General features: G+C 52.8%; 399 protein-coding genes, 4 tRNA genes, 6 pseudogenes, 1 CRISPR repeat array and 1 riboswitch (1 of these 411 only partly in view). Of the genes and pseudogenes, 229 read left to right on the top strand and 180 right to left on the bottom strand.

Features of this window, described 5'->3' with window-relative positions; all coding sequences use genetic code 11:
* Positions 1–1,020 precede the first annotated feature (1,020 nt).
* From pmrB to yvcK, 4 genes are all read right to left on the bottom strand, one after another.
* Entirely contained in the window at positions 1,021–2,118 is a 1,098-nt protein-coding gene (pmrB, locus tag ACMYSL_RS19710; protein WP_434659659.1) for a two-component system sensor histidine kinase PmrB, read from the bottom strand.
* Positions 2,119–2,122: 4 nt separating this feature from the next.
* Positions 2,123–2,794, bottom strand: a complete 672-nt coding sequence (gene pmrA / locus ACMYSL_RS19705; protein ID WP_304257176.1) for a two-component system response regulator PmrA — start codon at positions 2,792–2,794, stop codon at positions 2,123–2,125.
* On the bottom strand, positions 2,791–4,434 hold the full coding sequence (gene eptA, locus ACMYSL_RS19700; RefSeq protein ID WP_434659657.1) for a phosphoethanolamine transferase EptA: 1,644 nt from the start codon (positions 4,432–4,434) through the stop codon (positions 2,791–2,793). The genes pmrA and eptA overlap by 4 nt, the downstream gene beginning before the upstream one ends.
* Before the next feature lie 110 nt (positions 4,435–4,544).
* Positions 4,545–5,450 carry a uridine diphosphate-N-acetylglucosamine-binding protein YvcK gene (gene yvcK, locus ACMYSL_RS19695; RefSeq protein ID WP_434659655.1) on the bottom strand — a complete coding sequence of 302 codons (906 nt, stop codon included), beginning with the start codon at positions 5,448–5,450 and terminating at the stop codon, positions 4,545–4,547.
* 242 nt (positions 5,451–5,692) lie between these two features.
* Here yvcK and ACMYSL_RS19690 point away from each other — a divergent pair, with 242 nt between their 5' ends.
* Entirely contained in the window at positions 5,693–7,399 is a 1,707-nt protein-coding gene (locus ACMYSL_RS19690) for a WG repeat-containing protein (protein ID WP_434659653.1), read from the top strand.
* 31 nt (positions 7,400–7,430) lie between these two features.
* Here ACMYSL_RS19690 and ACMYSL_RS19685 read toward each other — a convergent pair whose 3' ends face one another.
* On the bottom strand, positions 7,431–8,282 hold the full coding sequence (locus ACMYSL_RS19685; RefSeq protein WP_434659651.1) for a DUF4431 domain-containing protein: 852 nt from the start codon (positions 8,280–8,282) through the stop codon (positions 7,431–7,433).
* A 282-nt stretch (positions 8,283–8,564) separates the two neighbouring features.
* Positions 8,565–8,703, top strand: a riboswitch (molybdenum cofactor riboswitch).
* On the opposite strand from ACMYSL_RS19685, the gene moaA reads away from it, so the two are divergent.
* The 6 genes from moaA (at position 8,691) to ACMYSL_RS19655 (ending at position 12,150) form a co-directional block, all read left to right on the top strand.
* Positions 8,691–9,680, top strand: a complete 990-nt coding sequence (moaA, locus tag ACMYSL_RS19680; protein ID WP_434659649.1) for a GTP 3',8-cyclase MoaA — start codon at positions 8,691–8,693, stop codon at positions 9,678–9,680. It overlaps the preceding riboswitch by 13 nt.
* Before the next feature lie 21 nt (positions 9,681–9,701).
* Positions 9,702–10,214 (top strand): molybdenum cofactor biosynthesis protein B, encoded by a 513-nt coding sequence (gene moaB, locus ACMYSL_RS19675; RefSeq protein ID WP_110276769.1) that lies wholly within the window; start codon positions 9,702–9,704, stop codon positions 10,212–10,214.
* 3 nt (positions 10,215–10,217) lie between these two features.
* Positions 10,218–10,706, top strand: coding sequence for a cyclic pyranopterin monophosphate synthase MoaC (moaC, locus tag ACMYSL_RS19670; protein WP_434659647.1), 489 nt, complete (start codon positions 10,218–10,220; stop codon positions 10,704–10,706).
* Positions 10,699–10,947: a molybdopterin synthase sulfur carrier subunit gene (gene moaD / locus ACMYSL_RS19665; RefSeq protein ID WP_181482935.1), complete on the top strand. Its 249-nt coding sequence runs from the start codon at positions 10,699–10,701 to the stop codon at positions 10,945–10,947. Before moaC ends, moaD begins: the two co-directional genes overlap by 8 nt.
* 1 nt (position 10,948) lies before the next feature.
* Entirely contained in the window at positions 10,949–11,401 is a 453-nt protein-coding gene (gene moaE / locus ACMYSL_RS19660) for a molybdopterin synthase catalytic subunit MoaE (RefSeq protein WP_110276766.1), read from the top strand.
* A 44-nt stretch (positions 11,402–11,445) separates the two neighbouring features.
* Positions 11,446–12,150: a Bax inhibitor-1/YccA family protein gene (locus ACMYSL_RS19655; RefSeq protein WP_110276765.1), complete on the top strand. Its 705-nt coding sequence runs from the start codon at positions 11,446–11,448 to the stop codon at positions 12,148–12,150.
* Positions 12,151–12,263: 113 nt separating this feature from the next.
* Here ACMYSL_RS19655 and ACMYSL_RS19650 read toward each other — a convergent pair whose 3' ends face one another.
* The 3 genes from ACMYSL_RS19650 to ACMYSL_RS19640 are packed head-to-tail and all read right to left on the bottom strand — an operon-like array spanning position 12,264 to position 15,231.
* On the bottom strand, positions 12,264–13,229 hold the full coding sequence (locus ACMYSL_RS19650; RefSeq protein ID WP_304257190.1) for a lysylphosphatidylglycerol synthase domain-containing protein: 966 nt from the start codon (positions 13,227–13,229) through the stop codon (positions 12,264–12,266).
* Complete coding sequence (gene clsB, locus ACMYSL_RS19645; protein WP_182237363.1) at positions 13,229–14,473, bottom strand: cardiolipin synthase ClsB; 1,245 nt, start codon at positions 14,471–14,473, stop codon at positions 13,229–13,231. The genes ACMYSL_RS19650 and clsB overlap by 1 nt, the downstream gene beginning before the upstream one ends.
* Complete coding sequence (locus ACMYSL_RS19640; protein WP_182237365.1) at positions 14,470–15,231, bottom strand: endonuclease/exonuclease/phosphatase family protein; 762 nt, start codon at positions 15,229–15,231, stop codon at positions 14,470–14,472. The genes clsB and ACMYSL_RS19640 overlap by 4 nt, the downstream gene beginning before the upstream one ends.
* Positions 15,232–15,362: 131 nt before the next feature.
* Here ACMYSL_RS19640 and ACMYSL_RS19635 point away from each other — a divergent pair, with 131 nt between their 5' ends.
* Positions 15,363–15,773, top strand: a complete 411-nt coding sequence (locus tag ACMYSL_RS19635; protein ID WP_181482931.1) for a YbhQ family protein — start codon at positions 15,363–15,365, stop codon at positions 15,771–15,773.
* On the opposite strand, the gene ACMYSL_RS19630 is transcribed toward ACMYSL_RS19635, so the two are convergent.
* The 6 genes from ACMYSL_RS19630 to ACMYSL_RS19605 all read right to left on the bottom strand — a co-directional run bounded on the left by ACMYSL_RS19630 (position 15,735) and on the right by ACMYSL_RS19605 (position 22,447).
* Complete coding sequence (locus ACMYSL_RS19630) at positions 15,735–16,841, bottom strand: ABC transporter permease (protein ID WP_181482930.1); 1,107 nt, start codon at positions 16,839–16,841, stop codon at positions 15,735–15,737. The two genes, ACMYSL_RS19635 and ACMYSL_RS19630, sit on opposite strands and share 39 nt — an antisense overlap.
* An 85-nt stretch (positions 16,842–16,926) precedes the next feature.
* Positions 16,927–18,084, bottom strand: coding sequence for an ABC transporter permease (locus tag ACMYSL_RS19625; protein WP_434659643.1), 1,158 nt, complete (start codon positions 18,082–18,084; stop codon positions 16,927–16,929).
* Entirely contained in the window at positions 18,050–19,789 is a 1,740-nt protein-coding gene (locus ACMYSL_RS19620) for an ATP-binding cassette domain-containing protein (RefSeq protein WP_434659641.1), read from the bottom strand. The genes ACMYSL_RS19625 and ACMYSL_RS19620 overlap by 35 nt, the downstream gene beginning before the upstream one ends.
* Positions 19,786–20,778, bottom strand: coding sequence for a secretion protein HlyD (gene hlyD / locus ACMYSL_RS19615; protein ID WP_434659639.1), 993 nt, complete (start codon positions 20,776–20,778; stop codon positions 19,786–19,788). Before hlyD ends, ACMYSL_RS19620 begins: the two co-directional genes overlap by 4 nt.
* On the bottom strand, positions 20,775–21,452 hold the full coding sequence (cecR, locus tag ACMYSL_RS19610) for a transcriptional regulator CecR (RefSeq protein ID WP_304260873.1): 678 nt from the start codon (positions 21,450–21,452) through the stop codon (positions 20,775–20,777). The genes hlyD and cecR overlap by 4 nt, the downstream gene beginning before the upstream one ends.
* A 71-nt stretch (positions 21,453–21,523) precedes the next feature.
* Positions 21,524–22,447 (bottom strand): LysR substrate-binding domain-containing protein, encoded by a 924-nt coding sequence (locus tag ACMYSL_RS19605; protein ID WP_434659635.1) that lies wholly within the window; start codon positions 22,445–22,447, stop codon positions 21,524–21,526.
* A gap of 331 nt (positions 22,448–22,778) precedes the next feature.
* Between ACMYSL_RS19605 and ACMYSL_RS19600 the strand changes: the two genes are divergently transcribed.
* The 6 genes from ACMYSL_RS19600 (at position 22,779) to rhlE (ending at position 31,000) form a co-directional block, all read left to right on the top strand.
* Positions 22,779–24,110: an MFS transporter gene (locus ACMYSL_RS19600; RefSeq protein WP_434659633.1), complete on the top strand. Its 1,332-nt coding sequence runs from the start codon at positions 22,779–22,781 to the stop codon at positions 24,108–24,110.
* A gap of 50 nt (positions 24,111–24,160) precedes the next feature.
* Positions 24,161–24,910: an SDR family NAD(P)-dependent oxidoreductase gene (locus ACMYSL_RS19595; RefSeq protein ID WP_434659631.1), complete on the top strand. Its 750-nt coding sequence runs from the start codon at positions 24,161–24,163 to the stop codon at positions 24,908–24,910.
* 13 nt (positions 24,911–24,923) lie between these two features.
* Positions 24,924–25,769, top strand: a complete 846-nt coding sequence (locus tag ACMYSL_RS19590) for a transketolase (protein WP_434659629.1) — start codon at positions 24,924–24,926, stop codon at positions 25,767–25,769.
* The gene (locus tag ACMYSL_RS19585; protein ID WP_434659627.1) at positions 25,769–26,767 is read left to right on the top strand and encodes a transketolase family protein; all 999 of its coding nucleotides are present in this window, start codon (positions 25,769–25,771) and stop codon (positions 26,765–26,767) included. Before ACMYSL_RS19590 ends, ACMYSL_RS19585 begins: the two co-directional genes overlap by 1 nt.
* Before the next feature lie 56 nt (positions 26,768–26,823).
* Entirely contained in the window at positions 26,824–29,436 is a 2,613-nt protein-coding gene (adhE, locus tag ACMYSL_RS19580) for a bifunctional acetaldehyde-CoA/alcohol dehydrogenase (RefSeq protein WP_434659625.1), read from the top strand.
* A 193-nt stretch (positions 29,437–29,629) separates the two neighbouring features.
* Positions 29,630–31,000 (top strand): ATP-dependent RNA helicase RhlE, encoded by a 1,371-nt coding sequence (rhlE, locus tag ACMYSL_RS19575; protein ID WP_304257202.1) that lies wholly within the window; start codon positions 29,630–29,632, stop codon positions 30,998–31,000.
* Between the two features lie 103 nt (positions 31,001–31,103).
* Here rhlE and ACMYSL_RS19570 read toward each other — a convergent pair whose 3' ends face one another.
* A complete protein-coding gene (locus tag ACMYSL_RS19570; RefSeq protein WP_434664163.1) occupies positions 31,104–31,214 on the bottom strand; it encodes a small membrane protein in 111 nt (36 codons plus the stop codon).
* A gap of 487 nt (positions 31,215–31,701) precedes the next feature.
* On the opposite strand from ACMYSL_RS19570, the gene dinG reads away from it, so the two are divergent.
* Positions 31,702–33,846 carry an ATP-dependent DNA helicase DinG gene (gene dinG, locus ACMYSL_RS19565; protein ID WP_434659623.1) on the top strand — a complete coding sequence of 715 codons (2,145 nt, stop codon included), beginning with the start codon at positions 31,702–31,704 and terminating at the stop codon, positions 33,844–33,846.
* A gap of 42 nt (positions 33,847–33,888) precedes the next feature.
* The gene (gene ybiB / locus ACMYSL_RS19560; protein WP_434659621.1) at positions 33,889–34,857 is read left to right on the top strand and encodes a DNA-binding protein YbiB; all 969 of its coding nucleotides are present in this window, start codon (positions 33,889–33,891) and stop codon (positions 34,855–34,857) included.
* 28 nt (positions 34,858–34,885) lie between these two features.
* On the opposite strand, the gene adeD is transcribed toward ybiB, so the two are convergent.
* Positions 34,886–36,652 (bottom strand): adenine deaminase, encoded by a 1,767-nt coding sequence (adeD, locus tag ACMYSL_RS19555; RefSeq protein ID WP_434659619.1) that lies wholly within the window; start codon positions 36,650–36,652, stop codon positions 34,886–34,888.
* Positions 36,653–36,846: 194 nt separating this feature from the next.
* Here adeD and ACMYSL_RS19550 point away from each other — a divergent pair, with 194 nt between their 5' ends.
* Positions 36,847–38,181 (top strand): NCS2 family permease, encoded by a 1,335-nt coding sequence (locus ACMYSL_RS19550; RefSeq protein WP_434659617.1) that lies wholly within the window; start codon positions 36,847–36,849, stop codon positions 38,179–38,181.
* A 110-nt stretch (positions 38,182–38,291) separates the two neighbouring features.
* Here the strand turns inward: ACMYSL_RS19550 and ybiJ are convergent, their stop codons facing one another.
* From ybiJ to ACMYSL_RS19525, 5 genes are all read right to left on the bottom strand, one after another.
* Entirely contained in the window at positions 38,292–38,552 is a 261-nt protein-coding gene (gene ybiJ / locus ACMYSL_RS19545) for a DUF1471 family protein YbiJ (protein WP_112214723.1), read from the bottom strand.
* A 285-nt stretch (positions 38,553–38,837) separates the two neighbouring features.
* Entirely contained in the window at positions 38,838–39,104 is a 267-nt protein-coding gene (locus tag ACMYSL_RS19540; RefSeq protein WP_112214722.1) for a DksA/TraR family C4-type zinc finger protein, read from the bottom strand.
* Positions 39,105–39,172: 68 nt separating this feature from the next.
* On the bottom strand, positions 39,173–39,850 hold the full coding sequence (gene ybiX, locus ACMYSL_RS19535) for a PKHD-type hydroxylase YbiX (RefSeq protein ID WP_434659614.1): 678 nt from the start codon (positions 39,848–39,850) through the stop codon (positions 39,173–39,175).
* A 45-nt stretch (positions 39,851–39,895) separates the two neighbouring features.
* A complete protein-coding gene (locus ACMYSL_RS19530; protein ID WP_434659612.1) occupies positions 39,896–42,184 on the bottom strand; it encodes a catecholate siderophore receptor Fiu in 2,289 nt (762 codons plus the stop codon).
* A gap of 300 nt (positions 42,185–42,484) precedes the next feature.
* Positions 42,485–43,099 carry a flavin reductase family protein gene (locus tag ACMYSL_RS19525; protein WP_182237384.1) on the bottom strand — a complete coding sequence of 205 codons (615 nt, stop codon included), beginning with the start codon at positions 43,097–43,099 and terminating at the stop codon, positions 42,485–42,487.
* 95 nt (positions 43,100–43,194) lie between these two features.
* Here ACMYSL_RS19525 and rlmF point away from each other — a divergent pair, with 95 nt between their 5' ends.
* On the top strand, positions 43,195–44,109 hold the full coding sequence (gene rlmF / locus ACMYSL_RS19520) for a 23S rRNA (adenine(1618)-N(6))-methyltransferase RlmF (protein WP_182237386.1): 915 nt from the start codon (positions 43,195–43,197) through the stop codon (positions 44,107–44,109).
* Positions 44,110–44,113: 4 nt separating this feature from the next.
* Here rlmF and ybiO read toward each other — a convergent pair whose 3' ends face one another.
* From ybiO to rhtA, 6 genes are all read right to left on the bottom strand, one after another.
* Entirely contained in the window at positions 44,114–46,336 is a 2,223-nt protein-coding gene (gene ybiO / locus ACMYSL_RS19515) for a mechanosensitive channel protein (RefSeq protein ID WP_434659609.1), read from the bottom strand.
* Positions 46,337–46,436: 100 nt separating this feature from the next.
* A complete protein-coding gene (gene glnQ, locus ACMYSL_RS19510; RefSeq protein WP_112214715.1) occupies positions 46,437–47,159 on the bottom strand; it encodes a glutamine ABC transporter ATP-binding protein GlnQ in 723 nt (240 codons plus the stop codon).
* Positions 47,156–47,815: a glutamine ABC transporter permease GlnP gene (gene glnP / locus ACMYSL_RS19505; protein ID WP_182237390.1), complete on the bottom strand. Its 660-nt coding sequence runs from the start codon at positions 47,813–47,815 to the stop codon at positions 47,156–47,158. The genes glnQ and glnP overlap by 4 nt, the downstream gene beginning before the upstream one ends.
* A gap of 99 nt (positions 47,816–47,914) precedes the next feature.
* Positions 47,915–48,658 carry a glutamine ABC transporter substrate-binding protein GlnH gene (gene glnH / locus ACMYSL_RS19500; protein ID WP_110275365.1) on the bottom strand — a complete coding sequence of 248 codons (744 nt, stop codon included), beginning with the start codon at positions 48,656–48,658 and terminating at the stop codon, positions 47,915–47,917.
* Between the two features lie 378 nt (positions 48,659–49,036).
* Positions 49,037–49,540 (bottom strand): DNA starvation/stationary phase protection protein Dps, encoded by a 504-nt coding sequence (gene dps, locus ACMYSL_RS19495; protein ID WP_110275363.1) that lies wholly within the window; start codon positions 49,538–49,540, stop codon positions 49,037–49,039.
* A 227-nt stretch (positions 49,541–49,767) separates the two neighbouring features.
* On the bottom strand, positions 49,768–50,655 hold the full coding sequence (gene rhtA, locus ACMYSL_RS19490; RefSeq protein ID WP_142513193.1) for a threonine/homoserine exporter RhtA: 888 nt from the start codon (positions 50,653–50,655) through the stop codon (positions 49,768–49,770).
* Between the two features lie 353 nt (positions 50,656–51,008).
* Between rhtA and ompX the strand changes: the two genes are divergently transcribed.
* Positions 51,009–51,521: an outer membrane protein OmpX gene (ompX, locus tag ACMYSL_RS19485; RefSeq protein ID WP_110275359.1), complete on the top strand. Its 513-nt coding sequence runs from the start codon at positions 51,009–51,011 to the stop codon at positions 51,519–51,521.
* A 71-nt stretch (positions 51,522–51,592) separates the two neighbouring features.
* On the opposite strand, the gene ACMYSL_RS19480 is transcribed toward ompX, so the two are convergent.
* Complete coding sequence (locus ACMYSL_RS19480) at positions 51,593–53,170, bottom strand: phosphoethanolamine transferase (protein ID WP_434664161.1); 1,578 nt, start codon at positions 53,168–53,170, stop codon at positions 51,593–51,595.
* 268 nt (positions 53,171–53,438) lie between these two features.
* On the bottom strand, positions 53,439–53,564 hold the full coding sequence (gene mntS / locus ACMYSL_RS19475; protein WP_110275355.1) for a manganase accumulation protein MntS: 126 nt from the start codon (positions 53,562–53,564) through the stop codon (positions 53,439–53,441).
* A gap of 182 nt (positions 53,565–53,746) precedes the next feature.
* Between mntS and mntR the strand changes: the two genes are divergently transcribed.
* From mntR to ACMYSL_RS19450, 5 genes are all read left to right on the top strand, one after another.
* Positions 53,747–54,220 carry a manganese-binding transcriptional regulator MntR gene (mntR, locus tag ACMYSL_RS19470; RefSeq protein WP_110275353.1) on the top strand — a complete coding sequence of 158 codons (474 nt, stop codon included), beginning with the start codon at positions 53,747–53,749 and terminating at the stop codon, positions 54,218–54,220.
* Positions 54,217–55,323 carry an anion transporter gene (locus ACMYSL_RS19465; protein ID WP_434659604.1) on the top strand — a complete coding sequence of 369 codons (1,107 nt, stop codon included), beginning with the start codon at positions 54,217–54,219 and terminating at the stop codon, positions 55,321–55,323. The genes mntR and ACMYSL_RS19465 overlap by 4 nt, the downstream gene beginning before the upstream one ends.
* A gap of 107 nt (positions 55,324–55,430) precedes the next feature.
* Entirely contained in the window at positions 55,431–56,471 is a 1,041-nt protein-coding gene (locus ACMYSL_RS19460) for an aldo/keto reductase (RefSeq protein WP_434659602.1), read from the top strand.
* Between the two features lie 162 nt (positions 56,472–56,633).
* On the top strand, positions 56,634–58,010 hold the full coding sequence (locus ACMYSL_RS19455) for a glycoside hydrolase family 1 protein (RefSeq protein WP_434659600.1): 1,377 nt from the start codon (positions 56,634–56,636) through the stop codon (positions 58,008–58,010).
* 70 nt (positions 58,011–58,080) lie between these two features.
* Positions 58,081–58,797, top strand: a complete 717-nt coding sequence (locus tag ACMYSL_RS19450) for a GntR family transcriptional regulator (protein WP_112214709.1) — start codon at positions 58,081–58,083, stop codon at positions 58,795–58,797.
* Positions 58,798–58,843: 46 nt separating this feature from the next.
* Here the strand turns inward: ACMYSL_RS19450 and ldtB are convergent, their stop codons facing one another.
* Both ldtB and ACMYSL_RS19440 read right to left on the bottom strand, forming a co-directional pair.
* Positions 58,844–59,758: a L,D-transpeptidase gene (ldtB, locus tag ACMYSL_RS19445; protein ID WP_110275345.1), complete on the bottom strand. Its 915-nt coding sequence runs from the start codon at positions 59,756–59,758 to the stop codon at positions 58,844–58,846.
* 204 nt (positions 59,759–59,962) lie between these two features.
* Positions 59,963–60,745 (bottom strand): tyrosine-protein phosphatase, encoded by a 783-nt coding sequence (locus ACMYSL_RS19440; RefSeq protein ID WP_182237402.1) that lies wholly within the window; start codon positions 60,743–60,745, stop codon positions 59,963–59,965.
* A gap of 119 nt (positions 60,746–60,864) precedes the next feature.
* On the opposite strand from ACMYSL_RS19440, the pseudogene ACMYSL_RS19435 reads away from it, so the two are divergent.
* Positions 60,865–61,995, top strand: a pseudogene (locus tag ACMYSL_RS19435) (RNA-guided endonuclease InsQ/TnpB family protein).
* A gap of 231 nt (positions 61,996–62,226) precedes the next feature.
* A complete protein-coding gene (locus ACMYSL_RS19430; protein ID WP_182237404.1) occupies positions 62,227–63,819 on the top strand; it encodes an ABC-F family ATPase in 1,593 nt (530 codons plus the stop codon).
* A gap of 133 nt (positions 63,820–63,952) precedes the next feature.
* Here the strand turns inward: ACMYSL_RS19430 and ACMYSL_RS19425 are convergent, their stop codons facing one another.
* Together ACMYSL_RS19425 and ACMYSL_RS19420 are read right to left on the bottom strand one after the other, a co-directional pair.
* On the bottom strand, positions 63,953–65,215 hold the full coding sequence (locus ACMYSL_RS19425; protein ID WP_434659596.1) for a DUF1479 domain-containing protein: 1,263 nt from the start codon (positions 65,213–65,215) through the stop codon (positions 63,953–63,955).
* Between the two features lie 137 nt (positions 65,216–65,352).
* Entirely contained in the window at positions 65,353–66,168 is an 816-nt protein-coding gene (locus ACMYSL_RS19420; RefSeq protein ID WP_304257246.1) for a Cof-type HAD-IIB family hydrolase, read from the bottom strand.
* Between the two features lie 354 nt (positions 66,169–66,522).
* On the opposite strand from ACMYSL_RS19420, the gene ACMYSL_RS19415 reads away from it, so the two are divergent.
* Positions 66,523–67,503: an IS110 family transposase gene (locus tag ACMYSL_RS19415; protein ID WP_434663922.1), complete on the top strand. Its 981-nt coding sequence runs from the start codon at positions 66,523–66,525 to the stop codon at positions 67,501–67,503.
* A 184-nt stretch (positions 67,504–67,687) separates the two neighbouring features.
* Here the strand turns inward: ACMYSL_RS19415 and ACMYSL_RS19410 are convergent, their stop codons facing one another.
* The 4 genes from ACMYSL_RS19410 to moeA all read right to left on the bottom strand — a co-directional run bounded on the left by ACMYSL_RS19410 (position 67,688) and on the right by moeA (position 73,168).
* On the bottom strand, positions 67,688–70,120 hold the full coding sequence (locus ACMYSL_RS19410) for a formate C-acetyltransferase/glycerol dehydratase family glycyl radical enzyme (RefSeq protein ID WP_434659594.1): 2,433 nt from the start codon (positions 70,118–70,120) through the stop codon (positions 67,688–67,690).
* Positions 70,121–70,124: 4 nt separating this feature from the next.
* Positions 70,125–71,024, bottom strand: coding sequence for a glycyl-radical enzyme activating protein (locus ACMYSL_RS19405; RefSeq protein ID WP_181482900.1), 900 nt, complete (start codon positions 71,022–71,024; stop codon positions 70,125–70,127).
* 153 nt (positions 71,025–71,177) lie between these two features.
* A complete protein-coding gene (gene moeB, locus ACMYSL_RS19400; RefSeq protein WP_434659592.1) occupies positions 71,178–71,933 on the bottom strand; it encodes a molybdopterin-synthase adenylyltransferase MoeB in 756 nt (251 codons plus the stop codon).
* Positions 71,933–73,168 (bottom strand): molybdopterin molybdotransferase MoeA, encoded by a 1,236-nt coding sequence (gene moeA / locus ACMYSL_RS19395; protein WP_434659590.1) that lies wholly within the window; start codon positions 73,166–73,168, stop codon positions 71,933–71,935. Before moeA ends, moeB begins: the two co-directional genes overlap by 1 nt.
* Before the next feature lie 502 nt (positions 73,169–73,670).
* Between moeA and iaaA the strand changes: the two genes are divergently transcribed.
* From iaaA to gsiD, 5 genes are read left to right on the top strand one after another with little or no spacing between them, the layout of a single operon-like run.
* Positions 73,671–74,612, top strand: a complete 942-nt coding sequence (gene iaaA, locus ACMYSL_RS19390; RefSeq protein WP_434659588.1) for a beta-aspartyl-peptidase — start codon at positions 73,671–73,673, stop codon at positions 74,610–74,612.
* 12 nt (positions 74,613–74,624) lie between these two features.
* Positions 74,625–76,478: a glutathione ABC transporter ATP-binding protein GsiA gene (gsiA, locus tag ACMYSL_RS19385; RefSeq protein WP_434659586.1), complete on the top strand. Its 1,854-nt coding sequence runs from the start codon at positions 74,625–74,627 to the stop codon at positions 76,476–76,478.
* Positions 76,479–76,515: 37 nt separating this feature from the next.
* A complete protein-coding gene (gene gsiB, locus ACMYSL_RS19380) occupies positions 76,516–78,054 on the top strand; it encodes a glutathione ABC transporter substrate-binding protein GsiB (protein WP_181482895.1) in 1,539 nt (512 codons plus the stop codon).
* A 52-nt stretch (positions 78,055–78,106) separates the two neighbouring features.
* Complete coding sequence (gene gsiC / locus ACMYSL_RS19375; RefSeq protein ID WP_110275317.1) at positions 78,107–79,027, top strand: glutathione ABC transporter permease GsiC; 921 nt, start codon at positions 78,107–78,109, stop codon at positions 79,025–79,027.
* Between the two features lies 1 nt (position 79,028).
* A complete protein-coding gene (gene gsiD, locus ACMYSL_RS19370) occupies positions 79,029–79,940 on the top strand; it encodes a glutathione ABC transporter permease GsiD (RefSeq protein ID WP_110275315.1) in 912 nt (303 codons plus the stop codon).
* A gap of 127 nt (positions 79,941–80,067) precedes the next feature.
* Here the strand turns inward: gsiD and rimO are convergent, their stop codons facing one another.
* Both rimO and ACMYSL_RS19360 read right to left on the bottom strand, forming a co-directional pair.
* Complete coding sequence (rimO, locus tag ACMYSL_RS19365; protein WP_434659583.1) at positions 80,068–81,393, bottom strand: 30S ribosomal protein S12 methylthiotransferase RimO; 1,326 nt, start codon at positions 81,391–81,393, stop codon at positions 80,068–80,070.
* A gap of 125 nt (positions 81,394–81,518) precedes the next feature.
* On the bottom strand, positions 81,519–82,760 hold the full coding sequence (locus ACMYSL_RS19360; RefSeq protein ID WP_181421831.1) for an oligosaccharide MFS transporter: 1,242 nt from the start codon (positions 82,758–82,760) through the stop codon (positions 81,519–81,521).
* A gap of 389 nt (positions 82,761–83,149) precedes the next feature.
* Here ACMYSL_RS19360 and bssR point away from each other — a divergent pair, with 389 nt between their 5' ends.
* A complete protein-coding gene (gene bssR, locus ACMYSL_RS19355) occupies positions 83,150–83,533 on the top strand; it encodes a biofilm formation regulator BssR (protein WP_182240702.1) in 384 nt (127 codons plus the stop codon).
* A gap of 103 nt (positions 83,534–83,636) precedes the next feature.
* The gene (locus ACMYSL_RS19350) at positions 83,637–84,749 is read left to right on the top strand and encodes a PQQ-dependent sugar dehydrogenase (protein WP_304257264.1); all 1,113 of its coding nucleotides are present in this window, start codon (positions 83,637–83,639) and stop codon (positions 84,747–84,749) included.
* A gap of 1 nt (position 84,750) precedes the next feature.
* Here the strand turns inward: ACMYSL_RS19350 and ACMYSL_RS19345 are convergent, their stop codons facing one another.
* Entirely contained in the window at positions 84,751–85,377 is a 627-nt protein-coding gene (locus tag ACMYSL_RS19345; protein ID WP_434659581.1) for a glutathione S-transferase family protein, read from the bottom strand.
* A gap of 257 nt (positions 85,378–85,634) precedes the next feature.
* Here ACMYSL_RS19345 and dacC point away from each other — a divergent pair, with 257 nt between their 5' ends.
* Positions 85,635–86,840, top strand: coding sequence for a serine-type D-Ala-D-Ala carboxypeptidase (gene dacC, locus ACMYSL_RS19340; protein ID WP_182240706.1), 1,206 nt, complete (start codon positions 85,635–85,637; stop codon positions 86,838–86,840).
* Between the two features lie 28 nt (positions 86,841–86,868).
* Here dacC and deoR read toward each other — a convergent pair whose 3' ends face one another.
* Together deoR and ybjG are read right to left on the bottom strand one after the other, a co-directional pair.
* Positions 86,869–87,627, bottom strand: coding sequence for a DNA-binding transcriptional repressor DeoR (deoR, locus tag ACMYSL_RS19335; protein WP_110275304.1), 759 nt, complete (start codon positions 87,625–87,627; stop codon positions 86,869–86,871).
* A gap of 125 nt (positions 87,628–87,752) precedes the next feature.
* Positions 87,753–88,346, bottom strand: coding sequence for an undecaprenyl-diphosphate phosphatase (gene ybjG, locus ACMYSL_RS19330; RefSeq protein WP_182237531.1), 594 nt, complete (start codon positions 88,344–88,346; stop codon positions 87,753–87,755).
* Positions 88,347–88,665: 319 nt separating this feature from the next.
* Between ybjG and ACMYSL_RS19325 the strand changes: the two genes are divergently transcribed.
* Entirely contained in the window at positions 88,666–89,901 is a 1,236-nt protein-coding gene (locus tag ACMYSL_RS19325; RefSeq protein ID WP_182237533.1) for an MFS transporter, read from the top strand.
* 48 nt (positions 89,902–89,949) lie between these two features.
* Here ACMYSL_RS19325 and ACMYSL_RS19320 read toward each other — a convergent pair whose 3' ends face one another.
* Both ACMYSL_RS19320 and ACMYSL_RS19315 read right to left on the bottom strand, forming a co-directional pair.
* Positions 89,950–90,762 carry a Cof-type HAD-IIB family hydrolase gene (locus ACMYSL_RS19320; RefSeq protein ID WP_434659578.1) on the bottom strand — a complete coding sequence of 271 codons (813 nt, stop codon included), beginning with the start codon at positions 90,760–90,762 and terminating at the stop codon, positions 89,950–89,952.
* Positions 90,762–91,964: an MFS transporter gene (locus tag ACMYSL_RS19315; RefSeq protein ID WP_434659576.1), complete on the bottom strand. Its 1,203-nt coding sequence runs from the start codon at positions 91,962–91,964 to the stop codon at positions 90,762–90,764. Before ACMYSL_RS19315 ends, ACMYSL_RS19320 begins: the two co-directional genes overlap by 1 nt.
* Positions 91,965–92,145: 181 nt before the next feature.
* Between ACMYSL_RS19315 and ACMYSL_RS19310 the strand changes: the two genes are divergently transcribed.
* Positions 92,146–92,688, top strand: coding sequence for a TetR/AcrR family transcriptional regulator (locus tag ACMYSL_RS19310; protein ID WP_181482888.1), 543 nt, complete (start codon positions 92,146–92,148; stop codon positions 92,686–92,688).
* A gap of 156 nt (positions 92,689–92,844) precedes the next feature.
* Here the strand turns inward: ACMYSL_RS19310 and ACMYSL_RS19305 are convergent, their stop codons facing one another.
* On the bottom strand, positions 92,845–94,530 hold the full coding sequence (locus ACMYSL_RS19305) for an aspartate:alanine antiporter (protein ID WP_112214733.1): 1,686 nt from the start codon (positions 94,528–94,530) through the stop codon (positions 92,845–92,847).
* Between the two features lie 267 nt (positions 94,531–94,797).
* On the opposite strand from ACMYSL_RS19305, the gene ybjM reads away from it, so the two are divergent.
* Entirely contained in the window at positions 94,798–95,181 is a 384-nt protein-coding gene (ybjM, locus tag ACMYSL_RS19300; protein ID WP_110275284.1) for an inner membrane protein YbjM, read from the top strand.
* Positions 95,182–95,187: 6 nt separating this feature from the next.
* Here ybjM and ACMYSL_RS19295 read toward each other — a convergent pair whose 3' ends face one another.
* A complete protein-coding gene (locus ACMYSL_RS19295; RefSeq protein ID WP_110275282.1) occupies positions 95,188–95,451 on the bottom strand; it encodes a GrxA family glutaredoxin in 264 nt (87 codons plus the stop codon).
* Positions 95,452–95,656: 205 nt separating this feature from the next.
* On the opposite strand from ACMYSL_RS19295, the gene ACMYSL_RS19290 reads away from it, so the two are divergent.
* The 12 genes from ACMYSL_RS19290 to ACMYSL_RS19235 all read left to right on the top strand — a co-directional run bounded on the left by ACMYSL_RS19290 (position 95,657) and on the right by ACMYSL_RS19235 (position 106,891).
* The gene (locus tag ACMYSL_RS19290) at positions 95,657–95,947 is read left to right on the top strand and encodes a YbjC family protein (RefSeq protein ID WP_181482886.1); all 291 of its coding nucleotides are present in this window, start codon (positions 95,657–95,659) and stop codon (positions 95,945–95,947) included.
* Positions 95,931–96,653: a nitroreductase NfsA gene (gene nfsA, locus ACMYSL_RS19285; RefSeq protein ID WP_434659573.1), complete on the top strand. Its 723-nt coding sequence runs from the start codon at positions 95,931–95,933 to the stop codon at positions 96,651–96,653. The genes ACMYSL_RS19290 and nfsA overlap by 17 nt, the downstream gene beginning before the upstream one ends.
* Before the next feature lie 115 nt (positions 96,654–96,768).
* Entirely contained in the window at positions 96,769–97,671 is a 903-nt protein-coding gene (gene rimK / locus ACMYSL_RS19280; protein ID WP_434659571.1) for a 30S ribosomal protein S6--L-glutamate ligase, read from the top strand.
* A gap of 90 nt (positions 97,672–97,761) precedes the next feature.
* The gene (locus ACMYSL_RS19275; RefSeq protein WP_110275402.1) at positions 97,762–98,241 is read left to right on the top strand and encodes a YbjN domain-containing protein; all 480 of its coding nucleotides are present in this window, start codon (positions 97,762–97,764) and stop codon (positions 98,239–98,241) included.
* A gap of 348 nt (positions 98,242–98,589) precedes the next feature.
* A complete protein-coding gene (gene potF, locus ACMYSL_RS19270) occupies positions 98,590–99,702 on the top strand; it encodes a spermidine/putrescine ABC transporter substrate-binding protein PotF (RefSeq protein WP_112214684.1) in 1,113 nt (370 codons plus the stop codon).
* A 142-nt stretch (positions 99,703–99,844) separates the two neighbouring features.
* Positions 99,845–100,978, top strand: coding sequence for a putrescine ABC transporter ATP-binding subunit PotG (gene potG, locus ACMYSL_RS19265; RefSeq protein ID WP_181482881.1), 1,134 nt, complete (start codon positions 99,845–99,847; stop codon positions 100,976–100,978).
* 10 nt (positions 100,979–100,988) lie between these two features.
* Complete coding sequence (potH, locus tag ACMYSL_RS19260) at positions 100,989–101,942, top strand: putrescine ABC transporter permease PotH (RefSeq protein ID WP_181482880.1); 954 nt, start codon at positions 100,989–100,991, stop codon at positions 101,940–101,942.
* A complete protein-coding gene (gene potI, locus ACMYSL_RS19255; RefSeq protein ID WP_181482879.1) occupies positions 101,939–102,784 on the top strand; it encodes a putrescine ABC transporter permease PotI in 846 nt (281 codons plus the stop codon). The genes potH and potI overlap by 4 nt, the downstream gene beginning before the upstream one ends.
* A 182-nt stretch (positions 102,785–102,966) precedes the next feature.
* Positions 102,967–103,455 carry a YbjO family protein gene (locus ACMYSL_RS19250; RefSeq protein WP_110275267.1) on the top strand — a complete coding sequence of 163 codons (489 nt, stop codon included), beginning with the start codon at positions 102,967–102,969 and terminating at the stop codon, positions 103,453–103,455.
* A 42-nt stretch (positions 103,456–103,497) separates the two neighbouring features.
* Positions 103,498–104,628, top strand: coding sequence for a 23S rRNA (uracil(747)-C(5))-methyltransferase RlmC (gene rlmC, locus ACMYSL_RS19245; protein WP_434659567.1), 1,131 nt, complete (start codon positions 103,498–103,500; stop codon positions 104,626–104,628).
* Positions 104,629–104,705: 77 nt separating this feature from the next.
* The gene (locus ACMYSL_RS19240; protein ID WP_434659565.1) at positions 104,706–105,422 is read left to right on the top strand and encodes a response regulator transcription factor; all 717 of its coding nucleotides are present in this window, start codon (positions 104,706–104,708) and stop codon (positions 105,420–105,422) included.
* On the top strand, positions 105,419–106,891 hold the full coding sequence (locus tag ACMYSL_RS19235; protein ID WP_434659563.1) for an ATP-binding protein: 1,473 nt from the start codon (positions 105,419–105,421) through the stop codon (positions 106,889–106,891). Before ACMYSL_RS19240 ends, ACMYSL_RS19235 begins: the two co-directional genes overlap by 4 nt.
* 155 nt (positions 106,892–107,046) lie before the next feature.
* Here ACMYSL_RS19235 and artJ read toward each other — a convergent pair whose 3' ends face one another.
* The 6 genes from artJ to ACMYSL_RS19205 form a co-directional block, all read right to left on the bottom strand.
* Positions 107,047–107,778: an arginine ABC transporter substrate-binding protein ArtJ gene (gene artJ / locus ACMYSL_RS19230; protein WP_182237541.1), complete on the bottom strand. Its 732-nt coding sequence runs from the start codon at positions 107,776–107,778 to the stop codon at positions 107,047–107,049.
* 184 nt (positions 107,779–107,962) lie between these two features.
* Positions 107,963–108,631 (bottom strand): arginine ABC transporter permease ArtM, encoded by a 669-nt coding sequence (gene artM, locus ACMYSL_RS19225; protein ID WP_110275257.1) that lies wholly within the window; start codon positions 108,629–108,631, stop codon positions 107,963–107,965.
* Positions 108,631–109,347, bottom strand: a complete 717-nt coding sequence (gene artQ, locus ACMYSL_RS19220; protein ID WP_110275255.1) for an arginine ABC transporter permease ArtQ — start codon at positions 109,345–109,347, stop codon at positions 108,631–108,633. The genes artM and artQ overlap by 1 nt, the downstream gene beginning before the upstream one ends.
* A 6-nt stretch (positions 109,348–109,353) precedes the next feature.
* A complete protein-coding gene (gene artI, locus ACMYSL_RS19215) occupies positions 109,354–110,085 on the bottom strand; it encodes an arginine ABC transporter substrate-binding protein ArtI (protein WP_110275253.1) in 732 nt (243 codons plus the stop codon).
* 19 nt (positions 110,086–110,104) lie between these two features.
* Entirely contained in the window at positions 110,105–110,833 is a 729-nt protein-coding gene (gene artP / locus ACMYSL_RS19210) for an arginine ABC transporter ATP-binding protein ArtP (protein WP_112214677.1), read from the bottom strand.
* Between the two features lie 226 nt (positions 110,834–111,059).
* Positions 111,060–111,575 carry a lipoprotein gene (locus ACMYSL_RS19205; protein WP_304257526.1) on the bottom strand — a complete coding sequence of 172 codons (516 nt, stop codon included), beginning with the start codon at positions 111,573–111,575 and terminating at the stop codon, positions 111,060–111,062.
* A gap of 117 nt (positions 111,576–111,692) precedes the next feature.
* Here ACMYSL_RS19205 and ACMYSL_RS19200 point away from each other — a divergent pair, with 117 nt between their 5' ends.
* Positions 111,693–112,016, top strand: coding sequence for a heavy metal-binding domain-containing protein (locus tag ACMYSL_RS19200; RefSeq protein ID WP_110275247.1), 324 nt, complete (start codon positions 111,693–111,695; stop codon positions 112,014–112,016).
* Positions 112,013–112,843, top strand: a complete 831-nt coding sequence (locus ACMYSL_RS19195; protein WP_434659558.1) for an N-acetylmuramoyl-L-alanine amidase — start codon at positions 112,013–112,015, stop codon at positions 112,841–112,843. Before ACMYSL_RS19200 ends, ACMYSL_RS19195 begins: the two co-directional genes overlap by 4 nt.
* On the opposite strand, the gene ACMYSL_RS19190 is transcribed toward ACMYSL_RS19195, so the two are convergent.
* The 10 genes from ACMYSL_RS19190 to ACMYSL_RS19145 form a co-directional block, all read right to left on the bottom strand.
* A complete protein-coding gene (locus ACMYSL_RS19190; protein WP_304257531.1) occupies positions 112,840–113,853 on the bottom strand; it encodes an NAD-dependent epimerase/dehydratase family protein in 1,014 nt (337 codons plus the stop codon). The genes ACMYSL_RS19195 and ACMYSL_RS19190 overlap by 4 nt on opposite strands.
* 392 nt (positions 113,854–114,245) lie before the next feature.
* The gene (locus tag ACMYSL_RS19185; RefSeq protein WP_434659556.1) at positions 114,246–115,685 is read right to left on the bottom strand and encodes a DUF2867 domain-containing protein; all 1,440 of its coding nucleotides are present in this window, start codon (positions 115,683–115,685) and stop codon (positions 114,246–114,248) included.
* Between the two features lie 10 nt (positions 115,686–115,695).
* Entirely contained in the window at positions 115,696–116,694 is a 999-nt protein-coding gene (ltaE, locus tag ACMYSL_RS19180; RefSeq protein ID WP_434659554.1) for a low-specificity L-threonine aldolase, read from the bottom strand.
* A gap of 80 nt (positions 116,695–116,774) precedes the next feature.
* Entirely contained in the window at positions 116,775–117,059 is a 285-nt protein-coding gene (locus tag ACMYSL_RS19175; RefSeq protein WP_434659552.1) for an HPr family phosphocarrier protein, read from the bottom strand.
* Between the two features lie 15 nt (positions 117,060–117,074).
* Positions 117,075–117,851, bottom strand: coding sequence for a sugar phosphate isomerase/epimerase family protein (locus tag ACMYSL_RS19170; RefSeq protein ID WP_434659550.1), 777 nt, complete (start codon positions 117,849–117,851; stop codon positions 117,075–117,077).
* Positions 117,848–118,810: an aldo/keto reductase gene (locus tag ACMYSL_RS19165; RefSeq protein WP_434659548.1), complete on the bottom strand. Its 963-nt coding sequence runs from the start codon at positions 118,808–118,810 to the stop codon at positions 117,848–117,850. Before ACMYSL_RS19165 ends, ACMYSL_RS19170 begins: the two co-directional genes overlap by 4 nt.
* Entirely contained in the window at positions 118,807–119,550 is a 744-nt protein-coding gene (locus ACMYSL_RS19160) for a glucosamine-6-phosphate deaminase (RefSeq protein ID WP_434659546.1), read from the bottom strand. Before ACMYSL_RS19160 ends, ACMYSL_RS19165 begins: the two co-directional genes overlap by 4 nt.
* Positions 119,551–119,571: 21 nt before the next feature.
* Positions 119,572–120,879, bottom strand: a complete 1,308-nt coding sequence (locus ACMYSL_RS19155; RefSeq protein WP_434659544.1) for a PTS sugar transporter subunit IIC — start codon at positions 120,877–120,879, stop codon at positions 119,572–119,574.
* Positions 120,876–121,232 (bottom strand): PTS sugar transporter subunit IIB, encoded by a 357-nt coding sequence (locus ACMYSL_RS19150; protein ID WP_182237557.1) that lies wholly within the window; start codon positions 121,230–121,232, stop codon positions 120,876–120,878. Before ACMYSL_RS19150 ends, ACMYSL_RS19155 begins: the two co-directional genes overlap by 4 nt.
* Positions 121,204–121,560 (bottom strand): PTS lactose/cellobiose transporter subunit IIA, encoded by a 357-nt coding sequence (locus tag ACMYSL_RS19145; RefSeq protein ID WP_434659542.1) that lies wholly within the window; start codon positions 121,558–121,560, stop codon positions 121,204–121,206. The genes ACMYSL_RS19150 and ACMYSL_RS19145 overlap by 29 nt, the downstream gene beginning before the upstream one ends.
* 197 nt (positions 121,561–121,757) lie before the next feature.
* Here ACMYSL_RS19145 and ACMYSL_RS19140 point away from each other — a divergent pair, with 197 nt between their 5' ends.
* Entirely contained in the window at positions 121,758–122,489 is a 732-nt protein-coding gene (locus tag ACMYSL_RS19140) for a GntR family transcriptional regulator (protein WP_304257556.1), read from the top strand.
* 17 nt (positions 122,490–122,506) lie between these two features.
* Here the strand turns inward: ACMYSL_RS19140 and poxB are convergent, their stop codons facing one another.
* Entirely contained in the window at positions 122,507–124,225 is a 1,719-nt protein-coding gene (poxB, locus tag ACMYSL_RS19135) for a ubiquinone-dependent pyruvate dehydrogenase (protein ID WP_434659539.1), read from the bottom strand.
* Positions 124,226–124,376: 151 nt separating this feature from the next.
* Between poxB and ACMYSL_RS19130 the strand changes: the two genes are divergently transcribed.
* The gene (locus ACMYSL_RS19130) at positions 124,377–124,811 is read left to right on the top strand and encodes a DoxX family protein (RefSeq protein ID WP_182237561.1); all 435 of its coding nucleotides are present in this window, start codon (positions 124,377–124,379) and stop codon (positions 124,809–124,811) included.
* Positions 124,812–125,448: 637 nt separating this feature from the next.
* Here the strand turns inward: ACMYSL_RS19130 and hcr are convergent.
* The 4 genes from hcr to aqpZ all read right to left on the bottom strand — a co-directional run bounded on the left by hcr (position 125,449) and on the right by aqpZ (position 129,937).
* Entirely contained in the window at positions 125,449–126,417 is a 969-nt protein-coding gene (hcr, locus tag ACMYSL_RS19125) for an NADH oxidoreductase (protein WP_434659537.1), read from the bottom strand.
* Between the two features lie 11 nt (positions 126,418–126,428).
* Positions 126,429–128,081, bottom strand: a complete 1,653-nt coding sequence (gene hcp / locus ACMYSL_RS19120) for a hydroxylamine reductase (RefSeq protein WP_142512443.1) — start codon at positions 128,079–128,081, stop codon at positions 126,429–126,431.
* 145 nt (positions 128,082–128,226) lie between these two features.
* Positions 128,227–129,126 carry a lysine exporter LysO family protein gene (locus ACMYSL_RS19115; protein WP_182237567.1) on the bottom strand — a complete coding sequence of 300 codons (900 nt, stop codon included), beginning with the start codon at positions 129,124–129,126 and terminating at the stop codon, positions 128,227–128,229.
* Positions 129,127–129,241: 115 nt separating this feature from the next.
* Complete coding sequence (gene aqpZ / locus ACMYSL_RS19110) at positions 129,242–129,937, bottom strand: aquaporin Z (RefSeq protein ID WP_181482857.1); 696 nt, start codon at positions 129,935–129,937, stop codon at positions 129,242–129,244.
* 393 nt (positions 129,938–130,330) lie between these two features.
* Between aqpZ and ACMYSL_RS19105 the strand changes: the two genes are divergently transcribed.
* The 3 genes from ACMYSL_RS19105 (at position 130,331) to macB (ending at position 135,214) form a co-directional block, all read left to right on the top strand.
* Positions 130,331–131,989, top strand: a complete 1,659-nt coding sequence (locus ACMYSL_RS19105) for an ATP-dependent endonuclease (protein WP_434659534.1) — start codon at positions 130,331–130,333, stop codon at positions 131,987–131,989.
* A 166-nt stretch (positions 131,990–132,155) separates the two neighbouring features.
* Positions 132,156–133,271, top strand: coding sequence for a macrolide transporter subunit MacA (gene macA, locus ACMYSL_RS19100; RefSeq protein ID WP_434659532.1), 1,116 nt, complete (start codon positions 132,156–132,158; stop codon positions 133,269–133,271).
* Positions 133,268–135,214, top strand: a complete 1,947-nt coding sequence (gene macB / locus ACMYSL_RS19095; protein WP_434659530.1) for a macrolide ABC transporter ATP-binding protein/permease MacB — start codon at positions 133,268–133,270, stop codon at positions 135,212–135,214. The genes macA and macB overlap by 4 nt, the downstream gene beginning before the upstream one ends.
* Before the next feature lie 68 nt (positions 135,215–135,282).
* On the opposite strand, the gene cspD is transcribed toward macB, so the two are convergent.
* Positions 135,283–135,513, bottom strand: coding sequence for a cold shock-like protein CspD (gene cspD, locus ACMYSL_RS19090; protein ID WP_110275216.1), 231 nt, complete (start codon positions 135,511–135,513; stop codon positions 135,283–135,285).
* 324 nt (positions 135,514–135,837) lie between these two features.
* Between cspD and clpS the strand changes: the two genes are divergently transcribed.
* The 8 genes and pseudogenes from clpS to cas6f all read left to right on the top strand — a co-directional run bounded on the left by clpS (position 135,838) and on the right by cas6f (position 147,301).
* Positions 135,838–136,155: an ATP-dependent Clp protease adapter ClpS gene (gene clpS, locus ACMYSL_RS19085; protein WP_112214662.1), complete on the top strand. Its 318-nt coding sequence runs from the start codon at positions 135,838–135,840 to the stop codon at positions 136,153–136,155.
* 31 nt (positions 136,156–136,186) lie between these two features.
* Complete coding sequence (clpA, locus tag ACMYSL_RS19080; protein WP_181482853.1) at positions 136,187–138,469, top strand: ATP-dependent Clp protease ATP-binding subunit ClpA; 2,283 nt, start codon at positions 136,187–136,189, stop codon at positions 138,467–138,469.
* 195 nt (positions 138,470–138,664) lie between these two features.
* Positions 138,665–139,052: direct repeats of the CRISPR family, unit length 28 nt; unit sequence GTTCACTGCCGTGCAGGCAGCTTAGAAA.
* Positions 139,053–139,244: 192 nt separating this feature from the next.
* Positions 139,245–140,228: a type I-F CRISPR-associated endonuclease Cas1f gene (gene cas1f, locus ACMYSL_RS19075; protein WP_434659527.1), complete on the top strand. Its 984-nt coding sequence runs from the start codon at positions 139,245–139,247 to the stop codon at positions 140,226–140,228.
* Positions 140,225–143,462, top strand: a pseudogene (gene cas3f / locus ACMYSL_RS19070) (type I-F CRISPR-associated helicase Cas3f). Before cas1f ends, cas3f begins: the two are co-directional and overlap by 4 nt.
* Positions 143,463–143,479: 17 nt before the next feature.
* Positions 143,480–144,793, top strand: a complete 1,314-nt coding sequence (gene csy1, locus ACMYSL_RS19065) for a type I-F CRISPR-associated protein Csy1 (RefSeq protein WP_434659525.1) — start codon at positions 143,480–143,482, stop codon at positions 144,791–144,793.
* Positions 144,790–145,725 (top strand): type I-F CRISPR-associated protein Csy2, encoded by a 936-nt coding sequence (csy2, locus tag ACMYSL_RS19060; RefSeq protein ID WP_434659523.1) that lies wholly within the window; start codon positions 144,790–144,792, stop codon positions 145,723–145,725. The genes csy1 and csy2 overlap by 4 nt, the downstream gene beginning before the upstream one ends.
* 10 nt (positions 145,726–145,735) lie before the next feature.
* Complete coding sequence (gene csy3 / locus ACMYSL_RS19055) at positions 145,736–146,737, top strand: type I-F CRISPR-associated protein Csy3 (RefSeq protein ID WP_434659521.1); 1,002 nt, start codon at positions 145,736–145,738, stop codon at positions 146,735–146,737.
* Between the two features lie 9 nt (positions 146,738–146,746).
* Entirely contained in the window at positions 146,747–147,301 is a 555-nt protein-coding gene (gene cas6f, locus ACMYSL_RS19050) for a type I-F CRISPR-associated endoribonuclease Cas6/Csy4 (protein ID WP_434659519.1), read from the top strand.
* Positions 147,302–147,845: 544 nt separating this feature from the next.
* Here the strand turns inward: cas6f and infA are convergent.
* The 5 genes from infA to trxB all read right to left on the bottom strand — a co-directional run bounded on the left by infA (position 147,846) and on the right by trxB (position 153,657).
* Positions 147,846–148,064 (bottom strand): translation initiation factor IF-1, encoded by a 219-nt coding sequence (gene infA, locus ACMYSL_RS19045; protein ID WP_002211347.1) that lies wholly within the window; start codon positions 148,062–148,064, stop codon positions 147,846–147,848.
* Between the two features lie 278 nt (positions 148,065–148,342).
* On the bottom strand, positions 148,343–149,047 hold the full coding sequence (aat, locus tag ACMYSL_RS19040) for a leucyl/phenylalanyl-tRNA--protein transferase (RefSeq protein ID WP_434659517.1): 705 nt from the start codon (positions 149,045–149,047) through the stop codon (positions 148,343–148,345).
* Positions 149,048–149,085: 38 nt separating this feature from the next.
* The gene (gene cydC, locus ACMYSL_RS19035; RefSeq protein ID WP_434659515.1) at positions 149,086–150,807 is read right to left on the bottom strand and encodes a heme ABC transporter ATP-binding protein/permease CydC; all 1,722 of its coding nucleotides are present in this window, start codon (positions 150,805–150,807) and stop codon (positions 149,086–149,088) included.
* Positions 150,808–152,574 (bottom strand): heme ABC transporter permease/ATP-binding protein CydD, encoded by a 1,767-nt coding sequence (cydD, locus tag ACMYSL_RS19030; RefSeq protein WP_434659513.1) that lies wholly within the window; start codon positions 152,572–152,574, stop codon positions 150,808–150,810. It lies immediately after the preceding gene.
* 114 nt (positions 152,575–152,688) lie between these two features.
* The gene (gene trxB / locus ACMYSL_RS19025; RefSeq protein WP_182237584.1) at positions 152,689–153,657 is read right to left on the bottom strand and encodes a thioredoxin-disulfide reductase; all 969 of its coding nucleotides are present in this window, start codon (positions 153,655–153,657) and stop codon (positions 152,689–152,691) included.
* 530 nt (positions 153,658–154,187) lie between these two features.
* Here trxB and lrp point away from each other — a divergent pair.
* The 9 genes from lrp (at position 154,188) to ACMYSL_RS18980 (ending at position 167,959) form a co-directional block, all read left to right on the top strand.
* Positions 154,188–154,682 carry a leucine-responsive transcriptional regulator Lrp gene (gene lrp / locus ACMYSL_RS19020; protein ID WP_002439523.1) on the top strand — a complete coding sequence of 165 codons (495 nt, stop codon included), beginning with the start codon at positions 154,188–154,190 and terminating at the stop codon, positions 154,680–154,682.
* A 135-nt stretch (positions 154,683–154,817) separates the two neighbouring features.
* Positions 154,818–158,939: a DNA translocase FtsK gene (ftsK, locus tag ACMYSL_RS19015; protein WP_434659510.1), complete on the top strand. Its 4,122-nt coding sequence runs from the start codon at positions 154,818–154,820 to the stop codon at positions 158,937–158,939.
* A 121-nt stretch (positions 158,940–159,060) separates the two neighbouring features.
* On the top strand, positions 159,061–159,672 hold the full coding sequence (gene lolA / locus ACMYSL_RS19010; RefSeq protein WP_110275200.1) for an outer membrane lipoprotein chaperone LolA: 612 nt from the start codon (positions 159,061–159,063) through the stop codon (positions 159,670–159,672).
* Between the two features lie 8 nt (positions 159,673–159,680).
* On the top strand, positions 159,681–161,024 hold the full coding sequence (gene rarA / locus ACMYSL_RS19005; RefSeq protein WP_182237588.1) for a replication-associated recombination protein RarA: 1,344 nt from the start codon (positions 159,681–159,683) through the stop codon (positions 161,022–161,024).
* Positions 161,025–161,113: 89 nt separating this feature from the next.
* Entirely contained in the window at positions 161,114–162,406 is a 1,293-nt protein-coding gene (gene serS / locus ACMYSL_RS19000; RefSeq protein WP_434659508.1) for a serine--tRNA ligase, read from the top strand.
* 199 nt (positions 162,407–162,605) lie between these two features.
* Positions 162,606–165,044: a dimethylsulfoxide reductase subunit A gene (gene dmsA, locus ACMYSL_RS18995; protein ID WP_434659506.1), complete on the top strand. Its 2,439-nt coding sequence runs from the start codon at positions 162,606–162,608 to the stop codon at positions 165,042–165,044.
* A gap of 10 nt (positions 165,045–165,054) precedes the next feature.
* Positions 165,055–165,672, top strand: coding sequence for a DMSO/selenate family reductase complex B subunit (locus tag ACMYSL_RS18990; protein WP_110275192.1), 618 nt, complete (start codon positions 165,055–165,057; stop codon positions 165,670–165,672).
* 1 nt (position 165,673) lies between these two features.
* Positions 165,674–166,537 carry a dimethyl sulfoxide reductase anchor subunit family protein gene (locus tag ACMYSL_RS18985; protein WP_434659503.1) on the top strand — a complete coding sequence of 288 codons (864 nt, stop codon included), beginning with the start codon at positions 165,674–165,676 and terminating at the stop codon, positions 166,535–166,537.
* 273 nt (positions 166,538–166,810) lie between these two features.
* The gene (locus tag ACMYSL_RS18980) at positions 166,811–167,959 is read left to right on the top strand and encodes an MFS transporter (protein WP_112214648.1); all 1,149 of its coding nucleotides are present in this window, start codon (positions 166,811–166,813) and stop codon (positions 167,957–167,959) included.
* 32 nt (positions 167,960–167,991) lie between these two features.
* On the opposite strand, the gene ACMYSL_RS18975 is transcribed toward ACMYSL_RS18980, so the two are convergent.
* Genes ACMYSL_RS18975 through ACMYSL_RS18955 form a run of 5 tightly spaced genes read right to left on the bottom strand, consistent with a single transcriptional unit; the run spans position 167,992 to position 171,767 of the window.
* A complete protein-coding gene (locus tag ACMYSL_RS18975) occupies positions 167,992–168,432 on the bottom strand; it encodes a PTS sugar transporter subunit IIA (RefSeq protein WP_434659501.1) in 441 nt (146 codons plus the stop codon).
* Between the two features lie 55 nt (positions 168,433–168,487).
* Positions 168,488–169,399: a transketolase family protein gene (locus tag ACMYSL_RS18970; RefSeq protein ID WP_434659499.1), complete on the bottom strand. Its 912-nt coding sequence runs from the start codon at positions 169,397–169,399 to the stop codon at positions 168,488–168,490.
* On the bottom strand, positions 169,399–170,196 hold the full coding sequence (locus ACMYSL_RS18965; protein WP_434659497.1) for a transketolase: 798 nt from the start codon (positions 170,194–170,196) through the stop codon (positions 169,399–169,401). The genes ACMYSL_RS18970 and ACMYSL_RS18965 overlap by 1 nt, the downstream gene beginning before the upstream one ends.
* 12 nt (positions 170,197–170,208) lie before the next feature.
* Positions 170,209–171,474: a PTS ascorbate transporter subunit IIC gene (locus ACMYSL_RS18960; protein ID WP_112214644.1), complete on the bottom strand. Its 1,266-nt coding sequence runs from the start codon at positions 171,472–171,474 to the stop codon at positions 170,209–170,211.
* 17 nt (positions 171,475–171,491) lie between these two features.
* Positions 171,492–171,767: a PTS sugar transporter subunit IIB gene (locus ACMYSL_RS18955; protein ID WP_181482836.1), complete on the bottom strand. Its 276-nt coding sequence runs from the start codon at positions 171,765–171,767 to the stop codon at positions 171,492–171,494.
* A 122-nt stretch (positions 171,768–171,889) separates the two neighbouring features.
* On the opposite strand from ACMYSL_RS18955, the gene ACMYSL_RS18950 reads away from it, so the two are divergent.
* Complete coding sequence (locus ACMYSL_RS18950; RefSeq protein ID WP_112214642.1) at positions 171,890–172,738, top strand: MurR/RpiR family transcriptional regulator; 849 nt, start codon at positions 171,890–171,892, stop codon at positions 172,736–172,738.
* 56 nt (positions 172,739–172,794) lie between these two features.
* Here ACMYSL_RS18950 and pflA read toward each other — a convergent pair whose 3' ends face one another.
* From pflA to ycaO, 4 genes are all read right to left on the bottom strand, one after another.
* Positions 172,795–173,535, bottom strand: a complete 741-nt coding sequence (gene pflA / locus ACMYSL_RS18945) for a pyruvate formate lyase 1-activating protein (protein ID WP_434659494.1) — start codon at positions 173,533–173,535, stop codon at positions 172,795–172,797.
* 193 nt (positions 173,536–173,728) lie between these two features.
* Positions 173,729–176,011 carry a formate C-acetyltransferase gene (gene pflB / locus ACMYSL_RS18940; protein ID WP_182237608.1) on the bottom strand — a complete coding sequence of 761 codons (2,283 nt, stop codon included), beginning with the start codon at positions 176,009–176,011 and terminating at the stop codon, positions 173,729–173,731.
* 51 nt (positions 176,012–176,062) lie between these two features.
* Complete coding sequence (gene focA / locus ACMYSL_RS18935) at positions 176,063–176,920, bottom strand: formate transporter FocA (protein WP_434659492.1); 858 nt, start codon at positions 176,918–176,920, stop codon at positions 176,063–176,065.
* 385 nt (positions 176,921–177,305) lie between these two features.
* Complete coding sequence (gene ycaO, locus ACMYSL_RS18930) at positions 177,306–179,066, bottom strand: 30S ribosomal protein S12 methylthiotransferase accessory factor YcaO (protein ID WP_434659490.1); 1,761 nt, start codon at positions 179,064–179,066, stop codon at positions 177,306–177,308.
* A gap of 114 nt (positions 179,067–179,180) precedes the next feature.
* Here ycaO and ACMYSL_RS18925 point away from each other — a divergent pair, with 114 nt between their 5' ends.
* The 14 genes and pseudogenes from ACMYSL_RS18925 to ACMYSL_RS18860 all read left to right on the top strand — a co-directional run bounded on the left by ACMYSL_RS18925 (position 179,181) and on the right by ACMYSL_RS18860 (position 195,041).
* Positions 179,181–179,873 (top strand): DUF421 domain-containing protein, encoded by a 693-nt coding sequence (locus ACMYSL_RS18925; protein ID WP_182237612.1) that lies wholly within the window; start codon positions 179,181–179,183, stop codon positions 179,871–179,873.
* 187 nt (positions 179,874–180,060) lie between these two features.
* Positions 180,061–181,149, top strand: a complete 1,089-nt coding sequence (gene serC / locus ACMYSL_RS18920) for a 3-phosphoserine/phosphohydroxythreonine transaminase (RefSeq protein ID WP_110275166.1) — start codon at positions 180,061–180,063, stop codon at positions 181,147–181,149.
* Positions 181,150–181,221: 72 nt separating this feature from the next.
* Positions 181,222–182,505 (top strand): 3-phosphoshikimate 1-carboxyvinyltransferase, encoded by a 1,284-nt coding sequence (gene aroA / locus ACMYSL_RS18915; RefSeq protein ID WP_434659488.1) that lies wholly within the window; start codon positions 181,222–181,224, stop codon positions 182,503–182,505.
* A 145-nt stretch (positions 182,506–182,650) separates the two neighbouring features.
* Positions 182,651–183,418, top strand: coding sequence for a M48 family metallopeptidase (locus ACMYSL_RS18910; RefSeq protein ID WP_304257646.1), 768 nt, complete (start codon positions 182,651–182,653; stop codon positions 183,416–183,418).
* Between the two features lie 171 nt (positions 183,419–183,589).
* Positions 183,590–184,273, top strand: a complete 684-nt coding sequence (gene cmk / locus ACMYSL_RS18905) for a (d)CMP kinase (protein WP_110275162.1) — start codon at positions 183,590–183,592, stop codon at positions 184,271–184,273.
* Between the two features lie 136 nt (positions 184,274–184,409).
* A complete protein-coding gene (rpsA, locus tag ACMYSL_RS18900; RefSeq protein ID WP_110275160.1) occupies positions 184,410–186,083 on the top strand; it encodes a 30S ribosomal protein S1 in 1,674 nt (557 codons plus the stop codon).
* Positions 186,084–186,233: 150 nt separating this feature from the next.
* Positions 186,234–186,521, top strand: a complete 288-nt coding sequence (gene ihfB / locus ACMYSL_RS18895; protein WP_004100704.1) for an integration host factor subunit beta — start codon at positions 186,234–186,236, stop codon at positions 186,519–186,521.
* Positions 186,522–186,727: 206 nt separating this feature from the next.
* Positions 186,728–188,984, top strand: a pseudogene (locus ACMYSL_RS18890) (ComEC family protein).
* Between the two features lie 45 nt (positions 188,985–189,029).
* Positions 189,030–190,778, top strand: a complete 1,749-nt coding sequence (gene msbA / locus ACMYSL_RS18885; RefSeq protein WP_110275156.1) for a lipid A ABC transporter ATP-binding protein/permease MsbA — start codon at positions 189,030–189,032, stop codon at positions 190,776–190,778.
* The gene (gene lpxK / locus ACMYSL_RS18880) at positions 190,775–191,755 is read left to right on the top strand and encodes a tetraacyldisaccharide 4'-kinase (protein ID WP_434659484.1); all 981 of its coding nucleotides are present in this window, start codon (positions 190,775–190,777) and stop codon (positions 191,753–191,755) included. Before msbA ends, lpxK begins: the two co-directional genes overlap by 4 nt.
* A 43-nt stretch (positions 191,756–191,798) precedes the next feature.
* Positions 191,799–193,028 (top strand): winged helix-turn-helix domain-containing protein, encoded by a 1,230-nt coding sequence (locus ACMYSL_RS18875; RefSeq protein ID WP_434659482.1) that lies wholly within the window; start codon positions 191,799–191,801, stop codon positions 193,026–193,028.
* 52 nt (positions 193,029–193,080) lie between these two features.
* Positions 193,081–193,263: a protein YcaR gene (gene ycaR, locus ACMYSL_RS18870; RefSeq protein ID WP_110275150.1), complete on the top strand. Its 183-nt coding sequence runs from the start codon at positions 193,081–193,083 to the stop codon at positions 193,261–193,263.
* Positions 193,260–194,006: a 3-deoxy-manno-octulosonate cytidylyltransferase gene (gene kdsB / locus ACMYSL_RS18865; RefSeq protein ID WP_434659480.1), complete on the top strand. Its 747-nt coding sequence runs from the start codon at positions 193,260–193,262 to the stop codon at positions 194,004–194,006. The genes ycaR and kdsB overlap by 4 nt, the downstream gene beginning before the upstream one ends.
* A gap of 141 nt (positions 194,007–194,147) precedes the next feature.
* Positions 194,148–195,041, top strand: coding sequence for a YcbJ family phosphotransferase (locus ACMYSL_RS18860; RefSeq protein WP_434659478.1), 894 nt, complete (start codon positions 194,148–194,150; stop codon positions 195,039–195,041).
* On the opposite strand, the gene elyC is transcribed toward ACMYSL_RS18860, so the two are convergent.
* A complete protein-coding gene (gene elyC / locus ACMYSL_RS18855; protein ID WP_434659476.1) occupies positions 195,018–195,797 on the bottom strand; it encodes an envelope biogenesis factor ElyC in 780 nt (259 codons plus the stop codon). The two genes, ACMYSL_RS18860 and elyC, sit on opposite strands and share 24 nt — an antisense overlap.
* Before the next feature lie 120 nt (positions 195,798–195,917).
* On the opposite strand from elyC, the gene cmoM reads away from it, so the two are divergent.
* The 7 genes from cmoM (at position 195,918) to ACMYSL_RS18820 (ending at position 206,646) form a co-directional block, all read left to right on the top strand.
* A complete protein-coding gene (gene cmoM, locus ACMYSL_RS18850) occupies positions 195,918–196,697 on the top strand; it encodes a tRNA uridine 5-oxyacetic acid(34) methyltransferase CmoM (protein WP_181482820.1) in 780 nt (259 codons plus the stop codon).
* Between the two features lie 3 nt (positions 196,698–196,700).
* Positions 196,701–198,023 carry a chromosome partition protein MukF gene (gene mukF, locus ACMYSL_RS18845; RefSeq protein WP_142512458.1) on the top strand — a complete coding sequence of 441 codons (1,323 nt, stop codon included), beginning with the start codon at positions 196,701–196,703 and terminating at the stop codon, positions 198,021–198,023.
* Complete coding sequence (mukE, locus tag ACMYSL_RS18840; protein WP_110275138.1) at positions 198,004–198,708, top strand: chromosome partition protein MukE; 705 nt, start codon at positions 198,004–198,006, stop codon at positions 198,706–198,708. The genes mukF and mukE overlap by 20 nt, the downstream gene beginning before the upstream one ends.
* Positions 198,708–203,156: a chromosome partition protein MukB gene (gene mukB / locus ACMYSL_RS18835; protein WP_304257668.1), complete on the top strand. Its 4,449-nt coding sequence runs from the start codon at positions 198,708–198,710 to the stop codon at positions 203,154–203,156. Before mukE ends, mukB begins: the two co-directional genes overlap by 1 nt.
* Positions 203,157–203,339: 183 nt before the next feature.
* Positions 203,340–205,133: a L,D-transpeptidase gene (gene ldtD, locus ACMYSL_RS18830; RefSeq protein WP_434659473.1), complete on the top strand. Its 1,794-nt coding sequence runs from the start codon at positions 203,340–203,342 to the stop codon at positions 205,131–205,133.
* Positions 205,134–205,433: 300 nt separating this feature from the next.
* A complete protein-coding gene (locus ACMYSL_RS18825) occupies positions 205,434–205,985 on the top strand; it encodes a YcbK family protein (protein ID WP_110275398.1) in 552 nt (183 codons plus the stop codon).
* A 13-nt stretch (positions 205,986–205,998) separates the two neighbouring features.
* Positions 205,999–206,646, top strand: a complete 648-nt coding sequence (locus ACMYSL_RS18820; RefSeq protein WP_110275134.1) for an MBL fold metallo-hydrolase — start codon at positions 205,999–206,001, stop codon at positions 206,644–206,646.
* 64 nt (positions 206,647–206,710) lie between these two features.
* Here the strand turns inward: ACMYSL_RS18820 and ACMYSL_RS18815 are convergent, their stop codons facing one another.
* Both ACMYSL_RS18815 and ACMYSL_RS18810 read right to left on the bottom strand, forming a co-directional pair.
* Entirely contained in the window at positions 206,711–207,901 is a 1,191-nt protein-coding gene (locus tag ACMYSL_RS18815; RefSeq protein ID WP_434659471.1) for an amino acid aminotransferase, read from the bottom strand.
* A 187-nt stretch (positions 207,902–208,088) separates the two neighbouring features.
* Entirely contained in the window at positions 208,089–209,171 is a 1,083-nt protein-coding gene (locus tag ACMYSL_RS18810) for a porin (RefSeq protein WP_304257677.1), read from the bottom strand.
* Between the two features lie 756 nt (positions 209,172–209,927).
* On the opposite strand from ACMYSL_RS18810, the gene ACMYSL_RS18805 reads away from it, so the two are divergent.
* The 5 genes from ACMYSL_RS18805 to ptsP (ACMYSL_RS18785) are packed head-to-tail and all read left to right on the top strand — an operon-like array spanning position 209,928 to position 216,182.
* On the top strand, positions 209,928–210,254 hold the full coding sequence (locus ACMYSL_RS18805) for a PTS fructose transporter subunit IIB (RefSeq protein WP_112214623.1): 327 nt from the start codon (positions 209,928–209,930) through the stop codon (positions 210,252–210,254).
* Positions 210,255–210,274: 20 nt separating this feature from the next.
* Positions 210,275–211,522 (top strand): PTS fructose transporter subunit IIC, encoded by a 1,248-nt coding sequence (locus tag ACMYSL_RS18800; RefSeq protein WP_434659468.1) that lies wholly within the window; start codon positions 210,275–210,277, stop codon positions 211,520–211,522.
* A gap of 18 nt (positions 211,523–211,540) precedes the next feature.
* Positions 211,541–212,623, top strand: coding sequence for an aminopeptidase (ypdF, locus tag ACMYSL_RS18795; RefSeq protein ID WP_434659466.1), 1,083 nt, complete (start codon positions 211,541–211,543; stop codon positions 212,621–212,623).
* The gene (gene ypdE, locus ACMYSL_RS18790) at positions 212,623–213,660 is read left to right on the top strand and encodes an aminopeptidase (RefSeq protein WP_434659464.1); all 1,038 of its coding nucleotides are present in this window, start codon (positions 212,623–212,625) and stop codon (positions 213,658–213,660) included. The genes ypdF and ypdE overlap by 1 nt, the downstream gene beginning before the upstream one ends.
* Before the next feature lie 26 nt (positions 213,661–213,686).
* Positions 213,687–216,182, top strand: a complete 2,496-nt coding sequence (gene ptsP, locus ACMYSL_RS18785) for a phosphoenolpyruvate--protein phosphotransferase (RefSeq protein WP_434659462.1) — start codon at positions 213,687–213,689, stop codon at positions 216,180–216,182.
* Between the two features lie 16 nt (positions 216,183–216,198).
* Here the strand turns inward: ptsP (ACMYSL_RS18785) and ACMYSL_RS18780 are convergent, their stop codons facing one another.
* From ACMYSL_RS18780 to ACMYSL_RS18770, 3 genes are all read right to left on the bottom strand, one after another.
* Complete coding sequence (locus ACMYSL_RS18780) at positions 216,199–217,053, bottom strand: helix-turn-helix transcriptional regulator (RefSeq protein ID WP_434659460.1); 855 nt, start codon at positions 217,051–217,053, stop codon at positions 216,199–216,201.
* A 158-nt stretch (positions 217,054–217,211) separates the two neighbouring features.
* On the bottom strand, positions 217,212–218,612 hold the full coding sequence (gene asnS / locus ACMYSL_RS18775) for an asparagine--tRNA ligase (RefSeq protein WP_434659458.1): 1,401 nt from the start codon (positions 218,610–218,612) through the stop codon (positions 217,212–217,214).
* Between the two features lie 174 nt (positions 218,613–218,786).
* On the bottom strand, positions 218,787–219,248 hold the full coding sequence (locus ACMYSL_RS18770; protein ID WP_112214730.1) for an Lrp/AsnC family transcriptional regulator: 462 nt from the start codon (positions 219,246–219,248) through the stop codon (positions 218,787–218,789).
* A 339-nt stretch (positions 219,249–219,587) separates the two neighbouring features.
* On the opposite strand from ACMYSL_RS18770, the gene dpaL reads away from it, so the two are divergent.
* The 4 genes from dpaL to ACMYSL_RS18750 all read left to right on the top strand — a co-directional run bounded on the left by dpaL (position 219,588) and on the right by ACMYSL_RS18750 (position 224,180).
* A complete protein-coding gene (dpaL, locus tag ACMYSL_RS18765; RefSeq protein WP_434664157.1) occupies positions 219,588–220,799 on the top strand; it encodes a diaminopropionate ammonia-lyase in 1,212 nt (403 codons plus the stop codon).
* A 115-nt stretch (positions 220,800–220,914) separates the two neighbouring features.
* Positions 220,915–222,204: an aromatic amino acid transport family protein gene (locus ACMYSL_RS18760; protein WP_434659456.1), complete on the top strand. Its 1,290-nt coding sequence runs from the start codon at positions 220,915–220,917 to the stop codon at positions 222,202–222,204.
* Between the two features lie 26 nt (positions 222,205–222,230).
* Positions 222,231–223,004: a M20/M25/M40 family metallo-hydrolase gene (locus ACMYSL_RS18755; RefSeq protein ID WP_434659454.1), complete on the top strand. Its 774-nt coding sequence runs from the start codon at positions 222,231–222,233 to the stop codon at positions 223,002–223,004.
* 12 nt (positions 223,005–223,016) lie between these two features.
* Complete coding sequence (locus ACMYSL_RS18750; RefSeq protein WP_434659452.1) at positions 223,017–224,180, top strand: M20 aminoacylase family protein; 1,164 nt, start codon at positions 223,017–223,019, stop codon at positions 224,178–224,180.
* Positions 224,181–224,415: 235 nt separating this feature from the next.
* On the opposite strand, the gene pncB is transcribed toward ACMYSL_RS18750, so the two are convergent.
* On the bottom strand, positions 224,416–225,618 hold the full coding sequence (pncB, locus tag ACMYSL_RS18745; RefSeq protein ID WP_434659450.1) for a nicotinate phosphoribosyltransferase: 1,203 nt from the start codon (positions 225,616–225,618) through the stop codon (positions 224,416–224,418).
* A 328-nt stretch (positions 225,619–225,946) separates the two neighbouring features.
* Here pncB and pepN point away from each other — a divergent pair, with 328 nt between their 5' ends.
* Positions 225,947–228,562: an aminopeptidase N gene (gene pepN, locus ACMYSL_RS18740; protein ID WP_304257714.1), complete on the top strand. Its 2,616-nt coding sequence runs from the start codon at positions 225,947–225,949 to the stop codon at positions 228,560–228,562.
* Positions 228,563–228,627: 65 nt separating this feature from the next.
* Here pepN and ssuB read toward each other — a convergent pair whose 3' ends face one another.
* The 3 genes from ssuB to ssuE are packed head-to-tail and all read right to left on the bottom strand — an operon-like array spanning position 228,628 to position 230,807.
* Positions 228,628–229,401, bottom strand: a complete 774-nt coding sequence (gene ssuB, locus ACMYSL_RS18735; RefSeq protein WP_434659447.1) for an aliphatic sulfonates ABC transporter ATP-binding protein — start codon at positions 229,399–229,401, stop codon at positions 228,628–228,630.
* Positions 229,398–230,189: an aliphatic sulfonate ABC transporter permease SsuC gene (gene ssuC, locus ACMYSL_RS18730; protein ID WP_182237662.1), complete on the bottom strand. Its 792-nt coding sequence runs from the start codon at positions 230,187–230,189 to the stop codon at positions 229,398–229,400. Before ssuC ends, ssuB begins: the two co-directional genes overlap by 4 nt.
* Before the next feature lie 42 nt (positions 230,190–230,231).
* Positions 230,232–230,807 carry an NADPH-dependent FMN reductase gene (gene ssuE, locus ACMYSL_RS18725; RefSeq protein WP_112214611.1) on the bottom strand — a complete coding sequence of 192 codons (576 nt, stop codon included), beginning with the start codon at positions 230,805–230,807 and terminating at the stop codon, positions 230,232–230,234.
* Positions 230,808–231,055: 248 nt separating this feature from the next.
* Between ssuE and pyrD the strand changes: the two genes are divergently transcribed.
* Both pyrD and zapC read left to right on the top strand, forming a co-directional pair.
* The gene (pyrD, locus tag ACMYSL_RS18720) at positions 231,056–232,066 is read left to right on the top strand and encodes a quinone-dependent dihydroorotate dehydrogenase (RefSeq protein ID WP_182237665.1); all 1,011 of its coding nucleotides are present in this window, start codon (positions 231,056–231,058) and stop codon (positions 232,064–232,066) included.
* Between the two features lie 167 nt (positions 232,067–232,233).
* On the top strand, positions 232,234–232,776 hold the full coding sequence (zapC, locus tag ACMYSL_RS18715) for a cell division protein ZapC (RefSeq protein WP_112214609.1): 543 nt from the start codon (positions 232,234–232,236) through the stop codon (positions 232,774–232,776).
* Here zapC and ACMYSL_RS18710 read toward each other — a convergent pair.
* The gene (locus tag ACMYSL_RS18710) at positions 232,773–233,882 is read right to left on the bottom strand and encodes a YcbX family protein (RefSeq protein WP_434659444.1); all 1,110 of its coding nucleotides are present in this window, start codon (positions 233,880–233,882) and stop codon (positions 232,773–232,775) included. The two genes, zapC and ACMYSL_RS18710, sit on opposite strands and share 4 nt — an antisense overlap.
* Before the next feature lie 98 nt (positions 233,883–233,980).
* Between ACMYSL_RS18710 and rlmKL the strand changes: the two genes are divergently transcribed.
* The 6 genes from rlmKL (at position 233,981) to rmf (ending at position 241,903) form a co-directional block, all read left to right on the top strand.
* Positions 233,981–236,086: a bifunctional 23S rRNA (guanine(2069)-N(7))-methyltransferase RlmK/23S rRNA (guanine(2445)-N(2))-methyltransferase RlmL gene (gene rlmKL, locus ACMYSL_RS18705; protein ID WP_181482804.1), complete on the top strand. Its 2,106-nt coding sequence runs from the start codon at positions 233,981–233,983 to the stop codon at positions 236,084–236,086.
* Positions 236,087–236,098: 12 nt separating this feature from the next.
* Positions 236,099–238,006: an ABC transporter ATP-binding protein gene (locus ACMYSL_RS18700; RefSeq protein WP_112214606.1), complete on the top strand. Its 1,908-nt coding sequence runs from the start codon at positions 236,099–236,101 to the stop codon at positions 238,004–238,006.
* 14 nt (positions 238,007–238,020) lie between these two features.
* Positions 238,021–239,289: a membrane integrity-associated transporter subunit PqiA gene (gene pqiA / locus ACMYSL_RS18695; protein WP_434659441.1), complete on the top strand. Its 1,269-nt coding sequence runs from the start codon at positions 238,021–238,023 to the stop codon at positions 239,287–239,289.
* Positions 239,279–240,916 (top strand): intermembrane transport protein PqiB, encoded by a 1,638-nt coding sequence (gene pqiB, locus ACMYSL_RS18690; RefSeq protein WP_304257730.1) that lies wholly within the window; start codon positions 239,279–239,281, stop codon positions 240,914–240,916. Before pqiA ends, pqiB begins: the two co-directional genes overlap by 11 nt.
* A complete protein-coding gene (gene pqiC, locus ACMYSL_RS18685; protein WP_181482801.1) occupies positions 240,916–241,479 on the top strand; it encodes a membrane integrity-associated transporter subunit PqiC in 564 nt (187 codons plus the stop codon). Before pqiB ends, pqiC begins: the two co-directional genes overlap by 1 nt.
* 256 nt (positions 241,480–241,735) lie before the next feature.
* The gene (gene rmf, locus ACMYSL_RS18680) at positions 241,736–241,903 is read left to right on the top strand and encodes a ribosome modulation factor (RefSeq protein WP_110275088.1); all 168 of its coding nucleotides are present in this window, start codon (positions 241,736–241,738) and stop codon (positions 241,901–241,903) included.
* A 65-nt stretch (positions 241,904–241,968) separates the two neighbouring features.
* Here rmf and fabA read toward each other — a convergent pair whose 3' ends face one another.
* Complete coding sequence (gene fabA, locus ACMYSL_RS18675; protein ID WP_100685616.1) at positions 241,969–242,487, bottom strand: bifunctional 3-hydroxydecanoyl-ACP dehydratase/trans-2-decenoyl-ACP isomerase; 519 nt, start codon at positions 242,485–242,487, stop codon at positions 241,969–241,971.
* Positions 242,488–242,556: 69 nt separating this feature from the next.
* Positions 242,557–244,314, bottom strand: a complete 1,758-nt coding sequence (locus tag ACMYSL_RS18670) for an AAA family ATPase (RefSeq protein WP_434659438.1) — start codon at positions 244,312–244,314, stop codon at positions 242,557–242,559.
* Positions 244,315–244,499: 185 nt separating this feature from the next.
* On the opposite strand from ACMYSL_RS18670, the gene matP reads away from it, so the two are divergent.
* Positions 244,500–244,952, top strand: a complete 453-nt coding sequence (gene matP, locus ACMYSL_RS18665; RefSeq protein WP_110275084.1) for a macrodomain Ter protein MatP — start codon at positions 244,500–244,502, stop codon at positions 244,950–244,952.
* A gap of 114 nt (positions 244,953–245,066) precedes the next feature.
* Here the strand turns inward: matP and ompA are convergent, their stop codons facing one another.
* On the bottom strand, positions 245,067–246,137 hold the full coding sequence (ompA, locus tag ACMYSL_RS18660) for a porin OmpA (protein WP_182237673.1): 1,071 nt from the start codon (positions 246,135–246,137) through the stop codon (positions 245,067–245,069).
* A gap of 353 nt (positions 246,138–246,490) precedes the next feature.
* On the bottom strand, positions 246,491–247,000 hold the full coding sequence (gene sulA, locus ACMYSL_RS18655) for an SOS-induced cell division inhibitor SulA (RefSeq protein WP_434659436.1): 510 nt from the start codon (positions 246,998–247,000) through the stop codon (positions 246,491–246,493).
* A gap of 472 nt (positions 247,001–247,472) precedes the next feature.
* On the opposite strand from sulA, the gene ACMYSL_RS18650 reads away from it, so the two are divergent.
* The gene (locus tag ACMYSL_RS18650; RefSeq protein ID WP_434659434.1) at positions 247,473–248,096 is read left to right on the top strand and encodes a TfoX/Sxy family DNA transformation protein; all 624 of its coding nucleotides are present in this window, start codon (positions 247,473–247,475) and stop codon (positions 248,094–248,096) included.
* On the opposite strand, the gene yccS is transcribed toward ACMYSL_RS18650, so the two are convergent.
* A complete protein-coding gene (gene yccS / locus ACMYSL_RS18645; protein WP_304257746.1) occupies positions 248,084–250,219 on the bottom strand; it encodes a YccS family putative transporter in 2,136 nt (711 codons plus the stop codon). The genes ACMYSL_RS18650 and yccS overlap by 13 nt on opposite strands.
* Positions 250,220–250,236: 17 nt before the next feature.
* Positions 250,237–250,683, bottom strand: coding sequence for a YccF domain-containing protein (locus tag ACMYSL_RS18640; protein ID WP_110275078.1), 447 nt, complete (start codon positions 250,681–250,683; stop codon positions 250,237–250,239).
* Positions 250,684–250,805: 122 nt separating this feature from the next.
* On the opposite strand from ACMYSL_RS18640, the gene helD reads away from it, so the two are divergent.
* Entirely contained in the window at positions 250,806–252,860 is a 2,055-nt protein-coding gene (helD, locus tag ACMYSL_RS18635) for a DNA helicase IV (protein WP_182237679.1), read from the top strand.
* 28 nt (positions 252,861–252,888) lie between these two features.
* Here the strand turns inward: helD and mgsA are convergent, their stop codons facing one another.
* Positions 252,889–253,347 carry a methylglyoxal synthase gene (gene mgsA, locus ACMYSL_RS18630; RefSeq protein ID WP_112214596.1) on the bottom strand — a complete coding sequence of 153 codons (459 nt, stop codon included), beginning with the start codon at positions 253,345–253,347 and terminating at the stop codon, positions 252,889–252,891.
* Positions 253,348–253,502: 155 nt separating this feature from the next.
* Here mgsA and ACMYSL_RS18625 point away from each other — a divergent pair, with 155 nt between their 5' ends.
* The 7 genes from ACMYSL_RS18625 (at position 253,503) to ACMYSL_RS18595 (ending at position 277,933) form a co-directional block, all read left to right on the top strand.
* Positions 253,503–253,916: a CoA-binding protein gene (locus ACMYSL_RS18625; RefSeq protein ID WP_434659430.1), complete on the top strand. Its 414-nt coding sequence runs from the start codon at positions 253,503–253,505 to the stop codon at positions 253,914–253,916.
* Positions 253,917–254,618: 702 nt separating this feature from the next.
* A complete protein-coding gene (locus ACMYSL_RS18620; RefSeq protein WP_434659428.1) occupies positions 254,619–268,604 on the top strand; it encodes an Ig-like domain-containing protein in 13,986 nt (4,661 codons plus the stop codon).
* Between the two features lie 171 nt (positions 268,605–268,775).
* A complete protein-coding gene (locus ACMYSL_RS18615) occupies positions 268,776–270,212 on the top strand; it encodes a TolC family outer membrane protein (protein WP_181482792.1) in 1,437 nt (478 codons plus the stop codon).
* Complete coding sequence (locus tag ACMYSL_RS18610) at positions 270,209–272,356, top strand: type I secretion system permease/ATPase (protein WP_182237681.1); 2,148 nt, start codon at positions 270,209–270,211, stop codon at positions 272,354–272,356. Before ACMYSL_RS18615 ends, ACMYSL_RS18610 begins: the two co-directional genes overlap by 4 nt.
* Positions 272,353–273,573, top strand: coding sequence for an HlyD family efflux transporter periplasmic adaptor subunit (locus tag ACMYSL_RS18605; RefSeq protein ID WP_112215306.1), 1,221 nt, complete (start codon positions 272,353–272,355; stop codon positions 273,571–273,573). The genes ACMYSL_RS18610 and ACMYSL_RS18605 overlap by 4 nt, the downstream gene beginning before the upstream one ends.
* Positions 273,574–273,832: 259 nt before the next feature.
* On the top strand, positions 273,833–276,964 hold the full coding sequence (locus tag ACMYSL_RS18600) for a glycosyltransferase (protein ID WP_434659425.1): 3,132 nt from the start codon (positions 273,833–273,835) through the stop codon (positions 276,962–276,964).
* 30 nt (positions 276,965–276,994) lie between these two features.
* On the top strand, positions 276,995–277,933 hold the full coding sequence (locus tag ACMYSL_RS18595; RefSeq protein ID WP_434659423.1) for a peptidase: 939 nt from the start codon (positions 276,995–276,997) through the stop codon (positions 277,931–277,933).
* Positions 277,934–277,947: 14 nt separating this feature from the next.
* Here the strand turns inward: ACMYSL_RS18595 and ACMYSL_RS18590 are convergent, their stop codons facing one another.
* Positions 277,948–278,649, bottom strand: a complete 702-nt coding sequence (locus ACMYSL_RS18590) for a helix-turn-helix domain-containing protein (RefSeq protein WP_434659421.1) — start codon at positions 278,647–278,649, stop codon at positions 277,948–277,950.
* Between the two features lie 302 nt (positions 278,650–278,951).
* On the opposite strand from ACMYSL_RS18590, the gene ACMYSL_RS18585 reads away from it, so the two are divergent.
* The 4 genes from ACMYSL_RS18585 to ACMYSL_RS18570 are packed head-to-tail and all read left to right on the top strand — an operon-like array spanning position 278,952 to position 283,557.
* Complete coding sequence (locus ACMYSL_RS18585; RefSeq protein ID WP_434659419.1) at positions 278,952–279,476, top strand: fimbrial protein; 525 nt, start codon at positions 278,952–278,954, stop codon at positions 279,474–279,476.
* 46 nt (positions 279,477–279,522) lie between these two features.
* Positions 279,523–280,170 (top strand): fimbrial biogenesis chaperone, encoded by a 648-nt coding sequence (locus ACMYSL_RS18580; protein ID WP_434659417.1) that lies wholly within the window; start codon positions 279,523–279,525, stop codon positions 280,168–280,170.
* A 10-nt stretch (positions 280,171–280,180) separates the two neighbouring features.
* Positions 280,181–282,595 carry a fimbria/pilus outer membrane usher protein gene (locus ACMYSL_RS18575; protein WP_434659415.1) on the top strand — a complete coding sequence of 805 codons (2,415 nt, stop codon included), beginning with the start codon at positions 280,181–280,183 and terminating at the stop codon, positions 282,593–282,595.
* Entirely contained in the window at positions 282,595–283,557 is a 963-nt protein-coding gene (locus tag ACMYSL_RS18570; RefSeq protein WP_434659413.1) for a fimbrial protein, read from the top strand. Before ACMYSL_RS18575 ends, ACMYSL_RS18570 begins: the two co-directional genes overlap by 1 nt.
* 73 nt (positions 283,558–283,630) lie before the next feature.
* Here ACMYSL_RS18570 and hspQ read toward each other — a convergent pair whose 3' ends face one another.
* Together hspQ and rlmI are read right to left on the bottom strand one after the other, a co-directional pair.
* Complete coding sequence (hspQ, locus tag ACMYSL_RS18565) at positions 283,631–283,948, bottom strand: heat shock protein HspQ (RefSeq protein ID WP_182237686.1); 318 nt, start codon at positions 283,946–283,948, stop codon at positions 283,631–283,633.
* A 185-nt stretch (positions 283,949–284,133) separates the two neighbouring features.
* Complete coding sequence (rlmI, locus tag ACMYSL_RS18560; RefSeq protein ID WP_287855319.1) at positions 284,134–285,336, bottom strand: 23S rRNA (cytosine(1962)-C(5))-methyltransferase RlmI; 1,203 nt, start codon at positions 285,334–285,336, stop codon at positions 284,134–284,136.
* 190 nt (positions 285,337–285,526) lie between these two features.
* On the opposite strand from rlmI, the gene ACMYSL_RS18555 reads away from it, so the two are divergent.
* The 3 genes from ACMYSL_RS18555 to yccX are packed head-to-tail and all read left to right on the top strand — an operon-like array spanning position 285,527 to position 287,223.
* On the top strand, positions 285,527–286,081 hold the full coding sequence (locus ACMYSL_RS18555; protein ID WP_434659411.1) for a YbhB/YbcL family Raf kinase inhibitor-like protein: 555 nt from the start codon (positions 285,527–285,529) through the stop codon (positions 286,079–286,081).
* A 20-nt stretch (positions 286,082–286,101) separates the two neighbouring features.
* A complete protein-coding gene (locus ACMYSL_RS18550) occupies positions 286,102–286,890 on the top strand; it encodes a helix-turn-helix transcriptional regulator (protein WP_434659409.1) in 789 nt (262 codons plus the stop codon).
* 51 nt (positions 286,891–286,941) lie between these two features.
* Positions 286,942–287,223 carry an acylphosphatase gene (yccX, locus tag ACMYSL_RS18545; RefSeq protein WP_304257776.1) on the top strand — a complete coding sequence of 94 codons (282 nt, stop codon included), beginning with the start codon at positions 286,942–286,944 and terminating at the stop codon, positions 287,221–287,223.
* Here yccX and tusE read toward each other — a convergent pair.
* Both tusE and yccA read right to left on the bottom strand, forming a co-directional pair.
* A complete protein-coding gene (gene tusE, locus ACMYSL_RS18540; RefSeq protein ID WP_182237696.1) occupies positions 287,220–287,549 on the bottom strand; it encodes a sulfurtransferase TusE in 330 nt (109 codons plus the stop codon). The two genes, yccX and tusE, sit on opposite strands and share 4 nt — an antisense overlap.
* Before the next feature lie 88 nt (positions 287,550–287,637).
* Positions 287,638–288,297 (bottom strand): FtsH protease modulator YccA, encoded by a 660-nt coding sequence (gene yccA / locus ACMYSL_RS18535; protein WP_112215297.1) that lies wholly within the window; start codon positions 288,295–288,297, stop codon positions 287,638–287,640.
* A 267-nt stretch (positions 288,298–288,564) separates the two neighbouring features.
* Here yccA and ACMYSL_RS18530 point away from each other — a divergent pair, with 267 nt between their 5' ends.
* The 14 genes from ACMYSL_RS18530 to ACMYSL_RS18465 all read left to right on the top strand — a co-directional run bounded on the left by ACMYSL_RS18530 (position 288,565) and on the right by ACMYSL_RS18465 (position 297,822).
* The gene (locus ACMYSL_RS18530) at positions 288,565–290,193 is read left to right on the top strand and encodes an ABC transporter substrate-binding protein (protein ID WP_434659406.1); all 1,629 of its coding nucleotides are present in this window, start codon (positions 288,565–288,567) and stop codon (positions 290,191–290,193) included.
* A gap of 141 nt (positions 290,194–290,334) precedes the next feature.
* A tRNA-Ser gene (locus tag ACMYSL_RS18525) sits at positions 290,335–290,422 on the top strand.
* A gap of 360 nt (positions 290,423–290,782) precedes the next feature.
* Positions 290,783–291,628, top strand: a complete 846-nt coding sequence (locus tag ACMYSL_RS18520) for a DUF6387 family protein (RefSeq protein WP_434659405.1) — start codon at positions 290,783–290,785, stop codon at positions 291,626–291,628.
* Positions 291,629–291,835: 207 nt separating this feature from the next.
* The gene (locus ACMYSL_RS18515; protein ID WP_434659403.1) at positions 291,836–292,054 is read left to right on the top strand and encodes a helix-turn-helix transcriptional regulator; all 219 of its coding nucleotides are present in this window, start codon (positions 291,836–291,838) and stop codon (positions 292,052–292,054) included.
* A 154-nt stretch (positions 292,055–292,208) separates the two neighbouring features.
* The gene (locus tag ACMYSL_RS18510) at positions 292,209–292,526 is read left to right on the top strand and encodes a hypothetical protein (RefSeq protein WP_434659401.1); all 318 of its coding nucleotides are present in this window, start codon (positions 292,209–292,211) and stop codon (positions 292,524–292,526) included.
* Positions 292,527–292,591: 65 nt separating this feature from the next.
* Positions 292,592–292,750 carry a hypothetical protein gene (locus ACMYSL_RS18505; RefSeq protein WP_434659399.1) on the top strand — a complete coding sequence of 53 codons (159 nt, stop codon included), beginning with the start codon at positions 292,592–292,594 and terminating at the stop codon, positions 292,748–292,750.
* 140 nt (positions 292,751–292,890) lie between these two features.
* Entirely contained in the window at positions 292,891–293,187 is a 297-nt protein-coding gene (locus ACMYSL_RS18500; RefSeq protein ID WP_434659397.1) for a hypothetical protein, read from the top strand.
* Between the two features lie 53 nt (positions 293,188–293,240).
* Entirely contained in the window at positions 293,241–293,477 is a 237-nt protein-coding gene (locus ACMYSL_RS18495; protein WP_434659395.1) for a hypothetical protein, read from the top strand.
* Positions 293,478–293,516: 39 nt separating this feature from the next.
* Positions 293,517–293,867: a hypothetical protein gene (locus ACMYSL_RS18490; protein WP_434659393.1), complete on the top strand. Its 351-nt coding sequence runs from the start codon at positions 293,517–293,519 to the stop codon at positions 293,865–293,867.
* A 60-nt stretch (positions 293,868–293,927) separates the two neighbouring features.
* A complete protein-coding gene (locus ACMYSL_RS18485) occupies positions 293,928–294,164 on the top strand; it encodes an H-NS family histone-like protein (RefSeq protein WP_434659391.1) in 237 nt (78 codons plus the stop codon).
* A 221-nt stretch (positions 294,165–294,385) separates the two neighbouring features.
* On the top strand, positions 294,386–295,192 hold the full coding sequence (locus ACMYSL_RS18480) for a class I SAM-dependent methyltransferase (RefSeq protein ID WP_434659389.1): 807 nt from the start codon (positions 294,386–294,388) through the stop codon (positions 295,190–295,192).
* Positions 295,193–295,258: 66 nt separating this feature from the next.
* Positions 295,259–295,609, top strand: a complete 351-nt coding sequence (locus ACMYSL_RS18475) for a DUF6404 family protein (RefSeq protein WP_434659387.1) — start codon at positions 295,259–295,261, stop codon at positions 295,607–295,609.
* A gap of 46 nt (positions 295,610–295,655) precedes the next feature.
* Positions 295,656–296,777 carry an SEL1-like repeat protein gene (locus tag ACMYSL_RS18470; RefSeq protein ID WP_434659385.1) on the top strand — a complete coding sequence of 374 codons (1,122 nt, stop codon included), beginning with the start codon at positions 295,656–295,658 and terminating at the stop codon, positions 296,775–296,777.
* Between the two features lie 556 nt (positions 296,778–297,333).
* Positions 297,334–297,822 (top strand): hypothetical protein, encoded by a 489-nt coding sequence (locus tag ACMYSL_RS18465; RefSeq protein ID WP_434659383.1) that lies wholly within the window; start codon positions 297,334–297,336, stop codon positions 297,820–297,822.
* A gap of 196 nt (positions 297,823–298,018) precedes the next feature.
* Here the strand turns inward: ACMYSL_RS18465 and ACMYSL_RS18460 are convergent, their stop codons facing one another.
* From ACMYSL_RS18460 to ACMYSL_RS18450, 3 genes are all read right to left on the bottom strand, one after another.
* Positions 298,019–298,423 (bottom strand): H-NS family histone-like protein, encoded by a 405-nt coding sequence (locus ACMYSL_RS18460; RefSeq protein WP_434659381.1) that lies wholly within the window; start codon positions 298,421–298,423, stop codon positions 298,019–298,021.
* 161 nt (positions 298,424–298,584) lie between these two features.
* Positions 298,585–299,064: a DUF4756 family protein gene (locus tag ACMYSL_RS18455; protein WP_434659379.1), complete on the bottom strand. Its 480-nt coding sequence runs from the start codon at positions 299,062–299,064 to the stop codon at positions 298,585–298,587.
* A gap of 169 nt (positions 299,065–299,233) precedes the next feature.
* Positions 299,234–299,791, bottom strand: a complete 558-nt coding sequence (locus ACMYSL_RS18450; RefSeq protein ID WP_049033025.1) for a replication/maintenance protein RepL — start codon at positions 299,789–299,791, stop codon at positions 299,234–299,236.
* A gap of 916 nt (positions 299,792–300,707) precedes the next feature.
* Between ACMYSL_RS18450 and ACMYSL_RS18445 the strand changes: the two genes are divergently transcribed.
* From ACMYSL_RS18445 to ACMYSL_RS18425, 5 genes are all read left to right on the top strand, one after another.
* Positions 300,708–300,977, top strand: a complete 270-nt coding sequence (locus ACMYSL_RS18445; RefSeq protein WP_023286663.1) for a hypothetical protein — start codon at positions 300,708–300,710, stop codon at positions 300,975–300,977.
* Positions 300,978–301,294: 317 nt separating this feature from the next.
* Positions 301,295–301,989 (top strand): IS1-like element IS1N family transposase gene (locus ACMYSL_RS18440; RefSeq protein ID WP_087786203.1). Its coding sequence is split into 2 segments (ribosomal slippage): positions 301,295–301,541 and positions 301,541–301,989, totalling 696 coding nucleotides; the frame shifts between segments, so codons are not numbered across the junction.
* Positions 301,990–302,691, top strand: a complete 702-nt coding sequence (locus ACMYSL_RS18435) for a hypothetical protein (RefSeq protein WP_434659376.1) — start codon at positions 301,990–301,992, stop codon at positions 302,689–302,691.
* Between the two features lie 442 nt (positions 302,692–303,133).
* Positions 303,134–304,264: a hypothetical protein gene (locus ACMYSL_RS18430; protein WP_434659374.1), complete on the top strand. Its 1,131-nt coding sequence runs from the start codon at positions 303,134–303,136 to the stop codon at positions 304,262–304,264.
* A 213-nt stretch (positions 304,265–304,477) separates the two neighbouring features.
* Entirely contained in the window at positions 304,478–304,726 is a 249-nt protein-coding gene (locus ACMYSL_RS18425; RefSeq protein ID WP_434659372.1) for a hypothetical protein, read from the top strand.
* 65 nt (positions 304,727–304,791) lie between these two features.
* On the opposite strand, the gene ACMYSL_RS18420 is transcribed toward ACMYSL_RS18425, so the two are convergent.
* Together ACMYSL_RS18420 and ACMYSL_RS18415 are read right to left on the bottom strand one after the other, a co-directional pair.
* Positions 304,792–305,169, bottom strand: coding sequence for a hypothetical protein (locus ACMYSL_RS18420; RefSeq protein WP_434659370.1), 378 nt, complete (start codon positions 305,167–305,169; stop codon positions 304,792–304,794).
* 38 nt (positions 305,170–305,207) lie between these two features.
* Positions 305,208–305,681, bottom strand: coding sequence for a DUF4755 domain-containing protein (locus ACMYSL_RS18415; RefSeq protein WP_434659368.1), 474 nt, complete (start codon positions 305,679–305,681; stop codon positions 305,208–305,210).
* A gap of 434 nt (positions 305,682–306,115) precedes the next feature.
* Between ACMYSL_RS18415 and ACMYSL_RS18410 the strand changes: the two genes are divergently transcribed.
* Both ACMYSL_RS18410 and ACMYSL_RS18405 read left to right on the top strand, forming a co-directional pair.
* Positions 306,116–306,646: a hypothetical protein gene (locus ACMYSL_RS18410; RefSeq protein ID WP_434659366.1), complete on the top strand. Its 531-nt coding sequence runs from the start codon at positions 306,116–306,118 to the stop codon at positions 306,644–306,646.
* Between the two features lie 543 nt (positions 306,647–307,189).
* On the top strand, positions 307,190–308,587 hold the full coding sequence (locus ACMYSL_RS18405) for a hypothetical protein (RefSeq protein ID WP_434659364.1): 1,398 nt from the start codon (positions 307,190–307,192) through the stop codon (positions 308,585–308,587).
* On the opposite strand, the gene mobQ is transcribed toward ACMYSL_RS18405, so the two are convergent.
* From mobQ to ACMYSL_RS18390, 3 genes are all read right to left on the bottom strand, one after another.
* Positions 308,584–310,065: a MobQ family relaxase gene (mobQ, locus tag ACMYSL_RS18400; protein ID WP_434659362.1), complete on the bottom strand. Its 1,482-nt coding sequence runs from the start codon at positions 310,063–310,065 to the stop codon at positions 308,584–308,586. The two genes, ACMYSL_RS18405 and mobQ, sit on opposite strands and share 4 nt — an antisense overlap.
* Positions 310,066–310,613: 548 nt before the next feature.
* Complete coding sequence (locus tag ACMYSL_RS18395) at positions 310,614–311,378, bottom strand: EAL domain-containing protein (protein ID WP_434659360.1); 765 nt, start codon at positions 311,376–311,378, stop codon at positions 310,614–310,616.
* Between the two features lie 21 nt (positions 311,379–311,399).
* Entirely contained in the window at positions 311,400–312,023 is a 624-nt protein-coding gene (locus tag ACMYSL_RS18390; protein WP_434659358.1) for a helix-turn-helix transcriptional regulator, read from the bottom strand.
* A 334-nt stretch (positions 312,024–312,357) separates the two neighbouring features.
* Between ACMYSL_RS18390 and ACMYSL_RS18385 the strand changes: the two genes are divergently transcribed.
* The 4 genes from ACMYSL_RS18385 to ACMYSL_RS18370 all read left to right on the top strand — a co-directional run bounded on the left by ACMYSL_RS18385 (position 312,358) and on the right by ACMYSL_RS18370 (position 316,060).
* Complete coding sequence (locus tag ACMYSL_RS18385; RefSeq protein ID WP_434659356.1) at positions 312,358–312,513, top strand: small membrane protein; 156 nt, start codon at positions 312,358–312,360, stop codon at positions 312,511–312,513.
* A 461-nt stretch (positions 312,514–312,974) separates the two neighbouring features.
* On the top strand, positions 312,975–313,544 hold the full coding sequence (locus ACMYSL_RS18380; RefSeq protein WP_434659354.1) for a type 4 pilus major pilin: 570 nt from the start codon (positions 312,975–312,977) through the stop codon (positions 313,542–313,544).
* Positions 313,545–313,770: 226 nt separating this feature from the next.
* Entirely contained in the window at positions 313,771–315,303 is a 1,533-nt protein-coding gene (gene pilV, locus ACMYSL_RS18375) for a shufflon system plasmid conjugative transfer pilus tip adhesin PilV (protein ID WP_434659352.1), read from the top strand.
* A 424-nt stretch (positions 315,304–315,727) separates the two neighbouring features.
* Positions 315,728–316,060, top strand: a complete 333-nt coding sequence (locus ACMYSL_RS18370) for a conjugal transfer protein TraD (RefSeq protein ID WP_434664155.1) — start codon at positions 315,728–315,730, stop codon at positions 316,058–316,060.
* Positions 316,061–316,397: 337 nt separating this feature from the next.
* On the opposite strand, the gene ACMYSL_RS18365 is transcribed toward ACMYSL_RS18370, so the two are convergent.
* The 4 genes and pseudogenes from ACMYSL_RS18365 to ACMYSL_RS18350 all read right to left on the bottom strand — a co-directional run bounded on the left by ACMYSL_RS18365 (position 316,398) and on the right by ACMYSL_RS18350 (position 320,676).
* Entirely contained in the window at positions 316,398–316,829 is a 432-nt protein-coding gene (locus ACMYSL_RS18365) for a hypothetical protein (RefSeq protein WP_434659350.1), read from the bottom strand.
* Between the two features lie 1,002 nt (positions 316,830–317,831).
* Positions 317,832–318,094: pseudogene (locus ACMYSL_RS18360) on the bottom strand (tyrosine-type recombinase/integrase); the annotation flags it as partial.
* Between the two features lie 11 nt (positions 318,095–318,105).
* Positions 318,106–319,332: a tyrosine-type recombinase/integrase gene (locus ACMYSL_RS18355; protein WP_434659348.1), complete on the bottom strand. Its 1,227-nt coding sequence runs from the start codon at positions 319,330–319,332 to the stop codon at positions 318,106–318,108.
* A gap of 444 nt (positions 319,333–319,776) precedes the next feature.
* Positions 319,777–320,676, bottom strand: a complete 900-nt coding sequence (locus ACMYSL_RS18350; protein WP_434659346.1) for a LysR family transcriptional regulator — start codon at positions 320,674–320,676, stop codon at positions 319,777–319,779.
* 170 nt (positions 320,677–320,846) lie between these two features.
* Between ACMYSL_RS18350 and ACMYSL_RS18345 the strand changes: the two genes are divergently transcribed.
* The 4 genes from ACMYSL_RS18345 (at position 320,847) to ACMYSL_RS18330 (ending at position 324,560) form a co-directional block, all read left to right on the top strand.
* Positions 320,847–321,278: a (R)-mandelonitrile lyase gene (locus ACMYSL_RS18345; protein WP_434659344.1), complete on the top strand. Its 432-nt coding sequence runs from the start codon at positions 320,847–320,849 to the stop codon at positions 321,276–321,278.
* Positions 321,279–321,583: 305 nt separating this feature from the next.
* Positions 321,584–322,792 carry an MFS transporter gene (locus tag ACMYSL_RS18340; RefSeq protein WP_434659342.1) on the top strand — a complete coding sequence of 403 codons (1,209 nt, stop codon included), beginning with the start codon at positions 321,584–321,586 and terminating at the stop codon, positions 322,790–322,792.
* A 231-nt stretch (positions 322,793–323,023) separates the two neighbouring features.
* Positions 323,024–324,067, top strand: a complete 1,044-nt coding sequence (locus ACMYSL_RS18335; RefSeq protein ID WP_434664153.1) for an alpha/beta hydrolase — start codon at positions 323,024–323,026, stop codon at positions 324,065–324,067.
* 175 nt (positions 324,068–324,242) lie between these two features.
* Positions 324,243–324,560, top strand: coding sequence for a cyclophilin-like fold protein (locus ACMYSL_RS18330; protein WP_434659340.1), 318 nt, complete (start codon positions 324,243–324,245; stop codon positions 324,558–324,560).
* Positions 324,561–324,584: 24 nt separating this feature from the next.
* Here the strand turns inward: ACMYSL_RS18330 and ACMYSL_RS18325 are convergent, their stop codons facing one another.
* Positions 324,585–325,469: a LysR family transcriptional regulator gene (locus ACMYSL_RS18325; RefSeq protein WP_434659338.1), complete on the bottom strand. Its 885-nt coding sequence runs from the start codon at positions 325,467–325,469 to the stop codon at positions 324,585–324,587.
* Positions 325,470–325,724: 255 nt separating this feature from the next.
* Between ACMYSL_RS18325 and ACMYSL_RS18320 the strand changes: the two genes are divergently transcribed.
* Complete coding sequence (locus ACMYSL_RS18320; RefSeq protein WP_434659336.1) at positions 325,725–326,783, top strand: alpha/beta hydrolase; 1,059 nt, start codon at positions 325,725–325,727, stop codon at positions 326,781–326,783.
* A 142-nt stretch (positions 326,784–326,925) separates the two neighbouring features.
* Positions 326,926–328,053, top strand: coding sequence for an MFS transporter (locus ACMYSL_RS18315; RefSeq protein WP_434664150.1), 1,128 nt, complete (start codon positions 326,926–326,928; stop codon positions 328,051–328,053).
* Here ACMYSL_RS18315 and ACMYSL_RS18310 read toward each other — a convergent pair.
* A complete protein-coding gene (locus tag ACMYSL_RS18310; protein ID WP_434659334.1) occupies positions 328,050–328,550 on the bottom strand; it encodes an Lrp/AsnC family transcriptional regulator in 501 nt (166 codons plus the stop codon). The genes ACMYSL_RS18315 and ACMYSL_RS18310 overlap by 4 nt on opposite strands.
* Before the next feature lie 84 nt (positions 328,551–328,634).
* Here ACMYSL_RS18310 and ACMYSL_RS18305 point away from each other — a divergent pair, with 84 nt between their 5' ends.
* Positions 328,635–329,807, top strand: coding sequence for an MFS transporter (locus ACMYSL_RS18305; protein WP_434659332.1), 1,173 nt, complete (start codon positions 328,635–328,637; stop codon positions 329,805–329,807).
* A 72-nt stretch (positions 329,808–329,879) separates the two neighbouring features.
* On the opposite strand, the gene ACMYSL_RS18300 is transcribed toward ACMYSL_RS18305, so the two are convergent.
* From ACMYSL_RS18300 to ACMYSL_RS18275, 6 genes are all read right to left on the bottom strand, one after another.
* Positions 329,880–330,545 carry a DUF4405 domain-containing protein gene (locus ACMYSL_RS18300; protein ID WP_434659330.1) on the bottom strand — a complete coding sequence of 222 codons (666 nt, stop codon included), beginning with the start codon at positions 330,543–330,545 and terminating at the stop codon, positions 329,880–329,882.
* 32 nt (positions 330,546–330,577) lie between these two features.
* Positions 330,578–331,228 carry a flavodoxin gene (locus ACMYSL_RS18295; protein WP_434659328.1) on the bottom strand — a complete coding sequence of 217 codons (651 nt, stop codon included), beginning with the start codon at positions 331,226–331,228 and terminating at the stop codon, positions 330,578–330,580.
* A 162-nt stretch (positions 331,229–331,390) separates the two neighbouring features.
* The gene (locus ACMYSL_RS18290; RefSeq protein ID WP_434659326.1) at positions 331,391–332,146 is read right to left on the bottom strand and encodes an SDR family oxidoreductase; all 756 of its coding nucleotides are present in this window, start codon (positions 332,144–332,146) and stop codon (positions 331,391–331,393) included.
* A 52-nt stretch (positions 332,147–332,198) separates the two neighbouring features.
* Positions 332,199–333,152 carry a 2-hydroxyacid dehydrogenase gene (locus tag ACMYSL_RS18285; RefSeq protein WP_434659324.1) on the bottom strand — a complete coding sequence of 318 codons (954 nt, stop codon included), beginning with the start codon at positions 333,150–333,152 and terminating at the stop codon, positions 332,199–332,201.
* 70 nt (positions 333,153–333,222) lie between these two features.
* A complete protein-coding gene (locus tag ACMYSL_RS18280) occupies positions 333,223–333,600 on the bottom strand; it encodes a VOC family protein (protein ID WP_434659322.1) in 378 nt (125 codons plus the stop codon).
* Positions 333,601–333,684: 84 nt separating this feature from the next.
* Positions 333,685–335,013 carry an MFS transporter gene (locus ACMYSL_RS18275; RefSeq protein ID WP_110277210.1) on the bottom strand — a complete coding sequence of 443 codons (1,329 nt, stop codon included), beginning with the start codon at positions 335,011–335,013 and terminating at the stop codon, positions 333,685–333,687.
* A 620-nt stretch (positions 335,014–335,633) separates the two neighbouring features.
* Here ACMYSL_RS18275 and ACMYSL_RS18270 point away from each other — a divergent pair.
* The 4 genes from ACMYSL_RS18270 (at position 335,634) to ACMYSL_RS18255 (ending at position 340,421) form a co-directional block, all read left to right on the top strand.
* Positions 335,634–336,596 carry a DctP family TRAP transporter solute-binding subunit gene (locus ACMYSL_RS18270; RefSeq protein WP_434659320.1) on the top strand — a complete coding sequence of 321 codons (963 nt, stop codon included), beginning with the start codon at positions 335,634–335,636 and terminating at the stop codon, positions 336,594–336,596.
* Positions 336,597–336,655: 59 nt separating this feature from the next.
* The gene (locus tag ACMYSL_RS18265) at positions 336,656–337,870 is read left to right on the top strand and encodes a citrate synthase family protein (protein ID WP_304257911.1); all 1,215 of its coding nucleotides are present in this window, start codon (positions 336,656–336,658) and stop codon (positions 337,868–337,870) included.
* Between the two features lie 163 nt (positions 337,871–338,033).
* Positions 338,034–339,062 (top strand): LLM class flavin-dependent oxidoreductase, encoded by a 1,029-nt coding sequence (locus tag ACMYSL_RS18260; RefSeq protein WP_434659318.1) that lies wholly within the window; start codon positions 338,034–338,036, stop codon positions 339,060–339,062.
* 156 nt (positions 339,063–339,218) lie between these two features.
* Positions 339,219–340,421 (top strand): IS256 family transposase, encoded by a 1,203-nt coding sequence (locus ACMYSL_RS18255; protein ID WP_434659316.1) that lies wholly within the window; start codon positions 339,219–339,221, stop codon positions 340,419–340,421.
* Here ACMYSL_RS18255 and ACMYSL_RS18250 read toward each other — a convergent pair.
* On the bottom strand, positions 340,374–340,754 hold the full coding sequence (locus tag ACMYSL_RS18250; RefSeq protein ID WP_434659314.1) for a gamma-glutamylcyclotransferase family protein: 381 nt from the start codon (positions 340,752–340,754) through the stop codon (positions 340,374–340,376). The genes ACMYSL_RS18255 and ACMYSL_RS18250 overlap by 48 nt on opposite strands.
* Positions 340,755–341,035: 281 nt before the next feature.
* On the opposite strand from ACMYSL_RS18250, the gene ACMYSL_RS18245 reads away from it, so the two are divergent.
* The 6 genes from ACMYSL_RS18245 to ACMYSL_RS18220 all read left to right on the top strand — a co-directional run bounded on the left by ACMYSL_RS18245 (position 341,036) and on the right by ACMYSL_RS18220 (position 347,263).
* Positions 341,036–341,111 (top strand) — tRNA-Thr (locus tag ACMYSL_RS18245).
* 503 nt (positions 341,112–341,614) lie between these two features.
* The gene (leuO, locus tag ACMYSL_RS18240) at positions 341,615–342,562 is read left to right on the top strand and encodes a transcriptional regulator LeuO (protein WP_182237720.1); all 948 of its coding nucleotides are present in this window, start codon (positions 341,615–341,617) and stop codon (positions 342,560–342,562) included.
* Positions 342,563–342,848: 286 nt separating this feature from the next.
* The gene (locus ACMYSL_RS18235; protein ID WP_434659312.1) at positions 342,849–343,346 is read left to right on the top strand and encodes a hypothetical protein; all 498 of its coding nucleotides are present in this window, start codon (positions 342,849–342,851) and stop codon (positions 343,344–343,346) included.
* A 272-nt stretch (positions 343,347–343,618) separates the two neighbouring features.
* Entirely contained in the window at positions 343,619–344,635 is a 1,017-nt protein-coding gene (locus ACMYSL_RS18230) for an iron ABC transporter substrate-binding protein (protein ID WP_434659310.1), read from the top strand.
* Between the two features lie 23 nt (positions 344,636–344,658).
* Positions 344,659–346,233 carry an ABC transporter permease gene (locus ACMYSL_RS18225; protein WP_434659308.1) on the top strand — a complete coding sequence of 525 codons (1,575 nt, stop codon included), beginning with the start codon at positions 344,659–344,661 and terminating at the stop codon, positions 346,231–346,233.
* Position 346,234: 1 nt separating this feature from the next.
* Positions 346,235–347,263 carry an ABC transporter ATP-binding protein gene (locus ACMYSL_RS18220; protein ID WP_434664147.1) on the top strand — a complete coding sequence of 343 codons (1,029 nt, stop codon included), beginning with the start codon at positions 346,235–346,237 and terminating at the stop codon, positions 347,261–347,263.
* Positions 347,264–347,273: 10 nt separating this feature from the next.
* Here the strand turns inward: ACMYSL_RS18220 and ACMYSL_RS18215 are convergent, their stop codons facing one another.
* Together ACMYSL_RS18215 and hpxD are read right to left on the bottom strand one after the other, a co-directional pair.
* Entirely contained in the window at positions 347,274–348,242 is a 969-nt protein-coding gene (locus tag ACMYSL_RS18215; RefSeq protein ID WP_434659306.1) for a PDR/VanB family oxidoreductase, read from the bottom strand.
* Positions 348,243–348,255: 13 nt separating this feature from the next.
* Positions 348,256–349,293: a molybdenum cofactor-independent xanthine hydroxylase subunit HpxD gene (gene hpxD / locus ACMYSL_RS18210; protein WP_434659304.1), complete on the bottom strand. Its 1,038-nt coding sequence runs from the start codon at positions 349,291–349,293 to the stop codon at positions 348,256–348,258.
* 125 nt (positions 349,294–349,418) lie between these two features.
* Between hpxD and hpxR the strand changes: the two genes are divergently transcribed.
* Positions 349,419–350,342, top strand: coding sequence for a LysR family hpxDE operon transcriptional regulator HpxR (hpxR, locus tag ACMYSL_RS18205; RefSeq protein ID WP_434659302.1), 924 nt, complete (start codon positions 349,419–349,421; stop codon positions 350,340–350,342).
* Positions 350,343–350,571: 229 nt separating this feature from the next.
* Here hpxR and hpxO read toward each other — a convergent pair whose 3' ends face one another.
* Positions 350,572–351,726, bottom strand: coding sequence for an FAD-dependent urate hydroxylase HpxO (gene hpxO / locus ACMYSL_RS18200; protein WP_434659300.1), 1,155 nt, complete (start codon positions 351,724–351,726; stop codon positions 350,572–350,574).
* A gap of 242 nt (positions 351,727–351,968) precedes the next feature.
* Here hpxO and uraD point away from each other — a divergent pair, with 242 nt between their 5' ends.
* Together uraD and uraH are read left to right on the top strand one after the other, a co-directional pair.
* Positions 351,969–352,469 (top strand): 2-oxo-4-hydroxy-4-carboxy-5-ureidoimidazoline decarboxylase, encoded by a 501-nt coding sequence (uraD, locus tag ACMYSL_RS18195; RefSeq protein WP_434659298.1) that lies wholly within the window; start codon positions 351,969–351,971, stop codon positions 352,467–352,469.
* On the top strand, positions 352,466–352,792 hold the full coding sequence (gene uraH, locus ACMYSL_RS18190) for a hydroxyisourate hydrolase (protein WP_142466273.1): 327 nt from the start codon (positions 352,466–352,468) through the stop codon (positions 352,790–352,792). Before uraD ends, uraH begins: the two co-directional genes overlap by 4 nt.
* Positions 352,793–352,985: 193 nt before the next feature.
* Here uraH and guaD read toward each other — a convergent pair whose 3' ends face one another.
* Together guaD and ACMYSL_RS18180 are read right to left on the bottom strand one after the other, a co-directional pair.
* On the bottom strand, positions 352,986–354,305 hold the full coding sequence (gene guaD / locus ACMYSL_RS18185; protein WP_434659296.1) for a guanine deaminase: 1,320 nt from the start codon (positions 354,303–354,305) through the stop codon (positions 352,986–352,988).
* Positions 354,306–354,415: 110 nt separating this feature from the next.
* Complete coding sequence (locus tag ACMYSL_RS18180; protein WP_434659294.1) at positions 354,416–355,903, bottom strand: NCS1 family nucleobase:cation symporter-1; 1,488 nt, start codon at positions 355,901–355,903, stop codon at positions 354,416–354,418.
* Between the two features lie 144 nt (positions 355,904–356,047).
* On the opposite strand from ACMYSL_RS18180, the gene ACMYSL_RS18175 reads away from it, so the two are divergent.
* The 3 genes and pseudogenes from ACMYSL_RS18175 to puuE all read left to right on the top strand — a co-directional run bounded on the left by ACMYSL_RS18175 (position 356,048) and on the right by puuE (position 358,456).
* Positions 356,048–356,764 carry a GntR family transcriptional regulator gene (locus tag ACMYSL_RS18175; RefSeq protein WP_434659292.1) on the top strand — a complete coding sequence of 239 codons (717 nt, stop codon included), beginning with the start codon at positions 356,048–356,050 and terminating at the stop codon, positions 356,762–356,764.
* Positions 356,764–357,672, top strand: a pseudogene (gene hpxA / locus ACMYSL_RS18170) (allantoin racemase). The gene ACMYSL_RS18175 and the pseudogene hpxA overlap by 1 nt, the downstream one beginning before the upstream one ends.
* Positions 357,557–358,456 (top strand): allantoinase PuuE, encoded by a 900-nt coding sequence (gene puuE / locus ACMYSL_RS18165; RefSeq protein ID WP_434664144.1) that lies wholly within the window; start codon positions 357,557–357,559, stop codon positions 358,454–358,456. The pseudogene hpxA and the gene puuE overlap by 116 nt, the downstream one beginning before the upstream one ends.
* Before the next feature lie 314 nt (positions 358,457–358,770).
* Here puuE and hpxZ read toward each other — a convergent pair whose 3' ends face one another.
* Genes hpxZ through hpxW form a run of 4 tightly spaced genes read right to left on the bottom strand, consistent with a single transcriptional unit; the run spans position 358,771 to position 362,329 of the window.
* Positions 358,771–359,157 (bottom strand): oxalurate catabolism protein HpxZ, encoded by a 387-nt coding sequence (gene hpxZ, locus ACMYSL_RS18160; RefSeq protein ID WP_185931924.1) that lies wholly within the window; start codon positions 359,155–359,157, stop codon positions 358,771–358,773.
* Positions 359,154–360,551 (bottom strand): AtzE family amidohydrolase, encoded by a 1,398-nt coding sequence (locus tag ACMYSL_RS18155; protein ID WP_434659290.1) that lies wholly within the window; start codon positions 360,549–360,551, stop codon positions 359,154–359,156. The genes hpxZ and ACMYSL_RS18155 overlap by 4 nt, the downstream gene beginning before the upstream one ends.
* Complete coding sequence (gene hpxX, locus ACMYSL_RS18150) at positions 360,548–360,736, bottom strand: oxalurate catabolism protein HpxX (protein WP_434664141.1); 189 nt, start codon at positions 360,734–360,736, stop codon at positions 360,548–360,550. Before hpxX ends, ACMYSL_RS18155 begins: the two co-directional genes overlap by 4 nt.
* Positions 360,737–360,745: 9 nt before the next feature.
* Positions 360,746–362,329, bottom strand: a complete 1,584-nt coding sequence (gene hpxW / locus ACMYSL_RS18145; protein WP_434659288.1) for an oxamate amidohydrolase — start codon at positions 362,327–362,329, stop codon at positions 360,746–360,748.
* Between the two features lie 168 nt (positions 362,330–362,497).
* Between hpxW and hpxU the strand changes: the two genes are divergently transcribed.
* From hpxU to ACMYSL_RS18105, 8 genes are all read left to right on the top strand, one after another.
* Positions 362,498–363,337 carry a MurR/RpiR family transcriptional regulator HpxU gene (gene hpxU / locus ACMYSL_RS18140; protein WP_139541123.1) on the top strand — a complete coding sequence of 280 codons (840 nt, stop codon included), beginning with the start codon at positions 362,498–362,500 and terminating at the stop codon, positions 363,335–363,337.
* Between the two features lie 214 nt (positions 363,338–363,551).
* Positions 363,552–364,337 (top strand): transporter substrate-binding domain-containing protein, encoded by a 786-nt coding sequence (locus tag ACMYSL_RS18135; protein WP_434659285.1) that lies wholly within the window; start codon positions 363,552–363,554, stop codon positions 364,335–364,337.
* A gap of 9 nt (positions 364,338–364,346) precedes the next feature.
* On the top strand, positions 364,347–365,012 hold the full coding sequence (locus ACMYSL_RS18130; RefSeq protein WP_434659283.1) for an amino acid ABC transporter permease: 666 nt from the start codon (positions 364,347–364,349) through the stop codon (positions 365,010–365,012).
* Positions 365,012–365,668 carry an amino acid ABC transporter permease gene (locus ACMYSL_RS18125; protein ID WP_180349658.1) on the top strand — a complete coding sequence of 219 codons (657 nt, stop codon included), beginning with the start codon at positions 365,012–365,014 and terminating at the stop codon, positions 365,666–365,668. The genes ACMYSL_RS18130 and ACMYSL_RS18125 overlap by 1 nt, the downstream gene beginning before the upstream one ends.
* Complete coding sequence (locus ACMYSL_RS18120) at positions 365,649–366,389, top strand: amino acid ABC transporter ATP-binding protein (RefSeq protein ID WP_004100907.1); 741 nt, start codon at positions 365,649–365,651, stop codon at positions 366,387–366,389. Before ACMYSL_RS18125 ends, ACMYSL_RS18120 begins: the two co-directional genes overlap by 20 nt.
* A gap of 10 nt (positions 366,390–366,399) precedes the next feature.
* Positions 366,400–367,641: a pyridoxal-phosphate-dependent aminotransferase family protein gene (locus ACMYSL_RS18115; RefSeq protein WP_434659281.1), complete on the top strand. Its 1,242-nt coding sequence runs from the start codon at positions 366,400–366,402 to the stop codon at positions 367,639–367,641.
* Positions 367,638–368,888: an allantoate amidohydrolase gene (gene hpxK, locus ACMYSL_RS18110; protein WP_434659279.1), complete on the top strand. Its 1,251-nt coding sequence runs from the start codon at positions 367,638–367,640 to the stop codon at positions 368,886–368,888. Before ACMYSL_RS18115 ends, hpxK begins: the two co-directional genes overlap by 4 nt.
* A 555-nt stretch (positions 368,889–369,443) precedes the next feature.
* Entirely contained in the window at positions 369,444–370,346 is a 903-nt protein-coding gene (locus ACMYSL_RS18105; protein ID WP_434659277.1) for a GGDEF domain-containing protein, read from the top strand.
* Positions 370,347–370,357: 11 nt separating this feature from the next.
* On the opposite strand, the gene ACMYSL_RS18100 is transcribed toward ACMYSL_RS18105, so the two are convergent.
* Positions 370,358–371,191, bottom strand: a complete 834-nt coding sequence (locus tag ACMYSL_RS18100) for a helix-turn-helix transcriptional regulator (protein ID WP_182237760.1) — start codon at positions 371,189–371,191, stop codon at positions 370,358–370,360.
* 253 nt (positions 371,192–371,444) lie between these two features.
* On the opposite strand from ACMYSL_RS18100, the gene ACMYSL_RS18095 reads away from it, so the two are divergent.
* Positions 371,445–372,212, top strand: a complete 768-nt coding sequence (locus ACMYSL_RS18095) for a phytanoyl-CoA dioxygenase family protein (protein WP_434659274.1) — start codon at positions 371,445–371,447, stop codon at positions 372,210–372,212.
* Positions 372,213–372,335: 123 nt separating this feature from the next.
* Here ACMYSL_RS18095 and ACMYSL_RS18090 read toward each other — a convergent pair whose 3' ends face one another.
* The 5 genes from ACMYSL_RS18090 to ACMYSL_RS18070 are packed head-to-tail and all read right to left on the bottom strand — an operon-like array spanning position 372,336 to position 377,303.
* Positions 372,336–372,677: a PTS fructose-like transporter subunit IIB gene (locus ACMYSL_RS18090; RefSeq protein ID WP_110277185.1), complete on the bottom strand. Its 342-nt coding sequence runs from the start codon at positions 372,675–372,677 to the stop codon at positions 372,336–372,338.
* Between the two features lie 15 nt (positions 372,678–372,692).
* Positions 372,693–373,568, bottom strand: coding sequence for a [formate-C-acetyltransferase]-activating enzyme (locus ACMYSL_RS18085; protein ID WP_182237764.1), 876 nt, complete (start codon positions 373,566–373,568; stop codon positions 372,693–372,695).
* Positions 373,534–375,831 (bottom strand): formate C-acetyltransferase, encoded by a 2,298-nt coding sequence (locus tag ACMYSL_RS18080; RefSeq protein WP_434659272.1) that lies wholly within the window; start codon positions 375,829–375,831, stop codon positions 373,534–373,536. Before ACMYSL_RS18080 ends, ACMYSL_RS18085 begins: the two co-directional genes overlap by 35 nt.
* Before the next feature lie 54 nt (positions 375,832–375,885).
* A complete protein-coding gene (locus tag ACMYSL_RS18075; protein WP_004100938.1) occupies positions 375,886–376,206 on the bottom strand; it encodes a PTS fructose-like transporter subunit IIB in 321 nt (106 codons plus the stop codon).
* A 20-nt stretch (positions 376,207–376,226) separates the two neighbouring features.
* The gene (locus ACMYSL_RS18070; protein WP_182237768.1) at positions 376,227–377,303 is read right to left on the bottom strand and encodes a PTS fructose transporter subunit EIIC; all 1,077 of its coding nucleotides are present in this window, start codon (positions 377,301–377,303) and stop codon (positions 376,227–376,229) included.
* 306 nt (positions 377,304–377,609) lie between these two features.
* Between ACMYSL_RS18070 and ptsP (ACMYSL_RS18065) the strand changes: the two genes are divergently transcribed.
* On the top strand, positions 377,610–380,111 hold the full coding sequence (ptsP, locus tag ACMYSL_RS18065; RefSeq protein WP_181482745.1) for a phosphoenolpyruvate--protein phosphotransferase: 2,502 nt from the start codon (positions 377,610–377,612) through the stop codon (positions 380,109–380,111).
* A gap of 534 nt (positions 380,112–380,645) precedes the next feature.
* Here ptsP (ACMYSL_RS18065) and ACMYSL_RS18060 read toward each other — a convergent pair.
* The gene (locus ACMYSL_RS18060; protein WP_434659269.1) at positions 380,646–381,731 is read right to left on the bottom strand and encodes a tartrate dehydrogenase; all 1,086 of its coding nucleotides are present in this window, start codon (positions 381,729–381,731) and stop codon (positions 380,646–380,648) included.
* Between the two features lie 82 nt (positions 381,732–381,813).
* Between ACMYSL_RS18060 and ACMYSL_RS18055 the strand changes: the two genes are divergently transcribed.
* Complete coding sequence (locus tag ACMYSL_RS18055; RefSeq protein WP_434659267.1) at positions 381,814–382,791, top strand: LysR substrate-binding domain-containing protein; 978 nt, start codon at positions 381,814–381,816, stop codon at positions 382,789–382,791.
* Here the strand turns inward: ACMYSL_RS18055 and ACMYSL_RS18050 are convergent.
* From ACMYSL_RS18050 to puuD, 4 genes are all read right to left on the bottom strand, one after another.
* Positions 382,788–384,068 (bottom strand): NAD(P)/FAD-dependent oxidoreductase, encoded by a 1,281-nt coding sequence (locus ACMYSL_RS18050; RefSeq protein ID WP_434659265.1) that lies wholly within the window; start codon positions 384,066–384,068, stop codon positions 382,788–382,790. The two genes, ACMYSL_RS18055 and ACMYSL_RS18050, sit on opposite strands and share 4 nt — an antisense overlap.
* Positions 384,069–384,070: 2 nt before the next feature.
* Positions 384,071–385,558 carry an aldehyde dehydrogenase PuuC gene (puuC, locus tag ACMYSL_RS18045; protein WP_434664137.1) on the bottom strand — a complete coding sequence of 496 codons (1,488 nt, stop codon included), beginning with the start codon at positions 385,556–385,558 and terminating at the stop codon, positions 384,071–384,073.
* Between the two features lie 446 nt (positions 385,559–386,004).
* A complete protein-coding gene (puuR, locus tag ACMYSL_RS18040) occupies positions 386,005–386,562 on the bottom strand; it encodes an HTH-type transcriptional regulator PuuR (protein WP_004849766.1) in 558 nt (185 codons plus the stop codon).
* A gap of 25 nt (positions 386,563–386,587) precedes the next feature.
* Positions 386,588–387,340, bottom strand: a complete 753-nt coding sequence (gene puuD / locus ACMYSL_RS18035; protein ID WP_167492790.1) for a gamma-glutamyl-gamma-aminobutyrate hydrolase — start codon at positions 387,338–387,340, stop codon at positions 386,588–386,590.
* Positions 387,341–387,565: 225 nt separating this feature from the next.
* Between puuD and ACMYSL_RS18030 the strand changes: the two genes are divergently transcribed.
* The 3 genes from ACMYSL_RS18030 (at position 387,566) to ACMYSL_RS18020 (ending at position 390,730) form a co-directional block, all read left to right on the top strand.
* On the top strand, positions 387,566–388,984 hold the full coding sequence (locus tag ACMYSL_RS18030) for a glutamine synthetase family protein (protein ID WP_181482739.1): 1,419 nt from the start codon (positions 387,566–387,568) through the stop codon (positions 388,982–388,984).
* Positions 388,985–389,157: 173 nt separating this feature from the next.
* Positions 389,158–389,349, top strand: a complete 192-nt coding sequence (locus tag ACMYSL_RS18025; RefSeq protein WP_434659262.1) for a YmjE family protein — start codon at positions 389,158–389,160, stop codon at positions 389,347–389,349.
* Complete coding sequence (locus tag ACMYSL_RS18020; RefSeq protein WP_182237778.1) at positions 389,339–390,730, top strand: APC family permease; 1,392 nt, start codon at positions 389,339–389,341, stop codon at positions 390,728–390,730. Before ACMYSL_RS18025 ends, ACMYSL_RS18020 begins: the two co-directional genes overlap by 11 nt.
* 122 nt (positions 390,731–390,852) lie before the next feature.
* Here ACMYSL_RS18020 and ACMYSL_RS18015 read toward each other — a convergent pair whose 3' ends face one another.
* Positions 390,853–390,975 (bottom strand): small membrane protein, encoded by a 123-nt coding sequence (locus ACMYSL_RS18015; RefSeq protein ID WP_110277171.1) that lies wholly within the window; start codon positions 390,973–390,975, stop codon positions 390,853–390,855.
* Between the two features lie 272 nt (positions 390,976–391,247).
* Here ACMYSL_RS18015 and ACMYSL_RS18010 point away from each other — a divergent pair, with 272 nt between their 5' ends.
* On the top strand, positions 391,248–391,472 hold the full coding sequence (locus tag ACMYSL_RS18010) for a hypothetical protein (protein ID WP_434659259.1): 225 nt from the start codon (positions 391,248–391,250) through the stop codon (positions 391,470–391,472).
* A gap of 15 nt (positions 391,473–391,487) precedes the next feature.
* On the opposite strand, the gene ACMYSL_RS18005 is transcribed toward ACMYSL_RS18010, so the two are convergent.
* Positions 391,488–392,237 carry an SDR family oxidoreductase gene (locus ACMYSL_RS18005; protein WP_434659257.1) on the bottom strand — a complete coding sequence of 250 codons (750 nt, stop codon included), beginning with the start codon at positions 392,235–392,237 and terminating at the stop codon, positions 391,488–391,490.
* A gap of 101 nt (positions 392,238–392,338) precedes the next feature.
* Here ACMYSL_RS18005 and ACMYSL_RS18000 point away from each other — a divergent pair, with 101 nt between their 5' ends.
* Positions 392,339–392,698 (top strand): winged helix-turn-helix transcriptional regulator, encoded by a 360-nt coding sequence (locus tag ACMYSL_RS18000; RefSeq protein ID WP_110277168.1) that lies wholly within the window; start codon positions 392,339–392,341, stop codon positions 392,696–392,698.
* Between the two features lie 100 nt (positions 392,699–392,798).
* On the top strand, positions 392,799–394,046 hold the full coding sequence (agp, locus tag ACMYSL_RS17995; RefSeq protein WP_434659255.1) for a bifunctional glucose-1-phosphatase/inositol phosphatase: 1,248 nt from the start codon (positions 392,799–392,801) through the stop codon (positions 394,044–394,046).
* 158 nt (positions 394,047–394,204) lie between these two features.
* Here the strand turns inward: agp and ACMYSL_RS17990 are convergent, their stop codons facing one another.
* Together ACMYSL_RS17990 and wrbA are read right to left on the bottom strand one after the other, a co-directional pair.
* Entirely contained in the window at positions 394,205–394,432 is a 228-nt protein-coding gene (locus tag ACMYSL_RS17990) for a YccJ family protein (RefSeq protein WP_142512388.1), read from the bottom strand.
* A gap of 10 nt (positions 394,433–394,442) precedes the next feature.
* Complete coding sequence (gene wrbA, locus ACMYSL_RS17985) at positions 394,443–395,039, bottom strand: NAD(P)H:quinone oxidoreductase (RefSeq protein ID WP_181482736.1); 597 nt, start codon at positions 395,037–395,039, stop codon at positions 394,443–394,445.
* Between the two features lie 361 nt (positions 395,040–395,400).
* On the opposite strand from wrbA, the gene ACMYSL_RS17980 reads away from it, so the two are divergent.
* Entirely contained in the window at positions 395,401–395,574 is a 174-nt protein-coding gene (locus ACMYSL_RS17980) for a general stress protein (protein ID WP_110277165.1), read from the top strand.
* A 160-nt stretch (positions 395,575–395,734) separates the two neighbouring features.
* A complete protein-coding gene (locus tag ACMYSL_RS17975; protein ID WP_434659252.1) occupies positions 395,735–396,679 on the top strand; it encodes a DMT family transporter in 945 nt (314 codons plus the stop codon).
* Between the two features lie 292 nt (positions 396,680–396,971).
* Here the strand turns inward: ACMYSL_RS17975 and rutG are convergent, their stop codons facing one another.
* Genes rutG through rutA form a run of 7 tightly spaced genes read right to left on the bottom strand, consistent with a single transcriptional unit; the run spans position 396,972 to position 402,393 of the window.
* Positions 396,972–398,294 carry a pyrimidine utilization transport protein G gene (gene rutG, locus ACMYSL_RS17970; RefSeq protein WP_182237787.1) on the bottom strand — a complete coding sequence of 441 codons (1,323 nt, stop codon included), beginning with the start codon at positions 398,292–398,294 and terminating at the stop codon, positions 396,972–396,974.
* A gap of 21 nt (positions 398,295–398,315) precedes the next feature.
* Positions 398,316–398,810 carry an NADH-dependent FMN reductase RutF gene (gene rutF, locus ACMYSL_RS17965; protein ID WP_434659250.1) on the bottom strand — a complete coding sequence of 165 codons (495 nt, stop codon included), beginning with the start codon at positions 398,808–398,810 and terminating at the stop codon, positions 398,316–398,318.
* A gap of 9 nt (positions 398,811–398,819) precedes the next feature.
* On the bottom strand, positions 398,820–399,410 hold the full coding sequence (locus ACMYSL_RS17960) for a malonic semialdehyde reductase (RefSeq protein WP_181482731.1): 591 nt from the start codon (positions 399,408–399,410) through the stop codon (positions 398,820–398,822).
* On the bottom strand, positions 399,407–400,210 hold the full coding sequence (rutD, locus tag ACMYSL_RS17955; RefSeq protein ID WP_434659248.1) for a pyrimidine utilization protein D: 804 nt from the start codon (positions 400,208–400,210) through the stop codon (positions 399,407–399,409). Before rutD ends, ACMYSL_RS17960 begins: the two co-directional genes overlap by 4 nt.
* On the bottom strand, positions 400,207–400,599 hold the full coding sequence (gene rutC / locus ACMYSL_RS17950) for a pyrimidine utilization protein C (RefSeq protein ID WP_182237793.1): 393 nt from the start codon (positions 400,597–400,599) through the stop codon (positions 400,207–400,209). Before rutC ends, rutD begins: the two co-directional genes overlap by 4 nt.
* The gene (gene rutB / locus ACMYSL_RS17945) at positions 400,592–401,302 is read right to left on the bottom strand and encodes a pyrimidine utilization protein B (protein WP_182237795.1); all 711 of its coding nucleotides are present in this window, start codon (positions 401,300–401,302) and stop codon (positions 400,592–400,594) included. Before rutB ends, rutC begins: the two co-directional genes overlap by 8 nt.
* A complete protein-coding gene (gene rutA, locus ACMYSL_RS17940; protein ID WP_142463151.1) occupies positions 401,302–402,393 on the bottom strand; it encodes a pyrimidine utilization protein A in 1,092 nt (363 codons plus the stop codon). Before rutA ends, rutB begins: the two co-directional genes overlap by 1 nt.
* Before the next feature lie 285 nt (positions 402,394–402,678).
* Here rutA and rutR point away from each other — a divergent pair, with 285 nt between their 5' ends.
* A complete protein-coding gene (rutR, locus tag ACMYSL_RS17935; RefSeq protein WP_142512394.1) occupies positions 402,679–403,317 on the top strand; it encodes an HTH-type transcriptional regulator RutR in 639 nt (212 codons plus the stop codon).
* Here the strand turns inward: rutR and ACMYSL_RS17930 are convergent.
* Positions 403,314–403,709: a lysozyme inhibitor LprI family protein gene (locus ACMYSL_RS17930; protein WP_110277507.1), complete on the bottom strand. Its 396-nt coding sequence runs from the start codon at positions 403,707–403,709 to the stop codon at positions 403,314–403,316. The genes rutR and ACMYSL_RS17930 overlap by 4 nt on opposite strands.
* Before the next feature lie 251 nt (positions 403,710–403,960).
* Positions 403,961–407,923, bottom strand: coding sequence for a trifunctional transcriptional regulator/proline dehydrogenase/L-glutamate gamma-semialdehyde dehydrogenase (putA, locus tag ACMYSL_RS17925; protein ID WP_434659246.1), 3,963 nt, complete (start codon positions 407,921–407,923; stop codon positions 403,961–403,963).
* Positions 407,924–408,479: 556 nt separating this feature from the next.
* On the opposite strand from putA, the gene putP reads away from it, so the two are divergent.
* Together putP and ACMYSL_RS17915 are read left to right on the top strand one after the other, a co-directional pair.
* Entirely contained in the window at positions 408,480–409,988 is a 1,509-nt protein-coding gene (gene putP, locus ACMYSL_RS17920) for a sodium/proline symporter PutP (RefSeq protein ID WP_110277510.1), read from the top strand.
* 112 nt (positions 409,989–410,100) lie between these two features.
* Positions 410,101–410,535: a DUF3574 domain-containing protein gene (locus ACMYSL_RS17915; RefSeq protein ID WP_434659245.1), complete on the top strand. Its 435-nt coding sequence runs from the start codon at positions 410,101–410,103 to the stop codon at positions 410,533–410,535.
* 244 nt (positions 410,536–410,779) lie between these two features.
* Here the strand turns inward: ACMYSL_RS17915 and ACMYSL_RS17910 are convergent, their stop codons facing one another.
* Complete coding sequence (locus tag ACMYSL_RS17910) at positions 410,780–411,964, bottom strand: NupC/NupG family nucleoside CNT transporter (RefSeq protein ID WP_181482725.1); 1,185 nt, start codon at positions 411,962–411,964, stop codon at positions 410,780–410,782.
* A gap of 273 nt (positions 411,965–412,237) precedes the next feature.
* Here ACMYSL_RS17910 and efeU point away from each other — a divergent pair, with 273 nt between their 5' ends.
* From efeU to phoH, 4 genes are all read left to right on the top strand, one after another.
* Positions 412,238–413,068 (top strand): iron uptake transporter permease EfeU, encoded by an 831-nt coding sequence (gene efeU / locus ACMYSL_RS17905; protein ID WP_304258044.1) that lies wholly within the window; start codon positions 412,238–412,240, stop codon positions 413,066–413,068.
* Between the two features lie 58 nt (positions 413,069–413,126).
* The gene (gene efeO / locus ACMYSL_RS17900) at positions 413,127–414,251 is read left to right on the top strand and encodes an iron uptake system protein EfeO (RefSeq protein WP_434659244.1); all 1,125 of its coding nucleotides are present in this window, start codon (positions 413,127–413,129) and stop codon (positions 414,249–414,251) included.
* 4 nt (positions 414,252–414,255) lie between these two features.
* Positions 414,256–415,536: an iron uptake transporter deferrochelatase/peroxidase subunit gene (gene efeB / locus ACMYSL_RS17895; protein ID WP_182237810.1), complete on the top strand. Its 1,281-nt coding sequence runs from the start codon at positions 414,256–414,258 to the stop codon at positions 415,534–415,536.
* Positions 415,537–416,045: 509 nt separating this feature from the next.
* The gene (gene phoH, locus ACMYSL_RS17890; RefSeq protein ID WP_181421921.1) at positions 416,046–416,834 is read left to right on the top strand and encodes a phosphate starvation-inducible protein PhoH; all 789 of its coding nucleotides are present in this window, start codon (positions 416,046–416,048) and stop codon (positions 416,832–416,834) included.
* A 51-nt stretch (positions 416,835–416,885) separates the two neighbouring features.
* On the opposite strand, the gene ACMYSL_RS17885 is transcribed toward phoH, so the two are convergent.
* The 4 genes from ACMYSL_RS17885 to ACMYSL_RS17870 all read right to left on the bottom strand — a co-directional run bounded on the left by ACMYSL_RS17885 (position 416,886) and on the right by ACMYSL_RS17870 (position 419,108).
* Entirely contained in the window at positions 416,886–417,179 is a 294-nt protein-coding gene (locus tag ACMYSL_RS17885; RefSeq protein ID WP_434659243.1) for a YciI family protein, read from the bottom strand.
* 138 nt (positions 417,180–417,317) lie between these two features.
* Positions 417,318–417,405, bottom strand: a tRNA-Ser gene (locus tag ACMYSL_RS17880).
* Between the two features lie 145 nt (positions 417,406–417,550).
* Positions 417,551–418,228 (bottom strand): isochorismatase family protein, encoded by a 678-nt coding sequence (locus ACMYSL_RS17875; RefSeq protein ID WP_434659242.1) that lies wholly within the window; start codon positions 418,226–418,228, stop codon positions 417,551–417,553.
* A gap of 19 nt (positions 418,229–418,247) precedes the next feature.
* Positions 418,248–419,108, bottom strand: a complete 861-nt coding sequence (locus ACMYSL_RS17870) for a pirin family protein (RefSeq protein ID WP_434659241.1) — start codon at positions 419,106–419,108, stop codon at positions 418,248–418,250.
* A 114-nt stretch (positions 419,109–419,222) separates the two neighbouring features.
* Here ACMYSL_RS17870 and ACMYSL_RS17865 point away from each other — a divergent pair, with 114 nt between their 5' ends.
* Entirely contained in the window at positions 419,223–420,128 is a 906-nt protein-coding gene (locus ACMYSL_RS17865) for a LysR family transcriptional regulator (protein WP_434659240.1), read from the top strand.
* Between the two features lie 164 nt (positions 420,129–420,292).
* Here the strand turns inward: ACMYSL_RS17865 and ACMYSL_RS17860 are convergent.
* Positions 420,293–420,380 (bottom strand) — tRNA-Ser (locus tag ACMYSL_RS17860).
* A gap of 268 nt (positions 420,381–420,648) precedes the next feature.
* Between ACMYSL_RS17860 and ghrA the strand changes: the two genes are divergently transcribed.
* From ghrA to ACMYSL_RS17825, 7 genes are all read left to right on the top strand, one after another.
* Positions 420,649–421,587, top strand: a complete 939-nt coding sequence (gene ghrA / locus ACMYSL_RS17855; RefSeq protein WP_434659239.1) for a glyoxylate/hydroxypyruvate reductase GhrA — start codon at positions 420,649–420,651, stop codon at positions 421,585–421,587.
* 85 nt (positions 421,588–421,672) lie between these two features.
* A complete protein-coding gene (locus ACMYSL_RS17850; RefSeq protein WP_167492786.1) occupies positions 421,673–422,410 on the top strand; it encodes a phosphatase in 738 nt (245 codons plus the stop codon).
* 22 nt (positions 422,411–422,432) lie between these two features.
* The gene (locus ACMYSL_RS17845; protein ID WP_181482718.1) at positions 422,433–422,987 is read left to right on the top strand and encodes a TorD/DmsD family molecular chaperone; all 555 of its coding nucleotides are present in this window, start codon (positions 422,433–422,435) and stop codon (positions 422,985–422,987) included.
* Between the two features lie 103 nt (positions 422,988–423,090).
* On the top strand, positions 423,091–423,573 hold the full coding sequence (locus ACMYSL_RS17840) for a DUF1097 domain-containing protein (protein ID WP_182237824.1): 483 nt from the start codon (positions 423,091–423,093) through the stop codon (positions 423,571–423,573).
* A gap of 280 nt (positions 423,574–423,853) precedes the next feature.
* Positions 423,854–424,159 (top strand): type 1 fimbrial protein, encoded by a 306-nt coding sequence (locus ACMYSL_RS17835; RefSeq protein ID WP_182237826.1) that lies wholly within the window; start codon positions 423,854–423,856, stop codon positions 424,157–424,159.
* An 89-nt stretch (positions 424,160–424,248) separates the two neighbouring features.
* The gene (gene ymdB, locus ACMYSL_RS17830; RefSeq protein WP_182237828.1) at positions 424,249–424,773 is read left to right on the top strand and encodes an O-acetyl-ADP-ribose deacetylase; all 525 of its coding nucleotides are present in this window, start codon (positions 424,249–424,251) and stop codon (positions 424,771–424,773) included.
* Between the two features lie 82 nt (positions 424,774–424,855).
* Positions 424,856–425,446, top strand: coding sequence for a TetR/AcrR family transcriptional regulator (locus ACMYSL_RS17825; RefSeq protein WP_182237830.1), 591 nt, complete (start codon positions 424,856–424,858; stop codon positions 425,444–425,446).
* Between the two features lie 39 nt (positions 425,447–425,485).
* Here the strand turns inward: ACMYSL_RS17825 and mdoC are convergent, their stop codons facing one another.
* Positions 425,486–426,646: a glucans biosynthesis protein MdoC gene (gene mdoC / locus ACMYSL_RS17820; protein WP_182237832.1), complete on the bottom strand. Its 1,161-nt coding sequence runs from the start codon at positions 426,644–426,646 to the stop codon at positions 425,486–425,488.
* A gap of 252 nt (positions 426,647–426,898) precedes the next feature.
* Between mdoC and mdoG the strand changes: the two genes are divergently transcribed.
* From mdoG to ACMYSL_RS17805, 3 genes are all read left to right on the top strand, one after another.
* Complete coding sequence (gene mdoG, locus ACMYSL_RS17815) at positions 426,899–428,452, top strand: glucans biosynthesis protein MdoG (protein ID WP_434659238.1); 1,554 nt, start codon at positions 426,899–426,901, stop codon at positions 428,450–428,452.
* On the top strand, positions 428,445–430,973 hold the full coding sequence (gene mdoH, locus ACMYSL_RS17810; RefSeq protein ID WP_434659237.1) for a glucans biosynthesis glucosyltransferase MdoH: 2,529 nt from the start codon (positions 428,445–428,447) through the stop codon (positions 430,971–430,973). The genes mdoG and mdoH overlap by 8 nt, the downstream gene beginning before the upstream one ends.
* Positions 430,974–431,039: 66 nt before the next feature.
* Complete coding sequence (locus tag ACMYSL_RS17805) at positions 431,040–431,267, top strand: YceK/YidQ family lipoprotein (protein WP_110277090.1); 228 nt, start codon at positions 431,040–431,042, stop codon at positions 431,265–431,267.
* Here ACMYSL_RS17805 and ACMYSL_RS17800 read toward each other — a convergent pair whose 3' ends face one another.
* The 3 genes from ACMYSL_RS17800 to ACMYSL_RS17790 all read right to left on the bottom strand — a co-directional run bounded on the left by ACMYSL_RS17800 (position 431,268) and on the right by ACMYSL_RS17790 (position 434,093).
* Positions 431,268–431,654: a MysB family protein gene (locus ACMYSL_RS17800; protein WP_110277091.1), complete on the bottom strand. Its 387-nt coding sequence runs from the start codon at positions 431,652–431,654 to the stop codon at positions 431,268–431,270.
* Between the two features lie 92 nt (positions 431,655–431,746).
* The gene (gene mdtG, locus ACMYSL_RS17795; RefSeq protein WP_110277092.1) at positions 431,747–432,997 is read right to left on the bottom strand and encodes a multidrug efflux MFS transporter MdtG; all 1,251 of its coding nucleotides are present in this window, start codon (positions 432,995–432,997) and stop codon (positions 431,747–431,749) included.
* 175 nt (positions 432,998–433,172) lie between these two features.
* A complete protein-coding gene (locus ACMYSL_RS17790; protein ID WP_434659236.1) occupies positions 433,173–434,093 on the bottom strand; it encodes a Kdo(2)-lipid IV(A) acyltransferase in 921 nt (306 codons plus the stop codon).
* A gap of 208 nt (positions 434,094–434,301) precedes the next feature.
* Between ACMYSL_RS17790 and ACMYSL_RS17785 the strand changes: the two genes are divergently transcribed.
* The gene (locus tag ACMYSL_RS17785; protein ID WP_181482709.1) at positions 434,302–435,366 is read left to right on the top strand and encodes a rhodanese-related sulfurtransferase; all 1,065 of its coding nucleotides are present in this window, start codon (positions 434,302–434,304) and stop codon (positions 435,364–435,366) included.
* Here ACMYSL_RS17785 and ACMYSL_RS17780 read toward each other — a convergent pair.
* The 8 genes from ACMYSL_RS17780 to mdtH form a co-directional block, all read right to left on the bottom strand.
* Positions 435,352–435,465 carry a DUF2770 family protein gene (locus ACMYSL_RS17780; protein ID WP_434659235.1) on the bottom strand — a complete coding sequence of 38 codons (114 nt, stop codon included), beginning with the start codon at positions 435,463–435,465 and terminating at the stop codon, positions 435,352–435,354. The two genes, ACMYSL_RS17785 and ACMYSL_RS17780, sit on opposite strands and share 15 nt — an antisense overlap.
* A gap of 75 nt (positions 435,466–435,540) precedes the next feature.
* Positions 435,541–436,659 carry an N-methyl-L-tryptophan oxidase gene (gene solA, locus ACMYSL_RS17775; protein WP_434659234.1) on the bottom strand — a complete coding sequence of 373 codons (1,119 nt, stop codon included), beginning with the start codon at positions 436,657–436,659 and terminating at the stop codon, positions 435,541–435,543.
* Positions 436,660–436,784: 125 nt separating this feature from the next.
* The gene (gene bssS / locus ACMYSL_RS17770) at positions 436,785–437,039 is read right to left on the bottom strand and encodes a biofilm formation regulator BssS (protein ID WP_004101039.1); all 255 of its coding nucleotides are present in this window, start codon (positions 437,037–437,039) and stop codon (positions 436,785–436,787) included.
* Between the two features lie 285 nt (positions 437,040–437,324).
* Positions 437,325–437,570, bottom strand: coding sequence for a DNA damage-inducible protein I (gene dinI / locus ACMYSL_RS17765; RefSeq protein ID WP_110277098.1), 246 nt, complete (start codon positions 437,568–437,570; stop codon positions 437,325–437,327).
* A 72-nt stretch (positions 437,571–437,642) separates the two neighbouring features.
* Positions 437,643–438,689, bottom strand: coding sequence for a dihydroorotase (gene pyrC, locus ACMYSL_RS17760; protein WP_434659233.1), 1,047 nt, complete (start codon positions 438,687–438,689; stop codon positions 437,643–437,645).
* A gap of 122 nt (positions 438,690–438,811) precedes the next feature.
* On the bottom strand, positions 438,812–439,372 hold the full coding sequence (locus ACMYSL_RS17755) for a lipoprotein (protein WP_112217206.1): 561 nt from the start codon (positions 439,370–439,372) through the stop codon (positions 438,812–438,814).
* A 136-nt stretch (positions 439,373–439,508) separates the two neighbouring features.
* Positions 439,509–440,156: a glutaredoxin 2 gene (grxB, locus tag ACMYSL_RS17750; RefSeq protein ID WP_112217207.1), complete on the bottom strand. Its 648-nt coding sequence runs from the start codon at positions 440,154–440,156 to the stop codon at positions 439,509–439,511.
* 65 nt (positions 440,157–440,221) lie between these two features.
* Complete coding sequence (gene mdtH, locus ACMYSL_RS17745) at positions 440,222–441,430, bottom strand: multidrug efflux MFS transporter MdtH (protein ID WP_434659232.1); 1,209 nt, start codon at positions 441,428–441,430, stop codon at positions 440,222–440,224.
* A 229-nt stretch (positions 441,431–441,659) separates the two neighbouring features.
* On the opposite strand from mdtH, the gene rimJ reads away from it, so the two are divergent.
* The 4 genes from rimJ to murJ all read left to right on the top strand — a co-directional run bounded on the left by rimJ (position 441,660) and on the right by murJ (position 445,475).
* Positions 441,660–442,244 (top strand): ribosomal protein S5-alanine N-acetyltransferase, encoded by a 585-nt coding sequence (gene rimJ / locus ACMYSL_RS17740; protein WP_434659231.1) that lies wholly within the window; start codon positions 441,660–441,662, stop codon positions 442,242–442,244.
* A 9-nt stretch (positions 442,245–442,253) separates the two neighbouring features.
* Positions 442,254–442,901, top strand: a complete 648-nt coding sequence (locus ACMYSL_RS17735; RefSeq protein ID WP_181482701.1) for a YceH family protein — start codon at positions 442,254–442,256, stop codon at positions 442,899–442,901.
* 2 nt (positions 442,902–442,903) lie between these two features.
* Positions 442,904–443,827 (top strand): Gfo/Idh/MocA family protein, encoded by a 924-nt coding sequence (locus ACMYSL_RS17730; RefSeq protein ID WP_304258092.1) that lies wholly within the window; start codon positions 442,904–442,906, stop codon positions 443,825–443,827.
* 112 nt (positions 443,828–443,939) lie between these two features.
* On the top strand, positions 443,940–445,475 hold the full coding sequence (gene murJ, locus ACMYSL_RS17725) for a murein biosynthesis integral membrane protein MurJ (protein ID WP_112217210.1): 1,536 nt from the start codon (positions 443,940–443,942) through the stop codon (positions 445,473–445,475).
* A 54-nt stretch (positions 445,476–445,529) separates the two neighbouring features.
* Here murJ and ACMYSL_RS17720 read toward each other — a convergent pair whose 3' ends face one another.
* Entirely contained in the window at positions 445,530–446,744 is a 1,215-nt protein-coding gene (locus ACMYSL_RS17720; protein ID WP_434659230.1) for an MFS transporter, read from the bottom strand.
* Positions 446,745–446,853: 109 nt separating this feature from the next.
* Between ACMYSL_RS17720 and ACMYSL_RS17715 the strand changes: the two genes are divergently transcribed.
* Complete coding sequence (locus ACMYSL_RS17715) at positions 446,854–447,789, top strand: LysR family transcriptional regulator (protein ID WP_228288551.1); 936 nt, start codon at positions 446,854–446,856, stop codon at positions 447,787–447,789.
* 41 nt (positions 447,790–447,830) lie between these two features.
* Here the strand turns inward: ACMYSL_RS17715 and rne are convergent, their stop codons facing one another.
* On the bottom strand, positions 447,831–451,070 hold the full coding sequence (gene rne / locus ACMYSL_RS17710; protein ID WP_434659229.1) for a ribonuclease E: 3,240 nt from the start codon (positions 451,068–451,070) through the stop codon (positions 447,831–447,833).
* 697 nt (positions 451,071–451,767) lie between these two features.
* Between rne and rluC the strand changes: the two genes are divergently transcribed.
* Positions 451,768–452,721, top strand: coding sequence for a 23S rRNA pseudouridine(955/2504/2580) synthase RluC (gene rluC, locus ACMYSL_RS17705; protein ID WP_182237868.1), 954 nt, complete (start codon positions 451,768–451,770; stop codon positions 452,719–452,721).
* 12 nt (positions 452,722–452,733) lie between these two features.
* Here the strand turns inward: rluC and ACMYSL_RS17700 are convergent.
* A pseudogene (locus ACMYSL_RS17700) lies at positions 452,734–452,980 on the bottom strand (hypothetical protein); the annotation flags it as partial.
* A gap of 569 nt (positions 452,981–453,549) precedes the next feature.
* Between ACMYSL_RS17700 and ACMYSL_RS17695 the strand changes: the two are divergent.
* The 6 genes from ACMYSL_RS17695 to ACMYSL_RS17670 all read left to right on the top strand — a co-directional run.
* Positions 453,550–454,980: an SLC13 family permease gene (locus ACMYSL_RS17695; protein ID WP_434659228.1), complete on the top strand. Its 1,431-nt coding sequence runs from the start codon at positions 453,550–453,552 to the stop codon at positions 454,978–454,980.
* Positions 454,981–455,064: 84 nt separating this feature from the next.
* Positions 455,065–456,216: an iron-containing alcohol dehydrogenase gene (locus tag ACMYSL_RS17690; protein WP_434659227.1), complete on the top strand. Its 1,152-nt coding sequence runs from the start codon at positions 455,065–455,067 to the stop codon at positions 456,214–456,216.
* 196 nt (positions 456,217–456,412) lie between these two features.
* Positions 456,413–457,516 carry a response regulator transcription factor gene (locus ACMYSL_RS17685; protein ID WP_434659226.1) on the top strand — a complete coding sequence of 368 codons (1,104 nt, stop codon included), beginning with the start codon at positions 456,413–456,415 and terminating at the stop codon, positions 457,514–457,516.
* A 179-nt stretch (positions 457,517–457,695) separates the two neighbouring features.
* Positions 457,696–458,649 carry a (2S)-3-sulfopropanediol dehydratase activating enzyme gene (hpfH, locus tag ACMYSL_RS17680; protein ID WP_434659225.1) on the top strand — a complete coding sequence of 318 codons (954 nt, stop codon included), beginning with the start codon at positions 457,696–457,698 and terminating at the stop codon, positions 458,647–458,649.
* Positions 458,650–458,686: 37 nt separating this feature from the next.
* The gene (hpfG, locus tag ACMYSL_RS17675) at positions 458,687–461,167 is read left to right on the top strand and encodes a (2S)-3-sulfopropanediol dehydratase (protein ID WP_434659224.1); all 2,481 of its coding nucleotides are present in this window, start codon (positions 458,687–458,689) and stop codon (positions 461,165–461,167) included.
* A gap of 170 nt (positions 461,168–461,337) precedes the next feature.
* On the top strand, positions 461,338–461,373 hold the 5' portion of the coding sequence (locus tag ACMYSL_RS17670) for a sulfite exporter TauE/SafE family protein (protein WP_110277116.1). It continues 750 nt past the right edge of the window; 36 of the gene's 786 nt are visible here — the first part of the coding sequence; the start codon lies at positions 461,338–461,340; the stop codon falls past the right edge of the window.

Genomic DNA, 461,373 nt, shown 5'->3' with positions numbered 1-461,373 from the left:
GGGGGCGGCGCTCGACGCGCCTTGCCCGGGCTACGGGTTCACCGCCGTCTGAGGCCCGGTAGCCCGGACAGATGCGCAGTATCGCCTCCGGGGAATGTGCCGGATCAGATACCTGCGCGTGGCTTCATCCCGGGGCGGCGCTCGACGCGCCTTGCCCGGGCTACGGGTTCACAGCCGTCTGCGGGCCGGTAGCCCGGACAGATGCGCAGCATCGCCTCTTGGAAATGTGCCGGATCAGATGTCTGCGCGTGCTTCATCCCGGGGGCGGCGCTCGACGCGCCTTGCCCAGGCTACGGGTTCACTACGGGTTCACAGTTGTCTGCGGGCCGGTAGCCCGGACAGATGCGCAGCATCGCCTCCGGGAAATGTGCCGGATCAGGTGCCTGCGGGTGGCTTCATCCCGGGGGCGGCGCTCGACGCGCCTGCCCGGGCTACGGGTTTATAGCCGTCTGCGGGCCGGTAGCCCGGACAGATGCGCAGTATCGCCTCCGGGGAATGTGCCGGATCAGATACCTGCGGGTGGCTTCATCCCGGGGCGACGCTCGACGCGCCTTGCCCGGGCTACGGGTTCACCGCCGTCTGAGGTCCGGTAGCCAGGACAGATGCGCAGCATCGCCTCCGGTAAATGTGCTGGATCAGATGCCTGCGGGTGGCTTCATCCCGGGGCGGCGCTCGACGCGCCTTGCCCGGGCTACGGGTTCACAGCCGTCTGCGGGCCGGTAGCCCGGACAGATGCGCAGCATCGCCTCCGGGAAATGTGCCGGATCAGATACCTGCGGGTGGCTTCATCCCGGGGGCGACGCTCGACGCGCCTTGCCCGGGCTACGGGTTCACAGCAGTCTGCGGCCCGGGATTTTCAGTCACGGGTTCAATCCCGTTTTTCCGTGGCCCTTAATGTTGGCTTAATATTGTTCGGCGAAACTATCCTCAATCTACTGAGGATAGCGCCATGCAAAAATTAACCTTCCGCGAATACCTGGCAGTTACCTGCGCCTTTGTTATTGTCGTTGCCTTCTTCCATCAGTGGGTGCTGACGTTCTGACGGGACGTTTTAGGGAAGAGCACCCAGGCGCGAACTCCTGGGCCGGGTTGACGGTTATGTAAAAAGAACTGGGCATCGTGTAACTGGGCGATGCGGGTTACGATACTGAGCCCCAGACCAATACCACCGTAGCGGCTGTCCATGCGTACAAACGCTTTGCTCAATTCACCGCTTTTTGCTTCATCAATTCCCGGACCTTCATCTTCCACCGCCAGAATTGACGTCAGGCCAGGCTTTATCGACACGCGAATCGTCGACCCGGCAGGGCTGTAACGATGCGCGTTTTCCACCAGGTTACGTAAAATCACCCGCACCAGCGTAGCGTCGCCTGACACAATCGCCTCACCACTTCCTTCGTCAAGCACCAGCTTTTGTTGCCGCTGCGCCAGCATCGCCTGTAACTCATCTTGTAGCGGTTCGACAACATCCTCTTTCAGCGCCACCTGCTGATAGCTCCCGGCGGAAAATGACTGGCCGACGCGCGCCAGCTGAAGCAATTGATTGATGCTGTTGGTCATTTGATCGAGCCGCTGAATTAGCGGGTCTACGCTGACGCTATGGACTTTGGCCAGCAGCTCCAGATGCAGACGCAGCCCGGCAAGCGGCGTGCGCAGTTCGTGGGCGACGTCGGCGGTAAACAGGCGCTCGCGATCCAGCGTCAGATTCAGGCGAGAAACCAGCTGATTGATTGCGCTCGTCACTGCGGTAACTTCCGGCACCGACTCTTTCAGCGTAATCGGCTGGAGATTGTCTGGGGTACGACTCTCCAGCTCTTCTTGCAGTCGTGACAGCGGCTTGGTGATTTGTTTGACCGCCAGCAGGCTGATATACAGCGCCAGGCCGATAATCAACAGGCTTGGGATCAATAGGCTGGCGACCGCTTCCCGGACTTCATGCTCAACATGCTTTTGGTTGTTGTGCCCCTCAATGGCGCTGGCCACCAGTAGCTGGATCTGTTCCTGGCTTTCATGCCACAGCCAGAACACGCTAACCAACTGACAAACCGCCAGAATAGTGCCGATAGTCAGCAGCAGTCGATGGCGCATGGTCCAGTTTGCATTAACGAACAGCGACATATCGTTATTCCACTTCAGTATTGTTGACCAACATATAGCCGAAACCCCGGACGGTGCGGATCCGCGCTTTACCCACCTTATCGCGCAGATTGTGAATATGCACCTCCAGGGTGTTGGTGGCCGGCTCGTTATCCCAGCTATAAATATCGTTGTAGAGAATTTCGCGGTGTACCGGGCTGCCCGCTTTCATCATCAGGCGTGAGAGCAGGGCGTACTCTTTCGGCGTTAAATCAAGAGACTGCTCGCCGAGCCAGACCAGACGGCGGGTGACGTTCAGGCGTAAATTACCCACGGTCAGCTCATTATCTCCCTGATTGTTGTGGCGACGCAGCAGGGCACGAATGCGCGCGTTCAACTCTTCAAGAGCGAAAGGTTTTACCAAATAGTCATCCGCGCCGGTATCCAGGCCACTGATGCGGTCATCAACGGTATCGCGGGCGGTGAGGATCAGCACTGGCTGACTAAACTTCTCCCGACGCATGCGCGCCAGGAAATGCAGGCCGTCCTCATCCGGTAGCCCCAAATCGAGAACGATAAGGCTGTAATGGTTGCTGGCCAGAGAGAGTGCCGCTTCGTGGGCTGTTGATACGCCGTCGCACACGTAGCCCTCGCTTTGCATCGCCAGAATTAATCCTTGTAACAGGAGCGCATCGTCTTCAATGACTAAAATTTTCATCGGCCTGCCTCTCTGCATGGCGTTAAAATATCATCTGTTGCCTGATACTCATGGGTCTGAACCCCGAGCAGGCCGAGTAGGGTGGAGAAGAGATTATCCTGCGAATACGGTTGTGTTTTCGCTTTTTGCTGCAAACACTGTCCGGATACACCATAGCGCTGTTGATAATCCGGCGACAGCCACAGCAGCATCGGTACATGCTTTTGCGTATCCGGCGCAATGGACCACGGCAGACCGTGTAAATAAACCCCATCTTCCCCCAGCGATTCGCCGTGGTCCGAGAGGTACACCAGGCTGGTGGTAAATTTATCCTGCTTCGACTGCAATAATTTTATCGCTTTATCGACCACATAATCGACATACAAAATCGTATTGTCGTAGGTGTTGGTGAGCTGCTGCTGAGTGCAACCTTGTATCTCATTGGTGTCGCAGGTCGGTGTGAACTGTTTGAACTGCGGCGGATAGCGATTGTAATAGGTCGGACCGTGGCTGCCGATAGTATGCAAAACGATAATCCCGTCCTGTTGCAAACCGTCGATGTAGCTGTCCAGATTCTGGAACAACACTTCATCGTAGCACTCGCCATCAATGCATTGACCGCTCAGATTGAGCCTGGTCACGTTCTGGTTCGGAACCCGGTCGCAGGCCCCTTTGCAGCCGCCATCGTTGTCGCTCCACAGTACCTTAACTCCTGCGCGTTGCAGGATATCCAGCACTCCCTCCTGATGCTGCGCCAACTCTTCATCATAGTGGGCACGCGGCATATTAGAGAACATGCACGGCACGGAAACTGCCGTGGCGGTGCCGCAGGAAGTGGTATTCGGGAAATAGACCACGTTATCTTGCTTCAGACGCGGGTTGGTTTCGCGGGAATAGCCGTTGAGCGAAAAATTCGCCGCTCTTGAGGTTTCGCCTAACACGACAATGGTCAGGTTTTTCTTCGCTCCGTTGCGCATTTCCGGCTTCTGCACGGCGTCTTCGCCAATTTTTACCAGCGGCAGATTGGCCATTCTGTTATGTGCATGCCAGGAATTCATCGCCACAATACTGTTCGACGGACTCAAAGATTTCACCAGCTCTTTGTTATTGCGAAACACCGAGGCGTAATCTTTATAAAACAGCGCGGCGACCAGAATAATCAACAGTGCTGAAACCACGATGCTGAGCAGGCGCACGGCGACGCCGCGCCATAACGTTTGCGGTTTACGAATTTTAACCCACCAGGCGACAGCTACCGCCAGAACCCCGGAAAGGCCGAGGATCAGAACCATTTTGCTGGAGAGCAGGGCGAAACTTTCGGCGGGGGTGGTATCGAAAATATTGGTGATCATTCCCCGATCTATCACCACGCCGAAGGTCCAGATAAAATATTGAGCCGAGGCGCTCAGCAAGATAAACAGGCTAATAACCAGACGGTCAAGCTTCAGGAACGAGGCGATGGTGGTAATGATGTTCATCACGCTAATTGCCACTATCGGCATGCTGAGGAACACCAGCCAGTTGTGCAGGTCGTTGACCGGCAGCAGGGTAAATACCTGACGATAGAAGGCGAGATTTAGTACCAGCCCAATATAGCAGGCAAACAGAATCAGATAGGTTGTACGGCTAACCACCGGCCGACGTAAAGAAAATAGTGACATAGCGACGTCCACGTAAAGAGATGGTCGCTATGTTGCCGATGTTTTTTTAAGACAACCTTAAGATTTTAAGCCTGGCTGGATTGGTGGCCAGAATAACGCTGCCTTGAGAATTAGCCTAACTCCTGGATCGCTTTTTCCAGCGCGCTGCGTAATAGCTGCCGATCGTGGCGATAAGGGACATCGCTGGCGTCCAGCGACGTCTGGATAACCACCCGATGTTCAATACCTGTGGTGTCCGCTTTCGGGCCGATCACTAACGCGTCAATCACCCGCTTGCCGATATGTTGCTCCATAATGGCCACCCGGTCCGCCAGCGCCAGGCTGGCGGCAGGGCTATGTTCTTTACCGAGGTTGTCGATAAACACCATCGGTGCGGGCGTGCGGCGCAGCGCCTGCGCCATCTCATCGAGCAAGATAATGGGCATCAGGCTGGTATAGAAGCTACCTGGTCCGATAAGAATTAAATCGGCTTCGGCAATAGCCTCTATCGCTTCGCGAGTGGTGGGAACCGGTGGGGAGAGCATCAGTTCGCGCGGCACGCAGGCGAGCTGGTCAATATTCACTTCGCCGTATACTTCATGCCCTTCGTGGTCAATCGCCATCAGGTCGACCGGTTGTTCCGACATGGGAATCAGCAGCGCGTCGACTTTGAGCAGATTTCTGATCAAATTGATCGCTTCAAGAGGCCGCACGCTCAGATGATCGAGCGCCTTTAACATTAGATTTCCGAGGTTATGCCCGGACAGTTCACCGTTACCGCTAAAACGATATTCAAACATCGCCGACGCCACGCTGGGTTCGGCAATAAGCTGATTAATACAGTTGCGCATGTCTCCCCAGGCGATGCCACCTTCCGCGCGGCGAATTCGCCCTGTGGAACCGCCGTTATCGGTGGTGGTGACAATTCCGGTCAGGCGTGAGCCAAGGGAGGAGAGTGATGACATTACCCGGCCCAGCCCATGTCCGCCGCCCAGAGCCACAACGCGATCAAGATCGGCGAAAGTACGATTGCGCATAAAAATCCCTTCTATCAATTAATCGGGCTCACAGTAACCGATCTCTTGTTAAAAAACGATGCCCGGCCTCTGACATCTATTGTGTAGCACGCTCTGGACATGGCTATTTGCTAAAAGTGGGGGTGTCACACAGTGATAATATTAGCCGGTAATTCAGCCCGCTTTCCCGGCGTGAGTTAATTCTCTGCCGCCTGGCGACAGAAACTCTTCTGTATTTTCAACTGAATCGACCTGAGTTAATTATGGAAACACTGTCTGAGCTGGATATCCCCGTTCGCTATGGCCAGCCAAAAATTAGGGTTTACCTGAATCGTCATGGAGAAGAGAAATCGTTTCTGTACTCACATTGCGATTATCAGGGCGCGCCTGCGGACGGTGGTGTGCCCTGGCTGTCAATTAAGCAGGGAAATGGCAAGTCGGGGCTTATCTCTGTCACCGGGGAGTGGATTATTGCGCCACGCTTCGATGATGTTCGCGCGTTTAATCGCGATGGAGTGGCGCGGGTTTGCGACGGCGGTAGATGGGGGATCGTCAACCGTGCGGGTGAGCAGGTCATTCCTTGCACTTACCACACCCTGACCCCGACGGTGGGTGGCTTGTCCATCGGCAAGACTCAACAAGGTCAATTCCTGCTGTTGAACGTCAACGGCGAACGGTCGGAGATTCAGTTACCCCACGCAGAGGCTCTTGAAAGGGAGTGGTTTGATGAATTCAGCCCCAGCGGTATGGCCTGCTTTCATCGTCTGGCGGGAAACCGTATTTTCACGGGCTACATTAACACCCACGGTGAGTTTACCTTTTCGATTCGCGAAGGAAATGGCGAGAGTTTTTCAGAGCAGGGTATCGCCCCTTTTTCTGATGAATCAGGCCAGTACGGGCTGATTGATAAACGCGGGGGCTGGGTTGTCGAGCCTGTTTACGATCTTATTTCTCACTATGATACCAGCGGTTTTTGTTGTGCCCAGCGCTGGCGCGGCGAAGAGCTGTGCGCATTTTACAATGCTCACGGCGAACGGGTGCTGGAAATTGAAACGACAGAGGTACCGAAAATCGCTCACGGCATCGTCCGGATCGGCGGTAAAGGTGGTCTCTACGTCAGCTATAGCCATCTCGGGAATGGTAAATCACTGACTTCGACGTTATGGAGCTACGGTACCGATTTTTACCCGGTGGGCGCAGCTATCGTGAGAACAGTCGAAGGGCAATGGGGCATTCTGACGGCGCAGGGTAAATTTATTCATCAGCGACGGTGGATGGAACCGGTCGTCGATACGCAAAACGCTATTGTTGGTTTTGCCAGCAGCAATACGACGGTGTTTATTATCTCCCGCCATGAGCTTGAGTATGTGGACCCCGAAGGGAAGACGGTAGCGACGCTTTCGTTTGATGGGGTTCGGCAAACCGCCGTTCTGAAAAATGCTCAACAGCAGGTTATCCGCATCTTCGATGATCAGAAAGTCTGGATGCCTTATCTCTTCTTTAGTATTTCACCGGCAGAAATTTACCCTGGCGCAACGCTTGGTGATGCGGTTAACGCGCTGATTGCGGCCAGGCCCCGTCCTTTTGTGCTGGTGAATAAAATTAGCGGCAGCGGGGCGCAGTTGGCAGGCGAGGAGTATGACTTTGACGCTGACAGAGTCGAAAAGGATGACATAAAGTTTGGTGCAATTATCACGCTTGCCGACGTCTATTACACAGAAGATGAGTGGGGAGAGTATGAGTTTCTGGAGTCTGACTACGCCGATAACATCAAAAAGCATTATCAGGATTTAAAGGCGCGCCTGACTCTGCTGTTCGGTGCGCCTGTTGATGAATGGGAAGGACATTACTGCAAATGGCGGCTGGCGAAACGCCGGGGGCTGTTAACACTACAACACTACCTTGAATACGGCGGCGGCGACTTTGAAAAGCAGGTGGTATTATATATCGACGATAATGACGCGGGATGACAAGGCCCGGAAGGCCCTGCCATCATTAAGCTTAGTGTAAGTGTCTGATTTTATTGCTATTTTCTGTCACAGTGGTATTGGTTTTGAGCGCTCTGCAACGTGTCGCCAGATCGTCAAAAGGCTGGCCCTCCTCAGGAGATTCCAGTCCGTCATAAACCTCACAGGGTAGAGTGAGGTCAGCATCGTTGAAATACCACCAGGGCGGTTCTGACGCACAAATCGTCATCTCTTTTACGCGCCACTGCCCGGCGGTTTTATTCAGGATGACCCACAGCATTTTATCAAGCTCGGCTTCGCAATCTTTCGCCCGCGACCAGTCGAGCTTTTGCCCCTCAGGTGCGACGATTTCCCCGACCAGAATGGCCCATTCGCTGCTGATGTTTAAGCGATCGACTTTTATACGTACCGCCTGCCCGGCCTGGCTTGCAGCCTGTGGACGAAGGGCGTCCAGAATGGCTTTTCTTTCCGTGCTCTCAATCAGCTTCGCTGAGGACAAAATAAGCTTGCTGTTGTCATGTCCGGTTTCGGCATGCTCAAGTTTGCCGGTCACCGTAACGTGTTTACCGGCGAGAGAGGTTAACGCGCTGGAGGGGCTTTCGGTGCGTAACGTCACCTCTATTTGATCTCTTTCATCTTCATCATACTGGGTGGCATTCGGGGCTGCTGTTGCACAGACAGGCTCATCCAGGAAGAGCATACTTTGCACCTGACGGCTATCCGTTTTTGGGTTCTCGCCGTAGTTGGGGGGGCCAAAAAAGGTTCTGACCTCAACATATCCGCTGAGTTTGACCTCCTGGGCGTAGTGAATACACGGCTCGGCGGCGAAAACGGAACCGCTGCAAAGTGTGAGCATCGCCAGGATGGCGTGAAGAGATCGGCTCATCGTAATGTTGCGTCCTTTGTAGACCGATTGTTAACTGTTAACTTATTATTTTCATTGAATAAGTCTCTTTCCTTGCTTCTGCGGCGAGAATATCACTTTTTGCTGGGTAACTATAAAATACCTGACGGTTTTGTATCGGGTGGAGGGCGAATAGCAGAACGAGGGATTACGCTGTGTTCTCACTAACTTAGCGTAAAAAAAGCTATATATATCCGATATATACATCATTACATAACGAAATGTGGGTATGGCGAAACCACACTTAACGCGCTACTATTTGGTGTAACCCACTAACACTCTAGCCTCTGTGCCTGTGTCGCAAGATATGGTGCTTTGGCCGTGACAGCCCCGGTTGTCGCCAGGGCGCGGAAAGAAATGACCGCGTCTCCCGTATTTGGAAAGGTGTCTATGGCTTCACAGCTTACCGATGCATTTGCGCGGAAGTTTTACTATCTGCGCCTGTCTATTACCGACGTGTGTAACTTTCGTTGCACCTACTGTCTGCCCGATGGCTACAAGCCCGGCGCCGTCACCAATAAAGGCTTTCTCAGCGTCGATGAAGTTCGTCGCGTCACGCGTGCATTTTCAGCACTCGGCACGGAAAAGGTGCGCCTGACCGGTGGTGAACCTTCGCTACGTCGTGATTTTACCGACATTATTGCCGCCGTGCGGGAAAATCCCTCTATTCGTCAGATTGCGGTCACTACCAACGGCTACCGGCTGGCGCGCGATGTTGAAAACTGGCGCGATGCTGGGTTGACGGCGATTAACGTCAGCGTGGATAGCCTCGATGCCCGCCAGTTTCACGCCATTACCGGCCAGGATAAATTTCGCCAGGTAATGGACGGCATCGATGCCGCTTTTGCTGCTGGCTTTGAGAAAGTTAAAGTCAACACCGTGCTGATGCGCGACGTTAACCATCATCAGCTCGACACCTTTCTGGCGTGGATCCAACCGCGCCGCATTCAACTGCGTTTTATTGAGCTGATGGAAACCGGCGAGGGTAGTGACCTGTTCCACCGCCATCATATCTCAGGCATGGTGCTGCGCGACGAGCTGCTGCGCCGCGGCTGGATCCATCAGATCCGCCAGCGTAGCGACGGCCCGGCGCAGGTCTTTTGCCATCCGGATTATGCCGGTGAAATCGGCCTGATCATGCCGTATGAGAAAGATTTCTGCGCCACCTGCAACCGCCTGCGCGTCTCTTCCGTTGGCAAACTGCACCTGTGCCTGTTTGGCGAAGGTGGCGTTGATCTGCGCGATCTGCTCGCTGAAGAAGCGCAGCAGGCCGAACTGGAAGCGCGGATTTCTGAAGCGTTAACGCATAAAAAACAAACCCATTTCCTGCATCAGGGCAACACCGGTATTACGCAGAACCTGTCGTATATTGGCGGATAATTCATTTTAAGGAGCGAACAGATGAGTCAGGCCAGCGCTGAGTTTATCCCGACCCGTATTGCAATTCTTACCGTTTCAAATCGACGTGGCGAAGAGGACGATACCTCCGGTCACTGGCTGCGCGATGCGGCGCAGGAAGCGGGGCACACCGTCGTCGATAAGGCGATAGTTAAAGAGAACCGTTATGCTATTCGCGCCCAGGTCTCGGCGTGGATCGCCAGCGATGACGTGCAGGTGGTGTTGATCACCGGCGGCACCGGTTTTACCGAGGGCGATCAGGCGCCGGAAGCGCTGCTGCCGCTGTTTGACCGCGAAGTTGAAGGCTTCGGCGAAGTGTTCCGCATGCTCTCTTTTGAAGAGATTGGTACTTCGACCCTGCAATCCCGTGCCGTTGCCGGGGTGGCGAACCGCACGCTGATTTTCGCGATGCCCGGCTCAACCAAAGCTTGCCATACCGCGTGGGACAATATTATTGCGCCGCAGCTCGATGCCCGCACCCGTCCGTGCAACTTTATCTCTCATCTTAAGAAGTAATTTATGTCGCAACTGACCCATATTAACGCCGCGGGCGAAGCGCACATGGTTGATGTCTCGGCGAAAGCGGAGACGGTTCGCGTAGCGCGCGCCGAGGCCTACGTTGAAATGCAGGCGACGACGCTTGCCATGATTATCGACGGCAGCCATCACAAAGGCGACGTTTTCGCCACCGCGCGAATCGCCGGGATCCAGGCGGCCAAACGCACCTGGGAGCTGATCCCGCTGTGCCACCCGCTGATGTTGAGCAAAGTTGAAGTCAATCTACAGGCGCAGCCGGAACATAACCGGGTGCGCATCGAATCCTTGTGCCGTTTGACCGGTAAAACCGGCGTGGAAATGGAAGCGTTGACTGCCGCTTCCGTCGCCGCGCTGACGATTTACGATATGTGTAAAGCGGTGCAGAAAGATATGGTGATTGGTCCGGTGCGCCTGCTGGCGAAGAGCGGCGGCAAGTCCGGCGATTTCAGAGTGGAAGATGCCCATGATTAACGTTCTATTTTTTGCTCAGGTGCGCGAACTGCTCGGCACCGATTCCCTGACTCTCGAGCCGAACGGGCTTTCCACGGTTGAAGCCGTTCGCCAACAGTTGGTTGCGCGAGGCGACCGCTGGGCGCTGGCGCTGGAAGAGGGCAAGCTGCTGGCGGCGGTGAATCAGACGCTGACCTCGTTTGATCATCCGCTGGTAGCCGGTGATGAAGTGGCATTCTTCCCGCCGGTTACCGGAGGTTAAGATGACGCAAACCCGTATTGTGGTCAGCCATGAGCGTTTTAAGGTTGGCGACGAATATCCCTGGCTTGCTGAACGCGATGAAGACGGTGCGGTGGTGACTTTCACCGGCAAAGTACGCAACCATAACCTGGGCGATAGCGTGAAAGCGCTGACTCTTGAGCACTATCCCGGTATGACCGAAAAGTCGTTGGCGGAAATTGTTGAACTGGCGCGCGAGCGCTGGCCGCTGGGGCGGGTAACGGTGATTCACCGCATCGGGGAAATGTGGCCCGGCGAAGAGATTGTCTTTGTCGGCGTCACCAGCGCCCATCGCAGCAGTGCGTTTGCGGCCGGGGAATTCATTATGGATTATCTGAAAACTCGAGCCCCGTTCTGGAAGCGTGAAGCAACGCCGGAAGGGGAGCGCTGGGTCGATGCGCGGGATAGCGACAGACAGGCGGCAGAACGCTGGTAGTGTGGTACGCTTAGAGGATAAATTTCGTTAATCAGGAGATAGTCATGGACAGATACCCTCGTTCCGATTCAATCGTGCAGGGCCGCAGCGGCCTGCAAACTTATATGGCGCAGGTTTATGGCTGGATGACGGTCGGGCTGCTGCTCACTGCGTTTATCGCGTGGTTTGCCGCTAATACCCCAGCGGTCATGATGTTTGTGTTTTCCAGCAAAATCACCTTTTACGGGCTGATTATCGCACAGCTGGGGCTGGTCTTCGTGCTCTCTGGCATGGTGCAACGGCTCAGCGCCGGGATGGCGACGACGCTGTTTATGCTCTATTCGGCGCTAACTGGATTAACGCTATCCAGCATTTTCATCGTCTATACCTACTCGTCAATCGCCAGCACTTTTGTGGTTGCAGGCGGTATGTTTGGCGCGATGAGCCTCTACGGTTATACCACCAAACGCGATCTCAGCGGCTTCGGCAATATGCTGTTTATGGGGCTGATTGGTATTTTACTGGCATCACTGGTCAACTTCTGGTTGAAGAGCGAAGCGCTGATGTGGGCAGTGACCTATATCGGGGTGGTTATCTTCGTCGGCTTAACGGCTTATGACACCCAGAAGCTGAAAAATATTGGCGAGCAGATTGATGTTCGCGATGCGTCAATGCTGCGTAAATACTCGATTCTTGGCGCTCTGACGCTGTATCTGGACTTTATCAACCTGTTCCTGATGCTGCTGCGTATTTTCGGCAACCGTCGCTAAACCCTTCCCGGATTGCAGAGAGCGGCGGACCCGTAGCCTGGGTAAGCGCAGCGCGACCCGGGAACAAACCGCACGAAACTGTAGCCCCGGTCAGCGCGACCGGGGAATTTCCACTACTCTCCCGCCAGCTTGCGCTCATTCTTTTGCCGTAGCTTTTTCGCCCGACTCTCCAACAGTAGATAAGCCACTGTTGCCAGCAGCAGCGGCATAAAATAGTACAGCGCACGATAAGCGAGCAGGGCGGCAATAATCGCTCCGCGCGAGATATCTTCCCCCGAGAGCATGGCGATAAATACCGCTTCGAGCACGCCAATCCCGGCGGGGATATGCACGATGACCCCGGCAATACTGCTCACCAACAGCACCCCGAGCACGAGGAAGTAGTCAACCTGTTGGCCTAACAGCAGCCAGATTATTGCCCCCATCGCCATCCAGTTCAGGGTGGAAACTGCCATCTGCAACAGCGCGAATCGCCAGGAAGGCAGCACCAGGCGCTGGCCTTTTATCGTCAGATGACGCTTTTTGGCAAAAGCGCAGGCCCACAGATAAAACGCGGAAATCAGCAGCAAAACGATGCCCAGAATTTGCAGCGATTGCTGGCTGATATACCAGCGTTCGGGGACTTGTACCATTCCGGCGCTAAAGATGATGCCGCCGAGCAGAATATAGCCCAGCCAGTTGGTGGTGATGCTCAGCGAAAAGATGCGGGTAATGGTTCCACCGCTTAGGCCCAGACGCGAGTAGAGCCGGTAGCGCATGCCGATACCGCCCACCCAGGTGCTCAGCGTCAGGTTAAAGGCATAGCAAATAAATGACACCAGCATCACCTGGCGCTTTGCCAGCTTGTGGCCGCAATACACGCGCCCGAGCAGGTCATAACAGCCATAAATCAGGTAGCTGGCGATAACCAGCCCTATCGCGCTGAGCAAGGCGGTGCGGTTGTAATCGCGAATAACTTTCCACACTTCCTGCCAGTTAATTTTTTGCGCATAGACCACGAGAAGCACCGCAACGGCGATAAAAAACAGCACCGTGAGGATTTTTTTCGCCATCCGCCAGCGAGGGTGCGATTTCGCCATCAGGGCTTCACCTCCTGGTTTTCCGTCTCAACGCGATCCTGCGTTTCTATTTCTGGCTGTACCGGCGGCTGAACGCGCGACAGGAGCGGAGTGTGGGCCGGTAGCCAGCCCACCCAGGCCGGAAAGTGGCGCAGGAAGTGGAACGCCAGCACGCTAACGCCAAGCCGCCACCAGGTCCGTTTCGACAAAATGCTTTTATCAACCTGACGACAGTCGTTGGCAATCAGGCCGTTGAGATTGTCGCGCAGCGTCTGGTTAAATTCGCGGTCGTGGATAATCAGGTTGGCTTCCAGATTCAGCGACAGGCTAAGCGGGTCGAGGTTGCTGGAGCCGACGGTGGCCCAGTGGTCGTCCGCCAGCGCCACTTTGCCGTGTAGCGGGCGGCGGCGATATTCGAAAATCTGCACGCCGCCCTTCACCAGATAGTGATAGAGCAGGCGCGCGCCGAATTTGACTATCGGGATATCCGGCTCTCCCTGCACGATTAATTTGACACTAACGCCGCGGCGGGCGGCGTTGCGCATGGCGTGCAGCAGCCGATAGCCTGGAAAGAAGTAGGCGTTGGCGATAATCACTTCCCGGCGCGCGCTGGTCAGCATCTTCAGATAGTGACGTTCGATATCGTCGCGGTGCTCCTGGTTATCTCGCCAGATAAATAGCGCCTGGGCTTCGCCGGGATTACGGTTGATTTCAGGCTTATGCCGACGACGACGCCACCAGCGGCGCGTGGCTTCGCTGGTGGGCAGGTTTTCAAGTTCAAATTGCAGGATATCGAGCACCACTGGGCCCTCAACCTGAACGGCGTAATCCTGTTTGGCCTCCGGGCCGTAGTCGGTCATATGTTCTGCAGAGTAGTTAATTCCGCCGACAAAGGCGACAACGTCGTCGATAACGACGATTTTTCGGTGCATCCGGCGAAACAGGTTGGTGCGCATACCGAGCAGGCGCGGGCGCGGATCGTAGTAGCGGAAAATGACCCCCGCCGAGGTTAGCTCGCCGACAAAATCATCGCTTAAATCGGGCGAGCCGTAACCGTCCAGCAGCACTTCAACGCGCACCCCGCGCTGGGCGGCCTTAAGCAACACGGCATGGAGCTGCCTGCCGACGTCATCCTCAAACCAGATAAAAGATTCGAGAATGACCCGCTGCTGTGCGCGGCCAATCGCGGAAAAGACCGCCGGATAATAATTGTCGCCGTTTTCTAATAGCTGAATGCGGTTTCCTTCCTGCCAGCTGCATTTCACAGATGTATCTCCACGCTAAGCGGTGCATGATCGGACAAATGACGCCACTGTTTCAGGGCTAGCGTCTTCGGCTGGCTGGCGTGCGCATTTTTGACGTAGATGCGATCGAGGCGCAGCAGCGGGAAGTTGACCGGGAAAGTACGCGCCGGACGCCCTCTGGCGCGGGTGAAGATCTCCTCCAGCCCGGCCTGGGCTTTTAGCTGCCGATTAGCCTGCTGTCGCCAGTCGTTAAAATCACCTGCGACCACCACCGGGTCGCCCGCAGGCAAACTGTTCACCCAATCCGCCAGCATGGTCATCTGAGCCTGGCGCTGATTCGCGCGCAGTCCCAGATGCACGCAAATCAGATGAAGGGTTATCCCGCTTTCTGGCGGTACGATGCGGCAGTAGAGCAGACCGCGTTTTTCACTATCGCCGACGGATACATCAAGATTCTGGTAATGCGCGATGGGAAAACGCGAGAGCACCGCATTGCCATGATGCCCTTGTGGATAGACCGCGTTACGCCCGTAGGCGAAATCGTTCCATATTGTGTCGGCAAGGAATTCATAGTGTGGGGTCTCCGGCCAGTTCTTAATATTCAGCGGATGAATTTCATGCGCCCCCATCACCTCCTGCAAGCAAACGATATCGGCATTGACGCTGCGTACCGCTTCGCGCAATTCAGGCAAAATAAAGCGGCGATTAAACGCATTAAAGCCTTTATGGGTGTTAATTGTTAGCACGTTCAACGAAAATCGCGGCGTTTGTTCGTCCATATTTCTCCAGTCAATGTCACTTTCCTGAATGAAATAGTGTAGTAGAGGTCACAAAAAGATGCGGTGATACGGAATTTTCCGTAAAGTGCGGTACTCTGAGTAGCAGAGAAAAATCCTTCAGGAGAGAAGCCATGAAGTGGCAACAACGTGTACGCGTCGCAACGGGTCTTAGTTGCTGGCAGATTATGTTGCATCTACTGGTCGTGGCAGTACTGGTGATGGGTTGGATGAGCGGCGCGCTGGTTCGCGTCGGACTAGGTTTGTGCGTGCTGTACGGCGTCACGTTACTGTCGATGCTGTTTTTGCAGCGTCATCACGAAGAGCGCTGGCGTGATGTGGGTGATTTCCTTGAAGAACTCACCACCACCTGGTACTTCGGTGCGGCGGTTATCGCGTTATGGCTGTTGTCGCGCGTGCTGCACAATAACCTGCTGCTGGCCCTCGCCGGGCTGGTGATACTGGCAGGCCCGGCAGTGGTTTCGTTGCTGGCGAAAGATAAAAAATTACGCGATCTTTCTGCGGAACATCGCATACGCCGCTGAGCCGGTAGTGGCCGCTATGACCAATAGCGGCCACAAACTTCCCCACACAATCTCCAGACTCGCATCCTTCAGATAGATTTGCTTAGTGATATCAGTAAAGTGACGAATGGGGTTTACCCACGTTAAATTCTGTAGCCATACTGGCATATTCTCCACTGGCGAAACGTATCCGGATAGCAGGATCGCCGGCATCATAAAGACGAACACGCCAATAAACGCCTGCTGCTGCGTGGAGCACAGCGATGAAATCAGCAGCCCGAATCCCACCAGCGATAGCCCGTAAACAATCATCGTAAAGTAAAACAGCAGTAGCGATCCGGCGAAGGGGATTTGATAGGCCCAGATGCCGATCCCCAGCACGATGCTCGCCTGAAGAGTGGCGACAATCAGTGCAGGAACCGCTTTGCCAATAAAAATCTGCCAGGTCGCCAGTGGTGAAACCAGTAGCTGGTCGAGAGTGCCCTGCTCACGCTCGCGGGCTACGGATAGCGAGGTGACGATCATCACGCCGATGGTGGTGATCATGGCGATCAGCGACGGCACCACGAACCATTTATAGTCGAGGTTCGGGTTATACCAGTTGCGCACCACCAGCTCGCTGTTGTTCGGCTTCGCTTTACCTTCCAGCAGATCCTGCTGATAGTTTTTAACGATCTGCTGGAGGTAATTGGCGGCAATCTGCGCGCTGTTGGAGTTACGTCCGTCGAGCAAAAGCTGGAGCGGGGCGGTTTGGTTAGTGTCGAGATTACGTGAGAAATCTGCCGGGAAGCGCACGACCAGCAGCGCTTTTTGTTCATCGATGGTGGGTCTAATCTCCTGCGGGCTTTTCAGCAGCAGGACATGGGTGAAGGCTTTGGCGCGGGCGAAGCGCTGGGTTAGCTCCACCGCATGCTTGCCGCTATCTTCGTTGTAGATAGCGATGGTGGCGTTAGTCACCTCCAGCGTGGCGGCGAACGGAAACAGCAGTACCTGAATCAGCACCGGCATAATTAAAATCGCCCGCGTCTGCGGTTCGCGCAACAGCGATTGCAGTTCTTTGCGGATTAGTGTCCATAAGCGATGAAACATATCTATTCTCTCTTTGTGATCCCCGGAGGCGGTGCTGGCGCACCTGTCCGGGCTACAAGACCCGCAAACTACCGCCTTCGGCAAGTTAATCCAGGCGCCGCTTGGTTTTTATCCACGTCAGGCCAATAAACATTACCGCTGAGGCGATTAAAAACATCGTGTTCACCAGCAGCACTACGGGAATATTGCCCGCCAAAAACAGGCTTTGCAGGGTGCTGACAAAATAGCGCGCCGGGATCACATAGGTCACCGCGCGGATCACCGCTGGCATACTGTCTATCTGGAAAATAAACCCGGATAGCATAATCGATGGCAGAAATGCGGCATTCAGCGCCACCTGGGCGGCGTTGAACTGGTTGCGGGTAATGGTGGAAATCAGCAACCCCATTCCCAGCGTGCTTAGCAGAAACAGGCTGGTGATAAAAAACAGAATCACCAGCGAACCGCGAAAGGGCACGCCGAGAATAAACACCGCCACCAGCATGCACAGCAGCATCGCCAGCATGCCGAGGAAATAGTAGGGGATCAGCTTACACAGCAGTAGCTCGGCGCGGGTAATCTCGGTCGACAGCAGCGCCTCCATGGTGCCGCGCTCCCACTCGCGGGCCACCACCAGCGAGGTCAGGATCGCGCCGACCACCGTCATGATGATGGTAATCGCGCCGGGGATAATAAAATGTTGGCTAATGGCGGCCGGGTTAAACCAATAGCGCATCTGCACATCAATCAGCGGCTCGAAGGTTTCACCCCGATCTTCCGCTCGCTGCTGTTGCCAGATTTGCCAGATGCCTTCGATATAGCCCTGGGCGAAGTTGGCGGTATTCGGTTCGCTGCCGTCGGTGATAAGCTGGATTGGCGCATTGTCGCCGGGACGGGCCATCTTCTGGTCAAAATCCACCGGCACCACCACCAGCGCGCGGATCCGCCCGGCCTGCATCATTTGAATCAGTTGCTGGCGGTTGTCGCTGATGGTGGCGTCGATATAGGGCGAACCGGTCATGGTATGGACGAAATCCAGCGCCTCTTCGCTCTGCTGTTCCAGCAACACGCCGACCCGCAGTTTGCTGGAGTCGAGGTTAATTCCGTAGCCAAAGATAAACAGCAGCAGCAGCGGGATCACCACCGCAATCAGCCAACTGCTGGGGTCGCGGACGATCTGCCGTGTCTCCTTGACGCACAGGGCGCGCACGCGCCGCCATGCCAGGATTTTAGCGCTCACTGGCGTTCTCCTTATCCCAGTCATGGATGAGGGTAATAAATGCCTGTTCCATCGTCGGGTCAGGCTGTTCATCATCCGCCGCCATTGCTTTGAGATCGTCCGGCGTGCCGCTGGCGATAAGTTTGCCGCGATAGACCAGACCAATACGGTCGCAATACTCCGCCTCATCCATAAAGTGGGTGGTGACCATTACGGTCACTCCCTTATCCACCATGCTGTTGATATGCAGCCAGAACTCGCGGCGGGTAAGGGGATCGACGCCCGAAGTTGGCTCGTCCAGAAACAGAATATCCGGCTCATGCATCAGCGAACAGGCCAGCGCCAGGCGCTGCTTATAGCCGAGCGGCAGGTCGTCGGCGGCCTGCCGGGCGATACTTTTCAGGCCAAACGCCTCGCTCATGCTGGCGATTTTTTCGTTCTGCGCTTTGCCGCGCAGGCCATAAACGCCGGAGAAAAAGCGCAGGTTCTGCTCAACGGTGAGGTTGCCATACAGCGAAAATTTCTGTGCCATATAGCCCAGATGCTGGCGTGCCTTGCCAGAGCTGACTTTGAGGTCCATCCCCAGCACCAGTGCTTTGCCGGAGGTGGGGACCAGCAGGCCGCACATCATCTTAAAGGTGGTGGACTTGCCCGCGCCGTTAGGGCCGAGGAGTCCGAAGATTTCTCCACGCTTGACCTGAAAATCGACGTGGTCGGTGGCGGCAAAATCACCAAATTTTTTGGTCAGGGTTTGCGCTTCAATCACCGTGTCGTCATGGGAGCCTTCCACGGTGTGGATAATTTTCCCCAGCGGCGATTCAGCCGTACCCGCGCCGCCCAGCAGGTCGATGAACGCATCTTCAAAACGCGGTGCGGTTTCAGCTACCTCCAGCGGCGGCATGTCGGCTGCGTTTTGCACTTCGCGGATATTGACCTCTTTTTTGAGGATTAGGCGCACCGATTTGCCCTGAATCACGCCATCGCTCACCTGTGGCAGCTTCAGCGCCCGCTGTAGCAGGCGGCGGTTATTTTCCTCGGTGCTGGAGATCAAAAAGCTGCGTCCAGCCATGGTCTGCGTCAGCTCTTTGGGCGCGCCCTGATACAACAGCTGGCCTTCGTTCATCAGCAGCACGTCGCGGCACTGTTCGGCTTCGTCGAGATAGGAGGTGCTCCAGAGGATCAGCATTCCATCGCCCGCCAGTTCGTGGACCATTTGCCACAGTTCGCGGCGTGAGATGGGGTCAACGCCGACGCCGGGTTCGTCCAGCAGCAGCACTTTCGGTTCACCGACGAGGGTGCAGGCGAGGCCGAGTTTCTGCTTCATACCGCCGGAGAGCTTGCCCGCCAGACGGCCAGTAAAGGGGCCCAAAGAGGTAAACTCCAGCAGCCGGGCGAAGGTTTTCTCTCGTGCTTCGCCGGTGACGCTGCGCAGGTCGGCGTAGAGGGTCAGGTTTTCCATCACCGTCAGATCTTCATACAGGCCAAATTTCTGCGGCATATAACCGAGCACCGCGTGCAGGGCGCTATCATCGGCAATGGGGTCAAAACCAATGACCTGTGCGCTGCCGCTGTCGGCTTTGAGCAGACCGGCGAGCATACGCATCAGGGTGGTTTTCCCCGCGCCATCGGGGCCAACCAGCCCGGTCACATAGCCGGAGTGAATGGTGCAGTCCAGCGGCGCGACGGCCGGGCGGTCCATGCCGGCGAAACGCCGGGTCAGCCCGCGCAGCGTGATAACGTCTTCGCTCATTGGCTGTTTCCGTTGCTGAAAGCGACGGTCACCGGCATCCCCTGACGCAGCGCGCCGTCGGCATCGGTGACCACAATCCGCAGGCGATAAACCAGGTCGGTGCGCAGGTCCGGGGTCTCGACGGTTTTCGGCGTAAATTCAGCCACAGGAGAGACAAAGCCGATTTTGCCACGGTAAGGTTGATTCGGACGGCTATCGGTATAGAGCAAGACTTCACGCCCCGGTTGGGCCTGGCCGAGATTTTTTTCATCGACGTAGGCGCGTACCCAAACCGGATGGGTTAATGATAGCGTCATCACCGTGCCGCCTGCGCTGAGCATACTGCCTGGCTCCACGGCGCGGGTCATCAGGGTGCCGTCGGACGGCGCGGTCAGCGTGGTATCGTGCAGATCGAGTTTCGCCTGCGCCAGCGCGGCCTGAGCCTGTTCGAGGCTGGCTTTGGCCTGGGCTATCTCCTGCGGACGGTTACCGGCGCGGTACTGGCGCAGTTTATCCTGGGCTGATTTCAGCGTGGCCTGTGCCTGGTCGCGTGAGGAGCGCGCGTTCTCAAGGTCATTCGCGGAGATAGCGCTGCTTTTACGCAGCCCCAACTGGCGTTGATAGAAGTTCTGCGCATAGGCGTAAGCCGCCTGGGCCTGGTTAACCGCGGCGGCAGCCTGGGCAATTTCTTCCGAGCGATAGCCCGCCATCATTAGGTCGTACTGCGCCTGGGCCGTAGAAACGTTGGCCTGCGCCTGCTGGAGGGCATTTTCATAAGGGGCGCGATCCAGCTCGCCCAGCGTTTGCCCGGTTTTAATCGCATCGCCCTCATCGACGCTTAGCGACGCCAGCCGTCCTCCCACCCGGAAGCTCAGGTTAACGGTACGAATATCCACGTTGCCATACAGGGTGAGCGCTTTTTGCTGGCTGCTTTGATACCACCACCAGCCGCCGCCGATCACAGCAGCCATCAGGAGAAGCAGTAGAACGACGATGAGCGGTTTTTTCATGACTCCAGACTCCTTTGCGATAATCCTTGCAGAACGAAATCAACGTGGCAGGTGATGACCTGAATGATTTGCTCGGTTTTTTCTTGATCAAACTCAGCCCAACCGGCGCGACGCAGCACCGTTTCCCGAACAAGACGAAACGCGAGAACTTCCCCCAGCAGCGCGTGGGTGTGAAGGATCATTTGCGTGCTGTCTGCGTTAAGGCCGGTATAAGCGGCGATTAAACGGGTTAGGTGGCAGTGTAGCGGAGCAATGACCTGGTCGTGGATGAGCTGATAGGCGGGCGTCGGCGACAACTGCTCGCGGGAGATGAATTTGCTCAAATTGACCGTGTCTTCCTGGGTCAGCAGTAAAATCATATTCTGGCAGGCGCGTAGAATCAGAGTGCGCATTGCGGCTTTATCCGCAGCGGGCTGGGCCAGCAGTTCCTCTGCCGCCTGTGCATGAGGGCGAAAATTATTGCCGATAAAGTCGGCAATCCACTGGGCGCAGGCGAGGTACAAATCGTCCTTCGAACCGAAATAGTAGGTGATAGCGGCGATATTCTGTCCGGCCTGGGCGGCGATATCGCGGGTTGTGGCGTGCTGGCCGTATTCGCCGAACTGGGCGATAGCGGCAGCGATAAGCTGGCTTTTAGCCTGCTCGCCTTTGCTGGTAATGGGGGTCGTTGTCATCGCGCTAAAAAAGTTAATCAATCGATTGATTAACTTTAGGCGCGTATCTGAAGTTTGTCCACCGTCGGATGTTAAATATAAAACCCTTCTCGACTCAGCTCTTCAGAAACCCAATTAAAGAATATTTTCACTTTCTCTTTTTGCTCATTGGTATGGGGTAAAACGAAATGATGGGCGTTGACCGGCATACTTACGTCGGTGGTAAATACGGTGGTCAGATGCTGCTGATTAACGCTCTGTCCGGCTAACAGATTGCTTTCCAGAATAATGCCCATCCCCATACGCGCCGCCTCAATGCTCATATAGGAACGGTCAAAATTAAAAATAAAGTTTTTATTCCAGCCGCGAACCTTGTGCCAGGACAGCCAGTTGCTCCAGTTGATCAGCGTGCTATCTGAATGAATAAGATCGCAGGTCAGTAAATCTTCAATGATCTGAATATCATGATCAACTAAATAAGATGATGATGTATAAGGGAGCACGCGCTCATTTTTTATAGTCTTGACCACCAGGGTCGGCCATTGTGAAAGCCCGTGGCGAATATCGATATCAATATTATCGCGGGAGAACTGGATGCTTTCATAAGAGCAAGTCAGGCTAATTTTAAGATCCGGCCACGCCTGGCGAAATTTATTAAGGCGGGGCATCAGCCACAATAAACCAAAACTAGGTGCTGAATGAATACGCAAATAATCCTGGTGGATGTCATTAATCACCTGATTGGTGGCCTGACCAATTATATTTAATGCCCCGGAAACCTCTTTAAGATATTTTTCGCCAATAGTGGTTAATATCACTCCTTTACTGCTGCGAGAAAACAGCTTTTTTCCCAAATACTGTTCCAGGCTGGCTATCTGATGGCTGACAGCCGAAGCGGTAATATTGAGATTTTCAGCGGCCAGATTGAGGCTGCCGGTATCGGCAACTTCAATGAAAGCCTGAATGTTGCGTAAGGAAGGCATCGGCAGGCTTTTATTTTGAATCGGTTGACTCATCCTTTCCTCCTGTGAACGGGATAAATTTTTATTACCCAAAAGAAGTATGCAGACCAATTATCCCAGGAATTGTAGGAAAGCATAACATAGCCAAAAAATAAATTATGCAGGAATCCGTGATGAAGCTAACAGTTTTAAGCGTAGAGCCCGGCATCAAACTTATTCACAGGAATTTGAATGCAGTCACGAAGTAAATTTTTCTCACTCATAATTGAGGTTTTTTGAATACCCTTTCTTTTTTGGGTTGTTATATTGCAACCACAGGCCTGATAACAAGGCGCGATGCAGCAAGATTCGCGAAAAAAACATAAAACAATAATGAGGATACCCTATGTCACGTATAGATACTGTGGTCTGTACTGACGCCAGGAAGACAAAATATCGTTTCGTCGTTTTGGCGATGATTTTCCTGGTGTATGCAATAAATTATGCTGACAGGACGAATATTGGCGCGGTACTGCCTTTCATCATTGATGAGTTTCACATCAATAACTTTGAAGCCGGCGCGATTGCCAGTATGTTTTTCCTCGGCTATGCCGTAAGTCAGATACCGGCGGGCTTCTTTATCACGAAGCGTGGTACCCGAGGGTTGGTTTCGCTGTCGATTTTTGGTTTTTCTGCATTTACCTGGCTGATGGGCACGGTGAGTTCCGTTTTTGGCCTCAAGATGGTGCGCCTGGGATTGGGGCTTAGCGAAGGGCCGTGCCCGGTGGGGCTGGCTTCGACGATTAATAACTGGTTCCCGCCGAAAGAGAAAGCCACGGCAACGGGCGTTTATATCGCTGCCACCATGTTTGCGCCGATCATTGTACCGCCGCTGGCTGTGTGGATTGCGGTGACCTGGGGCTGGAGGTGGGTCTTTTTCTCCTTTGCGATACCAGGGATTGTCGCGGCGATAGCGTGGTACCTGTTGGTTAAGTCAAAGCCTTCGGAGAGCGGATTTGTTTCGCAAGGCGAACTGGAAGAGATTAATGCCGGACGCGATAGCGATAAAAACGCTGTGCGGGAAAATATATTAATTGCCGACCGATTCACCTTGCTGGATAAAATTATCCGGGTGAAAAAGATGGCACCTATTGATACGGCGAAAGGCTTATTTACCTCGAAAAATATTCTTGGCGACTGTCTGGCCTATTTTATGATGGTTAGCGTGTTGTATGGTTTATTAACCTGGATTCCGCTGTATTTAGTCAAAGAGCGTGGCTTTGATGTGATGAGCATGGGCTTTGTGGCAAGTATGCCATGCATCGGTGGTTTTATTGGCGCAATTGGTGGTGGATGGATTTCAGATAAATTATTAGGCCGCCGCCGTAAGCCAACCATGATGTTCACCGCTATCTCAACGGTCGTCATGATGCTCATTATGTTGAATATTCCGGCGAGCACTTGGGCAGTTTGCGTTGGATTATTCTTCGTGGGTTTATGTTTGAATATCGGCTGGCCGGCTTTTACCGCCTACGGTATGGCTGTTTCGGATACGAAAACATATCCGATCGCCTCTTCTATTATTAATAGCGGCGGCAACCTCGGCGGATTCGTTGCCCCAATGGCTGCGGGGTTCTTACTCGACCAGACTGGTAGCTTTAATTCAGTCTTCACCTATTTTGGTATCTGCGCCGCAATAGGTCTGGTGGTTATTTTATTTCTTGATGAACCACAGTAATGGAAAATGTTTCTGTCAATTAATATGACGTAAAGTCATGGAGTGAAAATATGTTATTAAAAGATAAAGTCGCCATTATTACGGGCGCGGCTTCCGTACGCGGTTTGGGTTTTGCAACAGCGAAATTATTTGCCGAAAACGGCGCCAAAGTGGTCATTATCGACCTCAATGGCGAAGCCAGTCAAACCGCCGCTGCGGCATTAGGCGAAGGCCATCTTGGTCTCGCAGCAAATGTCGCTGATGAAGTTCAGGTGCAGGCGGCGATTGAGCAAATTATGGCGAAATACGGTCGGGTTGACGTGCTGGTCAATAACGCAGGTATTACTCAGCCGCTGAAGCTAATGGATATTAAGCGCGCCAACTATGATGCGGTGCTGGACGTCAGCCTGCGCGGCACGCTGCTGATGTCGCAGGCGGTGATTCCGGTAATGCGGGCGCAGAAATCCGGCAGCATCGTCTGCATCTCTTCCGTTTCCGCCCAGCGTGGCGGCGGTATTTTCGGCGGCCCGCACTACAGCGCGGCAAAAGCTGGCGTGTTGGGGCTGGCGAGGGCGATGGCGCGTGAGCTGGGACCAGATAACGTCCGCGTCAACTGTATCACCCCTGGGCTGATTCAGACTGATATTACCGCCGGTAAGCTGACCGATGAAATGACCACCAATATTCTCGCCGGGATCCCGATGAATCGCCTTGGTGATGCTGTGGACATCGCACGTGCTGCGCTGTTCCTCGGAAGCTACCTCTCGTCCTACTCCACCGGCATTACCCTGGACGTCAACGGCGGCATGTTAATCCACTAAGCGAGGCAATCAGATGAAGACGACCGAATCACAAAAAGTTGCCGCTGCGGCGTGGCGTATCCGTCGCTATGCTCTGCGAATGGGGGAAGTTCAGGGGCAGGGCTATATTGGCCAGGCGCTGGGTTATGCTGATGTGCTGGCGACCGCATTCAGCCATGCAATGAGTTATCGTCCGCAAGACCCTGAGTGGGAAGGGCGCGACCGCTTCCTGCTCTCTCACGGTCACTACGCCATCGCTTATTATGCGGCGCTGCTGGAGGCGGGAATTATCCCGGAGGAGGAGTTGGAAACCTACGGTTCCGATGATAGCCGCCTGCCGATGTCAGGAATGGCAACCTATACGCCAGCGATGGAGATGTCTGGCGGTTCTTTAGGGCAAGGGCTGTCTATCGCCGTGGGGATGGCGCTCGGGCTGAGGCAAAAGGGAAGCGCGTCGTGGGTCTATAACTCGATGTCGGATGGTGAACTGGACGAAGGTTCAACCTGGGAAGCGGCGATGTCGGCGGCTCACTATGGGCTGACCAATCTTATTAACATCGTCGATGTGAACAAACAGCAGGCCGATGGCGATTCGCGCAAAATTCTCGGCTTTGAACCGCTACACGAGAAATGGGCCGCCTTCGGCTGGTACGTGCAGCGTGTGGACGGCAACGATCAGGCTGCGGTGATTGCCGCCTTTGACAACGCGAAAAACCATCCAGGCGAACAGCCGCGAGTCATTCTTTGCGACACGCTGATGGGTAAAGGCGTACCGTTCCTTGAAACCCGCGATAAGAACCATTTTATACGCGTCGATGCCGATGAATGGCAAAAAGCGATTGCGGTGCTGGATGCCAACAAACCGGAAGGAGTGCTGTAATGAGCCAGACTACTCAGAAACCCCGTTTAAAAACGTCTGCAATGATCGCTTCAATCGCCGATGAAGATCAGGTGACCGTTCCTGCACCGTTTGGTGTCGCGCTCTCTAAGCTGGCGGCACAACGCCCGGAAATCGTCGGTATGACCGCCGACCTGTCGAAGTATACCGACCTGCATATTTTCGCCCAGGCCTTTCCGGATCGCTTCTTCCAGATGGGGATGGCGGAACAGCTGCTGATGGGGGCCGCTGGGGGAATGGCGAAAGAGGGATTTATCCCTTTCGCCACCACCTACGCCGCTTTTGCTACCCGACGGGCCTATGATTTTATCCATCAGGTTATCGCCGAAGAGCATCTGAACGTGAAAATCTGCGCGGCGTTGCCGGGTCTTACCACCGGTTACGGGCCAAGTCATCAGGCAACGGAAGACTTGGTGATTATGCGCGGCATCCCCGGCATGGTGATAGTTGATCCTTGTGATGCGCTGGAGATAGAACAGGCGGTACCGGCCATCGCCGATCATAACGGCCCGGTTTATATGCGCCTGCTGCGCGGCAGGGTACCGCTGGTGTTGGATAAATATGACTATCAGTTCGAACTGGGCAAAGCGAAGCTGCTGGAGGACGGTAACGATGTGCTGATTATCTCTTCCGGGCTGATGACCATGCGCGCTCTTGAAACGGTGGAGAAACTGCGCGCCGACAATATCAGCGTGGCGGTGCTGCACGTGCCGACAATCAAACCACTTGATGAAAAAGCGATTATTGAGCAAGCCTCGAAGCCAGGTCGTCTGGTGGTCACTGCGGAAAACCACACCTCAGTCGGTGGGTTGGGAGAAGCGGTCGCCGCGCTGCTGATGCGTAAAGGCGTGCGCTGCGAGCTGGATACGGTTGGCCTGCCCGACGAGTTCCTGCTGGCTGGCGCGCTGCCGACGCTACATGACCGCTATGGTATATCTACCGCGATGATGGTCGAAAAAATTAAGTATCGTCTGCGTTAATCGCTTTCGCCGCCGCGTTCTGCGGCGGCGCTTTTCTGTTTCCGTTCGAGGTTTCCATGTCGATTAATTCCATTGAAGAATTAAACGCGCTGGTTGCGCGCGTCAAAAAAGCTCAGCGTCAGTACGCGGGGTTCACGCAACAACAAGTTGACAAAATATTCCGCGCTGCCGCTTTAGCCGCCGCTGATGCCCGCATTCCGCTGGCGAAAATGGCGGTCGCCGAGTCCGGCATGGGCATCGTGGAAGATAAAGTGATTAAAAACCACTTCGCGTCTGAATATATCTACAACGCCTATAAAGACGAAAAAACCTGCGGGGTTCTTGGCGAAGACGAAGCCTTCGGCACCATGACCATCGCCGAACCTATTGGGCTGATCTGCGGGATCGTCCCGACCACCAACCCAACTTCTACCGCCATTTTTAAATCGCTGATTAGCCTGAAAACCCGTAACGGCATCGTCTTCTCGCCGCATCCGCGGGCGAAAAACGCCACCAACCGCGCGGCGGAAATTGTGCTGCGCGCCGCAGTCGAGGCCGGTGCGCCGCCGGACATTATTGGCTGGATTGATGAACCGACCGTGGATCTGTCTAACCGCCTGATGCACCACCCGGATATCAATCTGATCCTCGCCACCGGCGGACCGGGTATGGTGAAGGCCGCCTACAGCTCGGGTAAACCGGCAATTGGCGTCGGTGCAGGTAACACCCCGGTGGTCATTGATGAAACCGCTGATGTAAAACGCGCGGTGGCCTCCATCCTGATGTCCAAAACCTTCGATAACGGCGTGATCTGCGCCTCCGAACAGTCAGTGGTGGTGGTCGATACCGTCTATAACGCGGTGCGTGAGCGTTTCGCCAGCCATGGCGGCTACCTGTTACAGGGAAAAGAGCTGAAAGCGGTTCAGGGCATCCTGCTGAAAAACGGCGCGCTAAACGCAGCGATTGTCGGGCAGTCGGCGATTAAAATTGCCGAAATGGCCGGGATCAGCGTGCCTGCCGATACCAAAATTCTGATTGGTGAAGTGAAAGCTATCGACGACAGCGAGCCTTTTGCTCATGAAAAGCTCTCCCCGACGCTGGCCATGTACCGGGCAAAAGATTTCGCCGACGCCGTAGAAAAAGCGGTGAAGCTGGTCGATATGGGCGGCATTGGCCACACCTCCTGCCTCTATACCGATCAGGATAACCAGGCCGCGCGGGTGATGACCTTTGGCGAAAAAATGAAAACCGCACGCATCCTGATTAACACCCCGACCTCCCACGGCGGCATTGGCGATCTCTATAACTTTAGTCTCGCGCCTTCCCTGACGCTGGGCTGCGGCTCCTGGGGCGGTAACTCCATCTCGGAAAACGTCGGGCCGAAGCACCTGATCAACAAGAAAACCGTGGCAAAGCGAGCTGAAAATATGCTGTGGCATAAACTTCCGAAATCCATCTATTTCCGCCGCGGCTCTCTGCCCATCGCGCTGGATGAAGTGATCACCGATGGCCATAAGCGCGCGCTGATCGTCACCGACCGCTTCCTGTTCAACAACGGCTACGCGGATCAGATCACCTCGGTGCTGAAAGCGGCGGGCGTCGAAACCGAAGTCTTCTTTGAAGTGGAAGCCGACCCGACGCTAACCATCGTGCGCAAAGGCGCAGAGCTGGCTAACGCCTTCAAGCCCGACGTCATCATCGCCCTGGGCGGCGGCTCGCCGATGGATGCGGCGAAAATCATGTGGGTGATGTACGAGCATCCGGAAACCCACTTTGAAGAGCTGGCGCTGCGCTTTATGGATATCCGCAAGCGTATCTACACCTTCCCGAAAATGGGCGTCAAAGCCCGGATGGTGGCGATCACCACCACTTCCGGCACCGGCTCCGAAGTCACGCCGTTTGCGGTGGTGACCGACGATGCCACCGGGCAGAAATATCCACTGGCGGACTACGCCCTTACCCCGGATATGGCGATTGTCGATGCTAACCTGGTGATGGATATGCCGAAGTCCCTGTGCGCCTTCGGCGGCCTGGATGCGGTGACCCACGCTATCGAAGCCTACGTTTCCGTGCTGGCCTCCGAGTTCTCCGATGGCCAGGCGCTACAGGCGCTGAAGCTGCTGAAAGCGTACCTGCCAGCCTCTTACCATGAAGGCTCGAAAAACCCGGTGGCCCGCGAGCGCGTCCATAATGCGGCAACCATCGCCGGGATCGCCTTTGCCAACGCCTTCCTCGGGGTGTGCCACTCCATGGCGCACAAGCTGGGCTCGCAGTTCCACATTCCGCACGGTCTGGCGAATGCGCTGATGATCTGCAACGTCATTCGCTATAACGCCAACGATAACCCGACCAAGCAAACGGCTTTCAGCCAGTACGACCGTCCACAGGCCCGCCGTCGGTACGCAGAGATTGCCGATCATTTAGGCCTGAGCGCGCCGGGAGACCGCACCGCGGCGAAAATCGAGAAGCTGCTGGCGTGGCTGGAGAGCATCAAAGCCGAGCTGGGCATTCCGAAATCCATCCGCGAGGCGGGCGTGCAGGAAGCCGATTTCCTCGCCCACGTCGATAAGCTGTCCGAAGACGCCTTCGATGACCAGTGCACCGGCGCTAACCCACGCTATCCGCTCGTGGCTGAGCTGCGTGAGATACTACTAGTCAGCTATTACGGGGATATTTATCGCGAAGCGTAATTGCCGCTCCTCGTCTATAGAACGGGGAGCAGTGGTTTGTTAGTCAGAGTATTCTTTTCGGGAGATTTTATGCGGTTCGTCACAAAATCTGCTAGACTGCGCCACTTCATGGCATTGTGGTTTTTGCCATCTCTTTCGCAATAATCTCCCTGAAGACTACGCCTGTGACGGGCCGGGGCGGTTCGGAGTTGTTATGTCTTTTGATTCCCTTGGCCTGAATCCTGAAATCTTGCGCGCGGTCGCTGAACAGGGCTATGTTGAGCCAACCCCTATCCAACAGAAGGCTATTCCTGCGGTATTACAGGGTCGCGATCTGATGGCCAGCGCCCAGACCGGCACCGGTAAAACGGCAGGTTTTACGTTGCCGCTGCTTCAGCATCTGATCCAACAAGAACCGCATGCTAAAGGTCGTCGCCCGGTGCGCGCTTTGATCCTGACTCCAACGCGCGAGCTGGCAGCACAGATTGGCGAGAACGTACGGGATTACAGCAAGTATCTGAATATTCGTTCGCTGGTCGTCTTCGGCGGGGTAAGCATTAACCCGCAGATGATGAAGCTGCGCAGCGGCGTCGATATTCTGGTGGCCACGCCGGGACGTCTGCTGGATCTTGAACATCAGAATGCCGTCAGCCTGGATAAGGTTGAAGTGCTGGTACTGGATGAAGCCGACCGTATGCTGGATATGGGCTTTATTCACGATATTCGCCGCGTGCTGGCGAAACTGCCTGCGAAACGCCAGAACCTGCTGTTCTCTGCAACCTTCTCCGACGACATTAAATCGTTGGCGGAAAAACTGCTGCATAACCCGCTGGAAATTGAAGTTGCCCGCCGTAACACCGCCTCTGAGCAGGTGAGCCAGTTAGTGCATTTCGTTGATAAAAAACGCAAGCGCGAGCTGCTGTCGCAGATGATCGGCGAAGGTAACTGGCAGCAAGTGCTGGTCTTTACCCGCACCAAGCACGGCGCAAACCATCTGGCAGAGCAGCTTAATAAAGATGGTATTCGCAGCGCCGCAATCCACGGTAACAAAAGCCAGGGCGCGCGTACTCGCGCATTGGCTGACTTTAAATCCGGTGGCATCCGCGTGCTGGTGGCAACCGACATCGCCGCTCGCGGTCTGGATATTGAAGAGTTGCCGCACGTAGTGAACTACGAACTGCCAAACGTACCGGAAGATTATGTGCACCGCATCGGTCGTACCGGTCGCGCGGCTGCAACTGGCGAAGCGCTGTCGCTGGTCTGCGTTGACGAGCATAAGCTGTTGCATGATATCGAACGCTTGCTGAAAAAAGAGATCCCACGTATCGCCATCGCGGGCTATGAACCGGATCCTTCCATCAAAGCCGAGCCGATTCAGAACGGTCGCCAGCAGCAGCGTGGCGGTGGCCGCGGTGGTCAAAGCCAGAGTCGTGGTGGCCAAAGCCAGGGCCGCAGCGGCCAGAGCCAGGGGCGTAGCCAGCAATCTGCTCCGCGCCGCAACGATGGTGAAGCGCCGAAAGCACGTACTGCAGACGGTAAACCTCCACGGCGTCGTCGCCCGCGCAAACCGGCGTCGGCTGAATAATGTTGTTCTGGCTGCGGCATGTTAATCTGCCGCAGTCAGCCTTTGTACTGCTTCTGATCCTGCAATTTTAAAATTCACTCATCAATAACCATCAGATTAAAATTTATCTTTTACCGTGCTTCACTTTCGGTAGTGAACCATTCTTGCGATTTTTGCAATAGCTGACAAAATTGTAGCCAGCAACCACAAGGAGTATCACAGAAACCACTAACATGAAAAAAGCAACCATAAACATCCTCAATAATTAACAGGCCCTGTAGACTCTGAAAGTTAGTATACGGATTAGTGGTTAAGATATAATATCTTATGAATGTAGATTATCTTAAATATAAGATTAATCAAAAAGTTAGATTATTTTCATTGTCTCTTTTTATACTCTTTTCGGAATGTATTTAGAACGTTTGATTAATTCTTTATCATTTTTTCACATTCGGGCTTCTGATGTGGAAGACCAATATCTGATGTTTACAGTATGAATTAGAAAAAAACGCTAAGTGCAGACTGAAAATAGCGTCGTTACTAATTATTCATAAAATGGATACGGATAAGCCATCGTAAACGACTCACTGCACTGGCGAAAAGAGCGTTATTGGTTTTTATCCTGTTCTGCGAGTCGGCTTCCTGTTTACCGAAAAAGGGATACCTCCGCCCTGTCAAAAATGGCACAATAGTGGCTGTTTATACAGTATTCAGGTTCTCTCATGGCTTTGACCGCAGCGCTAAAAGCGCAAATCGCCGCCTGGTATAAGGCGCTCCAGGAACAGATTCCGGACTTTATTCCCCGTCCCCCGCAGCGGCAGATGATCGCCGATGTCGCGAAGACGCTTGCCGGGGAAGAGGGGCGACATCTGGCGATTGAGGCTCCCACTGGCGTCGGCAAAACCTTGTCATACCTGATCCCCGGCATCGCGATTGCCCGTGAAGAGCAAAAAACGCTCGTAGTCAGCACCGCCAACGTAGCGCTGCAGGACCAGATCTACAGCAAAGACCTGCCGCTGCTGCGTAAAATTATTCCCGACCTGCGATTTACCGCTGCCTTTGGTCGTGGGCGCTACGTTTGTACGCGTAACCTGGCCGCTCTCGCCAGTACGGACCCGACACAGCAGGATCTGCTCGCCTTCCTTGATGACGACCTCACACCGAATAACCAGGCAGAACAGAAGCTGTGCGCGACGCTTAAAACGGATCTTGATAGTTATAAATGGGATGGCCTGCGCGATCACACCGATAAAAACATAGATGATTCGCTGTGGAGCCGTCTGAGCACCGATAAAGCCAGCTGCCTGAATCGCAATTGCCACTATTATCGCGAATGTCCATTTTTCGTCGCCCGGCGAGAAATTCAGGAAGCCGAAGTGGTGGTGGCAAACCATGCGCTGGTCATGGCGGCAATGGAGAGCGAGGCGGTACTGCCGGATCCGAAGAATTTACTGCTGGTGCTTGATGAAGGCCACCACCTGCCGGATGTCGCCCGCGATGCGCTGGAAATGAGCGCTGAAATCACCGCTCCGTGGTATCGCCTGCAGTTGGATTTGTTCACTAAACTGGTCGCCACCTGCATGGAACAGTTCCGGCCTAAAACCACACCGCCATTGGCGAATCCTGAGCGCCTGAACGCGCACTGCGAGGAGCTGTTTGAGCTTATCTCCTCGCTAAATAATATTCTTAACCTGTATATGCCTGCGGGTCAGGAAGCGGAACACCGCTTTCCGATGGGCGAGCTGCCGCAGGAAGTTATGGAGATCTGCCAGCGGCTGGCGAAGCTGACGGAAACGTTGCGCGGGCTGGCGGAGCTGTTCCTCAACGATCTTGGCGAAAAAACAGGCAGTCATGATGTGGTGCGTCTACACCGGGTTCTGCTGCAGATGAACCGCGCGCTGGGGATGTTTGAGAGTCAGAGCAAACTGTGGCGTCTGGCATCGTTGGCGCAGTCTTCAGGCGCGCCGGTGACCAAATGGGCCACCCGCGACCTGCGTGACGGTCAGATGCATATCTGGTTCCACTGTGTGGGGATCCGCGTCAGCGATCAGCTGGAAAGGCTGCTCTGGCGCAGCGTCCCGCATATTGTTGTCACTTCGGCGACGCTACGTTCGCTGAATAGCTTTTCTCGCCTGCAAGAGATGAGCGGGCTGAAAGAGAAGGCGGGAGACCGCTTTGTGGCGCTGGATTCGCCGTTTAACCACGTCGAACAGGGTAAAATTGTCATCCCGCAGATGCACTACGAACCGCTTATTGACCACGAAGAACAGCATATCGCCGAGATGGCGGCTTACTTTCGCGAGCAGGTTGAGAGTAAAAAGCATCTTGGCATGCTGGTGCTGTTTGCCAGCGGAAGAGCGATGCAGCGTTTTCTTGAGCACGTGACCGATTTGCGCTTGCTGCTTCTGGTGCAGGGTGATAAGCCGCGCTATCGGCTGGTGGAACTGCACCGTAAGCGCGTTGAAGGTGGGGAACGAAGCGTACTGGTCGGGCTGCAATCCTTTGCCGAAGGGCTCGATTTAAAAGGCGAGCTGCTGAGCCAGGTTCACATCCACAAAATTGCCTTCCCGCCGATAGACAGCCCGGTGGTGATTACCGAAGGCGAGTGGCTCAAAAGCCTCAATCGCTATCCGTTCGAAGTTCAAAGTCTGCCGAGTGCTTCCTTCAACCTGATTCAGCAGGTGGGTCGCCTGATCCGTAGCCATAGCTGCTGGGGGGAAGTGGTGATTTACGATAAGCGACTGTTGACCAAAAACTACGGCCAACGCTTATTGAATGCATTACCCGTATTTCCGATAGAGCAGCCTGCCGTCCCTGAGGTTATAGTAAAAACTAAAGCAAAACCGACGCGTCGCAAACGGCGTTAATGGTGCAATGTCGACGATGTGAGAAGCTCAAAGGAGCCTTCGATGGACTACAGCAAGATCATTAAAGAAGTTGGGCGGGGGAAAAACCACGCCCGTGACCTGGATGTCGAAACGGCCCGCGCGCTCTATTCGCGGATGCTTAGCGGCGAAGTACCCGAGCTCGAGCTGGGCGGCATCCTTATAGCCCTGCGCATCAAGGGTGAAGGAGAAGCGGAGATGAAGGGCTTCTACGAGGCGATGCAGCAGCAGACGTTACGCCTGACGCCGCCGCCAGGCAAACCTATGCCGATTGTCATCCCCAGCTATAACGGCGCGCGCAAACAGGCAAACCTGACCCCGCTGATCGCCATCCTGCTGCACAAACTCGGTTTCCCGGTGGTGGTGCACGGCGTGAGTCATGATCCAACCCGCGTGCTCACAGAAACGATTTTCGAACTGATGGGGATTCCTGCCACGCGACACGCGGGTCAGGCCCAGGCGCGATTGGACAGCCATCAGCCGGTTTACATTCCGATAGGTGCGCTTTGTCCAGCGCTGGAGAAACAGTTAGCGATACGCTGGCGTATGGGCGTGCGCAACAGTGCGCACACGCTGGCCAAGCTGGCGACGCCGTTCGCGGAAGATGCGGCGCTGCGTCTGTCGAGCGTCTCTCATCCGGAATATGTCACCCGAGTGGCGAAATTCTTTACTGAAATCGGCGGACGGGCATTGCTGATGCACGGTACTGAAGGCGAAGTCTATGCTAACCCACAACGCTGCCCGCAGATTAGCCTGATTGATGCTGCTGGAACGCGTGTACTGAACGAGCGTCAGGATATAGGTATAGCGCAGGCTGTTGCGCTACCAGAGTCAAAAGACCCGGAGATTACCGCGCGCTGGATTGAACGCTGTGTGACAGGGAGCGAACCGCTACCCCTGTCGCTGAGAATCCAGCTGGCCTGCTGCCTGGTGGCTGCCGGGGAAGCAGCCACTCTGGAACAGGGACTGGCAAAAGTGGCTGAGCACTGGTAATCATCGCCGCCATTGTGGGCGGCTCTGTTTACTCAGTGATTTCCAGCGACGTGAAATCGAACTTACTGCCATCAAAGAGCCCCTGGCTGGTTAGCTTGAGCGCTGGGATAACCGGTAGTGATAAAAACGCCATCTGGATAAAAGGTTCGTCGGGAAGAGTGCCGCAGAGTTTACCTGCAGCTTTGAGAGAACCTATTTGCTGCGCCAGCGTTTGTGCCGTTTCGGTGCTCATTAACCCGGCGACAGGTAGCGGCAAATGAGCCGCTACCTGGTTATGATGCACGACGCACAATCCGCCGCCGGTGGAGATAACCTGATTTACCGCTGTGGCCATTTCTTGCGCGCTACGTCCAATAACAACGATGTTATGGCTGTCATGGCTGACGGTTGCCGCCAGCGCCCCTTCGCGCAAACCAAAGCCGCTTAGTAGACCGCAGGCGGGCGGGGTTTGCTTGCCATAACGTTCCAGGACGCTGATAAAGCAGATATCTTCTCGATCAAATCCTTCCCCGGTATACAGGCTCTCTCCATTGCCGGTGATCAGCTCGTTAGGAATGGCCTCAATCACGCGATAGCGCCTGCCGGGAGTGAAATCGAAGGAAAAGTCGGTGGCTGATACCGGCTGGCGTGCAACCGTGTTGCCTAAGGGGGGATGCGTTTTTGCTAACGTTGCAGACTCGGCGCGCAGTAATGCGTGTTCATCGACAGGCATTCCCTTAATAAACACTTGCTGTACCTCAACTTGCTGAGGATTGCTAAGCAGGACGATATCCGCTTGTTTTCCCGGTGCCAGCAGTCCGAGATGTTTCAGGCCGAAATGGCGTGCGGCTGACCAGCTGGCAATACGGTAAGCGACATGCAGCGGCACATTATGTTGGTTAATAAGGCGGCGGATAAGCGCGTCGATATGGCCTTCATGGGCAATTTCCCAGGGATTACGATCGTCGGTACAAAGCATACATTGTGGGCTGTTCATTTCATTGATTAACGGCGCGAGCGAATCGAGATTTCGCGCAGCGGACCCTTCGCGGATCATTAACCCCATTCCAGCCCGTAGCTTTTCACGGCCCTCTTGTTGAGAATAGCTTTCATGGCAGTTTTCGACGCCAGCAGCAACATATGCATTAAGCGCTTTACCGCTCAGTCCCGGGCAATGACCGTCTATCGTCAGAGTACGGAACGCGTCTATTTTATCCGCAATTTCGCGCTCTCCGGCGATAACGCCGGGATAGTCCATTACCTCCGCGAGCCCGGTGACCAGGGGATGGTCGTGCCAGCGGAGCATTTGTTCAAGGGTAAAATCGGCACCGTTTAAATCGCAACCTTTCAGGGCAGGGACGCAGGAGCTAACCTGAATATACTGATTTTGTTGTGCCAGTTCGGCGCAGCGAATAAACCAGGCGAAGCCGGATTCCCCCATCACATTGACGATTTCATGGGGATCGCAAACGATGGTTGTCAGGCCGCGCGGCAGAGTTGCCGTTTCAAAAGCAACGGGGGTCATCATGCTCGATTCAATATGCAAATGGGCATCAACAAAGCCAGGTACTGCTGTTGCTCCGCGGGCATCGACACGCTGGTGAGCCGGAGCATCGGCATACTCTGGGCCAATACCGGCAATATGCTGGTTTTTTATCACTATGGGGCCTGCGAAACTCCCGCCATTAATTAAATCAAGTACAGTGACATTATCAATAATATAATCTGCAGCACCCTCTCCACGTGATACGGCGAGTAATTCTTGTCTGTTTTGACGACTAATCTGGTGATATTTAAAGTTAATTCTATTTATCATTTTATTTTCTCATTTTGATTTATCAAATTGATTCTTTAATTATCATTTTATCATCTGTGGTGGTTTTTTATTTTATCGATAAATAGATTTTTACGATGTGATAGCTATCACTGAATTATGAGTTAGGTATGATTTAAAAAGAGTAAAGTCAGTGGATGTATCATGAAGTTATTCTTCATCAGCGGATGAAAAACATGAAAAATGAACACAGCGAAAACACTCATCAGAGTACTAGCAGTCTTTCCCGTTTTTTTAAACTACAGCAGCATAATACCTGTGTGCGCACCGAGGCGATCGCTGGGCTCACTACGTTTTTAACGATGGTTTATATCGTTTTTGTTAATCCACAAATTCTAGCTGCGGCGCATATGGATGCGAAGGTCGTTTTTGTCACCACCTGTTTGATTGCCGGTATTGGTAGCATTGCCATGGGACTTATTGCAAATCTTCCTGTTGCGCTGGCACCCGCAATGGGGCTAAACGCCTTTTTCGCCTTTGTGGTTGTCGGGGCGATGGGGATGAGCTGGCAGACCGCGATGGGCGCAATATTCTGGGGCGCTGTGGGGTTGTTTTTATTAACGCTTTTTCGCATTCGTTACTGGATGATTGCAAACATCCCAATAAGTTTGCGCATAGGTATCACCAGTGGAATAGGGTTGTTTATTGCAATGATGGGGCTGAAAAATTCAGGAGTCATTGTTGCAAATAAAGATACGTTAGTTGCCATTGGCGACTTGAGTTCGCATAGCGTGTTATTAGGGATTGTTGGTTTTTTTATTATTGCCGTTCTCTCTTCACGAAATTTCCATGCTGCAGTGCTGGTTTCAATTGTCGTCACATCATGTTGTGGTTTATTTTTTGGCGATGTTCATTTTAATGGTGTTTATTCCACACCGTCTGGTATCAGCGGTGTGATCGGCGAAGTGGATATACGAGGTGCCTTATCGCTGGATCTGGCCGGTATTATATTCTCATTCATGCTGATTAATCTATTTGATTCTTCAGGGACGCTAATCGGCGTGACGGATAAAGCGGGTTTAATTGGCAAAGATGGTAAGTTCCCTAATATGCATAAGGCGCTGTATGTTGACAGTTTGAGCTCAGTGGCCGGTGCTTTTATTGGTACTTCATCGGTGACCGCTTATATCGAAAGTACGGCTGGTGTGTCGGTAGGAGGCAGGACCGGTCTTACAGCGGTGGTTGTCGGCGTTTTGTTTTTGCTGGTGATGTTTTTTTCGCCGCTGGCTGAAATAGTGCCGGGATATGCAACGGCTGGAGCCTTAATTTTCGTTGGCGTGTTGATGACATCCAGCCTCGCCCGTATTGACTGGGATGATTTTACCGAGTCAGTTCCGGCTTTTATTACGGCGGTAATGATGCCTTTCACGTTCTCTATCACCGAGGGGATTGCGCTTGGTTTTCTGGCTTACTGCATTATGAAGATCTTCTGTGGCAGATGGCGTGAGCTGAATCTGTGCGTCATTGCGGTTGCAATGCTGTTTGCGTTGAAAATTATTCTTGTTGATTAAAAAAAAGCCCGTCCAGTGGGATGGACGGGCAAGGCAAGGGTATTAAAGGGTCTTACAGGGTTGAAACAGTGGCATTACAGGGTCTTACTTGCTACAGGAATTTGTGGCGATTATTTATAGATAACCGCGGTACCGCTAATTTTGTTCGCGGTGTTAGCAGAGGTGATGCTGTAGCCGGTTGCGCCAGCTGCTTCGGCTTTCTCTGCCAGTTTAGCTTCCAGACCATCCAGCGTCGTTGCGCCTTCAGCGGAAACCACACCGATTTTGTTCATGCTTTCTGCCTGGGCCGATGTTACCGGCTGAGCGGCGAAAGCACCAAAGGACAGAGCGGAAAGGGCGATGGCGGCGGCAGCATATTTGATAGTTTTCATAATTAATCTCTCGCAGGTTGTCTTGTACAGGTGACGATGTTTCGTCGATGTGAGAAGTATCACGGTTTTGAGCGAGAGATAAAATCGAAGGAAATTAACAATCTCAATCTAATTTTTTGAACGATTATTAATTTATTGAATATTAATAAATTATTTTAGCCCGCGAAGAGAAAACGGGTTGAAGCGAAGTTCAGGGGGCGGTAAGGGCACATTTTGCCACTCAGTTTGCCAAAAAACGTGCGCGAAAAGATAACGCGATCTGCGGTAATGAACGGTAAATGACGGTCAGCGAAGCTGGCTATCTTTAGAACCACGGCGATTATATCCTGAAAATGTATTGTTATGTAAATCTTTATCTTGTTGGCACTTTACGCAGTATCTCACCCCCGCAACCGCTTGCCGACGCGCTTCCGGAATCGGCTCTCCGCACTCTTCACAAAATTTGTTGCTTTCACCCGATGAAAGCTCATTTCGCGCCCGCGCGATGGCATCATTAATGGTGCTGTCGATTTGCTCCTGCACGGCGTCGTCATTTGCCCAGCCTGATGCCATGGTTCACCTCGTTATCTCGTTGACTGTCAGTATAGAGAATATGGGGATAAAAAATGACCAGACAAGGCTTAGATCTCTGACCATTCGCGCAGCAGGTTATGGTACAGATTAAGCAGAGAGAGCACTTCGTCGCTTTCACCGTGGCGGCTTTTTAACTTCTGAATATTGCCATCCAGATCAAACAGCATGGCGCGGTGCTTATCGTCGCGGATCATGGATTGAACCCATAAGAATGAGGCCACGCGGGTACCCACTGTAACGGGAGTGACGCAGTGCAGGCTACTTGAAGGATAGAGTACCAGGTCGCCAGCCGGGAGCTTAACCGAGTGCTGGCCGTAGGTGTCGTTAACCACCAGCTCGCCGCCCTCGTAGCTTTCCGGGGCGGATAAAAAGAGGGTGGCGGAGAGATCGGTACGCATCCAGCCGCCCTGGGCCTGACTGCGCACCGCACCATCAACGTGAAATCCATAAGTTTCACTCTGCTGATAGCGGTTAAACAGCGGGCTGGAAAGGGTTTTTGGCAGCGCGGCGGCAAAAAACAGCGAACTGCGATTCAGCGCTGCGACGACCGTTGCCTGAAGTTCGCCATACAAGCTACTGCGGGTGTCTACCTGCTGGTTATTTTTGACCTGAGCGCCCTGATCGCCAGTAGTTACGCGGCCGTCAACCCAATCGGCTTGTTGGAGCTTGGTGGTGAAATAGTCCACTTCCTGTGGGCTAAGGACGGCGGGGATATGGTACATCATGATTTTGTCTCCTGAAGAAACGGGGCGTTGCCGCCCCATCGTGGATCAGAAATGCATATTGGCGGTTAACAAGAAGGTCCGTGGTTCCCCCGGATGATAGCGGTAGCCGCTCTTATTAATAGAGGCGACATAGTCGGTATCAAACAGGTTATAGACGTTCAGCTGCAGGTCGAGATTACGGTTAACACGATAACCCACCTTGGCATCCGCTACCCAGTAGCCTTCGGTATAGGACGGCGTACCGACCGCGCCGTCGCTGCCGCGATGCATACTGCCGACGTAGCGTGCGCCAGCGCCAACGGAGATAGCCTCAGTGGCCTGATATTGGCTCCAGACGGTAAAGGCGTGCTCTGGCGTATACGGTAGCGCGCTGGTGCCATCCTGGGCGGTATTCGCGCCTTCGCTAATGCTGGCGCGCTGTTGGGTATAACCGCCGATAACCTGCCAGTCAGGAGTAATATTACCGGCCAGAGAGATCTCATAGCCTTCCACGCGTTTCTTACCGTACTGTGAATAAGTGCCGTCGTCGTTCTGTTCGACTTCGTTTTCAATATCAGTACGGAAGAGGGCGGCGGTCAGCAGCAGGCGCTTGTCCATGAGCTCCCACTTGGTTCCGACTTCGCTGGTTTTTGCTTTCTGCGGTTTAAAGTCGGTACGGTTGGCGCTGTTGCCGGTACCACTTTGTGCGAGGGTGAAGTTGCTGCCTCCCGGCGGCTGCTGAGAAACGGCGTAGTTGACGTAGATATTGCCGTTATCGGTCAGATGATACAGCGCACCGGCTTTCCAGTTCACCAGGTTACCGCTGGTGGAGGTATCGACGGTGGTGACCGGTGTATTTTTCTCTACGCCCGTCGGGCAGGCGATAGCACCGCGTCCGGTACCGCCGCACAGGCTCGCGCTATCGTATTTGGTCTGGTAATTATCCAGACGGATCCCGCCGTTAAGTTCGAAGTCCTGAGTAATTTGCAGGGTGTCGAAGGTATAAACGCCGAAGGTATCCGTTTGCCCGTTGGCGTTGGCGCCGCTGCGGTCCAGGCCGCCGATGGAGATATCGCTGTTCGGGTGATAAATGTTCACCGCCGGCGGCGTTAGCGGATAAACCCCGTAGTTGGTCTGCGTTTCGCGGGTGAATTCCACACCGGTGCTGACGTCATGGCCGATGGAACCGGTGTAGAACTTCGAGGTCAGGTTAGTCTGGTTAGTGAGGATCTTGTTGCTGGTGTCTTTGGTGTTTGCCAGACGTGACCAGGTCCAGGTGCCAACATCATCAGGGTTAGGCTGGATGATGTTCGTCGCCCCACCCATCACCGCGGTCATCAGATAATCCTGTTTCACGCGAGACCAGCGGGTCGTGTTCCGAATGGTCGTGGTGTCGCTCAGATCGTGTTCGAAGCGCATCGTCACGGTATCGGTGGTGGAATCATCGTAGTCGGAATTGGTGCCGTAGAAGTTGCTGGTGGCGACTTTACCGGAGTGATTCAGCGCCGAGGTGCTGGCGTTGGGGGCGGAATACCCTGGCAGACCGATAGTTGGAATGCCGCCATCTGGCGTATTGTGCTGGGTCACGTGCAGATAGTTCAGGTACAAGCGGGTCTCAGTGCCAAGACCGAACGCCGCCGATGGCGCCACGCCGTAACGCTCGTTTTTCACCTTGTCGCGGCCTGCATCGTGAGTTTTTTCACCCATCAGATTCAGGCGCACCGCGCTGGTTTCGCCAATGGTCTCGTTGATATCCAGCGTGCCGCGACGGAACCAGGCGCTACCTACGCTTGCGGAAGCATCGATACCGGAGTCCAGACGCGGCTGTTTGCTGATCATATTGATTGAACCGGTCGGCGCGCTGCGACCGTAGTCGGAACCAGACGGCCCCTTGATGACCTCAACCTGTTCAGTGTTGAAGGTATCGCGGCTGACGCTGCCGATATCGCGAATACCGTCGACGTAAATACTGTTGGAGGTATCCGCTCCGCGCATGTAGATGGCGTCGCCGGTGGTGGAGTTGCCATTTTCACCAGCAAAGAACGCGCCCACGCCGGGAACGTTCTTCAGCGCATCGGTGAGGTTGGTGACGCCCTGATCCTTCATCACCTGCTCAGAGACAACGGTGACCGTTCGCGTGGTATCGGCGATCGGACGAGAAAACTTAGGATCGGCGGAGTGGGTCGGCGCATACAGCGATGGAGTTTGCGCTTCGACCACCAGCGTTTCGCCAGCATTCTTTTCAGTGCTGTCCGCTGCAAGCACCTGACCGGTCGGAGAGAGACTCAGGCATAAACCGGTGAAGATTGTCAGTGAGTTGAAACTGCTGAACGGCAAATTGTTATTTTTTTCCATATCAATAAGTGACTTATAGTTTTAATTAGGCCATAACGACCGTAGACGAAGCGATGCTTCGCCCCGACCACTGCAGGTGATTTTTAACAAAAGCAATGCTTTTGATAATGATTGTGATAATCATTATCAAACAACGGCCGAATTTTTATCACTCATTTATAAAAAAATAAATACATTTATTTACATTGACTGCATTTTTTCTACATAAAGAAGGGGCGCTATGGGCGAGGATAAAAGCGGAACGAGCCCAACCTGGATGTGGGCCCTATATTGCAGATCGCGTAGTTCAGGATAAAGGAGTTAGCGTGCGTCCGGACGAACAAGATCAAAGCGCAAGCTTTCATCGATGCCGTAATAAGCGCTGGGGCCTCCGGCGCGCAAAATCGGCTGGGCTTTAGCGGTCTGGTAAATCCCTTCCTCCAGCAGCGACTCGTCGATATGCACCGCCACCACTTCGCCCAGCACCAGCCAGCTTTCAACCGCCATGCCGTCGGCGGTGGTCAACTGGATGCACTGCGAGAGGCGACATTCGAAGTTCACCGGGCTTTCGGCAACCCGTGGGGCGCTGACAATACGGCTGGCAGCGGGCGTGAGCCCGGCGCGTGAAAACTCATCCTCATTACGCGGTATACTGGCGGACGTTTCGTTCATCGCTACCGCCAGAGGACGAGTGGCCAGGTTCCAGACGAACTCTTTAGTCTCGACGATATTCTGCACGCTATCTTTCCAGCCGCTGCTGGCAAAACCGATAATTGGTGGCCGATAGTTAAAGCAGTTAAAAAAACTGTAGGGTGCGAGATTGCGCTGCCCGCTGCTATCCAGCGAGGCGATCCAGCCGATGGGCCGAGGCCCGATAATGGCATTCAGCGGGTCGTGCGGCAGACCGTGTCCGTGCGAAGGTTGATAGAAGTACATACGACACCCATGACGAAAGAGTAGATATCCAGACTCACTTATTTACCGCGCCGCCGTCAACGGGTATCTTACGCGGCTGTTCAAAGGAGATTGCCATGAAAGCCCAGAAACCGGGGTTACACCCGCGTAACCGCCACCACCAACGCTACGATTTGCCCGCATTGTGCCAGGCCCACCCTGAGCTTCAGGCCTTTATCACCCTCAATCCGGTGGGTGAGCAGACCATCGACTTTGCCAACCCGCTGGCGGTGAAGGCGCTGAATAAAGCGCTGCTGGCGCACTTTTACGCGGTGAAACACTGGGATATCCCTGAGGGTTTTCTCTGCCCGCCGGTGCCGGGAAGAGCTGATTACATTCATCACCTCGCCGATTTGCTGGCGCTGGACACCGGGACTATTCCCTCACAGGCCAGCATTCTTGATATTGGCGTCGGCGCAAACTGCATCTATCCACTAATTGGCGTACACGAATACGGTTGGCGTTTTACCGGCAGTGAAACGCATGCTGAGGCTTTCGCCAGCGCGCAGGCTATCGTCAACGGTAATCCTGGATTGACTCGCCAGATTCGCCTGCGTCGCCAAAAAGATACCAAAGCGATTTTGACCGGTATTATTCATAAAAACGAAACTTACGACGCGACCCTGTGCAACCCGCCGTTCCATGATTCCGCCGCCAGCGCGCGGGAAGGCGGGGAGCGCAAACGTCGCAATCTGGGACTGGGCGAAGATAGCGTAACCAACTTTGGCGGCCAGCAGCAGGAGCTGTGGTGCGAGGGAGGCGAGGTAGCCTTTATCACCCAGATGATTCAGGAGAGCCAGCAGTTTGGCCGTCAGGTGAAGTGGTTTACCTCACTGGTTTCCCGAGGTGACAATTTGCCGCTGCTGTATCGCGCGCTGACCGACGTCGGCGCGGTAAAAGTGGTAAAAAAAGAGATGGCCCAGGGCAACAAGCAAAGCCGCTTTATCGCCTGGACCTTTATGGACGAAGCCAAACGCCGCCGTCCGTTTTAATCTGCTATAACGTCGGCTCCGCAGGAGCCGGCGGCCCGGCAGGTACCGGTGTTGGTAGCACCTGATAAGTCTGCACCGGTGCGCGAACGCCAGCGAGGTCGAAATGTCTTTTCACCTGGGTATCGAGGGCAAAACGAACCGTCCACTGCTTCAACGGCAGGGTGGTGAAGGTGACCCGCAGGGTGAAGGCGGTATTACTCAAACCCACCAGTCCGGCGAAAGACGGTTCGCCAATGATCAGCCCGCGAATCTCTTCCTGCGCCATCACTTCCGCTACCGCCTCTTTCAATGCCTGATTGGCCTTATCCAGACTCTCCTGTCGGTCAACATCATAGTTGGCGACCACTGAACCGATGCCGCGCACGAAGTTGGCGAAGGTGGTTATCGAAGACCACGGAATAATATGATAGGCACCGGTATCCTGGCGCACGCCGACCGAGCGAATCGACATTCGTTCCACCGTGCCGGTTAACGGCCCAATAGTGACCAGATCGCCGGTATTCATGCCGTTTTCAAACTGGATAAAAATCCCGGTAATAATATCTTTGACCAGAGTTTGCGCACCGAACGAAATCGCGAGGCCCAACGCCCCGGCACCGGCCAGCAGCGGGGCGATGTTCACCCCCACTTCCGAAAGCAAGATCATCACCGTAATGGTGCTGATCACCACCGCCAGCGCGTTGCGAAACAGCGTCAATAGCGTCCGGGCGCGGGCGCTCGGCAGCGGGCGACCGTGAATATCCGACGCCAGGCGGTTCTCTATCAGACTGGCGAGCAGCGTCCAGCCAATCGCCGAGAAGAACAGGATCAGCGCGATGCGAATCAGAACGTCTACCGCTTTTTGCCCGCTACCGTTATGGATCCAGCTCCAAAAATCGAACAGTCCCCAGGCGCTGAGCAGCAGCATGATCGCCACGCAGACCGTTAATATCCGCGCGACTTTTAGCGAAGCGGAGATCCAACTGTTAAGCCGCTTTTGCAGCTCAGGGTAATTGCGTTGGGTTTCTGGCGATAAGGTGATGGTTTTGGCAATCCAGCGCGACAAGATGCCAGAAACCAGCGCAGCAGCGCCGATAATCGCCAGACTGCGTAATGTCGCGCCCATCATAAATTTCAGGCTATTGCCGGGGTCGAACAGCGAGAAGAAAAACAGCACGATAAAGTAGGCGCAGGCCAGCCAGTGCCAGATCAGGGCAAAGGCGCGGATAAACAAACTGAAGAAGGCCAATGAACGATCGGCAAGCTGAATAAGCCCCTGAGTAATCAATGCCTTATTGTGAAAAATTAGGTACAGCGCCCACAGGGTAATACACAGCATAATCATGACGTTGGCCAGCGCGCCAACCTGGACGTTGACCTGATTGGAAATAATGGGAACCGCGACGATCAGGCCGTAGCCAATCAGGCTACTCAGGGCGCTCAGGCGCAAATTCCAGTATTTCGCTGCCTCATCGCTGAGATTGAACGGCCGCAGTTCAGGGATCCGTGGGCAGAAAATGACCCGCAGAAGGGCTTTGAAAAACTCAATCAGCGCGAAAGCGTTGAGAAACAGGCTTTGCTGAAAGGCGATAGTGGAATTATTGCCGTTGAGGCGATCGCTTAAAAGCTGGCCGACGAATAGCGTTAACGCGAGCAGGAGCAGGTCAAAGATAAAAGCCCCGGCAATGGTTGAGGGGAGCTGGAGCCAGTTGCTGCGATCGCGGTTTTTATGCCGTCCCCAGTGGCCCATTTTACGATACAGAGGCAAGGCCGCCAGGCGCACCAGCCACCAGAAGGCAAAAACCAGCCCTGCCAGTAGTAAAAAGTGCCAGGCGGCGTTACTGAACGTTTCTGAATTGAAGGGTTTATGCGGAGAACCGGTGATGTTACGCCAGAGCTGGGAGAAACGTGACGAGAGCTGCTCGCCGTATTCGCGGCTGATTTGGGTAACGTTTTCCAGCACCGTGGTCTCATCTTCGACTTCGGGCGGCGTCAGCTTTGGCGTGCTGGCGGGCGGCGGCGTGGCGGCGGCTTTACGCAATTGGTCGATAAGCTCCTGACGAGCATCGGTGTTTTCGAGCACGTCGGCCAGCGCGCCGTAGGCGGCTTTCTTCTGCTCAAGATTGGGTTCGCTGCTGCCGGGCTGGTCAGTCGTGGCAGCCGGCACACCGGGCAGCGTTGCGGCGAATAGCGGGGTGGTAAACAGCATGGCGAGCAGTAACAGAATCCGCAGCACAGGCACCTCCATTGCATCTCAAACCGATAAGTATAGAAGACGAGATCTGGAGGGGGAGGTTGGGATGATTCTGGAAAGCGGCTCTCCCACGAATGGGGAGAGCCGTTGGGCATCAGGCTACGTGCTGCAAAAACTCGCGCAGGCGCGGGCTTGGCGGGTTCTTAACCAGTACCTGCGGATCGCCATCTTCCGCAATACGCCCTTTATCGATAAAGATCAGGCGCGAAGCCACTTTTTCGGCAAAGCCAATTTCGTGGGTGACGATGACCATGGTCATGCCTTCTTCGGCCAGATCCTGCATCACTTTCAGCACTTCGTGGCGCAGTTCGGGGTCCAGCGCAGATGTTGGCTCATCAAACAGCATCATTTTCGGCTTCACGGCCAGCGCGCGAGCAATCGCCACGCGCTGCTGCTGACCGCCGGAAAGCTCAGAAGGATAGTGGTGCGCGCGCTCCGCCAGCCCCACTTTCTCCAGCAGCTCTTTTGCCAGTTTTTCCGCCGCCGCTTTACTGGCACCGCGAACGCGTAGCGGGCCAAACATGACGTTTTCCAGCGCCGTCAAATGCGGGAACAGATAAAACTGCTGGAACACCATGCCTGCTTCCTGACGAATCAGTCGCTCGTCGACTTTAGGATCGTTGACCTTCAGGCCATCGACGATCAGTTCGCCGCTGGTAATCTCTTCAAGTTTGTTGATACAGCGCAGCAGGGTTGATTTACCGGACCCGGACGGCCCGATAATGACCACCACTTCGCCCTGGTTGATCTTCAGATCGATATCATGCAGCACTTTAGTTGGGCCAAAATGCTTGGAAACGTTTTTAAATTCAATCACAGGATTTTCATCCTTCTTTCGAGACGACGCAGAACAAAGCTCAGCACCAGGGTGATGATCAGATAAATGACGGCAACGGCGCTCCAGATTTCCAGCGCGCGGAAGTTACCGGCAATGATTTCCTGGCCCTGGCGGGTTAGTTCGGCAACGCCGATGACGATAAACAGCGAAGTATCCTTGATGCTGATAATCCACTGGTTGCCCAGCGGCGGCAGCATACGGCGCAGCGCCAGCGGCAGGATCACGTGGCGGATGGTTTCTCGACGTGAAAGGCCGAGCGCCAGACCCGCTTCGCGAAAGCCTTTGTGAATGGACAACACCGCGCCGCGGGTGATTTCTGCAATATAGGCACCGGAGTTAATCATAATGGTGACTACCGCTGCAGAGAACGGATCGATACGTAAATCGCTAAACGCCATCGGCAGGGCGAAGTAGATAAACATCACCTGCACCACAATCGGGGTGCCGCGAATGATTTCGATAAAAACCAGCGCGGTGTGATTGGCTATCCAACCGCCGAAACAGCGGGCGAAACCAGCCACCAGGCCGATTATCAGGCCGCCGACCAGGCCGAGGACGGAAATCCACAGCGTCATTTTGGCGCCTTCCAGCAAAATTGGAATGGCGGGCCAGATGGCACTCCAGTCAAACTGCATAAATGTGTTCCTGTTACCGTGTCGAAAACAGAGGTAGACCCTCTGAGAAAACCATTCAGGCCTGCTTATCAGCAGGCCTGGAAGAGAAAACGCTCATTATTATTTTGGTTCAGTACCGAACCATTTTTTATAAATTTCGTTGTAAGTGCCGTTTTCACGCAGCGTTTTCAGCGCGCCGTTCACTTTTTCACGCAGTTCGTCGCTGCCTTTCGGGAAGGCGATACCGTAGTCTTGCGCTTCCAGTGAATCACCGACCGCTTTGAACTTGCCGTTGCCCGCAGTTTTGATGAAGTAAAGAATGTTCGGCGTATCGTGCAGTACCGCATCAGCGCGACCGGTGCCCAGTTCCATATAGGCGTTGTCGATGTTCGGGAACTGACGCAGATCTTTGGTTTTGATATTGGCTTTCGCGTAGTCAACGGAGCCGGTACCGCCTTTCACTGCCACCACTTTACCGTTCAAATCTTTAACATCTTTGATGTCATTATTATTGGCGTTGACCATCACCAGCAGACCGCTTTTGTAATAGCCATCAGAGAAGTCGATTGCTTTTTTACGTTCTTCAGTGATGGTAATTCCCGCCAGCGCGAGGTCGATATTTTTGGTTTGCAGCGCCGGAATAATGCCGCTGAAGTCCATTGGCTTCAGGGTATAGTCCAGCTTCAGCTCTTTGGCGACTGCAGCCCACAAGTCGACGTCGAAACCAACGTACTTATCGCCCTGCTTGAATTCGAACGGAACAAATGCCGTATCGGTCGCGACAATCAGTTTATCAGCGGCGTGAGAAGAAACCGCAAAAGCCAGGGTCAGTGCAGCCAGTGAAACTTTAAATACAGACTTCATAGCATTTCCTTTTTTATCCACGGGATGATCCCCTGCGAGAACGAATAGTCTTATGAAAAAATCGTGCCAGTTTTACAACTTGTTGTTTTACAACAACCAGGATGAATCTCATTGCACGCTTTTGATAACGGATAACGCTAATTGCACCATTGTGGGGCGTTGTTTTGGTGCATCATAAGCACATCGCATAACAAGAGCATTTTTAACGCAAAATCAGAGGGGAAAACAATCTCGCCGTAACGATTGTGTGAGGTGATTATTACAATTGATTTACTTTGGTGCGTAATTTGAACACTTTTGCGCACTGATGTGGTGCATTAAGGCGATTGAGGTGGTGGAACAAAAAAAAGCCGCCAGCGGGGCTGACGGCAGTTGGCATTACTCGATATTGGCTTCGATGAACCACAGGAATTTATCCAGGTCACGGGAAGCTGCGGTAAAGATATCGGCAGTATCTTCATCTTTTGCTTCTTCGATGGCTTTACGCACGTCGTTAGCGACGATGGCGTAGCGATCGGCCAGCTCTTTCAGATGGTCCTGCACGCTATGGATATCCAGCGGGTAGCTTTTCAGCGGGCTTTTGCTATTGATGACCTGAGTGGTCCCCAGCGCCACGCCGCCAAGCTGTACGGCACGTTCAGCCATGGTATCAAGATGGTCGACTAGCGCGGTGCGAAAGCCGTCCAGCATTTCATGAACGGCAATGAAGTTTGCACCGCGCATATTCCAGTGAGCCTGCTTGGTAATCAGCGACAGGTCAATGAACTGGATCACCTGGCGATTCAGCAGCTCAACGGTCGCCTTCTTCGCGCTATCTGCGACGTCGTTACGGGTATAGAGCAGATTCGTTGCTTTAGTTTTAACCAGTTTTGCGGTACTCATAGTTTCATATCCTCTTGATATTTGTACTCGTCATACTTCAAATTTGAATTATGCGGAGCGTCTCGTCCCAATAACTTGCGGGATTAAGTATAGCAACGGATATGATGTTTGCAGTGTCGGTAGTCTCTATCGGTTTGATAGCACAGGTCTGTTGGACGGTTTTTATATCTTATAAATCAGACAACTAAGGCTCTGCGTGATGGGTTGTCATCAAGCAGAGCCTGCGATCAGTTAATGTCGACTTCTTTTATTTTACTTTCCCGACGCATCGTCAAAGTGGAGCCCATCGAGGCGAGGATAATTGCTCCCAGCGCCAGCGTTTGCACGAGGGTTAGCATCTCGCCAAGAAACACCATCCCGGAAAGCGCGGCAAGGGCCGGTTCCATGCTCATCAGCGTGCCAAATGTTTTGCTGGGCATGCGGGTAAGGGCGATCATCTCCAGCGAGTAGGGCAGAGCGGTCGACAAAATAGCGATCCCGAGCCCTGGCAACAGTAGCGCCCACTGAAATAACGTATCGCTGGCCTGAATCATCCCTATTGGCACGAAAACCACTGCGGCGATAAGCGAACCCATCGCCACCGTTGCCGGGCCGTGCTCTTCCCCGGCACGCTGGCCGGTGAGAATGTAGACTGCCCAGCAGGCTCCTGCCCCAAGCGCCAACAGCGCGCCCATCGGATCTATCTGCGAAACGTCTTGCCCCAGCGGCAGCAGGAACCACAGTCCGAGCACCGCCAGAGCCACCCACACAAAGTCCAGCGGGCGGCGAGAGCCAAACAATGCCACGGCCAGCGGCCCGGTAAACTCCAGCGCGACCGCAACTCCCAGCGGGATATGTTGAATCGATAAATAAAACAGGTAGTTCATGGCGCCAAGCGACAGACCGTATAACAGCAGCGGTAAACGCTGCTCCGGGGCGAAACGCAGGCGCCAGGGCTTGAAGACCACCACCAGGATTAAGGTTCCCAGGGCCAGACGTAGGGCGGTGACGCCAGGTGCACCCACTAATGGGAACAACGATTTCGCGAGCGATGCGCCGCTCTGGATGGAAATCATGGCGATGATAATAACCAGTATCGGCAACCATGCCGGTACTTTGCGGGACGAGCCGGGCATCCTTTCTCCTGTCAAATTTTGTCAAACGCGGTAAAGGTTCCAGTGTAAAGGAATTACCCGGCGGCGGTTTAGCTAATGTTGAAATAATCCGCCCCGGGAGCAGTACAATGAGATGAGGTGCGAAGATAAATTCACCAGATGATTAGGAATAATCTGGATGCATATCGGGCGCTTTGTGAGCCTTAATATGTATGTATCCGCTAAAAAAGGTTGTTTTCCAGTTTGTTATAGAAGTGTGGAAACTTTTAGTTACATGAAAAAGTACGTTAGACAGTGTAAAGTGAAAAGAGTTTCCCAAAAGTTTTTGATATATTTAAGACTTAGGACTTATTAGAAACACATTTGAGGTGGTTATGAATAAAATTGCACGTTTTTCAGCACTGGCCGTTGTACTGGCTGCATCCGTAGGCACCACTGCTTTCGCTGCAACGTCTACCGTTACCGGTGGTTACGCTCAGAGCGACATGCAGGGCGAAGCGAACAAAGCAGGTGGTTTCAACCTGAAATACCGCTACGAGCAAGACAATAACCCGCTGGGCGTTATCGGTTCTTTCACCTATACCGCTAAAGATCGTACCGAAGATGGCGTTTACAAGAAAGGCCAGTACTACGGTATCACCGCTGGTCCGGCTTACCGTCTGAATGACTGGGCAAGCATCTACGGTGTAGTGGGTGTTGGTTACGGTAAATTCCAGGACAACAGCTACCCGAACAAATCTGATATGAGCGACTACGGTTTCTCTTACGGTGCTGGCCTGCAGTTCAACCCGATCGAAAACGTTGCTCTGGACTTCTCCTACGAGCAGTCTCGCATTCGTAACGTTGACGTTGGCACCTGGATTGCTGGCGTAGGTTACCGCTTCTAATCACTTCGGTGATGTAAAAAATCCGCCTCGAGGGGCGGATTTTTTTTGCCTGCGATTTCAGGTCGCCAGACTTAATTGACGGTGAAAGCGTCGGTGCCCAAATGGGTGTAGTCCACTTTCTTCAGCTGGAAGTTGGTGATGTACGTCGCCCCGGCTTTCTGCTCGGAGATAAAACGATAGCGCGGGGTAATCTCCTGAGCGCTGATCCCGGTCCACTGCGAGAAGAAACTGAGGAAATCATTGGCCGAGCGCCGCGCTTTAATGACCTTATGCGCTTTATCGTCGCTGGACAGCACCATAAACGGCACCTGGAAGTTCTGCTGATACTTATCATCATGCGCCAGATACTGCACCTCTTTCCCTCGCTCCTTGAACGCCAGACCATGATCGGAAAAATAGGTCATCGAGAAAGTGTCGCCGGAGTTTTGTAGCTGGCTATAAAGATTGCTCAGCAGCGTATCGGTTTGCGTCATGGTGTAGAGATAGCAGGAGGTCTCTTTCGACTGAACGAAAACGGTGTATTTTCCCTTGGTGCGATCGCAGGCCTGCGGGTGCGAGCCCATCAGATGCAGGACAATCAGCTGCGGCTGGGTACGACGGGTGGCAAGCACCTGTGCGGTAAGTTTCAAAAGCTGCTCATCCTGGGTATTTTTATTGGCTTCAAAATCGCCATTTTTGAGGAACTGCACTTCATCAGCGCGTTTGGCGATACTGGCAATTGCCGTGTCGTATTCGCCAATCTGTCCCTGATTCGAGAACCACCAGGTCTGAAAACCGGCGCGGTTGGCGAGGGTGACAAAGTTATCCTGAAACTGCGGCTTGTCATCGACGACGCGGTTGAGCGTTAAACCGAGCGACTTCTGCGTTGAACCGCTGGCGGCGATGTAGTCATTAAACAGATAACCTTTTACCGAACTGGCAAACGGCGTGTTATCCCAATGGCCGCCGAAGGCGCCGAGCGCATCGCGGCGTGCGCTTTCTCCGATGACCACCACGTACAGATGATATTTTGGCTTCACCGCCAGCACGTGCCAACTATCTTTTATGTTTGCCAGTTGGGCCATCCGCGCTTGTTCATCCAGCACTTCATTATTATTCACCACCACATCTTTCACGAAGCGCACGGCAGGATAGCCGGTGTCGATAACCTTAAAGACGCCGCCCCATGCGAGGTTTTGCACCGGTTGCAGGAAGAAAATGCCGATGCAGAATAGCAGGCCGAGGGTGTCGATTTTACCCCAGCGCGTTGACGCTTGCGGTTTGCGGCGTACGGCAATCACGCCGAGCGCAAAGATGAACATGCCTAATAGATAGCTGTACCACGGAAAGATGGTCAGGATCTCGGTGGACTCTTCGATATTGGTGGCATGCAGCGCCAGTAGCGTATTGAAATTTGGCGCGCCGTAGGCCTGGCCAAATGGATAGTACATGGCTGCTAACAGCGAATAAGCGCCAATCACCACTTTTTGCGCACGCGGAAAGCTCCGCCATAGCAGATGCAGTACGCAGGTAAAAGCAACGGTATAGAGCAGGCTAAAATCGTAGCCAAGCGCCAGGTTAATAAACAGTGATTGTAAAAAGTAGAATCCTGTCCATGGGTTCAGTACCACTCCGCGGGCGACCAGCGTTTCTTTCAGCGTGACATTCATAATAAACAATCAAAAAAGAGCCATGTGCGTCCCCTGGCATCAAGGGGTAAAACCTGCTGGACAGTGCCTGAAGAGGGTCTCTGCGAGCCGCAGTAGTGGCAGGGCTGACAAAAGATAGGGCTTGCAAATGTTAAGGTCAACTATCCATAACAGATTGTTTTGGGAGGATGCTTACAAAACTTGAAAAAAGTCGCAGAAATACGGAGGAACCGGACAGTTTGGCGGGGAATTGTGGCAGAAAAATGAAGCGGCGTACCGCGACGCCGCATTAGTTTTTCGGTTTATCCTGCTGAGGTTTGCCGTTGATCAGATCGCACAGCATACCGACAAGCATTAACCGAACTTTAAAAGGGGAATGAGTAAACACGTTTAAGCACCTCTTGAATTCGTTCATGGTGACCTCCTGTAATTTCGTCCTTCGCTCCTTGAAGGATGTGTGTATTACATACAGATATAGCACAGGCTATATTGTATAGCTATGGCTAAAACGTTAAATTTTTGTTCTCTGTGCACGATCCATTACAATGGGGGTCCTTTTAGATGATGCTTGATGCGTCACAGGAATGAGGAAGCACAATGAACCGTCGCGCAGGTAAGCCAATAACTAAAAAAGTGACGCAGCTAGTGAATGTCGAAGAACACGTTGAAGGGTTTCGTCAGGTGCGTGAGGCGCATCGTCGGGAGTTAATTGATGACTACGTCGAGCTTATCTCCGATCTGATCCTCGAAGTGGGTGAGGCTCGTCAGGTAGATATGGCCGCACGTCTTGGTGTTTCGCAGCCAACGGTTGCGAAGATGTTAAAACGTCTGGCGAGCGTTGGGCTGATCGAACAGATCCCGTGGCGAGGGATCTTTTTAACTCCTGAAGGCGAGAAGTTGGCACACGAGAGCCGTGAACGTCACCAAATCGTCGAAAACTTTTTACTGGTGATCGGGGTCAGCCCGGAGATAGCCCGTCGCGATGCCGAAGGGATGGAGCACCATGTCAGCGAAGAGACGCTGGCGATGTTTAAACAGTTTACCCTTAAGCAGGGGTCGCAAGGGGAATGAATCTCGTCTTTGTTCAGTCGTTGGCCCGCGACCGCTTTTTACATCTGCTGCTGATTGTTGGCGTTGTTTTAAGCTTTTTTGTCCCGTTTGCCCCCAGAAGCTGGCTTCACGCCATTGACTGGCACACGATTATTACTCTTAGCGGGCTGATGCTACTGACCAAAGGCATCGAACTTAGCGGCTACTTTGATGTGCTCGGCCGCAAAATGGCGCGCCGTTTTGTGACCGAGCGCCAGCTAGCCATTTTTATGGTGCTGGCCGCCGCGCTACTTTCCACTTTCTTAACCAATGATGTCGCGCTGTTTATCGTCGTGCCGCTTACGCTGACGCTAAAAAAATGGTGCGCTATTCCAACCAGCCGATTAATTATTTTTGAAGCGCTGGCGGTCAACGCCGGGTCTTTATTGACACCTATCGGCAACCCGCAAAACATCCTGCTGTGGGGGCGTTCCGGCCTCTCTTTCCCGGCTTTCATCGGTCAGATGCTGCCCCTGGCGGCGGCGATGATGATTACTCTGCTGGCGCTGTGCTGGTTCTGTTTTCCTGCGAAGCCCCTTAACTATCAGAGTAGCGACAGATCGCCTTCATGGCGGCCGAAGCTGGTCTGGAGCTGCCTGGCGTTCTATCTGGTCTTTTTGACCGCTTTAGAGCTGAAGCAAGAGCTGTGGGGGCTGGTGCTGATTGCGCTGGGTTTTCTGCTGCTGGCGCGGGCGGTGATTATTAACGTCGACTGGTCGCTGCTGCTGGTCTTTATGGCGATGTTCATTGACGTTCACCTGCTGACCCAGCTCCCGGTTCTACAGCATGCGCTCAACGGCGTCGGACAGCTTTCTGCCGGAGGGTTATGGCTCACGACGATTGGCCTGTCGCAGTTTATCAGCAACGTTCCGGCGACTATTTTACTGCTTAACTACGTTCCGCCTTCGGTGCTGCTGGCCTGGGCGGTCAACGTGGGCGGTTTTGGCCTGCTGCCGGGCTCTCTGGCGAACCTGATTGCGTTGCGTATGGCGGGCGATCGCCGTATCTGGTGGCGCTTCCATCTCTATTCTCTACCCATGCTGCTGTGGGCGGCGCTGGTGGGCTACGGGTTACTGCAACGCTGATTTTCAGAGAATTGGGCAAGAAACAAACAGGAACGCCACATTCGCACTCTTCGACTCCGGGGTATAACTATTCCCGGCAGTTAATCAGCCTGATTAAGGAGAGTTCTATGCGATATCAAAAACTGGGCCATACCGGCCTGTTTGTTTCTGAGCTGTGCCTGGGCACCATGACCTTCGGTGGAGAAGGCTGCCTGTGGGGGAAAGTGGGTCAATTGCGTCAGGCGGAAGCGGAACAGCTGGTGGGCAGCGCGCTGGATGCGGGGATTAACTTTATCGACACCGCTGACGTCTATTCTGAAGGGCGTTCGGAAGAGATCACCGGCCAGGCGCTGAAGAATCTGAAAGTGCCGCGGGAAAACGTGGTGGTGGCCACCAAAGTATTTGGTGAAACCGGCACCGCGGGCGTCAATTCACGCGGCAGCTCGCGCTATCACATTATTGGCAGCGTAAAAGAGAGCCTGCGACGCCTTCAGCTCGATCATATCGATCTCTATCAACTGCACGGTTTCGATCCGGCAACGCCTATCGAAGAGACGCTGTATGCGCTGGATAATTTGGTGCAGCAGGGTCACGTCCGCTATATCGGCGTGTCGAACTGGGCCGCATGGCAAATCGCTAAAGCGCTGGGGATTTCCGAGCGGCTTGGGCTGGCGCGCTTTGCCTCGTTGCAGGCTTACTACACCATCGCCGGGCGCGATCTTGAGCGTGAACTGGTGCCGATGATGCAAAGCGAAGGGCTGGGATTGATGGTCTGGAGCCCGCTGGCTGGCGGCCTGCTCAGCGGGAAATATGATCGCGATGGACAGTCCGCAAGCGGCGGTCGCCGTCAGGAATTTGATTTCCCACCGGTGAACAAGACGCGAGCTTTTGACTGCATCGATGTGATGCGTGGAATCGCCGAGGCTAAAGGCGTTTCAGTGGCACAAATCGCGCTGGCCTGGCTGCTGCATCAACCGGCGGTGAGCAGCGTGATCATCGGCGCGAAGCGTGCGGATCAGTTGGCAGACAACCTCGCGGCAACCGCGATTCACCTCAGTGACGTCGAACTGGAACAGCTGGATGCGGTCAGCGCGCTGCCGCAGGAGTATCCGGGCTGGATGCTGGAGCGCCAGGGTGAATACCGTCGGGGTCAGCTCGCGCAGCAGTAACGTCCCATTTCCTCCGCTTTCTATAAGCCAGATCGTGCAGACCACGATCTGGCTTTTTTATACGCAACACTCACAAAAACGATCCGCAAATTTGCTTGATAACGTAAATTCGTTTATATGACTAGTCATGAAATTAATATGACTAGTCATAAGGTGCGAATCATGAATAAAACACTACCGGCAGATTTTCTATGGGGTAACTCGGTCTCCAGTATGCAAACCGAAGGGGCGTGGAATGAAGGCGGTAAGGGGATGTCGGTCTATGATATCCGCCAGCCCGCGGAATTTGCTTCCGACTGGAAGGTCGCCACCGACTCTTACCACCGCTACCGGGAAGATTTTGACCTCATGAAAGATTTGGGGATGAACTGCTACCGCTTCCAGATTGCCTGGAGCCGCGTATGCCCGCAAGGCGATGGCGAATTCAACGAAGAGGGTATCGACTTCTATCACCAGTTTATTGATGAGCTGATCGCCCGCGGCATCGAGCCGATGATCTGTCTCTATCACTTCGATATGCCGCTGTCGCTGGCGGAGCGCTACAACGGTTTCACCGACCGCCGCGTAATGGAGGCCTTTATCCGCTACGGGCAGAAGATGATCGACTGCTTTGGCGATAAGGTGAAGTGGTGGCTGACCTTTAATGAACAGAATCTCTACCATATGCCGGACGCGTTTCTGATTTCAGGCTATATGCGCGGAGAGAAAACCCTGCGCGAGCTCTATCAGATTCAGCACCATGTGATGATGGCCCACGTCCATCTGACGCAGTATATGCACCAGAGCAAACCGCAGTGCCTGATGGGCGGTATGCTGGCCCACGCGCTGGTTTATCCGGCAACCTGCAAACCGCGCGATATGCTCTGCGCCCAGCAGCTTGATGAGTTCCTAAACCAGAACCTGCTGCGCGCATACGCCGGGGAGGGCTACAGCCCGGAAGTGATGCATGTCGTGGCCCGCGAAGGCTTCGACGATATTTATCGCGAAGAGGATCTGGCGCTGATGGCGACGGTAAAAATCGACTATCTGGCCTTTAGCTACTATGCCAGTAAAGCCCTCGACAGCGATGCGATTCCGTCGGGCACCTCGGTGAATAACTACATGCAGTATGGTGATAAAAAGAATGAATATCTGCAGGCCACCGAGTGGAACTGGCAGATTGACCCTGTGGGCTTTCGCATGATCATCACCCGCTACTACAACGACTGGCGGCTGCCGGTATTCCCGATTGAAAATGGTATTGGGGTGATTGAATCCTGGGATGGCGAAAACGAAGTGGCTGACGATTATCGCATTGCCTATCACCGCGATCATATCAACGCCATGAAAGAAGCGATGTTTGAGGATGGCGCGCAGGTGATTGGCTACCTGGGCTGGGGATTGATCGACATTCTCAGCTCACAGGGCGATATGCGTAAACGCTACGGGGTTGTTTACGTGAATCGTGAAAACCACGATCTGAAAGACCTCAAACGCGTGCCGAAGAAAAGCTATGCCTGGCTGAAGCGGGCTATTCACAGCAACGGCGAAGAGATGTAACGGCGCGTCAGGCGGGCAGATAGTGTATTCTGCCCGCCAGCCACCATCAGCAAAGCAAAAGGATCGGGCAATGACGGCCAAATATCTGAATATCGCGCGGGAAATTAAAAAGCGCATCATCAGCCAGCAGTATCCGGCCAGCGCGCCATTACCCGACCAGTTCGCGTTAGCGGCGGAATTCAGCACCAGCAGGATGACCATCCAGCAGGCGATGCGCCAGCTTATCGTCGAAGGACTTATCTACACCCGTAAGGGGCAGGGCACCTTTGTGCGCAAGAATTTTCTCCAGCTTTCGCAATGGGAGCTGCCCGGCAGCGACTATTTTGGCGCGACGAAAACCTGGGAACATTTAGGGGAAGTGACCAGCCGGGTGATTCGTTTTGAGCTGCGTTTTCCCAGCGAGAAAGAGCAAACGTCGCTGCTGATCGACGCCGACGCCCCGGTCTATGATTTCGTTCGTCTGCGCCTGCTCAACGACGAACCCGTATCGCTGGATTTGACCGTGATGCCCGTTGCGCTGGTGCCCGGCCTGAATAAAAGTCATCTGGAAAGCTCGGTGTTTCGCTACGTGCAGGAGACGCTGGGGCTAAAAATGATGGGGTCGTATCGCGTAGTGCGGGCGATAAAACCGCAAGATCTGGATAAGGAGCATCTCAACTGCGAGGTGAGCGATCCGGTCCTAGAGGTTGAGCAGGTTATCTATCTGGAGGATGGGACTCCGCTGGAGTATGCCCATTGCCACTACCGCTACGATCATGGCGGCATTATTCTGGTCAATAACGGATAAAAAAATGGCGGGCACCAGGCCCGCCGTTCTGTTTTTTCTTATCAGCTTAGTTCAGGCGCACCGGCATACCGGAACGGTTCTGAATGGCCTGATCAACCACGCTCTGATCAACATCCGTCTGTCCAGTAATGGCCTGCACTGACTTGGTCAGGTTAATCGGCACGATTTCACCGTCCTGGAACTGTGCTTCTGTGGTGGACAGCGGGTTGTGAACTTCAATGAAGCGGCTGCCGTCAGGCTCGGTGGTGGCTTTTACCGGCTCATCTATAAACTCAACGCGGGTGCCGACCGGCACGTTGTCAAACAGGAATTTGATATCTTCGTTACGCAGACGCACGCAGCCGTGGCTCACGCGCAGACCGATACCGAAGTTGGCGTTAGTACCGTGGATGGCGTACAGACGGCCGATATACAGCGCGTACAGGCCCATCGGGTTATCCGGACCTGCCGGGACAACGGCTGGCAGCGGTTCACCTGCGGCAATATATTCAGCGTGCATTTTGGCGGTTGGGGTCCAGGTCGGGCCCGCTTTTTTACGCTCAACTTTAGTCACCCAGTTGATCGGCGTATCTTTACCCAACTGACCGATACCGATAGGCAGCACGATCACAGTGTTGGTGCCTTTCGGATAGTAGTACAGGCGCATTTCCGCGCTGTTGATAACGATACCTTCATGCACGGTGTCCGGCAAAATCAGCTGCTGCGGGATATTCAGTACGGTACCGCCCTTTGGCAGGAAGGTGTCCACGCCAGGGTTGGCTTCCAGCATGTTGGATAAGCCCATCTGATATTCGGCGGCAAAGTATTCCAGAGGCTGCTTGTTGCCTTCCGGGATGGTGATGACCTGGTTTTGGCCAATCAGACGGCTGCCATCGGTAGGCAGTGGATAGGTTACAGCAGAAGCTGTGTTGCAAAAGCCCACGATGGCGAAGGCTGCCGCGAAGAGAGTCGATAATTTCATATTCTTTATGTCGTTGGCGAAAACAATGCCACACAGGCCTTTGTCAGATTAAACAGGGAGTCGATGGGAGCGCATTATATGTGCATTCCGGCAAACAGGTAAATGAGATGTGTACGAAATCACATTTTTTTCCCCGTGCTGTTTTGAGTGTAGCCTGCGGGCGTTGGTTGTTGTCGCAATTTGTGGCATCCAGGCCGGAGGGGACTACCCCTCCAGAAGTCTTGATTGAAGCGCTTCTCGCGCCTGCGGCGTGAGCTGATACTCCTTTTCCAGCCAGCTATCAACGCTGGCATATCGCTCATTAATTGCGCCAAGCGCGGCGGCGAGATATGACTCCTGCACCGTCATCATTTCGGCCAGATTTTGCCGCCCGCGAGTGGTCAGCTCATCGCCGAGCGATTCAAGCATAAAATCTTCGACCTGGGTCAGCATGCCGTGGGTGAGCAGGTACTCTTCCATCACCGTATGGGTATCACAGCCGAGGGCCAGCAGCGTCAGGGCGCAGCCGACGCCGGTACGGTCTTTACCCACCGCGCAGTGCTGCAGCAGCGCGCCATCGAAAGGCTCCATCAGCCATCCGGTGAGCTGGCGATAGGCGGCGTTATTAAACGGAAGCTGGCGATAAAGTTCGATCATAAACTGCTCGCCGTTCAGGGCATTCAGCGTCGAGGCATTCAGCTCTGTCACTTTCGCATTGACGTCGCGAACGTGCGGGTTGGCGGGAGCGTTGAGATAGTGCGCCAGTTCGTTCAGCTTATCGGGGCTACGATTCACTTCAGCCGGGTCGCGATAGTCAATTACCCGGCTAAGAGGAATAGTATCCAGATGACTTAAGTCATCGTGGGTCATCATATGCAACGAGCCCGAGCGCAGCAGTTTACCTGAGCGCACGCGGCGACCGTCGGCGGTGCGCTGACCGCCCAGGTCACGAAAGTTGATACCGCCCTGTAGCGATAAGAAAGCCGGATGGCGGGAGAGAGTGGTCATCAAATAGCCCTCCGGAGACCTCGCCCAATGCGGGCGGGGAGAAAAGAGGGAGCTAACCCTATTTTGAGTTTACCTGTATGCATTTACAGCCTCACGAATTTATGTATATGATGTGAAATATGAAACGCGCCTACAAATACCGATTCTATCCAACAGCCGAACAGGCTGAGCTTCTGGCCCGGACGTTCGGTTGTGTGCGTTTCGTCTACAATTCAATCCTTCGCTGGCGCACTGATGCGTACGACGAGCGGCAGGAGAAAATTGGCTACGTTTAGGCCAGCGCCCGGTTAACAGCTCTAAAAAAAGAGCCGGAATTTGCCTGGCTCAATGATGTTTCCTGCGTGCCATTGCAGCAGTCACTACGCCACCAACAGACCGCCTTTGCGAACTTTTTCGCCGGGCGTGCCGCATACCCGGCATTCAAAAGTAAGCGCCATAAGCAGGCTGCTGAATTAACCGCCAGCGCCTTTAAATATCGCGATGGCAAGTTGTACATGGCAAAGAGCAAAGTGCCGTTAGACGTGCGCTGGAGCCGTGAATTGCCATCTGCTCCGTCTACCGTCACCCTTTCCAGAGATGCCGCCGGGCGGTACTTTGTCTCGTGCCTGTGCGAGTTTGAACCCGCATTACTGCCAATCACCGCAAAAATGGTCGGCATTGATGTGGGTTTAAAAGATTTGTTCGTTACCGATACCGGATTCAAATCCGGCAATCCCCGCCATACCGCCAAATACGCGGCCCGCCTGGCGTTGCTCCAGCGTCGTTTGAGCAAAAAGGCTAAAGGCTCAAAGAACCGCGCCAAAGCCCGCTTAAAGGTGGCCCGACTCCACGCGAAAATAGCTGATTGCCGTCTGGATGCCCTGCACAAGGCCACCCGCAAACTGATAAACGAGAACCAGGTTGTTTGCGTTGAATCCCTCAAAGTGAAGAACATGCTCCGCAACCCGTCGCTATCAAAGGCGATAACAGACGCAGGCTGGGGTGAATTCACGCGCCAGCTCGCATACAAGGGCGAGTGGGGCGGGCGTTCAGTGGTCACCATTGACCCGTTTTTCCCGTCCTCAAAACGCTGTAGCTGTTGCGGTTTCACCATGCAAAAAATGCCTCTGGATGTTCGTAAATGGTCCTGCCCTGAATGCGGCGCAGACCATGATCGCGACATTAACGCGGCGCGTAATATCAAAGCTGCCGGGCTGGCAGTGTTAGCCCACGGAGAGCGGGTAAATCCTGAATCGCGTCACGCGGCTTAGGTTCGGCTCTGTGAAGTGGGAATCCTCGCTGTTTACGGCGGGGAGCAGTCAAAGGTTCCTTCCGAGTTTATGGAGAAAAATTACGCATCAAGCAGTGTAACCGCGCAATATGACAATGACCCTAACATAAGCGTCCGCTACGATTTTATTACGACCCGTGAAAAGTGAAGCATTTGCTGGCATAATGTCTGGTTCATCACACTTCTCATTCTCTATTTTCAGGATAACCCCGTGCTAGTATCCAGCAACGTCACCATGCAGTTCGGCAGTAAGCCGCTGTTCGAAAACATTTCCGTCAAATTTGGCGGCGGCAACCGTTACGGCCTGATTGGCGCCAACGGTAGCGGTAAATCGACCTTTATGAAGATCCTCGGCGGCGATCTGGAACCGACGCTTGGCAACGTCTCCCTCGATCCAAACGAACGTATCGGTAAACTGCGTCAGGATCAGTTCGCGTTTGAAGAGTTCAGCGTGCTGGATACGGTTATCATGGGCCACGGCGAGCTGTGGGAAGTGAAGCAGGAGCGCGATCGTATCTACGCTCTGGCGGAGATGAGCGAAGAGGACGGCTACAAAGTGGCTGACCTCGAAGTGCTGTACGGCGAGATGGACGGCTATTCTGCCGAAGCGCGCGCCGGTGAGCTGCTGCTGGGCGTCGGCATTCCGGTGGAACAGCATTACGGTCCGATGAGCGAAGTGGCTCCCGGCTGGAAACTGCGTGTGCTGCTGGCTCAGGCGCTGTTCTCTAATCCGGACATCCTGCTGCTCGATGAACCGACGAACAACCTCGACATCGACACCATTCGCTGGCTGGAGCAGACGCTGAACGAGCGCGACAGCACCATGATCATCATTTCGCACGACCGTCACTTCCTCAACATGGTTTGTACCCACATGGCGGATCTCGACTACGGCGAGCTGCGCGTGTACGCCGGTAACTATGATGAATACATGACCGCCGCTACTCAGGCCCGCGAGCGTCTGTTGTCTGATAACGCTAAGAAAAAAGCGCAGATTGCCGATCTGCAATCCTTCGTCAGCCGCTTTAGCGCCAACGCCTCTAAATCACGCCAGGCGACTTCTCGCGCCCGTCAGATTGATAAAATCAAACTTGATGAAGTGAAAGCCTCCAGCCGTCAAAACCCGTTCATTCGCTTTGAGCAGGACAAGAAACTGTTCCGTAACGCGCTGGCAGTCGAAGAGCTGGCGAAAGGTTTTGATAACAACCCGCTGTTTAAAAAATTCAATCTGCTGCTGGAAGTGGGCGAGAAGATTGCCATTCTTGGCGCCAACGGCGTGGGTAAATCTACCATGCTGAAAACGCTGGTCGGTGAGCTGACGCCGGATAACGGTACCGTTAAATGGTCCGAAAACGCGCAGATTGGCTACTACGCGCAGGATCATGAATACGAATTTGAAAATGACCTGACGGTATTTGACTGGATGAGCCAGTGGAAACAGGAAGGCGACGATGAGCAGGTGGTGCGCAGCTTCCTCGGCCGTCTGCTGTTCAGCCAGGACGATATCAAGAAGCCTGCAAAAGTACTTTCCGGTGGTGAGAAGGGCCGTATGCTGTTCGGTAAGCTGATGATGCAGAAGCCGAACATCCTGGTCATGGATGAACCGACCAACCACCTGGATATGGAATCGATTGAATCGCTGAACATGGCGCTGGAGATGTATCAGGGCACCCTGATCTTCGTCTCCCACGACCGCGAATTCGTCAGTTCGCTGGCAACCCGCGTGATCGAAATTACGCCTGAGCGCGTGGTAGACTTCACCGGTAACTACGAAGATTATCTGCGCAGTAAAGGCGTCGAATAATTTTCCCATTGTTTGTCCCGGATTGCGGCGCTAATGCGCCTGATCCGGGCTACCGACTTGCAGACAGCGGTGAACCCGTAGCCCCGGTAAGCGCAGCGCCACCGGGGGAGAGTTCGGTTGAAATGCCACCTCGTTATGCCATTCCCAAAGCCCGCTTACCGTGGATATTTAAATCATCCAGGGTAAAGCGGTCTTTCCAGTCGGCTTCATAATCTTCACGCGGGAAATCTCCCGGCGAAGCGCCTTTCTCCAGCGCCACTTTGACCTTCTGCGCATAGGCGAGGTTTTTCTCGCACATCGGCGCGGCGGGGATGTACATCACGTTGCCCCAGCCCTGCTGGTTGTCCACCGGCGCGACCGAGTGGATTACGTCGCAGTGCCACCACACCGAATCGCCTGCATTTAGCGCTGGAATAGAGCTTAAGGCTTTAATCAGCAGCGGATGCCATTTTTCCGAAATAGGCAGCACCTTGCCCGGCGCGACGCCGCACAGTTCATCATCCGGCACATCGTCGAGCAGAGGGCGCAACAGCACATAGGCCATCGCTTCAGGAATTGGCACCACGTGCAGCAGGCCCTGATCGGGGATCATATCGGAGAGCGCGGTCCAGCCCTGGAAGGTGCGGAACACTGAGCATTTGGTGGTGTTATCGACGGTATACTCCTCCACCTCAGTACGATGTGCCGCGTCCCACGGGTCGTAAGCATCGATATTGCCGTTAAAAACGTCGGCAAAGACTTGCTGATAAGCCGGCAGCAGCCAACGCTCCAACGCGCCGGAATCGGTATGTGCGCCAAGGCCTTTCGACGTGGTTCCCGGCGGGCGGCGGCGAATGCGGTCTGGATAAATCAAGCTGACATCCGGGTCGAACCACTGCTTACCGTCGCGGTTAAAAGTCCACAGGCGGTTGAGGAAAGATTGCACGGCAGCCATTTCGTTGCTCTGGCGAGCCTGCATTTGCGCCTGTGACCAGTAAATCGGATAAATTTCCGGGCGCGAAGCATCCAGCGAGCCGAAAAAGGTGTCGCCGGGGCCTTTATAGATGTCGTCGAAATGGTTGAGGTCGAGATACTCCAGCATTGAGTTATCCCACGCCAGCGCCTGATCGCGAGAGAAATGACCTTTGATGACCGCGCAGCCACGACGCTTGATAGCTTCGCGCTGGGCATCCGTTACCTGGCCCTGCGCAATATCGCTGAACGGAATGACCGGCCAGACATCCTGGCCGTTGGCTTTGAGGGCGTCAATTTCCTCCAGGCGTGCGGTGATGCGCGCCGTCAGCCGATCGAACACCGCCTGCACGTCACCGATCTGCGCGCGCAGCTCCTGCTTAATCTGGCGGATTGCCGCTTTATGGTCGGCGGGTAGTGTTTCACAGGTATGGGTAACAGCCATGATGACCTCTCATCTTTCATTCGAAAGTAATAAATCTTACAAACGTTAATTTAAGTTAAAATTAAGTTAATGCAAGTTTAAAATTATGCGGAGGTGCACAAAACGGAAAACCGGAGCAGAAATGCCCCGGTGAGAGATCATTCGTTGAAAGGGGGAGCATGGTCGAGGACGGCCTGAATAACATTTAGCGCGCCGTCATGGTTGTTGTCATCGGTGGCGAAACGGGACACCGCTTTGATGCTTTCGGCGGCATTGGCCATCGCGAAGGAGTATTTCACCAGTTTCAGCATTTCCGTATCGTTCGCGCTATCACCAATGGCCACGCAGGCCTGCGGGGAGATGTTCCAGCGCTTCAGCAGGCGGCTGATGCCGTTGGCTTTATGCAGGCCAGGGATAATCAAATCGACGAAGCCAAAGCCGCTGGTGACCGGCTTCATGATGCCATCCAGCGAGACGTGCAGTTTGTCGATAAGCAGCGGGATTTCGCTATCCGGCAGGTTAAGCGAAAACTTAAACAGCTTATCGTCAATATCGTGGTAGTTGCTGATGCGCTGCAGGCGATGGTAGTGCTTTGACATCAGCGCCACAAAGGCGTCGGGCGCGCGGTCGCTGACGTAAGCGCTTTCAAGGCCGCAGGCGACGAAGTTGAGCTGCGGGTCTTTGAGCAATTCACCAATCACTATCTGGGATTCGTGGCGGGTGAGTTCGCCGTGAAACAGCTGTTGACCGTGTTCATATACCAGCGCGCCGTTTTCGGCAACGAAGGAGATCTGCTCGCGGATTTCCGGGAAAAATGAGATCAGCTGGTAGTACTGGTTGCCGCTGGCGACAACGAATTCGATACCCTGCTGTTGGAGTTGCGCGAACTGCGCGAGAAAACGCGAGCGGTCATACTGCTTGGCGTCATTGAGAAAAGTTCCGTCCATATCGGTGACGATAACTTTAACAATCATAACAAATGCTCCTGGCTTAACTTCGACCAGCAACATTCTAATTACAATGTGATGTGGAGCACAAATTTATTTCGAATGAAAGTTTGCGTTCACCAATGTGCAGGAGAAAATCCCCGGGTTGCGGCGTAAACGCCTTACCCGGGCTACCGGCTGTCCGGGCTTGTATGATGACTCCATCAGAAAGAACCGGCCAGTTCTCTCTGATGGCGGTCCGGATGCCGTGTCCGGGCTTAGGCTTTCGCGCCTGTTCCGTAGATCTTTGCACCGGACTGCCGTTCTTTCTCATGTGATAAACCGGACAGTATCATGGACCGGCTTTCACCGGTAACCCGTATTCGCAAGGTTGGTTTCACTATGGAAAATGAACTGTACTTCATCGGCATTGATGTTGCCAAAGCTAAGCTCGATGTTGATATCCTGCGCCCTGATGGTCGACATCGCGGTAAAAAATTCGAAAATACGCCCTCCGGACATGAAGCGCTTGTCCGCTGGCTTCGCAGCCATGATGTGAACCATGCCCATGTCTGCATGGAGTCCACCAGTACCTACATGGAAGAGGCTGCCGCGTATCTGAGTGATGCCGGTTATACCGTCTCCATTATCAACCCCGCCCTGAGTGCCGCCTTCGCCCGTAGTGAAGGGTTGCGCAGTAAAACCGACAAAGTCGATGCCCGTATGCTGGCGCACTTCTGCCGGGAGAAACGTCCGTCAGCATGGGAGGCACCGCACCCGACAGAGCGGGCCCTGAAAGCGCTGGTGTTACGGCATCAGGCGCTGACAGAGATGCAGACGCAGGAGAAAAACCGTCAGGAAACAGCCCCGGAGGTCCAGTTAGCGAGCATCGATGTGCTCCTGGAGTGCCTGAGTGCTGAACTGAAACGTATCGAAAAACAGATAAAAGACCTGACGGACAACGACCCGGATATGAAGCAACGGCGGAAGCTGCTGAACAGCATCCCGGGTATCGGCGAGAAAACGGCGGCGGTCCTGCTGGCGTATACGGGACTGAAGCTGAGGTTTGCCACAGCGCGGCAGTTCGCCGCGTATGCAGGGCTGACGCCGGTGCAGCATGAGTCAGGCAGTAGCGTGATGCGGGCGAGCCGGATGAGTAAAGCGGGTCCGGTTCAGTTGCGCAGAGCATTATATATGCCAGCAATATCAGCGCTGTATCACACGGCGTGGGGAAAAGCGTTCAGAAAGAGACTGGAAGGGAATGGCAAACGCGCGAAAGTTATCATAGGGGCGATGATGCGCAAGCTGGCGCAGGTGGCGTACGGAGTGCTGAAGTCAGGGGAGCCGTTCGATGCGTCACAACATGGAATAGCGGTAGCGTAGGGACGAAAAGACTGCGGGAATAGAAAAACAGCACCCAGAGGGTGCTGTCGGTGGTGTGTCTGTCATCCAGAAACCGGAGAGAGCCCCGCAACTAAAAATGGTTGCCGATGCTCACAGTATCTACGGGGCTTGTGCCGTCGGGTAGCCCGGACAGGCGCAACGCGCCGCCTCCGGGGGATTTAACTTACAGCGTATGCTCGGTACGGGCGATAATATCGTCCTGCGCATCCGGCGACAGGGCGGTAAAGAACGCCGAGTATCCGGCCACGCGGACCACCAAATCGCGATACTGGTCAGGGTGTTTCTTCGCTTCCAGCAGCGTCTCGCGCGACACGATGTTGTACTGAATATGCCAGCCTTTATGCACCTCGAAGAACGTGCGCAGCAGCACCATCAGTTTCTGCTTATCGGACTCGTTATCCAGCGTTGCCGGGTTCAGCTTCTGGTTCAGCAGCACGCCGCCCAGAATTGAACCGGTTGGCAGCTTACCCACCGAACTGATAACCGCAGTCGGCCCCAGATGGTCGGTACCGGAAGCCGGGCTCGCCCCTTCCGCCAGCGGTGAATGCGCTTTGCGGCCATCCGGCGTCGCCATGGTCTGCGCACCAAATGGGACGTTAGCGGAGATGGAGGAGGTCCCGGCGTAGTAGTTGCCGCCAATCGGGCCGCGACCGTAGCGCGGGTTGTGATACTGCTTCAGCTCATCGATATAGGTCTGATAAGCGCGGGCCAGCAGGATATCAACGCTATCTTCGTCGTTGCCGTATTTCGGCGCGCCGTTGATTAAGCGCTGGCGCAACTGCTCGTGGGTCAGGCCTTCAAAGTCTTCAGCCAGCGCTTTTGCCAGCTCTTGCTGTCCAATGACGCCCTGATCAAACACCAGTTTCTTCACCGCTACCAGGCTGTTGCCGAGGTTAGCGATACCGACCTGCAGACCGGAAACCCAGTCATATTTAGCGCCGCCCTGCTTGATACTCTTCGCGCGCTCGATACAGTCATCAACCAGCGCCGAGCAGAGAATATCGTGCACGTTCTCTTCCAGCATGGTGTCGACCACATACTCAATCTCGATAGATTTGCGCGTGTAGTAGCGGATCTGCGTATCCCAGTCGGCCAGCACCTGGTCGAAGTTATCAAAGTTACCTTTCGACAGCGCGTGCGTTTGCGGCAGGAAAACTTCACCGCTGGTGGCATCACGGCCGCCTTCCAGCGTCGCCAGCATCACGCGGGCAAAGTTGATAAAGCTCATCCCGGTGCAGCGATAGCCCCACTTGCCGCCGACCGCGGTTTCGATGCAGCCGATAGCGGCATAATCGTAGGCGTCCTGCGGCTCAATGCCGAGCTTGATAAATTCCGGAATAACTATTTCGTCGTTGTTGAACGCTGGCATCCCGAAGCCGCAGCGAATCACCTGTACGCAGGCGTCGAGGAAGTCGTTGCTCATGCCCGCGTGGTAACGCACGCTGAGGTTTGGCTGCGTAGAACGCAGGCGACCGCAGGATTCTAAAATCGCGTAGGAGAGCGGGTTTACTGCATCTTGCGCTACGCCGTCTACCAGATTTTGACCGCCGATGGTGACGTTCTGATACAGCGGGCTACCGGCGGAGGCTTTAGAGTGCGAACCGGAGCGAATTTTGTTAACTTCCAGCAGCTTCAGCCAGCAGCAGTGCAGCAACTCAATGGCGTGCTCGCGGTCCAGAGACTGCTCAAGCTCGACGTCGCGGCGGTAGTACGGGTAGAGATATTGGTCCATGCGGCCAAAAGAGACCGAGTGGCCGTTGGATTCGACCTGCAGAATAAGCTGGATGAAATAGCACAGCTGCAGCGCCTGCCAGAAGGTCTTAGGCGGTTCGTGGGCGATAATGTCGCAGTTCTCGGCAATCGCCAGCAGCTCGTCGCGACGGGATTCACGGGTCTCTGTCGCCGCCATGCTGCGCGCCAGCTCAGCGAAGCGCTTGCTGTGCTCGCTCACTGCTTCCAGCACGATATCAATGGCTTTCAGGAACTGCTCGCCGTGCAGGTCTTCCAGTACCGTCAGGTTGATGCGAGTACGGCGTTCGGCGACTTTAGCGCGCATTCCGTCAAGGCCTTTTTCCAGCAGCAGCGGGTAGTTGACAGCCAGGTGCGCATCGCCGGAGGTCATATTACCTTCGGCTTTAATAATCCCGGTTGCGAGCAGCGCTTTTTGCTCATCGGTGAACATCCCGTAGCAACGATCCTGTACGGTCTGGCCACGCCACCACGGACACACTTCGTGCAGTACGCGTTTGTTCTCTTCGCTGACCGCAAAGCCTGCGCCGGGGCGATCGGCCAGGTCATCGATCTCTTTTTCAATCCAGCTAACCGTATACTCCGGGAAGATTGGCGCGGCGCGGACTTCGCTTGCCTGGTTACCGACAACCAGTTCGTCATGTTTGATCCAGATAGTGCGTTCTGCCAGGTGATGGGCCAGCGCCAGCGCGCGGCGTACTGGGATCGGCTTATCCAGATGTTGCTGATAGGCTTCAGTGTAGTGCTGGGCGCGCTCGGTACAGACCGGCGGCTTGACGATATGCACCAGCGCCATTTTATGTGCCTGAATGCGCGGGCTTAGGGTATCCAGTTTCAACGTTGTCATAAGGTTATCCTCGTAGAGTCGCCGTTAAACCTTTGCTCTGAGCATAGTGCTGCGCGAAGGCGAGCAGCTCGGGGGCAGCAAGCGGTTTGTCCGGAGCGGTATAGGGCTGACTGAGTAATTGGTATTTGTTCATTCCCAGCGTGTGATACGGCAGGAAGTGGATCTCGCCGACCTTTAAGCGGTCAGCGGCAAAATCGGTTATGGCGGTAATATCGCTTTCATTGGCGTTAAAGCCCTGAATCAGCGGCACGCGAATAATGATTTTTTTCCCGGCCTGCGCCACGCGTTGCAGATTATCCAGCACCCGGCGAGCGCTGCCGTCGGTCCACTGCTGGAAAATAGCTTCATTGACATGCTTAAGGTCGGCGAGGAACAGGTCGATAAAGGGTAAAGAGGGTTCGACGTATTTCCATGGTACGTGCAGACAGGTTTCGACGGCGGTATGAATCCCTGCGTTGTGGCTGGCTTCAAACAGCTGGCGGGCCAGCTCCGGGTTCATAAACGGCTCGCCGCCGGAGAGAGTGACGCCGCCACCGCTGCGATCGTAGAACGGTTTATCGCGCAATACCTTCGCCATAATCTCTTCGACGTTTTTCTCTTCGCCGCAGACCGTCAACGCCGTAGTCGGACAGCAGTCGCGCAGCTTGCTGATATGTGCATCGGTGAGCTTTTCACGATGGATAATCAGGCCATCCAGTTTGCGGGTAATAACGTCCGGCGCCGCCTGCTGGCAGAGGTCACAGCCGTCAAGACACAAGCGCGCGTCATACAGCAGATCCGCCGTGCGGGCGCGGCTTTCCGGGTTCTGACACCAGCGGCAGCCCAATGAACACCCTTTAAGGAATACGACGGTGCGGATCCCTGGGCCGTCATGGGTGGAGTAACGCTGAATGTTGAAGATCATGATTTATCCTCTTCTTTTCATATGAAGATTAAATTACTTTCGAATGAAAGTTGTATTGATGTAAATCAACAAGCAGAGTGGGGGATAAAAGCGGGAGCAAAAAAGTTGCGAGCGGTCACAAATAATCCGGCGGCAAGGCCCGCCGGAGAAGGGTTAAGGTGTACCACATACCTCACACTGTGGATTACGCATCAGTTTCATTTCGCGAAACTGGCAGCGCATGGCGTCGTACATAACTATTTTACCCGTAGCAGGACTGCCGTAGCGGGTCAGAACCTTGATGGCTTCCATTGCCTGAAGCGAACCAATGGTACCGACCAGCGGCGCCATCACTCCGGCTTCGACGCAGGTAAGGGCGTTTTCGCCAAACAGACGGCTCAGGCAACGGTAGCAGGGCTCATCTTCCTGATATGTAAAGACGCTGATTTGCCCTTCCATGCGAATCGCCGCGCCGGAGACCAACGGGGTTTTATGCCGGAAACACCCGGCATTGAGCTGGTTGCGAATGGTGACGTTGTCGGTACAGTCGAGCACCAGATCGTGGGCGGCGATTTGCGCCCACAGCGCTTCTTCATCCAGCAGCGCGTTTAGCGGCGTGAGCTGAACGTTAGGGTTAATGCGCGCAAGCGTAGCGCGGGCGGAGTCGACCTTCGGCTGGCCGATGGTGGCATCGCTGTGCAGAGTCTGGCGCTGGAGGTTAGAGAGCGACACGGTGTCGAAATCAAGCAGGGTAAGCTGGCCAACGCCAGCTGCCGCCAGATACTGCGCGGCGGCGCAGCCCAATCCGCCAAGGCCAACCACCAGCACACAGGAGGCTTTTAGCTGCTCCTGGCCGTCAAAATCGAAATCGCGCAGGATGATTTGCCGGTTGTAGCGCAGCATCTCTGCATCGCTCAGCTCCACGCCCATTACAGCCCCCCGAAAAGATGGTTAAAGGGCTCAACTTCTACCCATTCACCCGCTTCAACGTTATCGCGCTCGCGTTCCAGGACGATAAAACAGTTGCCGAGGCTGAATGAACTGAAGATGTGCGAACCCTGATGACCGGTGCTGCTAACGACCAGTTCACCGTCCGGGTTGCGTTGCAGTACGCCGCGCTGAAAATCGAGGCGCCCCGGCGATTTTTTCAGCCGTGAAGCGGCGCGTACGCGCAGGCGCATCGGCTGGGTCTGTCCGACGTTGCCGGAGAGTTTTGCCAGCAGCGGCTGCACCAGCTGATAAAAGGTCAACGCAGCGGAGACTGGATTACCCGGCAGACCGCAGAACCAGCTGTGGTTGAGCTTGCCGAAAGCGAAAGGTTTGCCCGGCTTGATAGCCAGCTTCCAGAAGCCGATTTCCCCCAGCTCTTCGAGGATCTCTTTGGTGTAATCTGCTTCGCCGACGGAGACGCCGCCGGAGCTAATCACCACATCGGCCTGCTGGTCAGCCTGAATAAAGACTTCGCGCAGTTTGGCCGGGTCGTCGGGAATAATGCCGAGGTTAACGACCTCACAGCCCAGCCCTTGCAGCATCAGGTGTACCGCCAGGCGGTTGGTGTCGTAAATCTGCCCGTCAGCGAGCGGCTGGCCCGGCAGTTGGAGCTCATCACCGGTAGAGAAAACGGCGACCCGTACTTTACGTATGACTTCAACCTCAGCAATGCCCAAAGAGGCCAGCACCGGTAGTTCGGCGACGGTCAGGCGGGTTCCCGCAGGGAAGACGACCGCGCCGTTGGCAATATCTTCGCCACGACGACGAATATTTTGCCCACTTTTTACCGGAGCGATAAAGCGCACTCCGCCGTCGGTTTGTTCGGTTTGCTCCTGCATCACCACCGCATCGCAGCCTTCCGGTACCGGCGCGCCGGTCATAATGCGGATACAGGTGCCTGCGGGCCAGACGTCGTTAAAAGGCTGACCGGCAAAAGCCTTGCCTGCCACCGGTAGCACCGCGCCATCGGTGAGTTCAGCCAGGCGAACGGCGTAACCGTCCATCGCCGAGTTATCAAAACCAGGAACGTCGAGAGGCGAAACGAGATCATGGGCGGTCACGCGCGAAAAGGCCTGCAACAGCGGTACGGTTTCCGTCGCATTCAGCGGCGTAATGCGATTGAGCATCTGGGTCAGGGCTGTGTCGAGTGGCATCAGTCCGGCGGTAAAATCCATGGGTTTCTCCTGCGGGCAAACATCGAAAACGCCTATTATACCCTAAATAATTCGAGTTGCAGGCAGGCGGCGACGTAGGGAACCCCCGGGAGCTTACTTCAGTAAGTGACTGGGGTGATCGACAAATCTGTCTGGAACAGATTTGAACGCCGTATCCGGCGGCCCGTTAGGGCGAGGCTCATGGATGAGCCGAGTAACAAAGCCAACGCACATGCAACTTGAAGTATGACGGGTATATGGCAGAAAAGATAAGCAGGCTATATCGCCACCTGGCGACAAGCTTTACATCACTGCTTGCTCTTTCTATATTCAAAAATGGTATAGGACAGTCAGCAAGATAATGATATTTATACACGTTATCCTTCAAGCTGCCTCTTTGTTGGCTGTGCTCAGAAACCCCAGTCACATAGTTATCTATGCTCCCGGGGATTTCTTCTCTTGCCGCCTCGATGCATCTCGAATGATGGTGTGTATATACACTTTATCGTTAAGGAATGGCGTAATGGGCAAGGCGGTTATAGCAATTCATGGCGGCGCCGGGGCAATTACCCGCGCGCAGTTGACGCCGGAACGCGAGCGGGAGTACGTGGCGGCGCTGTCGGCGATTGTCGATAGCGGGCAAAAAATGCTGGCGGCCGGGGCCAGCGCGCTGGATGCGGTAACTGAAGCGGTGCGACTGCTGGAGGAGTGTCCGTTATTTAACGCCGGTATAGGCTCCGTATTTACCCGCGATACCACTCATGAACTCGATGCCTGCGTCATGGATGGTTACAGTTTACAGGCGGGAGCGGTGGCCGGAGTTCAGCATTTACGCAATCCGGTGCTGGCGGCGCGTCTGGTGCTGGAACAAAGTCCGCACGTCCTGCTGATTGGTGAAGGGGCGGAACACTTTGCCGCTTCCCACGGCATGGAACGGGTGGATAATGATCTGTTTTCGACTCCTGAGCGCCTGTTGCAGCTACGTCAGGCGCAGGAGGGCGATGATATCGTGCTCGATCACCATGCTGCCCCGTTGGATGAGCGACATAAAATGGGCACCGTCGGCGCGGTGGCGCTGGATCTGGTGGGTAATCTCGCGGCGGCAACCTCCACCGGCGGAATGACCAATAAGCTGCCGGGACGCGTCGGCGATAGCCCGCTGCCGGGAGCTGGCTGCTATGCCAATAACGCCAGCGTTGCCGTCTCCTGTACCGGTACCGGCGAGGTGTTTATGCGCACCCTGGCAGCCTATGATATTTCGGCGCTGATGGAGTACAGCAATCTCAGTTTGCACGACGCGTGCGAGCGGGTGGTGATGGAGAAACTCCCGGTGCTGGGCGGCAGCGGCGGTCTGATTGCGGTCGACAGAGAAGGCAACGTAGTATTGCCATTTAATAGCGAAGGTATGTACCGTGCCTGGTGCTACGCGGGCGATACGCCCACGATTGGAATTTATCGCGAATAAGAGGAAAGGGCGTTGCCGCATAGTCTGGAAATCGATGCTAATGATGTTCTGCTGGTACGCGATCTGAACGTTTCGTTTACTCAGCAGCAGCAGGCTTTTTCTGCCGTTCGTCACCTCTCGTTCACACTACGGCGCGGCGAGACGCTGGCGATTGTCGGTGAGTCTGGATCGGGTAAATCGGTAACGTCGCTAGCGCTGATGCGTCTGCTTGATTCGGCGACCAGCGAAGTGCGCAGCGATCAGCTGCTGCTACGTCGCCGCAACCGGCAGGTGATTGAACTTAGCGAACAGTCTGATGCCGATATGCGCAGCGTGCGCGGTGCGGATATGGCGATGATTTTTCAGGAGCCGATGACCTCACTGAACCCGGTGTTCACCATCGGTGAGCAGATCGCTGAATCAATACGATTGCATCAGGGGTTGAAGCATGATGAGGCGCTGCGTGAGGCCAAGAAGATGCTCGATCAGGTGCGGATCCCGGAAGCTGAAGCGATGCTGTCGCGCTATCCGCATCAGCTTTCCGGTGGGATGCGTCAGCGCGTGATGATCGCCATGGCGCTGTCGTGCCGCCCGGCGGTGCTGATTGCCGACGAACCCACGACCGCGCTGGATGTGACTATTCAGGCGCAGATTTTACAGCTGATTGCCGTCCTGCAAAAAGAGATGGCGATGGGCGTTATCTTTATTACCCACGATATGGGCGTGGTCGCCGATATTGCCGACCGGGTGCTGGTGATGTATCGCGGTGAAGCGGTGGAAACAGGCAGCGTCGAAGAGATTTTCCGTGCGCCAAAACACCCCTATACCCAGGCGCTGTTGGCGGCGGTACCGCGATTGGGTGCGATGCGCGGCAGCGATTTGCCGCGTCGCTTCCCACTCTTCAACCAAAGCGCGCCGGAAGAGGGTCTGAATACCGTTGTTGCTGGAGAACCCATTCTTAAAGTCCGCGATCTGGTGGCGCGCTTTCCGCTACGCAGCGGCATTCTCAACCGCGTTACCCGCGAGGTACATGCGGTGGAAAAAGTCAGCTTTGATTTATGGCCTGGCGAAACCTTAAGCCTGGTGGGCGAGTCCGGTTGTGGTAAATCAACCACTGGCCGGGCGCTGCTGCGGCTAGTGGAAACCCAGGGTGGGAGTATTACGTTTAACGGTCAGCGTATTGATACGCTGGCAGGCAGTAAGCTTCAGGCGCTGCGCCGTGATATTCAGTTTATCTTCCAGGATCCTTACGCTTCTCTCGACCCACGGCAAACGGTGGGGTATTCGATTATGGAGCCGCTGCGCGTGCATCGGCTGCTGGAAGGCGAAGCCGCGCGTGAGCGCGTGGCCTGGCTGCTGGAGCGCGTCGGGCTGGAGCCGGAGCACGCATGGCGCTATCCACACGAGTTTTCCGGCGGCCAGCGGCAGCGCATCTGTATTGCCCGCGCGCTGGCGCTCAATCCAAAGGTGGTTATCGCCGACGAATCGGTATCGGCGCTGGACGTGTCGATTCGCGCGCAAATTATCAACCTGATGCTCGATTTACAGCGCGAAATGGGCATCGCGTTTCTGTTTATTTCCCACGACATGGCGGTGGTTGAACGTATCAGCCACCGCGTGGCGGTGATGTATCGCGGGCGGATTGTCGAGATTGGACCGCGGCGCGCCGTGTTTGAAAACCCGCAGCACCCCTATACCCGTAAATTGATGGCTGCCGTACCGGTTGCCGACCCGGCGCATCGTCACCCGCAGCGCGTGCTGCTCTCTGACGAGCTGCCGGGCAATATCTACAAGCGGGGAGAAGAGGGGATCAGTACGCCGTTACAACAGGTAGGCCCGGGACATTTTGTCGCCAGAGAACCCGCCGCTGACGTACTGGCACGATAACAACGACACCAATAACGCAGCATTTCAGGAGAACAACATGACTCAACGCGTTTCAGGCAAATGGCTGTTGGCGCTGGGCGTCGCTTCGGCGCTGGCGACAACTCCGGCCTTTGCCGCAAAAGATATAGTGGTAGCGGTCGGTTCTAACTTCACGACCCTCGACCCATACGATGCTAACGACACGCTGTCGCAGGCGGTGGCTAAGTCCTTCTATCAAGGGCTATTTGGCCTTGATAAAGAGATGAAATTGCAGAATGTGCTGGCGGAGAGCTACACCGTTTCCCCGGACGGGCTTGTGTATACCGTTAAGCTGCATCCGGGCGTGAAGTTCCAGGACGGTACCGAGTTTAATGCCGAAGCGGTGAAGGCTAACCTCGATCGCGCCAGTAACCCGGAAAATCATCTCAAGCGCTATAACCTGTATAAGAATATCGCCAGCACCGAAGCGGTAGATCCGACAACGGTGAAAATCACCCTCACGCAGCCCTTCTCGGCGTTTATTAATATCCTGGCCCACCCGGCGACGGCGATGATTTCCCCGGCAGCACTGAAGAAATACGGTAAAGAGATTGGTTTTCATCCGGTGGGTACCGGGCCTTATCAGCTTGATACCTGGAACCAGACCGATTTTGTTAAAGTGACGAAGTTCGCCGGTTACTGGCAGCAGGGATTGCCGAAGCTGGATTCCATTACCTGGCGTCCGGTGGTGGATAACAATACCCGTGCGGCAATGTTGCAGACCGGTGAAGCGCAATTTGCTTTCCCGATCCCTTACGAGCAGGCGCCGCTGCTGGAGAAAAACAGCAAGCTGGAACTGGTGGCCAGCCCGTCAATTATGCAGCGCTATATCAGCATGAACGTGACGCAAAAACCGTTTGATAATCCGAAAGTGCGCGAGGCGATTAACTACGCCATCAACCGTCAGGCGCTGGTGAAAGTGGCCTTTGCGGGCTATGCCACCCCGGCGACCGGCGTGGTGCCGCCATCTATTGCCTATGCTGAAAGCTACACCGCGTGGCCGTATGACCCGGCTAAAGCGCGTGAGCTGCTGAAAGAAGCGGGATATCCTAACGGTTTCAACACCACGCTATGGTCGTCGCATAATCACAGCACGGCGCAGAAAGTGCTGCAATTTACCCAGCAGCAGCTGGCGCAGGTGGGCATCAAGGCGCAGCTGACGGCGATGGATGCGGGCCAGCGCGCAGCGGAAGTGGAAGGTAAAGGGCAGAAAGAGAGCGGCGTGCGGATGTTCTATACCGGCTGGACGGCCTCAACCGGTGAAGCCGACTGGGCGCTGTCGCCGCTGTTTGCTTCGCAAAACTGGCCGCCGACCCTGTTCAACACGGCTTTCTACAGCAATCCTCAGGTCGATAAAGACCTCAACGAGGCGTTGAAAACGACCGACGTGAAGGAAAAAACGCGGCTGTATAAAGACGCGCAGGATACTATCTGGAAAGAGTCGCCGTGGGTGCCGCTGGTGGTGGAAAAACTGGTCTCAGCGCACAGTAAAAACCTGACTGGTTTTTATATCCAGCCGGATACCGGGTTTAGCTTTGAACAGGCGGATCTTAAGTAGATAGCTGCGGTTCCCCGGGCGCAGGCCGCGGGGACTTCACGCAAGGAGAAGCATGCTCAATTATGTGATTAAACGCCTGCTGGGGCTGATCCCTACGCTGCTGATTGTGGCGGTGTTGGTGTTTCTGTTCGTGCATATGCTGCCCGGCGATCCGGCGCGGCTAATTGCCGGGCCGGAAGCCGATGCGCAGGTGGTTGGAATGGTCCGCCAGCAACTGGGGCTCGATCAGCCGCTGTACGTGCAGTTCTGGCACTATATCACCAATATTTTGCAGGGAGATTTCGGCACCTCGATGGCTTCGCGCCGTCCGGTAAGCAGCGAAATCGCCAGCCGGTTTATGCCGACGTTCTGGCTAACGCTCGCTAGCATGAGTTGGGCGGTGGTGTTTGGTATGGCGGCGGGAATTGTGGCGGCAGTCTGGCGTAACCGCTGGCCGGATCGTTTAGGTATGGCGCTGGCGGTGACCGGGATCTCGTTCCCGGCGTTTGCGCTCGGCATGCTGCTGATGCAGGTGTTTTCCGTTGAGCTGGGCTGGCTGCCGACGGTGGGCGCCGACAGCTGGCGGCACTATATTCTGCCTTCGTTGACGCTCGGAGCGGCGGTTGCGGCGGTGATGGCGCGCTTTACCCGCGCCTCGTTCGTCGATGTTTTGCATGAAGACTACATGCGTACTGCCCGGGCGAAGGGGGTTAGCGAGACGCTGGTGGTGCTTAAGCACGGCCTGCGCAATGCGATGATCCCGGTAGTCACCATGATGGGGTTACAGTTTGGCTTTCTGCTCGGTGGGTCTATCGTGGTGGAGAAGGTCTTTAACTGGCCTGGGCTTGGGCGTTTGCTGGTGGACTCCGTCGAGATGCGCGACTATCCGGTGATTCAGGCGGAAGTGCTGCTGTTTTCGCTGGAGTTTATTCTTATCAATTTAGTGGTGGACGTACTCTATGCCGCCATTAACCCGGCTATCAGGTACAAGTAAGGTGCGATTGCTCAACTGGAGAAGACAAGCGGTTATCAACGCGATGCCAGGGATTAAACCCGGGCAGATACGCACGCCGTGGCATGAGTTCTGGCGACGTTTTCGTCGCCAGCCGGTGGCGATGGGAGCGGGGATATTTGTTCTGCTGCTGATTGCGGTTGCGGTCGTTGCGCCGTGGATTGCGCCGTTCGACGCGGAAAACTACTTTGACTACGATCGGCTTAACGACGGCCCGTCAATGATGCACTGGTTCGGTGTCGATTCATTAGGGCGGGATATCTTTAGTCGGGTGCTGGTGGGGGCGCAGATCTCGCTGGCTGCCGGGGTGTTCGCGGTATTGATCGGTGCGGTCATTGGCACCGTGCTTGGGCTGTTGGCCGGATATTACGAAGGCTGGTGGGATCGCATCATTATGCGCATCTGCGACGTGCTGTTTGCGTTCCCCGGTATTCTGCTGGCGATCGCAGTGGTGGCAGTGATGGGAAGCGGGATGTCGAATGTGATTATCGCGGTGGCGATCTTTTCGATCCCGGCGTTTGCACGTCTGGTGCGCGGCAACACGCTGGTACTTAAGCAGCAGACCTTTATCGAGTCGGCGCGCAGTATCGGCGCCAGCGACGCTAATATCCTGTTTAGCCATATCTTGCCCGGCACGGTATCGTCGATTGTGGTCTATTTCACCATGCGCATCGGGGTATCCATTATCTCTGCCGCCAGCCTGTCGTTCCTCGGTCTGGGCGCGCAGCCGCCGACCCCTGAGTGGGGCGCGATGCTGAACGAGGCGCGAGCGGATATGGTGATGGCTCCGCATGTGGCGCTGTTCCCGGCGATTGCCATTTTTCTGACGGTGCTGGCGTTTAACCTGCTAGGGGACGGCCTGCGCGATGCGCTGGATCCGAAGATAAAGGGGTAGGCGTTCGAGGGTTTTGTAGCCCGGACAGGTGCGCAGCACCGCCTCCGGGAATGTTAATCCTCTGTGGTTTTGTTGCCCGGATAAGGCGCGTTAGCGCCGCAATCCGGGACACATTCAGAGGAAGGAATTAAACCCGGCTGCCCCACAGGTCGTATTCGTCAGCGTGCTCAACTTTCACCCGCACAACGTCACCCGGTTTAACTTTGCTTTCGCCATTCAGGTAGACCGCGCCGTCGATTTCCGGGGCATCCGCCATGCTGCGGCCAATCGCGCCTTCTTCATCAACTTCATCGATCAGGACCATAATTTCGCGGCCCACTTTCTCTTGCAGGCGCTCGGCGGAGATCTGCTGTTGAAGTTGCATAAAGCGGTTCCAGCGCTCTTCTTTAACCTCTTCTGGTACCTGGTCCGCCAGTTCGTTAGCGGTCGCACCTTCCACTGGGCTGTACTTGAAGCAGCCAACGCGGTCGAGACGGGCCTCTTTCAGGAAATCGAGCAGCATCTGGAAATCTTCTTCCGTTTCGCCCGGGAAGCCGACGATAAAGGTCGAGCGCAGGGTCAGCTCAGGGCAGACTTCGCGCCACTGTTTGATACGCGCCAGCTGACGGTCAGCGGAGCCAGGGCGTTTCATCATTTTGAGAATACGCGGGCTGGCGTGCTGCAGCGGAATATCCAGATACGGCAGAATTTTGCCTTCCGCCATCAGCGGGATGACATCATCAACATGCGGATACGGGTAGACGTAGTGCAGGCGCACCCAGATACCGAGCTTAGCCAGCTCTTCGCACAGGCTTACCATGTTGGTTTTCACCGGCATACCGTTATGGAAGCCGCTGCGATGCTTGACATCAACGCCGTAGGCGGAGGTGTCCTGAGAAATCACCAGCAGCTCTTTGACCCCGGCATCGGCCAGGCGTTTGGCTTCCGCCAGCACTTCACCAATCGGACGGCTGACCAGGTCGCCGCGCATTGACGGGATAATGCAGAAGGTGCAGCGATGGTTGCAGCCTTCAGAAATTTTTAAGTAGGCGTAATGACGCGGCGTCAGCTTAACACCCTGTTCCGGCACCAGGCTCAGGAACGGGTTATGTTTTGGCTTCGGCGCGTAGTGGTGGACGTGTTCCAGCACCTGCTCGTAGCTGTGCGGGCCGGTAATTTCCAACACCTTCGGATGGACTTCACGGATCTGATCTTCTTTCGCGCCCAGGCAACCGGTGACAATCACTTTGCCGTTTTCTTTCAGCGCTTCGCCAATCGCTTCCAGCGACTCCTGCACGGCGCTATCGATAAAGCCGCAGGTATTAACGATAACCATATCGGCGTTATCGTAGGAAGGAACCACGTCGTAACCTTCGGTGCGCAGTTCAGTCAGGATACGTTCTGAGTCCACGAGATTTTTCGGGCAGCCCAGAGAGACAAAGCCGATTTTCGGCTGATGGGTGACATTGCTCATAGCTTAAAAAGTGTTCAATTATTGGAATGGTCAGGGCAGGGATTTTACAGATCTTTGGGGAAAAGAGTATAGCAACGACATGCTTAATGATGAAAAAGCCCGGGATAATATCCCGGGCGCGAAAATTACTGCGCTTGCGTCACCCCTGTACCTGGCGCTGTTCCGGGGGAGGTCGGCTCCCGGTTATCGCGAAGGGTAAATATCGAGATCAGTGTAAACAGCCCGGCGATGCCGCCCAGAATGTAATACGTGTGCGCAAAGCCAATGGTGTCGTACAAATATCCCGCCAATGGTGAGTAAATCGCGGTGGCGATAGAGGCGACAAACAGCACCAGCAGGTAGACCGTCGATGACAGCTTGTTGTCGAAGTTGGCGGCGATAAATTTAAACACCGAAACCAGAATCAGCGGTTTTTCCAGCGCATGCATCATTTTGACCGCGCCGATCCACACCGGACCAAGCGGGATAGCAGAGCCGACGATACGCACTGACATAATCAGCCCGGCAATGATCAACGCCCACTTCGCGCCGGTGCGGTTAACAAACCACGGCATCAGGCATAAAAATAGCGTTTCGCCGCACACCTGAATGGAAGCCAGAATCCCGTACCAACGGTTGCCTTCTTCCGGCGTCGGAAACTGCAGAGAAAAGTATTGAGCGAACTGCTGGTCATAGGTGTCGTAGATTTGCGTAACGAAAAGGGTAAACACCAACAGCATCCAGAACTGACCGTTCTTCGCCAGTTCCAGGGCATGCGAAACTTTCAACGCGCTGGTTTTTTGCATTTCCGCTTCGGTCAATTCGACCTTAGTCAGCATAAAACAGATTGCCGCGATAACGATGGCGAAGCTGGCCAGCCAGAAAGCAAGGTTCGGATTGCTGTCGATATATTTGCCGACGATCCACGCTGCAGCCGCCCAGCCTAACGATCCCCACATCCGCACGCGACCATATTCGAACTGATAGCGGCGCGAGATTTTATCGATATACGAATCAATCACCCCGCAGCCGGAGTTGAAAATAATCCCCAGGTATACCCCGCCAAGCAGTGCCCCTAGCCAGAAGCTGTGTACCAGCAGCGGCGCATATAAATAGATAAAGAACGGGCCAACCGGCAGCAGCATTGCGACCAGGATCCAGATCAGCCGCTTTTTCAGGCCAAACTTGTCGGAAATAAAACCGAAGAAGGGCTGCATCAGCAAGGCGATAAAGGCATTGACCGAATAGAGCAGGCCGGTTTTGGTCGCACTAATCCCGAGGTGTTGAGTGGTCCAGATAACAAAAAACGCCATGGTCGATGACCAGGCGAACAGATAGAGGAAATCGAAAAGACTCAACAAGATATAGTTTCTTTTGCCGGGCGTAATCATTTCAGTTCCTTCAAGCGATAGAGATAAAGGTTGCAAACAGGATCGAGCTGCTTGCTGTTGTTTTTGAATGTTATACGTAATACATTTATTGGCATGATATGACACCCGGCAGGCTTTTCAGGCAATAAGCATTACGCTGTTTTGTGATCATTGCTGCAATAAATGATTGTTCATCGCCAGATTGAAAATTGTATTTTTATGAGAGCGTATAACATTTTTATTGTTTTTTGCTTTGGGGGCTGTCTGAACGCAGGGAAGGATTTTACCTATCGTTGTAACATTGTAAATGATGTTAATGGACTGGTATTTATTGATCTCTCTCATCGTTTTGTACGAAAAATGACCATATTATAGTTATGGTAAAGGACGACAGAGGAGGAGCTATGATGACTGTTGACAAACTATATCGTAACCTTATGAATAAGCTGATTAATGCCAATATTGATCTTGATGCTTATTTGCAGTTGCGAAAAGCGAAAGGCTATATGTCGGTCAGCGAAAATGACCATCTGCGTGATAACCTGTTTGAACTGTGTCATGAAATGCGTGAACGCGCTCCGCGCTTGCAGCACGCCATCGCGCCGGAGGAGAAGGAAGCCCTGCGACTTGCGGGTGAAGCCATCGCCTCTGCGGCGGTATGCCTGATGACCGGGCATCATGATTGCCCATCCTACATTGCGATTAACGTAGATAAGCTGGAACGCTGCCTGGCAGTATTGACGCTAAATATTCATAAATTGAATGATTCTGCGCCTATTCACCCTGCCTGAGATAAGGGGGAGCCTGCTCCCCCTGATTAATGTTATGTAAAAATCTCTTCCCGCCTCCCCACGCTGGCTACCCTTATCCCATTGCTGACAAAAGGAGAGTGCCATGCGCCAGACCGTCAACCTGATAGCCCTTACCGCGTTGTTGTTACCCGCCGCAACCTTTGCCGCCCAGGAGCGCGTAGAGGTGTTGCAGAATCAGCTTGAACACCCGTGGGCGCTGGCCTTTCTGCCTGATGATAAAGGCATACTGATAACCCTGCGCGGCGGCGAGCTTAAGCTCTGGCAACCGAACAAAGGGCTGTCTTCGGCGTTATCTGGCGTTCCGCAGGTATGGGCAAACGGTCAGGGTGGGTTGCTGGACGTTGTATTAGCGCCAGACTTTTCCCAGTCGCGACGCGTCTGGCTGAGCTATGCCGAAGGCGGCGATGATGGCAAAGCGGGGACCGCCGTCGGCTATGGGCGATTAAGCGATGATCTCAAGCGTCTGGAAAACTTCCAGGTCGTATTCCGCCAACAGCCAAAACTCTCTATCGGCAACCATTTCGGCGGACGGATGGTGTTTGACGGCCACGGGTATCTGTTTATCGGACTTGGGGAAAATAACCAGCGTTCGACAGCTCAGGATCTGGATAAGCTTCAGGGAAAAGTGGTCCGTCTGACGGCTGATGGCAAAGTCCCCACTGATAACCCTTTTGTCGGTAAGTCGGGCGTCAGGCCGGAAATCTGGTCTTACGGTATTCGTAATCCGCAGGGGATGGCGATGAATCCGTGGAGCGATACGCTGTGGCTGAATGAACACGGTCCACGCGGTGGTGATGAGATTAATATCCCGCAAAAGGGGAAAAACTACGGCTGGCCGCTGGCGACGCACGGCATCAATTATAGCGGTCTGCCGATACCGGAAGCCAAAGGCAAGGCGGTGGCTGGAACTGAAGCTCCGCTGTTTGTTTGGGAAAAATCTCCGGCGGTGAGCGGGATGGCTTTTTACGACGCAGCGACCTTCCCGCAGTGGCAACACCGGTTGTTTATCGGTGCGCTGAAGGATCAGTCGCTGATTGTATTGAAGGTGGATGGCGATAAAGCCACTGAAGAGGAACGCATTTTGGCCGATCGCGGGAAGCGCATCCGTGATGTGCGCGTTGGACCCGACGGTTATCTGTATGTGTTAACCGACGAGTCCAACGGCGAACTGCTGAAGGTGAGTCCGGCAGGCTAAATCAAGTGACAGGGATCATTACCACATTGCGCCAGGCCTGACGCTCGTTAATCTGCTGATACCAGCGCTGCAGGTGCGGGCGCGGTTGCCAGGTTTTTACGCTTTCCAACAGGTTGTATACGAACGGCGCGACGGCAATATCGCCCAGGCCGAAGGCATCTCCCGAGAGCCACGGATGCTGCGCCAGTTCATCATCAAGAATGGCGAACAGCGCCTCGCAGGCGGCAATGCCCGCTTCAATTGCGGCGGGATCGCGCTTTTCCGGCGGTGTTCTGACCAGCCCCATCAGAATGGGCCGATGAGCAGGAGAGAGCGAACCGTTGGACCAGTCCATCCATTTGTCACCCTGGGCACGCAATGCCGGCGACTCTACCCACAGGCGATTCTGACCATATTGCGCGGCCAGATAGCGAATAATAGTATTCGATTCCCAAAGCACGATGTCGGTGGACTCATCTTTTAACAGCGGCACCAGGCCATTGGGGTTCATGGCCAGATACGCCGGGTCATGGTTCAGGCCGAACTCCAGTCCCGCCAGAATTTGCTGATACGGGAGATCGAGCTCTTCCAGCACCCAGCGCACTTTCTTCACATTGGTCGAGTTATTTCTGCCCCATAGCGTAATCATATCCGCTCCTGCCTTTTATTTAGCCGCCATTGCAGCGTGATGAGCATTCATGTTGGAATAAAGTTAATATATAGGCAACCACGATCAAAAAAATTGCTCTGTTTGCGGCAGGGCGTGAGGTTATTGCGTAAACTTTAAAAACTTTACCAACTCGCTGTTTCTTTAAGGTCATTTGTACGCTTTACTCACCGGCTGCTGCGGCGCCGAAAGAGTGTTGCGGCATATTTTTGTTTGGAAAGGATACTTGGGTGGCTCTTATGACGCATGATGCTTTTTCCCTTCGCGGCCTCGCGGCAGGCTGCGCGCTTTTACTTCTCGTTGCGCCTGCGGTGCAGGCTGCGGAACAACTCCCCGATGCGCCGTCGATTGACGCGCGAGCCTGGATCCTGATGGACTATGCCAGCGGCAAAGTGCTCAGCGAAGGCAATGCTGATGAAAAACTCGACCCGGCGAGCCTGACCAAAATCATGACCAGCTACGTCGTCGGTCAGGCGTTAAAGGCGGGTAAGATTAAGTCCACCGACATGGTGACCATCGGGCGTGATGCGTGGGCAACCGGTAACCCGGCGCTGCGCGGTTCGTCGGTGATGTTCCTCAAGCCGGGCATGCAGGTCTCGGTCGAAGACCTGAATAAGGGCGTAATCATTCAGTCCGGCAACGATGCCAGCATCGCGATTGCCGACTACGTGGCGGGAAGTCAGGATGCGTTTGTCAGCCTGATGAACGGTTATGCGCAGAAGATGGGCCTGACTAATACCACCTTTATGACCGTGCACGGCCTGGATGCGCCGGGGCAGTTCAGTACCGCTCGTGATATGGCGCTGCTGACTAAAGCGATGATCCATGACGTGCCGGAAGAGTACGCCATTCATAAAGAAAAAGAGTTCACTTTTAACAAAATTCGTCAGCCAAACCGCAACCGGCTGCTGTGGAGCACCAGTTTTAATGCCGACGGCGTGAAAACAGGGACCACCGCAGGTGCGGGTTATAACCTGGTTTCCTCCGCAACGCAGGGCAATGATATGCGCCTGATTGCCGTGGTACTTGGAACTAAAACTGACCGCATCCGTTTTAATGAGTCAGAAAAACTGCTGACCTGGGGCTTCCGCTTCTATGAAACCGTAACGCCGATTAAACCGGATGCCACCTTTATTACCCAACGCGTCTGGTTTGGTGATAGCAGCGAAGCGAAGTTAGGCGCGGGCGAGGCCGGTTCCATTACGCTGCCGAAAGGACAGCTGAAAAACCTGAAGGCCAGCTACACCCTGAACGAAACGCAGCTGACCGCGCCGCTGACCAAAGGCCAGGTCGTGGGTACTATCGACTTTAAACTCAATGATAAGACCATTGAGCAGCGACCGCTGATAGTGATGGAAGCGGTAAACGAAGGTGGTTTCTTTAGCCGGATGGTTGATTTCGTGCTGATGAAACTGCACGGCTGGTTCGGTAGCTGGTTCTCTTAAGATGCAGGCCGCGCCCTGCGGGGCGCGGTTAGTAGAGTAGTGAAATCTGTTTTTCTTTCGCCAGCGCCTGTAGGTCGTCATCCGGACAAACGTCGCTGGCAATTACATCAAACTGCGCTAAATCGCCCATTCTCGCCGGCCGAACTTTACCGAATTTACTGTGATCGACCACCAGCACGTGGTAGCGAGCGCTTTTCATCGCCCAGTGTTTGACCGGTAGCTCTTCCAGATTAAAACAGGTTGCGCCCTGCTCGCAGTCAATTCCGGCCGCTGAATAAAACGCGATATCCGGGCAAAGATGGCTCAGCGTATCCTGAAGGCTTAGCGGTTTAAAAATCGCGTTGCTGGCGTGGAATTCGCCGCCGCATAAAATCGCCCGACACTGGGGCTTATCCTGAAGGGAAAGAAAGGTATTGAGCGAATAGCACACGCCAGTAAAGGGCAGGGCGTTGTCGATGGCGTCGATGATCCACGGCGTGGTCGTTCCGCAGTCGAAAAAGGCCATCTGATGAGGTTCTAACAGTTTGGCGGCGTGGCGGGCGGCGCGTCGCTTCTCATCGACCAGGCGCGTTTTTTGGTCGCTTAACAGATAGTGCGTGGCGCTACGCGGCTCCAGCACAATGTAACCGCCGAGCAGCACCACCGGACCATTATGACCATTGAGATCGCGACGAATGGTCATTTCTGACACACCAAGCAGGGTTGCTGCTTCTTTTAGATGGAGTTTATCACTGCGCTTGAGTGCCTGAATAAGCTGACTGATGCGTTCGTCACGACGAGTTTCCATATTCCCTCTAAGCTCAAAGCGCCCTGCATCGACAGGGCGTCAGCGGCGATTTTACCTGCCGAAAGAGGGTTAGTCACGCGGTGGAATAGCGCCGTGACTACGCGATGGGTTTCTCAGGAATAAGATTATCCGCGCACCCAGCCTTTGCGGATTGGCAACGAAAAAAACAGGCGGTACAGCCGCTGTAGATGCTGGTAAAGGCTATGCCCTCCGCTATGCCACAATAGCTGGGCGCTAAGGCAGGCGCTCATGGCGGTCAGCAGTCCACCCAGCATGTCCATCGGCCAGTGGACGCCGAGATAAACCCGGGACCAGGCGATTGCGCAGGCGATACCGAGGAGCAATGCGCCAGACCACAGTCGATGCCAGAACATAAAGGCCAGCGCAAAGGTAAAGCAGATGGTGCCGTGGTTGCTCGGGAAAGAGTTATTCGACGAATGGTGCAGGAAGTTATAGCCGACACCGGCGGCAAACGGACGTTCGTGTGGAAAGAGAAGGCCGAATATCCATGAAAGCGTGAGGCTAATAGCTAACGCCATCATGACCTTAAATACCAACTGGCGCTGATTGGGCCCCCATAGCCATAGGGCTAATACGAGTAATGGCACAAGAATAATCAGGTCTTTGGCAATAAAAGTCGCCACTTCAATCGCCCACCACGGGGAGTCAGGCGTTGCATTGAGCAATGCAAACAGCGCGTAGTTGATATTTTCCAGCATACATCCAGGCTCTTTAGTCCGTCAGCAATAAGCCGCCTACCTTAAAAAAGGGTGGCGATGAGGTAAAGCAGTATTGTCTTAATTATCAGTTTGTTACGAATTTATACGTATTTGTGCCTTCGTTAACAGACTGCAATGGAGAGTATATAGCCTGTAATCTAATTGAAACATAAACGAAATATATACAGTTGGCTTTTCATTTGCTGATGGCGATGTTGTTACCTGAGTGGCGCTATTTTTCGTTGTCGCTCACAATTCGCTATCTCACCGGCTCGACTTTCATTAAACTTTGCGCGGTTTTATTTAAATAAGAGATTTCATGCAGAATTATTCGCTTTCGGGCAAGCGCCTCGGACGTCAGGCCTTGCTGTTTCCGCTGTGCCTGGTGCTATACGAATTTTCCACTTATATCGGCAACGACATGATCCAACCGGGAATGCTCTCGGTGGTGGAAGAGTTCGGCGTTGGCAATGAGTGGGTTCCGACCTCGATGACCGCTTATCTGGCCGGCGGTATGTTTTTACAGTGGCTGCTGGGGCCGCTGTCGGACCGTATCGGCCGCCGTCCGGTGATGCTGACCGGCGTTGTGTGGTTTATCGTGACCTGCCTGGCGACGCTGTTGGCGCAAACTATTGAGCAGTTTACGCTGCTGCGCTTTTTGCAGGGCATTAGCCTCTGTTTTATCGGCGCAGTGGGCTATGCAGCGATTCAGGAGTCTTTCGAAGAGGCGGTCTGTATCAAAATTACTGCCCTGATGGCCAACGTTGCGCTGATTGCGCCGCTTCTCGGGCCGCTGGTGGGGGCTGCCTGGGTTCACGTTCTGCCGTGGGAAATGATGTTTGTCCTGTTCGCCGTGTTGGCGGCTATCGCTTTCGTTGGCCTACAGCGGGCGATGCCGGAAACCGCCACCCGGATGGGCGAGAAACTGTCGGTAAAAGAGTTGGGGCGCGATTACCGTGAGGTGCTGAAAAACCTGCGTTTTGTAGCCGGAGCGCTGGCGACCGGTTTTGTCAGTCTGCCGTTGCTGGCCTGGATTGCCCAATCGCCAGTGATTATTATCAGCGGCGAGAAGGCGACCAGCTATGAATATGGCCTGCTACAAGTACCGATTTTTGGCGCGTTGATTGCCGGTAATCTGGTGCTGGCGCGCCAGACTTCACGCAAAACGGTGCGTTCGCTAATTATTCTCGGCGGCTGGCCGATTATGATTGGCCTGCTGATTTCCGCGGTGGCGACGGTGGCTTCAACCCACGCCTATCTGTGGATGACCGCAGGGCTGAGCGTTTACGCGTTCGGGATTGGTCTGGCCAACGCCGGGCTGGTTCGCCTGACGCTATTTGCCAGCGAGATGAGTAAGGGGACGGTGTCTGCGGCGATGGGGATGCTGCAAATGCTGATCTTTACCGTTGGCATTGAAGTCAGTAAGCATGCTTATGAATCTGGCGGTAGCGGGATTTTCAGCTTGTTAAACTTACTGAGCGGGGTGCTGTGGCTGGCAATGACGGTCTACTTCCTGAAGGATAAGAGCGTGGGAAGCTCCCACGATCCTCAGTGACTTTCAAAATCACCCGCTGCGACGTTAAGCGCCGCAGCGGGTCATTCCTCAGGCGAACGGCGCTTCGCGATTAAGTACTTTATCAATAATATGCAGCACGCCTTCCTCGTTGTTGTGCGGCGCATCGTAACCAGCAACGGCTTTCACCGGGGCGGCGGCGTTTGCCATCGCAAAACCGAAACCGGCGTGTTGCAGCATTTCAATATCGTTGCCACCGTCGCCGAACGCGACGACTTCATGGTTTTCAATGCCCCAGCGCTCCTGCAAAATACGCAAGCCGTTGGCTTTGTGTACGCCAGGAATAATCAGGTCAATGCTGCCGTAGCCGGTGGCGACGGCAGTGACCATGTCGCCCAGCGCAGCGTGCAGTTTCGGCTGCATCTGCGGGATTAAGTGATCCGGTACGTTGAGGCCGAATTTCAGAATCACATCATCAATCTGATTGAAGTCGTCGACCAGTTCAAGGCGATGATAATACTTCGCTGCGATCGCCTTCAGTTCATCGTTATATTGATTGAGGGTGTAAGCGCTGCGTTTACCGCAGGCGATAATTTCAATATCAGTCAGCGTTTGCAGATGATCGATGACGGTATTGAAATGCGCTTTTGGTATTTGGCAGTTAAACACATCGTCCCCGGCGCTGACCACCCAGCCGCCGTTTTCGGCGACAAAAGCAATCTCATTGGCTACCTCAGGGAAGAACGAAATCAACTGGTAATACTGGTTGCCGCTGGCCACGACGAAGCGGATGTCTTGTTCACGCATTCGCTGGTATTGGGCAAGGAAGCGCTGGCAGTTATAGGTTTTGGCATCGCTTAAGAAGGTGCCATCCATGTCTACCGCAATCAATTTGATGCTCATTAACTGTTCTCCAAAACAGGTTCAGGTTGTGGTTTCGCCACCGCGCGGGCGACCAGTGCTGCCACCAGGACCAGCGCCAGCACGACCATCATCGCACTGCGCAGGCCAAAATGTTCGCCAAGGAAGCCCAGCAGCGGCGGGCCGACGAGGAAGGCGAGGTAGCCGGTGATCGCCACGATGCTAACACGCTTCGGCGCATCGGGCCCGGTATCGCTGGCGGCAGAAATAGTCAGCGGGAAGCCCAGCGAAGCGCCGAGGCCCCATAACAGCACGGAAATGCCGGCGACCCACGGACTATCGACAAAAATAATCAGCGCAATGCCCAGCGCGCCCATCACCGCGCTGGCGCGAACGACGGTTACCCGGCTGTAGCGGTCGATAAACCAACCGCCGGTAAAGCGACCGATGGTCATTCCGAGCGTGAAGCCTGCGTAAATCAAAGAGCCGGAGGTTGGGCTGAAGCCATGACCATCCACCATTAGCAGCGGTAACCAGTCGTTGGCGGAACCTTCGGCAAAGGCCATCGCCAGCACGATTAACCCAATGAGCAACAGTTGGGTATCACGCCAGACCGGCAGTCCTTTTCCTTCGTGGCGCGCGGCTTCAGCAGCATTTTTGCCGGTACCGTCGGGGATGGCGCGAATGGCGATGGCGATAGGGAGGATAGCCACCAGCGCCGCCAGCAGAATATGCGGCGCGGCGGGTAGGCCGAAACCGGTGACCGCCATGCCAATTCCTGCACCGATCAGCGTGCCGAAGCTGTAGAAGCCATGCATCATCGGCAGGACGGTTTTATTCATTTCACGTTCAACGGCAGCGCCTTCAACGTTAATCGCCACCTCGGCTGAGCCAAAGCTGGCACCAAAGATAGCCAGCCCAAGAGCAAACAGAACGGCTGATGTAAACCACAGCGCGACGCTGAGCACCAGCATCCCTACCACCGCGCAGGACATGGTGGCGCGAATGACTTTACGGGTGCCGAAACGATTGACCAGCCACGCAGAGCAGAGAATTCCGCTCATTGAACCTATCGATAGTCCAAATAATACAATCCCCATTTCCGCCGTGGATAGCGTCAGCAAATCGCGTATCGCTGGCGTGCGGGTTGCCCATGAGGCCATGAGTAATCCGGGAATAAAAAAGAACATGAAGAGCGCCCACAGCCGTAGCTGGAGGGCTCTGCGGGAGGTTTGTGCTGTCATCCGTAAATGCCCGTGAGTGAAGAGATGGAGACAACAGTAGCAAGGTTGTGTACATTTGTACATATAGGTTGCTTGCTGCTGGCCGCTTTTTTATTGACCTCAATGACTCGATTCAGCCTGAGGGATATCTTAAGCGCGTGCTGTGAGAGTATGCGTCCATTTGAATAAAAGAGGGAAACTTATGGCTCGTCGACCGAACGACCCACAGCGTCGGGAGCGCATTTTGCAGGCGACGCTGGACACGATTGCTATACATGGAATTCATGCGGTCACGCATCGCAAAATCGCCAGCTGTGCTGGTGTTCCACTGGGCTCGCTGACTTACTATTTCAGCGGTATTGAGGCGCTGGTCGAAGAAGCATTCAGCGTATTTACCGGCCAGATGTCGGTACAGTATCAGCAGTTCTTCGCGAACGTAAGCAACCGTGAAGAGGCGTGTGACGCCATTGCTGAGCTAATTTTTAGCGCCCAGGTTACCACCGCGCGCAATATGGAACTGATGTACCAGCTTTACGCCTTTTGCAGCAGCCAGCCGAATTTAAAAGCAGTGATGCAGAACTGGATGCTACGCAGCCAGCAAACCCTCGAGCAGTGGTTTGAACCGGCAACGGCCCGCGGGCTGGATGCATTCATTGAGGGTATGACGCTACATTTCGTGACCGACAGAGCGCCGCTATCGAGAGAAGCGATTCGACTGATGGTAGGGAGGCTGGCGGGGGAGTGAGCGGGGCGCAGAAAACAAAAAACCCATCAACCTTGAACCTAAGTGGCGGGGTTGATGGGCTCCACAAAATGGGGACATCAAAGAAAAGCAGTGGCACTACTTATGACTGATGCCAGCAAAAAAAGTTCTGAGAATATGCGTTTTTTTCTGAAAAATTTACTGTAGCCCTGGCCAGATGATGACAATTAGCGTACCTGCCAGGGTTAACAACACGTTAGCGATAGCATAGGTCCCGGCGTATCCCAGCGCCGGAATGTTGCTGCGCGCGGTGTCGCTGATAATTTCCATCGCTGGCGCACAGGTGCGGGCTCCCATCATCGCGCCGAATAGCATTGCGCGGTTCATGCGCAGGACGTACGCGCCAAACAGGAAGCAGATAACCACCGGCACCAGGCTGACGATGAGACCCGCTGCCAGCATCTGGCCACCGACGGCGCCCAGGCCGTTATTAATCCCCGCGCCCGCGCTGAGGCCGACACCGGCCATAAACACCATCAATCCGAACTCTTTCACCATATTCAGCGCCCCCTGGGGGATATAGCCGAACGTCGGATGGTTAGCTCGCAGGAAGCCGAGCATGATCCCAGCAAACAACAGACCGGCGGCGTTACCGATGCCGAAGCTGAACGAACTGAACTGGAAGGTGATCATGCCGATCATCAGGCCGACGATGAAGAAGGCGCAGAAGGCGAGCAGGTCGGTCACCTGGCTGTGAATAGAGATAAAGCCGATACGGTCTGCGACAGTTTTAACGCGACGCGCGTCGCCGCTGACCTGTAACACATCGCCCTTATTAAGCACCACGTTATCGTCAATGGGCATTTCGATTTGGCTGCGGATCACGCGGTTTAAGAAGCAACCGTGATCGGTCAGCTTCAGCTGCGCCAGACGACGGCCAACGGCATTGTGATTTTTTACCACGATCTCTTCGGTGACGATGCGCATGTCCAGCAGGTCGCGGTCGAAGACCTCTTTGCCGTTACGAAAGCTCGGGTCGAGACGGGCATGGGCATCCGGGTAGCCTACCAGCGCGATATCATCGCCCATCTGCAACACCGCGTCACCGTCTGGGTTGGCGAGAATGCCGTTACGGCGAATTCGCTCGATATAGCAGCCGGTCTGGCGATAAATACCCAGCTCGCGCAGGTTTTTGCCGTCTGCCCATGCCACCAGCTCCGGGCCGACGCGATAGGCGCGGATCACCGGCAGATAGACCTTGCGCCGGGAATCGTTATCGAGGCCACGTTCACGGGCGATTTGTTGGGCGCTGGTTTGCAAATCCTGGTGCTGTAGTTTGGGCATATAGCGAGCGCCAACAATCAGGCTCACCAGGCCAACCAGGTAGGTCAGAGCGTAGCCAAGACTCAGGTGATCGAGTGAGGCGGCGAGCTGCTCGCTGGACATGCCGAAGTGGCGTAGCGTATCGCCAGCGCCGACCAGCACCGGGGTTGAGGTCATTGCCCCGGCGAGCATCCCGGCCGTCAGGCCGATATCCCAGCCGAACAGCTTACCCAGACCCATGGCGATCAGCATTGCGCTACCGACCATCACCAGAGCCAGCATCAGGTAATTTTTCCCATCGCGAAAAAAAATAGAAAAAAAGTTGGGACCCGCTTCCACGCCGACACAAAAAATAAACAGCATAAAGCCGAGATTTAGGGCATCAGTGTTAATACTAAAATGTTGCTGGCCTAATAATAACGAAACGACTAAAACGCCAATGGAATTACCAAGTTGTACTGACCCGAGACGCAGTTTCCCGAGGCAAAGACCTAATGCAAGAACAACGAACAATAACAGGATGTAATTCCCGTTTAACAAATCTGCGACGTTTATATTCACGAAAGCCAACTTCTCATTTACTAGTAAGTTGTTGAAGGAAATGGTTATTTGGTCTAAGGTTGCTCTAGTGTTCGCGCTATCACGAACGCTATTCTGGCATCCCGTTATAACCAGCAAAATATAGTCGATAGTTTAATCCTTCCTGGAGGCTTCGGCTAGTAACAATCGTTTTTGCACTGGCGGGATCTTTAATTGGAATGGACTGCCAGAATCTTTATCTGACTGGACGAAGTGGAAGTTGGTTAGAGGCAAAATCAGGAGGATGTAGTGAAATCTGAGCGTGCTTGGGCCGGTATTATCTGTGGGTTCTTTCTATTTATTGTGGTTTGTTTATCGCTGCTGTTACATATGAAAGGTGCCTTTCGGGCTACCGGTAATCCCGAGCTCGGGCTACTGTTTTTTTTACTCCCCGGCGCTGCGGCAAGCTGCCTCTCACCTGGACAGCGGGTTATTCGTCCCCTTATCGGCGCGATGCTGGCGGCCCCCATTTGTCTGGTGGTAATGCGGCTTTTCTTTGTGACTCAGCGTTCTTTCTGGCAGGAGCTGGCGTGGTTGTTTAGCGCTGTGTTCTGGTGCGCGCTTGGCGCATTATGCTTTCTGTTTATTTGCGCCTGGCTTGATACCAGACGCAAGCACTCATCAGAAGATTGAGCCGTCTCAGGCAAACAGTCCCAAATTCTCTTTCGCCCAGGCTTCAAAATCCGTGCAGCCGCCGATGTGTTTCTGATCGACAAAAATCTGCGGTACGGTTTCTACTGGCTTGCCCACGGTTTTTTCCAGATCGGCTTTGCTGATGCCTTCGGCGTGGATATCAATGTAGCGATAGTTGAAATCATCACGCTCATTGGTCAACTTTTCAGCCAGTTCTTTGGCGCGAACGCAATACGGACAACCTGGACGACCAAAAATTACGGTAAACATCGTTTCTCTCCTTAAATCTCAGCCTGATGGCGAATGGGGCGTATCATGACGCGTTATGCCGACGAGGGAAAGAAGGTTCTGCCTTTTGCTTCGATGGTTTAGGGCTATGTTTGATAAATACTCTGGCGATGAAACCGCTATACTGGCCCTGTTGCGTGACCCGTTATCGCTGGGTTGTGCGAATTATTTGGACCGGAGGAGTGTTATGCGATCGCCCGCTGCATTGCCAAAAAGCGTGCTGGTGGTTGAGATTCTCGGCATGGTGTTGTTGACGCTGGCCTGGCTCTCGCTCAATCAGTACGTCAGTCTACCCGCGCCGTTTTCCAGCCCGACGGCTGCGCTATTGATGATCTTCGCGGGGATCCTGCTGATGCTCCCGGCCGCCGTGGCGTTAATGTGGCGGGTGGCGAAAGTGATTGCTCCGCAGTTGACGCAAACCAAAACCCCACCTTCTTCCTTGTCTGACAGAGAAAAACGAGATGACGCCGACCATTGAGCTGCTGCGTAGCCACCGTTCTATTCGCCATTTTACCGACGCGCCTATCAGTGATGAACAGCGCGCTGCGATTATTGCCGGTGCACAGGGGGCTTCCAGCTCCAGTTTTTTACAATGTACCTCAATCATTCGTGTTACCGATCCACAGCTGCGTCAACAGCTGGTGACAATGAGCGGCGGTCAGAAGCACGTGGCGCAGGCTGCCGAGTTCTGGGTGTTCTGCGCCGATTTTAACCGCAATCAGCAAATTTGCCCCGATGCCCAACTGGGACTGGCGGAACAGTTGCTGCTGGGTTGCGTTGATACCGCGATTATGGCGCAGAATGCGCTGGTGGCGGCAGAGTCTCTGGGGTTGGGCGGTGTCTATATCGGCGGCTTGCGCAACAATATTGATGCAGTGACCGAACTGCTGAAGCTGCCGCAGCACGTACTGCCGCTGTTTGGCCTGTGCCTTGGCTGGCCTGCGGATAACCCGGACGTAAAACCGCGCATGCCGTCGGCGATGCTGGTACACGAAAACAGCTATCAGCCGCTAGACGATGCGGTACTTAGCGAATATGACGAGCAGCTGGCGCAGTATTATCTGTCACGTGGGAGCAACACGCGTCGTGATACCTGGAGCGACCATATCCGTCGTACTATTGTTAAAGAGAGTCGCCCGTTTATTCTTGAATATCTGCATAAGCAGGGATGGGCTACGCGCTGATTGCGTGTAAACTGCCCCGGCCTGACGCCAGGCGATTTTGCAAGGTCAGCGTAAATTTTAGTCGTTGTTAGCTATCAAAGGCCCGCCAAAGCGGGTCTTTTCGCAGAGGTACAGGGTGAAAATTGCCATATTATCCCGGGATGGAACGCTTTATTCATGTCGACGCCTGCGTGAAGCCGCGCATAAACGCGGTCATCAGGTCGAAATCCTCGATCCACTTTCTTGCTATATGAACGTCAGTCCGGTGGCCTCATCGATTCACTATAAAGGCCGCCAGCTACCGCATTTCGATGCTGTGATCCCTCGCATCGGTTCAGCGATCACCTATTACGGCACAGCCGCGCTGCGTCAGTTTGAGCTGCTGGGCAGCTATCCGCTGAATGAGTCTGTTGCTATTACGCGCGCCCGTGACAAGCTGCGCTCGCTACAGCTGCTGGCGCGTCAGGGGATTGACCTGCCGCTCACCGGGATTGCCCATTCACCGGATGATACCAGCGACCTGATCGCGATGGTGGGCGGCGCGCCGCTGGTGGTAAAACTGGTGGAAGGTACGCAGGGCATCGGTGTGGTGCTGGCCGAAACCCGCCAGGCGGCGGAGAGCGTGATTGACGCGTTTCGCGGTCTGAACGCCCATATTCTGGTGCAGGAGTATATCGCCGAGGCGAAAGGTCGGGATGTGCGCTGCCTGGTGGTGGGCAATGAAGTGGTGGCGGCGATTGAACGCCGGGCGAAGGAGGGCGACTTCCGTTCCAATCTGCATCGCGGTGGCGTGGCGACGGTCGCGACCATCAGCGAGCAGGAGCGAGAAATGGCGATTAAAGCCACGCAAACGCTGGGGTTGGATGTGGCGGGCGTCGATATTTTGCGTGCTACGCGCGGCCCGCTGGTGATGGAAGTGAATGCTTCTCCAGGCCTGGAAGGCGTTGAAACCACAACGGGGGCGGATATTGCCGGGCGAATGATTGACTGGATTGAGCATCAGGCAACACCGGGGTTTTGTCTGAAAATGGGAGGTTAGTTTCCTTTCACGACAGCGTCATGGTACACGACGCTTTTTTTGCGTAAGCTATGGCGTCGCATTTTTTCACAGCAAGAGGTCACAGGTCATATGGATTCACTGGTCGTTCCGGGTCTTGATACGTTACGTCAATGGCTCGACGAATTGGGCATCAGCTTTTTTGAGTGTGATTCCTGCCAGGCGCTACATCTGCCGCATATGCAGAATTTCGAAGGCATTTTTGATGCCAAACTCGACCTGGTGGACAACGTGGTACTCTTTTCCGCACTGGCGGAAGTTAAGCCTTCTGCGCTGCTGCCGCTCTCTGCCGATCTTTCAGCGATTAACGCCAGTTCGTTGACCGTGAAGGCTTTTCTCGATATTCAGGATGATAATCTGCCGAAACTGGTGGTGTGCCAGGCGCTGATCGTCGGTGTCGGTATTACCTTTGATCAGTTCGCGTGGTTTTTCCGTCAGAGCGAAGAACAGATTTCAATGGTTATGCTCGAAGCCAGCGCCAATCAGGTGTTGTATAAGCCTGAGGAAGAAGAGCCCGTCGCTGAGAATATCCAGTACCATTTTCTTCACTAAGCCTGTCGAAAAATAGCGCAGCCACTGCCATAGCGGCTGCGTATTTCCCGCTTTTATTCTGCCATTAACCTTTCTTTAAAGAATTTTTCACCGCCATTCTGCCGCTTTCGGCTTATCACGTAGACCGTTATTGCATAAAAAATTGATAAAAGGCGTTTTTTTACCTGGGCTATAGCCTCTTATTCTGGCTACAGTTATTCTGACGATGCTTCCAGTTGCGGGCAACCATTCCGGGAGAGGTCCTCTCTCCTTTTCTTAGGCAATGAAAAAATATGCATGATTATTGCATGCAAACAAGTGCGTATATTCAGCCCGCTTGTTAACGGGCATTGAGAAGGAATAAGAGATATGACCGCCTTTGGTAAAAAATGGTTAACAGGTCTGGTTACGGGTGCGCTGATGGCCGTTTCTGCCGGTTCGCTCGCAGCTGAACAAAAAACCCTGCATGTTTATAACTGGTCTGATTATATTGCGCCGGATACGGTAGCGAATTTTGAAAAAGAGACCGGTATTAAAGTGGTGTATGACGTTTTTGATTCCAACGAAGTGCTGGAAGGCAAACTCATGGCGGGCAGCACCGGCTTTGACCTGGTGGTGCCGTCAGCGAGCTTCCTTGAACGACAGCTGGCGGCAGGGGTTTTCCAGCCGCTGGATAAGAGCAAGCTCCCCAACTGGAAAAACCTCGATCCGGAAGTGCTGAAGCTGGTGGCGAAGCACGATCCGGACAATAAATACGCGATACCGTACCTGTGGGCGACTACCGGTATTGGCTACAACGTGGATAAAGTCAAAGCCGTGCTGGGCAAAGATGTACCGCTGGACAGCTGGGATCTGGTGATGAAGCCGGAAAACCTGGAGAAACTGAAAAGCTGCGGCGTCTCATTCCTTGATGCTCCGGAAGAGATTTTCGCCACCGTGCTGAACTATCTCGGCAAAGATCCGAACAGCAGTAAAGCCGATGATTACACTGGCCCGGCGACCGACCTGCTGCTTAAGCTGCGTCCGAACATCCGCTATTTCCACTCCTCGCAGTACATCAATGACCTTGCCAACGGCGATATCTGCGTTGCTATCGGCTGGGCGGGTGACGTATGGCAGGCGGCTAATCGGGCGAAAGAAGCGAAGAACGGCGTAAATGTCTCCTACTTTATTCCGAAGGAGGGGGCGCTGGCGTTCTTTGATGTCTTCGCCATGCCTGCGGATGCCAAAAATAAAGATGAGGCTTATCAGTTCCTTAATTATCTGATGCGTCCTGATGTTATCGCGCATATTAGCGATCACGTTTATTACGCTAACGGTAACAAAGCCTCTACGCCGCTGGTTAGCGAAGAGATTCGTAATAACCCGGCAATTTATCCACCAGCTGACGTATTCGCCAAGCTGTTCACCCTGAAAGTACAGGATCCAAAAATCGACCGCGTGCGTACTCGCGCATGGACAAAAGTGAAAAGCGGGAAATAACGACTTTTAATACCGTTGTCCGGTGGCGTTAATGCTACCGGGCCTACAAAACCCGTAGGCCGGGCAAGCGTTAGCGCTGCCCGGCGATACGCACCATAACAGTGCGTTTGCACCAGTTTTGATTTCTGCCGGAGAACACCCCGTGAATGACGCAATCCCCCGCCCGCAGGCAAAAGCCCCCAAAGCGCTGACCCCGCTACTGGAAATTCGTAATTTAACCAAGTCGTTTGATGGGCAGCACGCCGTCGACGATGTCAATCTCACCATTTACAAAGGCGAAATCTTTGCCCTGCTGGGCGCATCCGGCTGCGGTAAATCGACCTTGCTGCGCATGCTGGCGGGTTTTGAACAGCCAACAGCTGGGCAGATTGTTCTCGATGGCGTCGACCTGGCGCGGGTGCCGCCGTATCAGCGGCCTATCAACATGATGTTTCAGTCCTACGCGCTGTTTCCGCATATGACGGTCGAGCAGAATATCGCCTTTGGCCTCAAGCAGGACAGATTACCGAAAGCGGAAATCACCAGTCGGGTGCAGGAGATGCTGGCGCTGGTGCATATGCAGGAGTTCGCGAAGCGCAAACCGCATCAGCTCTCTGGTGGCCAGCGCCAGCGCGTGGCGCTGGCCCGTAGCCTGGCGAAAAGACCGAAGCTGCTGTTGCTCGATGAGCCGATGGGGGCGCTGGATAAAAAGCTGCGCGACAGGATGCAGCTGGAAGTGGTCGATATTCTCGAGCGCGTCGGCGTCACCTGCGTGATGGTGACCCACGATCAGGAAGAAGCGATGACCATGGCGGGACGCATCGCCATTATGAACCGCGGCAAGTTTGTGCAAATTGGCGAGCCGGAGGAGATTTACGAGCATCCAACCACCCGCTATAGCGCGGAGTTTATCGGTTCGGTCAACGTCTTCGAAGGGCTGGTGAAAGAGCGTCAGGAAGATGGACTGGTGCTGGATTCGCCGGGTCTGACGCATCCATTGAAAGTAGACCCTGACGCCTCCGTGGTGGATAACGTCCCTGTGTGGGTAGCTCTGCGCCCGGAAAAAATCATGCTCTGCGAAGATCCGCCTGCGGATGGCTACAACTTTGCGGTGGGCGAAGTTATCTATATCGCCTATCTCGGCGACCTGTCTATCTACCATGTACGCCTGAAAAGCGGGCAGATGATCAGCGCCCAGTTACAAAACGAACACCGCTACCGCAAAGGTGCGCCGACGTGGGGCGATGAGGTTCGTTTGTGCTGGGACGCCGATAGCTGCGTCGTGCTGACGGTGTAAGGAGAGGGCGATGAGTACATTAGAACCTCCGTCAGGCGCGAAAAAGCCGGGCGGTTTTGCGCTGTGGCTGGCGCGCCTGCAAATGGCTCACGGGCGCAAACTGGTGATTGCGCTACCTTACGTGTGGCTGATTTTGCTGTTTCTGCTGCCGTTCCTGATTGTGTTTAAAATCAGCCTGGCGGAAATGGCGCGAGCGATCCCGCCTTATACCGATCTGCTGGAATGGGCTGACGGCCAGCTGACGCTGACGCTGAATCTTGGCAATTTCCTGCAGCTTACCGACGATCCGCTCTATTTCGAAGCGTATTTGCAGTCGCTTCAGGTGGCGGGGATCTCGACGTTTTGCTGCCTGCTGATGGGCTATCCGCTGGCGTGGGCGGTCGCGCACAGTAAACCATCGACGCGCAACATCCTGCTGCTGCTGGTTATCCTGCCATCGTGGACGTCGTTCTTGATCCGCGTCTATGCCTGGATGGGACTGCTGAAAAGCAACGGTGTGCTGAATAACTTCCTGTTGTGGCTGGGGGTTATCGATCAGCCGCTGGAGATCCTGCATACCAACCTTGCGGTCTATATCGGCATTGTATACGCCTATCTGCCGTTTATGGTGCTGCCGATTTATACCGCTCTGACGCGTATCGATTACTCACTGGTCGAGGCGTCGCTGGATCTGGGGGCACGTCCGCTGAAAACCTTCTTCCAGGTCATTGTTCCGCTGACCAAAGGCGGCATTATCGCCGGGTCGATGCTGGTGTTTATTCCGGCGGTAGGGGAGTTCGTGATTCCGGAACTGTTGGGCGGCCCGGACAGCATTATGATTGGCCGCGTGCTGTGGCAGGAATTCTTTAATAACCGTGACTGGCCGGTGGCCTCGGCGGTAGCGATTGTGATGCTGTTGCTGCTGATCGTACCGATCATGTGGTTCCACAAGCATCAGCAAAAACAGGGAGGAGAACACGGATGAGTGATTTGCCGGTAGTCCGTTCGCCGTGGCGAATTTTAATTCTGGTGCTTGGCTTTACCTTCCTGTACGCGCCGATGCTCATGCTGGTGATTTACTCGTTCAACAGCTCGAAGCTGGTGACGGTCTGGGCCGGGTGGTCGACGCGCTGGTATCGCGAGCTTTTTCATGACGATGCGATGATGAGCGCGGTGGGACTGAGCCTGACCATTGCCGCCTGCGCCGCGACGGCGGCGGTGATCCTCGGTACCATTGCCGCGGTGGTGATGGTGCGTTTTGGTCGCTTTCGCGGTTCAAACGGTTTTGCCTTTATGATTACCGCGCCGCTGGTGATGCCTGATGTGATAACCGGTTTGTCGCTGCTGCTGCTGTTTGTGGCGCTGGGGCACTCTATTGGCTGGCCGTCGGATCGCGGAATGCTGACCATCTGGCTGGCGCACGTCACTTTTTGTACCGCTTACGTGGCGGTGGTGATTTCGTCGCGTCTGCGCGAGCTGGACCACTCTATCGAAGAGGCGGCAATGGATCTGGGGGCTGCGCCGCTGAAGGTCTTTTTCGTCATTACGCTGCCGATGATTATGCCGGCAGTAGTCTCCGGCTGGCTGCTGGCGTTTACCTTGTCTCTGGACGATTTGGTAATTGCCAGCTTTGTTTCCGGGCCGGGCGCGACGACGTTACCGATGCTGGTCTTCTCCAGCGTGCGCATGGGCGTGAACCCGGAGATTAACGCCCTGGCGACCTTAATCCTCGGCGTGGTCGGAATTGTCGGTTTTATCGCCTGGTATTTGATGGCGCGCGCAGAAAAGCAGCGGGTGCGCGATATCCAGCGTGCAAGAAGGGGCTGAACCGCCTATACCCGTCATACTTCAAGTTGCTTATGTGTTGGCTACGCTCACTCACCCCAGTTACATAGTTATCTATGCTCCTGGGGACTCCCTCCCTTGCCGCCTTTAAGCAACTCGAATTATTTAGGGTATAATATCTGCAATAGAGTTAACATCGGCGCCGCATTTGTGGCGCCGTTTTCATGGAAGACTTTACGTTGGGATTGTTTACAAAAACGCACTCGTCTCATGCTCGTCTTAACGTTCCTGCACTGGTGCAGGTGGCGGCTTTCGCCATTATTTTGATCCGTGGTCTGGATCTGTTGATGATCCTCAATCAGCTTGGCGTCAGAGGGATCGCGGAATTTATCCATCGCAGCGTGCAGACATGGCCGTTGACGTTGGTCTTTCTCTCAAGTCTGGTGCTGGTGTTCGTTGAAATCTGGTGTGCGTTTTCGCTGGTAAAAGGGCGTAACTGGGCGCGCTGGCTGTATCTGCTGACTCAGGTTATCGTCATCGGCTATCTGTGGGCCGCATCGCTGGGTTACGGTTATCCCGAGCTATTTAGCATCGCCGGAGAATCGAAGCGCGAAATCTTCCGCTCGCTGATGATGCAAAAACTGCCGGATTTGCTGGTGCTGGTGCTGCTGTTTGTCCCGGCCCCGTGTCGACGCTTTTTCCGTTTACAGTAACGGTGATACAATCCCCGCCCCTGTTTTTTTGAAGGTCTTCTTATGCACTGCGCACTTTATGACGCGGGCCGCTGTCGCTCCTGTCAGTGGCTGGAACTACCGGTACCGCAACAGCTCGCCGATAAAATGGCCGACCTGCATAGGCTGTTGGCGGAGATTCCGGTAGCTAACTGGTGCGCACCGGTTTGTGGCCCGGAAGCCGGGTTTCGCAATAAAGCCAAAATGGTGGTCAGCGGCAGCGTTGAGCGTCCGCTCCTTGGCATGCTGCACCGCGATGGTACCCCGGAAGATCTCACCGATTGCCCGCTATATCCCGAAAGTTTTGCGCCAGTGTTTGCCGCGCTTAAACCGTTTATCGCCCGCGCCGGACTCACGCCCTATAACGTTGCCCGCAAACGCGGCGAGCTGAAGTATATTCTGCTTACCGAAAGCCAGCAGGACAGCAGCATGATGCTGCGCTTTGTCCTGCGCTCAGAGGCCAAACTTGACCAGCTGCGCGCCGCGCTGCCGGAGCTACAGGCTCAGTTGCCGCAGTTGAAAGTGATTACCGCCAACATTCAGCCGGTGCATATGGCGATTATGGAAGGGGAGCAGGAAATTTTCCTTACTGACCAGCAGGCGCTGGCGGAAAATTTCAACGGCGTGCCGCTGTGGATCCGTCCGCAAAGTTTCTTTCAGACTAACCCTGTGGTTGCCAGCCAGCTGTACGCCACCGCTCGCGACTGGGTGCGCGGGCTGCCGGTCAACCATATGTGGGATCTGTTCTGCGGAGTCGGCGGTTTTGGCCTGCACTGCGCTACGCCGCAGATGCGCTTGACCGGAATTGAAATCGCTCCAGAGGCCATCGCCTGCGCGAAGCAGTCGGCAGCGGAGCTTGGCTTGCATAACCTGCATTTTCAGGCGCTCGACTCCACGCAGTTCGCCACTGGCGAAGGGGAAGTTCCCGATCTGGTGCTGGTGAATCCGCCGCGTCGTGGTATCGGCAACGAGTTGTGTGACTATTTAAGCCGCATGGCACCCGGATTTATCATCTACTCCAGCTGTAACGCCCGGACGATGGCGAAAGATATCGCCCGCCTGACCGGCTACCGAGTTGAGCGCGTTCAGCTGTTCGATATGTTTCCCCATACCGCCCACTATGAAGTACTGACCCTGCTGGTTCGCGAAGTATAACTAAAATGTGAACTCTTCAGCAGGCGAAGATCGGGTAAGCTTGGCTAATCAGAACGTAAGAATAGCGGAGCGCTGCGGTGGCAAAAAAAATTCTGTTGGTTGAAGATGATGACGATATTGCCGCGCTGCTGCGCCTCAATCTGCAGGATGAGGGGTATCAGATTGTCCACGAGGCGGACGGGGCGCAGGCGCTACAGCGGCTGGAGAAAGAGAGCTGGGATGCGGTGATTCTCGACCTGATGCTGCCCAACGTTGATGGTCTGGAAATCTGTCGGCGCATTCGCCTGCAAACTCGTTACCTGCCGGTGATTATTATCAGCGCTCGCGCCAGCGAAACCCAGCGCGTGCAGGGGCTGGAAATGGGTGCGGATGATTACCTTGCTAAACCCTTTTCAATTCTCGAACTAACCGCCAGAGTGAAAGCGGTGTTTCGCCGCCAGGAGGCGATGGGCCAGAATCTGTTGATGGATGCCGGGCGCATCGTCAGCCATGGTCTGAGCATCGACCCCTTGTCCCGCGAAGTGAAGCTGCGCGGCGAGGCGATCGATCTCACGCCGCGAGAGTTTGACCTGCTGTACTACTTTGCCCGCCACCCGGGCGAGGTCTTTTCCCGCCTGGCGCTGCTTGACCAGGTATGGGGCTACCAGCATGACGGCTATGAGCATACGGTCAATACCCATATCAACCGCCTGCGTACCAAAATTGAGCGCGACCCGGCTGAACCTGACATCATCCTGACCGTCTGGGGAAAAGGCTATAAGTTCGCCGTGGAGCGCAAAGAGGCGCTGTCATGATCCACCGTCTCAGCCTCAGCCAGCGCCTGGCGTTGGTTTTTACCTCGCTGCTGCTGCTCTGCGCCATCGCCGTGTGCCTGATCCAGCTTTACAGCAGCGCGCAATATGGTAATGCGATGGTGCAGCGCCTCTCTGCCGGACTGGCGCAGCAAATTGCCGCCCGCGAACCGCTACTGGACTCCCAGGGGCAGGTTGACCGCCAGATGCTGAAACCACTTTTCGACCGGCTGATGACCTTTAACCCAAGCGTCGAGCTGTATCTGGTTTCACCCGACGGCGAGCTGCTGGCCGACGCTGCGCCGCCGGGTCATATCAAGCGCCAGCGTATTGGTCTGGCCCCGGTACAAACTTTTCTCTCCGGCGGCACGTGGCCGATTTATGGCGACGACCCGCGCAGTATCGACCAGCAAAAAGTGTTTAGCGTCGCGCCGCTAAGGCAGGACGGCCAGCTGCGCGGCTATCTGTATATCATTTTACAGGGTGAAACCTTTAATGAACTGGCGGCGAGCGCCTGGCAGAAAACCTTGTGGAGCCTGTTATTGTGGACCCTGTTGCTGGTGGCTGCCCTTGGCCTGCTGGCGGGCGGCCTTGCCTGGTATTGGGTAACGCGCCCGGTGCGCCAGCTTACCGCGTTGGTGGCGACGGATGAAAAAGACAGCATTCGCGCGATTAAAGCGCTGGCGGCGCAAACGCCGGAAGCGAATCCGGGCAATGAAGTCGCCGTGCTATACAACCGTTTTATCGAGCTGGCCCGCCAGATTGCCGGGCAGTGGGATCGCCTGGCTGATAGCGATCGCCAGCGTCGCGAATTCGTCGCCAATATCTCTCACGACCTGCGCACGCCGCTGACCTCGTTGCTGGGCTATCTGGAAACATTGACCCTTAAGGCCGATCGACTCACGGTGGAGGAGAACAAACAGTATCTGAACATCGCGCTACGTCAGGGGAATAAAGTTCGCCATCTTTCTCAGCAGCTGTTTGAGTTGGCCCGCCTGGAGCACGGGGGGATTAAGCCGCAGCCGGAGAAGTTTGCGCTGGCTGAGCTGGTGCAGGACGTGGCGCAAAAGTTCGATTTGACGATCGCCACGCGAAAAATTGCTTTGCAGCTGGAGCTGTCGGAGGGTTTGCCGCCGGTTGTCGCGGACCTGTCGATGATCGAAAGGGTGCTGACTAATCTACTCGATAACGCCCTGCGGCACACCCCGGAAGGCGGCGTGATTCGCCTGACGGCGCATCGTTCAGGGCCGGAGTTTATCGTTGAGGTCGCGGATAGCGGGCCGGGAGTGGCTGGTGAGCTACGGGCAACGTTGTTTGAACGGCCTTCGGTACTTGAGCCGGGCGCACAAAGCGCATTGCGGGGAGGGTTAGGGTTGATGATTGTGCGCAGGATGCTACAGCTACACGGCGGCGATATACGCCTTCTGGAAGTATCGGCAGGGGCCTGTTTCCAGTTCACCCTGCCGGTTTAAGGTTCTTGGTTTGTTGACCGGCTCTGTCCAGGTCGTGTGGTTGCACATTATCATCCCGGGGGCGGCGCTTGATGCGCCTTGCCCGGGCTACAGGTTCACAGTCGCCTGCGGGCTGGGTAGCCCGGACAGGCGCACCGCGCCGCCTCCGGGAAGGATTACTCCGGGAACCACTGGTTGCTGATTTTCTGGTAGGTCCCGTCGGCTTTAATCGCCTTCAGTGCGTTATTCAGTTTTTCCAGCAGCGCTTTGTTGTCCGGGCGTACCGCAATGCCGAGGCCGGTGCCAAAGTATTGCGGGTCGGTCACTTTCGGCGTCGCTACGCCCAGCTGTGGGTTGGTTTTCAGCCACTCGTTGACCACGGCAGTATCACCAAACACGCCATCGATACGGCCATTTTTCAGGTCGATAAATGCATTCTGGTAGCTATCATAGGCCACGGTTTTCACTTCAGGATGTTTATCCTGCAGGTATTTCTGATGCGTAGTGCCATTTTCCATGCCAATGCGCTTGCCTTTCAGATCGTCGAAAGAGTGGAAGGCATCTTTCTTCGAAATAACCAGCGCGGAGTTGGCGTAGTACGGGTCAGTAAACGCCACCTGCTTGCTGCGCTCCGGTGTGATGTCCATACCGGAAATCACCGCATCATATTTCTTGAATTTGAGCGCCGGGATCAGGCTGTCAAAAGCGTGGTTGGTAAAGGTACACTCGGCCTGCATCTGTTTGCATAGCGCGTTTGCCAGGTCGATGTCGAAACCGGCGATCTGGTTGTTGGCGTCCATCGATTCAAACGGTGGGTAAGTCGCTGAAACGCCAAAGCTGATTTTTTCTGCGGCGGCGGCGCCAAAGGCGAAAGAGGTAAGCAGTGCAGCCAGAACTAACTTTTTCATCGTCAAACTCCCGTCGGTCAATCTTATGATGTTGTGCCGTATTTGCGGCTGGGTCTAACAATGCCATTTAATGAATTTATATGCAATAAAAATGGATATTTATTTTTATATGAATAAAAAAAGACGGACAAGTCATTGGGCTTGTCCGTCCTCGGTTTGCTAATTATGCATTTCGCTGGAGCGGTTAGTTGCGTCGCTCAAATGCCAATGCTTTATGTTCAACCACCCGCATCAGCAGCGTCAGCAGGCCGTTGACGATGAGATAGACAATCCCGGCAGCGCCGAACACCATCACGTCATAGGTGCGTCCATAGAGCAGCTGGCTATGGCCCATCACTTCCATCAGCGTGATGGTGTAGGCCAGAGAGGTACTCTTGAACACCAGCACCACTTCGTTGGAGTAAGAGGAGAGGGCGCGCTTAAAAGCGTACGGCAGCAGAATCGCCAGGGTATCCTTTTTGCTCATCCCCAGCGCGCCGCAGGATTGCCACTGACCGTCAGGAATAGCGCGAATAGCACCATAAAACAGCTGCGTGGTATAAGCGGCGCTATTCAGCGAAAGGGCAATCAGCGCGCAGAGCCATGGCTCGGAAATCAGGTGCCAGATTGCCGGATATTCCTGCAGCGACGGGAACTGGCCCGGGCCGTAGTAAATCAGGAAGATCTGCACCAGCAGCGGCGTGCCGGTAAATAGCGTGATGTAGCCGCGAACAATCCATACCAACACCGGCGTTTTGAGCGTCAGGACGATGGTAAAAATCAGCGACAAAATCAGCGCCACCGCGATGGATGCCGCAGTCAGCGTCAGGCTGGTGTGCAGTCCTTTCAACAGTTCGGGTAAATAATCAAGCATCAGCCTGGACTCCTTTCGAAGCGCGTCGCACGCTGGTCAATACGTTTGAGGATGTACTGACTTAACAGGGTGATGACCAGATAGATTGCCGCCGCGATGATGTACCAGTTAAACGGCTCCTGAGTACGGGTGGCGATACTTTTGGTTTGCAGCATCAGGTCGTTGACGCTGATCAGGCTCACCAGCGCGGTATCCTTCAGCAGCACCAGCCACTGGTTACCGAGACCCGGCAGCGCGTGCCGCCACATCTGCGGCATCACCAGGCGAAAGAAAATGGCGGCTTTCGATAATCCCAGCGCCTGGCCGGATTCCCACTGTCCCTGAGGGACTGCTTTTAGCGCCCCGCGCAGGGTCTGCGACGCATAGGCGGCGTAGAGCAGAGAGAGGGCAATGGCCCCGCAGAGGAACGGGCTGACGTCGAAGTTTTCAATTTCCATCTGCACAGGGATCTGCGCAAAGCCGAGATTGATCGTAAAGCCGTCAGAAAGAATGAGCAGCAGCTGCGAGGAGCCAAAATAGATAAACAGAACCACCAGAATTTCCGGTAGTCCGCGCAAAAGGGTGACAATGCCGGTTGCGAGCCAGGCGACGGGACGCAGCTTCACCGACTCGAGGACGGCAAACAGCATCGCCAGCACCAGACCGATGATCAGGGCGCAAACGGCAAGGCCGACGGTCATCCCGGCGGCGCTTGCTAATGGAAAAAATTCGTTCATTCAGCGTTACTTCTGGAACCATTTGTTATAGATAGACTGGTAAGTCCCATCGCTCTTCACTTTTTCCAGCGCAGCGTTGAATTTCTGCTGCAGCTCGGTATTGCCCTGGCGCAGCGCAATGCCGAGACCGGTGCCGAAGTAGTCTTTGTCGGTGACTTTGTCGCCCACTGCTCCCAGCTTCGGATTGCTCTTCAGCCATTCGGTGACGACAGCGGTATCGCCGAAGACGGCGTCAATGCGACCGTTTTGCAGATCCAGCTTCGCGTTCTGGTAGCTGTCGTAAGGGACGGTGGTGATTTCCGGGTGCTTATCGGTGATGAATTTCTGGTGAGTCGTGCCGTTCTGGACGCCGACTTTTTTGCCTTTAAGCTGATCGATACTGGTGAATTTACCCTGCTGACCGACGAACAGCGCTGAGTTCTCGTAATATGGCGTGGTGAACAACACCTGTTTTTCACGCTCAGGGGTGATGTCCATCCCGGCCATTACCGCATCGAAACGGCGGAACTTGAGGCTTGGGATCAGGCTATCGAAAGCCTGGTTGGTAAAGGTGCAGGTGGCATCAATCTCTTTACACAGCGCGTTGGCCAAATCGACATCGAATCCGACGATTTTGTTATTAGCATCAATCGCTTCAAACGGAGGATAGGAAGCCTCGGTGGCGAAACGAATGGTCTGGGCTGCGGTGGCGGAGAGGCTCATGCCCGCAAGAAGAGCGGCAATCAGTACTTTTTTCATCGTCATTTCCCCGAAAACATCAATGTGAAAGATAGTTTTTAAACGCGTCGGTTTGCGGATGCGTAAAGCAGTCAGCATCCCCTTGTTCGACGATATAGCCATTTTCCATGTACACCACGCGGCTCGCGGTTTTACGCGCCACTTCCACCTCGTGGGTGACGATAACCTGCGTGATGCCGGTTTCAGCCAGTTCGCGAATAATGCTGACGATCTGAGCGGTGATTTCTGGATCGAGCGCCGCCGTTGGTTCATCAAACAGCAGAATCTGCGGTTCCATCATCAGCGCGCGGGCTATGGCGACACGCTGCTGCTGGCCGCCGGAAAGATGCAGTGGATAGCGATCGCTGTAGGGTTTCAGGCGCAGACGTTCGAGCAGCTTTTCGGCGCGGGCCAAAGCCTGATCCTTGCTTAAGCCGAGTACACGGCAGGGGGCTTCAATCAGGTTTTGCTGCACGGTCAGATGCGGCCACAGATTGTACTGTTGGAAAACCATACCGACGTTCTGGCGCAGCTCACGAATGGCTTTGTCAGAAGGCGCTTTGGTAAAGTCAAAATGATTCCCGGCAATGTGCAGGGTACCGGAACGCGGCATCTCCAGCAGATTGAGTACGCGAAGCAGCGAGCTTTTACCGGCACCACTAGGGCCGAGCAGCACCAGCGTTTCCCCCTGCGGGCAATCCAGCGTGATGTCGAACAGCGCCTGGTGTGCGCCGTAGAAGCAGTTAATGCCGTTTAGTTTAATACTCATCTGGGCAGTCTGATACAAATAGCAATTGAGGCCGCAAATAGTACCTTTGGCAGAATAGTTATGCAATATTTATGCGTTAAAAGTTAAATGTAAACCACGTTTACATTTAAAGGTAGCACAAAATATGGCTTCGTGAAGGCGAGGGGAGTAAATGTCGGTATTACTGGAAGGAATACCGACATTTTACCGGGGTTATTAATCTGGCAGAGTCAGTTCAACGCCCAACTCAGCGTTTTTCGAGACTCTGACGCAGGCTACCTGCTGGCGCGTGGGAGTTATTGCCGAGGTAACGGACGTCGTCAACGGCCCAGCACTGGCCTTCCTGAATCATCAGTACTTCGTCTTTCCAGCTTTGCGTCCCCTGTTTCAGCTCAACGCGCAGCGGAATATTACGTGCATCGCGATTAGGGATCGTGGAGGCGCTGGCGACATCGGCGCTGTCGGCAGGCGTTGTGCTGCTGGAGAACAGGTTAGACTGCAGCAGGGAATTGTTTGACGGGTCCTGACGCGCGTCGTTCAGCAATTTTGCCAGATCGTCGCTCAGATACGGACGCAGCGCCGTCAGATCGCTGTTGCGATTCTGCACCTGGTAATCATAAAACTTCTGCGCCACGTCATCCGGACCGCCTTCGACGCAAGGGCCGCTGCGGGTGCCGTTATCTTTGTAGGCAGGCGTGACGGTGGTACAGGCGCTGAGCGCCAGCGCGCAGGGGAGGACTAATGCAAGAACTTTGTAGCGCATGATGATTTCCTTATAAGCTCACTACGTTAGAATATCTTTTCAAGCATAGTGTATCAGATAGGGATTGTGCTTGACCCTTAGAGCTAACGCATTGAACGCTAAAGAAGGAGTTTCATCATGCAATTCTCAACTACCCCGACCCTGGAAGGTCAGCCCATTATTGAATACTGCGGCGTCGTCACGGGGGAAGCGATTCTCGGTGCCAACGTATTCCGCGATTTTTTCGCCAGCATTCGCGATATCGTCGGCGGTCGTTCTGGTGCATATGAGAAAGAGTTGCGTAAGGCGCGGGAAATCGCTTTCGAAGAGATGAGCGAGCAGGCGAAATCACTGGGTGCGGATGCGATAGTCGGTATCGATATTGATTACGAAACCGTCGGTAAAGACAGCAGCATGCTGATGGTGAGCGTCAGCGGCACCGCGGTGAAGACCCGGCGATGAGAATTTGCCGGGCTGGCGTCCTGCTCGCGCTGCTGTTGGCGGGCTGCGCCTCGGAAAAAGGGATTATCGATCGCGACGGCTATCAGCTGGATACGCGCCACCCGGCGCAGGCGGCTTATCCGCGCATCAAGGTGCTGGTGATTCACTACACCGCCGATGATTTTGACGTTTCGCTGGCGACGCTAACGGATAATCAGGTGAGTTCCCACTACCTGATCCCAGAGAAACCGCCGCGGCATAACGGCAAGCCGCGGATCTGGCAACTGGTGCCGGAAGAAGATCTGGCCTGGCATGCGGGCATTAGTTTCTGGCGTGGGAGTACGCGCATTAACGATACTTCGATTGGTATTGAGCTGGAGAATCGCGGCTGGCAAAAAACGGCAGGGGTAAAAAGCTTCACGCCGTTTAATCCGGCGCAGATTGACGCCCTGATCCCGTTGGCGAAAGATATTATCGCCCGCTACCACATTGCGCCGCAGAACGTTGTTGCCCATGCAGACATTGCCCCGCAGCGTAAAGACGATCCGGGGCCGCTTTTCCCGTGGCACAGGCTGGCGGAGCAGGGGATAGGCGCATGGCCGGATGCGCAGCGGGTGGCGTTTTATCTGCAAGGCCGCCCGTCATACGAACCAGTGGATACGGCAGAGCTGCTGGACGTGCTGTCGCGCTACGGCTATCAGGTGACGCCGGAAATGACCCCAGCGCAGCAGAAGCGGGTGATTATGGCATTCCAGATGCACTTCCGCCCCGCGCGCTGGGATGGCGTTGCCGATGCCCAAACGCTGGCGATTGCTGAAGCGCTGCTGGAAAAGTACGGGCGGGGTTAGAGGTGCAGTTTACCGTGGTCTTTTAGCCATGCGGCGGTACGGATGATGCCTCCATCCATTGTCACCACCGGCTGGTAGCCTAGCTCCTGCTGGGCGCGGGTGATGTCGAGAGTGAAATCAAAGTTCAGCTTAGAGACGCCGTAGTGGGTGAATGCGGGCTCTTTAGCTGACTTATTGCCAAAGTGCTCCATGCTGCGGGCGATGATATCCAGCATTGGATAAGGGACCGAACGGATGCGGCACTTAATCCCCAGCTCATTAATAAGCTTCTGCACAATGCTGTGCAGGGTTTGCGGTTCGCCGTTGGTGATGTTGTAGGCGCGAGCCGAAGGCAGACGGTCGCACTGCGGTTGGCTGGCGAGCCACATCGCGTGCACTGCGTTTTCATAATAGGTCATGTCCACCAGCGCGCTGCCGCCGCGCGGCAACAGAACGCTGCCGTAGTGCTGCATCATCTGCGCCAGGCGCGGTATAAACACCTTATCATGCGGGCCAAACAGGCTCTGCGGGCGCAAAATCGTAAAACGGGTATTCGGGTTAGCCTGGGCCAGCAAATTGATCACCTCTTCGCTTGCCGCTTTACTGCGGGCAAACTCGTTGGCGAACCGGTTTGGGCGAAAATCTTCCTGAATATCGCGATGATGGTGATAATCAAAATAGAGCGATGGCGAAGAGATATGTACGAAGTTGCGTACACCCCAGGCGACCGCCCATTCACCGAGGCGACGGGTGGCGCGAACGTTGGCTAAATCGAAGGCCTGCTGGGTGCCCCACGGCGAGGTAAAGCTGGAGCAGTGCCACAGGGTATCGATACCGGCGAGCATCACTTTGGCCTGCGAGGAGACCAGCTCGGTTAAGTCTGCGGGAACGAACTCGGCGCCCATTTTGCACAGAAGCTTGCCCATCGCTTCGTTACGTCCGGTCGCTCTGACGCTGATGCCCTTGTTACGCAGATATTCCACCGCGTTGCGGCCTAATCCGCTGGTCGCACCGGTAACCAGTACCTTCATATCGATCCACTGTCCCACAAAAGAATTTCGTGCGCATTTTTCCGTGATTCTGACTGCGATGCAATGGGAATCATGAAAGAATTCGCTACATATATACCCGTCATACTTCAAGTTGCATGTGTGTTGGCCGCGTTCGTTCACCCCAGTCACTTACCAGTGTAAGCTCCTGGGGATTCGCTCACTTGCCGCCTTCCTGCAACTCGAATTATTTAGGGTATAGCCGATTGCGAGCAAAGAATTGCCGGGGGCGGGCCTACGCGATCCGCGTATGACATCAAGCCCGTAGCCAGCCAGGGCAACCGGCCCGCAGACAGTTGTGAACCGTAGGCCGTGCAAGGCGCTAGCCGCCGCCCGGCAAAAATGCGGGCACGTTAGTTAAAACGGGCTTGTCATCAACCCGGGGTGTCGGTGATTTGCTCCGCCAGCCGGGCGATGCGCCGCGCCATGCCGCGAAAAATAAACAGATGCGCTGGGATCATCAGCAGCCAATAGAACAGGCCTGGCATACCGTGCGGATGCCACCAGGCGCGAACGTCCAGCTCGCGATGATCGCCTTTATCGCGCAGGGTAAAACTCAGGCGACCAAGGCCGGGGGCTTTCATGCCAAATAACAGCGTGAGCTGCTTTTCCGGCTCGACGATAATCACTTTCCAGCTGTCCACCGCGTCGCCGGTCTGCAGATATTCTTTTTCCGGGCGGCCTTTTGCCAGCCGATGGCCGACTAGTAAATCCATCGCGCCGCGAGTTTTCCACAGGACGTTACCGAAGAAGTAGCCCTCTTTGCCGCCAATTTGGTTGACCACCTTCCACAGCGCGTCCAGGCTGGCAGGCGTGTTAACGGTACAGCCCGCCTGTTTCGGGAAGTAACCGTACTCCGGCCGCCAGCGGGCGAAGGCCTGCGCATCGTAGCCCCAGTCGCTGGAGTTCACCAGTTGCTCCTCTTCTTTCAGCGTGCGGCGCACTGCCTCATCGAAGGAGATGAGCGGTTGGGGAATGAGCGCCCGCAGAGAGTGGTCGTCGGCGATCAGATCATGCTTCAGACCCTGGATCAGCGCTTTGGCGATGGTGGGCGGCACCGAAGTAATGACGTTGAGAAACCACACCGAAATCCAGCTGGTTGGGAAGGGGATGGGGATCAGCAGACGGTGCTTGCCGCTAACCGCCATAAAACGGGTGAACTGCTGCTGATAGCTTAAAACCTCCGGCCCGGCGGCTTCAAAAACACGATGCTCGTGGGCGGGATGATTAAGCAACTGCACCAGATAGTAGAGCAAATTTTCCAGCGCAATCGGGGTTGTGCGCGAGCGCACCCAGCGCGGCGGCGTCAGTACCGGCAGGTTGTAAACCATATCGCGCATCACTTCGAAGGCGGCGGAACCCGCCCCGACGATAATGCCCGCCCTGACTTCAGTCACCGGAACGCTCGATTCGCGTAGCAGGTCGGCGGTGACCTGGCGGGCGCGCAGATGGTCGGATTGCTCTTGTTCCGCAACCTGAAGCGAACTCAGGAAAATCACTTCGCGGACCGGGACCTGGCGTAGGGCGTTGCGCACGTTCAGCGCAACCTGACGCTCATGACGGATAAAGTCGCCACCTTCACCCATTCCGTGAACCAGGTAGTAGACGGTATCGGCCTGCGCCAGCAGAGCGGGGAGCGCGTCTGGTTGGTTTAAATCGAGCTGATGACACTCGACGCCGGGGAGGTTCTGTTTTTTGAGCCTGTCGATATGGCGTGCCGCCGCCAGCACCGGAAAACCTTGCTCGCTGAGCCTTTTAACCAAATGCTGGCCGATATAACCGCTGGCGCCAAGCACCAGAATTCGTTGCGACACGCCGGACTCCTTAACGATTCAGAAACGCCTGCCAGTGGTTCACCACCTCGGCAAGCTGCTGACGATTCACGTCAATATGCGTCACCAGACGCACGGCCGTTGAGGCGTTGATCAACACGCCGTGCTCGCGCAAATATTCACCCAGCGCGGCATGCTCTTCGCCGACGCGGATAAACAGCATGTTGGTATCATGGCGCATAACGTCAGCGCCGATAGCGCGCAGCTGCTCCGCCATCCATGCGGCGTTGTCGTGATCTTCTTTTAAACGCTCGACGTTATTCTGCAAGGCATACAGACCCGCCGCCGCCAGAATCCCCGCCTGGCGCATCCCGCCGCCGACCATTTTTCGCCAGCGGATAGCGCGGTGAATGTACTCCTGGCTCCCCACCAGCAGCGAGCCTATCGGCGCACCGAGGCCTTTTGACAGGCAGATAGTGAATGAATCGCAGTACTGCGTGATATCGCGCAGCTCGCAGCCGTAATCCACTACGGCGTTGAAAATACGCGCACCGTCAACGTGCAGCCCCAGGCCGCGTTCACGGGTGAATTCCCATGCTTCTTTAAGATATTCACGCGGCAGCACTTTGCCATTATGGGTGTTTTCAAGGGTGAGCAGGCGAGTGGGGGCGAAATGGATATCGTCTGGCTTAATCTTCGCGGCGACTTTATCCAGCGGCAGGGAGCCATCTGCAGCGGCGTCAATTGGTTGCGGTTGGATGCTGCCGAGCACCGCTGCGCCGCCGGCTTCGTAGAGATAGTTATGTGCGCCCTGGCCGACGATATACTCTTCGCCGCGCTGGCAGTGGCTGAGTAAGCCCACGAGGTTGGCCTGGGTGCCGGTCGGCAGGAAGATAGCCGCTTCTTTGCCCGCCAGTTCTGCGGCGTAGCGCTGAAGTTCATTTACCGTCGGGTCATCGCCATAAACATCGTCCCCGACCGGGGCGGCCATCATCGCTTCCAGCATGGCGCGGCCCGGGCGGGTGACGGTATCACTGCGTAAATCAATCATATAAATTCCTTCTCAAGAGTTGTCTTCAATTTGTACCGGAAGTTCCAGGCTTACGCCACTCTGGAGAAGGAAAAGTCCGTTTAATCGATATTCTCCCCCAGCCCGGCATTAATCAACGCCTGCAAATTGACCATTTCCGCTGCTTTTCCGGCGGGCAGGCGCAGGATTATCTCATCCCCGCGGCTGACGCCGAGGCCGAGAAGCTTCATTAAACTGCCCGCATTGACGAAGCGCTCCGGATGCCGCGTATGGGCAATCTCCACCGGGAAATCCAGTGCCTTAACGGTTTTGACTAACTGCGCCGCAGGCCGGGCATGCAGGCCGCCAGGGTTGCGAATGCGAATATGTGCTTGTAGATAATTCACGATATCACTCCTCGGTCAGGCGCATTTTTGTGCCAGTCGCTGTAAATTCTCCAGGCTGATGGCCAGGCTATCGAGCGGGTTGCCAGGGCAGATATCCTGTTCAACGGCGTAATATTCAACGCCGTAGCGCTCACCCCATTGCAGGATGGGCAGGAAATCAATACTTCCACGGCCAATTTCGGCTAACGACTCCGGGTAGCCGAGTGCCGGGTCGGCATAGATATCCTTCAGATGCAGGATGGGGATGCGGTATGGATATTTTTCGATACAGCTAAGCGGATCGAACCCGGCATATTTGACCCAGTAGGTGTCAATCTCCGGATACAGACAGCGATTATTTTCCGGCGCCATCAGATAGTCGTGGGCGACGAGCCCATCCACCTGCGACTGAAACTCAAACTCGTGATTGTGGTATCCAACGCGCCAGCCGAGCTTCGCGAGCTTATCGGCGACGCCCAGCAGCTGTGATTTAATCTCCCTGTAGCCCGATTCATTTTGTCGCTCCGGTTCGAGATAATGACAAAACATGGTCTTTGTGCCGAACAGCAACCCTTCGTAAACGACCGCATCCAGGTCATTGACCATTCTCTGCGGGCTGATATGCATTCCCGCGACCTTCAGATTGGTTTCGCGCAAGGCATCTTTGACTTCCTCCGCGCTGTGCCCGCGCAGGCCATCTATTTGCACCGCTTTCCAGCCCATTTTTTTAACTTCACGTAATGTCCCGGCGAAGTCCTCAGTGAGCGCGTGACGCAAGGTATAGAGCTGTACGGCAAATTTTCCGTTGTTCATGCTTTGTCTCCTGTTTCCAGCCAGTTAAGTTCCTCTGTCGTTAGCGTTAACGCCGCCGCGCGCAGGCAATCTGCTAATTCAGCGGGGGTTTCAGGGCCGATGATTGCCGCACAGGGGAAGGGGCGGGCCAGCACCCAGGCCAGGGCGATATTGATGGCGTTGACGTTTTTACGCTGTGCCAGCTGTTGAGCGCGGCTCAATCGTTGCCAGTTGTCATCGAAGCAAAAAGCGTCGACCATCTCTTGTTCCTGCGGTAGCTGGTTTGGACCGTACAGCCCGGAAAAAAAGCCTCCGGCTTGCGATGACCAGGCAATCAGCGGGAGCTGCGTTTGCTGATGCCACTGCTGCATCTGTGGGTCGGCGCTAATACATCCAGGCCAGCGGGGGACCCGGCTTTGCGCAAGGCTTAACTGCGGACTGTTAAAGCTCAATGGCGTAAGTCCGTGGCGCGCAATAAAATTCTGCGCCTCGGTGATCCTCGCCTGAGACCAGTTTGACACGCCAATAGCGCGGATCCTGCCCTTAAGGACATGTTCATGCAGGCAGGACATTAACGATGAAACGTCGACGCCGGGATCGTCACGATGCAGCGCATACAGGTCGATATAGTCCGTTTGCAGTTGTTCAAGACTGGTGAAAATGTCTTCATCGATGGCGGGTGGATAAATGCGTGAGCGCTCGGGCTCCTCGCGCGTGGGGTGACCGCCTTTGGTGGCTATCCGCACCTGCTCGCGTAGGCCGCGTTGTGCAATCCAGTCGCCTAATACCGTCTCGCTGGCGCGGTAGTGGCGTGCGACATCAAACGTGTTACCGCCAGCGGCGAAGAAGGCGTCCAGCAGGGCAAAGGCTTCCTCCCGGCGATCCTTACATAAGCAGTTCGCCGAGCCCAGCACCAGTTGGCTACAGGAGAAGGTGAACGGTTTGCCATCGCGCCAGCCGCGCAGCGCTATCTGTTTCATCGTATCGCCTCCTGAGTGATGTTGGCGCGAGGAATAACCCTGTCCGTCCAGAAGGTTGTTTGCGGTAAATCACGCAGCAGGCTGGCGGGGAAATGTGGGCCAACCGGCGTGTTGATAAACCGTTCAGCAATGTCAGTTTTGTGATCACCGGTGATCATCAGCAAAATCTGTCGCGCCGTGCGCAGTTGCTGAATGCCCAGAGTGATGCCCTGCGTGACCGGCTGCGGACGGTTGAAATATTTCGGGGCGATGGTGCGGGTGACCTCATCCAGCGGTTCGATATGGCTGTTTTGCTCGCCATTGACGCCCGGTTCGTTGAAACCGATATGACCATTCATGCCCACCCCGAGCACAACCAGATCCAGGCCACCATGGGCGGCGATGACCGCGTCGATTCTTCGGCATTCATTTTGCAAATCCGCCGCTTGACCGTCAAAGAACACAATCTGTTCGTTCCTTAACGCCAGAGGCTGAAATAACTCATCGCTCAGCGTTTGCAGGCAGCTGCCGACGTCCTCGCGGCCAAGGCCGATCCACTCATCAAGGCTGACAAAGCGGCAGCGGCTAAAATCCGCCAGGCCAGCCTGCTGTGCGGCGACGCAGGCGCGAAACACGGGCAGCGTGGTTTCTCCCCCCGCCAGACATAACAGGCTATCGGGCCGCTCCTGTAGCTGTGCCGCAATGCGTAAGCTGATGGCTTGCGCCAGTTGAACCGCCGTGTCTTGGTGATAAATATGCATTCTCAGGTCCTTATTTCTCAATCAAAAATCCAGGTCCAGGCTGTCGAAGGCTGCCTGACGGCTATCCTGCTGCTGCGTTTTCTGCAGCAGGCTGCGTTCGTAAAGCCGAAAGAAGGGGTAGTAGACGAGGGTAGCGATGCCGAGGATAGCAAATCCCAGAATAACCGCGCGCCAGTCCATGGTTGAGAGGTACTGCGCCAGCGGAATGGGCGTTGCGCCGACGTTGGTGACCGGCGGGCGAACCCAACCCCAATGGAAGATGTACCAGCTCATGACGCCAATCGTCGGCGTACCCAGCACAAAGGGGATAAAGAACCACGGGTTCCAGGCGACGGGCAGGCCGAAAACCACGGGTTCGGAGATAGTAAAAATAGCCGGGACCACGGCGGCTTTACCGACGGCGCGTAGCTCCTGCGAACGGCTGCGCAACGATAAAATGACCAATGCGCCAGTGATGCCTGAGCCGGAAAAACCGAGGAAATAATCCCAGAAATTCGGCGCAAACACGTGTGGGATCGGCGCGCCCGCGGCGAATGCAGCCGCATTTTCCGCCAGGTACTGGGTCATAAAGGGCAGAACCACGCCGACAATAATGGCGTAGCCGTTCAGGCCGATAAACCAGAAAATCATCTCCAGAAACGAGATCAGAAAGACGGCCTGCGGGGTATCGATGCTGTTGAAGGCCGGGGCCAGCAGGCTCATCAGCACCTGCGGCAGGATCAACCCTCCGGACAGATTAGCGACCACCCCATGCACTACGGTGGCGGCGATCAGCGAAACCAGCAGTGGGATAATCGATTCAAATGTTTGTGCGATACCTGCGGGCAGGCCGTTGATGCGAATGGTGATGCGCTTGCGAATAAATAGCGCCATTAGCTCAACGGTGCCGAGTGAGGCGATCAGCGCGACGAATAGTCCTCGTGAATCGAGGTAATCCGTCACCATTTTGCCATCGACGATGCTCACGTTCAGCATCAGGGTCGCCATCATCGAACCGGTGATCGCGGGCAGAATCGGGACCTGCATTTGCTGGGCGTGATGCCAGGCTACCGAGGCGGCACAATAAATAGACAGCAGGCCAAAGGTAAACTGAAAAGGGAGGCTAATCAGGTCGTTGTAATGGTTGAACCACAGGCGGACGGCACTATCCTGAGGGAACATGCCGCCAATTCCCATCAGCATCAGCGAGATGGAGCCGACCATTAATACCGCCATCAGCGCGATCATGCCATTTTTGATGGAGGAGATATGCCGCTGGCGTTCTATCCGGGCCGCTATCGGCGTTAACCAGTGCTCCAGCCAGGTGATAAAGGTGTTTGCCCGGCTCATGCGTTTATCTCCTGACCCAGGCGCAGCAGAATGGCGGTTTTCAGAATATTGCCGCCGTTTACAGTGCCGTAATCCCGGACGTCGATAACCCCAATCGGCCGCTGGTGTTCACGGCAAATCGCTTCCAGTTCCGCCAGGCGGTGTTTGATTTGCGGCCCCAGCAGCACGACGTCAAACTCGCTGATTTTCTCGACCAGTAATCCGGCCGGATGGGCCTCAATATTGATCTTAATGGCGCGTAACTTTTCGCTATCGGCGGCGATCGCGCGCATTTTACTCACCATGACGCCGGTAGACGCGCCCAGGTTACAAACCAGCAGAATATTAAGATGCGTTAACGTTGAAAGATTCATCGCGGGCTCCGTTTAGGTGCTGATAGATTTCGATAAATTCCTGGAAAAGGGTGTGTGCCAGCAGGGCATTCATGAGCGAATCCTGTGCGTGGGCGAGTAGAGTGGAATAGCTTGCGCAGGCACCTTCGCTTTCGGCGACCAGTAAACGCGTATGCGAATTGTGGCCTTCATTCAGGCTTGCGTTGGCCTCCTGCATCAAGCGGGTGGCTTCAGAAAACTGCTGTGCCTTGCTGCACGCCAGCGCCTGATGCATTTTGCTAAGCGCATCACCGGCGCAGGCAATAATCTGGAAACTGATCTCTTCGGTATCAATGATCGAGGTATTCACGGTGCCTCCTGTATTGCGGTATTTGTTCAAACATTCAAACATCCGAATGTTTGAACAAGATAGAGAATCGGGTATACTGGCGTCCATAGGATTGATCACATTTTCATCAAAAAGTGGGTGTTAATTCAGCATGCGATGAGTGTGGATCTCTGGCATAACGAAATTCGATAATTAAGACGTGTGGGCGGGAGAGGAACGTGGACGAACTGGAAAGTGCTAACCCATTGTATGTTCAAATAGCTCTGGATCTGAAAGGACGGATAGAACGCGGGGAGTTTAGAGTGGGCGACATGCTGCCCAGCGAAGGTGAGCTGGTGGGGCAGTATAGCGGTGGGCGGGCGACGCTGCGGGCGGCCGTAGAGATGCTGGCGGAAAGAGGGTATGTGGTAAAAAAACAGGGGGTCGGGACGCGCGTCACCTGTCCGCCGATTGAAGCCCGACGCCATCAGCCGCTGAGCTTTTCGGAGAATATGGCCCAGCATAGCCTGAAAGCCAGTACCTCTATCCTCACGTTTACGCAGCAGCTGGCGAATGCCGAACAGCAACGAAAGCTGCATCTTTCGGCCAGTGATTTTGTGATATTTATGGTGCGTCTGCGCTTTACGAATAGTCTTCCTGCGCTCTATGAAGAGACCTGCCTGCCGTTGGCGCTGTTTCCAGATTTACAGCGTGAGGAAGTGGAAACCACGGGGCTGTATAACGTGCTGGGCGAACGATTTTACTTGCTGAGCATCGCGGCGCAGGAGAGCTATTTCCCCTGCTTACCGGAGGCGGATATGGCGAAGAAGCTGGATATCCCTTCCGGCCAGCCCTGCATGCGCGTTGAGCGTCTGGCATCCCGGCGCAAAGATAACGTTCCGTTTGAATTTACGCGAGGATGGGCCAATAGCGAGCGCTACCCGCTGACGTTTCGTTTCGTCAGTGGATAAACGCCCGCAACCGCGAGTTAACGCAGCCAGTTGGTTTTCGCCAGATCGAGTACTTCGTCGCCGCGTCCGCTGATAATCGCCCGAAGCATATACAGGCTGAAACCTTTGGCCTGCTCCAGCTTGATTTGCGGCGGGATCGCCAGCTCTTCTTTGGCGACGACCACATCCACCAGCACCGGGCCGTCGGTGCTGAAGGCGGTTTGCAGCGCTTCGTCAACGTCCGCCGCGTTTTCTACGCGAATGCCTTTGATACCGCAGGCTTCGGCGATGCGGGCAAAGTTGGTGTCGTGTAGCTCGGTACCGTCGGTGAGATAGCCTCCGGCTTTCATCTCCATGGCCACGAAGCCGAGAATGCTGTTATTGAAGATGATAATTTTCACCGGCAGCTTCATCTGCGCCAGCGAGAGAAAATCCCCCATCAGCATACTAAAGCCGCCGTCGCCGCACATCGCGACCACCTGACGTTCCGGAGCCGTGGCTTTCGCACCGATGGCCTGCGGCATGGCGTTGGCCATTGATCCATGGTTGAACGATCCCAGCAGGCGGCGTTTTCCGTTCATCTTCAGATAGCGCGCGGCCCAGACGGTTGGCGTACCGACATCGCAGGTAAAAATGGCGTCGTCGTCGGCAAAGTGGCTAATCTGTTGCGCCAGGTACTGCGGGTGGATGGTTTTCTCGCTGGGTTTCGCCAGATCATCAAGCCCTTTACGTGCATCGCGATAGTGTTCCAGCGCCTTATCGAGGAACTTGCGGTCGGTTTTCTCTTCCAGATGCGGTAGTAGCGACCTGAGGGTGGATTTAATATCGCCGACCAGCGCCATATCGACTTTGCTATGCGCGCCAATGCTGCCCGGATTGATATCGATCTGAATGATTTTGGCGTCCGTCGGATAGAAGGCGCGGTAGGGGAACTGGGTGCCGAGCAGCACCAGAGTATCGGCGTTCATCATGGTGTGGAAACCGGAGGAGAAGCCGATCAGCCCGGTCATGCCGACATCGTAGGGGTTGTCGTATTCCACATGCTCTTTCCCGCGCAGGGCGTGGACGATGGGGGCTTTTAGCTTCGCGGCGAACTCCACCAGCTCTTTATGCGCGCCGGCGCAGCCGCTGCCGCACATCAGGGCGATATTGCTTGAGTAGCGCAGCAACTGGGCCAGTTTTTTGAGCTCTTCTTCCTGCGGGATCACTTCTGGCAGCGGCGCGTGATACCAGTGGCTACTGGCGCTTTCCGGCGCGGCTTTTAGCGCCACGTCGCCAGGCAGCACCACGACCGATACGCCGCGGTTAATTACCGCCTTGCGCATGGCGATAGCCAGCACCTGCGGGATTTGCTCCGGGGAGGAGACCAGCTCACAGTAGTGGCTGCATTCGCGGAATAACTCCTGTGGGTGGGTTTCCTGGAAATAACCGCTGCCGATTTCGCTGGATGGAATATGGGCGGCGATAGCCAGCACCGGTACGTGATTGCGATGGCAGTCGAAAAGACCGTTAATCAGGTGCAGGTTGCCCGGCCCGCAGGAACCGGCGCACACCGCCAGCTCGCCGGTCAGCTGCGCTTCCGCTCCGGCGGCGAAGGCGGCAACTTCTTCATGGCGCGTGGGCATCCAGTCAATGGTTCCCATCCGGTTCAGGCTGTCGCTTAAACCATTGAGAGAATCTCCGGTAACGCCCCAAATACGCTTAACGCCAGCCTGTTCAAGAGTTTTAGCAATATATGCCGCCACGGTCTGTTTCATGGTTCTCCATCTCCTTTTTGTGATAACGCTTACAAGCTTAGATGAATTTGGCCGTTACGCCCGCTGCTGCCCCTCAATTTCAGCTGGTTTCATTAGGCGAAAATTCCGATAATGTGTGTACACATAAAGTGGTAAACAGGAATCATTTCAAATGGTTAAATCGCTGTTAAATTCAGTTAATAAAATGCTATCCCATGACGACTTCGGCAAACTCTTGTTACGACTTGCCGTCGGCGGGCTAATGCTGTTTCACGGGTTGCATAAGTTATTTGATGGCGTAGGGGGAATCAGCAATATGCTGGTGGCAAAAGGATTGCCGGGTTTTATCGCTTATGGCGTATTAGTGGGCGAGGTGGTTGCACCTTGTCTGTTGATTCTGGGAATTCTGACGCGTCCGGCGGCGCTGGTGCTGGCGTTTACAATGGTCGTCGCCTGGCTGATGGTCGGGACGGGCAAAACCTTCGCGCTGGACGCGGTAGGGGCTTGGGCCATTGAGAGTCTGGTCTATTTCTTTATCGGCGCGCTGGCGGTGGCGTTTCTGGGCGCGGGGCGTTACGCCGTGGCAGGAAATTCGGCCTGGCGGTAGGTTCGATCGAGTCTTTTCCATCACCCTGGCTGCGTCTCGTATGCCAGGGTTTTTATTTATGCTCCCTCAGACCCTCTTTTTGAACGGTTTTATAAGTTATTGATTTTTAATTCTTGTTTGAGGGTGTTTAGAAAAAGGGTGAAAAGGGGTTTTTATTGATTATTGTTTTATTAAACAATAAGGTAGAAGAGTCTGGTTGGAGTTCACTGCCGTATAGGCAGCTTAGAAGCGGATTACCCCGAAGCAGCAGAAACAGACGTCGTTCACTGCCGTATAGGCAGCTTAGAAGGCGTATCGCGGCGGGTGGCGTGGCTAAAGCGCGTTCACTGCCGTATAGGCAGCTTAGAAGAAACTTCGCAATTTTTGTTTCTCCGGTTTCTTGTTCACTGCCGTACAGGCAGCATTAGCCAATGCAATGACAAACCATTGTGCTCGCATCTTTGCCGGATGGCGGCTAGCGCCTTATCCGGCCTACAAAAACAAGCAATATCAAAATATTATGCATTACCTGTAGGCCCGCGCAAGCGAAGCGCCGCCGGGCAATTTCAAAAGGGCGCACAGGTGTTAGTCGTTTAGAAGGGAAAATGCTACCCGACGGTTCGCCGGGTAGCGTGGGCACTATCGTTAACGTGAATAATCAAGCCAGGACTAAATCGCCCTGCGGGTGACAGGAGCAGGCCAGCACATAGCCATCGGCAACTTCCGCATCGGTCAGCGTCATGGTGCTGCTGACCGTATACTCGCCGGAAACCACTTTCGTTTTGCAGCAGCCGCAAACGCCCGCGCGACAGGCAACGGTCACCGGAACCTTATTACTCTCCAGTGCATCCAGCAGCGTGGTACCAGCCGGCGCGTAGAACTCTTTCGCTGGCTGAAGCTTGGTGAACTTCAGGCCGCTGGTGGCGACTTCGGCTACTGGCGTAAAGAACTGTTCTTTAAAGAAGCGCGTCACGCCAAGCGCTTTCACTTCTTTTTCGACCAGGTCCATATACGGTGCCGGGCCGCAGGTCATTACGGTACGTGAGGTTAAATCCGGCACGCTTTGCAGTAGCTCAGTGGTTAGTCGACCGGGAACAAAGCCGTGGGTTGCGTTGTTTTCCGCCACCAGAGTGACCGGATACTGACGCCATTCGTCGGCAAAAATCACATCCTGCGGCGAACGCACGTTGAAGATCACCTGCACATCGGCCTGTGGGCGGTACTTCGCCAACCAGCGGCGCATTGACATAATCGGCGTTACGCCGCAGCCGGCAGCCAGCATCAGGAACTTGTCTTCTGCTTTATCCTCACAGGTGAATTCACCCATCGCATCAGACAGCCAGATATAGTCGCCGCGCTTCACGTCTCGGGTTAGCCACTGCGAACCGGCACCCTCGTCAATCCGGCGAACGGTCAGCGTAATGTACTCGCTAACGCCCGGCGTTGAAGAGAGGGTGTAAGCACGCAGGGTTTCCGCCGAGTTACGCACGCTGACCAGCGCATACTGTCCGGCACGATACGGGTAGTAATCGTGGCACAGTAACGAAATTGTCCAGACGTCCGGCGTCTCCTGGTGAACGTGATGGACCTGCATCCGCCATGGGCACTGATTGGTTGGCAAAGTCATGCTAATACTCCTTATGCGCTCAGCAACTGCTTCATGTCTTCTTCAACGGTGGTCACGGAACGCAGACCAAATTTCTCGTTGAGAACTGCCAGCAGGTCCGGAGTGAAGAAGCCAGGTGCAGTCGGGCCGGTGACGATGTTTTTTACGCCCAGGGACAGCAGGGTCAGCAGAATCACGATTGCCTTCTGCTCAAACCAGGAGAGCACCAGAGACAGCGGCAGGTCATTCACGCCGCAGCCCAGTTTTTCCGCCAGGGTGACCGCAAGGATGATGGCTGAATAAGCATCGTTACACTGACCTGCATCCACCAGACGCGGCAGGCCTTCGATGTCGCCGAAATCCAGTTTGTTGAAACGGTATTTACCGCAGGCCAGGGTCAGGATCAGGCAGTCGTCCGGTACGCTGGTGGCGAAGTCGGTGAAGTAATTACGTTCACCGCGCGCGCCGTCGCAACCGCCGACGAGGAAGATATGACGCAGTTTTTCGCGGCTCACCAGGTCAATCAGCGTATCAGCAGCGCCCAGCAGAGTTTGACGGCCGAAACCGACGGTAATCAGGTGCGGAATTTCGCTGTACGGGAAGCCCGCCATCTGCTGCGCCTGGGTGATAACCGGCGCGAAGTCATCGCCTTCCAGGTGGCTTACGTCCGGCCAGCCGACGATGCTGCGGGTCCAGATACGGTCATCGTACGCGCCAACGGTTGGGTCGATGATGCAGTTAGAGGTCATCACGATAGGGCCCGGGAAGCGAGCGAATTCTACCTGCTGGTTCTGCCAGCCGCTGCCGTAGTTACCGATCAGATGTTTGAATTTACGCAGTTCCGGGTAACCGTGCGCTGGCAGCATTTCACCGTGGGTGTAGACGTTAACGCCGGTGCCTTCGGTTTGTACCAACAGGTTGTACAAGTCTTTCAGGTCGTGACCAGAGATCAGGATGCATTTACCTTCGGTCGCTTTGACGTTGACCTGAGTTGGTGTCGGGTGGCCGTATTTGGTGGTTTCACCCGCGTCCAGAATGCTCATCACTTTGAAGTTCATCTGGCCGATTTCCATTGAGCACTCCAGCAGAGCGTTCATATCGGAAGGCCAGGTGCCCAGCCACGCCATAATCTTGTGGTACTGGGCGTAGATATCGTTGTCGTACTGCCCGAGAACGTGCGCGTGCTCCATGTAAGCTGCCGCGCCTTTCAGACCGTACAGGCACAGCAGGCGCAGGCCGAGAATGTTTTCGCCAATCGCCGCCTTGTCTTTATTTGGGGTAAATTCTGCCGCCTGACGCTGCAGGTCGCCCAGATCGTCGCTGACCAGCTGCAGGTCGGCCATTGGGTTGGTGACCACGGCGTTGGCATCAATGTTCAGACACTGAGCTTTAAGCGCGTCGCGCATGGCAATAGCTTCACGAGCGTAACCAACGATACGCGGGGAGTCGAAGTTAACGTTGGTCAGCGTGGAGAAGAAGGCACGCGGCGCAAAGTTATCAATTTCATGGTCGATGATGCCGTATTCACGAGCTTTAACCGCCCATGCGGACAGGCCTTGCAGAGAAGCAATCAGCAGATCCTGCAGATCGGACGTTTCGGCTGTTTTCCCGCACATACCCTGCGCGTAAGAGCAGCCGTTCCCTGCCGGGGTACGGATGGTTTGTTCACATTGCACACAAAACATGGTCACACCTTTTTTAAAGTTATATTTAATATACATGTTTAAGGTTATGCCCGAGCGAGCGTAGAGAAAAGGTATTTCTGATACAACTTACAGGGATATTGATTTAGCGCAAAATTGGCGGTAGAGACCTACCGCCAGAGGAGTATTAAGCGGAGAACAATGCCATCAAAATTGGCACCAGCAGGCTGAGGATAAAGCCGTGAACAATCGCAGCCGGGACGATTTCCACGCCGCCGGAACGCTGTAATACCGGCAACGTAAAGTCCATTGACGTCGCGCCGCACAGACCTAATGCTGTTGAACGACTACGGCGAACGAGGCCGGGAATAAGCATAATGGCCAGCAGCTCTCGGGCGAGATCGTTAAAGAATGCGGCGCTGCCAATTACCGGCCCGTAGGATTCGGTCAGCAGGATCCCGGAGAGGGAATACCAGCCGAATCCGGAAGCCATTGCCAGACCAGTTTTCAGCGGCAGGTCGAGAATAAAGGCGTTGATGACGCCGCCCAATAATGAGCTGACCATCACCACTACCGCGACAATCATGCCGCGACGATTAAGCACAATTTGCCGCAGCGTCATTCCATTATTTCGTAGCTGAATGCCGATGAGGAATAAAAGGAAGATCAGCGTATATTCGCTGGCCTCGGTGGCGTGTTGTAAAAAAGACAGGCCGCTCAGACCAACGAGGAAACCAACCAGCACAACGCCGCACAGTTGAAGGGATTCCAGAGCCATAGCGATACGCGAGGGTAATTTTTCCTGGCGATGCTTATTTTGCCACGGCATTTTCTGCTCCAGCCACATCAGGGCTGCAATATTGCACAGCATAATAATGACCACGCTGACCGCTGCATAATGCAGGATCGCCAGCAGGTTGCTGGCCAGATTATCGAGAAAGGCGAGGCTAATCCCCATGAAAAAGAGGATAACGTAGACAATCCAGCTCAGAAGTCGTGTGATAAGTTTAAGGGCGGACGGCTGATGGAGAGGAATAAGGTAGCCTACGACCAACGGCAGTAGAATGATGAGTAATCCCGAAAACATGAACGACATGGTCCTTGCAGAATGAAAATAGCGTCACTGACACTACCCAAATCCCCGGACTGAGTAAAGTAGTCGAAAGAAAGAAAGGCCCGACAATGCCGGGCCTGGGGGGAAATTAATTGCGTTTTTCCAGCAGGGTGCGATAGAGCACGCCGCCGAGGATGCCGCCAATAATCGGCATGACCCAGAATAACCACAGCTGCTGCAATGCCCAACCGCCCTGGAAAATAGCTACCGCGGTGCTACGCGCCGGGTTAACGGAGGTATTGGTAACTGGAATACTGATCAGGTGAATTAAGGTCAGCGCCAGACCAATAGCGATAGGGGCAAATCCAGCCGGTGCATTTTTATCTGTCGCACCGTGAATAACCAGCAGGAAACCGCAGGTCAGGACAATCTCAATAACAATGGCGGAAAGCATAGAGAAACCGCCTGGAGAATGTTCGCCATAACCGTTAGACGCGAATCCGCTGGCGGCGGCGTCAAAGCCGGCTTTACCGCTGGCGACAACATACAGAATAGCGGCGGCGATAATACCGCCGACAACCTGGGCGATAATATAACCAATAACGTCTTTGGCCGGAAAACGACCACCGGCCCATAACCCTAAAGTCACCGCCGGGTTAAAGTGCCCGCCGGAAATATGACCGACGGCATACGCCATGGTTAATACGGTTAAACCGAAGGCCAGTGCGACACCGGCAAAACCAATTCCCAGCTCCGGGAATGCTGCAGCCAAAACAGCGCTACCGCAACCACCGAACACCAGCCAGAATGTACCAAAGCATTCTGCTGCTAATTTTCTAAACATAACCACCTCAATAAAAAACATAAACAAGCACGAACTATCGTGCCGGCCTTTATTTATCGACACAAAGAATCACGATTAAAATAAAGCGTCGCTATTCTAGGGACGATTGCCATCCGGGGACTAGTTAAATAAATTGATGTAATTTGATTTAGAACAAGGTGATGGTATTCCTTTTGCCATGGTGAATTCTTAAAAGTGTAGAGCAAAAATGATTAAAATAACGGTTTTTAATGATGAATTATTTTCTGAAATAAGTGATATCTGCAGAATCACATTCTGAATTCTTAAGCCGGGGAGATGGAGTCCCCAGACGCTCCGGGAGTGTCATGTTCCCGCTTGCCTCGCTATACTGCTGATAACTGAAGGAGAAAGTGACCACCGAGCGGAGGATATATGCATCTTGAGCGCGTCGAAATTGTCGGTTTTCGCGGTATCAATCGCTTATCGTTGATGCTTGAGCAAAACAACGTACTGATTGGCGAAAACGCATGGGGTAAATCGAGCCTGCTGGACGCTCTGACGCTGCTCTTGTCGCCGGAGTTTGATCTCTACCATTTTGTCCGCGAGGATTTTTGGTTTCCGCCCGGAGATGTTCAGGGGCGCGAGCGTCACCTGCATATCATTCTGACTTTCCGTGAAAATGAACCTGGTCGGCACCGTGTTCGGCGCTATCGCCCTCTAAGCGACTGCTGGGTACCCTGCGATGATGGCTACCAGCGGGTTTTCTATCGCCTGGAAGGGGAGCTTGCCGATGACGATAGCGTCATGACCCTGCGTAGCTTTATTAACGGCGAAGGGGAAGCGCTGGATCTGGACGATATCGATGAGCTGGCCCGTCACCTGGTACGACTGATGCCGGTGCTGCGCCTGCGTGACGCGCGTTTTATGCGGCGGATCCATAACGACACCGTACCGCATTCGCCGCAGATTGAGATTACCGCTCGCCAGCTTGATTTTCTCTCTCGTGAACTGGTTCATCATCCGCAAAATTTAACAGATGGCCAGATACGTCAGGGCCTCTCGGCGATGGTGCAGTTACTGGAACACTATTTCGCCGAGCAAAGCAGCGCGCAATCGCGTAACCGTCTGATGCGTCGCCATTCACATGATGAACAGCGCAGCTGGCGCTATCTGGATATTATTAACCGCATGATCGACAAACCTGGTGGCCGCAGCCATCGGGTGATTTTGCTGGGTTTGTTTTCTACCCTATTGCAGGCAAAAGGCACGGTAAGGCTCGATCGCGACGCGCGACCGCTGCTGTTGGTTGAGGACCCTGAAACCCGTTTACATCCCATCATGCTGTCTGTCGCCTGGCATTTGATGAACTTGCTGCCGTTGCAGCGGATAACTACCACTAATTCCGGCGAACTGCTGTCGCTAACGCCCGTCGAGCACGTTTGTCGTCTGGTGCGCGAATCCTCTCGGGTAGCCGCCTGGCGGCTTGGCCCTGGCGGAATGAATGCCGAAGACAGTCGGCGCATCGCGTTTCATATCCGTTTTAATCGTTCCTCGTCGCTGTTTGCCCGCTGCTGGCTGCTGGTAGAAGGGGAGACGGAAACTTGGGTTATCAACGAGCTGGCCCGCCAGTGTGGTCATCACTTTGATGCGGAAGGCGTCAAGGTCATTGAGTTTGCCCAGTCGGGGTTAAAACCGCTAATCAAATTCGCCCGGCGAATGGGAATTGAGTGGCATGTATTGGTAGATGGTGATGAGGCTGGGAAGAAATATGCCGCGACGGTTCGTGGGCTGCTGAACGACGACAGGACTCTTGAGCGCGATCATTTGACGACGTTACCGGCGATGGATATGGAACATTTTATGTATCGCCAGGGGTTTGATAACGTTTATCACCGGGTGGCGCAGTTGCCGATGAATATTCCTATGAACATGCGGCGGGTGATAACCAAAGCTATTCATCGTTCGTCAAAACCAGATCTGGCGATTGAAGTGGCAATGGAGGCCGGGCGTCGCGGCGTTGATGCTATCCCTGCGCTGCTGAAAAAAATGTTTTCTCGCGTCCTATGGCTGGCGCGCGGGCGGGCAGATTAACCTGTTTTATCGGTGCCGGGCACCCGTCCGGCACTCCCTTCTTCTTATCTTTGCTTCAACTCCAGTTAAACAAAAATTAAGCACAGCTAAAAATGAGAGTTATGTTGTTTGCAGGTTTCGATAGAATCGTCGTCTGGATCTGCGGGTTAAAACATCGGGAATTTTTATGAAATTAAATGGAAAGCGCAGGAAAGTCTGGTGGCTGCTGGCGATAGTCGTGCTGGCCCTCGCCATCTGGGGATGGCGAATACTGAATGCGCCGTTGCCGCAGTATCAAACGCTGGTAGTGCGTAAAGGCGACCTGCAGCAGAGCGTACTGGCGACGGGTAAGCTGGATGCGTTACAAAAAGTGGACGTTGGCGCGCAGGTGAGCGGGCAGCTACAAACGCTGCGCGTCGAGATTGGCGATAAGGTGAAAAAAGATCAACTGCTGGGGGTTATCGACCCGGAGCAGGCGCAAAACCAGATTAAAGAAGTTGAGGCGACGCTGATGGAGCTGCGGGCGCAGCTAAATCAGGCGCGGGCTGAACGTAAGCTCTCTGAAGTCACTCTGGGCCGCCAGCAGCAGCTGGCGCAACGGCAGTTGGTTTCACGCCAGGACCTGGATACTGCGGCGACTGATTTAGCGGTAAAAGAGGCGCAAATCGGCACGATTGAAGCGCAAATTCAGCGCAATCAGGCAACGCTGGATACAGCGAAAACTAACCTCGACTACACCAAAATTCTGGCGCCCATGTCCGGGGAAGTGACGCAAATCACCACTCTACAAGGGCAGACGGTCATCGCCGCCCAGCAGGCGCCGAATATTTTGACTCTCGCAGACCTCAGCACCATGCTGGTGAAAGCGCAGGTTTCCGAAGCGGATGTGATTCATCTTAAGCCGGGACAAAAGGCCTGGTTTACCGTGCTGGGCGACCCGCTCACTCGCTATGAAGGAACGCTGAAGGATATTCTTCCGACCCCGGAAAAGGTCAATGACGCCATTTTCTATTATGCCCGTTTTGAAGTACCGAACCCGCAGGGTATTCTGCGCCTGGAGATGACCGCTCAGGTGCATATCCAGCTCTCTGAAGTGAAAAACGTGATCACGATTCCACTGAGTGCGCTAGGGGATGCCATCGGCGATAACCGCTACCACGTGCGTTTGCTGCGAAACGGTGAAGCCAAAGAGCGTGAAATCGTCATTGGCGCGCGTAATGACACCGATGTGGCGGTGGTAAAAGGGCTGGAAGAGGGCGATGAAGTGATTATCGGCGAAGGCGCGGCTGGAGCGGCGAAATGACGGCGCTGCTGGAGCTGCGTGATATCCGCCGCAGCTATCCATCCGGGGGAGGCAGCGTCGATGTGCTAAAAGGCATCACGTTGAGCATTGCCGCCGGAGAGATGGTAGCGATCGTCGGGGCATCCGGGTCTGGTAAATCCACGCTGATGAATATTCTGGGCTGTCTGGATAAGCCCACCAGCGGCACTTATCAGGTGGCGGGGACGGATGTCGCCCGCCTTAACGGCGATGAGCTGGCGCGTCTGCGGCGGGAACATTTTGGTTTTATCTTCCAGCGTTATCATCTGTTATCACATCTGACTGCGGCACAGAACGTGGAGGTTCCGGCAGTCTATGCCGGAGCGGAGCGTAAAGCGCGCCTTGCCCGGGCTCATGAGCTACTGGTGCGGCTGGGGCTTGGCGACAGGGCCGAATATCAGCCTTCGCAGCTTTCCGGTGGCCAGCAGCAGCGAGTGAGTATTGCTCGTGCCTTAATGAACGGCGGCGAAGTGATCCTGGCGGATGAACCTACTGGCGCCCTGGACAGTCGTTCAGGTGAAGAAGTCATGGGGATCCTTCACCAGCTGAAAGCGCAGGGACATACGGTGATTATCGTCACCCATGACCCGCAGGTGGCGGCGCAGGCGGAGCGGGTTATCGAAATCCACGATGGCGAAATCGTGCGTAATCCTCCCGCCCTGAGTTTCGCGCAAAGCGGCGTGCTGCGCCAGCGCACAGCGGCTGAGCCTTCGGCATGGCGTCAGTTCAGCAGCGGCTTTCGTGAGGCGCTGGTGATGGCCTGGCGGGCGATGGCGGCGAATAAAATGCGCACCCTGCTGACGATGCTCGGGATCATCATCGGCATTGCGTCAGTCGTGTCAATTGTGGTGGTGGGCGATGCGGCCAAACAGATGGTGCTGGCGGATATTCGTGCTATTGGCACCAATACTATCGATGTCTATCCCGGTAAAGATTTTGGCGACGACGACCCTCGTTATCAGCAAGCGTTGAAGTACGATGACCTGCTGGCGATTCAGAAACAGCCGTGGGTCAGTTCGGCGACGCCTGCGGTATCAAAAAGCCTACGCCTGCGGGCAAACAATATTGACGTCGCCGCCAGTGCAGAGGGCGTGGGAGCGCAGTATTTTAACGTCTACGGCATGACCTTTAGCGAAGGTAACACCTTCAATGCGCTGCAGTTAAATAGCCGCGCGCAGGTGGTGGTGCTTGATAGTAATGCGCGTCGACAGCTGTTTCCGCATAAAGCTCAGGTGGTTGGTGAAGTCATTCTGGTGGGCAATATGCCCGCGACGGTGATTGGCGTCGCAGCAGAAAAACAGTCGATGTTTGGCAGCAGTAAAATTTTGCGCGTTTGGTTGCCCTATACCACAATGGCTGGCCGGGTCATGGGACAGTCCTGGCTAAACTCAATCACCGTGCGCCTGCGGGATGGTTATGACAGCACGATTGCCGAGCAGCAGCTATTGCGTTTACTGGAGCTCCGTCACGGCAAAAAAGATGTATTCACCTGGAATATGGACAACATCTTGAAAACCGCAGAACGGACCACACATACATTACAGCTGTTTCTGACGCTGGTGGCGGTGATTGCGCTGGTGGTCGGCGGGATTGGCGTGATGAACATCATGCTGGTCTCGGTGACTGAACGCACGAGAGAAATTGGCATCCGTATGGCGGTCGGGGCGCGAGCCAGCGATGTGCTGCAACAATTTTTGATTGAGGCGGTGCTGGTTTGCCTGGTCGGCGGCGCGCTGGGCGTGACGCTATCATTGCTGATAGCCTTTGTGTTGCAACTGTTTTTACCCGGCTGGGAGATTGGTTTCTCACCGCTGGCGTTATTAACCGCATTTTTATGTTCAACGCTGACCGGGGTTTTATTTGGCTGGCTACCGGCGCGCAACGCCGCGCGACTGGATCCTGTTGATGCGCTGGCCCGCGAGTAGTGATAAAAAAATGCCAGTCAGAAGGACTGGCATTTTACTGGCGGGATGTACACAATGAAGCAAAAGAGTTATGCGGCCGTTTCCGTTTCTTCTACTTCTACAGGGACAATCACGCTGGCGTGATTACCTTTTGGCCCCTGGTGAACATCGAACCGAACGGCTTGTCCGGCTTTTAGCGTTCTGTAACCATCCATCTGGATGGTGGAGTAATGGGCGAAAATGTCTTCGCCGCCGCCCTCAGGGCAAATAAAACCGAACCCTTTGGCATTGTTGAACCACTTAACAGTACCCATTTCCATACTTCGACATCCTTCGTAAATCTTATAGGTAAGATGGAATGAACCGGTAGTGGAGTGACGAGTTGTTCATTTGCTCGCCAACTCTCGCCACTACAATTTAGAGAAATCAGGAAATGCGTCAAGCAATTGACGTTGGGGGACGGTGAAAAATGCGTCAAAATTTGAAGCAGTTAACGCTATTGCCGGGGAATGTGACAGACATCGCGGATGGAAGTAATAGATGATAGTTATCTATGATCTATTGTAGATTTGTGATGTGCATAGCCTCTGGTCATCGACAGGCGGCCGCCTGTTGGCAACAGCAACCGATGATGAACACTGACGATGAGTAAGAGAGACTGGTTAGACTTCGATCAGCTAGTAGAGGACGAAGTTAAAGATGCGCTTAAACCGCCATCTATGTATAAAGTGATATTGGTCAATGATGACTACACTCCAATGGAGTTTGTTATTGACGTGTTACAAAAATTCTTTTCTTATGATGTTGAACGTGCAACGCAACTGATGCTTACAGTTCACTATCAAGGTAAAGCGATTTGCGGCGTGTTTACCGCAGAAGTCGCGGAAACCAAAGTTGCGATGGTGAGCGAATACGCGAGGGAGAACGAGCATCCGTTGTTGTGTACGCTAGAAAAAGCCTGAATTCAGGCAACGAAAATTGGGGGAGGTGCCTATGCTCAATCAAGAACTGGAACTCAGTTTAAACATGGCTTTCGCCAGAGCGCGCGAGCACCGTCATGAGTTCATGACCGTCGAGCACTTGTTGCTGGCGCTGCTTAGCAACCCTTCGGCCCGCGAAGCGCTTGAAGCGTGTTCCGTGGACCTGGTCGCGCTGCGTCAGGAACTTGAAGCCTTCATCGAACAGACCACACCCGTTCTGCCTGCAACGGAAGAAGAGCGCGATACTCAGCCGACGCTGAGCTTCCAGCGCGTGTTGCAGCGTGCCGTTTTCCATGTTCAGTCTTCTGGTCGTAGCGAAGTCACCGGCGCCAATGTGCTGGTTGCGATTTTCAGCGAACAGGAATCCCAGGCGGCATACCTGCTGCGTAAACATGAAGTCAGCCGACTTGATGTGGTGAACTTCATCTCTCACGGTACGCGTAAAGACGAGCCGAGCCAGTCTTCCGATAACAGCGGAAGCCAGCCCAGCAGCAGCGAAGAGCAAGCAGGCGGGGAGGATCGTATGGAAAACTTCACCACCAACCTCAATCAGCTTGCCCGCGTTGGCGGTATCGACCCGCTGATCGGTCGCGAGAAAGAGCTGGAACGCGCTATTCAGGTACTGTGCCGTCGTCGTAAAAACAACCCGCTGCTGGTGGGGGAATCCGGTGTCGGTAAAACCGCCATTGCTGAAGGGCTTGCCTGGCGTATCGTGCAGGGCGACGTACCGGAAGTGATGGCTGATTGCACTATCTACTCGCTGGATATCGGCTCACTGCTGGCAGGCACCAAATACCGCGGCGATTTTGAAAAACGTTTCAAAGCGCTGCTTAAACAGCTGGAACAAGATACCAGCAGCATTCTGTTCATTGATGAAATCCACACCATTATCGGTGCGGGCGCCGCTTCTGGCGGGCAGGTCGATGCCGCTAACCTGATTAAGCCGCTGCTCTCCAGCGGTAAAATTCGGGTTATGGGGTCGACGACCTACCAGGAGTTCAGCAATATCTTTGAAAAAGATCGTGCGCTGGCGCGTCGTTTCCAGAAAATTGATATAACCGAACCTTCCGTGGAAGAGACGGTGCAGATTATCAACGGTCTGAAGCCGAAGTACGAAGCGCACCACGACGTGCGTTATACCGCGAAAGCGGTGCGTGCGGCGGTCGAGCTGGCGGTGAAATATATTAACGATCGTCATCTGCCGGATAAGGCGATTGACGTGATTGACGAAGCCGGTGCGCGTGCGCGCTTAATGCCGGTCAGCAAGCGTAAAAAAACGGTCAACGTGGCGGATATCGAATCCGTGGTGGCGCGCATTGCGCGTATTCCTGAGAAGAGCGTCTCCCGCAGCGATCGCGATACGCTGAAAAACCTCAGCGATCGTCTGAAAATGCTGGTCTTTGGTCAGGATAAGGCGATTGAAGCGTTAACCGAAGCCATCAAGATGGCGCGCGCCGGGCTGGGTCATGATCATAAACCTGTTGGTTCTTTCCTGTTCGCCGGGCCGACCGGGGTTGGGAAAACCGAGGTGACCGTGCAACTGGCGAAGTCGCTGGGTATTGAACTGCTGCGTTTTGATATGTCCGAATATATGGAACGTCACACCGTCAGCCGTTTAATCGGTGCGCCTCCGGGCTACGTTGGTTTCGATCAGGGCGGGCTGCTGACCGATGCGGTTATCAAACATCCGCACGCGGTGCTGCTGCTTGATGAAATCGAAAAAGCGCACCCTGACGTCTTTAACCTGCTGCTGCAGGTAATGGATAACGGGACGCTGACCGATAATAACGGCCGCAAAGCGGATTTCCGCAACGTGGTGCTGGTGATGACCACCAACGCCGGGGTGCGTGAAACCGAGCGTAAATCCATTGGCCTTATCCATCAGGACAATAGCCCGGATGCGATGGATGAGATCAAGAAAATCTTTACGCCGGAGTTCCGCAACCGTCTCGACAATATTATCTGGTTCGATCATCTGTCTACGACGGTTATTCATCAGGTGGTGGATAAGTTTATCGTCGAGCTGCAGGTTCAACTGGATCAGAAAGGCGTGTCTTTGGAAGTCAGCCAGGAAGCTCGTGATTGGCTGGCAGAGAAAGGCTACGACCGGGCCATGGGCGCACGTCCAATGGCGCGGGTGATTCAGGACAACCTGAAGAAACCGCTGGCCAACGAGCTGCTGTTTGGCTCACTGGTTGACGGCGGTCAGGTGACCGTTGAGCTGGATAAAGAGAAAAATGCGTTGACCTACGAGTTTCAGAGTGCGCAGAAGCACAAACCGGAAGCGGCGCATTAACATGCTCTTGTGTTAAACACGGGAAACCGGCCTCAGGGCCGGTTTTTTTACGCCTTTACGCTGGACCCTTTTTATTGGCGTATTTTTAACTCTTTGATTTTAAAAAAGATGGTAATCAAGTGGGAAATTAGGGTTATAGCGGGGGTTTGTTGATTAATTTCAGTAATAACAATATGGTAGGGCTTAGTCTGTCCAGTTCACTGCCGTGCAGGCAGCTTAGAAAAAATGCCGCTTTAATCCTGGTGCCGGTATTACGTTCACTGCCGTGCAGGCAGCTTAGAAAGGGAGCGTGGCGGGGTTTGATCGTATCTTTGCGTTCACTGCCGTGCAGGCAGCTTAGAAATCTTAAAAGCTGGGGCTTAAAGCCCCAGATCTGTTCACTGCCGTGCAGGCAGCTTAGAAAAAAAATCGGCTTTTACACTATCGGGGATTCTTGTTCACTGCCGTGCAGGCAGCTTAGAAATGCTGGTGGCACCAGACAACAAACGCAGCGCAGTTCACTGCCGTGCAGGCAGCTTAGAAATGGCACGGCGTACCGCCCACGAGCACGTCAGGGTTCACTGCCGTACAGGCAGCTTAGAAATTTCTGCAATAACCATGTGCCGGTTTGAGGAAGTTCACTGCCGCACAGGCAGCCATAAAACCCCAATTTCCATCCCCGAATCAGGCACTAAAAATCATCATTTATTTTCAAATTTGGGATTAATGTCAAAATATTACATCTAATATACTGTTTTTATAAACAGCAATCGACATTGAGCCACAGGACGTGACTATGCCCGCGAAATATATTGCCCCCTCTGATTTAAAAACGATTCTTCATTCAAAACGCGCCAATATTTACTATCTGGAAAAATGTCGAGTGCAGGTCAATGGCGGCAGGGTGGAATATGTCACCAGCGAGGGGCGCGAATCTTTTTACTGGAATATCCCGATCGCGAACACCACGGCAATTATGCTGGGGATGGGAACATCGGTAAGCCAGGCGGCAATGCGTGAATTCGCCCGCGCGGGCGTCATGGTGGGGTTTTGCGGTACGGATGGAACACCGTTATATGCGGCAAATGAAGTCGATATTGACGTTTCCTGGCTGTCGCCACAAAGCGAATATCGACCAACGGAGTATTTGCAGCGCTGGGTTTCATTCTGGTTTACGGAGTCAAAGCGCTTACAGGCGGCGAAATGTTTTCAAAATATCCGTCTCGCGCAAATTGAAAAACATTGGCTCGGTAGCCGGATGCAGTGTGAATCGAAATTCCCGGTGAATAAAGAAAAACTGCTGGGATTAACTGAACGTGCCCGGGCAGGTATGGCGGAGGCGGATAACCACACCTCACTGATGCTACAGGAAGCGCAGCTAACCAAAGCCTTATACAAACTTATCAGCCAGACCTCCGGATATGGCGATTTTAAACGCGCAAAACGTGGTGGCGGTATTGATCTGGCGAATCGTTTCCTCGATCAGGGGAATTATCTGGCCTATGGACTCGCAGCCGTCGCCGCGTGGGTCACCGGCATCCCTCACGGTCTGGCCGTTATGCATGGCAAAACCCGGCGCGGCGGGCTGGTCTTTGATATTGCTGATTTAATTAAAGATGCGCTGGTGATGCCGCAGGCATTTATCTCCGCCATGCAGGGTGATGATGATAAGGCTTTCAGGCAGGCCTGCATTAATCATTTTCAGCAGGCAGACGCGCTTGATTTAATGATTACCGCACTGCAGGAAACCGCTGCCGAAGTGGGCGGGAGTACAGAATGAATGTGCTGATTATCTCGCAATGCACGAAGAAGGCCAGGGAAGAGAGCTGTCGGATTATCGATCAGTTTGCTGAGCGTATGGGAAGCAGCGCCTGGCAAACTGCTATCACGATGGAAGGGCTCACAACCCTTCGCAAATTGCTACGCAAAACCGCGCGACGCAATACGGCGGTTGCCTGCCACTGGATAAAAAAGAGCGGGCAGTCTGAGCTAATGTGGATCGTCGGCAATTCCCGTCGTTTTAATGCGCAGGGGAGAGTACCGACTCATCGCACCACCTCTTCGCGCTGGGTTTCTGATGAGGGCCAGCGTTGGCAATGCACCGAAAGTATCGCATTGCTGGCCGCTATTGCCGGGTTGTTTCATGATTTTGGTAAATCGGGTCGCTGTTTTCAGGAAAGCCTGACGGGTAAAAGTGCTAAAAGCTTCCAGCCTTACCGGCATGAATGGGTTTCTGTTCGTCTGTTTCAGGCATTTGTCGGCGAACAAGATGATGAGCAATGGCTGGCTAAACTTGAAACGCTTTCGCCGGATGATGACGCTGAACTACTCGCCAGGCTGCGTAAAGATAATCCGCACTTTTCCGACAGTCCTTTCCGCACGCTTCCTCCGCTGGCGAAAGTGATTGCCTGGCTGATGTTGTCCCATCATCGTCTGCCCGAAAATTTACGCAGTAAGTGCCACGAGTCGTCGGAGGATTGCGGCCGCTGGCTGGAGAACCAGCTTAACGCTGACTGGAATGCCCTGAATCATGACGGCGACGAATGGTCAGAAATCGACTTTCGTAAGGTCTGGACCTTTATGCAGGGAACGCCGTTGCAAAGTCTCACCTGGCGAGAAAAAGCCAGGCAGATTGCCCGACGCGCTAAAAATGCTGTGGCATTGCAGCACTGGGGGCAGATGGATCGGCTGTTCACGCTGCATATGGCGCGTTTTTGTCTGATGCTGGCCGATCACTTTTATTCCGCCAGCGATCCACAGCCACGATGGCAGGATCCGAAATATTGTATCTGGGCCAACAGCGATCGTAACAGCGGTGCGCTGAAACAGCGGGTGGATGAGCATCTTTGTGGTGTGGCACATCATGCGTTACTTTTGGGGCGGCAACTGATGCGCGTTCGTTCCTCACTTCCGGCCATTGCGCGGCACAAAGGCTTCCGGGAACGGGCGGCAAATCCGCTTCCACTGGCAGAATAAAGCGTGGGACGTGGCCGTCGCGCTGCGTGAGCGGAGCCGGGAAGAAGGATTTTTTGGCGTCAATATGGCCTCTACCGGCTGCGGAAAAACGTTCGCCAATGCGCGAATTATGTATGCGCTAGCGGATGAACAGGAAGGCTGCCGCTTTACCGTCGCGCTGGGGCTGCGAACGTTGACGCTACAGACCGGAGATGCTTTGCGTAGTCGTCTGAAACTGGATGACGACGACCTGGCGGTGCTGATCGGTTCGGCGGCGGTAACGCAATTATGGCAGCAGAAGCAGCGAACGGAACCCGACCGGGGTAGCGCCTCGGCGGAAAGTTTGTCTGAGGAGCGACAGTATGTGCAGTATGCGGGCAGTACACAGCCAGGGGTTCTGGAAAAATGGCTGAGCGGCGACGATAAATTATCGGCGCTGGTCAGTGCGCCCGTGCTGGTTACCACTCTCGATCACCTGATCCCAGCAACGGAAGGTGTGCGGGGCGGAAAGCAGCTACCCGCCATGCTGCGGTTGCTGACCAGCGATTTGGTGCTGGACGAGCCAGATGATTTTGATATTGCCGATCTTCATGCGGTCTGCCGCCTGGTGAACTGGGCCGGGATGCTGGGGAGCCGCGTGCTGCTGTCCTCGGCTACGCTGCCGCCGGACCTAATCCAGGCGCTGTTTGCTGCATATCTGGCCGGACGAAAAGTCTGGCAAGCGTCCTGCGGGATTAGCGACAGGCCCGTCAATCTTTGCTGCGCCTGGTTTGATGAGAAGGGCGCGTGTGCGCAACAGATCGCAGATGGACGCTCCTTTAGCGATGCACACAGCGCGTTTGTTGCGCAACGCGCAAAGATGCTGGCGGCGAAACCGAGGCTACATTTTGGCCGGATTGTGCCCGTATGCCAGGAATCTTCAGCGGCTTCTGATGTCATTGTGAGCGTTGCACAAGCCATCCATACGCAAATGTTGAGCCTTCATCAGGCGCACAAGGAACTGCACAAAAGCGGTAAAACCGTATCGCTGGGTCTGGTGCGTCTGGCGAATATCAATCCGCTGGTGGCGGTAGCAAAAGCACTTTTTGCGACGCCTTCTCCACAAGACGTTTGTATTCATTATTGCGTTTATCACAGTCGGCATCCGCTGGCGGTCCGTTCAGCTATTGAAACGTGCCTGGATGGTGCTTTTACTCGTCACCAGCCCGATTTGCTCTGGCAGCACCCGGCTGTTGAAAAAGCGCTTCGCAGTCGCCCGGAAAAGCATCATCTTTTCGTGGTGCTAGGGACATCCGTCATGGAGGTCGGGCGCGATTGGGACGCCAACTGGGGCATTATTGAGCCCAGCTCAATGCGTTCCATCATTCAGTTTGCCGGTCGCGTTCAGCGCCACCGTCGCCAGGTTCCTGAGAGTGAGAATCTGGCGATCCTGAGCCACAACATTCGGGCTTTACGCAATCAGTCTCCTGCCTTCTGCAAGCCGGGATTTGAAAATAAAAACCATCTGCTAATGAGCCACGATCTGCGCGAACTGCTGCCGCTGCAGGATTATCAAACGATTAACGCGCTGCCGAGAATTTTGCCTGCAAAGGGTGAAAACCAACTGGCTGCGCTGGAACATAAACGGCTAAAGAATGAATTACTGAGCAGCAAAAGTCGGCAGGTGATTGCAGCAAGCTGGTGGCGTGAGCCTGTGACCTGGAGCGGCTGGATGCAGCGCAAAACGCCGTTTCGTCAGTCGCAGCCGGACGCCCCATTTTTCCTTTATATGGATGATGAGGAGAGTGAGCCCTGCTTTGCTTTTTTCGCTGAAGACGGCAGCGTCAAAGCCTCTGATAAATTTGTATTTCAGGCCCAGGAATTTGCCGACGGCGTAGCCTGCTGGGTAAACGTGGATTACCGAGAAGCAATGCTGGCGATGGCTGAATCGCAGTGCATCGAAATTGACCGCGTGGGGGCTATGTTCGGCGAGATTCGGGTACCAGTGAGTCATGAGGAGGACGCTATCAGCGACTGGAATTATCACCCGTGGCTGGGTGTTTACAGGGATATACATTAACGATGTCAGGAGCAGTCATGACAAACGAAGCACTGACCACCTTTATTACCGACTACATCGCCTCCCGAAGGCAACCCAAGTTAGAGGCCTTCGAAAAAGAGGCGGCAAAACGGTTGGCACAGGGCGAAGACGCCAGCGTGATTGCGCAGGAGCGTCAAGACCTTGAAGTAAAATATCAGCCGCGCAGCTGGCTGACGGATGCGGCAAGACGGGCAGGGCAAATCAGCCTTGTCACCCATGCGGCGAAGTTCACCCACGGTGACTCAAAAAGCAGCAGCATTTACCGCGAAACGCCGGGCGACGAGGGCTATTTAAGTACCGCAGCGTTGCCTCAGCTATCCGCCGATGCGGTCGGAAACGCGGCCGCCCTGGATGTGGCAAAACTGCTGCAAACCAATGTGGATGGCGACTCGCTGCTGGCGTGCCTGAAACGCGGTGAACATCGTCCGCTGATGGCTTTTGCCGAAAACGAAGCTCAACTGGCGCAGTGGGTTGCTGGGTTTACTCAGGCGTTAATTCCGGCTCAACCCACCTCGCATAAGCTCGCCAAACAGATCTATTTTCCCGTTGGGGAGGGTTATCACCTGTTGTCCCCGCTGTTTGCCACGTCTCTGGCCCAGGCGATGCATGAAAAGATGGTCGCAGCGCGATTTGGCGAAGAGGCAAAAGCGGTGCGTGAGGCTCACCGGGCTGGCAAATGGCATGAGCAGCCCGATGTGCGCTATCCCAATCTTGCCGAAATGCATTTTGGCGGCACCAAGCCGCAGAATATCTCTGCGCTAAACAGTTTGCGCGGCGGGCGGATCTGGCTGCTGCCGTCGCAGCCGCCAAAATGGAGGATTTTGGATAGAGCGCCGCAAAATATGAGCAATATCTTTGCGTTACGCGAGGTCTTTAACCGCGCTGCATCCGGGATTGTTTCGCAAATGGTTTTTCTGTTGAAAGAGAATGCCGATAAAAATAATCGCCATATTCGCGGTGCACGAGCGAGATACGTCGACGAACTTATCGATCTGCTGTTTATGCATGCCTCCACTTTCCAGCAGGAAGAGTGGCAGGGCTGGAGCGACAACAGTCCTGAATTACCCCTTCATCAGCAGCTTTGGCTCGATCCCTGGCGCGGTGAAACAGACGAAACCTTTCGCCTTGAGCGTGAAAAAGGTGACTGGCAATTACATGTCGCGGATGATTTTGCGCGCTGGCTGAATCAGCGTCTGAACAAAGCGCGTCTGGATGTCGGTATCGTGGAACGGCGGGAATGGCGAACCCAATCGCTGTTTCGCAAGCGGATGCGCGAAATGGAAGCCATCGTGCAGGAGGCGCTGAAATGAGTTACCTGGTTTTATTGCCCCATGTGCGTATTGAAAATGCTAATGCGGTGTCCGGGCTGACCTGGGGATTCCCGGCGATGACCCACTTTCTGGGCTACGTTCATGCACTTTCCCGTAAAGTCAGCGCCGGGTATCGCGTGCGATTTACGGGCTGCGCGGTTATCAGTCATGAACAACATGTCCAGGCTTATACCTCCGGGCGTGACTATCAGTTTGCGTTAACCCGCAATCCGCTGACCAAAGAGGGAAAAACGGCCTCTTTTAACGAAGAGGGGCGAATGCACCTCACGGTCTCCCTGCTGATTGAGTGTCAGGGGGAGATAACCAACGGCGATTATGGCAAAACTGCACTGTGTTCAGACCTGAAAATGCTCTGTCAGAGCCAGAAGCTGGCGGGGGGAAGCATTGTCAGTATGCGCGATCCGCAGATATTTCATACACCTGATAATGAACAGCAACTGCGTCAGATCCTCTGGCGGCTGATGCCGGGTTTTGCGCTCTACGATCGCAGCGAATGGTTGATGGAGCATCATGATGCACGGCGACAGCAGTATCCGGAAAGCACTTTACTGGATGCCTGGCTGGATTTTGCCGCAATTAAATATCAAGCCGTACCATCGGCAGAAGGGGATAGCGCAATCTGGGACTATCAACCCAAACCCATGCCGGGCTACCTGGTACCGCTGATGTGCGGGTATCAGCGCATTTCTCAACTGTATGCTCCCGGCGAGGTTGGCAACGTTCGCGATACGACGACGCCCTTTGCGTTCGCTGAGGCTGTTTATGGCGTAGGTGAATGGCGCGGGTTACATCGCGTAGCCGATATTCAGCCGCTTTTCTGGCGCTATCGCACGACGGACACAGGCTACTACTGTTCTGCTACGCCTGTTGCTGATGATTTTACGTTCAATGAAGACGACGATTTCGAATAAGGACATAACTATGGCAAAGGCTCCTGTATCTGTAAAAACGGCTTCCGTACTGGCATTTGAGCGCAAGCTCGCTACCTCTGATGCAATGATGTATGCGGGGAACTGGCAGAGTGAATGCTGGAAACCGATCGAAATTCAGGAAAAAGCGGTTCGCGGAACCATCTCGAACCGACTTAAAAATGCGATCGCCAGCGATCCGACAAAATTGGATGCTGAGATCCAAAAAGCAAACCTGCAGCGTGTAGACACGGCAGCGTTACCCGCCGATGCTGACACCTTGAAAGTGGTCTTTACCCTACGCGTGCTGGGCAATTTATCTACGCCATCAGTATGTAACGACATGGCTTACCAGGATGCGCTTCAGCAGGTGATTGAGGGCTATGTGGGCGAGCAGGGATTTGCTGAACTGACTCGTCGCTATGCCGCTAACCTCGCCAACGGACGTTTTCTGTGGCGCAACCGTATTGGCGCTGAGCAGGTTCAGGTTAGCGTGAGCGCGCAAGAGCAGACGTGGGTATTTAACAGTCATGACTACTCTTTGCGTGAGTTCGGGCAAGACGATGCAGCGATAACCTCTCTTTCTGCGTTAATTGAAAAAGGGCTGCGTGGTCAGGAATGGGTGATGCTAACGGTCACCGCTCAGGTTCGTCTGGGGGCAGGACAAGAGGTCTTCCCATCGCAAGAGCTGGTGTTGGATAGCAACAGCAGTAAAAGCCGTGTGCTGTATCAGGTTGCGGGTATTGCCGGGATCCACTCGCAAAAAATTGGCAATGCATTGCGCACCATTGATACCTGGCACCCTAAAGTTGACGAGCTGGGGGCGATTGCGGTGGAGCCGTACGGCTCGGTGACCAGCCGTGGTGTGGCCTGCCGCCAGCCGAAGGATAAGATGGATTTTTACACCCTGCTGGATAACTGGGTGACAAAGGGCGTTAAGCCGGATGTTGAACAACAGCATTACGTGATGGCGGTTCTCATCCGCGGTGGCGTATTTGGTGAGAAAAGCGAATAAGGAGCCGCCGTGGACTATTTCCTGGATATCCGCGTTCTACCTGACCCTGAGTTTGGCGAGGAGATGCTTATGGCCGCCCTGTTTGCAAAGCTACACCGTGCTTTAGGGGCCAGAGGTCGGGGTGATATTGGCGTAAGTTTTCCTGAATTCTCAATAAAACCAGGGCCATTATTACGCTTACATGGTGAGGAATCCGCACTGTCTGCGCTGGAAGAAACGCTGTGGCGCAAGGGGCTTAATGATTATTGTCAGAGCGGGAGAGTGATGCCGGTACCGGAGATAAAAGGCTGGCGCAGCGTCAGCCGGGTACAGGTAAAAAGTAGCCCGGAGCGATTGATGCGCCGCTCGGTGAGAAAAGGCTGGTTGACGCAGGATGAAGCGGATAAGCGGTTGCTCGCCATGCAGGATCAATCGACGAATCTTCCCTGGCTGAATATGAAAAGTCTCTCTAATGGGCAGATGTTCCCACTGTTTGTTTGTCACGGTGAACTGAGGGGGCTGCGCGTGTCAGGAAAATTTAGCAGCTACGGGCTAAGTAACGTCGCGACTATCCCCTGGTTTTAGCGCTGCCGTTGGCGAGGGATGGGAATCAACCGGCGCTACGCAGAATTCCTCGCCGGGTAATCAGAAAACCCTTTTTTAGAACGTGATGCTATGTTGTTGATTTTAAATGACAGCTATGCACTGGTCAGAAAAGGGTTTATTGGGTAAATGTGGGTGTTTTTTATTTAAATCAAATGGTTGTTGCTAAATTGCTCCAGTTCACTGCCGTACAGGCAGCTTAGAAACGCTACGCCAGCTTTGATGGCTGCTTTTATCGGTTCACTGCCGTACAGGCAGCTTAGAAAGAAATTTCGCCGATGGTTTGCGGCTGGTCTTCGTTCACTGCCGTACAGGCAGCTTAGAAAAGCATTCAGCATTGCCGGTGTCAGTTTTCGGTGTTCACTGCCGTACAGGCAGTCTGGAAAAAGCGCAAATATCGCGATTCCGGAATCGGTATTACAACTGACAAAAACTGAGGGTGAGGAAATGAGGCTTGAATAGCAGAAATGAAAAGGCCGGGAAATATCCCGGCCTTCAGCATCTGGCGCCTTAGGGGCGAAAACGATCAGCGACTACGGAAGACAATGCGGCCTTTGCTCAGGTCGTACGGGGTCAGCTCAACAGTCACTTTGTCGCCCGTCAGAATGCGGATGTAGTTTTTACGCATTTTACCGGAAATATGCGCAGTTACCACGTGACCGTTTTCCAGTTCTACGCGGAACATTGTGTTAGGCAACGTGTCAAGTACGGTGCCCTGCATTTCAATATTGTCTTCTTTGGCCATCTAGTCCTCTGGGGTATCACTACCGTAGTTTTGAACCGGCAAGATAATGCCGAAGTTCAGCAAGTAAGTAAAGTTTTACGTCAAATCGCCGAAGTAGTTTTGGCGTATTGCCCGGAATTCACGCGGATAAACCGCATGACAGGCGCAAACGTAAAGGGGAGTGACAGAACGATGGGCGTTATCTGACTCTTATTATTCCCAAACGGCGGCGGGGCAACAGGCAGAAGCTACTCTACCGCGCAATTATACCATCCCAACAAAAAATGTGCTGAAAACATTTATACTTCGCCCGCAAATAGCATCCGAGGCACCCAAAATCGCTCTGGAAGACGATAAGTTCGCAGTACAGAGAGATAATCCAGATAATCGCGGCGGGGAATTTCTACCGCGCCCAACGAGGCCGTATGATTATTGAGCACCTGGCAATCAATTAATCTTCCGCCATCCTGCATAAACGCCTGGCTAAATACCAGCAGCGCGGTTTTAGAGGCATTTTCCGCACGGCTAAACATCGACTCACCGCAAAAGAGTGCGCCCTGCGCTACGCCATACATACCGCCGACCAGCTCATCTCCTTGCCATACTTCAATAGAGTGGGCATGGCCTAGCTCATGAAGTTGGTGATAGGCCTGAACGATAGCGGGCGTTATCCATGTCCCCTCATCGCGATGGTCGGCGCAGCCTTCAATCACCTGCCCAAAAGCGTGATTCAGAGTGACACGATACGGTGAGCGCTGGTGAAAGCGCTTCATGCTGCGGCTGAGGTGAAATTTCTCCGGCCACAGTACCGCACGAGGGTCTGGCGACCACCATAAAATGGGATCGCCGGGCGAAAACCAGGGAAAAATACCGCGCTGATAGGCCATAAGTAAACGCGCCGGGCTGAGATCGCCGCCTAGCGCTAATAAGCCATTGGGTTCGCGCAGTGCGCCTTCCGGCGAAGGGAAGGCGATGGAATGATGAGAGAGCTGAACCAGCCGCATTTTTACCTCAACACATCAGGCGATGATTCAATAGTAGCCTACAGGCGCTGCTTAAACTGGTAGTAACGCCCCTGTTCAGCCAGCAGTTCTGCGTGACTACCTTGCTCAATAATTTTGCCGTTGTCCATGACTATTATCTGATTAAAACGCGCCAATCCGCGCAGTCGGTGGGTAACCATCAACACGGTTTTGTCACGCATCACTTCGGCCAGTAAATCAAGGATTTGGCTTTCTGTCGTCGCGTCGAGGCCTTCGGTTGGTTCGTCAAGCAGCATGAGCGGCGCATCATGTAACAGGGCCCTGGCGATAGCCAGCCTACGCAATTCGCCGCCGGAAAGTTGACGTCCGCCTTCACCCAGCCAGCTATTGAGGCCGCTGTCTTCCAGTAATTTCCCCAGGCCAACGCGCTCCAGCGTTTCTGAAAGCTGTGCATCGCTGGACTGCGGCGATGCCAGCAGCAGGTTGTCACGCAGCGTGGCGCTAAACAGATGCACGCGCTGCGGCACGACGCTCATTGCCTGACGCAACGTTGTCTCATCAAGCTGAGTTAGCGGCTGATGGTTGAGTAAAATTTCACCCTGAGCCGGATCCCAGGCGCGGGTCAGTAGCTGTAATAGAGTCGATTTACCGCAGCCGGTGCGGCCCAGAATGGCGATATGTTCCCCGGCCTTGACCTGCAGTGAAACATTATCCAGCGCAGGGGAGGGTTGCTGTGGATAGCTGAAGGTGACCTGATTTAAGGTTAACGCGACCTGCTCCAGCTTCTGACCTTCACCTTGCGTAAAGGTCACTTCCGGCTCTTGCTCGGTAATTTGCGTGATGCGTTTTGCCGAGGCGATAACCTGTCCCATATGCTGAAATGCACCGGTTACTGGCGCTAACGCTTCGAATGCCGCCAGCGCACAGAAGACAAACAAGGCAATTAGCGCGCCAGGCTGAGTATTACCGCCGACGCCCGCCGAGGCGAGCCATAGCATAGCGATGATCGCAATACCGCCAATCAGCAGCATTAACGCCTGGGAGAGTGCGGTAAGTTCTGCCTGGCGACGCTGTGCATCCTGCCAGCGGACTTCGGTTTTCTCCATCTGCTCCCGGTAGCGATCGCTGGCATTGAACAGCATCAGTTCAGCCTGGCCTTGAAGCCATGCAGTGAGCTGTTGTCGATACTGGCCACGCAGCTGGGTCATACTTTCACCTGCGGGTTTACCGGCGCGATAGAACAGCGGTGGCAGTACCAGTAGGGTGATCAGCATAATGCCGCCGAGGGTCAGGGCCAGCGGCACATCCAGTACGCTCAGACCCGCAGTTACCACCAGGATCACCACCAGGGCACCCACCAGCGGCGATATCACGCGCAAATAGAGATGGTCCAGAGTATCGACGTCGGCAACGACCCGGTTGAGCAGTTCGCCCTGACGAAAACGAGCCAGTCCGGCGGGGGAGAGCGGCAGAAGTTTACTGAAGGTAAATACGCGCAGATGCTGGAGAACACGGAAGGTGGCGTCGTGGCTGACCAGACGCTCGAAGTAGCGTCCTGCGGTACGAATAATAGCCGCGCCGCGTACACCAGCGGCAGGCAGCATATAGTTAAAACTGTAGATGCCTGCCACGCCGACAACGGCGGATGCCGACAGGAACCAGCCCGAGAGCGTCAGCAAACCAATGCTGGCCAGCAGCGTAACGATCGCCAGTACAACGCCGAGCATCAGCAGCCATTTGTGCCGTTTGTAGAGCGCCAGGTAAGGCAATAATGCGCGCATTTAAATCTCCTCCTGACGGTGAGCGAGCAGGGTAGCAAAAGGGCCACCTGCGGTTGCCAACTGCGAATAACGGCCCTGCTCGACAATTTGGCCATCCTGCATAACCCAGATGGCGTCCCAATTTGCCAGGCCTTCCAGTTGGTGGGTCACCATCAACGTGGTTTGCTGGGTTGAGGCATTGGTGAGCGCCTGCATCACTCGTTGTTCGCTATGCGCATCAAGGCTGGCGGCGGGTTCATCCAGCAGCAGCATACGGCAAGGAACCAGTAGCGCGCGCGCAACGGCGACACGCTGGGCCTGCCCAACAGACAAACGACCGGCCTGATCGCCGACAGTAGTATTAATACCCTGGGGCAGGAGAGAGACAAATTCGCTGACCCAGGCCTTATCCAGCGCCAGTTGAAGCTGGGCCTCGGTGGCTTCGGGCCATGCCAACAGAACGTTTTCGCGCAGCGTTGCCGCAGGTAACTGTGGGTTTTGTCCAACCCAGCTCAGAAGGCGCCGCCAGCGGTCGGCGTCCAGAGTATGTAGCTCAACGCCATTGACTTTGAGAGACCCCTCATAGGGAAGAAAACCAGTCAAGGTATTGAGAAGAGAACTTTTGCCGGAGCCGCTTTGACCAACCAGGACCACGCGCTCACCTGCGCGCAATGAAAAGTTCAGCGGCCCGGCCAGCACTTTACCTTCAGGCGATTTAATCACCAGATCGCGCGCTTCAAGGCTCACCATTTCATTGTCGCTCAATACTTTTTCACCACGCTCGGCCTGTGCCAGCGGTGCTTCCATAAAGGTTTTCAGGCTATCCGCAGCGCCAATGGCCTGTGCTTTTGCGTGATAGAAAGTGCCTAAATCGCGCAGCGGCTGGAAAAATTCTGGGGCCAAAATTAACGCCAGAAAGCCGGACATTAAGGTCACGCCGACGCCGTAATGGCCAAAATTGAGCTCCCCAAGGTAGGAGAAACCAAAGTAGACAGCGACGAGAGCGATAGAGAGCGAGGTGAAAAACTCCAGTACGCCGGAAGAGAGAAAGGCCAGACGCAGCACTTCCATCGTCCGTTGGCGGAAATCCTGGGAGGCTTCACGAATATTGTCCGTTTCTGCTTCGCCGCGATGAAAAATTCGCAGCGTTTCCATCCCTCGCAGGCGGTCGAGGAAATGGCCGCTTAATCGCGCCAGAGCAAGGAAGTTACGCCGATTGGCATCAGCCGCCCCCATTCCCACCAGCGCCATAAACAGCGGAATAAGCGGCGCGGTACCCAGCAGAATGAGCGCCGCAGCCCAGTTAATCGGGAAAATGGTGATGACAATTAATAACGGCACGCAGGCTGCCAGCGTCATCTGTGGCAAATAACGCGCATAGTAGTCATGCATATCGTCAATTTGTTCAAGAATCAGCGTGGCCCAACTTCCCGCGGGTTTGCCCTGAATCCATGCCGGGCCTGCTTGCTGCAGACGATCCAGAACCTGGCGGCGGATCTCAACGCGGATGTGTTGCCCAGCTTGAAAGCCGACTCGTTCGCGCAGCCATACCACCCAGGCACGAAGCACGATGGTCAGCGCTAGCAACGTAAAGGGCAGCAACAGCGCCGTGGCGGGGATATTTTCCATGATCATACGATGGAGTATCCGCGCGAGGAACCAGGCCTGGGCAACGATCAGCAGACCGCTAATGACACCGAGTGCACGGGAAATCATCAACCAGCGACGGGAGATAATACTTTGATCTTTTAACCAACGGGTTAACTCTTGTTGACGGGTTTTATTCATTGCGCGCTTAGCAGGTGTAGTTATGAGTTTTTTGGGCTCGGCAATGTTACAACGGGGCAAAAATAAAGGCGACTTTTCGTCGCCTTCTTTACCTTTGTTACTGACTTGTAAAGATTATTTACAAGCGTCGGCTAAACCATCCAGATAACGCTCGGCATCCAGCGCGGCCATACAGCCTGTACCGGCTGAAGTAATGGCCTGACGATAGATATGATCCATCACATCACCGGCAGCGAAGACGCCCGGAATACTGGTCTGGGTTGCATTACCGTGGATACCGGACTGAACTTTGATGTAGCCGTTTTCCAGCTCCAGTTGACCTGCAAAAATCGCTGTGTTCGGACTGTGGCCGATAGCGACGAACAGCCCCGCGACTTCCAGCGATTCAACATTGTCAGTATTCTGCGTATCGCGCAGGCGAAGACCGCTCACGCCCATCTGATCGCCCGTCACCTCTTCCAGCGTACGGTGGGTATGCAGAACGATATTGCCACTTGCCACTTTATCCATCAGGCGCTTGATAAGGATTTTTTCCGCACGGAAGCCGTCACGGCGGTGGATCAGGTGGACTTCGGAAGCGATGTTAGACAGATACAGCGCTTCTTCTACTGCGGTATTGCCGCCGCCGATAACGGCAACTTTCTGGTTGCGATAGAAGAAGCCGTCGCAGGTGGCGCAGGCGGAAACGCCGCGGCCTTTAAAGGCTTCTTCGGATGGCAGTCCCAGATAGCGCGCGGACGCACCGGTAGCGATAATTAGCGCATCGCAGGTATATTCACCGCTGTCACCCACCAGGCGGAATGGACGGTTTTGCAGATCGACGCTGTTGATATGATCGAAAATAATTTCGGTCTCAAACTTGGTTGCGTGTTCGTGCATGCGCTCCATCAGCAGCGGTCCGGTCAGATCGCTTGGATCGCCAGGCCAGTTTTCCACTTCCGTCGTGGTGGTCAGCTGACCGCCTTTTTCCATCCCGGTAATCAGTACCGGCTGAAGATTTGCGCGCGCTGCGTAGACCGCAGCGGTATATCCCGCAGGTCCAGAACCAAGAATAAGCAGTTTACTGTGTTTGGCCGTGCCCATGAGAACCCCATAATTTATTGGCATACATGTGCTGGATTGTAGGGAATTTGTTGTCGTAAAAAAAGAGCGCAGCGGTTTTGTTAACGATATGTGCAATAGAAGCTGCCGATGAATTGGCGATTTAACGAACGAAGAATATAACTAATTCTACTGTCAGCGGGACAATTATAAGAGGAAAACATGAGAATCAACGGGGGAGGATAATGAATATCTGGCATCTTGTACTAAAAATCGATGTTTTGCTTTGACAATCCCCTGTGCTTTTGCGAAAACATTCATGGAAGAAGAAAAGCAGTGTTTCGCGTGTGGCGAATTTTCATGCACGCAAATGCCATTTTTATCCGGGTCAGCGAAATCTACGCATGGTGTGGACAGACGCCATGCGTGATGTCGGTGGCTGCCTTCAGGCAACGGACTTCTCACGTACCCCTGGGTTACCCAATGTCGTACGGGTAATAACAGGATGGACTCTGGCAGTGAAGGCCAGGGTCAGAACAGGAGTAGGGAAGGAATACAGAGAGACAATAATAATGGTAGATAGCAAGAAGCGCCCTGGCAAAGATCTCGACCGCATCGATCGTAATATTTTGAATGAATTGCAAAAAGACGGGCGTATTTCCAACGTCGAGCTTTCTAAACGGGTGGGACTTTCTCCGACGCCTTGCCTTGAGCGTGTGCGTCGACTGGAAAGACAGGGTTTTATTCAGGGCTATACAGCGCTGCTCAACCCGCATTATCTGGATGCATCACTTCTGGTATTTGTTGAGATTACTCTGAATCGTGGCGCGCCGGATGTGTTTGAGCAATTTAACTCCGCTGTGCAAAAACTTGAAGAAATTCAAGAGTGTCATCTGGTATCCGGAGATTTCGACTATCTGTTGAAAACCCGCGTACCGGATATGTCAGCGTATCGTAAGTTACTGGGCGAGACCTTGCTGCGCCTACCGGGCGTAAATGACACCCGTACCTACGTGGTAATGGAAGAAGTCAAGCAAAGTAATCGTCTGGTAATCAAGACGCGCTAACACGGAACAGGTGCAAAATCGACGTAGTTTGATTACACTCCTGTTAATCCATACAGCAACAGTGCCGGGGAGACCCGGCACTGTTGTCCGTTTTAGCTGCAGGCAGGAAACAGCCTGATACCTGGAGAGCCTTTCTTGAGCCAGGAATACACTGAAGACAAAGAAGTCAAATTTACAAAGCTTAGTAGTGGGCGTCGACTCCTTGAGGCGTTACTCATTCTTTGCTCCCTTTTTGCCATCTGGTTGATGGCGGCCTTACTCAGCTTTAATCCCTCGGATCCGAGCTGGTCACAAACTGCATGGCACGAACCTATCCATAACATAGGTGGGATACCAGGCGCCTGGCTTGCCGATACGCTATTTTTCATTTTTGGCGTAATGGCATACACCATCCCGGTCATCATCATCGGTGGCTGCTGGTTTGCATGGCGTCATCAGGAAAACGACGAATATATCGACTACTTCGCCGTGTCATTACGCTTGATTGGTGCATTAGCACTGATCCTCACCTCGTGTGGGCTGGCGGCCATTAATGCTGATGATATCTGGTATTTCGCCTCTGGTGGCGTGATTGGTAGCCTTCTGAGCACCACGTTAAAGCCGTTGCTCCACAGCAGCGGTGGGACGATTGCGCTGCTATGCATCTGGGCGGCTGGTCTGACGCTGTTTACCGGCTGGTCCTGGGTTAGTATCGCTGAAAAGCTAGGCGGCGCGATCCTTTCAGTATTAACTTTCGCCAGCAACCGTACCCGTCGCGACGATACCTGGGTCGATGAAGGGGAATATGAAGATGATGAAGATGAATATGAAGACGATGATTCTGCGAAACCGCAAGAGTCGCGTCGTGCACGAATTTTACGTAGCGCTTTAGCACGCCGTCAGCGCCTGGCTGAGAAGTTTTCCAACCCGATGGGGCGCAAGACCGATGCGGCGTTGTTCTCCGGCAGGCGTATGGATGATGCCGAAGAAGACGTTCAGTACAGCGCTAGCGGCGCACCCGTGGCGGCTGAAGACGTACTTTTCTCTGGATCCAGCGCTGCGCGTCCGGCGGATGCTGATGATGTACTATTTTCTGGCGCTAGCGCGGCACGGCCGGGTGATTTTGACCCATACGATCCGCTGCTGAATGGCCACAGCGTTGCCGACCCGGTTGCAACCGCTGCATTGGCAACCAGCGCGCCGCAAGCGTGGGCTGAGCCAGTGGCAGGACATGAGGCCCAGCTAACGTATCAATCCGAACCTGCTTACCAGCCGCAGCACGCGTATCAGCCGGAACAGGCCCCGATGCAGCAGCCAGCTTATCAGCCTGAGCCCGCTTACCAGCCGCAGCATGCATATCAGCCGGAACAGGCCCCGATGCAGCAGCCAGCTTATCAGCCTGAACCCGCTTACCAGCCGCAGAACGTGTATCAGCCGGAACAGGCCCCGATGCAGCAGCCAGCTTATCAGCCTGAGCCCGCTTACCAGCCGCAGCATGCATATCAGCCGGAACAGGCCCCGATGCAGCAGCCAGCTTATCAGTCGGAGCCCGCTTACCAGCCGCAGCAGGCGTATCAGCCGGAACAGGCCCCGATGCAGCAGCCAGCTTATCAGCCTGAGCCCGCTTACCAGCCGCAGCATGCATATCAGCCGGAACAGGCCCCGATGCAGCAACCAGCTTATCAGCCTGAGCCGTACGCTCCCGCTCCTGTCGTGGAGCCTGAGGCCCCGCAAGAGGAAGTGAAGCCGCAGCGTCCGCCTATGTATTATTTTGAAGAGGTTGAAGAGAAGCGCGCGCGTGAACGTGAACAGCTTGCAGCGTGGTATCAGCCCATTCCAGAGCCTGTTAGTCCGGTAGCGACAAAACCGATCGCTCCGCCAACGCCATCGCCGGTTGATGCCGCAGCAGTCAGCACGCTGGCTGCAGGCGTCCATCAAGCAACTGGCGCAGGTGCCGCTAGCTCTGTGGTGGCTTCCGCCGCATCTGCGGCGTCCAGCGCTGCGCCGTTATTTAGCCCCGTCTCTGGTGGTCCTCGCGTGCAGGTAAAAGAGGGCATAGGTCCGAAATTGCCGCGCCCAAATCGTGTTCGTGTGCCAACGCGTCGTGAGCTCGCCTCCTATGGCATTAAACTGCCATCGCAACGAATGGCTGAGGAACGTGCTCGTCAGGCTGAGCACCAGCACTACGATGATGAGCCATTAACCGATGAAGAAGTTGCTGAACTTGAGCAGGGTGAACTGGCGCGTCAGTTTGCCGCCTCTCAAAACCAGCGTTATAGCGAAACCTACGGTGCTGACGTTGCAGATGAAGTAGACGATGATGAAGATTCTGTCGCTGAGGCCGAACTCGCTCGTCAGTTTGCTGCGACTCAGCAGCAGCGCTATGCAAGCGAACAACCACCGGGTTCTCATCCGTTCTCTCCGGCAGATTATGAATTTTCGCCGATGAAAGCGTTAGTTGATGATACGCCGAGCGAGCCGATGTTCACGCCGATGCCGGAAGTGCAACAGCCTGCTCATCAGTATCAGCAGCCTGTACATCATGCGGCACATCCGCAGATGCCTCAGCAACAGATGCCGCCTCAGCCTGTGCAGCAGCAGGTTTATCAGCCGGTTCAACAGCAACCGGTACAGCATCCGCAAATGGCTCCTCAGATGACGCAGGTTCCCGGTGGTTATCCGCAGCAGCCTGCGCCTCAGAGTCATGTGGCGCAACAGCCAGTACCACAGCCGCAGGAAAGTCTGATTCATCCGCTGTTGATGCGTAATGGCGATAGCCGTCCGCTACAAAAACCGACTACGCTACTGCCGTCTTTAGATCTGCTGACGCCGCCGCCGTCTGAAGTTGAGCCAGTCGATACTTTCGCGCTGGAGCAAATGGCGCGGCTGGTCGAAGCACGTCTGGCTGATTTCCGTATCAAAGCCGATGTGGTGAACTACTCGCCAGGCCCGGTTATCACCCGCTTTGAGCTGAATCTGGCTCCTGGGGTGAAAGCAGCGCGAATTTCCAACTTGTCGCGAGATTTGGCGCGTTCGCTGTCTACCGCCGCTGTGCGCGTCGTGGAAGTTATTCCAGGCAAGCCTTACGTGGGTCTGGAACTGCCGAACAAAAAGCGTCAGACCGTTTACCTGCGCGAAGTGTTGGATTGTGCGAAATTCCGCGACAATCCTTCGCCGCTGACCGTTGTTCTGGGTAAAGACATTGCAGGCGATCCGGTTACCGCTGATTTGGCAAAAATGCCGCACCTGCTGGTCGCCGGTACCACCGGTTCCGGTAAATCGGTCGGGGTCAACGCCATGATCCTCAGCATGCTCTATAAAGCGCAGCCGGAAGATGTGAAATTCATCATGATCGACCCGAAAATGCTAGAGCTGTCGGTTTATGAAGGGATCCCGCATCTGTTGACGGAAGTCGTTACGGATATGAAAGATGCAGCCAACGCACTGCGCTGGAGCGTTAATGAGATGGAGCGTCGTTATAAGCTCATGTCTGCTCTGGGCGTGCGCAACCTGGCGGGCTACAACGAGAAAATTGCTGAAGCCGCACGCATGGGACGGCCAATTCCTGATCCGTACTGGAAACCCGGCGATAGCATGGATGCCACCCATCCGGTGCTGAAAAAAGAGCCTTATATTGTGGTTCTGGTCGATGAATTTGCTGACTTGATGATGACCGTTGGCAAGAAAGTGGAAGAGCTGATTGCTCGTCTGGCGCAGAAGGCGCGTGCCGCAGGGATTCATCTGGTACTGGCGACCCAGCGTCCTTCGGTTGACGTTATTACCGGCCTTATCAAAGCGAACATTCCGACGCGTATTGCCTTTACCGTGTCGAGTAAAATTGACTCGCGCACCATCCTTGACCAGGGCGGAGCGGAATCACTGCTGGGTATGGGTGATATGCTCTATTCGGCGCCAAACTCGACGATCCCAGTGCGTGTTCATGGTGCCTTTGTTCGCGACGAGGAAGTGCATGCTGTGGTTCAGGACTGGAAAGCTCGTGGACGTCCGCAGTATGTTGATGGAATTACCTCCGATAGCGAGAGCGAAGGCAGCGGCGGTGGCTACGAGGGCGGCGAAGAGCTTGATCCGCTATTCGATCAGGCCGTCAACTTTGTAACGGAAAAACGCAAAGCCTCTATTTCCGGGGTGCAGCGTCAGTTCCGCATCGGCTATAACCGTGCTGCGCGTATCATCGAACAGATGGAAGCTCAGGGCATTGTTAGCGAACAAGGTCATAATGGTAACCGTGAAGTGCTGGCTCCGCCGCCTTTCGAGTAACGGCAAAGTTGGGTAAATAAGTGAAAATCAGCCTGTTCTGCTGTTACGCCGCCGTTGGTGGTCCTACATTAGGAGCAGAAGAGGCTCCCGCGTCGGGAGTGACGCACATTAAGGAATAACAATGAAAAAACTCGCAATCACCTGTGCATTACTGTCCGGTTTTGTCGTAAGCCAGGTATGGGCGGATGCCGCCAGCGATTTAAAAAGCCGCCTTGATAAAGTGAGCAGTTTCCACTCCAGCTTCACGCAGAAAGTGACCGATGGTAGCGGCAATGCCGTGCAGGACGGGCAGGGTGACCTGTGGGTCAAGCGCCCAAATCTATTCAACTGGCATATGACTCAGCCGGATGAAAGCGTGCTGGTTTCTGATGGTAAAACCCTGTGGTTCTACAACCCATTTGTCGAGCAGGCTACCGCCACCTGGCTGAAAGACGCCACCAGCAACACGCCGTTTATGCTGATTGCCCGTAACCAGTCCAGCGACTGGCAGAACTACAACATCAAGCAGAATGGTGATGATTTTGTTCTGACGCCGAAAAACGGCAGCGGTAACCTGAAGCAGTTCACCATCAACGTCGGCCGTGACGGTACGATTCATCAGTTCAGCGCCGTGGAACAGGACGATCAACGCAGCAGCTATCAGCTGAAATCGCAACAAAATGGTGCTATCGACGCATCTAAGTTCACCTTTACGCCGCCGCAAGGGGTTACGGTGGACGATCAACGTAAGTAGAGGCGAATGTGGGCAATCTGTCGCTCGATTTTTCCGACAACGCATTTCAACCACTGGCCGCCCGTATGCGGCCAGAAAATTTAGCACAGTACATTGGTCAGCAGCATCTGCTGGCAACCGGTAAGCCGTTGCCGAGGGCAATTGAAGCCGGTCATCTGCACTCCATGATCCTGTGGGGACCGCCGGGTACCGGAAAAACTACGCTGGCTGAGGTCATTGCCCGCTATGCCAGCGCCGACGTAGAACGCATCTCGGCAGTGACCTCCGGCGTGAAAGAGATCCGTGAGGCCATCGAGCGGGCGCGTCAAAACCGCAACGCAGGCCGCCGCACGATTCTGTTTGTCGACGAAGTTCACCGTTTCAATAAAAGCCAGCAGGATGCTTTTCTGCCGCATATTGAAGACGGGACCATCACCTTTATCGGCGCGACAACGGAAAACCCTTCCTTTGAACTCAACTCTGCACTGCTATCCCGCGCACGTGTTTATTTGCTGAAATCGTTAACCAGCGATGATATTGAGCAGGTGCTTCACCAGGCAATGAGTGACAAGACGCGCGGCTACGGCGGGCAAAATATCGTTCTGCCGGACGAGACGCGCAAGGCCATTGCCGATCTGGTAAACGGTGATGCGCGCCGGGCGCTGAATACCCTGGAAATGATGGCCGATATGGCCGAAACCGATGCTTCCGGTAATCGAGTGCTGAACGTTGAGTTGTTGACTGAAATTGCCGGAGAACGCAGCGCGCGGTTCGATAATAAAGGCGACCGTTTCTACGATTTAATCTCCGCACTACACAAATCGGTTCGCGGGAGCGCACCGGACGCGGCCCTGTACTGGTATGCGCGAATTATTACTGCCGGTGGCGATCCGCTGTATGTGGCTCGGCGCTGTCTGGCGATTGCTTCGGAAGACGTCGGCAATGCCGACCCGCGGGCGATGCAGGTCGCCATTTCCGCCTGGGACTGCTTCACCCGCGTCGGCCCTGCTGAAGGCGAGCGGGCGATTGCGCAGGCGATTGTCTATCTTGCCTGCGCGCCAAAAAGCAACGCGGTTTACACGGCATTTAAAGCGGCGATGGCTGATGCTCGCGAGCGTCCTGACTATGATGTACCGGTGCATTTGCGTAATGCACCAACCAAACTGATGAAAGAAATGGGCTACGGGCAAGAGTATCGCTATGCGCACGATGAACCCAATGCTTATGCTGCGGGAGAGCAGTATTTCCCACAGGAAATGGCACAAACACGCTATTATCAGCCGACAAACCGGGGGCTGGAAGGCAAAATAGGCGAAAAGCTCGCCTGGTTAACCGAACAGGATCAAAATAGCCCGATAAAACGCTACCGATAATTGGGGCGTTGCGGTAAGGTTGTCACAATATTTCCGTGGTCGCATCTGCGGCCATTTTTCTTTATTAATTCGATAAGCACAGGATAAGCATGCTCGATCCCAATCTGCTGCGTACCGAGCCAGACGCAGTCGCAGAAAAACTGGCACGCCGGGGCTATAAGCTGGATGTAGATAAACTTCGCGCTCTGGAAGAGCGTCGTAAAGTTCTGCAGGTTCAAACTGAAAACCTGCAGGCGGAGCGCAACTCCCGATCGAAATCCATAGGCCAGGCGAAAGCGCGTGGGGAAGATATCGAGCCATTACGCCTGGAAGTGAATAAGCTCGGTGAACAGCTCGATGCTGCGAAGGCCGAACTGGATACACTACTGGCGGAAATCCGTGATATCGCGCTGACTATCCCTAATATCCCGCACGACGATGTTCCGGCCGGCCGCGATGAAAACGATAACGTTGAAGTTAGCCGCTGGGGTACGCCGCGTGAGTTTGATTTTGACGTTCGCGATCACGTGACGCTGGGCGAAATGCACGGAGGCCTGGATTTTGCCGCCGCCGTGAAGCTGACCGGTTCCCGTTTTGTGGTGATGAAAGGCCAACTGGCTCGCCTGCATCGGGCGCTGGCGCAGTTTATGCTGGACCTGCACACTGAACAGCACGGTTATAGTGAAAACTATGTTCCGTACCTGGTTAACCAGGAGACGCTGTACGGTACGGGTCAGTTGCCGAAGTTCGCCGGTGACCTGTTCCACACTCGTCCGCTGGAAGAAGAAGCGGACAGCAGCAACTACGCGTTGATCCCGACGGCGGAAGTCCCGCTGACCAACCTGGTTCGTGATGAGATCATCGACGAAGACGATCTGCCGATCAAAATGACCGCGCATACGCCGTGCTTCCGCTCCGAAGCGGGCTCCTACGGTCGTGACACTCGCGGCCTGATCCGCATGCACCAGTTCGACAAAGTTGAAATGGTACAGATCGTGCGTCCGGAAGATTCAATGGTAGCGCTGGAAGAAATGACCGGGCATGCGGAAAAAGTTCTGCAATTGCTGGGTCTGCCGTATCGTAAAGTGGCTTTGTGCACTGGTGATATGGGCTTTAGTGCATGCAAAACCTACGATCTGGAAGTGTGGGTTCCGGCGCAGAACACCTACCGCGAAATTTCTTCCTGCTCCAACGTCGGGGATTTCCAGGCGCGTCGCATGCAGGCTCGCTGCCGCAGCAAGTCTGACAAGAAAACTCGCCTGGTGCACACGCTGAACGGCTCTGGCCTGGCGGTCGGACGCACGCTGGTCGCCCTGATGGAGAACTATCAGCAGGCTGACGGCCGCATTGAGATCCCGGAAATTCTGCGCCCATATATGCGCGGCATCGAATTCATCGACTGATTTTCGTTAATCGTCCTAAAAGCGCCTTCAGGCGCTTTTTTTTTACCCCCTTCTTGATACCGGGCAATAATCGGCCCTGTGAATACGAAGATACTCCCTTTGGATTAACCAGTATAAAAAACTAATAAAGGCTAATTTCGTTATATATTAAGCTATATAGCGGTTTTCAGTTAATTGTGAGCAACCAAAGCGAGTATCTATGAAAACCAAAACCCCCGATGCTTTACTGGCTGCCGAGGTGAGCCGGCGTGGTTTAATGAAAACCACGGCGATTGGCGGGCTGGCGATGGCCAGCAGCGCATTTACATTACCCTTCGCGCGCATTGCCTATGCTGCGGACACCCAAATTCCTGTTAGCGAAACGGTCACCTGGAGCGCCTGTACGGTTAACTGTGGTAGCCGCTGTCCGCTGCGTATGCATGTGGTTGATGGCGAAATCAAATATGTTGAGACCGATAATCTCGGCGATGATAACTATGATGGTCTGCACCAGGTTCGCGCCTGTCTGCGCGGTCGCTCGATGCGTCGGCGCGTCTATAATCCCGATCGCCTGAAATATCCGATGAAGCGCGTTGGCAAACGCGGTGAAGGTAAGTTTGAGCGCATCAGTTGGGAGGAAGCGTTCGATACTATCGCCAGCAATATGCAGCGCTTGATTAAAGACTACGGTAACGAATCGATCTATCTGAACTACGGTACCGGAACTCTGGGTGGTACCTTGACGCGTTCCTGGCCACCGGGGAAAACCCTGATTGCCCGCCTGATGAACTGCTGCGGCGGTTATCTCAATCATTACGGCGACTACTCTACCGCACAAATTGCCGCGGGCCTGAATTACACCTACGGCGGCTGGGCCGATGGCAATAGCCCTTCGGATATCGAAAACAGTAAGCTGGTGGTGCTGTTTGGCAACAACCCAGGTGAAACCCGAATGAGCGGCGGCGGGGTGATCTACTACCTGGAGCAGGCGCGAGAGAAATCCAATGCCAGGCTGATTATTATCGATCCTCGCTACACCGATACCGGCGCCGGGCGTGAAGACGAGTGGATCCCCATCCGACCCGGTACTGATGCCGCACTGATTTCCGCGCTAGCGTGGGTGATGATTAGCGAAAATCTCGTTGATCAGCCTTTCCTGGATAAGTACTGCGTAGGCTATGACGAGAAAACGCTGCCCGAAGGTGCGCCAGCCAATGGCCACTATAAGGCCTATATTCTCGGTCAGGGCAAAGATGGTATTGCGAAAACCCCTGAGTGGGCGTCGACGATAACCGGCATCCCGCAGGCGCGTATTGTGCAACTGGCGCGTGAGATTGCTGGTGCCAAACCTGCCTACATTTCCCAGGGCTGGGGGCCGCAGCGTCACGCCAACGGCGAGCTGGTTTCCCGTGCAATCTCTATGCTGGCAATTTTGACGGGCAACGTAGGGATCAACGGCGGGAATACCGGTGCACGTGAAGGTTCATATTCGCTGCCATTTGAGCGCATGCCAACGCTGAACAACCCGATCGAGACCAGCATTTCCATGTTTATGTGGACCGATGCTATTGAACGCGGGACCGAAATGACCGCGCTGCGCGACGGCGTGCGCGGCAAAGATAAGCTCGATGTGCCCATCAAAATGGTCTGGAACTATGCCGGTAACTGCCTGGTTAACCAGCACTCAGAAATTAACCGCACCCATGAGATCCTGCAGGATGACAAAAAGTGCGAGATGATCGTGGTCATCGATTGCCATATGACCTCGTCGGCGAAATATGCCGATATTCTGCTGCCGGATTGTACGGCTTCGGAACAGATGGATTTTGCCCTGGATGCTTCCTGCGGCAACATGTCTTACGTTATTTTTGCCGACCAGGCGATCAAACCTCGCTTTGAGTGCAAGACCATCTACGACATGACGACGGAACTGGCAAAACGCATGGGTGTTGAGCAACAGTTTACGGAAGGGCGTACTCAGGAAGAGTGGTTACGTCATCTCTATGAGCAATCCCGTAAAGCGATTCCTGAGCTATTGCCGTTTGATGAATTCCGTAAACAAGGAATGTTCAAACAGCGCGATCCTGAAGGGCATCACGTAGCCTACAAGGCTTTCCGCGAGGATCCAGTGGCTAACCCGTTAACCACTCCGTCAGGGAAAATAGAGATTTACTCTGCACAGCTAGCGGAGATTGCCGCGACCTGGGAGCTAAAAGAAGAAGACGTTATCGATCCGCTGCCGATCTATAGCCCAGGGTTCGAAAACTATAACGATCCTTTGACTAAAAATTATCCGCTACAACTTACCGGTTTCCACTACAAAGCTCGCACCCACTCAACCTACGGCAACGTTGATGTACTGCAAGCCGCTTGCCGTCAGGAGATGTGGATTAACCCACTCGATGCGAAGAAACGCGGGATCGCCAATGGCGAACGTATCCGCATTTTCAACGACCGTGGTGAAGTGCATATCGAAGCTAAAGTGACACCGCGAATGATGCCTGGCGTTGTCGCGTTGGGAGAGGGGGCCTGGTACAACCCGGATGCAGGTCGCGTGGATCAGGCGGGCAGCATTAACGTGCTGACCACCCAACGCCCGTCGCCGCTGGCGAAAGGCAACCCATCGCATACCAACCTTGTCCAGGTTGAAAAGCTGTAAGGAGTGACCGATGACAACTCAATATGGATTTTTTATTGATTCCGCCCGTTGCACCGGTTGCAAAACCTGCGAACTGGCTTGTAAAGACTACAAAAATCTCACGCCGGATGTGAGCTTCCGCCGCATTTACGAATACGCCGGTGGCGACTGGCAGGAAGATAACGGCGTCTGGCAGCAAAACGTTTTTGCCTACTATCTCTCTATCGCCTGTAACCATTGTGAGGATCCGGCCTGTACCAAGGTTTGTCCAAGCGGTGCGATGCACAAGCGTGAAGATGGCTTTGTGGTGGTGGATGAAGATGTGTGTATTGGCTGTCGCTATTGCCATATGGCCTGTCCGTACGGTGCGCCACAGTACAATGCGGCGAAAGGGCATATGACCAAGTGTGATGGTTGCCATGAACGCGTAGCGGAAGGCAAAAAACCGATCTGCGTGGAATCTTGTCCGCTGCGCGCACTCGATTTTGGCCCTATTGAAGAACTGCGTAAAAAACACGGTCAGTTGGCTGCTGTTGCGCCGCTACCTGCCGCGCATTTCACTAAGCCGAGCATTGTAATAAAACCTAACGCCAACAGCCGTCCGTGTGGTGATACCACCGGCTATCTGGCCAACCCGAAGGAGGTGTGAAATGGGGAGTGGATGGCATGAATGGCCGTTGATGATTTTCACGGTCTTTGGTCAATGCGTTGTGGGGGGGGTTATTGTGCTGGCCCTTGCGCTAATGAAGGGTGACCTTTCGCAAGAGCAGCAGCAGCGAGTGGTGTGGAGCATGTTCGGCCTGTGGGTGCTGATGGGGATTGGCTTTATTGCCTCGACCCTGCATCTGGGGTCGCCGATGCGTGCTTTTAATTCGTTGAACCGCGTGGGGGCTTCGCCGCTCAGTAATGAAATCGCCAGCGGGGCGCTGTTCTTTGCCGTTGGTGGTATTGGCTGGCTGTTAGCGGTGGTCAATAAACTACCATCGGGACTGCGTAGCCTCTGGCTGGTCATTACTATGGTGCTGGGGGTCATCTTCGTCTGGATGATGGTTCGCGTGTATAACACCATTGATACGGTGCCTACCTGGTACACGGTCTGGACGCCGCTTAGCTTCTTCCTGACGCTGTTTATCGGCGGCCCACTGCTGGGGTATCTGCTGTTGCGCGTTGCGGGCGTTGATGGTTGGGCGATGCGTCTGCTACCTGCAGTGACTCTGCTGGCGCTGGTGGTTAGCGTGACCGTTGTGCTGATGCAGGGGAGCGAGCTGGCCACCATTCATAGCTCTATTCAGCAGGCCTCGGCGCTGGTGCCGGATTACGGCTCGCTGATGGCCTGGCGTGTCGTTGCGCTGGTGCTGGCGCTGGTATGCTGGATTACTCCACAGCTCAAAGGTTATCAGCCTGCCTTACCGCTGCTGGGTCTGGCATTTGTGCTGGTTCTGGTGGGTGAGATGATTGGCCGCGGTGTCTTCTATGGTCTGCATATGACCGTTGGGATGGCTATCGCCAGTTAATAATCTTTATCGCGCCAGAAATAAGTACTCTGGCGCGATAAAAAGTGCTGCTGATTCATGAAATATTTCTACTGACATTCCCGCCTCTTTTTTCTAATAAATTAATAAAAACAATGGAATAATATAAATAACCATTCTGTTGTCGAACCGCTGGATAAAAAACTTCTATCGTTCGCCCGCAAACCGCGTCAGGCCTGACTTCAGGTAGATTGACAATGTTTACAGCAGTGGCATGATGCGCACGAAATCTGAACTCCATCACGGTTTATACCCATGACCATCTACACCCGGCCAGTGCAAATGTTGCTCTGTGGCCTGCTTTTATTGACGCTGGCGATAGCGGTTTTAAATACGCTCGTCCCGCTTTGGCTCGCCCATGAAAATATGCCTACCTGGCAGGTTGGGATGGTGGGATCGTCCTATTTCACTGGCAACCTGGTGGGAACGCTGTTGGCCGGATGGGTGATTAAGCGTCTGGGTTTTAACCGTAGCTATTATCTGGCATCGATGATTTTTGCCGTTGGCTGCGTGGGTCTTGGTATCACCATTGGCTTCTGGACGTGGTTTAGCTGGCGTTTCATCGCGGGCGTGGGCTGCGCGATGATTTGGGTGGTAGTTGAGAGCGCGCTGGTCTGTAGCGGCACCTCACGTAGCCGTGGTCGCCTGCTGGCGGCGTATATGATGATTTATTATGTCGGCACGGTGCTGGGCCAATTAATGGTCAGCAAACTGCCGACGGATTTGATGAGCGTACTACCGTGGGTGACTGCGCTGGCCCTGGCTGGCATTCTGCCGCTGCTGTTCACCCGCGTGGCAAATCAAGCTGATGAGCAACATGAACCCGCACGTATCTGGCCAATGTTAAGGCTGCGCCAGGCGCGTCACGGAGTTAACGGCTGCATTATCTCCGGCATAGTCCTCGGTTCATTGTACGGACTGATGCCGCTATGGCTGAACCATAAGGGCGTCAGCGATTCGGGCATCGGCTTTTGGATGGCGGTGATGGTGAGTGCGGGTATTGTTGGGCAGTGGCCCATTGGTCGACTGGCCGATCGCTATGGTCGCCTGATGGTTCTGCGTGTCCAGGTTTTTGTGGTGATTCTGGGCTGTCTGGCTATGCTAAGCCAGGCCGCAATGGCGCCTGCGCTGTTCGTGCTTGGCGCTTCCGGCTTCACGCTCTACCCAGTCGCTATGGCCTGGGCTTGTGAAAAAGTGGAACGTCATCAGCTGGTGGCGATGAACCAGGCGCTGTTGATGAGCTACACCGTTGGTAGCCTGCTTGGTCCGACGCTTACCGCCATGCTGATGCAAAATTTCTCAGACAATCTGCTGTTTATCATGATTGCCAGCGTCTCCTTTATCTACCTTCTGACGCTGCTGCGCAAAGCCGGACATCATCCGACGCCGGTGGCGCATGCCTGATTCAAGCAATAGTCAGGGGATACATCCCCTGACTATTGGTGAGAAGCGATAAGCGCCGCAAACTGGGCCCTATCCTGAACCGTAGTGAATTGTTGTAGCCTGTCCCCCTCATCCAGCCAGCACACTAACCGCTGGATCGTTTGAATATGCTGTTCGCTATCCGCTGCCGCCAGCACCACTATCAGCCGTATACCGGGATAGCCGGGAAATTCAACGCCTTCTTCGCAACAAAGCAACGAAAGTACACTGCTCTGGCTTAATACGCCTTCTTGCGGACGCGCGTGCGGTAGCGCAAATTCCGGGCTGAGTATGTACCAGGGGCCGTGCTGTTCTGTGGCACTGATAATTGCCTGAGCATATTCCGAGATGATTTTTCCTTGCTGTTCGAGAGGACGGCAGGCGAGATGAATGGCATTGCGCCAGTCCAGACCGTTACTGGCATACTGACAGGCGGAAAATAACGCTTTTTCCATATTGGACCTCTTTAATAACGGAGCCGATCGGCAATGCGATCGGCTCGCGTGACGGTTAACGAAGTGCGTTCAACAGCGCCTCGCCCGAGATACCATATTTCGCTTTCAGTTGCCTGCTATTACCCGATTCAGTAAACGTATCCTGCGTCCCCAGTCGTGCAAGACGGGCAGGGTGAGCCGCCTGCGCCATGGTTTCAGCAATCAACCCGCCGAGACCACCGTTTACGCTGTGATTTTCCAGCGTGGCGATGAGCGGACAGTCTTCAACCAGCTGATAAAATGCCTGCTGATTGAAAGGCTTGAGCGTAGCCACATGGATCAGCTTGCCCTTTTTGCCGCTGGCGAGCAGTTTTTCGTAGCCGTCGGTAGCCTGCTCGAGCACGGTTCCTTCGAAGATAATGGCGAAATCGTTGCCGCTGTCGGCGATGGCGGCGATATCGGTCACCCGCGGGATCGCGCTCTTATCGCGAACCGGCATCGGCTCTCGCGCGACGCGGATATAGACTGGCCCATTAATTTTCGCGGCTTGTTCAAAGGCTTCGGCAATTTCTTCGGCATCAGCAGGCGTCAGAATAGTCAAGCCAGGCAGTACGCGGGTTAACGCCAGATCTTCCAGTGCGTGATGCGATGCGCCGTCCGGGCCATCATCCATGCCAGGATGGCTGCCGACGAGCTTGATATTCGCTTTGGCATAGCAGGCCTGCCGCAGCTGAGTCCAGGCGGTTCCGGTTACGAACATCGCAAAGTTGACATAGAAGGGCATAAATCCCTCCAGCGCCTGGCCGACCGCAAAGCTCATAGCGGAACCTTCCGCAATGCCCATTTCGAAAAAGGCCTCAGGGTAGATTGCCTGAAACTGGTCGGTACGCGTTGAGCTGGCTAAGTCGCTGTCAATGGCAACGACAGGATAGCCTTTTTCTTTCAGGGCAATCAGGGCATTACCGATCTCATCACGGGGTGCTTTCATCACTGTAACTCCTCCATTGCCTGCTGATACTGTTCTTTACTCGGGGTTTTTGAGTGCCAGTCGCCGTTGTTTTCCATGTAGCTGACGCCGGAACCTTTCGTGGTGTGCGCCACGATGGCAATTGGCTTGCCTTTCAGATGGCGGGATAACATCAGGGTGTCAGCCACCTGATGCATATCATTGCCGTTATGAAGCTCAAGTACGTGCCAGCCAAAGCCGCGGATTTTATCCGCCAGCGGTTCGAGGTTAACGATTTCGTTGACCGGATCGTGAGAAGAGAAGCCGTTGTAGTCGATAATGGCAACCAGGTTATCCATCTTCATATGCCCGGCCTGCTGCAAGGTTTCCCAGATTTGCCCCTCATGCATTTCGCCATCGCCAATAATGGCGAATACCCGATGGGGATCGTCGTGCCGTTTTTTCGCCGCCGCCATACCGAAAGCAATGGACAGCCCTTGACCCAACAGGCCGGTCGTTGCATCGACATCCGGCAGTGATTTTATGCTGGGGTGTCCCTGCAGACGTGAGTTAATCTGGCGGAACGTACTAAACTCGCTGCGATCGATTTTTCCTTTTTGGTACAGCATGGCGTACTGCGCAGCGACGGCATGCCCTTTGCTCATCACCACTCGCGAACGCGGAGAGGCTGTCAGATCGACTTCTTGATAATAGATCCAGGTCAGAATGTCGATGATCGATAACGCTCCGCCTGGATGACCGATTCCGGACTCGTAAATCATAGTGACTATCTCGCGGCGAGCGGCGAGCGCATGAGATTTCAGTTCATCAATGTTCATGTTTTTTCCTTCTTATGGCAGCATTTTACCGATGTAGTACACAACCAGGCCCAGGGCAACGAAGTCGGTTTCCGGGAAGCTGGTGCCTGACAAACCCACGGACTCCATAATCGGGTAAATCAGCGCAGGGCCAATGCCGATGAGGATCCCGGTGACGAAGCTTCCCGCAATCGCACCTTTCCAGCCGCCAGAGGCATTACCAAAAACCGCTGCGGTGGCGCCGATGAAGAAATAAGGAATGGCCACGGGAATAATGACGGTTTGCCCCAAAATCGCGAGAAAGCCCATCACCACCAGCCCGCCAACAAACGAAGAAATAAATCCCAGAACCGTGGCGGTGGGGGCATACGGGAAGACCACCGGACAGTCGAGCGCGGGTTTGGCGTTAGGAATAAATTTCTCCGAGATCCCGAGGAAGGCCGGGACAATCTCTGACAGCAGCAGACGCACGCCGGTAATAATGATGTACAGCGAAGCGGTGAAGGTCAGCGACTGGAAGAGGGGATAAACCAGCCAGTGCATTCCACCTGCTGCAGCGGTTACCGCCTCTTTCCCGGCAGCGAGCGCGGCGATGTAGTAGAAAATACTCACCGAGATCGACACAGAGACGATGTAATCCTTAAAGATCCCCAACCAGCCGGGAAGGTTCAGCTTTTCGGTGGATTGTTTAGGATCGCCGACCTTCGAACCGATCCAGCCGGACGCGGCGTAAGCCAGGGTCACGTAGTGCCCCATCGCGATCTCATCGTTACCGGTGATCTTTCGCATCCAGGGTTGCGCAATCGCCGGATAAAGACAGGCCGCCAGACCTAATAACACGGAGCCGACAATAATGGTCGTCATGTCGCTATAGCCGAGCGCTTTCAGCGTGACGGTAAGCAGCGCGGAGAGATAAAGGTTATGTTGTCCGGTAAGAAAGATGTATTTAAACGGCGTGACGCGTGCAAAGAACAGGTTCCAGCCAAAGCCGATCACCATGATAAGCGACACGCACATCGCGAATTTGGTTTGCGCCAGCCCGGTTAGTGCTTCCGCGAGCGGCATAACACCTTTTAAACCAAATCCATCGCTAAATAACGTCTGAAAATTACCCAGAGAGGTCACCGCGAGCCCGGCACCACCGGCGAACACCAAAAAGCCGACGATAGTTTTGAAGGTGCCGGAAAGGACTTTTTCAATCGGCTTACGTTGGATTAACAAGCCGATTAATGCGATAAAGCCAACTAAAAGTGGGGTTACGCCCAGAATGTCGAATACAATAAATCTGAGGAGATCCATATTGCCTCCGGGAGAGGTTAGTTGCTTTGAACGACGCGAGTGAGGGCAGATTCCATTTCTTCACTATTCATCAGATCGGTAATGCCGATAGCTCTGAATCCGGCTGCTTCGACTTCATCGGTGAGATCGCGCATAGTGATGACGAAATCAATGTCTCGCCAGGTCCTCAGACCCGAAAGGACATCGTGTTCCAGATCGATATCCCAGCCATGTTTGTCGATAATTTTTTGGGCTTTGATTTTGAGCATTAACGAGCTACCCATACCGGTACGACAGACTATGAGACCTTTCATGAGATGTTCTCCTGTTTGTAAAAATAATTATTTTTATTTGTTTGTGTGAGATAATAATTATTATCTTTACCGCAGGACGAAAGATGTGACTGTGTTTGCATTTTGAGCAAATAAGGCAAAAAATGAGCCAGATAGACAATAACTTGTTGATAAGCATAAGAAATGGAGCTTCGGGGCTAAGCCCGATACTGGAGAAAGTCGGCCGCTTTATTACGGAAAATCCTGATTTTGTGATGCGTCACACGATTTCAGAACTGGCTGACTCCATTGATACCAGTGAGGGGAGTATCACCCGTTTTTGTCGGGCTTTCGGCTTTAAAGGCTTTTCGGATTTCAGAACGGCGCTGGCGATGGAGCAGGGTGCTGCACGCTCGGAAGACAATGGCAATGAAGAGATCGCTCCGGTACTGGCGAGCATCCGCGACAGTAATGCCATTGTTGATAATCAGGAGCTTAAAGCCGCCGCAGACTGGCTTAATTCGCTGAATAATATTGCTATTTATGCTGTAGGTACGGCGGTGCCGGTCGCGTTGTTCCTGCAAATGAATTTAATCAATATGGGTAAAGCGGCAAGTTTTGTCGATCGCTCTTATCCGGCGGCGATGCCGCTGCTGGCTGATAATCAAAAAATCGGCATTATTGTCATTCATACCGAGCAGGCATCGGCGGACATGATGCAGGCCCTGTCTCTGGCAAAACAGCAGGGGGTTAAAATATTATCGCTAACGCGTGGGACGTTTACGCCGTTAGCCCGCCTGTCTGACTGGAACCTTCAGGCAGCCGTTGCTTTGCAAGGGGAAGGGGAATCGGGGTTTGCCGAAATAGCGGGCGCGATGATGGTGGCCGATCGGATCCTGAGCGCGCTGGAAGAACAGGATGAGCGCTATGCCGAATACCGCAAAGCGCATCAGAAACGTATTTTCTCGATTGAGAGCGTGGCGAATAAGCTGTCGGAATATTTTATGTCCTGACGCCAGCCACTTGCAAAATCCCCAGGTAACGCAAAGTTTACCGGGGGATATTTTGTTTAGTACATCACTTTATGACCGTACTGCTCAAGGATACCCTTCACGCGCTCCATGGTCGCTTTCTTCGGCGGATGAACGCCATCTAGCTTGTACTCTTCGCCCATTGCGACCCATTTATGCTTGCCCAGCTCGTGATACGGCAGCAGCTCGATTTTTTCGACATTGCCCATATCGCGGGTAAACTCGCCCAGACGATGAGCGGAGTCGTCGTCGTCCGACCAGCCCGGAACCACAACGTAGCGGATCCAGACGTTAATGTTTTTATTGGACAGATAGCGCGCAAACTCCAGCGTACGGTGGTTAGAAACACCAACCAGGTTCTGGTGGATTTCGTCGTTCATCTGTTTGAGATCGAGCATCACCAGGTCGGTCACTTCCAACAGTTCATCAATAACCGGATCGTAGCGGCGCACAAAACCGTTGGTGTCGAGACAAGTATGAATGCCTTCTTTCCTACAGGCGCGGAACCAGTCGCGAACGAATTCAGCCTGCAAAATAGCTTCGCCGCCGGATGCCGTCACTCCGCCTCCGGAAGCGTTCATGAAGTGGCGATAGGTCACCACTTCTTTCATGAGCTCTTCAACGGTGATCTCTTTACCGCCGTGGGTATCCCAGGTATCACGGTTATGACAATACAGGCAGCGCATCAGGCAGCCCTGGAAGAAGGTGATAAAACGGATCCCCGGGCCATCGACGGTGCCACAGGATTCAAAGGAGTGAATGCGACCAATAGTTGACATTGCAGTGATATCTCCAGATTCGGCCCGTTCGGGGCCTGTGGATGCACAGCTCAAACCGGCTGTGTTAAGTCTGTTTTGGCGGTTATCCATTGAGTATAGACAGCAGACAAAAGAGACTATGGCAGAGGGGAGTGCTAAAAAGGCCCCACTTGCGTGGAGCCTTTATTGTACGCGTTTTCAGTCAGACAGGGAATTACATGGTCTGAGTGAAGGTACGAGTGATAACGTCCTGCTGTTGTTCTTTAGTCAGGGAGTTAAAACGTACTGCGTAGCCAGATACACGAATGGTCAGCTGCGGATATTTTTCCGGGTTTTCCATCGCGTCGAGCAGCATTTCGCGGTTCATGACGTTGACGTTCAGATGCTGACCGCCTTCGATGGAGGCTTCGTGGTGGAAGTAACCATCCATCAGGCCTGCCAGGTTAGTCTTACGAACTTCGTCGTCTTTACCCAGCGCGTTCGGAACGATAGAGAAGGTATAGGAGATACCATCTTTCGCGTAAGCAAACGGCAGTTTAGCAACGGAGGTCAGAGAGGCAACAGCACCTTTCTGGTCACGACCGTGCATCGGGTTAGCACCTGGTCCGAACGGAGCGCCAGCGCGACGACCGTCAGGGGTGTTACCGGTTTTCTTACCATACACAACGTTAGAGGTGATGGTCAGAACTGACTGAGTCGGGATAGCGTTACGGTACATGGTCAGTTTCTGAATTTTCTTCATGAAACGTTCAACCAGGTCAACCGCCATGTCATCTACGCGAGGGTCGTTGTTACCAAACTGCGGGTATTCGCCTTCGATTTCGAAGTCAACAGCCAGACCGTTTTCATCACGAACCGGTTTAACTTTCGCATATTTGATTGCAGACAGGGAGTCAGCAGCAACGGACAGGCCAGCGATACCACATGCCATGGTGCGGATAACATCACGGTCGTGCAGCGCCATCAGAGAAGCTTCGTAGCTGTACTTGTCATGCATGTAATGGATGATGTTCAGCGCAGTGACGTACTGTTTTGCCAGCCAATCCATAAAGTGATCCATACGATCCATCACTTCATCAAAGTTCAGAAGATCGCCTTTGATCGGTTCAGATTTAGGACCAACCTGCATTTTCAGTTTTTCATCAACGCCGCCGTTGATTGCGTACAGCATGGTTTTCGCCAGGTTTGCACGAGCACCGAAGAACTGCATTTGCTTACCAACAACCATTGGGCTTACACAACAAGCGATAGCGTAGTCATCGTTGTTGAAGTCCGGACGCATCAGGTCATCGTTCTCATACTGCAGAGAAGAGGTATCGATGGACACTTTAGCAGCGTATTTTTTGAAGCTCAGCGGCAGTTTTTCAGACCACAGGATAGTGATGTTCGGCTCCGGAGACGGCCCCATAGTGTACAGGGTGTTCAGGAAGCGGAAGCTGTTCTTGGTTACCAGCGTACGGCCATCAACGCCCATACCACCGATAGATTCAGTTGCCCAAATCGGGTCACCGGAGAACAGTTCATCATATTCAGGAGTACGCAGGAAACGAACCATACGCAGTTTCATGACCAGGTGGTCAATCATTTCCTGAGCGTCTTGTTCGGTGATTTTACCTGCTTTCAGGTCACGTTCGATGAAGATATCCAGGAAGCTGGAAGTACGACCGAAGGACATTGCCGCGCCGTTCTGAGATTTAACGGCAGCCAGGTAACCGAAGTAGGTCCACTGGATTGCTTCCTGAGCAGTTTTTGCCGGAGCAGAGATATCGCAGCCATATTTTGCTGCCATTTCTTTGATCTGACCCAGTGCACGGTGCTGTTCAGAGATTTCTTCACGCAGACGAATAGTTGCTTCCAGATTTACGCCATTTTCCAGATCGGATTGCAGAGACAGGAACTGCGCGTATTTGTCTTTCATCAGGAAGTCGATACCGTACAGCGCAACGCGACGGTAGTCACCGATGATACGACCACGACCGTAGGCATCCGGCAGACCAGTCAGAACGCCAGATTTACGGCAGTTCAGGATGTCTTTGGTGTAAACATCGAATACGCCCTGGTTATGGGTTTTGCGGTATTCGGTGAAGATTTTTTTCAGCATTGGGTCCAGCTCGCGATCGTACGCTTTGCAAGAACCTTCAACCATTTTAATGCCGCCGAACGGGATAATCGCACGTTTCAACGGAGCTTCAGTCTGCAGACCAACGATTTTCTCGAGAGCTTTCTCGATGTAGCCAGCGTCATGAGAAGTGATGGTGGATGCAAGGGAAGTGTCAAAATCAACAGGCGCGTGAGTGCGGTTTTCCTGTTTAACACCTTCCATTACGTTGTCCCACAGCTTGGTGGTCGCGTCAGTTGCGCCAGCTAGGAAGGACTCGTCACCTTCGTACGGGGTATAGTTTTTCTGGATAAAGTCGCGGACGTTGACTTCTTTCTGCCAGTCACCTTTCGCAAAACCTTCCCAGGCTGTAGCTAACTTTTCATTAAGCTCGGACATGTAACACCTACCTTCTTAAGTGGATTTTTTATTTACTGCCTGAAACAACCCTTAGTGATGGTCGTCGCCACGCAGGTAAATGACCCAGTATGTCAACCCAACCAGCAGACCACCGCCGATGATGTTCCCGATAGTTACCGGAATCAGGTTATCAGTGATGAAGTTCATGACGGTTAAGTGAGAGAAACTTTCCGGAGTTGAACCTACCACGGTCCAGAATTCCGGGCTTGCAAAGTCGCGGATTATGATGCCCATCGGGATCATAAACATATTAGCGATACTGTGCTCGAATCCGCTGGCAACAAACATTGCCACCGGTAAAACCATGATCATGGCTTTATCCATCAGGCTACGGCCGGAGTAACTCATCCATACCGCAAGGCAGACCATCAGGTTTGCCAGGATACCCAGGCACACGGCTTCAATAAAAGTATGGTGCATTTTGTGGTCGGCGGTTTGCAGGACGTTAAGTCCCCATTGACCGTTGGCGGTCATATATTCGCCTGAAAGCCACATCAATAACACAAACAGTAAGCAGCCGATCAGGTTACCAACATAGACGTTGAGCCAGTTTTTTGCCAGTTGACCCCATGTAATTCGTCCGCTGGCTTTCGCCACGACGATAAGTACGGTTGAGGTAAACAGGTCGGCACCGCAAATGACGCAGAGAATCAAACCTAGTGAGAAGCAGACGCCCCCAATCAGTTTGGCAACACCGAAAGGCATCCCAGCGGCGCCGGTTGTTGCCGTAATATAGAAAACAAAAGCGATAGAGATGAAGACACCAGCGGTAATAGCCAGATAAAACGTCTTTATCGGATGCTTTGTCGCTTTATAGACACCCGCTTCTTCGGCAACTTTCGCCATTGCAGCAGGGAGTAAAAGATCAAAAGGGTTGTCAGCTTTCACACTAACTCTCTCTTTATGTAAGTTGGCGGTGAGATACTAACAAAGCATTATAGAAGGGAATTTGATGTAGATCATATCCTACCGGAACTATAGGCCTTTTCAGTGTATGGTTTTGGCTTAAAATGCAATTAATCTATTGTTTTTTATGTAAAAAATAAATTTTAAAATTTGCAAATTATGTTGATTTTTTTCATTTTTGCCCTCTGTAGCGGTTAATTAAAATGGGGTATTTTTATTAAAACTAACAATATTCTCAGCGATTATTCGTTATTTTTTACTATTAATTAACTTTATTGCCACAAATAATCGAGGGCTTGCGAAAAGCATAAAAAAACGGGGTCACAACTGACCCCGTGATGCTGACATTCTGATAGATAAAGAGGCGTTATTTAACCCAGAATTCTGCTTTTGCGCGCTGCAACTTTTCATAGGCCTTCAGTAAAGACTGATGAGCCGGGAAAGCCAGCAGATCGCTGTCTACGGTCTGCAAACCGTAGAAAGGAGCTTCGCCGCTAAGCGCGGCGCTGGCGGCTTCTACTGCTTCAACGCCGTACATACGCACAAAGGCGTTCAGGTATTGCAGCGGCTGGCGCTCTTCTTCCTGGCTGAGCAACAGTAGCGTTTGCAGGCAACGGTAGTAATTAGCGCGTTCAGCGCTAAATATTGAAGCATTGAACTCCATGGTCCATTCGGTCCAGATCAAGGCTTGCTCAATATCACCGCCCGCCAGCGCCAGCATCGCTTTTAACTCACCAATGCGTAGCGTGTACCAACCATTATCTTTGCCAGTCGCCAGGCCAAGCAGCTCGCGAACGCGGGTGAAATCATCAAGGCCTTCATCGTCCATTTGTTCGATAAGCGCCAGATAATCTTCTTTTTCCCACTCGCTTCCCGGCAGGGAAAGAATAGTTTCCCGCAGGTGTGCACCCATGCTGTTGTTCGCCAGCCAGAGATCTTCCGCCGGGTAGATATCGGACATGCCCGGAACGATGATTCGGCAAGCGTAGACGCTCAGGTGTTCGTAATCGGCGATATAAACTTCTTTATCTTCTTGTTTGAAGATAGCCATCAGGGTGGCGAACTCTTCATCCGTCGTTCCGGAGAAGCTCCAGTCCACGAATGGGTAGTCGGCATCCTGCTTAAACATATCCCAGGAGATCAGACCGCTGGAATCGATAAAGTGAGTCTCAAGATTGGCGTGTTCGGCAACTTCTTCATCATCGAAGGTCGGCGGCGTAAATACGTCGAGATCTTTCAGGCTGCGGCCTTGCAGTAACTCGGTAACGGTACGTTCCAGCGCGACGCCGAAATCAGGATGCGCGCCGAAAGACGCAAAACAAGTTCCGTTAGCCGGGTTAAACAGCACAACGCAGATAACCGGATATTTGCCTCCCAGTGAACCGTCATAAGCGAAAATCGGGAAACCTTCGGCTTCCAGTTTATTAATCGACTCCACAACGCCCGGATAACGCGCCATCACCTCCGCCGGAATTTCCGGCAGGCTGATGCTTTCAGCAATAATGCGATTTTTAATATGACGTTCAAATACTTCTGACAGGCCTTGAACGCGGGCTTCGTTACGGGTATTGCCCGCAGACATGCCATTCGAAACGTACAGGTTGCCAATGATATTCATTGGAATGTAAATCGTCTCGCCGTCAGACTGGCGAGTGAACGGCAGACCGCACACGCCACGATCGTCATTACCTGATTGCAGATCCACCAGCATGCTGGCAGTTAACTGATCGTCAGGATCGTAGAACGCACGCAGACGGGCATCTAGCAAGCCTTCCGGCACTTCATCATCGTCGGTGAGTGGGAACCATTTTTCATTCGGATAGTGAACGAAAGAGCCATTAGCGATGGTGTCGCCCAGCCAGAAATCGGCGAAGAAGTAGTTAGTGGAGAGACGCTCGAAGTATTCCCCCAACGCGGAAGCCAGAGCGGCTTTTTTGGTTGCGCCCTTACCGTTGGTGAAACACAAGGCGCACTCTTTATCGCGGATGTGCACTGACCAGACGTGCGGTACCGGGTTGAGCCATGAGGCCTCTTCAATATCAAATCCGAGGTCGAGCAATTTTTTCTGGAAGCGGGCGATGGAATCTTCCAGGGCGGCATCTTTGCCGGTAATAAATGTTTGAGTCATGGCAATCACTTTTATCGTACGTAAAGCGCGCAATCATACGGGTTTTAGATGACAGGTGCTATCTCCATCGTCTGGCTATGCTTATGTCACTCGATAACTGTTCAGGCGTTAACCATGAAGACTTTTGATTGGCATCGTATGGCACTGGATAAGGTGCCAGTGGAATTTCTTGCCGAGGTGGCGTTACGTAGCCTCTATACCTTCGTGCTGGTATTTATTTTCCTTAAAATCACCGGGCGGCGCGGCGTTCGACAGATGTCGTTGTTTGAAGTACTGATTATTCTGACCTTGGGCTCGGCGGCGGGTGATGTCGCATTCTATGATGATGTCCCCATGCTGCCGGTGCTGGCCGTTTTTATCACCCTGGCGCTCCTGTACCGGCTAGTCATGTGGCTGATGGGGCACAGTGAAAAGCTGGAGGATTTACTCGAAGGTAAGCCGATTGTGGTGGTGGAAAACGGCGAGCTGGCATGGGAAAAACTCCAGGCGGAAAACATGACCGAATTTGAGTTTTTTATGGAGCTTCGTACCAACGGCGTGGAGCAACTGGGGCAGGTACGGCTGGCTATTCTGGAAACCAACGGACAAATTAGCCTTTATTACTACCCGGATCCGGATGTTAAAGCCGGGCTCTCTATTCTACCTTCACGCTTTACTGAGCGTTTTACTACCGTTCCGCAGGATGATGAGTACGCCTGCGTCCGCTGTAGTGCAATCCTTACGCTTCGTGCCGGGGATAAGCAATTATGCCCACGCTGTGCAAATGCAGAATGGTCGAAGGTCAGTCGAGCAAAAAGAGTCACCTGACAGCAATTATGTCGGTTATATGACGTCAAGCTGGCAGATTCTTTTGTGTGAGCAAGGCCGCATTTTGCCACTGTTCAGTTTTAGCCGTTGCGGTACGTGTCACTGAATGATAAAACCGATAGCCACAGGAATAACTTATGCCCGCGACGGTTCGCGGGCAAATAACATAGCAACGTGGTGAGGGTAAATGGCTCAGGTCTATAACTTCAGTTCGGGCCCGGCAATGCTGCCGGCGGAAGTACTCAAACTGGCGCAGCAGGAGCTGTGCGACTGGAACGGTTTGGGGACGTCGGTGATGGAAATCAGCCACCGTGGGAAGGAGTTCATTAAGGTGGCTGAAGAGGCGGAACAGGATTTTCGCTCCCTGCTCAATATTCCTTCCAACTACAAAGTTTTATTCTGTCATGGCGGCGGCCGCGGGCAGTTTGCGGGCATCCCACTGAACCTGCTTGGCGATAAAACCGTTGCCGACTACGTTGATGCTGGTTACTGGGCCGCCAGCGCGGTTAAAGAAGCGCATAAATACTGTAATCCGAACGTAATCGACGCCAAAATCACCGTTGACGGCCTGCGCGCGGTTAAACCAATGAGCGAATGGCAACTGACGCCTGGCGCTGCGTACCTGCACTACTGCCCGAATGAAACCATTGATGGTATTGCCATCGAAGAAGCGCCGAACTTTGCTGACGATGTGATAGTCACGGCGGATTTATCTTCGACTATTTTATCTCGTGAAATCGACGTTAGCCGTTATGGCGTGATCTACGCTGGTGCGCAGAAAAACATCGGTCCGGCCGGTTTGACGCTGATTATTGTTCGCGAAGATCTGCTGGGTAAAGCCAACGTAGCCTGCCCGTCGATTCTTGACTATTCCATCCTGGCTGAGAATGACTCGATGTTCAACACGCCGCCGACATTTGCCTGGTATCTGTCAGGCCTGGTGTTTAAGTGGCTGAAAGAGCAGGGCGGCGTCGCCGTGATGGATAAAATTAACCAGCAGAAAGCCGACTTATTATATGGCGTGATTGACCACAGTGGTTTCTATCGCAATGACGTTGCTGTGGCGAACCGCTCTCGCATGAACGTGCCGTTCCAACTGGCGGATAGCGCTCTTGACAAGTTGTTCCTTGAAGAGTCTTTTGCAGCCGGTCTGCATGCGTTGAAAGGTCACCGCGTCGTGGGCGGCATGCGAGCCTCCATTTATAATGCGATGCCGTTGGCCGGTGTGAAGGCGCTGACTGACTTTATGCAGGACTTCGAACGCCGTCACGGTTAATCGTTGCCTTGTTTTTCATCCCCGCAGCCAGCCCGCGGGGTTTTTATTCTGTTTGTTTGAGAGTTGAGTTTAATGGAATCCCTGACGTTACAACCCATCGCACGTGTAGATGGCACTATTAACCTGCCCGGGTCCAAAAGTGTCTCCAATCGTGCCTTGCTGCTGGCGGCATTAGCCGATGGCACTACGGTGCTGACCAATTTGCTGGACAGCGACGATGTGCGCCACATGCTGAATGCCCTCAACGCCCTGGGAGTTCATTACACCCTGTCCTCCGATCGTACTCGTTGCGAAGTGACAGGTAACGGGGGCCCACTACAGTCTGACCAGGCGCTGGAACTGTTCCTCGGTAACGCCGGGACCGCAATGCGCCCGCTGGCGGCGGCGTTATGCTTGGGTAGCAATAATATTGTGCTGACCGGTGAGCCGCGAATGAAAGAGCGTCCGATTGGCCACCTGGTTGATGCGCTGCGTCAGGGCGGCGCGCAAATCGATTATCTGGAGCAGGAAAACTATCCGCCTCTGCGTCTGCGCGGTGGTTTCAACGGTGGTCATGTTGAAGTTGACGGCAGCGTTTCCAGCCAGTTCCTCACTGCGCTGTTGATGACCGCGCCGTTGGCTCCGCAGGATACCGTTATTGCTATTAAAGGCGAGTTGGTTTCTAAACCTTACATTGATATCACGCTCAACCTGATGAAGACGTTTGGCGTTGAGGTTGAAAACCAGTCTTATCAGCGTTTTGTGGTACGCGGCAATCAGCAGTATCAATCACCAGGCGACTATCTGGTTGAGGGGGACGCCTCTTCGGCATCCTATTTCCTCGCTGCTGGCGCGATTAAGGGCGGTACGGTGAAAGTGACCGGTATCGGTCGTAACAGCGTGCAGGGCGATATTCGTTTCGCCGATGTGCTGGAGAAAATGGGCGCAACCGTTACTTGGGGGGACGATTTTATTGCCTGTACTCATGGCGAGCTGAACGCCATTGATATGGACATGAATCATATCCCGGATGCTGCGATGACTATCGCCACTGCCGCGTTGTTTGCGAAAGGTACCACCACGCTGCGCAACATTTATAACTGGCGTGTCAAAGAGACCGACCGCCTGTTTGCTATGGCAACAGAGCTGCGTAAAGTGGGCGCTGAAGTTGAAGAGGGTGAGGATTACATCCGCATTACGCCACCTGTGAAGCTGCAGTTTGCAGACATCGGTACCTATAACGACCACCGCATGGCGATGTGTTTTTCGTTAGTGGCGCTTTCCGATACCCCAGTCACGATCCTCGATCCGAAGTGTACGGCGAAAACTTTCCCGGATTACTTTGAGCAACTGGCGCGTATCAGCACACTGGCTTGAATGACGCAAGTCCTATAAAAACGCCGACCAGGAGGTCGGCGTTTTTTTTACGTGCTTGTCGGCAGATAAACTAAATGCTAGCCTTGAGTGCTTGTAAATATAGGATTTATAAGCAATTAATATGAAAAATCAATGGATGATTGATATGAAAAATACAAAATTAATGCTGGCTTTAGCTGTTTCTGCCACGTTGTTGGCAGGTTGTAAAAATATGCAAGGTGTGGATACCAACGCCCTGGTCAATTCCGGGATGACGGCCTACAAAGCAGCGACCCTCTCTGACGCTGAAGTCAAAACACTTTCCGATGATGCCTGTAAGCAAATGGATGGCGAAAATCAACTGGCGGGCTCTTCAAGCAAGTACACCAAACGCCTGAATAAAATTGCCAAAGCGTTAGGCAATAATATCGATGGCACCCCGGTGAACTACAAAGTTTACGTGACATCAGACGTGAATGCCTGGGCAATGGCTAACGGCTGCGTGCGCGTCTATAGCGGTCTGATGGACATGATGACCGATAATGAAGTCGAGGGCGTACTGGGCCATGAACTGGGTCACGTTGCGCTGGGTCACTCGCGTAAAGCGATGCAAACCGCTTATGCAACTATCGCCGCGCGTGATGCTGTTTCAGCAACTGGTGGAGCGGCTGCGAGTTTGTCTAAATCTCAGTTGGGTGATATCGCCGAGGGAATGATTAACTCAGCCTTCTCTCGTTCTCAGGAATCGGATGCCGATGATTTCTCTTACGATCTGATGAAGAAACGTAAGATCAGCACCCAGGGTCTGGTGGGAAGCTTCGACAAACTGGCCAGCCTTGACGCCGGACATAGTAAATCTTTGTTCGATTCACATCCGCCTTCAGCTGAACGTGCGCAGCATATTCGCGACCGCATCGCCGCTGATAAAAAGTAAAACTTTGCCCCAATTCGGGCTGATGCTCCATCAGCCCGCTATAATTGCGTAATTCTTCTGCATTCCATTTCCTGTTGTCCGTAATTTGCAAGCAACACTCACTTTCCGTCGTATAGATGCGTATAATGCGCGGCGTTTATATATTTATGCGCCTTGCTGAAGGAGAAAAAGATGACGGTAGCTGTTCCGGTAATCACCATTGATGGGCCTGGCGGTGCGGGTAAGGGCACATTGTGCAAGGCAATGGCGGAAACGCTGGGCTGGCATCTGCTGGATTCTGGGGCGATTTATCGTGTTCTGGCTCTGGCGGCATTGCATCACCACGTAGATGTTGAATCTGAAGACGCGCTGGTTCCACTGGCCGCGCATCTTGATGTGCGTTTTGTTTCTACTAACGGTAGCCTGGAAGTGATTCTTGAAGGCGAGGATGTTAGTGCTGAAATTCGCACTCAGGAAGTGGCCAATACGGCATCAAAAGTGGCCGCTTTCCCACGTGTAAGAGAAGCGTTGCTGCGCCGTCAGCGCGCCTTCCGCGATCTCCCCGGCCTGATTGCCGACGGGCGTGATATGGGGACCGTAGTGTTCCCTGATGCGCCGGTGAAAATTTTCCTTGATGCCTCAGCGGAAGAACGTGCTCAGCGCCGCATGCTTCAGTTGCAGGAGAAGGGCTTTAGTGTTAACTTTGATCGCCTTTTATCCGAGATAAAAGAGCGCGATGACCGAGATCGTAATCGCACAGTGGCGCCGCTTGTCCCGGCAGCCGATGCTTTAGTTCTTGATTCCACAGAACTAAACATTGAGCAAGTGATTGAAAAAGCGCTACAATATGCGCGCGAAAAACTGGCAGTCGCTTAATTGTTCATCGGTGAAGCGCAATAGCCTCCGAATTTTAGCAGTACCCCCGCAGCAATGGAGTGTTAGCGGGTATGTTAAACAACCCCATCCGGCATGGAGCCAGGTGGACGTTAAATATGAAACCTGAAGATTAAACATGACAGAATCTTTTGCTCAACTATTTGAAGAATCCTTAAAAACAATCGAAACCCGTCCGGGTTCCATCGTTCGTGGTGTTGTTGTTGCTATCGACAAAGATATCGTACTGGTTGACGCCGGTCTGAAATCTGAGTCTGCCATTCCGGCAGAGCAGTTCAAAAACGCCCAGGGCGAGCTGGAAATCCAGGTTGGTGACGAAGTTGACGTTGCTCTGGATGCAGTAGAAGACGGCTTCGGTGAAACCCTGCTGTCCCGTGAAAAAGCTAAACGTCACGAAGCTTGGATCACGCTGGAAAAAGCTTACGAAGAAGCTGAAACTGTAGTCGGTGTTATCAACGGCAAAGTTAAAGGTGGCTTCACTGTTGAGCTGAATGGTATTCGTGCGTTCCTGCCAGGCTCCCTGGTAGACGTTCGTCCGGTGCGCGACACGCTGCACCTGGAAGGCAAAGAGCTTGAATTCAAAGTCATCAAGCTGGACCAGAAACGTAACAACGTTGTTGTTTCTCGTCGTGCCGTTATCGAGTCCGAAAACAGCGCAGAACGCGATCAGCTGCTGGAAAACCTGCAGGAAGGCATGGAAGTCAAAGGTATCGTTAAGAACCTCACTGACTACGGTGCATTCGTTGATCTGGGTGGCGTTGACGGCCTGCTGCACATCACCGATATGGCATGGAAACGCGTTAAGCATCCGAGCGAAATCGTAAACGTTGGCGACGAAATCACTGTTAAAGTGCTGAAGTTCGACCGCGAGCGTACTCGTGTATCTCTGGGCCTGAAACAGCTGGGCGAAGATCCATGGGTAGCTATCGCTAAGCGTTATCCGGAAGGTACCAAACTGACTGGTCGCGTGACCAACCTGACCGACTACGGCTGCTTCGTTGAAATCGAAGAAGGCGTTGAAGGCCTGGTTCACGTTTCCGAAATGGATTGGACCAACAAAAACATCCACCCGTCCAAAGTTGTTAACGTTGGTGACGTAGTGGAAGTTATGGTTCTGGATATCGACGAAGAACGTCGTCGTATCTCCCTGGGCCTGAAGCAGTGCAAAAACAACCCATGGCAGCAGTTCGCGGAAACCCACAACAAGGGCGACCGTGTTGAAGGTAAAATCAAGTCTATCACTGACTTCGGTATCTTCATCGGCCTGGACGGCGGCATCGACGGCCTGGTTCACCTGTCTGACATCTCCTGGAACGTTGCAGGCGAAGAAGCAGTACGTGAATACAAAAAAGGCGACGAAATCGCAGCAGTTGTTCTGCAGGTTGACGCAGAACGTGAGCGTATCTCTCTGGGCGTTAAACAGCTCGCAGAAGATCCGTTCAACAACTGGGTTGCACTGAACAAGAAAGGCGCAATCGTAAACGGTAAAGTGACTGCAGTTGACGCTAAAGGCGCAACCGTAGAACTGGCTGACGGTGTTGAAGGTTACCTGCGCGCTTCTGAAGCTTCACGTGACCGCGTTGAAGATGCAACTCTGGTTCTGAGCGTAGGCGACGACGTTGAAGCTAAATTCACCGGCGTTGATCGTAAGAACCGTGCAATCAGCCTGTCTGTTCGTGCTAAAGACGAAGCTGATGAGAAAGATGCTATCGCTACTGTTAACAAACAGGAAGAAGCAGGTTTCTCTAACAACGCAATGGCTGAAGCTTTCAAAGCAGCTAAAGGCGAGTAATCTTAGTCTTTCGGGTTACAACAACCTGAATTATGACGAGTTTACTTGACAGATTGCAGGATTCGTCCTGTAATCAAGCACAAAGGGCGGCTACGGCCGCCCTTGTTTAAGCTGTTAGATAACTTTGCCTTGAAGGAAACCGGAGGAATAATGACCAAGTCAGAATTGATAGAAAGACTTGCCAGCCAGCAATCTCACATTCCTGCGAAAGCAGTAGAAGATGCTGTTAAAGAAATGCTGGAGCATATGGCCTCAACGCTTGCTCAAGGTGAGCGCATTGAAATCCGCGGTTTCGGCAGCTTCTCTTTGCATTATCGAGCACCCCGCACCGGGCGTAATCCAAAAACTGGCGACAAAGTTGAACTGGAAGGTAAGTACGTTCCACACTTTAAACCAGGTAAAGAATTACGCGACCGCGCCAATATTTACGAAGAGTAAGTTTCGCTGAGCGGCGACAACATACTTAAACGTTGAAAAAGCACCTTCGGGTGCTTTTTTTTGTATTTTCTCCATCTCTCCTCACAAAACACAGGTCGTTTTCTGGTAACAGAGTAAATTCACTGGAAAGCACCATGCAACTCATCTACGCCGTGTGAGACATATCTTCTATTTGGCGCGACACTTCTGCCGACAAGGAGGTGTCAATGCGTTTACCACAACTCGCTGGCTGTGTGATTGTCGGTATCTTACCGCTGCTCTGGTTACCCGTTTTGCCCGGACGCTTTGTTGTCTGGGGACTCATTGCCCTTGCATTACTTATTGCGCAATACCGTCACGGCACTGCGCAATATGTCGCGCTGATAATGTTGTTCCTGGTTTGGGGGATACTCAGCGCCCGACAGGTGTTATGGCCAACCGAAACATTACCAGGCAAAAATCGACAGGTTGAAATTGAACTTACCGCAACCGATGGACAGACAGCCCATCAGGGAAAGATCGTTCGTCTGGATGGGCTGCGGCTATTTCCCGCTCCTGGAGTGAGCCTCTACGGTAACTATCTACCTGAAACACCCTGCGCGGGTCAGGTCTGGGCAATGACGCTTCGCGCTCGCCCGGTTCACGGACAACTCAACGATGGCGGATTTGATAGTCAACGCTATGCCTTATCGCAGCATCAGCCCGCTGACTGGACGATTTCTTACCGCCGAAGCCCGGGACAGACGCTGTAGTTTGCGGGCACGCTATCTGGCATCGCTAAACCAAACACTTGATACATTACCATGGCGGTCGGTGATACTAGGATTAGGCATGGGAGAGCGTCTGGCCGTTCCTCGTGAGATTAAGACTTTGATGCAGGAAACCGGCACGTCGCATCTGATGGCGATTTCGGGTTTACATATTGCGCTGGGGGCTTCGCTTGGTTGGTTATTACTGAGAGGGCTGCAGTTCTTTCTCCCATGCCGCTGGCTTAGCTGGCGGGCACCGCTTCTTATTGGCCTGGGATGCGCCATCTTCTACTCCTGGCTGACTGGTATGCAACCGCCTGCATTGCGTACCTGCGCCGCATTAGCCGTCGGCTGCTGGCTCCGGTTATCCGGCAAACGCTGGTCGCCGTGGCAAATATGGTGTTGCTGTCTTGGCGCGATTTTGTTCGCTGACCCGTTAGCGGTTTTAGCCGAAAGCCTGTGGTTATCAGCGTTTGCTGTCGCTGCATTGATCTTCTGGTACCAGTTGGCGCCGATTTCACTTCGTGAAAGGCATTGGTTGCTACGTCAGATACTTGCGCTGTGTCATTTGCAGATTGGATTGATGTTCTTACTTATCCCCATCCAAATTGCTCTCTTTCATGGCATCAGTATGACTTCCATCATCGCCAATCTGATTGCCGTGCCCTTGGTTACCTTCGTCGTTGTCCCGCTGATTCTGGTAGCAATGCTGTTGCATCTCTGCGGGCCGATATTTGTAGAGATGGCCTTGTGGCAACTGACGGACCGGATTCTGGCCGCGTTATTCTGGTCATTACGCCAACTGCCACCCGGTTGGTTGGGCCTGGATGTTCGCTGGCTTGGCGTAAGCATAATACCCTGGCTGGCATTGATAGCCTGGCGCTTTCATGCCTGGCGGACGCTACCTGCGCTTTGTTTAGGGTGCCTTGTGTTATTGAGTCGGCCTTTTGGGCGTAATACCGACGCTAATGAATGGCGAGTGACGATGCTGGATGTGGGGCAGGGGCTGGCTATGGTTATTGAACGTCAGGGAGCGGCGCTTCTCTATGATACCGGGCTGGCGTGGCCAGACGGTGACAGTGGTCAGCAAATTATTATCCCCTGGCTGCGTTGGCATCATTTGCAACCGGAGGGGATCATTCTGAGCCATGAACATCTCGATCATCGCGGCGGATTGAATTCGATACGGAAAGCATGGCCGCAACTATGGGTTCGTAGCCCGTTGGGCTGGGCGGGGCATTTAGCCTGTCAGCGCGGTGAAACCTGGCAATGGAGAGGGTTAACTTTTCGTGCTCTGTGGCCACTGCCGGGAGTGACAAAGCAGGGAAATAATCGTTCCTGCATAGTGCGAATTGATGACGGCAAGCACAGTATTCTGCTTACGGGTGATATCGAAACCCCTGCGGAAATGGCGATGATCAGCCACTATTGGCAGCATCTTGCGTCTACACTTATCCAGGTTCCGCATCACGGTAGCAATACCTCGTCAGGGACAGCTTTACTTCAGAGCGTGGGAGGCGAAGCGGCGCTTGCCTCAGCTTCACGCTTTAACGCTTGGCGTATGCCCTCCAGTAAAGTGATTCAGCGTTATCGGAACTTGGGTTATCAATGGTTCGATACCCCGCACCAGGGGCAAATTACGGTTGTTTTTTCCACAGATAGTTGGCAAATCCATGGCTTACGGGATCAAGTTTTACCTCGTTGGTATCATCAGTGGTTTGGCGGGAAGGCGTAGAACGGGTAGAATATGCGGCTATTTCAACACAAGCTGGTTTATTGAATGCAGAACGATAAAGATCTCTCCACGTGGCAGACCTTCCGCCGACTCTGGCCGATTATAGCGCCGTTTAAACCCGGGCTAATCGTTGCGGCAGTGGCGCTAGTGCTTAACGCGGCTAGTGATACCTTCATGCTATCGCTTCTTAAACCGTTATTGGATGATGGTTTTGGTAAAACGGATCGCTCAGTGCTGATATGGATGCCGCTGGTGGTTATCGGGCTGATGATTCTGCGCGGTGTTACCAGCTACGTTTCGAGCTATTGTATCTCATGGGTCTCAGGCAAAGTCGTTATGACGATGCGCCGCCGTTTATTCAGCCACATGATGGGAATGCCGGTCTCCTTCTTTGACAAACAGTCCACCGGTACGTTGTTATCTCGCATTACCTATGATTCCGAGCAGGTCGCATCCTCTTCTTCCAGTGCGCTGATCACCGTCGTGCGCGAAGGAGCATCGATTATCGGCCTGTTTATCATGATGTTCTATTACAGCTGGCAGCTCTCGGTGATTCTTATCGTGCTCGCGCCGATTGTGTCGATCGCTATCCGCGTGGTGTCGAAGCGTTTTCGTAACATCAGTAAGAATATGCAGAACACGATGGGTCAGGTGACGACCAGCGCAGAGCAAATGCTGAAAGGGCATAAAGAAGTGCTGATGTTTGGTGGCCAGAAGGTGGAAACCAAGCGTTTTGATAAGGTCAGTAACAAGATGCGTCTGCAAGGGATGAAAATGGTCTCTGCGTCCTCTATTTCGGATCCGATCATTCAGCTGATAGCCTCTCTGGCGCTGGCTTTTGTGCTTTATGCTGCGAGCTTCCCGAGCGTAATGGAGACGCTGACTGCCGGTACCATCACCGTTGTCTTCTCCTCAATGATTGCTTTAATGCGTCCTTTAAAGTCGCTGACTAACGTCAATGCCCAGTTCCAGCGTGGGATGGCGGCGTGCCAGACGCTTTTCGCTATCCTTGATTCCGAGCAGGAGAAAGACGAAGGCAAGCTGGAGATCGCGCGCGCGAAGGGCAATCTGGAATTTAAAAACGTCACCTTCAGATACCCAGGACGCGAAGTTGCTGCGCTGCGCAATATCGACCTGAACATACCCGAAGGGAAAACCGTGGCGCTGGTTGGGCGTTCAGGCTCAGGTAAATCGACTATCGCCAGCCTTATCACGCGTTTCTACGATGTCGATGAAGGCCAGATATTGCTGGACGGTCATGACCTGCGCGAGTACACGCTGACTTCCCTGCGCGATCAGGTCGCGCTGGTGTCGCAAAACGTCCATCTCTTCAACGATACGGTGGCAAATAACATTGCCTATGCGCGTACCGAAGAGTACAGCCGTGAGCAGATTGAAGAAGCGGCACGCATGGCTTACGCCATGGACTTTATTAACAAAATGGATAATGGCCTCGATACGATTATCGGTGAAAACGGCGTGATGCTCTCCGGCGGACAGCGCCAGCGTATTGCTATCGCGCGCGCGCTGCTGCGTAACAGCCCGATTCTGATTCTCGACGAAGCCACATCGGCGCTGGATACTGAATCCGAACGCGCTATCCAGGCTGCGCTGGACGAACTGCAGAAAAACCGCACCTCTCTGGTTATCGCCCACCGCCTGTCGACGATTGAGCAAGCTGACGAGATCGTGGTGGTGGAAGATGGCCAAATCGTTGAACGCGGCAGCCATACCGATCTGCTGGAGCATAAGGGCGTTTACGCTCAACTGCATAAGATGCAATTCGGCGCATGATTGCTCGCATCTGGTCCGGTGAATCGCCTTTATGGTGGCTGTTGCTGCCGCTCTCCTGGCTATATGGCCTGGTGAGCGGGTTAATACGGCTTAGCTATAAGCTGGGATGGCGAAAAGCCTGGCGAGCGCCGGTCCCGGTCGTGGTGGTGGGAAACCTGACCGCCGGCGGTAATGGTAAAACGCCGGTTGTGATCTGGTTGGTGGAGCATCTCCAGCAGCGCGGCATTCGCGTTGGCGTTGTTTCTCGCGGCTACGGCGGTAAAGCGGCAAGCTATCCGCTTGTGTTGAATGCTGATACCGGTACTGTTGAAGCAGGCGATGAGCCGGTACTGATTCGCCAGCGTACCGGTGTACCAGTCGCCGTCTCTCCATCTCGTAGCGATGCGGTTCAGGCTTTACTGGCAGCAAACGATCTGCAGATTATCGTCACTGATGATGGTCTACAGCACTACAAGCTGGCGCGTGATAAAGAAATCGTGGTGATAGACGGCGTGCGCCGTTTTGGCAACGGCTGGTGGCTGCCCGCCGGACCGATGCGCGAGCGCGCCTCACGTTTACACAGCGTGGATGCGATTATCGTTAATGGCGGTGTGGCCCGACCGGGAGAGATCCCGATGCAGCTCCGTCCTGGACTGGCGGTGAATCTGCTGACTGGCGAACGTCGAAACGTCACGGCATTCGACAATGTGGTGGCGATGGCAGGAATCGGTCACCCGCCGCGTTTTTTCGCCACGCTTGAGAGCTGTGGCGTGCAGCCAGTGAAAACGGTGGCCTTAGCCGATCATCAGGCATTGAATCAAAGCGACGTCGCTGCCCTGGCGACGTCACAGCAAACCCTGCTGATGACCGAAAAAGACGCGGTCAAATGCCGGGAGTTTGCGCAAGCTAACTGGTGGTATTTACCCGTCGACGCCATAATGGCTGATGAACGCGCACAGCGGCTGCTCACGGACTTAGTTACGCTGGCGCAACGTTAGTTTTGCCATACCGTTGCGCTGGAGCCCTTAATGGAGAACCTGCATGTCGGTATTGTCCCTCTCGCTTAAAGAAGCCCGCCATCTCCATCTTGCCGCGCAGGGGCTGCTGAAAAAGCCCCGCCGTCGCGCGCGACCCGAAGATATTTTGCAGACTATCCAGCAGATGTCTTTACTGCAAATCGACACCATTAACGTTGTCGCCCGTAGCCCATACCTGGTGCTTTTTAGCCGCCTCGGTCACTATCACCAGGGCTGGCTGGATGAGGCGCTACGCACTGGTGAACTGATGGAGTACTGGGCCCATGAGGCCTGCTTTTTACCGCGTAGTGACTTTTCGCTGGTGCGTCACCGCATGCTGACGCCGGATAAAATGGGCTGGAAGTATCATAAAGAGTGGATGGACGAACATGCCGAGAGCATTCAGGAATTACTGAATCATATCGCTGAAAACGGCCCGGTCCGCTCGGCAGATTTCGAGCATCCGCGCAAAGGCACTAGCGGCTGGTGGGAGTGGAAACCGCATAAACGTCACCTTGAAGGTTTATTTACCGCTGGCGAAGTTATGGTTGTCGAACGGCGCAATTTTCAGCGGGTTTATGACCTGATGCATCGGGTAATGCCGCACTGGAATGATGAGCGGGATGGGCTTTCGCAAGAGCAGGCAGAAGACATTATGCTGCGCAACAGCGCCCGTAGCCTGGGGATTTTTCGCCCGCAGTGGCTGGCGGATTATTATCGCTTGCGCCAACCCTCGCTACCTGGTTTGCTGGCGAAATGGCAGGAAGAAGGGCTGGTGGTACCGGTGAACGTAGAAGCGCTGGGTGAAATGTGGCTCCATCGCGATGCGCTAGCGCAACGGGAGTCAGCACCTGGCGGCAGACTGTCTGCCAGCCATAGCGCCGTACTTTCGCCTTTCGATCCGGTCGTATGGGATCGTAAACGGGCTGAACAGCTGTTTAACTTTAGCTATCGGCTGGAGTGCTACACGCCCGCACCGAAGCGCCAGTTCGGCTATTTTGTTTTACCGCTTCTGCACCAGGGAAAGCTGGTGGGGCGGATGGATAGCAAAATGCATCGCAAAACCGGGATACTGGAAATTTTCTCACTATGGCTGGAGGATGGCGTCAAGCTGACATCGGGGCTGGAGAAGGGATTAAAACGGGCGATTGATGATTTCGCCCGCTGGCAGGACGCGACGCAGGTGGCCTGCGGGCAGCTGCCGGCGGAGCTCTTTACCGGGCAACGGCAGGGTTGGGAAATTGACGCCGCTTGAGCCTGCGTGTGGTATGCTTCTGCGGAATCTATTCGGTCCATCTGGAGGAATCATGGATCATCGTTTACTTGAAATTATCGCCTGTCCGGTTTGTAACGGTAAGCTGTATTACAGCCAGGATAAGCAAGAACTGATCTGCAAACTTGATAGCCTGGCTTTCCCGCTGCGAGACGGCATTCCTGTACTGTTAGAAACTGAAGCCCGTCCGCTTGCCGTAGAAGAGAGCCAGTCATGAGCTTCGTGGTTATCATTCCCGCGCGTTTTGCTTCGACTCGCCTGCCGGGAAAACCGCTCCAGGATATCAATGGCAAACCGATGATTGTCCATGTGCTGGAGCGTGCACGTGAGTCCGGAGCCGACCGTATCATCGTTGCTACTGACCACCCGGATGTTGCCCGCGCGGTTGAAGCTGCCGGTGGTGAAGTATGTATGACGCGTGAAGATCATCAATCCGGTACCGAGCGCCTTGCCGAGGTGGTCGAGAAATGCGCCTTTGGTGACGACACTATCATCGTTAACATTCAGGGCGATGAGCCGATGATCCCGCCGGCGATAGTGCGTCAGGTCGCCGAAAATCTGGCGGCCAGCACCAGCGGCATGGCGACGTTAGCCGTGCCAATCCACGATGCCGAAGAAGCATTCAATCCGAATGCGGTAAAGGTCGTGATGGACGCTGCGGGCTACGCGCTCTATTTCTCCCGCGCCACCATCCCGTGGGATCGCGATCGTTTTGCTCAATCCCGCGAAACTATCGGCGACTCTCTGCTGCGCCATATCGGTATTTACGGCTATCGCGCCGGTTTTATTCGTCGCTACGTCAGCTGGGCGCCAAGTCCGCTGGAGCAGATTGAAATGCTGGAGCAGCTGCGCGTGCTATGGTACGGCGAAAAAATCCATGTTGCGGTGGCTGAAGTGGTTCCAGGTACGGGCGTTGATACGCCGGAAGATCTGGAACGCGTTCGCGCGGAGTTGCGTTAATCTTTTCATCCCCTCCGTCTGGAGGGGATATATTCAGGCCATTTTTCCATACTTTTTTGCGGCAATTTTGATCTTACCCGATGACAACCCCGTAGCAGACGCTCATTATGAAATCGATAGTATTCATAGGGGTAATCTGAAATGGAACAGTTGCGTACCGAACTGAGCCATCTGCTTGGTGAAAAACTAAGCCGCGTGGAGTGCGTCAGTGAAAAGCCTTCGTCGGCGCTGTGGTCGCTATATGATGCTCAAGGAAACCCAATGCCGCTGCTGGCGCGTAGTTTTACGACGCCGGGTATAGCGCGTCAGCTGGCGTGGAAAATCTCGACTCTGGCGCGTAGTGGAACCGTACGCATGCCGGTTGTCTATGGCGTGATGACGCATGAAGAGCAACCTGGGCCCGATGTCCTGCTGATTGAACGACTGCGTGGCGTTTCGGTTGAAGCGCCCACCCGTACCCCGGAACGCTGGGAACAATTGCAGGAGCAAATCGTTGAAGCGCTACTGGCCTGGCATCGGCAGGATAGCGGTGGTTGCGTAGGGATGGTTGATAGCACTCAGGAAAACCTCTGGCCGCACTGGTATCGCCAACGGATCGAGGTGTTATGGAGCACGCTGAATCTCTATCAGGATACCGGCCTGACCATGCAGGACAAACGTATTTTGTTCCGTACTCGCGAATGCCTTGCAGATCTGTTTAAAGACTTTAATGATAACTGTGTTCTGGTGCACGGTAGCTTTACGCTGCGCAGCATGCTGAAAGATGCGCGTAGCGATCAGCTGCTGGCGATGGTGGGGCCGGGCATGATGCTGTGGGCTCCGCGTGAATTTGAGTTATTTCGTCTGGCCGATGGTGGGCAAGGAGAGCAGCTATTGTGGCACTATCTGCGTCGTGCGCCGGTAGCTGAGGCTTTTCTCTGGCGGCGCTGGTTGTATCTGTTGTGGGATGAAGTGGAAAACCTGGTGAATACCGGGCGCTTTGAGCGCGCCCGTTTCGACCTTGCGGCAAAATCAATTTTGCCCTGGCTCGCCTGAGGATCCTTTTAACCGCTGCCAGATGCGGCCTAACGTTTCGTAGCCAACCCGATCGCTATGCATCAGCCACACGGGGGACGGAATTGCGCGTTCCCACGGATTGAGTGGTGACTCGATCGCCAACTGGTTGGCGGGGGCGGGTAAAGGGTTCAGTCCGGCCTGACGAAAGAAAATCATCGCTCGCGGCAGGTGTGAGGCGGAGGTCACCAGCAGGAATGGGGCATCGCTAATCGCTTCTTTCACCGCCGCAGCCTCTTCTTCAGTATCTTTGGGTTTATCCAGCACGATAATTTCGCTGCGCGGTATGCCCAGACTCTCTGCAACTCTGGCGCTGGTTTCTGCGGAACTCATCGGGTTAGTTTTTGCTCTCCCGCCAGTAAAGATCAATTTTGCACCCGGGTTTGCATACCACAGGCGGATCCCCTCCGCTAACCGCGGCAAGCTATTGCTGATGAGGTTTGAACTGGGAGCCCACTCAGGGTTCCACGTGTAGCCTCCGCCGAGCACAACCACGTACTGCACACGCTCTTCGCCGCGCCACGTCGGGTATTTATCCTCAATAGGTTTGAGCAAACTGTCGGCCACGGGTTGCAGGCTAAGAAGCAACAACAGTAGCCAGCCGAGGCTCACGCAGAGCTTGCCGGTGCGTTGGAAACGGCTAAACCACAGCAACGCTATCCCCAGGGCGATAAGCAATAACAGGAGGGGGAGCGGGAGCATCATGCCGCCTAAAAACTTTTTCAGCGTAAAAAGCATGCCGGATGGTTCCTTTTTAACCATATAACCAAAGATATGCCCGGATCTTATAACAGATCGCTCCATTCTCCGCGCGGGTATGACAAAATAGCGGCTTTGTGTTGGCGTGTGGAGTCATCCGTGAAGGATCGTAATTTCGATGATATTGCTGATAAGCTCTCGCGCAATATCTACGGTACCACCAAGGGCCAGCTGCGGCAGGCGATCCTCTGGCAGGATCTGCAACCGCTGCTCAGCCAGATGGGGCCGGGACCACTGCGGGTTCTTGACGCGGGCGGCGGCGAAGGGCAAACGGCAATCAAAGTGGCGGAAATGGGCCACCATGTCACATTATGCGATCTTTCCGGCGAAATGGTGGCTCGTGCCCGACAGGCTGCTACCGATAAAGGTGTGATCGACAACATGCATTTTGTACAATGCGCAGCTCAGGATATTGAGCAGCATTTGGAAAGTCCTGTCGATCTGATACTGTTTCATGCGGTGCTGGAATGGGTAGCCGAGCCGCAGGCGATGCTGCGTACGCTGTGGTCAATGTTACGTCCCGGCGGCGCGTTGTCGCTCATGTTCTACAATGCTAACGGTCTATTGATGCGCAATATCGTTGTCGGAAATTTAGACTATGTGCAATTAGGTATGCCGAAAAAGAAAAAACGCACGCTATCGCCGGATTACCCGCGCGATCCGCAGCAGGTTTATGGCTGGCTGGAAGAAATTGGCTGGCAGATTACCGGTAAGACCGGAGTGCGAGTGTTTCATGATTATCTGCGTGAAAAACGCCAACAGCACGACAAGTTTGCGGCGCTACTGGAGCTGGAAACGCGCTACTGTCGCCAGGAGCCGTATATCAGCCTGGGTCGTTACATTCATGTCACCGCGCTTAAGCCGCAGATGCAAGGATAAACTATGAGTGAATTTTCCCAGACAGTCCCCGAACTGGTTGCCTGGGCCAGGAAAAATGATTTTTCTATTTCGCTGCCGGTCGACAGACTCTCTTTCCTGCTGGCGATTGCCACGCTGAACGGTGAGCGGATGGAAGGGGAAATGACCGAGGGAGAACTGGTGGACGCGTTCCGCCACGTCAGTGATGCGTTTGAGCAGACCAGCGAAACCATCAGCCAGCGTGCCAATAATGCCATTAATGATATGGTGCGCCAGCGTCTGCTGAACCGCTTTACCAGCGAAATTACCGAAGGCAATGCCATTTATCGCCTGACGCCTTTAGGCATCGGCATTACCGATTACTATATTCGCCAGCGTGAGTTCTCCACCCTGCGTCTGTCGATGCAGCTATCGATCGTTGCCGGTGAGCTAAAGCGTGCCGCTGACTCTGCAGAAGAGGGAGGCGATGAGTTCCACTGGCACCGTAATGTGTTCGCACCGCTGAAATACTCGGTAGCGGAAATTTTCGACAGTATCGATCTCACCCAACGAATCATGGACGAACAGCAGCAGTTGGTGAAAGACGACATTGCTCAGCTGTTGAACAAAGACTGGCGGGCGGCGATTTCCAGCTGTGAACTGTTGCTGTCGGAAACCTCCGGTACTCTGCGTGAACTGCAGGATACGCTGGATGCAGCCGGCGATAAGCTGCAGGCAAACCTGCTGCGCATTCAGGATTCGACCATGGCCCGCGACGATCTTAACTTCGTCGATCGCCTGGTTTTCGATCTGCAAAGCAAGCTGGACCGTATCGTCAGTTGGGGCCAACAGGCTATTGACCTGTGGATTGGCTACGATCGCCACGTGCACAAGTTTATCCGTACCGCGATTGATATGGATAAGAACCGCGTCTTCGCTCAGCGCCTGCGTCAGTCGGTTCAGACCTACTTTGATGCACCGTGGGCACTCACTCATGCTAGCGCCGATCGCCTGCTTGATATGCGCGATGAAGAGATGGCGCTGCATGATGAAGAAGTAACCGGGGAACTTCCTGCGGATCTTGAGTACGAAGAGTTTAACGAAATTCGCGAGCAGCTTGCGGCGCTCATCGAATCTCAACTGGCGATTTATAAAGATAAAGGCCTGCCGCTGGATCTCGGTCTGGTGGTACGCGAATATCTGGCGCAGTATCCGCGTGCGCGCCACTTTGACGTTGCGCGAATCGTTGTCGACCAGGCGGTACGTTTGGGCGTAGCGCAAGCAGATTTCACCGGACTGCCAGCCAAATGGCAGCCGATTAATGATTACGGAGCCAAGGTACAGGCGCATGTCATCGACAAATATTGAACAAGTGATGCCGGTTAAACTGGCGCAAGCGTTGGCTAATCCGTTATTCCCGGCGCTGGATAGCGCCCTGCGCGCGGGCCGTCACGTCGGTCTCGACGAGCTGGATAATCACGCCTTTTTAATGGATTTTCAGGATTACCTGGAAGAGTTTTATGCTCGCTATAACGTTGAGCTGATTCGCGCGCCGGAGGGATTTTTCTACCTGCGTCCGCGTTCCACCACGCTTATCCCGCGTTCGGTGCTCTCCGAGCTGGATATGATGGTGGGTAAAATTCTTTGCTACCTCTACCTGAGCCCGGAACGTCTGGCGAATGAAGGTATCTTCACCCAGCAGGAGCTTTATGATGAGCTGCTGACTCTGGCGGATGAAGCGAAACTGCTGAAGCTGGTGAATAACCGCTCCACTGGTTCCGACCTTGACCGTCAGAAACTGCAGGAAAAAATGCGCGCCTCGCTTAACCGTCTGCGCCGTCTTGGCATGGTGTGGTTTATGGGCCATGACAGCAGCAAATTCCGCATCACTGAATCGGTCTTCCGCTTCGGGGCTGACGTACGTGCTGGAGACGATCCACGCGAAGCGCAGCTGCGCATGATCCGCGACGGCGAAGCCATGGCGCTGGAAAATCGCCTGCAGCTCAATGATGAGAATGAAGAGAATCAGCCGGATAGCGGGGAGGAAGAGTAATGATTGAACGCGGTAAATTTCGCTCGCTGACGCTGGTTAACTGGAACGGTTTTTTTGCCCGTACTTTTGATCTCGATGAACTGGTGACCACGCTTTCGGGCGGTAACGGTGCCGGTAAATCCACAACCATGGCGGCTTTCGTTACGGCGCTGATCCCGGACCTTACGCTGCTGCACTTCCGTAACACCACGGAAGCCGGGGCCACCAGCGGTTCGCGCGACAAAGGTCTGCACGGTAAGCTGCGCGCCGGGGTTTGTTACTCAGTGCTGGACGTTATCAACTCTCGTCACCAGCGCGTGGTGGTTGGGGTTCGTCTACAGCAGGTCGCTGGTCGCGATCGTAAAGTCGATATCAAACCTTTTGCGATTCAGGGCCTGCCGACCTCCATTCAGCCGACTCAGTTGCTAACTGAAACCCTTAACGAACGCCAGGCGCGTGTCGTTACGCTCAACGAGCTGAAAGATAAACTCGAAGCGATGGAAGGGGTGCAGTTCAAGCAGTTCAACTCTATCACCGAATATCACTCGCTGATGTTTGACCTGGGCGTGGTGGCTCGTCGCCTGCGTTCGGCCTCGGACCGTAGCAAATACTATCGCCTGATCGAAGCCTCTCTGTACGGCGGGATTTCGAGCACCATTACCCGTTCGCTGCGCGACTACCTGCTGCCGGAAAACAGCGGCGTACGTAAAGCGTTCCAGGATATGGAAGCAGCGTTGCGCGAAAACCGCATGACGCTGGAAGCGATTCGCGTCACGCAGTCTGACCGCGATCTGTTCAAACATCTGATCAGCGAAGCCACCAACTACGTGGCGGCTGACTATATGCGCCACGCCAACGAGCGACGCATTCATCTCGACAAAGCGCTGGAATACCGCCGGGATCTGTTTACTTCCCGCGCCCAGCTTGCCGCCGAGCAGTACAAGCACGTCGATATGGCGCGCGAACTGCAGGAACATAACGGAGCGGAAGGCGATCTGGAAGCCGATTACCAGGCCGCCAGCGACCACCTGAACCTGGTGCAAACCGCTCTGCGCCAGCAGGAAAAAATCGAGCGCTATGAAGCGGATCTCGATGAGCTGCAGATTCGCCTCGAAGAACAAAATGAAGTGGTAGCGGAAGCTTCTGACCAGCAGGAAGAGAACGAAGCCCGCGCCGAAGCCGCAGAGCTGGAAGTGGATGAGCTGAAAAACCAGCTGGCCGACTACCAGCAGGCGCTGGATGTGCAGCAGACTCGTGCGATTCAGTATAACCAGGCGCTGCAGGCGCTGGAGCGGGCAAAAGCCCTCTGCCATCTGCCGGACTTAACCCCGGAGAGCGCCGACGAGTGGCTGGAAACCTTCCAGGCGAAAGAGCAGGAAGCGACGGAGAAAATGCTGTCGCTGGACCAGAAAATGAGCGTGGCGCAAACCGCGCACAGCCAGTTCGAGCAGGCGTATCAACTGGTGGCATCGATCAACGGCCCGCTGGCGCGTAACGAGGCCTGGGACGTAGCACGCGAACTGCTGCGCGATGGCGTCAATCAGCGGCATCAGGCTGAGCAGGCCCACGGGCTGCGCAGTCGCCTGACTGAACTTGAACAGCGCCTGCGTGAACAGCAGGATGCCGAGCGCCAACTGACCGAGTTCTGCAAACGTCAGGGCAAACGCTACGATATCGACGAGCTGGAAGCCCTGCATCAGGAATTGGAAGCCCGTATTGCTTCGTTGTCTGATAGCGTCTCTTCCGCCAGTGAACGGCGCATGACCCTGCGTCAGGAACTGGAGCAGCTGCAATCGCGCACTCAGACTCTGATGCGCCGCGCGCCAATCTGGCTGGCAGCGCAGAACAGCCTCAACCAGCTTTGCGAGCAGAGCGGCGAGCAGTTTGAATCAAGCCAGGACGTCACTGAATATCTCCAGCAGTTGCTGGAGCGTGAACGCGAGGCCATCGTCGAGCGTGACGAAGTCGGTGCCCGCAAGCGCGCTATCGACGATGAAATTGAGCGTCTCAGTCAGCCGGGCGGCTCTGAAGATCAGCGCCTGAATGCGCTAGCCGAGCGTTTCGGCGGCGTGCTGCTGTCAGAAATCTATGATGACGTTAGCCTCGACGATGCACCGTATTACTCCGCGCTATACGGACCGTCCCGCCACGCGATTGTGGTACCGGACCTGTCGCGCATTGCTGAACAGCTGGAAGGGCTGGAAGATTGTCCGGAAGATCTCTATCTGATCGAGGGAGATCCGCAGTCGTTTGATGACAGCGTATTCAGCGTTGATGAACTGGAAAAAGCGGTTGTCGTTAAGATTGCCGATCGCCAGTGGCGCTATTCACGCTTCCCGACGCTGCCGCTGTTTGGCCGCGCCGCGCGCGAAAGTCGCGTTGAAACGCTGCACGCCGAGCGTGAAGGTCTGTCAGAACGTTTTGCGACGTTGTCGTTTGATGTGCAGAAAACTCAGCGTTTGCATCAGGCGTTCAGCCGCTTTATCGGCAATCATCTGGCTGTCGCTTTTGAGGACGATCCGGAAGAAGAAATTCGTAAACTCAACACCCGTCGCGGCGAGCTGGAACGGGCGCTTAGCGCGCACGAGAGCGATAACCAGCAAAACCGGGTACAGTATGATCAGGCGAAAGAGGGCGTTTCGGCGCTCAACCGTCTGCTACCGCGCCTGAATCTGCTAGCCGACGACTCGCTGGCCGATCGTGTTGATGAAATCCAGGAGCGTCTTGATGAAGCGCAGGAAGCCGCGCGTTTCGTCCAGCAGCATGGAAATCAACTGGCGAAACTGGAGCCGATGGTTTCCGTTCTCCAGAGCGACCCGGAACAGTTTGAACAGTTAAAAGAAGATTACGCGTATTCGCAGCAGACTCAACGCGATGCGCGTCAGCAGGCGTTTGCGCTGACCGAAGTGGTGCAGCGCCGTGCCCACTTTAGCTACTCGGATTCAGCAGAGATGCTGAGCGGGAATAGCGATCTGAACGAGAAGCTGCGTCAGCGTCTTGAGCAGGCGGAAGCGGAACGCGCCCGAACTCGTGAAGCGTTACGTACCCACGCCGCGCAGCTCAACCAGTACAACCAGGTACTGGCGTCGCTGAAGAGCTCGTACGACACCAAAAAAGAGCTGCTCAACGATCTGCATAAAGAATTGCAGGATATCGGCGTACGCGCTGATGCGGGTGCTGAAGAGCGCGCCCGTCTGCGTCGTGATGAGCTGCATGCTCAGCTCAGCAACAACCGTTCGCGGCGTAATCAGCTCGAGAAAGCGTTGACCTTCTGCGAAGCAGAAATGGACAACCTGACCCGCAAGCTGCGTAAGCTGGAGCGCGATTACTGCGAAATGCGCGAACAGGTGGTGAGCGCCAAAGCGGGCTGGTGCGCGGTGATGCGCCTGGTGAAAGACAACGGCGTAGAACGTCGTCTGCATCGCCGTGAGCTGGCTTACCTTTCTGCTGACGAGTTGCGTTCAATGTCGGATAAGGCGCTCGGTGCGCTGCGTCTGGCGGTATCGGATAACGAGCATCTACGCGATGTACTGCGTGTTTCTGAAGATCCGAAGCGCCCGGAACGTAAAATTCAGTTCTTCGTCGCCGTCTATCAGCATCTGCGCGAGCGTATTCGCCAGGACATCATCCGTACCGACGATCCGGTCGAAGCGATTGAGCAGATGGAGATTGAACTCAGCCGTCTGACGGAAGAGCTGACCAACCGCGAGCAGAAGCTGGCTATTAGCTCTCGCAGCGTGGCCAATATCATCCGCAAGACCATCCAGCGCGAGCAGAACCGTATTCGTATGCTCAACCAGGGGCTGCAGAGCGTCTCCTTCGGTCAGGTCAACAGCGTGCGTCTGAACGTCAATGTACGGGAGACCCACTCGACGCTGCTGGACGTGTTGTCTGAGCAGCACGAGCAGCATCAGGACCTGTTTAACAGCAACCGTCTGACCTTCTCGGAAGCGTTGGCGAAGCTGTATCAGCGCCTGAATCCGCAGATAGATATGGGCCAGCGCACGCCGCAAACCATTGGCGAGGAGCTGCTCGACTACCGTAACTATCTGGAGATGGAAGTCGAAGTTAACCGTGGTTCTGACGGCTGGCTGCGTGCGGAGTCCGGGGCGTTGTCAACTGGTGAGGCTATCGGTACCGGGATGTCGATTCTGGTGATGGTGGTGCAGAGCTGGGAAGATGAATCCCTGCGCCTGCGCGGCAAGGATATCTCGCCGTGTCGTCTGCTGTTCCTTGATGAAGCGGCGCGTCTGGATGCCCGTTCTATCGCGACGCTGTTCGAGCTGTGCGATCGTCTGGAAATGCAGTTGATTATCGCGGCACCTGAAAATATCAGCCCGGAAAAAGGGACGACTTACAAACTGGTGCGTAAAGTGGTGAATAACCACGAGCATGTGCATGTCGTTGGGCTGCGTGGCTTTGCCCCACAGCTACCTGAAACGCTGCCGGGAACGGCTGATGCTTCATAGGTCTATTCGGTGACCAGTCAAAGGGCGGCATGATGTCGCCCTTTTTGTTATCCGTTCCTGTATTTTAGGATTGTATAATCTTTTAACTTCTTTACATTTGGGAAGGCAAAAGCGTTTTCGTCTTCATATACTGAAAGTGAGCCCCAATTTTGCGGGCGGCAATGTGTTAACAGGGGGCAAGGGATGTTGCTAAAGAAATGGTATGGTCGTCAATTGTCGGTGCTCAGCCTGAGCCTGGCTTTTGCATTTGCTCCACTGTTCAATGTCCAGGCCGAAGAGCCTGAAGTTGTACCAACAGACAGCTCTGCAACTATCGGAGAGCTCTCTTCTGCGCTGGGCCAGAGCGAAGGCCAATCTGCGGCGGTCGCCAAAATGGCTGGTGAGCAGGCGCTTCCCGCCGATGCGGCGATAAAAAGCCGTGCCGATATTCAGGCCGTTCTGCCATCCGGTTATCAGCCGGTATTTATGAATCCACTGGTATCGCTGTATGCGGCCAGGGACATGAAACCGATGTGGGATAATCGTGAGGCGGTGCAGGCGTTTCAACAACAACTGGCTGAAGTCGCTATCGCCGGTTTTCAACCGCAGTTCACTAAATGGGTAGAGTTGCTGACCGACCCGGCGGTCAACGGCCTGGCGCGTGATGTTGTCTTATCCGATGCCATGATGGGTTATTTGCATTTTATTAGCGGTATTCCGACACAGGGGAATCGCTGGCTGTATGGCACAAAACCGTACACGATGTCGACGCCGCCGCTATCAGTCATTAACCTGTGGCAGCAGGCGCTGGATAACGGTTCGCTACCGCAGTTTATCGCCGGTCTTTCGCCACAGCATCCGCAGTATGCCGCTATGCACCAGGCGTTATTAGCCCAGGTTGCCGATTCGCGTCCATGGCCGCAGCTCACCAGTAAGGCATCGCTGCGTCCTGGGGAGTGGAGCAACGATGCAGGCGCGCTGCGTGAAATTTTACAGCGCACTGGCATGCTGGATGATTCTGCCAAAATTGCTTTGCCTGGCGATGAAGCTGTTAGTCCATCCGCTGAGAAAACGGCCAAAAGCAGCGGTCGCGGCGTTTACGATCGGCAATTAGTTGAAGGTGTTAAGCGCTTCCAGGCGTGGCAAGGTTTAGGGGCTGATGGGGTCATTGGCCCGGCAACTCGTGATTGGCTCAATGTTTCACCAGCGCAGCGTGCAGGCGTGTTGGCGCTGAATATTCAGCGTTTGCGCTTGCTGCCGGGCAATTTGTCGACTGGAATTATGGTCAATATCCCGGCGTTTTCGCTGGTCTACTACCAGGATGGCAGCCAGGTGCTGGCATCGCGGGTTATCGTTGGCCGTCCGGATCGCAAAACGCCGATGATGAGCAGCGCGCTGAACAACGTGGTGGTTAACCCGCCGTGGAATGTGCCGCCGACGCTGGCGCGTAAAGATATTCTGCCGAAGGTGCGCAATAATCCAGGTTATCTTGAGCAGCATGGTTATACGCTTATGCGCGGCTGGAACAGTAAAGAAGCGATTGATCCGTGGCAGGTTGATTGGGAGACCATAACGGCATCGAATTTACCGTTCCGCTTCCAGCAAGCACCTGGTGCGCGTAATTCGCTGGGGCGTTATAAATTTAATATGCCGAGTTCGGATGCTATCTATTTGCACGATACGCCGAACCATAATCTGTTCCAGAGAGACGGTCGGGCTCTGAGCTCCGGATGCGTGCGCGTTAATAAAGCTTCGGAGCTGGCGAATATGCTGCTGCAGGATGCTGGCTGGAACGATGCGCGAATTTCAGATGCGCTCAAGCAGGGCAATACCCGCTACGTGAATATTCGCCAGAATATCCCGGTTAATCTCTATTATTTGACCGCCTTTGTTGGCACGGATGGACGTACACAATATCGAACAGATATTTACAATTACGATCTCACCGCGCGATCCAGCGCACAAATCCTGTCTAAAGCTGAACAATTAATCAGATAAATGAAGTAGTTCAACGGATTCGGTTGTCCTATCTTTGTGTGAAAACGGGCCTTGTTGTCTGCAAGGCCCGAGTTTACTGGGGTTGGGCTACCTTGACGTTGGCAATAATGCCCGGTAAGGTGCCTTTCGTGCGCCAGAAGTGCATATACATATAATCCTGCAAATGCGTGTGGCGGTAAGCAGCAAATTCTCTGTGGCTGATATTTATTGGCTGTCAGGGAGGTGAGCGCGTGCTGGCGGCTAACAGGCGGATTGCGGGAAAAGTATATTACGATTCATTTACCTGTAGACCTGATTATCATGGACAAATTTGACGCTAATCGCCGCAAACTGCTGGCGTTAGGTGGAGCTGCGCTCGGTGCTGCTGCCATTCTGCCTGCGCCGGCATTTGCCACCCTCTCGACCCCCCGACCGCGTATTTTGACGCTGAACAACCTGCATACTGGTGAATCACTCAAGGCGGAGTTTTTCGATGGCAGAGGCTATATTCAGGATGAATTAGCAAGACTTAATCATTTTTTCCGCGACTACCGTGCGAATAAAATTAAATCCATCGATCCTGGTTTGTTCGATCAACTCTATCGCTTGCAGGGATTAATTGGCACCAACAAGCCTGTCCAGCTCATCTCTGGTTATCGTTCCCTCGATACCAATGATGAACTTCGGGCACGAAGCCGTGGTGTGGCGAAGCATAGCTACCACACTAAGGGTCAGGCCATGGATTTCCATATTGAAGGCATTTCGTTAAGCAATGTTCGCAAAGCGGCGTTATCTATGCGCACAGGTGGTGTAGGATATTACCCACGTAGCAACTTTGTGCATATTGATACCGGGCCGGTACGGCACTGGTAACGAAAGGAGCATCATGAACTATCGTATTATTCCGGTTACCGCGTTCGCGCAGAACTGTTCTTTGATCTGGTGTGAACAAACCCGGCTGGCGGCTCTGGTCGATCCTGGCGGTGACGCTGAGCGAATCAAACAGGAAGTGACGGCGGCAGGTGTTAGCCTGATGCAGATTCTGCTCACTCACGGTCATCTCGATCACGTAGGCGCCGCGGCGGAACTGGCACAACATTACGGCGTGCCGATTATCGGTCCGGAAAAAGAAGATGAGTTCTGGCTGGAAGGATTACCCGCGCAAAGCCGGATGTTTGGTCTGGATGAGTGCCAGCCGCTACAACCGGATCGCTGGTTGAATGAGGGCGATGTGGTTAGCGTGGGGAATATTTCCCTGCAGGTGCTGCATTGCCCTGGCCACACCCCCGGGCATGTGGTCTTCTTTGACGATGCTTCCAGACTACTGATTTCTGGTGATGTGATTTTCAAAGGCGGAGTAGGGCGTAGCGACTTCCCGCGCGGCGATCACAATCAGTTGATCGAGGCGATAAAACGCAAATTATTGCCGCTGGGCGATGACGTGTCGTTTATTCCCGGTCACGGTCCTATGTCGACTCTGGGCTATGAGCGCCTGCATAACCCTTTTCTGCAGGATGAAATGCCGGTCTGGTAATGATGCCGGATTGAAGGATGTAAAAAAGGCCGCAGATGCGGCCTTTTGTTTTTTTAAGACAAGGTTAGAGCACGGCAACAATCGCTTCGCACAGCGGGGCCATGTTGTCCGGTGTCATACCGGCGACGTTAATACGCCCGGATGCCACGGCGTAAATCGCGAACTCTTCACGCAGACGCAGAACCTGCTCTTTGGTCAGGCCGCTGAACGAGAACATCCCGTTCTGCTGAATGATGAAGGAGAAGTCGCGGCTCGCGCCTTTCTCTTGCAGGGTATTTACGAACAGCAGACGCATGCGCTGAATACGCTGGCGCATATCGGTCAGCTCTTGTTCCCAGATAGCGCGCAGCGCGTCATTGCTGAGAATCGTCGCCACTATCGAAGCACCGTGAGCCGGTGGGTTAGAGTAGTTAGCGCGAATAACGGACTTCATCTGGCTGAAAGCACGGTCTACCGTTTCCTGGTCAGCAGCAACCAGCGTACAGGCGCCTACGCGTTCATTGTACAGGCCGAAGTTCTTCGAGTAGGAGCTCGCAACCAGCAGCTCTTTATGCAGCGCGGCAAACGCACGCAGGCCTTCAGCATCTTCTTCCAGACCACGAGCAAAACCCTGATAGGCGAAGTCAAACAGCGGCAGCCAGCCTTTCTCTACGGACAGCTGCGCCAGCTGTTGCCACTGTTCCAGCGTCGGATCGATACCGGTTGGGTTGTGGCAGCAGCCGTGGAACAGTACGACATCGCCAGCCTGCGCTTCGTTCAGGCTGGCCAGCAGACCGTCGAAGTCAAGCCGGTGGTTAGCCGCATCGTAGTAAGCGTATTCGCAAACTTCCAGCCCGGCTGAGTTAAACACGCTTTTGTGGTTCGGCCAGCTAGGGTTGCTCACCCAAATGCGTTTAGCATCGGTATTCTTCGCCAGGAAGTCTGCGGCAACGCGCAGGCCACCGGTACCGCCCGGAGTCTGGGCGGTACGCGCGCGTTTATCATTAATAATCGCGCTTCCTTTGCTAAACAGGAGCTCCTGGGTGCAACGACCAAATTCTGGAATACCGTCGATGCCCAGATAATTCTTGGTGGTTTCATTTTCCAGCAGATATTGCTCTGCTTTTTTCACGCTGGTCAGGACTGGTGTCTTACCTGTTTCATCTTTATAAACACCAATTCCAAGGTTAATTTTTGTTGGGCGGTCATCGGCACGAAATAGATCGGCCAGGCCCAAAATAGGGTCGGCGGGGGCGGCAGTAATTTTCTCAAACATGACGAGGTTCCATTGTGATTACTGAAGGGAAATCCGCTATCAGGGTAACGGGAGATTTACAAATTGCCAACCGTTTGCGACTAAAAGCGAGAAGGTTTTCAAAAGTTACGATCTTCATCTTAGGAACGCAGAAAAGCAGGACCGAAGTCCTGCTTTTTAGGCATATCACGAAGGGGTGTACTGCTGATTAGAACTGGTAAACGATACCCACTGCAGCCTGGTCGTCGGTAGCAACGCCAGCAGCTTTGGTGTAATCGTTGTCGTCCAGCTGGTTGAATTTATACGCAGCATAAACGTTCATGTTCTTGTTGAAGTAGTACCAGGTACCCACTTCGACGTATTTAACCAGGTCAGCATCGCCGCCGGAGAAGCCAGCGCGAGAGCGCAGGTCTTTACCTTTAGTCTGGACGTAACCGATGGACGGACGCAGACCGAAGTCGAACTGATACTGAACAACAGCTTCGAAGTTCTGAGTTTTACCTGCGAAGTAGTTACCATCGCTGCTTTCCGGAGTCATGTTGTAAGTCTGGGAGTACATAACTGCAGCGTAGACGTTGTTCGCGTCGTACTTAGCGGAGGTTGCCCATGCTTCAGCTTTATTGCCGTTTTTATCAGCTTTCTGATCGCCAGTACGGCTGGAGTTAGCGTAGCCTGCGGACAGCGCAACGCCGTTGTCAAACGCGTAGGTTGCCGAGGTGCTGAAGCCGTCGCCATTTTGTTTCTTAACGTCGCGGTCTTTGTTTTTACCCTGATACTGCAGCGCGAAGCTCAGGCCATCAACCAGGCCGAAGAAGTCAGAGTTACGGTAAGTTGCCACGCCGTTAGTACGGGCAGTCATGAAGTTGTCGGTGTAGCTCCAGCCGTCGCCGCCCCATTCAACCAGCATATCGGTTGCCGCTTCAACGTCGTAGATAGCGCCGTAGTTACGACCGTAGTCGAATGAACCGTATTCACCTGCTTTTAAGCCTGCGAAAGCCAGACGAGTTTTTGTGGTCTGTTTACCTTCAACATTGGACGCATCCATGTTGTATTCCCACTGGCCATAACCGATCAGCTGTTCGTTGATTTGGGTTTCGCCTTTCAGGCCGATACGGGCGTAGGTGGTGTCGTCGCTGCTGGTGTCACCGTTAGTGGTCCAGACGTGCTCGCCAACCATTTTTCCGTAAAAGTCCAGTTTGTTGCCGTTTTTGTTATAGATTTCTGCAGCGTTAGCTGCACCGGCTACCAGCAGGGCAGGAATTACCGCTGCCAGAATTTTGCGCTTCATCATTATTTATTACCCTCATTTATATTTTTATATGAACACTTGCCACTGCCGCCAATAAGTTCTGTCAATAAATATTTACGGAACTATTGATGATAGTTTGGTGTCTGGAGGCATCTTTCCATCCAGAACAACGTTTCGCTAGCCGGAAAATGCTACCAATGTCGCATATGAGTAACTAAAGGAAACTGTGTGTAACTAAATGTGTATTTAAGGGAACTTTGTGAACTCAATCAACATTCCGCTCTGATTTACCGATAAAACTCACTCTTCATATATATCTATATGAATTAATTATGATTAATTTAGATAAGAGAGCATTCATGCATTTTTTGTCACTATTTTGATTCTTTTTTATTCAGTTCCTGTCTTTGCAAGTTGTGCGGTCTCTGGTTGAAAAATGAGCAAAATAATCAGCCGGTTTGGCAATTTATGAACATAAGGTGCGGTTTTTGTGTCCGCAGGGTATCGAAATAGTGCGTAACATAAATGTGAATAAACAAGGTTGATGTTTAAGTTTCCTGACAAAAGAGGTTGCTGCTGCGCAGTGACGTAGGGTTTCACTGGCATAATTTTATGCTGCTGGTGAGTCCGGTAAGACCGCAAGCCGGCGCATTTTTCGTCTTAGAATCGCCAATCCGACCCTCGTCACAATTCCGAATGACGGGATTATTTGTCCAGTAAAAGCATTATTTCTCTGATAACAACGATCGCTTCCCCGCAGCCATAATTTCTCTCGTTAACTATCACGAGGAGCTTGAAATGAGTAAAAAATTGATTGCAGTCTGCGCATGCCCGATGGGGCTGGCCCATACCTTTATGGCGGCGCAGGCGCTGGAAGAAGCGGCGATTGAAGCCGGATATGAAGTGAAAATTGAAACCCAGGGGGCGGATGGTATTCAAAACCGCCTGACGGCGCAGGATATCGCCGAAGCGACGTTAATTATCCATTCTGTCGCCGTAACGCCAGAAGACAACGAGCGTTTTGAGACCCGCGACGTCTATGAAATCACGCTACAGGATGCGATCAAAAACGCCGCCGGAATCATTAAAGAAATTGAAGAGATGCTTGCCGCAGAACAACAATAATTGTCGACAGGGATACACGTATGGCCATTAAAAAACGCAGTGCAACCGTTGTGCCTGGCGCATCAGGGGCGGCCGCGGTTATAAAAAATCCTCAGGCCTCCCGCAACAGCTTCTGGGGCGAATTACCGCAGCATGTGATGTCGGGAATTTCGCGCATGGTACCGACGTTAATTATGGGCGGGGTGATCCTCGCCTTTTCCCAATTGATTGCCTATAGCTGGCTGAAAATTCCCGCTGACATCGGCATTATGGATGCGCTTAACAGCGGTAAATTCGACGGTTTTAACCTTTCATTACTCAAGTTTGCGTGGCTATCGCAATCTTTCGGCGGTGTGCTGTTTGGCTTTGCTATTCCGATGTTTGCTGCCTTTGTCGCTAACTCCATCGGCGGCAAGCTGGCGTTTCCTGCGGGGTTTATCGGCGGCCTGATGTCCACCCAGCCCACGCAACTGCTCAATTTTGACCCGGCTAGCCTGCAATGGGTGACGAGCGCACCGGTGCCATCAACCTTCATTGGTGCGCTGATTATTTCGGTTGTCGCCGGGTATCTGGTGAAGTGGATGAACCAAAAAATCCAGCTTCCCGGTTTCCTGCTGGCGTTCAAAACCACCTTTTTACTGCCCATTCTCTGCGCAGTTTTCGTCATGCTGGCGATGTATTACGTGATTACGCCGTTCGGCGGCTGGATCAACGGCGGCATTCGCGCGCTGCTGACGGCGGCGGGAGAGAAGGGCACGTTGATGTACGCGATGGGAATTTCGGCGGCAACGGCTATCGACCTTGGCGGCCCAATCAACAAAGCGGCAGGATTTGTGGCGTTCAGCTTCACCACCGATCACGTGCTGCCGGTGACCGCACGTTCTATCGCTATCGTTATTCCGCCAATTGGTCTGGGGCTGGCGACGATTATCGATCGTCGCTTAACGGGCAAACGCTTGTTTAGCGCTCAGCTCTATCCGCAAGGTAAAACGGCAATGTTCCTCGCCTTTATGGGGATCAGCGAAGGGGCGATTCCGTTCGCGCTGGAAAGCCCGATCACCGCTATTCCGTCGTATATGGTGGGTGCGATTGTGGGCTCGACCACTGCGGTATGGCTGGGGGCGGTGCAGTGGTTCCCGGAATCGGCTATCTGGGCATGGCCGCTGGTCAGCAATCTCGGCGTTTATATGGCGGGGATCCTGTTGGGGGCGGTGATTACGGCGCTGATGGTCGTCTTCTTACGCAATATGATGTACCGCAGAGGCAAGTTGCTGATCGAAAGCCTCTAATTTTAAGGGATTGCCATTATGACCTTACTTGCATCACTGCGCGAATGGCTAGAGGCGCAGCAACTGGATGCGGTGCTGATTTCGTCACGACAGAATAAGCAGCCGCATCTGGGGATCTCCAGTAGTTCTGGGTTTGTGTTTGTCAGCCGCCAAAGTGCGCATATCCTGGTCGATTCCCGCTACTACGCTGACGTCGAGGCTCGCGTCAGCGGTTATCAACTTCACTTGCTCGGCGGCGAGCAGACGATGACGACCATCGTGAACCAGCTCATCGATGCCGAAAAACTGAAATCGGTGGGATTTGAAGGTGAGCAGGTTAGCTGGGAAACGGCGCGCGTATGGCAGGAGGCATTACCGGTCAGGCTGGTGAGCGCCCCTCTCGATACGCTAAGACGGATTAAAACGGTGGAAGAAATCGCCTGCATTCGCGAAGCCTGTCGGATTGCTGATGTGAGTGTGGAACATATCTGCCGCTTTATTCAGCCAGGTCTGCGTGAGAGGGAGATAGCCGCCGAGCTGGAGTGGTTTATGCGGATGCAAGGGGCGGAAAAAGCCTCATTCGATACCATCGTCGCCAGCGGCTGGCGCGGTGCGCTACCGCATGGGAAAGCCAGCGACAAGCGCGTTGAGGCAGGGGAGTTTATCACCCTGGATTTCGGGGCGCAGTATCGTGGCTATTGCTCTGATATGACGCGCACTTTTTTGCTGCCCGGAGCAGGCGTGGCGCAAGAGAACCCGCTTTGGCCTGTCTATCAGATTGTGCTTGAGGCCCAGCTCGCGGCGGTAGCGGCGATTCGTCCGGGCGTGCGCTGTTGCGAGGTGGACGCCGCCGCGCGTCAGGTTATATCCGCAGCGGGCTATGGTGACTATTTTGGCCACAATACCGGACACGCCATTGGCATTGAGGTGCATGAAGACCCGCGTTTTTCGCCAGCGGATACCACGGTGCTGGAAGCGGGCATGCTGCTGACCGTCGAGCCAGGTATTTATCTTCCGGGACAGGGCGGCGTGCGCATTGAAGATGTAGTGCTGGTGACGCCAGACGGTGCCGAGGTGCTCTATGCCATGCCAAAAACCGTGTTACTGACAGGAGTCGCGTAATGGATTTATCGCTATTGAAAGCGCTGAGCGAGGCGGATGCAATTGCCTCCTCGGAGCAGGAGGTGCGCCAGATTTTACTGGCGGAAGCGGAGAGCCTACATAAAGAGGTGCGTTTCGATGGTTTGGGATCGGTGCTGATCCGCCTGAATCAATCGGACGGTCCGAAAGTGATGATCTGCGCGCACATGGATGAAGTGGGATTTATCGTGCGCAGCATCTCGGCTGAAGGGGCGATTGACGTGCTGCCGGTGGGCAACGTGCGAATGGCGGCGCGTCAGCTCCAGCCGGTGCGAATCACCACTCGTAAGTGCAGCAAAATCCCCGGGTTGCTTGACGGTGAACGTAGCGGGAATGAGGTTGGCGCACTGCGCGTCGATATCGGCGCTCGCTCTTATGATGAGGTTATTCAGGCGGGGGTTTATCCCGGAGATCGGGTGACCTTCGACTCTGCACTTCAGGAACTGCCGCATCAGCGGGTGATGGGTAAAGCCTTTGACGACCGGCTGGGATGCTATCTGTTAATCAGCCTGCTGCGCGAATGGCATGCAACGGAACTGCCCGCGGAAATCTGGCTGGTAGCCAGTTCCAGCGAAGAAGTTGGGTTGCGCGGTGGACAAACGGCGGCCCGTGCGGTCGCACCGGATGTCGCCATTGTGCTGGACACCGCCTGCTGGGCGAAAAACTTCGATTATGGCGCAGCAAACCATCGACAAATTGGCAAAGGACCGATGCTGGTGCTTGCCGACAAATCGTTAATTGCGCCGCCTAAACTGACCGCCTGGGTAGAGAGCGTCGCCGCAGAGATCAACGTACCGCTTCAACTGGATATGTTCAGCAATGGCGGAACGGATGGCGGGGCGGTTCATCTGAGCGGAACCGGAATCCCGACGGTGGTGATAGGGCCGGCCACTCGTCATGGACACTGTGCCGTATCAATTGCCGATTGCCGGGACATTAACTGGACGCACCAACTTTTATCGGCCCTTATTACTCGTCTTACGCGCGAGACGGTGGCTCATTTGCAGGATTTCAGATGATTTCCTCGCGCTAATCAGGAGCGGTTATGTTAACGATTCAATTTCTCTGCCCGTTGCCAAACGGTCTGCACGCGCGCCCCGCGTGGGAGCTGAAAGAGCAGTGCGGCCAGTGGCAAAGCGACATCACGTTTATCAATCATCGCCACAACGCGCGGGCGGATGCGAAAAGCTCGCTGGCGCTGATTGGTACCGGTACGTTGTTTAATGACAGCTGTAGCTTGAGCATTAACGGCAGCGATGAAGAGCAGGCCAGAAGATCGCTGGAGGATTATCTTCAGCACCGCTTTATTGACAGCGACAGCGTCCAGCCGACGGCAGCCGAACTGGCGGCGCACCCGCTGCCGCGTTCCCTGACTCGTCTAAACCCGGACGTTCTGTACGGTACGGTGCTGGCAACCGGCGTTGGCTCGGGTGAGCTTGTTTTGTGGCAGAGCGATAGCCTGGACTGCTTTCGGGCGATCCCGGCGAATGCGCAAGATAACACCCGGCTGGAACATAGTCTGGCGACGCTTGCGGAACAGCTTAATCAACAGCTGCGTGAACGTGACGGTGAGAGTAAAACCATTCTCAGCGCGCATCTGTCGCTTATTCAGGATGATGAGTTTGCGGGCAACATTCGCCGCCTGATGGTTGAACAGCAAAAGGGGCTGGGCGCGGCGATTATTGCCAATATGGAGGAGGTGTGCGACAAGCTCTCGGCATCTGCCAGCGACTACCTGCGCGAACGGGTGAGCGATATCCGTGATATCAGCGAACAGCTACTGCATATCACCTGGCCCGAGCGGCGTCCGCGCAATGCGCTGGTCTTGAATCAGCCGACGATCCTTGTGGCAGAAGACCTGACGCCAAGCCAGTTTTTGAGCCTTGATTTACAGCATCTGTCCGGGATGATTCTGGAGAAAACCGGGCGCACCTCGCATACTCTGATTCTGGCTCGCGCCTCTGCCATCCCGGTGCTGAGCGGATTGCCGCTGGAGGCTATCGGGCGTTATGCCGGTAAGCCTGCGGTGCTGGATGCCCAGTGCGGCGTGCTGGCTATTAATCCGGATGCCGCCGTCAGTGGTTATTATGCGGTCGCCCAAAATCTGGCGGGTAAGCGTCAGCAGCGGCAGGCGCGAGATGCCGCCCAGCCTGGACTGTCGCGAGATAATCAGCGTATTGATATCGCGGCGAACATTGGCACTGCGCTGGAGGCCCCAGGCGCATTTGTTAACGGCGCTGAAGGTATCGGTCTGTTTCGTACAGAAATGCTGTTTATGGACCGCGACAGCGCCCCGGACGAACAGGAGCAGTTTGAGGCCTACCAGCAGGTATTGCTGGCGGCCGGTGAGAAAACGGTGATTTTTCGCACTATGGATATTGGTGGTGATAAAAATATACCCTATCTCAAGATCCCACAGGAGGATAACCCGTTCCTTGGCTATCGCGCGGTGCGTATTTACCCTGAGTTCGCCGGATTGTTTCGTACCCAACTTCGCGCTGTCCTGCGGGCGGCCACGTTTGGCAACGCGCAGTTGATGATCCCAATGGTCCACAGCCTCGATCAGATTTTATGGGTCAAGAGCGAGCTGCAAAAAGCGATAGCAGAGCTGAAAACAGAAGGCTTACGCCACGTAGAGGCTCTTCCGCTGGGCATCATGGTTGAAGTGCCTTCGGTTTGCTACATCATCGATCACTTCTGCGATGAGGTGGATTTCTTCAGCATCGGCTCGAACGATATGACGCAATATTTGTACGCCGTCGATCGTAACAATCCGCGCGTCTCAACGCTGTATAACCCGATTACGCCATCATTCCTGCGTATGCTACAGCAGATTATCCGCGTGGCGCATCAGCATGGAAAATGGGTTGGTATATGCGGCGAGCTGGGCGGTGAACGCCGCTATTTGCCGTTGCTTCTCGGGCTGGAGTTGGATGAGCTCAGTATGAGCAGTCCGCGTATTCCGGCAGTGAAAAGCCAGCTGCGTCAGCTCGATAGCCAGGCCTGCCGGGAGCTGGCGTTGCGGGCGTGCGAATGTCGCAGTGCGCAGGAGATCGAGGAATTGCTCAATCAGTTCGCGCCGCCAGACGATGTCCGTCCACTACTGGCGCGGGAAAATATCTTCGTCGGCGAAGCGCTCACCAACAAAGAGCAGGTCATTCAGTTCCTGTGCGGTAACCTCGGCGTTAACGGGCGTACCGAACATCCGTTTGAGCTGGAAGAGGATGTCTGGCAGCGTGAGGAGATTGTCACTACGGCGGTCGGGTTTGGCGTGGCGATACCGCATACAAAATCACAGTGGATTCGCCACTCCAGCATCAGCATTGCTCGCCTCACTCAGCCCATCGACTGGCAGTCAGAAATGGGAGAGGTGGAGCTGGTCATTATGTTGACGCTCGGTGCTGACGAAGGTATTAACCATGTGAAGGTCTTTTCGCAGCTGGCGCGCAAACTGGTGAATAAAAACTTCCGTCAGTCGCTGTTCGCTGCTGAAAATGCCGAAAGCATTTTGGCGCTGCTGGAAGCGGAGTTGACGTTCTGATACTCAAGCTTCGGCTTTACTGAAACCGAGCGCAGTAATCCCCCGGCGTCAGGCCAAACTGGCGCCGGAAAAGCCGGCTAAAATAGTCGCTGTCGTGATATCCGCACCGCTGCGCCACTTCGCTGATCGGCAGATGATACTTCTGTAGAATAATACGCGCTCTGGACATTCGTACCCAACGGACATATTCCACAAAACTCATCGTTCCATGCTGAGCAAAAAGCTTAGATAGATGGTTTGGCGTGATATTGAAAAACTGCGCCACGCTTTCGCGGCTTAGCGGCTGGGCATAGTTATCCTGCACCCAGTTACACATGCTGTGATAGAGAAATTCCGAACGCGGGCGATGCGTATCAGGACGCGCATTCACCACGGCCCGGCACAGATGCAACAGGCTGAGCACCAGCGGTTGAATGATATCCTGGAGCTGAGGGGAGCGGCTGAGGTGAGTTAGCGCAGTAAGCATGGCCTCACCTTCACCGCGCTGCGGGTGCGGCAGCTCAATACGGCGCACCGGGCGCAATAGAGACGCAGTGCGGTTATCGTAAAACGACAAGCCCAGCCAGGCCGGAGCAAACACCAGACTTAGCAGCATCACGGGCTTATCGCTGATGGGCAGGTTGGCCGCTCGGGCGGGAATAAACAACATTTCGCCTTCGGTGAGGCTGTGCTGCTGTTTCTCCAGTTGATTGCCGTATTCGCCACGCAGGACGATATCAAGGCGTGGAAGCTCGATACACAAGCTCCCCGTTGGCAGCGATACGGGCTGGGTGGCAAACCACACGCGGCCAAGGCTCTGCGGGTTAAGTACAAGGCCGCTGAAGAGATCGGCAAAAAATTGTTGATCTGCTGGTAAGCCTGGTTCTTTCATTGCCCGCTCTCATATGATAACTGCATTAATTATTTGAACTTTTTCACTTTACTCCCACCATGTGAAATTTCAAATTGCAGAATTTTACGTTTATCGATACGGGATGCATCAACGAAAAAGGCCAGCTTGCGCTGGCCTTTGGCTGTCATGAAGATAAATCAGAATGTTGCGTTACGCGGGGTACGTGGGAACGGGATAACATCACGCACGTTCTGCACGCCGGTTACGTAAGCGATCAGGCGCTCGAAGCCCAGACCGAAGCCTGAGTGCGGCACGGTGCCGTAACGACGCAGGTCGCGATACCACCAGTAGTCTTCTTTATTAAGACCCATTTCCGCCATACGCGCGTCAAGCACGTCCAGACGCTCTTCACGCTGTGAGCCGCCGATGATTTCGCCGATGCCCGGAGCCAGGACGTCCATGGCGGCAACGGTTTTACCATCTTCGTTAAGACGCATGTAGAACGCCTTGATCTCTTTCGGATAGTTTTTGACAACCACCGGTGCTTTAAAGTGCTCTTCAGCAAGATAGCGTTCGTGCTCGGAGGAGAGATCCACGCCCCAGTACACCGGGTTCTCAAACTGCTTACCGCAGTTTTCCAGGATGGTGACCGCGTCAGTGTAATCGACCTGAGCGAAATCAGCGGAAACGAAACGCTGCAGACGATCGACCGCGTCTTTATCCACACGCTCGGCAAAGAACTGCATGTCGTCAGCGCGCTCGGTCAGCACCGCCTGGAAAACGTACTTCAGCATCGCTTCCGCCAGACCTGCAACATCGTTCAGGTTAGCAAAGGCGACTTCCGGCTCCAGCATCCAGAACTCTGCCAGGTGGCGGGTGGTATTAGAGTTTTCCGCACGGAAAGTCGGGCCGAAGGTGTAGATTTTTGACAGCGCACAGGCATAGGTTTCGCCGTTTAGCTGGCCGGAAACGGTCAGGAAGGCTTCTTTGCCGAAGAAATCTTTATCGAAATCGACCTTGCCCTGATCGTTGCGCGGCAGATTTTCCAGGTCCAGCGTTGAAACGCGGAACATCTCGCCAGCGCCTTCGGTATCGGAAGCAGTAATCAGCGGGGTAGAAACCCAGAAGAAACCCTGCTCGTCAAAGAAACGGTGCAGCGCCTGTGCCAGCGTGTGACGCACGCGGGCAACCGCGCCAATAAGGTTAGTACGCGGGCGCAGGTGAGCGACTTCACGCAGGTACTCGATGCTGTGGCGTTTTGCCGCCATCGGGTAGGTATCCGGGTCTTCAACCCAGCCGGTGACTTCAACGTTGCTGGCCTGAATTTCGAAGCTCTGGCCCTGGCCCTGAGAGGCCACGACTTTACCGGTGACGATGACCGAGCAACCGGTGGTCAGGCGCAGCACTTCCTGATTGTAATTGGGAAGAGAATTACTGATGACGGCCTGTACAGGATCAAAGCAGGAACCGTCATAGACGGCGAGGAAAGAAAAGCCAGCTTTAGAATCTCGGCGGGTACGCACCCATCCGCGCACGGTGACTTCGCTGTCAACGGCAACGCGGCCCTGGAGTACGTCGGCTACAGGCACAACGCTCATAATAGTCTCTCTTTATAGTCCAATAGAAAAATCTGTATCCCCCTTCAGTGGGGGGGATATCTATGTTACCTGTCATCTTCCATCAGACAAGCAGATTTCGCACGAGAAGGGGGAGTTTTAGTAAATAAATGGCGAGAGCGCTTTAATTTCTCACTCTTACGATTGGCGAGGAAGTCATTCAATCATCACCGTCATCTCTTGCTTGGCGTTTTGCATCGAAACAATGGTTCTGAACGACTTAATATTTCCCGAGGCGAAAAAAAGATCACGAGTCAGAACCTCATATTCCGCCATGTCGCGGACGTTAACTACCAGCAGAAAGTCAAAATCTCCCGTGACATAGTAAACCTGCTGAACCTGTGGGCAGTTAACAAACCTTTGTTTGTCCTCCTCTAATAAGTCGAGCCGTTCATTTTCAATGGTCACCTGCACCATGATGGTGATAGGGCGACCCACTTTGCTGGCATCCACTATGCTGACGTTAGTTTTAACCACACCCGCTTCTTCCAGCGCAGCAATACGTCGATTGACCGCTGAAGGAGAAAGGCTGACGAGATCGGCAATTTCTCGCTGTGAGAGCCGGTTGCTATGCTGCAAATGTTGCAGAATTTTTTTATCCCAGGCGTCGAGTTTCATAACCGCATTACCCTCAATTATTGTGAGATACATCACCTCATGCAATTTTGTTGCGTCTCAACCCTTATTAAGGGTGAATATTGCGCATTAAGAGGCAATTTTGCGTCATTTAATTGCCTTGCGCAGTGTACCATCTTGATGAGTGAGGGAAAGAGATGAATGAATGATTTTATCTTTGCTTCTTATTATCCACATTGCATTGCAGATTATTTTGTAATGTCTGTAACTGGACGTCTTTTTTGTTATGCGAAACCTTTTTCTTTTTTATTCTCAGAGCAGGGTTGCGCTATAAAGATGTTGCCAGCGGCTTATGAACATGGAGATGAAGGTATATTTATGATGGATGTTATTAAGTGCCAATTAAATCCACGAAGAAAAATATATGGCGAGGGCGTCAACCTTAGCTTGTTGAATGAATCTGTTGGCCATGAGGTTCTGGCGTTTCATCAGAAATTTCCGGACTATTGTGTCACCCCTTTACGTAGTTTACCGCATCTTAGTCAACGTTTAGGGCTTAGCTCAATTCACGTGAAAGATGAATCTCAGCGTTTTGGTCTTAATGCATTTAAAGGTTTGGGTGGCTCTTATGCGGTTGGAAAGTATCTGGCAGAAAAATTAGGCCAGAATATTAATACACTATCGTTTTCTTCATTGAATTCTCCTGAAATTAAGGCAAGGATAAAAGATATCGTTTTTGTTACGGCTACCGATGGCAATCATGGCCGTGGGGTTGCATGGGCAGCAGAACAGCTGGGACTGCAGGCGGTAGTGTATATGCCAAAAGGCTCATCGCTTATCCGTGCGCAGAATATTCGCCACCATGGTGCCGAATGTTCGATAACCGATCTTAACTACGACGATACCGTCCGTCTGGCCAATAAAATGGCACAAGAAAAAGGTTGGGTATTGTTGCAGGATACCGCCTGGCAGGGATATGAACAGATCCCTACCTGGATAATGCAGGGTTATATGACACTGGCTATTGAGGCCTGGGAGCAGCTCACGAAAAGCGGATCACCACTGCCAACGCATCTTATTTTACAGGCTGGGGTCGGTTCTTTTGCTGGCAGCATCATGGGCTACTTCCTTGAGAAAATGAAAGCCCGAGCGCCCAAAATCATTATCGTTGAACCACATAAAGCAAACTGTCTTTACCGTTCCTCCGTCGTTAATGATGGGCAACCACATAGCGTGGGCGGCGATATGGCAACGCTGATGGCGGGGCTGGCCTGTGGCGAACCCAATATCACCAGTTGGCCGATGATTCGCGATTACGCATCCTGTTTTATCTCTGCTGACGATAGCTTAGCGGCTAACGGGATGCGTATTCTGGCCTCTCCTCGACCGGGAACTGATGCTCCCTTTATATCAGGGGAGTCGGGCGCTATTGGTACTGGACTTATCTATGAATTAATGAGCCGTGAAGACTATAGGGGGATTATCGAAGCTTTGCAGCTTAATACGGATTCTCATGTTTTGCTAATTAGTACAGAAGGTGATACCTCTCCGGATATCTATGAGGATATTGTCTGGTTCGGTCGTAACGGTTGAAGCAGCAGCCGTAGTTGATAAAAGGGCCATTTTCCTACCCTACAGGCCCTAATAAAAACGTTCTGGTAATAAATAAAATATGCCATAAGGCATAATAAATAAGAGAACACTATCGATGAAAAATAATACGACACCGATAAGTAATGAATTAATAGATCCGAAAAAATGGCATGGCGAGGATACCATTTGGGTATTGGGGTTATTTGGCACAGCAATCGGTGCCGGGGTGCTTTTCTTGCCCATTAATGCTGGGATAGGCGGCTTTTGGCCACTGCTTATTGTATTTGCACTAGCTTTTCCCATTACCTATTTAGCACACCGTGGACTGGCTCGCTTTATTTACTCATCCACTACACCCGAAAGTACTATAACTGATGTCATTGGTGAGCATTTTGGCTTACGGGCTGGTAAGATTTTTACCATTATCTATTTTTTCGCCATTTATACCATTCTGATTATGTATGCGGTGGCGATAACCAATACCGCGCAGAGTTTTATAACCCATCAGTTAGGTCTGTCGGAACCGCCTCGAGCGCTGGTCTCCCTGGTGTTAATACTTGGGCTGATGTTTATTGTTCGCCTCGGCCAGCGGCTGATTATGCGAGTGATGAGTGCTCTGGTATATCCCTTTATCGCTTCGCTGATTTTTATGGCGCTCTTTCTTATTCCGCACTGGAACGGTGCAATTTTTGACAGTGTGGACCTAAGTTCCACAACCACCGGGCAAGGTGTTCTACTGACGTTATGGATGACTTTCCCGGTACTGGTCATGTCGTTTAACCACTATCCGATTATTTCACCCATGGTGGTTCGCCAGAAACAACTTTATGGTGTTGCCGCCGCCGATGCTAAATGCGGACAGATCCAGCGTCGTGGGATTTTGCTGATGGTGGGTGTGGTACTGTTTTTTGTTCTAAGCTGCGTTTTAAGCCTGTCGCCACAGCAACTGGCTGAAGCAAAAGCGCAAAACCTGTCGATTCTTTCTTATCTCGCCAACCATTTTGATACCCCGGTTATTGCCTGGCTGTCGCCGATAATCGCCTTCGTAGCGATTACCAAATCATTTTTAGGCCACTATATCGGTGCTTATGAATCCCTGCGTGACATGATTATCGAAGCCGCAGCAAGCAGAGATAAGAAGCCGGGAATCAAAACGGTTAATGCTGCAATCTTCGTTTTCATGATTCTGACCTGCTGGTTTGCCGCTTATAAAAATCCCAGCATCCTTGGCATTATCGAGAGCATCAGCGGCCCTACCGGTGCGGCAATCCTGCTACTGCTGCCGATGTACGCCATTCACAAATTGCCGGTACTCGCTCCCTACAGAGGCAAAATCAGCAATGTCTTTGTCACCGTTATCGGCCTGATTACCGTCTCGGCCATTTTTTATGGAATGGCCCGCTAACTACACGTTAACCGAGAGATATTTATATGAGTCAGCATCTGGAAATAAACGGCCAACGGTTTGTCGATTCACTCTTTGAGTTGGGCCAGCATGGCGCGCTGGAAGGTGGGGGCGTATGCCGGCTGGCGGCAACGCCGGAAGATAAAGCAGGAAGAGATTTTGTTGTCGATAAAATGCAGGCGCTGGGATTAAGCGTGAAAATTGATGCAATTGGTAACGTCACCGGTATTTACGCCGGGCAGCAGGAGTTGCCGATGGCAATGCGCCATGATGCCGGACTTGCCGCTGCGAAGATTGCCGTGTTTGCCCGAGAACTGGCACAGAAGTTTGCGGGGGACCAAGTGTCTACCGTTGGGCATATGACCTTCAAGCCCAACCTTATCAATGTTATCCCCAATCACGTGGTGATGTCAGTGGACTTACGCAATACCGATAATGAGGAATTAAAGCGTGCGGAAAGGCAACTGCTGAGTTTTGTTGAAAAAACGGCGCAAGAAGAGGGCATAAGCATTACCACGCGCTCTTTGGTGCGATTTAATCCGGTCATTTTTGCTGATGAAATCGTTGATGCTGTTGAAAAAGAGGCGCAGATGCAGGGGCTAAGCCACCGTCGATTGCCGAGCGGAGCAGGGCACGACGCGCAGTTTATGGCTTCTGTCTGCCCGGCTGGGATGATCTTTGTGCCATGCGTTGGCGGCATCAGTCATAACGTTAAAGAACATACCGAATCTCATGATCTTATCGCCGGAGCAAATGTGCTGTTACAGGTGGTGCTCAAACGTGCCGAAAGATCCCTTTGAAAGGAGCTAAAAATGAATCAGGAACAGTTAAACCAGCAGCTTATTGCATGGCGTCATCACTTGCATGCACATCCGGAAAGCGCTTTTGAAGAGTTCAAAACGTCGGCGTTTATCGCTGAAAAGCTTGAACAAATGGGTATTGAAGTACACAGGGATATCGGTAAAACCGGGTTGGTCGGCATTTTAAAATGCGGCGATGGCGACGGTGTTATCGCTATCAGGGCCGATATTGATTCCATTCAGCTTACCGAGCAGGGCGATGTATCCTACCGTTCACTCAGATCTGAAAGAATGCATGGCTGCGGTCACGATGGTCATACCTGTATCGCGCTGGGGGCGGCGCAGCTATTGCTGCAACGGAAAAACTTTAACGGCACAGTGTGTTTTGTCTTCCAGCCTGCGGAAGAACCGGGCTACGGCGCCAGAGCGATGATAGATGATGGGCTTCTGGAAAGATTTGGTATTCAGGAAATTTACGGTCTGCACAATATGCCGGGGATGAAAGCCGGGACCATTGCGACACGCGTCGGTGGAATCATGGCCAGTGAAGACAATTTTGTTATTCGCATTAAAGGGCAGGGTTCGCATGCCGCGCGTCCGCATATGAGCAAAGACCCGCTGGTTATCGCTGCAGAAATTATTCTTGCGCTACAAACCATTGTCTCCCGGAATATGGATCCCAACGTTCCGGCAGTAGTTTCTTGTACCGAACTGCATACCGACGGCATTCGTAACGCAATTCCAACTCATGTTGAAATTAAAGGCGATACCCGTAGCTATTCTCCACAGGTGCAGAAACTACTGGAGGAGCGGATGCGTACTATTAGCGAGGCAATTTGTGCTATGCATGGTGCGCAATGTGAGTTTTCTTATACCCATGAATTTGCGCCGACGGTTAACTGGCAGTCCTGCGTGGACGTGGCGGTTAATGCAGCCAGAGGGGTAGTAGGGGAAAAAAATGTCGATGGTAATGTACAACAAATGATGATTTCTGAAGATTTTGGCGCTTTTTTGCAGGCGATACCTGGGTGCTTTGTCTTTTTAGGTAATGGCGATGAGTCAGATGCTAAAGGAAATATTCCGTTGCATAACGCCTGTTACGATTTTAATGATGAGATTTTACTAACCGGTGCGGAATATTTTGCCGAAGTTATCCGAACCCGTTTGCCGCAATAAACCGCAATTAATAACAAATACGAGACTGATGACAAACCTGCTTTAGCTATGGTGTTCGCATTTCTGCCGGGTGGCGGCTAACGCCTTACCCGGCCTACAAAAGCCATAATGTCATCATATTATGAGTTTTTCCGTAGGCCCGCGCAAGCGAAGCGCCGCCTGGCAATTCCAAAAAAGCGCACTTTGTCAGCAATCTGATACGTCCGCAGTTGCGGACGTATTTTCCTTTTTGAACTTAACTGGCTTTTTTAATCGGCGGCAGGTCAAACGCCTTGCGCAGCGCGCGCACGAACGCTTTATCGTGACAAATGGTTTTCCCCGGACTGTCGGAAAGTTTCGCCACCGGCTTACCGTTGCATTCCACTAACTTGATAACGATATTCAGCGGCTTAACCTGCGGAATATCGCAGGTCAGACGGGTACCGATACCAAAGCTCAGATTCACCCGCGATGAGAAGTGGCGATATAAGTCGACCGCTTTCGTCAGGTCGAGATTATCAGAAAACACCAACACTTTACTTAGCGGGTCAATGCCCAGTTTTTGGTAGTGGGCAATGGCTTTCTCACCCCATTCAACCGGGTCGCCGGAATCATGGCGTAGTCCCTGATAGCGGGTCGCAAATTCCGGGCCGAAATCACGCAGGAAAGCATCCATTGTAATGCAGTCAGTCAGGGCGATACCCAACTGGTCAGGATACTCTTCCAGCCAGGCGGCGAGAGCGGCGCGTTGGCTACTGGCAAGATTTGGGCTGATTTGCTGATGCGCCTGGAACCATTCATGCGCCTGGGTTCCCATCGGCGTCAGGTCCAGACGACGCGCCAGATCGTAGTTGCTGGTGCCGACAAACCACGTCTCCTGCTGCAAGCGCTTAACAATGGCCTGCTGCACTTCGCGCGAAAATCGACGGCGGGTACCGAAATCCATCAGGCGGAAGCCGGACATATCAATATCCGCGGTGAAATGGTTGAAATCGGTAAGCTTTTGCTCGAGGGTTTCCAGCGCTAAATCAACGCTAATTTCAGGCGAACGATAATGATGGACCAGCTCGCTTATCACCGCCAGCAGCGGAACTTCCCACATGATAACTTCACGCCATGGGCCTGAGAGGCGAATATTGAGCTTACCGTTATCATTAGTGACGGAAACCTGGCGCGGGTCATAGCGGAAGTCGCGCAGCCAGTCGAGGTAGTCTTGCGAAAAGAAGGGCAGGCTCGACAACCAGTGATATTCATCGTCCTGTAACTTCAGGTCGCGCATCGTCTCAACCTGTTCGCGAATCGCATCGGCATAGATGCCGAGCAAATCGTCCCCACGGCAGCGGAACTCTGCCGCGACCTGTACATCATTGTAGCGGTGGAAGACAGCCTGCTGCATGTGCAGCTTGTAGGCATCCGTATCAAGCAGCGAGTGCAGTACAGGAGAAGTGAATTGGGTCATGGTGCGCAGTAGCATCCTCTCACTGGAGCGTTTCCATCAAAACCAAAGCGGTAAAAGGAGCCGGAGTATACCTGTAATACCCGACTCTGTCCCGCGGCGACGGCTGATGACGACGCTGACGGTCATTTGCGAGGCCTAGTTTAATATATTGAACACGCATCACACCACAAGCTTTGCGCCTGGTCGAGTGCATTTCGTGCCTCTCATGTTATCAAAATGTAGTAATTTTCATGTTTGGCATTGAAAAGATGAAGATTCTGCATAGCGAGATTTGCGCAACAGGAATAGACTGAGTCGACACTTTACAGGACACGCTAAAGGTTTTTTTATGACACAACAGCCCCAAGCCAAATACCGCCACGACTACCGTGCGCCGGATTATCTGATTAGCGATATTGATTTGACCTTTGACCTGGATGCCGCGAAAACCGTTGTTACGGCTGAGAGCAAGGTCTCCCGCCACGCGGCTACGTCTGATGTGCCATTGCGTCTGGATGGCGAAGACCTGACGTTGGTCTCTCTGCTGGTTGATGGCCAACCGTGGAGCGACTACAAGGAAGAAAATAACCAGCTGGTAATTTGCGGGTTGCCGGAACATTTCACCCTGACCATCGTCAACGAAATTAGCCCGGCGGCCAATACCGCGCTGGAAGGGCTGTATCAGTCGGGTGAAGCGCTGTGTACCCAGTGCGAAGCGGAAGGTTTCCGCCATATTACCTGGTATCTGGACCGCCCGGACGTTCTGGCGCGCTTCACCACCAAAATCATCGCCGATAAAACAAAATATCCGTTCCTGCTCTCTAACGGTAACCGCGTGGCTCAGGGCGAGCTGGAAAACGGTCGCCACTGGATTCAGTGGCAGGATCCGTTCCCGAAACCGTGCTACCTGTTTGCGCTGGTGGCTGGTGATTTCGATGTCCTGCGCGATACCTTCAAAACCCGCTCCGGGCGCGAAGTGGCGCTGGAACTGTACGTTGACCGCGGCAACCTTGACCGCGCCCCGTGGGCGATGACCTCGCTGCAAAACTCCATGAAGTGGGACGAAACGCGCTTTGGTCTCGAGTATGACCTCGACATCTATATGATTGTCGCCGTCGACTTCTTTAACATGGGGGCGATGGAGAACAAAGGGCTTAACGTCTTTAACTCCAAATACGTGCTGGCGCGTACCGATACCGCGACCGATAAAGACTATCTGGATATCGAACGCGTTATTGGCCATGAATATTTCCATAACTGGACCGGCAACCGCGTGACCTGCCGCGACTGGTTCCAGCTCAGTCTGAAAGAAGGCCTGACCGTTTTCCGCGATCAGGAGTTCAGCTCTGACCTTGGCTCGCGAGCGGTTAACCGCATCAATAATGTGCGCACCATGCGCGGTATGCAGTTCGCTGAAGACGCCAGCCCGATGGCGCATCCGATCCGCCCGGATAGGGTTATCGAAATGAACAACTTCTACACCCTGACTGTGTATGAGAAGGGCGCGGAAGTCATTCGCATGCTGCACACTCTGCTGGGCGAAGAGAATTTCCAGAAAGGGATGCAGCTGTACTTTGAACGCCACGACGGCAGCGCCGCCACCTGCGACGATTTTGTTCAGGCGATGGAGGATGCTTCCAATGTTGACCTGTCCCACTTCCGCCGCTGGTATAGCCAGTCCGGTACGCCGATTGTCGCCGTTCATGACGATTACAACCCGGAAACGGAACAGTACACGCTGACCATCAGCCAGCGCACGCCGCCGACGTCTGAACAGGCAGAGAAGCTGCCGCTGCACATTCCGTTCGACATTGAACTTTATGATAACGAAGGAAAAGTGATTCCGTTGCAGAAAGGTGGTCATCCGGTACATCACGTGCTGAATGTGACCCAGGCGGAGCAGACCTTTGTTTTCGATAACGTTTACTTCCAGCCGGTACCCGCGCTGCTTTGTGAATTCTCTGCGCCAGTGAAACTGGAGTACAAGTGGAGCGATCAGCAGCTCACTTTCCTGATGCGCCACGCGCGTAACGATTTCTCCCGTTGGGATGCGGCACAGAGTCTGTTGGCGACTTATATCAAGCTCAACGTTAACCGTCATCAGCAGGGACAACCGCTGTCGTTGCCTGTCCACGTTGCCGATGCATTCCGGGCAATTCTGCTGGATGAGAAGATCGATCCGGCGCTGGCGGCAGAGATTTTGACCCTGCCTTCAGCCAACGAAATCGCCGAGCTGTTTGCGACTATTGACCCGATCGCTATCTCGGCGGTACGCGAGGCGCTCACCCGTACGTTGGCGAAAGAGCTGGCAGACGAGTTCCTGGTGATTTACAACGCCAATAAGCTCGCCAGCTATCGTGTTGAGCATGCCGATATTGGCAAGCGCTCTCTGCGTAATACCTGTCTGCGTTATCTGGCGTTTGGCGATGCGGAGCTGGCGGATAAGCTGGTTACTGCGCAGTATCATCATGCCGACAACATGACCGATGCGCTGGCAGCGCTGTCGGCGGCAGTCGCGGCTCAGCTGCCGTGCCGTGATGCGTTGATGCAGGAGTATGACGACAAATGGCACCAGGACGGCCTGGTGATGGACAAATGGTTTATCCTGCAGTCCACCAGCCCGGCGGATAACGTGCTGGAGACGGTACGTAGCTTGCTGAATCATCGTTCATTTAGTCTGAGCAACCCGAACCGCATCCGTTCGCTGATTGGTGCCTTTGCGGGGAGTAACCCGGCGGCATTCCACGCCGAAGACGGTAGCGGCTATCAGTTCCTGGTTGAGATGCTGACTGAATTGAACAGCCGCAATCCGCAGGTTGCCTCACGTCTGATTGAGCCGTTGATTCGCCTGAAACGCTATGATGAGAAGCGTCAGGCGCTGATGCGCGCGGCGCTGGAGCAGTTGAAAGGCCTGGAGAATCTTTCCGGGGATCTGTTCGAGAAAATCAGCAAAGCGCTGGCGTAACGCCAGCGCGGGTCTAAACCTGTAGCCCCGCGAAGCGCAGCGCGAGCGGGGAAATGTCGCAGGTGTTAACCGTGGCTCACTAAGCGCGGCGAGGATTCATTCTTGCCGCGCTGCATCACCCGACTCAGTACTTCCGCTTCCAGTTCCGCCAGCTTCGCTGAGCCTGTGCGTCTGGGCCGAGGAATATCTACCAGCAGATCCAGGCCAATTTTCCCTTCTTCAATTAGCAAAACGCGATCGGCCATGGCCACCGCCTCGCTGACGTCATGGGTCACCAGCAGGACGGTAAATCCATGCTCCTGCCACAGCGAAACGATCAGATCCTGCATTTCCAGACGAGTTAACGCGTCCAGCGCACCCAGCGGCTCATCAAGCAGTAATAATCCAGGGCGATGAATTAACGCACGGGCCAGCGCCACGCGCTGTTTCTGCCCGCCGGAAAGCGCCGCAGGCCATTCACTGGCGCGATCCTCCAGACCGACGCTCGCCAACGCCTTAAGCGCAGCCTCGCGCCACTGGCCTTTTAGCCCGAGGCCAACATTGTCAATTACCGTTTTCCACGGTAGCAGGCGTGAGTCCTGAAACATCATTCGGGTATCGTCCTGGACTTGCGCCAGCGGCGTTGAACCAGCAAGCAGTTCACCGGCGTTGGGCTTTTCCAGCCCGGCCAGCAACCGCAGCAGAGTACTCTTACCACCACCGCTGCGCCCAACCACCGCGACGAATTGCCCAGTGGGAATATGAAGATCGAGTTCATTCAGGATCGTGTTGCTACCATAACGCTTGCTCACGCCGTTAAGCAGCAGCGGGATCCCCGGATTAAGACGCGCAGTCGTCATGCGTTAGCCTCCTGAAGGTGATAAGCCGGATTCCAGCGCAGCCAGACGCGCTCCAGAAGCTGGGCGCTGAAGTCGGCCAGTTTGCCAAGAATGGCATAAAGAATAATGGCAACCACCACGACATCGGTTTGCAGAAACTCGCGGGCGTTCATCGCCAGATAGCCGATACCGGCGTTAGCAGAGATAGTTTCGGCAACAATCAGCGTTAACCACATCAGGCCAAGCGCAAAGCGAATGCCGACCATAATAGAGGGGAGTGCGCCGGGGAGGATCACATGACGGAACAGAGCAACGCCGGATAAACCGTAGCTACGGGCCATCTCGACCAGTCCTCTGTCGATGTTGCGGATCCCGTGCCAGGTATTGATATAAATTGGGAACATCGTCCCCAGCGCCACGAGGAAGATTTTGGCGCTCTCATCGATACCGAACCACAAGATAACCAGCGGGATCAGCGCAAGATGCGGCACATTACGCAGCATCTGAATGGAGGTATCCAGCAGGCGTTCACCCCAGCGCGACAGGCCGCTGATTAATCCCAGAACCAGGCCAATGGATCCACCGATGCTGAAACCAATCAATGCTCGCCATGAGCTTATCGCCAGATGTTGCCAAAGCTCACCGCTGGCGGAGAGCGTCCAGAAAGCCTTCAGTACCCCTTCCGGCGACGGCAAAATGCGGGTGGATAGCCAGCCCATCGAAGAGGCGAATTGCCAGATAATCACGCTGCCCACCGGCAGAAGCCAGGGGGCCACGCGTATCAGGAATTTTTGCGAAAGGGTCGCCATGATGTGTTCCTTTTATTTCCGTGTGAGCGTCAACGTTAGCCTTTAAACATGCTCTACCCGTTGCAAGCTTTTCAGTGCCGGAGCTCGGCTACTGGGGCGATGAAGTGCCTGCCAGAAGGTTTCCAACGCCAGGTCGAGTCGACCTTGCAGGTTTGGGGTAAATTGCGGTTTATGTTGATAATCTGTCACCTGACTATCATCAGCAAAGACGCCATGAAGGATCTCCTGGGCTTTCAACGCATTGAGTACCGGTTTTAAGGCGTAATCGACCGCCAGCATATGCGCGATGGTTCCGCCAGTAGCCAGCGGCAGGACGATTTTGCCTTCCAGCGCACGCTCTGGCAGCAGGTCGAGTAGCGTCTTCAACGCGCCGGAAAAAGAAGCTTTATAAACCGGGGTGGCGATAATCAGCCCATCCGCACCAGCAAGTTGTTCATTCAGCGCATGCAGAGCGGGGTTATCAAAGCGTGCGTAGAGCAGGTCTTCCGGGGCAAAATTTTGCAGATGCCAGTGGCAGACTTCGATATCCGCAGCGGAGAGTGTCTCTCTGGCGTATTCCAGAAGCGCGCTGGAGCGGGAAGGGTAACGCGGGCTACCCGCAAGTGTTATGACTCGCATACTCTCTCCTTATAACTAAAAATTTTCATTTATCTATAATTGATAACATTTAGCTGCAGTGTGACAGAGCGCTTTTATTTCCCTAAATGATTTATCCAGCGTTGAATTGTCAGAAAGTGCATAAAGAGGGAGACAAAAGTAAACGTTTGCGTCTGAGATGCGATTTTTTGTCGCAGGTCAATTCCCTTTCCGGGGTGGATCGCACATAATACGCCCCCGGTTTGCACACCGGGAATCCAGGAGAGTTCATGTACTACCCCTTCGTTCGTAAAGCCCTTTTTCAGCTCGATCCTGAGCGCGCTCATGAAGTAACCTTTCAACAATTACGCCGTGTTTCAGGCACACCGCTGGAAATGTTGGTTCGCCAGAAGGTACCGACAAAGCCGGTAACCTGCATGGGGCTCACATTTAAGAATCCGCTGGGTCTGGCCGCCGGGCTGGATAAAAATGGCGAGTGCATTGATGCGCTCGGCGCAATGGGTTTTGGCTCAATTGAAATTGGTACCGTGACGCCGCGTCCGCAGCCGGGTAACGATAAGCCGAGGATCTTCCGTCTGGTCGATGCCGAAGGTTTGATCAACCGCATGGGCTTTAATAACCACGGCGTTGATAACCTGGTTGAGAACGTGAAAAAGGCCCATTTTGACGGGATCCTGGGGATTAACATTGGTAAAAATAAAGATACCCCAGTTGAACAAGGCAAAGATGATTATCTGATTTGTATGGATAAAATCTATGCCTACGCCGGATATATCGCCATTAATATCTCTTCGCCGAATACCCCTGGCCTGCGTACTTTGCAATACGGTGATGCGCTGGATGATTTACTTTCCGGTATTAAAAATAAGCAACGCGAACTGCAAGAGAAGCACCAGAAATATGTCCCCGTGGCGGTGAAGATCGCGCCGGATCTTTCTGTTGAGGAATTGATCCAGGTTGCCGATAGTCTGGTTCGACATAATATTGATGGGGTGATTGCGACTAATACCACGTTGGATCGGTCGCTGGTTCAGGGCATGAAAAATTGCGACGAAACCGGCGGGCTTAGCGGTCGTCCTTTACAGCTGAAGAGTACAGAAATTATCCGTATGCTGTCAGCGGAATTACAGGGGCGCCTGCCCATTATCGGAGTTGGTGGTATTGACTCGGTGATTGCAGCGCGTGAAAAGATTGCTGCGGGCGCTACATTGGTGCAGATTTATTCCGGATTTATTTTTAAAGGTCCGCCACTGATTAAAGAAATTGTTACCCATATCTAATCTTTTCCCTTCTTATATCCTACCAGGGCTTTATTTATAGCCCTGGTTGTTTTATATTCCTTCATTGTTGCTTATTTAGACATTTTAGTCTTTTCTTAATTTTGGAAATATTCTGTAGCAGTTTACCTGTTAATTACAGATGGAAGTGATAGAGGACGGGGGAAGAAATGCGGATTAAACCTGACGATAATTGGCGTTGGTATTACGATGAAGAGCACGATCGTATGATGCTCGATTTGGCTAATGGCATGTTATTTCGTTCACGTTTCGCACGCCGAATGCTGACCCCCGACGCCTTTGCTCCGTCCGGATTTTGCGTCGATGATGCCGCGCTTTATTTTTCATTTGAAGAAAAATGCCGCGACCTTGAATTATCAAAAGAGCAGCGCGCTGAATTAGTATTGAATGCGCTGGTCGCTATTCGCTTTCTCAAGCCGCAGATGCCGAAAAGCTGGCATTTCACAACCCATGAAGAGTGCTGGCAGCCCGGCGGCGGCGATGCTGCCAGCGCCTGGCTTAGCGATACCGGGCAGCAGGTGAATCTTTTGGTGGTTGAAGCTGGTGAAAACGCGGCATTATGTCTGTTAGCGCAGCCCGGCCTGACGCTTGCCGGGCGGGTTATGCAGCTTGGCGACGTGATTAAAATTATGAACGACCGGCTGCAGCCAGCGCCGGGTGCAGCCAGCTACAGCCTGGGCCAGGCAGTTTAAGGCGCTAGCCGTAGCGCGGTTTTTGGCACGCAACTGCAGCACAGAATGGTGCCATCTGTACCAATCGCATTTTTCTTCAGCGCACTAACTTCTCCTTCTTCCAGTCGGATGCGGCAGCTGCCGCAAATGCCCGCCCGGCAGGAATAAGGAACGCGGATCCCCTGTTGCTCCAACTGCTCCAGCAAAATTTGCTGATTGTTGCCGGTAAAACTTAGCCCTTGCCACTCAATCTCTACCGTTGCGTCCTGTTGAGCATCGGGCATCAGCGTATCGTCGCTATCGCCGGCGCCGTAGGCTTTTGCCGGTCCTCGGGACAGTACTTCCAATTTATCACCTACGCGGATCACGCCGCTATTACGGGCGATTAGGTTCTGACCGAAATCGACATCACCGTTATCCAGCGCAGTACGAAAACCTTGCAGCGTGGTTAAGGGTTCACCAGAAGGGTGCTTTTGTCCGCGTTCCGGGCTGACGGTCGTAAACACGCAGCGGCTGCACGGTTTTGCCACATCAAAAACAACCTCGCCGATACGTACGACTTTCCAGGTATCTTCCTCCCAGGCCGCCGCGCCAGTGACCAGCATATTCGGGCGAAATTGTTCTATGCTTACGCTGGCTGGGCAGCGATTTTGTAGATCGCGCAGGGAGGCTTCATTAGCTAAAAGGTAGGGAAAACCATCGGCGAAGGAGAGGGGAACGGCATCATGGCGTTTCACCCGACGGCTGAGTTGTGGCCCCAGCCAGCGAAGCTGAACGCTACGATTAAAGAAGCCGCTTAACCACTGGTTAACTGACGCTGGCGCAACCAGGGCAGTAAAATGGTTGCCCCAGACTTCAGTTGGTTCTTGCTGCGGGGCGAAATCGCTGAAGAGCACCATCGCGCTGCTGCCGTCCGGGGCCGTCAGATGGAGGCCATCGTGGAGCGGGGCGGGGATAAACTTAACCATTTGTGGAAACTGACGAGCGGTAATGAAGGTGCCATCGGTTTCCGTCACCATAAATATACGATCGAAGGCCAGACCACTGATGCCTGCGTAGGCGTGACTCAGGCCAATTCCCCGCATCGATTTAACGGGATGAATAAAAAGTCGCGAAAGCGTTACCATACGCTGCCCCTGGGTTCAAAAATAAGCCTTTAACTTTATGACATAGGGCACATATTGGCTATAATGCGCACCAATTTTCTTTTAGTAAAAGTGACGATATGAATTCTCTGTTTGCCAGTACGGCTCGTGGGCTTGAAGAGCTGTTAAAAACTGAACTGGAAGGGCTTGGCGCGGTGGACTGCCAGGTAGTCCAGGGCGGGGTCCATTTTCAGGGAGATACGCGCCTGCTGTATCAAAGCCTGATGTGGAGTCGGCTGGCTTCGCGGATCATGCTGCCGCTGGGTCAGTGCAGCGTGTATAGCGATCTGGACCTTTACCTCGGCGTACAGGCCATTCCATGGACGGAGATTTTCACCCCAGACGCCACTTTCGCCGTGCACTTTAGCGGGCTTAACGAAGAGATTCGTAACAGTCAGTACGGCGCATTGAAGGTCAAAGATGCCATTGTTGATAGCTTTACGCGTAAGAATCTGCCGCGTCCTAATGTCGATCGTGAAAGCCCCGATCTGCGCATCAACGTCTGGCTGAATAAAGAAACCGCACATATTTCTTTAGATCTTAGCGGCGAGGGTTTGCATCTGCGCGGCTACCGCGATGGCACCGGTATGGCGCCGATCAAAGAGAGCCTGGCTGCGGCTATCGTGATGCGTTCAGGTTGGGCTCCGGGGACACCGCTGCTTGATCCGATGTGCGGCTCCGGCACGCTGCTGATTGAAGCCGCTATGCTGGCAACCGACCGTGCGCCGGGTTTACACCGCGGTCATTGGGGTTTCGGCGGCTGGGCGCAGCACGATGATGCTATCTGGAAAGAGGTGAAAGCCGAAGCGCAAACCCGCGCCCGTCAGGGTCTGGCGGCGTATGAATCCCGTTTCTATGGTTCTGACATTGATGCGCGCGTGATTGAACGTGCGCGCAGCAACGCCCGTCGTGCTGGCATTGGCGAACTGGTGACGTTCGAGGTTAAAGATGTTGCCAAACTGGACAATCCGCTGCCGAAAGGGCCTTACGGTACGGTTATCAGTAACCCGCCATACGGCGAGCGTCTGGAGAGCGAACCGGCGCTGATTGCTCTGCATAGCCTACTGGGCCGGATCATGAAAAATCAGTTCGGCGGTTGGAACCTCTCTTTGTTCAGCGCCTCGCCGGATCTGCTTAGCTGCTTGCAATTACGCGCTGATAAGCAGTTCAAAGCCAAAAACGGCCCGCTGGACTGCGTGCAGAAGAACTACCACCTCGCCGAAAGCGAGGGCGGAAAAACCGCGACGCTGGCGGAGGATTTCGCCAACCGTCTGCGTAAGAACCTGAAAAAATATGAGAAGTGGGCGCGTCAGGAAGGTATCGAGTGCTATCGCCTTTATGATGCCGACCTCCCGGAATATAACGTAGCCATTGACCGTTACGGCGAGTGGGTGGTGGTGCAAGAGTATGCTCCGCCGAAAACCGTGGATGCGCACAAAGCGCGTCAGCGTCTGTTTGATATTATCGCCGCCACGATTGCCGTGCTGGGGATTGCACCGAATAAGCTGGTGCTAAAAACCCGTGAACGGCAGAAAGGGAAAAACCAGTATCAGAAAATGGCTGAGAAGGGTGATTTCCTTGAGGTGCAGGAGTATAACGCGCGTCTGTGGGTCAATCTGACCGACTACCTGGATACTGGCCTGTTCCTTGATCACCGTATCGCCCGTCGCATGCTTGGCGAGATGAGCAAAGGCAAAGACTTCCTCAATCTTTTTGCCTACACCGGCAGCGCAAGCGTACATGCAGGCCTCGGCGGCGCGCGCTCTACCACGACGGTCGATATGTCGCGCACTTATCTCGAATGGGCGGAGCGCAACCTGCGCCTCAACGGCTTAACCGGTCGCGCTCATCGTTTGATGCAGGCCGATGTGCTGGGCTGGCTACGTGAGAGCACCGAACAGTTTGATCTGATCTTCATTGATCCGCCGACCTTCTCTAACTCTAAGCGCATGGAAGACGCGTTTGATGTACAGCGCGACCATCTGCGTCTGATGACCGATCTAAAACGTCTGCTGCGTAAAGGCGGCACGATTATGTTCTCGAACAACAAACGCGGTTTCCGTATGGATCATGACGGGTTAGCGCAACTGGGCCTGAAGGCGCAGGAGATTACGCAAAAAACGCAATCTCAAGATTTTGCCCGCAACCGTCAGATTCACAACTGCTGGCTGATCACCTCAGCCTGAAAGGAATAAAGAATGTCATTAATTAGTATGCACGGCGCCTGGCTTTCATTCAGCGATGCGCCGCTGCTGGATAATGCTGAACTGCATATCGAAGATAACGAACGCGTGTGCCTGGTAGGGCGTAACGGTGCGGGTAAATCGACTCTGATGAAGATCCTCAACCGTGAACAGGGTCTTGATGACGGGCGCATTATTTATGAGCTGGATCTGGTTGTCGCACGTCTGCAGCAGGATCCGCCGCGTAACATTACCGGAACCGTTTACGACTTCGTTGCGGAAGGGATTGCCGAACAGGCGGCCTACCTCAAAGGCTATCACGATGCTTCACAACTGGTGATGACCGACCCGAGCGACAAGAACTTAAACGAACTGGCACGCTTTCAGGAGCAGCTTGATAATTTAGGGCTCTGGCAGCTGGATAGCCGTATTAATGAAGTGCTTGAGCAGCTCAATCTGGATCCTAACGCCGAGCTCTCCTCGCTCTCCGGCGGTTGGCTGCGTAAGGCGGCCCTGGGGCGCGCGCTGGTCAGCGGGCCGCGCGTGCTGCTGCTGGATGAACCGACTAACCACCTCGACATTGAAACGATCGACTGGCTGGAAGGTTTCCTGAAGATGTTCAAAGGCACCATTATTTTTATCTCGCACGACCGTTCCTTTATTCGCAATATGGCGACGCGGATTGTCGATCTCGATCGCGGTAAGCTGGTGACCTATCCAGGCAATTACGATCAATACCTGCTGGATAAAGAAGAAGCGCTGCGCGTTGAAGACCTACAGAATGCTGAATTCGACCGCAAGCTGGCGCAGGAAGAAGTCTGGATCCGTCAGGGGATTAAAGCCCGTCGTACCCGTAATGAAGGGCGCGTGCGTGCATTGAAAGCGATGCGCCGCGAACGCGGTGAGCGTCGTGAAGTGATGGGTAGTGCGAAGATGCAGGTCGAAGAGGCCGCGCGTTCGGGCAAAATTGTCTTCGAAATGGAGAACGTTAACTACCAGGTTGATGGCAAAGTGCTGGTGAAGGATTTTACCGCCCAGATCCAGCGCGGTGATAAGATTGCGCTGATTGGCCCGAACGGCTGTGGTAAAACCACGCTGTTGAAACTGATGCTCGGCCAGCTGAAGGCAGATAGCGGGCGCATCCACGTGGGTACTAAGCTGGAGGTTGCTTACTTCGATCAGCACCGTGCTGAGCTTGACCCGGACAAAACGGTGATGGACAACCTTGCTGAAGGTAAGCAGGAAGTGATGGTGAACGGCAAGCCGCGCCATGTTCTGGGCTACCTGCAAGACTTTATGTTCCATCCGAAACGCGCCATGACGCCGGTACGTGCACTGTCCGGCGGTGAGCGTAACCGTCTGCTGCTGGCGCGCCTGTTCCTCAAGCCCAGTAACCTGTTGATCCTCGATGAACCGACAAACGATCTGGATGTCGAAACCCTGGAACTGTTGGAAGAGTTAGTCGACGGCTATCAGGGCACCGTGATGCTGGTCAGCCACGACCGTCAGTTTGTTGATAACACCGTAACAGAGTGCTGGATCTTTGAAGGGGAAGGGAGAATTGGCCAATATGTTGGCGGTTATCACGATGCCCGAGGTCAGCAATCTCAGTATCTGGCACAAAAGCAGTCAGTTGCCAAAAAAACGGTAGAAGTTGCTCAACCGAAAGCAGAAAGTGTCAAACGTGCGGCTAGCAAACTAAGCTATAACCTGCAGCGCGAACTGGAACAACTGCCGCAGAAACTGGAAGAGCTTGAGGCCCAATTGCAGACTCTGCAGGAGCAGGTTGCCGATCCTTCTTTCTTTGGTCAGTCGCATGACCATACGCAGCAGGTGCTGGCGCAGATGAGCGAAGCGGAGCAGGCGCTGGAAACTGCCTTCGAACGCTGGGAATATCTTGAAGGATTAAAAAACGGCGCATAAGCTGAGGAGTTTTCATGTGCGATCATCATCATGCTGCGCGGCATATTCTGTGCCGACAATGTGATCTGCTGGTGGCTTTGCCGCAGCTGGAGCATCGCCAGAAAGCTGCGTGTCCGCGCTGCGGAACGACATTGACGACTTCGTGGGACGCGCCTCGGCAGCGTCCCACTGCCTATGCGCTGGTCGCATTGTTTATGCTGCTGCTGGCAAACCTGTTTCCTTTCATCTACATGAAGGTCGGTGGCATCAGTAGCGAAATTGAGCTGCTGGAAATCCCTAATGTCCTTTTTACCGAGGATTACGCCAGCCTTGGCACCTTCTTTTTACTCTTTGTGCAGCTGGTGCCGGCTTTCTGCCTTATCACCATCCTGCTGCTGGTAAACCGTGTACGCATGCCTTCCGGCCTAAAAGCATTTCTGGCACGGATCCTGTTTCACCTCAAAGCCTGGGGAATGGCGGAAATCTTCCTCGCCGGAGTCCTGGTCAGCTTTGTTAAGCTGATGGCCTACGGTGATATTGGTATCGGTTTAAGCTTTATTCCCTGGTGTATGTTTTGCGTATTGCAGCTACGCACATTCCAGTGCGTGGACCGCCGTTGGCTGTGGGACGACATTGCGCCAATGCCGTTGATTAAACAGCCATTGAAAGTCGGTGTTTCCGGCCTTCGCCAGGGACTGCGTTCATGCTCATGCTGTACGGCAGTTTTACCCGTTGACGAATCCGTATGCCCGCGCTGTCATACCAAAGGAACCGCTCGACGTAAAAACAGTCTGCAATGGACGCTGGCGCTGCTGATGACGTCGATAATCCTCTATATGCCAGCCAATATTCTGCCGATCATGATTACCGATCTGCTGGGCGATAAAATGCCCTCCACCATTATGGCGGGGGTGATCCTGCTGTGGAGCGAGGGATCATATCCGGTGGCGATGGTGATATTTATCGCCAGCATTATGGTGCCAACGTTAAAAATGATCGCTATTGGCTGGCTGTGCTGGAATGCCAGCGGCAAAGGATCGCGTGACTCTGAGCGCATGCACCTGATTTATGAAGTTGTCGAATTCGTCGGCCGCTGGTCGATGATCGATGTTTTTGTCATCGCAGTCCTCTCAGCTCTGGTGCGCATCGGCGGATTGATGAATATCTATCCGGCGATCGGAGCGGTGATGTTTGCGCTGGTCGTTGTTATGACAATGTTCTCGGCCATGACGTTTGACCCTCGTTTGTTGTGGGACCGTGAGCCAGATCCAAGCCATGAGGAAAGACTGCAGCATGGAAAATAAGAGCGGAGAAGCGAAAGTGCAAAAGGTGAAGAACTGGTCACCGGTGTGGATCTTCCCAATAGTCACGGCGCTTATCGGCGCATGGATTCTATTTTATCACTATAGCCATCAGGGGCCGGAGGTGACGTTAATCACCACCAATGCTGAAGGTATTGAAGGGGGTAAAACCCGAATTAAAAGCCGCAGCGTTGATGTTGGCGTGATAGAAAGCGCAACGCTGACTGATGACCTGACTCACGTAGAAATTAAAGCCCGGCTGAATTCAGGCATGGAAAAATTGCTACATAAGGATTCGGTTTTTTGGGTGGTCAAACCGCAGGTCGGGCGTGAAGGAATTAGCGGGCTAGGCACGTTATTATCCGGTGCTTATATCGAATTGCAGCCTGGCTCTAAAGGCTCTGTGCCTGCGCAATATCCGCTGCTGGATTCACCCCCTTTGGCTTCCCCTGACGCTAAAGGCATTCGCATTTTACTGGAAAGCAGTAAAGCGGGTCAGCTTTCTCCTGGCGATCCGGTGCTCTTTCGGGGTTATCGCGTCGGTTCAGTCGAAACCAGCACCTTTGATGCGCAAAAACGCAATATCACCTACCAGCTGTTTATCAGCGCGCCAAACGATCGTCTGGTGACCAACAACGTGCGTTTCTGGAAAGACAGCGGTATTGCGGTGGATCTTACCGCTGCGGGTATGCGTGTTGAAATGGGATCGCTGTCAACTCTGTTTGGCGGCGGCGTCAGCTTTGATATTCCTGAGGGATTACCGTTAGGAGAGCCGGTAGCGAATAAAACCGAATATCACCTTTTCGACGATCAACGAAGCATTCAGGATTCGGTCTTTACCCAGCATATCGACTACGTGATGTTCTTTAAAGATTCTATCCGCGGCCTGCAGCCTGGTGCGCCTGTGGAGTTTCGCGGTATTCGCCTCGGAACCGTAGGTAAAGTGCCGTTCTTTATCCCTGGGCTGAAACAGAACCTAAACGACGATTACCGCATCCCGGTTGAAGTGCGGATTGAACCAGAACGTTTGATCACTCAGTTAGGCGGCGATCCAGACATTCACAAGCATATTGATGATCTGATGAATCGTGGGCTGCGTGGTTCCCTCAAAACGGGCAATTTGGTAACCGGTGCGCTGTATATCGATCTCGACTTCTATCCAAAAGCGCCTGCGCGCGGCAAGATTCAGGAGTTTGGTGGTTATCCGATCATACCGACTGTGAGCGGTGGCCTGGCGCAGATCCAGCAGCGTCTGATGGATGCCCTGGATAAGATTAACAATCTGCCGATTAATCCTCTGCTGGAGCAGGCAACCAGTACGCTGGCGCAAAGCGAGAAGACCATGCAGCACGTGCAAACGACGCTGGATAGCCTGAATAAGATAACTTCAAGCCAGTCCATGCAGCAGCTGCCGGGCGATATGCAGAGCACATTGCGTGAACTGAATCGTAGTATGCAAGGCTTCCAGCCAGGCTCTGCGGCATACAATAAGATGGTGGCGGATATGCAGCGCCTGGATCAGGTTCTTCGTGAACTGCAACCGGTACTGAAAACGCTCAACGACAAGAGCAATGCGCTGGTATTTGAGGCGAAGGATAAAAAAGATCCGCAGCCAAAGGGAGCGAAATAATGAAAAGATGGCTAATAGCGGCGGCAGTATGCGCGCTGACCGCGTGCAGCAGTGGTGGTGAGAGCAAAACGTACTACCAGCTTCCGGTGGTACAGAGTGGCGCACAAAGCGCCGCTCACCAAAGCAAAAATTTGCTGTGGGTTGAACAAGTCAGCATTCCTGATTATTTGGCGGGTAATGGCGTGGTGTATCAGACCACCGACGTCCAGTATGTGATCGCCAATAACAATCTGTGGGCGAGCCCGCTCGATCAGCAACTGCGTACCACGCTGGTGGCGAATCTTAGCAACCAGCTGCCGGGGTGGGTGGTGGCCTCTCAGCCTTTAGGGAGCGAGCAGGATACGCTAAACGTGTCCGTCAGCGGATTTCACGGTCGTTACGATGGCCGGGTGATCGTTAGCGGTGAGTGGTTGCTGAAGCATCAGGGGCAGCTGATTAAGCGTCCGTTCAACATTGAGCTTAAGCAACAGCAGGATGGTTATGACGCAATGGTTAAAACCCTCGCTCAGGCCTGGACTCAGGAAGCGACTGCAATTGCCAGCGAGTTGAATCGCCTGCCATAAGCAAAATTAATAAAAGTAAAAAGCCGCTGCGGGTAACAAAATCGCAGCGGCTTTTTATTTGTCTCATCAGCTTGTTAACTTGTGCCGGTTCACATTTTTTGTACAAATGAACTTTCATGTAGCTCACAAATATGACAATGGCGTGAATTTTGCGCATTGACGCTGTCTCTGATTCGCGGTATTCGTTAACCGTGGTTGCGTATTTAGTGACCATTGTTTTCTTTTCCACCAGATCAAAGAATGAGGGAAACGAGGCATGAAGAGACAAAAACGAGATCGCCTGGAACGGGCACATCAACGTGGATATCAAGCCGGTATTACCGGAAGATCGAAAGAAATGTGTCCTTATCAGACCTTGAATCAAAGGTCCTGGTGGCTAGGAGGCTGGCGAGAAGCCATGGAGGACAGGGTGCAAATTGCCTGACTGTCTCTTTAAAAATGAAGCCTCCGCTGTGCGGGGGCTTCGCCTTTTAAAGTGTCACTGTTTTATCAGAACGCAGAGGTGTCCTGGAATAAACCCACTTTCAGATCGGTTGCGGTGTAGATCAGACGATCGTCAACCAGCACTTCACCATCCGCCAGGCCCATAATCAAACGACGGTTTATCACGCGTTTGAAATGAATGCGGTAGGTCACTTTCTTAGCCGTTGGCAGTACCTGGCCGGTGAGTTTAACTTCACCTACGCCTAACGCACGCCCTTTACCCTCGCCGCCTAACCAGCCCAGGTAGAAGCCAACCAGTTGCCACATGGCATCCAGGCCCAGGCAGCCAGGCATAACCGGATCGCCAATGAAGTGGCAACCGAAGAACCACAGGTCAGGGTTAATATCGAGTTCTGCCTCAACATAACCTTTATCGTAGTTACCACCGGTTTCGGTCATCTTGATGACGCGGTCCATCATCAGCATATTTGGCGCTGGTAACTGTGGGCCTTTAGCGCCAAACAGTTCACCACGGCCAGAGGCAAGAAGATCTTCTTTTGTATAGGATTCGCGTTTATCTACCATGTTTTCAGTAAGCCTTATTTTGAGTTCGGGACGCAGGATAGCTAACACGTGTACGCTGAACAAGTCCGATCAGTTAGAACCTGAACCGCCTAACCAGCGCAGCGGCCACGGAAAGCGATGGCGACCTTCTTGCTGTGTCGCCTGTGCAATCCGCTCCTGGATGGTTTGCCTTAAAGTTTGTCCTTCTCCATCCCACAATAGTTGGGTCAGAAGGGGTAATGCTTCAGTGACGTCATCAATGGCCCAGATAAAGAACTGTTCCTCAGCAACGGCTTGTTGTAGCTCCTTTGCCAAACACAGATGACGGACGTTGGCGGCTGGGATAATGACGCCCTGTTTACCGGTTAAACCACGCTGCTGGCATATAGCAAAGAAACCTTCAATTTTCTCATTGAGTCCACCAACAGGTTGTACACGACCAAACTGATCGACAGAGCCGGTAATAGCAATACTCTGGTTAATGGGAACATTGGCCAGCGAACTGATTAATGCGCACAGTTCAGCCATGGAGGCGCTATCGCCATCCACTTCACTGTAGGATTGCTCAAAGGTTAACGAGGCGGTGAAGGGGAGTTGTTGATCAAGCTCCAGCTCAGCCATCAAAAACGCCTGCATGATCATCATGCCTTTCGCATGGATATTGCCACCCAACTCAGCCTTGCGTTCGACGTCAATAAACTCACCATCGCCAATGTGAACAACGCAGCTAATGCGAGACGGTTCGCCGAATGCGCGCGGATGGCCTGGGAATTCAATAACCGATAGCGCGTTGATTTGGCCGATGCATTCGCCTTCGGTCTCAATGAGGATTTGCTCTTGCAGGATTTCGTCCTGAATCCGCTCCGCGAGATAGCCTTCGCGCCACTCACGACGTTCCAGCATGGTTTGCATCTCTTCGGCGCTAATCTCTTCGCCTTCACAGAAGGCCGCAGCCTCCTTAAGCTGGCGTGCAATCCATAGCAAACACAGTGGTAGGGTTGCCTGATCGCCAGTGTAACGTGCACCTTCCTGAATCAATAGCGGCCAGGTTTCGGCAGCTAACCCAGGGAGTTCGAATTGGTGTGCGTTCTGCCAGACCCACTGACACCATTGTTTCAGGATGTCGGCATCGACAATTTGTAAATTGTCTTCGTATTCGCTGTAAATAGCCTGGGCAGAAAGCTCGGGTTCCATCTCCTGGAAATCTGCTAGTGATTCCCGCTCGCCAACCAGAATGACTTTCAGGTTGAGCGGCATTGAGGGGATGCTAACCGGAAGAGGGCGGGACTCATCGATTGACAGCCAGTCAAAACGCTGGCGGGCAATCATATTTTTTAGCCGCATCCACAGCAGGGGCTGAGCCAGCAATGCGCGCAGGGAGATGATCAATACACCACCGTTGGCACGATGAACCAGACCTGGTTGCAGGCTAATTTCACCATTAAACTGGCGTACGCAGCCAAAGAGTTGCTCTGCTTCTACCCAGTCGGCGGCTTCAACCGGCGCGATGCTCGCGAAATTATCTTCTGCGGCTTGTGCCGGGATGCTGGTGATGTTTCCACCATCAATCTGATAACGTACGCCATAAAGCGGTTCAGATGGTTGATGTAAAGTACGAGTTTCGTTCGCCAACCATTGCAGATACTCTGGCTCTTCTGGTGCTTTAACCAGCATGAACGGCGAAATGGCTGGAGTCACCAGAAGTTGCTCCAGGGCATAGAATAAGCGGGGTTGCAGTTCGCCAGAGAGAGATGCTTCTGCTTGTGCTAAGTCGGCTTGTGCAAACAGCGCCTGATAACTTTCCGTATCAGGAGCGAGGTCGTTTCGGGTAAGTTTCGTAATGGTCAAAGTCGCTGTTTTTTAGTCAGATGTAAAACGCGCGATTATACATTATGCGGCGTCTGAGCACACGAGTGATTGCGTTGGTCGCAGTGATAACGAATCTACCCACATCACGAAAGATGATTTATTCTCAGCAGATCAAGAAAAAACTGATATCCTGAAAAGAGTTACACGGTCACATTGAGATCGCAATGAAATATCAACAACTGGAAAATCTTGAAAGCGGTTGGAAATGGACATATCTGGTAAAAAAGTGCCGGGAAGGTGAACCGATAACCCGCTACATTGAAGCCAGCGCTGCACAAGCTGCGGTCGATGTCTTACTCACGCTCGAAAATGAACCTGTTCTGGTGAATACCTGGATTGAGCAGCATATGAATCCAGAGTTAGCGAACCGTATGAAGCAGACTATACGCGCACGTCGCAAGCGACATTTTAACGCGGAGCATCAGCATACTCGTAAAAAATCTATCGATCTGGAGTTCATGGTCTGGCAGCGGCTGGCAGGTCTGGCGCAAAGGCGGGGTATGACCCTGTCGGAAACGATCGTACAGCTGATTGAGGATGCTGAACATAAAGAAAAATATGCTAGTAAAATGTCCAGTTTGAAGCATGACTTGCAAGTGTTGCTGGGTAAAGAGTAGCCATTAAATTAAGAACTAAAGTGAGTGTTGGTATTCCGCTGGTTTGTTGCTTTAAACATGAATTTAATACAAAAAAAACCCCGCATCAGCGGGGTTTTTTATTAACGCGATAACTTAAGCCTGTGGCTGAGTTACTACGTCTTTGTAGCCTTTAACTTCGATCTCTACGCGACGATCTGGACCCAGGCAGTCGATCAGAGCTGCACGAGCTTTCACGTTGTCACAGGTGTTGCCAGTAACCGGGTTGGATTCACCCATACCACGAGCGGAGATTTTGCTAGACGGGATACCTTTAGACACCAGGTAATCAACAACGGACTGAGCACGTTTCTCAGACAGCTGCTGGTTGTAGGCATCAGAACCGATACGGTCAGTGTAGCCCAGAACAACCGCGGAACCGTCTTTCGGATCCATGTTGCTCAGCTGGGTGTACAGCTGATCCAGAGCCTGCTGGCCTTCCGGTTTCAGGGTAGATTTGTTGAAGTTGAACAGAACGTCAGACTTCAGGGTGAAGTGCTTGGTAGTCACTTCAGGAGCCGGGGCCGGGGCCGGAGCTACAACCGGAGCAACATCTTCCTGACCGAAGCGGTAGGAAACACCTAAGCTCAGCATGCCGTTATCAGGACGGGTACCAACGGTGCCTGCGTCGCCGATGTTGTTAACCCACTGGTATTCCAGACGGGTTGCGATGTCACGAGTAACAGCCCACTCTAAGCCGCCCGCGAATACTGGGGAAACGCCAGTGTCGTGTTCGCTGCGAGAAACGCCGTTAGAAGCGTAGTTGCCTTTAGCGTCTGCACGCCAAACCATACCACCCAGACGGGTATAGATATCCAGATCGTCAGTGATCGGATAACCCAGTTTAGCAGTCAGCTGAACGCCCTGAGCTTTGAAAGCACCGTTATCAACGCTGCCTTTGTAAGCCATACGGCCCAGCCAGTCGTAACCCATTTCGAAGCCGAGGTACGGGTTAACCTGGTAGCCACCAAACGCGCCAGCACCCAGTTGATCGTTACGAACCGGACCGTTGTTGCCTTTGAAACCGTTACCGTAGAAACCGGTGTCGTGATACTGGGACCAGCCCAGTTTAGCACCTGCATACCAGGTGTTATCTTTCGGAGCGGCCTGCGCTACGGTAGCGAAGCCAGCCAGTGCCACTGCAATCGCGATAGCTGTCTTTTTCATTTTTTGCGCCTCATTATCATCCAAAATTCGCCATGAAGGTACAAAAGACCTCACGGTTAAATCCTTCACCCGGGGCGTGACTTGTTGTTAACTATGCTGATACATGCAGCGAAAGCCGATCACCCCTGGCGATGTAAAGTCTACAACTTAGTTAGAAACTTACAAGTGTGAACTCCGTCAGGCATATGAAAAAAAAGGGTTGTGTACCCAATGTTTAACAACGTAGGGTTGAATTTCATATGGCAAAAAAAGTCGCGAGACCGCATCAGACAGGCATTTTAACAAAAACGGGCATTAAAAAATTAAGCCATCCACCAGGGCAAAAAAAATTCCAGGATTAATCCTAAATTCATTTAATGATACACGTTTGAGTGAATTTTTAGCCCAGAAAGTTGTCTGCCTGGCTGACCAGTATTACTCACTGGACGCATGATGAACCCCATTGCATGACCCTCTTGCGCAGCGACAACCAGTCGTTCATGTTCTTCAACTGTGAGTTCATCTGACAACCAGCCAATCACAACACTATAATTACCGGTACGCAGTGCGCGGATCATGGATTCCAGCGTATTGTTGGGCGACATTTGGCTGATCTGCATCACCTTTGATAACGGTAAACCGGAGGACTGTACCCATTCGCGGCTCAGTTTCTGCTGAGGCGTTAGCCACAGCTGCCAGCGCGATTGCTGACCAAGTTGCTGTAATAGAGGAAGCAATAATAGTTGCGTCATCATGGGTTGATCTTCGCGATAGACAATTTCACTGATCAGCCCATTGGTTGGGTGTTCGACTGCGTCATGAGCGTGACGGCGTACTGAAGTAGAAGTCAGTGGTGAACGATTTGCGTGAGCTGAAGTAAACATAGTCTATCCCGCCTGTGGGTTACTGTATGTATGTACAGTATATGCGACAGGTAAAAAGATCAACCACATTTTCTCTTCTGTTGACTGAAATCTGTACTTCATTTTTCCCCTTCAGATCGGCAGATTGGCGAGTATGACTTGATGTCGGTATGCATATGATGTGAATTCATGGTTGAAAACATTTTAACTTGAGTGAATTTTTCTCCCCTGTAAGAGTGTTATCCGTTTTGGATGTACTACCGATGCTAAGTATTCTGGTTTCTTTTGTTATTAATATTTATCAAATACTTTACCTTTCGGCATTTTGACTTCATTGAGCGATATTTTTTTGAAAGCGGCTCGCAAAAACATAAGTTGGTTAAAATGAAGACATAATTCATCTTGCCGCATCAAGAGAAGTCACTTATTTTCTTAATTAGCGGATCCGTTAACGAAACTATTTTTTATTTACATGATTAACAAAGGAATAATCATGAAGAAATTTCCAGGTCTACGGATTCAACAGTTCCGGAAGTGCTTGTCATCATTAGGAAAAATAAGTTGTCGGCCTTTATTTGGCGGCTATAGTCTGGCGATAGATAATACCGTTTTTGCTATGGTTGCTGAGGGGGAAATTTATCTTAGGGTTTGTGAGCAGAGTGCGGAGTATCGCGTTGAACATAAAACCCCTCTTTTGATAATGCGAAAGAATGGTCGACCAGCTGCACTGAAATATTATCATATAGATGAAGCGCTTTGGCGTGACAGCAATATGCTTTTCCAGCTATCAGTTTTTTCATTTCAGACCGCACGTAATGAAAAGCAAAAGCAGAAAAGCTCAGGGAGATTAAAAAATTTGCCAAATATTAGTTTCCACATGGAGCTGCAGTTGATTAATTCAGGCATTCCTGATGAAAAAACGTTGCGCGAAATTGGAGCGAAAAAAGCCTGGCTGAGGCTATTAAGATTGAATAAAGCGCTAACGGTCAATGTGCTTTATTCGTTAGCTGGGGCAATCAATGGCGTGCATGCCGCCACACTCCCGATGCAACTGCGTCAGGACCTCGAAGAGTGGGCGGTAGAGCAGCAACGAGAGATAGGGACTTACTCAGGTTGAACCTCGACCTGTCGCTGTAGCCGACATATTTCTGGCAGCAGCGCCAGCAGTAATCCAATTTGCTGGAGCACCAAAGGCTCTTTGCTGTCAGCTCGAGGATCAAGGTGCTGGATCCGGGTCTGCAAGCTTGCCAAAGCTTGCTGTACCCGCAGTTCATCAGCGGGTGTATGGTGCAGCGCATCATCAACATAGCAAACGGCATCGTCCAGCAGCGCCAGAATATCCGGTGTTGTCAGTTTTTCCCGATGGGCACCCAACGCTGAAATATAGCTGGTAAAAGTATGGTTCAGACACAGTAAGCGGAATGCGGTTTCTCGCATCGCTGAGTCAGCTCTGGGTTCAGTGGACAAATTTGAGACTACTGATGCCAGTTCACCGTCTCGGTTATGCGCCGCACGCCGTGCGATACGATAAGCCAGGCGGTTGTCACGTCCCTGATGATATTGCTCAAGAATGGCATCCAGATATCGGCAGTTGGCGTTGATTGCCTGTTCGAGGACTCGCGGTAAATTGCGAAATTTCCAGTCGGGCCAAATAAAACTTACGGCTGCCCAGGCGATCGCACAACCGATCAACGTGTCAAATATACGTGGTAAGGCGACTTCAAAGCCTTCACCCAGCAGGTTAAAGCATAACAGGACCAGCAGGGTAATAAACATCGTTGCGTGGGCGTATTGTACGTTGCGAAAAGCAAAGAACAGCACGCCAGTCAGAACAATCAGAAGTAGCTGGCCTTCTACTGAAGGTACCAGGAGCAGGATCGGGAGTCCTATCGCAACCCCAACCAGCGTACCGATTATTCTTAATGCCAGCCGGTGGCGCGTGGCGTTGTAGTTTGGCTGGCAAACAAACAGGCTGGTCAGCAATATCCAGTAGCCGTGGTTCAGCCCGGTAAGCTGAATAAAGGCGTAGCCCGCGCACAGGACTAACGACATCCGAACCGCGTGACGGAATAGAGCTGACTCCGGTGACATGTTATTGCGCAAACGTAGCCAGATATCGCTAAAACCGTTAGGTTGATCGTCAGCGAGCAGATTTTCAGTATTGTTATTGGTCTGTACGGTAGTCTGTACGGATTCAATGGTCGCCAACTGGGCATCTATCGCTCGCAGGTTATTGAGCAAAAAGCCGAGCGCCTTAAGCTGTTCCGTAGGTGCTCCGCTAGCCCGTACGCGATCGAGTGCGGCATCAAGATGCATAAATGCCCGTTCAAAGTGGGCATCGTGTTGATAGGGTTCGCGTAGCAGGATAGCGCGTGAGAGTTTTTGGCATGCCTGCGCCTGCATAGACAACATACGCTGAAAGCGAAACATCACGTCGCTATAGCGAAAGTGGTCGCGCAACGTTTGGTACTGAATATGCGATGAGCTGGCGCGTTCGTGAATATCCTGAGCCACGAAGTAATACTGCAAAGTGCGGCGGGTACCGCGCTGGCCGCGATCGCCGCGTAGACGAGTCAGCAGAGAGACTTTGGTCTGATTCAGCGTGGTAACTAGCTGGCCGTTGGCTATTGCCAGATCGTACAGCGGCGCCTGGCTTTCATCTTCGATATCCGGATCAAACAGCCGCGATTTAAGCTCCAGATAGTGAGCCAACTGCTCGTAACTGCGGGCCAGATTGTCCTGAAGAGGGCGGATAGGGAAGATAAGATGTCCGGCTAGGGTAAGTAAGTTATACCAGACCGCACCGGCTAACAAAAACAACGGCTGGAGGTACCAATGGCTGTAAAGCGTTACGCCCAGCATGGTATAGATAGCAATTAATAAAGCACCAAAGGCGATTGTTGCATAGCGTTGTCCTAATCCACCGAGCAAAATAAAGCCTATAGTGGAGAGGGTCAGGCCAATCGCAAACAGCCAGGGCCAGGGAAAGAGAAGCTCCACCGATGCCGAAGCGATAAAGAAGCACACCAGAGTGATGGCCAGATTGCGCAGACGTCCTGTCAGGCGGTCATCAAGGTCAGTCAACGCCGCAGCCACTACTCCGAGTGTTAAGGGAATAGTCAGTTTTACTTCACCAATCCACCATGGAAATGCAGTCGTGCCGCAGAGTGCGATAAAGATCCTGATGTTATATAACCAGGCGCTGTTCCAGGTATAGCGGCGTAGCAGGGGGCTAAGCATTTCTTTGTTCCATCCAATTACTGAAAGCGGCGACGGGCATTGGCTTCACGCGCGGCGCGGGCGGTCTCAACAGAAACGACTCGACGGCCCACTGGCCACAAAGCAATTGCGGCGATTTTAAAATTGGCGATACCGACCGGGATGCCGATGATGGTCACACATTGTGCAATACCACAGAAGATATGCATCAGACACAACCACCAGCCAAAGAAAATAAACCATAATATATTCAGTAGCGTACCGCCCGCGTTCAACAGGCTATTCTTTCCTTGAGGTTCAAGTTCATCAACATGAATCGCTTCATTTCCGTATGGCAGCAAAGAGAGCTTGGTAATCTCCCAGCAGGAACGCGTGAGCGGTAGTGTAAAGATCAAAATGATACTCACTAGTGTTGCCAGCAACCAGCCGAGCGTGGTGGCGAAACCGCCAAGGATAAAGTTTAAAATATTCAGAATGGTACGCATAAACCCTCTGTTTAATCCTGTGGATAATAAGACTCGCCCATTGTAGCGTTTTTTACGCTGGAGCACTCGGCCACTGGCGGTTAAACTTAAAAACAACCAACCTGATTGAAATTCGACATTATATGGAACTTAAAGCGACAACATTAGGCAAACGCATGGCGCAGCATCCTTATGACAGGGTGCAACTCCTCAATGCCGGAGTAAAGGTTTCCGGCGACAGCCATGAGTATCTTATACCTTTCAATCAGTTATTGTCGGTTCATTGCAAGCGCGGATTGGTATGGGGCGAACTGGAATTTGTCCTGCCAGATGATAAAGTTGTGCGTTTGCATGGCACCGAATGGAACGACACGCAGCGTTTTTATCATCATCTGAATACTCTCTGGCAGCAGTGGAGCGCGGAAATGAGCGACATTGCTGCCGATCTACTTCGCCAGCAGTTGGCAGAAGTGGCGCGTTCAAGCGCTGAGGGTAAATGGCTAACTCGCCAGCAGGTGACTGATATTCAGAGTAAAATCCGAAGTGCGCTAAGTGGATTACCTATGCCGACTGGTCGCCTTGAGGCTTTCGATAACTGCCGTGAACTGTGGCGGCAGTGCCTGGGCTGGCTGAGTGATACGGAAAAGGCCAGGCTCGCTCATAATCAGGCATTTACTGAATCGATGCTGGAACAGTACCGTGGCTTTTTTGCCAGCGTGGAATCATCACCACTGAACCCGGCGCAAGCCCGTGCGGTGGTGAACGGTGAGCGATCGTTATTAGTTCTGGCCGGTGCCGGAAGCGGTAAGACCTCCGTTTTGGTGGCGCGTGCGGGCTGGTTACTGACGCGTGGCGAAGCCGCAGCCGACCAGATCCTGCTGCTGGCATTTGGTCGCCAGGCGGCACAGGAGATGGATGAACGTATCCGTGAGCGTTTGAGCACAGAAGAGATATCCGCTCGTACTTTTCACTCCCTGGCCCTGCATATTATTCAGCAAGGCAGTAAAAAAGTGCCAACGATCAGTAAGCTGGAAAGCGATACCGCTACCCGACAAAAGCTATTAGTGCAGAGCTGGCAGCAGCAGTGTCAGGAGAAAAAAGCGCAGGCGAAAGGTTGGCGGTTGTGGCTGGAAGAGGAGATGGACTGGCAGATTCCGGAAGGGGATTTCTGGCAGGACAAAAAGCTCCAGCGTCGGGTGGCGAGTCGCCTCGACCGTTGGGTCAGCTTGATGCGAATGCACGGAGGATCGCAGGCCGAGATGATTGCGGGGGCGCCGGAAGAGGTGCGCGATCTCTTTGGCAAACGGGTCAAGCTGATGGCACCGTTGCTCAAAGCGTGGAAAACGGCGTTAAAAGATGAGAATGCCGTCGATTTTTCCGGCCTGATTCATCAGGCGATTAATATTCTTGATAAAGGGCGGTTTGTCAGTCCATGGAAACATATTTTGGTTGATGAGTTTCAGGATATCTCTCCGCAGCGTGCATCATTGTTGGCAGCGTTGCGTCGGCAAAATACGCAGACCACGCTATTTGCCGTCGGCGATGACTGGCAGGCTATCTATCGTTTCAGCGGCGCTCAACTTTCCCTGACGACGGCCTTTAATCACTATTTTGGTGAAGGTGACTGTTGCGCGCTGGATACCACCTACCGCTTTAATGGCCGGATAGGCGAAGTAGCCAACGAGTTTATTCAGCAAAATCCACACCAGTTAACCAAACCGTTAAATAGCCTGGTCGCAGGGGATAAAAAGGCAGTGACATTATTGGCCGAGGACAAACTCGACGAGTTGCTGGATAAACTGAGCGGTTATGTCAAACGCGAACAGCGAATTTTGCTGCTGGCCCGTTACCATCATTTGAAACCTACGGCGTTGGAGAAAGCCGCAACACGCTGGCCGCACCTGCAGCTTGATTTTATGACTATCCATGCCAGCAAAGGGCAACAGGCGGATTACGTTATTGTTTTGGGGCTCCAGGATGGGGATGATGCATTTCCGGCACCGGCGCGTGAATCGATAATGGAGCAGGCATTGTTACCGCAACCGGAAGATTTTCCTGATGCCGAAGAACGACGTTTGCTGTACGTCGCAATCACGCGTGCTCGTTTACGCGTTTGGCTGCTATTTAACAAACAACAACCTTCACCGTTTGTCGAAATGTTAGAGGCGCTGGATGTACCAATAGCGAGAAAACCATAACAACTGGCGGCCTGGCCGCCAGCGCGGTTTATTTCAGACGATCGGCGAGATAGCGCTGATAATCCGGGATCAGAATATCAACAGGATCGCTGAAGTGTGGAGACTGAATAATAAAGTCAGCGGTAGAAGCATTGGTAGCGACCGGGATGTTCCATACCGTTGCCAGACGTAATAGGGCTTTAACATCCGGGTCGTGCGGCACCGCATTCAGCGGGTCCCAGAAGAAAATTAGCACATCTATCTTACCTTCCGAAATCAGTGCGCCCACCTGCTGGTCGCCGCCCATTGGACCACTCAGAAGTGCCTGAACCTCAAGCCCGGTTGCGCGGGCGACGAGGTTACCGGTCGTGCCGGTTGCTGATAGCGTATGTTGAGCCAGCAGTTGCTGGTGGCGCCCAACCCATTTCATCAGCATATCTTTACAGTGATCGTGAGCAACCAGCGCGATATGTTTGCGCGCGGGTAATGTACGTATTGTCAGTTCCATTATTTCATTCCACATTTTGGCCTGCAGACAGATTACTGGAAGTGGCTGCTGCTGCAAGCGCCAGGGTGAAAAAATTTGATGTATCTGTAGGTTAGAGTGGATGGCTGGTTCAGCCGGATTAGCATACACTTGGGCTAAATAGCAGGAGGATGAAAATGAAAGAGAACGATATCGCAGGAATTCTAACCTCGACTCGGACCATTGCGCTGGTGGGCGCGAGTGACAAACCTGACCGTCCAAGCTACCGGGTGATGAAATATCTTCTGGAGCAGGGGTACCACGTCATCCCAGTTTCCCCCAAGGTTGCGGGCACTACGCTGCTGGGGCAAAAAGGATATGCAACGCTTGCCGATGTGCCGGAAAAAGTAGACATGGTCGATGTTTTCCGCAATTCGGAAGCGGCGTGGGGCGTTGCGCAGGAGACCGTGGCTATTGGGGCGAAAACGCTGTGGTTGCAGTTGGGCGTTATAAATGAGCAGGCCGCGGTTCTGGCGCGTGATGCCGGGCTTAATGTGGTGATGGATCGCTGTCCGGCAATTGAGATCCCACGACTAGGATTAGCCAGATAAATCCAAAGCCGCGCAAGACGGCAATGCTGAGCAGTTAAGGAACGGTTGACCGAGTTTAACTGCGGCACAATAACGGCTTCCATGAAAGGGAGCCGTTTTCTTTTAGCGATATTTATTAAGTTATTTATGGTAAGTGTTTTAATTAAAACTACATCGAAACGTTTCTTTATTTTAAAGTAAAACGAACGCCAGTCTAAATTTTACTTTTACGCGTTGTCTTCCCGTTTTTAACTGGCAAGTTTTGTCTCTTTTTCTTTCCTTATTCTTAAAATCTCCTCCGCCAGGCAATTTATTTTTCTGAATAAACCACTGTGAGTGTAGGGCTTATCTGTTATGATTTTTTTTAAACTTTAAAAAAAACTGTCGCTTTTTATCTGTTATTTACATGACTAATATCACAGATATTTTTGAATCAGTGGTTAAATGGATGTTTCTCAATATGAGAAATGTATTATTCATGATTTTATCTTTATTGTAATAACCGTGAGCAACCGTTTTTCTTATGGTCGCTATTAACATCTCAAAATGTAAGCGTATTATTTTAATTGTATGTAAAATAACGTTTTTATGTTATTTCAGGATGTAATTTTCTTATTTTGTCATGCTCTTGCGGGACTCCAGGAACTGGTATATCTAATAAGATGGATTATTAAGAATTATCTCATACCTCTGACTGCGTCTTCATCTCAAGGGTGCAACCTGATGAAAAATATAAATGTGACAGTGAAAGAAACGGGTGTCGAACGCACCGTTGATGGCAATCTAGTTAATCTAAATACGCAGTCAGTGGTTCTCCTGCATGTCAAGCGTGAAGAGATTAGTTCATATGCCCGGCAAGGTAATGATCTTGTTCTAAAACTCCATAACGGTGACACCGTTACAATTAAAAACTTTTTCGTTGTGGATGAGCATGGACAGCACAGTGACCTGGTTCTTATGGACGATGAGACGGGCGCATTATGGTGGCTGGAGGGCGCGGGTACTGATGGTGCCCATTATTCTCTGATTAGCGATCTTTCAGAAGTCATTGCCACCGGTGGTGCAGGGCAAAGCATTGCCGGTTGGGCCATGGCGGGTGCGGCTCTACTGGGCATTGCGGCGATGTTTGCCGGTACTTCAAATAAAGATCACCACTCCTCAATTTCTCCTGATGATTCAGATTCTGATAGTGACTCGGATAGCGACAGTGATGCGGATTCGGATAGTGACTCCGATGCCGATAGCGATGCGGATTCTGACAGCGACTCGGACTCCGACAGTGACTCTGATGCCGACAGCGATGCGGACTCCGACAGTGACTCGGATTCGGACAGTGATTCTGACAGTGACTCTGATTCCGACAGTGACTCGGATTCGGACAGTGATTCGGATTCTGACAGCGACTCTGACAGCGATGCAGATTCGGATAGCGACTCAGATACAGAATTACCTACCGCGGCCCAGAACATAACGGTCAATGACAATGTGGGGCCTATCACCGGTGTGCTGCATTCCGGTGATGTCACCGATGATACAACCCCGGAGATTAAAGGGACGGCGGAAGCTGGCACCACGATAACGATTTATGACGGTGATACCGTACTAGGTTCTGTCGTTGTAGGTGAAGATGGGCACTGGAGTTTCACTTTGCCGGAACTGAGCGAGGGTACTCACAGCCTGAGCGCTACGGTGACCGATAAAGCCGGAAACGTCAGCGAGCGTTCGCCAGCCTTTGTGCTGACGATAGACTCAACTGCGCCGGATGCCAGCGATCTTCAGGTAACCGACGATGTTAACCAGCACACCGGCCCGCTGAGCAGCGGGGATCTGACCAACGACGCCACACCGACCCTGAGCGGCACGGCGGAAGCGGGCAGTACCGTCACAATTTACGACGGCGATACCGTGCTGGGCACGGTCGTGGCAGGTGAGGACGGCTACTGGAGCTATACTCCGGACGCGCTGGGTGAAGGTGCCCACAGCCTGAGCACCACGGTAACTGACAAGGCCGGGAATACCAGCGGGCACTCGCCAGCCTTTGAGCTGACGGTGGACACGGTGGCGGCCCCGGTCAGCGATCTTGTGGTAACCGACGACGTTAACCAGCACACCGGTCCGCTGGTCAGCGGGGACCTGACCAACGACGCCACGCCGACCCTGAGCGGCACGGCGGAAGCGGGGTCCACGGTGACGATTTATGATGGCGATACCGTGCTGGGCACCGTGATTGCGGGCGAAGACGGTCACTGGAGCTTTACTCCGGATGCGCTGAGTGAAGGCACTCACAATTTGAGCACCACGGTAACTGACAAGGCCGGGAACACCAGCGGGCACTCGCCAGCCTTTGAGCTGACGGTGGACACGGTGGCGGCCCCGGTCAGCGATCTTGTGGTAACCGACGACGTTAACCAGCACACCGGTCCGCTGGTCAGCAGGGATCTGACCAACGACGCCACGCCGACCCTGAGCGGCACGGCGGAAGCGGGCAGTACCGTCACAATTTACGACGGCGATACCGTGCTGGGCACCGTGATTGCGGGCGAAGACGGTCACTGGAGCTATACCCCGGCAGCGCTGGGGGATGGTGCCCACAGCCTGAGCACCACGGTGACGGATAAAGCCGGGAACACCAGCGGGCACTCGCCGGCCTTTGAGCTGACGGTGGACACGGAGGTGGCTCCGGTCAGCGATCTGGTGGTAACCGACGACGTTAACCAGCACACCGGTCCGCTGGTCAGCGGGGATCTGACCAACGACGCCACGCCGACCCTGAGCGGCACGGCGGAAGCGGGCAGTACCGTCACAATTTACGACGGCGATACCGTGCTGGGCACCGTGATTGCGGGCGAAGACGGTCACTGGAGCTATACCCCGGCAGCGCTGGGGGATGGTGCGCACAGCCTGAGCACCACGGTGACGGATAAAGCCGGGAACACCAGCGGGCACTCGCCAGCCTTTGAGCTGACGGTGGACACGGAGGTGACCCCGGTCAGCGATCTGGTGGTGACCGACGACGTTAATCAGCACACCGGCCCGCTGAGCAGCGGGGATCTGACCAACGACGCCACGCCGACCCTGAGCGGCACGGCGGAAGCGGGTTCCACGGTAACGATCTACGATGGCGACACCGTGCTGGGCACGGTCGTGGCAGGTGAGGACGGTCACTGGAGTTTTACCCCTGCAGCGCTGGGGGACGGTGCCCATAGCCTGAGCACCACGGTGACGGATAAAGCCGGGAACACCAGCGGGCACTCTCCGGCCTTTGAGCTGACGGTGGACACGGAGGTGGCTCCGGTCAGCGATCTGCAGGTGTTTGATAATGCAGGCGAAGAAACAGGTATTCTGAACAATGGCAACGTCACTGATGATGACACGCCAACGTTGAGCGGCACGGCAGAAGCCGGTAGTACAGTCACAATTTACGACGGCGATACCGTGCTGGGTACCGTGATTGCGGGCGAAGACGGCCACTGGAGCTTTACCCCGGATGCGCTGAGTGAGGGCACTCACAATTTGAGCACCACGGTGACCGATCTGGCCGGGAACGTGAGTGAGCGTTCTCCGATATTTGAATTGATAGTCGATCTCAGTGATGACTCGGATGCTGATGCTGACAGCGACTCCGATAGCGATTCAGATTCCGACAGTGATGCGGACTCCGACAGCGACTCCGATTCTGACAGCGATTCCGATTCCGACAGCGACTCCGACAGCGACTCCGACTCCGACAGTGACTCGGATTCTGACAGCGATTCGGACTCGGACAGCGATGCGGATTCTGACAGTGATTCTGATTCCGACAGCGATTCCGATTCGGACAGCGATTCTGATTCCGACAGCGATGCGGACTCTGACAGTGACTCGGATTCGGACAGCGATTCCGACTCTGACAGCGACTCCGATTCCGACAGTGACTCGGATTCTGACAGTGATTCGGACTCTGACAGCGACTCGGACTCTGACAGCGACTCGGATGCTGACAGTGACTCGGATAGTGACAGTGACTCGGATTCGGACAGTGATTCTGACTCGGACAGCGATTCAGATTCTGACAGCGATTCAGATTCTGACAGTGACTCGGATTCGGACAGCGATTCGGACTCGGACAGCGATTCTGACTCTGACAGCGACTCGGACTCTGACAGCGACTCCGATTCTGACAGTGATTCCGATTCGGACAGCGATTCTGATTCCGACAGCGATGCGGACTCTGACAGTGACTCCGATTCGGACAGCGATTCTGACTCTGACAGTGACTCGGATTCGGACAGCGACTCCGACTCTGACAGCGACTCGGATTCTGACAGCGATTCCGACTCCGACAGCGACTCGGATTCTGACAGCGACTCGGATTCGGACAGCGACTCGGATTCTGACAGCGATGCGGACTCTGACAGTGACTCGGATTCTGACAGCGATTCCGACTCCGATAGCGATTCTGACTCTGACAGCGATTCGGACTCTGACAGCGATTCGGATTCGGACAGCGACTCGGATTCTGACAGCGACTCGGACTCTGACAGCGACTCGGATTCCGACAGCGATTCTGACTCGGACAGCGACTCGGATTCCGACAGCGATTCGGATTCGGACAGCGATTCCGACTCCGACAGCGACTCGGATTCTGACAGCGACTCCGATTCTGACAGCGATTCCGACTCCGACAGCGACTCGGATTCTGACAGCGACTCGGATTCTGACAGCGACTCGGATTCTGACAGTGATTCGGACTCCGACAGTGACTCGGATTCTGACAGTGATTCCGACTCCGACAGCGACTCCGATTCCGACAGCGATTCGGATTCAGACAGCGATTCCGACTCCGACAGCGATGCGGATTCTGACAGTGACTCGGATTCTGACAGTGACTCGGATTCGGACAGTGATGCGGACTCTGACAGCGATTCTGATTCCGACAGTGACTCGGATTCGGACAGCGATTCGGATTCCGAAGCCCCTGCAGCAGCTGAGAACATAACGGTTAATGACAATGTAGGTTCCATTACCGGTGTGCTGCATTCCGGAGATGTCACCGATGATACAACTCCGGAGATTAAAGGCACGGCGGAAGCGGGTTCCACGGTAACGATCTACGATGGCGACACCGTGCTGGGCACGGTCGTGGCAGGTGAGGACGGTCACTGGAGCTATACTCCGGACGCGCTGGGTGAAGGTGCCCACAGCCTGAGCACCACGGTAACTGACAAGGCCGGGAATACCAGCGTGCACTCGCCGGCCTTTGAGCTGACGGTGGACACGGAGGTGGCTACGGTCAGCGATCTGCAGGTGTTTGATAATGCAGGCGAAGAAACAGGTATTCTGAACAATGGTAACGTCACTGATGATGACACGCCGACGCTGAGCGGCACGGCAGAAGCCGGCAGTACAGTCACAATTTACGACGGCGATACCGTGCTGGGTACCGTGATTGCGGGCGAAGACGGCCACTGGAGCTTTACCCCGGATGCGCTGAGTGAGGGCACTCACAATTTGAGCACCACGGTGACCGATCTGGCCGGGAACGTGAGTGAGCGTTCTCCGATATTTGAATTGACAGTCGATCTCAGTGATGACTCGGATGCTGATGCTGACAGCGACTCCGATAGCGATTCCGATTCGGACAGCGATGCAGACTCTGACAGCGATTCCGACTCCGACAGCGACTCGGATTCTGACAGTGACTCCGATTCGGACAGCGATGCCGATTCGGACAGCGATTCCGACTCCGACAGCGACTCCGACTCCGACAGTGACTCGGATTCTGACAGCGATTCGGACTCCGACAGTGACTCCGACTCGGACAGCGACTCGGACTCTGACAGCGACTCCGATTCCGACAGTGACTCGGATTCAGATAGCGACTCGGATTCTGACAGCGACTCGGACTCTGACAGCGATTCTGATTCCGACAGCGACTCGGATTCGGACAGCGACTCCGACTCCGACAGCGATGCGGACTCGGACAGCGACTCGGATTCTGACAGTGATTCCGACTCTGACAGCGACTCGGATTCGGACAGCGATTCTGACTCTGACAGCGACTCGGACTCTGACAGTGATGCCGACTCCGACAGCGATTCCGACTCGGACAGCGATTCGGACTCTGACAGCGACTCCGATTCCGACAGCGACTCGGATTCTGACAGCGACTCCGACTCCGACAGCGATTCCGATTCGGACAGCGATTCTGACTCTGACAGCGACTCGGATTCAGACAGCGACTCGGATTCAGACAGTGACTCCGATTCCGACAGTGATTCCGACTCTGACAGTGACTCGGATAGTGACAGCGACTCGGATTCCGATAGCGACTCGGACTCTGACAGCGATTCTGATTCTGACAGCGACTCGGACTCCGACAGCGATTCGGACTCTGACAGTGACTCGGATAGCGACAGTGATTCCGACTCCGACAGCGACTCGGACTCCGACAGTGACTCCGACTCTGACAGCGACTCGGATTCGGACAGCGATTCGGACTCTGACAGCGACTCGGATTCTGACAGCGACTCCGACTCCGACAGCGATTCCGATTCGGACAGCGATTCTGACTCGGACAGCGACTCGGATTCTGACTCGGACAGCGACTCCGATTCCGACAGTGATTCCGACTCTGACAGCGATTCTGATTCCGACAGCGACTCGGATTCGGACAGCGACTCCGACTCCGACAGCGATGCGGACTCGGACAGCGACTCGGATTCTGACAGTGATTCCGACTCTGACAGCGACTCGGATTCGGACAGCGATTCTGACTCTGACAGCGACTCGGACTCTGACAGTGATGCCGACTCCGACAGCGATTCCGACTCGGACAGCGATTCGGACTCTGACAGCGACTCCGATTCCGACAGCGATGCGGACTCTGACAGCGACTCGGATTCGGACAGCGACTCGGATTCTGACAGCGACTCGGACTCTGACAGCGACTCTGACTCCGACAGCGACTCGGATTCGGACAGTGATTCGGATTCCGACAGCGACTCCGACTCTGACAGTGACTCGGATTCTGACAGCGACTCGGATTCGGACAGCGATTCTGATTCCGACAGCGACTCGGATTCGGACAGCGATTCTGATTCCGACAGCGACTCGGATTCGGATAGTGATTCGGACTCTGATAGTGACTCGGACTCCGACAGCGATGCGGACTCTGACAGCGACTCGGATTCGGACAGCGACTCGGATTCTGACAGCGACTCGGACTCTGACAGCGACTCTGACTCCGACAGCGACTCGGATTCTGACAGCGACTCGGATTCTGACAGCGACTCGGATTCGGACAGTGATTCGGATTCCGACAGCGACTCCGACTCTGACAGTGACTCGGATTCGGACAGCGATGCGGACTCTGACAGCGACTCGGATTCTGACAGCGACTCCGACTCTGACAGCGATTCTGATTCCGACAGCGATTCGGACTCTGACAGTGACTCCGATTCCGACAGTGACTCGGATTCGGATAGTGATTCGGACTCTGACAGTGACTCGGATTCGGACAGCGATTCTGACTCCGACAGTGACTCGGACTCGGACAGCGACTCCGATTCTGACAGCGATTCCGACTCTGACAGTGACTCGGATTCCGACAGCGACTCTGATTCCGACAGCGACTCGGATTCTGACAGTGATTCGGACTCTGACAGCGACTCGGATTCGGACAGCGACTCCGACTCCGACTCTGACAGTGACTCGGATTCAGACAGCGATTCTGACTCTGATAGCGACTCGGATTCGGACAGTGACTCCGACTCTGACAGCGACTCGGATTCGGACAGCGATTCCGACTCCGACAGCGACTCGGATTCGGACAGCGATTCTGATTCGGACAGCGACTCGGACTCCGACAGCGATGCGGACTCGGACAGCGACTCGGATTCAGACAGCGATGCGGACTCTGACAGCGACTCGGATTCGGACAGTGATTCGGATTCCGACAGCGACTCGGACTCTGACAGCGATTCGGATTCGGACAGCGACTCGGACTCTGACAGCGATTCGGATTCGGACAGTGACTCGGATAGCGACAGCGATTCCGACAGTGATTCGGACTCCGACAGCGACTCGGATTCCGACAGCGATTCCGACTCCGACAGCGATTCGGACTCCGATAGCGATTCGGATTCTGACAGCGACTCGGATTCGGATAGTGATTCGGACTCTGACAGTGACTCGGATTCGGACAGCGATTCTGACTCCGACAGTGACTCGGACTCGGACAGCGACTCCGATTCTGACAGCGATTCCGACTCTGACAGTGACTCGGATTCCGACAGCGACTCGGATTCGGATAGTGATTCTGATTCCGACAGCGACTCGGACTCTGACAGCGATTCTGATTCCGACAGCGACTCGGACTCTGACAGCGATTCTGATTCCGACAGCGACTCGGATTCCGACAGCGATTCGGATTCTGACAGTGATTCGGACTCTGACAGCGATTCGGATTCGGACAGCGATTCGGATTCAGACAGCGACTCGGATTCTGACAGCGATTCCGACTCCGACAGCGATTCTGATTCCGACAGTGATTCGGATTCTGACAGCGACTCGGATTCGGATAGTGATTCGGACTCCGACAGCGATTCGGATTCTGACAGCGACTCGGATTCCGACAGCGATTCGGATTCGGACAGCGATTCCGACTCCGACAGCGACTCGGATTCTGACAGTGATTCTGATAGCGATAGCGACTCGGATTCAGACAGCGATTCCGACTCCGACAGCGATTCGGACTCTGACAGCGATTCGGACTCTGACAGCGATTCGGACTCTGACAGCGACTCGGACTCTGACAGTGACTCGGACTCTGACAGTGACTCGGATTCCGACAGCGACTCGGACTCGGACAGCGACTCGGACTCGGACAGCGACTCAGATTCCGACAGCGACTCCGACTCCGACAGCGATGCGGATTCTGACAGTGATTCGGATTCAGATAGTGATTCGGATTCGGACAGCGACTCGGATTCCGACAGTGACTCCGACTCTGACAGCGACTCGGACTCCGACAGCGATTCTGATTCCGACAGTGATTCGGATTCGGACAGTGACTCGGATTCCGACAGCGACTCGGATTCGGACAGCGACTCTGACAGCGACAGTGATGCCGATTCAGATAGCGACTCTGATATCCCGCAGGCCAACGCGGATACCAACACCGCGCTGATCGTGGAGAACCATGACAATCTCGAAGGTTTAAGCGGTACGGTGACCCAGTTGACGGGCGTGAATGTGCTCGGTCTGGTGGATGTTTCGCTGCTTAGCGGCAACGATTTTGACTTTACGGTTGCGAGCGGAACGACCCAGGATGTGGCGCTGGATATTTCCGGTGACACGATCCTCAGCTCGGCGGCGCTGCTCAATACGCTACTGCTTCTGCTGGGAGGCACGAACACCTTCCAGGCCGATCTCGCGGTGATTAATACCGTGACCGGCGAGGTGGTTGCGGTTGCGTCGAATGCGGTGACTATCACTGCGGGAGGCGTCAGCCTGGACTACAGCGGTAGCGCCAGCTTCAGCGATCTGCCGGCAGGTAACTATACGGTAGTGATTTCGTCGCCGACAACGACCGGACTCCTGCCGACACTGGTGAACTTCCTGGCCAATATCAGCGTAGTGACTGCGGTGGATGTAGCGGTGACCGACTCTGTAGGATACGAATCCGCGATTATCCACGGCAACGTGCTGCAGACGGACGCAGGTGGAGATGTGGGTGATATCGGCACAGGTATTACGGTGACCAGCATCGTGGCGACATCGGTGCAGGGGGCAACGGCGGAGCCGGTCAGTTCGGGCGGGACGGTCATCAATGGTGCCTACGGTACGCTAGTGATCTATGCCGACGGGACTTACACCTATCATGCGACGGGGGATGCTGATTCTGTTGGTCAGACGGAGGTCTTTACCTACACCATCACGGATGCTGATGGCGATACGGCAACAACGACGCTGACGATCAACATTGGTCTGGCTGATGATACGGATAGCGACGCAGATTCGGACAGCGATTCGGACTCTGACAGCGACTCGGATTCGGACAGCGATTCGGACTCTGACAGCGACTCGGATTCCGACAGCGACTCGGATTCGGATAGTGATTCGGACTCTGACAGTGACTCGGATTCGGACAGCGACTCGGACTCTGACAGCGACTCGGATTCCGACAGTGATTCGGATTCCGACAGCGACTCCGACTCTGACAGTGACTCGGATTCGGACAGTGACTCGGACTCTGACAGCGACTCGGATTCGGATTCGGATAGTGATTCGGACTCTGACAGTGACTCGGATTCGGACAGTGACTCGGACTCTGACAGCGACTCGGATTCGGATTCGGATTCGGATTCGGATAGTGATTCGGACTCTGACAGCGATTCGGATTCGGACAGCGATTCTGACTCGGACAGCGACTCGGACTCCGACAGTGACTCCGACTCGGACAGCGATTCGGATTCGGACAGTGACTCGGACTCTGACAGCGATTCTGATTCCGACAGCGACTCGGACTCTGACAGCGATTCTGATTCCGACAGCGACTCGGACTCTGACAGCGATTCTGATTCCGACAGCGACTCGGATTCGGACAGTGATTCGGATTCCGACAGCGACTCGGATTCGGATAGTGATTCGGACTCTGACAGCGACTCTGATTCCGATAGCGATTCGGATTCTGACAGCGACTCGGACTCGGACAGCGACTCGGACTCCGATTCCGATTCAGACAGTGATTCCGACTCCGACTCCGACTCCGATAGCGATTCGGATTCGGACAGTGACTCGGATTCGGACAGCGATTCTGACTCTGACAGCGACTCGGACTCTGACAGCGATTCCGACTCTGACAGTGATTCGGATTCGGACAGCGATTCTGACTCGGACAGCGACTCGGATTCGGATAGTGATTCGGATTCAGACAGTGATTCCGACTCTGACAGCGACTCGGATTCCGACAGCGATTCGGACAGTGATTCTGATTCTGACAGCGACTCGGACTCTGACAGCGACTCGGATTCGGACAGCGATTCGGACTCTGACAGCGACTCGGACTCTGACAGCGACTCGGACTCTGACAGCGACTCGGATTCGGACAGCGATTCTGACTCTGACAGCGACTCGGACTCTGACAGCGATGCGGACTCTGACAGTGACTCGGATTCCGACTCGGACAGCGATTCTGACTCTGACAGTGATTCTGACTCTGACAGCGACTCGGACTCTGACAGCGATTCTGATTCCGACAGTGACTCGGATTCCGACAGTGACTCGGATTCTGACAGTGATTCGGATTCAGATAGTGATTCGGATTCTGACAGCGATTCGGATTCGGACAGCGATTCTGACTCAGACAGCGACTCGGATTCCGACAGCGATTCGGACTCTGACAGCGACTCGGACTCTGACAGCGATTCCGACTCCGACAGCGACTCGGATTCTGACAGCGACTCGGATTCCGACAGCGACTCGGATAGCGACAGCGATTCGGATTCCGACAGCGACTCGGATAGCGACAGTGATTCGGACTCTGACAGCGACTCGGACTCTGACAGCGACTCGGATTCGGACAGCGATTCGGACTCTGACAGCGACTCGGATTCCGACAGTGACTCGGATTCTGACAGCGATTCAGACTCGGACAGCGACTCCGATTCAGACAGTGACTCGGATAGCGACAGCGATTCCGACTCCGACAGCGATTCGGATTCTGACAGCGACTCGGACTCCGACAGCGACTCGGATTCAGACAGCGATTCTGATTCCGACAGTGATGTCGAGGCTATCCCAGATAGCAACAGCCCGGACGTTGTGGCACTGGAAGGTAACCTGAACAGTTACGGCGGCACCAGCGGCCAACTGGTTGGCGTGACGTTACTCAGCTCCGTGGATGTCTCACTGCTGTCAGGTAGTAACTTCCGCTTCAGCGTTGGCTCTGGAACCGTCGAAGATATGACGGTATCGGTGAGCGGTAACTCGCTGTTAACGGTTAGCGGATTACTGACCACGATCGTCAACCTGCTGGGGGCTGGAAACACGCTGAATGCCGATCTCTCGGTCGTGAATACCGCTACCGGTGAGGTGGTAGCGATTGCGGCAAATAGCGTGTCTATCTCGGCGAGCCTGATTGGCGGACTCACCTATAGCGGCACGGCGTCCTTCGCGAACCTGCCAGCGGGCGATTACACCATGGTCATCTCTTCGCCGAATAGTACCGGCACCCTGGTATCGCTGATAAACGCGCTGGCTGCGGCTCAGGTGGCAACCTTCGTCAATGTTGATGTGACGGACTCCGTAGGCTACAGCGTTGGGGCCATTGAAGGCAATGTGCTGGATACCACATCCAGCGGGGATATGGCGGACAGCGGCAGCGGAATCACGGTCACAAGTGCAGTCTCTGATTCGGTTCAGGGGTCAACCGCCGTCACTGTGACTGGCGCAGGCGTCAATATAACCGGCGCTTATGGGGTGCTGACGATTCACTCTGATGGCAGCTATAGCTACCAGTTGACCAAAGGCGGGGCCGCCATCGGTAAATCGGACGTCTTTAGCTACACCATAACCGATGCCGGGGGTCACACCTCCACAACATCGTTGACTATCAATATTGGAGGAAATATCGAACCGGCACAGGCCAATCCGGATACGCAGGATACGGATGTGACCTCGATTTACGACACTCTTAATGGAGAAAGCGGTGCTATCGGACAGCTTGTCGGGGTTTCGCTGCTGGGTTCAGTCGATGTTGGCCTGCTTAACGGTAACACTTTTGATTTTAATGTAGCCGCTGGTTCGAGCGAAAAAGTGCAGCTTGCTGTTTCAGGAAGTGCCGGGCTCAGTGTGGCAGCGATCCTGAGCCTGCTGGGTGGCGCCTCGTCCTTTACGGCGGATCTCTCCATCGTCGATAAGGCTACCGGTCAGGTTGTCGAAGTGCTGTCGAATGCGGTCAGCATTAATGCGAGCGGTATTAACCTGGTCTATAGCGGAGGCGGCTGGACTTCCATGTTGCCTACAGGCTCCTACACGGCAATTGTCTCTTCACCATCGACAACAGGGATCCTGAAATCACTGCTGGACCTGAACCTGGGGACCTATGTCAACGTATCGGTCGCCGATTCTCAGGGTTATCACACGGATAGCCTTGCGGGTAACGTACTGCAAAGCGACGTTGGTGGTGATGTTGCGGATACTGGGGTAAATATCAAGGTGGCGAGCGTAACGGCTACCTCGGTTAACGGATCCGAACCCGTGTCGGTAAGCAGCAGCGGAACGACGATAGCGGGTGCCTGGGGGTCGTTGACTATCCATAGCGACGGTAGCTATACCTACCAGCCGAATGGAGGCCTCAACGGTGCAGGTAAATCGGATGTCTTTACCTACACCATCACCGATAGTCTGGGGCATACGGCGAGCACTACGTTGACGATTGATATCAACGGCGCACCTTCGCAGGCGGTGGATGACCAGGTATCGATGAACGTGGCTACGGCACTGGCAGCAGCGGTGATAACACCGTATGTCGCGACAAATCTCAGCGTGGCGGCGACGCAGGTGAATGGGGGGCAGTCGGTTAACGGCGTCACCAGAACGATGAACTTTACCGTTGCCGCGGATCACGAACTGGATAACCCGGCAATAACTCTGAGTCTGGCGGGGACCAGTCGGGTTCCGATCACTGGGCTGGGACTGAATGCATCACTGACAGGGACGATAACGATATCGCAGATTGTGACCAATAGTGATGGTTCAACGACTACGGTGGTAGTGCAGACTCAGAACTACTCGCAGTCGCTGACAGGTGCACTGGCAAGCAGCGGGAGTGATAACGACACTGTTACCTTCTCCGGGCTACATCTGGCTGAGGGTAACTACACGCTGACGGTTTCGCACAATCTGACATCGACGCTGAATGTGACCTATAGCTCGTCAGCTACAGTGAACGGAAACCTGGTCGATACCGCAACGCACTACACCGTTGCGCAGTCGGTGACGGGGAATATCCTGAACGGTTCGGGATCCGGCGGAGTCGATGATACCTACGGTGCTTACCATAGTGGGTTTACCATCTCCGGCAAGAACGGTTTGGGTAATGCCGATTCCTGGACCTTCCACAATGACGGCACTATCACCAATGGTAGTGGAGCGACAGTTAGTAACGTACAAGTGACGGGTCAGTATGGCGTGCTGACGATAACAGGCTCCGGCGCATATACCTATGCACTGAAAGCAAATGTTGATGTATCAACCATGACCAGTAAGGAGATCTTCAACTATACCCTGAACGATAATGGCAGCCCGGCGTCTACCGGACACCTGACCATCGATCTGCATCCGCAGATTGGCGGCAGCGTGAACGGCGATGATATCCACAGTACCGCTTATAACGATACCTTCACCATGGGTGTCGGGGCCGATACGGTGGTTTACAACCTGTTGGCTGATGACAATACCGGCGGCAACGGCAGCGATACCTGGAAGGACTTCTCGGTGGCGCAAGGGGACCACATAGATGTATCGGCGCTGCTGGTCGGCTGGGATGGAAACAGCAGTAGCCTGGGCAACTATGTCACTCTGAGCTACGTCGGCAGTAATACGGTGGTATCAATCGACCGCGACGGTGGGGCTGGCAACCATCAATCAACAACCTTAATTACGCTGGAAGGAGTACATATCAATACGCTCAACGAGCTGCTTGATACCAATAACTCCAACTAAGGCGTATTACACCGATGACAGCACAGGGAAGTGCTGTCGAGGTTATTTTATCGCGGAGGAATGAATTCGGGCAGTGAACCGGGAAATAGCAGACTATCATTTAATAAAAACAATGATGCGGAAATCATGATATCCGTTTTTTCAGTGCGTGCTTTCTGAAGGGTAAATTTGATGCGCCTATTTAAACAAAAAGGGATTGTCATAACCTGCGGCTATACCGCCTTATTTATTTCACTCAACCCTGCATTTGTGGTGAATGCAGAAAGCTCATATTTAATGCCAAATGATATTAGTAGCCAGCGCTTAACCGATAGCCAGCAGATAGCGGGGTACAATGAAGAGATTATTAATAACCAAACCCGAATGTCCGGCCCGCTTGATATTAAAAAAGCGGTGAAAAATGCAGTCAACTGGCATCCATCTATTACTCAGGAGGTGAGTAAGCTCCAGGAAATGGCGCAAAAGGTGGATGTGGCGAAAGCCAAATATTACCCGCAAATCAGTGCGGGTATGAATAATGGTTATACAAACTCTTATTCTGATGCCGGATATACACCATCACTGGTGGTATCGGTATCGCAAATGCTCTACGACTTCGGCAAAGTTTCCAGTTCGGTCAGAGCCGCGGACTCCGGCGTGGCCCAACAGCAGGCCACCGTCATGCTGAATATCGATCAGGTCGCTCATGATACCGCCGGGGCGGTGGTGCAGGTGCAGGGTTACCAAAAGCTGGTTGACATCGCCAAAGCGCAGGTCGATTCGCTTAAACAAATTGGCGACCTTATTCGTCAGCGCAACGATGCGGGCGCGTCTTCGTTATCGGATGTTGTGCAAACCGATACCCGCGTGGAAGGGGCGCAATCCACGCTCTTGCAATATAAGGCGGCACTCGAACGCTGGAAAGCCACGCTGGCGACCTATATCGGCATCGGCGGGATCGCCACGGTAACGGATGAGGTGCCTCCGGGGATGGATGCCGCTTGTGCGGTATCCAAAATTGATTATCGATCTGTTCCCGCAGTATTAGCCGCGCTGGCTCAGGCAGGCCAGGCTCAGGCGCAGTTGGATAACGCCAACGCGCAAATGCTGCCGACCATCTCCCTTGAACCTGAGGTCACGCACTATCTCAACGACAATTACGCCAACAGCGCGGCGCTCAATAAAACGCAATATTCCGCCTGGGTTAAGGTTCAGATGCCTATCTATCAGGGCGGGGCGATGACCGCCTCCCGCGACGCTGCCCAGCAAGGCCTGGCGGCGGCTAATGCGGCGATTAGAACTGCGCAACTGGACGCCAGCCAGAAACTGAACGCCTCTCGCGATGAAGCCGTTAACCTTGCTCAATCGCTGGGTATTCAGAAACGCCAGCAGCAGCTAGGGGAGCAAACCCGGGCGCTGTACCAGGATCAATATCTCCAGCTGGGTTCGCGCCCGCTGCTGGATCTGCTCAACGTCGATCAGGAAATTTACCAGGCCAGATTTAGCCAGGTCCTGACGGAATCGCAACTGCGCTCCCTTGAACTGGACTGCCTGTTTAGTACCGGCAAGATGCGCACGGTGTTCGCGCTGGAAAATCAAAATATCCAGGGCGTGGAGATCCGCCCATGACCACTCAAAATGAACGCGAAGGGGTGCCGCATTTGCTCGATTGGGCCAATGCCATCGCCTTTATCGCTAACCACTACCGGCAAAGCTTTTCACCCGGAACGCTGCATGCCGCCGCCGAGTGGGCAACGCAGAAGACCCTGCCGGAGGCGCTCCGGCATCTGGCGCGCCATGCCGGGCTAAACTGCCAGTTTTTATCCGCCACCGACCAGCGAATGTCGGCCTGGCGTCTGCCGCTGGTCATTCAGCTTCGCGATGGACAGATTGCGGTTATTGAAAGCTTTGACGTGAACAATGCGGTCGGAGTGCGGTTTGTGAAAGAGCTTTCGCTGCTCAGCTATTGCCCGCTGGAAACCCTGCTGCCGGAAATAGAACAAACAATTGCTTTTCGCCCGTCGGCGCCGGAAAAGGACATTCGCAGCGAAAGCTATTTGACCCGCTTCCAGCCGGACTGGTTGCGCAAGATCGTTCTGAAAGATATTCGCCCCTATATGCATGTGATGCTGGCCTCGTTCGCCATTAACGTTCTTGCGCTGAGCGGCATTCTTTTTTCGATGCAGGTTTATGACCGGGTGATCCCGGCGCAATCTTATCCCACCTTATATGTCTTGTTCAGCGGCGTGGTGCTGGCGGCGATATTTGCCTTTGCGTTGAAGATCATGCGCGGGCACGTGACGGATCTGCTCGGTAAACGTGGGGATATTCGCGTATCGGACCGGGTTTTCGGTCACGCGTTACGCCTGAAAAACAACGCGGTGCCGCGCTCGACTGGGAGCTTTATTTCGCAGATCCGCGAACTGGAGCAGGTGCGCGAAATGATGACCTCAACGATGATGACTATCGTGGCGGACCTGCCGTTCTTTTTACTCTTCCAGGTGGTGCTGTTTATTGTCTCGCCGTGGCTGAGCTGGATTGCGCCGGTAGCGACGCTCCTGATGATCCTTCCCGGCCTGTTATTGCAGCGTAAGCTCGCCGCGCTGGCAAATAAGAACCAACATGAAAACACCTTACGTAACGCTATTCTGGTGGAAAGTATTCAGGGCCTGCAGGATATCAAAATGATGCAGGCGGAAAGTCGCTTTTTGCATCAGTGGAATAGCTATATCGCCATTACCGCCGAGTCCGGTGTCAAAACGCGCAAGCTGACACACGGCCTGGTGAGCTGGGGAATGTCGGTACAAAACCTGCTCTATGCCGTGGTGGTGGTGGTCGGTGCGCCGCTGGTGATCAGCGGCGATATCACCACCGGGGCGATGGTGGCGGCATCGATGTTATCGACCCGTATGGTGGCGCCGATGACCGCGCTGTGCGGCGTGCTTGCCCGCTGGCAGCAGGTGAAAACGGCGAAAGCCAGCCTCGACAATCTGATGGCGCTACCGGTGGAAGGCGGCCAGGATGAACCCCGCGTTCATCGTGCTGTGCTGCACGGCAACTACGAGTTTCGTCAGGCGGAATTTCGCTATGGCCTTAACGACGCCACTGTCCCGCTGCGCATTAACCAATTATCCATTAAAGCCGGAGAGAAAATCGCCATTCTCGGGCGTATCGGCGCCGGTAAATCAACCTTGTTGCAGGCGATGATGGGCAACGTCGAGCTGGCTTCCGGCGAGCTGCGCCTGGATGACCTGAGCCTGCCGCAGATCGATCTTGCGGATATTCGCCGCAACGCCACCTTGTTGACTCAGGAAGCGCGTCTGTTCCACGGCACGCTGCGTGAAAACCTGATGCTTGGACGCCCGGCAGCGACCGATGATGAAATCTTCTCGCTGTTGACTTTGTGCGGTGCGCTGGAGTTTGTGCGCAAACTGCCCCTTGGTCTTGAACACGTCATTATGGAGGGCGGGCTGGGGCTTTCCGGCGGTCAGCGGCAGTCACTGCTGCTCGCAAGAACGCTGCTGCGCGACCCGAACATCATCCTGCTCGATGAACCGACCTCGTTTTTTGACGAGCGCACGGAAAAAGCCTTTGTGGATCAGTTGGCGCAATGGGCCGGAGAGAGAACGATGATTATCGCCACCCATAAAGCCGCAGTCCTTAATATTGTTGACCGGATCCTGGTTATTCAGGACGGACAGCTGGCGCTGGATAAACCGAAAGCAACCGTTTTTGAACAAGAGAAAGCTCGCGCTCAGGTGGTGAATATATGAATAAGCCGGGCAATGTTGTATTACCAGCGCTGACTGATAACGACCCGGTCGCGCTGCTGCCGGATAGCGAAGAAGATGAAGCGAAGATCGTCAAATCGCGTCGGTTAATTTTGGTATTGGCAATGATGCTACTCGTCGGTGGCGTCTGGGCATGGTTCGCGGTATTGGACGAAGTCTCCACGGGCACTGGCAAAGTGATCCCCAGCTCCCGCGAGCAGGTGATACAGACTCTCGATGGCGGCATTTTAACCGAGCTGAACGTGCGGGAAGGTAGCAAGGTTAAAGCCGGGCAGGTAGTGGCTCGTCTTGACCCGACCCGCAGTGAATCTAACGTGGGCGAAAGCCAGGCGAAGTACCGCGCTTCGCTGGCCGCCAGCATTCGCTTAACCGCTGAGGTTAACAACCAGCCGCTGGTATTTCCCGACACGCTGAAAGCCTGGCCCGCGCTGTTGGCGGAAGAGACTCGCCTGTACCATAGCCGTAAGGATCAGCTGATCAAATCCACGCGTCAGTTGGATGAGTCGCTGAAGCTGGTCAATAGCGAACTGGCCATTACCGAAAAGCTGGCAAAAACCGGAGCGGCGAGCAATGTTGAAGTGCTGCGCCTGCGCCAGCAGGTGGCGGATATTGGCTTTAAAAAAATCGATATCAACACGCGCTATTTTGTTGACGCTCGTGAACAGCTATCAAAAGCCAATGCCGACGTCGCCAGCCTGGCGGAAGTGATTAAAGGTCGCGCCGATTCGGTCACCCGCTTAACGGTGCGTTCGCCGGTGCAGGGAATTGTTAAAAATATCAAGGTCAACACTATTGGTGGGGTTATTGCGCCCAACGGTGAGTTAATGGAAATTGTCCCCATTGACGGACGTTTATTAATTGAAGCACGGATCTCACCGCGCGATATCGCGTTTATTCATCCCGATCAGCAGGCGCTGGTAAAAATTACCGCCTATGATTATGCCATCTACGGTGCGCTGGAAGGTGTGGTGGAAACAATCTCACCGGACACGACCCAGGATGAGGCTAAACCGGATATTTACTACTATCGGGTGTTTATTCGCACCGATCACGATTACCTGGAAAATAAACACGGCAAACGCTTTTTAATTGGTCCAGGGATGATTGCCACCGTCGATATTAAGACCGGTGAAAAAACGGTGATGGATTATCTGGTTAAACCGTTTAATCGGGCAAAAGAAGCTTTAAGGGAACGCTAATTAAAGTGCGAACTTCTTTCCGGTGGCGCTGCGCTGACCGGGCTACGGGTTTACAGCCGTCTGCTGGCCGGTAGCCCGGACAGGTGCGGCAGCACCGCCTCCGGGGAAATAGCGCGCAATGCAGTTTTCGTAGGTCGGGTAAGGCGTAAGCCGCCACCCGATAATAATGTGGCGCAATATCCAAAACGGGTTTGTCGGCAGTCACTAATAATAATTTTTTAAACATGCAATGCAGTTTTGAATATACGGAGAGGGAAAGATGGCGCTAAGCGATTTACTACAACATGCCTGCTTTCAGGCCAAAAAATTAACATCCGCCGCATTGCCCTCTGATTATCCGGCATGGGTTATCTTCTTTAGCGTCAGCGATGGCAAAGAGCGCGCGCATGTGCACATAGCGACAGGAACCAGCTTCGATCTCGCCTGGCTGGCAGGGGCCCGTGCCTTGCAAGCGTGGCGCAAGAAACAAGACAACGAGCCGCAATGGCTGCGCGTCGACGTGGTGGACAGCGTTGAAAAGCTGAGCTGGCAATCGCTCAGTGAAAAATTCCTCATTACCAAGCGCAACTATTTCCGCTTCGGTCTCGCTTTTGACCCGCAGTTTAGCTGCGCAATGCTCGAACAAGAGATTGCCGGGAACGCGCTGCTTTATGATGGTGATAACGGCGTGGTCGCGCCGAATAGCGTTAATCTGCAAAACTACGCCCAGCGGCGGTTTAAGCAAGAGCTCAACTGGCCAGAAGACCCACAGCAGCCTTTCTGGCGTTTCAAAACTCAGGGCGTCTTCTGCGATCGCTTTGGCGCAAAAGTGATTGAACATGACGGGCGGGGCTCCGGCTATCGCACGATTGGTGAAAACTGGCAGGATGAGTGCCTGGGCGAGGTGATTAAAAAAGGCACCGATTATTTAGCCCGCCAGGTGAAGAAAGACGGCCTTTATCATTACGGCTGGTTTCCCTGTTTCGACCGGCCAGTTCGCTCTTATAACGCGCTACGCCATGCCAGTTCCACCTATTCGCTGATTGAAGGCTGGGAGGCCACGCGTCAGCCCGCGGTGCGTGAGGCGATAGACCGGGCGATTGCGTATCTGGTGAGTCACCTGATTGAAGTCCGCACGCTGGACGATGGCCGCGAGGCGGCGTTTCTCTGCGACGTGGGTGATGAGATCAAACTCGGCGGCAACGCCGTCAGCATTCTGGCGCTGGTGAAGTACACCGAAGTCACTGGGGACAAGCAATATCTGCCGCTGATGGCACAGCTGGCGACCGGGCTTGCGTTTATGCAGGATCCGCTCAGCGGCGAGTTTGTCCATGTACTGAACAGCAAAGATCTCTCGCTGAAAGCCAAATTCCGCATCATCTATTACGATGGTGAAGCCGCTTTTGCCTTAATGCGCCTGTACGGCCTGACCAAAGAAGCACAGTGGCTGGAGATGGTGGAAAAAGCTTTCGCCTACTTCATTAAAAATAAACACTGGCAGCATCACGATCACTGGCTGAGCTACTGCGTCAACGAGTTGACCCGCTTTCGCCCGGAAGAGAAGTACTTTCGCTTTGGCCTGAGCAACGTGCGCGATCATCTTGATTTCGTGCTCCATCGAGTCACGACCTATCCTACGCTGCTTGAACTCATGATGGCGGCGTCTGAAATGGTGACCCGGCTGGACGCGTCGCCTGAGCATCGGCATTTGCTGAATGATTTTGACCAGCAGAAGTTTTGGCAGGCGCTGGAAACCCGCGCCCGCTATCTGTTGAACGGCTTTTTCTGGCCCGAACTGGCGATGTTCTTTAAAAATCCCGCGCGGATCGTCAACAGCTTCTTTATTCGCCACCACAGCTATCGCGTGCGAATTGATGATGTGGAGCACTATCTTTCCGGTTTTATTGCTTATCAGAAATATCATTTAGCGGCAAAAAAGCCGCCGCTCCAGCAGGACGACGCATTGCCGTCGAATAACGCGACCCCTGTTTTCCTGCTGGAGATGCTGCGCGATGTTGGCAATGGTATCGAAGTGGCGGCTATGCGTCGGGCGAAGCTGTTTACCGAACATCTGCGCACCGTACCGTGGCTGATTACCACGACGTGGGATCCCGCGTTACCGAAAACGGTAAAAGCGCTGAAAGCTCGCGGCGCGCTACCCGAAGAGGTGCCGGTTTATAATATTTATCAGTGGCTAAGTGACTGCCGGGAGATGAAGATACTCACCGCGCTGGCACCGTTAGCGGGGAATATTGAACTCAGGCACGCTGTAAATCCCGATGCGGATCTACCAGTGGGTAAAAACAATTATCTGCAGCGCCCTCAGGGAAATATCATTGAGGATTATCTTGATTGCGCGGGGAATATTCTTTTGCGCAAATGCTATGACGAGAAAAAAGCCAATGTGCAGTTAAGCTATCTTGAAATTGCCCTGGCGAACGGTGAAATGAAACGCTTTGCGCAAGAGGAAGCATTTTTCTCCTGGATGCTGGAAACCATGCTGGCGGGAAGAGGGAGCTGGCACTTTATTGTCGATAAGAATAAAACGTGGAAAAACTTTGTCTGCTCGCGCCCAGCCCAGCGTATGACGTGCTCGCTGAGCGCTATCATTCACTCTCATCACCAGTTGTCCAACGGTGAGCTGAAAAGCTCGTACCGGCATATTTTGCAACAACCGGACCTTGTGGATACGCTAATTATCCTGACCGATGAACAGTGGCAAGACTTGCAACAAGAAGGATTCCCGCACAAGCAAATGGCGGTGATTCCAAACCACCTGGATAACAGCAATATCCCTGCGGCCCCACAGAAAATTCCTTCACAAACGGTGATCTACCTGGCGCGCTATTCAGCGGAGAAACAGCATACCTTGCTGTTGAGCGCATTTCGCCAGGTTGTGGCGGCGATCCCTGGCGCGCAGTTGCATACCTATGGCGTTGGGCCGCTGCGGCGCAACTTAAGTGCACAGGTGGCGGAGTGGGGGCTTGAGCAGGCGATCCATATTAACGGCTTTACGTCGGATATCGCCCTGGCGCATAAAACGGCCTGCTGCACGGTGCTTTGCTCGACCCAGGAGGGGCAGTCTATTTCTGCCGTTGAAGCGATGGCCTACGGCACGCCGCTGATTAGTTTTGCGATTAAATACGGTCCGCGCGATATCCTGCAGGATATGCAGGCCGGGATTCTGGTGCCCTGCGGTGATGAAGACGCTTTGGCGGCGGCGTTGATAAAAGTCATCTCCGACAAAGCGTTGCAGCAAAGTATGCAGCAAGCTGCGCTGAGTAACGCTCAGCGCTATTACGCCAGCGCCATTGCCAGGCGCTGGGCGGCATGGCAGGAGGCAAGCGAGCGGTTGATCGTTGATGATGAGGAACCGTTGGTCGGAACTGGTCGGGCGGCTAACGTTGGATAGCCGTGCTCTTCGGTTTCGTTCGGAGGCGCGATGAGGCGAATCATCGCGCTGCTGCTGGCATCCTGCTGCTGCTCGCCGCTTGCGGCCCGCGATGTGCTGCAGGTTTCCCGCTGCGTGCCCGGTGCTTTGCTCCACGAGCATCGACTGGAAAAAGTGCACGTAGTGGATGACTTTCATATTTACTACAGCCTGCAGGGTAAGGATGCCCTGCAATATCCGCAGGATAGCCTCGGGGGAGGCGTGCCGGATGTGATAACGGATATCGCAAGCCAGCTCCAGGCGGCACAATATCTTTATACTACGCTGCTGGGGTTACATTCACCGCTGCAGCAGAAGATCTACGCCCAGGCCCGGCAGATTAATATCTACCTGCTGACTCTCCCAAAAGGCAACGGTCTGGCCTTCGATCGCGTAGCGGCGGAAACCATGAACGATGGCACTGTGCTTCCCTGCGGATTAAAAATTGTGCTTAACGCTGCGCTACAGCCCGCACGTAACGTTACCCCTGCCCACGAGCTTTTCCATTTGTACCAGTACGGCTACGCGGTGTTTAAACAAAAATGGTATCTGGAAGGGATGGCGCGCTGGATGGAAAATGCGTTCAGGCCCGCAGAAAAAAGAATCGCGCCGTTAGCTGAACTTCCTGCTTGCGAGAGTAACTTTTCTCGTGGCTATAATGCGGCGCCCTTCTGGGCTAGCTACGCACAGCACGCTTTCCCGGCGATAATCTTGCCGAATAAGGTGCTGGCATATCGCTATGTTGATGGCAGCCCGGTGTTTAAACTCCGGTCGCTGCCAGGGGGAGAGATGCTGCGGCCATTTTTTCAACAGTTAGCGCAAAGCAGCGCAGGTATTTCCCGCGAAATGAAGCTGGCTAATACCCGCTGGACTGAGAAACAGCAGCGGGACGGACAGTTCAACAGTCTGATTTGCCAGGCGCTGGCGGCGACGGAATCAGCTACGCATTGAGGTGCGGAACTCAGTTACTGTTCAGAATGTTTTGCCTCGAATTTAGAGTAAAACATATTAAGTTTTTCCGGTAGATCAATAATATCCGTTAAAATTCCGCGGGATAAATTAATATAGCCATCACTTTTCAGTTTCGACAGAATTCGCATTATCCCGCTGCGGGATAGAAAAGAATGGTCCATAATATAATTGCTTGCAGTTATTTTTCTTTTAATTTCATCGGGTTCGTTAAGTAGCTCAATAAGGTGGCTACGAATAATTTCGTATGCAGAAAGCTGGGATACGGTCAGACAATGAGCATATACTTTCGCTGAGCTATAGTCCTGAAGCATGGCGAGCGATTGCCACAGATTGTTTTTTGCAATTTCCTCATGGAATATTCGTTGCGGGAGCAGTAGTAAATTTGAAGTCTCTTTGGCTTTGACGTAAAGGTGACGCATGTATGATAATTGAGCGCTCGCACCGAAAATAAATGGCGCACACTCTGCATTAAGGATCATCCCATCACTGATGCGATTCAGGGCTACGCTTCCGCTAAGTAATATCAGGCATTGGCGCTCACCATTCTGCGTCAAGTTAATGTTGCGTTTTTTGTTAATCGTACATATTTTTCGCCCACTAGCGATTACTTCAATCAATTTTTCTATATCTTTCGTAGGCTTAACGACTTTTCTTAATATGTCATCCTGGAGTTGACTCTTGCTGTTCCTTTTCATTTTCTTCCTTCAGAACAAAGAATTAAAAGATCATTGACGTAAAATTGTACAATTTAAAAATAAAACAAACGCTCAGTCCAGATGGAGACTAATTGGAGCTTGTGAGGATTACCTTGCTGCTATAAATTACGACTTGTAATTTATCCCCATGAAATCATATTAGTCAATGTGATTTTTTGGTAAATGCGTAATATTTTATTCTTTAGATTAACACCGTTTTTGCGCAAATAATTTGTCCATTGCGCATCGTCTCTTGGGCCATGATTTCTATTTGTTCTATTTTCAACGTCAGGGAGTTTCATATGCATAAGTCTTTCATAAATAAAAAAACAGTAAGCTTTTTGTTTTTAATTACCTCCAGCGCAATTGCTGCCGATGGTACGATTAAATTTACCGGTAACATTGCAGACCAAACTTGTGTTGTAGACAGTTCATCGCAAAACCAGACTGTGGAATTAGGTAAAGTCACAAAAGCTTCATTAAATGGCGCTATTGGTCAGAAAAGTTCACCAACCCGCTTTACCCTGGTCATCAAGTCATGTCCGGAAACCGTTACCGGAGCGACATTCAAATTTGATGGTATCGGAGATGATAAATATCCTGATTTACTTACTCTGGATAGCGGGGTGACCGTGGCTTCGGGTGTTGCCGTTGAGATTGCTGACAAAACAGGTACGCCGATCCCGCTGCATATCGCTTCCCGCAATTATCCTCTGACTTCAGGAACAAACTCCCTTGATTTTGTCGCCCGCTATGTTTCGACCGCCGCAGCTGTGACGGTGGGCAGCGCCAACGCGACCACGCAGTTCACTATCATCTACAAATAACATTCGACTGACAGGGAAGAGTCTGAATATGAAAATGTGTGCAGCAATGCTTGCGCTGGTCTCTTTCACTACCAGCGTCCAGGCGGGGATTATTATTGGCGGCACGCGGGTCATTTATCCTGCGGAGAAAAAAAATGTGTCGCTAATGGTGAGTAATGAGAAATCCTCCGGCGTTTATTTGGTGCAAAGCTGGATAGAGTCAGATATTGCCGGGAAGACCTCACCGTTTATTGTGACTCCGCCCCTTTTTCGAATTCTTCCTAGCGAAGAAAACATGCTGCGTGTGGTTTTTGTGGGAGGAACGCTGCCGCAGGATCGTGAGTCTCTATTCTGGCTGAACGTGAAGTCTATTCCGGCGATGGACAGTCGTGAGGTGTCAGAGAATGCTCTCCGGATGGTCGTTAAGTCGCGGCTAAAACTACTTTATCGTCCGGCTGAACTGCGCGGATTACCCGAAGAGTCCTGGCAGGAATTGAAAGTAACCCATCAGGGAAGTCAGCTGGTTATTTCAAATCCCAGCGTCTACTTTGTCTCGCTTTATTCTTTGAATGTAGACGGTAAAGAATACAACAATATCAACATTGTTCCTCCAAAAGGAAGCATCAGATTACCTGCGGTAACGGCCTCTCAGGTGAGCTGGCGGGCAATCAACGACTATGGTGGTATCAGCCAGGCGGTTCATCGCCAGCTTTAGGGATATCTTTATGACCAGAACGTCATATCACCTGGTGATAACGGTGGCGTGGCTGAGCCATTTCCCCCTGTATGCGCAGGAAGTCTTTAATGTTCACGCATTAGAACTGGATAACCCGGCGCAGGGGATGGCAGACCTTTCTCTATTTACCCAGTCGGGCGGTCAGCCGCCCGGTATTTATTTGGTGAGTGTTTATATTAACGGTGAACGACAAGGGGAAGAGCAAAGCATTAACTTCGTGAGTGATGAACAGGGCAAACTACATCCAGAATTGACTTCTGCAATGCTGCATCGGTGGGGTGTTAAAACAGATTTCTTTTCTGCACAGGCTGATGATACGCCCATTGTGGCGCTTGAACGCTTTATTCCGATGGCCTCAACAGCGTTTATCTTTAACCAATTAAGATTAAATATTAGCATCCCGCAGGCGGCAATGTTGAACCCTACCCTGGATGTAATAGATAGTGCCGATTGGGATCAAGGTGTGTCGGCGGCATTGTTGAATTACAATCTGAGCGGTGGGCACGGCGGGAAAAACACCGATAGCGATCGTTATTACGCTAACTTGCAAAGCGGCGTTAATTTGGGGGGTTTTCGATTTCGTGACTACTCCATATGGAATTATGAGGGCAAATCAGGCGGCCGCTGGCAGTCTATTAGCCGTTATTTGCAGCGTGATATTGCGCCCTGGAAGAGCCAATTTGTTCTGGGAGATAGCTACTCACCGGCGGATGTATTTGACAGCCTGTCTTTTCGCGGCGTACAGCTGGCGTCAGATGACAACATGTTACCGGACAGCCTGCGCGGCTTTGCTCCGGTTATTCGTGGGATAGCGCATTCGAACGCGGAAGTCACGGTGAAGCAAAATGGTTACACGATTCTGCGCACCTACGTTGCGCCCGGCGCATTTACGCTCAACGATCTGTATCCGACATCGGCCGGCGGTGATTTGACGGTGACGGTACGGGAAGCGGACGGCAGCGAGCATTCGTTTCTCCAGCCTTTTTCCTCCGTGCCGCGGATGCAGCGTGAAGGGCGGTTGAAATACGCGGCCACCGTCGGTAACTATCGTGATAGCCAGGATAAACCGACTTTCGGGCAATTCACGTCGATGTATGGATTACCGAGCGGTATGACGGTGTACAACGGCGTGCAGCATGCCCAGGATTACCGTGCCTACGCGTTGGGAATTGGCTTGGGGTTAGGGTGGCTTGGCGCGGTTTCTGCTGATGTGACCGCCGCGCGCTCCAGGGCAGAAAAAGGCACCTCGTATCGCTTGTTATATTCGAAAAGCATAGCGCCAACCGGGACGAACATTAGCCTGGCGGGCTATCGTTATTCCACCAGCGGTTTTTACACTTTTGCTGATGCGTTTAACACCAGCGATAAAAACCAGAACGGTAATCGACGCCAGCGCCTGCAACTTGATATTTCTCAGCGCTTGGGGGCTATTGGTTCTCTGTTTTTGTCAGCATGGCAGCAAAATTACTGGCATAAAAAAGAGCGCGAACTGACGCTTAGCGGTGGCTGGAGCGGTCAACTATATAATGTTAGTTACAGCATACTTTACAGTCAGAGCCGATCGCCAAATGGGGCTTCAGCGAGTGAAGAACAGCTCGCGGTCAATATACAAATCCCACTTTCAGGGTTATTAACCGATAGCTGGGCGAATTTGAGCACCACGAGCGTAAAAAGAGGCGATACACGAGCACAAATTGGCATCGGCGGTAACGCGCTAGCCGAGCGTAATCTTAGCTATAGCGTGCAACAGAGTTATTCGAAAAGTGAACGTTCGGGTGGGAATCTCAGCGCTGATTATAAAGGCCAGTATGCGGAAATGAATGCGGGCTACAGTAACAGTGGCAATGCGCGACAACTTAATTACGGCCTTAAAGGCGGAGTGGTGCTGCATCCATATGGACTGACGTTTTCTCAGCCGCTTGCTGACCAAATAGCGATTGTCAGAACGCCGGGAGCCGAAGGAATTAAAGTGCAAAACTTTCCAGGCATCATGACTGATATCTGGGGGAACGCCGTGGTTCCTTATGTTAGCCCCTATCGGAAAAACAGCCTGCAGCTGAATGTTGAAGATCTCGGGGATAACGTTGATGTCGATTTGCCGGTTAAAACGATGATCCCAACGCAGGGGGCGGTGGTGGTGGCTAGCTACAGTACACGTATTGGTTATCGAGTACTGGTATCGCTGACCTGGAAAGGTGCTCCGATCCCCTTTGGCGCTATTGTCTCATCTTCTTCGACAGCGAACGGTATCGTGGGTAATGATGGCGAGGTTTATCTTTCTGGCGTTCAGGACGAAGAACATCTGACGGTTTTGTGGGGCAAAACGCAAATATGCAACGTATCGTTCAAATTGCCTCAATCGGATAGGCAGTCGGTTATTCGCCTCAGGGAGGAGTGTCGTTGATGAAAATTGTTCGCAGTTTGATGCTATTGGTTCTGTCTTTGCTGACGTTTGCGACGTACGCAGGTTGTGATGCCGTCAACGGCTGGAATAACCGGAAGCTGGCATTCAATTTCCCAAACCAATTTGTTGTTGCGGATAATTTACCGGTTGGCAGTGTTTTTTATGAAACAGAAGTCAGTGAAAATCATAATAAAGAACAGTATGCGAAATGCACGGGTAGAAATTCGAGAGGGGTAAAATATATAAACGGTTGGACGCCCAACAATAATGGGATTGCGGCAACCAATGTTTCCGGCGTTGGCATTCGCATTCATTGGTTATATCCAGCCGGTAAAGTGGTGTTAGTCCCCAATGACCCTTATGAAACATGGAGTCAAAATAGAACATTATCTTGGGAGTATGGGCCAAGGTGGAAGGTTGAGTTAATTAAGACAGGTGCGGTCTCCGCAGGCAGATTACAGACCGGTACATATACTGTTTATGGTGTAGGGCCTCGTTACGTCAGTGAACTTTATATTGCCGGGGGAGGCGATATTGTTACTCCCACTTGTTCGGTACTTTCGTCGATGATTAATGTGCCTCTGGGTCGTCGTTTACAATCTGAATTTAGTGGGCCAGGTAGTACCACATCCTGGCAATCTGTAAATATTCCACTTAACTGCGCGAAAGGGGCCAAAATTAACGTGCGCATAGAGGCTGACGCAGATGCTTCCCACGCTCCGGGCGTAATGAAATTAGACTCCCAGCGGGGGGATATGGCGGCAACGGGAGTAGGTATTCAACTTTGGTACCAACCTGATGGTGGAAGCGCGGTGGAATTTGGCCGAGAGACTGACTACTACACTTCTCTCTACGGTGGTAATGAGGTCGTCAAACTTAAGGCACGTTATTATCAAACGGGTCCCCGGGTGACGGCCGGTATTGCTAATGGCACGGCGACGTTTACGATAACCTATCATTGAAGTTGCGTGGCATTGGTAAAAAGCCCTGACTGTTCAGGCAGGGCTTTTATCTGTTGGGATAAGGCAAAGGGAATCAATTCCGCAGTCTTGGCGCCTGAAGCTGCTGACGAATCGTTCTCGCCAGCTCATCCATTGAGGGTTGTTCAGGGTGTTCGTCGCTGGGTTCGCTGCTTAGCTGCGCTTCCGCAAGGTAAGTGTGAATCGGCTGCCCATCATCGTCTTCCATAACCACGTGATACCATGGGGCCATGCGCAGTTCGTCGTTAGCGGCGATTTCGTCTTCTTCCGGCTCCGTGAGCGAATACTCAGGATCGACATCCACAATGACGCCCAGGTAACCCAGGAGCGTGTGGCGAACCTGTTGGCCGATACCGAATTTGCTGGCTATCATAAGCACCTCCTGGGAAACGTGATTACCTGCTATACCTGTCATACTTCAAGCTGCATGTGCGTTGGCTTTCCTCGCTCACCCCAGTCACTTACTTGAGTAAGCTCCTGGGGATTCCTTGCGTCGCCGTCTTCCTGCAACTCGAATTATTTAGGGTATAAATGCGGGCAGATTCTCCACTTTTCAACTTACATGATGCGACAGGCAAACCCTTTCAGATACAGCCCTTCCGGGTAGGTTGCAATCACCGGGTGATCGGCAGCCTGACGGAACTGCTCTATAAATTGTACATCACGCCCGGCATCCAGGGCGGCATCGGCGATGATTTTCTGAAATAAATCGGTGGTCATCAGGCCGGAGCAGGAGAAGGTCAGCAGCACGCCGCCGGGGTTCAACAATTGGATCGCCAGCATGTTGATGTCTTTATAGCCGCGACAGGCGCCCATCAGCTGGCTTTTGTTTTCGACGAACTTTGGCGGGTCCATCACAATAACATCGAACTTTTCGCCTTGATCGCGATATTTACGCAGCAGCTTGAAGACGTCATCACGGACAAATTCCGCTTTCGACAGATCCAGCTTATTCAGCTCAACGTTCTGTTTTGCGACGTCCAGCGCTTCCTGTGAGGTGTCAACGCTGACCACCTGACTGCAGCCACCCATCAACGCGGAAATGGCAAAACCCCCGGTATAGGAGAAGCAGTTCAGCACACGTTTATCCGCAACATAGCGACGCGTCGCCAGACGGCTGTCGCGCTGGTCGAGGTAATAACCGGTTTTGTGACCGCCCTGAATGTCCACCAACAGCTGCATACCATGTTCGGTAATCGGCAGCAGGGCAGGCGGCAGTTCGCCGACGACCGGCCCCTGCGCCAGATCCAAACCCTCTTTTTTGCGCACCGCGACGTCGCTGCGATCGTAGATAGAGCAGTTCGGGAACAGCGTTTGCAGTGCGCTGACAATCGGTGCGCGCTGGTATTCCGCACCGGCGCTCAGCAGCTGCAGAACAAAAAAGTCGCCAAAACGGTCGATAGTCACGCCCGGCAGGCCGTCGGATTCACCGGCAATCAGACGATAGCTATCAAGGCCGTCGCGGGCCGCCAGCCACTCGCGCCAGGTCTGCGCCTGCTGCAGGCGACGTTCGAAGAAGGCGTTATCGATGGCTTCATCGCGATCAAAGCTCCAGACGCGGGCGCGGATCTGTGAAGAAGGAGAGAACGCCCCGCGGGCCAGCCATTTTCCCTGCGAATCAACAATATCGATGGTTTCACCGGAGCGGGCTTTACCTTCCATCCGGGCGACAGCACCGGAGAAAATCCATGGATGGCGACGCAGCAGGGATTTCTCGCGTCCTTTGGTTAACACTAAGCGGGGGAAAACGGAATCTGTCATGGGGCTACCTTTAAGCAACAGGGATGTCGGCACCGAAAAATGGCGCGTAGGTTAGCACAAGTGGCCGATGCAAGCACCATTCCACCGGTATTGACAGGTGAGCGTTTCGGCACAAAACACAGGCGCTTTGGCACAATAAAAATCACGCCAGGATCTTACAGTGTTTTCCTCACGCATGGAGGAAAACACAATGAAAACAGAATTAAAATTAGCGGTCGTGATAATGGCTATGATGAGCGGCGTGGCGATTGCCGCCCCCTTTAGCGTCAGCAGTGCGGATATGCGCAAAGGTGCGACTCTGGCGCAGGCGCACTGGTTTGGCGGCTTTGGCTGCTCAGGCGGAAATATCTCGCCGCAAATCGCCTGGAAAAATGCGCCTGCGGGCACCCGCAGTTTTGCGGTGACCGCTTACGACCCGGATGCGCCGACCGGCAGCGGCTGGTGGCACTGGACGGTAGTGAATATCGCCAGTCAGGTAACGAGTTTAGCCTCTGGTGCCGGAGATAAAAATAACGCTAAACTGCCTGCTGGGGCGGTACAAGGGCGTAATGACTTTGGTTATGCAGGTTTTGGCGGCGCGTGTCCGCCTGCCGGAGACAAACCTCATCGCTATCGCTTTACGGTGTGGGCGCTCAATACGCCGACATTACCCATTGATGCCCAGGCTAGCGGGGCGTTAGTCGGTTTTATGTTGCATAGCCACGTAATCGCCAGCGCGGAATTAACAGCGATGGCCGGGCGATAAACAAAAATAAGGGCAGCCTGATGCGGAGTATCAATTTTCAGCATAATGCTTTAACGGCGGCGGAAATCACCACCCGGCGATTATGCAAGCTGCATCGCGTCACGCTGTTTTCTCCTGCGCTCTGTCGGGTAAACCGCGGCAGTAAGGTGATTGTGCAGGGCGTCAGTCAGATGCTGGCGACGCCGCAGCAGCTGATCATTTTGCCTGCCGATGTTGAGCTTGAAGTGATTAATCAGCCGGAAAATGGGTTATTTTGCTCCGATCTTCTTTCATTAACTCCGGAACTGCTGGCGGATTTTAAGGCTCTCTATATGAACGAGCCGCAGACCGGGCGTCTGACATCGCTGTGCGCGCCGCTTGCCCCTGAACTGACGTTTATGTGGCAGAACGTCCTACAGGCGGTACGCGGAGGGCTTTCCGCCCAGCTACAGCATCATCAGGCAATGGGATTGCTGTTGGCGCTGTATCAGGCAGGATACGCCGGACCCTTACTCAACGAGCGGCAGCAGGATTTAACCGGTCAGGTCAGGCAAATTATTATGCTGTCGCCAGCCGAGACGTGGAGTGTGGCGAAAGTCGCTAAAATGCTGTTTCTGGGCGAATCGACGCTGCGCCGCCGCCTGCAACAGGAGTCACGGAGCTTCCGCCAGATAGTGGAAGAGGTGCGTATGGCCTACGCGCTGGGGCAATTACAGTCGACGTCGCGGCCCATTGGTGAAATTGCGCTAAACAGCGGCTACCTGTGCGGATCTCGCTTTACCGCTCGTTTTCGCCAGCATTATGGCGTATTGCCCAAGCATGTACGTTGAAAGAATTTGCTATCCTCAGTATTGAGTCATTAGCCGAAAAGGAGAGGGAACATGGCAACGGTTTGCACGATGGCGTGGGTATACGGTTCCGTTCAGGGCGTCGGCTTTCGCTATTCAACCCAGCGTGAGGCGCTACGGCTCGGGCTAACGGGTTATGCGCGTAATCTTGATGACGGTGGCGTAGAGGTTCTCGCCTGTGGCGAATCTCAGCAGGTGGATAAGTTAATTGACTGGCTGAAGGCCGGTGGGCCACGCAGCGCGCGGGTCGACAGAGTGCTGACAGAACCCCATCAACCTACCAGAGAGTGGCAAAAGTTCGCCATTCTGTATTAGATGCATTTGACCGGTTTGGGCAGCCCGGCAATTTTTGTCGCCTGCTTAGCCGGGCCTTTCGGGAACAGACGGTAAAGGTAGCGGCTGTTGCCTTTCTCTTCGCCGAACTTATTCGCCATCGCTTTCACCAGCATACGAATGGCCGGTGAAGTATTGAACTCCAGGTAAAAGTCGCGCACAAAGCGCACCACTTCCCAATGCTCGGCGGATAGGGTGATCCCTTCCTGCTCAGCGATAACTATCGCCATCGCTTCATTCCACTGGGTGGTATCTTTCAGATAACCGTCGTTATCGGTCTCAATTTCATTGTCTTCAAAGATAAACATAATTTTTCACATACCGCTGAAACTGGCGGCAGTGTAGCAAAAAATAAGGCCCCGCATAAGCGGGGCCTCGGAACTGCCGGGGAGAAGGTTAATCTCTGCTGGCGAAGCCAAGGATGCTCAGCAGGCTGACGAAGATGTTGTACAGCGAGACGTACAGGCTAACGGTCGCACGGATGTAGTTGGTTTCACCGCCGCGGATGATGTTGCTGGTCTCAAACAGGATGGCGCCTGAAGAAATCAGGATAAACACCGCGCTGATCGCCAAGTGCAGAGCTGGCAACTGCAGGAAAATGTTTGCGACCATACCGATAAGTACGACCACCACGCCCGCCATCAGCATCCCGCCAAGGAAGGACATATCTTTGCGCGTGGTCAGCACGTAGGCCGAGCAGCAGAAGAACACCAGCGCGGTACCGCCCAGCGCCAGACCAATCAAATCGCCCATGCCCGCAGACAGGTAAGCGTTAAGCATTGGCCCCAGGATATAACCCAGGAAGCCAGTAAAGGCGAATGCCGACAGAATACCGACCGGTTTATTCGCTGTTTTATAGGTCAGGAACATCAGGCCATACATACCGACCAGCGTCAAAATCAGACCCGGAGAAGGTAGCATTAGCACCGTGCTGGCCGTCGCCGTAATGGCGGAGAATGCCAGCGTCAGGCTAAGCAGGAAATAGGTGTTTCGCAGAACTTTGTGCGTGCTGAGCAGCGATGAACGGTCACGCGACGATGTAATTATACGATCCATGAGTCACTCTCTTATGACAGATGTAATTAATAACCAAGCATAAAAAAAGCAGAGCTGAAGCCATAGTGCTTTTACCCATCTTTACTTAGCCCTGAGCAGCTTTATATAGCATATTATTCCGTAAAATATCACGTGAATAGCATGTTCGTATGTTCAGTTTGAAGAATTAGATCTAAATCTGATAAGTAACTGAAAAATATTGTGTTATCGCCATTCTGCGACTAAGTCTGGAGAGGGTACAAACCAAACGTAATAAAGGCAAGGGATATGAAATCACAAAAATATAATCACATCACACGTGTGCTACTGGCGGTCGGCCTGTTCTCAATGGCAATCCCGGCGCTGGCCGCTCAGGTGCCGCCGGGAACGGTATTGGCAGAGAAGCAGGAATTAGTCAGAAATAACGGTAGCGAGCCATCATCGCTGGATCCGCATAAAGTCGAAAGTGACGTTGAGTTTAATATCCTCAGCGATCTCTTTGAAGGATTGGTCAGCGTTTCACCGGCGGGGGAGATCCAGCCTCGACTGGCGGAAAAATGGGAAAATAAGGATAACACCGTCTGGACATTTCATTTACGTCCAGGCGTAACCTGGTCCGACGGTTCGGCAATCACCGCGCAGGATGTTGTCTGGAGCTGGCAGCGCCTGGTCTCACCGCTTACCGCTTCCCCTTATGCGAGTTATCCTGGCAACATTCATATCGTTAACGCTGCAGAGATCGCGCGGGGGCAAAAAACGCCCGAGACGCTGGGGGTGAAAGCCATTGATGACACGACTCTTGAGGTAACTTTGAATCAGCCGAATGCGGCGTTCCTGGCAATGCTGGCACACCCTTCGATGGTTCCACTCGATAAAGTGCTTATCGCGCGTTATGGCGATAAGTGGACTAAGCCGGAGCATATGGTGACCAGCGGTCCCTATAAGCTCTCAACCTGGGTAGTGAATGAGCGCATCGTGGCCGAGCGCAATCCGCGCTACTGGGACAATGCGCATACCGTTATCAATAAGGTGACATATTTGCCGATAAGCTCCGAAGCTGCCGATGTGAACCGCTATAAAGCGGGTGAGATCGACATAGTGTATACCGTGCCGATTAACCAGTTTGCTCAGCTTAAAAAAACCATGGGCGATCAACTGAATGTTTCGCCGCAGCTGGCAACCTACTATTACGAGTTCAATACTACCCGTCCACCGTTTAACGATCCCCGTGTACGTCGCGCGCTAAATATGGCGCTTGACAAAGATATTATCGCCGAGAAGGTGCTGGGGCAGGGACAGCGTCCGGCGTGGCTTATCAGTCAGCCGGAAGTTGGTGGAGTCAAACTGCAAAACCCGGAGTACGCCAGCTGGCCGCGCGATAAACGAATTGCCGAGGCGAAAAAGCTACTGAATGAGGCGGGCTATAATGAGGCCCATCCACTAGTGTTTAATCTGCTCTACAACACTTCGGAATCGCATCAGAGAATTGCCATTGCTGCCAGTTCGATGTGGAAAAAGAATCTTGGCGTTGAGGTGAAGCTGCAAAACCAGGAGTGGAAAACCATGCTCGATACCATGCATACGCATAATTTTGACGCTGTGCGCTATTCGTGGATTGCCGATTATGATGACGCGGCGACTTTCCTTAATAACTTCCGTACTGGCGATAGTGAAAACACCACCCAATACAGCAATCCTGCCTACGATGAGGCGCTGCATAATGCGGCCAAAGCGGCTGATGCGGCGACCCGAGGTAAGTTCTACCAGCAGGCCGAGGATATGTTGGGGCAGGATGTACCTGCCGTTCCGGTTTATCACTACGTGCGTACACACCTGGTGAAGCCGTGGGTGGGTGGGTTCACGCCTGACAAGCTGGGGTATTACTACACCAAAGATATGTACATCAAAAAACACTAACGATGAGAGGGTGGTTTGCGCTGAAATTCTGCGCAAACCGCCTGAATTTCAGGCGAATAGCACGATTTTGTTTATTTTTAAGGCGGTTGAATAAAATCGTGCTTTACAGCCCGAACGGAGGTGTTTATAGTGCGCCTCATTGGAAGCGTGGCCGAGCGGTTGAAGGCACCGGTCTTGAAAACCGGCGACCCGAAAGGGTTCTAGAGTTCGAATCTCTACGCTTCCGCCAAATTTGTAATAAAATCAATAACTTGAAGTATGGTTTTGATTTTATGGTGCATAAAGTGGTACAAAAAAAGCCCGTTTATACGGGCTTTTTTTACATCTAAAATCCGTCCTTTCTCACTAAAAATCCTTTCAGATACTCATCTTTCGGGTGAGGGCAAATCCATTTCGAACCGTGCTCTGTTAAGAAATCAGGGAACAATCCTCCCAGCGCTAAGTCCTCAAACATACTCCGAGCAGGTAAAGCGACATATCAGCATGGGACCCTGTAGCCCAAACGTATTGCGCTGATGGTTTACTGGACAACCGATTGTTCTGTCGGTTAAAACAGCTAAAGAGAGCGTAATGGATTGCAGGAGGACGGATGAAAAGAAGTGAAATCAGGAAAGCACTGGAAGGATGGTTTGATGTTGAACGCTATGAGGCGATAGAGAAGCTAAGCCTTCAACAGTTTTATGTGGAGATTGAGCGGCGTATCTTGGCCTACAGGATGTTGCTGAGCCGGAATACCATACCAACCTTTAATCGATTATTGCTGGATGACTACCGCTATAAAATTTTGCGAGGCGAAATCTTTTTCAGTGGTGATACTGCCACCCTTGGACATGAGCTTGCCAGAACCTACGCAGTAAACCCTACGACACGAAGCCACGCGCAATTTTATGCGAAAACGCTGGCATTAACCGAAGCCACTCCTGAGCTTTCCGCGTTAAGCGAATCCGAATTTCTGTCCGAGTATCTAAAAGAAACATCGCTGAAAAACCTTGCCCGTATTACGGTCGATATTCATCTGGAAGAGGCATCAACTGAAGAAATCATTGAACATCTGAAAGTGCTGATCCCCCAATGGAAGAGACAGCTAAAGATGAAAGCTCCTGCGGAACGGGAGTATCGTTTCGGCAAAAGCACGTTCAGAAAAATTATTGAATATCGTCTTATTCCGATGATGGACCTGATTTTCTGGGGTGAGGACAATGGCGTCAAAATCCCGCTTTCATTGATTTCTTCGCTGCTTCACGAAGACAGCGACAACGATCGTGATGAAGGAATGCTAAAGGCAACGGACTACCCGCTGGCAATGGCTTTTCTGACTGATGCAAGCTATCTAAAATCGCTTGAAGATTACATCATGCAAAACAATCACTTAAAAGACTCACCGATTGATAAGCATGTTGAGGATGATAAGAAGAAGAAAAAAGCAGCCAAGTAAAAAGGGTTACGTTCGCTGTGAGCGAACGTGATCGCATCCAGCCTTAACGAATCTTTTTTCGTTCAACTCCCTTCGATTTTTTCATAAAACTCTTCTTTGAGCGTCCCTAAAATGTCATAAGCAAATTCGCTATTATTGTTCTCGTCGCAACAACATAGAGAAAAACGAAATCTTATAGAGATTACGTTAAACAATAGAGGACAAACAATGAAAGAAAATAATGAAAACAACGTAAAACGATTTATCCGTGTTCCAGATGTTCTTAACCGAGTGGGGTTCAGCCGCACTACCTTATATGAGCGTATTAAGGAAGGGAACTTTCCTGACAGGGTAAAAATAGGACCAAGGTGTGTCGCTTTTGTTGAAAGTGAGATAGATGAATGGATCGAGCAGACTATTCAGGTATCACGCAAACAAGCAGCTTAATAAATGTTAATCATATAATGATATAAGGAGGTTTTATGTAAAAAAAAATCAAAACCAAAAAGAAGTTTGCTGTTAACGATATCCTTTTCCAAAATGGAGTAATACAGATTTTCTGTAGGGATGTTTTCAATTAAAATATCAGAAGGAAATAAATATGAATAATGTAATAAGTGAAGCTCATGTAATAAAAGTCACCAATGAGTCCACCAGATGGTTTCTTGCAAAATCATTTTCCTGTTATGAACTTTATCTTCATAACATGCAGGAGTATATGGGCGAGAAGTTTTGTAAAAATGTCGAGGATATGAAATACATGGATGATGTTTTTGACAAGGTAATAGATAACAGTAAGGAAGGATTTAATCAGTTTGTTAAAGAGCACGGTGGTTCAGGCTCTCTGAAAGAAGTATTCTTTGATGAGATTAAAGTGAATTTGAGATTTATGCATAACGTGATTTTTAACCCTGATTAATAATGTCATTTGCTCTATTTAGCCCCGTCAAGGGGCTAATAATCGACCTAAGAAGGAACGTGTAAATGGAAAATAATATTTCAGTAATAGTAGGTATGTTATGTGAAAAAACGCCTGAGACACTTAGAGTCATCCAAGAAAGCTTCGACGTTTTTCTTGCTCTGAGTGGTTATTCTATCGAGGAAATCATGGAGGGTAAAAACTTATTGGAGGCTTTGAGTTGACATGTGAATAATGAACTGGTTGACGAGATAGATTTAGAATATGGTTCTGTAATCATAGAACTTGCTTATAAAAATAGTTCTCCCAGTGTGGGTCAAAATAAACTGAATTCCAAATAATCATATAGCTATGAGGGTTAATTATGTTTAAAGAAAAGATAGGTGTTAATAAATCAACCGAACTGTTTTATGACCTTGCATGTAGATCGTTTAGCGCAAGCTGGAATATGTTCATGGGAGTTAATGGTGATGGTGACGCCAATGATTATTTGGATGACCCAGATTTTATGAGTCCATTTATTATCCATGTGATTAATCATATTCAGAACAACTTTGAAAGATTCACTGCTCAAGAAGGAAACAGTGGTGATATTAATCAGGTTAACTTTGAACAGATCGCTGCCATGTTAGTAGGGTATTCAGAAATCTTCAGAAAATAATAACGAATATTGCCCCGCAGGGGCTAACCAAAAAATATAAGAGGAAAATATTAATGACAAATAAAATATCTGTAGTAGTAAGTATGTTGTGCGAGGGAACCTCCGAAGTGATGAACACCATTCAAGAAAGCTTAGATGTGTTTGTTGCTCTGAGTGGATATTCAGTAGAAGAAATAATTGAAGATAAGAACTTAGTTGATGCACTAAATCGACATATCAATAACGATTTAGTTGATGAGTTAGATCTGGAATATGGATCTGTCATTATCAATCTTGTTTATAACGACTAGTATTTTACTAACTATTAACTGAAAAATAAGGATAGGAAAATGAAAGAGATTGTATTGAACAGTTATGATAAAACAAAAAACCATCTTATTGCTAACATCTTACAAGGATTCTGTGATGAAATATATACCATTTATGAAGAAGAACCTGAAACAGCAATCTATATTATGAGTTGGGGCAAACTTTCAGAAGTTATTTATGATGTGGTTATAACTCGTGAGATAATGAAATACTCTATCAACAATAATATATATGATATCGATAAAAATGATTTGAAGGAAGAGATCTTACATTGGCATCTGGAGCATATCATTGAACTTGTGTTTAAAAATATAAATCAGAATGAAAATCAAGATCCTACTTATTGGAAGTTAAAAATAACACTTATTTAATATTTAGATGTAATGATTATTCCCTCGAAAGAGGGAAATAATAAAACTAAGAGGTTTAAGATGATTGATGAATTCCACGTAATGTATATGTATAGAAAAATCCAAGCTGAAGCGGCTACTACCGACATCAAAACACTGGAACAGCTTTTGAAGAAGTTCCGTCAAGTTGTTGCGGAGCGCCGGGAAGAATACTATCAGGAGATCGGTGAGAAGAAGGCATATAATTTGAAAATAAAAAGATTACAAAAGTTGATTATGAAAATGGCGTGTGACCGGATTTTACCAGAAGACCTCTGATAACGACGAGATTCTGGAGGAACATGTATCGGGAATATGCTGCGCTTACGATGGAACTGTCAGAGTAAATCTTTTACATATGCTTCTTTTTGAGATCATTTATAGAAGTAGTGATTGACACACAAGCTCTTGATAATGACAATGATAATCATTACCATTTATGTTGTTGGCAGGTTATGTAATTGTTATGAGGTGTTAATTTTGACAGGGGATTGAAACAGATGGATAAGTTACTCTTTGATGACATAGTTTCTGATACCTTACTTATTCCTTTATGGATGAGGGCAGAAGAAAGTCGTCGATCAGACCGTCTCTTCGAAGATAAGGAAGCTGAAGAGCTGGTGAGATTATTGTCAGTTGATTTTTCTAAATTTGAGAATAAGAAACTGACCAGAGTAGGGACGGCGATCCGTGTAAGTTTGTTTGACCATTGGGCGCAAAGAACCTTGCGCAGGAAAAACCCAGTTCTGGTTCATTTAGGATGTGGTCTGGATAACCGGTTTAGCCGTGTTGATAATGGTGAAGGGATACATATCAATATTGATTTGCCAGAAGTAATTTCATTTAGAAATAAATTAAATATTAATAATAATGAACGTAATATATTTATGGTCGGATCTATTCTGGAAACAGAGTGGATGGATTCCTTACTAGACAAATACCCTGAAGGTTCATTTTCTTTCTTTATAGAAGGTGTTCTTGTCTATTTTACCGAGCAACAGGTTAAGCAGTTATTCAATGAACTGATCAAGCGTCTCCGGGGAGCAAGCATTTGCTTCGATGGTTACTCGAATCGACTGGTGAAAAAATCAGATTCACACGAAACCGTTGGACAGATGAAGGCGCGTTTTAAATGGGGTATTGATGATATAAAACAGCTGGAAAACTGGAGTCCCCATTTAAAGCATGTCTCGACAGATTATATGATGAAACTTCATCCGAGAAAGTGGGGAAGGTATTCGCTGGTTCGCTTGATTCCGGGCATGGCGAAATGTGCTTTTGTCTCTGTTTTCCGTATAACGCCCTGAACCTGTCTCGTGTGAGCAGGTGTTGTCGGGCGGACGCATTCATATGTTCTAATTGTGGAAAAACACATGATTTTTGATGAGAAAAAGAAACGCGCCATTGCCATAATGGAAAGCAAGAAGATGTGGCGTAGTAACTATGCCCCTCCTTTGCTACGCCTCGCATGGAAAGCTGGCCTCAAGATCCCACCATTACCTTTTGCCTCGTTCTGGCAAATTACCCTGTTGATGGGGGTATGGTTTGGCCCGGCATGGGGGATTTGTATGTGGTTTTCTTCATGGAAGGACAGTGGTATGCAACCGGGCGTTGCATTTGTCTCAAGCATAGTCGCAGGTATTTGCTTTGGTGTTCTTATGGCTGCGTATCATTGGTGGCGAAAGGTAGTTAACAATCTGCCTGACTGGGATAGTCTGGAGTAAAGATCTCTGTAGAGGCGCTATAGCCTTTAAATGGACTGGGTGTGACATGGGAAAAATGAAATATTGGTTAATAGCGGGATTTATTATCCTTCTTGCGATTGTTTATGCTGCTATCAGTGACAGGGATTCTACGCTTTCTAGGTTGAAATCAGCAGGTGAAAACGGAGATGTAGAAGCTCAGTATGCGTTGGGTCTCATGTATTTATATGGAGAAATACTGGATGTCGATTATCAGCAGGCAAAGATTTGGTATGAAAAAGCCGCTGCCCAAAATGATCCGCGTGCGCAGGTTAAACTCGGTTTGATGTATGCAAATGGTCTCGGGGTAAATCAGGATTATCAACAGGCCAAATCTTGGTATGAAAAAGCATCGGTTCAAAATGATGTTGATGCGCAATTTTTGCTTGGAGAGATGTATAACGATGGTCTCGGGGTAGGCCAAGACTACCAACAGGCAAAGATGTGGTATGAAAAAGCTGCTGCTCAAAATGATGAGCGTGCTCAGGTCAATCTCGCTGTTCTATACGCAAAGGGTAACGGGGTAGAACAGGATTATCGTCAAGCCAAAAGCTGGTATGAAAAGGCTGCAGCCCAAAATAGCCCTGATGCGCAGTTCGCCCTTGGAATTCTGTATGCCAATGCTAATGGTGTAGAGCAGGACTACCAGCAGGCAAAAGACTGGTATGAGAAAGCAGCAGAACAAAATTTCGCCAATGCTCAGTTTAATCTTGGTATGCTCTATTACAAAGGTGAGGGAGTTAATCAAAACTTTCAGCAAGCCAGAGAATGGTTTAAAAAAGCCGCGTCTCAAAATCAGCTGAATGCTCAATATAATTTAGGTCAGATCTATTACTACGGTCAGGGCGTAACTCAGAGCTATCGAAAGGCGAAGGAATGGTTCGAAAAAGCAGCTGGGGAAGGTCATGTCGATGCTCAGTATAACCTTGGCGTAATATACGAAAATGGTGAAGGGGTTGGGCAGGACTTTCATCAGGCGAGGGCTTGGTATGAAAAGGCTGCTGCTCAAAATGATGCGCAGGCACAGTTCGATCTTGGCGTTATGAATGAGCTTGGTCAGGGGGGAAGTATAAATCTGAAACAAGCAAGAACTTGGTTTGGGCTGGCATGTAAGAATGGGCATAAGGAAGGATGTAAACGACAGGAATAGTCAATGGGAATTAAATAAATATCAAACCGAAGATTATTAATTTATAGTGAGCCTTATATATATGGCGTAATCTTGAATGGTTATTTAATTTCAAACAACAAAAAGGTATGAAATAATACTTTATTGTTAAATGAAAATCAAAGTAATTACGATGAAGTTAGTAATAAAAATACTTACAGTTATTAATGCGTTAAATTTAATTTTCGAATAAGAACATAAGCTTTCGTATAACAAAGCGGAAAAAACAGGGGAGGTTAACAAAAACAACGTCATAACGAATGACGCGCCAGAATGTATTTTGTCATCAACTATGGTGAAGAATACCATCGTGTTAATAATAAAACCTATATAATAGAAAGATATCGTTAATAGTTGGGCATTTTTACCATCAATCTCTTTGAGCCAATAATTCATATTTTCTTCCGCTGTTATTTTTAATATTACTTATTTATTATCATGTTTTAGGAAAAAATCAAGCATTTAATAAATACTTGTAAACATCACTAAATTTAATTAAGCTATATACTTTGATATACACATACTTCAGGAAGATGAAATGAGTGATGAAAAAGAACAGTTGACTAAAAATTCATTGACTACTTTCGGTTTTTTGGGACTTGTTATTTCTGGGCTTATCATTGGCATTTTTGTTCTTGCATTATATGGGGTGCTTATTTATTTTGTGACTGAAAAAATACCTGCAGAGTTATATATGATAATTCTAGTGCCGCTACTTTCCTCATTAATTTTGTTATATATTTATTTAAGATGCGGTGAGAGGATCAAAAAAATAAATGATGCTTTTTTATTCTTTGTTGCAGCTGTAAAAGCTATGCAGCTAGCAGGGGAAAGTATTGGATACACAGTAGGCATAGAAAATTATTTCCCTGTGCCAAATAGCTTAGGTCTGTTGATAATAATCTCTAGTTCGGCTGTCCTGAAGGCAATGATAAGCTTTTTAGAAGTCTTTAAAAAAGAGGACCGTATTGTTTCTTGGTTAAATCGTAAAATAAAATTATCTGACAGTAAAGCAGACAGAAACTAATATTTGGATAAAAATTATTGTTGAGAGAATCGTTAAAAAGATAATACCAAGTTTTGAGTATACTCGCTTAGTTCAAAAAACGTACTAAATCAGGCAGTGTGTCAGTCGATATATACTAATATAGTTATCTTAAACATCTAGAGGGAGAATACGGGTTTCTGCAACAGAAGCATGGAACCCGTATCACACTCAAAATTTAAATCGCAAAGTCTTCCAGCGTCTTACCTGCTTCAATAGCAGCAGCCATTGCTTTAGGAGTGCGGCCCTGACCTGTCCAAGTCTGCTCATTGCCGTTTTCATCTGTATATTTGTATTTAGCTGGACGAGGAGCGCGGGTCGATTTGGCTTTAGGCTGAGATGAGCTAACTACAGAAAGGAGTTCAGCCGGGTCAATACCATCCTCTAACAGTTTCTGACGGAAGGCTTGCAGCTTAGCCTGACGTTCTTCTTGTTCTTTACGGACGGCTCTTTCTTCCTCACGACGATCTTCAACGACAGCAGAGAGTTTTTCCAGCATCTCTTCTAGAGTTGCCAGATCGGTTTCACGAGCATGTGCGCGAAGTGTACGAATATTGTTCAGTGCCTTGAGAGCTTCACTCATAGTTTATATATCTCCTGTATAAAAAATGGCCGTTTCAAGGTGAATGTATGCAATACTGTTGAACAGTCAAAAGCATATCAGTTAATCAATAATATAGTAAATATTGTCGCTTAAGCAATCTTAAAACATCCTATTTGACACAGATAACATAGAGCAGTTCTTTAAAGAGACATTTTTCTACGCTTTTGGCTTGATGGTTCGAACTCTGACGAGATGTGAGAGAGTTGCTCAAGACTTTGTTCTATGGAACGCTGGAACTCAACAGCGGCTTCTGTACGCTGTTTTATGACTAAGGCAAATATTTCATCATCACTTTTTTCTGAAAGTGCTTTACGATATAATGCACGTTCGTTAAATAGATCAAAATTACCTGATGATTTTGCTGATGTGTTAGCTTTTGAACTACTGATAGGATTTAATTCATCAATAAAACATTCAATAAAGGATTCTCTCTTTTTATCCAGTCTGCGAAGTTCAGTATGTTCAGATTTAAATTTCTGAACTTTACTCCACGGAATATCATCAGAGCGTAGTCTACGATATTCATTTCTGTATTCTTCAATCGTAATATGATTTTTTAGTTCTTTGGCTGTCTCTAAATACTGGATTAAATCACTGTTGTCTGTTTTTACTTTTCTCATAAAAATACCTCGTTAATAAATGGTGGATATATTTATATTACGAGATATAGTGTTAGTGTCAAATTAGCTCTTTAGCTCTTTAGCTCTTTAGCTCTCTTGGCAAGAAAATACCTTTAATGCAATCGTGGTTTATTACGGCGATTTTTTTTGCCTGTTTTCCCGCTGGTAATTAATTTTTATTATTCACTGTTTTCTTTTTGTCCTTCAAGTAATAAGTTTTCATGAAAGTTAAACGATCACCATTAAACATATAGTCTGGATTAATAAAATAATAGTTTTGTATCATGGTCTCAGCAATAAATTTCTTGTCAGCAAGTTCTTTCATACCTTTGAAATAAGTAGTTCTTGATATTTTTACGATATCTTGATCAACAATATCGAATGACATTAATATCGTATCTGTATCTTTATTATCTCTGATAGCAAGATACAGTATCTTGAATACTTTCTTACCGGATGAGGATAAACCCTCAATAGCTGATACGCCATCCACATAAAGCTTCACGAACTGTGTCTTGTCTACTTCCATAGACTGAAAGAAACCACCATTACCAACTTGCTCTCCCGTACTCTCATTAACTAATGCTAATCGATCTTTTCCTGTAGTAATACGTCTGACGCCAGTTTTTGTATGTAGACTTGTATCATTAAGAAATGGGTTTTTAGTATGACGTGGGAGACCTCTTCTTGATTTCTTTACTTCAGTTTGTATCTTATTTTCTATCATGGTATTTACTCCTTTATTTTTTTAGTTATACATTTAAGTAAATACTATATTTTGTGTGCAAGTCAATACTTAAAGTTTATATTTTTTAAAATAGCTAACACTTGATGTTTTTACGTATAAAACTTGTAGTGCTACAGAATATATAAAAATAAAACTTTATTATTTTTATTTGAGAATAGTTATCAACTTAAGTACCGGGATTCGGGACTTTAACTCCCGAGAGTGCGTACTTTGTTTTAAGCTATAGCTGGCTTGAGAGCATTTTTCTTCTTCATTATTCAAATAGCGAAGCTTTGGATGACATTTTAAAGAATGTAATATTGAAAATAGTTCTTCTTTTTAGTTGATTGGTGCCTTATCAAAATGGCACCAGTGGTGTTATCTGTGTTATTTTTCCTACTATGTTATTACAGCGAAGTGATTGTTTTCTACAATCACGAACCGCTGCTACTATCGGGACTGCTTAATTAATTTTACTTTAACTTTATATGCGTCTACGACGCGATCTTTTTTGGATAAATCCAATATTAACAGGGGCAAGCCCTGTTCAGCAGAGTGATTGTTCGCAACAATCACGAAGTGCTGCTACCAAGGATATAGTTTTCCTATACGTTTAAGAGAAAATGCTATATGTCTAAAGGTAAAACTATGTTTAAACATAGGATCTAAATTCAGCATCATGAGGAAAAGAGATCAAACAATGATCGAGTACTTTTATTTTTATTTAACAGGCAGGAGATGAATAAAATAAAAATGTCAGCGTCAGGGCGTAGTCGTGCGTCAGCACAGAGATAAAGATTTTTTCAAAAAGTAGTTTAAAAATAAGAGAAAAAATCATGGTTAAAACATAAATAAATTTGATTTTCACGATCGCGATGTAGTATTAAATAGTAATGAATAAAAAAGAAAAAATCAAATGAAAAATATTAAAATGATAACACTCTTTCATCCCCATGAGAAAACACCATTTATGATCTGTATTGTAAACAAAGTAGAAGATACTGAACATGGAATAAAACTCACTCTTGAAAATGGCAATGATATTTATGTCAATAATTATAGCCATTATCTGTTATCGGAGTCTGTAAGTCGTTGCGATAAAGATAGGTTGAAAAATATTTATATTCGCTTGGTTTCAGAACTCACACAGATGAGTGAAGAAACTATAAAATCACAGATGTTATAATCTGAGTTATCAGTTTCAGATATTGTGATGTTATCCATAAGGTCAATGCTTTTGGGTTGAATCTATATCCAGAGCTATCAACGAACATGGGTTAGGTTAAAGTCGAATGCAATAAGTGGCAGTGTTCTGGTAAAATGCTTTGCCTGATAGCGTCAGGAGGCGATGAGCGATGGAAGGTAAATTAATTTTCTGTTCCGATGCAATATGATCTTTGATCTTACCCACCAATAGTGGGCACGCGACTAAGAAAGTAAATTTTCGGTGATGCCTCTAATTAGTTGAATCTGATGTATAATGCGGGCTTTTGAGGTTCTTTCATGGCCAGCGTTAACATTCATTGTCCTCGTTGTCAGTCTGCACAGGTCTACCGCCATGGTCAGAACCCTAAAGGCCATGACAGATTTCGCTGCCGTGACTGCCACCGCGTTTTTCAGCTCACTTACACTTATGAGGCCCGTAAGCCGGGCATTAAAGAGCTGATCACTGAAATGGCCTTCAATGGCGCCGGGGTTCGCGATACCGCCAGAACACTGAAAATTGGCATTAACACCGTCATCCGGACTTTAAAAAACTCACGCCAAAGCGAATAACGTCTTCGCCCGTTGCTCATGCTGATGTGGCGCTTATCTGCGAACTTGATGAGCAATGGAGTTTCGTTGGCAGTAAAGCCCGGCAACACTGGCTCTGGTACGCGTATAACACCAAAACAGGGGGTGTACTGGCCTACACTTTTGGTCCCCGTACCGATGAAACCTGCCGGGAACTACTGGCACTGCTTACGCCATTCAACATCGGCATGATCACCAGCGACGACTGGGGCAGCTATGGCCGGGAGGTGCCGAAGGATAAGCATCTGACCGGAAAAATATTCACCCAACGGATTGAGCGCAATAACCTGACGCTGCGCACCCGCATTAAGCGCTTGGCTCGTAAAACAATCTGCTTCTCGCGTTCAGTAGAGATCCACGAAAAAGTCATCGGGACGTTTATTGAAAAACACATGTTCTACTAATTGGAAGCATCACCATTCGATGAAAGTATTTTATTTAAAAATAACTCTATAAACATCCGTGGACAAAAAAAACTTCTTGATTATTTAAAGTCCAACATACGTGATAATTATGCACTGGTTGCATGGACCTCTACGCCAAAATATGAACAGTTAAAATTTTGTATACATTTGTGTTGGGAGTATTTATTAAAAGATAATGAGAAAAGTAATCAAATGTCCGCCGAAAGATTAACTAAAGTTACTTTTGATTATGGCTTTTCCCAAAATATACTAGAGTTAGTAAAAAATACATATAACTATAATTTAAGAAAGTCAGGAAAGATGAATAATGAAAAAACGATAAAAATAATAGATGAATCGATAAAAGATTCTTTTTATATATTGCGTCATTGGTTTCAATATAAGCTTCCAAAGTTGTTATCTGTATTAAATGAATTGCAAACATATGTCTGTAAGCTTTTGGGTTTAGTACCCGGAAATTATTTGTATTATTCATCCATAATAGAAAATGATTTTATACCAGAACATTTAAATATCCTTATAGAATATGGGGTTCCTAAGTCGGCAATACAAAAAATTGCGAAATTTATACCCGATCACCTAGTTGATGATGAAGTTGTTCGGTTGATATCAAATAAAAAACTGTATGATTATAATGAATTAATAGACTATGAAAAAAACATCATTAAGAAAATGTTTTAATATACAAGTGTTCTTAAATAACTGCGCCGAATACCTCTATACCTACTGTTTACTAATGGGCGGCATGTTGAGTATGGGCAACACATCTCAAACCCGATACAGCATGGTCAGGTATAGTAAACAGCGCTGATGCCTTTCCCTGCTTGTGCTGCCCGAAAGTGGAACACTATTCCGCTCAGCTATTTGGAGAGGTTTCTCTCTTATATATTTAACTACCAGCAAAGTAAAACAACTGAAGTCGCCACTCGGATGAGGTTTAATCTTACCCAGCAATAGTATACACGCGACTAAGTGAGTAAACTCTCAATCAGAGGTGACTTATGACAAAACCAGTATCAACCAGTAAAAAAACTCGTGATTTACATCTGTGCATTAGTTTTTGTTTAGATTTAAAAGTTAAAGTATAATCGTTTCTGTTTGATGAATACACGATGGTGGTTAAATGGAAAATATAATATCAAAATTAAATCAGTTTGGGATTGTTGGTACTTCTTTACTCATTGTAATCATCTGTTCGGTATCATTATGTTTTTATTTCTCAAGGAGGAGAAAAGACAACATAACCTCCATGATGTCTAAATGGACGCATACTGCAAATGGGAACTTCGTACTTGTTGGGGTGAGTATAATTTGGGCATCTATTGTTTCAGTATTCGGCTCTCAGTTACAACAACAATGGTTCGGCGGAACTGATTGGGGGATTGAGACGTTCATATTTGGAACTTCAGTCACGTTAACATTAATATTGAGCTTCTTACATTACATCCGAAGTCAGGAAAAGGAACTTCAAAATTATACACGGCCTACCTATGAAGCTATTAAAGAAAATAGTACTCAATGCTTAAATTTAATGAAAGTTATAAATGATTGCGTACAAGATTTTAAATTCATTGAGGCGAAGGAAAATAATAAGAAAGGTGTTGTTTTTGGTGATGTAAATGAAAGGGAAAAATTTAATACATCAATGGATAAAGCTATTGAAACAGCAATTCAATCTGTGTTACTGATAACTAAAAGATCTATAGACGGATATGATGATGTACATTTAAAAGCTAATGTTTTTAATTTAATAAATTCAAAAGCTGTTTATAGCGGATTATCAACAGAGTCATATAATAATAATTCTATATTCAATGCCAAAGCGGTAACTTCATCGCCCTTTTTTCTCTTTTCTGCAAATCTACAGGCTAGACTAGAAAGTTGTGATTTTATTTTAGTTTGTGAAAAAACATGCACATGCCAGTTGGATAAAAAAAACAATTTTTCTAATTGTTATAATGAGGGCATTGATAAAGAAGCTGAGCCACTATGCATGCCATTCACTTTAAAACATCACGATACAAAAATGAATCACCCAAACTTGTTTGGTGCTCCTTATGCAGCCCTTAATAGTCATGAGGTTTATATAAAAAATATAATTGAATCTGTAAATGATTACATTAGTGATCTTAGAAAGTCCCCTCATTTCAAAGAGCATATGAACGCTCTATTCGAAATTATTATGAAAAAGATAGTGATAAACCGAAATCTCTCATCTCTTTTCCAATATATAGTATTGAGATTGATCCAATGAAAATTTCAACTCCTTTTGAAGGTAAGTCAGTTATATGTATTTTCAACATATATGCTAATAGAGTGAATTTCCTAGAGAATGACTTAAAGGCTGAAAGCCTCTATGCGTTGTTAAAACCTATATTTCACATGTTGGGGGTTTTAATTTCTTTAAAAAAATTATACATTGAAAGAATTAAATGCTATAATGATCCTAAAATATAAGGAGGTCGTTATGGATAAGAATGCATTCTGGTCATACACAACTCCTCTCCCCACTCATTTAGATGGTGTTGAAGAGGATAGGGTCTCTTCTGCTTATAATACTGAGCAACAACATATACATCAAGTAGTATACATTGTTAGCGAAGATATTTTGAATATTGAGATTGAAGTGCGAAATTTTAATATAGCTGATTCAGGGTTAGAACATTCTACCCGAAGTTTTAGAGAAAAAATTTTTTTAAGTAAGAAAGAAAAATAAAATAATTTCTGTTTTAAAAGCCACTTTCTATAGTGGCTTTTATGTATAATGCTAAAATATAGATTTTAGTCCAACAACCCATGTGAACGCTTACTTGCTGTCTGACTAAAATTATAACGTTCTACAACATCACCCTTAAACCAGATATCCAGCGATTTAATGTGTGCTGTACTGCTACTGTTCAGTAGAGCGAGGCCGGGAATATAGTTAGATAACTGGCTTTCTCCCGTCATGCTGGAGTAGCTCCACATCTCTTGTCCATCGTTTGTGGCGCGTGTCTGTGGTTCTCCGAACGCGGTAAGGATCTCTTGTTGGGTGGTTTTCCCCTTGACGATTTTTAGCTTTACCGTCTGATGATTTTCATCTGTAAGAGATTTATTACCATGTACGGTGCAACTGCCAAGGGGAACAATAGCCAATACAGCAATAAGCATTTTTTTCATTTTAGGCCCATAGGTAGATAATAATTAAAGATAACGGATTAAAAAACATATTGTTTAAAAACAAGAAGCCAGCGTTCGCAAAGTTCTTGATTTGAAGTGGTTTTGTTCTTCAAGGGAACATTAATCTTCCACATGGGATTTTTAATATCATCAGTTAAGATATTTAGGCCAGATCGTTTATTAGCTGCAAGTTGTTCTCTCCAGTTAGCAATAGCCGCATTATTCATGCCTTTCAATGTTCCATTTCCGTAAAACTTACCACCTTCTGAAAGCGTGTAATTGATCTCTCTGATATTGTCATAAGAATATGTCTTGTCTCCTTCTTTATCGAAAAAACGAACAGTTCGCTGTTTTGTATCTATAACGATCCCGGTTCGCTGACATTCATAAGATAAAATGTCGCCGTCCAGAACTTCTGTAAAGCTGTTGTAGTGCTTTTTCTTCTGTATATCAGAAACAGTCAATATAATGATAAAAATTACTATCAAAAATATAATACCTGTTGTTTCCACTTTTACTTCCTCCATGTGAATGAGTTAAAGGGGCTTGGCCTGTTCGCAGAACTCTAAGGAGTTTCTGGCTCTTATGGCGCTGCGACTGAGGCTCTTGTCCCTGCCTCCCAAGCCTATCAAACTGTAAAAATATGATCGATAAAAAAGATCGATAATTGATTATTGATAGCTTTTAACGATTGAATATGTGATATCGATCGGCGATTAATTGTTACAAACGATCGAATATTAAATTATGATAGATTTAAACTATCATATGGTTGTTTTTGATCGTTTTAAACGATATGACGAGCCTCAAAAAGAATTGAATCCTATCAATTGGTTAGGCAGTGGTTTTGTTGTGTCATATCTGTCTGAACACGCAGAAACACTACAGCTAACCAGAAAAGCACCAATACATGGCAACATTTTGGATTATCAGGATGGATACGTAGATGAAGAAGACTTTACTCGTTGCTGGCGTAGCTCTGGCACTGGCGGGATGTGGTGAAAAAGGTGATTTCGAGAAAGCGATCAACTCTAAGATTGGGCAGAACAAATACTGCTTCTCGCTGGATAACAATAACACCAGCTTCCCCATCCGTCTTGCCAAACCACGGCTTGATTCGACTGGCACAGGGACGAATTCAGTGATCCTCGATGGATTTGTTGAGCAGGGAATGATGGTCTTTGAGCAGGGCTATGATTCGAACGTATTAGGGATAACAGAAGAAGGCAAAAAAGCTAAAGTCTGGAGCACAACAGACGGTGCTTGTGTAGGTCGTCGTGCCGTTGACGAGATTAAGGAATGGACGGAACCGGGTAACGGCGGTCAGAAGGTTGTTCGCGTGTCTTATACATGGAAGCTGGTTGACGTTCCGGGCTGGATTGACAAAAAAGCGTTCGCTGGCGTTAAAGGGATGAATGAACCCGCTGATGGCGCCATGAATCTTGTTAAGACCAGCAATGGCTGGAAAGCTAACTAAGAGAATACTGGACCGTTAAATGCCCCTATTGCTCTGTGGAAAGTAAGAGTGGGGGCATGTTTACTCAGGCTGCTTACCTACCTAAAGTGGTATGCCTTCGTGATCATCTTGCTTGTCCTCTACAATAAATATATCTACACGCATGGCTGAAGCAGTTATCATTCTGACAATAAGTGTAGTTATTGCATTTGTTGCTGGTAAAGCTATTTACTTTTATAATCTTTTATTCTGGCGAAAATGATTATAAATCATAAGCTGCTCAATTTAAAAACTGGTTTTTATGCTATATAAATATCATCATCGGCATATCTCCCTCAGCATATATTTTACTGAGGTTGCTATATTTCTATCTGTATTGAAATACAATGCGTAAAGAGCAGTAATTGCTGATTTAATGAATATTACATGAAATTCATCTTGATTTCTTGGTGTCATTCATTAAAACAATAAAATCATCGAGTCGATTGTGTTTTTATTTATTATTGATTTATTAAATAAAAGGTATTAAAATAATATGTTTACATAATTCAAAAGGTGTATTGAATGAAGATTGAAAGGTGTGGTGATATTCCTCTGGGGGAATCTAAGTGGATGGTTGTCGGTTTTGGGGAAACACCTGACAAAGCAGAAAACTACATTGGTATAAAATTTAATTTAGGGATCAGGGCGCAAAAACACTTAGGTAAAATTATAGAAGAGATACTTTACAACCCGGAATATATGGCTCAAAGTGTTCTGGAGGACATTTTATCAAAAGAAGATGAATTAGGTAAAAAATTATTAATAATACTAGAGGAATTAAATTTACCGAGCAAGTCAGATAATCTTTTCTTAAGAGATATTGAGTTTTATTCTCACAAAGAATCTAAGCATATTTTCAATTTCACAAATGACTTATATGATAGAACGTCAGTAAATATCACGACAGATATAGATCTAAATCCTTTAGACGTAAAACAAACAACCCGAGGTGATAAATATCACATTGAGTGGTTCCATGATTTCAAATTCTATGATTTAAGGTATTTTAAAGATATAGATTATCTAAATGAACTTAAGGAAAGTGTTCTTTGGGTCGAAGGAATTATAAATAAAAAAGCCCCAAGATTGAATGAGTATATCAAAGTATTTGAAGCATATGAAATTACAATACCCGGCACTATAAATGAAGAGCAGGTTAAAATATCAATTGCTCATATTGAACTTGAAGGACTAAGGATCGTATATCAAGCATTCAAGGATAGGAATGACAATCTCAATGAAAAGATAAAAAATATTATTAAAGGTGTGGCTTTTAAATATAAGCAGGATGTTATAAATGATGATAAATGTAGAGAGTTCTTGTATGAGTTAAAGGTGGCTGCATACTTTTTACTTTCTGGTTATAACATAAGTGTATCTCAGCGAGCTGATGTAGTTATTAATAATGATACGTTCATTGAATGTAAGAAAATAACATCAGAAAATAAATTGATAACAAGAATAGATGAGGCTTTAAAACAAATAGAAATAAAGGAAGGGGTAAGGAATGGTATTATCTATGTAGACATAACGGATGCTATACCTGAGTTAAAAGATGTTTTCTTAATTATGAACAATAAAAAAGTAAACTATTCTAATTTAAACTCACCCGATCCAGAGATGCAATTTGAGCGTGAGTTGAGAATGGATTTTTTTAATAAAATAAATAAATATTCAAGTAATCTAATTCAAAGGAATATAACCAAGATAAGTAAAAAAATTGGAGATTCAGTTTTGGTTTTAAATGTAGAACTACCTGTATTACACTTAAGCCCCCTACATGAAAGAATGGGGATTATCAAGATAGCTTACAATATATCAAACAGGGTAGATTTAAGACTTAATTTTATTGTGGAAAACTCCATGCGATCTCTTTCTGAGTTATATCCAAACACTAAACGTAAAACTCGAGGCGACTAATAATTATTTTTATAATAACCAGAGGGAGGCGGTAACTTTGTATCGAAAGTATCTATTACAGGTGTATGTAAAGTAAACTCCGTACGGTTATCAATATGTGGGGTTTCCTGTTTAGGACGACTTGGGAAGCGAGTAATCTCATCTGGCATAGGTTCATAGCCATTACTGTTGAGCCTTACTCGTTTTTCATGCTCAGAGCGTTGAACGTAGATCCCCAACAACTCATCAAAGGAATAGTTTTCTGCGATACGCTTATCATGGTCAGCGTCAGTAGTGTCTGGTTGCCTTCTGGCCCATATAAATCTCTCTTTAAAGAAGCCCATCACAAGTAGTGTGAAACGCTTAAACAGACCATTTTGATGTGGCTTAGTCTGTTTCCTACTGTTCATGGGAGCGCGGTTCATCGCTCTGGTGTTTTGAGAAGAAGGTGTTTTCAGTTTAGTGGATTTATTCGGTTTAGGAGCAACAAGAACGGGAGTTTCTTCTCCTGCCATACCAACCTTACTTATCTTGTTTGGATCACGGTAAGATTTTACGGCTGGCCTTCTGTGTGGTTTAGATGTTGTAAAAACAGGCTGCTGTTTTTCCGTTGCCGGGTAGTCGGGAAGAACGATCTCTTCGGGTTCAGCAAGATGTGTAATCGTAAAGCTTCTGACATCAACAATGATCTCCAATGGTAGCTCACTAAAGGTTGTATAGACCTTTTTAGCTTCCTCAATTTGAAGATTGCGTTGGGCTTGTTCAGCAGCTCGCTGTTCCTGTGACTCAGTGTCATTCCACTTGGCACGATGAACACGCTGCATTGCCGGGCGGTTTGTTTCTGTTGCCTTGGCAAGCCAGAATGCTTTCTCTTCAGCGCTGAATGCTTCTTCTGCTTGGTTAAGAGCATCAGCACATTGCGACCTGAGAGAACGGTGATCGATACGTTCTTCACTGCCTGCGGTCTCAAGGTAGCTGTTTGACATCGTAGCCCACGACTCACGCCACTGGAGCATCATCTTCTTATCATTCCAGCTTCTGTCTTTTTTACCGAAGCCAGCAGCGGTGATAGTTTTCAGGGTTAACATAACGTGAGCATGGGGATTTTTACTATCCAGATCATGAAATGCGATATCAGCTATCATCCCCTTATCAACAAAGTTCTTCTGGCAGTATTCAGCAACTAATTTTTTCTTGTCATCGTTGTTGAGTTCAACAGGTATGGCGACATCAAAATAACGGGCTGTTTGTCCGTTGTTCTGGCGTTCCACTCTTTCAACTTCATTCCAAAGCGCTGACGAGCTTTCAACAATATGAGAAGGTGCGGAAATAGGTGCCAATATAATATGACCATGTAGATCTGTTCTGTGGTTGAAATCGAAAACCTGTCCAATGCGATCATCTGTAATACGTGTACGGGCATGGTAGGCAGCTTTCGCAACGGAAGTCATGCCTTCACTTCGTTTTACAATTTTAAAATCCAGATGAAAAATCGCCATTAAAAAATTAACCTCAAATAAAAGTGCTGCTGTTAGTTTTTCGCCAGAAAAACTTTGGGGTTGACGTTGACCTTGGTTTTAGCCTGCGGCAGGCAACCGTCGGTAGACCCCACACGCTCACGGAGTGAGTGTATAGGTGGGCATTGTCTTTAAAAAAATAAGCCAATGTAAAAAACACCCCTTATTAATTAATACGAAATATACTGATGCTTGTAAAATGATGCGTTAAATTAAACGGCATGAACTGGATTAAAGGTGTAGGTTTCACGCCCAAAGGAAAAAAGAGTAAAGAAAAGGCCCGTAAGGGCAAAAGAAGTGTTAATTGTTCTCGCCGTAAGGCGGGATAGCTAAAATTGAAGAGGAAAACTAATAAAACAGAGAGCGTTATGTGTTGCACAATTCACAGGTTAAGACCTGAAAACAGATTTAAAAAATAACAGGTGAAAATAAAATAACAAAAGTACAAAAATAAGTAACGTGGAGAGTGCCGGATGTTTTGTGTTAGTGATTACTATCACATGCGTTGCACAATTTTATTTCTATAGCAACTAACTTGAATCTAGTGCGAAGGTTTTATGATTTCGATTGTGGTTTATCTGATTAACAGAATAATAAAATTCTTCTTTATCAATAGGATGAGATAAATACCAACCCTGAACATAGCAATGAGGATATGATTTTTTTATACATATGTAATCACCCTCAGTTTCTACACCTTCGAAAACTATATTCACTCCATTTTTAGATATCTTTTCTAGAAATATTTCAAGGTTAGGGTTGTGATTATTTATAAAGGAACGGGTTATAGTTTTATCAATCTTAATTTCTGAAAAAGGTAGCGAGTATGCTCGTTCTTCATTTGAATACCCACAACCATAATCATCCATAGCCAGTCTAAATCCTTTATTTAATATCTCATTACATAAAGACTTAACGAGTTCTAAAAATACAATTTTATGCTCCGTTATTTCAATCATAATATAATTGAAAGGAATGTGGTATTTCGTAGCTTCATCAATCAATGTAGCTATAATACTAGGTTCTTCAAGGTTAATTGGATGGAAGTTAAGGCTCAAAAACAAATTATATTCAAGTATAGTGTTATGAATCTCCTGCAAAGATTTTTTTATAACAAAAACAGTGAGTTCATTTATTTTATTAGCCTTTATTGCTTGCTTTATTAATTCATCAGTACTGATACTTTTTGTTTCTGACCTATATCTGATTAAAACTTCGATACCTGCTATTGAACCACCTTTCACTGAATATATCGCTTGATAGTTGAGTATAATATTTCCAAAATCAATAATCATAATATTGGGCCATTTTGCTAATTATTTTTTGTAATTGTAATTTTGTCTGTTAACAAAATCTATAAATTGCTTCTTGCTTTCTATATTAAATTTTTTCATTATATCTGATTTATGCGACATTGCAGTCTTATATTTAATATTCATCAGTGCGCAGACTTCTTTTATTGTCAGCCCACTAGCTAATCCTGAAATTAAAAGCTGTTGCTTATGTGTTAATTTTTGACTCTTACATGCTAAACAGGTTAAGTGAGTGAGAAAAGAGCACCTTTCTTTTTCAAGGTAAATGTTATTAATTGTATCTGTTAATATTTTTGATACGTAATCTCTGGTCACATTCTTTTCAAGGTAAACAGAGCCATTCAAACATAAAGGATATGAGTTATTATGAAAGAATTTATTCTTATCAAGAAGAAAAAAGATTTTTGAGGTTTTTTTTCTCTTTAAGTACATTGGGTTGCATATCGTCATATCGTTTATACTCAATGCGGAAATAATAATATCGTATTGTTTAATATCATCGACTTGATGCTCTATAGTATCAATAGTAAAATTTTCTATTTTCAAGGTTTTAATAACATCTAAAATAACAGAGTGAATACCGATGCAAAAAAAAACGTTGCTGTCAGAAATGATTAAAAATTTCATGTATTGCCTGATTATATCTAAGTGATTATTGATTTATAATCTAGCATTACTATTTTGTTAGCAACAAATATTTATTTATTAAAACTAAATAAGAAATTTGACATACTCATTAAGAATATTCCTATACTTCGTCGCAAACGTCAATTTGGAAATTTTGAGTAAATCATTCGTTTTTTACGATCTGTTTTCGGGGTAAATGATATAGGCATTAGGATTTTTCTTGTTAGTTATGGGGGGATTCTCAATCTTACGTATTTCATTTGTTTTATATTGAGATGAATTCAATTGTTGATATCTTATCAAAACTTATTTTAATTTCTTGAGACCACAGTCCATGTCAAATTTTTTAATGCTTATTTTGGCATTTATTCTTTTTTTTGTATCAATTTTCTATTTTATTTCATATGTTAAAAATAGGAGGAAAATGAAAGTTGCATTTCGCCCACTCCGAAATATTTCTGAACGTAGTAGGGGTAAACGCTTTCGGTAATGCATAAAATCATCCCAAATGATACAAAAGATGGTGTGGCATGTCTTATCTGGCAACACATCATCTCTAACGGGTTTGTTAATGCCACCTTCTGGAAAATATTTTTTGTAGTCTATATGCAATATAACCGACCACTATGACATATAAAGTATTTATTTTTAAATGTTATCTACTACTAATCTCACTACTAATTTAGATAAAATGTCATCTTTGACTTTTATATTTAAAGATGGGGTTGTATATTTCTTTTTAAATGGCTTTGCATAAGTAAGGATAGAGGAAACTGAGTTATAAGAAACGTTAGCATACGTGCCTAAAAGCTAATATTTCAGATGATATTCTTTTTTTAGTCCTCCGTTTATCGGAAAGAAATCAATAAGGAATATATCTATTGTTGTGATTTTTATTCATATTGATTATACCTTTTATATCATTCCATAGCTAAAGGAGATTAAAAGGAAATGAAAAATAAAATTTTAATAAGAAAATATAAGAGTAAAAAAGGGTTTTCACTTTTAGAACTATTGCTGGTACTAGGTATTATCGCAGCATTAGTAGTAGCGGCTTTTATCGTTTATCCTAAAGTTCAGGCTTCTCAACGTTCACAAGCTGAAAGTAATAATATCGCAACTATTCAAGCTGGAGTGAAGTCATTATACACTTCCTCTTCAAGTTTTACAGGTCTGAGTAATTCGGTTGCAGTTCAGGCAAAGATTTTCCCTGATAATATGTTAAGCGGTTCAGGCTCATCAGCGACCCCTATAAATGCTTTCAAAGGGGCAGTTATGCTTGAACCAGCAAATACAGGACCATCAGGAGCCGAAGGTTCTTCTTTCACTATAACATATAATAATGTGCCAGCATCTGAATGCACCAAAATAATTACAGCAGCAGCTGGTAATTTTTATAGTGCGGGAGTAGGTTCGGCAGGTAATGTTAAAGAAGCAGGTGAGCTTTTAGATATCGTCGAGACAACTAAACAATGCGAAGGTGGCGGTAATAGTAATACTTTAATTTTTACATCAATCTAAAAATATGTAATGCCAGCCATATATTATAATGTATATGGCTGTTTTATTTCTGTGTGCTACATAACTTCCTGAATCTCAATTAAATAAACACGTCATTAAGATTGTCATTTTTATAGTGCAGAAAGCCTGCCATATTTTTTACTTTTTAAGGTTATTTTTAAATGTGCCTTGATTTGTATTGAGGTTATGTTAGTAATAAAATAAAATAACGTGAGGAGGTAATATTATGGGATTTATAAAAGAGAAAAATGGTTTTTCATTACTTGAATTAATATTAGTGCTCGGAATTGGAACATTAATGGGGCTTCTTAAATTTCAGGAAATGAAGTCAACACAGGAAAATATTACTGCTTCGCTTGCGGGTGAGCAACTGAAACAGCTAGGTCAGGCAGTAAATAGCTATATCACCATGAAATATGATAAGTTATCCACGCTATCAAATAGCAGTAATGATGGTAATGATCCGGGGCCAAGGTTATGTAATTCAACACAATGCGAAATAACATATAACACTTTACTGAATGAAGGTTTATTGCCAGCATCCTATACTGGAATTAATATCTATAAATCTCCATATAAAATTATACTGAAACGAGATGGCGTTTCACCTAGCTATATTATCAATGGATTGATCACTACCACCATACCTTGGATGGACGGCTCACACATACGCTACGATTTGCTTGGTAAGGCCATGCAGACTGCTGGCGTAGATAGTGGTATGACTGATAGCGCAACCCTTGTCTCTGGATTACAGGGGCAATGGAATGAATCCGCAACGAACTTTTCTAATATTAATAAAAGTGGATTGCTCGCAATGAGAGTAGGATTCAATAGTGCCTTATATACAATATATCTCAGACGCGATGGAACTCTTCCTATGACAGGTGATTTAAGTTTGGGTGGATATGATATAAATAATATTAAAAATTTGAGCGCCAGTGGTGCAGGCAATTTTCAGGGGGAACTTAAATCATTTGATTCGATAACTGCTGGGAAAGAACTTATTGCTCACAATGGTAATAATGATGTAATTGCAATTGGTGGAAGCGATGGTAATGATTATGAAATTAGACTCTATAATGGAACAAAGCCACTTACTATATATTCTCCAAATACGGCGAGTTATACAACTGTTTTACAAGTAAACAAAAATGCTAAAATAGAACAACGACTTGGACTAATGGGCTATGATCCCAATGATTTACCCACAGGATGGGGCGGTGGTTTAAGAACTCTTGATGTATATGCTGCGGGAACAATTGCTGCAGGACATGGTGGTTCTACCAGTGCTTATCTTAACAGTAACGGAGACTTTTTTGCTTCAAATAATGTTGATGTTGGTAATCAGATTAATTCAAAGTTTATATGGGCCTCTGGAAATATCAATTCAAATTATGTCCATTCAAACGGTAATATAGATTCTGAAGGGAGAGTTAATGTTGGAGAATATGTGTTTATAAAAGGTCAGGCTGTAATTGGGACTAACTGTTTTCCAAATGGTCTACAGGGTCGAACAGCTACAGGGCAGTTACTTTCATGCGTAAACGGTATCTGGAATATCACAACATCATTGAAAAGAATGACATTCACAATCTCTGGAGAAACGAAGAACTATGGTGATATATGTCAAAAATATCTTGATGAAAATGGTTATACGGCTCTTGGATGGGTCGCATCTGGTTCCGATGCATGTACGGAAGATGAAGAATACTGTACAATTGACAATGTAAGATGCTTTGCATTAAAAACACAATGAGTAATTAAATTATTAAAATACTTATTATTAACACTTTTAGTAACTTCTAATGACTTTTATCAAGTGGTTTGGCTCCCTCTTTTATCAATGTAAAGTTGATGTTTACCTTGTCATTTATGTGTATTTTTATATTTTTTAATTTACAGATTGGTTTTCTGATAATGAAATCAAAATATATATAGCTACAACTTTATTTTACTATCACGGCTATTTTGTAACTAATTGCATTGGGTGTTAATAAAGCTCTCACAGTTTATTTTTTATTCTTAACCCTATGTTTCAGGGAGGTTTTTTCTATCTTTTCTCTTTATAGGAATATATATATTGTATATTTCTTAAAATACTTAACTTTGGTGTATTTACTTTATACCATATTAAGGTTATCTATGTGTAAGTGAATTTATTTATTACAAAGGAAATTATGATGAATAAGCAAACAACCCCAATTATAAAAAGACAAAATGATAAAAATGTTCGTGTGGAGAAAACTTTAGAGCAAAAAATATCTTCAGCACAGATGCGACTGAATCGCCTTAAGACAAAAGAAAAATCCTTATCAAAGAGTGCTGAGACACGTCTGAAGATCATCATTGGTGCTGAAGTAGCTAAAGCTATGGGCTGTAAAGTTGAAGATGTCGACAAGGAGTTTGTATTGGGGATATTATTACAAACTTCGAACATCAATGCGGAGGCTAAAGCAAGAGTTAAATTAGAAGGGAAAAGATTCCTAGAAAATATGGTTGGACGACAGGAATGATATGCTTATTAAGGTAAAGTGAAATTAATTTCTAGCCTAACGTTTACCATTCCAGATAAGTCTATCGCGCTTTTCTTTTTTACCCTAAAACTACTTTAATACATCAAAGTGTAGACTGTTCTCATTAAAAATTTTAACAAATAATGACTTATGAACGGTGATGTTATCGACAGTGATATTCATTAATTTTAGTTTTGGTATTCCAGACGAATTTTTTTCATTAGAAATCTACTTTACTATTCTGGATAGCCTGATATCGAGCTATGAGGCAAACAGCTATTTGAAGGTAATCTGCGCATTTCATCAATTAACAGTTTGTCATACACATCTATTCAAATCATAGCATTGTGACACTCAGCGTCGGAATCGGAAAGTTAATCTTATGGAAATATTTATCATCTAATAATGGTAGGCTCATGAAAATTAAATGAGGCGTTCCTTCCTTAAGGTATTTATACATAAAAGATGTTGATGTATATAGAAGAGATAGTTGTTCATATTTTCTTAGGATTTCTATTTCATTGTTGTAGTAATCCAGTTCATGTAATTCACCACATGAAAGGAGCTTATAACTATCTTTACCAATTATCTTTAATTCGAATAGCGTATTTTCAATTTCATGTTCAAGAAAAGGTACTGCAATGAATTTCTGAAAGACTTTACCATCATCTAATCTAAAGAAAAATCTTTTTTGATCAACAAATGTTCTATTTTGTTTTAAGAATGGTACTTCACTTCCATTTCTGTCTATTTTTAATAAATATTCCATACACCCTCCATTATTATTTAAATGCAGAAGCAGACTTCAATATTATAGCTCTTTCCTCAATACTCCTTCGACCTCTGCGCGTAATTTCTTTATTTCTACTCTTTTATCTACTGCTTTTGCCCAATACTCATATCTCTTTTATCTCTTTTATCTCTTTTATCTCATGCGGTGGTTTTTTTCAGGAAAAAATAGCATCCAAAATAAAATAACTGCTTATGAGATGTTCATTAATAATTTTATATTATTTTTAATCGACTTTAAAAAATTATTTTGTGTGTACGGTTATTGTACACTCCTTCAGCATTCATTGCATACATGCCTAAAAAAATTGGTTCAATCGCATCTCTATGTATTGTGCTAAAAGCACTCGAGATTTACATAATTGTTTCATTTGAGACTGCTTTGATTCTGTGTATGCAGGCGTTAAGCATAGTCCTTAACACACTGGACTATTTTCTTGATTTATTGGGATTATTTTATAAAGTACTTTTCTAATTTATCTAAAATAAAAATTACATTATCTTTTACAGAAAAGTCAATTTTTTTCGTGCCAAATAGCTTCTTGACATTGGCCCGCAACTCCTTTAGCTAAGTTGATAATAAATATTTTGTTGTCGTTTTTATGATGCTTGCACCTAATAAACTGTCTCTTGTGTTTTTTATTTCTGCCTCTGCTTATTGTAAATCGAATTGCTTTTAGACTTATTTTTTCTTGTAGAACTATGATGTCTGCATTACGTTCTATCAAATTAGTTTTTTTGAATCTCATTAGAATGATATTGGATATTTTATACGGCTGGCCTCTGAAAATATAGCATGGTCATCAATGTTGATTGAACTGAGGTTTCATACTGCGATACCACGGTGGGGAAAAAGATTATTCGCTTATTTAATTAAAATCTCTTGTTGCAACATATGAGTCCCTTCAATGTTTATTGTCTACACACTAATCATAACGATTATAAAACGAATAAATCAAGCCTTCCGTGGCCTTAGTTAAACTCATCCCTTCTTTGTAAACTCAAACGGCCTAATCATAGCATTACTGTTAGCATCAAGGACATCAGCACACCACTGGAGCATCAGGCGGCGCTGTTCGAGGTGTTTTGCCTTGTATATAAGCAGCACGGATGCCGTTGATTTTCTTATAGCTCATCTGAAGCTCTAACGCGTCCTGACCACAAACCTGACTCAAACCATGTCCACAGACGTCCTGCTTCGTGTCATTACCGCATATTGCGCGGGGTTTTGTTTATGGTGTTTTCAAACAGAATAGTTAGAAAGTAACAAAGCAGTACTTTGACCAGTCATCCATCAGCGCCACCCGTTTAGGCCATAACGTCCCGCGTTGGTATGCTGCTTCAGCCTTATCTGCCAACTGGTGAGCCAGCGCATGTTCAATGACTTCACGTTGATGGTCCGTAGTTTCACCAGCCCACTCACGGAAAGTAGAACGGAAGCCATGTTGCGTTAAGCCACTATGTCCCATTCGTTTCAATACAGCTAATAACGACATATCAGAAAGCGTTTCAGCGCGAGGGGCAGGGAATACATGATTGTTATCTTTTAATCGTGGTAAATCTTTTAACAGAGCAACAACAGCATCAGATAGGGGAACCCGATGTTCTTTTGCTGCTTTCATGCGACTGGCGGGAATCGTCCATGTTTTTCCTTTCAGATCGATCTCTGACCACTCTGCGCCACGAACTTCACCAGAGCGAGAAGCCGTCAGGATAGAAAACTCCAACGCACGGGCTGAGACTCCTTTACGTTTGCGCAATTCAGACATAAAAGAACTGATTTCTTCATAAGGTAATGACGCATGATGTTTCTGAGCTTGTACTTTGCTCGGTAATGGGAGAAGGGGTTTCAACATGCCTTTCCATGTTGCTGGATTATCACCTTCAAAATACTCTTTAGCCTTTGCGTAATCGATGATTGCTTCAATACGACCACGAAGACGACTAGCCGTCTCATTCTTGGTTAACCAAATAGGCTCCAGTATTGCCAGAAGATCAACTTTAGTGATTTCACCAATCACTTTTTGTCCAATGAATGGGTAGGCATAGGTTTCCAGTGTCGATCGCCACTGCGCCACATGCTTTTTATTCTTTAGCTCGCTACTTTTGATTTCTATCACGGCGTCAGCGCATTCACGAAATGTCTTTTGCTTTCGTGTCAGAGCTTCTTGAGCCGCTTTTCGAGCGTGTTTTTCTGCAAGGGGATCAATGCCATTACGGATCTGCTTACGCAGTTCACGCGCCTTATCGCGCGCTTCTGACAGCGAAATTTCGGGATAGGGGCCTAACCCCATGTTAAGGCGGCGGGGAACTGTTTTACCTGCTTTATTGATGCGGGTTCCCATTACAATACGCAAGCCCCACACTCGTGAGCGTCCGATAATCCGAAGATACAGGCCATCAGCGCCACCAACGTAATATTCTGCATCGGCCTTAAGTTTAGAAACAGCCAGTGCAGACAGTTCTTTAGCTTTCTTTGGCATAAGTAATATTTCATCATGGTGCATTGGGTGGTGCATAAAATGACAGATTTTAGACCGTTTAGCAATACAGTACCGAACACTAAATAATGACAACATATTGTTTTATATTTAAAAAATAGTATTTATCTAGAGTTAGACGGACACTAACATGGCGGACTACGCTTCCGCCAAATCTAAACCCCAAGCTATTATTTAGCTTGGGGTTTTTCGTTTTATACGGTTTCTGATGTGCTGTTCCCAGCTTTGAGCCATCGTGTCTCACTCAATGCTGCTGCGGATGTTACAGATGATGATCATCATGACTGTTTTGGTGGTTCGAGCAGGTAGCTACCGCAATGATGTTTTCATCTTTCGTTGGTGGCTCACGGCGGCAGCGTATAAGAGCGGACATTCAAATTTCGGATTAAATACATCGTTAAATAACAGCGAGAGATCTTTCTAAAGCTATTTGTGGGTTGAGTAGCGTAATTCATCGACCAGCAGGCTAAACGCCGGCGTCGGCTGACGGTGACTCGGATAGTAAAGATGGTAACCGGAGTAGGGTTCACACCATTCTTCAAGAACGCGAACAAGCCTCCCGCAAGCGACATAAGGTTCAAGCTGGGCTTCTGGCAGGTACGCCAGTCCTCGCCCCTCAAGTGCCGCTCTCAGTATCATACTTCCGGTGTTAAAGACCAGTTGGCCGTCAACCCGTACATTTAGCTCTCGTCCATCTTTCTCAAACTCCCACGCATAAAGCCCCCCATGCCCGGAAAGACGCAGATTTATACAGCTATGATCCGTAAGTTCCTGCGGAGTTACTGGAGCTGCCCTGTTACTGAAATATTCAGGCGATCCTGCCACCGCCATCCGCATATCAGGCGCAATACGAACCGCAATCATGTCTTTGGCAATGGTTTCGCCGGGGCGTACGCCGGCATCAAAACGATCTCTTACGATATCCGTCAGGCCATAATCCGTCAGAATTTCGACTTTAATATCGGGATAGTTTTTAACCAGGCGCGCCACCGCTGGCCAAAGCACTGACTCTGCGGCATATTCCGTAGCCGTAAGACGTATGGTACCGGCTGGCTTATCCCGTAATTCGCTCAGCACCATCAGCTGGCGCTGGATATCCTCGAGCTGTGGCCCGATGGAGGCCATTAACCGCTCTCCGGCTTCTGTCGGCACGACCCGACGCGTCGTTCGGTTGAGTAACCGAAGCCCCAACTGAGCCTCAAGTCCGCGAACCGTCTGGCTTAGCGCGGACTGTGAAACGCCCAGCCGCTTTGCCGCTCGCGTAAAGTTTTGCTCTCTGGCAACCACCATAAATGCAGCGAGGTCATTCAGGTTCTGTTCGGACATTAAGAAGCTCTCCTTATAATTTCAATCTCATTTTAGCCTCTAATCACTTAATAAGTCCTTCGATATACTACTTTCGTTCACTAAATAACCATGCGTATCTTTTGAAGCAAGCAGATCATTATCAGCAACCAGCGAGGCTAAAGATGAAAGCAATTATTGCAGCAGCGGCCATGTCCGTTTTGGGGGCAGCGCAGGTTTGCGCTGAAAGTATTGAGATCCGTCGTAACGGCCAGACCCCTTCTGTCGTCGGCAAGGCAGATAACTTTTCAGGCCATGCGGTTGTCAGCCCGTTATTACCGCCTAACGAGTCGACGCGAGCCAGTCTGGGCCAGGTAGATTTCGCCCCGGGTGCGCGCACCGCGTGGCATACCCATCCCGCTGGGCAACTGCTGATCGTCACAACAGGCAAAGGGTGGGTTCAGGAAGAGGGTAAGGTTCGCCAGGATATCGCTCCGGGCGATGTCGTCTGGATCCCTGCAACGGTCCGCCACTGGCATGGCGCCACGTCGACGTCCCCCATGAGTCACCTGGCCATGACGTATAGGGTGGAGGGTAAAAACGTGGACTGGCAGGAGCCTGTCTCTGACGAGCAATATCATTAACCCTGAAGGTCACGCTGCGTCTAAACAGGACAATGGATCGTCGCATTGGTAATCAGCCAGCCTGATGACGTGGACGTTAACGAAATATTTTCCCGACCGACAGTTCAGATTTATTAACCTCCGACAGGCGTGCCCGATTTTTCCGGGGGTTAATACCATCTGGAAATAAGAAAAGCAGTCCTGATTAACAGCATTTTTGCACACGGGAAATTCTTACTGGAATTTCCTGAGGGCCACATCGTGCCCGAAAAATAAAAAACACTTATGCGACATTCCGTTCATTAAAAGGTAAATGGCTGATTTATATGTCTGTAAAACATTATCACAATGCCTCCAGCACTTCGGTCGTCGCAACGCTGATGCCAGTAATGGCCGCAGTCCTGGTCGGCTTTATCATTATCGGTGTGGCGCTGCCCGTCCTGCCGCTGCATGTCAAAAATGACCTGGGTTTCGGGACGTTTATCGTGGGCCTGGTCGCCGGGGCACAGTTTGCTGCATCGCTTATTTCCCGCGTGTGGGCCGGGAGCTATTCCGACAGGCGCGGCGCCAAAAAAGGTGTGGTAGTCGGACTCATCGCCGCTGCCGTCTCAGGCGGGATATACCAGGTGTCGCTCTGGCTGGTCGGTATTCCGCTACTGTCGGTAGCCGTCTTGCTTGCCGGGCGTGCGATCCTTGGTGGTGCGGAAAGTTTCATCATTACCGGTGCAGTGGCGTGGGGGTTGGCTCTGGTGGACAAAGAGCATGCTGGCAAGGTCATCGCCTGGATGGGCACCGCGATGTTTGCCGCTATGGCGCTCGGCGGGCCTGTTGGCTCACTGCTTTATGACGCGTTTGGCTTTGAGGCGATCGCGCTTCTGACGCTGCTGCTTCCGTTGCTGGTGCTGATATATCTAGCACGCATGCCCGCAGTGGCACCTCATCAGCATGCCGCACAGGCTTCCTTTGGCTCAGTCATGCATGCGGTGTGGTTACCCGGCCTGGGCGCCGCGCTAGCCAGCACGGGCTACTGCGCTATTCTGGCCTTCAGTTCTCTTTATTACAGTGCTATGCACTGGCAGCCCGTCTGGATGGCGTTTACCGCCTTTGGCGTTGCGCTGATTATTGCTCGAACGGTTGCCGGACATCTGCCGGATCGTTTTGGCGGGGCGCGTATCGCTTTGATTTTTGTCCTCGTCCAGGCCGCCGGAATGTTGCTGATTTGGCTTGCCAGTACTTCGCTAGTTGCCTCTGTAGGGGCCGCATTTGCAGGTTTCGGCTACTCATTGGTCTATCCGGGACTCGGTATTGAAGCCATTAGCGGCTCAAGCCCTCATAACCGGGGCATGGTCATGGGGATCTACACGGCATTCCTCGACGTGGCGATGGCTGTCGGCAGTCCCGCCCTTGGCTGGGTTGGCGGGCGTCTGGGGGTTAATGCCATATTCCTGACCGGCGCGCTGGTTGTGCTCTCCACGGCGGTTGTTGCATACCTGCTGATGAAACGCTCTGCATTAGCTAAACGAAAACCGGCCTGAAAAGGCTTAGAACCTATCCCATTAGGGCTATCTCGCTTGCCATTTTGAACCTGGGCAGTGCTCAGAATCCTCACGTACTACGTGTACGCTCCGGTTCTTCCGCGCTGTCCGTGCTCAAACTGTCTGCGCCAATAACGCCTACTGGGATAGGCTCGGTTGTCCGAAGATTTATTCTTCCTCGGATATACCACTCCGTTTGTATTAACACCTTTGATTAATTCAGGAGATACCATGAAACAACATGCCAAAGGGAAATTAAAAACGCTGGCCGCACTGGCAATATTAGGCGTGACTCTGGGGATGGGAACAACCGTAGCCGCGGCTGCGGATATGTCCCATGGAGCAGACAATTTCTATAAAAGCGATAAAGTGAATTCGGAAACCGTTAAATTCAAAAATATTTATGGTATGGAAGTCACCGGTACGTTGTTTACCCCCCAAAATATGGACGCAGGGAAGAAATATAATGCCCTGATTATCGGCCATCCTTTTGCCGCAGTAAGGCAGCAGGCTGCGAATCTCTATGCCACGAAAATGGCGGAAGCCGGTTTTGTCACTCTGTCTTTTGATCAGTCCTTCTGGGGAGAAAGTGCCGGCTCTCCGCGTGGGGCCGTGCTGCCTGATGTTTATGCTGAAAACTTCAGCGCCGCCGTTGATTTCCTGGGGACGCGCCCCTTTGTGGATCGGGACAACATTGGCGTGATTGGCATCTGCGGTAGTGGTGGTTTTGCCATCGCGGCGACAAAGGTGGATCCGCGTATTAAGGCTCTCGCCACCGTCAGCATGTACGATATGGGCGAATATTTCCGCACTGGTTTGAACCATGAGCGAACTGTGGAAATGAGAAACAGAGACTTGGCCACCGCAGCTGAACAGCGTTACAAGACGTTTGAAACCGGTCAGCCCGTTTACGGGCCGGGGCAAAACGATCCGGTCTTTATTGAAGGTAAAGAGTCTAATGACTTTTATCAGACGGAGCGCGGAAAAGTGGCATCTAACGATCGCCGGTCTACCCCTGCGACTTACGCTAAATTTATGAACTTCCATCCGTTTATTGACATCGAGTCCATATCACCACGCCCGATACTGTTTGTTGTTGGTGACTCTGCGCCTTCCCGAACCTATACCGACACGGCATATAAGATGGCGGCAGAGCCGAAAGCGCTCGTGGAGATCAAAGGGGCTAACCGTATTGATTTGTATGACCGCGTTGAGTTGATACCGTGGGATAAGCTGGTCTCATTCTTTAATACCAATCTGAATTCAAATAAATAACATCTTATTTAAACGGCACAGCTTTTCGTGCCGTTATCACTAACAATATAAAAATGGAGAATTTTATGTTTAAACCTATTTTGCTTGCTCTGGTTTCACTGACCGCCGTGTCATTCTCGTCAATAGCTTCTGATGCTGAGGTATTAAAGTGAAAATCACTGCTGGAGACCAGATAATGACGGCAACATTTTATGATAATGCAACCACCCGGGCGCTGGTTTCCCGATTTCCGCTGACGCTGCCGATGGAAGATTTATACAACCGGGAGATGTGTTATCGCTTCCCCGACGCTTTACCGGCCAATGAACAGCAAACCAGCGGATATGAAGTGGGTGATATCGTCTACTGGGCGCCTCGCCACAGCTTTGTCATCATGTATGAACAAAACAATGAACGAATCAGCCATCTTCAGAAGGTTGGACGTATTCACTCTGGTGTAGGGCTTTTCAGGCGTACTGGCAACATTGATGTGACATTCGAAATTGCAAACTAACGCGCAATTTACTACCGCGAACGGTTAGATTTTCAGGGTATCAATAACGATACGCAGGGCGGGGGACACGTTGCGATGAGGATAATAAAGAAACAACCCCTCCATTCTTACGCTGTAACGCTGCAACACCCTGATAAGCTTACCTTGCTCCAAATCATCAGCAACCAGCTCGACAGGGATATAGGCCAGCCCCAGACCCAGCCGGGCGGCTTCTGCTTCCATATAGCTGTCAGATAAGGCCCATTGCCCTTCAGGTCGATGAGTGATTTTTTTATCATCCTGGTTGAGTTCCCATTGGTATAGGCTTCCGTCGGCAAACTGATAGGCGATACAGGGGTGCGTCTTTAAATCCGCCGGGGTTTGCGGAAAGCCGTAGCGCCGAAAATGCTCAGGGGTACCTACAATGGCCATTTCCATATCGGGCGTAATGCGTACTGCAACCATACCCTGGCCCACTTCGGGTCCCAGACGGATGCCCGCGTCGAATCTTTCCTCGATAATATCGACGAACCGGCTCTCATTCATCAGCTCAAGCCTGATATCAGGATAGCGCTGTTTAAATACCGAAAGCTTTGGCAGCAGGCATTTATCAATAGCGTGCTGGCTGGCATTGATGCGGACCGTGCCGGAGGGCGTTTCACGATAGTGCGCCAGCGTGGCAAGCCCAAGGTCTAATGCATCAAACCCCGACTCCGTCTTCTGGTAGAGCTGCTCTCCGGCTTGCGTCAGCGACAGCTTGCGCGTGGTACGCACCAGAAGCTGGACACCTAATCTTTCTTCAAGCTCACGAACAGATCGACTAACCCCTGATTGAGCAAGCCCAAGCCGTTGCGCCGCAGCGGTAAAACTACCTTCTCTTACCACCTGCATAAACAGATAAAGCTCGTTGTAGTTCTCTCTTTTCGCCATTGATTATCACCCGCCATACACAGCATTAATTTATAACAATATGGTATTAATCTTAGCAGCTATAGCCCTCTAATCAGCACTAATTCTGCTAACTATAATGAGCCCATCTAAACAAAGCGCAGCAGCGTTGTCCGTAAGAAACCTGTATCTCTCTCTTGTTTTTCATGGGGATTTTTCATGAATGCTATCGCCCGAACGCTAAAAACCGCTATGCCTGCCATGCTGCTATTCGCATCATTAAGTGGAGTAACGACAATGAGTTATGCCGATTCAAATAATCCAAATACCCCCGTTTCCATGATCGAAAAATGGGATAAGACCTTCGCCGAGAGCAATAAAGTCGATCACCGTAAGGTCTCGTTTCAGAACCGATATGGCATCACGTTAGTGGGCGATCTTTATCTTCCAAAAGATCGGGGCGATCGCAAGCTGGCGGCGATTGCCGTCAGTGGGCCTTTTGGCGCGGTGAAGGAGCAATCCAGCGGTCTGTATGCGCAGACTCTGGCAGAGCAGGGGTTTGTTACGCTGGCTTTTGATCCGTCTTATACGGGGGAAAGCGGCGGTTATCCGCGTAACGTCGCCTCACCGGATATCAACACTGAAGATTTCAGCGCGGCGGTGGATTTCTTAGGATTACAAAAAGAGGTGGATCGCAATCGTATCGGGCTGCTCGGTATTTGCGGCTGGGGCGGCATGGCGTTAAATGACGCCGCGATGGACACCCGCGTCAAAGCGGTGGCCACCAGCGTGATGTATGACATGAGCCGGGCAATGGGTCATGGCGTGGGTGATGGCAAAGACCGTTATTCAACCGCCGATCGCCGTGCTGTACTGCAGTATCTGAATGAACAACGCTGGAAAGATGCGGAAAGTGGGACGTTCGCACACGCTGGCCATGATGTTAACGTCGACAGCAACGGTAAGGCCAGTGCTGGCGAACGTATTCTGCCAGAGGTGTTACCGGCGGATCCTCATCCGATAGTGAAAGAGTTCTTTGATTACTACCGCATGCCGCGCGGTTTCCACGCGCGTTCCGTTAACTCGACCGGGGCGTGGACGGCAACGATGCCGCTGTCGTTTATGAATATGCCGCTGCTGAGCTACGCCAGTGAAATCACCATTCCGACGCTTATCGTGACCGGTGAAAAAGCGCATTCACGCTATTTTGCTGAAGATGCTTACAAGGCCGTCGGCAGCAAAGACAAAGAGCTGGTGGTGGTTCCGGGTGCAAACCATGTGGACCTGTACGATAACGTTGCCGGAAAAATACCTTTCGCGAAGTTTGAACAGTTTTTTAAAACCAACCTGAAATAAACCCAGTCAATTAAATTGAATCAAAGCCACCTGTCTATTCCGGTGGCTTTGATTCTGACCTTCGTGAAACCTAAATATGTCGACACTAAGCCAAACAACATCGCAGAATAATCAGCACGCGTACTGGGGTGGTATTTTTGCCATGACTCTGTGCGTCTTTGTTTTGATTGCATCGGAATTTATGCCCGTTAGCCTGCTCACCCCTATCGCCCGAGATTTGGGCGTGACGGAGGGGCTGGCAGGTCAGGGGATTGCCATCTCCGGCGTGCTGGCGGTCCTGACCAGTCTGACTATTTCGACGCTTGCCGGAAATGTGAACCGCAAATACCTGCTGATGGGGATGACGGTGCTGATGGCAATATCGGGGATTATTATCGCACTGGCCTCCAGTTATCTTGTGTATATGGCAGGCCGGGCCCTGATTGGCATTGCGATTGGCGGATTCTGGTCGATGTCAGCGGCAACGGCGATTCGCCTGGTGCCACAGCATCAGGTCGCGCGTGCACTAGGTATTTTCAACGGAGGCAATGCGCTGGCGACGGTAGTGGCAGCGCCGTTGGGGAGCTATTTGGGGGCAACCATCGGATGGCGAGGCGCTTTTTTGTGCCTGGTTCCCATAGCTGTTGTGGCCCTTATCTGGCAGAGCTTTAGTCTGCCGGGTATGAACGGCAATAAAAGCACTGCATCACGTGGATCCGTATTCCGCCTGTTCAGTCGTCCTGTTGTCTCCATTGGCATGCTGGCCTGTGGCCTGTTCTTTATGGGGCAGTTTGCCTTATTTACCTACGTGCGCCCGTTCCTGGAGACGGTGACGCGTGTCGATACCTCCGGCTTGTCCCTCATTCTGCTGGTTATCGGAGTGGCGGGTTTTATTGGCACGTTGATTGTCTCGACGTTCCTCAATGCGAAATTCTACCCAACGCTAATGGCTATTCCTGGGTTGATGGCCGTTATTGCCATCGCCCTGATTCTGACCGGACACAGTATCTGGATTGTCGCCCTGCTGTTAGGCCTCTGGGGGATGTTGGCAACCGCCGCGCCAACAGGGTGGTGGACATGGATTGCCCGCACGCTTCCCGATGATGCAGAAGCGGGAGGCGGACTGATGGTCGCGGTAATTCAGCTCTCTATTGCTCTTGGTTCAACCGCAGGTGGCATGGTGTTTGACCACCTTGGTTGGCAGAGCGCTTTTGCAATGAGTAGCATGTTGCTCCTGAGCGCCGTCGTGCTGACATTTTTCACATCACGCCAGAGAGCCAGCGCGCCTTAGTCAGGCGAAGGCCCGCGCTCAAGAAACGTTGAAAGTGCAATATAGCTGCGCACAGAACGAACGCCTTCAAGGCTCTGAATCTCCATCAGAAAATTTTCCAGCGATTCGGTATCGGCGGCCCGTACTTTGATAAATACGCAGCCGTCCCCGGCAACGGTATGCAATTCTTCCACTTCCTTGCGGCTGGTGAACTGAAGAAGTGCGCGCGTCGCTTTATAGCTGCTGGTATCGATTACCAGAAACGTTAATAGCGTGCGTCCCAACATGCAGCCATCCAGTATCGCTACGGTGCCTTTGATCACACCATCACGCTTCAGGCGCTTCACACGATCGTGAACCGCAGGTGCCGATAAATTCACAATCTCACTCAACTCAGCGTAACTGCGACCTGCGTCAACGGCTAATGCACCTAATATTTTTCGGTCAATGGCATCCAGTTCCGCTGGTTTATGCCTTGTCTGCCGAATGCCATCTTTTTCTTTATCAAATGCGCTCATAAGGCTTCCTGGTCTGAATAAAAATATGAATATACTAAATTCTACCTAATATTATTAACCCATAAAATAGATAATGGAGTTGCAATGCCTATCGCACTTTTCGCCCTCTCCGTCGGCGCATTTGGTATCGGTCTGACTGAATTTGTCATCGCCGGGATCTTGCCTCAAATTGCGGCAGAATTTAGCGTCAGCATCCCGAAAGCGGGAATGATGGCGACCTCCTACGCGCTTGGCGTCTTTGTTGGCGCACCGCTACTAACGGTGCTGGGCGCAAGGGTCCCTCGCAAGGCCATGCTGATCGCGCTGGCGGGGATTTTTACGGTCGGCAATATCATTACGGCGATCGCGCCGACGATGGAGATGGCGATTACGGGCCGTATTATTACCTCCTTTAATCACGGGGCCTTTTTCGGTATCGGCTCGATTATTGCCGCATCGCTGGTGGCTCCTGGACGCCAGGCAAGCGCCATTGCCTTCATGTTTTCGGGACTGACGCTGGCCAATCTGGTCGGCGTTCCGGCTGGCACCTGGCTTGCTCAGACGTTCAACTGGAGGCTTGTTTTCTGGGTGATAGCCGGTATCGGGCTGCTGACGATGGCAAGCGTAGCCGTACTGATTCCGCATATTGCCAAGGGCAAGGCCATTGCCTTACGCAACGAGTTGCGGGCCTTTGTTGATCCGCAAGTGTTGCTTGTCATGGGGATCACTATTTTCGGTCCGGCAGCCTTTTTTACCTCCATCACCTACATTGCCCCGATGATGGTTCAGGAGGCCGGTTTCTCCGCTGGAGGCGTAGCATGGCTGATGGTGCTGTTTGGTCTGGGACTTGCTGTTGGAAACTGGATTGGCGGGCGCTTTGCCGATCGCTCCCTGTTCGGTACGCTTTTCGTCACGCTTGCCGCTCAGGGGTTTGTATTACTGGCTTTCTGGGTTGGTGTCGAAAACCCGTGGGTCGCGAGTTTCTCGGTCTTTCTGATGGCGGCTTTCGGCTTCGCGACGGTTTCGCCGATTCAGAAGTTGGTGATGGAACGCGCCAGTCATGCGGGTGCCCCTACGATGGCCGCATCGGTCAATATTGGCATGTTTAATCTGGGAAACGCGCTGGGCGCATGGGCTGGCGGGGTGACCATTGCCGCAGGTTTTGGTCTGGCCTCACCGAACTGGGCGGGCGCTATTCTGTCGTTTATTGCGCTGGGTCTTGCTTACCTGGCATGGCAGAGTGCCCGTAAAGGTTACGCTTTGCCGGTTCATGAATGACTTAACTGGAGCGAGCGCCCGAGCTTGTTCAATCGCCTACAGCCGAACGGTAATACGCGTTCGGCTGTATCGCTATTTCTCAGAGTCAGCCCGAGTTGTTCTGAAAATAAACAGCCACAGCAGGAATCGAGTGGTCAGGGAAAATAAGATAATGATGGATAAATAGCCCGCATAAAAAGCGGAGGCAGACTCATCGTAATCGAAAAAAGAAAAATCAACCTGTATCAGCAAATACGAAAGATAGTCTCCGTTTAGAAAACAGTAGGCTCCGTGTAGCGCGACGATGAAAAAAATAACCGGCATGGTGACATTCGCGAAACCAGAGCTTTCAGGAATATGCATGATGCGACAGAAAAACGTCGCCAGCATTTTCCAGTGCAAGCCGATATGTATGGCGAGAATGAGCATGCCCCAGTGTACTGCCGTCATATGGGCCTTCCTGACCCATATTTGCGGATGATGAAACGGTAGGTCAGACAGCAGGTGACGTGAGAGCATCATCCCGGAAACAAGCGCTGTCAGGATAATCACCAACGTCGCCACGTTAATGGTTCTGTTAATGAAGACCATCCCGGTAGGGAGCTTCGGCGACAGCGACCACAATCGATGCTTGTTGAGATATAAATGCAGAAAAATGGTCAGCGTAAAGAGAAGCCCCGCCCATTCATGCAATATTTCACCGTGAAGATGAAATCCCATAAGCACAAGCAGTAACAAAGCCATCAGCGCATCCAGCATGACCTGAAAAAGATAGACTCTTTTCATCTTGATTAAGGTTGCGGATGGACTTGTTTAACCCATTGTTCGACTTGTTGCGGTATGTCGGGGCGTGCAATATCGCTGCGCGATATAGTGAGGGCGCGAGTGATTAATTTCGCCTGTGGCTGCATGCGGGCTATTTCGCGCAGGGAATCCGCTAACCGACTCCCTCCATGAGTGGTAAAGAGAACGATATTTTTGCCAGAAAAGTCATTTTGCTCGAAGAGGGTATAGATCACCATGGGCATGGTGTACCACCAGATAGGATAACCGACGTAAATCGTGTCGTAATTATTGAGGTCAGGAAGCGGTGTTTTTAACGCAGGTCTGGCTTTGGATTGTTGTTCCTTTTCGGCAACACGCAGCAGCGCATCATGCTGGCGGGGGTAGGGCTCTGCTGTTTCAATGCGGAACAGGTCGCCCTGAGTCTGCTTCTCGATGAGCTGCGCAACGTACTGAGTGCTGCCGGTCTCCGGCGTCAGCTTTTGCAATACGCTGGCACCGGAAAATCCATCTACCGCGTCAGCGGCCATCTCCTCCGGCTGAGAGAAATAGACAATCAACGTCCGGGATGGCACGGCAATATTCTCCGATGCGAAAGCGGCCGACCCCGTCAGCCCGATGACCATCATCGTCAGAAATGCGTTAATTACTGTTCTCATTATGTTTATTCCCTCAATCAGCAAACGTCAGGTACTTAACGTTATTCTGGCGTAAGCCACCTGTCGTCAGGCTGACGGTCTTCTGACAATTTTGTCAGTCGGCGCTTACTGAGGGGCGTTTTTATGGGCTGAGAGACCCAGCCCATATTGTGTTACTTCCAATCAGCCACGGCCAACGAACGGCATGGTGGTGGCCATCACGGTGATAAACTGTACGTTGGTGTCGAGCGGGATGCCAGCCATGTAAACCACGCTGTTGGCAACCTGTGAGACATCCATCATCGCTTCAACCGCCACTTCTCCGTTAGCCTGTTTGACGCCTTTTGACATGCGCTGCGACAGCTCGGTGTGCGCATTGCCAATATCAATCTGACCGCAGGCGATGCCGTATTTACGGCCATCAAGGGAGATGCTTTTCGTCAGGCCGGTCACGCCGTGCTTGGTTGCCGTATAGGCCGCTGAATCAGGACGCGGGGCGTGGGCGGAAATCGAGCCGTTGTTGATGATTCGCCCGCCCTGAGGGTTTTGTTCTTTCATCAGGCGGAAGGCGCCCTGGGCGCAGAGAAACATCCCCGTCAGATTGACATCAACAACCGCCGTCCACTTCTCGTAGCTCAACTCTTCGAAGGGAATGCCCGGGAAATTAGTCCCCGCGTTGTTGAACAGCACGTCAAGATGACCGCATTTTTCATGAATACGGGCGTACAGGGCCGCCACGGATTCCGGGCTGGTGACGTCGGTGGGCACAACCATCGATTGCTCGCCGCCGCCAAATGCCGCCACGGTTTCCAGTAAGGGTTCCAGGCGACGTCCGGCGAGGACCACAAAATAACCGGCATTCGACAAGGCGATAGCCGTCGCTCTGCCAATCCCGCTGCCTGCGCCTGTGACGAGGGCGATTTTACTTGAAGTGAACATGGCTACATCCTTCTTAAAATGTATTGAAAATCATCGACTGAAATGTCAGGTCTTAAGCGGTCAGGCTGCATTCAGGACGCTGGCCACTCAACGCCTGAGCCAGGCTCGCCAGCACCATTTCGCCCATGGCGGTTCGGGTCTCAATGGTGGCGCTCGCGCGGTGCGCCTGCAGAACAACGTTGTCCATTTCAAAAAGCGGTGCCGGAACGTGCGGCTCGTCAACGAAAACATCCAGTCCCGCACCCTGAATACGCCCGGCAATCAACGCATCAACCAGATCGGGTTCATTCACCAACTTTCCGCGAGCAATATTGACGAGGAAGCCATTCTCGCCGAGCGCGTCGAGTACGGCGGCATTTACGATGCCTTCTGCTTTATCCGCGGAAGCGGCGAGGATCAGCGCGTCACTCTGACCGGCAAGCTCGCACAGGTCGGCAATAAACGGATAATCGAGATCGGTCATCTGATGCAGGTCGGTATAGGCAATCGGACAGCCGAAGGCGGCGGCGCGTTCGGCAATCGCGCGTCCAACGCGTCCCATGCCAACGATACCGACGCGCATACCGCTGAAACGGCGGGAGAGGGGGATCGCGCCGGGATGCGGATTTTTCGCCCATTCGCCGCTGCGTACCACGCGGTCGCCCGCGCAGATCCCCCGACAGGTGGCAATCAGCAAACCAATGGCCAGGTCGGCAACATCTTCCGTTAGCGCGCCAAGAGTGGCGGTTACGTGGATCTTCCGCCTGCGCGCATAGTTCAGGTCGACTGCATCAACGCCAACGCCGTTGATGGCAACCACTTCCAGCGCAGGCAGTTGCTCCATCAATGCATTACTGATACCGGTATGCCCGCCGGAGACGACCCCGCGGATGGTGTTGCCATATTCTTTGATAAACGCCTCTTTATCTTCCAGTTCAAAGAAACGATGCACGGTATACAGCGCGTTTAATTTCTCGCTAATCGCGGGAATGAGGATGGGATTTAACTGCAGGATGCTGGGTTTCATTATGCTATATCCATAGTTGCGGCCAATAAATGGCAGACTAAATTCTTATGTTTACGTATGCCGGGGGCGATTAACTCAAGCGTCGCTCAAGGATTTCAATCGAGATATTTTGTGGCCCGCGAATAAAACAACCGCGAACGCCGGGGCGAATGGCGATCGGTTCCTGGGTGAATTCCACACCTTTGCTTTTTAACTCGGCGGCGGTTTCATCCAGGTTGTCGACCGTCAGGCCAAAATGATCGAGGCCCTGATAGGGCGGGAGCGGCGGCGGTGCGACGCCATCGCCTTCGGTCACCGGGGCGATAAAGATATTGATCCCGGCTAAACGGATATCCACCTTGCCGGGCTTGCGAATGATTTCAGCGTTCAGGCAGCGCTCAAACCAGGCGGCAGTAAGCTCAGGGTCAGGACTGCGTAACTGCAAATGATCCCATGTATATTCGGACACGTTTACTCCTCTATCTATAAAGCCGATTTGAGCCACAGACGAACGCGGATAGCGGCTCAAACCGGGTGAATCAGCGTTGACTTATTAGTCCATTTCGATGCGCGACAACGGCCCCAGCAGGAATGAATAGGCGAATGCGCCAATCAAGCACATAATTCCCATCATATTAAGCGCCCAAAAGAATTGACCGGTCGCATGAAGAATGTAGCCAATCATTATCGGCGTAGTGACGCCAGCAATATTAGCGGCAAGGCTGGTGATGCTGCTGGTTAAACCAATATATTGCCGTGGCGCTATTTCAGATACCGCCGCCCATGACGATGAGCCGACACCCTGGGCAAAGAAAGAGACGGTCAAGATAACAATGATCATTTCGTTTGAGGTGACAAAATTCACTAATAAAATAGATGATCCCAGCAGCGTGCCAATAATCAACGGCGCTTTTCTGGCGACCGACATAGAATAGCCGCGACGAATAAAGAAATCCGAAAAGAAACCTGCCAGTAATATCCCGGCGGTTGCCCCGAGGAAGGGTAATGCCTGGAAAATACCGACCTTAATCATTGTCATCTGGCGTTCTTCAACGAGGTAAGTCATAAACCAGGTGGTAAAGAAAACCAGAATAGCATTATTACAAAACTTACCCAGGCAAATAGCCAAAATCTGACGGTGCTTCAGCAGTCTGAAGGCGTTTTTCCAGTCAAAACGGTCGCGTTTTTTCTTGCCAACAAGGCCACCGCCCTCTTGAATGTGTTTTAGTTCAGCGGCGTTGACTGCTTTGTGATTTAACGGATCGCGGTACCAGATATACCACAAAATACCGAGTATTACGCCCGCGCCACCGGTCAAATAAAAGGCGGAACGCCAGCCAAAGCCGTTCGCAATCCACAACAGCAGGCCGGTGAATAAAGGTGTGCCGATATATTGCCCCATGACATAAACGCTGGTGGCAAAACCCCTTTCACCGGTGGGAAACCACATGGTGACGGCGCGGGCATTTGACGGAAAAGCCGGTGCTTCAAGCGCGCCAATCGCCAGGCGAGAACCGAAAAGCATATTGAAACCGCTGGCGACTCCCTGCGTCATTGTCGCCAGCGACCAACTAATCAGTGAAAATGCATAAGCTACGCGCGAACCTAAAACATCCGCAATAATGCCCCCAGGGACGAGTGCAAAGGCGTAGGTAAGACCAAATGCGGCAAAAATTTGCCCCATCTGAACTTTATCAAGTGCGAGATCTTTACTAATAAACGGAGCCAGAATACCCAGACTCGAACGGTCGACAAAATTGATGATAGTCGCGCAGAGTATCAGGGCCAGCATGTAATACCTGATTCGTGTTGCCTTCTGTTTAGGAACAACTCCGGCATCTATAGATGCCTCGGTAAGTTCTTGTTGTTGAATATTACTCATATTTTTCGTCCTTCATGGATTTGTAGGTATACGTTATATTTGTTAACCCATTCTTTTACAGGTTAATCATTATTTCGTAAGGTGTCTATCCGACCCAAATGCCCATCTTTTTTCGTGAGCAGCGGTTCTGCAAATAAAACTTCAATGCGTTTTCTTACCGGGAAATTCATCCCGGGAAAACCCCTTTATTTTTCTGTCGATCCGTTGCTTGCTGTCTTTGTCATTTGTTTTGGGCATCAATTTGTCAGGCTTCACTGCATGTGACGATTGATTGGGCTGAAGTTAAAATAACGAATTGCCGGGATCAATCTTGATTAAAAAAATCAACATCAATATCCCGCTCGATAGTTAAGGAGTGTGATGCAGTAGCGATAGATTGACATTGTCAGTTGACACCGACAATTAAAAGGGATTCAAAAATTGGATGCCAGAATTCAGAGCCTTACTCCTGAGAGTCATATGGCCCCCTATTTTAGATGCCGAATATATTCAGCCATTTTGAGAGCCATCTATCAGTTGATTTAATTAATCAATCTTGATTGGTTGAAAATGGAAACGTAGAGTTTTCGTATAGTGTTTGATTTATCTCAGACCCGCAACCGCACATGGAGAGCACAGAAATGGTACTTGTCGACAGTTTGTCCGCAGCACGCCGCGAAACGCGCCAGTTCAGCATTGGTCTTGAGGGTTCAATGGCGAGCTCTCAGGGCGTGGGTATCAAGGAAATGGTGCGAATTGCCAGCCAATTATCACAGGGAAGCATAACGTTTGAGCTTTATCCCGATGCTAAGCTTGGTAACGGCCCGAAAATGATCGAAATGGTTCAGCAGGGCGAACTCGATATCTTTCTCGGCGGTGCGGGGTATTTCGCTTCACTCGACGGGCGGATCAATATTTTTGATATTCCTTATCTCTTTGAAAACGTTGAACAGGCCTACCAGATAATGGATAGCGAACTCGGGCGTGAAATGCTCGATGTGCTGGATAATAACGATCTGAAAGGATTGAGTTTTTGGGAGAACGGTATCCGTTCATTTACCAACAACGTTAAGCCTATCAATCATCCCGATGATTTTAAGGGATTGAAGATTCGCACGATGCCAGGCAATCAGGTTCATGAGGCGTTATGGCAAGGCGTCGGTATCGCTACGCTACCGCTTCCGTCAGGGGCTATCTATGCGGCGATTCAGGAAGGGACAATCAATAGCCAGGAGCATCCGGTTTCGGTTATTTACGCACGAAAATTGTATGAAGTGCAGAACTACCTCTCGCTAACGCGCCACATGTATGGCCCTCTGATTCAGGTGATGAACCACGCCAGATTCACTTCCCTTGAAAAGCAGGAACAAGATATTTTGCTCAGCGCTTCTTTGGCTGGTGCGGTGGCAACGCGCAATTTTTCTAATGAAAACGAAGCGATGTTCCTTGAAGAGATGAAGCGTGCGGGATTGCAGGTTAATGAGGTTGATGCCAAAGCGTTCAGAGAAGTGATGAAACCGGCTATCGAGCATGAGTTTATTGCGAAAAACGGCGATGAGTGGTTGAAGAAGATAAATGCTATGCTGGCAGGCTACGGTAGATAAGGACGACAGCATCCCGCTTACCCGAAATCTTATGCGATAGGTATTTGATGCAACCAAAGATGAAGTTAGCGCTCTGGCTCACGCTGGACGAGGTTCAGGAGTTTCTCGGCGTCCGTCCGCAAACCATATATGCCTATGTGAGCCGGGGGCTCATCTCATCGCACCCGGACCCCGAGAACACGCGGCGTAGTTTGTATAGCGCGGAAAACATCCACAACCTGAAACAGAGAAAACAGCAGGGAAGAAAGCGTGAAACCCTCGCCGTTAACACCCTGTTTGGTACCGAGCCGAGTATTCCCACCGCCATCTCAACTTTTGCGAAAGGTCATTTGTACTATCGCGGAAAAAACGTCATTTCGTTCTCTGAGAGCGCAACGCTGGAGGACACGGCGCGTTTGCTGTGGAACGCTGAAATCACCAGCGGATTTTCGGTCCCCACCCGCGATTATCCTCTCACTCCTCCTGAGCGGTCGCATGCGTTTATCGCGCTGGCCTCGGCAACGGCGTCGGGCCATTCGACTCATGCGCGAACGCTTAAGGTTCTTCATGCTGAAGCCGCGACGCTGGTGGGACACCTGGCAGCGACGTTTGGTGCGGTAAACCATCCCGAAATGTTGATTCACCAGCGTCTGGCGATGGGGTGGGGAGTGGAACAAGAGGTGGCGGACATCTTTCGCCGGGCAATGGTGCTGCTGGCGGATCATGAATTGACCAGTTCCGCGTTCTCATCGCGAATCGCGGCTTCCAACGGCGCATCGTTACCCGCCTGTCTACTTACCGGGCTGGCGACGTTTACCGGGCCATTACACGGTGATGCAACCCAGCGCGTTAAGGCGCTTTTTGATGAGGTTGAGCACTCCAGTGCCGATCGAGTGGTTAACCGTTATCTCACCTCGGCGATCCCTATCCCGGGGTTCGGGCATCATCTTTATCCCGATGGGGATCCGCGCGCAGTGGCGTTGCTGGAAGCGTTCGAGCCGCCGGAGGAGATCGCGAAATTTATTGAAAAGGTGATTACCCTAACCGGGCTGCTGCCCAATATTGATGTTGTCCTTGCTGCCCTGGTGACCCGTTATCGTCTTCTGGGCGATGCGGCATTTGCGCTGTTTTCAATCGCCCGAAGCGTCGGTTTACTGGCGCATGCGATGGAGCAAATCAACACTGGCAAGGTGATTCGACCACGTGGACGATACGTGGGGCCTGAGTTAGAGTCAGCAAGCGATGCATCATCTTTGGCTGGTGCCGGGAGAGAGTGCCACTTTTCTCGCCAGTAAGCGGGACCATCAATTTATTTGATGCATTCTGTTAAACAAACGATATTTATTCTAACCTGGTAATGCGTAGAGTAGAGGAATTACACGGCAGAAACCGGCTTTTTCCACTTGATACGACGCTCGGCCTGCCTGTCACTCCCCTGAAAACCAGGATGAACATGTCATGAAAAAGATCGGTTTTTTGTCATTTGGTCACTGGACGCCGTCGCCGCAGTCAGCAACCCGTTCGGCTGCTGATGCGCTGCTGCAATCCATCGATCTGGCCGTTGCTGCCGAAGAGTTGGGCGCAGACGGCGCCTATTTTAGGGTGCATCACTTTGCCCGTCAGCTTGCTTCTCCTTTTCCGCTGCTGGCCGCAATAGGCGCGAAGACTAAGCGTATTGAAATCGGCACTGGCGTTATCGATATGCGCTATGAAAACCCGCTCTATATGGCCGAGGATGCGGGCGCGGCGGATCTGATCGCCGGCGGACGTTTACAGTTGGGGATCAGTCGGGGCTCCCCGGAGCAGGTCATTGATGGCTGGCGCTATTTTGGTTACGTCCCTGCTGAAGGGGAAAACGAATCTGACATGGCGCGCCGCCACACCGAAGTGCTGTTGGATGTGCTGCGTGGAGAAGGCTTTGCCAAACCCAATCCGCAGCCCATGTTTCCAAATCCGCCGGGCCTGCTGCGCCCTGAGCCTCACTCCGCAGGGCTACGTGAACGAATCTGGTGGGGGGCGGGCTCAAATGCAACCGCTGAATGGGCTGCAAAACTGGGGATGAACCTGCAAAGCTCGACGCTGAAAAACGATGAAACAGGTGAACCGTTTCATATTCAGCAGGCAAAGCAGATCCGCACTTATCGTGAGGCCTGGGCACAGGCGGGGCATACGCATACGCCGCGAGTTTCGGTTAGTCGGAGTATTTTTGCACTTATGGACGATCGCGATCGGGCATATTTTGGCTCAAGCCGTGATACCAGCGATCAGGTCGGTTTCCTTGATGAGAAAACCCGGGCCATTTTCGGTCGCAGCTACGCCGCGGAACCGGACAAGCTGATCGAACAGCTGAAACAGGATGAAGCGATCGCCGAAGCGGATACGTTACTGCTGACCGTGCCGAACCAGCTGGGTGTGGATTACAACGTACATGTTATTGAATCCATTTTGAAACATGTTGCTCCGGGAATGGGCTGGCGCGACGCGTAAAGCTGAAATAAATAACGCCCCGCAGGCTTTACGTGATGTGGGGCGAAAACGTTTTATGGCTCAGCCCGGGGCTGTAGCTGATAGACCCACGCGGTCACGGGGAGTGTTAGAAATTCTGTGTCATTCCAGTAATATACAATCAAAAAGGAATGACACATGTCCCAGCCCTTCGATTTCGACAAAGCGCTTAAAGCACTCCAGTCCGGTCAGGCATTAACCGGCAAAGATGGGATCTTAACGCCTTTAATCAAACAGTTAACCGAAGCTGCTCTTTCTGCAGAGCTTGACTCCCATCTGGCTCAGGATGTTGAAGCCAACCGTAAAAACGGCACAGGCAAAAAGACCATTAAAGCCCCGACCGGCCCCTTCGAGCTGACGACTCCGCGTGATCGTAATGGCACTTTTGAGCCTCAGCTAGTGAAAAAGCATCAGACCACGCTGTCTGATGAGATAGAGCGTAAGATCATTCGCCTGTTCGCGCTGGGGATGAGCTACCAGGACATCAGCCGGGAGATTGAAGATCTTTATGCTTTCAGTGTTTCCAGCGCAACTATCAGCGCCGTCACCGATAAAATCATTCCTGAGCTAAAACAATGGCAGCAGCGCCCGCTGGAGAAGGTTTATCCCTTCGTCTGGCTGGACGCCATTCACTATAAAATCCGGGAGGATGGTCGTTATCAGAGCAAAGCGGTTTATACCGTGCTGGCGCTTAATCTGGAAGGCAAAAAAGAAGTTCTGGGTCTGTATCTGTCAGAAAGTGAGGGCGCGAACTTCTGGCTGTCGGTTTTAAGCGACCTGCAAAATCGTGGGGTTGAAGATATTCTGATTGCCTGCGTGGATGGATTGACCGGTTTTCCGGAAGCGATAAACAGTATTTATCCGCAGACGGAAGTTCAGCTATGTATTATTCATCAGATACGTAACTCGATTAAATATGTGGCGTCAAAACATCATAGAGCGTTCATGGCTGACCTGAAGCCAGTCTATCGCGCGGTATCGAAAGAAGCGGCAGAAACGGCGCTGGATGAGCTGGAAGCAAAATGGGGCCAGCAATATCCGGTGGTGCTCCAGTCGTGGCGGCGCAAGTGGGAAAACTTGTCAGCGTACTTCCGCTATCCGGCAAATATCCGCAAGGTCATTTACACCACGAATGCGATTGAATCGGTACATCGCCAGTTCAGAAAGCTGACCAAAACCAAAGGCGCTTTCCCGAATGAAAACAGCCTGTTGAAGCTGCTTTATCTGGGTCTGATGAATGCCCAGGAAAAATGGACAATGCCCATCCAAAGCTGGAATTTGACATTGTCGCAGTTAGCCATTTATTTTGATGGGCGACTGAATGAAGTGATGACGCTGTAGAATTTTTAACGTGACACAGAATTCTGAACGCTCTCCGGTCACGCGCTGACCATCATGGGTAGTGACTTCAACGGCAATACGATCGTAACCTTCTTCGAATTCATCCAGCATTGGCCAGTGGTCGTTAAGGTTATCGGACTGGAACAGATAGCCCTCGACCCGCGGCCCACGGCTATCAAGCACGATCCCCGGAAAATCTGCCGCCGCTCCCCAGCCACGTTCAAAAAAAGTGCCCGTTACGTAACCTGGTAGCCACTCTCCGCCAATAGCTTGCAGAATATGGGCATTAACGTGACCCGGGCGTAGGGTGCTGTAGACAAATAAGCGTTCCATAAACTCTCCAACTGATAACTGAAAACCCAGGGGTCTCAAAAAGGACTGGGGGCCAAATGGCCATGGTTACAGCAATTTATATCAGATAGCGGAGCGCTTTCAGATTTTTCTCTTTAGATATTATTTACATGACTGATGATTCTGGGTATGATGCGCGCCGCTAATGAGTATTAACCCTTTCGGGAATTTACTCATTACATATAACCGCCATTAGCTCATCTGGAAGAGCGAACGACATACGTTGTAGGGAACGGGGTTCGAGGCCTCGATGGCGGCCCAATGCCGACTTAGCTCAGTAGGTAGAGCAACTGACTTGTAATCAGTAGGTCACCAGTTCGATTCCGGTAGTCGGCACCATTCATTATCCATTCTGCATAGATGCTTAGTTTTAAGCCTCTGACTATCCCGCCGTGGCTGCATAAGACAAACAGCAAAAAATCTCTATTTCAACAATTTCTGCAAAATTCACCACTACGATCTACATATTGAATTCGTATAAATCATGCGATTACTCTGTGAATAATCGTGGTTGAGAATTTACTTATTAGGATTTAGTCGCGTACTTTTCAGAAATTTCACCACTTTTTATATGGTATTATCCTTTGTTCAAGGAGTGAACGAAGGGAAAAATAATGCTGCACCGTTATGCCGTTTTCTCCAGAAAACATAATACGCTTCATATTGTTATGCTTTTTTCCATATTAATAATAAGTTTCATACATTTGAGCGTACTGCTGGAAACAGATAACACATGGCTGTTTTGGCCGATGATGATTTATCTACCCATTTTTTTTCTTTGGCGGAAAGTCTCCGTGTTACGAAGCAGGATCGCTGATTAATGTGCTGGTGGAGTTGCCTACATGAATGAAAACACAACATCAAAACCAACCTCTGAACAGAAAGTTATCCAACCTGTATTACGAAAAGTCGACCTCAATCTATTGACTATTTTTGATACCGTCATGCAGGAACAAAGCTTAACCAAAGCGGCGCAAACGCTGGGGATGTCTCAGCCTGCGGTCAGCAGCGCGGTTTCTCGGCTAAAAGTACTGTTTAAAGACGAACTGTTTGTCCGCAACGGCCGTGGGATTAAACCGACAGACCGTGCATTTCAGCTTTTCATTTCGGTGCGCCGCGCGCTGCAGCTGGTGCAAAATGAACTGCCCGATACCCTTTTTGACCCGCTGGACTGTGAACGTATTTATAATTTGTGCGTTTGTAGCCCGCTGGATAACTATCTGACCCCGCTGATATTTAATAAGATTAGTGAGATCGCGCCAAGGGTAAGTCTGTCATTTAAATCCTCGTTGAGCCAACAGGTCACGAACCAGCTGCGCTATCAGGAAGTTGAGTTTGTTCTTGATTACAACAAGTTTAACCATCCTGAATTCACCAGCATCCCGTTGTTTAACGATGAAATGGTGCTAGTGGCCCGCCGAAATCATCCGCGCATTTCAGGACCGCTGACCGAACAGGAAATTTATCAGGAACAGCATGCCTCCGTGGCGTTGGATCGCTACGCGTCGTTCAGCCACCCTTGGTATAGCTCGGAAGAGCAGCAGGCCTGCGTTGCTTTTCACGGTAATGCGATGGTCAGCGTACTGAGCGTCGTGTCACAAACTAATATGGTCGCCATTGCCCCAGAATGGTTAGCCAGGGAATTTGAAGAACAATTTGAACTGCAACTGCTGACTTTGCCATTAGAAATGAGCAGCCGTACCTGCTATCTCTCATGGCACGAAACTGCCGGTCAGGACAGAAGCCATCGCTGGATGGCGGAATTGTTGATTAAAATTTGCCAGCGCTAAATATATATCAATAAATACCTGGTCTGACGCCAGGTATTTATTGTTGCTTGTCGATTTCAACCTTGAGAATAAATTAAATAGCATTAAATATATCCATCCTGTTGCCGAGTAAATAACAGTTGAAGATTATTTTTTGATAAAATTTGCCTGCATAAAAGTTATTGAAATATCAAGTTGCAGAAAATCAGTCATTTGTGCAGCAGACCTGCGCGGCGGTTTCTATACTCTCATTATCTGATGCCTGAACCAAGAGACGATACGGATGTACAGAAAAATGAAGTGCGCAATGGCGACTGCCGCTTTGTTTACCTCGGCGACGCTCGTGCAGGCGGATGAAATCAATCTCTATTCAGTTAATACCGGCTCATGGATTTATCATTTGTCGAACAACCACGGGCAGTACACTGAAGGTTTTGATAACCAGTTTGCCTCCGTTGAGCGCAAGTTCTCTGAGGACTCAAAGTACAGCCTGCTGGCCGGGACGATGAAAAACAGCTTTGACGACCGCTGCATCGCGCTTGGCGTGCGCCGCGACTGGGTATCCTTCGGCAACGGTTGGGTATTTAAGGGCATTTACGGCTACGTGGGTGAATTCTTCTTCGATGCTTTTGAGCACTGCGGTGACCATGGTTCTTATAAGGATTTTAAAGATGCCACTGGGATCGGCTTTTCTCCCTATATTTATCATGGTTTTCAGTACAACTTCACCGATTACTTTGGCATTGAAACCGGGATTATTATCCCGACCGTTTTTGTCGTCAGCATACAGTGGAGTTTTCGCTAATTAAGCGTGTATTCTGTATCACGCCAGTGCGATGATGATCATGTTTTTAATTAATGGCTGTAAAAAGTTAAGTCGTCTTAAGGTTATTTTAATGTTCATTATTTCCATTCTTTTTTAAAAGAATTTTCCCGTCCTCAAGTATCCGCATTCAGTATATTTCACTCTTTTTATTAGATGGTAATTGTTTTCATTATCATTCACATTTCACTGTGTTTTAATCCTTTCCGCCGGCTGGTTGGTTTAATTTGCCCACATATACTAAGGATTAGCTTATGCGTTTTCGCTTATCGTTTTATTGCACCGCTGCGTTGCTTGCTTCTTCTGCATTTCTTGCCCCGCAGGTTATGGCTGCTGACAGCAGCGAGGGAATTGTTGTCTATAACGCGCAGCATGAAAATCTGGTTAAGTCATGGGTGGATGGCTTTACTAAAGAGACAGGAATTAAAGTGACGCTGCGTAACGGCGGCGATAGCGAGCTGGGGAATCAGCTGGTGCAGGAGGGGTCTGCCTCCCCGGCGGATGTCTTCCTGACGGAAAACTCTCCGGCGATGGTGCTGGTGGATAACGCGAAGCTGTTTGCAGCGCTGGCGCCTGAAACTCTCAAACAGGTTGTGCCGCAATATCGCCCTGAACATGGACGCTGGATTGGCATTGCCGCCCGCAGTACCGTATTCGTCTATAACCCGGCAAAAATCAGTGAAGCGCAGCTGCCAAAATCGCTGATGGATCTGGCGCAGCCGGAGTGGAAAGGCCGCTGGGGCGCTTCGCCATCGGGCGCGGATTTCCAGGCTATCGTCAGCGCGATGCTGGCGCTGAAGGGTGAGCAGGCTACGCTCGAATGGCTCAAAGCGATGAAAACCAATTTCGTGGCCTACAAAGGCAACAGCACGGTGATGAAGGCGGTGAATGCCGGTCAGATTGATGGCGGCGTTATCTACCATTATTACCGCTTTGTCGATCAGGCGAAAACCGGCGAGAACAGCAACAACACCCGTCTCTACTACTTTAAAAACCAGGACCCGGGCGCTTTTGTCAGCATTTCCGGCGGTGGCGTTCTGGCTTCCAGCAAACATCAGGAACAGGCGCAGGCCTTTATCAAGTGGATAACTGGCAAGCAGGGCCAGGAAGAGCTGCGTACCAACAACGCCTTTGAATATGCCGTGGGCGTTAACGCCGCATCCAACCCGAAATTGACGCCGCTGAAAGACCTGGATGCGCCGAAGGTTGAGCCATCTTCACTGAACAGCAAAAAAGTGGTCGATTTGATGACCCAGGCTGGCCTGCTGTAATCGCCAGATAAAGTGAATACGCCATGTCTTCTCTGAGTTTCGTGCTCGGGAAAAAAGCACAACGCCTGCCCGAGCGCAGGCGTCCTGCCTTTCCGATGATCGTTTTAGCTATTCTGTTTTCCCTGATGGCGCTGCTGCCGCTGGGATTTGTCGTTGCCGTAGGCATTGAAACCGGTTGGCAGACTATCAAAACGCTGGTATTTCGCCCGCGCGTCGGTGAGCTGCTGAGTAATACCCTGTGGCTTATAGCGCTGACGGTACCGCTTTGCATTGCGCTGGGCGTTGCTCTGGCCTGGCTCACGGAGCGGACCTTGCTGGCCGGGCGGCGAGTCTGGTCGGTGCTGGCGGTTGCGCCGCTGGCGATCCCGGCCTTCGTGCAAAGCTACGCCTGGGTCAGCGCGGTACCCTCATTGCACGGTCTTTCCGCCGGGGTGTTCCTTTCGCTGCTGGCCTATTACCCGTTTATCTATATGCCGGTTGCCGCGGTATTGCGCCGTCTGGATCCCACGCTGGAAGATGTTGCCGCCTCATTAGGTTCGCCGCCGTGGCGCGTCTTTTTGCGCGTGGTTTTGCCGCAGCTCAGGCTGGCGATATGCGGCGGCGCGCTGCTGGTGGCGCTACACCTGCTGGCGGAGTACGGCCTGTTTGCGATGGTCCGCTTTGATACCTTTACGACCGCTATTTACGACCAGTTCCAGTCGACCTTCAGCGGCCCGGCGGCGAATATGCTGGCTGGGGTGCTGGCGCTTTGCTGTCTGGCCATTCTATTGCTGGAAGGAGCGTCGCGGGGCAAAGCGCGCTATGCCAGAATTGGGTCAGGAACCGCGCGCGAACAAAAACGCTGGCGGCTGAGCCTGCGGGCGGCGATCCCTCTACAGCTCGCGCTGCTGACGCTGGTCATCCTGGCGCTGGGGGTTCCGCTGATGGTGCTCTGCCGCTGGCTATGGCTGGGCGGAATGGCGAGCTGGATGAACGCCGACCTTTGGCACTCTCTGCGGCAAACGCTATTTCTTGGCGCGGTGGGCGCTCTCCTCACCACCGCCTGCGCGGTCCCCATCGCCTGGCTGGGCGTTCGCTATCCGCAGCGTCTTTTTCGCCTGCTGGAGGGGTGTAACTACGTGACCAGCTCTCTGCCCGGCATCGTTACGGCGCTGGCGCTGGTGACGGTCACTATTCACTACGCGCGACCCATCTATCAAACTGAAGTCACGCTGTTCCTGGCTTACCTGCTGATGTTTATGCCCAGGGCGCTTATCAACCTGCGCGCCGGAATCGCTCAGGCTCCGGTCGAGCTGGAAAACGTCGCCCGCAGTTTAGGCCGCAGCCCCGGCCGGGCGCTATGGAGCGTGACGATGCGCCTGGCGGCGCCGGGCGCGGCAGCGGGGGCGGCGCTGGTATTCCTCGGTGTCACTAATGAACTGACCGCCACGTTGCTGCTTTCTCCGCTCGGTACCCGCACGCTCTCAACCGGCTTCTGGGCCTTAACCAGCGAGATTGATTATGTCGCCGCCGCGCCTTACGCGATGCTGATGATTCTGCTGTCGCTGCCGCTGACCGGTATTCTCTATGTACAGTCGAAAAAAATCGCAGGCCTGTAAAATGCTCGAACTCTCCTCAATCTCAAAATCTTTTGCCGGTACGCGCGTGCTCGATGACCTGAATCTGACGGTGGCCGCAGGCAGCCGGACGGCGATTGTCGGCCCCTCCGGCTCCGGTAAAACGACGCTGCTGCGGATCCTTGCGGGCTTCGAAACGCCGGACAGCGGGCGCATCGTGTTGCAGGGGCGAACGCTGTTTACGCAGGGGACATTTATTCCGGCCCACCTGCGTGGGGTGGGTTTTGTTCCGCAGGAAGGCGCTCTGTTCCCCCATCTTAACGTTGCGGACAATATTGCCTGGGGTCTGGACGGCAGTCGTCAGGAGAAATACCAGCGGGTGGCGGCGCTGATGGATATGGTGTCGCTGGACAGCCAGCTTTCGAACCACTGGCCGCATGAAATCTCCGGCGGTCAGCAGCAGCGCGTCGCTCTGGCGCGCGCGCTGGCCCAGCAGCCCGCGCTGATGCTGCTGGATGAACCTTTCTCAGCCCTCGATACCGGGCTGCGTGCGACCACGCGTAAAGCTACGGCGGATCTCCTGGAACAGGCTGGGGTCGCATCGATCCTGGTGACTCACGATCAGAACGAGGCGCTCTCTTTTGCCAGCCAGGTTGCGGTGATGCGTCAGGGGCGTTTTGCCCAGGTCGGTACGCCGTTTGAGGTCTATAGCCATCCCGTTGATGAAGAGACCGCGCTATTTCTCGGCGATGCGCTGATGCTGCCTGCCGAGCTTCGCGGCGGACGCGCAAGCTGCGCGATTGGCGAAGTGTTCACCGACAATCCTGATGCCGTCGGACAGGGGCGGGTGATGCTGCGCCCGGAACAATTGGTTATTTCCTCCTGCCCGGCAGATAAAAAGCCTCTGACCATCCGCGATGTCGATTTTACCGGCCACCTGTCAACGTTAACCCTGGCGATTCCCGGTCAACATGAACCGCTGATCGTCAAAACCGTCAGCCAGCACGGCTGGAGAGTGGGGGCGGCGGTGCGAATCGACGTCGTGGGCAAGGCGCGAGTCTTTGTTAGTTAACGTCGCAAAGTCATAAATCAATGCACAGATTTGCCGACCGACTGCGCGAGCAGCACAGGGCAATCTGCTGCGCGCTGGCGGATTTCTCCGCCTCCGACTGCACGGTGTCGCGATGATCGACAACCCTGTCGATGACCGGCGTCAGGCAGGCACCGCAAATCCCCATTTCACAGGAGAGCGGGACGGGGACGCCGTTCTCCTGGAGTACCTGAGCAATGGTTTTATCCGGGGGCACCGGCCACTGTTCGCCCGATGACGCCAGCGTCACGTTAAAGGTTTCTCCCTCCTGAGCACCGGCTGGCGTTACGATGGGCTGAAAGGCTTCGCTATGGATCAGCGTTTCGGTCCAGCCTTTTTCCCGCGCCACCCGACGCGCGGTGGCCATAAAACCCTCTGGCCCGCAGAGATATATCGGATGCCCGTTATGCGCATCCTTCAGCGCCGCGGCCAAGTTGTGCCGGGCGCTATCCTCTTCGCAAGAGCTATGAATCACCACGCTTTCAGCGCTGAACCGCTGCTGCAGTTCGCGTACAAACGCCCCCTGTTGGCGGTTTTTCAGATAATAATGCAGCGTAAACGGTACGCCCTCTGCGCCCAGCCTGAGCGCCATCGCATACAGTGGCGTAATCCCAATCCCGGCGGCCAGCAGCGTCACCCGTTCCGCCGCGTGTAAATGAAACAGGTTTCGCGGGTAGGAAATCAGCAGCGTCTGGCCGGGACGCAGTTGCTGATGAATATAGCGCGAGCCGCCGCGGGATGTTTTCTCCAGCGCGACGCAAATCAGGTATCCGTCATCGGGACTTTCAGGGCCGGTAAGCGAATACTGGCGGATAATCCCGCAGGGCAGATGCACATCAATATGCGCGCCGGGCTGCCAGCCGGGGAGCGGTTGACCGTTCTGCGCTACCAGCCTGACGGCGAGGCTTTGACTCCCCTGACGCCAGAGACCGTCAACGATAACCTCTATTATATCGCTCATGATGATTCTCCACTCAGACGAGGAAAAAGTCGCCGAAGCCCATTTTCTTCAGCCCGCGCCGATAGGCGATAGAGCTGCGATCGGCGGGGATATGCGCTTCGAGGGTTAAATCCAGCGGTAATCTTTCCGGGCGCTGGGTCTCCACCATCAGGCGATCTTCCTCAAAGACGCGCAGGTTAAACGCGTGGACATCTTCCACCGGCACGTGCAGGTCGAAATTGCGCGCGATAGGCGCAAACATCCGGGTTATTCGCGAGGAAACGGGTGAGGCGGCGTTCATAATCACCAGCCTGGCGTCACCGGGGAAATGAATCGTCAGCGTGGCGGTAAACGGCAGATGCATCTCGAAACGGCGCAGCCACTGGAAACCTTCCGGCGCGCGAAATTCGGAGCTGGCGGGATAGTTGCCGACCGAACTCCAGTAATCGGCGATAAAACCAAACGCCGTTTCCTGCGGATTGTAGTTCGGTACTACCTGATTATCCGGGTCGGCGAAGGTATCGGTATGGATCCACGCAAAATGGGCGACATCAAGAAAGCCCTCAACCTGGCGACCCGCAAAGCCGTTGACTTCAAATGCCGGGCAGTTAATTTGCTGGAAGCCGTCGTCGTGCCAGTGTGGCATCACCGGCAGCGGCAGGGGATTTTCCGGGTCGAAGGCCAGGCAGGTCCAGATCAGACCATAGCGCTCCTCCACCGCAAAAGAGGTGAGGTTAAGCTTTGCCGGTACCGGCTGGTCAGGACTGGAAGGGATGCGGTTGCAGCGGCCATCTTCGCCGAAGCGCAGGCCATGGTAGGGGCAGACGATCCCTTCCTCATCATGAAAACCGAGCGTCAGCGGCACGCCGCGATGGGGGCAGACGTCGCGAGCGACCACCACCTGGCCCTTAATTCGATAGATAACCAGCTGCTCATCAAGCAGGACGGCTTTCACCGGCGCGGGGCCGATATCGCAGGCGCGGGCGACCGGGTGCCAGCATTTCGCCAGGCGCAGCCAGTCTTCAGGCTCAAAGGTGCAATGGGCGGGTGGGGTGGGTTGTTGTCTGTTCATGGCTTCTCTTCCTGCTCACAAAAAACATTTGTTTAATTGTTGTGAGTTTATTGTTGCCATATTAGGGTGTTGACATCCATTGCCATTAATTCAGCTAGCTGTTGCAAAAAAGAGTACAGATAAAGATGAGTCCATTTTCGCGTTTTGCTCTCTATTTTGCCGAAGTAGCCCGCAGCGGCAGCCTGCGGCGGGCGGCGGAAAAACTGCATATTTCCGCCTCGGCGATTAACCGGCAAATTTTGCAGGCGGAAGAAGCCTTCGGCACGCCGCTTTTTGAGCGCCTGCCGGAAGGGCTGCGCATGACCACCGCCGGAGAGTTGCTGTACAACGACCTGCTGCGCTGGCAAAAGGAGTTTCATCTGACGCGGCAGAAGTTTGATGAGCTGCAGGGGCTGAAGCGCGGTACCGTTAGCGTTGGTATGGTGCAGGCGCTGGCGGAAGGGTGCTTTGCCGCCGCGCTGGCGGAGATCATCGCCAGCTGGCAGTGGCTGGAGCTGAATCTGCAGGTGGCGGACAGCCATACCGTCAGCCAGAAGGTGCGGCAAGCGGATCTCGATTTCGGCCTGATTCTGGACCCCGAAGGCCAGGCCGGGCTAAGCGTGCTGGCCTTTGCAGAGCTGGAGATGGGCGTGGTGATGCGCCCGGATCGTCCCCAGGCGCATGCTGCGATGCTCTTATTGGGTGAGCTAAGCGAGGAGCGGCATATTCTTCCCGGCGCGCCGCTGATCGTTCATGAGCAGGTTGCGATGCTCTATCGACATTATGATTTTTCCCCGGCGAACAGCATCAGCTGCAACGATATCCGGCTGATTAAGTCGCTGGTGCTCAAAGGCAGCGGCGTGACCATCCTCAGCCGCCTGGACGTGCTGGATGAGGTAAAAAGCGGGCTGCTGGCGTTTGTCCCGCTGCGCAACAAGCTGCTACGACCTCTCACCCTGGCCCTGTGTACCGCTCCCTCGCGCCAGCTTTCCCGCCCGGCGCAAATGGCGATTCAGAAACTCACCGCGGTGATGGAGGAGATGCAGACGCCGTCCTCTGCGAACGAGTAGCCCGGTCTGAAATCCTCTGCGCTTTGCCTCCCCGGTGGCGCTGCGCTTACCGGGGCTACGGGTTCACCGCCGTCTGCGGGCTGGTAGCCCGGACAGGCGCAACGCGCCGCCTCCGGGAATGTGCCTAACCTGAAATTTCCTGCAACCTGTTTCCCCGGTGGCGCTGCGGCTTCCCGGGCTACGGGTTTATTGCCGTCTGCAACCCGGGAAGGGCTCGGAACCACAGCCATTACCCTAACGGGCCGCCCTGAATGGTTTCGCACAGGCCGTTGATAATCCGCTCACCGGTCTCGGTTTGCAGCTCCTGGTACCAGGCTTGCGTCTGCGCCATATCTTTGCCATGGGTCACATCACAACGTTTACGCGCTTTCAGCACCAGGTCGCGAACCCGGTCGCGGCGCAGCGCTTCATACTGCTGCAATACCCCGGCAATATCGTGGCTCTGGCGGAACAGATCTCCCAGCACCACCGCATCTTCCATCGCCGCGCAGCCGCCCTGGCCGATATCCGGGGTGGTGCTGTGCCCAGCGTCGCCCAGCAGAGCGACCTTACCGCGGATCAGCTTATCAAACGGCTCAATATCATGGATTTCAATCCGGTTGGTGGTCTGCGGATCGAGAGCAGCAATCAGCTTCTGCACCTGCGGCGCCCAACCGCTGAAATAACGGCTGAGATCCGCGCGCAACGTGTTGCGATCCTCAGCAAGCCCGGTCGGGAGCGGAACATCAAAGAAAAAGTAAAACCGCCCATCAGAAACCGGCATCAGCGACACGCGCTTGCCCTCGCCGACAAAGGTCGTCCACTGATTACCCGGCGCAATCACCTCATCGATTTCTACCAGACCATTCCAGTTAACGTAGCCCGCGTAGCGCCGCTCCGGGCTAAAGCCGAGGACGTAAGGGCGCAGCGCTGAATGGCTACCGTCGGCGGCAATTAAAAAATCCCCCTCAGCCGTCGACCCGTCGGTAAACCAGACGCGAACGCCGTCGGCGTGTTCTTCGCAGCGGGTGACCCGTTTACCAAACTGCACGGCATCGCGCCCCCAGAATTCGAGCATTTTTCGCTGTAGCTCGGCGCGGGACACCGGGCAGGGACGACCTCCGGTGCGTTCCACCAGCGGAGCAAGGCTGAACTGGGTAAGGTTCTCTCCCTGCAGGTAATCCTTGTAAGCCAGAAAATGCATCGGGCCGCCGTAGTTCTCGATAATCTCGCCCATGCCCAAATGCTGCATACACTTCACGCCGTTGGGCCAGATAGAGATAGCCGCGCCCACCGGCTTAATTTCTTTAACTGCTTCAAACACTTCGCAGTCTATGCCTGCATTTTTCAGCGCCACCGCCGCGCTCAGGCCGCCAATTCCGCCGCCGATAACTAATGCCTTCATTTACTTCTCCTTTGCCTGGGTCGTTATTGGCTTGAGCAATTTGCGTACCACCCTGTTGAACGGCGATATTTACGGCAAAGGGCGGCGTAAATGCGCCAAAGTAGTGCGTTTTGCCACCGTGAATGCCTTTTTATGAATCAAAAATTGCTAATTGAGTTATGGGGAATCTATTGTTTCATGTGGGGGAGGTTTGGCGTGGTTTATGCAAGGTTCAGGTTGTGAGTGAGGCTAAAGGAGCCACTATGATTTCTCTGGAACGCTTTAATCAGCTCAGTCAAGACGATGCTCGCGCTGTGCTTCAGCCCTGCGTAGCGCTTCCAATCTGGTCAGCGTCGCTGATACAGGCACGACCATTTGCGAATTTTGCCGTGCTGCTCAGCACCGCGCAGCAGCTGATGCAGGAGTGGGGGGAAGCGGAATTGAACGAGGCGCTGAGCGCCCATCCGCGTATCGGCGAGAAGCCCGCAGGGCAAGAGGCGCATGCGGCGCTCTCACGTCAGGAACAAGGGAACGTTAACGATCGCGATGTCCGGCTGACCCAGGCGCTGAAAGAGGGCAATGCCCGCTACGAAGCGCGTTTTGGCCGGGTCTTTTTGATTCGCGCCAAAGGGCGCAGCAGGGATGAGATCTTAGAGATGCTGTCGCGTCGTTTGCGTAATAGCGATAGCGAAGAAGTACAGGACGCGTTAGCGCAGCTGCGCGAAATCACCTTATTAAGACTGGAAGGAGTTATTGGCGAATGAGCACCTTAAGCACCCATATTCTGGATATCTCAACCGGCCGCCCGGCGCAGGGCGTTAAGGTTGTGCTGGAGCGAGAAGGGGCGCGGATTGCCAGCGGCGTGACCGATAGTCATGGCCGCATTGGCGAACTGGGGGCCGGGCCGCTGGCGGTGGGGTCTTACCGGCTGGTTGCCGAGATTGGCGAATGGTTTGCCGCCAGCGGGCGCGAGACGCTGTATCTGAACGCGCAGATTGATTTTGCCATCCGCGAGGCGGCGGACGACCACTTTCATCTACCGTTTTTAATCGCTCCCGGCGGCTGGTCGACCTATCGCGGCAGCTAAATTCCCCCGGAGGCGGCGCTGTAGTTTGGTAGCCCGGGTAAGGCGCTTGCGCCGCGACCCGGGATGGTCTCTGAATGAAAATCCTCTGCGGCTGGTTTTCCCGGCGGCGCTACGCTTGGCCGGGCTACACGTCCGCAGTCGCTTGTGGTCCGGTAGCCCGGGTAAGGCGTTTGCGCCGCGACCCGGGAAAAAACTACTCCGCTATTGCATCTCCCCATACGCGCTCGCCGTTCACCCACGTCTCGCTGATATTACGCTCATCGCCCAGGGTCATCAGGACGAACAACTGCTCATAGATATCTTTGCAACGCCCGTTGCGTAAGCGCTGAAGCGGCGTGACCGCTGGATCGATAACCACAAAATCGGCTTCTTTTCCCGGCTGGAAATTACCAATCTTCTCATCAAGACGCAGGGCGCGCGCGCCGCCGAGAGTGGCATGGTAGAACGCTTCGCTGGCGCGCAGGCGATAGCTTTGCAGCTGGCTCACTTTATACGCCTCGCCGAGAGTGCGCAGCATACTGAACGTCGTGCCTGCGCCAACATCGCTACCGATACCCATCCGCACCTTTTTCTGCCAGCAGGTCGGCAAACGAAACAGTCCGCTGCCGAGAAACAGATTTGAGGTCGGGCAAAAGGCCAGCGCCGAACCGGTATCGTGCAGGCACTGCCACTCTGCATCCGCCAGATGAATACCGTGGGCGAATACGCTGCGCTCGCCGGTCAACCGATAGTGATGGTAAACATCAAGATAGTGCTCATGTTCCGGCCACAGGCTTTTTACCCATGCGACTTCGTTGAGGTTTTCGCTCAGGTGGGTATGCAGCCAGGTATCGGGAAACTCTTCCCGCAGCTGCTGCACCGCCGCCAGCAGCTCCGGCGTCGAGGTTGGCGCGAAGCGTGGCGTAATGGCGTAGCCAAGGCGGCCGCGCTGGTGCCAGCGTTGGATCAGCTCGCGAGTTTGTCGGTAGCTTTGCTCTGCGCTTTCGCTCAGATAATCCGGCGCGTGGCGGTCCATCATCACTTTCCCGGCGAGCAGGCGCATATTCAGCCGTAGCGCTTCGCTAAACAGCGCATCGACCGATTGCGGATGCAAAGTGCAAAATACCAGCGCGGTGGTGGTGCCGTGACTCAGCAACTGGTTAACGAAAAATTGCGCGATCTCCCCGGCGTAGTCGGCGTCGGCAAACTGGCTCTCCACCGGAAACGTGTAGGTAGTGAGCCACTCCAGTAGCTGCTCGCCGAATGCGCCAATCATTTCGGTCTGCGGATAATGCACGTGGGCATCGACAAAGCCGGGGAGCAGCAGCTTACCGCGCAGGTCGCGATAGCCCTTCAGCGGATGCAGATACTGTTCGCCCTCCTGCCAGGGCAGCAGCGCCTGAATGCACCCGTCCCGGAGAAACAAAATACCATCTTCCAGATAGCGCGCGTGGCGGGCGATATCGTCAGCGCTATCGGCAACGGCGGCGATATCGAAAAATGCGCCGCGAACTGCGGCATGGTAGTCCATCATCTTGGCTGCCTTGTGGATTAGCGAAAGGATAGGTTAATTGAGCAAGATTGATGCCAGTTTGCGCAGGAGGAGAACCGCCGCGACAGGATGCCGCGGCGGGGGAAGGAGAATCACTCTTTCTGGGCGAGGGCGCTAAAACCGGCAGTGGCGCCGACCCGTTCATCGCGGGCAATCCAGCGATAGGCCGCGCCGCTCAGGAATACGCCGATAAACCAGCTAAAGTTAGCCACTTCGTGCAGGGCTGGAATAAAGCTGATGATCAGACCAATAGCCACGGAGGGCACCAGCGCGGCGATCGCTTTCGGGTTAAAGCCGTTGCGGTACCAGTACTGGCCTTTTGGCGTGTCGTCGAACAGGTCGTTGACCGAAACCTGCCCGCGCTTAATGATGTAAAAATCGACGATCAGGATACCGAACAGCGGGCCGATAAACGCCCCCAGGACGTCGAGGGTATAGTGGATAAGCTCCGGTGAGTTAAACAGGTTCCACGGCGTCAGCAGGATTGACCCTACCGCAGCAATCATCCCTCCGGTACGGAAGCTGATTTTCTGCGGCGAGCAGTTCGAGAAATCGAACGCCGGAGAGACAAAGTTAGCCACGATATTAATCCCGATGGTGGCGGTGATCATGGTCAGCAGGCCAATGGCGACCGCCAGGTCGTTGCCCACGCGGCTGACGGTCTCAATCGGGTCGGTGATCATGCGGCCAAACAGCGACTGGGTGCCGGAAACAATCACCACGGTCACGACAGAGAACAGCAGGAAGTTGAACGGTAGGCCCCAGCGGTTGCCGCGGCGGATCTCGCCCATGCTTTTACCGTAGCGCGAGAAATCGCCAAAGTTGAGCAGCGGGCCGGAGAAGTAGGAGACCACCAGCGCGGTGGCGGTGATCATCTGCCAGGTTTGCTCCCCAGTGCTCAGCGATTTGCTGGCGAGGGTAAATGAGATCCCGTCAAAACCAGTTTTGTATACAATCCATCCCGCTAACGCCAGCATCACTACGTAGACCGCCGGACCGGCAATATCGATAAAGCGCTTAATGGCGCTCATCCCGTGCCAGAACACCATTGCCTGCAGTAGCCACATGGTGGCGAAGCACAGCCAGCCCAGATGCGACAGGCCAAGGAAGCTGGCTTCGGTGAGCGTCGACAGCGAAGGAAAGAATTTCAGCAGCACCAGCATCAGCGCGTTAGCCGCCAGATAAGTCTGAATGCCGTACCACGCGAAGGCGATAAGTCCGCGGATCACCGCCGGAATATTGGCCCCGAAGACGCCAAACGCCTGACGACAAATCACCGCGTAGGGGACGCCCGCCATCTGGCTGGGCTTCGCCACCAGATTCGCGCACAGCTGAACGATACAAATCCCCACCAGCAGGCACAGCAGCACCTGCCAGCTTGCCAGGCCAAGAGTAAAGAAGCTCGCGGCTACCACATAACCCCCCATGCTGTGCACATCCGACATCCAGAAAGAAAAGATGTTGTACCAGCTCCAGTTCTGGTCGCGCGTCGGCGCCAGATCCTCATTGCAAAGTCGTGGGCTGTATCCAGCGTGGGGATCAGCGGCCTTAACCTGGTGCGTATTTTGTGTATTTGGCATGAAACCTGCTCCTGTAAATGAAAACCCGTTTAAATGGATTGCAGAGGCTGTTGCAGGATTCAGGCCAAAATAGTTAATTTTGTATGCAATAATTTATTTTTATGTATACGATTTGGCATTAAAAAGTAAAAATCGGAGTGGTTAATGAACAACCAACATCGCCTGCAGGCCGCGCCAGAGCTGCATGACAAAGACGAATCAATCTATCAGGCGCTGATGACCGCTATCGTTGAGCATCAGCTGCCGCCGGGAAGCAAACTGCCGGAAGAGGCCCTGGCGGAGGTGTTTGGCGTGAGCCGCACGGGGATCAGAAAAGTGCTGCAACGGCTCGCCACTGTGCAAATGGTCGCTTTGACGCCCAAACGTGGTGCACAGGTCGCCAGCCCGACGGTAGAAGAAGCGCAGGAGATCTTTCGCACCCGCGCGTTGCTGGAGGTGGCGAATTTGCCGGATGTGCTGGCGCGCTGCCAGCCGCCGCATCTGGCGGCGCTGGAAACCATTACCCGTCAGGAGCAGCTGGCGCACGAAAGCTATAACGGCCCGGCGGCGATCCGCTACTCCGCCGAGTTTCATATCCAGCTACAGGCGATTTCCGGCAATCAAGTGCTCACCGAGATGGTGACCCGCCTGAGCCAGCGCTCTTCATTAGTTATCGCGGCGTGGGGATCGCCGTGGCGTCAGGGCTGCCGCTGTGACGATCATGAACAGCTTATTCAGCTATTACGCGACAAAGCGCTGCAGCCCCTGAGCGATGCGCTAACGCACCATTTTGAACATATCGTCGCCAGCCTCTGCTTTGAGCGTTCTGGCATGACCTTACCTGATTTTGCCCGGCTGTTTGCCGATTTTAAGGAGCCGTAATGGCCGCTATTTGTATACAAGTGATAAATCCCAATATCAGCCCCGGGATGACGGAAACCATCGGTGCCGCCGCGCGGGCGGTTGCCGCGCCGGGAACCGAAATTCTGGCGGTCTGCCCGAGCGAGGGCGTGCCGTCAATAGAGGGCCATTTTGATGAAGCCATTGCCGCCGTCGGCGTGCTCGAGCAGATTAAAGCCGGTCGCCAGCAGGGGGTGGATGGTCACGTGATTGCCTGCTTCGGCGACCCAGGACTGCTGGCAGCGCGCGAGCTAGCGCAAGGGCCGGTGGTGGGGATTGCGGAAGCGGCGATGCATATGGCGACGCTGGTCGCCACCCGTTTCTCCATCGTGACCACGCTACCGCGCACCTTAATTATCGCTCGTCATCTCCTGCATCAGTATGGTTTTCACGACCATTGCGCCGCGCTGCACGCGATTGATTTACCGGTGCTGGCGCTGGAGGACGGCAGCGGTCTGGCGCAGGAGAAGGTGCGCGCGCGCTGTATTCAGGCGCTAAAGGAGGATGGCTGCGGGGCTATCGTGCTGGGCTGCGGCGGGATGGCGACGATCGCTCAGGAGCTGACTCGCGAGCTGCGCGTGCCGGTGATCGATGGCGTCAGCGCGGCGGTCAAAATGGTTGAGTCGCTGGTGGCGTTGGGTCTGTCGACCAGCAAGCACGGCGATCTGGCCTTTCCCGAAGCTAAGGCGTTGAGCGGCAAATTTCAGGCATTAAATCCATTTTAAATTGAAGAGGTGGCAGATGGCATTTTGGGCAGACGATTATCCGCGCGACCTGTGCGGCTACGGCGGGCAGCCGCCGCATGCGCAGTGGCCGAACAACGCGCGGGTTGCCGTGCAGTTTGTTTTGAACTACGAAGAAGGTTCGGAAAACCATGTGCTGCACGGTGACGCCGGTTCCGAACAGTTTCTCTCCGACATCATCGGTGCCGCCAGCTATCCTGACCGCCATATGTCGATGGATTCATTATATGAGTACGGCAGCCGCGCGGGTTTCTGGCGCATCCATAATGAGTTCAGCAAGCGTGGACTGCCGCTGACCGTGTTCGGCGTCGCCATGGCGCTGGTGCGTCATCCCGAGGTGGTCGAGGCGATTAAAGCGGCGAACTATGACGTGGTTAGCCACGGCTGGCGCTGGATCCATTACCAGAATATGCCCATTGAGCAGGAGCGGGAGCATCTGAATAAAGCGGTGCAGGTGTTAACCGATCTGTTTGGCAAACCGCCCACCGGCTGGTACACCGGGCGCGATAGCCCCAATACCCGCCAATTGGTGGTTGAACACGGCGGTTTTGATTATGACAGCGATTATTACGGCGACGATTTGCCGTTCTGGAGCGAAGTGGCGTGCAGCGACGGTACGCGTAAGCCGCATCTGATCGTGCCTTATACACTCGACGCCAACGATATGCGCTTCGCCACTGCCCAAGGGTTCAATACCGCCGAGCAGTTTTACACCTATCTGAAAGACAGCTTCGATGTGCTGTATGAAGAGGGGGCCAGCGCGCCGAAGATGATGTCCATCGGCATGCACTGCCGCCTGCTTGGGCGTCCGGGCCGCTTCCGTGCCCTGCAGCGTTTCCTTGATTATGTTCAGCAGCACGACCAGGTTTGGGTCTGTACCCGTCAGCAGATTGCCGACCACTGGCGCGAATTTCATCCGTTTGGTGGGTAACGTTGTTCCCCGGGTCGCGCCGCAAGCGGCTTACCCGGGCTACCGGTAAACCCGTAGCCCGGGCAAGGCGCATTGCGCCGCCCCCGGGGTAAGGCCGGAGAGTGTTGCATGATTTCCCTGAGGCGATGCTGCGCATCTGTCCGGGCTACCGGCCCGTAGACGGCGGTGGACCCGTAGCCCGGGCAAGGCGCATTGCGCCGCCCCCGGGGGAAGGCCGCAGAGCGTTGCATGGTTTCCCGGAGGCGATGCTACGCATCTGTCCGGGCTACCCGTAGCCCGGGAAGCCGTGGCGCCACCGGAAAATGCACAAGGACTTAACTCATCAAACTGACCTGGGCGGCGACGATGCGCCAGCCAAAGGGGAAACGCACCCAGGTTTGCTGCTGGCGGCCAATGCGCTCGCTGCCTGCTCGGGTGAATTCCGTGCTGCACACCGCGTAATCTTCACCGAAAGTGGTGATGGTGGTGTGCCGCAGTTCGCGCTGCAAACCGGCGGCAGGCCGGGCGGCGCGGAAGGCGCGAATTTCGTCGATACCGTATAAATTTTCCCCGGCTCCCAGCCGTACCGTGCGCTTATCGTGCCAGAACAACTCATCCAGCACCGCAATATCATTGCTCACCAGCGCCTCCTCATAGCGGTAAAACGCCGCCGTTACCTCGGCGAGGACGAGCGGGCGGTTAATATGCTCTTGCATCATCATGCAGCTATCTCCGCAGGTCGGGCATCGGTCATGCCCATCTCTTCCAGCGCCCGCGCCACGCGCAGGCAGGCTTGTTCGTTAAACGGCGCGGCAATTAATTGCAGACCAATCGGCTGCCCGCTCGCCGTGCGCAGCGGTACCGTGGCCACCGGTAACCCCAGGAAAGAGATAGGCTGGGTCAGCATCCCCATACTGGCGCGAATGGGCAGCGGCTGGCCGTTGATCTCCATCGTCTGCGCGCCGATGAGCGTGGCGCTGCAAGGCGTCGCCGGGGCGATCAGCACATCGGCGTGGGCGAACAGGGCTTTAAACGCCTGCTGCGCGTGGCGGCGGAAGCGCTGGGCCTGGAGATACCAGGAGGCTGGAATCATCGCCCCTGCCAGCAGGCGCTCGCGGGAGTTTGGCTCAAAACGTTCAGGTTCGCGGCGCAGGGCGGGCAGGTACTGATTTCCCCCCTCGGAGGCACTCATAATAAACGCCGCCGACCGGGCCAGTTCGGCCTCCGGGAAGATAAGCTCTTCATGCGCCCCAAGCGCCTGGGCTACGCGGGCGACAGCGGTACGCGCATCACTATCGCACCAGGTTGAAAAATAGCCGCCGAGGGTGGCGCAGCGCAGCCCTTCCAGGCCCCGCGGCAGCAGATTCGCCGTGCGCTCGCTGGCCTTGTCAGCCTGAAAACCATCGGCGGGATCGCGGCCCTGTAGCGCGTCATAAACCGCTGAAAGGTCGCAAACGCTGCGGGCAAACGGGCCGATGTGGTCAAGACTGGCGACGAACGGATGGCTACCGGAGCGAGATAAACGGCCAAAGGTCGGCTTCAGGCCAAATATCCCGCACAGCGAGGCCGGGACGCGAATAGAGCCGTTGGTATCGCTCCCCAGCGAAAAATGCACCAGCCCGGCGGCCACCGCTGCCGCCGAACCGCCTGAAGAACCTCCGGCGATCCGCGAAAGATCGTGCGGGTTATGCGTCGCCCCGTAGTGGCTATTTTCAGTGGTAAAACCGTAGGCGTAGGCATCCATATTCAGCATGCCGGATAGCAGCGCGCCCGCGCTATGCAGCTGGCGTACCGCCCAGCTATCGGCAGTCGCCGCAGGACGATCGCTCAGCAACTGCGCTCCGGCAAGGGTCGTGTGCCCGGCGACATCAAACAGATTTTTCACCGCATAGGGAACGCCAGCCAGCGCGGGCAGGGGCTTTTTTTCCCGCCGCAGGGTGTCGATATTCTCCGCTTCAGCCAGCATTCGCTTTTCGCTGACGTGGGTCCAGGCGTTGATTTGCGGGTTAACGCGGGCGATGTTCTCCAGCGTATGGCGGGCAATCTCTTTGGCGCTGAGTTCACCGCTGGTCAGCGCGCGCTGTATTTCGTGAATCGTCATTTCATTGAGCTTCATGCTTTATACACTCCGGCAATTTCGACGCGCTCGTCGAGGGGAAAGACCAGCAGCGGCCCGGCCATCGCCGCAATGCGGCTGAACTGCACCCTGAGCTCTGCGCGGCGTTCTTCGTCCAGCTCCAGCGCTAGCAGCTGTTCCATTTGTGTGAGATAAGCATCCCATTCGTTGTGCGGTGTGTTCATCATCAGCTCCTAATATCCGGCGGCGGAGCCGTTGCTGCGCGGATCGCTGGCCCCCTCAAACAGGCCATTGGGGTGGCGAACAATTGCCCCGGCGTGGCCCATGGCTTCGCTAAAATCGGCCAGAACTTCAACGTCGTGCCCCAGCTCGCGCAGTTGGGCGATGCTTTCAGCGCTGAAGCGGCCCTCCAGCTTGAGTGAGTCAGAGGTTTGTCCCCAGGTGCGCCCCAGCAGCCAGCGCGGCCGGGTGATGCTCTCCTGCAGTGGCGCATTTTGCATTACGTAGCGGGTGAAGATGGCGGCCTGGGTTTGCGGCTGGCCGTCGCCGCCCATCGAGCCATAAACCATCACCCGGCCATCGTTTAGCCGTGCGGCGGCGGGATTCAGGGTATGGAACGGTTGCTTACCGGGGGCCAGCGCCAGCAGGTGGCTCGGGTCAAGGCTGAACGACGCTCCACGGTTCTGCCAGACGATCCCGCTATCCGGCAGCACCACGCCGCTGCCGAACTCGTGGTAGAGGCTCTGGATAAAGGAAACCGCAAGGCCGTTTTTATCGATCACGCCCATCCACACCGTATCGCCAGGACCTTTGCCTGCGCCCCACGGAGCGGCCTGCTGGTCGTTGATTTTATCCGCCAGCGGCTGTAGCGCGGTGGGTTCCAGCAGGCTTTGAATATCGACATCCAGGTGGCGCGGGTCGGTGATATGCGCGTCGCGCAGACCGAAGGCCAGCTTGGTGGCCTCAACAATGCGGTGGACGGTCATCGCCTCGTCAGCCTCGGCCATCGCCAGCCGGTCGGTAATGCCGAGAATGGCCAGCGAAACCAGCCCCTGAGTCGGCGGTGCGAGGTTCCACAGTTCGCCGTGCTGATGATCGAGCCGGAGCGGCAGCGGACGGCGGGCGCGATGCTGCTGCAGGTCGCTGAGGGTCACCGGCAGCCCGTACTTTTCCATGCCGCGAGCCAGATGCTCCGCCAGCGGCCCGCGATAGAAGCTGTCTAATCCTTCCTCTGTTAAACGACGCAAGGTGTTCGCCAGTGCTGGTTGTAAAAAGCGGCTGCCGGCTTTCGGCGGCTGGCCGTCGACCAGATACGTTTCGGCAAAGCCGGGCTGGTCGCGCAGCTCGCTGAATTTACCGGCGGTTGCGCTGGCCTGCGAGGCGGTGACCGGGATGCCGTTTGCTGCGTAGCCGATGGCGTCCTCCAGCAGGCGCGTCAGCGGCAGTTCGCGGCCGGTTAAATCGCGCGAAACCGTCAGCGCTTCATCCCAGCCGCTAACGGTACCCGCCACGGTCAGCGCTGCTTGCGGGCCACGATGGGGAATGTGCGCCAGCCCGGCATAGGCTTGCGGCGTTGCTCGCGAACCCGCCGCGCCGCTGGCGTCGATGGCAATGGGGTCGCCATCGGGCGGGACGATAAGCCAGAAACCATCGCCACCGAGCCCGTTCATATGCGGGTAAACCACGGCAATAGTAGCGGCTGCGGCGACCATGGCTTCGATCGCGCTTCCCCCTTCGCGCAGAACCGCCAGCGCGCTTTGGCTGGCCAGATGATGGGGGGCGACCGCCATCCCGTGGGCGGCAACATGACTTTGCATGGAGTGTCCTCAATTAACAGAATCGTTTGCTGAGGGTTGCAAAAGCTGTTCCATGTCTGAACGTAAAGTTTCAACCGCTGCCGACACCGCGCATTTTTTGCGGAACTGGCATGCATTATGAAAGCGGATACGGTTATGATGCGGTGAAACGAAAGTTACAGAGGTCTTATGCAACAGCTTGATGAACGACTAAAAGAGCAGTACGCGTCTTTATCGCCCCAGGAGCAGCGGGTGGCGGATTTTATTTTCGATCATTTTGATGACCTGATTAGTTACAACAGCGCAGAGCTGGCACAGCTTAGCGGCGTATCGAAGGCCACGGTCAGCCGTCTGTTCAAGCGTCTGGGCTATGAGAAATATAAAGATATGCGCGATGAGCTGCGCACGCTGCGCCAGAGCGGCATGCCGCTGACCGACAACCGCGATGCGGTGCAGGGCAATACGCTGCTGGCGCGCCATTATAAACAGGAGATGGCGAACCTGACCCAGTGGGTCAACGCGCTGGATGTGCAGCAGTTCGCCGAGGCGATTCAGGCGCTGGTTGCCGCCCGGCGTATTGTTATTGTCGGCATGCGCAATGCTTATCCTGCGGCGCTGCACCTGCGCCAGCAGCTATTACAGGCGCGTGGGCAGGTGCAAATACTGCCGCAGCCGGGGCAAAGCTTAAGCGAAGAGCTGGTGGATTTAACCGCCGAGGATCTGGTGGTGGTGATGGCGTTTCGCCGCCGCCCGCGAATTATTCGCCCGCTGTTGCAGCAGCTACAGAGCAGCGGGATCCCGGTTCTGCTGATGTGCGAGCCGCAGGCTCATGGCCTGTTTCCGCTGGCGCGCTGGCAGCTCTGCGCGCCGCTGGATAGCGTATCGGCCTACGACAGCTACGCCTCGGTCAATAGCCTGATCAATCTGCTGTCGAACGCTTTCCTGCATGAAATCCTCGATAAAGGGCGTCCGCGCATTCACGACATAGCGACCCTTTACCAGCAACTGGACGAACTGGAACAACGATAATGGGGCGCCAGCGTGGTGCTTTGCATAGTTTTGGTGCGCTAAAATAACGAGGAGACGCACCTCCGTTTCCTCTTAATTCACCTCTTTCTCTTTTATTCCCTGCGGTTAACGGAATTTCGGTTAATGGCTTAACGCTGAGATTTATCTGGCACATTAGTTGCAAAAGTGACTTTAAAGAATCTTTTGTTTCATGCTAACGTAACGGGTAAACATCATGAAGAAACTGTTGATCGCACTGGCCGGGGCCGCTTGTCTGTTAACCAACCTGTCGGCGGCGAAGGCTGACCAGTTCCAGGATATTGAAAAACGCGGCGTTATCCGCATTGCGGTGCCGCAGGATTTCCCGCCGTTTGGCTCGGTGGGTACCGACCTTCAGCCGCAGGGCTACGACATCGATATGGCGCGCTACCTCGCCAAAGAGATGAAGCTCAAATTGCAACTGGTGCCGGTCACCAGCGCCAACCGCGTACCTTATCTGCAAACCGATAAGGTGGATCTGGTGATTTCCAGCCTCGGTAAAAACGCCGAGCGCGAGAAGGTGATTGATTTCAGCCGCGCCTACGCGCCGTTCTTCCTCGGCGTGTTTGGCCCGAAAGGCGCTGAGCTGAAAGACCCGGCGGCGCTGAGCGGGAAAAGCGTTGGCGTGACCCGCGGCGCGGTGGAAGACATGGTGCTGACCAGCGTAGCGCCGAAAGAAGCGCAGATTAAGCGCTACGAAGATAACAACACCACGCTGTCGGCGTATCTTTCCGGCCAGGTGCAGTATGTGGCGACCGGCAACCTGGTGGTGGCGGCTATCTCGCGGCAGAATGCGGATAAAGCGCCGGTGCCGAGCTTTATGCTGAAGGATTCGCCGTGCTTTATCGGGCTGAAAAAGAATGAACCGGCGCTGAAAGCGAAAGTGGATGCGCTGATTGAGCAAGGCGTCAAAGACGGCACGCTGAACGATTTGTCTGAAAAGTGGCTGAAAGCGCCGCTGCCTGCCAACCTTGGCGCGTAAGGCCCGGGCATGACGGAGCAACTTCATTTTTCTGAGCTCTGGCCGCACTGGCCGGAGCTGCTGGCGGGGCTGTGGGTGACCATTCAGCTGACGGTGCTGGCGACCATCGGCGGCCTGACGATAGGCATTTTGGGCGCGGCTATCCGCAGCGGGCGCACCACGTGGTTCAGCCGAATTTGGGGCGGGTATGTCGAACTGATTCGCAACACGCCGTTTGTGGTCCAGCTTTTTTTTATCGTCTTCGGCTTACCGAATCTGGGGCTAAAGATGACGGCCGGTGAAGCCGCGCTGCTGGCGATGGTGGTGAACCTCGGGGCCTATAGTACCGAGATCGTGCGCGCCGGAATTCAGGTGACGCCGAAAGGGCAGTGGGAGGCAGGGCGCGTGCTGGGATTGACCCGAACGCAGACCTTTATTCAGGTGATTTTGCCGCCCGCGCTACAGCGTATTTATCCGGCGCTGGTTAGCCAGTGCATTATCGTGATGCTCGGTTCATCGGTGGTGTCGCAGGTCTCTTATGAAGAGCTGACCTTCGCCGCCAACCTGATTCAGTCGCGCACCTTCCTCAGCTTTGAGGTGTATCTGGTGACGACGGGCATTTATTTAGTGCTGTCGATAACGATGCGCCAGTTGCTGATGGCGGCAGGGCGTAAATGGCTGGGGGTGCAGGCATGATGACCACCTTTACTGATTGGGATATTGTCCGCAATCTGCTGCTCGCCGGGCGCTGGACGGTGCTGCTGTCGCTGGTGGCGTTTATCGGCGGTGCGCTGGTCACTCTGCCGTTATTGCTGCTGCGTATGACCGGTGGACGCCAGGTAAAACGTCTGATCCGCGGCTATATCGAGCTGTTTCAGGGAACGCCGCTGCTGATGCAGCTGTTTCTGGCTTTTTTCGGCGTGGCGCTGTTCGGCATTGACGTTTCGGCATGGACCGCGGCGTCGCTGGCGCTAACGTTTTATACCAGCGCCTTTTTGCTCGATATCTGGTTTGGCAGCATTCGCGCTCTACCAAAAGGGCAGTGGGAAGCTTCGCGCTGTCTGGGGTTGAGCTTTGGTCAGACTCTATTTCGGGTGGTAGCCCCGCAGGCGCTGCGGATCGCTATCGCCCCGACGGTGGGTTTTGCCGTCCAGGTGATTAAGGGCACGGCGCTGGCGTCGATTATCGGCTTCGTCGAGCTGACGAAAGCGGGAACGATGCTGACCAACGTGACGTATCAGCCGTTTAAAGTCTTTGCGCTGGTGGCGCTGGGCTACTTCATTCTGTGTTACCCGCTGTCCCGCTACAGCCGTTATCTGGAGAACAAATTCAATGCCTCTCATCACCATTAATCAGATGCAGAAGTATTACGGCGATAACCACGTGCTCAAGGGTGTCGATCTGGATATCGATATGGGCGAAGTTATCTCGATTATCGGCCGCAGCGGGTCCGGCAAAAGCACGCTGCTGCGTTGCATTAATGGTCTTGAAGGCTATCAGGACGGCAGCATTAAGCTCGGCGGGATGACCATTACCGACCGCGATTCCCAGGCGCGGGAAATTAGCCGTTCTATCGGCATGGTGTTCCAGAACTTTAACCTGTTCCCGCATATGACGGCGCTGGAAAACGTTATGCTGGCACCGCGCCGGGTACTGAAAAAGAGCGCCGCCGAGTGCCGCGAACTGGCCCAGCGGATGCTGGAGAAAGTCGGGCTTGGCGACCGGCTTGATTACTACCCGTCCAGTCTTTCCGGCGGCCAGCAGCAGCGCGTGGCGATTGCCCGTGCGCTGGCGATGTCGCCAAAAGTTTTACTCTGTGACGAGATAACCTCGGCGCTGGACCCGGAGCTGGTTGGCGAAGTGCTCAAAGTGCTGGAGCAGCTGGCAGCGGAGGGAATGACGCTGATTCTCGTGACCCATGAAATGAATTTTGCCCGCGAAGTGGGCGACCGCGTAGTGTTTATGCATCAGGGACGCGTCTGGGAGCAGGGCGACAGCAAAACGCTGTTTGCCAACCCGCAGACCAGCGAGCTGAAGCAGTTTATTTCATCCGTGCGCGGCCTCAATCAATAAGGACTTAAAGATGGATATCACTCAGTTTTCGCAAATCAACCCGCCGTCGCGCCTGCTGATGGGGCCTGGTCCGATTAACGCCGACCCGCGCGTGCTACGCGCCATGTCGAGCCAGCTTATCGGCCAGTATGACCCGGCGATGACCCACTATATGAATGAGGTGATGGCGCTGTACCGTGGCGTATTTCGCACCGAAAACCGCTGGACGATGCTGGTGGACGGTACCTCGCGGGCGGGGATTGAAGCGATTCTGATTTCGGCTATTCGTCCCGGCGACAAGGTGCTGGTGCCGGTATTTGGCCGCTTTGGTCATCTGCTGTGCGAAATTGCCCGCCGCTGCCGGGCGGAAGTGCACACTATCGAAGTGCCGTGGGGCGAAGTTTTTACCCCGGATCAGGTTGAAGATGCCATCAAACGCGTGCGCCCGCGCCTGCTGCTGACGGTACAGGGCGATACCTCCACCACTATGCTGCAGCCGCTGGCGGAGCTGGGGGAAATCTGCCGCCGCTACGACGTGCTGTTTTACACCGACGCCACCGCCTCGCTGGGCGGTAACCCGCTGGAAACCGATGCCTGGCAGCTGGATGCGGTGTCGGCGGGGATGCAAAAATGCCTCGGCGGCCCGTCCGGGACCTCGCCGGTGACGCTCAGCGCGCACATGGAAGAGGCCATTCGCCGCCGTAAATGCGTGGAAGAGGGGATCCGTACCGATGCCCATCGCGACGGCGACGAAGAGATGATCTACTCCAACTACTTCGACCTCGGCATGGTTATGGATTACTGGGGGCCGGAGCGCCTGAACCACCATACCGAAGCCACTTCGGCGCTGTTTGCTGCCCGCGAATGCGCGCGTCTGATCCTGCAGGAAGGTCTGGATAACGGTATCGCCCGCCATAAACTGCACGGTGACGCGCTGGTAAAAGGCATCCAGGCGATGGGGCTGGAGACCTTCGGCGATCTGAAACATAAGATGAACAACGTGCTGGGCGTGGTGATCCCGCAGGGGATCAACGGCGACCAGGCGCGCAAGCTGATGCTGGAAGATTTCGGCATTGAAATCGGAACCTCGTTCGGCCCGCTGCACGGCAAAGTGTGGCGTATCGGCACCATGGGCTACAACGCGCGTAAGGATTGTGTGATGACCACTCTCAGCGCGCTGGAGTCGGTGCTCAACTATCTCAAATTCTCGACCACTCAGGGCGCAGCGATGCAGGCGGCGTGGGATCACTATCGCAACGAGAGCGCGCAATGAGTCAAACAACACGCCAGCAGGCGGAGATGCAGCAGGCCGCAACACGGGTCATGGCCCGCGCCGATGAGCTGGCCGCAATCAGCGAAACGCCGGAGGGATTGACCCGGGTTTATTTGTCGCCCCAGCATCTGCAGGCCAACCAGCAGGCGGCGCTGTGGATGACCCAGGCCGGAATGACCGTCTGGCAGGACAGCGTCGGCAATATTTGCGGGCGCTACGAAGGGGAACAGGAAGGCGCACCGGCTATCCTGCTGGGGTCGCATCTTGATACCGTGCGCAACGCCGGGCGCTACGATGGCATGCTCGGCGTACTGACGGCGATTGAGGTGGTGCACAGCCTGCACCGGCAGGGGCGGAGGCTGAAAAAGGCTATCGAGATTGTCGGTTTTTGCGATGAAGAGGGGACGCGGTTTGGCATTACGCTGCTTGGCAGCCGCGGGCTGACCGGTACCTGGCCTGAGAGCTGGCTGGCGCAGACCGATGCCGATGGCGTCAGCGTGGCGCAGGCGATGGTGCTGGCCGGGCTGGATCCGGCGCGTATTCACCTTGCTGCCCGCAGCCAGGAGGAGATTGCCGCCTATCTGGAATTGCATATCGAGCAGGGGCCGTGTCTGGAGCAGGAAGGTCTGGCGCTGGGCGTGGTGGAGGCTATCAACGGCGCACGCCGCCTGAACTGCTGCTTTACCGGCGAGGCCGGGCATGCCGGGACGGTGCCGATGAGTCATCGCAAAGATGCGCTGGCCGCCGCCGCCGAGTGGATGGTGCTGGTCGAGACCCTGACCCGCGAGCAGGGTGGAAATCTGGTTGCTACGGTAGGGACGCTGCGCTGCGCCCCTGGCGCGGTTAACGTGATCCCCGGCGAAGTGACGCTGACCCTCGATATTCGCGGGCCGAACGACCAGCCGCTCGATGCGCTGTTGAGCAGGCTACTCGCGAGTGCGCAGGAAATTGCCGCTCGTCGCCATCTGCAATTCAGCGCCGAAGAGTTTTACCGCATTGCCGCCACCGCCTGCGATAGCGAATTGCAGCGGGTATTAAGCGAGGCGGTGCAGGAGGTGCAGGGGCGTTCAGTTAGCCTGCCGAGCGGCGCCGGGCATGATGCCATCGCTATCGCCGAGTGTTGGCCGTCAGCGATGCTATTTGTGCGTTGCAAAGGCGGCATCAGCCATCACCCCGCCGAGTCGGTTACCACCGACGATGTGGCGCTGGCGATTGACGCGTACTCGCGCGCGGTGTTGAAGCTGTAAACGGATCCCGGAGGCGATGCTGCGCATCTGTCCGGGCTACCCAACCTTCAGACCGTGCGAACCTGTAGCCCGACTAAGCGCAGCGCGAGCCGGGGATAGCTTCAGCGCTGCGTTTACCTCCTGTGCTCTTGCAATTAAGACACTCGCAGCCATCTGACCGATCACTCTTTGGTTTTGAAAGGGACCTGATGCAATAACAATCTCAAATTAAATGTTTGATAGGGTGAATCTCAGGTGATCTTTTGCAAACATCACTTCGATAATAATTTCATATAAGCCCAACCCACCAAAACTGGAAAGCACCTCCCACAGTCCCAAAAAGTCCTCCCCAACCCGCACCGATAGCTAAATCCCTATCAGGAGAACCCTATACCATCCGCGGCACTGACTTCGTCGCCATGGACTGGTAGTACGTTGGAAAAATTCCGCGGGGTCAGTCCACTCTCTCTTTCGCTGATATCCCCATCTGCGGGCAATGCGCCTTTAAAGTTCGCTCGAACACCGTTGGCTGGTATGCTTAACACATGGTAAGCCACGTTGTTGAGAGACCTACCCATGCCTGAACGCGAAAAAAATATCAATATTCAACCACTCTCCGCTATTTCCCGAACGCATTTTCTTCCCGCACTGCTGACGATCGTTGCCGTATCCAGCCTGTGTGCATTTGTATCGCCGCCGCTGGGGCCCTGGAGCGTGATTTTGTCTAATCCTGGAATGTATATCGACCTCCTGGCGCTGCTTTTTCTGCTGTTTATATTGTGGAGTTCAACCAAAGTACGCATGAACCATGTGGCGGTTAACTGGGTACGCTACGGGCTGCTGCTGTGGATTGCCGGGGGAACGTTTGACCTGATGGACGAAATCTTCCGCCAGCCGCGCTGGATGGGCTACTACTGTGAAGACCTCTTGCGCCTGTCCGGGATGCTGCTGACCGCTATCGGGATCTACAAAATCATCGAGCGTATTAATCTTCTGTACGTCGATGCGCGTTCTCAATCGCTGAAGGATGAGCTGACCCAGTTGCCAAACCGCCGCTTCTTTATCGACACCATCCGTGAGAAAGAGGGGCATCCGCTGGCGTTAATGATTGTCGATATCGATTTCTTTAAGAAAATCAATGACACCTACGGCCATCTGGTGGGCGATGAAGTATTGTTTGCCCTCGGTAAGCAGCTGGCGAAGCTCACCAGCGATAAGGTGTTGCCATCGAGGATCGGCGGAGAAGAGTTCGCCATTATTGTTGATGGCCTGTCGGCGCAGGAAGTTGATGAACTGGCGCAGTCAATTTTGCAAAATGCCCGCGCAATCCTGATTAATCACGATAATCCGCTGTCGATCAGCATTGGCGTGGGCCTGCGCAATCAGGATGAACCGCAGAATGAGTTTATTAAAAAGGTCGATGACGCGCTCTACAAGGCGAAAAATAGCGGTCGCGGGCGCGTGGAGTGGGCCGCATAGCGCGGCCTGAGTTATCCCTGCTGCGCGCTGCGGCAGTGACGGCGATATTCGGAAGGCGAGCGCTCGGTATAGCGTTTAAACACCCTGCAGAAATAGTTGCTGTCGACGAATCCGCAGTTATGGGCGATCTCTTTTACTTTCAGATCGTAGCCGCGCAGCAGCTTTTTCGCTTTCTCCAGGCGCACGCTGGTGAGGAATTCGTTGAAGCCGACGGAACCTGATTTCTGGAAAATATGCGAAAGATAGTTAGGCGTGATATGAAAGCGTTTCGCTACCGACTCGCGGGTCAGGGGTTGGCTGAGATGCTCTTCCAGATAATCCTGCACTGCCATAAACAGATCGCGGCTACGGCTGACCCGCATCTCCAGGCCAACCAGTTGCTCAAGGCAGTGGCTCAAGAGCGCAGAGACCACCAGCCTGGCGGTCACCGGGTCAGGCTGTAAGCAGATTTCATTAAGCGACAGTAGCAGGTAGGAGCCCACGCGTGGCCCGAGGCGAGCGACGTTCTGCTTTTCCGTTCGCAGCTGTTTGCCATCCCAGTATTGAACGCAAAACCCGAGCTTCTGGCGGCCAAACAGGATGCTTAGCGTTGATGCCGGTCCGGTCCATTCCGGCTGGGTCCATTTCCCCGCCTGGACGTAAAGCACCTGCGAGGTGGATAGCATCGTCTCCGACAGCGGCAAGCCATTTTCCTTCAGTTCACCCTCCAGCACGATTTCCAGCCGCGGAAAAGGCACTTTAAACGCCAGCGCAGGCTCGGAGATATCCGGCTCGGGAAACCTGACGTGCAGATTATCCTTCTGATTTACTAAGCGATTTAAAATGTCTGCCAGATCGTCAATCATCCCGTGGACCTTAGAATAGAGCTATTATCCTGTTGATTATAATCTATTTTATCAGCAGTGATTTGTCCTGTATCAGACTACCCCGGTATTGACCGCCCTGGCGAGTCTCAGGTGATAGCTGGATTTTGATAGCCATCACACTTTTTCCTGCCGTGTACGCTTGTCCAGTTTTTCGTAGTTTTAGCCTCATGTATTCCCGGTCGGCACAGATTAGAGTTTGTTTTGTGTTATCGATAAGTTAAGGAATATAAATATGGAACAACAATCTGCGGTTTATCTGGAAGCGCTGGGGGCGAACGTGGCGCTGACCCCGAAAATGAAACAGGAACTGGATACCCTGGGCTACACCGTCGTGCATAACGTGGCGGACCCGGAGTGGCTGGAGGCAATGCGTACGCTTATCGATGCTATCGTCGAGAAAGAGGGTGATAACCTCGCGATTGAGCACCATCAGGAGGCGACGGCAACGCGCATTGCCAATCTGATTAATAAAGGAGTGGTTTGGGAGAAAGTCTGGTCCCATCCACTGGTCCTTTCTGCCTGTCAGTATATTTTTCAGGGGGATTTTAAAGTCTCCAGCCTGAACGCGCGGGAAGCGCTGTTTAACGGTGGCCATCAGCCGCTGCATGCGGACTGGAAAAAGCCGCGTCCGGATTTCCCGAAAGTGCATCTGGTTAATGCTATCTGGGCTATTGATGATCTAAGTGCGGAAAACGGCGCACCGCGCATTATTCCTGGAACGCACCACCGACCTGAGCTGCCGGAAGAGGTATTGGATAATCCAGAGCTGACGCATCCTGATGAGGTGGTGTTTGCCGCGCCGGCGGGTAGCGTAATGATTTACAACGCCCATGCCTGGCACGGCGGGACGCGCAACCGTATCGGCAGCAGAAGGCGCGTATTGCACAGTTTGTATATCGACCGCGAAGATACCGCACAGCAGGATCAGCAGCGCTGGCTGACGCCGGAAACCGCCAGCCGCCTGACGCCTGCGCAGAAATGGCTGCTGGGTGTGGAGTAAATCTGAAGTTGCTGAGCACGTTGTTCCCGGAGGCGGTGCTGCGCACCTGTCCGGACTACAGAATTGCTGAGCACCGATAGCCCGGACTGGCGCGTTAAGCGCCGCCTCCGGGATTTCCCTCACTCAAGGGATCTCAATATAGACCACTGGCTTTTTCATAATGCATTTCACCGCCTCGACAATCTGCTGCGGCTGCAACAAGAAGGTTTTGATGCTGGTCTTAATGGTGCGGATGCCGCTAAAACGCTTGGCATCGTCGATTTCAATATCCGTCACCAGCAGAACGACATCGACATGGGCAATATCGTCCGCCGTGATTTTGTTCTCAACCCCCAACGCTCCTTGCGTTTCAATTTTGATATTCCATTTCTCATGGTGGCCGACCTTTTCCAGGCGCTCGGCTGCCATATAAGTGTGAGCGACACCGCTTACGCAGGCCGTTACGGCAACGATATTGAAATCCATAGCATCCTCCAGGCGTTATCCGCCGATGGTCACGCTAAAACCAGCCTGTTCAGCCAGCGTCTTGAATGGTTGAATCTCAGATTCTTCAGGTGCTTTAATCATCGACATCGACCATGTTTTTCCCAGTAAGTGATATTTTGGTTCGCCGTATTGATGGAACGGTAGAAGATGAATTTCGGGCAGCTTAAACGGGGCCAAAAACGCCAGGATCTGGCGGAAATTCTCTTCATCAAGCGTAAAACCCGGAATTAACGGCACCCGAGGAATGATGTGAATATTGGCTTCCACCAGGCGGGTGAAGTTATCCAGTACCCGTGGCATATTCATCAATAGCTGCCCTCGGGCCTGCGCTTCATCCATAATTTTAAGATCAAATAAGACTTCATCACACTCTTTCGCCAGCGGGAAAAAACGGCTGAACGCGGTATCGCCAGCCGTTTCAATCGCGGTTCTGATCCCCCACTCGCGTAAACGGCGCAGAAGACGAGTGGCAAACTCGGCCTGCATCAGCACTTCGCCTCCCGATAGGGTGACGCCGCCGCCGGAGGCGCGGAAGAAGACCTCGTCTTTTAGCACTTCCTTCAGCAGATTATCCAGCGTGACGTCGCGACCAATTTGCTCCCATGCGCCGGAAGGGCACTCGACAACATCCTGCTGGCAGCGGGAACAGTGCAAGCATTTGCTCTCCCGGCGCACGGTCTGGATTTTCGGCGAGATCGACTCCGGGTTGGCGCACCACGGACAAGTATGCGGGCAGCCTTTAAAAAAAACGACGGTGCGGATCCCCTGACCGTCATTTAAAGAGTAGCGCTGGATGTTAAAAATGCGCGCCTTATCGGCGCGCGTTTCCATCACCTCACAGCTGATGCGCGGTGCGGCGGATAATGTCATCCTGAATCTCCTGCGACAGCTCGACAAAGAAGGCGCTGTAGCCCGCGACGCGTACCACCAGACCGGCAAAATCCTGCGGTCGCTGCTGGGCTTCACGCAGCGTGTCGGCGTTGACCACGTTGAACTGAATATGCTGCAGCTTCAGCTTGGTGAACGCCTGTAAAAAATCGGCCAGCTTGTTCAGTCCACCGTCTCCGGCAAGCGTCGCCGGGGTGAATTTGACGTTCAGCAGCGTGCCGTTGGACAGTAGATAGTTATCCAGCTTGCTCACCGATTTGAGCACTGCGGTCGGGCCCTGAGAATCCTGGCCGACCATCGGCGACAGCCCGCCGTCCGCCAGCTGTTCCCCGGCCAGACGCCCGTCCGGGGTCGCGCCAACCACTGAACCCAGCGGCACGTGGGCAGATACGGTATATGAACCCGGCGTGAAGTGGCCGCCACGCGGGTTCTGGTACTGCTCAACTTCTTTGCAGTAGAAGCGCAGCAGGTCGGCGCTGATGTTGTCCACCTCGTCGATATCGTTGCCGTATTTCTCAAAGCGGTTGATCAGACGTGCGCGGATTTTCTCGCCTTCCGGCGTCTGGAAGTTGGCTTTTAGCACCGCCATAAGCTCGGCAAAGCTCAGGCGTTTTTGCTCAAACACCATTCCTTTTAGCGCGTGCAGCGAGTCGCTGAGGTTGGCGATGCCGATGCCCTGGACTCCGGAGAAGTTATAGCGCGCGCCGCCTTCGGTAATATCTTTGCCGTGCTGCACGCAATCTTCGATAAATGAAGAGAGCAGGGGAACCGGTGCCCAGTCGCGGTGGCCAATATCGCAAATATTGCTGCCTTCGACCATCAGACGAATGTAGTAGCGTGTCTTGTCGCGGATCTGGTCAATCAGTCCGTCCCAGGTGATGTCAGGATTGCTTTCGTTCTCCAGCATCACGATTTCCATCACCTTCAGCAGGTTGAACATCGCGATATCGTGCAGGCCGTAGGTGCGCCCCGGGATCGACAGCTCAACGCAGCCGACTACCGAGTAATCCCGCGCGTCTTCCAGCGACACGCCGCGGTTGAGAAACGCCGGGATCACCACTTCATCATTAAAGATTTGCGGAATGCCGGTGCCGAGGCGAATGGTCTCTGCGGTTTTGCGCAGGAAAGGGCGGTCAATCAATTCATTGACCCGCACGCCGAGGTTCGGCTGCGGCAGGCGCACGTTCTGATAGGCGTCGAGGGACAAAAACGACAGGATATTCACCGCGCTGCGCCCGGTCTCGGTCAGGCCGCCGAGCAGGGCCGTGTAGCCGGTCGGGAAGCCCGCGAAGTAGCGCGCGCTGCTGGTGGAGCGCAGCAGAACGATATCGTTGCACTTCACCCACAGCGATTCCAGCAGCTCTTTGAGGAACTGCGGGTCCTGGCCGCGATTCAGCGACGCCTGATAATACGGCAGCATGTACTGGTCAAAGCGCCCCAGCGAAATGGAGCTGGCGTTGGATTCATATTGCAAAATGATATTCATATACCAGAAGAGCTGGCTGGCCTGCCAGAAATCCTCCGGGCGATGCACCGCGTTATGGCGGGAAATTTCGGCGATAGTTTCCAGCTCTTTACGACGCTGTTCATCAACGCAGCTGGCAGCCATTTCATCGGCCAGCGCCGCATAGCGCAGAATATGGCGCTGAGAGGCTTCCAGCAGGATCAGCACCGCCTGATAGAAGCTGTTTTGCGGATGCTGTTTGTTTACCGCTTTAAGCTCCGCCACCAGCGCGGAAAGGCCATTTTCCAGCAGGCGAGGGTAGTCAATAATGATGTGCCCCTGGCCCTTATCGGTCTGGTTAACGCTAAAGATCTGCGTGCTGACGGCGGTTTTCACTTCATCCGTCATCTGGCTGTTGATGAAGTCCTTCATCGAGCGATTTTCCCAGTACGGGAACAGCTCTTCACGATAGATACGTTTGTCTTCTTCGCTAATGTTGAAGCGGTCCTGCGGGCGGGTCGGGAACTGATCCAACTCTTTGAGCAGCCAGTAGGGGTCCATCTCCGGGGAGACAATCCCGGCGCGCGGTTTAATCGTCCGGTTACCGGCGATCAGTTCATCATCACGAATCGAAATCTGTACGTGGTCGAGGACCCATTCGGTCGCTTTCGCCCGGCGGATCATCACCGGCTCCCCCTCCGTCTGCTTATGGCTGGCGGTATAGAGCAGGGCGCGCTCGAGGGAGATCTCGCGCGGGTTAGCGAACAAACGGTCTTTTAAACGTTGAGTGCGATTAGTCATGACAAACTCCGTGTTATTTTTTTGCGGGGCGCAGACCGCGCCCCGGCATTTTATTCAGGCATTCTGAGAAAGGTGGCTGTCGATTTTGTTCATAATGGCTTCGGCGCGCTTAACGGCGTCGCTGATGTTGACGCGCACGATGGTTTTCCCGGCAAAACGCTCTTCGAACTTGATGCCGATATCTTTGGTCAGGATAACCATGTCGGCGCTGGCGACGTCTTCTGCCGTCAGTTCATTCTCAATGCCGATGGAGCCCTGAGTCTCGACTTTGACCTGCCAGCCTTTGGCTTTAGCGGCGCTTTCCAGCGACTCGGCGGCCATATAGGTATGTGCGACGCCAGACGGGCAAGCGGTAACGGCGATAATTTTGGTCATAAAATATTCCTTCCAGTTTTTCAGTTAATTTCGAAATCAAGATCCATCTCGTCATCAGCATTGGCGTCTGACGTCTTCTTCTTGGCAAGGGCTTTGAACAGGATGACGCAGGCTGCGCTAACGATGGCGCCAACCGCGAGACCCGCGATAAAGCCGAATTTACCTTCAACGACCGGCAGAACGATCAGTCCACCCCAACCGGCGTAGCACTGCGCGCCGAGCAGCGCGGCGGTCACACAGCCGGCTGCGGCGCCAATCATGTTGGCCGGGATCACGCGCAGCGGGTCGGCGGCGGCGAAAGGAATCGCGCCTTCGGTGACGCCAACGCATCCCATAACCAGCGCAGCTTTACCGGTTTCGCGCTCTTCAGCGGAGAAGTATTTACGGCCAATCAGCGTTGCCAGCCCCATGCCCAGCGGCGGTACGGCGATGCCAACGGCGGCAATCGCGACGACGCTGTAAACACCTTGCGAAACGCAAATCAACATAAAGGCGTAGGCAACTTTGTTTACTGGCCCGCCCATATCGAAAGCCAGCATCAGGCCCATAATGATGGCCAGCACGACGATGCTGCCTTCGCGCATCCCTTGCAGCCAGCCGGTTAAGCTGGCAGTCAGCGCGCCAATCGGTTCACCGAGGCCCCACATCATGATCCCGGCAGTAATAAAGGTGCCGATAATCGGGATAACAAAGATAGGCATCACCGAGCGCAGGACTTTGTGCACCGGGATTTTCTTCAGGTAGTAGACCACCAGGCCGCCGATCATCCCGGCAATCAGCGCACCGAAGAAACCGGCGCCGAAGCTGTTGCCAACCCAGGCACCAATCGCGCAGGGGGCCAGCGCTGCGCGGTCGGCAATGGAGTAGCCGATATAGGCCGCCAGGAACGGCACCATTAACGTCAGACCGGCCACGCCGATATCAAACAGTTTTTTCAGATTAGGATCGGTGGCAACATCGGGCACCGCGCCCTTGCCGTACAACATGACGGAGACGGCCAGCAATATTCCTCCGGACACGACAAAAGGGATCATATGTGAAACCCCGGTCATGAGGTGCTGGCGTGTATTTTTTAGTATTTGCACCAGTTCGTTCATTGTTTTCTCCTGAGCCTGTGCGGCTCGTGACTGAGTTGATGCATCAACCTTAGAAAAAGGGCGGCTTATAAAACAGTAGAGAAAAAGTGCATTTACTGGATATTTGTAAGGCGAGAAGAAAATTGCGATCCACCTCAAATCTTAGTCCTGCTGGGTTTTTAAGCTATTTAGCTGGCGTATTTGTGATGTCGAGCATAAAAAAGATCCGTGCATACAATTATCCAGTAATTACCAGTTTTGTCGTGTAGTGGCTGGCGGATTCTTTCTTTACTTTGGAGGCAATAACGTATTTTCAGGAGGAAGACGATGGCTCTGGTAATTGAATTCATATGTGATTTGCCCAACGGCGTACATGCGCGTCCGGCAAGCCTGGTAGAAACGCTGTGTAATACTTTTTCGTCTTCGGTCGAATGGTTGAATACCCGCAGCGAAGGGCGCGGGAATGCGAAAAGTGCGCTGGCGATTATTGGTACCAACACCATTAAGGGTGATAGCTGTCAGCTGATTATCAGCGGTCAGGATGAGCAGCAAGCGTTTGACGCGCTGTCGGCCTTTATCACCGACGAATTTCCGCACTGCGATGCGCCGTTGCCTACCGTCGATCAAATGGACGTTCAGCCGGTTCCGGAATCGCTCTCACGCCTTAATCCCACGCTGTTTCATGCCTTACCCGTCTGCGCCGGAAGCGCGGGTGGACGGCTCACGCACCTTAAATCGCTGGATCTGCGCGATTTAGGCACGCTGCCGGCGGCGGGAAATATTGAACAAGAGCAGGCGTCGCTGGATAAAGGGTTGATGCTGCTGGTTAAAAATATTGAGTTCCGTCTGCTGGATAACGACGGCACCGCCAGCGCGATCCTTGAAGCACATCGTTCTTTAGCGACCGATGCCTCGCTGCGCCAGCATCTGCTTGGCGGCCTGCTGACCGGCCTGAGCTGTGCTGAAGCCGTGGTGGCGACCAGCGAACATTTCTGCGCCCAGTTCAGCGCCTCCGGCAATAGCTATTTGCAGGAGCGCGTGCTGGACGTTCGCGACGTCTGCTTTCAGCTGTTACAGCATATCTACGGCGAATCGCGCTTCCCGGTACCGGGCAAGCTGACGGAAGAGTCTATCTGTCTGGCTGATGAATTAACCCCCAGCCAGTTCCTCGAACTGGATAAAACGCTGCTCAAAGGACTGCTGCTGCGTAGCGGCGGCACGACCTCACACACGGTGATCCTCGCGCGCTCATTTAATATTCCGACCCTGGTGGGCGTCGATATGGATGCGCTGCTGCCGTGGGTTGATCAACAGGTGCAGATTGACGGCAACGCCGGTTTGGTGGTGGTGAAACCCGATGAAGCCGTAGCGCGCTACTATCAGCAGGAAGCGTGGGTGCAGGAGCAAATTCGCCGTCAGCAGCAGACCTGGTTGGATAAAGAAGGGCGCACGGAAGACGGTATTCGTCTGGAAGTGGCGGCGAACATTGCCCACTCGGTAGAGGCAATGGCGGCATTTAATAACGGCGCGCAGTCGGTAGGGCTGTTCCGCACCGAAATGCTGTATATGGACCGCCCGAGCGCACCGTCGGAAAATGAACTTTACAACATCTTCTGCCAGGCGCTGGAGCCGGCCAACGGACGCAGCATTATTATTCGTACCATGGATATTGGCGGCGACAAGCCGGTGGCCTATCTCAATATCCCGGCAGAGAACAACCCGTTCCTCGGCTATCGCGCGGTGCGTATTTACGAAGAGTATCAGGCGCTGTTCCGCACCCAGCTGCGGGCAATTCTGCGCGCTTCGGCGCACGGTTCGCTGAAAATCATGATCCCGATGATTTCATCAATGGAAGAGATTCTATGGGTCAAAGAGCAACTGGCGGATGCTAAACAATCGCTGCGCAGCGAACATATTCCGTTTGATGAGAAAATCCCGCTGGGCATTATGCTCGAAGTGCCGTCGGTGATGTTTATCATCGATCAGTGCTGTGAAGAGATTGATTTCTTTAGTATCGGCAGTAATGACCTGACCCAGTATCTGCTGGCGGTGGATCGCGATAACGCCAAGGTAACGCGTCACTACAATAGCCTCAATCCGGCATTCTTACGCGCGCTGGATTATGCGGTTCAGGCGGTGCATCGCCAGGGGAAATGGATTGGCCTGTGCGGCGAGCTGGGAGCTAAAGGTTCGGTGCTGCCGCTGCTGGTAGGGCTGGGGCTGGATGAGCTAAGCATGAGCGCGCCGTCGATCCCGGCGACCAAAGCGCGTCTGGCGCAGCTTGATAGCCGCGCCTGCCGTCAGCTGCTTAATCAGGCAATGCAGTGCCGCACTTCACTTGAAGTCGAACACCTGCTGGCCCAGTTCCGCATGACCCAGCAGGATGCGCCGCTGATTAGCGCCCAGTGCATTACGCTGAACAGCGACTGGCGTAGCAAAGAAGAAGTGATTAAGGGCATGACCGATAACCTGCTGCTGGCCGGGCGCTGCCGCTACCCGCGCAAGCTGGAGGCCGACCTGTGGGCCCGCGAAGCGGTGTTCTCTACCGGGTTAGGGTTTAGCTTCGCCATTCCGCACAGTAAATCGGAGCATATTGAGCAGTCAACCATCAGCGTCGCTCGTCTGGCGCAGCCGGTAGTCTGGGGCGACGATGAGGCGCAGTTTGTGATTATGCTGACGCTGAACAAGCACTCGGCTGGCGATCAGCATATGCGTATTTTCTCGCGTCTGGCGCGGCGCATTATGCATGAGGAGTTCCGCAAGGCGCTGGTGACGGCTGAGAGCAGCGAGGCGATTGCGACGCTGTTGCAGCGCGAGCTGGAGCTGTAGTTCGGACCGGAAAATCTCCCCGGTGGCGCTGCGCTTACCGGGGCTACGGTTCGACATCGTCTGCGGTTTTGTAGCCCGGGTAAGGCGCTTGCGCCGCGACCCGGGATTTCCGGGCTCGGTGCCTGAGGGAGGCGGATTGGGTAGCCCGGACAGGCGCAACGCGCCGCCTCCGGGAGATTTTCATGCAGCAACTAAATTGCCCCTGAAACAGAAAAACTCACAGCGATGCCCTGGCGCCCGCTGAAATCGGCGAACCGGAGGTCGGAAGACAAGGGCTGGCCGCCAGGGATGGCGGACAGAGGCGAATCGAGACAGTGATGTCGAGTTGAGCCGACCGCAGGCTGAGGACCGGGAGGTGAGCGCAGTGCGCAGCACCGATTTCTTTGCGGGACCGTGGGGATTGTAAAGGGGGAGACGGTTTTCTCCCCCTTTACCCGTTCACGTTCGACGGAAATACATTTTCTGCGGGATAGCGGTGAACGGAATCCGTATACATTCCCGGAGGCGGCGCTGGCGCGCCTGTCCGGGCTACTTTTATCCGGCAATGGCCTGACAAATCGCTTCGCCCACCTGCTGGGTGGAAGCGGTGCCTTTCATATCCGGCGTTTTCGGCCCGCTGGCGATGGTCTGCTCAATTGCCGCCAGAATACCGTCATGAGCGGCCTGATAGCGTTCATCCCCGTTGCCGAGGAAATCGAGCATCATCGCCCCGGCCCAGATGGTAGCGATAGGGTTGGCGATATTTTTGCCGTAGATATCCGGCGCTGAACCGTGAACTGCTTCAAATAGCGACGGGAAGGTACGATCCGGATTGAGATTCGCCGATGGGGCAATCCCGATGGTGCCGGTACAGGCCGGGCCGAGATCGGAGAGGATGTCGCCGAACAGATTGGATCCGACCACTACGTCAAAACGCTCCGGCTGCAGCACAAAGCGGGCGCACAGAATATCAATATGCTGCTTATCCCACTTCACCTCCGGGTAGTGCTGCGCCATCGCTTCCACGCGTTCATCCCAGAAAGGCATGCTGATGGCGAGGCCATTGGATTTAGTCGCTGAAGTTAACGTTTTGCGCGGGCGGCTTTGCGCCAGCTCAAAGGCGTAGCGCAGGATCCGGTCAACGCCGCGGCGGGTAAACACCGACTCCTGAATCACCACTTCATGCTCGGTGCCCGGATTCACATGTCCGCCGAGGGCGGAATACTCCCCTTCGGTATTCTCGCGTACCACGTAAAAATCGATATCGCCCGGCTGCTTACCCGCCAGCGGGCAGGGAACGCCGGGAAACAGGCGCACCGGGCGCAGGTTGACGTACTGGTCAAATTCGCGGCGGAACTTCAGCAGCGAACCCCAAAGCGAAATGTGATCCGGCACGATATCCGGCCAGCCGACCGCGCCGAAGTAGATAGCATCAAACTCTTGCAACTGTGCGTGCCAGTCATCGGGCATCATTTTGCCGTGTTGCGCATAGTAATCGCAGCTGGCCCACTCAAAATGCTCAAAGCTTAACGCCAGCCCCCAGCGTTCAGCGGCGGCCTGCAGTACGCGAACGCCCTCAGGCAGCACTTCTTTTCCGATGCCATCGCCGGGGATGGCGGCAATACGTAAGGTTTTATTCATCGTTGTTCTCAGTTTGCGGTAAGGGAAATTGACTTCACCTCTATCCTATAATTGACTGATTCATAATTAATCCCGTCAACTGGTGAAACATAAAACACGAATCATGAATAATCTGCCGCTGCTGAACGATTTACGCGTCTTTATGCTGGTCGCCCGCCGCGCCGGTTTTGCCGCCGCCGCTGAAGAACTGGGCGTCTCTCCGGCTTTTGTCAGCAAGCGGGTGTCGTTGCTTGAGCAGACGCTCAACGTCCAACTGCTGCACCGGACCACCCGGCGGGTCGCCATTACTGAGGAGGGCGAACGCATTTACGAATGGGGGCAGCGCATTTTGCAGGATGTCGACCAGATGATGGACGAACTGTCCGATGTGCGGCAGGTTCCGCAGGGGACGCTGCGCATTATCAGCAGCTTTGGCTTTGGCCGTCAGGTTATCGCCCCGGCGCTGTCCGAGCTGGCCCGCCGGTATCCGCAGCTGGAGATCCGTTTTGACGTCGCCGACCGGCTGGTGGATTTAGCCAATGAGGGAGTCGATCTGGATATTCGCGTCGGCGACGATATTGCCCCCAATCTGATTGCCCGTCAGCTTGCGACTAACCACCGTATTCTCTGCGCCTCGCCGGAATTTGTGGCTCGTCATTCGCGCCCAAAGCAGCTTAGCGATCTCGCCGCGCTACCTTGCCTGGTGATCAAAGAGCGCGACCGGCCCTTTGGCGTTTGGCAACTGCACAGCAAAGAGGGCGAACACGCGATTAAAGTAACCGGGCCGCTGTCGTCAAACCACGGCGAGATCGTTCATCAATGGTGCCTGGACGGACAGGGGATCGCGCTGCGCTCGTGGTGGGATGTGCGTGAAAATATCGCCAGCGGGAATCTGCTGCACCTGCTGCCGGAGTACTATCAGCCCGCCAATATCTGGGCTGTTTATGTGTCGCGGCTGGCGACCTCAGCGAAGATTCGCACCACCGTGGAGTTTTTGCGTCACTACTTCCAGCAGCGCTTCCCGCAGCAGTACGTCGAGGTGAAATTGCCGACGGCGGGTGCCGTCGGCCGAGGGGATTAAACGCCGAGTCTGTCGCGCAGGCTGTAGTAGGCCGCGCCCATCGCGGTAAACGGAATGCGCAGGCTGCGCCCGCCGGGGAACGGGTAGTGCGGCAGCTTGGCGAAGGCGTCAAAGCGTTCGGCGTCACCGCGCAGCAGCTCTGAAATCAGTCGTCCGGCGAGGTGGGTACAGGTGACGCCGTGGCCGCTGTAGCCCTGCATATAGTAGATATTGTTATCGAGACGACCAAATTGCGGCATCCGCGAGAGGGTCAGCAGGAAGTTGCCTGTCCAGCGGTAGTCGATTTTCACCCCTTGCAGCTGCGGGAAGGTTTTCAGCAGCTTCGGCATGATCATACGTTCAACATCGTCCGGGTCGCGTGCGCCGTACACCACGCCGCCGCCGTACAGCAGGCGGTTATCGGCGGTCAGGCGGTAGTAATCCAGCAGATAGTTACAATCTTCCACGCAGTAGTTTTTCGGGATCAACGAACGTGCCAGATCCTCAGACAGCGGTGCGGTAGTGACGACCTGGGTACCGCAGGGCATGCTGCGCTTCGCCAGTTCCGGTTCGACTTTATCGCCGAGATAGGCGTTACCGGCGACAATCACGTAGCGGGCGGTGACCTGACCGCGTTCGGTGGTCACCACCGCCGGGCTGGTGTGCTGAATACGGGTGACCGGCGATTGCTCGTAAACCCGACCGCCGTTCAGCCTAATCGCGTCCGCTTCGCCGATCGCCAGATTCAGCGGATGGATATGGCCGCCGCTATGGTCCAGCAGCGCGCCCGCGTAGCGATCGCTGTCTACTTCGCGACGAATAGCGCTGGCATCCAGCAGCTCCAGTTGCGTATTGCCATAGCGCTCCCAGTTCTCTTTCTGCTCTTCGAGCGTCTCCAGCTGTTTATGATTCAGCGCGACAAACAGGCCGCCGGGGCGATAGTCGCACTGGATTTGATAGCGCTGGATGCGCTCGCGGATAATATCGCCGCCTTCAAACATCATGCTGCCGAGCATTTTCGCCGCGTCCGGGCCGTAGGTTTTCTCGATAACGTCGATATCGCGGCTGTAGGAGTTAACCAACTGACCGCCGTTGCGCCCGCTGGCGCCGAAGCCGATGCGCGTGCCTTCCAGCAGCACCACGTCGTAACCCATTTCGGCTAAATGCAGCGCTGAGGAGAGTCCGGTATAGCCGCCGCCGACGACGCAGACGTCGCAGCTTATCGATTCGTCCAGCGTTGGAAACGGTTCATAGCGATTGGCGCTGGCGGCGTAATAGCTGGTGGTATGTTCGGTCATGATTAAGCCTCCAGGGCAATCCAGATAGTTTTCAGTTCGGTGAATTTTTCCATTGCGTGCAGGGACTTATCGCGTCCGTTGCCGCTCTGCTTGTAGCCGCCAAAAGGCACGGTCATATCGCCATCGTTATAGTTATTCACGAAGACGGAGCCGGCTTTCAGGCGGCGGCTGACGCGATGGGCGCGGGAAAGATCGCGGGTCCAGACCGCCGCGCCGAGGCCGTAGCGGCTGTCGTTAGCAAGACTCACGGCCTGTTCTTCGGTTTTAAAACGGGTCACCACCAGCACCGGGCCGAAGATCTCTTCCTGACTGAGAGGAGATGCGGGGTCGACGTCGACAAAAATGGTCGGGCCGACCGCTGCGGGCCATGGATTTTTGCGCCCGTCCAGCAGCAGCGTGCTGTGCGCTTCCCCGGCGCGAATAAAGCTGTGGACGCTGTCGGCGTGGCTGTTGTCGATAAGCATGCCCATGGTGGTATTCGGGTCGAGCGGGTTGCCTGGTTGCCAGCCTTTTGCCTGCTCTTTTAACAGCTCGAGAAACTTATCGGCGATGCTCTCTTCGAGTAGCAGGCGGGTTCCGGCAATACAGACCTGGCCCTGGTTATAGAAGATGCCGCCGGCGGTGGTATTGACCGCTTTTTGCAGGTCCGGACAGTCGGCAAAGACGATATTGGCGCTTTTGCCGCCCGCCTCCAGCCAGACGCGCTTCATATTGCTGTCGCCTGCATCTTTCAGCAGCTGCTTGCCGGTGCGGGTAGAGCCGGTGAAGGTGATGACTTCAACATCCGGATGCAGCGCCAGCGCCTGACCGGCTTCATGGCCGAAACCGCTCACCACGTTGAGCACCCCGTCCGGCAGCCCGGCCTCTTTCGCCAGGCCCGCCAGACGCAGAGCGGTAAGCGGGGATTTTTCGGAAGGTTTGAGAACCACGCTGTTCCCGGCGGCCAGCGCCGGGCCAAGCTTCCAGCAGGCCAGCAGCAGCGGGAAGTTCCACGGTACTACCGCCGCAATCACGCCAATGGGTTCGCGAACGATCATCGCCAGTTCGTTGATACCGGTAGGCGCGACTTCGCCGTACACTTTATCAATGGCTTCGGCGTACCAGCGAATCGCACGGGCGGCGCCGGGAATGTCATCGCGTAGGCTGTGGCGAATCGGTTTGCCGGTATCCAGGGTTTCCAGCAACGCCAGCTCTTCACGGTGAGCTTCCATTAGAGCGGCGAATTTATTTAGCACTGCTTTGCGTTGAGAAGGGGATGCCTGCGACCAGTCGCCATTCTCGAATACGCTGCGGGCGGCCTGCACCGCACGATCCACGTCGGCTTTTTTACCGCGAGCCACTTCGGCGAGCGTCTGCTGCGCGGCAGGATCATTGGTTTCAAAAACGCTATTATCGGCGGCGGCGCTGTATTCACCGTTAATAAATAAGCGCGTCTCAATAACGAGCGTTTTTGCTTTTTCTTGCCAGTAAGCCAGGTTGTGAAAATCCATCATGACTCCTTAATAACGTAATCGGGAAAATATAAAATTTGATTATTTCTGACCCTCAGGGCGCAGGGCGTCCCCGGGGTTAATACCGTTTTAATCGTCGTATTACTCGGTCTGCGGGCTGAGAGATCCCCAGAAATAAAAAGCTGGGGATGGTTTTCTCCCTCTCCCTTCGGAAGAGGGCCGGGGTGAGGGCATTTTTGCGCACACTCGCCCCTCACCCTAACCCTCTCCCCGTAGGGGAGAGGGAACTGTCCTGCTGTCATTTTTTACTACATAACAACGTGTTAGCGATTTCAGTAAAACAAAAGAATACCTCTCCCAAAAGGGGCCAGCGGAATAAGTCTTTCCACATTGCGCAAGGTGATCTGCGTTTTCTTCGCGCCGCCGGAATTAAGCTCCGACGGCGCAGGCCTGAAGAAAGCCTGAAAAAAATCTCAGGCTAAAAATCAGAATGTGGTGGGGGTATGGGCACTGATAATTCGACAGATGCCTGCCGAGGTGTTGCTGAAGCTATGCGGTATGCCAGTGTTAATGGCATAGCTTTGCCCCGCCACCAGGTGATACGCCTGACCGTTAATGGTCAACACGACTTCACCCTCCAGTATGGTGCCTATCTCCTCGCCCTGATGCTTGATCCTCTCCCCGGTTGTGGTTCCAGGCTGGTACGTTTCAAAAATCATCGCCAGCGTGCGGTTCGGATTTCCATTATGAACAAGCTTCATCGACACCCCCTGACTGCCGATTTCAATCAGATCGTCCTGATTGATAACCACCTGCGGTTCAGCCGGTTTTTCTGGTTCAGAAAAGAATTCCGAGAGCGACAGCCCATAGACTTTCAGCAGCTTTTGCAGCGTGCTGATGGCAGGACTGACTTTGTCCTGTTCTATGGTGCTGATGGCACTATGTGTTAACCCAGACAGTTCGGCGGCACGACGCTGTGAGAGACCCAATTGCTGGCGGATCTCTGACAAACGTTTCCCTGGCGCCAGTCCGTCATCGCTCATATTTGCATTTCCTTAACGGTAGTGGTCAGAGTCGCTGTTTTTCAGCGATATGGTTCTGACAGGCGGTGATAAAACCTTCAAACAACATCCGCGACAGGGCGTATTCGCTACTGTTCCATTCAGGATGCCACTGCACACCCAGAGCGAAAGGATGGTCATAAACGCTAACCGCTTCCGCCAGCCCGTCCGAAGAACGGGCCTCCACGCGCAGCCGTGGACCCAGTGTTTTTGCTCCCTGTCCGTGTAACGAGTTGACCCAAAACGTGTTGCAGCCCGGTATTAACTGAGAAAGTAAACCTCCTTCCTGAACCTGGACTTCATGCGAGGGCGCATATTGCTGTTCTACAGGAAGTTCAGGATCTTCGCGGTGCTCAAGCAGTTCAGGCTGCTCGAACAGACGACGATACAGAGTCCCGCCGGTGGCGACAACCAGTTCCTGTAACCCACGGCAGATGGCGAAAATGGGGATGCGCCTTTCGAGCGCGGCGTTGATCAGCGCCATGCTCAGAAGATCACGCCCGGGATCGGCGTCAGGCTCATCGCCGTTTTCACCATAAAGGTGCGGCTGCACGTTGCTCGGGCTGCCAGGCAGATAAATGCCATCCAGTTTAGGCAGTAACGTAGAAAGCAGGTCCGGTTCCGCTAACGCGTGCGGCAGGGCAATGGGTAACCCTCCGGCGTGAACAATCGCATTCAGGTACTTCTCTTGCAGAGTTTGGGTCTGGTGACCCTTAAGCCTGTTCCGACACATCACCACGCCAATAACTGGCTTGTACATTATATTTTCCATGATCGCCCTCACAAAGTGGACTAAATTATGACCGGATTAGCGGGTAAAACGGCCATTTCGTTCAATATTTTCTCAATCTAGCAGTGGAAATAGCCCTTTGCAAACTTAATTTAACATTTGACAAACAATTTGTTTGCATACACATTCGAATGGTGGACATTATATTTAACAGTGCTTTTTCAGGGTCCGAAACTAAAACAACGGCGGTGAATCATGGAAACCAATATCGTAGAAGTTGAGAATTTTGTTCAGCAGTCGGAAGAGAGACGGGTAAGCGCATTCACTCATGAAGTGAGGCGCTACCTCGAGCGTTACCCGAATACGCAATACGTCGATGTCCTGTTGACCGACCTGAACGGCTGTTTCCGCGGCAAGCGTATTCCAGTCTCCAGCCTGAGTAAGCTGGAGAAAGGGTGCTATTTCCCGGCTTCGGTGTTCGCGATGGACATTCTTGGCAACGTAGTGGAAGAAGCGGGTCTCGGCCAGGAGATGGGTGAGCCGGATTGCACCTGCGTGCCGGTGCTGGGTACCTTAACGCCCTCGGCGGCGGACCCGGAATATATCGGTCAGGTGCTGTTGACCATGGTTGATGAAGATGGCGCTCCCTTTGACGTTGAGCCGCGGAACGTTCTGAACCGACTCTGGCAGCAACTGCGCCAGCGCGGACTGTTCCCCGTGGTAGCGGTAGAGCTGGAGTTCTATTTACTTGACCGCAAGCGCGATGCCGAAGGCTACCTGCAGCCGCCGTGCGCGCCGGGGACAGGCGATCGCAATACCCAGAGCCAGGTTTACTCCGTTGATAACCTCAACCACTTTGCCGATGTCCTTAACGATATTGATGAAATCGCCCAGCTTCAGCTGATCCCGGCCGACGGCGCGGTGGCGGAAGCCTCTCCTGGTCAGTTTGAAATCAACCTGCATCATACCGATAACGTGCTGGACGCCTGCGATGACGCGCTGGCGCTAAAACGCCTCGTGCGTTTGATGGCCGAGAAGCATAAGATGCACGCCACTTTTATGGCGAAACCCTATGAAGAGCACGCCGGTAGCGGGATGCATATCCATATCAGCATGCAGAACAACAAAGGCGAGAACGTGCTGGCGGAAGCTGATGGCGAAGATTCCGCGATGTTAAAACGTGCGCTCGCCGGGATGATTGACCTGATGCCGGCCTCGATGGCGCTGCTGGCGCCGAACGTGAACTCGTATCGCCGCTTCCAGCCGGGAATGTACGTGCCGACCCAGGCGTCGTGGGGGCATAACAACCGGACGGTGGCGCTGCGTATTCCGTGCGGCGATCGCCATAACCATCGCGTGGAGTATCGCGTGGCCGGGGCGGATGCCAACCCGTATCTGGTGATGGCGGCGATTTTTGCCGGTATTTTGCACGGTCTGGATAACACGCTGCCGCTACAGGAAGAGGTGGAAGGCAACGGTCTGGAGCAAGATGGCCTGCCGTTCCCGATTCGCCAGAGCGATGCGCTGTGGGAGTTTATGCAAAACGATCATCTGCGCGAGCGGCTTGGCGAACGTTTCTGTCATGTTTATCACGCCTGTAAACATGACGAACTACTGCAGTTTGAGCGTCTGATTACCGAAACTGAAATTGAGTGGATGTTGAAAAACGCCTGATTGCCGCCCCGCGAGGGGCACCTTAGGTTTACCACAAGTAGCATCATACGGCCTGAGCGGAGCCTGGTCGGACGTTTGTGCTGGGAGCCCAGCCATTTCCCGGATGCCGCGTTAAGGAGCGCAGGCGGCAACGGGCTTTAGTTAACGACACAGTGTGTGACGAGGAAAGTGAGATGATGCAGATGTTCAAATATCCGCAGGGAGAAGGGGGCCGTCCTGGCCGCATGGAGTGCGCAGCCACCGCCGCTGGTCGGTTCTTTTTACCTTCTGATTTGCCATTAACCCCGTTGCGAAGTTGGTTTGTTTTCCGGTCATTACGACCGCAAACCCAGGTTTGCAGCGGGGGAAATGACAATGGCTATTAACACCTCTCTTGACAACGCTCCTGAAAAGGGCAAACCCGGGCTGCGCAAATCGCTCAAGCTGTGGCAGGTAGTGATGATGGGTCTGGCCTACCTGACCCCGATGACGGTGTTTGATACCTTCGGAATTGTTTCCGGCATCAGCAACGGCCACGTACCGGCTTCCTATCTGCTGGCGCTGGCGGGTGTGCTGTTTACCGCCATTAGCTACGGCAAGCTGGTGCGCCAGTTTCCGCAGGCGGGCTCGGCTTACACCTATGCACAGAAGTCGATCAGCCCGCATGTTGGTTTTATGGTTGGCTGGTCGTCGCTGCTGGATTATCTGTTCCTGCCGATGATCAACGTTTTGCTGGCGAAGATTTATCTCTCCGCGCTGTTTCCGGAAGTACCGCCCTGGGTGTGGGTGGTGACGTTTGTGGCGATCCTCACCGCGGCGAACCTGAAAAGCGTCAACCTGGTGGCGAACTTCAACACCCTGTTCGTGCTGGTGCAGATCTCGATTATGGTGGTCTTTATCGTGCTGGTGGTGCAGGGGCTGCATAAAGGGGAAGGGGTCGGTACCGTCTGGTCGCTCCAGCCGTTTATTAGCCAGAACGCGCACCTGATCCCGATTATTACCGGGGCGACGATAGTCTGCTTTTCGTTCCTCGGCTTTGATGCGGTGACCACCCTTTCCGAAGAAACGCCGGACGCCGCGCGGGTGATCCCGAAGGCGATTTTCCTTACCGCCGTCTACGGCGGGGTGATATTTATCGCTGCATCGTTCTTTATGCAGCTTTTTTTCCCCGATATCAGCCGTTTTAAAGATCCGGATGCGGCGCTGCCGGAGATCGCTCTCTACGTCGGCGGCAAGCTGTTCCAGTCGATTTTCCTGTGCACGACGTTTGTGAATACCCTGGCATCAGGACTGGCTTCGCACGCCAGTGTCTCACGGCTGCTGTATGTGATGGGCCGCGATAACGTTTTCCCGGAGCGCATTTTTGGCTACGTCCACCCGAAATGGCGCACCCCGGCGCTGAACGTCATTATGGTCGGGATTGTTGCGCTGTCGGCGCTGTTCTTCGATCTGGTCACCGCCACGGCGCTGATTAATTTCGGCGCGCTGGTGGCATTCACCTTCGTTAATCTGTCGGTGTACAACCACTTCTGGCGGCGTAAAGGCTACAACAAAACGTGGAAAGATCGTTTTCACTATCTGCTGTTGCCGATGGTTGGTGCGCTGACGGTAGGGGTATTGTGGGTGAATCTGGAGGCGACATCGCTGACGCTCGGTCTGGTGTGGGCGGGGCTGGGTTTACTCTATCTGACTTATCTCACCCGCCGATTCCGCAAGCCGCCGCCGCAGTTTGATGGAGCCAAAGCGGAACAGGCCTGGGAATCGTAACGATTTTTTACGCCGACACAAAGGCAGGCGAGCAAGCCTGCCTTCTTTTTTGTCATTATCGTTTGAAATCAGGCGGGCCGGTAAAAATAGTAGGGGCAGAAGGTAAGAATAGTGAGGATGTATTATTTCTTTTTCTTATGAATTGGTAGTTGTCCAGCGCGTCGATCCTTGATATAGGACACCAGGCTGTAGAGGGCTACTCCCAGCAAAACTACCGCGACGATAAAGAGCAGGATACCTGACATAGATTAACCTAATGTTATGTTTAACATGAAGAAAAAATACCGTGATATCGAGATAATAGCATCGGGATATTTCTTAAAGATGACCCGGTGAGTTAGACAACAATGGACTGCCAGTGAAGCTATTAACTTATTATTTACATGAATAAATGTGAAGTGTAAAGCATTGGGGTGGTTAAAAAGTGAACTGAGTTACACACCTTTAAGCGAATTTACAGACGCGAGCCCGGCAGGCTGCTAATCTTGGCCCGCTTAAATATGGGTGAGAGTAATAAATGGGTAATAAGCATATCGTTGGTCTTATTGGACTGGCGCTGGTGGTGGCTTCCTTTAGTAGCCTGGCTGATTCCGATCGCCAGTCAATTCGTGAACGTATTGTCGATCAGGTTTTAAAACCCTGCGAAGGTAAAAAGGCGGGAGATAAAGTACTGATAATCGACCATCGCGGTGGTGAGCATGAAGCCATCTGTACGCTGGCGGCGGTGCCGCTACCGGAGTAACGGCCGCTGCGAAAGTTATAGATTCCCCGTGCCGCCATCGACCAACAGTTCTGTCCCGACAACATAGCTGGATTCATCCGAGGCCAGGAACAACGCGGCTTTCGCCAGCTCCTGCGCTGTGCCCATCCGGCCCAGCGGAACCAGATTCTCGATCTCCGCCTGTAGGCTTTCGAGCGCCTCGGCGCTGAGCCCCAGTTTATTCAGCGCCGGAGTTCGTACCGGGCCAGGGCTCAGGCCGTTAACGCGGATCCCCCGCGACAGCAGCTCGCCGGACAGCGTACGCGCCAGCGATAGCAGCCCGGCTTTACTGGCGGCATAAGCGCTGCTGGTCGGCAAGCCGATATGGGCGCTTACCGAACCGCACAGAATGACCGACGCCGGGTTTGCCAGCAGCGGCAGCAGCGCCTGTAGCAAGAAAAAGGGGCCTTTCAGATTGATGTTCATCAGCCGATCCCAGCGCTCTTCATTCCATTCGCCGAGCTCGCCATGGGTTACGTCTCCGGCGTTGATAAACACCGCATCAAGCTGTGACCATCGGCTGTTCAGCGTTTCCGCCAGCTGACGTTGCCCGCCGATATCCCCTGCATCGGCGGCAATAACCCACGCCTTCTCACCCAGTATCGTCCGCGCCTGTTCAAGTACGACGGGGTTGCGCCCGGTGACCGCAACATGGGCTCCTTCAGAGAGAAATTCCTGCGCGGTGGCAAGACCGATGCCGCTGGTACCGCCGGTAATCAAGGTAAATTTTCCTGCTAAACGTCCCATCTTTTCACTCCTCTTGCGTGACTGGAAAAATCACTATAAGTACATTAGTATACAAAGGGTACCAGGTACCAATTGGGTACTAATGAACAAAGGGGTGTGCTATGGCGGAAATCGCGGCGCGGGCAACGCAAAAAAATTTGCCGCAAGAATCTTGTCCCATGACCGACTTCGTCAATCTGATTGCCGGGAAATGGGCGATACCGATCCTCTATCGGTTGATTGTGCTTAACGTGCCGGTGCGCTTCAGCGAACTGCTGCGCGCGGTATCGCCGATTACGCAAAAAGAACTCACCCGCCAACTGCGCCTGTTTGAGCAGCGCGGACTGGTGTCGCGCCACGTCTATGCGGAGATTCCACCACGGGTTGAATATCAGATAACCGACCTGGGGCTGTCGATGCGCAGCGCGCTGCAACCGCTGGCGGAGTGGATGCGGCAGAACGGGCATCAGTTAAAACGCTAGAAAAATCGTCTTGTTAGCGAGTTTGCGAGCCATTGCCCGGAAAAATGTCATAAATTTGTCACAATTAAGGCGATGATAATCACTGACTGAGGGTTAAGGGATGAGAAAAAGTCTACTCGCCGCCGCCGTGGCAGGCGTTGTACTACTGTCCGCAGGCGTCCAGGCGCAGGAACAGACCGCACCGGAAGGGTACCAGCTGCAACAGGTGCTGATCATGAGTCGTCATAACCTGCGCGCGCCGTTGGCGAACAACGGCAGCGTACTGGAGCAGTCAACGCCGAAGTCCTGGCCGGAGTGGGATGTGCCCGGCGGCCAGTTGACCACCAAGGGTGGGGTGCTGGAAGTTTATATGGGGCACTATATGCGCGAATGGCTGGCGCAGCAGGGGCTGGTGACCAGCGGTGAGTGCCCGCCGGAGAACGCGGTTTATGCGTATGCAAATAGTCTGCAACGCACCGTCGCCACCGCGCAGTTCTTTATTACCGGCGCGTTTCCCGGCTGCGGCGTAACGGTGCATCATCAGGAAAAAATGGGCACCATGGACCCAACCTTCAACCCGGTGATCACCGATGATTCCGCCGCCTTCAGCGAAAAGGCCGTGCAGGCGATGGAGAAAGAGCGCCAGGGAATGCAGTTGAGCGAGAGCTATAAGCTGCTGGAGGAGATGACGGATTATCGCAATTCGCCTTCCTGCAAAGAGAAACAACAGTGCTCGCTGAGCGATGGTAAAGATACCTTTAGCGCCAAATATCAGCAGGAGCCGGGCGTATCCGGGCCGTTGAAGGTCGGCAACTCGCTGGTTGACGCCTTTACGCTGCAATACTACGAAGGTTTCCCCAAAGATCAGGTGGCGTGGGGGGAAATCAAAAGCGATAAGCAGTGGCAGGTGCTGTCGAAGCTGAAAAACGGTTACCAGGATAGCCTGTTTACTTCCCCAGAAGTGGCGCGCAACGTGGCTAAACCGCTGGTGAAATACATTGATAACGCGCTGGTGGGTGATGCAACAAAGGCGGCGAAAGTGACGCTACTGGTAGGCCATGACTCCAATATCGCCTCGCTGCTGACGGCGCTGGATTTTAAACCTTATCAGCTGCATAACCAGTACGAGCGCACGCCAATTGGCGGCAAGCTGGTGTTCCAGCGCTGGCACGATAACAGCGGCAACCGCGATTTGATGAAAATTGAGTATGTCTATCAAAGTACCGAGCAGTTGCGCAATGCCGACGCGCTGACCCTGCAATCACCGCCGCAGCGGGTGACGCTAGCGCTGAACGGGTGTCCGGTTGATGATAACGGCTTCTGTCCGATGGATACCTTCAAAAAGGCGATGGCCGAGGCGACGAAGTAACGAAGGTAATAAAAAACCCGGAGAAATCCGGGTTTTGCAGCTGACGGTTGAGCAAGACTTTGTAGCCCGGACAGGCGCAACGCGCCGCCTCCGGGAAGCTCATGCAATAACTCCCGGAGGCGGTACTGCGTACCTGTCCGGGCTACAACGACAGATAGTCAGACGTTTTTGCGCTCAATGGTTTGCTCGCCCCAGAACAGGGAATCTTTATCCGTTTTGGCGAAAGCGCGGGGCAACACTTCATCGCTGCCTTCTTCCCAGATTTTCTCCGCAAGCTTCTCATCGTAATTGGCTAATTCAAAAATTGCCTCGGCAATTTCGGGAGAGGTATTGCGTAAACTTGCCCATTCACCCACGCGGTGGGCTTTAGCTTCTTGAGTCGGCATGCTTTTCCTCCTAACCGTTTAATTTAACCGCCAGACCGGCGACATGTTCACCCTGATAGCGGGCAATCGCCAATTCTTCTTCGCTTGGCTGACGAGAACCATCGCCACCGGCAATGGTTGTTGCACCGTATGGCGTACCGCCGCGAACCTGCGACACATCAAACAGCTCCTGGGCACCGTAGCCAATCGGCACAATAATCATCCCGTGATGGGCAAGGGTGGTCCAGGTGGAGGTAATGGTTTGCTCCTGACCGCCGCCGGTACCGGTCGAACTGAATACGCTGGCCAGCTTACCGTACAGCGCGCCGGATGCCCACAGGCCGCCGGTCTGATCAAGGAAGGTGCGCATCTGTCCGGACATGTTGCCGAAACGGGTTGGGGTACCAAAGATGATGGCGTCATACTCTGCCAACTCCTGTGGCGTGGCAACGGGGGCGTTTTGTGTTTTCCCGCCTGCTTTGGCAAAAATCTCTGCCTGCATGGTTTCCGGCACGCGCTTCACGACCACTTCGACACCGTCAACTCGGTTTGCCCCTTCAGCGACGGCATGCGCCATGGTCTCGATGTGTCCATACATTGAATAATAAAGCACCAGAATCTTAGCCATTTGCATCACTCCTCGGTTGCGTTATAGACCAGTTACTTGACTGGCTACCTTTAAAGATAAGACCTCTGGCGAAGAGTGCAAATGCAACAATCATTTGTTTGATTTATAACAAAATTGCAAAGATTAAAGGTTGTTGCAAAAAGATACATATTTAACCCGACGTTTTTCGGCAACCATAAGAGGCGCTTAGCGAACGCGTGGCATGACAATGGTCGTTCTTATGGAAAATCTATTTCAGGATGTGACTATATTCATTGAGCATGGTTTTCATTCGCTAACCTTAAAGGCACGCGATACGACACCTGTATCGTGGAGGCTACGGTCTTGTGATTCACTAATGCAGCATGTATGGAGGTCCATAATGGCAAACCATCGTGGCGGTGCCGGCAACTTTGCCGAAGACCGTGAAAGAGCATCAGAAGCCGGTCGTAAAGGTGGCCAGCATAGCGGGGGGAACTTTAAAAACGATCCCCAGCGCGCTTCCGAAGCTGGCAAGAAAGGAGGGAAAAACAGTCACGGCAACCGTGAGAGTTAGCGGTTAATCTGATTGTTTCCTGATGGGGGTTAATCTCCCGGGCCCGACCCCATCACCCTCGCCGCCGACATGTTGTCGGCGGTTTTTTTATGGGTGAATGGTTGCCTCTGCGGGGGGCAGACTGCACACTAGCGGGCTATTTATTATGATTGGCCGTGTGATGTCTTCGTTTAAATTCTCCCTTACCCGCCAGGAAGCCATCCTGCTTGTTATCACCATGTTCTGGGGTGGTACGTTTCTCGCCGTTCAGTATGCGGTGACGCTAAGCGGGCCGCTGTTCTTCGTCGGACTGCGTTTTGGTACCGCCGCGCTGGCGGTGGCTTTACTGTCGCTGCGTACATTACGCGGCCTGACATGGCTGGAGCTAAAAGCGGGCGTGGCGATAGGTATCTCGATTGCGCTGGGCTACGGCCTGCAAACCTGGGGGTTGCAGTCGATCTCCAGCAGTAAATCGGCGTTTATTACCGCCATGTACGTGCCGCTAGTGCCGCTATTGCAATGGCTGTTCCTCAGACGGATGCCGGGGATGATGTCCTGCGTCGGTATCGTGCTGGCGTTTATCGGTCTGATCCTGCTGGCCGGCCCGGAGAGTAACCTGCTGGCGCTGGGTGTCGGCGAGATGATCACTCTTGCCAGCGCGGTGGCGATTGCGGCAGAAATTATTCTGATCAGCGCCTGGGCGGGGAAGGTGGATATCCGCCGGGTGACGGTAGTTCAACTGGCGACGGCGTCGCTGGTGGCGTTTGCCGGTATGGCCCCGGTTGGAGAAAGCATTCCGCCGATGACGTCGGGGCTGATTGGCGTTGCGCTGGGATTAGGCATCTTCAGCGCCATTATTCAGGTGACCATGAACTGGGCACAGCGCAGCGTGTCGCCGACGCGGGCAACGCTGATTTACACCGGAGAACCGGTGTGGGCGGGGTTGTTTGGCCGTATTGCCGGAGAGCGTTTGCCGCTGCTGGCGCTGGTGGGCTGCGTGTTTATTCTGGCGGGCGTGCTGGTTAGCGAGCTGAAGTGGAAGCGGAAAAAGATCCTGCCGCCAGAGAAGCTCCCGGATGGCGGCGTGAACGCCTTATCCGGGATTAGGGATCGTACCGAGCCTTAAGTATTCCCGGAGGCGGTGCTGCGCACCTGTCCGGGCTACCAGATCGCAGACGGCGATGGACCTGTAGCCCGGTCAAGGCGCCCTGCGCCGCCCCCGGGAGCACAGCGCAGGATGGCATAATTTCCCGGAGGCGATGCTGCGCATCTGTCCGGGCTACCAGATCGCAGACGGCGGTGGACCTGTACCCCGGTCAAGGCGCCCTGCGCCTCCCCCGGGAGCACAGCGCAGGATGGCATAATTTCCCGGAAGCGATGCTGCGCATCTGTCCGGGCTACAGGTACGTGCCAACGGGTTAAACAGGGGTGACGTCAGGTTGTTTGACTTCATGCTGACGGCGGTTAAGCAGGGCGTGGAGCAGAATCGCGCCGAATGTCGCCGTACCAATCCCGCCGAGGGTAAAGCCGCCCAGCGATAGCGCAAAATCACCCGCGCCCAGTACCAGCGTCACCGCGACCATAATCAGATTGCCGTTCTGGCTCAAATCCACCCGGTTTTGTACCCAAATCCGCGCGCCCGCGACGGCAATCAAACCAAACACCACAATGGATGCGCCGCCGATAACCGGCCCGGGAATGGTGTGGATCAGCGCACCGAATTTCGGCGAAAATCCGAGCAGCATCGCAATCACTGCCGCCGCGACGAACACCAGCGTGGAGTACACTTTGGTTACCGCCATCACGCCGATATTCTCTGCGTAGGTCGTGACGCCGCTGCCGCCAACCGAGCCTGAAAGCATGGTTGCCAGCCCGTCGCCGACGAACGCGCGCCCCATATACGGGTCCATATTGCGCCCGGTCATTCCGGCAACCGCCTTCAGGTGGCCGAGATTTTCCGCTACCAGAATCACTGCGACCGGTGCGATCAGCATCATCGCCTGGCTGTTAAACGTCGGGGTGGTAACCTGCGGCATGCCAAACCACGCCGCCTGCTCAAGCAGGCCAAAATCGAGCGGCTTGCCCAGCCCAAGCACGTTCGCCAGCAGCGCGTAGAGCGCGCAGGCGACAATCAGCCCAACGAGGATCAGCAGCCGCTGCAGCATCCCGCGGGTAAACACCGCTACCAGGCCGATGCACAGAACGGTCAGCACCGCCATCCAGCCGTCGAACGGCGTTGCCGACACGCTGCGCACCGCGATGGGCGCGAGGTTCAGGCCAATCGCCATCACCACCGCGCCGGTCACCACCGGCGGCATCATCCGCTCAATCCAGCGGGTGCCGATCTTCATCACTACCAGGCCAATCAGGGTATAAACCAGCCCGCAGATAATAATGCCGCCCAGCGCGACGCTGAGGTGCGGGTTCAGCCCCTGACCGTTAAAACCGGTGACGGCAATCACCACGCCGACGAAGGCGGCACTGGAGCCGAGATAGCTCGGCACGCGCCCGCCGGTAACCAAAAAGAACAGCAACGTACCAACGCCAGACATCAGGATCGACAGGTTGGGATCCAGTCCCATCAGGATTGGCATCAGCACGGTTGCGCCAAACATCGCCACCGCGTGCTGAACGCCCATCACCACGGTTTGCCCGGCAGACAGCCGTTCATCGGGAGCGACGACGCCGGACGCGGCGGAGGGGGAGGTTAACTGCCAGCGAGGAAAATCGAAGAGAGCCATGATGAGATCCTGGGTTTAAGGTTAACAGGCCGGGCGCATTAGCGTGTGGTAGCCGCGATCGAACCACATCAGTCCGCGCGGTTCCGGATGGCGAACAATCGCCGCCACTTCGCAAAACAGAATGTCGTGAGTCCCGACGCTAACAATCTGGCTGATGCGGCAGTCAAAGCTCGCCAGCGCCTGTTCCAGACGCGGGCAGCCGGTCGTTCCGGTTTGCCAGTCGGCGGCGGCGAAGCGCTCCGCCATCGGCGTTTTGCCGCCAAACATGTTCGATAATCCCTCCTGACCGGCCGCCAGCGTGTTGACGCACAGCGCCTGGTGCTGGCTGAATATCGGCCAGACCGAGGCTGAGCGATTCAGACACACCAACAGGGTGGGCGGCGCATCGGTCACGCTGCAGACGGCGCTGGCGGTAAACCCCGCGCGGCCTGCCAGGCCATCGGTGGTAATAATGTTAACCGCCGCCCCAACGTGGGCCATGGCGTCGCGAAAGCTTTGTTTATCGGCAATAGACATGCGGGCTCCTTATGCCAGCTGGCAGGCATCATCAAAGGGCAGACGCGGCAGGCGAGCGTACAGTTTGCTGGTATCGCCGTAGCCGATATTAATCAGCAGGTTGCTTTTCCAGCCGCCGTCGGCAAAAAACGCCGCATCGACCTTTTCGCGATCGAAACCCGACATCGGACCGGTATCCAGGCCCAGCGCCCGACAGGCGAAAATCAGATATGCCGCCTGTAATGAGCTGTTGCGAAAGGCCGTCTCTTCCGCCAGCTGTGGGCTGGAGGTGAACCAACTACGGGCGTCACCGTGTGGAAACAGCTCCGGCAGGCGGTCATAGAAAGCGCTGTCCCAGGCCACAATCGCGGTGACTGGGGCCTGCATGGTCTTCTCCAGATTGCCGCTGGACAGGGTCGGGCGCAGTGTCTCTTTGCCCTCCGGGGTGCGGATAAAAACGATACGCGCCGGTGAGCAGTTGGCGGAGGTGGGCCCCATTTTCATCAAGGCGTAGATTTCACGCAGCTGGTCGTCGGTGACCGGTTTGTCCAGCCAGCCGTTGTGGGTTCGGGCATCGGTAAACAGCGTGGCGCAGGCGGCTGGGCTAATGGCTTCGCTCATAGATTCTCCTTGGTAATGGGCAGCAGGCTGGCCAGCCCGTCGCATAAAATAGAGTTAAAAGTGGCGGTATCGGTCACGTTACAAGCGTGGCCGCCCCAGGCCATTTCCACCCGTTGGCTGGCGGGGATTGCCGCTTGCAGCACGCGGGAGCAGGAGGCCGGAACCAGCAGATCGTCAGCCGCGCTGATGATGAACGTCGGGCAGGCTATTGCCGCTGCCCGCCGTGAAAAGTCGGCCTGCTTAAGGGCATTAAGCCTTTTGAGCAGATTATCTTTGCCCTGAAAATGGCTGATGGCGAGCGCGTCTTCGGCCTCGAGGCGCGGCAGGCGCGCGGCCATCCACTCCGCCGGATAGAGAAACAGCGGCTGCGCTTCGACCCATGCCTGAGCGCCGCCCGCGTGCAGCAGGCGCTCGCGCACCAGAAAGCAGCGACGGGTATGCGGGGAGAGCGTCAGCCAGCCGTTAATCAGCACGAGGGCGCTGACCGATTCGGGAAAATCCAGCGCCAACTGCAGGCCAATCAGCGCGCCCAGCGCGTGACCGACCAGGGCAAAACGCGAAACTCCTGCCTCTTGCAGCGCCGTGTACAGCTCTTGTGCCATGGTCGCCATGCTGTAGCCTGCGGGCAGCGGGCCGCCGTTTTCACCGGTGCCGTTATGGTCATAGCTCACCAGTTGATACCGTGTTTCCAGCACCGCCCGCTGCGCCAGCCAGTAGCCGCCCGCGCCGCCGAGCCCGGCGCTCAGCACCACCACCGGCGCGCCCGGATAAGGCGCCGGGGAGATATTGAGCTTAATCATGCCGGTTTCCCGATATGCGCGACGGTCGCTATCTCTACCAGCGCTTCAGGCTTCACCAGCCCGCACTGAATGCAGAAACGCGCCGGTTTATCGCCGGGGAAGAATTCAGCGTAGACCTCGTTAATCGCGGCGTAGTTTTTCCAGTCGGTGATAAAGATGCTGTTGAAGGTCACATCCTCCATACTGCCCCCCGCCGTCTCGATAACGCTCTTGATGGTGTCGAGCACGTGACGGGTTTGCGCCTTTGGGTCGCCGATATAAACCACGTTGTTTTGCTTATCAAACGGCAGCGTGCCGGAGACGTAAACCACGCCGTCGGCCAGCGTACCGGGGACAAAAGGCGCGATAGGCGTGGTGGTGCCTGGCGGAATAATTACCTGTTTAGGCATAACGTTTCTCCTCCGGGAATGAGAGCGGTGCTGCGGGCTCAAGGGCCGAGCAGAAGCTGGCGACGTCGCTGACCCAACCAAAGAAGGTTTCAATATTGAACAGCGCCGCCTGCTGGGCGAACGACGGCCCGGCCTGGTGGGTGGCATCTTCAAGCACGATGCCGAAATATTCGAGGAAGAAGCCGTCGCGCAGGGTCGATTCCACGCAAACGTTGGTGGCGATCCCGGTGAACACCAGATGGCGAATGCCGCGACTGCGCAGGATGCTGTCGAGCGCGGTGTTGAAGAAACCGCTGTAGCGCGGTTTTGGCAGCACAATATCGCCCGGCAGCGGCTTAAGCTGATCGACCAGCTGATAGTCCCAGCCGCCTTTTGCCAGCAGTTTGCCCTGCAGCTCAGGGTTTTTACGCATGGTTTTCAGCGCGTTGGATTTATGAAAATTCGGTGAGCCGGGGCCACCGGCTTCTACATACTGGTCGTCCCAGCCGTTCTGGAACCAGATAATCAGCATTCCGGCGGCGCGCGCGGCGGCAACGGCGGTGTTGATATTGTCGATTACCGGTCGGGTGGCGGAAACGTCAAATCCGGCGAGGTCAAGATAACCCCCAACGCTGGCGTAGGCGTTTTGCATATCCACCACGATCAGCGCGCTCTGCTGCGGCGCAAAGGTCAGGGATTCCGGGCGAGCGGGAAGGGTAATCATCAGGCAACCTCTTGAGTGAGTGTGGCGATATGGTCGCGGCAGCGCATCAGCGGCTGAATGCGCTGACCAAAGGCTTCGATGCCGATAAGGAAATCATCAAACGTCAGCAGCACGCCGTCTGTGCCGGGGACAGCCGCCACTTCGTCGAGCATGCGGGCGACGTTGGCGTAAGAGCCGACGAGAGTGCCCATATTGATGTTGACCGCCGAGGTGGGGTCAGCCATCTGGCGGACGTTAGTGTCGCTGCCGGAGCGGGTATCTTTCTGGCTCTGTTCGGTCAGCCATGCCAGCGCTTCTTCATCTGCGCCATCTTTGTAGTGCTCCCATTTGGCGCGGGCCGCCTCATCGGTTTCATCGGCAATCACCATAAACAGCACGTAGGAGCCGACATCGCGGCCGGTTTTTTCCGCTGCCTGCATCATCCGCGCTGCGGTGGGTGCGAAGGCGGCGGGGGTGTTAACCCCTTTCCCGAAGCAGAAGTTGTAGTCGGCGTGCTGGGCGGAGAACGCCATTCCGGCATCGCTCTGCCCGGCGCAGATCACTTTCATCGGCTGCGACGGCTGCGGGCTAACGCGACAATCGTTCATGGTGAAGTAGTCGCCTTTAAAGTCGCTGCGCCCGGTGCCCCACAGGTCGCGCAGAACCTGGACATATTCAGTGAGATAGTCGTAGCGGCTGGCGAAGTAATCATCCCCCGGCCACATGCCCATCTGCTCATATTCCGGTTTTTGCCAACCGGTCACCAGATTGACGCCGAAGCGACCGCCGGAGATAGAGTCGATAGTCGAGGCCATACGGGCGACGATTGCCGGAGGCAGCGTCAGCGTGGCGGCGGTGGCATAGATCTGAATGCGCGAGGTGACTGCCGCCAGCCCGGCCATCAAGGTGAAGGATTCAAGGTTGTGATCCCAAAATTCAGTTTTGCCGCCGAAGCCGCGCAGTTTGATCATCGAAAGGGCGAAATCGAAATTATAGTGCTCGGCTTTCTGCACGATGGCCTTATTCAGCTCGAACGTCGGCATGTACTGGGGAGCATGGGTGGAAATCAGCCAGCCGTTATTACCAATCGGAACGAAGACACCAATTTTCATACCTACCTCTCTGCATGTCGTTGAACAAGAAGTCGCGCGGCGCTGCATCCTGCATCTCCTTTGGTCGCCCCGTGTCAAAGATAAAGCAAAGGCGATGCCAGTTTTGCAAAGGCCAATGTTATTAATGTGTTGCTGATTGGTTGCTGAAAATAACAGCGAAAAAGTAGACTAAATGGTCAAAATCAGTGCACGAAAAAACCGCAGTCATGCGCAATCGAGGTGCAGAGAGTCGTGTCGGCGTTGGGCTTTTGCTATGCTGATGGCGTAAAAAGAAGGAGATAATCAATGGCACAGGGCGCCGTGAAAAAGACCGGAAAACGTTCACTGGCGGTGAGCGCGAAAAAAGAGGCTATTCTGGCCGCTGCGCTGGACGCGTTCTCGCAGTTTGGTATCCACGGTACGCGCCTTGAGCAGGTCGCCGAGCTGGCCGGGGTGTCAAAAACCAATTTGCTCTATTACTACCCGTCGAAAGAGGCGCTGTATATTGCCGTGCTGCAGCAGATTCTGGCTATCTGGCTGGCGCCGCTGAAGGCCTTTCGTGAAGATATCAGCCCGCTGGTGGCGATTGGTGAATATATTCGCCTGAAGCTGGAGGTGTCGCGCGATCACCCGCAGGCGTCGAAGCTGTTTTGTCTGGAGATGCTTCAGGGCGCACCGTTGCTGATGGGCGAGCTGACCGGTGATTTAAAAGCGCTGGTGGATGAGAAATCGGCGATTGTTTCCGGCTGGGTCGAGAGCGGCAAGCTGGCGCCGGTCGACCCGCAGCATCTGATTTTTATGATTTGGGCGACCACCCAGCATTACGCCGATTTCGCTACTCAGGTTGAGGCGGTGACCGGCGCAACGCTGCGCGATGAGGCATTCTTTCAGCAAACCGTCGATAACGTGCAGCGGATGATTATCGAAGGGATTCGCCTGCGTTAATTGGCGGGTGGCAGAGGGCAGCTTTGATCGCCATCTTCGCACTGTAGCAGCGAGGCAAGGAACGACTCGCGCTCAACGGTTTTATCGGACATGCACTGGTTGATAAGCATCGGCTGTACGCTGCCGCCGTCTGCGCCGGAGGCGAGGAATTTGCAGTCGTCATCGCGCAGAGTAATCCACGCCAGCTGCGCTTTTTTGAGTAATTCCTGCTGCTTGCCGGAGGCGCGCTTCAGTGCTTCCTGATAGGTTTCATTCAGTTTTTTATCCGCCGCCTGGTATTGGGCGGCGGTGCACTGATTCATCTCCGTTTGATTGCTGGCGTTATTGCATTCGTCCGCCAGCGCATGAGTGCTTGCCAGCAGCGCGGCAAGAGCGAGTAAAGTGCGTTTCATTGTTCAACTCCCATAAAAAAAGCTCCCGTCCGGGAGCCTTAATTAACCACAGCCTGCGCCTGGTGTCATTAGCTGACGTTGATACCGGTCTGTTTTCCCGGGGGCGGCGCAGAGCGCCTTTCCCGGACTACGAGTGCGTACGGCCTGAAAGTTGGGTAGCCCGGGTAAGGCGTCAGCCGCGACCCGGGATTTATCAGGTTTGCGGGTTTTGTAGCCCGGACAGGTGCGCAGCACCGCCTCCGGGAAATTACCTAACCAATCGTCATCAGGCTGGCGTTACCGCCTGCCGCGGCGGTATTGACGCTGAGCGAACGTTCAATATAGAGGCGTTCCAGCAACAGATTGTTCTCGCCGCGGGCGAAGCCCTGCACCGAAACAATCGCGCCATCGCGTGCCGCTACCTGTTCGCACAGTTCCCGCAGCTGATCGGAGTCGCCGTGATAGATAACCGCATCGAAAGGTTCGGTCATCAGGGTTTCCGTTTTGGCAAAGTGGATGCGTTCGCTGACTTCGCGCGGCAGCTTTTTCGCCAGTTCGCGCTGGAGAGGCGCATCTGGCCACAGCACTTCACAACCGACGGCGGTGACGCCCGCCAACTGGGTCAGCGCATCCTGCTCGTTATCGGCCACGCACAGCACCCGGTCGCGCGGCATAAAGGTCAGGGTGTTGCGCTCGCCGGTTGGCCCCGGCAGCAGACGCTGTGTTCCGGCCTGTGCCTGTTCACTGAACGCCTGGCACAGGGCCTTCAGCTCCGGTCGATCTGCCGCCCACTGCTGTAGCGCAACCAGCGGTTTTTCCAGCAGCGTTTTCAACTGCGCATCCAGCGGGCGCTCGGCGTCCTGGCGGGCGAGGGTGATCCCGACGGCGTTTTGCGGACGGCTGGAGAGCAGGCGGTACAGGTACAGCGGGCCGCCTGCTTTCGGACCGGTACCCGACAGCCCTTCGCCGCCGAACGGCTGCACGCCGACTACCGCGCCGACCATATTGCGGTTGACGTACAGGTTGCCGACGTTAGCGCTGCCGGTCACCTGAGCGATCGTCTCGTCGATACGGGTATGCACGCCGAGGGTCAGGCCGTAGCCGGAAGCGTTAATCTGCTCGACCAGTTGATCCAGTTCGTTGCGGTTATAGCGCACCACATGCAGCACCGGGCCGAAGACCTCTTTTTTCAGCTCGTCAAAGCTGTCGAGTTCGATAAGCGTTGGCGGAACAAAGGTACCGCTGGTCCATTCGCGGGAATCTTCTCCATTTTCGCGCACCGCCTGGAAGACTTTGCGCCTTTTGGTCCGCAGCGTCTGGATATGGCGCTCGATGTTCTCTTTGGCTTCGGCATCGATCACCGGCCCGATATCGGTAGTCAGACGGCCCGGATTGCCCATCCGGCATTCGGCCATCGCGCCGCGCAGCATGGTCAGCGTATGCTCGGCGATGTCGTCCTGCAGGCACAGCACGCGCAGGGCGGAGCAGCGTTGACCTGCGCTGTCGAACGCCGAGGCGAGTACGTCGATCACTACCTGCTCAGTCAGGGCCGAGGAGTCGACGATCATCGCGTTCATGCCGCCGGTTTCGGCGATAAGCGGCGTCGGGCGACCCTGCGCGTCAAGACGGCTAGCGATATTGCGTTGTAATAAGGTGGCGACTTCGGTCGATCCGGTAAACATCACGCCGCGCACGCGCTCATCAGAAGTTAATGCAGCGCCGACGGTTTCCCCACGCCCCGGCAGCAGTTGAATCACCCCCGGCGGCACGCCAGCTTCCAGCAGGATCGCCACGCCCTGAGCGGCGATAAGCGGCGTCTGCTCGGCGGGTTTCGCCAGAACGGTGTTGCCCGCCGCCAGCGCGGCGGCTATCTGGCCGGTAAAGATCGCCAGCGGGAAGTTCCACGGGCTGATACACACCACCGGGCCCAACGGGCGATGGGTTTCGTTATCAAAATCGTCGCGCACCTGTCCCGCGTAATAGTGCAGGAAATCCACCGCTTCGCGCACTTCGGCGATGGCGTTGCTGAAGGTTTTACCCGCTTCGCGCACCAGGATGCCCATCAGAGTCGGCATCTGGCTTTCCATCAGTATGGCGGCGCGTTCAAGGATGGCCGCGCGCTCCTGCGGAGGGGTGGCGAACCAGATTGGCGCATTGTTGACCGCGTTGCTCAGCGCCTGCTGAACTTCAGCCTCGCTGGCTTCACGCACGTGACCGACAATATCTTTTGGCTCCGCCGGGTTAATCACCGCCTGCGTTTCGCCTTCGGCAACCGGTTGTTCCAGCATCGGCAGCGCCTGCCATTTATGCAGGGCGCTATTTAATAAAGAAGAGGAGAGGGAGGCAAGGCGATGTTCGTTGGCCAGATCCAGACCGGCGGAGTTGCTGCGGCCTTTGCCGTACAGATCGCGCGGTAGCGGAATTTTCGGATGCGGCAGGCCGGTCTGACCTTCCTGCTGGGCCAGTTTTTCCACGGCGGTTACCGGGTCGGCAACCAGTTCATCCAGCGGCAGGGTATTATCGGCAATACGGTTAACGAATGAGGTGTTAGCGCCGTTTTCCAGCAGACGACGCACCAGATACGCCAGCAGCGTTTCGTGGGTGCCGACCGGGGCATAAATACGGCACGGACGGTTGAGCTTGCCGTCGGCAACGGGGCCTGTTACCTGCTCATACAGCGGCTCACCCATGCCGTGCAGGCACTGGAATTCGTACTGTCCCGGATAGTAGTTCTGCCCGGCGAGTTGATAAATCGCTGCCAGTGTATGGGCGTTGTGGGTTGCGAACTGCGGATAAATCAGGTTCGGTACTGCCAGCAGTTTCTTCGCGCAGGCCAGATAAGACACGTCGGTGTAGACCTTGCGGGTATAGACCGGATAGCCTTCGAGGCCATCCATCTGCGCGCGTTTGATCTCGCTGTCCCAGTAAGCGCCTTTCACCAGGCGGATCATCAGACGACGGCGGCTTCGCGTGGCGAGGTCGATCAGGTAGTCAATGACAAACGGGCAGCGTTTCTGGTAGGCCTGGATAACAAAGCCAATGCCGTTCCAGCCCGCCAGTTCCGGCTCAAAACAGAGTTTTTCCAGCAGATCGAGAGAGATCTCCAGACGGTCTGCCTCTTCGGCGTCGATGTTGATGCCAATATCGTACTGGCGCGCCAGCAGGGTCAGGGACTTCAGGCGCGGGTAAAGCTCTTCCATCGCGCGATCGTACTGAGCGCGGCTATAGCGCGGGTGCAGCGCGGAGAGCTTAATTGAGATCCCCGGACCTTCATAAATTCCGCGCCCGTTCGAGGCTTTGCCGATGGCGTGAATCGCCTGCTGATAGGAGACCATATAGGCCTGAGCATCGTCGGCGGTTAACGCCGCCTCGCCGAGCATATCGTAGGAGTAGCGGAAACCTTTATCTTCCAGCTTGCGGGCGTTAGCCAGCGCCTCAGCAATGGTTTCGCCGGTAACAAACTGCTCACCCATCAGCCGCATCGCCATATCGACGCCTTTGCGGATCAGCGGTTCGCCGCTCTTACCGATAATGCGGTTCAGCGAGCGCGACAGGCTGGTTTCGTTATGCGTAGAGACCAGTTTGCCGGTAAACAGCAGCCCCCAGGTGGCGGCGTTGACGAACAGCGACGGGCTGCGGCCGATATGCGACTGCCAGTTGCCGTTGCTGATTTTGTCGCGAATTAGCGCATCACGGGTGGCTTTGTCGGGGATGCGCAGCAGCGCTTCCGCCAGGCACATCAGAGCCACGCCTTCCTGTGAGGAGAGCGAGAATTCCTGCAACAGGCTTTGCACCATGCCGGCGCGACCGCTGGCGGTTTTCTGATTACGCAGCTTTTCTGCCAGTTGATAAGCCAGCTTGTGCGCCTGTTCGCCCAGGTTTTGTGGCAGACGGGCTTGCTCCAGCAGCATCGGCACAGCATCGGTTTCGGCCCAGCGCCAGGCGGCGGTAATGGAGGCGCGGGAGACGGACTGCGGCAGGATCTGCTCGGCGAATTCAAGGAACGGCTGATAAGGCTCGTCGCCCGGAGTGCCTGTCTCATCGCTTTCGTTAGCCGCGCCAGCGAGCAGCGCTGGCAGTTCCGGAAGCGTCTCGTCGTTTTCCAGCTTTTCCAGATAGTTGAAGATGGCCTGTTTAATCAGCCAGTGCGGCGTGCGGTCAATACGGCTCGCCGCGGATTTAATGCGTTCGCGCGTCGCGTCGTCAAGTTTTACACCCATGGTGGTGGTGCCCATGTCAGGAACTCCTGTTATTGGTCATTCGCTTCATCCTTCAACCTGCCTCTTTGTTGGCTGCATTTGTGCGCCCTGGTCACATAGTTATCTATGCTCCCAGGGACTTACAAATTTGCCGCCTCGACGCAGATTGAATGATTTTGCGAACTTCGCTTCTGTGCAGTTATGCGGTTGCGTAGAAATATCTATCATGTTGCAACTTTGTGCAACCTTGTTAATTGAGAATTGTGTGGCAGGCTGAAAATTGCTTTGATTGTTAAATTTTATGGTGAAAGTGGTAGGTATTTATTCCCTGTATATGAGAGTCGTTATATGCGTGAGTTAACACTTTTGCGTGGTGCAACCGCTAAAAACGTGAGAGAGTGCAACCTATAACAAAATGAAGTTTGGTCCCGGAAGTATTTCGTGTAAATGCTGTGTTAAATCGTTTGTGAAAAAACAAAGCTTCCGTCAGGATACGGTCGCCCAATACAACCAATATGCCATTACCCCGTTCCGGTAGTGGAAAAAACGACAAAGTTGGACGCTGTCGACAAAAAATTCTGGAGATTTTTGCATGGCTATTAGCACACCCATGTTGGTGACTTTTACTGTTTATATTTTTGGCATGGTACTCATTGGTTTTATTGCCTGGCGATCGACCAAGAACTTTGATGATTATATCCTTGGCGGCCGTAGCCTTGGCCCATTTGTTACGGCGCTCTCCGCCGGGGCCTCGGATATGAGCGGCTGGCTGTTAATGGGATTGCCGGGGGCGATATTTATTTCCGGTATTTCCGAAAGCTGGATTGCCATTGGCCTGACGCTGGGCGCATGGGTTAACTGGAAGCTGGTGGCGGGGCGTTTACGTGTTCACACCGAGGTCAATAATAACGCGCTGACGCTGCCGGATTATTTCACCGGCCGTTTTGAGGACACCAGCCGGGTGCTGAGGATTATTTCAGCGCTGGTTATTCTGCTGTTCTTCACGATTTATTGCGCATCCGGCATTGTCGCTGGCGCTCGTCTATTTGAAAGCACCTTCGGGATGAGCTACGAAACCGCGCTGTGGGCCGGTGCGGCGGCAACCATTATTTATACCTTCGTTGGTGGTTTCCTCGCGGTGAGCTGGACCGATACTGTTCAGGCCAGCCTGATGATATTTGCCCTGATTCTGACTCCGGTCATGGTGATTATTTCCGTCGGTGGTTTTGGCGATTCCCTGGAAGTCATTAAACAAAAGAGCATTGAGAACGTCGATATGCTCAAAGGGTTGAACTTTGTGGCGATTATTTCGCTGATGGGCTGGGGTCTGGGCTATTTCGGTCAGCCGCATATTCTGGCGCGCTTTATGGCGGCGGATTCGCACCACAGCATTGTTCATGCCCGTCGCATCAGCATGACCTGGATGATCCTCTGCCTGGCAGGCGCGGTTGCCGTTGGTTTCTTCGGTATCGCTTACTTTAATAACAATCCGGGCGTTGCGGGCGCGGTGAATCAAAACGCTGAGCGGGTGTTTATCGAACTGGCGCAGATTCTGTTTAACCCGTGGATTGCCGGGATCCTGCTGTCGGCGATTCTGGCGGCGGTGATGTCGACCCTGAGCTGCCAGCTGCTGGTGTGCTCCAGCGCGATTACCGAAGATCTGTATAAAGCGTTCCTGCGCAAAAATGCCGGTCAAAAAGAGCTGGTGTGGGTAGGGCGCTTTATGGTGCTGGTGGTGGCATTGGTGTCCATCGCCCTGGCGGCAAACCCGGAGAACCGCGTGCTGGGTCTGGTGAGCTACGCCTGGGCAGGCTTCGGTGCGGCGTTTGGCCCGGTGGTGCTGTTCTCGGTGATGTGGTCGCGAATGACGCGTAACGGCGCGCTGGCCGGGATGATCATCGGCGCAGTGACGGTGATTGTCTGGAAGCAGTTTGGTTGGCTGGGCCTGTATGAAATCATTCCTGGTTTTATCTTCGGTAGCCTGGGGATTGTGGTATTCAGCTTGCTGGGGAAAGCGCCGTCGGCAGAAATGCAAAGACGCTTTGCCGAAGCGGACGCGCATTATCATACTGCGCCGCCGGTACGTGCTACTGCGCAGTAATCCTCTGAATTGACCTCAAGCCCGCGTTCTGCGGGCTTTGTTATTTGTGCCTCTTGCTAATTGCTTGAAAATACGCTGATATCTCAGCACAAATAACAATGAGGATAGCAAAATGAATTTCAGACAGGGTGCGCTGGCGCTGGTACTGGCAGGGATATTAAGCGGCTGCGTGGCGCCTGCCGCGAAGACGGCCCCGGCGGCAGACGCTAACGCCTGCCCGGCGGGTAACGCTATGGTGCAGACGACGCTTTATTTCGGCTTAAGCCGTCCTGCGGGGAAAGATATTACCGCTCAGGAGTGGCAACAGTTCGTGGACCGCGACGTGACGCCGCGCTTTCGCGATGGCCTGACGGTATTTGATGCGCGCGGTCAGTGGTTGGGCAATGACGGCACCGTCGCGCGCGAGCAGAGCAAGGCGCTGATGCTGATCCATGGCAAAGAGGCGAAGAGCGAAGAGGGGATTGAGGCGCTGCGCAATACTTACAAATCACGTTTTGTGCAGGAGTCGGTGATGCGCGTTGACCAGCCGGTCTGCGTACATTTTTAAACTGTGCCCTGGTAAAATGGCCCGGTCGCGGCCGGCTTACGAGATCTACGCTGCGCGCTGTTTCCCGGAGGCGATGCTGCGCATCTGTCCGGGCTACAACCCCATAAATCTTACAAATCCCGGGTCGCGGCTGACGCCTTACCCGGGCTACCGGCCTGCAAACGGCTGTGAACCTGTAGCCCGGGCAAGGCGCTTTGCGCCGCCCCCGGGAAAACAGGCCAGCATTGAAGCCAACATTCAACGATTATAGTACCAGCCCCGCGAAGCTTGCGGAGAGCAAACTCACCAGCGTTGCGCCATACACCAGGCGCAGGCCGAAGCGGGAAACAATATTTCCCTGCTGCTCATTCAGTCCCTTAATCGCCCCGGCAATAATACCGATAGAGGCGAAGTTGGCGAAAGAGACCAGGAAGACCGACAAAATGCCCAGGCCGCGCGGCGTCATGCTGGCGGCGATTTTTTGCAGCTCAATCATGGCGACGAATTCATTCGCCACCAGCTTGGTCGCCATTATGCTGCCCGCATTAAGTGCATCGCTTAGCGGGATACCAATCAGCCACGCCAGCGGATAAAAAACGTAACCAAGGATCTGCTGGAAGCTCAGGCCAAATATCATGGCGAACAGCGCATTAATCGCGCTAATTAAGGCTATAAAACCAATCAGCATAGCCAAAATAATCATCGCGACTTTGAAACCGGCAAGAATATATTCCCCGAGCATTTCAAAGAAACTCTGAGATTCGTGCATTTTTTCGAGCTTAATTTCCTCCTCGCTGCCTGGACGCGTTGGGTTAATTATCGACAGTACGATAAAGGTGCTGAACATATTCAGAATCAGCGCCGCCACAACATATTTCGCATCGAGCATACTCATGTAAGCGCCGACGATTGACAACGAAACCGTCGACATAGCGGTGGCTGACATAGTGAACAGACGGCGAGAGGAGAGGTCCCCGAGCACGCCTTTATAGGCAATAAAGTTTTCCGATTGCCCGAGGATCAGCGAGCTGACCGCGTTAAAGGATTCCAGCTTGCCCATACCGTTAACCTTTGACAGCAGGGTACCAATCAAGCGAATGAAAATGGGGAGGATACGCCAGTGCTGAAGAATACCGATCAGCGCTGAGATAAAGATAATGGGGCAAAGTACGCCGAGGAAAATAAATGCCAGGCCTTTTTCGCCCATGCCGCCAAATACAAAATTGGTCCCTTCGGCGGCGAAACCGAGCAGTGATTCAAAGAAGCCAGCAATATTTTTAACCAACCACAGGCCGCTTTCGGCGTGGAGAAAAAAGAAAGCCAGGGCAATTTCAATAATAATTAACTGGATAATATAGCGAATGCGGATTTTTTGTCGGTCATAGCTGGCGAGCCAGGCGAGGCCCAGAATAACCACCAGCGCCAGCAGGAAGTGCAAAAATTGAGTCATGTTGTTCATTTCGCAGGTCAATTAGGCCGCCATTTAGCCACAGCCGTCGGACCGGGTAAATATCCGTCGTGAAAAATTCCCTTATCCTGTGGTTTTCCAGGATGCCAGGCAGATAATCCCGCAAGTCATTATTTGTTAGCGATTAATTTACAACTCGTCATCATTCTCTACACATTTCACTTGTGTTTCTGATTATTGTAATGATAATCACTATCAGAAATATTTACCTATCTTTGCATCAATTGACTGCGGTTCACATTTAAGGGTGTCGGCATGTTTGTCCCATTTCTCATCATGTTACGTGAAGGCCTGGAAGCAGCGCTGATTGTCAGCCTGATCGCCAGCTATCTGAAACGCACTCAGCGCGGCAACTGGATAGGCGTAATGTGGATTGGCGTGTTCCTCGCGGCGGCGCTTTGCCTTGGTCTGGGGATCTTTATCAACGAAACAACCGGCGAATTTCCGCAGCGCGAACAGGAGCTGTTCGAAGGCATTGTGGCGGTGATCGCGGTGTGCATTCTGACCTGGATGGTGTTCTGGATGCGTAAAGTGTCGCGCAACGTGAAGCAGCAGCTTGAGCAGGCGGTCGACAATGCCCTTCAGCGCGGGAACAACCACGGCTGGGCGCTGGTGATGATGGTCTTTTTCGCCGTGGCTCGTGAAGGTCTGGAATCGGTGTTCTTCCTGCTGGCCGCTTTCCAGCAGGATGTGGGAATCTGGCCGCCGATCGGCGCTATGTTGGGTCTGGCAACCGCCATCGTTTTAGGGTTCCTGATCTACTGGGGCGGTATTCGCATGAATCTCGGCGTGTTTTTCAAATGGACCAGCTTGTTTATTCTGCTGGTGGCCGCGGGACTGGCGGCGGGGGCTATCCGCGCTTTCCATGAGGCCGGTTTGTGGAATCACTTCCAGGATGTCGCCTTCGATCTGAGCAACGTTCTTTCTACGCATACGCTATTTGGCACGCTGCTGGAGGGGATTTTTGGCTATCAGGAAACGCCGACCATCAGTGAAGTGGCGGTCTACTTTATCTATTTGATCCCGGCGCTGGTGCTGTTCATTCTGCCGCCGAGCAATAAAACCACTGCATCCCGAGCTGCTTAGTTGGGCATCGCGGATTGAAATAGTTACAACATACTTATCGAAAGGGATGGTCATCACCATGAATCAATTTCGCCGTAATGCGTTGCAGCTCGCCTTCGCTGCGCTGTTCAGCTCTGCCTTTTATGCCCAGGCTGCCGATATCCCGCAGGTCAAAGTGACCGTCACCGACAAACAGTGTGAGCCGATGAACGTCACCGTGAAAGCGGGCAAAACCCAGTTCATCATTCAGAACCACAGCCAGAAAGCGCTGGAGTGGGAGATTCTGAAAGGCGTGATGGTGGTGGAAGAGCGCGAGAATATCGCTCCTGGCTTTACGCAAAAGCTGACGGCGAACCTGCAGCCTGGCGAATATGACATGACCTGCGGCCTGTTGACTAACCCGAAAGGTAAGCTGACGGTGACCGGTGAAGCCACCAAAGACGCTGCCAAAGCTGATGCGCTGCTCAGCTTGGGTGAAGCTATTACCGCCTATAAAGCCTACGTTACCGCTGAGACCGCTGAACTGGTTAGCGGCACCAAAGCCTTTACCGATGCGGTGAAAGCGGGGGATATCGAGAAGGCAAAAGCCCTCTACGCGCCGACGCGTCAGCACTATGAACGCATTGAACCCATTGCCGAGCTGTTCTCTGACCTCGACGGCAGTATTGATGCCCGTGAAGATGACTACGAGAAAAAAGCAGAGGATCCGAAGTTCACCGGCTTCCACCGTCTGGAAAAAGCGCTGTTTGGCGATAACAGCGTCAAAGGAATGGATAAATATGCCGATCAGCTGAACACCGATGTTCTCGACCTGCAAAAACGCATCAGCGAACTGGCTTTCCCTCCATCAAAAGTGGTCGGCGGCGCAGCTGGTTTGATTGAAGAAGTGGCGGCCAGCAAAATCAGCGGTGAAGAAGATCGCTACAGCCATACCGACCTGTGGGATTTCCAGGCCAACATTGACGGTGCGCAGAAAATTGTCGACCTGCTGCGTCCGCAACTGCAAAAAGAGAACAGTACGCTGCTGGCGAAAGTGGATGCCAACTTCAAGAAAGTGGATAGCATCCTGAGTAAATACCGCACTAAAGACGGCTTTGAGACCTACGACAAGCTGACTGATGCGGATCGCAATGCGCTGAAAGGCCCGATCACCACTCTGGCGGAAGATCTGGCACAACTGCGCGGGATCCTCGGTCTGGACTAAGTCGATGGCAGAGCAAAAGTATGATGTCAATGAACCGTCGCGTCGGCGGTTATTAAAAGGGATCGGTGCGCTTGGCGGCGCGCTGGCGATTACCGGTGGCTGCCCGGTGGCGCACGCGGCAAAAGACAACAGCTCTCCGGGGACGTTGTCGCCAAATGCGCGCATGGAAGCGCAGCCGTTTTATGGCCCGCATCAGGCGGGTGTGCTGACGCCACAGCAGACGTCGATGATGGTTGTCGCTTTCGACGTGTTGGCTAGCGATAAAGCAGACCTTGAACGTCTGTTTCGCCTGCTGACTCAGCGTATTGCCTTTTTGACCAAAGGTGGGCCAGCGCCGGAGACGCCAAACCCGCGTTTGCCACCGATGGATTCAGGGATTCTGGGGCCGTGGATCGCCCCGGATAACCTGACGGTGACCGTGTCGGTTGGTCATTCGCTGTTTGACGAGCGTTTTGGCCTGGCCAACCGCGCGCCGAAAAAGCTGCAAAAGATGACGCGTTTTCCGAATGACTCTCTGGATGCTGCACTTTGCCACGGCGACCTGCTGCTGCAAATTTGCGCGAATACTCAGGATACGGTGATACATGCTTTGCGGGATGTGATTAAGCACACCCCGGACCTGCTCAGCGTACGCTGGAAGCGGGAAGGCTTCATTTCCGATAGCGCCGCGCGCAGTAAAGGTAAAGAGACGCCGGTTAATCTGCTGGGCTTTAAAGACGGTACCGCTAATCCTGTCAGTACCGATAACGCGCTGATGGATAAAGTGGTGTGGGTTACTGCCGACCAGGAAGAGCCTGTGTGGGCAACGGGCGGCAGTTATCAGGCAGCGCGTATTATTCAGTTTCATGTCGAGTTCTGGGATCGCACGCCGCTTAAAGAGCAGCAGACGATTTTTGGTCGCGATAAGCACAGCGGGGCACCGTTGGGTATGCAGCATGAGCACGATGTGCCGGATTACAGCAAGGACCCGGACGGTGACACCATTGCGCTCGATAGTCATATTCGTCTGGCCAATCCGCGCACTCTGGAGACCGAGTCCAGCCTGATGATGCGCCGGGGCTACAGCTATTCGCTGGGGGTGACTAACTCAGGCCAGCTGGATATGGGGCTGCTGTTTGTCTGCTATCAGCACGATCTGGAAAAAGGCTTTCTGACGGTGCAAAAGCGCCTGAACGGAGAAGCGCTGGAAGAGTACGTTAAGCCGATCGGCGGGGGCTATTTCTTTGTTCTGCCGGGAGTTATCGACAGTCAGCACTATCTCGGGCAATCGCTGCTCGAAGCCTGACGCTCCTGCCCGTAAGGGCAGGGCGTTTTCTGCTGTTTTTCCATTCTTTTTTTGTATTTCCTGCCTTGTTTAATTTTTCTGTAATCTTAATGTCGGAAACTCCAAACAGCTGCAGTGAGAATTATTTGTTGTCTTTTTGTGAAAAATAAGTTGCATTAAGAATTATTTTTGATGTACTTATTAAAGACGCGGTAGTTCCCGGCAGTGATGTCGTCTCACTATGGAGATCGCGAATGCCCGATTGCTGTAACGGAAAACGTCAAACCTCATACCGTACTTATCAGCACGGGGGCCACATTTCCGGCCGCGATTCCCACACCCCAAATTTATCCCCCACTACAACAGAAAACTCGAACCCAGACAGGGTGCGCGGTGCGCGTAGCCGTGACCCGTTGTCAATTCGACAGGCAAGCAATGGCTTACAAGGAAGCCAAACCTCAATCGTTCGTGCGCATAATCGCGTCGATGTTGACGCGTGTGATGTAAACCAACAACGCAAGGTGCTATCCATGGGAAGACAAAAAGCAGTGACCAAAGCTCGTCGTGAGGCCAAACGTGTGCTGAGACAGGATTCGCGCAGCCATAAACAGCGCGAAGAAGAATCGGTCACATCGCTTGTGCAAATGAGTGGCGTAGAAGCAATTGGTATGGCGCGGGATAGTCGTGATGCATCGCCAATTGAAGCGCGCAATGACGCTCAGGCGCATTATTTGAATGCCATCGACAATAAACAGCTGATCTTTGCGACAGGCGAGGCCGGGTGCGGGAAGACCTGGATTAGTGCGGCAAAAGCAGCTGAAGCCCTGATCCATAAGGATGTGGACAGAATTATTGTTACCCGTCCCGTTCTGCAAGCCGACGAAGATCTCGGCTTCTTACCGGGAGATATCGCCGAGAAATTCGCTCCCTATTTTCGACCGGTTTATGACGTGCTGGTGAAGAGGTTGGGCGCTTCCTTTATGCAATACTGCCTGCGTCCGGAAATCGGCAAGGTGGAAATCGCTCCGTTCGCTTATATGCGCGGACGTACATTTGAAAATGCGGTCGTGATTTTGGACGAGGCCCAGAACGTGACCGCTGCGCAAATGAAAATGTTTTTGACCCGCCTCGGGGAGAACGTGACGGTTATCGTCAATGGCGACATTACCCAGTGTGATTTACCCTCTGGCGTGAGGTCTGGCCTGGTCGATGCGCTGGCGCGTTTTGAAGAAGATGAGATGGTTGGCGTGGTGCGCTTCACGACCGATGACTGCGTGCGCTCGACGCTTTGTCAGCGCGCGCTTAAAGCCTACTACTGATTGTTTTTGAGCTTGCAAAGCCCGGGAAGACCGGGCTTTGTTTTTGCTGGTTTAAAGCAAGTTCTGCAGCGGGGGAGCGGCCATGGTGGCTTCGAAAGGAATAATATCGACTTTCGCTACACCCGATTGCTGGAACGGATCCTGACTCAGCCAGGCCCGTAGCAAATCCATGTTATCGCCTTTTGCCAGAATGACTCCGCCAGATCTGGGGATCTTACGCCCTGAAGCAAGAAACAATCCGTCAGCGTAGCTTTTTTTAAGCCATTCCACGTGTGCGGAAAGCTGCGCGTCAACTTCATCTAACGGTTTAACGTAAGTCAGAACAATAACTGCAATGGTGCTCATTTGGATGTCCATCTTTTATATGGGTATATAAAAGTAGCATGCGGAGAGTTGCGGGTGATAGTAGGCCGAATGCAGTTTCTGGATGGTGCAACAGGCGAAAAAAAAGCCCGCACTTGCGTACGAGCTCTTCTTAAAATATGGCGGTGAGAGAGGGGTTCGAACCCTCGATACGTTGCCGTATACACACTTTCCAGGCGTGCTCCTTCAGCCACTCGGACACCTCACCATATTGTTTCGCTGCTCACCTTAGGTGGGCAACGGGGCGCTACTATAGGGAGTTGCGCTAAAACGGTCAAGCAGTATTTACTCTTTCTTTACCGTTCGGTCAAGCAATGAACACTACCCCGCCGTCGGGCGGCAGGGCAGGCATTTTAGCGCTGTGAATCAAGCTGTTCGTTGTTTTTCACCACGTCCTGCGCTTTGGCGTAGCTCTCGATCAGTAACTGGTATGCCGGGAAGATTTTGGTATAAACCTCAGCCCACTCTGCGGCATCCGGGCGATTCCAGGTACGCTGTAGCTCGGAAGCGACCGCGGCGGTATCCATTGGCACCACGCCTGCCTGTACCACGCGGGCGAGGGTGATTTCCTGCGCCATTTTGCTGTAGGTACCGGAAGCGTCAATCACGGCGAAGACCTTATAACCATCGGCAACGGCGGCAATTGACGGGAACGCCATGCAGACGCTGGTAATGGTACCGGCAATAATCAACGTTTTACGCCCGGTTGTTTTTACTGCGTCAACGAATTCCGGGTTATCCCAGGCGTTGATCTCGCCCTTACGCGCAATATATTTCGCGTGCGGTGCGTTCTGGTGAATCTCCGGGATCAGTGGGCCGTTTGGCCCCTGCGGGACTGATGCCGTGGTGATCACCGGGATCCCTGCTAATGACGCCATTTTTGCCAAGGCAGCGGCGCGGGCTCGCAGTTCCGGCATCGGCATGTCGCCGACGGTCTGAAACAGGCCGCTCTGATGGTCAATCAACAACATGGCGGTATCATTCACGTCAATCACCGGACGAGAACCGTTAAAGTTAGCTGGAGTCGACATACTATTCACCTCTGTAATATTAGATTTGGCCGAAGCGGCCGCTGTTAAAATCACGAACGGCTTCCGCGATTTGTGCTTTGGTATTCATCACAAATGGGCCGTAACCGACAATGGGTTCCTGTAGTGGCTCGCCGGCCATCAGCAGGACTTTCGCATTAGAACTCGCCTCAAGGTGGAGTGATTCCCCTTTCTGGCTGAGCACCACCAGTTGGCCTTCACGGGCGCTTCCCTCTCCGTTCACCTTAACTTCACCTTCCAGCACGACCAGCGCGGTGCTCCAGCCATCGGGCTGATGCAGCGTTATGTCCTGACCCTGATTAAGCTGCAGGTCCCAGACATTGAGCGGTGAAAAGGTATGCGCCGGTCCGACAACATCTCCATAGCGGCCCGCAATGACCCGCATACGACCCGCGTTATCGGGCAGAGCAATGACAGGGATTGCATCAGCGGTGATGCTCTGGTATCCCGGATGCGTCATCTTGTCTTTTGCCGGAAGGTTGACCCAGAGCTGAATCATTTTCAGCTCGCCGCCGGTTCGGGTGAAATTCGCCGAGTGGAACTCTTCGTGCAGTATTCCGGCACCTGCCGTCATCCACTGCACATCACCGGGGCCAATAACGCCGCCTCGGCCGGTAGAATCTCGGTGCTCAACTTCCCCTGAATACACGACGGTGACGGTTTCAAATCCACGATGCGGATGCTCACCAACGCCGCGTTTCTCTGTCCCAGCCGGGAAGTGGTGCGGGCCAGCATAGTCAAGCAGCAGGAAGGGGCTTAGCTGTTCGCCATGAGTCTGATAAGAGAACATCGAGCGAACCGGGAAACCGTCGCCTACCCAGTGCTGCGAGGGGGCGGTATAGATGCCAGTAATCTGTTTCATGGAGGTCTCCTGCATGTCTGTTTCTGATGTGAATAAGCATATATTCAGTTCTAATTGCCCGGTAGATAGTGAAAATGGCCTATACTGTTCTAAAAATGGAACGATGGAGGAAGGATGCAGGATCTCAATGATTTAGCCTGGTTTGTCCAGGTGGTCGATCACGGCGGTTTTGCTGCGGCAGGGAGAGCGCTCGATCAGCCTAAATCAAAATTAAGCCGCCGGATTGCTCAGCTTGAAGAACGTCTCGGGGTGCGTCTGATTCAGCGTACTACCCGGCAGTTTGCGGTGACCGAGGTCGGACACACCTTTTATCAACACTGCAAAGCGATGTTGATAGAGGCGGAGGCGGCTGAACAGGCGGTGGAAACGCTGCGTTCAGAGCCGTGCGGCAGCGTGAAGCTGACCTGCCCGGTGACGCTTTTGCATGTACATATCGGCCCAATGCTGGCGCGGTTTATGCAGCGTCATCCGGGGGTAACGCTATTATTGGAAGCGACGAACCGGCGGGTTGATGTAGTGGGGGAAGGCGTTGATGTGGCTATTCGCGTGCGGCCAAGGCCTATAGAAGATAGCGATCTGGTGATGCGCGTATTGGCCGACCGCGGGCATCGGCTGGTGGCGAGTCCAGCGTTAGTTGAGCGGTTGGGCGTGCCCCAGGCACCGTCTGAACTCAGCGAGTGGCCGGGATTAAGTATCGGTGCAGGAAAACATCAACATCACTGGCAATTAACCGGCCCCGAGGGCGCGCGGGCGGAGGTCTATTTCGCTCCCCGGATGGTGACAACGGATATGCTGGCGCTGCGAGAAGCGGCAATTGCCGGAGTAGGGGTCGTGCAGCTTCCTTTATTAATGGTGCGCGATCAGCTCGCAGCAGGGGAACTGGTGGTTGTGCTTGATGAGTGGCAACCGCGCAGAGAGGTGATCCATGCGGTTTTTGCTTCACGCCGCGGACTGCTGCCATCGGTCAGGGCGCTGGTTGATTTCCTGAGCGAAGAGTATCAGCGGATGGAGGAGGATTAGGATTTGATAAAATCCGTAAGGAGCAGCGCTGTCGAAGATAGTCTGAAGCCGCAGAAGACTGGCTGTTCCCGGAGGCGGCGCGATGCGCCTGTCCGGGCTACCGGGTGGTGGGGGGCAATATGCGAAAAAAAGCCCGTACTTGCGTACGAGCTCTTCTTAAAATATGGCGGTGAGGGAGGGATTCGAACCCTCGATACGTTGCCGTATACACACTTTCCAGGCGTGCTCCTTCAGCCACTCGGACACCTCACCATATTGTCATTCCCGTTGCTGCCGGGAACGGGCGCTAATTTAGGGAAATACGTAAGTCTCGTCAATCAACTTTTTTAAAAAACCGTGCGTTTAGCCAAACTTCAAGCAACTTGCTTTCTAAATGCGCGAGAATCGATTTTTTTGTCACCATTTCTTTTTTAACACGATAGCCAGACGAAATTTGCTATGCTGACAAACCAATAGAAAACAACGAATAAAACACGACGCTAACCTAACCTGCCTGGGGCGTCGGCTATCAGGAGCCATCATGGAGATTATCTTTTACCACCCGACGTTTGACACTTCGTACTGGATTACGGAGCTGGAGAAGCAACTGCCCGGTTCGCGAGTGCGCGAGTGGAAACCGGGCGATAACCAACCCGCCGACTATGCGTTGGTCTGGCATCCTCCGGTAGAAATGTTGCAAGGGCGTGACTTAAAGGCGGTCTTTGCCCTTGGCGCTGGCGTCGATTCAATCCTTAGCAAGCTGCGGGAACATCCGGAAATGCTGCCGCTGTCGATTCCGTTATTCCGTCTGGAAGACACCGGCATGGGCTTGCAGATGCAAGAGTACGCCGTGAGCCAGGTTCTGCACTGGTTCCGTCGTTTTGATGATTACCAGGCATTAAAGCAGGAAGCCCGCTGGCAGCCTCTGGATGAGTATCATCGCGAGGAGTTTACTATCGGGATTATGGGCGCGGGCGTGCTCGGCGCTAAAGTGGCAGAAGGGCTGCAAGCGTGGGGATTTCCGCTGCGCAGCTGGAGCCGTAGCCGTAAGTCCTGGCCGCAGGTGACGAGTTTTGCTGGGGCAGAAGAACTGGGCGAATTTCTGAGCAGCACTCGCGTGCTGATTAACCTGTTGCCTAACACTGCGGAAACCGTTGGCATTATTGATAAAACGCTGTTGGCACAGCTTCCGGATAATAGCTATGTGCTGAATCTGGCGCGTGGAGTTCATGTGGTTGAAGACGATCTGCTGGCGGCCCTGGATAGCGGTAAGCTTAAAGGGGCTATGCTCGACGTGTTCAGCCGCGAACCATTACCGAAAGAGAGCCCACTTTGGGCGCATCCACGGGTTGCGATGACGCCTCATGTTGCAGCTGTCACCCGGCCTCAGGAAGCCATTGCTTATATTGCAGGAACTATCGGCCAACTGGAACGAGGCGAAACGGTAAACGGGCAGGTCGATCGCCAGCGAGGATACTAAGAGATAACCCCGCTGCGGCGGGGTTTTTGCTGATCATGAGCGCATATTCCTGCTATTCTTGCCACAAACAGAGAAGGAGAATGTGATGTATCCTGTTGACCTGCACATGCATACCATTGCCAGCACCCACGCTTACAGTACCCTGCACGATTATATTGCCGAAGCAAAGCGCAAGGGGATCAAACTCTTTGCCATTACCGACCATGGCCCTGACATGGCTGATGCGCCACATTACTGGCATTTCATTAACATGCGCATCTGGCCGCGGCTGGTGGACGGCATTGGCATTCTGCGCGGCATTGAAGCCAACATCAAAAATACACAGGGCGAAATAGACTGTACTGGGCCAATGCTCACCTCTCTGGACCTGATTATTGCAGGTTTCCACGAGCCGGTGTTCCCGCCTCAGGATAAAGCGACTCATACGGAGGCGATGATCGCCACCATGGCCAGCGGCGCAGTGCATATTATTAGTCATCCCGGTAATCCCAAATTCCCCGTTGATATCCCGGCCATTGCTGCTGCGGCGGCGAAATACCATGTTGCGCTGGAGATCAATAACTCATCTTTTGTCTCATCGCGCATTGGAAGTGAAGATAATTGCCGTGCCGTCGCGCAGGCCGTGCGTGATGCCGGCGGTTGGGTTGCGCTGGGGTCGGATTCCCATACCGCATTCACGCTGGGCGAATTTACCGAATGCCGTAAGATCCTTGATGCCGTTGATTTCCCGGAGGATCGCATCCTTAACGTGACACCCCGGCGTATGCTTGATTTCCTTGAATCACGAGGAATGGCGGCGATCCCTGAATTTGCTGAACTTTAATTTGAATAACTGGAAGAAATGAATGAACGAGTTTTCTATCCTCTGCCGCGTGCTGGGTTCACTGTACAACCGTCAGCCGCAGGACCCGCTGCTGGTCCCGCTATTTACCCTTATTCGTGAAGGGAAGCTGGCGGCGAGCTGGCCGCTGGAGCAGGATGAGCTGCTGGAGCGTCTGCAAAAGAGTTGTGATATGCAGTCGCTGGCCGCCGAATATAATGCCCTGTTTGTTGGTGAAGAGTGCAGCGTTGCGCCTTACCGTAGCGCATGGGTGGAAGGGGCGACAGAAGCTGAAGTTCGTGGTTTTCTGAGTGCACACGGGATCCCAACCGGAGAAAGCGCAACGGATCATATCGGATCGCTGCTGTTGGCTGCCTCATGGCTGGAAGATCATGCCACTGAGGATGAAAGCGAGACTCTGGAAACGCTGTTTGCCGATTACATTCTGCCATGGTGTGGGGCCTTCCTTGGTAAAGTTGAAGCGCATGCGACTACGCCATTCTGGCGTACTATGGCGCCGCTGACCCGCGAAGCTCTCTCTGCAATGTGGGATGAACTGCAGGAAGAAAATGAGCAATAATTTGTGATTTAAATCACAAATTTAATGCAACGCAAAATTACACATCTCACATAATGTGTTCTATGTCGCATTTGCCAGGTGCGTATCTGCTATGATGCGCACTATGAACATACTCTTCGCAATCGCATTAACGACTGGCATTCTCTCCGGAATTTGGGGATGGGTGGCTGTCGCACTTGGCCTGCTGAGCTGGGCGGGTTTCCTCGGCTGCACCGCTTACTTTGCCTGTCCGCAAGGTGGGTTAAAAGGGCTGCTCATTTCCACCTGTACGGTCATGAGCGGCGTGATATGGGCGCTGGTGATTATTTATGGCAGCGCGCTGGCGCCGCAGTTGGAAATCCTGAGCTATGTGATGACAGGTATCGTGGCGTTTCTGATGTGCATACAGGCGCGTCAGCTGCTGCTCTCCTTCGTACCCGGTACGTTTATTGGTGCATGCGCGACGTTTGCGACCAACGGCGACTGGCGTTTGGCGGTACCTTCGTTGGCATTGGGCCTGGTCTTTGGCTACGCTATGAAAAATAGCGGACTGTGGCTGGCGGCGCGAGCCGCGAAAAATAAAGCACTGGCTAACGAAAACAGCTAATCACGTATAAACCACACGCTTTACCTTAAAACAGGGCTTCAGGTCCTGTTTTTTTGTGTCCGGAATTCCTTTCATTAAACCTCCCTCCCGTCTACACGTTCTTGAGTCACTGTACCGTCAGTCAGTGAATCGATTTTGTTAACAATATTGCTATAAATGAAATTAATTTGTTTTTGTTTTGTTAATATAAATGCGTTAGTTGTAAGTGGATGTGACTCGATGCACTCATGGATGGCTTGTGCTTTTTGATAGCTATGCAGATATGCCGAGGAGTTTTATCATGAAAAAATATCAATGCGCGTTAGTTGCTGCTTTATGTGTTTTGCCCACGTTATTTAGCCCGGCCATGGCGGAGCAGGTGCAGGCTGGCGTCATCCATTTCTACGGGCAGGTTGTAGAAGCACCTTGCCAACTCAATGCAACAGACAATCAGGTTGTTATGGATTGCCCACGGGCGAAGACGGTACGGATATCAGCTCAGCAGCTTGAAAAAGGAAATATTCACAACGAAAACATCCGCTCGGCGCAGTTAAGATACATTAACCCGCAACGTACCCTCGCTATTCTGGACGTCGATTATCGGTAACAACTAGCCCCCAGGCTTTCGTCCCGGGGGCTATCATGCCATATTATCCTCAAGTATTTATCCTTAGACGTATGCCGACAGGAGGAGAAATGGCTGTTCAACCTGAGGTTATTCTCGGCGACATTACAACGCTCGCGGTCGATGTTATCGTCAACGCCGCAAACCCTTCATTGCTTGGCGGCGGTGGGGTAGACGGCGCGATTCATCGCGCTGCCGGCCCTGAACTGCTGGCTGCCTGTAAAATCGTTCTTCAACAGCAGGGAGAATGCCCACCAGGTCATGCAGTCATTACCGTCGCGGGAAATCTACCTGCCAGCGCGGTCATTCACACCGTAGGGCCAATTTGGCACGGCGGCGACCGGCAGGAGGCAGAGTTGCTGGCAGATGCTTATAAAAATAGCCTGCTATTGGCTTCAGCAAATAACTATCGCTCAATTGCATTTCCCGCTATCAGCACTGGCGTTTATGGGTATCCTAAAGAGGCTGCGGCAGAAATTGCCGTACGCACGGTAAATGCGTTTCTCACTCGCTACAACCCTCTGGAACGCGTCATTTTTGTCTGTTTCGATGCTGAAACGGCTGGCATTTATACCCGATTGCTTCAGACGCAGTAGTTCGTTATACAGATCCCTTGCAGGAATAAGATATGATAGTTTCCCGCATTCGCAGGAAATTATCATCACTGGAGATTTACGCGTGGTTGAAGGGAAAGTACTGCATAAACAACAGATTCGCCGTGCGGAAATTGTGGCTGCAGCACAGAAATGTTTGGCGGAAAAGGGACTGCATGGCGCCTCCGTTGCGGACATTGCGCGTCAGGCTGGTCTGAGCGTAGGGCAGTTGTATCGTATCTTTGCCAGTAAAGAAGAGATCGTTGAAGCGATCGTCAGTGAAATAGTCAATGCCAGGGTTGGCGAGATGGTGGACGGAAACCATGATTTGGTCCGGATGGCCTCAGTTTTAGCCGGCGTGATCCCAGCGACCGATGACACAAAGACTGATAATTATCTGTTGATGGAAATTAACGCGGAAGCATCCAGAAATCCCCGCCTGCGCGAAATTATGCATCAAGCCGATCGTCGTCTGAAAGAAGAGGGTGGGCGACTGACCCGACACTATCATCCTGAAATGAGCGCAGAACAAATTAATGTCGCCTGTGAATTTATCGCGATCTTAACTGAAGGTGCAGCCTATCGGTGTGAACTGGCAACGACCTCGACAGTTGATAAGACGGCGATGGAGGCGCTTTACCGCAACGTATTTCATCTGTTGTTCATGAAAGAGTAGAGCTGCCGAACGCAAAATACACGGCAGCTTTTGACTTTATCAACCCGCTGAAATCTGTGGTTTAGCTGTTTTTTGTTGGAATTTCCCGGAGAAAAGGAAGCGCAGGAGCGGTATCCGCAGATGGATTTCATACAGAATCAGCGCAATCCCAACAACAAAGACCAGCCCGGTAATAAACCCTAAGGTATTCGATTTAATCACCGGGGTTATCCATGCGCCATAGAGTAAGGTCAGCGGATGGTGAACCAAATAGATAAAGAGTGACGCGTTGACGAAATAGGTGACTCGCGCGGACTGGAAGTTCAGCAACCGGTGGCCAAGGGAAAAGACGACGTTGACCATCCACAGGCCAAGGACCATGGTGATGACGTATTCTGTTTCATACATCCAGCCATCGCCAGACCCATACTGCTGATTCAGGCGGTAGGCGATAAAGCCCAGCAGCGCCCCAACAAAGCACCAGGGTGATGAGGTGGTGAACATCGCTTTCAGGCGTGAGTTAATAAACGTCTGGGCGCCAAGAATAAAGAAAGGCAGATAGAAAAGCGTCTGCATGACAATAAAGTTGAACAGGCCATTACTGAGAACAGGCGGGTAAACCATAAACAGGGTGCGACGAATCACCGCATACAGTACGCCGAGCGCCAGAAAAATCATCGATAGCTGGCCCATTGTGACGGTGTCACTGAAGGTGGGGGCGGTGTCAGAACGTCGACTGGTCAGCCATTTAAACAGCACAATGCCTAGCGTCGTCAGCACAACCAGCACCAGTAAAAACCACAGATGTGAAATTAATTCCCAGGCCAGGGTGTTAAACTTGTCATATCCTGAGAGGGTATGCCAGTTTCCAGCCTTGCCGTTGACGTACTGCAGCATAATAAACTGCGGCAAGGTCAGTAGCGGAATGGCGGTTAGCATGGGAATGCCTACGCGCTCAACGCGCACTTTCCACCATTTCTTAAGCGGATAGCGCAGAAAAAGCATGTAGGAAAAATAACCGGAAATCACAAAGAAGACCTGCATCCGAAAGGCATGGATGAAGTCGTTGAACAACGTCAACCACCATGAAGGTTCTACGCTATTAACATGCCAGCTGTGGCTGGAGTAGATGAGCGAGATGTGAAAAGGAATTCCCAGCAGCATCAGCCAGGCGCGGATGCTATCGAAAAAATATTCACGCTGTACTGGAGTATTATTCATACAATTTCGCTACATTCTCAGACAATTCGTCTTATCACTCAACGTGATAACCTTTAAATTCTTTGCAACCCTACATGAACTCTGGGTATCTGTCTCCAGGATAAGCACGCAAAGTGCAAGTGGGACAGTGAACTGTTTATTCCCTGTGCCGCCAGGCTGAACAATGCAGGGATTATGTTGTCGGATTGCCCGAGTTTCCATTAAAATAGATCGGATCGATTTAAGCACACAAAGGGGGAAGTGCTTACTTATATGAAACATAAACCACAGATGATGAAAATGCGTTGGTTAAGCGCAGCCGTAATGTTGTCCCTGTGTACTTCATCTGCATGGGCATTCAGCATTGATGACGTCGCAAAAGAGGCTCAAACGTTAGCTGGCAAAGGCTATGAAGCGCCGAAAAGTAACCTGCCCTCTGCTTTCCGCGATATGAAGTATGCGGATTATCAGCAAATTCAGTTTAATCACGATAAAGCCTATTGGAATAATCTTAAAAGCCCGTTCAAGCTTGAGTTTTACCACCAGGGGATGTATTTCGACACGCCGGTCACCATTAATGAAGTGACTGCGACCAGCGTGCGTAAAATTAAATATAACCCGGATTATTTCAATTTTGGTAATGTTCAGCACGACAAAGACACGGTTAAAGACCTGGGCTTTGCTGGCTTTAAAGTCCTGTATCCGATCAATAGCAAAGATAAGAACGACGAAATTGTCAGCATGCTCGGAGCAAGCTACTTCCGCGTACTGGGACAGGGCCAGGTTTATGGGCTTTCTGCCCGTGGACTTGCTATCGATACTGCACTGCCTTCTGGCGAAGAATTCCCGCGTTTTCGTGAGTTCTGGATTGAACGTCCGAAAGCCACGGATAAACGCCTGACGATTTATGCACTGCTGGATTCCCCGCGCGCAACCGGAGCCTATCGCTTTGTAGTGATGCCGGGCCGCGACACCGTTGTTGATGTGCAATCGAAGGTCTACCTGCGCGACAAAGTGGGCAAGCTGGGCGTTGCTCCGCTGACAAGCATGTTCCTGTTTGGGCCGCACCAACCGTCTCCGACGACCAACTATCGCCCGGCGCTGCATGATTCCAACGGTCTCTCTATCCTCGCCGGAAATGGTGAATGGATCTGGCGTCCGCTGAATAATCCAAAACATTTGGCCGTCAGCAGCTATGCGATGGAAAACCCGCAAGGCTTTGGCCTGCTGCAGCGTGGCCGCCAGTTCTCTCGTTTCGAGGATCTTGACGATCGCTACGACCTGCGTCCAAGCGCGTGGATCACGCCAAAAGGCGAATGGGGTAAAGGTAAAATCGAACTGGTTGAAATTCCGACCAATGACGAGACCAACGATAATATCGTCACCTACTGGACGCCGGACCAATTGCCGGAGCCAGGCAAAGAGATGAACTTCAAATACACCATCACCTTCAGTCGCGATGAAGACAAACTGCATGCGCCAGATAACGCGTATGTGATGCAGACTCGTCGTTCCACTGGTGACGTGAAGCAATCGAATCTGATTCGCCAGCCGGATGGTACCATCGCCTTTATCGTCGATTTTACCGGCACTGAGATGAAAAAACTGCCAGCCGACACCGCGGTAACCGCCCAGGCAAGCATCGGCGATAACGCCGAAATCGTTGAAAATACGGTGCGCTATAACCCGGTAACTAAAGGCTGGCGTATGATCCTGCGCGTGAAAGTAAAAGATCCGAAGAAAACGACGGAAATGCGCGCTGCGCTGGTCAATGCCGATCAGACGCTGAGTGAAACCTGGAGCTATCAGCTGCCTGCTAATGAATAAGATAACGAAGTACATCGACGCATTGCCGCTGTCGGACGCAGAAAAAGCCGCGTTGCCTGACGCCAGCCTGCAGGCCGTACATGAAGCACTGGACGCTGAACATCATGTCTATAAGCGTGAAGATGACTCGCCGCTGGGGTCAGTAAAATCACGACTGGAACACAGCTGGCCGGATTCACTGGCCGGTGACCAGTTGATGAAGGATGACGAAGGGCGTACACAGTTGAACGCGATGCCGAAGGCAAAACGTTCCTCTATGTTCCCGGACCCATGGCGTACTAACCCGGTCGGGCGCTTTTGGGACCGACTGCGTGGACGCGATGTCACCCCGCGCTATCTTTCTCGTCTGACGAAAGAAGAGCAGGAGAGTGAGCAGAAATGGCGTACCGTCGGTTCGATTCGTCGCTACATCCTGCTGCTGTTGACGCTGGCGCAGACCGTCGTGGCAACCTGGTACATGAAAACTATTCTGCCTTATCAGGGCTGGGCGCTGATCAACCCGGCAGATATGGTAGGGCAGAACCTGTGGATTTCCTTTATGCAACTGCTGCCGTATGTGCTGCAGTCGGGGATTCTGATTCTGTTTGCCGTGCTTTTCTGCTGGGTTTCCGCTGGGTTCTGGACGGCGCTGATGGGCTTCCTGCAACTGCTAATTGGGCGTGATAAATACAGTATCTCTGCTTCGACGGTGGGGGATGAGGCGCTGAATCCGGAGCATCGCACGGCGCTCATTATGCCTATCTGCAACGAAGACGTTGATCGTGTTTTCGCTGGTCTGCGTGCAACCTGGGAATCGGTAAAAGCTTCCGGGAATGCTGAGCACTTTGACGTCTATATCCTCAGCGATAGCTACAACCCGGATATTTGCGTGGCTGAGCAAAAGGCGTGGATGGAGCTGATCGCTGAAGTGCAGGGTGGAGGGCAAATATTCTATCGCCGCCGCCGCCGCCGCGTGAAACGTAAAAGCGGCAACATTGATGACTTCTGCCGCCGCTGGGGTAGCCAGTATAGCTATATGGTCGTACTGGATGCCGACTCAGTGATGAGCGGTGAATGCTTGAGCGGTCTGGTGCGCTTGATGGAAGCGAACCCGAATGCCGGTATTATTCAGTCATCGCCGCGCGCATCCGGTATGGATACGCTCTACGCTCGCTGCCAGCAGTTTGCCACCCGCGTTTACGGCCCGTTGTTCACTGCAGGCCTGCACTTCTGGCAGTTAGGTGAGTCGCACTACTGGGGCCATAACGCTATCATTCGCGTAAAACCGTTTATCGAGCACTGTGCCCTGGCACCGTTGCCTGGTGAGGGTAACTTCGCAGGTTCGATTCTGTCGCACGACTTCGTTGAAGCTGCATTGATGCGTCGTGCCGGGTGGGGGGTATGGATTGCCTACGACCTCCCTGGCTCTTATGAAGAGCTGCCGCCAAACCTGCTGGACGAACTGAAGCGCGATCGTCGCTGGTGTCAGGGAAACCTGATGAACTTCCGCCTGTTCCTGGTTAAGGGGATGCACCCGGTTCACCGCGCGGTATTCCTGACTGGCGTCATGTCCTATCTGTCGGCACCGTTGTGGTTTATGTTCCTTGCGCTCTCAACCGCTTTGCAGGTGGTGCATGCATTGACCGAACCGCAATACTTCCTGCAGCCGCGACAGCTGTTCCCGGTCTGGCCACAGTGGCGTCCGGAGCTGGCTATCGCGCTTTTTGCGTCAACGATGGTGCTGTTGTTCCTGCCGAAGCTGCTGAGTATCATTCTGGTATGGTGCAAAGGTTCGAAAGAGTACGGTGGATTCCTCCGAGTCACTCTTTCGCTGCTGCTGGAAGTGCTCTTCTCAGTACTGCTGGCGCCGGTGCGTATGCTGTTCCACACCGTGTTTGTGGTCAGTGCGTTTCTCGGTTGGGAAGTAGTCTGGAACTCACCGCAGCGCGATGATGACTCGACTCCGTGGGGCGAGGCGTTTATGCGCCATGGTTCACAGATGCTGCTGGGCCTGGTCTGGGCGGTCGGTATGGCGTGGTTGGATCTGCGTTTCCTGTTCTGGCTGGCGCCGATTGTGGTTTCGCTGATTCTGTCGCCGTTCGTGTCGGCCCTCTCCAGCCGTGCCACGCTAGGTCTGCGCAGTAAGCGCTGTAAGCTATTCCTGATCCCGGAAGAGTATTCGCCACCGCAGGTGCTGAAAGATACCGATACGTACCTGACGCTGAATCGTCAGCGTTCTCTGGACGATGGTTTTATGCATGCCGTGTTTAATCCATCATTCAACGCATTGGCAACGGCAATGGCAACTGCGCGTCACCGCCATGGACATATTCTGGATATCGCCCGTGAACGTCATGTTGAGCAGGCATTGAACGAGACGCCGGATAAACTCAACCGCGATCGTCGTCTGGTTTTGCTGAGCGACCCGGTTACAATGTCGCGTTTGCACTATCGCGTGTGGGCCGCGCCGGAGAAATACTCTTCGTGGGTGGATACCTACCAGCAATTGACGTTGAATCCGTTGGCGTTGAAAGTGAAGTAAGCCGTACGTAAAGGAAAATACCGGCAAAAATGCCGGTATTTTTTTACCTGAAAATAGAGGTTATAGATGAGAGTTTTACTGGTTATCGCCATGACGCTGGTTCTCAGCGGCTGCGGTAGCATTATCAGTCGTACGGTGCCGGGGCAGGGACATGGAAACCAGTATTATCCCGGCGTACAGTGGGATGTGCGTGATTCCTCATGGCGCTATATCACGATTCTCGATCTGCCCTTTTCGCTGGTGTTTGATACGCTATTGCTGCCGCTGGACGCCAGCCATGGCCCCTACAATTAATTAGCGTTCATCCCATTCATCGGCAGCGGCCTGGCCCTCTTCGGTGTCAAGAGAGGGTTCGAGCTGAAATTCACCTTCGTCCCACTCATGCAGCGTATTTTCTTCCAGCCACTCCTGACGAAGCTCAATCTCATCATAGTCACCGTCAAAAACGCTTTGTGCTGCCTGGCCGCTAAGTATTGGCAGACATTCGCCTTGCTCATCTTCATCGGCAAAAAATTCTGCTTGCCAGGCGATATCCCCATCCTGCAGCACGTATTTTTGAATATTTAATTGCTCGACGTTGGCGCTCTCTTCGTCGCTATCCGGATTATTAACAAGAAACTCTTCGCGGGCCGCATCGATAGCTTCTTCGAGCGTGGCATAGAACATCGAATCCTTTGGCATGGCTAACCCCCTAAGAAGAATAGAAATGAACACGATTCAATCTATAGAAGGCAGTTGGCAAAGCGTCAAGGGAGGTAACCCCCCTCGCGTTATTAATTTACTGAATGATTGCCGGAACTCGCGTCGTCCGTGGGTGGAACGCGACGCGGACGACGCAGAGTGAGGGTAGAGTAAACCGCGTTGAACAGAACCACGCAGGCGGTGACTAAAAAGACCGCGCGAAAACCGTAATTGGCGGAAACCGATGCGCCAATCAATGGACCCGTCACGTTGCCAATATCGCGGAACGATTGGTTATAGCTGAAGATTCGTCCGGCAATTTGGCTGGTAGAGTTATATACCAGCAGCGTTTGTACGGCGGGCAGTAGCGCACCGTCGGCGGCACCCAACAGGAAACGCAGAATCCCAAGCTGCAATGGCGTCTGGACGAACGACATCGGTATCAACAGTAGAACCGAAATCACCAGGGCGACAATCAGGATTTTTTCCGGACCAATTCGGTCGCCCAGCTTTCCTAGTCTGGGGGCGCTGAGCAGTGCGGCAATACCGGGTACCGAGGCAATCATGCCGCTGATGAACGCAATATTGCTGACGTTACCGGCCAGATCGCGCACATATAGCGTCAGAATTGGCGCAATTGAGCCAGTGGCAACCTGGATAATTAATGAGGTCACAAACAGGCTTAGGACCAGTTTGGGATTTTTCAGCGAAGAGAAAACATCTTTCGCACTGAGCATCTCTTTTTTGCTGACCGCGACGAAATTCTCGCGAATGAGGGATAGGGTAAACAAGAAGCAGATAAACAGAACAGCCGCAGTCATAAAAAAAACGGTACGCAATCCCCAGTGATCGGCCAGGAAACCGCCAGCCAGAGGCCCAAGCAGCGCGCCGCTAACTGCGCCCGTCGACAGCGTACCCAGCGCCCAACCGCTTTTATGCCGGGGGATTTGGGTCGCTATCAGAGCATTGGCATTGGGAATGAACCCACCCAACAGGCCCAACAGCGCGCGCAAGATCAGAAATTGCCAGATATTCTGCGCCAGCCCCATCAGCAACATGACAATAGCCATACCGAGCGCAGAACGCAGAAGCATAATTTTGCGCCCTTTACGATCAGCAAGGCCGCCCCAGAACGGTGAGGCAATTGCAGAGAATAAAAAGGTGATACTGAAGACTATCCCCGACCACATGTTGAGGGCGCTATGACCGGTTACGCCGAGCTGTTCAACGTAGAGAGGAAGAAAAGGCATCACCAGGCTAAACGCGGCGCCGGTTAAAAAGCAGCCGAGCCAGGTCACGGTGAGATTGCGTTTCCAGTTAATCGGGGTATCAGCAGAGGGCATAGGATTCCACTGACCTGCGAAGCAGGTCAAATAATTGAAAATATGAGCTTGCTAATTATGCGCCTGAGAAATGATCGTCGCAATGGACGACAGCTTTTAAAGCTAAAACAGGTCAAGAGTGTGCTCGCCAATCCCTACATCTGCGCTCAGATGTGGGATCGGGGCATTTGCCGGATCAATAACGAGAAGGGACGCCAGGTGGACGAGTCTTGAAGCGACGGTGCATCCACATGTATTGCTCTGGGGCCATCAGAATGCATTTCTCGACGATTTTATTCATCCAGATAGCCGTTGTCTCGGCATCGTCCAGGGGCGGATCGCATTCCGGCGGCAGCATAATCAGCTCATAACCTTTACCGTCAGGTTTGCGACGAGGTACGAACGGGACAATGCAGGCTTTCGACATTTTTGCCAGCATCCAGGTTCCTGAGGTTGTGGCAGCCTGATCGACCGCGAAAAAGGGAACAAACACGCTGGCTGCCGGGCCGTAATCGTGATCCGGTGCGTACCAGATCACATCACCTCTCTTCAGCGCGCGGATCATGCCTTTTAGATCCTTGCGGTCAATCATATCTTTGTTGGAACGTAATCGCCCCCACGTCTGCAGCCAGTCGATAAGCGGATTGTCGTTTGGGCGGTAGACGCCGATACCAGGCTCATTCATACCGAACATGCGCGCACCCATCTCCAGCGTCAGGAAGTGGATGCCAATAAGCAGAATACCGCGATTCTGTGCCTGTACGGCCCGAATATGTTCAACGCCAATGGAATCGGTCCAGCGCGCGATACGCCTGGCTGGCCAGAACCAGGCCATGCCGGTCTCCATTAAACCCATACCGACAGATTCAAAGTTGGCAACTACCATCCGGCGGCGTTCTTGCTCGCTCATTTCGGGAAAACAGAGTTCCAGATTGCGAGAGGCTATTTTAGCCCGGCGACGCATCAGGCGTCTGGCCAGGTGGCCCAGCCCGGTACCAAGGCGGTAAATCACTGGATAAGGAAGTTGTACGACCAACCAAAGCAGGCCAACGCCAAACCAAAGTAACCAATAACGTGGATGCAGCAACGCTGCAGAAAATTTAGGTAAATGGGTCATCTCATACCTGTTTTATTAAGCAACGCGTTCTATTATCGCATTTTTTTATACATCAGCCAAAATGACAGTCTCTGAAGGCATTTATTGTTAATAGTCATCAATGGGGATGAGGGAAATGTAGCTCAAAATGTAGGGATGTAAATTGTTGGTGTTTGCTATATGATGCCCGCCGTTTATTGACCCATTGATTATGCCGAGCAGGTACACCATGCCAGTGTTACATAACCGCATTTCAAATGAGACGTTAAAAGCGCAAATGTTGGCTGAAACCGAGCCGCGCACGACGATCTCATTTTATAAGTATTTCACCATTATCGATCCGAAAGCGACCCGTGATGCGCTGTGGCTAGCGCTGACCAAATTGAACGTTTTTGGACGCATTTACCTGGCCCATGAGGGTATTAACGCACAGATCAGCGTTCCGCAGAGCCGAGTCGATGCGTTACGTGAATTTTTGTATGGCTTTGACCCGGCACTGAAAGGCCTGCGCCTCAATATTGCCCTGGACGACGATGGTAAATCCTTCTGGGTTCTGCGCCTCAAAGTTCGCGACCGTATTGTCGCTGACGGTATTGATGATCCAACGTTTGATGCTTCGGACGTGGGAGATTATCTGAAGGCCGCGGAAGTGAATGCGATGCTTGATGATCCAGACGCGGTCTTTATCGATATGCGTAACCATTACGAATTCGAAGTTGGTCATTTTGATAATGCGCTGGAAATTCCAGCGGATACTTTCCGCGATCAGTTGCCGAAAGCCGTCGAAATGATGCAGGAACATAAAGATAAAAAGATCGTTATGTACTGTACCGGCGGGATTCGCTGTGAAAAAGCCAGCGCCTGGATGAAGCATAACGGCTTCAGTAAAGTCTGGCATATCGAAGGCGGTATTATCGAGTACGCCCGCCGCGCCCGCGAGCAGGGGCTGCCGGTACGCTTTGTCGGTAAGAATTTTGTTTTTGATGAGCGTATGGGCGAGCGGATCTCAGACGATGTGATCGCTCATTGTCATCAGTGCGGTACATCCTGCGATAGCCATACCAACTGTCTGAACGATGGCTGTCACCTGCTGTTTATTCAGTGCCCGGACTGCGCGGAAAAATTTGCCGGGTGCTGTAGCGAAGCCTGTATGGAAGAGCATAAGCTGCCGGAAGAGGAGCAGCGGAAACTGCGCGCCGGGCGCGAAAATGGCAATAAAATCTTCAATAAATCTCGCGGTCGTCTGAACACCAGGTTAGGGATCCCGGATCCTGAGTCTTCAGAAAAACCATAACCAGATGAGATCGATAATCGCCAGTAGAAGCCACAGCGCCAGATAAATCATAAAATGCTCGCGGACGTTGTTGATCAGTAATTCAAACAGGCGACGCATAAAATCTCTCAGTGATTAACGGCCTCAATCGAGGCCGTTGTTTTTTGCACGGTTGCAGAACCGCAGAGTTGGCTATTATTGCTGAAAGCGAGCCAGCGAAAAGGGTGTCAGATCAAACTCAGAAGATTCACCAAGTGCGAACTGTACGGCAAGCTCTCCCAGTACCGGAGCGAATTTAAAGCCGTGTCCGCTTAACCCGGTAATCAAGAGCGTATTGGGCTGTTCGGGAAGAATATCAATAATGAAGTCTTCATCAGCCGTATTATCGTAGGTACAGGATGCGCCATGGAGACAGCCGCCGATACCGGGCAATACGTTGCGCAGGAAGTTGAAAGATTCGGAGCCATCAGTAGCAACTGCGCCGAATGGTGCGCGCTCTTCGGGGGCTGAAATGAGCTGCCCCCCGTTATGTTTGCCTATTTTCAACTCATTGTCTTCGGCCGGGAAACCGTAATATTGATCGCCATTGGGTAATTCGCCCGTAAACGCCGGGAAGTTATTCTTGGTACTGTAGCGGCCATCGGCCTGAAACCAGGCAAAAATCTTACGGACCGGTTGAACAGGCAGATTTGGCAGCAGGCGAGTGGCCCAGGTTCCGGCACTGACTAGCAGTTTTTTACCGCTGTATTCACCATCTACTGTTTCTACGGTTATACCGTTAGGCTGATGATGAATGGCGGAGACCGGGCAATTGAATAGCTGGGCCGCGCCTGCTTCGCGGGCGAGGCGGATCCAGGTCTCAATAGCCAGCTCGCTGCGCAATATACCGGATGCCGGTTCAAATATCGCCTGATAATCATGTGGTACACGGATTTCCGGCCAGCGAGCCATCACGGCCTGGCCATCCATTTCTTCAATATTGAGCTGGAATTGGCGCGCGCTGTTGGCAACGTTGCGCAGAAATTCGGAGTTTGCGGGCCCAAGATTAATGACCCCCGTGCGTTCAAAAACGGCTTCACCGCTGGCGGCGGCAAATTCATCCCACATTTTTTGTGCTCGTAGCACCAGAGGGACATACCTTTCACCTTCGCCATAGGCGTGTCGAATGAGGCGCGTGTTACCGTGATGGCTGCCTTCCTGATGTGGAGGCTGATGTGAATCGATCATCAGAACGTTAAGCCCTGCCTGTCGCGCATAATAGCCTGCGGCGGAGCCAACGGAGCCGCTACCGATAATGATGAGGTCATATTGCATGGTGAGTTCCGGGTTATTGCTTTATTAGCAGGGTAATTAACAACCCGCTGTTATACAAGTCCGAAAATAGTTCAGGCACCCATAGGTGCCTGTTCAGTGAATATTTAGACATTAGTGCGTTATTGCTAATGTCTGCGATACTCATTTTCCTGGTATTCGCCGGATTCAATCTTCGCAATACCTGCTTCCAGAATAGAAATAAACTGACGTGCGACGTCCGTTGTTAGCCATAGCGTCTGGCCAATTTCTGCGTCTCTACTGCTTTCTTGAGCGGGGTTTTGGTAGTGCAGGCGCAACATCAGCGCATCGTAGCTATCCACGGTGCTGATGTCCCATCCAACGAGGGGATGGGTCTGGATGACTTCATTATTCTTTTCCATCATAACCCCTTCTTCATATGTTAAAAGACAACAGTTCTCGAGGTTTAATGCATATTTTCTGAAGCAAATTAATTATATCAGTAGTCAAGAATAAACTCGAGAAATTAAACGAAATAGAGATACATACACCACTGATTGCTGATTTTTTGTGCGCGCAAGGCTTCATTCTTCGTTATTTTATAAGGGTGTAAGCGGGGGCAATAGGGAATGTCTGAGTATGAAAAGAATAAAAAAGCCGGGGCGACCCGGCAAAAAGTTGCACAATGAGGGAGCAAATTTAATTGACTAGTCGCGGACAAACCAATCGTCAGCGCTTTCCCAGGTTTCTTGCAGGATTTCGCTAATCCGGTCTTTATCTTCTTTCAAACCGCCGATGACCGACAAATTGTTATTGGCCGCATATCGGACCGTCACCTGACTTGACATCGAAGGGAACTGTTGATCGATACGCCGCGAGAGTTCATTGTTCAGCGCTTCTAAGGCGCCGCTGGGTAAGGCTGTAGATTTGGCGATAGACACTTCAATGCGCATAATTGCCCCCTGTGTAATATACTGTTTATTTATACAGTATCATTTGCACGTTTACAACAGGGAGCGCGGGATTTATTTTTTCATCGTCCAGCGCACGGTTTCTCCGGCGAGGAACGGCACCAGTGAATCGCCTGGCAGCGAGATACTCTCTACCACTGTGCTTTCCTCACGCACCAGTTCAACATAGGTTTCATTGACCGGCAGACCATAGAAACGTGGGCCATTAAGTGAACAAAAAGCTTCAAAGTGCTGTAGAGCGTTCATCTCTTCAAACACCGTCGCGTAACTTCCCAACGCGGTTGGCGCGTTGAAACAACCTGCGCAGCCGCAACTGGCCTCCTTGCGGTGACGGGCATGCGGGGCGGAGTCAGTGCCAAGGAAGGCTCGCTCGAAACCGCTGGCGACCAGTTCACGCAGTGCCTGCTGATGGATATTACGTTTCAAAATCGGTAGACAGTAAAGGTGAGGGCGCACGCCGCCAACCAGCATATGGTTGCGGTTAAACATCAGATGCTGAGGGGTAATGGTGGCCGCCAGCAGGTCGTTACCATCGCGTACATACTCAGCGGCGTCTTTCGTGGTGATGTGTTCGAAGACAACCTTCAGGCCGGGCAGACGCTGGCGCAAAGGCTCCATGACCGTGTCAATAAAGCGTGCTTCTCTGTCGAAAATATCGATATCAGAGTGGGTGACTTCACCGTGAACCAGCAGCGGCATGCCCAGTTTTTCCATACGCTCAAGCACTGGCATGATGGCATCGGTGCTGGTAACGCCATGGCTGGAGTTGGTCGTGGCATTGGCCGGATAGAGTTTGGCGGCAGTAAACACGCCCTCGTTAAATCCGCGTTCCAGTTCTGCCGGGTCGAGTGTATCGGTCAGATAGCAGGTCATTAGCGGTGTAAAATCATGATCCGCAGGGACGGCATCAAGAATACGCTGGCGGTAGGCGATGGCGGCTTCTACTGTGGTGACAGGAGGGACCAGATTCGGCATCACGATCGCCCGGCTATAAAATTCACTGGTATAAGGCACGACGGTTTTTAACATATCGTCATCGCGCAGATGAATATGCCAGTCGTCAGGGCGGCGGATTTTCAATACCTGGGATTGTGCTGTCATGGAAGGCTCCGGCTAATAAGTTCAGTCATCAGGGCTGTTTTTGCCGGGCACCAAGGATAAGCGTAAACGTTTTCCTTTGCATCAATTTCCGTAAAAAAACGGGCGCTGAAGCGCCCGAAGAATTAATTGGTGAAGGGGATGATGATCTCCCCTGGTTTCACCTCGATACCTTTAGCATACTTTTTCGCCAATGCTTCACCAGTGCTGGCATCTTCGCGCAGCACGTAAGCGGGCTGTTGATTGAAGTAGCTACGTAGTGATTGATTGAGATAGGGGATTAGCGTTTGGACGACAGACTGCAGCTTCTCAGGGTGGACTTTCGCATCAACAACTTCCATCTCCTGCAAGAAAATGGCCCCCTTTTCTTTATTAAAGACCGGAAGCGCTTTGAGCTTCAGATCAATGGTTGCTTTCTGGTTACCGAATAATGAATTCAGATCTAAATTCGCCACTCCGCTTAACGTCACTTTGTTCGGTTCTTCACGACCAATGGCGCTGGTAAGGTTTTTCAGCTCAATGTGGGCATCCGCTACGCCAGGCAGGCCAATATCCTTGGCGAAGTGATTACGTTTCTGCAGCGCCTGGTTGATTTCCTGCTCGCTAACTGAATATTGCGTAAGCTGGTTACAGCCGCTCAGAAGGCCGCTAACAATAAGCGCGGCCGCGATAAACATCTTTTTCATTGGGTTCCTTAATGTCATGCCATAGGTTCATCCTGACACAAAGCAGCATGGCCTACCAGCACGGGAGGTGCTAGCGGAAAAGACTGAAAAAGAAGCGAGGTGGCAGCGAACGACCCAACCTTTCGCTGCCTTAGGTCTAAATGGCCATAGATGACAGTAAATTAATCTGCGTCTGTTTGGCCATATTATCGCGGTAGGCAGCGACGCGGCTTGGCCAGCTCACACCTGCGACCAGCGTCAGGCTGCGCAGTAGCGGAAAGAGATGAATATCATCTTCAGACAGTTCCCCATTAACGGCGTTAGGCTGAACTATCAGTTTATCCAGCGCCCGCAGATCGTCGCTGATGTTCTTAACCAGCCCGGGGGAATGTGCGAGATGATCGGCAAAACTGCCAATTGACGCTTCTTTCTTATTCACAAAATAAGCGCGCGCTTCAGGCGTAGAGAATTCATCAAAGGCAGACTTTGCGAAACGCGGCATCAGCAGGCGGTTGGCATAGGAGTTGACTTTACGCAACCAGGTTTCAATCGCCGGATTACGCGGGCCGGTGAGCAGCGGTTGGCGATCCAGTTTATCGACGTAATGCACGATATCCATGCTTTCCGGCATGTAGCGACTGTCGTCTTTTTGCAGAATAGGCACCATCTTCTGACCGATCATTCGGGTTGGGGTTGATTCATCATCCTCCAGAATCGTGATCAGTTCGACGGGGATATTCTTCAGGCCGAAAATCATGCGGGCTTTAAGGCAGAATGGGCAGTGATCGTAGATATATAACTTCACGTTTCTCCTCCATAGTGACTGAGTGTCCTGAATTCATTATGGAAGAGAAACGAGGGTCCGGCAACTCAGGTGCGCGGTTCCAGCATTCCTGAGGTCGAACGTTTCGGGCTGAACTGCCACCACAGCGCGATAAACGTTGCAAAGCCGATGATGCCTAACATCAACCACGGTAGCTCAGGTTGCCCGGCGGCTTTACCGGCGTCAAAAAGCCAGCCTCCGCCGGCATAACCGAAGGCACCGCCAAAGGCTAATCCTAAGCGGCTAAAGCCCATGTAGCTACCTCTGGCTCTGGCATCCGCCAGCGAAGCCCCCAGCGTTTCACGTGCAGGTTCAGCAATAATAGAACCTATATAAAAGATGCAAATCAGCGTAAACAGTTGCTGTAGATTGCTGCTTAAGCCAATCGGCATCATGGCCAGCGTCATGACCAACAGGCCGGCCATCAAACGATGTTCAAGGCGAAAGCGTTTTTCACTCCAGCGGGCAATCGGATAGAGCAGGGTTAGTGAAATAGCCGCTTCAATGGCATACATCCATTTTACCGCTGATGGAGAACCGGCAATGTCGTTGACCATGATTGGCAGCATTAACATGACCTGAACCGCCAGCATATAGTAGCCCGTCAGCGTCAGAACATAGGTGACAAAGCGTTTGTCACGGAGTACCCGACCCAGCCCTTCACGCACGGGTGTTTTCACCGTAGAGAGTTTCCAGGCGGGAAGGTACCAGGCGTTAAATGCCGCACAGATGATGAACAACGCAGCCCCGGCGCTACAAACCAGACGAAAATCATATTGCAACAGCCAACTGCCTAACAGCGCGCCGATTACCGCTCCTGCGCTGTCCTGCATCATCAGAATAGAGAAAAAGCGGCCACGCTGATGCGGGCGCACAAGTTTGACCACCAGGGCTGCTCGCGGCGGGTCGAATAGGGTGCCGCCAAGACCGGAGAGAATGCAGGACAGCCATAATACCCACGGTTCATGGGCGACGGCCATGGCAGCAAAACCGCCGGCTCGCATCAGCATGCCGGTGACAATCATGGGTTTGGCGCCGAAACGGTCGGCAACCGCGCCGCCAAAGATACCTAATCCTTGCTGCACCAGCTGGCGCAGGCCGAGCGCGATCCCGACCATGAGTGCTGCCCAGCCCATTTGATCGACAAAGCGAATAGAGATCAGCGGAAATACGACAAAAAAGCCGAGCACCACCAGCATGTTATCGACTAACAGGAAATATTTACCCAGGCTCCGTGCCTGCGATACGCGGGACATTTCCCCTCCAGGGAAAAATAAGGATAAGCTCTGACATTCTGCGGGGTAGAAGGTTATTTTCCCAGCTAACTTGCGACAATATTTTTTTATCAAAATGCAAGAACGATAGAGGCTATTCATCGAAAAGCGGAGATGGTGCAGAAAATGGTATGTTGCTGTTTTCACACTGCCGCGCAGGACAGGTATAGTAAAGTGAGCAAGTATTGCGTCAGGGGAACAGGAGAGGGGAATGTTTGGCTATCGCAGTAACGTACCGAAGGTGCGTTTGACGACGGACCGGCTGGTGGTACGCCTGGTTCACGATCGTGACGCCTGGCGTCTGGCCGATTATTACGCGGAGAATAAAGGGTTCTTAAAACCCTGGGAGCCAGTGCGCGATGACAGCCACTGTTACCCTTCCGGTTGGCAGGCGCGTTTGTCGATGATCTCGGAGTTTCATAAGCAAGGTTCGGCATTTTATTTTGCTCTGCTTGATGCGGAAGAAAAAGAAATTGTCGGCGTGGCGAATTTTTCCAATGTCGTGCGCGGGTCGTTTCACGCCTGTTATCTCGGTTATTCCATCGCTGAGAAATGGCAGGGACAGGGACTGATGTTCGAAGCATTAACTTCGGCCATTCGCTATATGCAACGCACGCAACACATCCACCGCATAATGGCAAACTATATGCCGCATAATCAGCGCAGCGGCGATTTACTGGCGCGTTTGGGCTTTGAAAAAGAGGGTTACGCCAAAGATTATCTGCTGATCGATGGGCAGTGGCGCGATCATGTATTGACGGCGTTGACGACACCGGACTGGATCCCGGGTCGCTAAGGAGACACCATGAAATATCAGTTAACCGCGCATGAAGCGCGCGTCATTGGCTGCCTGTTGGAAAAGCAGGTCACCACGCCGGAGCAATATCCTCTATCGGTTAATGCGGTCGTGACCGCGTGTAATCAGAAAACGAACCGTGAGCCGGTGATGTCATTAAGTGAGAGCGATGTTCAGGACCTCCTTGATACGCTAGTGAAACGGCACTACTTGCGCACGGTGAGTGGGTTCGGTAACCGGGTGACCAAATATGAACAACGTTTCTGCAACTCTGAGTTTGGCGATCTGAAATTAACCTCTGCCGAGGTGGCTATCGTCACCACACTACTTTTGCGCGGCGCGCAGACGCCTGGTGAACTCCGGGGACGAGCACAACGGATGCATGAGTTCAGCGATATGGCGGAAGTTGAAAGCGTTCTCGAAAATCTGGCTAAACGCGAAGACGGTCCGTATGTCGCGCGCTTGCCGCGTGAGCCGGGAAAACGTGAAAGTCGCTATATGCATCTCTTCTGCGATGATATGGATTCACTTATCACCGCAGTGGAAGCCGTTTCACCGCCGGGTGATGATCTTCAGGCCCGTGTTGAGGTTCTGGAAGAGGAAGTGGCAGAGCTAAAAGCGCGGCTGGATTCACTGCTGGCTCATCTGGGAGATTAAGCATGTCGGCAAAACTACGCGTAGGTGTTGTTGGTTTAGGGGGGATAGCACAAAAGGCCTGGCTGCCGGTGCTGGGGGCCGCGGACGGCTGGACGCTACAGGCGGCGTGGTCCCGTGGAAAAGAGAAAGCGTTGCCTGTCTGCGAAACCTGGCGTATTCCCTATGCCGATTCACTAGAGCAACTGGCAGCACAGTGTGACGCTGTATTCGTGCACACTTCAACGGCTTCACATTATGAAATTGTGAGCCAACTGCTCAATGCTGGAGTTCATGTCTGCGTTGATAAACCGCTGGCGGATAAGCTCAGCGATGCGGAGTCGCTGGTAGAACTGGCAGCCCGGCGTAACCTAACGCTGATGGTGGGTTTTAACCGTCGTTTTGCGCCGCTGTATCGTGAACTAAAAGCGCAATTGAGCAATGCGGCCTCGCTGCGAATGGATAAGCACCGCAGCGACAGCGTGGGCCACGATCTGCGCTTTACTCTGTTGGATGACTATTTACATGTTGTCGATACAGCATTGTGGCTGGCAGGTGATAAGGTGCGTTTGAGCAGCGGAACGCTGCAAACGACGGCGCAAGGTGAAATGCTTTACGCGGAACATCATTTCAGCTCCGCACAAATTCAGGTCACAACCAGCATGCACCGTCGCGGCGGTAGCCAGCGGGAGTGGGTGCAGGCGGTGACCGACGGTGGACTCTATGAAGTGCAGGATATGCGAGAGTGGCAAGAAGAGCGTGGGCTCGGCGTAATACAACGTCCGGTTCCCGGTTGGCAAACGACTCTGGAACAACGTGGATTTGCCGGCTGTGCGCGCCATTTTATTGAATGTGTGCAAAATCAGACGGTTCCCGAAACTGCAGGCGAGCAGGCGCTGTTGGCCCAGCGCATTGTGGAAAAACTCTGGCGCGAGGCGATGAGTGAATAACCCGTTGTAACATCTGGCAGTAGTATTTCATCATGAACTCGGTAGACTATCGCCACTTTCCAGCGCCCGCATTTGCGGGCGTTTTACTCCAGGGTTGTGGAATTACACGTTAATGAATCTTTTAAAATCACTGGCGGCAGTCAGTTCGATGACCATGTTTTCGCGCGTGTTGGGTTTTGCGCGTGATGCGATTGTCGCTCGTATTTTTGGTGCAGGAATGGCAACCGACGCCTTCTTCGTCGCGTTCAAGTTACCAAACCTTTTACGGCGTATTTTCGCTGAGGGCGCGTTCTCTCAGGCTTTTGTGCCAATTCTTGCCGAATATAAAAGCAAGCAGGGCGAAGACGCGACTCGCGTTTTTGTATCCTATGTCTCTGGGTTATTGACGCTGATACTGGCTTTGGTGACCGTTGCCGGTATGCTTGCGGCACCGTGGGTGATTACCGTGACGGCGCCAGGGTTTGCTGATTCGCCTGATAAATTCTTGCTGACGACTCAGCTGCTGCGCATCACTTTCCCCTATATTCTGTTGATTTCGCTGGCTTCTTTGGTTGGGGCGATTCTCAACACCTGGAACCGTTTTTCGGTACCTGCTTTTGCGCCAACTTTCCTCAACGTGAGCATGATTGGTTTTGCGTTGTTTGCTGCGCCGTACTTTAATCCGCCGATGCTGGCCATGGCGTGGGCGGTGACGGTTGGCGGTGTTTTGCAGCTCGCCTATCAGCTGCCGCACTTGAAAAAAATCGGCATGCTGGTGCTACCGCGAATTAATCTCAAAGATGCGGGAGCCGTACGGGTAGTTAAGCAGATGGGTCCGGCAATTCTTGGCGTATCCGTCAGCCAGATATCTCTGATCATTAACACTATTTTTGCCTCGTTTTTGGTCTCCGGGTCCGTTTCGTGGATGTATTATGCCGATCGCCTGATGGAGTTCCCATCCGGCGTGCTGGGTGTGGCGCTAGGGACCATCCTCCTACCTTCGCTGTCCAAGAGTTTTGCCAGCGGCAACCATGATGAGTACTGCAGGTTGATGGATTGGGGATTGCGCCTGTGCTTCCTGCTTGCGCTGCCCAGCGCCGTAGCGCTAGGGATACTCGCCAAGCCGCTAACCGTTGCGTTGTTCCAGTATGGCAAATTTACTGCCTTTGATGCGGCGATGACACAACGTGCGTTGGTGGCATATTCCGTTGGCCTGATGGGACTGATTGTTGTGAAAGTACTGGCTCCCGGCTTTTATTCGCGTCAGGACATCAAAACGCCGGTAAAAATAGCGATAGTCACGCTTATTATGACGCAGGTAATGAACCTGGCATTTATTGGCCCGCTGAAGCACGCGGGTTTGTCATTATCGATTGGCCTGGCTGCCTGCCTTAACGCCGCATTGTTGTACTGGCAATTGCGCAAGCAGAAAATTTTCACTCCTCAGCCGGGCTGGTTCCTGTTCCTGTTGCGCTTGGTGGTTGCGGTAGTGGTGATGGCTGCGGCGCTGCTCGGCATGATGTACGTGATGCCTGAGTGGTCGCTGGGGACGATGCCATTGCGTCTGCTGCGTTTGATGGCGGTTGTTGCGGTTGGCGTCATTGCCTACTTCGCGACGCTATTGCTGCTGGGCTTTCGCGTGAAAGAGTTCGCTCGGCGCACGGTCTGAGCCGGTTGACCAGAATAAAAAGCCGCTCTGCAATCTATGCAGAGCGGCTTTTTTTTACCTAACGGTACGCTGTGCCGAGACGACCCGGGCGCTTTCCAGCAAGCGGATCCCAAGAGCAATCGCACCGGTAATGACCGCCAGCGTCACCACGCCACTCCAGCCCGCCGCTACATACAGTTTGCTGCCCAGGACGGAGCCCAGTGACATACCAATAAATACCCCGGTGAACAGCAACGCGTTCAGGCGACCACGTGCCTGAGGTTCCAGACCATAAACCAGATTCTGGTGGGCCACGAGGCTGGATTGCAGCCCGAGGTCAAAGCCGATAGCCGAGATGGCTATCAGGATCAGCTGGCCGTGCGGCGGCAGTATCGGTAGCAGGAACATCAGAGCAAAAGAGATGGTAACCAGCGCGGCACCCAATTGTGTGACCTTTTCTGCCCCAAATTTATCGGCGAGGCCGCCGGCCAGCGGTGCGGCGAGCGCCCCGGCGGCACCTGCAATACCAAACCCGCCGGCTACCGCGCTCCCCATCTGATAATGCGCCAGCAACATGACCGCCAGCGTTGACCAGAATGCGCTGAAGGCAATAGAAAGGAAACCCTGAGCAAATGCGGCGCGACGCAGTGCCGGATAGCGTTGCCACAGATGCGCCATAGATTTCATCAACTGCGGGTAGCTTAGGGTTGAGTGAATTTCAAAGCGTGGCAGCACGCGCCACATGACCAGGCCAATCAGCGCGATACTGACAGCTGCGGCCTGATACATCACTCTCCAGCCGAACAGGGCACCGACTAATCCGCTGACGGTTCGCGAGAGCAGGATCCCCAGCAGCAGGCCGGTCATAACCGTGCCCACCATTTTCCCTTGTTTGCCCGCCGGAGCCAGGATGGCCGCAGCCGGTACGATATCCTGGGCCATTGTTGCCGCCATGCCGATAAGCAGGCTGACAACCAGTAGTGAAGTCAGTTGGCCAGTCAGGCTACACAACAGCAAAAGTATTGCCAGTGCGACGCTTTTCATCAGAATCAGCGTCCTGCGATCGTGGCGGTCGCCAAGCGGGAGAAGAAAAAGAATGCCCAGCGCGTAGCCCGCTTGCGTTAGGGTCGGAACCAGCCCCATTCCCTCTATGCTCAGATGCAGGTTCGCCCCCATCAGCGGCAGTAGCGGTTGAGCATAATAGATTGAGGCGACGCTGAAGCCTGCGCCCAGGGCGAGTATAAAAATAACCCATCCGGCGGCGCGGGAAGTGAGTGGAGTTGGTGTCATGATGAATTCCTCGTAGAAGCGATGGCGCTATTTTTCCCGGAATAGGGTTGGCGTGGTAGATAGACCGGTGGTAAAACGGTTATACGTATAGCGTATAGGCAAAAGAAAAATGAAGAAGCAGGAGCGTATAGATCGTATAGAACTGATGCGAACGTTTATTCGTATCGTTGAGGCTGGTTCTCTCTCAGCGGCAGCTGTACAGATGAATACGACTCAGGCAACGGTAAGTCGACGATTACAGTCTCTGGAAGGCCTGCTAGGCGCGAAGCTGATTCTACGTACCACCCATGCGATGAAGTTAACCGATGACGGTGAGCGCTGTTATCAGCATGCGCGGCAGGTTGTAGATGCCTGGCTGGCACTGGAAGACGATCTACGCATTACAGACGATCGGCCGGTCGGCGTATTGCGGGTAAGGGCGCCACACGCGTTTGGTCAGCAGCAACTATTAGGACCATTAGTAGGATTTCTACAGCGCTACCCGCAGCTGTCAGTGGAGTGGATGCTGAATGATAAGACAGTAGACTTTCTCAGTGACGGTATCGACTGCGCGATTCGTGTAGGCGCTGAAGTCGATCCAGCGACGGTGTCGGTACAACTGGCTGTGGTTCCACGTAGCGTTGTTGCCTCACCGTCATTACTGGCGAACTCTCCGACCTTAAAGACTCCACAGGAGATGTCGGCACTGCCGTGGGTAGCAATCAGTACATTTTATCAGCATGAAGTGATGCTGCAATCTGAGACCGACGGTCGGCAAATTACTTTTGCTATTGCCCCCTGTCTGAGTACCGATAGCGTACATGTGGCGCGCAATACCGCGCTGGCTGGGCTGGGAGTAGCGATAGTTTCAAGCTGGGCAGTTGCGGAAGATATTGCCGCCGGGCGGCTGGTTGAACTGTTTCCGCAGTGGAGAGCTTCTTCGCTACCGGTGCATCTGGTTTATCCGTGGGCGCGTTATTATCCGACACGGCTGCGTAAGTTTCTTGATTTGATGCGAGAGGTGATGCCGCAGGTAGCAGGGATGCAGCAGCCGGAAGGGGAATAAAAAAAGACCGGCACAAAGGCCGGTCTTTTTAGGTGTGGAACTTACTCTACAGGTTGCGGACGAGTAGGCCCAGCTGACGCCTGGTGGGTTGCACTGTGTCCGCCTGCCGCACCTTTACCATCAAAGGCGAAGTCCGGACGGACCCAGTCACTGTGGCGCGGTGCTTCCGACTCATAAGCTGGTGCAGGTGCGCGCGTCATCGGCGCGGTAGCGTTGCGATTAGCTACAACGACAACCGGGGCAACAACCGCTTCAGACTCAGCTTCAACAACCGGTTCTGCTACAGGTGCTGGCTGCGCAGTTACAGGAATTTCTTCTACCACAGCAACGTCCTCTACTGCGGCAGGTTCTTCTGCAACCGCCAGCTCTTCTGGTTCGACAGTTTGTTCTGTAGCTGCTTCTACGGATTCAGCAACGACAGTTTCAGCCACGACCTCATCTGTTGACGCGATCAGCTGCGGCTGTTCATCAACCGGCGCGGCGATAACTTCCGGATGAGTTGTTTCTACAACCGGAACTTCAGGTTCGCTGATGACGACTTGCGGCTCAGCGGTAATGACCTGCTCCGCAACGCTCTCTTCGACCACTGCCGGTGTCACAACTTCAGCGACAACAGGTTCTGCAACAACAGCTGGCAAAACAACAGGTTCTACCGCTACAGTCGTGAACTCCTGAACCTGAGCTTCTTCTTGCTGCGGTTCCTGCGGGCGAACGACTGGGTAACGGATCCACACCTTACCTGACGCCATTTCCGGCGATGCACAGGCTACAGTGAGCGGCATCGGGGATTGAGTCGGGTAACGCTCGTCACGATAGCGACGACGACGCTGACCACTTACGCGCAGATGGCGAGGAGAGCGACGTGAGCGGCGCGGCATACCGTTAGATTCACGAGCATCGGCTTCGCGTGTATCAATGCTTTCGTCGTTCTCAGCGACAGTTTCAACAACAACCGCTGGCAGATCGACTTTTGCTAGTTCCGTACGCGGCGCGACGATTTCCGGCTGCGCAGCTTCAACCGTTTCAACAACCTGCTCGGCAGCAGCAGATTCAACACGAACCTTCTGTGCCAACTGGCGCGGTTTGCGACGTGGCATTGTCTGAACGCGTTCTTCCTGCTCGCTTTCCTGCACGACAGGTTCTTCAGGAGCCAGTGCTTTCGCTTCTTGTGGAGCCTGACGTTTATCATCATTACGACGACGGTTACGCTCGCGACGAGGTTGTTGCTCGTCACGGACTTTGCCTTTCTCCGCATCTTCACCGGTAGTCTGGCGAGGTTCACGCGCCTCGACGTTCTGCTGCTTCTCGCGGCGATTGCGGCGGCTTTCTTCGCGAGACTCGCGAGACTCCCGACCTTCGCCGTTATCAGCACGATTGTCCCGGTTATCACGATTGTCACGATTATCGCGACGATCGTTGCGATCGCGTCGGTTATTCGAACGCGGTTTACGGCGCTCTTGCTGACGTTCTGTTTTCTCTTCCGCTTTAGCTTCTACCTGAACTTCCGCTGGTTTGGCTTCTTCTGCGCCGGAGAACATGTTTTTCAACGCGCTGAAGAAGCGCGATACCAGGCCAGGCTGAGCCGGTGCAGCCGCTTTAGGCGTAGCAGATGCCGCTGGAGTGCTAGCCGCTGGTGAGCTGGTTGGTTCATCCTGTGCAGGAGCAGGCGGTGCATCTGGCATCACAAAAGCAGCCAGTGCAGGTTGTTCTGGAAGCTTGCGCTCTGGCGGCTCTTCATCAGAAGGCATCGCCATCTCTTCTTCGTGCAGTTTCGGCAGCAGATAGCTCAGAGTCGAGGTTTCTTCACCTTTACGCACGCGCAGTACAGAGTAGTGCGGGGTTTGCATCTCATCGTTCGGGACGATGATGACGCGTATATCGGTCTGACGAGTTTCAATGGCGCTAACCGCAGCACGTTTTTCGTTCAGCAGGTAAGAAGCAATCGGTACCGGCACGATAGCGTGAACTTCTTTGGTGTTCTCTTTCAACGCTTCTTCTTCAATCAGACGAAGAATGGAGAGCGACAGCGACTCGTTGTCACGTACTGTTCCGGTGCCTGAACAGCGCGGGCAGACGTGATGGCTGGACTCGCCAAGCGATGGGCTCAGGCGCTGACGGGACATCTCCAGCAGACCAAAGCGAGAAATGTGGCTGATCTGAATACGCGCACGATCCTGGCGCACCGCTTCGCGCAGGCGGTTTTCAACCGCACGCTGGTGGCGTACTGGCGTCATGTCGATGAAGTCGATAACGATCAGGCCGCCGAGGTCACGCAGGCGCAGTTGGCGAGCGATTTCATCCGCTGCTTCCAGGTTAGTGTTGAACGCGGTTTCTTCGATATCGCCGCCGCGGGTCGCGCGTGCGGAGTTGATATCAATTGCGGTCAGTGCTTCGGTGCTATCGATAACGATAGAACCGCCGGAAGGCAGGCGAACTTCACGCTGGAAAGCAGATTCAATCTGTGACTCAATCTGATAGTGACTGAACAACGGGATTTCACCGGTGTACAGTTTGATTTTGCTGCTGAAATCCGGACGGCCCAGCGCTGCGATATGCTGGCGAGCCAGCTCAAGCACTTTCGGGTTGTCGATAAGGATTTCGCCAATATCCTGACGCAGGTAATCACGGAAAGCGCGCACGATAACGTTGCTTTCCTGGTGGATCAGAAATGGCGCAGGGCGGCTTTCGGCTGCTTTCTTGATAGCTTCCCAGTGCTTCAGGCGGAAACTTAAGTCCCACTGCAGAGCTTCAGCGGATTTGCCGACGCCTGCGGTGCGTACGATAAGCCCCATGCCTTCTGGCAGCTCAAGACTAGCCAGCGCTTCTTTTAACTCGGTACGATCGTCACCCTCGATACGGCGTGAAATACCGCCAGCGCGTGGGTTGTTCGGCATCAGCACCAGATAGCTACCCGCCAGGCTGATAAAGGTGGTGAGGGCGGCCCCTTTGTTGCCACGCTCTTCTTTATCAATCTGAACGATCACTTCCTGGCCTTCACGCAGCACGTCCTTAATGTTAGGGCGGCCATGAGAGTTGTAGTTGGCAGGGAAGTATTCGCGGGCGATTTCTTTGAGGGGGAGGAAACCATGACGCTCGGCACCGTAATCAACAAATGCGGCTTCGAGGCTAGGTTCAATGCGAGTGATTTTGCCTTTGTAGATGTTCGCTTTTTTCTGTTCGTGCCCGGGGCTTTCAATATCCAGGTCGTACAGGCGCTGCCCATCAACAAGGGCGACGCGCAACTCTTCCTGCTGAGTTGCGTTGATTAACATTCTTTTCATCGTAACTTACTCATTATTCTTACATTGACGACTAAGCTACGGGCAGAGTAACGCCTTACCGGGGGAAACCGATGGCCTCGAGTCTGGTTCACGTCGCCAACCTCACGGTTGTCGCGCGCTTAAGAGGCGCAGAGTGTCGGTCGCCTGTATTTCAAACGGAAACACAGTGCAATTATCAGGGGAACTGCCTGGGATGTATCACCAGAGAAGATTCCATTTATACCCATTGTTTTTCACGTTGCAGGCGTGTTGGCTTAACCTGCTCATCTCAATCATTTGACTCAGATGAGCTCCCGGGAATCCCGGAGTTGACGCCTTCCTGCGACGTAAAATCCATAGAGCCTGTACCGGTAAGGACTGCAACCCGCAGCCCGCTAACTGTCTGAAAGATCAATACGTCTTACGCCATTGCTGCGTGGATGATCGGTCAGACAAAATTGGTCATTCCGCTAATTTCTTGTTCTAACAAGGCTCAGCACGGAAAACTGCATCATTATTCCATTGCTAAGCTTGTTATAGCAAGTTGACTTTTACCTTTTATCATCCGGTTACTCACAGTTTCTTCACCAGCGTATACAGATTGTTCTAATAACAAACAAAACGACGATGAAGCATGCGATGCAATCCAGATAATGATAAATATAAGCATATAAAAATGAGTGGCGCTAATGCGTCGGGCTATTTAGAATCGCGCACCATGAAAACTGAGACCCCAAGCGTAAAAATGGTTGCCATTGCGGATGATGACGCAGGGCAACGTATCGACAACTTTTTGCGTACGCAACTCAAAGGCGTACCGAAGAGCATGATTTATCGCATCTTGCGTAAAGGCGAGGTGCGGGTGAACAAAAAACGTGTTAAGCCGGAATACAAACTGGAAGCCGGTGACGAAGTTCGTATCCCGCCGGTGCGGGTAGCGGAAAGGGAAGAAGAAGCGGTATCTCCGCATCTGCAAAAAGTGGCCGCCCTGGCGGACGTCATTCTCTATGAAGACGATCACATTCTGGTGCTCAATAAGCCTTCAGGTACAGCGGTGCATGGCGGTAGCGGTCTGAGCTTTGGCGTGATCGAAGGTCTGCGTGCGTTGCGCCCGGAGGCTCGCTTCCTGGAACTGGTTCATCGTCTCGATCGGGATACGTCTGGCGTTTTGCTGGTTGCGAAAAAGCGTTCAGCGCTGCGTTCGCTGCATGAGCAACTGCGCGATAAAGGAATGCAGAAAGATTATCTGGCCCTGGTGCGTGGACAGTGGCAGTCGCATACCAAAGTGGTGCAGGCTCCTCTGCTGAAAAATATTCTGCAAAGTGGCGAGCGTATTGTTCGGGTCAATCAGGAGGGCAAACCTTCAGAGACCCGTTTTAAGGTGGAAGAACGTTATACCCATGCGACGCTAGTGCGCTGTAGTCCGGTAACCGGTCGTACCCATCAGATTCGTGTGCATACACAATATGCCGGTCACCCGATAGCCTTTGACGATCGTTACGGCGACCGTGAATTCGACAAGCAACTGGCAGGAACCGGCCTTAACCGTCTGTTCCTGCATGCCGCAGCGCTGAAATTTACGCATCCGGGAACCGGGGAAGTTATGCGTGTCGAAGCGCCTTTAGATAATCAGCTTAAGCGCTGCCTACAGGTTTTGCGTAACGCAAAGTAATGTGTATCAGGCTCAGGATTTGAGCCACTTATCAAGCCATGGGAAAACCTCGTCCTGTTGCGCTTTATAAAAAACGTGGTCAAGTTCTGGCCACGTTTTCGTTTCCAGCCCTACGTATTTTGCGATGCCCATACTTTATGGACTTTGGCGAAGACGTCGTTGACCCCTTTTAAGCTGCTGAAAAATCGACGGTACGCAAATCTTCATAAGCCACTTCACCTGCCAGCGAGCGTCCAGGATTAAAATAGTTACTGACCAGCAAAGCGCTTGTCGGGCTAACTGCTGAGAATTAACTGACCTTTCGCAGTTTGTCTCATGACATTTAATCAATGCATGCAACAATTATTTATTCTATATATAAAAAATACACAACAAAGTATCTCACATTCTATTTATATTACTGATAGAGACGGCATCACTTTGTTTTGGATTTCACTTTTCAATAAGAGATATAGCGCATGATCTTTATAAAATAGGGAGTTCTCCCTATGGAAAATAGTAAGGATAGCTGCTTTTTTTGATTTTTAATGTTTGATATGGTTTTGATATATAAGGATTAATTTATTTTTTCATGTTATTCGGTATATCTATATGACCTATACTTCTCAACAATGTAGATACATTTTAAATACAGTGGTGATATTGGCTGGGTTTTTTTTTGAAAAATAACTGAATCGTTTTTGCTAAATGTGATGCACTTCGTAGAAAAGAATAAATTTACTTTTATTGATATGAAGTTGCGATTTTTCGTATCTATATAATTACGTTTTTTAAACACATGTGCATCTATTGGCCTACAACTGAAAGAATTGACGCTGGGGATATGCTATGAATAACTCACGACGCTTGGTATATCTCTTAAGCGGCCCTATCATTTTTATTGTGGCTATCCTGATTTTTTCACATAGCCTGACAACCCCAGGCGCACAGGCTGTCGGTACCTTGCTGTGGATGATCTTCTGGTGGGTTACCCGGCCGGTGCATGTTGCTGTAACCAGCCTCCTACCAATTGTTATCAACGCGCTCTTTAATATTGTGCCGATGGGGAGCATTACGGCCCAGTATTGGTCCGATAGCATTATCCTTATTTTTGGTTCGGGACTGCTGTGCATCCCCTGGGCTTCGATTGGTTTAGATCGCCGGGTTGCTTTAAAAGTTCTTTCTCTTATCGGCCCATCAATGAAGTCGCAGATTACGGTCTGGTTGCTTGCCAGCATCGTAGCTTCAACCATTCTCCCGAATGTGATGGTTTGCGCATTGTTTACGCCTATTGCTATCGCCATGCTGGCAGCGTCAGGTTACGACGATATACCTTCATGTAAACCAGCGGTTCCAATCCTGTTGGCGATTGGCTGGGGGGTTGGTATTGGTGGTGTAGGGAGTCCTCTGGGGGGAGCGATGAACCTTGCGGCTATTTCAATTCTTGAAGAGCGTATTGGTCACGAGTTTATGTACGTTGACTGGCTCATTCGTATGGCACCGTTTTACATCATTATTTCGATTGTCAGCCTTGCCTGTATGCTGCTGATGCCGATGAAAGTTAAAATGCTAAATGGAACGCGCGAGTACTTTGAAAAGAATTACCGCGAACTCGGACCGATGACGCGTGATGAGAAAGTCTGCGCTTCGCTGTTCATTTTAGGCCTGATTGGCGCTTTTGCGCGTCCTCTGTATGCACCTATTTTTCCGGCACTGTCTCCTGCTCATTTATATCTGATTCTTGGTTGCCTCTGCTTTGTGATAACTACGGTCAAAAAAGGACCGATGCTGACCTGGGAGATGGCGCAACAAGAGACCATGTGGGGAATGCTGATTCTCTTTGGCGGTGGTTTAGCGTTAGGAAAATTGGTGAATGACTCTGGTGCAAGCGTTGGAATCGCCAGTCTTATCTCACAACTATCGCTCGATGGCGGACTGCTTACCATTATTGTATTTGTGGTTCTGGCCCGCATCATTTCTGAATCAACAAACTCAACTGCTTCAGCCGCTGTCGTGCTGCCTATTGTCCTTGGATTTACCACCAAGCTTGGTTTGAATCCTATTCCCTACTGGTTTATTACCGTGATGGCCTTCAACGCAGAATTTATGCTGCCCATCAGCGTTCGGGCAATCCCTGTAGCCTATGGTCTGGATGCCAGGGCTATGTTCAAAGGAGGAAGCCTGATGGCTCTCATCCATATCATATTCGTGGTGATTGTCGGTTATACATGCTTGAAATTTTGGCCTGCGTTCAGCCAACTCTCAGAGTTTATGAAATAAGTACGCCCAGGCCAAATTTATGATTTTTAGGGCAGGGGAAGAAGAGATATTCATGTCTTTTAATTACTGAAAATAGAAGGGAAGATGATGAAAAGCTTTAACTTTAAAATACCGCAAAGCATTGAGTTTGGTATCGGCTGCCTAAATAAACTGCCGCAAATCTTAAAGGAAAATCATTCTGAAAATGTGCTCTTGATTTCCGACCCCGGTCTCGAAGGTCTTGGGGTAGTAAAAAAGATAGAAGATATTATTGCTTCTGCGGGAATTCATCATACCACCTGGTTGGGAGTAATTCCGAATCCGACCGTAGACGTCGTAAATGAAGCAACTGCGGTCTACAAGAAATGTGGTGCAACGAGTATTGTGGCGCTCGGCGGAGGCAGTTCGATAGATGTTGCGAAAGCAGTGGGAGTATTAGTTAACTATGGTGGAAGCATCACTGACTACGAAGGGAGCAATAAAGTCCCAGGACCGATTGTTCCGATGATCGCGATCCCGACCACGGCGGGAACGGGGAGTGAGGTCACGGCTTCGTCAGTCATTACGGATGAAGCCAGGAACTATAAACTCTCCGTTATCAGTTATGAGATTCTGCCCAAATATGCACTTTTGGACCCCGAATTGATCATGACTGCACCATCACATATTGCTGCTGCATGCGGTATTGATGCGCTGATTCATGCCTTAGAAGCCTATCTATCCACCAGCGCCTCTCCGTTTTCTGATGCCATGGCAGAAAAAGCGATGGAATTAATTGGTGGTAGCCTGCGTCGGTTTATTGCAAATAGAAAAGATGAGGCAGCAGCATGTGACATGATGCTGGGAAGCAATTTTGCCGGTATCGCCTTTGCATGGGCTAGATTGGGCAATGTGCATGCGATGAGCCATCCGGTAAGCGCTTTTTTCCATGTACCACATGGTGTCGCGAACGCAATTCTTCTACCAACGGTGGTTGAATATAATGCGCTTGCCGATTGTGGACGCTATGAGGTGATTTATAATTATATCCGTGAAGGCAATGGCGTATTAAATGGATTTAAGCCGCAGATGCTTGTTGAGGAAATTAAAAAACTTAATGTCGACTGTGGAATTCCTGCATCACTGTCTGCTGTTGGTGTTAAGGCTGAAATGATCCCTGATATGGCAAAAGATGCTATGAAAAGCGGTAATATTCTGGTGAACCCACGGCAGTCGACATTAAAGGATATTATTGCACTTTACGAAAAGGCGTTATGACAGGTTTCTAAAACTTTAATGATTCTTTAAATTAAATTCGCCAGGTTGTGAGAAAAGCTGAGCCATTGTGATCTAAATTCAATGTTCAGCTTTTTCTTATGGAAATGAATTGCGAGAAAAACCATATTTTGTTAAAAACGGATGTAATAGGTCAGAGTATCGGCCCCCGGATTTATAAAAGTAATGGAGAGTGACCATGAACTACGAAAGTGTTGGTCAGTTAAATTTTTTTTCGGAAATGTCAGAGCGACAAATATCTGCGCGGGAATTTTTTAGTAGCGTCTTATTGGATTCTCTCGAGCGAAACTTTGGTTTCAAAAAAATCTTAATTTCATATTTCGATACCCAGGGGAAGTTTCTTTCATGGGTCAACTGGGATGGTATTCATCTTGATGGTAAAGAGCATCCATACCGTAAGTTTATCGCGAATGATGTTGTCAGGCATGTGATACATCAGGAAGCGGTGGCCGATCAACTCACTTACTTTAATGTCACACCAAGACTATATAAATCAACCGATATTATTAACACGATCGATTATGAACACTCTGGTTACGTGCGATTTCTCGAGGAAAATTTCCAGCAGCATTATGGCGTGACAATGGCATTTGGTATCAATGCTTATATTCAGGTGGCTTTTTTTAAAAATCAGCAAGAGGGCGACTTCACTGATAATGAAATAGCTACGTTAAATAAAATATATGTTTATGTAGCCAACTCATACAAAAATTTCAAGAAGCACGAACAGGCTAAAATTGTCTCAAACATTCAAAATGAGATCATCTCTTCAGGTGAGAAAGCATACTTAATCACTGATGATTTCATGCACATCATGAGTTCAAATGAAATGGCGCAGGAGTTTTTGAAAGATATTCTTGGCCCCTCGATTACCGAAGAGATTAGCAGTACCAGGCCTTGTAACTGGCTCCCATTTTTATTGGGTAATGAAGGTGAGGGCACTACCACTCATCGTGTCCAGACTCGGGTTATAAAAGACTATATTTTCAAAATCTATACCTATGATCAAAACTATTCAAATGGAATTATTGACACCTACCACTGGATCACCATTTCTCAGAAAGAAGATCGAAAAGTTAATGACTACTCTGGCATCAAATTACCTTTGACCCAGGCGGAGCAGAAGGTTGCCGGGCTGATGTATAACGGGTTAACGTATCAGGCAATTGCTGATGAACTGGTAATTAGTTACCATACTGTAAAAAAACACATACAAAATATATACATTAAATGCGGAGTTAACAGTCGTTTTCAATTGTATAAGTGGTTTGAAGATAAATAGCCGGAGTAGAGGTTTAAAATAGGGAGTATTCCCTATGTAAAATAGTAAGTCCGGTCGATTTTCTAAAGCGTTCATTTTAGATATCCTGAGTTTATAGGGTATTGAAAATAAAAATATTAATGCATGTAAACTATGTGTTATATGCATTAATATTTAAATGAACGCTGAGGAAATGCAGAATGAATCAATCACCACCAGGGATTATTTTCAATATTCAGCGCTTCACTATCCATGATGGCCCAGGTCTGCGCACCGAGTTATTTCTAAAAGGTTGCCCGTTACGTTGCGAATGGTGCAGCAATCCTGAAAGTTTTATGCCCTATGCGCAGGTGGGGGTCTATAAAACAAAATGCATTTCCTATAAAAAATGCGCTGCTTGTGACGATACTTGCCCGCAGGAAAATGTACTACAGTTTACTCGCGGAAAACTGACTTCAATAGAACGCCACGACTGTACAAACTGCCTGGCTTGTCATAATGCCTGTCCTTCCGATGCGATTAAGCTATGGGGGAAATCTATGTCGGTAGAAGAGTGCATGGAAGAGATTCGTAAAGATAAAGGCTATTATGAACGCTCTGGTGGCGGGGTGACGGTTTCTGGTGGTGAACCCTTACTGCAAAGTGATTTTGTCGCCAAACTATTTCAAGCCTGCATGAGTGAAGGAATTCAGACGTGCCTTGAGTCATCGTTATATGTGCCATGGAAAAAAGTGCAGAATGTTCTGCCGTACACCGACCTTATTATTTCAGATATTAAACATATGGATCCTGAAATTCATAAAAAATATACTAAAGTATCTAATGATAAGATTCTGAAGAATTTAATAAAGTTAACAGCAGAAAGACATGACATCATTTTACGTATTCCGGTTATTCCAAATGTGAATGATGATATGGCGAATATAGAAGCCACCGCCGATTTTATTCTTAATGAACTCGGCGGGAAAATCCGGACATTACAGCTCTTAAGCTTTATGCGTCTTGGTGAAGAGAAATATACTGCGCTGGGTCTTCCTTATAAAATGAAAAACGTGAAGGTTAATCGCAGGTCATTTCAAAAGCATATCCAGATGCTAGCCGAATATTTTAACCAGCGCGGCATTCATTGCGTGGTGGGGACAAAAGAAAAATAGTCAACATTTTATTTCAATCTTAAATGGGATAACTTCTATGAAAGTAAATCATACTACTGCATGTGGGACCCAGCCTTTTGATAAAACCTATAGCCTGGGCTATCAAGTTCATCATGAAGACTGGTCTCCATACCCCCGCGTCAATCGCCTGCGGCAGGCGTTTCTCGACATGCCTTATGATATTGATGTTGAACGCTTAAGACTGGTAACTGAAGCATATCAGAAGCATGAAGATGCACCGCGTAAGCTGAAGTGTGCCAGGGCGTTTGAAAACATCCTGCTGAATACCAGGTTATATATTTATGATGAAGATCTTATTCTTGGTGAAATAGCGGCCCCGGCCAAAGCATCACCGATATATCCTGAGTTCTCTGTCAACTGGATCATTAATGAGATCCTGCATTCTCCTTTTGAAGAGCGTGCCAACGATCAGTTCTATATTCGCAATGATGAGGAACGCAAGGAGATCGTTGAACTTTGCCGATATTGGGAAGGTAAAACCGTTGATGATTTGATCAACAGTCGGCTTGAAAAAGATCAGACTAAAGGGTCTGAAGTTGGCGAGAAGATATTCCAGACCAATCTTTATCATTATGCCGGAGCAGGGCATCTGGCGATTGATTACGCCCGTTTAATGGCTGTGGGTTATAACGGTCTGATCGACAATGCGCAAGCCGGATTGGAAAAGTTAAGCAAGCGTGATCCTGAATATGGCGACAAGCGTGACTTCTATACAGCGATGATTATCGAACTTGAAGCGGCTAAAAAATATATTGCGCGATATGCAAAATTGGCTAAAGAGTCTGCTGAAAAAGAAGAAAACCCGCAGAGAAAGCAAGAGCTCGAAACCATGGCATTAAATTGTCAGCAGATCGCCGGTGGTGTACCGCAGACATTCTGGCAAGCGCTGCAGTTGTTCAATTTCGCCACAACGCTAATCCAAATTGAAAGTAATGGGCACTCCATTTCCTATGGCCGCATGGATCAGTGGCTTTATCCGTGGTTCGCGGCGGACATGAAGAACAACACGATGACTAAAGAGTTCGCACTTGAGTTAATCGAAGTTCAGTACGTGAAGATGAACAACCCCACCAAGCTAAAAGACAAAGGCACCGTTGCAGTGCGTAACGGTCGTGGTTTTGGCGGTGAAAGCCTGACTCTTGGCGGCGTCGATCGTGAGGGGAATGATGCGACTAACGATCTGACGATGCTGATGCTGGAAGGTTCAGCCCATACGCGAATGATGAACCCGTGGGTTTGTGTTCGCATGCATGAAAATACGCCCTATGAATTAAAAATTAAGACCGTTGAGTGCATCCGCGCAGGTTACGGACATCCGAAGCTATTCAATGATGCACCTTCTATTAAGGGGATGCTGCGCAAGGGAATGACTCTTGAAGAGGCCAGAGATTACTGCGTTGTTGGCTGCGTCGAGCTGGATTTAGCGGGTAAAGAGTATGGCTGGCATGATGCGGCTTATGTGAATACGCCTAAAATGATGGAGATGGTGGTCAACGGTGGCCGCAGCCTTAGTACCGGAGAGCAACTGGGGCCTGATACCGGTAGCCTGGATACCTACAAGAGCTTTGATGAAGTTCTGGCAAGCGTCGATCAACAGTTTGAATACTGGACCGATCAAATGTGCAGCAGTTTGAATATTATCGACAATGCACATCGCGAGCTGAAACCTGTTCCCTACGTCTCCGCTTTCTATGAAGACTGTATGATTTCAGGTAAGGATCTGACTGAAGGCGGCGCGAAGTACAACGGTATTGCTCCGCAGGCGGCGGGTATGGCGACCTGTGCGGACAGTCTGGCCACCATTAAACAGCTGGTGTTCGACGAGAAGCGGTATAGCGGTGCTGAGATGCTGCAGGCAGTTAAGGATAACTGGGTCGGCCACGAAAAACTGTATGCATTGGTCAATAGTTCGAAGGTGCGTCACTACGGCAACGATGATGATTATGCGGATGATCTGTTCAAATTCATGTTTGAATGCTACTGCCGTCATATTAGCGGTAGAAAGACGCCGCGCGGGGGAGAATTCAGTCCAGGCGTTTATTCCGTGAATGCCAACGTCGGCATGGGTCTGAACACAAATGCTTCTATTGATGGACGTAAAAAATTTGAGCCTATCTCCGATAATATGGGGCCAGTTCACACTGACGGCGGCTCTCATGACATCTGCGGGCCAACGGCGTTAGTCAACTCATTAACCAAAGTTGACCATAGCCTGGCGACCAACGGTACTCTGATGAATCTTCGATTCCCACAAGAAGCGGTGGCTGGAGTCGAAGGGCGCGATAATCTGCTGAGTTTTATTGATGAGTATATTGCCAAGCAGGCGATGCACGTTCAGTTCAATATCATGAGCTCGGCAACCATGCGCGCCGCGCAGAAAAAGCCGGAGGATTATAAAGACATGCTGGTTCGCGTTGCAGGTTATAGCGCTTATTTTGTCGAACTCGGCAAACCGTTACAGAAAGATTTGATTCAGCGTACTGAACTTCATTTCTGATAATAACGTGCAGCATGTTGTGGGAAGGCTATTAACTTTTACCATCCCGGAGATATGGGATTTATATCTCCGGGACAACAAAAGAGAGGCCGACCCACACCCTGATTTCTCTGGTTGGGTAGAAAAAAGCCAGAGATAATGCGAATGTCTTTATATCCAGGGCGGATATTATGAGTTTCAATACTGATTTTATACTTGTCGGCCTG

This window comes from Klebsiella sp. MISC125, from assembly GCF_051131775.1.
Classification (GTDB): domain Bacteria; phylum Pseudomonadota; class Gammaproteobacteria; order Enterobacterales; family Enterobacteriaceae; genus Klebsiella.
The sequence above is the reverse complement of the archived record's forward strand: the minus strand, read 5'-3'. Positions and strand labels throughout refer to the sequence as shown.

Coding starts and splice junctions, on each gene's coding strand:
- ACMYSL_RS17915 (WP_434659245.1), top strand. CDS start 410,101: ATGAATTTCAGACAGGGTGCGCTGGCGCTGGTACTGGCAGGGATATTA.
- rutD (WP_434659248.1), bottom strand. CDS start 400,210: ATGATTAAGCTCAATATCTCCCCGGCGCCTTATCCGGGCGCGCCGGTG.
- ACMYSL_RS17730 (WP_304258092.1), top strand. CDS start 442,904: ATGTCGGCAAAACTACGCGTAGGTGTTGTTGGTTTAGGGGGGATAGCA.
- hpxW (WP_434659288.1), bottom strand. CDS start 362,329: ATGCAAAGTCATGTTGCCGCCCACGGGATGGCGGTCGCCCCCCATCAT.
- rutA (WP_142463151.1), bottom strand. CDS start 402,393: ATGAAAATTGGTGTCTTCGTTCCGATTGGTAATAACGGCTGGCTGATT.
- ACMYSL_RS18250 (WP_434659314.1), bottom strand. CDS start 340,754: ATGGAACGCTTATTTGTCTACAGCACCCTACGCCCGGGTCACGTTAAT.
- ACMYSL_RS18100 (WP_182237760.1), bottom strand. CDS start 371,191: ATGATTGACGATCTGGCAGACATTTTAAATCGCTTAGTAAATCAGAAG.
- ACMYSL_RS18260 (WP_434659318.1), top strand. CDS start 338,034: ATGAAAAAGATCGGTTTTTTGTCATTTGGTCACTGGACGCCGTCGCCG.
- dmsA (WP_434659506.1), top strand. CDS start 162,606: ATGAAAACCAAAACCCCCGATGCTTTACTGGCTGCCGAGGTGAGCCGG.
- ACMYSL_RS18800 (WP_434659468.1), top strand. CDS start 210,275: ATGGCCATTAAAAAACGCAGTGCAACCGTTGTGCCTGGCGCATCAGGG.
- ACMYSL_RS18925 (WP_182237612.1), top strand. CDS start 179,181: ATGAAGACTTTTGATTGGCATCGTATGGCACTGGATAAGGTGCCAGTG.
- solA (WP_434659234.1), bottom strand. CDS start 436,659: ATGCAATATGACCTCATCATTATCGGTAGCGGCTCCGTTGGCTCCGCC.
- matP (WP_110275084.1), top strand. CDS start 244,500: ATGAAATATCAACAACTGGAAAATCTTGAAAGCGGTTGGAAATGGACA.
- ACMYSL_RS18595 (WP_434659423.1), top strand. CDS start 276,995: ATGAGGCGAATCATCGCGCTGCTGCTGGCATCCTGCTGCTGCTCGCCG.
- ACMYSL_RS19200 (WP_110275247.1), top strand. CDS start 111,693: ATGCAATTCTCAACTACCCCGACCCTGGAAGGTCAGCCCATTATTGAA.
- pilV (WP_434659352.1), top strand. CDS start 313,771: ATGGGATTTATAAAAGAGAAAAATGGTTTTTCATTACTTGAATTAATA.
- msbA (WP_110275156.1), top strand. CDS start 189,030: ATGCAGAACGATAAAGATCTCTCCACGTGGCAGACCTTCCGCCGACTC.
- dinI (WP_110277098.1), bottom strand. CDS start 437,570: ATGCGCATTGAAGTGTCTATCGCCAAATCTACAGCCTTACCCAGCGGC.
- serC (WP_110275166.1), top strand. CDS start 180,061: ATGGCTCAGGTCTATAACTTCAGTTCGGGCCCGGCAATGCTGCCGGCG.
- ACMYSL_RS19685 (WP_434659651.1), bottom strand. CDS start 8,282: ATGAGCCGATCTCTTCACGCCATCCTGGCGATGCTCACACTTTGCAGC.
- glnH (WP_110275365.1), bottom strand. CDS start 48,658: ATGAAGTCTGTATTTAAAGTTTCACTGGCTGCACTGACCCTGGCTTTT.
- ACMYSL_RS17960 (WP_181482731.1), bottom strand. CDS start 399,410: ATGAGCGAAGCCATTAGCCCAGCCGCCTGCGCCACGCTGTTTACCGAT.
- ACMYSL_RS18875 (WP_434659482.1), top strand. CDS start 191,799: ATGTCGGTATTGTCCCTCTCGCTTAAAGAAGCCCGCCATCTCCATCTT.
- moeA (WP_434659590.1), bottom strand. CDS start 73,168: ATGGATTTTACCGCCGGACTGATGCCACTCGACACAGCCCTGACCCAG.
- ACMYSL_RS17735 (WP_181482701.1), top strand. CDS start 442,254: ATGAAATATCAGTTAACCGCGCATGAAGCGCGCGTCATTGGCTGCCTG.
- eptA (WP_434659657.1), bottom strand. CDS start 4,434: ATGTCACTATTTTCTTTACGTCGGCCGGTGGTTAGCCGTACAACCTAT.
- murJ (WP_112217210.1), top strand. CDS start 443,940: ATGAATCTTTTAAAATCACTGGCGGCAGTCAGTTCGATGACCATGTTT.
- ycaO (WP_434659490.1), bottom strand. CDS start 179,066: ATGACTCAAACATTTATTACCGGCAAAGATGCCGCCCTGGAAGATTCC.
- efeU (WP_304258044.1), top strand. CDS start 412,238: ATGTTTGTCCCATTTCTCATCATGTTACGTGAAGGCCTGGAAGCAGCG.
- ACMYSL_RS18820 (WP_110275134.1), top strand. CDS start 205,999: ATGAACTATCGTATTATTCCGGTTACCGCGTTCGCGCAGAACTGTTCT.
- puuC (WP_434664137.1), bottom strand. CDS start 385,558: ATGGATTTTCACAACCTGGCTTACTGGCAAGAAAAAGCAAAAACGCTC.
- ACMYSL_RS18425 (WP_434659372.1), top strand. CDS start 304,478: ATGGATAAGAATGCATTCTGGTCATACACAACTCCTCTCCCCACTCAT.
- ACMYSL_RS18620 (WP_434659428.1), top strand. CDS start 254,619: ATGAAAAATATAAATGTGACAGTGAAAGAAACGGGTGTCGAACGCACC.
- deoR (WP_110275304.1), bottom strand. CDS start 87,627: ATGGAAACTCGTCGTGACGAACGCATCAGTCAGCTTATTCAGGCACTC.
- adeD (WP_434659619.1), bottom strand. CDS start 36,652: ATGATAAATAGAATTAACTTTAAATATCACCAGATTAGTCGTCAAAAC.
- ACMYSL_RS18510 (WP_434659401.1), top strand. CDS start 292,209: ATGAATAATGTAATAAGTGAAGCTCATGTAATAAAAGTCACCAATGAG.
- ACMYSL_RS18490 (WP_434659393.1), top strand. CDS start 293,517: ATGAAAGAGATTGTATTGAACAGTTATGATAAAACAAAAAACCATCTT.
- ACMYSL_RS18515 (WP_434659403.1), top strand. CDS start 291,836: ATGAAAGAAAATAATGAAAACAACGTAAAACGATTTATCCGTGTTCCA.
- ACMYSL_RS18310 (WP_434659334.1), bottom strand. CDS start 328,550: ATGAGCGCATTTGATAAAGAAAAAGATGGCATTCGGCAGACAAGGCAT.
- ybjG (WP_182237531.1), bottom strand. CDS start 88,346: ATGCTGGAAAATATCAACTACGCGCTGTTTGCATTGCTCAATGCAACG.
- ACMYSL_RS19170 (WP_434659550.1), bottom strand. CDS start 117,851: ATGAACAACGGAAAATTTGCCGTACAGCTCTATACCTTGCGTCACGCG.
- ACMYSL_RS19540 (WP_112214722.1), bottom strand. CDS start 39,104: ATGGCATCAGGCTGGGCAAATGACGACGCCGTGCAGGAGCAAATCGAC.
- ACMYSL_RS19530 (WP_434659612.1), bottom strand. CDS start 42,184: ATGGAAAAAAATAACAATTTGCCGTTCAGCAGTTTCAACTCACTGACA.
- efeO (WP_434659244.1), top strand. CDS start 413,127: ATGAATCAATTTCGCCGTAATGCGTTGCAGCTCGCCTTCGCTGCGCTG.
- mukB (WP_304257668.1), top strand. CDS start 198,708: ATGATTGAACGCGGTAAATTTCGCTCGCTGACGCTGGTTAACTGGAAC.
- moaC (WP_434659647.1), top strand. CDS start 10,218: ATGTCGCAACTGACCCATATTAACGCCGCGGGCGAAGCGCACATGGTT.
- artI (WP_110275253.1), bottom strand. CDS start 110,085: ATGAAAAAAGTACTGATTGCCGCTCTTCTTGCGGGCATGAGCCTCTCC.
- ACMYSL_RS19690 (WP_434659653.1), top strand. CDS start 5,693: ATGGAAACACTGTCTGAGCTGGATATCCCCGTTCGCTATGGCCAGCCA.
- macA (WP_434659532.1), top strand. CDS start 132,156: ATGAAATTAAATGGAAAGCGCAGGAAAGTCTGGTGGCTGCTGGCGATA.
- ACMYSL_RS17930 (WP_110277507.1), bottom strand. CDS start 403,709: ATGAAACGCACTTTACTCGCTCTTGCCGCGCTGCTGGCAAGCACTCAT.
- ACMYSL_RS18135 (WP_434659285.1), top strand. CDS start 363,552: ATGAAGAAACTGTTGATCGCACTGGCCGGGGCCGCTTGTCTGTTAACC.
- dacC (WP_182240706.1), top strand. CDS start 85,635: ATGACGCATGATGCTTTTTCCCTTCGCGGCCTCGCGGCAGGCTGCGCG.
- ACMYSL_RS18255 (WP_434659316.1), top strand. CDS start 339,219: ATGTCCCAGCCCTTCGATTTCGACAAAGCGCTTAAAGCACTCCAGTCC.
- ACMYSL_RS19275 (WP_110275402.1), top strand. CDS start 97,762: ATGGATTCACTGGTCGTTCCGGGTCTTGATACGTTACGTCAATGGCTC.
- ACMYSL_RS18050 (WP_434659265.1), bottom strand. CDS start 384,068: ATGACCGAACATACCACCAGCTATTACGCCGCCAGCGCCAATCGCTAT.
- cas1f (WP_434659527.1), top strand. CDS start 139,245: ATGCCCGCGAAATATATTGCCCCCTCTGATTTAAAAACGATTCTTCAT.
- ACMYSL_RS18610 (WP_182237681.1), top strand. CDS start 270,209: ATGACCACTCAAAATGAACGCGAAGGGGTGCCGCATTTGCTCGATTGG.
- ACMYSL_RS18950 (WP_112214642.1), top strand. CDS start 171,890: ATGAGCCAGATAGACAATAACTTGTTGATAAGCATAAGAAATGGAGCT.
- macB (WP_434659530.1), top strand. CDS start 133,268: ATGACGGCGCTGCTGGAGCTGCGTGATATCCGCCGCAGCTATCCATCC.
- ACMYSL_RS18420 (WP_434659370.1), bottom strand. CDS start 305,169: ATGAAAAAAATGCTTATTGCTGTATTGGCTATTGTTCCCCTTGGCAGT.
- hpxU (WP_139541123.1), top strand. CDS start 362,498: ATGCAACAGCTTGATGAACGACTAAAAGAGCAGTACGCGTCTTTATCG.
- moaD (WP_181482935.1), top strand. CDS start 10,699: ATGATTAACGTTCTATTTTTTGCTCAGGTGCGCGAACTGCTCGGCACC.
- potF (WP_112214684.1), top strand. CDS start 98,590: ATGACCGCCTTTGGTAAAAAATGGTTAACAGGTCTGGTTACGGGTGCG.
- rimO (WP_434659583.1), bottom strand. CDS start 81,393: ATGAGCAATGTCACCCATCAGCCGAAAATCGGCTTTGTCTCTCTGGGC.
- hpxK (WP_434659279.1), top strand. CDS start 367,638: ATGAGTCAAACAACACGCCAGCAGGCGGAGATGCAGCAGGCCGCAACA.
- ACMYSL_RS19600 (WP_434659633.1), top strand. CDS start 22,779: ATGTCACGTATAGATACTGTGGTCTGTACTGACGCCAGGAAGACAAAA.
- hspQ (WP_182237686.1), bottom strand. CDS start 283,948: ATGATAGCCAGCAAATTCGGTATCGGCCAACAGGTTCGCCACACGCTC.
- lpxK (WP_434659484.1), top strand. CDS start 190,775: ATGATTGCTCGCATCTGGTCCGGTGAATCGCCTTTATGGTGGCTGTTG.
- artJ (WP_182237541.1), bottom strand. CDS start 107,778: ATGAAAAAGTTAGTTCTGGCTGCACTGCTTACCTCTTTCGCCTTTGGC.
- ACMYSL_RS18455 (WP_434659379.1), bottom strand. CDS start 299,064: ATGAGAAAAGTAAAAACAGACAACAGTGATTTAATCCAGTATTTAGAG.
- ACMYSL_RS18005 (WP_434659257.1), bottom strand. CDS start 392,237: ATGGGACGTTTAGCAGGAAAATTTACCTTGATTACCGGCGGTACCAGC.
- ACMYSL_RS17980 (WP_110277165.1), top strand. CDS start 395,401: ATGGCAAACCATCGTGGCGGTGCCGGCAACTTTGCCGAAGACCGTGAA.
- ypdE (WP_434659464.1), top strand. CDS start 212,623: ATGGATTTATCGCTATTGAAAGCGCTGAGCGAGGCGGATGCAATTGCC.
- ACMYSL_RS18470 (WP_434659385.1), top strand. CDS start 295,656: ATGGGAAAAATGAAATATTGGTTAATAGCGGGATTTATTATCCTTCTT.
- ACMYSL_RS18475 (WP_434659387.1), top strand. CDS start 295,259: ATGATTTTTGATGAGAAAAAGAAACGCGCCATTGCCATAATGGAAAGC.
- ACMYSL_RS18395 (WP_434659360.1), bottom strand. CDS start 311,378: ATGATTATTGATTTTGGAAATATTATACTCAACTATCAAGCGATATAT.
- ACMYSL_RS19570 (WP_434664163.1), bottom strand. CDS start 31,214: ATGTTAGTGGTTTCTGTGATACTCCTTGTGGTTGCTGGCTACAATTTT.
- ACMYSL_RS18025 (WP_434659262.1), top strand. CDS start 389,158: ATGATGCAGATGTTCAAATATCCGCAGGGAGAAGGGGGCCGTCCTGGC.
- rlmC (WP_434659567.1), top strand. CDS start 103,498: ATGCACTGCGCACTTTATGACGCGGGCCGCTGTCGCTCCTGTCAGTGG.
- pncB (WP_434659450.1), bottom strand. CDS start 225,618: ATGACCCAATTCACTTCTCCTGTACTGCACTCGCTGCTTGATACGGAT.
- ACMYSL_RS19235 (WP_434659563.1), top strand. CDS start 105,419: ATGATCCACCGTCTCAGCCTCAGCCAGCGCCTGGCGTTGGTTTTTACC.
- mdoC (WP_182237832.1), bottom strand. CDS start 426,646: ATGAATAATACTCCAGTACAGCGTGAATATTTTTTCGATAGCATCCGC.
- dps (WP_110275363.1), bottom strand. CDS start 49,540: ATGAGTACCGCAAAACTGGTTAAAACTAAAGCAACGAATCTGCTCTAT.
- ACMYSL_RS18090 (WP_110277185.1), bottom strand. CDS start 372,677: ATGGATTTCAATATCGTTGCCGTAACGGCCTGCGTAAGCGGTGTCGCT.
- rutB (WP_182237795.1), bottom strand. CDS start 401,302: ATGATTACCCTTCCCGCTCGCCCGGAATCCCTGACCTTTGCGCCGCAG.
- artP (WP_112214677.1), bottom strand. CDS start 110,833: ATGAGTATTAAACTAAACGGCATTAACTGCTTCTACGGCGCACACCAG.
- ACMYSL_RS17990 (WP_142512388.1), bottom strand. CDS start 394,432: ATGCCGACTCAAGAAGCTAAAGCCCACCGCGTGGGTGAATGGGCAAGT.
- gsiB (WP_181482895.1), top strand. CDS start 76,516: ATGACTCAACGCGTTTCAGGCAAATGGCTGTTGGCGCTGGGCGTCGCT.
- ACMYSL_RS19130 (WP_182237561.1), top strand. CDS start 124,377: ATGGTTAAATCGCTGTTAAATTCAGTTAATAAAATGCTATCCCATGAC.
- ACMYSL_RS18115 (WP_434659281.1), top strand. CDS start 366,400: ATGGATATCACTCAGTTTTCGCAAATCAACCCGCCGTCGCGCCTGCTG.
- ACMYSL_RS19345 (WP_434659581.1), bottom strand. CDS start 85,377: ATGATTACGCTATGGGGCAGAAATAACTCGACCAATGTGAAGAAAGTG.
- ACMYSL_RS18235 (WP_434659312.1), top strand. CDS start 342,849: ATGGCGACTGCCGCTTTGTTTACCTCGGCGACGCTCGTGCAGGCGGAT.
- putA (WP_434659246.1), bottom strand. CDS start 407,923: ATGGGCACCACCACCATGGGTGTAAAACTTGACGACGCGACGCGCGAA.
- ACMYSL_RS17805 (WP_110277090.1), top strand. CDS start 431,040: ATGAGAGTTTTACTGGTTATCGCCATGACGCTGGTTCTCAGCGGCTGC.
- rlmKL (WP_181482804.1), top strand. CDS start 233,981: ATGAATTCTCTGTTTGCCAGTACGGCTCGTGGGCTTGAAGAGCTGTTA.
- ybiJ (WP_112214723.1), bottom strand. CDS start 38,552: ATGAAAACTATCAAATATGCTGCCGCCGCCATCGCCCTTTCCGCTCTG.
- fabA (WP_100685616.1), bottom strand. CDS start 242,487: ATGGTAGATAAACGCGAATCCTATACAAAAGAAGATCTTCTTGCCTCT.
- ACMYSL_RS18225 (WP_434659308.1), top strand. CDS start 344,659: ATGTCTTCTCTGAGTTTCGTGCTCGGGAAAAAAGCACAACGCCTGCCC.
- ACMYSL_RS17715 (WP_228288551.1), top strand. CDS start 446,854: ATGAAGAAGCAGGAGCGTATAGATCGTATAGAACTGATGCGAACGTTT.
- ACMYSL_RS18590 (WP_434659421.1), bottom strand. CDS start 278,649: ATGAAAAGGAACAGCAAGAGTCAACTCCAGGATGACATATTAAGAAAA.
- poxB (WP_434659539.1), bottom strand. CDS start 124,225: ATGAAACAGACCGTGGCGGCATATATTGCTAAAACTCTTGAACAGGCT.
- mdoG (WP_434659238.1), top strand. CDS start 426,899: ATGAAACATAAACCACAGATGATGAAAATGCGTTGGTTAAGCGCAGCC.
- ACMYSL_RS18585 (WP_434659419.1), top strand. CDS start 278,952: ATGCATAAGTCTTTCATAAATAAAAAAACAGTAAGCTTTTTGTTTTTA.
- ACMYSL_RS19590 (WP_434659629.1), top strand. CDS start 24,924: ATGAAGACGACCGAATCACAAAAAGTTGCCGCTGCGGCGTGGCGTATC.
- ACMYSL_RS19325 (WP_182237533.1), top strand. CDS start 88,666: ATGCAGAATTATTCGCTTTCGGGCAAGCGCCTCGGACGTCAGGCCTTG.
- ACMYSL_RS18770 (WP_112214730.1), bottom strand. CDS start 219,248: ATGAAACTCGACGCCTGGGATAAAAAAATTCTGCAACATTTGCAGCAT.
- rutF (WP_434659250.1), bottom strand. CDS start 398,810: ATGTCTATTGCCGATAAACAAAGCTTTCGCGACGCCATGGCCCACGTT.
- ACMYSL_RS18480 (WP_434659389.1), top strand. CDS start 294,386: ATGGATAAGTTACTCTTTGATGACATAGTTTCTGATACCTTACTTATT.
- rne (WP_434659229.1), bottom strand. CDS start 451,070: ATGAAAAGAATGTTAATCAACGCAACTCAGCAGGAAGAGTTGCGCGTC.
- ACMYSL_RS18990 (WP_110275192.1), top strand. CDS start 165,055: ATGACAACTCAATATGGATTTTTTATTGATTCCGCCCGTTGCACCGGT.
- ACMYSL_RS19550 (WP_434659617.1), top strand. CDS start 36,847: ATGAAAAATGAACACAGCGAAAACACTCATCAGAGTACTAGCAGTCTT.
- ACMYSL_RS18615 (WP_181482792.1), top strand. CDS start 268,776: ATGCGCCTATTTAAACAAAAAGGGATTGTCATAACCTGCGGCTATACC.
- aroA (WP_434659488.1), top strand. CDS start 181,222: ATGGAATCCCTGACGTTACAACCCATCGCACGTGTAGATGGCACTATT.
- ACMYSL_RS18355 (WP_434659348.1), bottom strand. CDS start 319,332: ATGCCAAAGAAAGCTAAAGAACTGTCTGCACTGGCTGTTTCTAAACTT.
- kdsB (WP_434659480.1), top strand. CDS start 193,260: ATGAGCTTCGTGGTTATCATTCCCGCGCGTTTTGCTTCGACTCGCCTG.
- rluC (WP_182237868.1), top strand. CDS start 451,768: ATGAAAACTGAGACCCCAAGCGTAAAAATGGTTGCCATTGCGGATGAT.
- ACMYSL_RS18015 (WP_110277171.1), bottom strand. CDS start 390,975: ATGTCAGGTATCCTGCTCTTTATCGTCGCGGTAGTTTTGCTGGGAGTA.
- ACMYSL_RS18405 (WP_434659364.1), top strand. CDS start 307,190: ATGAAGATTGAAAGGTGTGGTGATATTCCTCTGGGGGAATCTAAGTGG.
- ACMYSL_RS17885 (WP_434659243.1), bottom strand. CDS start 417,179: ATGAGCACCATTGCAGTTATTGTTCTGACTTACGTTAAACCGTTAGAT.
- rhtA (WP_142513193.1), bottom strand. CDS start 50,655: ATGCCCGGCTCGTCCCGCAAAGTACCGGCATGGTTGCCGATACTGGTT.
- ACMYSL_RS17865 (WP_434659240.1), top strand. CDS start 419,223: ATGCAGGATCTCAATGATTTAGCCTGGTTTGTCCAGGTGGTCGATCAC.
- iaaA (WP_434659588.1), top strand. CDS start 73,671: ATGGGCAAGGCGGTTATAGCAATTCATGGCGGCGCCGGGGCAATTACC.
- puuD (WP_167492790.1), bottom strand. CDS start 387,340: ATGTACAAGCCAGTTATTGGCGTGGTGATGTGTCGGAACAGGCTTAAG.
- ACMYSL_RS18600 (WP_434659425.1), top strand. CDS start 273,833: ATGGCGCTAAGCGATTTACTACAACATGCCTGCTTTCAGGCCAAAAAA.
- ACMYSL_RS18505 (WP_434659399.1), top strand. CDS start 292,592: ATGGAAAATAATATTTCAGTAATAGTAGGTATGTTATGTGAAAAAACG.
- ACMYSL_RS19480 (WP_434664161.1), bottom strand. CDS start 53,170: ATGAATGTCACGCTGAAAGAAACGCTGGTCGCCCGCGGAGTGGTACTG.
- ACMYSL_RS18265 (WP_304257911.1), top strand. CDS start 336,656: ATGAAGTTAGCGCTCTGGCTCACGCTGGACGAGGTTCAGGAGTTTCTC.
- ACMYSL_RS18365 (WP_434659350.1), bottom strand. CDS start 316,829: ATGGAATATTTATTAAAAATAGACAGAAATGGAAGTGAAGTACCATTC.
- csy2 (WP_434659523.1), top strand. CDS start 144,790: ATGAGTTACCTGGTTTTATTGCCCCATGTGCGTATTGAAAATGCTAAT.
- ACMYSL_RS18810 (WP_304257677.1), bottom strand. CDS start 209,171: ATGATGAAGCGCAAAATTCTGGCAGCGGTAATTCCTGCCCTGCTGGTA.
- potI (WP_181482879.1), top strand. CDS start 101,939: ATGAGTGATTTGCCGGTAGTCCGTTCGCCGTGGCGAATTTTAATTCTG.
- trxB (WP_182237584.1), bottom strand. CDS start 153,657: ATGGGCACGGCCAAACACAGTAAACTGCTTATTCTTGGTTCTGGACCT.
- ACMYSL_RS17690 (WP_434659227.1), top strand. CDS start 455,065: ATGATGAAAAGCTTTAACTTTAAAATACCGCAAAGCATTGAGTTTGGT.
- putP (WP_110277510.1), top strand. CDS start 408,480: ATGGCTATTAGCACACCCATGTTGGTGACTTTTACTGTTTATATTTTT.
- ACMYSL_RS18270 (WP_434659320.1), top strand. CDS start 335,634: ATGGTACTTGTCGACAGTTTGTCCGCAGCACGCCGCGAAACGCGCCAG.
- moaA (WP_434659649.1), top strand. CDS start 8,691: ATGGCTTCACAGCTTACCGATGCATTTGCGCGGAAGTTTTACTATCTG.
- agp (WP_434659255.1), top strand. CDS start 392,799: ATGAGAAAAAGTCTACTCGCCGCCGCCGTGGCAGGCGTTGTACTACTG.
- ACMYSL_RS19455 (WP_434659600.1), top strand. CDS start 56,634: ATGAATAAAACACTACCGGCAGATTTTCTATGGGGTAACTCGGTCTCC.
- ACMYSL_RS18020 (WP_182237778.1), top strand. CDS start 389,339: ATGGCTATTAACACCTCTCTTGACAACGCTCCTGAAAAGGGCAAACCC.
- ACMYSL_RS18350 (WP_434659346.1), bottom strand. CDS start 320,676: ATGTCCGAACAGAACCTGAATGACCTCGCTGCATTTATGGTGGTTGCC.
- ACMYSL_RS19655 (WP_110276765.1), top strand. CDS start 11,446: ATGGACAGATACCCTCGTTCCGATTCAATCGTGCAGGGCCGCAGCGGC.
- ACMYSL_RS19605 (WP_434659635.1), bottom strand. CDS start 22,447: ATGAGTCAACCGATTCAAAATAAAAGCCTGCCGATGCCTTCCTTACGC.
- ACMYSL_RS18320 (WP_434659336.1), top strand. CDS start 325,725: ATGAGTTATGCCGATTCAAATAATCCAAATACCCCCGTTTCCATGATC.
- ACMYSL_RS18580 (WP_434659417.1), top strand. CDS start 279,523: ATGCTTGCGCTGGTCTCTTTCACTACCAGCGTCCAGGCGGGGATTATT.
- ACMYSL_RS18485 (WP_434659391.1), top strand. CDS start 293,928: ATGATTGATGAATTCCACGTAATGTATATGTATAGAAAAATCCAAGCT.
- ACMYSL_RS19620 (WP_434659641.1), bottom strand. CDS start 19,789: ATGAGCGAAGACGTTATCACGCTGCGCGGGCTGACCCGGCGTTTCGCC.
- ACMYSL_RS19635 (WP_181482931.1), top strand. CDS start 15,363: ATGAAGTGGCAACAACGTGTACGCGTCGCAACGGGTCTTAGTTGCTGG.
- ACMYSL_RS19150 (WP_182237557.1), bottom strand. CDS start 121,232: ATGAATCTTTCAACGTTAACGCATCTTAATATTCTGCTGGTTTGTAAC.
- cydC (WP_434659515.1), bottom strand. CDS start 150,807: ATGCGCGCATTATTGCCTTACCTGGCGCTCTACAAACGGCACAAATGG.
- ACMYSL_RS19195 (WP_434659558.1), top strand. CDS start 112,013: ATGAGAATTTGCCGGGCTGGCGTCCTGCTCGCGCTGCTGTTGGCGGGC.
- ACMYSL_RS19295 (WP_110275282.1), bottom strand. CDS start 95,451: ATGTTTACCGTAATTTTTGGTCGTCCAGGTTGTCCGTATTGCGTTCGC.
- pyrC (WP_434659233.1), bottom strand. CDS start 438,689: ATGACAGCACAATCCCAGGTATTGAAAATCCGCCGCCCTGACGACTGG.
- ACMYSL_RS19205 (WP_304257526.1), bottom strand. CDS start 111,575: ATGCGCTACAAAGTTCTTGCATTAGTCCTCCCCTGCGCGCTGGCGCTC.
- ACMYSL_RS18460 (WP_434659381.1), bottom strand. CDS start 298,423: ATGAGTGAAGCTCTCAAGGCACTGAACAATATTCGTACACTTCGCGCA.
- ACMYSL_RS18430 (WP_434659374.1), top strand. CDS start 303,134: ATGGAAAATATAATATCAAAATTAAATCAGTTTGGGATTGTTGGTACT.
- ACMYSL_RS17870 (WP_434659241.1), bottom strand. CDS start 419,108: ATGAAACAGATTACTGGCATCTATACCGCCCCCTCGCAGCACTGGGTA.
- ACMYSL_RS18230 (WP_434659310.1), top strand. CDS start 343,619: ATGCGTTTTCGCTTATCGTTTTATTGCACCGCTGCGTTGCTTGCTTCT.
- ACMYSL_RS19465 (WP_434659604.1), top strand. CDS start 54,217: ATGAATCTCGTCTTTGTTCAGTCGTTGGCCCGCGACCGCTTTTTACAT.
- ACMYSL_RS19165 (WP_434659548.1), bottom strand. CDS start 118,810: ATGAAACAGATAGCGCTGCGCGGCTGGCGCGATGGCAAACCGTTCACC.
- ACMYSL_RS18275 (WP_110277210.1), bottom strand. CDS start 335,013: ATGAGTAATATTCAACAACAAGAACTTACCGAGGCATCTATAGATGCC.
- rutR (WP_142512394.1), top strand. CDS start 402,679: ATGGCACAGGGCGCCGTGAAAAAGACCGGAAAACGTTCACTGGCGGTG.
- clpS (WP_112214662.1), top strand. CDS start 135,838: ATGAGTAAGAGAGACTGGTTAGACTTCGATCAGCTAGTAGAGGACGAA.
- mntS (WP_110275355.1), bottom strand. CDS start 53,564: ATGAACGAATTCAAGAGGTGCTTAAACGTGTTTACTCATTCCCCTTTT.
- yvcK (WP_434659655.1), bottom strand. CDS start 5,450: ATGCGCAATCGTACTTTCGCCGATCTTGATCGCGTTGTGGCTCTGGGC.
- ACMYSL_RS18085 (WP_182237764.1), bottom strand. CDS start 373,568: ATGACATTATCCGCCGCACCGCGCATCAGCTGTGAGGTGATGGAAACG.
- ACMYSL_RS19630 (WP_181482930.1), bottom strand. CDS start 16,841: ATGTTTCATCGCTTATGGACACTAATCCGCAAAGAACTGCAATCGCTG.
- ybiX (WP_434659614.1), bottom strand. CDS start 39,850: ATGATGTACCATATCCCCGCCGTCCTTAGCCCACAGGAAGTGGACTAT.
- ACMYSL_RS18390 (WP_434659358.1), bottom strand. CDS start 312,023: ATGAAATTTTTAATCATTTCTGACAGCAACGTTTTTTTTTGCATCGGT.
- mukE (WP_110275138.1), top strand. CDS start 198,004: ATGTCATCGACAAATATTGAACAAGTGATGCCGGTTAAACTGGCGCAA.
- ACMYSL_RS18465 (WP_434659383.1), top strand. CDS start 297,334: ATGAGTGATGAAAAAGAACAGTTGACTAAAAATTCATTGACTACTTTC.
- ACMYSL_RS18450 (WP_049033025.1), bottom strand. CDS start 299,791: ATGATAGAAAATAAGATACAAACTGAAGTAAAGAAATCAAGAAGAGGT.
- ACMYSL_RS18530 (WP_434659406.1), top strand. CDS start 288,565: ATGAAATCACAAAAATATAATCACATCACACGTGTGCTACTGGCGGTC.
- ACMYSL_RS18965 (WP_434659497.1), bottom strand. CDS start 170,196: ATGAACATTGATGAACTGAAATCTCATGCGCTCGCCGCTCGCCGCGAG.
- ldtD (WP_434659473.1), top strand. CDS start 203,340: ATGTTGCTAAAGAAATGGTATGGTCGTCAATTGTCGGTGCTCAGCCTG.
- ypdF (WP_434659466.1), top strand. CDS start 211,541: ATGACCTTACTTGCATCACTGCGCGAATGGCTAGAGGCGCAGCAACTG.
- ACMYSL_RS18445 (WP_023286663.1), top strand. CDS start 300,708: ATGAAAAATATTAAAATGATAACACTCTTTCATCCCCATGAGAAAACA.
- guaD (WP_434659296.1), bottom strand. CDS start 354,305: ATGATGGACTACCATGCCGCAGTTCGCGGCGCATTTTTCGATATCGCC.
- ACMYSL_RS19315 (WP_434659576.1), bottom strand. CDS start 91,964: ATGACAGCACAAACCTCCCGCAGAGCCCTCCAGCTACGGCTGTGGGCG.
- efeB (WP_182237810.1), top strand. CDS start 414,256: ATGGCAGAGCAAAAGTATGATGTCAATGAACCGTCGCGTCGGCGGTTA.
- ACMYSL_RS19425 (WP_434659596.1), bottom strand. CDS start 65,215: ATGGCTGTTACCCATACCTGTGAAACACTACCCGCCGACCATAAAGCG.
- ACMYSL_RS18215 (WP_434659306.1), bottom strand. CDS start 348,242: ATGAGCGATATAATAGAGGTTATCGTTGACGGTCTCTGGCGTCAGGGG.
- ghrA (WP_434659239.1), top strand. CDS start 420,649: ATGGAGATTATCTTTTACCACCCGACGTTTGACACTTCGTACTGGATT.
- ACMYSL_RS17910 (WP_181482725.1), bottom strand. CDS start 411,964: ATGACTCAATTTTTGCACTTCCTGCTGGCGCTGGTGGTTATTCTGGGC.
- ACMYSL_RS18985 (WP_434659503.1), top strand. CDS start 165,674: ATGGGGAGTGGATGGCATGAATGGCCGTTGATGATTTTCACGGTCTTT.
- ACMYSL_RS18325 (WP_434659338.1), bottom strand. CDS start 325,469: ATGGCGAAAAGAGAGAACTACAACGAGCTTTATCTGTTTATGCAGGTG.
- ACMYSL_RS18080 (WP_434659272.1), bottom strand. CDS start 375,831: ATGACTAATCGCACTCAACGTTTAAAAGACCGTTTGTTCGCTAACCCG.
- bssS (WP_004101039.1), bottom strand. CDS start 437,039: ATGGAAAAGAATAATGAAGTCATCCAGACCCATCCCCTCGTTGGATGG.
- ACMYSL_RS19625 (WP_434659643.1), bottom strand. CDS start 18,084: ATGACTGGGATAAGGAGAACGCCAGTGAGCGCTAAAATCCTGGCATGG.
- ssuE (WP_112214611.1), bottom strand. CDS start 230,807: ATGCGAGTCATAACACTTGCGGGTAGCCCGCGTTACCCTTCCCGCTCC.
- ACMYSL_RS17695 (WP_434659228.1), top strand. CDS start 453,550: ATGAATAACTCACGACGCTTGGTATATCTCTTAAGCGGCCCTATCATT.
- ACMYSL_RS18760 (WP_434659456.1), top strand. CDS start 220,915: ATGAAAAATAATACGACACCGATAAGTAATGAATTAATAGATCCGAAA.
- pflA (WP_434659494.1), bottom strand. CDS start 173,535: ATGTCAACTATTGGTCGCATTCACTCCTTTGAATCCTGTGGCACCGTC.
- pqiB (WP_304257730.1), top strand. CDS start 239,279: ATGGAAAATAAGAGCGGAGAAGCGAAAGTGCAAAAGGTGAAGAACTGG.
- ACMYSL_RS18095 (WP_434659274.1), top strand. CDS start 371,445: ATGGAACAACAATCTGCGGTTTATCTGGAAGCGCTGGGGGCGAACGTG.
- ACMYSL_RS17835 (WP_182237826.1), top strand. CDS start 423,854: ATGAAAAAATATCAATGCGCGTTAGTTGCTGCTTTATGTGTTTTGCCC.
- yccS (WP_304257746.1), bottom strand. CDS start 250,219: ATGCTTAGCCCCCTGCTACGCCGCTATACCTGGAACAGCGCCTGGTTA.
- ACMYSL_RS18335 (WP_434664153.1), top strand. CDS start 323,024: ATGAAACAACATGCCAAAGGGAAATTAAAAACGCTGGCCGCACTGGCA.
- mgsA (WP_112214596.1), bottom strand. CDS start 253,347: ATGGAACTGACAATACGTACATTACCCGCGCGCAAACATATCGCGCTG.
- ACMYSL_RS19440 (WP_182237402.1), bottom strand. CDS start 60,745: ATGACCACTCTCTCCCGCCATCCGGCTTTCTTATCGCTACAGGGCGGT.
- ybiB (WP_434659621.1), top strand. CDS start 33,889: ATGGACTACAGCAAGATCATTAAAGAAGTTGGGCGGGGGAAAAACCAC.
- cspD (WP_110275216.1), bottom strand. CDS start 135,513: ATGGAAATGGGTACTGTTAAGTGGTTCAACAATGCCAAAGGGTTCGGT.
- ACMYSL_RS18285 (WP_434659324.1), bottom strand. CDS start 333,152: ATGAAACCCAGCATCCTGCAGTTAAATCCCATCCTCATTCCCGCGATT.
- ihfB (WP_004100704.1), top strand. CDS start 186,234: ATGACCAAGTCAGAATTGATAGAAAGACTTGCCAGCCAGCAATCTCAC.
- ACMYSL_RS18030 (WP_181482739.1), top strand. CDS start 387,566: ATGGAAACCAATATCGTAGAAGTTGAGAATTTTGTTCAGCAGTCGGAA.
- rlmI (WP_287855319.1), bottom strand. CDS start 285,336: ATGACAGATTCCGTTTTCCCCCGCTTAGTGTTAACCAAAGGACGCGAG.
- ACMYSL_RS18625 (WP_434659430.1), top strand. CDS start 253,503: ATGAAAGAGAACGATATCGCAGGAATTCTAACCTCGACTCGGACCATT.
- lolA (WP_110275200.1), top strand. CDS start 159,061: ATGAAAAAACTCGCAATCACCTGTGCATTACTGTCCGGTTTTGTCGTA.
- aat (WP_434659517.1), bottom strand. CDS start 149,047: ATGCGGCTGGTTCAGCTCTCTCATCATTCCATCGCCTTCCCTTCGCCG.
- hcr (WP_434659537.1), bottom strand. CDS start 126,417: ATGACTTTGCCAACCAATCAGTGCCCATGGCGGATGCAGGTCCATCAC.
- ACMYSL_RS18570 (WP_434659413.1), top strand. CDS start 282,595: ATGAAAATTGTTCGCAGTTTGATGCTATTGGTTCTGTCTTTGCTGACG.
- hcp (WP_142512443.1), bottom strand. CDS start 128,081: ATGTTTTGTGTGCAATGTGAACAAACCATCCGTACCCCGGCAGGGAAC.
- ACMYSL_RS17780 (WP_434659235.1), bottom strand. CDS start 435,465: ATGCGTCGCCTGTTTGAATTACTGATCAACAACGTCCGCGAGCATTTT.
- pflB (WP_182237608.1), bottom strand. CDS start 176,011: ATGTCCGAGCTTAATGAAAAGTTAGCTACAGCCTGGGAAGGTTTTGCG.
- ACMYSL_RS19460 (WP_434659602.1), top strand. CDS start 55,431: ATGCGATATCAAAAACTGGGCCATACCGGCCTGTTTGTTTCTGAGCTG.
- ACMYSL_RS18105 (WP_434659277.1), top strand. CDS start 369,444: ATGCCTGAACGCGAAAAAAATATCAATATTCAACCACTCTCCGCTATT.
- ACMYSL_RS18345 (WP_434659344.1), top strand. CDS start 320,847: ATGTCCGTTTTGGGGGCAGCGCAGGTTTGCGCTGAAAGTATTGAGATC.
- artQ (WP_110275255.1), bottom strand. CDS start 109,347: ATGAACGAATTTTTTCCATTAGCAAGCGCCGCCGGGATGACCGTCGGC.
- ACMYSL_RS18155 (WP_434659290.1), bottom strand. CDS start 360,551: ATGAAGCTCAATGAAATGACGATTCACGAAATACAGCGCGCGCTGACC.
- ACMYSL_RS19410 (WP_434659594.1), bottom strand. CDS start 70,120: ATGACAACGTTGAAACTGGATACCCTAAGCCCGCGCATTCAGGCACAT.
- uraH (WP_142466273.1), top strand. CDS start 352,466: ATGAGCACCTTAAGCACCCATATTCTGGATATCTCAACCGGCCGCCCG.
- ACMYSL_RS17850 (WP_167492786.1), top strand. CDS start 421,673: ATGTATCCTGTTGACCTGCACATGCATACCATTGCCAGCACCCACGCT.
- ACMYSL_RS18575 (WP_434659415.1), top strand. CDS start 280,181: ATGACCAGAACGTCATATCACCTGGTGATAACGGTGGCGTGGCTGAGC.
- dpaL (WP_434664157.1), top strand. CDS start 219,588: ATGGATGTTATTAAGTGCCAATTAAATCCACGAAGAAAAATATATGGC.
- ACMYSL_RS19525 (WP_182237384.1), bottom strand. CDS start 43,099: ATGTACTTCTATCAACCTTCGCACGGACACGGTCTGCCGCACGACCCG.
- ACMYSL_RS18370 (WP_434664155.1), top strand. CDS start 315,728: ATGAATAAGCAAACAACCCCAATTATAAAAAGACAAAATGATAAAAAT.
- ACMYSL_RS19155 (WP_434659544.1), bottom strand. CDS start 120,879: ATGAGCCGGGCAAACACCTTTATCACCTGGCTGGAGCACTGGTTAACG.
- ACMYSL_RS18220 (WP_434664147.1), top strand. CDS start 346,235: ATGCTCGAACTCTCCTCAATCTCAAAATCTTTTGCCGGTACGCGCGTG.
- aqpZ (WP_181482857.1), bottom strand. CDS start 129,937: ATGTTTAGAAAATTAGCAGCAGAATGCTTTGGTACATTCTGGCTGGTG.
- ACMYSL_RS18330 (WP_434659340.1), top strand. CDS start 324,243: ATGACGGCAACATTTTATGATAATGCAACCACCCGGGCGCTGGTTTCC.
- ACMYSL_RS18975 (WP_434659501.1), bottom strand. CDS start 168,432: ATGGAAAAAGCGTTATTTTCCGCCTGTCAGTATGCCAGTAACGGTCTG.
- ACMYSL_RS18500 (WP_434659397.1), top strand. CDS start 292,891: ATGTTTAAAGAAAAGATAGGTGTTAATAAATCAACCGAACTGTTTTAT.
- ACMYSL_RS18755 (WP_434659454.1), top strand. CDS start 222,231: ATGAGTCAGCATCTGGAAATAAACGGCCAACGGTTTGTCGATTCACTC.
- rutG (WP_182237787.1), bottom strand. CDS start 398,294: ATGGCTCTCTTCGATTTTCCTCGCTGGCAGTTAACCTCCCCCTCCGCC.
- ssuB (WP_434659447.1), bottom strand. CDS start 229,401: ATGACGACTGCGCGTCTTAATCCGGGGATCCCGCTGCTGCTTAACGGC.
- ACMYSL_RS18960 (WP_112214644.1), bottom strand. CDS start 171,474: ATGGATCTCCTCAGATTTATTGTATTCGACATTCTGGGCGTAACCCCA.
- ACMYSL_RS18070 (WP_182237768.1), bottom strand. CDS start 377,303: ATGAACGAACTGGTGCAAATACTAAAAAATACACGCCAGCACCTCATG.
- ACMYSL_RS18495 (WP_434659395.1), top strand. CDS start 293,241: ATGACAAATAAAATATCTGTAGTAGTAAGTATGTTGTGCGAGGGAACC.
- ompX (WP_110275359.1), top strand. CDS start 51,009: ATGAATAAAATTGCACGTTTTTCAGCACTGGCCGTTGTACTGGCTGCA.
- ACMYSL_RS18815 (WP_434659471.1), bottom strand. CDS start 207,901: ATGTTTGAGAAAATTACTGCCGCCCCCGCCGACCCTATTTTGGGCCTG.
- ACMYSL_RS19405 (WP_181482900.1), bottom strand. CDS start 71,024: ATGATCTTCAACATTCAGCGTTACTCCACCCATGACGGCCCAGGGATC.
- rmf (WP_110275088.1), top strand. CDS start 241,736: ATGAAGAGACAAAAACGAGATCGCCTGGAACGGGCACATCAACGTGGA.
- yccX (WP_304257776.1), top strand. CDS start 286,942: ATGGCAACGGTTTGCACGATGGCGTGGGTATACGGTTCCGTTCAGGGC.
- ACMYSL_RS17840 (WP_182237824.1), top strand. CDS start 423,091: ATGAACATACTCTTCGCAATCGCATTAACGACTGGCATTCTCTCCGGA.
- rimJ (WP_434659231.1), top strand. CDS start 441,660: ATGTTTGGCTATCGCAGTAACGTACCGAAGGTGCGTTTGACGACGGAC.
- ACMYSL_RS18305 (WP_434659332.1), top strand. CDS start 328,635: ATGCCTATCGCACTTTTCGCCCTCTCCGTCGGCGCATTTGGTATCGGT.
- infA (WP_002211347.1), bottom strand. CDS start 148,064: ATGGCCAAAGAAGACAATATTGAAATGCAGGGCACCGTACTTGACACG.
- ACMYSL_RS18650 (WP_434659434.1), top strand. CDS start 247,473: ATGAAGAAATTTCCAGGTCTACGGATTCAACAGTTCCGGAAGTGCTTG.
- clpA (WP_181482853.1), top strand. CDS start 136,187: ATGCTCAATCAAGAACTGGAACTCAGTTTAAACATGGCTTTCGCCAGA.
- ACMYSL_RS17720 (WP_434659230.1), bottom strand. CDS start 446,744: ATGACACCAACTCCACTCACTTCCCGCGCCGCCGGATGGGTTATTTTT.
- mdoH (WP_434659237.1), top strand. CDS start 428,445: ATGAATAAGATAACGAAGTACATCGACGCATTGCCGCTGTCGGACGCA.
- ACMYSL_RS18970 (WP_434659499.1), bottom strand. CDS start 169,399: ATGAAAGCACCCCGTGATGAGATCGGTAATGCCCTGATTGCCCTGAAA.
- ACMYSL_RS18710 (WP_434659444.1), bottom strand. CDS start 233,882: ATGGTAACGCTTTCGCGACTTTTTATTCATCCCGTTAAATCGATGCGG.
- leuO (WP_182237720.1), top strand. CDS start 341,615: ATGAATGAAAACACAACATCAAAACCAACCTCTGAACAGAAAGTTATC.
- ACMYSL_RS18825 (WP_110275398.1), top strand. CDS start 205,434: ATGGACAAATTTGACGCTAATCGCCGCAAACTGCTGGCGTTAGGTGGA.
- ACMYSL_RS19420 (WP_304257246.1), bottom strand. CDS start 66,168: ATGATTGTTAAAGTTATCGTCACCGATATGGACGGAACTTTTCTCAAT.
- potH (WP_181482880.1), top strand. CDS start 100,989: ATGAGTACATTAGAACCTCCGTCAGGCGCGAAAAAGCCGGGCGGTTTT.
- ACMYSL_RS18125 (WP_180349658.1), top strand. CDS start 365,012: ATGACCACCTTTACTGATTGGGATATTGTCCGCAATCTGCTGCTCGCC.
- ACMYSL_RS17790 (WP_434659236.1), bottom strand. CDS start 434,093: ATGACCCATTTACCTAAATTTTCTGCAGCGTTGCTGCATCCACGTTAT.
- nfsA (WP_434659573.1), top strand. CDS start 95,931: ATGACGCCGACCATTGAGCTGCTGCGTAGCCACCGTTCTATTCGCCAT.
- csy1 (WP_434659525.1), top strand. CDS start 143,480: ATGACAAACGAAGCACTGACCACCTTTATTACCGACTACATCGCCTCC.
- artM (WP_110275257.1), bottom strand. CDS start 108,631: ATGCTTGATTATTTACCCGAACTGTTGAAAGGACTGCACACCAGCCTG.
- moeB (WP_434659592.1), bottom strand. CDS start 71,933: ATGGGCGTGGAGCTGAGCGATGCAGAGATGCTGCGCTACAACCGGCAA.
- sulA (WP_434659436.1), bottom strand. CDS start 247,000: ATGTTTACTTCAGCTCACGCAAATCGTTCACCACTGACTTCTACTTCA.
- ACMYSL_RS17685 (WP_434659226.1), top strand. CDS start 456,413: ATGAACTACGAAAGTGTTGGTCAGTTAAATTTTTTTTCGGAAATGTCA.
- csy3 (WP_434659521.1), top strand. CDS start 145,736: ATGGCAAAGGCTCCTGTATCTGTAAAAACGGCTTCCGTACTGGCATTT.
- pqiA (WP_434659441.1), top strand. CDS start 238,021: ATGTGCGATCATCATCATGCTGCGCGGCATATTCTGTGCCGACAATGT.
- ptsP (WP_434659462.1), top strand. CDS start 213,687: ATGTTAACGATTCAATTTCTCTGCCCGTTGCCAAACGGTCTGCACGCG.
- ACMYSL_RS17800 (WP_110277091.1), bottom strand. CDS start 431,654: ATGCCAAAGGATTCGATGTTCTATGCCACGCTCGAAGAAGCTATCGAT.
- bssR (WP_182240702.1), top strand. CDS start 83,150: ATGACTGTTGACAAACTATATCGTAACCTTATGAATAAGCTGATTAAT.
- ACMYSL_RS19290 (WP_181482886.1), top strand. CDS start 95,657: ATGCGATCGCCCGCTGCATTGCCAAAAAGCGTGCTGGTGGTTGAGATT.
- ACMYSL_RS19105 (WP_434659534.1), top strand. CDS start 130,331: ATGCATCTTGAGCGCGTCGAAATTGTCGGTTTTCGCGGTATCAATCGC.
- helD (WP_182237679.1), top strand. CDS start 250,806: ATGGAACTTAAAGCGACAACATTAGGCAAACGCATGGCGCAGCATCCT.
- ACMYSL_RS19190 (WP_304257531.1), bottom strand. CDS start 113,853: ATGAAGGTACTGGTTACCGGTGCGACCAGCGGATTAGGCCGCAACGCG.
- elyC (WP_434659476.1), bottom strand. CDS start 195,797: ATGCTTTTTACGCTGAAAAAGTTTTTAGGCGGCATGATGCTCCCGCTC.
- ACMYSL_RS18910 (WP_304257646.1), top strand. CDS start 182,651: ATGAAAAATACAAAATTAATGCTGGCTTTAGCTGTTTCTGCCACGTTG.
- ACMYSL_RS18130 (WP_434659283.1), top strand. CDS start 364,347: ATGACGGAGCAACTTCATTTTTCTGAGCTCTGGCCGCACTGGCCGGAG.
- hpxD (WP_434659304.1), bottom strand. CDS start 349,293: ATGAACAGACAACAACCCACCCCACCCGCCCATTGCACCTTTGAGCCT.
- ACMYSL_RS19585 (WP_434659627.1), top strand. CDS start 25,769: ATGAGCCAGACTACTCAGAAACCCCGTTTAAAAACGTCTGCAATGATC.
- ompA (WP_182237673.1), bottom strand. CDS start 246,137: ATGAAAAAGACAGCTATCGCGATTGCAGTGGCACTGGCTGGCTTCGCT.
- adhE (WP_434659625.1), top strand. CDS start 26,824: ATGTCGATTAATTCCATTGAAGAATTAAACGCGCTGGTTGCGCGCGTC.
- yccA (WP_112215297.1), bottom strand. CDS start 288,297: ATGGATCGTATAATTACATCGTCGCGTGACCGTTCATCGCTGCTCAGC.
- ymdB (WP_182237828.1), top strand. CDS start 424,249: ATGGCTGTTCAACCTGAGGTTATTCTCGGCGACATTACAACGCTCGCG.
- ACMYSL_RS18295 (WP_434659328.1), bottom strand. CDS start 331,228: ATGAGAACAGTAATTAACGCATTTCTGACGATGATGGTCATCGGGCTG.
- ACMYSL_RS19450 (WP_112214709.1), top strand. CDS start 58,081: ATGACGGCCAAATATCTGAATATCGCGCGGGAAATTAAAAAGCGCATC.
- lrp (WP_002439523.1), top strand. CDS start 154,188: ATGGTAGATAGCAAGAAGCGCCCTGGCAAAGATCTCGACCGCATCGAT.
- tusE (WP_182237696.1), bottom strand. CDS start 287,549: ATGTTTATCTTTGAAGACAATGAAATTGAGACCGATAACGACGGTTAT.
- ACMYSL_RS18000 (WP_110277168.1), top strand. CDS start 392,339: ATGGCGGAAATCGCGGCGCGGGCAACGCAAAAAAATTTGCCGCAAGAA.
- zapC (WP_112214609.1), top strand. CDS start 232,234: ATGCGGATTAAACCTGACGATAATTGGCGTTGGTATTACGATGAAGAG.
- ACMYSL_RS18290 (WP_434659326.1), bottom strand. CDS start 332,146: ATGTTCACTTCAAGTAAAATCGCCCTCGTCACAGGCGCAGGCAGCGGG.
- ACMYSL_RS18750 (WP_434659452.1), top strand. CDS start 223,017: ATGAATCAGGAACAGTTAAACCAGCAGCTTATTGCATGGCGTCATCAC.
- ACMYSL_RS18300 (WP_434659330.1), bottom strand. CDS start 330,545: ATGCTGGATGCGCTGATGGCTTTGTTACTGCTTGTGCTTATGGGATTT.
- gsiC (WP_110275317.1), top strand. CDS start 78,107: ATGCTCAATTATGTGATTAAACGCCTGCTGGGGCTGATCCCTACGCTG.
- ltaE (WP_434659554.1), bottom strand. CDS start 116,694: ATGATTGATTTACGCAGTGATACCGTCACCCGCCCGGGCCGCGCCATG.
- asnS (WP_434659458.1), bottom strand. CDS start 218,612: ATGAGCGTTGTGCCTGTAGCCGACGTACTCCAGGGCCGCGTTGCCGTT.
- ACMYSL_RS18060 (WP_434659269.1), bottom strand. CDS start 381,731: ATGAATAAAACCTTACGTATTGCCGCCATCCCCGGCGATGGCATCGGA.
- ACMYSL_RS19640 (WP_182237365.1), bottom strand. CDS start 15,231: ATGGACGAACAAACGCCGCGATTTTCGTTGAACGTGCTAACAATTAAC.
- ACMYSL_RS19650 (WP_304257190.1), bottom strand. CDS start 13,229: ATGGCGAAATCGCACCCTCGCTGGCGGATGGCGAAAAAAATCCTCACG.
- pmrB (WP_434659659.1), bottom strand. CDS start 2,118: ATGTCGCTGTTCGTTAATGCAAACTGGACCATGCGCCATCGACTGCTG.
- ACMYSL_RS19115 (WP_182237567.1), bottom strand. CDS start 129,126: ATGTTTTCGGGATTACTCATCATTCTACTGCCGTTGGTCGTAGGCTAC.
- rutC (WP_182237793.1), bottom strand. CDS start 400,599: ATGCCTAAACAGGTAATTATTCCGCCAGGCACCACCACGCCTATCGCG.
- ACMYSL_RS18605 (WP_112215306.1), top strand. CDS start 272,353: ATGAATAAGCCGGGCAATGTTGTATTACCAGCGCTGACTGATAACGAC.
- mntR (WP_110275353.1), top strand. CDS start 53,747: ATGAACCGTCGCGCAGGTAAGCCAATAACTAAAAAAGTGACGCAGCTA.
- cecR (WP_304260873.1), bottom strand. CDS start 21,452: ATGACAACGACCCCCATTACCAGCAAAGGCGAGCAGGCTAAAAGCCAG.
- ACMYSL_RS18120 (WP_004100907.1), top strand. CDS start 365,649: ATGCCTCTCATCACCATTAATCAGATGCAGAAGTATTACGGCGATAAC.
- mukF (WP_142512458.1), top strand. CDS start 196,701: ATGAGTGAATTTTCCCAGACAGTCCCCGAACTGGTTGCCTGGGCCAGG.
- moaE (WP_110276766.1), top strand. CDS start 10,949: ATGACGCAAACCCGTATTGTGGTCAGCCATGAGCGTTTTAAGGTTGGC.
- ACMYSL_RS18410 (WP_434659366.1), top strand. CDS start 306,116: ATGAAGAAGACTTTACTCGTTGCTGGCGTAGCTCTGGCACTGGCGGGA.
- dinG (WP_434659623.1), top strand. CDS start 31,702: ATGGCTTTGACCGCAGCGCTAAAAGCGCAAATCGCCGCCTGGTATAAG.
- ACMYSL_RS17845 (WP_181482718.1), top strand. CDS start 422,433: ATGAACGAGTTTTCTATCCTCTGCCGCGTGCTGGGTTCACTGTACAAC.
- ACMYSL_RS18385 (WP_434659356.1), top strand. CDS start 312,358: ATGTCAAATTTTTTAATGCTTATTTTGGCATTTATTCTTTTTTTTGTA.
- pyrD (WP_182237665.1), top strand. CDS start 231,056: ATGTACTACCCCTTCGTTCGTAAAGCCCTTTTTCAGCTCGATCCTGAG.
- ACMYSL_RS18180 (WP_434659294.1), bottom strand. CDS start 355,903: ATGCCAAATACACAAAATACGCACCAGGTTAAGGCCGCTGATCCCCAC.
- ACMYSL_RS17785 (WP_181482709.1), top strand. CDS start 434,302: ATGCCAGTGTTACATAACCGCATTTCAAATGAGACGTTAAAAGCGCAA.
- ptsP (WP_181482745.1), top strand. CDS start 377,610: ATGGCTCTGGTAATTGAATTCATATGTGATTTGCCCAACGGCGTACAT.
- rlmF (WP_182237386.1), top strand. CDS start 43,195: ATGAAAGCCCAGAAACCGGGGTTACACCCGCGTAACCGCCACCACCAA.
- ACMYSL_RS18700 (WP_112214606.1), top strand. CDS start 236,099: ATGTCATTAATTAGTATGCACGGCGCCTGGCTTTCATTCAGCGATGCG.
- ACMYSL_RS18380 (WP_434659354.1), top strand. CDS start 312,975: ATGAAAAATAAAATTTTAATAAGAAAATATAAGAGTAAAAAAGGGTTT.
- serS (WP_434659508.1), top strand. CDS start 161,114: ATGCTCGATCCCAATCTGCTGCGTACCGAGCCAGACGCAGTCGCAGAA.
- rhlE (WP_304257202.1), top strand. CDS start 29,630: ATGTCTTTTGATTCCCTTGGCCTGAATCCTGAAATCTTGCGCGCGGTC.
- hpxR (WP_434659302.1), top strand. CDS start 349,419: ATGAGTCCATTTTCGCGTTTTGCTCTCTATTTTGCCGAAGTAGCCCGC.
- ACMYSL_RS18860 (WP_434659478.1), top strand. CDS start 194,148: ATGGAACAGTTGCGTACCGAACTGAGCCATCTGCTTGGTGAAAAACTA.
- ldtB (WP_110275345.1), bottom strand. CDS start 59,758: ATGAAATTATCGACTCTCTTCGCGGCAGCCTTCGCCATCGTGGGCTTT.
- ACMYSL_RS19320 (WP_434659578.1), bottom strand. CDS start 90,762: ATGAGCATCAAATTGATTGCGGTAGACATGGATGGCACCTTCTTAAGC.
- rpsA (WP_110275160.1), top strand. CDS start 184,410: ATGACAGAATCTTTTGCTCAACTATTTGAAGAATCCTTAAAAACAATC.
- wrbA (WP_181482736.1), bottom strand. CDS start 395,039: ATGGCTAAGATTCTGGTGCTTTATTATTCAATGTATGGACACATCGAG.
- ACMYSL_RS18520 (WP_434659405.1), top strand. CDS start 290,783: ATGAAAAGAAGTGAAATCAGGAAAGCACTGGAAGGATGGTTTGATGTT.
- hpfH (WP_434659225.1), top strand. CDS start 457,696: ATGAATCAATCACCACCAGGGATTATTTTCAATATTCAGCGCTTCACT.
- ACMYSL_RS17875 (WP_434659242.1), bottom strand. CDS start 418,228: ATGTCGACTCCAGCTAACTTTAACGGTTCTCGTCCGGTGATTGACGTG.
- ACMYSL_RS17755 (WP_112217206.1), bottom strand. CDS start 439,372: ATGAAAAAGATGTTTATCGCGGCCGCGCTTATTGTTAGCGGCCTTCTG.
- hpfG (WP_434659224.1), top strand. CDS start 458,687: ATGAAAGTAAATCATACTACTGCATGTGGGACCCAGCCTTTTGATAAA.
- hpxZ (WP_185931924.1), bottom strand. CDS start 359,157: ATGATGATGCAAGAGCATATTAACCGCCCGCTCGTCCTCGCCGAGGTA.
- ACMYSL_RS19250 (WP_110275267.1), top strand. CDS start 102,967: ATGGAAGACTTTACGTTGGGATTGTTTACAAAAACGCACTCGTCTCAT.
- ACMYSL_RS19160 (WP_434659546.1), bottom strand. CDS start 119,550: ATGCATATTTATCACCAAGACACGGCGGTTCAACTGGCGCAAGCCATC.
- ACMYSL_RS18955 (WP_181482836.1), bottom strand. CDS start 171,767: ATGAAAGGTCTCATAGTCTGTCGTACCGGTATGGGTAGCTCGTTAATG.
- mdtH (WP_434659232.1), bottom strand. CDS start 441,430: ATGTCCCGCGTATCGCAGGCACGGAGCCTGGGTAAATATTTCCTGTTA.
- ACMYSL_RS17975 (WP_434659252.1), top strand. CDS start 395,735: ATGTCTTCGTTTAAATTCTCCCTTACCCGCCAGGAAGCCATCCTGCTT.
- hpxO (WP_434659300.1), bottom strand. CDS start 351,726: ATGAAGGCATTAGTTATCGGCGGCGGAATTGGCGGCCTGAGCGCGGCG.
- glnP (WP_182237390.1), bottom strand. CDS start 47,815: ATGCAGTTTGACTGGAGTGCCATCTGGCCCGCCATTCCAATTTTGCTG.
- pmrA (WP_304257176.1), bottom strand. CDS start 2,794: ATGAAAATTTTAGTCATTGAAGACGATGCGCTCCTGTTACAAGGATTA.
- ACMYSL_RS19415 (WP_434663922.1), top strand. CDS start 66,523: ATGGAAAATGAACTGTACTTCATCGGCATTGATGTTGCCAAAGCTAAG.
- ybiO (WP_434659609.1), bottom strand. CDS start 46,336: ATGGAGGTGCCTGTGCTGCGGATTCTGTTACTGCTCGCCATGCTGTTT.
- ACMYSL_RS18010 (WP_434659259.1), top strand. CDS start 391,248: ATGGGTAATAAGCATATCGTTGGTCTTATTGGACTGGCGCTGGTGGTG.
- ACMYSL_RS19350 (WP_304257264.1), top strand. CDS start 83,637: ATGCGCCAGACCGTCAACCTGATAGCCCTTACCGCGTTGTTGTTACCC.
- cmk (WP_110275162.1), top strand. CDS start 183,590: ATGACGGTAGCTGTTCCGGTAATCACCATTGATGGGCCTGGCGGTGCG.
- ACMYSL_RS18980 (WP_112214648.1), top strand. CDS start 166,811: ATGACCATCTACACCCGGCCAGTGCAAATGTTGCTCTGTGGCCTGCTT.
- ACMYSL_RS18780 (WP_434659460.1), bottom strand. CDS start 217,053: ATGAAAGAACCAGGCTTACCAGCAGATCAACAATTTTTTGCCGATCTC.
- pepN (WP_304257714.1), top strand. CDS start 225,947: ATGACACAACAGCCCCAAGCCAAATACCGCCACGACTACCGTGCGCCG.
- mdtG (WP_110277092.1), bottom strand. CDS start 432,997: ATGCCCTCTGCTGATACCCCGATTAACTGGAAACGCAATCTCACCGTG.
- ACMYSL_RS18640 (WP_110275078.1), bottom strand. CDS start 250,683: ATGCGTACCATTCTGAATATTTTAAACTTTATCCTTGGCGGTTTCGCC.
- ACMYSL_RS18555 (WP_434659411.1), top strand. CDS start 285,527: ATGAAAACAGAATTAAAATTAGCGGTCGTGATAATGGCTATGATGAGC.
- cydD (WP_434659513.1), bottom strand. CDS start 152,574: ATGAATAAAACCCGTCAACAAGAGTTAACCCGTTGGTTAAAAGATCAA.
- ssuC (WP_182237662.1), bottom strand. CDS start 230,189: ATGGCGACCCTTTCGCAAAAATTCCTGATACGCGTGGCCCCCTGGCTT.
- ACMYSL_RS18175 (WP_434659292.1), top strand. CDS start 356,048: ATGAACAACCAACATCGCCTGCAGGCCGCGCCAGAGCTGCATGACAAA.
- ACMYSL_RS18550 (WP_434659409.1), top strand. CDS start 286,102: ATGCGGAGTATCAATTTTCAGCATAATGCTTTAACGGCGGCGGAAATC.
- ycaR (WP_110275150.1), top strand. CDS start 193,081: ATGGATCATCGTTTACTTGAAATTATCGCCTGTCCGGTTTGTAACGGT.
- hlyD (WP_434659639.1), bottom strand. CDS start 20,778: ATGAAAAAACCGCTCATCGTCGTTCTACTGCTTCTCCTGATGGCTGCT.
- phoH (WP_181421921.1), top strand. CDS start 416,046: ATGGGAAGACAAAAAGCAGTGACCAAAGCTCGTCGTGAGGCCAAACGT.
- ACMYSL_RS18805 (WP_112214623.1), top strand. CDS start 209,928: ATGAGTAAAAAATTGATTGCAGTCTGCGCATGCCCGATGGGGCTGGCC.
- hpxX (WP_434664141.1), bottom strand. CDS start 360,736: ATGAACACACCGCACAACGAATGGGATGCTTATCTCACACAAATGGAA.
- moaB (WP_110276769.1), top strand. CDS start 9,702: ATGAGTCAGGCCAGCGCTGAGTTTATCCCGACCCGTATTGCAATTCTT.
- pqiC (WP_181482801.1), top strand. CDS start 240,916: ATGAAAAGATGGCTAATAGCGGCGGCAGTATGCGCGCTGACCGCGTGC.
- ACMYSL_RS19595 (WP_434659631.1), top strand. CDS start 24,161: ATGTTATTAAAAGATAAAGTCGCCATTATTACGGGCGCGGCTTCCGTA.
- ACMYSL_RS19310 (WP_181482888.1), top strand. CDS start 92,146: ATGGCTCGTCGACCGAACGACCCACAGCGTCGGGAGCGCATTTTGCAG.
- ACMYSL_RS18340 (WP_434659342.1), top strand. CDS start 321,584: ATGTCTGTAAAACATTATCACAATGCCTCCAGCACTTCGGTCGTCGCA.
- ACMYSL_RS18315 (WP_434664150.1), top strand. CDS start 326,926: ATGACTCTGTGCGTCTTTGTTTTGATTGCATCGGAATTTATGCCCGTT.
- puuR (WP_004849766.1), bottom strand. CDS start 386,562: ATGAGCGATGACGGACTGGCGCCAGGGAAACGTTTGTCAGAGATCCGC.
- ACMYSL_RS18075 (WP_004100938.1), bottom strand. CDS start 376,206: ATGACCAAAATTATCGCCGTTACCGCTTGCCCGTCTGGCGTCGCACAT.
- mobQ (WP_434659362.1), bottom strand. CDS start 310,065: ATGGCGATTTTTCATCTGGATTTTAAAATTGTAAAACGAAGTGAAGGC.
- uraD (WP_434659298.1), top strand. CDS start 351,969: ATGATTTCTCTGGAACGCTTTAATCAGCTCAGTCAAGACGATGCTCGC.